This window comes from Streptomyces sp. JL2001 (assembly GCF_050917515.1).
GTDB lineage: Bacteria > Actinomycetota > Actinomycetes > Streptomycetales > Streptomycetaceae > Streptomyces.
Window position 1 is genome coordinate 2,437,981 of record NZ_CP169421.1, and the last position, 460,202, is coordinate 2,898,182.

The 460,202-nt window shown below is 71.9% G+C and carries 398 protein-coding genes, 3 tRNA genes, 3 pseudogenes and 1 riboswitch (2 of these 405 only partly in view); of the genes and pseudogenes, 163 read left to right on the forward strand and 241 right to left on the reverse strand.

Going from position 1 to position 460,202, the window contains the following annotated elements; all coding sequences use genetic code 11:
- A protein-coding gene (locus ACE1OA_RS10590; protein WP_432752681.1) for an ABC transporter ATP-binding protein crosses the window boundary here: on the reverse strand, positions 1-645 show its 5' portion. Its footprint begins 261 nt before the window's first position; 645 of the gene's 906 nt are visible here — the first part of the coding sequence; the start codon lies at positions 643-645; its stop codon lies beyond the left edge, outside the window.
- Positions 646-832: 187 nt separating this feature from the next.
- Between ACE1OA_RS10590 and ACE1OA_RS10595 the strand changes: the two genes are divergently transcribed.
- Positions 833-2,740, forward strand: a complete 1,908-nt coding sequence (locus ACE1OA_RS10595; protein WP_432752682.1) for an ABC transporter ATP-binding protein — start codon at positions 833-835, stop codon at positions 2,738-2,740.
- Positions 2,737-4,713 (forward strand): ABC transporter ATP-binding protein, encoded by a 1,977-nt coding sequence (locus ACE1OA_RS10600; protein WP_361312985.1) that lies wholly within the window; start codon positions 2,737-2,739, stop codon positions 4,711-4,713. The genes ACE1OA_RS10595 and ACE1OA_RS10600 overlap by 4 nt, the downstream gene beginning before the upstream one ends.
- A 120-nt stretch (positions 4,714-4,833) precedes the next feature.
- On the opposite strand, the gene ACE1OA_RS10605 is transcribed toward ACE1OA_RS10600, so the two are convergent.
- The gene (locus ACE1OA_RS10605) at positions 4,834-6,366 is read right to left on the reverse strand and encodes an MFS transporter (protein ID WP_432752683.1); all 1,533 of its coding nucleotides are present in this window, start codon (positions 6,364-6,366) and stop codon (positions 4,834-4,836) included.
- Between the two features lie 127 nt (positions 6,367-6,493).
- On the opposite strand from ACE1OA_RS10605, the gene ACE1OA_RS10610 reads away from it, so the two are divergent.
- Together ACE1OA_RS10610 and ACE1OA_RS10615 are read left to right on the forward strand one after the other, a co-directional pair.
- A complete protein-coding gene (locus ACE1OA_RS10610) occupies positions 6,494-7,387 on the forward strand; it encodes a TetR/AcrR family transcriptional regulator C-terminal domain-containing protein (RefSeq protein ID WP_432752684.1) in 894 nt (297 codons plus the stop codon).
- A gap of 202 nt (positions 7,388-7,589) precedes the next feature.
- The gene (locus tag ACE1OA_RS10615; protein ID WP_432752685.1) at positions 7,590-9,617 is read left to right on the forward strand and encodes a M4 family metallopeptidase; all 2,028 of its coding nucleotides are present in this window, start codon (positions 7,590-7,592) and stop codon (positions 9,615-9,617) included.
- Positions 9,618-9,715: 98 nt separating this feature from the next.
- Here the strand turns inward: ACE1OA_RS10615 and glgP are convergent, their stop codons facing one another.
- From glgP to ACE1OA_RS10645, 6 genes are all read right to left on the reverse strand, one after another.
- Entirely contained in the window at positions 9,716-12,298 is a 2,583-nt protein-coding gene (glgP, locus tag ACE1OA_RS10620; protein ID WP_361312987.1) for an alpha-glucan family phosphorylase, read from the reverse strand.
- 140 nt (positions 12,299-12,438) lie between these two features.
- Positions 12,439-13,980 carry an FAD-dependent monooxygenase gene (locus ACE1OA_RS10625; RefSeq protein WP_432752686.1) on the reverse strand — a complete coding sequence of 514 codons (1,542 nt, stop codon included), beginning with the start codon at positions 13,978-13,980 and terminating at the stop codon, positions 12,439-12,441.
- An 11-nt stretch (positions 13,981-13,991) separates the two neighbouring features.
- Entirely contained in the window at positions 13,992-15,149 is a 1,158-nt protein-coding gene (locus ACE1OA_RS10630; protein ID WP_384869633.1) for a monodechloroaminopyrrolnitrin synthase PrnB family protein, read from the reverse strand.
- Between the two features lie 130 nt (positions 15,150-15,279).
- Positions 15,280-16,710, reverse strand: coding sequence for an MFS transporter (locus ACE1OA_RS10635; RefSeq protein ID WP_386542613.1), 1,431 nt, complete (start codon positions 16,708-16,710; stop codon positions 15,280-15,282).
- 169 nt (positions 16,711-16,879) lie between these two features.
- The gene (locus tag ACE1OA_RS10640; RefSeq protein WP_384875636.1) at positions 16,880-18,310 is read right to left on the reverse strand and encodes a 4-hydroxyphenylacetate 3-hydroxylase family protein; all 1,431 of its coding nucleotides are present in this window, start codon (positions 18,308-18,310) and stop codon (positions 16,880-16,882) included.
- A 169-nt stretch (positions 18,311-18,479) separates the two neighbouring features.
- On the reverse strand, positions 18,480-19,553 hold the full coding sequence (locus ACE1OA_RS10645) for an AraC family transcriptional regulator (protein ID WP_356608589.1): 1,074 nt from the start codon (positions 19,551-19,553) through the stop codon (positions 18,480-18,482).
- A gap of 116 nt (positions 19,554-19,669) precedes the next feature.
- On the opposite strand from ACE1OA_RS10645, the gene ACE1OA_RS10650 reads away from it, so the two are divergent.
- From ACE1OA_RS10650 to glgB, 5 genes are all read left to right on the forward strand, one after another.
- Positions 19,670-20,611, forward strand: coding sequence for an SDR family oxidoreductase (locus tag ACE1OA_RS10650; RefSeq protein WP_432752687.1), 942 nt, complete (start codon positions 19,670-19,672; stop codon positions 20,609-20,611).
- 356 nt (positions 20,612-20,967) lie between these two features.
- The gene (locus ACE1OA_RS10655; RefSeq protein WP_432752688.1) at positions 20,968-22,962 is read left to right on the forward strand and encodes an alpha-1,4-glucan--maltose-1-phosphate maltosyltransferase; all 1,995 of its coding nucleotides are present in this window, start codon (positions 20,968-20,970) and stop codon (positions 22,960-22,962) included.
- Positions 22,959-24,686, forward strand: a complete 1,728-nt coding sequence (gene treS, locus ACE1OA_RS10660) for a maltose alpha-D-glucosyltransferase (protein WP_356608595.1) — start codon at positions 22,959-22,961, stop codon at positions 24,684-24,686. Before ACE1OA_RS10655 ends, treS begins: the two co-directional genes overlap by 4 nt.
- 225 nt (positions 24,687-24,911) lie before the next feature.
- Positions 24,912-26,261 (forward strand): maltokinase N-terminal cap-like domain-containing protein, encoded by a 1,350-nt coding sequence (locus ACE1OA_RS10665; RefSeq protein ID WP_356608597.1) that lies wholly within the window; start codon positions 24,912-24,914, stop codon positions 26,259-26,261.
- 277 nt (positions 26,262-26,538) lie between these two features.
- Complete coding sequence (gene glgB, locus ACE1OA_RS10670; RefSeq protein WP_432752689.1) at positions 26,539-28,854, forward strand: 1,4-alpha-glucan branching enzyme; 2,316 nt, start codon at positions 26,539-26,541, stop codon at positions 28,852-28,854.
- Between the two features lie 44 nt (positions 28,855-28,898).
- On the opposite strand, the gene ACE1OA_RS10675 is transcribed toward glgB, so the two are convergent.
- Complete coding sequence (locus tag ACE1OA_RS10675) at positions 28,899-31,136, reverse strand: HelD family protein (RefSeq protein WP_432752690.1); 2,238 nt, start codon at positions 31,134-31,136, stop codon at positions 28,899-28,901.
- A 396-nt stretch (positions 31,137-31,532) separates the two neighbouring features.
- On the opposite strand from ACE1OA_RS10675, the gene thrS reads away from it, so the two are divergent.
- Positions 31,533-32,768, forward strand: a complete 1,236-nt coding sequence (gene thrS, locus ACE1OA_RS10680) for a threonine--tRNA ligase (RefSeq protein ID WP_432752691.1) — start codon at positions 31,533-31,535, stop codon at positions 32,766-32,768.
- Positions 32,769-32,973: 205 nt separating this feature from the next.
- Here the strand turns inward: thrS and ACE1OA_RS10685 are convergent, their stop codons facing one another.
- The 3 genes from ACE1OA_RS10685 to ACE1OA_RS10695 all read right to left on the reverse strand — a co-directional run bounded on the left by ACE1OA_RS10685 (position 32,974) and on the right by ACE1OA_RS10695 (position 34,540).
- Positions 32,974-33,309, reverse strand: a complete 336-nt coding sequence (locus tag ACE1OA_RS10685) for a thioredoxin family protein (protein ID WP_356607628.1) — start codon at positions 33,307-33,309, stop codon at positions 32,974-32,976.
- Positions 33,299-33,709: a MerR family transcriptional regulator gene (locus ACE1OA_RS10690; RefSeq protein WP_356607630.1), complete on the reverse strand. Its 411-nt coding sequence runs from the start codon at positions 33,707-33,709 to the stop codon at positions 33,299-33,301. Before ACE1OA_RS10690 ends, ACE1OA_RS10685 begins: the two co-directional genes overlap by 11 nt.
- A gap of 300 nt (positions 33,710-34,009) precedes the next feature.
- A complete protein-coding gene (locus ACE1OA_RS10695; protein WP_356775460.1) occupies positions 34,010-34,540 on the reverse strand; it encodes an Lrp/AsnC family transcriptional regulator in 531 nt (176 codons plus the stop codon).
- Between the two features lie 67 nt (positions 34,541-34,607).
- On the opposite strand from ACE1OA_RS10695, the gene ACE1OA_RS10700 reads away from it, so the two are divergent.
- The 3 genes from ACE1OA_RS10700 (at position 34,608) to ACE1OA_RS10710 (ending at position 37,993) form a co-directional block, all read left to right on the forward strand.
- Positions 34,608-35,501, forward strand: a complete 894-nt coding sequence (locus ACE1OA_RS10700; RefSeq protein ID WP_432752692.1) for an NAD-dependent epimerase/dehydratase family protein — start codon at positions 34,608-34,610, stop codon at positions 35,499-35,501.
- Positions 35,501-36,439, forward strand: coding sequence for an aldo/keto reductase (locus ACE1OA_RS10705; protein ID WP_432752693.1), 939 nt, complete (start codon positions 35,501-35,503; stop codon positions 36,437-36,439). The genes ACE1OA_RS10700 and ACE1OA_RS10705 overlap by 1 nt, the downstream gene beginning before the upstream one ends.
- An 81-nt stretch (positions 36,440-36,520) precedes the next feature.
- Entirely contained in the window at positions 36,521-37,993 is a 1,473-nt protein-coding gene (locus tag ACE1OA_RS10710) for a glycoside hydrolase family 16 protein (RefSeq protein ID WP_356607638.1), read from the forward strand.
- Between the two features lie 150 nt (positions 37,994-38,143).
- On the opposite strand, the gene ACE1OA_RS10715 is transcribed toward ACE1OA_RS10710, so the two are convergent.
- Positions 38,144-39,505: a cation:dicarboxylate symporter family transporter gene (locus ACE1OA_RS10715; RefSeq protein WP_356607777.1), complete on the reverse strand. Its 1,362-nt coding sequence runs from the start codon at positions 39,503-39,505 to the stop codon at positions 38,144-38,146.
- A gap of 201 nt (positions 39,506-39,706) precedes the next feature.
- Here ACE1OA_RS10715 and ACE1OA_RS10720 point away from each other — a divergent pair, with 201 nt between their 5' ends.
- From ACE1OA_RS10720 to ACE1OA_RS10730, 3 genes are all read left to right on the forward strand, one after another.
- Positions 39,707-41,566, forward strand: a complete 1,860-nt coding sequence (locus tag ACE1OA_RS10720) for a sensor histidine kinase (RefSeq protein WP_432752694.1) — start codon at positions 39,707-39,709, stop codon at positions 41,564-41,566.
- Entirely contained in the window at positions 41,563-42,258 is a 696-nt protein-coding gene (locus tag ACE1OA_RS10725; RefSeq protein ID WP_356607642.1) for a response regulator, read from the forward strand. The genes ACE1OA_RS10720 and ACE1OA_RS10725 overlap by 4 nt, the downstream gene beginning before the upstream one ends.
- A gap of 286 nt (positions 42,259-42,544) precedes the next feature.
- Positions 42,545-43,153: a helix-turn-helix domain-containing protein gene (locus tag ACE1OA_RS10730; RefSeq protein WP_356775490.1), complete on the forward strand. Its 609-nt coding sequence runs from the start codon at positions 42,545-42,547 to the stop codon at positions 43,151-43,153.
- Positions 43,154-43,291: 138 nt separating this feature from the next.
- Here the strand turns inward: ACE1OA_RS10730 and ACE1OA_RS10735 are convergent, their stop codons facing one another.
- Both ACE1OA_RS10735 and ACE1OA_RS10740 read right to left on the reverse strand, forming a co-directional pair.
- Positions 43,292-44,404 (reverse strand): hypothetical protein, encoded by a 1,113-nt coding sequence (locus ACE1OA_RS10735; protein ID WP_384869394.1) that lies wholly within the window; start codon positions 44,402-44,404, stop codon positions 43,292-43,294.
- Positions 44,405-44,642: 238 nt separating this feature from the next.
- Positions 44,643-45,668 carry an ATP-dependent 6-phosphofructokinase gene (locus ACE1OA_RS10740; protein ID WP_356607646.1) on the reverse strand — a complete coding sequence of 342 codons (1,026 nt, stop codon included), beginning with the start codon at positions 45,666-45,668 and terminating at the stop codon, positions 44,643-44,645.
- 362 nt (positions 45,669-46,030) lie between these two features.
- Between ACE1OA_RS10740 and pta the strand changes: the two genes are divergently transcribed.
- The 3 genes from pta (at position 46,031) to pyk (ending at position 50,831) form a co-directional block, all read left to right on the forward strand.
- Positions 46,031-48,112, forward strand: coding sequence for a phosphate acetyltransferase (gene pta, locus ACE1OA_RS10745; RefSeq protein WP_384869397.1), 2,082 nt, complete (start codon positions 46,031-46,033; stop codon positions 48,110-48,112).
- Positions 48,109-49,326, forward strand: coding sequence for an acetate kinase (locus ACE1OA_RS10750; RefSeq protein WP_356775474.1), 1,218 nt, complete (start codon positions 48,109-48,111; stop codon positions 49,324-49,326). The genes pta and ACE1OA_RS10750 overlap by 4 nt, the downstream gene beginning before the upstream one ends.
- A gap of 74 nt (positions 49,327-49,400) precedes the next feature.
- Positions 49,401-50,831 carry a pyruvate kinase gene (gene pyk, locus ACE1OA_RS10755; protein ID WP_356607652.1) on the forward strand — a complete coding sequence of 477 codons (1,431 nt, stop codon included), beginning with the start codon at positions 49,401-49,403 and terminating at the stop codon, positions 50,829-50,831.
- An 82-nt stretch (positions 50,832-50,913) separates the two neighbouring features.
- Here pyk and ACE1OA_RS10760 read toward each other — a convergent pair whose 3' ends face one another.
- The 4 genes from ACE1OA_RS10760 to ACE1OA_RS10775 all read right to left on the reverse strand — a co-directional run bounded on the left by ACE1OA_RS10760 (position 50,914) and on the right by ACE1OA_RS10775 (position 55,123).
- Positions 50,914-52,188: a hypothetical protein gene (locus tag ACE1OA_RS10760; protein ID WP_384869402.1), complete on the reverse strand. Its 1,275-nt coding sequence runs from the start codon at positions 52,186-52,188 to the stop codon at positions 50,914-50,916.
- Positions 52,178-52,789 carry a DUF6114 domain-containing protein gene (locus ACE1OA_RS10765; RefSeq protein WP_384869405.1) on the reverse strand — a complete coding sequence of 204 codons (612 nt, stop codon included), beginning with the start codon at positions 52,787-52,789 and terminating at the stop codon, positions 52,178-52,180. Before ACE1OA_RS10765 ends, ACE1OA_RS10760 begins: the two co-directional genes overlap by 11 nt.
- 129 nt (positions 52,790-52,918) lie before the next feature.
- Positions 52,919-53,569: a DUF6230 family protein gene (locus ACE1OA_RS10770; RefSeq protein WP_147981283.1), complete on the reverse strand. Its 651-nt coding sequence runs from the start codon at positions 53,567-53,569 to the stop codon at positions 52,919-52,921.
- Between the two features lie 585 nt (positions 53,570-54,154).
- Positions 54,155-55,123: a tetratricopeptide repeat protein gene (locus ACE1OA_RS10775; protein WP_356607658.1), complete on the reverse strand. Its 969-nt coding sequence runs from the start codon at positions 55,121-55,123 to the stop codon at positions 54,155-54,157.
- A gap of 295 nt (positions 55,124-55,418) precedes the next feature.
- On the opposite strand from ACE1OA_RS10775, the gene ACE1OA_RS10780 reads away from it, so the two are divergent.
- The gene (locus ACE1OA_RS10780; protein WP_356607660.1) at positions 55,419-56,054 is read left to right on the forward strand and encodes a TetR/AcrR family transcriptional regulator; all 636 of its coding nucleotides are present in this window, start codon (positions 55,419-55,421) and stop codon (positions 56,052-56,054) included.
- A 98-nt stretch (positions 56,055-56,152) separates the two neighbouring features.
- Positions 56,153-56,569 (forward strand): PPOX class F420-dependent oxidoreductase, encoded by a 417-nt coding sequence (locus tag ACE1OA_RS10785; RefSeq protein ID WP_384869411.1) that lies wholly within the window; start codon positions 56,153-56,155, stop codon positions 56,567-56,569.
- A gap of 46 nt (positions 56,570-56,615) precedes the next feature.
- Here the strand turns inward: ACE1OA_RS10785 and ACE1OA_RS10790 are convergent, their stop codons facing one another.
- The 4 genes from ACE1OA_RS10790 to ACE1OA_RS10805 all read right to left on the reverse strand — a co-directional run bounded on the left by ACE1OA_RS10790 (position 56,616) and on the right by ACE1OA_RS10805 (position 60,772).
- Complete coding sequence (locus ACE1OA_RS10790; protein ID WP_386544266.1) at positions 56,616-58,316, reverse strand: acyl-CoA mutase large subunit family protein; 1,701 nt, start codon at positions 58,314-58,316, stop codon at positions 56,616-56,618.
- Between the two features lie 73 nt (positions 58,317-58,389).
- The gene (locus ACE1OA_RS10795) at positions 58,390-58,722 is read right to left on the reverse strand and encodes a DUF3817 domain-containing protein (RefSeq protein ID WP_147981278.1); all 333 of its coding nucleotides are present in this window, start codon (positions 58,720-58,722) and stop codon (positions 58,390-58,392) included.
- A 43-nt stretch (positions 58,723-58,765) separates the two neighbouring features.
- Positions 58,766-59,275: a MarR family winged helix-turn-helix transcriptional regulator gene (locus ACE1OA_RS10800; protein WP_356607666.1), complete on the reverse strand. Its 510-nt coding sequence runs from the start codon at positions 59,273-59,275 to the stop codon at positions 58,766-58,768.
- Between the two features lie 9 nt (positions 59,276-59,284).
- A complete protein-coding gene (locus ACE1OA_RS10805; protein WP_432752695.1) occupies positions 59,285-60,772 on the reverse strand; it encodes an MFS transporter in 1,488 nt (495 codons plus the stop codon).
- A 76-nt stretch (positions 60,773-60,848) separates the two neighbouring features.
- Here ACE1OA_RS10805 and ACE1OA_RS10810 point away from each other — a divergent pair, with 76 nt between their 5' ends.
- Both ACE1OA_RS10810 and ACE1OA_RS10815 read left to right on the forward strand, forming a co-directional pair.
- A complete protein-coding gene (locus tag ACE1OA_RS10810; protein WP_356607670.1) occupies positions 60,849-61,847 on the forward strand; it encodes an ArsR/SmtB family transcription factor in 999 nt (332 codons plus the stop codon).
- Between the two features lie 51 nt (positions 61,848-61,898).
- Positions 61,899-62,927, forward strand: a complete 1,029-nt coding sequence (locus ACE1OA_RS10815) for a glycoside hydrolase family 6 protein (RefSeq protein ID WP_386545026.1) — start codon at positions 61,899-61,901, stop codon at positions 62,925-62,927.
- Between the two features lie 19 nt (positions 62,928-62,946).
- On the opposite strand, the gene ACE1OA_RS10820 is transcribed toward ACE1OA_RS10815, so the two are convergent.
- The 5 genes from ACE1OA_RS10820 to ACE1OA_RS10840 form a co-directional block, all read right to left on the reverse strand.
- Entirely contained in the window at positions 62,947-64,902 is a 1,956-nt protein-coding gene (locus ACE1OA_RS10820; protein WP_432752696.1) for a galactose oxidase-like domain-containing protein, read from the reverse strand.
- Positions 64,903-64,905: 3 nt separating this feature from the next.
- Positions 64,906-66,729: a glycosyltransferase family 2 protein gene (locus ACE1OA_RS10825; protein WP_432752697.1), complete on the reverse strand. Its 1,824-nt coding sequence runs from the start codon at positions 66,727-66,729 to the stop codon at positions 64,906-64,908.
- A gap of 119 nt (positions 66,730-66,848) precedes the next feature.
- Positions 66,849-67,559, reverse strand: coding sequence for a TetR/AcrR family transcriptional regulator (locus ACE1OA_RS10830; protein ID WP_432752698.1), 711 nt, complete (start codon positions 67,557-67,559; stop codon positions 66,849-66,851).
- Between the two features lie 358 nt (positions 67,560-67,917).
- On the reverse strand, positions 67,918-68,211 hold the full coding sequence (locus ACE1OA_RS10835) for an MTH1187 family thiamine-binding protein (RefSeq protein WP_356607680.1): 294 nt from the start codon (positions 68,209-68,211) through the stop codon (positions 67,918-67,920).
- Positions 68,208-68,552, reverse strand: coding sequence for a DUF3817 domain-containing protein (locus tag ACE1OA_RS10840; protein ID WP_356607682.1), 345 nt, complete (start codon positions 68,550-68,552; stop codon positions 68,208-68,210). The genes ACE1OA_RS10835 and ACE1OA_RS10840 overlap by 4 nt, the downstream gene beginning before the upstream one ends.
- A gap of 152 nt (positions 68,553-68,704) precedes the next feature.
- Here ACE1OA_RS10840 and ACE1OA_RS10845 point away from each other — a divergent pair, with 152 nt between their 5' ends.
- The 4 genes from ACE1OA_RS10845 to ACE1OA_RS10860 all read left to right on the forward strand — a co-directional run bounded on the left by ACE1OA_RS10845 (position 68,705) and on the right by ACE1OA_RS10860 (position 71,543).
- Positions 68,705-69,343 (forward strand): AIM24 family protein, encoded by a 639-nt coding sequence (locus ACE1OA_RS10845; protein ID WP_187282897.1) that lies wholly within the window; start codon positions 68,705-68,707, stop codon positions 69,341-69,343.
- The gene (locus ACE1OA_RS10850; RefSeq protein ID WP_356607685.1) at positions 69,343-69,993 is read left to right on the forward strand and encodes an AIM24 family protein; all 651 of its coding nucleotides are present in this window, start codon (positions 69,343-69,345) and stop codon (positions 69,991-69,993) included. The genes ACE1OA_RS10845 and ACE1OA_RS10850 overlap by 1 nt, the downstream gene beginning before the upstream one ends.
- Positions 69,990-70,772 carry an AIM24 family protein gene (locus ACE1OA_RS10855; RefSeq protein ID WP_356607687.1) on the forward strand — a complete coding sequence of 261 codons (783 nt, stop codon included), beginning with the start codon at positions 69,990-69,992 and terminating at the stop codon, positions 70,770-70,772. Before ACE1OA_RS10850 ends, ACE1OA_RS10855 begins: the two co-directional genes overlap by 4 nt.
- Positions 70,773-71,066: 294 nt before the next feature.
- Complete coding sequence (locus ACE1OA_RS10860; protein ID WP_147981268.1) at positions 71,067-71,543, forward strand: MarR family winged helix-turn-helix transcriptional regulator; 477 nt, start codon at positions 71,067-71,069, stop codon at positions 71,541-71,543.
- A gap of 177 nt (positions 71,544-71,720) precedes the next feature.
- Here the strand turns inward: ACE1OA_RS10860 and meaB are convergent, their stop codons facing one another.
- Complete coding sequence (gene meaB, locus ACE1OA_RS10865; protein ID WP_356607689.1) at positions 71,721-72,677, reverse strand: methylmalonyl Co-A mutase-associated GTPase MeaB; 957 nt, start codon at positions 72,675-72,677, stop codon at positions 71,721-71,723.
- Between the two features lie 32 nt (positions 72,678-72,709).
- Positions 72,710-73,909, reverse strand: a complete 1,200-nt coding sequence (locus ACE1OA_RS10870; RefSeq protein WP_356607691.1) for an acetyl-CoA C-acetyltransferase — start codon at positions 73,907-73,909, stop codon at positions 72,710-72,712.
- 137 nt (positions 73,910-74,046) lie between these two features.
- Between ACE1OA_RS10870 and mce the strand changes: the two genes are divergently transcribed.
- The 5 genes from mce to ACE1OA_RS10895 all read left to right on the forward strand — a co-directional run bounded on the left by mce (position 74,047) and on the right by ACE1OA_RS10895 (position 81,831).
- Positions 74,047-74,499, forward strand: a complete 453-nt coding sequence (gene mce, locus ACE1OA_RS10875; protein WP_356607693.1) for a methylmalonyl-CoA epimerase — start codon at positions 74,047-74,049, stop codon at positions 74,497-74,499.
- A gap of 173 nt (positions 74,500-74,672) precedes the next feature.
- On the forward strand, positions 74,673-78,896 hold the full coding sequence (scy, locus tag ACE1OA_RS10880; RefSeq protein ID WP_386545048.1) for a polarized growth protein Scy: 4,224 nt from the start codon (positions 74,673-74,675) through the stop codon (positions 78,894-78,896).
- Between the two features lie 114 nt (positions 78,897-79,010).
- The gene (locus ACE1OA_RS10885) at positions 79,011-79,949 is read left to right on the forward strand and encodes a cellulose-binding protein (protein ID WP_352191692.1); all 939 of its coding nucleotides are present in this window, start codon (positions 79,011-79,013) and stop codon (positions 79,947-79,949) included.
- A gap of 124 nt (positions 79,950-80,073) precedes the next feature.
- Complete coding sequence (locus tag ACE1OA_RS10890) at positions 80,074-81,048, forward strand: ABC transporter ATP-binding protein (RefSeq protein ID WP_356779501.1); 975 nt, start codon at positions 80,074-80,076, stop codon at positions 81,046-81,048.
- Between the two features lie 3 nt (positions 81,049-81,051).
- Positions 81,052-81,831 carry an ABC transporter permease gene (locus tag ACE1OA_RS10895; protein WP_356607699.1) on the forward strand — a complete coding sequence of 260 codons (780 nt, stop codon included), beginning with the start codon at positions 81,052-81,054 and terminating at the stop codon, positions 81,829-81,831.
- 1,152 nt (positions 81,832-82,983) lie between these two features.
- Here ACE1OA_RS10895 and ACE1OA_RS10900 read toward each other — a convergent pair.
- Positions 82,984-83,907: a hypothetical protein gene (locus ACE1OA_RS10900; RefSeq protein ID WP_356607702.1), complete on the reverse strand. Its 924-nt coding sequence runs from the start codon at positions 83,905-83,907 to the stop codon at positions 82,984-82,986.
- Between the two features lie 258 nt (positions 83,908-84,165).
- On the opposite strand from ACE1OA_RS10900, the gene ACE1OA_RS10905 reads away from it, so the two are divergent.
- From ACE1OA_RS10905 to ACE1OA_RS10915, 3 genes are all read left to right on the forward strand, one after another.
- The gene (locus ACE1OA_RS10905) at positions 84,166-85,044 is read left to right on the forward strand and encodes a hypothetical protein (RefSeq protein WP_356607704.1); all 879 of its coding nucleotides are present in this window, start codon (positions 84,166-84,168) and stop codon (positions 85,042-85,044) included.
- Positions 85,045-85,201: 157 nt separating this feature from the next.
- Entirely contained in the window at positions 85,202-86,299 is a 1,098-nt protein-coding gene (locus tag ACE1OA_RS10910) for an ABC transporter ATP-binding protein (protein ID WP_356607706.1), read from the forward strand.
- A complete protein-coding gene (locus ACE1OA_RS10915; protein WP_356607708.1) occupies positions 86,296-87,105 on the forward strand; it encodes an ABC transporter permease subunit in 810 nt (269 codons plus the stop codon). The genes ACE1OA_RS10910 and ACE1OA_RS10915 overlap by 4 nt, the downstream gene beginning before the upstream one ends.
- Positions 87,106-87,124: 19 nt before the next feature.
- Here ACE1OA_RS10915 and ACE1OA_RS10920 read toward each other — a convergent pair whose 3' ends face one another.
- Positions 87,125-87,451 carry an ATP/GTP-binding protein gene (locus ACE1OA_RS10920; protein WP_147981257.1) on the reverse strand — a complete coding sequence of 109 codons (327 nt, stop codon included), beginning with the start codon at positions 87,449-87,451 and terminating at the stop codon, positions 87,125-87,127.
- 210 nt (positions 87,452-87,661) lie between these two features.
- On the opposite strand from ACE1OA_RS10920, the gene ACE1OA_RS10925 reads away from it, so the two are divergent.
- A complete protein-coding gene (locus ACE1OA_RS10925) occupies positions 87,662-88,696 on the forward strand; it encodes an LLM class flavin-dependent oxidoreductase (RefSeq protein WP_356607710.1) in 1,035 nt (344 codons plus the stop codon).
- Positions 88,697-88,807: 111 nt separating this feature from the next.
- Here the strand turns inward: ACE1OA_RS10925 and ACE1OA_RS10930 are convergent, their stop codons facing one another.
- Complete coding sequence (locus ACE1OA_RS10930; protein WP_017236120.1) at positions 88,808-89,200, reverse strand: SCO5389 family protein; 393 nt, start codon at positions 89,198-89,200, stop codon at positions 88,808-88,810.
- Positions 89,201-89,429: 229 nt separating this feature from the next.
- Between ACE1OA_RS10930 and nucS the strand changes: the two genes are divergently transcribed.
- Entirely contained in the window at positions 89,430-90,101 is a 672-nt protein-coding gene (nucS, locus tag ACE1OA_RS10935; protein ID WP_187282896.1) for an endonuclease NucS, read from the forward strand.
- An 85-nt stretch (positions 90,102-90,186) separates the two neighbouring features.
- Here the strand turns inward: nucS and ACE1OA_RS10940 are convergent, their stop codons facing one another.
- The 3 genes from ACE1OA_RS10940 to ACE1OA_RS10950 form a co-directional block, all read right to left on the reverse strand.
- Positions 90,187-92,718, reverse strand: a complete 2,532-nt coding sequence (locus tag ACE1OA_RS10940; protein ID WP_432752699.1) for an ATP-binding protein — start codon at positions 92,716-92,718, stop codon at positions 90,187-90,189.
- A 222-nt stretch (positions 92,719-92,940) separates the two neighbouring features.
- The gene (locus ACE1OA_RS10945; protein ID WP_024761898.1) at positions 92,941-93,264 is read right to left on the reverse strand and encodes an STAS domain-containing protein; all 324 of its coding nucleotides are present in this window, start codon (positions 93,262-93,264) and stop codon (positions 92,941-92,943) included.
- 148 nt (positions 93,265-93,412) lie between these two features.
- Positions 93,413-94,261: a 3-hydroxyacyl-CoA dehydrogenase family protein gene (locus ACE1OA_RS10950; RefSeq protein WP_384869453.1), complete on the reverse strand. Its 849-nt coding sequence runs from the start codon at positions 94,259-94,261 to the stop codon at positions 93,413-93,415.
- A 381-nt stretch (positions 94,262-94,642) separates the two neighbouring features.
- Between ACE1OA_RS10950 and ACE1OA_RS10955 the strand changes: the two are divergent.
- Together ACE1OA_RS10955 and ACE1OA_RS10960 are read left to right on the forward strand one after the other, a co-directional pair.
- Positions 94,643-94,843 (forward strand): annotated as a pseudogene (locus ACE1OA_RS10955) (ABC transporter permease); the annotation flags it as partial.
- Positions 94,844-94,856: 13 nt separating this feature from the next.
- On the forward strand, positions 94,857-95,429 hold the full coding sequence (locus tag ACE1OA_RS10960; RefSeq protein WP_356607723.1) for a cob(I)yrinic acid a,c-diamide adenosyltransferase: 573 nt from the start codon (positions 94,857-94,859) through the stop codon (positions 95,427-95,429).
- A gap of 78 nt (positions 95,430-95,507) precedes the next feature.
- Here ACE1OA_RS10960 and ACE1OA_RS10965 read toward each other — a convergent pair whose 3' ends face one another.
- Positions 95,508-96,095 carry a hypothetical protein gene (locus tag ACE1OA_RS10965; RefSeq protein ID WP_386542469.1) on the reverse strand — a complete coding sequence of 196 codons (588 nt, stop codon included), beginning with the start codon at positions 96,093-96,095 and terminating at the stop codon, positions 95,508-95,510.
- Positions 96,096-96,246: 151 nt separating this feature from the next.
- Here ACE1OA_RS10965 and ACE1OA_RS10970 point away from each other — a divergent pair, with 151 nt between their 5' ends.
- The 3 genes from ACE1OA_RS10970 (at position 96,247) to ACE1OA_RS10980 (ending at position 100,101) form a co-directional block, all read left to right on the forward strand.
- The gene (locus tag ACE1OA_RS10970; RefSeq protein WP_432752700.1) at positions 96,247-97,452 is read left to right on the forward strand and encodes a sensor histidine kinase; all 1,206 of its coding nucleotides are present in this window, start codon (positions 96,247-96,249) and stop codon (positions 97,450-97,452) included.
- The gene (locus ACE1OA_RS10975) at positions 97,449-98,093 is read left to right on the forward strand and encodes a response regulator transcription factor (RefSeq protein WP_356607729.1); all 645 of its coding nucleotides are present in this window, start codon (positions 97,449-97,451) and stop codon (positions 98,091-98,093) included. Before ACE1OA_RS10970 ends, ACE1OA_RS10975 begins: the two co-directional genes overlap by 4 nt.
- A 163-nt stretch (positions 98,094-98,256) precedes the next feature.
- Positions 98,257-100,101: a glycoside hydrolase family 18 chitinase gene (locus ACE1OA_RS10980; RefSeq protein WP_386542467.1), complete on the forward strand. Its 1,845-nt coding sequence runs from the start codon at positions 98,257-98,259 to the stop codon at positions 100,099-100,101.
- 165 nt (positions 100,102-100,266) lie between these two features.
- On the opposite strand, the gene ACE1OA_RS10985 is transcribed toward ACE1OA_RS10980, so the two are convergent.
- The 25 genes from ACE1OA_RS10985 to ACE1OA_RS11105 all read right to left on the reverse strand — a co-directional run bounded on the left by ACE1OA_RS10985 (position 100,267) and on the right by ACE1OA_RS11105 (position 126,237).
- Positions 100,267-100,713: a DUF2550 domain-containing protein gene (locus ACE1OA_RS10985; protein ID WP_356607731.1), complete on the reverse strand. Its 447-nt coding sequence runs from the start codon at positions 100,711-100,713 to the stop codon at positions 100,267-100,269.
- Between the two features lie 144 nt (positions 100,714-100,857).
- Positions 100,858-101,232, reverse strand: a complete 375-nt coding sequence (locus ACE1OA_RS10990) for a F0F1 ATP synthase subunit epsilon (RefSeq protein ID WP_356607733.1) — start codon at positions 101,230-101,232, stop codon at positions 100,858-100,860.
- Positions 101,233-101,343: 111 nt separating this feature from the next.
- Complete coding sequence (gene atpD / locus ACE1OA_RS10995) at positions 101,344-102,786, reverse strand: F0F1 ATP synthase subunit beta (RefSeq protein WP_356607735.1); 1,443 nt, start codon at positions 102,784-102,786, stop codon at positions 101,344-101,346.
- Positions 102,786-103,703 (reverse strand): F0F1 ATP synthase subunit gamma, encoded by a 918-nt coding sequence (locus ACE1OA_RS11000; protein WP_356607737.1) that lies wholly within the window; start codon positions 103,701-103,703, stop codon positions 102,786-102,788. The genes atpD and ACE1OA_RS11000 overlap by 1 nt, the downstream gene beginning before the upstream one ends.
- 20 nt (positions 103,704-103,723) lie before the next feature.
- Positions 103,724-105,322, reverse strand: a complete 1,599-nt coding sequence (atpA, locus tag ACE1OA_RS11005) for a F0F1 ATP synthase subunit alpha (protein WP_147981245.1) — start codon at positions 105,320-105,322, stop codon at positions 103,724-103,726.
- Between the two features lie 134 nt (positions 105,323-105,456).
- Complete coding sequence (locus ACE1OA_RS11010) at positions 105,457-106,272, reverse strand: F0F1 ATP synthase subunit delta (RefSeq protein ID WP_356607739.1); 816 nt, start codon at positions 106,270-106,272, stop codon at positions 105,457-105,459.
- Entirely contained in the window at positions 106,269-106,814 is a 546-nt protein-coding gene (locus ACE1OA_RS11015) for a F0F1 ATP synthase subunit B (protein WP_147981243.1), read from the reverse strand. The genes ACE1OA_RS11010 and ACE1OA_RS11015 overlap by 4 nt, the downstream gene beginning before the upstream one ends.
- Before the next feature lie 42 nt (positions 106,815-106,856).
- The gene (gene atpE, locus ACE1OA_RS11020; protein ID WP_093874070.1) at positions 106,857-107,114 is read right to left on the reverse strand and encodes an ATP synthase F0 subunit C; all 258 of its coding nucleotides are present in this window, start codon (positions 107,112-107,114) and stop codon (positions 106,857-106,859) included.
- Positions 107,115-107,204: 90 nt separating this feature from the next.
- Positions 107,205-108,014, reverse strand: a complete 810-nt coding sequence (atpB, locus tag ACE1OA_RS11025) for a F0F1 ATP synthase subunit A (protein ID WP_356607742.1) — start codon at positions 108,012-108,014, stop codon at positions 107,205-107,207.
- 225 nt (positions 108,015-108,239) lie between these two features.
- Positions 108,240-108,677: a hypothetical protein gene (locus tag ACE1OA_RS11030; protein WP_356607744.1), complete on the reverse strand. Its 438-nt coding sequence runs from the start codon at positions 108,675-108,677 to the stop codon at positions 108,240-108,242.
- Positions 108,678-108,947: 270 nt separating this feature from the next.
- On the reverse strand, positions 108,948-110,291 hold the full coding sequence (locus tag ACE1OA_RS11035; protein WP_356607745.1) for an MraY family glycosyltransferase: 1,344 nt from the start codon (positions 110,289-110,291) through the stop codon (positions 108,948-108,950).
- 107 nt (positions 110,292-110,398) lie between these two features.
- Positions 110,399-111,646, reverse strand: coding sequence for a serine hydroxymethyltransferase (gene glyA, locus ACE1OA_RS11040; protein WP_356779494.1), 1,248 nt, complete (start codon positions 111,644-111,646; stop codon positions 110,399-110,401).
- A gap of 151 nt (positions 111,647-111,797) precedes the next feature.
- On the reverse strand, positions 111,798-112,442 hold the full coding sequence (locus tag ACE1OA_RS11045; protein ID WP_356779493.1) for a protein-tyrosine-phosphatase: 645 nt from the start codon (positions 112,440-112,442) through the stop codon (positions 111,798-111,800).
- Positions 112,439-113,086 (reverse strand): L-threonylcarbamoyladenylate synthase, encoded by a 648-nt coding sequence (locus ACE1OA_RS11050; protein ID WP_147981236.1) that lies wholly within the window; start codon positions 113,084-113,086, stop codon positions 112,439-112,441. The genes ACE1OA_RS11045 and ACE1OA_RS11050 overlap by 4 nt, the downstream gene beginning before the upstream one ends.
- Before the next feature lie 53 nt (positions 113,087-113,139).
- Complete coding sequence (prmC, locus tag ACE1OA_RS11055; RefSeq protein ID WP_356607751.1) at positions 113,140-113,985, reverse strand: peptide chain release factor N(5)-glutamine methyltransferase; 846 nt, start codon at positions 113,983-113,985, stop codon at positions 113,140-113,142.
- Between the two features lie 44 nt (positions 113,986-114,029).
- On the reverse strand, positions 114,030-115,106 hold the full coding sequence (gene prfA / locus ACE1OA_RS11060; protein ID WP_356779492.1) for a peptide chain release factor 1: 1,077 nt from the start codon (positions 115,104-115,106) through the stop codon (positions 114,030-114,032).
- A 114-nt stretch (positions 115,107-115,220) separates the two neighbouring features.
- Positions 115,221-115,439, reverse strand: a complete 219-nt coding sequence (gene rpmE, locus ACE1OA_RS11065; RefSeq protein WP_147981233.1) for a 50S ribosomal protein L31 — start codon at positions 115,437-115,439, stop codon at positions 115,221-115,223.
- A gap of 245 nt (positions 115,440-115,684) precedes the next feature.
- Entirely contained in the window at positions 115,685-116,776 is a 1,092-nt protein-coding gene (locus ACE1OA_RS11070) for an LCP family protein (protein ID WP_356607756.1), read from the reverse strand.
- Positions 116,777-116,991: 215 nt separating this feature from the next.
- On the reverse strand, positions 116,992-119,007 hold the full coding sequence (gene rho, locus ACE1OA_RS11075; protein WP_356607758.1) for a transcription termination factor Rho: 2,016 nt from the start codon (positions 119,005-119,007) through the stop codon (positions 116,992-116,994).
- Between the two features lie 383 nt (positions 119,008-119,390).
- Complete coding sequence (thrB, locus tag ACE1OA_RS11080; RefSeq protein WP_356607760.1) at positions 119,391-120,308, reverse strand: homoserine kinase; 918 nt, start codon at positions 120,306-120,308, stop codon at positions 119,391-119,393.
- A gap of 312 nt (positions 120,309-120,620) precedes the next feature.
- Complete coding sequence (thrC, locus tag ACE1OA_RS11085) at positions 120,621-121,691, reverse strand: threonine synthase (RefSeq protein WP_432752701.1); 1,071 nt, start codon at positions 121,689-121,691, stop codon at positions 120,621-120,623.
- Positions 121,692-121,697: 6 nt separating this feature from the next.
- Entirely contained in the window at positions 121,698-122,990 is a 1,293-nt protein-coding gene (locus tag ACE1OA_RS11090; protein ID WP_356779489.1) for a homoserine dehydrogenase, read from the reverse strand.
- A 105-nt stretch (positions 122,991-123,095) separates the two neighbouring features.
- Positions 123,096-124,487 (reverse strand): diaminopimelate decarboxylase, encoded by a 1,392-nt coding sequence (gene lysA, locus ACE1OA_RS11095; RefSeq protein ID WP_384869474.1) that lies wholly within the window; start codon positions 124,485-124,487, stop codon positions 123,096-123,098.
- A gap of 10 nt (positions 124,488-124,497) precedes the next feature.
- The gene (gene nrtL, locus ACE1OA_RS11100; RefSeq protein ID WP_432752702.1) at positions 124,498-125,649 is read right to left on the reverse strand and encodes an ArgS-related anticodon-binding protein NrtL; all 1,152 of its coding nucleotides are present in this window, start codon (positions 125,647-125,649) and stop codon (positions 124,498-124,500) included.
- Positions 125,650-125,769: 120 nt separating this feature from the next.
- On the reverse strand, positions 125,770-126,237 hold the full coding sequence (locus ACE1OA_RS11105; protein ID WP_432752703.1) for a response regulator: 468 nt from the start codon (positions 126,235-126,237) through the stop codon (positions 125,770-125,772).
- 158 nt (positions 126,238-126,395) lie between these two features.
- Here ACE1OA_RS11105 and ACE1OA_RS11110 point away from each other — a divergent pair.
- Positions 126,396-126,467: transfer RNA gene (locus tag ACE1OA_RS11110), tRNA-Arg, on the forward strand.
- Between the two features lie 199 nt (positions 126,468-126,666).
- On the opposite strand, the gene ACE1OA_RS11115 is transcribed toward ACE1OA_RS11110, so the two are convergent.
- From ACE1OA_RS11115 to ACE1OA_RS11175, 13 genes are all read right to left on the reverse strand, one after another.
- Complete coding sequence (locus tag ACE1OA_RS11115; protein WP_432752704.1) at positions 126,667-127,521, reverse strand: nuclease-related domain-containing protein; 855 nt, start codon at positions 127,519-127,521, stop codon at positions 126,667-126,669.
- A 111-nt stretch (positions 127,522-127,632) separates the two neighbouring features.
- Positions 127,633-129,006 carry a tyrosine-type recombinase/integrase gene (locus ACE1OA_RS11120; protein WP_432752705.1) on the reverse strand — a complete coding sequence of 458 codons (1,374 nt, stop codon included), beginning with the start codon at positions 129,004-129,006 and terminating at the stop codon, positions 127,633-127,635.
- Complete coding sequence (locus ACE1OA_RS11125) at positions 129,003-129,173, reverse strand: helix-turn-helix transcriptional regulator (protein ID WP_432754056.1); 171 nt, start codon at positions 129,171-129,173, stop codon at positions 129,003-129,005. The genes ACE1OA_RS11120 and ACE1OA_RS11125 overlap by 4 nt, the downstream gene beginning before the upstream one ends.
- A gap of 11 nt (positions 129,174-129,184) precedes the next feature.
- Positions 129,185-130,588, reverse strand: coding sequence for a replication initiator protein RepSA (gene repSA / locus ACE1OA_RS11130; protein ID WP_432752706.1), 1,404 nt, complete (start codon positions 130,586-130,588; stop codon positions 129,185-129,187).
- Positions 130,585-130,824 (reverse strand): hypothetical protein, encoded by a 240-nt coding sequence (locus tag ACE1OA_RS11135; RefSeq protein WP_432752707.1) that lies wholly within the window; start codon positions 130,822-130,824, stop codon positions 130,585-130,587. The genes repSA and ACE1OA_RS11135 overlap by 4 nt, the downstream gene beginning before the upstream one ends.
- A gap of 5 nt (positions 130,825-130,829) precedes the next feature.
- Positions 130,830-131,009 carry a hypothetical protein gene (locus ACE1OA_RS11140; protein ID WP_432752708.1) on the reverse strand — a complete coding sequence of 60 codons (180 nt, stop codon included), beginning with the start codon at positions 131,007-131,009 and terminating at the stop codon, positions 130,830-130,832.
- Between the two features lie 94 nt (positions 131,010-131,103).
- Positions 131,104-131,652, reverse strand: a complete 549-nt coding sequence (locus ACE1OA_RS11145) for a GGDEF domain-containing protein (protein ID WP_432752709.1) — start codon at positions 131,650-131,652, stop codon at positions 131,104-131,106.
- Between the two features lie 5 nt (positions 131,653-131,657).
- On the reverse strand, positions 131,658-131,978 hold the full coding sequence (locus tag ACE1OA_RS11150; protein ID WP_432752710.1) for a SpdD-like protein: 321 nt from the start codon (positions 131,976-131,978) through the stop codon (positions 131,658-131,660).
- An 11-nt stretch (positions 131,979-131,989) separates the two neighbouring features.
- Positions 131,990-132,148 carry a hypothetical protein gene (locus tag ACE1OA_RS11155; RefSeq protein ID WP_393561470.1) on the reverse strand — a complete coding sequence of 53 codons (159 nt, stop codon included), beginning with the start codon at positions 132,146-132,148 and terminating at the stop codon, positions 131,990-131,992.
- A gap of 20 nt (positions 132,149-132,168) precedes the next feature.
- Positions 132,169-132,357 (reverse strand): mobile element transfer protein, encoded by a 189-nt coding sequence (locus ACE1OA_RS11160; RefSeq protein WP_386542458.1) that lies wholly within the window; start codon positions 132,355-132,357, stop codon positions 132,169-132,171.
- Between the two features lie 20 nt (positions 132,358-132,377).
- On the reverse strand, positions 132,378-133,049 hold the full coding sequence (locus ACE1OA_RS11165; protein WP_432752711.1) for a DUF2637 domain-containing protein: 672 nt from the start codon (positions 133,047-133,049) through the stop codon (positions 132,378-132,380).
- Positions 133,050-133,126: 77 nt separating this feature from the next.
- Positions 133,127-134,476, reverse strand: a complete 1,350-nt coding sequence (locus tag ACE1OA_RS11170; RefSeq protein ID WP_432752712.1) for an FtsK/SpoIIIE domain-containing protein — start codon at positions 134,474-134,476, stop codon at positions 133,127-133,129.
- A 2-nt stretch (positions 134,477-134,478) separates the two neighbouring features.
- Entirely contained in the window at positions 134,479-134,808 is a 330-nt protein-coding gene (locus ACE1OA_RS11175) for a hypothetical protein (RefSeq protein ID WP_393561479.1), read from the reverse strand.
- A 153-nt stretch (positions 134,809-134,961) separates the two neighbouring features.
- Here ACE1OA_RS11175 and ACE1OA_RS11180 point away from each other — a divergent pair, with 153 nt between their 5' ends.
- The gene (locus ACE1OA_RS11180; protein ID WP_386542454.1) at positions 134,962-135,828 is read left to right on the forward strand and encodes a GntR family transcriptional regulator; all 867 of its coding nucleotides are present in this window, start codon (positions 134,962-134,964) and stop codon (positions 135,826-135,828) included.
- Entirely contained in the window at positions 135,815-136,507 is a 693-nt protein-coding gene (locus tag ACE1OA_RS11185) for an HAD family hydrolase (RefSeq protein ID WP_432752713.1), read from the forward strand. The genes ACE1OA_RS11180 and ACE1OA_RS11185 overlap by 14 nt, the downstream gene beginning before the upstream one ends.
- 352 nt (positions 136,508-136,859) lie before the next feature.
- On the opposite strand, the gene ACE1OA_RS11190 is transcribed toward ACE1OA_RS11185, so the two are convergent.
- From ACE1OA_RS11190 to ACE1OA_RS11200, 3 genes are read right to left on the reverse strand one after another with little or no spacing between them, the layout of a single operon-like run.
- Positions 136,860-137,930 carry a hypothetical protein gene (locus ACE1OA_RS11190; protein WP_432752714.1) on the reverse strand — a complete coding sequence of 357 codons (1,071 nt, stop codon included), beginning with the start codon at positions 137,928-137,930 and terminating at the stop codon, positions 136,860-136,862.
- Positions 137,927-138,535 carry a hypothetical protein gene (locus ACE1OA_RS11195; protein ID WP_432752715.1) on the reverse strand — a complete coding sequence of 203 codons (609 nt, stop codon included), beginning with the start codon at positions 138,533-138,535 and terminating at the stop codon, positions 137,927-137,929. Before ACE1OA_RS11195 ends, ACE1OA_RS11190 begins: the two co-directional genes overlap by 4 nt.
- 5 nt (positions 138,536-138,540) lie before the next feature.
- Complete coding sequence (locus ACE1OA_RS11200; protein WP_432752716.1) at positions 138,541-140,499, reverse strand: AAA family ATPase; 1,959 nt, start codon at positions 140,497-140,499, stop codon at positions 138,541-138,543.
- A gap of 255 nt (positions 140,500-140,754) precedes the next feature.
- On the opposite strand from ACE1OA_RS11200, the gene ACE1OA_RS11205 reads away from it, so the two are divergent.
- A complete protein-coding gene (locus tag ACE1OA_RS11205; protein WP_432752717.1) occupies positions 140,755-142,098 on the forward strand; it encodes a hypothetical protein in 1,344 nt (447 codons plus the stop codon).
- 385 nt (positions 142,099-142,483) lie between these two features.
- On the opposite strand, the gene ACE1OA_RS11210 is transcribed toward ACE1OA_RS11205, so the two are convergent.
- The 5 genes and pseudogenes from ACE1OA_RS11210 to ACE1OA_RS11230 all read right to left on the reverse strand — a co-directional run bounded on the left by ACE1OA_RS11210 (position 142,484) and on the right by ACE1OA_RS11230 (position 146,945).
- Positions 142,484-143,452, reverse strand: a complete 969-nt coding sequence (locus ACE1OA_RS11210) for a hypothetical protein (protein WP_432752718.1) — start codon at positions 143,450-143,452, stop codon at positions 142,484-142,486.
- 582 nt (positions 143,453-144,034) lie between these two features.
- Positions 144,035-144,520, reverse strand: coding sequence for a hypothetical protein (locus ACE1OA_RS11215; protein ID WP_432752719.1), 486 nt, complete (start codon positions 144,518-144,520; stop codon positions 144,035-144,037).
- 98 nt (positions 144,521-144,618) lie between these two features.
- Positions 144,619-144,828, reverse strand: a complete 210-nt coding sequence (locus ACE1OA_RS11220; RefSeq protein WP_432752720.1) for a hypothetical protein — start codon at positions 144,826-144,828, stop codon at positions 144,619-144,621.
- An 85-nt stretch (positions 144,829-144,913) separates the two neighbouring features.
- Positions 144,914-145,142: pseudogene (locus tag ACE1OA_RS11225) on the reverse strand (tyrosine-type recombinase/integrase); the annotation flags it as partial.
- Positions 145,143-145,298: 156 nt separating this feature from the next.
- A complete protein-coding gene (locus ACE1OA_RS11230; RefSeq protein WP_432752721.1) occupies positions 145,299-146,945 on the reverse strand; it encodes an SWIM zinc finger family protein in 1,647 nt (548 codons plus the stop codon).
- A 590-nt stretch (positions 146,946-147,535) separates the two neighbouring features.
- Between ACE1OA_RS11230 and ACE1OA_RS11235 the strand changes: the two genes are divergently transcribed.
- On the forward strand, positions 147,536-148,048 hold the full coding sequence (locus ACE1OA_RS11235; RefSeq protein WP_384869484.1) for an RICIN domain-containing protein: 513 nt from the start codon (positions 147,536-147,538) through the stop codon (positions 148,046-148,048).
- Positions 148,049-148,070: 22 nt separating this feature from the next.
- Here the strand turns inward: ACE1OA_RS11235 and ACE1OA_RS11240 are convergent, their stop codons facing one another.
- The 3 genes from ACE1OA_RS11240 to ACE1OA_RS11250 form a co-directional block, all read right to left on the reverse strand.
- On the reverse strand, positions 148,071-149,183 hold the full coding sequence (locus ACE1OA_RS11240; RefSeq protein WP_432752722.1) for an endonuclease NucS domain-containing protein: 1,113 nt from the start codon (positions 149,181-149,183) through the stop codon (positions 148,071-148,073).
- Positions 149,184-149,315: 132 nt separating this feature from the next.
- Positions 149,316-149,738: a hypothetical protein gene (locus tag ACE1OA_RS11245; protein WP_384869488.1), complete on the reverse strand. Its 423-nt coding sequence runs from the start codon at positions 149,736-149,738 to the stop codon at positions 149,316-149,318.
- Positions 149,739-149,746: 8 nt separating this feature from the next.
- Positions 149,747-150,505, reverse strand: a complete 759-nt coding sequence (locus ACE1OA_RS11250) for a hypothetical protein (RefSeq protein WP_356608432.1) — start codon at positions 150,503-150,505, stop codon at positions 149,747-149,749.
- Between the two features lie 234 nt (positions 150,506-150,739).
- Here ACE1OA_RS11250 and ACE1OA_RS11255 point away from each other — a divergent pair, with 234 nt between their 5' ends.
- The 5 genes from ACE1OA_RS11255 to ACE1OA_RS11275 all read left to right on the forward strand — a co-directional run bounded on the left by ACE1OA_RS11255 (position 150,740) and on the right by ACE1OA_RS11275 (position 156,343).
- Positions 150,740-152,329, forward strand: a complete 1,590-nt coding sequence (locus tag ACE1OA_RS11255) for an aldehyde dehydrogenase family protein (protein WP_384869492.1) — start codon at positions 150,740-150,742, stop codon at positions 152,327-152,329.
- On the forward strand, positions 152,326-152,853 hold the full coding sequence (locus tag ACE1OA_RS11260; protein WP_384869494.1) for an SRPBCC family protein: 528 nt from the start codon (positions 152,326-152,328) through the stop codon (positions 152,851-152,853). Before ACE1OA_RS11255 ends, ACE1OA_RS11260 begins: the two co-directional genes overlap by 4 nt.
- Positions 152,854-152,952: 99 nt before the next feature.
- On the forward strand, positions 152,953-154,869 hold the full coding sequence (locus ACE1OA_RS11265; protein ID WP_384869496.1) for an NAD(P)-binding domain-containing protein: 1,917 nt from the start codon (positions 152,953-152,955) through the stop codon (positions 154,867-154,869).
- Positions 154,866-155,378, forward strand: a complete 513-nt coding sequence (locus ACE1OA_RS11270; RefSeq protein ID WP_432752723.1) for a YdeI/OmpD-associated family protein — start codon at positions 154,866-154,868, stop codon at positions 155,376-155,378. Before ACE1OA_RS11265 ends, ACE1OA_RS11270 begins: the two co-directional genes overlap by 4 nt.
- 359 nt (positions 155,379-155,737) lie before the next feature.
- Positions 155,738-156,343 carry a response regulator transcription factor gene (locus ACE1OA_RS11275; protein WP_147980555.1) on the forward strand — a complete coding sequence of 202 codons (606 nt, stop codon included), beginning with the start codon at positions 155,738-155,740 and terminating at the stop codon, positions 156,341-156,343.
- Positions 156,344-156,353: 10 nt separating this feature from the next.
- On the opposite strand, the gene ACE1OA_RS11280 is transcribed toward ACE1OA_RS11275, so the two are convergent.
- The 11 genes from ACE1OA_RS11280 to ACE1OA_RS11330 all read right to left on the reverse strand — a co-directional run bounded on the left by ACE1OA_RS11280 (position 156,354) and on the right by ACE1OA_RS11330 (position 169,691).
- The gene (locus ACE1OA_RS11280; protein ID WP_384869500.1) at positions 156,354-157,547 is read right to left on the reverse strand and encodes a sensor histidine kinase; all 1,194 of its coding nucleotides are present in this window, start codon (positions 157,545-157,547) and stop codon (positions 156,354-156,356) included.
- A 148-nt stretch (positions 157,548-157,695) separates the two neighbouring features.
- A complete protein-coding gene (locus tag ACE1OA_RS11285) occupies positions 157,696-159,294 on the reverse strand; it encodes a SagB family peptide dehydrogenase (protein WP_432752724.1) in 1,599 nt (532 codons plus the stop codon).
- A 30-nt stretch (positions 159,295-159,324) separates the two neighbouring features.
- Entirely contained in the window at positions 159,325-161,598 is a 2,274-nt protein-coding gene (locus ACE1OA_RS11290) for a TOMM precursor leader peptide-binding protein (protein ID WP_432752725.1), read from the reverse strand.
- A gap of 76 nt (positions 161,599-161,674) precedes the next feature.
- Positions 161,675-161,896, reverse strand: coding sequence for a hypothetical protein (locus tag ACE1OA_RS11295; protein ID WP_356608416.1), 222 nt, complete (start codon positions 161,894-161,896; stop codon positions 161,675-161,677).
- A 40-nt stretch (positions 161,897-161,936) separates the two neighbouring features.
- Positions 161,937-163,256, reverse strand: a complete 1,320-nt coding sequence (locus ACE1OA_RS11300; protein WP_356608514.1) for a sulfate adenylyltransferase subunit 1 — start codon at positions 163,254-163,256, stop codon at positions 161,937-161,939.
- An 8-nt stretch (positions 163,257-163,264) separates the two neighbouring features.
- The gene (gene cysD / locus ACE1OA_RS11305; protein ID WP_384869505.1) at positions 163,265-164,224 is read right to left on the reverse strand and encodes a sulfate adenylyltransferase subunit CysD; all 960 of its coding nucleotides are present in this window, start codon (positions 164,222-164,224) and stop codon (positions 163,265-163,267) included.
- A gap of 40 nt (positions 164,225-164,264) precedes the next feature.
- Positions 164,265-164,861 carry an adenylyl-sulfate kinase gene (gene cysC / locus ACE1OA_RS11310; RefSeq protein ID WP_384869507.1) on the reverse strand — a complete coding sequence of 199 codons (597 nt, stop codon included), beginning with the start codon at positions 164,859-164,861 and terminating at the stop codon, positions 164,265-164,267.
- Entirely contained in the window at positions 164,858-166,714 is a 1,857-nt protein-coding gene (locus ACE1OA_RS11315) for a M20/M25/M40 family metallo-hydrolase (RefSeq protein ID WP_356779872.1), read from the reverse strand. Before ACE1OA_RS11315 ends, cysC begins: the two co-directional genes overlap by 4 nt.
- Before the next feature lie 212 nt (positions 166,715-166,926).
- On the reverse strand, positions 166,927-167,697 hold the full coding sequence (locus tag ACE1OA_RS11320) for an SDR family NAD(P)-dependent oxidoreductase (RefSeq protein ID WP_432752726.1): 771 nt from the start codon (positions 167,695-167,697) through the stop codon (positions 166,927-166,929).
- The gene (locus tag ACE1OA_RS11325) at positions 167,694-168,734 is read right to left on the reverse strand and encodes a sulfotransferase (RefSeq protein ID WP_432752727.1); all 1,041 of its coding nucleotides are present in this window, start codon (positions 168,732-168,734) and stop codon (positions 167,694-167,696) included. The genes ACE1OA_RS11320 and ACE1OA_RS11325 overlap by 4 nt, the downstream gene beginning before the upstream one ends.
- 63 nt (positions 168,735-168,797) lie before the next feature.
- Complete coding sequence (locus tag ACE1OA_RS11330; RefSeq protein WP_356608682.1) at positions 168,798-169,691, reverse strand: family 3 encapsulin nanocompartment shell protein; 894 nt, start codon at positions 169,689-169,691, stop codon at positions 168,798-168,800.
- A 259-nt stretch (positions 169,692-169,950) separates the two neighbouring features.
- Between ACE1OA_RS11330 and ACE1OA_RS11335 the strand changes: the two genes are divergently transcribed.
- The 8 genes from ACE1OA_RS11335 to ACE1OA_RS11370 all read left to right on the forward strand — a co-directional run bounded on the left by ACE1OA_RS11335 (position 169,951) and on the right by ACE1OA_RS11370 (position 178,036).
- A complete protein-coding gene (locus ACE1OA_RS11335) occupies positions 169,951-170,931 on the forward strand; it encodes a LysR substrate-binding domain-containing protein (protein WP_356608684.1) in 981 nt (326 codons plus the stop codon).
- 169 nt (positions 170,932-171,100) lie between these two features.
- Positions 171,101-171,283: a lysine biosynthesis protein LysW gene (gene lysW, locus ACE1OA_RS11340; RefSeq protein ID WP_147981582.1), complete on the forward strand. Its 183-nt coding sequence runs from the start codon at positions 171,101-171,103 to the stop codon at positions 171,281-171,283.
- Between the two features lie 43 nt (positions 171,284-171,326).
- Positions 171,327-172,196, forward strand: a complete 870-nt coding sequence (locus ACE1OA_RS11345; RefSeq protein ID WP_356608686.1) for a RimK family alpha-L-glutamate ligase — start codon at positions 171,327-171,329, stop codon at positions 172,194-172,196.
- The gene (gene argC, locus ACE1OA_RS11350; RefSeq protein WP_356608688.1) at positions 172,193-173,218 is read left to right on the forward strand and encodes an N-acetyl-gamma-glutamyl-phosphate reductase; all 1,026 of its coding nucleotides are present in this window, start codon (positions 172,193-172,195) and stop codon (positions 173,216-173,218) included. The genes ACE1OA_RS11345 and argC overlap by 4 nt, the downstream gene beginning before the upstream one ends.
- A 303-nt stretch (positions 173,219-173,521) precedes the next feature.
- Positions 173,522-174,292, forward strand: coding sequence for a transketolase (locus ACE1OA_RS11355; RefSeq protein WP_384869530.1), 771 nt, complete (start codon positions 173,522-173,524; stop codon positions 174,290-174,292).
- A complete protein-coding gene (locus ACE1OA_RS11360) occupies positions 174,289-175,257 on the forward strand; it encodes a transketolase family protein (protein ID WP_356608692.1) in 969 nt (322 codons plus the stop codon). Before ACE1OA_RS11355 ends, ACE1OA_RS11360 begins: the two co-directional genes overlap by 4 nt.
- Positions 175,254-176,894 (forward strand): AMP-binding protein, encoded by a 1,641-nt coding sequence (locus ACE1OA_RS11365; RefSeq protein WP_384869515.1) that lies wholly within the window; start codon positions 175,254-175,256, stop codon positions 176,892-176,894. Before ACE1OA_RS11360 ends, ACE1OA_RS11365 begins: the two co-directional genes overlap by 4 nt.
- Positions 176,891-178,036 carry an acyl-CoA dehydrogenase family protein gene (locus ACE1OA_RS11370; protein ID WP_356608696.1) on the forward strand — a complete coding sequence of 382 codons (1,146 nt, stop codon included), beginning with the start codon at positions 176,891-176,893 and terminating at the stop codon, positions 178,034-178,036. Before ACE1OA_RS11365 ends, ACE1OA_RS11370 begins: the two co-directional genes overlap by 4 nt.
- A gap of 74 nt (positions 178,037-178,110) precedes the next feature.
- Here ACE1OA_RS11370 and ACE1OA_RS11375 read toward each other — a convergent pair whose 3' ends face one another.
- Positions 178,111-178,701 (reverse strand): CGNR zinc finger domain-containing protein, encoded by a 591-nt coding sequence (locus tag ACE1OA_RS11375; protein ID WP_386542288.1) that lies wholly within the window; start codon positions 178,699-178,701, stop codon positions 178,111-178,113.
- Between the two features lie 74 nt (positions 178,702-178,775).
- Between ACE1OA_RS11375 and ACE1OA_RS11380 the strand changes: the two genes are divergently transcribed.
- A complete protein-coding gene (locus ACE1OA_RS11380; RefSeq protein WP_356608700.1) occupies positions 178,776-180,245 on the forward strand; it encodes an MFS transporter in 1,470 nt (489 codons plus the stop codon).
- A gap of 113 nt (positions 180,246-180,358) precedes the next feature.
- Positions 180,359-181,570, forward strand: a complete 1,212-nt coding sequence (locus tag ACE1OA_RS11385; RefSeq protein ID WP_432752728.1) for an FAD-dependent monooxygenase — start codon at positions 180,359-180,361, stop codon at positions 181,568-181,570.
- Between the two features lie 77 nt (positions 181,571-181,647).
- Here the strand turns inward: ACE1OA_RS11385 and ACE1OA_RS11390 are convergent, their stop codons facing one another.
- Positions 181,648-182,601: a helix-turn-helix transcriptional regulator gene (locus ACE1OA_RS11390; RefSeq protein ID WP_386542289.1), complete on the reverse strand. Its 954-nt coding sequence runs from the start codon at positions 182,599-182,601 to the stop codon at positions 181,648-181,650.
- Between the two features lie 90 nt (positions 182,602-182,691).
- Here ACE1OA_RS11390 and ACE1OA_RS11395 point away from each other — a divergent pair, with 90 nt between their 5' ends.
- Positions 182,692-183,099, forward strand: a complete 408-nt coding sequence (locus ACE1OA_RS11395) for a VOC family protein (protein WP_147981592.1) — start codon at positions 182,692-182,694, stop codon at positions 183,097-183,099.
- A gap of 120 nt (positions 183,100-183,219) precedes the next feature.
- Here ACE1OA_RS11395 and ACE1OA_RS11400 read toward each other — a convergent pair whose 3' ends face one another.
- The 12 genes from ACE1OA_RS11400 to ACE1OA_RS11455 all read right to left on the reverse strand — a co-directional run bounded on the left by ACE1OA_RS11400 (position 183,220) and on the right by ACE1OA_RS11455 (position 199,411).
- A complete protein-coding gene (locus ACE1OA_RS11400) occupies positions 183,220-185,577 on the reverse strand; it encodes a non-ribosomal peptide synthetase (RefSeq protein WP_432752729.1) in 2,358 nt (785 codons plus the stop codon).
- Between the two features lie 223 nt (positions 185,578-185,800).
- The gene (locus tag ACE1OA_RS11405; protein ID WP_432752730.1) at positions 185,801-186,904 is read right to left on the reverse strand and encodes a 3-deoxy-7-phosphoheptulonate synthase; all 1,104 of its coding nucleotides are present in this window, start codon (positions 186,902-186,904) and stop codon (positions 185,801-185,803) included.
- A gap of 50 nt (positions 186,905-186,954) precedes the next feature.
- Positions 186,955-187,977: a 3-oxoacyl-[acyl-carrier-protein] synthase III C-terminal domain-containing protein gene (locus tag ACE1OA_RS11410; protein WP_356608709.1), complete on the reverse strand. Its 1,023-nt coding sequence runs from the start codon at positions 187,975-187,977 to the stop codon at positions 186,955-186,957.
- Positions 187,978-188,054: 77 nt separating this feature from the next.
- The gene (locus ACE1OA_RS11415; protein ID WP_432752731.1) at positions 188,055-190,004 is read right to left on the reverse strand and encodes an anthranilate synthase family protein; all 1,950 of its coding nucleotides are present in this window, start codon (positions 190,002-190,004) and stop codon (positions 188,055-188,057) included.
- Positions 190,001-190,663: an isochorismatase family protein gene (locus tag ACE1OA_RS11420; protein WP_356608713.1), complete on the reverse strand. Its 663-nt coding sequence runs from the start codon at positions 190,661-190,663 to the stop codon at positions 190,001-190,003. Before ACE1OA_RS11420 ends, ACE1OA_RS11415 begins: the two co-directional genes overlap by 4 nt.
- A gap of 59 nt (positions 190,664-190,722) precedes the next feature.
- On the reverse strand, positions 190,723-191,493 hold the full coding sequence (locus ACE1OA_RS11425; protein ID WP_356608715.1) for a 2,3-dihydro-2,3-dihydroxybenzoate dehydrogenase: 771 nt from the start codon (positions 191,491-191,493) through the stop codon (positions 190,723-190,725).
- Entirely contained in the window at positions 191,490-193,034 is a 1,545-nt protein-coding gene (locus ACE1OA_RS11430) for an amidohydrolase family protein (RefSeq protein WP_356608717.1), read from the reverse strand. The genes ACE1OA_RS11425 and ACE1OA_RS11430 overlap by 4 nt, the downstream gene beginning before the upstream one ends.
- Positions 193,034-193,324, reverse strand: coding sequence for a phosphopantetheine-binding protein (locus ACE1OA_RS11435; protein ID WP_356608719.1), 291 nt, complete (start codon positions 193,322-193,324; stop codon positions 193,034-193,036). Before ACE1OA_RS11435 ends, ACE1OA_RS11430 begins: the two co-directional genes overlap by 1 nt.
- Before the next feature lie 6 nt (positions 193,325-193,330).
- Positions 193,331-195,076, reverse strand: coding sequence for a (2,3-dihydroxybenzoyl)adenylate synthase (locus ACE1OA_RS11440; RefSeq protein ID WP_384869532.1), 1,746 nt, complete (start codon positions 195,074-195,076; stop codon positions 193,331-193,333).
- Positions 195,076-196,140, reverse strand: a complete 1,065-nt coding sequence (locus ACE1OA_RS11445) for a ketoacyl-ACP synthase III family protein (RefSeq protein ID WP_384869525.1) — start codon at positions 196,138-196,140, stop codon at positions 195,076-195,078. Before ACE1OA_RS11445 ends, ACE1OA_RS11440 begins: the two co-directional genes overlap by 1 nt.
- Before the next feature lie 2 nt (positions 196,141-196,142).
- Positions 196,143-197,483, reverse strand: coding sequence for a salicylate synthase (locus ACE1OA_RS11450; protein WP_384869527.1), 1,341 nt, complete (start codon positions 197,481-197,483; stop codon positions 196,143-196,145).
- 374 nt (positions 197,484-197,857) lie between these two features.
- Positions 197,858-199,411, reverse strand: a complete 1,554-nt coding sequence (locus ACE1OA_RS11455; RefSeq protein WP_356779925.1) for a M4 family metallopeptidase — start codon at positions 199,409-199,411, stop codon at positions 197,858-197,860.
- A gap of 241 nt (positions 199,412-199,652) precedes the next feature.
- On the opposite strand from ACE1OA_RS11455, the gene ACE1OA_RS11460 reads away from it, so the two are divergent.
- The gene (locus tag ACE1OA_RS11460; protein ID WP_356608725.1) at positions 199,653-200,465 is read left to right on the forward strand and encodes a hypothetical protein; all 813 of its coding nucleotides are present in this window, start codon (positions 199,653-199,655) and stop codon (positions 200,463-200,465) included.
- A 147-nt stretch (positions 200,466-200,612) separates the two neighbouring features.
- On the opposite strand, the gene ACE1OA_RS11465 is transcribed toward ACE1OA_RS11460, so the two are convergent.
- Complete coding sequence (locus ACE1OA_RS11465) at positions 200,613-201,683, reverse strand: Ku protein (protein ID WP_356608727.1); 1,071 nt, start codon at positions 201,681-201,683, stop codon at positions 200,613-200,615.
- A gap of 58 nt (positions 201,684-201,741) precedes the next feature.
- Between ACE1OA_RS11465 and ligD the strand changes: the two genes are divergently transcribed.
- On the forward strand, positions 201,742-202,626 hold the full coding sequence (ligD, locus tag ACE1OA_RS11470) for a non-homologous end-joining DNA ligase (protein ID WP_356608729.1): 885 nt from the start codon (positions 201,742-201,744) through the stop codon (positions 202,624-202,626).
- A complete protein-coding gene (locus ACE1OA_RS11475) occupies positions 202,623-203,522 on the forward strand; it encodes a DNA ligase (RefSeq protein WP_432752732.1) in 900 nt (299 codons plus the stop codon). Before ligD ends, ACE1OA_RS11475 begins: the two co-directional genes overlap by 4 nt.
- A gap of 157 nt (positions 203,523-203,679) precedes the next feature.
- On the opposite strand, the gene ACE1OA_RS11480 is transcribed toward ACE1OA_RS11475, so the two are convergent.
- The 3 genes from ACE1OA_RS11480 to ACE1OA_RS11490 are packed head-to-tail and all read right to left on the reverse strand — an operon-like array spanning position 203,680 to position 206,294.
- Positions 203,680-204,318, reverse strand: a complete 639-nt coding sequence (locus tag ACE1OA_RS11480; RefSeq protein WP_384875224.1) for a hypothetical protein — start codon at positions 204,316-204,318, stop codon at positions 203,680-203,682.
- Positions 204,315-205,799 carry a hypothetical protein gene (locus ACE1OA_RS11485; RefSeq protein WP_356608735.1) on the reverse strand — a complete coding sequence of 495 codons (1,485 nt, stop codon included), beginning with the start codon at positions 205,797-205,799 and terminating at the stop codon, positions 204,315-204,317. The genes ACE1OA_RS11480 and ACE1OA_RS11485 overlap by 4 nt, the downstream gene beginning before the upstream one ends.
- 15 nt (positions 205,800-205,814) lie before the next feature.
- Entirely contained in the window at positions 205,815-206,294 is a 480-nt protein-coding gene (locus tag ACE1OA_RS11490; protein ID WP_356779906.1) for a hypothetical protein, read from the reverse strand.
- A 444-nt stretch (positions 206,295-206,738) separates the two neighbouring features.
- Between ACE1OA_RS11490 and ACE1OA_RS11495 the strand changes: the two genes are divergently transcribed.
- From ACE1OA_RS11495 to ACE1OA_RS11515, 5 genes are all read left to right on the forward strand, one after another.
- Positions 206,739-208,856, forward strand: a complete 2,118-nt coding sequence (locus ACE1OA_RS11495) for a PBS lyase (RefSeq protein ID WP_356608739.1) — start codon at positions 206,739-206,741, stop codon at positions 208,854-208,856.
- A gap of 180 nt (positions 208,857-209,036) precedes the next feature.
- Entirely contained in the window at positions 209,037-209,849 is an 813-nt protein-coding gene (locus tag ACE1OA_RS11500) for a hypothetical protein (RefSeq protein WP_432752733.1), read from the forward strand.
- Entirely contained in the window at positions 209,846-211,216 is a 1,371-nt protein-coding gene (locus ACE1OA_RS11505; protein ID WP_432752734.1) for a histidine kinase dimerization/phospho-acceptor domain-containing protein, read from the forward strand. Before ACE1OA_RS11500 ends, ACE1OA_RS11505 begins: the two co-directional genes overlap by 4 nt.
- Positions 211,217-211,272: 56 nt before the next feature.
- Complete coding sequence (locus tag ACE1OA_RS11510; protein ID WP_356608745.1) at positions 211,273-212,652, forward strand: FtsW/RodA/SpoVE family cell cycle protein; 1,380 nt, start codon at positions 211,273-211,275, stop codon at positions 212,650-212,652.
- On the forward strand, positions 212,649-214,130 hold the full coding sequence (locus ACE1OA_RS11515) for a penicillin-binding transpeptidase domain-containing protein (protein ID WP_432752735.1): 1,482 nt from the start codon (positions 212,649-212,651) through the stop codon (positions 214,128-214,130). The genes ACE1OA_RS11510 and ACE1OA_RS11515 overlap by 4 nt, the downstream gene beginning before the upstream one ends.
- 22 nt (positions 214,131-214,152) lie before the next feature.
- On the opposite strand, the gene ACE1OA_RS11520 is transcribed toward ACE1OA_RS11515, so the two are convergent.
- The 3 genes from ACE1OA_RS11520 to ACE1OA_RS11530 form a co-directional block, all read right to left on the reverse strand.
- Positions 214,153-214,401 carry a DUF2283 domain-containing protein gene (locus ACE1OA_RS11520; protein WP_356608749.1) on the reverse strand — a complete coding sequence of 83 codons (249 nt, stop codon included), beginning with the start codon at positions 214,399-214,401 and terminating at the stop codon, positions 214,153-214,155.
- Between the two features lie 178 nt (positions 214,402-214,579).
- Positions 214,580-214,786 (reverse strand): hypothetical protein, encoded by a 207-nt coding sequence (locus ACE1OA_RS11525; RefSeq protein WP_384875199.1) that lies wholly within the window; start codon positions 214,784-214,786, stop codon positions 214,580-214,582.
- A complete protein-coding gene (locus tag ACE1OA_RS11530) occupies positions 214,786-222,657 on the reverse strand; it encodes a ricin-type beta-trefoil lectin domain protein (RefSeq protein WP_432752736.1) in 7,872 nt (2,623 codons plus the stop codon). Before ACE1OA_RS11530 ends, ACE1OA_RS11525 begins: the two co-directional genes overlap by 1 nt.
- A gap of 607 nt (positions 222,658-223,264) precedes the next feature.
- Between ACE1OA_RS11530 and ACE1OA_RS11535 the strand changes: the two genes are divergently transcribed.
- Positions 223,265-226,393, forward strand: coding sequence for a DNRLRE domain-containing protein (locus ACE1OA_RS11535; RefSeq protein ID WP_432752737.1), 3,129 nt, complete (start codon positions 223,265-223,267; stop codon positions 226,391-226,393).
- Between the two features lie 141 nt (positions 226,394-226,534).
- On the opposite strand, the gene ACE1OA_RS11540 is transcribed toward ACE1OA_RS11535, so the two are convergent.
- Positions 226,535-227,347: a hypothetical protein gene (locus ACE1OA_RS11540; RefSeq protein WP_432752738.1), complete on the reverse strand. Its 813-nt coding sequence runs from the start codon at positions 227,345-227,347 to the stop codon at positions 226,535-226,537.
- A gap of 158 nt (positions 227,348-227,505) precedes the next feature.
- Positions 227,506-228,615 (reverse strand): ferritin-like domain-containing protein, encoded by a 1,110-nt coding sequence (locus ACE1OA_RS11545; protein ID WP_356608282.1) that lies wholly within the window; start codon positions 228,613-228,615, stop codon positions 227,506-227,508.
- A gap of 184 nt (positions 228,616-228,799) precedes the next feature.
- Here ACE1OA_RS11545 and ACE1OA_RS11550 point away from each other — a divergent pair, with 184 nt between their 5' ends.
- The 7 genes from ACE1OA_RS11550 to ACE1OA_RS11580 all read left to right on the forward strand — a co-directional run bounded on the left by ACE1OA_RS11550 (position 228,800) and on the right by ACE1OA_RS11580 (position 234,705).
- Positions 228,800-229,735, forward strand: a complete 936-nt coding sequence (locus ACE1OA_RS11550; RefSeq protein WP_361312257.1) for an AurF N-oxygenase family protein — start codon at positions 228,800-228,802, stop codon at positions 229,733-229,735.
- A 29-nt stretch (positions 229,736-229,764) separates the two neighbouring features.
- Complete coding sequence (locus ACE1OA_RS11555; RefSeq protein ID WP_432752739.1) at positions 229,765-230,538, forward strand: TetR/AcrR family transcriptional regulator; 774 nt, start codon at positions 229,765-229,767, stop codon at positions 230,536-230,538.
- Positions 230,539-230,548: 10 nt separating this feature from the next.
- Positions 230,549-230,866 carry a hypothetical protein gene (locus ACE1OA_RS11560; protein ID WP_356608276.1) on the forward strand — a complete coding sequence of 106 codons (318 nt, stop codon included), beginning with the start codon at positions 230,549-230,551 and terminating at the stop codon, positions 230,864-230,866.
- A 169-nt stretch (positions 230,867-231,035) separates the two neighbouring features.
- On the forward strand, positions 231,036-232,391 hold the full coding sequence (locus tag ACE1OA_RS11565) for a C40 family peptidase (RefSeq protein WP_432752740.1): 1,356 nt from the start codon (positions 231,036-231,038) through the stop codon (positions 232,389-232,391).
- 168 nt (positions 232,392-232,559) lie between these two features.
- Positions 232,560-232,925, forward strand: a complete 366-nt coding sequence (locus tag ACE1OA_RS11570; protein WP_356608272.1) for a hypothetical protein — start codon at positions 232,560-232,562, stop codon at positions 232,923-232,925.
- A gap of 12 nt (positions 232,926-232,937) precedes the next feature.
- Positions 232,938-233,333, forward strand: coding sequence for a DUF6233 domain-containing protein (locus ACE1OA_RS11575; RefSeq protein WP_432752741.1), 396 nt, complete (start codon positions 232,938-232,940; stop codon positions 233,331-233,333).
- 346 nt (positions 233,334-233,679) lie between these two features.
- Entirely contained in the window at positions 233,680-234,705 is a 1,026-nt protein-coding gene (locus tag ACE1OA_RS11580; protein WP_432752742.1) for an NlpC/P60 family protein, read from the forward strand.
- Positions 234,706-234,930: 225 nt separating this feature from the next.
- On the opposite strand, the gene ACE1OA_RS11585 is transcribed toward ACE1OA_RS11580, so the two are convergent.
- From ACE1OA_RS11585 to ACE1OA_RS11605, 5 genes are read right to left on the reverse strand one after another with little or no spacing between them, the layout of a single operon-like run.
- A complete protein-coding gene (locus ACE1OA_RS11585; protein WP_356608266.1) occupies positions 234,931-236,166 on the reverse strand; it encodes a styrene monooxygenase/indole monooxygenase family protein in 1,236 nt (411 codons plus the stop codon).
- Between the two features lie 18 nt (positions 236,167-236,184).
- Entirely contained in the window at positions 236,185-236,811 is a 627-nt protein-coding gene (locus ACE1OA_RS11590) for a GTP-binding protein (RefSeq protein WP_356608290.1), read from the reverse strand.
- 37 nt (positions 236,812-236,848) lie between these two features.
- Positions 236,849-237,271 carry a DUF742 domain-containing protein gene (locus ACE1OA_RS11595; protein WP_356780438.1) on the reverse strand — a complete coding sequence of 141 codons (423 nt, stop codon included), beginning with the start codon at positions 237,269-237,271 and terminating at the stop codon, positions 236,849-236,851.
- Positions 237,268-237,753, reverse strand: a complete 486-nt coding sequence (locus ACE1OA_RS11600) for a roadblock/LC7 domain-containing protein (protein ID WP_356608262.1) — start codon at positions 237,751-237,753, stop codon at positions 237,268-237,270. Before ACE1OA_RS11600 ends, ACE1OA_RS11595 begins: the two co-directional genes overlap by 4 nt.
- Positions 237,750-240,722 (reverse strand): nitrate- and nitrite sensing domain-containing protein, encoded by a 2,973-nt coding sequence (locus ACE1OA_RS11605; protein ID WP_432752743.1) that lies wholly within the window; start codon positions 240,720-240,722, stop codon positions 237,750-237,752. Before ACE1OA_RS11605 ends, ACE1OA_RS11600 begins: the two co-directional genes overlap by 4 nt.
- Positions 240,723-241,084: 362 nt before the next feature.
- Between ACE1OA_RS11605 and ACE1OA_RS11610 the strand changes: the two genes are divergently transcribed.
- Complete coding sequence (locus tag ACE1OA_RS11610; RefSeq protein WP_432752744.1) at positions 241,085-241,876, forward strand: hypothetical protein; 792 nt, start codon at positions 241,085-241,087, stop codon at positions 241,874-241,876.
- Between the two features lie 13 nt (positions 241,877-241,889).
- On the opposite strand, the gene ACE1OA_RS11615 is transcribed toward ACE1OA_RS11610, so the two are convergent.
- Entirely contained in the window at positions 241,890-242,372 is a 483-nt protein-coding gene (locus ACE1OA_RS11615) for a MarR family winged helix-turn-helix transcriptional regulator (protein ID WP_356608256.1), read from the reverse strand.
- A gap of 222 nt (positions 242,373-242,594) precedes the next feature.
- On the opposite strand from ACE1OA_RS11615, the gene ACE1OA_RS11620 reads away from it, so the two are divergent.
- Together ACE1OA_RS11620 and ACE1OA_RS11625 are read left to right on the forward strand one after the other, a co-directional pair.
- Complete coding sequence (locus ACE1OA_RS11620; protein WP_356608254.1) at positions 242,595-243,431, forward strand: lysozyme; 837 nt, start codon at positions 242,595-242,597, stop codon at positions 243,429-243,431.
- A 278-nt stretch (positions 243,432-243,709) separates the two neighbouring features.
- A complete protein-coding gene (locus tag ACE1OA_RS11625; RefSeq protein ID WP_384875043.1) occupies positions 243,710-244,591 on the forward strand; it encodes a lytic polysaccharide monooxygenase auxiliary activity family 9 protein in 882 nt (293 codons plus the stop codon).
- Between the two features lie 191 nt (positions 244,592-244,782).
- Here the strand turns inward: ACE1OA_RS11625 and lon are convergent, their stop codons facing one another.
- Positions 244,783-247,194 (reverse strand): endopeptidase La, encoded by a 2,412-nt coding sequence (lon, locus tag ACE1OA_RS11630; protein WP_432752745.1) that lies wholly within the window; start codon positions 247,192-247,194, stop codon positions 244,783-244,785.
- A gap of 130 nt (positions 247,195-247,324) precedes the next feature.
- Here lon and ACE1OA_RS11635 point away from each other — a divergent pair, with 130 nt between their 5' ends.
- The 6 genes from ACE1OA_RS11635 to ACE1OA_RS11660 all read left to right on the forward strand — a co-directional run bounded on the left by ACE1OA_RS11635 (position 247,325) and on the right by ACE1OA_RS11660 (position 255,562).
- The gene (locus ACE1OA_RS11635; protein ID WP_432752746.1) at positions 247,325-247,966 is read left to right on the forward strand and encodes a GNAT family N-acetyltransferase; all 642 of its coding nucleotides are present in this window, start codon (positions 247,325-247,327) and stop codon (positions 247,964-247,966) included.
- A 116-nt stretch (positions 247,967-248,082) separates the two neighbouring features.
- Positions 248,083-248,640 carry a hypothetical protein gene (locus tag ACE1OA_RS11640; protein ID WP_432752747.1) on the forward strand — a complete coding sequence of 186 codons (558 nt, stop codon included), beginning with the start codon at positions 248,083-248,085 and terminating at the stop codon, positions 248,638-248,640.
- A gap of 265 nt (positions 248,641-248,905) precedes the next feature.
- On the forward strand, positions 248,906-249,571 hold the full coding sequence (locus ACE1OA_RS11645; protein WP_432752748.1) for a spermidine synthase: 666 nt from the start codon (positions 248,906-248,908) through the stop codon (positions 249,569-249,571).
- Between the two features lie 59 nt (positions 249,572-249,630).
- Positions 249,631-250,368 carry a response regulator transcription factor gene (locus ACE1OA_RS11650; protein ID WP_147981198.1) on the forward strand — a complete coding sequence of 246 codons (738 nt, stop codon included), beginning with the start codon at positions 249,631-249,633 and terminating at the stop codon, positions 250,366-250,368.
- Positions 250,365-251,486 (forward strand): HAMP domain-containing sensor histidine kinase, encoded by a 1,122-nt coding sequence (locus ACE1OA_RS11655; RefSeq protein WP_384875053.1) that lies wholly within the window; start codon positions 250,365-250,367, stop codon positions 251,484-251,486. Before ACE1OA_RS11650 ends, ACE1OA_RS11655 begins: the two co-directional genes overlap by 4 nt.
- A 281-nt stretch (positions 251,487-251,767) precedes the next feature.
- The gene (locus ACE1OA_RS11660) at positions 251,768-255,562 is read left to right on the forward strand and encodes a multifunctional oxoglutarate decarboxylase/oxoglutarate dehydrogenase thiamine pyrophosphate-binding subunit/dihydrolipoyllysine-residue succinyltransferase subunit (protein WP_356608242.1); all 3,795 of its coding nucleotides are present in this window, start codon (positions 251,768-251,770) and stop codon (positions 255,560-255,562) included.
- A 73-nt stretch (positions 255,563-255,635) separates the two neighbouring features.
- Here ACE1OA_RS11660 and fxsT read toward each other — a convergent pair whose 3' ends face one another.
- The 7 genes from fxsT to ACE1OA_RS11695 all read right to left on the reverse strand — a co-directional run bounded on the left by fxsT (position 255,636) and on the right by ACE1OA_RS11695 (position 267,278).
- Positions 255,636-258,662 carry an FxSxx-COOH system tetratricopeptide repeat protein gene (gene fxsT / locus ACE1OA_RS11665; protein ID WP_356608240.1) on the reverse strand — a complete coding sequence of 1,009 codons (3,027 nt, stop codon included), beginning with the start codon at positions 258,660-258,662 and terminating at the stop codon, positions 255,636-255,638.
- Between the two features lie 47 nt (positions 258,663-258,709).
- A complete protein-coding gene (locus tag ACE1OA_RS11670) occupies positions 258,710-260,005 on the reverse strand; it encodes an HEXXH motif domain-containing protein (RefSeq protein ID WP_432752749.1) in 1,296 nt (431 codons plus the stop codon).
- A gap of 75 nt (positions 260,006-260,080) precedes the next feature.
- A complete protein-coding gene (locus ACE1OA_RS11675) occupies positions 260,081-260,284 on the reverse strand; it encodes a hypothetical protein (RefSeq protein WP_356608236.1) in 204 nt (67 codons plus the stop codon).
- 138 nt (positions 260,285-260,422) lie between these two features.
- Positions 260,423-263,488 carry an SAV_2336 N-terminal domain-related protein gene (locus ACE1OA_RS11680; protein ID WP_432752750.1) on the reverse strand — a complete coding sequence of 1,022 codons (3,066 nt, stop codon included), beginning with the start codon at positions 263,486-263,488 and terminating at the stop codon, positions 260,423-260,425.
- 7 nt (positions 263,489-263,495) lie between these two features.
- Positions 263,496-264,506, reverse strand: a complete 1,011-nt coding sequence (locus tag ACE1OA_RS11685; RefSeq protein ID WP_356608232.1) for an AAA family ATPase — start codon at positions 264,504-264,506, stop codon at positions 263,496-263,498.
- Between the two features lie 271 nt (positions 264,507-264,777).
- Positions 264,778-266,832: a trypsin-like peptidase domain-containing protein gene (locus ACE1OA_RS11690; protein WP_432752751.1), complete on the reverse strand. Its 2,055-nt coding sequence runs from the start codon at positions 266,830-266,832 to the stop codon at positions 264,778-264,780.
- Positions 266,829-267,278, reverse strand: a complete 450-nt coding sequence (locus ACE1OA_RS11695; protein WP_356778807.1) for a CU044_2847 family protein — start codon at positions 267,276-267,278, stop codon at positions 266,829-266,831. Before ACE1OA_RS11695 ends, ACE1OA_RS11690 begins: the two co-directional genes overlap by 4 nt.
- Positions 267,279-267,374: 96 nt before the next feature.
- Here ACE1OA_RS11695 and ACE1OA_RS11700 point away from each other — a divergent pair, with 96 nt between their 5' ends.
- Entirely contained in the window at positions 267,375-267,557 is a 183-nt protein-coding gene (locus tag ACE1OA_RS11700; RefSeq protein WP_037695221.1) for a DUF6104 family protein, read from the forward strand.
- Positions 267,558-267,605: 48 nt separating this feature from the next.
- Here the strand turns inward: ACE1OA_RS11700 and ACE1OA_RS11705 are convergent, their stop codons facing one another.
- Positions 267,606-268,427 (reverse strand): hypothetical protein, encoded by an 822-nt coding sequence (locus ACE1OA_RS11705; protein ID WP_384875071.1) that lies wholly within the window; start codon positions 268,425-268,427, stop codon positions 267,606-267,608.
- Between the two features lie 150 nt (positions 268,428-268,577).
- Between ACE1OA_RS11705 and ACE1OA_RS11710 the strand changes: the two genes are divergently transcribed.
- On the forward strand, positions 268,578-269,441 hold the full coding sequence (locus tag ACE1OA_RS11710) for a DUF4097 family beta strand repeat-containing protein (RefSeq protein WP_356608223.1): 864 nt from the start codon (positions 268,578-268,580) through the stop codon (positions 269,439-269,441).
- Between the two features lies 1 nt (position 269,442).
- Entirely contained in the window at positions 269,443-270,324 is an 882-nt protein-coding gene (locus ACE1OA_RS11715; RefSeq protein WP_356608221.1) for a PadR family transcriptional regulator, read from the forward strand.
- A gap of 206 nt (positions 270,325-270,530) precedes the next feature.
- Here the strand turns inward: ACE1OA_RS11715 and ACE1OA_RS11720 are convergent, their stop codons facing one another.
- Complete coding sequence (locus tag ACE1OA_RS11720) at positions 270,531-271,496, reverse strand: zinc-binding dehydrogenase (RefSeq protein WP_356608219.1); 966 nt, start codon at positions 271,494-271,496, stop codon at positions 270,531-270,533.
- Between the two features lie 219 nt (positions 271,497-271,715).
- Entirely contained in the window at positions 271,716-272,927 is a 1,212-nt protein-coding gene (locus tag ACE1OA_RS11725; protein ID WP_147981185.1) for an NAD(P)-dependent malic enzyme, read from the reverse strand.
- 535 nt (positions 272,928-273,462) lie between these two features.
- On the opposite strand from ACE1OA_RS11725, the gene ACE1OA_RS11730 reads away from it, so the two are divergent.
- Genes ACE1OA_RS11730 through ACE1OA_RS11740 form a run of 3 tightly spaced genes read left to right on the forward strand, consistent with a single transcriptional unit; the run spans position 273,463 to position 276,184 of the window.
- Positions 273,463-274,440: an ABC transporter substrate-binding protein gene (locus tag ACE1OA_RS11730; RefSeq protein WP_356608217.1), complete on the forward strand. Its 978-nt coding sequence runs from the start codon at positions 273,463-273,465 to the stop codon at positions 274,438-274,440.
- Positions 274,441-274,469: 29 nt separating this feature from the next.
- The gene (locus tag ACE1OA_RS11735) at positions 274,470-275,426 is read left to right on the forward strand and encodes an amino acid ABC transporter permease (RefSeq protein WP_384875270.1); all 957 of its coding nucleotides are present in this window, start codon (positions 274,470-274,472) and stop codon (positions 275,424-275,426) included.
- Positions 275,423-276,184, forward strand: a complete 762-nt coding sequence (locus tag ACE1OA_RS11740; protein WP_356608215.1) for an amino acid ABC transporter ATP-binding protein — start codon at positions 275,423-275,425, stop codon at positions 276,182-276,184. Before ACE1OA_RS11735 ends, ACE1OA_RS11740 begins: the two co-directional genes overlap by 4 nt.
- Positions 276,185-276,251: 67 nt before the next feature.
- Here ACE1OA_RS11740 and ACE1OA_RS11745 read toward each other — a convergent pair whose 3' ends face one another.
- Entirely contained in the window at positions 276,252-277,016 is a 765-nt protein-coding gene (locus ACE1OA_RS11745) for a class I SAM-dependent methyltransferase (protein WP_432752752.1), read from the reverse strand.
- A 94-nt stretch (positions 277,017-277,110) separates the two neighbouring features.
- On the opposite strand from ACE1OA_RS11745, the gene ACE1OA_RS11750 reads away from it, so the two are divergent.
- The gene (locus ACE1OA_RS11750) at positions 277,111-277,767 is read left to right on the forward strand and encodes a CGNR zinc finger domain-containing protein (protein ID WP_356608211.1); all 657 of its coding nucleotides are present in this window, start codon (positions 277,111-277,113) and stop codon (positions 277,765-277,767) included.
- A 32-nt stretch (positions 277,768-277,799) separates the two neighbouring features.
- On the opposite strand, the pseudogene sodX reads toward ACE1OA_RS11750, so the two are convergent.
- Positions 277,800-278,249 (reverse strand): annotated as a pseudogene (sodX, locus tag ACE1OA_RS11755) (nickel-type superoxide dismutase maturation protease); the annotation flags it as partial.
- Between sodX and sodN the strand changes: the two are divergent.
- Positions 278,248-278,643, forward strand: a complete 396-nt coding sequence (sodN, locus tag ACE1OA_RS11760) for a superoxide dismutase, Ni (RefSeq protein ID WP_137993403.1) — start codon at positions 278,248-278,250, stop codon at positions 278,641-278,643. The pseudogene sodX and the gene sodN sit on opposite strands and share 2 nt — an antisense overlap.
- A gap of 157 nt (positions 278,644-278,800) precedes the next feature.
- Here sodN and ACE1OA_RS11765 read toward each other — a convergent pair whose 3' ends face one another.
- Genes ACE1OA_RS11765 through ACE1OA_RS11780 form a run of 4 tightly spaced genes read right to left on the reverse strand, consistent with a single transcriptional unit; the run spans position 278,801 to position 280,765 of the window.
- Positions 278,801-279,175: a hypothetical protein gene (locus ACE1OA_RS11765; protein ID WP_356608209.1), complete on the reverse strand. Its 375-nt coding sequence runs from the start codon at positions 279,173-279,175 to the stop codon at positions 278,801-278,803.
- Positions 279,172-279,642, reverse strand: a complete 471-nt coding sequence (locus ACE1OA_RS11770) for a GNAT family N-acetyltransferase (protein WP_356778813.1) — start codon at positions 279,640-279,642, stop codon at positions 279,172-279,174. The genes ACE1OA_RS11765 and ACE1OA_RS11770 overlap by 4 nt, the downstream gene beginning before the upstream one ends.
- A complete protein-coding gene (locus tag ACE1OA_RS11775) occupies positions 279,639-279,812 on the reverse strand; it encodes a hypothetical protein (protein ID WP_432752753.1) in 174 nt (57 codons plus the stop codon). The genes ACE1OA_RS11770 and ACE1OA_RS11775 overlap by 4 nt, the downstream gene beginning before the upstream one ends.
- Positions 279,809-280,765: a LysR substrate-binding domain-containing protein gene (locus ACE1OA_RS11780; protein WP_384875259.1), complete on the reverse strand. Its 957-nt coding sequence runs from the start codon at positions 280,763-280,765 to the stop codon at positions 279,809-279,811. Before ACE1OA_RS11780 ends, ACE1OA_RS11775 begins: the two co-directional genes overlap by 4 nt.
- 187 nt (positions 280,766-280,952) lie before the next feature.
- Here ACE1OA_RS11780 and snpA point away from each other — a divergent pair, with 187 nt between their 5' ends.
- Complete coding sequence (gene snpA, locus ACE1OA_RS11785) at positions 280,953-281,600, forward strand: snapalysin (RefSeq protein WP_356608203.1); 648 nt, start codon at positions 280,953-280,955, stop codon at positions 281,598-281,600.
- 284 nt (positions 281,601-281,884) lie between these two features.
- The gene (locus ACE1OA_RS11790) at positions 281,885-282,343 is read left to right on the forward strand and encodes a group II truncated hemoglobin (RefSeq protein WP_356608201.1); all 459 of its coding nucleotides are present in this window, start codon (positions 281,885-281,887) and stop codon (positions 282,341-282,343) included.
- 79 nt (positions 282,344-282,422) lie between these two features.
- Here the strand turns inward: ACE1OA_RS11790 and ACE1OA_RS11795 are convergent, their stop codons facing one another.
- From ACE1OA_RS11795 to ACE1OA_RS11805, 3 genes are read right to left on the reverse strand one after another with little or no spacing between them, the layout of a single operon-like run.
- On the reverse strand, positions 282,423-282,842 hold the full coding sequence (locus ACE1OA_RS11795) for a DUF6304 family protein (RefSeq protein WP_432752754.1): 420 nt from the start codon (positions 282,840-282,842) through the stop codon (positions 282,423-282,425).
- 42 nt (positions 282,843-282,884) lie between these two features.
- Complete coding sequence (locus tag ACE1OA_RS11800) at positions 282,885-283,211, reverse strand: hypothetical protein (RefSeq protein WP_356778816.1); 327 nt, start codon at positions 283,209-283,211, stop codon at positions 282,885-282,887.
- A 27-nt stretch (positions 283,212-283,238) separates the two neighbouring features.
- On the reverse strand, positions 283,239-283,820 hold the full coding sequence (locus ACE1OA_RS11805) for a dihydrofolate reductase family protein (protein WP_356608195.1): 582 nt from the start codon (positions 283,818-283,820) through the stop codon (positions 283,239-283,241).
- A 124-nt stretch (positions 283,821-283,944) separates the two neighbouring features.
- Here ACE1OA_RS11805 and ACE1OA_RS11810 point away from each other — a divergent pair, with 124 nt between their 5' ends.
- Complete coding sequence (locus ACE1OA_RS11810) at positions 283,945-284,520, forward strand: TetR/AcrR family transcriptional regulator (protein ID WP_356608193.1); 576 nt, start codon at positions 283,945-283,947, stop codon at positions 284,518-284,520.
- A gap of 4 nt (positions 284,521-284,524) precedes the next feature.
- On the opposite strand, the gene ACE1OA_RS11815 is transcribed toward ACE1OA_RS11810, so the two are convergent.
- A complete protein-coding gene (locus ACE1OA_RS11815; RefSeq protein ID WP_356608191.1) occupies positions 284,525-285,571 on the reverse strand; it encodes a family 2 encapsulin nanocompartment cargo protein polyprenyl transferase in 1,047 nt (348 codons plus the stop codon).
- Positions 285,572-285,717: 146 nt separating this feature from the next.
- On the reverse strand, positions 285,718-287,133 hold the full coding sequence (locus ACE1OA_RS11820; protein ID WP_384875247.1) for a family 2B encapsulin nanocompartment shell protein: 1,416 nt from the start codon (positions 287,131-287,133) through the stop codon (positions 285,718-285,720).
- Positions 287,134-287,472: 339 nt separating this feature from the next.
- On the opposite strand from ACE1OA_RS11820, the gene ACE1OA_RS11825 reads away from it, so the two are divergent.
- Both ACE1OA_RS11825 and ACE1OA_RS11830 read left to right on the forward strand, forming a co-directional pair.
- Entirely contained in the window at positions 287,473-288,072 is a 600-nt protein-coding gene (locus ACE1OA_RS11825; RefSeq protein WP_356608187.1) for an N-acetylmuramoyl-L-alanine amidase, read from the forward strand.
- Between the two features lie 154 nt (positions 288,073-288,226).
- A complete protein-coding gene (locus ACE1OA_RS11830; protein WP_432752755.1) occupies positions 288,227-289,138 on the forward strand; it encodes a 1-aminocyclopropane-1-carboxylate deaminase/D-cysteine desulfhydrase in 912 nt (303 codons plus the stop codon).
- A gap of 89 nt (positions 289,139-289,227) precedes the next feature.
- On the opposite strand, the gene ACE1OA_RS11835 is transcribed toward ACE1OA_RS11830, so the two are convergent.
- Positions 289,228-290,823, reverse strand: a complete 1,596-nt coding sequence (locus ACE1OA_RS11835; protein WP_384875241.1) for a Na+/H+ antiporter — start codon at positions 290,821-290,823, stop codon at positions 289,228-289,230.
- Between the two features lie 40 nt (positions 290,824-290,863).
- Between ACE1OA_RS11835 and ACE1OA_RS11840 the strand changes: the two genes are divergently transcribed.
- The 3 genes from ACE1OA_RS11840 (at position 290,864) to ACE1OA_RS11850 (ending at position 292,809) form a co-directional block, all read left to right on the forward strand.
- Complete coding sequence (locus tag ACE1OA_RS11840; RefSeq protein ID WP_356608181.1) at positions 290,864-291,124, forward strand: UBP-type zinc finger domain-containing protein; 261 nt, start codon at positions 290,864-290,866, stop codon at positions 291,122-291,124.
- Positions 291,125-291,385: 261 nt separating this feature from the next.
- On the forward strand, positions 291,386-291,799 hold the full coding sequence (locus tag ACE1OA_RS11845) for an anti-sigma regulatory factor (protein WP_123457481.1): 414 nt from the start codon (positions 291,386-291,388) through the stop codon (positions 291,797-291,799).
- Positions 291,688-292,809 carry an RNA polymerase sigma factor SigF gene (locus ACE1OA_RS11850; protein ID WP_386545056.1) on the forward strand — a complete coding sequence of 374 codons (1,122 nt, stop codon included), beginning with the start codon at positions 291,688-291,690 and terminating at the stop codon, positions 292,807-292,809. The genes ACE1OA_RS11845 and ACE1OA_RS11850 overlap by 112 nt, the downstream gene beginning before the upstream one ends.
- Positions 292,810-293,028: 219 nt before the next feature.
- On the opposite strand, the gene ACE1OA_RS11855 is transcribed toward ACE1OA_RS11850, so the two are convergent.
- Positions 293,029-293,454, reverse strand: a complete 426-nt coding sequence (locus tag ACE1OA_RS11855) for a hypothetical protein (RefSeq protein ID WP_356606703.1) — start codon at positions 293,452-293,454, stop codon at positions 293,029-293,031.
- 90 nt (positions 293,455-293,544) lie between these two features.
- Here ACE1OA_RS11855 and ACE1OA_RS11860 point away from each other — a divergent pair, with 90 nt between their 5' ends.
- Both ACE1OA_RS11860 and ACE1OA_RS11865 read left to right on the forward strand, forming a co-directional pair.
- Positions 293,545-294,513, forward strand: a complete 969-nt coding sequence (locus tag ACE1OA_RS11860) for a diacylglycerol/lipid kinase family protein (RefSeq protein ID WP_356606701.1) — start codon at positions 293,545-293,547, stop codon at positions 294,511-294,513.
- Positions 294,514-294,830: 317 nt separating this feature from the next.
- Positions 294,831-295,088: a WhiB family transcriptional regulator gene (locus ACE1OA_RS11865; RefSeq protein WP_003953983.1), complete on the forward strand. Its 258-nt coding sequence runs from the start codon at positions 294,831-294,833 to the stop codon at positions 295,086-295,088.
- A gap of 172 nt (positions 295,089-295,260) precedes the next feature.
- On the opposite strand, the gene ACE1OA_RS11870 is transcribed toward ACE1OA_RS11865, so the two are convergent.
- Positions 295,261-296,727 carry a sensor histidine kinase gene (locus ACE1OA_RS11870; RefSeq protein WP_147981357.1) on the reverse strand — a complete coding sequence of 489 codons (1,467 nt, stop codon included), beginning with the start codon at positions 296,725-296,727 and terminating at the stop codon, positions 295,261-295,263.
- 703 nt (positions 296,728-297,430) lie between these two features.
- Between ACE1OA_RS11870 and nagB the strand changes: the two genes are divergently transcribed.
- Complete coding sequence (gene nagB, locus ACE1OA_RS11875) at positions 297,431-298,216, forward strand: glucosamine-6-phosphate deaminase (protein WP_356606699.1); 786 nt, start codon at positions 297,431-297,433, stop codon at positions 298,214-298,216.
- 97 nt (positions 298,217-298,313) lie between these two features.
- Here the strand turns inward: nagB and ACE1OA_RS11880 are convergent, their stop codons facing one another.
- From ACE1OA_RS11880 to ACE1OA_RS11895, 4 genes are all read right to left on the reverse strand, one after another.
- Positions 298,314-299,831: a glycoside hydrolase family 3 protein gene (locus ACE1OA_RS11880; protein ID WP_432752756.1), complete on the reverse strand. Its 1,518-nt coding sequence runs from the start codon at positions 299,829-299,831 to the stop codon at positions 298,314-298,316.
- Positions 299,832-299,839: 8 nt separating this feature from the next.
- Complete coding sequence (locus ACE1OA_RS11885; RefSeq protein ID WP_356778822.1) at positions 299,840-300,694, reverse strand: carbohydrate ABC transporter permease; 855 nt, start codon at positions 300,692-300,694, stop codon at positions 299,840-299,842.
- Positions 300,691-301,686, reverse strand: a complete 996-nt coding sequence (locus tag ACE1OA_RS11890; protein WP_386543079.1) for a carbohydrate ABC transporter permease — start codon at positions 301,684-301,686, stop codon at positions 300,691-300,693. The genes ACE1OA_RS11885 and ACE1OA_RS11890 overlap by 4 nt, the downstream gene beginning before the upstream one ends.
- Positions 301,687-301,762: 76 nt before the next feature.
- The gene (locus ACE1OA_RS11895) at positions 301,763-303,043 is read right to left on the reverse strand and encodes an extracellular solute-binding protein (protein ID WP_356606691.1); all 1,281 of its coding nucleotides are present in this window, start codon (positions 303,041-303,043) and stop codon (positions 301,763-301,765) included.
- Between the two features lie 285 nt (positions 303,044-303,328).
- Here ACE1OA_RS11895 and ACE1OA_RS11900 point away from each other — a divergent pair, with 285 nt between their 5' ends.
- From ACE1OA_RS11900 to ACE1OA_RS11935, 8 genes are all read left to right on the forward strand, one after another.
- Positions 303,329-304,093 (forward strand): GntR family transcriptional regulator, encoded by a 765-nt coding sequence (locus ACE1OA_RS11900; RefSeq protein ID WP_147981356.1) that lies wholly within the window; start codon positions 303,329-303,331, stop codon positions 304,091-304,093.
- A 242-nt stretch (positions 304,094-304,335) separates the two neighbouring features.
- Positions 304,336-304,590, forward strand: a complete 255-nt coding sequence (locus ACE1OA_RS11905; protein ID WP_147981156.1) for a DUF3311 domain-containing protein — start codon at positions 304,336-304,338, stop codon at positions 304,588-304,590.
- On the forward strand, positions 304,587-306,209 hold the full coding sequence (mctP, locus tag ACE1OA_RS11910; protein WP_356606688.1) for a monocarboxylate uptake permease MctP: 1,623 nt from the start codon (positions 304,587-304,589) through the stop codon (positions 306,207-306,209). Before ACE1OA_RS11905 ends, mctP begins: the two co-directional genes overlap by 4 nt.
- 84 nt (positions 306,210-306,293) lie before the next feature.
- On the forward strand, positions 306,294-306,890 hold the full coding sequence (locus ACE1OA_RS11915; RefSeq protein WP_356606686.1) for a hypothetical protein: 597 nt from the start codon (positions 306,294-306,296) through the stop codon (positions 306,888-306,890).
- A gap of 18 nt (positions 306,891-306,908) precedes the next feature.
- On the forward strand, positions 306,909-307,409 hold the full coding sequence (locus tag ACE1OA_RS11920; RefSeq protein ID WP_432752757.1) for a GNAT family N-acetyltransferase: 501 nt from the start codon (positions 306,909-306,911) through the stop codon (positions 307,407-307,409).
- Between the two features lie 53 nt (positions 307,410-307,462).
- A riboswitch (cobalamin riboswitch) is annotated at positions 307,463-307,587 on the forward strand.
- 128 nt (positions 307,588-307,715) lie between these two features.
- The gene (locus ACE1OA_RS11925; protein WP_384871357.1) at positions 307,716-310,082 is read left to right on the forward strand and encodes a ribonucleoside-diphosphate reductase subunit alpha; all 2,367 of its coding nucleotides are present in this window, start codon (positions 307,716-307,718) and stop codon (positions 310,080-310,082) included.
- Positions 310,082-311,098: a ribonucleotide-diphosphate reductase subunit beta gene (locus ACE1OA_RS11930; protein ID WP_356606680.1), complete on the forward strand. Its 1,017-nt coding sequence runs from the start codon at positions 310,082-310,084 to the stop codon at positions 311,096-311,098. The genes ACE1OA_RS11925 and ACE1OA_RS11930 overlap by 1 nt, the downstream gene beginning before the upstream one ends.
- Positions 311,099-311,500: a DUF2809 domain-containing protein gene (locus tag ACE1OA_RS11935; protein WP_356778826.1), complete on the forward strand. Its 402-nt coding sequence runs from the start codon at positions 311,099-311,101 to the stop codon at positions 311,498-311,500.
- Here the strand turns inward: ACE1OA_RS11935 and def are convergent.
- From def to ACE1OA_RS11975, 8 genes are all read right to left on the reverse strand, one after another.
- Positions 311,476-312,105: a peptide deformylase gene (gene def / locus ACE1OA_RS11940; protein WP_147981150.1), complete on the reverse strand. Its 630-nt coding sequence runs from the start codon at positions 312,103-312,105 to the stop codon at positions 311,476-311,478. The two genes, ACE1OA_RS11935 and def, sit on opposite strands and share 25 nt — an antisense overlap.
- Positions 312,106-312,165: 60 nt before the next feature.
- Positions 312,166-313,146 (reverse strand): tetratricopeptide repeat protein, encoded by a 981-nt coding sequence (locus ACE1OA_RS11945; protein WP_147981149.1) that lies wholly within the window; start codon positions 313,144-313,146, stop codon positions 312,166-312,168.
- Positions 313,147-313,225: 79 nt separating this feature from the next.
- Positions 313,226-314,551: an HD-GYP domain-containing protein gene (locus tag ACE1OA_RS11950; protein WP_356778827.1), complete on the reverse strand. Its 1,326-nt coding sequence runs from the start codon at positions 314,549-314,551 to the stop codon at positions 313,226-313,228.
- Positions 314,548-316,005: an HD-GYP domain-containing protein gene (locus ACE1OA_RS11955; protein ID WP_432754057.1), complete on the reverse strand. Its 1,458-nt coding sequence runs from the start codon at positions 316,003-316,005 to the stop codon at positions 314,548-314,550. Before ACE1OA_RS11955 ends, ACE1OA_RS11950 begins: the two co-directional genes overlap by 4 nt.
- 150 nt (positions 316,006-316,155) lie before the next feature.
- Positions 316,156-316,455, reverse strand: coding sequence for a mycothiol system anti-sigma-R factor (gene rsrA, locus ACE1OA_RS11960; RefSeq protein ID WP_147981146.1), 300 nt, complete (start codon positions 316,453-316,455; stop codon positions 316,156-316,158).
- Positions 316,452-317,108: a sigma-70 family RNA polymerase sigma factor gene (locus ACE1OA_RS11965; RefSeq protein ID WP_187282890.1), complete on the reverse strand. Its 657-nt coding sequence runs from the start codon at positions 317,106-317,108 to the stop codon at positions 316,452-316,454. Before ACE1OA_RS11965 ends, rsrA begins: the two co-directional genes overlap by 4 nt.
- A gap of 229 nt (positions 317,109-317,337) precedes the next feature.
- A complete protein-coding gene (locus ACE1OA_RS11970; RefSeq protein WP_356606671.1) occupies positions 317,338-317,973 on the reverse strand; it encodes an alpha/beta hydrolase family protein in 636 nt (211 codons plus the stop codon).
- A gap of 46 nt (positions 317,974-318,019) precedes the next feature.
- Positions 318,020-318,835, reverse strand: a complete 816-nt coding sequence (locus ACE1OA_RS11975) for an SOS response-associated peptidase (RefSeq protein WP_356606669.1) — start codon at positions 318,833-318,835, stop codon at positions 318,020-318,022.
- A gap of 51 nt (positions 318,836-318,886) precedes the next feature.
- Between ACE1OA_RS11975 and ACE1OA_RS11980 the strand changes: the two genes are divergently transcribed.
- From ACE1OA_RS11980 to ACE1OA_RS11995, 4 genes are all read left to right on the forward strand, one after another.
- On the forward strand, positions 318,887-319,573 hold the full coding sequence (locus ACE1OA_RS11980) for a M50 family metallopeptidase (RefSeq protein WP_356778831.1): 687 nt from the start codon (positions 318,887-318,889) through the stop codon (positions 319,571-319,573).
- 84 nt (positions 319,574-319,657) lie between these two features.
- Complete coding sequence (aroA, locus tag ACE1OA_RS11985; RefSeq protein ID WP_356606665.1) at positions 319,658-320,986, forward strand: 3-phosphoshikimate 1-carboxyvinyltransferase; 1,329 nt, start codon at positions 319,658-319,660, stop codon at positions 320,984-320,986.
- 3 nt (positions 320,987-320,989) lie between these two features.
- On the forward strand, positions 320,990-322,003 hold the full coding sequence (gene rsgA, locus ACE1OA_RS11990) for a ribosome small subunit-dependent GTPase A (RefSeq protein ID WP_356606663.1): 1,014 nt from the start codon (positions 320,990-320,992) through the stop codon (positions 322,001-322,003).
- Positions 322,004-322,107: 104 nt separating this feature from the next.
- Complete coding sequence (locus ACE1OA_RS11995; protein ID WP_147981139.1) at positions 322,108-322,431, forward strand: DMT family transporter; 324 nt, start codon at positions 322,108-322,110, stop codon at positions 322,429-322,431.
- Here the strand turns inward: ACE1OA_RS11995 and ACE1OA_RS12000 are convergent.
- The gene (locus ACE1OA_RS12000; protein WP_356606661.1) at positions 322,397-322,990 is read right to left on the reverse strand and encodes a TetR/AcrR family transcriptional regulator; all 594 of its coding nucleotides are present in this window, start codon (positions 322,988-322,990) and stop codon (positions 322,397-322,399) included. The genes ACE1OA_RS11995 and ACE1OA_RS12000 overlap by 35 nt on opposite strands.
- 106 nt (positions 322,991-323,096) lie before the next feature.
- Here ACE1OA_RS12000 and hisN point away from each other — a divergent pair, with 106 nt between their 5' ends.
- Together hisN and ACE1OA_RS12010 are read left to right on the forward strand one after the other, a co-directional pair.
- A complete protein-coding gene (gene hisN, locus ACE1OA_RS12005; protein ID WP_356606659.1) occupies positions 323,097-323,897 on the forward strand; it encodes a histidinol-phosphatase in 801 nt (266 codons plus the stop codon).
- Between the two features lie 192 nt (positions 323,898-324,089).
- Positions 324,090-324,491: a CBS domain-containing protein gene (locus ACE1OA_RS12010; protein ID WP_356606657.1), complete on the forward strand. Its 402-nt coding sequence runs from the start codon at positions 324,090-324,092 to the stop codon at positions 324,489-324,491.
- 96 nt (positions 324,492-324,587) lie between these two features.
- On the opposite strand, the gene ACE1OA_RS12015 is transcribed toward ACE1OA_RS12010, so the two are convergent.
- Complete coding sequence (locus ACE1OA_RS12015) at positions 324,588-326,057, reverse strand: catalase (RefSeq protein WP_356606655.1); 1,470 nt, start codon at positions 326,055-326,057, stop codon at positions 324,588-324,590.
- Between the two features lie 150 nt (positions 326,058-326,207).
- On the opposite strand from ACE1OA_RS12015, the gene ACE1OA_RS12020 reads away from it, so the two are divergent.
- On the forward strand, positions 326,208-326,627 hold the full coding sequence (locus ACE1OA_RS12020) for a Fur family transcriptional regulator (RefSeq protein ID WP_147981134.1): 420 nt from the start codon (positions 326,208-326,210) through the stop codon (positions 326,625-326,627).
- A gap of 163 nt (positions 326,628-326,790) precedes the next feature.
- On the opposite strand, the gene ACE1OA_RS12025 is transcribed toward ACE1OA_RS12020, so the two are convergent.
- The 4 genes from ACE1OA_RS12025 to ACE1OA_RS12040 all read right to left on the reverse strand — a co-directional run bounded on the left by ACE1OA_RS12025 (position 326,791) and on the right by ACE1OA_RS12040 (position 332,185).
- A tRNA-Met gene (locus tag ACE1OA_RS12025) sits at positions 326,791-326,864 on the reverse strand.
- A gap of 69 nt (positions 326,865-326,933) precedes the next feature.
- Positions 326,934-328,892, reverse strand: a complete 1,959-nt coding sequence (locus ACE1OA_RS12030; RefSeq protein WP_356606652.1) for a tetratricopeptide repeat protein — start codon at positions 328,890-328,892, stop codon at positions 326,934-326,936.
- 204 nt (positions 328,893-329,096) lie between these two features.
- Positions 329,097-329,170: transfer RNA gene (locus tag ACE1OA_RS12035), tRNA-Met, on the reverse strand.
- Positions 329,171-329,212: 42 nt separating this feature from the next.
- The gene (locus ACE1OA_RS12040) at positions 329,213-332,185 is read right to left on the reverse strand and encodes a UPF0182 family membrane protein (RefSeq protein ID WP_356606650.1); all 2,973 of its coding nucleotides are present in this window, start codon (positions 332,183-332,185) and stop codon (positions 329,213-329,215) included.
- Between the two features lie 135 nt (positions 332,186-332,320).
- Here ACE1OA_RS12040 and ACE1OA_RS12045 point away from each other — a divergent pair, with 135 nt between their 5' ends.
- Positions 332,321-332,875 (forward strand): PPA1309 family protein, encoded by a 555-nt coding sequence (locus ACE1OA_RS12045; protein ID WP_356778837.1) that lies wholly within the window; start codon positions 332,321-332,323, stop codon positions 332,873-332,875.
- 67 nt (positions 332,876-332,942) lie between these two features.
- On the opposite strand, the gene ACE1OA_RS12050 is transcribed toward ACE1OA_RS12045, so the two are convergent.
- The 4 genes from ACE1OA_RS12050 to ACE1OA_RS12065 form a co-directional block, all read right to left on the reverse strand.
- Entirely contained in the window at positions 332,943-334,031 is a 1,089-nt protein-coding gene (locus ACE1OA_RS12050) for a YlbL family protein (protein ID WP_432752758.1), read from the reverse strand.
- 74 nt (positions 334,032-334,105) lie between these two features.
- The gene (locus ACE1OA_RS12055; protein ID WP_356606644.1) at positions 334,106-334,336 is read right to left on the reverse strand and encodes a hypothetical protein; all 231 of its coding nucleotides are present in this window, start codon (positions 334,334-334,336) and stop codon (positions 334,106-334,108) included.
- 422 nt (positions 334,337-334,758) lie between these two features.
- Positions 334,759-335,220 (reverse strand): molybdenum cofactor biosynthesis protein MoaE, encoded by a 462-nt coding sequence (locus tag ACE1OA_RS12060; protein ID WP_356606642.1) that lies wholly within the window; start codon positions 335,218-335,220, stop codon positions 334,759-334,761.
- A 129-nt stretch (positions 335,221-335,349) separates the two neighbouring features.
- Positions 335,350-336,459: an SDR family oxidoreductase gene (locus ACE1OA_RS12065; RefSeq protein WP_356606640.1), complete on the reverse strand. Its 1,110-nt coding sequence runs from the start codon at positions 336,457-336,459 to the stop codon at positions 335,350-335,352.
- A gap of 321 nt (positions 336,460-336,780) precedes the next feature.
- Between ACE1OA_RS12065 and ACE1OA_RS12070 the strand changes: the two genes are divergently transcribed.
- Together ACE1OA_RS12070 and ACE1OA_RS12075 are read left to right on the forward strand one after the other, a co-directional pair.
- Positions 336,781-338,265 carry a zinc-dependent metalloprotease gene (locus ACE1OA_RS12070; protein ID WP_386541118.1) on the forward strand — a complete coding sequence of 495 codons (1,485 nt, stop codon included), beginning with the start codon at positions 336,781-336,783 and terminating at the stop codon, positions 338,263-338,265.
- Positions 338,262-338,795: an NUDIX hydrolase gene (locus ACE1OA_RS12075; protein WP_432752759.1), complete on the forward strand. Its 534-nt coding sequence runs from the start codon at positions 338,262-338,264 to the stop codon at positions 338,793-338,795. Before ACE1OA_RS12070 ends, ACE1OA_RS12075 begins: the two co-directional genes overlap by 4 nt.
- Positions 338,796-338,911: 116 nt before the next feature.
- Here ACE1OA_RS12075 and ACE1OA_RS12080 read toward each other — a convergent pair whose 3' ends face one another.
- The 4 genes from ACE1OA_RS12080 to ACE1OA_RS12095 all read right to left on the reverse strand — a co-directional run bounded on the left by ACE1OA_RS12080 (position 338,912) and on the right by ACE1OA_RS12095 (position 342,700).
- Positions 338,912-339,667, reverse strand: coding sequence for an AIM24 family protein (locus ACE1OA_RS12080; RefSeq protein WP_384871385.1), 756 nt, complete (start codon positions 339,665-339,667; stop codon positions 338,912-338,914).
- Positions 339,668-339,684: 17 nt separating this feature from the next.
- Positions 339,685-340,365: an AIM24 family protein gene (locus ACE1OA_RS12085; protein WP_147981124.1), complete on the reverse strand. Its 681-nt coding sequence runs from the start codon at positions 340,363-340,365 to the stop codon at positions 339,685-339,687.
- 13 nt (positions 340,366-340,378) lie between these two features.
- Complete coding sequence (locus ACE1OA_RS12090) at positions 340,379-341,998, reverse strand: TerD family protein (protein ID WP_432752760.1); 1,620 nt, start codon at positions 341,996-341,998, stop codon at positions 340,379-340,381.
- Positions 341,999-342,124: 126 nt separating this feature from the next.
- Positions 342,125-342,700, reverse strand: coding sequence for a M48 metallopeptidase family protein (locus ACE1OA_RS12095; protein WP_356606630.1), 576 nt, complete (start codon positions 342,698-342,700; stop codon positions 342,125-342,127).
- 209 nt (positions 342,701-342,909) lie between these two features.
- Between ACE1OA_RS12095 and ACE1OA_RS12100 the strand changes: the two genes are divergently transcribed.
- Positions 342,910-344,061 (forward strand): TOMM precursor leader peptide-binding protein, encoded by a 1,152-nt coding sequence (locus ACE1OA_RS12100; protein WP_432752761.1) that lies wholly within the window; start codon positions 342,910-342,912, stop codon positions 344,059-344,061.
- 71 nt (positions 344,062-344,132) lie between these two features.
- On the forward strand, positions 344,133-345,476 hold the full coding sequence (locus ACE1OA_RS12105; protein WP_432752762.1) for an ABC1 kinase family protein: 1,344 nt from the start codon (positions 344,133-344,135) through the stop codon (positions 345,474-345,476).
- Between the two features lie 13 nt (positions 345,477-345,489).
- Here ACE1OA_RS12105 and ACE1OA_RS12110 read toward each other — a convergent pair whose 3' ends face one another.
- The 5 genes from ACE1OA_RS12110 to ACE1OA_RS12130 all read right to left on the reverse strand — a co-directional run bounded on the left by ACE1OA_RS12110 (position 345,490) and on the right by ACE1OA_RS12130 (position 349,369).
- Entirely contained in the window at positions 345,490-345,672 is a 183-nt protein-coding gene (locus tag ACE1OA_RS12110) for a hypothetical protein (protein WP_356606624.1), read from the reverse strand.
- Positions 345,673-345,787: 115 nt separating this feature from the next.
- The gene (locus tag ACE1OA_RS12115; RefSeq protein ID WP_147981119.1) at positions 345,788-346,111 is read right to left on the reverse strand and encodes a hypothetical protein; all 324 of its coding nucleotides are present in this window, start codon (positions 346,109-346,111) and stop codon (positions 345,788-345,790) included.
- Positions 346,108-346,476, reverse strand: coding sequence for a WhiB family transcriptional regulator (locus ACE1OA_RS12120; RefSeq protein ID WP_147981118.1), 369 nt, complete (start codon positions 346,474-346,476; stop codon positions 346,108-346,110). Before ACE1OA_RS12120 ends, ACE1OA_RS12115 begins: the two co-directional genes overlap by 4 nt.
- A gap of 173 nt (positions 346,477-346,649) precedes the next feature.
- Complete coding sequence (locus ACE1OA_RS12125; protein WP_384871443.1) at positions 346,650-346,970, reverse strand: hypothetical protein; 321 nt, start codon at positions 346,968-346,970, stop codon at positions 346,650-346,652.
- Positions 346,971-347,194: 224 nt separating this feature from the next.
- On the reverse strand, positions 347,195-349,369 hold the full coding sequence (locus tag ACE1OA_RS12130; RefSeq protein ID WP_356606621.1) for an ATP-dependent DNA helicase UvrD2: 2,175 nt from the start codon (positions 349,367-349,369) through the stop codon (positions 347,195-347,197).
- Positions 349,370-349,514: 145 nt separating this feature from the next.
- On the opposite strand from ACE1OA_RS12130, the gene ACE1OA_RS12135 reads away from it, so the two are divergent.
- On the forward strand, positions 349,515-349,757 hold the full coding sequence (locus ACE1OA_RS12135) for a mycoredoxin (RefSeq protein WP_147981115.1): 243 nt from the start codon (positions 349,515-349,517) through the stop codon (positions 349,755-349,757).
- Between the two features lie 100 nt (positions 349,758-349,857).
- Here ACE1OA_RS12135 and nudC read toward each other — a convergent pair whose 3' ends face one another.
- The 6 genes from nudC to ACE1OA_RS12165 all read right to left on the reverse strand — a co-directional run bounded on the left by nudC (position 349,858) and on the right by ACE1OA_RS12165 (position 360,991).
- A complete protein-coding gene (nudC, locus tag ACE1OA_RS12140; protein WP_356606618.1) occupies positions 349,858-350,805 on the reverse strand; it encodes an NAD(+) diphosphatase in 948 nt (315 codons plus the stop codon).
- Positions 350,806-350,845: 40 nt separating this feature from the next.
- Positions 350,846-352,285: a dipeptidase gene (locus tag ACE1OA_RS12145; protein ID WP_384871400.1), complete on the reverse strand. Its 1,440-nt coding sequence runs from the start codon at positions 352,283-352,285 to the stop codon at positions 350,846-350,848.
- Positions 352,286-352,337: 52 nt separating this feature from the next.
- The gene (locus ACE1OA_RS12150) at positions 352,338-355,940 is read right to left on the reverse strand and encodes a UvrD-helicase domain-containing protein (RefSeq protein ID WP_432752763.1); all 3,603 of its coding nucleotides are present in this window, start codon (positions 355,938-355,940) and stop codon (positions 352,338-352,340) included.
- A 106-nt stretch (positions 355,941-356,046) separates the two neighbouring features.
- The gene (locus tag ACE1OA_RS12155) at positions 356,047-356,892 is read right to left on the reverse strand and encodes a hypothetical protein (RefSeq protein ID WP_432752764.1); all 846 of its coding nucleotides are present in this window, start codon (positions 356,890-356,892) and stop codon (positions 356,047-356,049) included.
- 178 nt (positions 356,893-357,070) lie between these two features.
- Complete coding sequence (locus tag ACE1OA_RS12160; protein ID WP_432752765.1) at positions 357,071-360,487, reverse strand: ATP-dependent helicase; 3,417 nt, start codon at positions 360,485-360,487, stop codon at positions 357,071-357,073.
- A 156-nt stretch (positions 360,488-360,643) separates the two neighbouring features.
- Complete coding sequence (locus ACE1OA_RS12165) at positions 360,644-360,991, reverse strand: MGMT family protein (RefSeq protein WP_386541100.1); 348 nt, start codon at positions 360,989-360,991, stop codon at positions 360,644-360,646.
- Positions 360,992-361,159: 168 nt separating this feature from the next.
- Here ACE1OA_RS12165 and ACE1OA_RS12170 point away from each other — a divergent pair, with 168 nt between their 5' ends.
- The 3 genes from ACE1OA_RS12170 (at position 361,160) to ACE1OA_RS12180 (ending at position 367,131) form a co-directional block, all read left to right on the forward strand.
- Positions 361,160-363,817 carry a lysylphosphatidylglycerol synthase domain-containing protein gene (locus tag ACE1OA_RS12170; RefSeq protein WP_356778857.1) on the forward strand — a complete coding sequence of 886 codons (2,658 nt, stop codon included), beginning with the start codon at positions 361,160-361,162 and terminating at the stop codon, positions 363,815-363,817.
- A gap of 107 nt (positions 363,818-363,924) precedes the next feature.
- Positions 363,925-365,499 (forward strand): alpha/beta hydrolase, encoded by a 1,575-nt coding sequence (locus ACE1OA_RS12175; protein WP_356606606.1) that lies wholly within the window; start codon positions 363,925-363,927, stop codon positions 365,497-365,499.
- Positions 365,500-365,595: 96 nt separating this feature from the next.
- Positions 365,596-367,131: an alpha/beta hydrolase gene (locus tag ACE1OA_RS12180; RefSeq protein ID WP_386541097.1), complete on the forward strand. Its 1,536-nt coding sequence runs from the start codon at positions 365,596-365,598 to the stop codon at positions 367,129-367,131.
- Between the two features lie 88 nt (positions 367,132-367,219).
- Here ACE1OA_RS12180 and moeZ read toward each other — a convergent pair whose 3' ends face one another.
- The 7 genes from moeZ to ACE1OA_RS12215 all read right to left on the reverse strand — a co-directional run bounded on the left by moeZ (position 367,220) and on the right by ACE1OA_RS12215 (position 376,014).
- Positions 367,220-368,398, reverse strand: a complete 1,179-nt coding sequence (gene moeZ / locus ACE1OA_RS12185; protein ID WP_147981107.1) for an adenylyltransferase/sulfurtransferase MoeZ — start codon at positions 368,396-368,398, stop codon at positions 367,220-367,222.
- 63 nt (positions 368,399-368,461) lie between these two features.
- Positions 368,462-369,211 carry a spherulation-specific family 4 protein gene (locus ACE1OA_RS12190; RefSeq protein WP_384871412.1) on the reverse strand — a complete coding sequence of 250 codons (750 nt, stop codon included), beginning with the start codon at positions 369,209-369,211 and terminating at the stop codon, positions 368,462-368,464.
- On the reverse strand, positions 369,199-370,158 hold the full coding sequence (locus ACE1OA_RS12195) for an NAD-dependent epimerase/dehydratase family protein (protein WP_147981106.1): 960 nt from the start codon (positions 370,156-370,158) through the stop codon (positions 369,199-369,201). The genes ACE1OA_RS12190 and ACE1OA_RS12195 overlap by 13 nt, the downstream gene beginning before the upstream one ends.
- Positions 370,159-370,284: 126 nt before the next feature.
- Entirely contained in the window at positions 370,285-371,544 is a 1,260-nt protein-coding gene (locus ACE1OA_RS12200; protein ID WP_384871416.1) for a hypothetical protein, read from the reverse strand.
- A gap of 13 nt (positions 371,545-371,557) precedes the next feature.
- The gene (locus tag ACE1OA_RS12205; RefSeq protein ID WP_384871419.1) at positions 371,558-373,240 is read right to left on the reverse strand and encodes a DUF3492 domain-containing protein; all 1,683 of its coding nucleotides are present in this window, start codon (positions 373,238-373,240) and stop codon (positions 371,558-371,560) included.
- A 282-nt stretch (positions 373,241-373,522) separates the two neighbouring features.
- Positions 373,523-374,992, reverse strand: a complete 1,470-nt coding sequence (locus ACE1OA_RS12210) for a DUF3152 domain-containing protein (RefSeq protein ID WP_432752766.1) — start codon at positions 374,990-374,992, stop codon at positions 373,523-373,525.
- A gap of 8 nt (positions 374,993-375,000) precedes the next feature.
- Entirely contained in the window at positions 375,001-376,014 is a 1,014-nt protein-coding gene (locus tag ACE1OA_RS12215) for an alpha/beta fold hydrolase (RefSeq protein WP_356606595.1), read from the reverse strand.
- Positions 376,015-376,149: 135 nt separating this feature from the next.
- Here ACE1OA_RS12215 and ACE1OA_RS12220 point away from each other — a divergent pair, with 135 nt between their 5' ends.
- From ACE1OA_RS12220 to ACE1OA_RS12235, 4 genes are all read left to right on the forward strand, one after another.
- Positions 376,150-376,368: a hypothetical protein gene (locus ACE1OA_RS12220; RefSeq protein WP_356606593.1), complete on the forward strand. Its 219-nt coding sequence runs from the start codon at positions 376,150-376,152 to the stop codon at positions 376,366-376,368.
- Between the two features lie 146 nt (positions 376,369-376,514).
- Positions 376,515-377,174, forward strand: a complete 660-nt coding sequence (locus ACE1OA_RS12225; protein ID WP_356606591.1) for a TetR/AcrR family transcriptional regulator — start codon at positions 376,515-376,517, stop codon at positions 377,172-377,174.
- Between the two features lie 115 nt (positions 377,175-377,289).
- Positions 377,290-377,517 (forward strand): DUF3107 domain-containing protein, encoded by a 228-nt coding sequence (locus ACE1OA_RS12230; RefSeq protein ID WP_147981101.1) that lies wholly within the window; start codon positions 377,290-377,292, stop codon positions 377,515-377,517.
- Positions 377,518-377,699: 182 nt separating this feature from the next.
- A complete protein-coding gene (locus ACE1OA_RS12235) occupies positions 377,700-377,969 on the forward strand; it encodes a hypothetical protein (RefSeq protein WP_356606589.1) in 270 nt (89 codons plus the stop codon).
- A 101-nt stretch (positions 377,970-378,070) separates the two neighbouring features.
- Here ACE1OA_RS12235 and ACE1OA_RS12240 read toward each other — a convergent pair whose 3' ends face one another.
- Complete coding sequence (locus ACE1OA_RS12240; RefSeq protein ID WP_356606587.1) at positions 378,071-378,850, reverse strand: ferritin-like fold-containing protein; 780 nt, start codon at positions 378,848-378,850, stop codon at positions 378,071-378,073.
- A gap of 513 nt (positions 378,851-379,363) precedes the next feature.
- Between ACE1OA_RS12240 and ACE1OA_RS12245 the strand changes: the two genes are divergently transcribed.
- Both ACE1OA_RS12245 and ACE1OA_RS12250 read left to right on the forward strand, forming a co-directional pair.
- Positions 379,364-381,559 carry a DEAD/DEAH box helicase gene (locus tag ACE1OA_RS12245; protein WP_432752767.1) on the forward strand — a complete coding sequence of 732 codons (2,196 nt, stop codon included), beginning with the start codon at positions 379,364-379,366 and terminating at the stop codon, positions 381,557-381,559.
- 97 nt (positions 381,560-381,656) lie between these two features.
- Positions 381,657-382,514 (forward strand): alpha/beta fold hydrolase, encoded by an 858-nt coding sequence (locus ACE1OA_RS12250; RefSeq protein ID WP_356606583.1) that lies wholly within the window; start codon positions 381,657-381,659, stop codon positions 382,512-382,514.
- Between the two features lie 46 nt (positions 382,515-382,560).
- Here ACE1OA_RS12250 and ACE1OA_RS12255 read toward each other — a convergent pair whose 3' ends face one another.
- Positions 382,561-383,487: an NYN domain-containing protein gene (locus ACE1OA_RS12255; protein ID WP_356606581.1), complete on the reverse strand. Its 927-nt coding sequence runs from the start codon at positions 383,485-383,487 to the stop codon at positions 382,561-382,563.
- A gap of 174 nt (positions 383,488-383,661) precedes the next feature.
- Between ACE1OA_RS12255 and ACE1OA_RS12260 the strand changes: the two genes are divergently transcribed.
- A complete protein-coding gene (locus ACE1OA_RS12260; RefSeq protein ID WP_318103221.1) occupies positions 383,662-383,814 on the forward strand; it encodes a hypothetical protein in 153 nt (50 codons plus the stop codon).
- A 159-nt stretch (positions 383,815-383,973) separates the two neighbouring features.
- Here ACE1OA_RS12260 and ACE1OA_RS12265 read toward each other — a convergent pair whose 3' ends face one another.
- The 3 genes from ACE1OA_RS12265 to ACE1OA_RS12275 all read right to left on the reverse strand — a co-directional run bounded on the left by ACE1OA_RS12265 (position 383,974) and on the right by ACE1OA_RS12275 (position 386,548).
- Positions 383,974-384,579, reverse strand: a complete 606-nt coding sequence (locus ACE1OA_RS12265; RefSeq protein WP_356606578.1) for a MarC family protein — start codon at positions 384,577-384,579, stop codon at positions 383,974-383,976.
- A gap of 236 nt (positions 384,580-384,815) precedes the next feature.
- Positions 384,816-385,676: a PHP domain-containing protein gene (locus ACE1OA_RS12270; RefSeq protein ID WP_356606705.1), complete on the reverse strand. Its 861-nt coding sequence runs from the start codon at positions 385,674-385,676 to the stop codon at positions 384,816-384,818.
- A gap of 233 nt (positions 385,677-385,909) precedes the next feature.
- Entirely contained in the window at positions 385,910-386,548 is a 639-nt protein-coding gene (locus ACE1OA_RS12275; protein ID WP_432752768.1) for a DUF6758 family protein, read from the reverse strand.
- 322 nt (positions 386,549-386,870) lie between these two features.
- Here ACE1OA_RS12275 and ACE1OA_RS12280 point away from each other — a divergent pair, with 322 nt between their 5' ends.
- On the forward strand, positions 386,871-387,140 hold the full coding sequence (locus ACE1OA_RS12280; protein ID WP_356606574.1) for a hypothetical protein: 270 nt from the start codon (positions 386,871-386,873) through the stop codon (positions 387,138-387,140).
- Positions 387,141-387,195: 55 nt separating this feature from the next.
- Here ACE1OA_RS12280 and ACE1OA_RS12285 read toward each other — a convergent pair whose 3' ends face one another.
- Positions 387,196-387,780: a suppressor of fused domain protein gene (locus tag ACE1OA_RS12285; RefSeq protein WP_356606572.1), complete on the reverse strand. Its 585-nt coding sequence runs from the start codon at positions 387,778-387,780 to the stop codon at positions 387,196-387,198.
- Between the two features lie 413 nt (positions 387,781-388,193).
- Here ACE1OA_RS12285 and ACE1OA_RS12290 point away from each other — a divergent pair, with 413 nt between their 5' ends.
- The 3 genes from ACE1OA_RS12290 (at position 388,194) to ACE1OA_RS12300 (ending at position 391,756) form a co-directional block, all read left to right on the forward strand.
- Entirely contained in the window at positions 388,194-389,321 is a 1,128-nt protein-coding gene (locus tag ACE1OA_RS12290) for a magnesium and cobalt transport protein CorA (protein ID WP_356779002.1), read from the forward strand.
- 139 nt (positions 389,322-389,460) lie between these two features.
- Positions 389,461-390,918 carry an NF041680 family putative transposase gene (locus ACE1OA_RS12295; protein ID WP_432752769.1) on the forward strand — a complete coding sequence of 486 codons (1,458 nt, stop codon included), beginning with the start codon at positions 389,461-389,463 and terminating at the stop codon, positions 390,916-390,918.
- A 328-nt stretch (positions 390,919-391,246) separates the two neighbouring features.
- A complete protein-coding gene (locus tag ACE1OA_RS12300; RefSeq protein WP_361317524.1) occupies positions 391,247-391,756 on the forward strand; it encodes a hypothetical protein in 510 nt (169 codons plus the stop codon).
- Between the two features lie 36 nt (positions 391,757-391,792).
- Here the strand turns inward: ACE1OA_RS12300 and ACE1OA_RS12305 are convergent, their stop codons facing one another.
- On the reverse strand, positions 391,793-392,551 hold the full coding sequence (locus tag ACE1OA_RS12305) for a hypothetical protein (protein ID WP_356606566.1): 759 nt from the start codon (positions 392,549-392,551) through the stop codon (positions 391,793-391,795).
- 208 nt (positions 392,552-392,759) lie between these two features.
- Here ACE1OA_RS12305 and ACE1OA_RS12310 point away from each other — a divergent pair, with 208 nt between their 5' ends.
- From ACE1OA_RS12310 to ACE1OA_RS12320, 3 genes are read left to right on the forward strand one after another with little or no spacing between them, the layout of a single operon-like run.
- Positions 392,760-394,043: a magnesium transporter MgtE N-terminal domain-containing protein gene (locus ACE1OA_RS12310; RefSeq protein ID WP_356606564.1), complete on the forward strand. Its 1,284-nt coding sequence runs from the start codon at positions 392,760-392,762 to the stop codon at positions 394,041-394,043.
- Positions 394,033-394,596 (forward strand): DUF1003 domain-containing protein, encoded by a 564-nt coding sequence (locus ACE1OA_RS12315; protein WP_356606562.1) that lies wholly within the window; start codon positions 394,033-394,035, stop codon positions 394,594-394,596. Before ACE1OA_RS12310 ends, ACE1OA_RS12315 begins: the two co-directional genes overlap by 11 nt.
- A 44-nt stretch (positions 394,597-394,640) precedes the next feature.
- Positions 394,641-395,774, forward strand: coding sequence for an Mrp/NBP35 family ATP-binding protein (locus ACE1OA_RS12320; RefSeq protein WP_356606560.1), 1,134 nt, complete (start codon positions 394,641-394,643; stop codon positions 395,772-395,774).
- Positions 395,775-395,832: 58 nt separating this feature from the next.
- Here the strand turns inward: ACE1OA_RS12320 and ACE1OA_RS12325 are convergent, their stop codons facing one another.
- From ACE1OA_RS12325 to sigE, 5 genes are all read right to left on the reverse strand, one after another.
- Positions 395,833-396,462 (reverse strand): hypothetical protein, encoded by a 630-nt coding sequence (locus tag ACE1OA_RS12325; RefSeq protein ID WP_356606558.1) that lies wholly within the window; start codon positions 396,460-396,462, stop codon positions 395,833-395,835.
- 80 nt (positions 396,463-396,542) lie between these two features.
- Complete coding sequence (locus ACE1OA_RS12330; RefSeq protein ID WP_356779005.1) at positions 396,543-396,989, reverse strand: sec-independent translocase; 447 nt, start codon at positions 396,987-396,989, stop codon at positions 396,543-396,545.
- Positions 396,990-397,080: 91 nt separating this feature from the next.
- The gene (locus ACE1OA_RS12335) at positions 397,081-398,829 is read right to left on the reverse strand and encodes a trypsin-like peptidase domain-containing protein (RefSeq protein WP_432752770.1); all 1,749 of its coding nucleotides are present in this window, start codon (positions 398,827-398,829) and stop codon (positions 397,081-397,083) included.
- A gap of 75 nt (positions 398,830-398,904) precedes the next feature.
- Positions 398,905-399,882, reverse strand: a complete 978-nt coding sequence (locus ACE1OA_RS12340) for an anti-sigma factor family protein (protein ID WP_432752771.1) — start codon at positions 399,880-399,882, stop codon at positions 398,905-398,907.
- Positions 399,879-400,637: an RNA polymerase sigma factor SigE gene (sigE, locus tag ACE1OA_RS12345; protein WP_356606550.1), complete on the reverse strand. Its 759-nt coding sequence runs from the start codon at positions 400,635-400,637 to the stop codon at positions 399,879-399,881. Before sigE ends, ACE1OA_RS12340 begins: the two co-directional genes overlap by 4 nt.
- Before the next feature lie 142 nt (positions 400,638-400,779).
- Between sigE and ACE1OA_RS12350 the strand changes: the two genes are divergently transcribed.
- Entirely contained in the window at positions 400,780-401,445 is a 666-nt protein-coding gene (locus tag ACE1OA_RS12350; protein WP_432752772.1) for an O-methyltransferase, read from the forward strand.
- Between the two features lie 116 nt (positions 401,446-401,561).
- Here the strand turns inward: ACE1OA_RS12350 and ACE1OA_RS12355 are convergent, their stop codons facing one another.
- Positions 401,562-401,729, reverse strand: coding sequence for a DUF3117 domain-containing protein (locus ACE1OA_RS12355; protein ID WP_006346801.1), 168 nt, complete (start codon positions 401,727-401,729; stop codon positions 401,562-401,564).
- Between the two features lie 290 nt (positions 401,730-402,019).
- On the opposite strand from ACE1OA_RS12355, the gene ACE1OA_RS12360 reads away from it, so the two are divergent.
- Positions 402,020-402,823 (forward strand): enoyl-CoA hydratase/isomerase family protein, encoded by an 804-nt coding sequence (locus tag ACE1OA_RS12360; protein ID WP_356606547.1) that lies wholly within the window; start codon positions 402,020-402,022, stop codon positions 402,821-402,823.
- Between the two features lie 68 nt (positions 402,824-402,891).
- On the opposite strand, the gene ACE1OA_RS12365 is transcribed toward ACE1OA_RS12360, so the two are convergent.
- Both ACE1OA_RS12365 and ACE1OA_RS12370 read right to left on the reverse strand, forming a co-directional pair.
- Complete coding sequence (locus tag ACE1OA_RS12365; RefSeq protein ID WP_147981077.1) at positions 402,892-403,473, reverse strand: DNA-3-methyladenine glycosylase I; 582 nt, start codon at positions 403,471-403,473, stop codon at positions 402,892-402,894.
- A complete protein-coding gene (locus ACE1OA_RS12370; protein ID WP_356606543.1) occupies positions 403,470-403,835 on the reverse strand; it encodes a DivIVA domain-containing protein in 366 nt (121 codons plus the stop codon). Before ACE1OA_RS12370 ends, ACE1OA_RS12365 begins: the two co-directional genes overlap by 4 nt.
- A gap of 103 nt (positions 403,836-403,938) precedes the next feature.
- Here ACE1OA_RS12370 and folP point away from each other — a divergent pair, with 103 nt between their 5' ends.
- A complete protein-coding gene (gene folP, locus ACE1OA_RS12375; RefSeq protein WP_356779010.1) occupies positions 403,939-404,799 on the forward strand; it encodes a dihydropteroate synthase in 861 nt (286 codons plus the stop codon).
- 255 nt (positions 404,800-405,054) lie between these two features.
- Here the strand turns inward: folP and ACE1OA_RS12380 are convergent, their stop codons facing one another.
- Positions 405,055-405,804: a TIGR00730 family Rossman fold protein gene (locus tag ACE1OA_RS12380; protein ID WP_356609867.1), complete on the reverse strand. Its 750-nt coding sequence runs from the start codon at positions 405,802-405,804 to the stop codon at positions 405,055-405,057.
- Between the two features lie 90 nt (positions 405,805-405,894).
- Positions 405,895-406,986, reverse strand: a complete 1,092-nt coding sequence (dapE, locus tag ACE1OA_RS12385; RefSeq protein ID WP_356609865.1) for a succinyl-diaminopimelate desuccinylase — start codon at positions 406,984-406,986, stop codon at positions 405,895-405,897.
- 29 nt (positions 406,987-407,015) lie between these two features.
- Here dapE and ACE1OA_RS12390 point away from each other — a divergent pair, with 29 nt between their 5' ends.
- The gene (locus tag ACE1OA_RS12390; protein WP_356609863.1) at positions 407,016-407,978 is read left to right on the forward strand and encodes a hypothetical protein; all 963 of its coding nucleotides are present in this window, start codon (positions 407,016-407,018) and stop codon (positions 407,976-407,978) included.
- A gap of 582 nt (positions 407,979-408,560) precedes the next feature.
- Entirely contained in the window at positions 408,561-408,965 is a 405-nt protein-coding gene (locus ACE1OA_RS12395; RefSeq protein WP_432752773.1) for an ATP-binding protein, read from the forward strand.
- Positions 408,966-409,032: 67 nt separating this feature from the next.
- On the opposite strand, the gene ACE1OA_RS12400 is transcribed toward ACE1OA_RS12395, so the two are convergent.
- Positions 409,033-410,127, reverse strand: a complete 1,095-nt coding sequence (locus ACE1OA_RS12400) for a bifunctional succinyldiaminopimelate transaminase/glutamate-prephenate aminotransferase (protein ID WP_356609859.1) — start codon at positions 410,125-410,127, stop codon at positions 409,033-409,035.
- A gap of 124 nt (positions 410,128-410,251) precedes the next feature.
- Entirely contained in the window at positions 410,252-410,572 is a 321-nt protein-coding gene (fdxA, locus tag ACE1OA_RS12405) for a ferredoxin (protein ID WP_003985062.1), read from the reverse strand.
- Positions 410,573-410,684: 112 nt separating this feature from the next.
- Here fdxA and ACE1OA_RS12410 point away from each other — a divergent pair, with 112 nt between their 5' ends.
- Both ACE1OA_RS12410 and ACE1OA_RS12415 read left to right on the forward strand, forming a co-directional pair.
- A complete protein-coding gene (locus ACE1OA_RS12410; protein ID WP_432752774.1) occupies positions 410,685-411,695 on the forward strand; it encodes a GNAT family N-acetyltransferase in 1,011 nt (336 codons plus the stop codon).
- On the forward strand, positions 411,692-412,510 hold the full coding sequence (locus tag ACE1OA_RS12415) for a transglutaminase-like domain-containing protein (protein WP_356609855.1): 819 nt from the start codon (positions 411,692-411,694) through the stop codon (positions 412,508-412,510). The genes ACE1OA_RS12410 and ACE1OA_RS12415 overlap by 4 nt, the downstream gene beginning before the upstream one ends.
- A 70-nt stretch (positions 412,511-412,580) precedes the next feature.
- Here ACE1OA_RS12415 and ACE1OA_RS12420 read toward each other — a convergent pair whose 3' ends face one another.
- Both ACE1OA_RS12420 and ACE1OA_RS12425 read right to left on the reverse strand, forming a co-directional pair.
- Positions 412,581-413,534: a hypothetical protein gene (locus ACE1OA_RS12420; RefSeq protein ID WP_432752775.1), complete on the reverse strand. Its 954-nt coding sequence runs from the start codon at positions 413,532-413,534 to the stop codon at positions 412,581-412,583.
- A gap of 58 nt (positions 413,535-413,592) precedes the next feature.
- On the reverse strand, positions 413,593-414,522 hold the full coding sequence (locus ACE1OA_RS12425; RefSeq protein WP_432752776.1) for a phosphotransferase: 930 nt from the start codon (positions 414,520-414,522) through the stop codon (positions 413,593-413,595).
- A 236-nt stretch (positions 414,523-414,758) separates the two neighbouring features.
- Here ACE1OA_RS12425 and ACE1OA_RS12430 point away from each other — a divergent pair, with 236 nt between their 5' ends.
- The 3 genes from ACE1OA_RS12430 (at position 414,759) to ACE1OA_RS12440 (ending at position 417,132) form a co-directional block, all read left to right on the forward strand.
- A complete protein-coding gene (locus ACE1OA_RS12430; RefSeq protein WP_356609849.1) occupies positions 414,759-415,319 on the forward strand; it encodes a TetR/AcrR family transcriptional regulator in 561 nt (186 codons plus the stop codon).
- A gap of 247 nt (positions 415,320-415,566) precedes the next feature.
- Positions 415,567-415,791 carry a hypothetical protein gene (locus ACE1OA_RS12435; RefSeq protein ID WP_386541131.1) on the forward strand — a complete coding sequence of 75 codons (225 nt, stop codon included), beginning with the start codon at positions 415,567-415,569 and terminating at the stop codon, positions 415,789-415,791.
- A 234-nt stretch (positions 415,792-416,025) separates the two neighbouring features.
- On the forward strand, positions 416,026-417,132 hold the full coding sequence (locus ACE1OA_RS12440; protein ID WP_432752777.1) for a hypothetical protein: 1,107 nt from the start codon (positions 416,026-416,028) through the stop codon (positions 417,130-417,132).
- A 1,426-nt stretch (positions 417,133-418,558) separates the two neighbouring features.
- Here the strand turns inward: ACE1OA_RS12440 and ACE1OA_RS12445 are convergent.
- From ACE1OA_RS12445 to ACE1OA_RS12460, 4 genes are all read right to left on the reverse strand, one after another.
- A complete protein-coding gene (locus ACE1OA_RS12445) occupies positions 418,559-420,634 on the reverse strand; it encodes a hypothetical protein (RefSeq protein ID WP_432752778.1) in 2,076 nt (691 codons plus the stop codon).
- A gap of 173 nt (positions 420,635-420,807) precedes the next feature.
- Positions 420,808-421,224 carry a DUF6113 family protein gene (locus ACE1OA_RS12450; protein ID WP_386541137.1) on the reverse strand — a complete coding sequence of 139 codons (417 nt, stop codon included), beginning with the start codon at positions 421,222-421,224 and terminating at the stop codon, positions 420,808-420,810.
- Positions 421,221-422,129 carry an N-acetyl-1-D-myo-inositol-2-amino-2-deoxy-alpha-D-glucopyranoside deacetylase gene (gene mshB, locus ACE1OA_RS12455; protein WP_356606880.1) on the reverse strand — a complete coding sequence of 303 codons (909 nt, stop codon included), beginning with the start codon at positions 422,127-422,129 and terminating at the stop codon, positions 421,221-421,223. Before mshB ends, ACE1OA_RS12450 begins: the two co-directional genes overlap by 4 nt.
- Positions 422,130-422,170: 41 nt before the next feature.
- The gene (locus ACE1OA_RS12460; RefSeq protein WP_137993529.1) at positions 422,171-422,365 is read right to left on the reverse strand and encodes a hypothetical protein; all 195 of its coding nucleotides are present in this window, start codon (positions 422,363-422,365) and stop codon (positions 422,171-422,173) included.
- Between the two features lie 165 nt (positions 422,366-422,530).
- Between ACE1OA_RS12460 and ACE1OA_RS12465 the strand changes: the two genes are divergently transcribed.
- On the forward strand, positions 422,531-424,705 hold the full coding sequence (locus tag ACE1OA_RS12465; protein WP_432752779.1) for a prolyl oligopeptidase family serine peptidase: 2,175 nt from the start codon (positions 422,531-422,533) through the stop codon (positions 424,703-424,705).
- On the opposite strand, the gene ACE1OA_RS12470 is transcribed toward ACE1OA_RS12465, so the two are convergent.
- The 13 genes from ACE1OA_RS12470 to ACE1OA_RS12530 form a co-directional block, all read right to left on the reverse strand.
- Entirely contained in the window at positions 424,682-425,623 is a 942-nt protein-coding gene (locus ACE1OA_RS12470; RefSeq protein WP_356606875.1) for a hypothetical protein, read from the reverse strand. The two genes, ACE1OA_RS12465 and ACE1OA_RS12470, sit on opposite strands and share 24 nt — an antisense overlap.
- Positions 425,624-425,967: 344 nt before the next feature.
- Positions 425,968-427,008: an ABC transporter ATP-binding protein gene (locus ACE1OA_RS12475; RefSeq protein ID WP_356606873.1), complete on the reverse strand. Its 1,041-nt coding sequence runs from the start codon at positions 427,006-427,008 to the stop codon at positions 425,968-425,970.
- Positions 427,001-427,984 carry an ABC transporter ATP-binding protein gene (locus ACE1OA_RS12480; RefSeq protein WP_356606871.1) on the reverse strand — a complete coding sequence of 328 codons (984 nt, stop codon included), beginning with the start codon at positions 427,982-427,984 and terminating at the stop codon, positions 427,001-427,003. Before ACE1OA_RS12480 ends, ACE1OA_RS12475 begins: the two co-directional genes overlap by 8 nt.
- Positions 427,985-427,990: 6 nt before the next feature.
- Complete coding sequence (locus ACE1OA_RS12485) at positions 427,991-428,986, reverse strand: ABC transporter permease (protein WP_356606869.1); 996 nt, start codon at positions 428,984-428,986, stop codon at positions 427,991-427,993.
- Complete coding sequence (locus ACE1OA_RS12490; protein WP_356606867.1) at positions 428,979-429,902, reverse strand: ABC transporter permease; 924 nt, start codon at positions 429,900-429,902, stop codon at positions 428,979-428,981. The genes ACE1OA_RS12485 and ACE1OA_RS12490 overlap by 8 nt, the downstream gene beginning before the upstream one ends.
- Positions 429,903-429,978: 76 nt before the next feature.
- Entirely contained in the window at positions 429,979-431,604 is a 1,626-nt protein-coding gene (locus tag ACE1OA_RS12495) for a peptide ABC transporter substrate-binding protein (protein ID WP_384870657.1), read from the reverse strand.
- Between the two features lie 155 nt (positions 431,605-431,759).
- A complete protein-coding gene (locus ACE1OA_RS12500) occupies positions 431,760-432,908 on the reverse strand; it encodes an ABC transporter ATP-binding protein (protein ID WP_356606863.1) in 1,149 nt (382 codons plus the stop codon).
- Entirely contained in the window at positions 432,901-433,968 is a 1,068-nt protein-coding gene (locus ACE1OA_RS12505; RefSeq protein WP_356606861.1) for an ABC transporter ATP-binding protein, read from the reverse strand. The genes ACE1OA_RS12500 and ACE1OA_RS12505 overlap by 8 nt, the downstream gene beginning before the upstream one ends.
- 10 nt (positions 433,969-433,978) lie before the next feature.
- Positions 433,979-434,938 (reverse strand): ABC transporter permease, encoded by a 960-nt coding sequence (locus ACE1OA_RS12510; RefSeq protein ID WP_356606859.1) that lies wholly within the window; start codon positions 434,936-434,938, stop codon positions 433,979-433,981.
- Positions 434,931-435,863, reverse strand: coding sequence for an ABC transporter permease (locus ACE1OA_RS12515; RefSeq protein ID WP_356606888.1), 933 nt, complete (start codon positions 435,861-435,863; stop codon positions 434,931-434,933). The genes ACE1OA_RS12510 and ACE1OA_RS12515 overlap by 8 nt, the downstream gene beginning before the upstream one ends.
- A gap of 170 nt (positions 435,864-436,033) precedes the next feature.
- On the reverse strand, positions 436,034-437,674 hold the full coding sequence (locus tag ACE1OA_RS12520; RefSeq protein WP_356779025.1) for a peptide ABC transporter substrate-binding protein: 1,641 nt from the start codon (positions 437,672-437,674) through the stop codon (positions 436,034-436,036).
- Between the two features lie 442 nt (positions 437,675-438,116).
- Positions 438,117-440,018, reverse strand: a complete 1,902-nt coding sequence (typA, locus tag ACE1OA_RS12525; protein WP_147981050.1) for a translational GTPase TypA — start codon at positions 440,016-440,018, stop codon at positions 438,117-438,119.
- A 324-nt stretch (positions 440,019-440,342) separates the two neighbouring features.
- Positions 440,343-442,775, reverse strand: a complete 2,433-nt coding sequence (locus ACE1OA_RS12530; protein WP_386541146.1) for an ABC transporter family substrate-binding protein — start codon at positions 442,773-442,775, stop codon at positions 440,343-440,345.
- A gap of 242 nt (positions 442,776-443,017) precedes the next feature.
- On the opposite strand from ACE1OA_RS12530, the gene ACE1OA_RS12535 reads away from it, so the two are divergent.
- From ACE1OA_RS12535 to ACE1OA_RS12550, 4 genes are read left to right on the forward strand one after another with little or no spacing between them, the layout of a single operon-like run.
- Positions 443,018-443,266, forward strand: coding sequence for a hypothetical protein (locus tag ACE1OA_RS12535; protein ID WP_386541148.1), 249 nt, complete (start codon positions 443,018-443,020; stop codon positions 443,264-443,266).
- Between the two features lie 12 nt (positions 443,267-443,278).
- The gene (locus ACE1OA_RS12540; RefSeq protein ID WP_356606850.1) at positions 443,279-444,118 is read left to right on the forward strand and encodes a hypothetical protein; all 840 of its coding nucleotides are present in this window, start codon (positions 443,279-443,281) and stop codon (positions 444,116-444,118) included.
- A 1-nt stretch (position 444,119) separates the two neighbouring features.
- Complete coding sequence (locus ACE1OA_RS12545) at positions 444,120-446,033, forward strand: fumarate reductase/succinate dehydrogenase flavoprotein subunit (RefSeq protein WP_432752780.1); 1,914 nt, start codon at positions 444,120-444,122, stop codon at positions 446,031-446,033.
- Entirely contained in the window at positions 446,030-446,800 is a 771-nt protein-coding gene (locus ACE1OA_RS12550) for a succinate dehydrogenase/fumarate reductase iron-sulfur subunit (protein WP_356606846.1), read from the forward strand. Before ACE1OA_RS12545 ends, ACE1OA_RS12550 begins: the two co-directional genes overlap by 4 nt.
- A 96-nt stretch (positions 446,801-446,896) precedes the next feature.
- Here ACE1OA_RS12550 and ACE1OA_RS12555 read toward each other — a convergent pair whose 3' ends face one another.
- Positions 446,897-447,934: a hypothetical protein gene (locus ACE1OA_RS12555; protein WP_432752781.1), complete on the reverse strand. Its 1,038-nt coding sequence runs from the start codon at positions 447,932-447,934 to the stop codon at positions 446,897-446,899.
- Between the two features lie 121 nt (positions 447,935-448,055).
- On the opposite strand from ACE1OA_RS12555, the gene ACE1OA_RS12560 reads away from it, so the two are divergent.
- On the forward strand, positions 448,056-450,164 hold the full coding sequence (locus ACE1OA_RS12560; protein ID WP_432752782.1) for a TPM domain-containing protein: 2,109 nt from the start codon (positions 448,056-448,058) through the stop codon (positions 450,162-450,164).
- Between the two features lie 120 nt (positions 450,165-450,284).
- Positions 450,285-450,992, forward strand: coding sequence for a PspA/IM30 family protein (locus ACE1OA_RS12565; protein ID WP_356606840.1), 708 nt, complete (start codon positions 450,285-450,287; stop codon positions 450,990-450,992).
- A 91-nt stretch (positions 450,993-451,083) separates the two neighbouring features.
- Here ACE1OA_RS12565 and ACE1OA_RS12570 read toward each other — a convergent pair whose 3' ends face one another.
- The 6 genes from ACE1OA_RS12570 to ACE1OA_RS12595 form a co-directional block, all read right to left on the reverse strand.
- Positions 451,084-453,648, reverse strand: a complete 2,565-nt coding sequence (locus ACE1OA_RS12570) for a SpoIIE family protein phosphatase (protein ID WP_432754058.1) — start codon at positions 453,646-453,648, stop codon at positions 451,084-451,086.
- Positions 453,649-453,825: 177 nt separating this feature from the next.
- Complete coding sequence (locus tag ACE1OA_RS12575) at positions 453,826-454,248, reverse strand: ATP-binding protein (protein WP_356606838.1); 423 nt, start codon at positions 454,246-454,248, stop codon at positions 453,826-453,828.
- Between the two features lie 202 nt (positions 454,249-454,450).
- Positions 454,451-454,882: a (deoxy)nucleoside triphosphate pyrophosphohydrolase gene (locus ACE1OA_RS12580; protein ID WP_356779030.1), complete on the reverse strand. Its 432-nt coding sequence runs from the start codon at positions 454,880-454,882 to the stop codon at positions 454,451-454,453.
- A gap of 72 nt (positions 454,883-454,954) precedes the next feature.
- Positions 454,955-455,134, reverse strand: a complete 180-nt coding sequence (locus tag ACE1OA_RS12585) for an SPOR domain-containing protein (RefSeq protein WP_352192255.1) — start codon at positions 455,132-455,134, stop codon at positions 454,955-454,957.
- A 156-nt stretch (positions 455,135-455,290) separates the two neighbouring features.
- Entirely contained in the window at positions 455,291-457,033 is a 1,743-nt protein-coding gene (locus ACE1OA_RS12590; protein ID WP_356779031.1) for a purine-cytosine permease family protein, read from the reverse strand.
- A 280-nt stretch (positions 457,034-457,313) separates the two neighbouring features.
- Positions 457,314-458,066, reverse strand: a complete 753-nt coding sequence (locus ACE1OA_RS12595) for a GntR family transcriptional regulator (RefSeq protein WP_356606831.1) — start codon at positions 458,064-458,066, stop codon at positions 457,314-457,316.
- A gap of 214 nt (positions 458,067-458,280) precedes the next feature.
- On the opposite strand from ACE1OA_RS12595, the gene ACE1OA_RS12600 reads away from it, so the two are divergent.
- Positions 458,281-459,621 (forward strand): glycoside hydrolase family 18 protein, encoded by a 1,341-nt coding sequence (locus tag ACE1OA_RS12600; RefSeq protein WP_432752783.1) that lies wholly within the window; start codon positions 458,281-458,283, stop codon positions 459,619-459,621.
- A gap of 215 nt (positions 459,622-459,836) precedes the next feature.
- On the opposite strand, the gene ACE1OA_RS12605 is transcribed toward ACE1OA_RS12600, so the two are convergent.
- Positions 459,837-460,202: the final stretch of a DUF4190 domain-containing protein gene (locus ACE1OA_RS12605; RefSeq protein ID WP_432752784.1), read on the reverse strand. The gene runs 858 nt beyond the window's last position; 366 of the gene's 1,224 nt are visible here — the last part of the coding sequence; its start codon lies off the right edge, out of view — the gene reads right to left on this strand; the stop codon is at positions 459,837-459,839.

A 460,202-nucleotide genomic window follows, 5' to 3' on the forward strand; every position in this document is an offset into this window, starting at 1 on the left:
CCCGGCGGGGGTGTCGAGTGCGGCGACGCGGCCCTTGTCGATGACGGCGATCCGGTCGCAGAGGCGCTGGGCCTCCTCCATGAAGTGGGTGACGAGCAGGACGGTGACCCCGCCCGCCCGGACGTCCTCGATCAGGGACCAGGTGTCGCGGCGGGCCCGGGGGTCGAGCCCGGTGGTCAGTTCGTCGAGGACGACGGCCCGGGGGTTGCCGACGAGGGCGAGCGCGATGAAGAGGCGCTGCTTCTGGCCGCCGGAGAGCTTCCCGAACCGTGCGGTCAGCTGTCCTTCGAGGCCCAGCCGCTCGACGAGCCCGCGCCAGTCGGCGGGCCGCTCGTAGAAGGAGGCGTACAGCTCCAGGGCCTCGCGGACGGTCAGTTTGGGCTGGAGTTCGCTCTCCTGGAGCTGCGCCCCGAGGATCCGGGTGACGTCGGCGTGCTGGGCGACGGGGTCGAACCCGCCGACCCGCACGGTCCCGGCGTCGGGGACCCGGAGCCCCTCGACGCACTCGACCGTCGTGGTCTTGCCCGCCCCGTTGGGGCCGAGGATTCCGAAGATCTCCCCCTCGGCGACCTCGAACGAGACGCCGTCGACGGCCTTCCGGCCGCCGTAGGCCTTGCGCAGGCCCTGAACTTCGATCGTTGGCATGCCCCCAGCCTGGCCGGGGGCGTGCCCGGCGGACATCGGCCGTCCCGCTCGGATCGCGGTCAACCGATCGGTTGACCGCGACTACGACTCCGGGGCGCCGCGGGCGGCGGGGCGGGGGGCCGGGCAGCGCGCCGGGCGAGAAAAACCGGATGAGTGTTGTCAGTGGTGAACCCTAGGCTCGAACCTGATGCCCGGAGAAGATGCAGTTGCCAAGGATTCCCCCGACCGATCGGCCGTGCGGACGCTGTCGCGTCTGTGGCCCTATGTGCGACCGGTGCGGGTGCGCTGGTTCGCCGCCGCCGTCGTCGCGATAGTCGCCTCCTGTCTGTCGCTGGTCATCCCGCTCGTCCTGAAGTGGATGGTGGACGGGCCCGTGGCGGAGGGCGATCCGGGCGGCGTGTGGCTCGGCGCGCTGTACCTGCTGCTCCTCGGGATCGCGGAGGCGGTGCTCTTCGGCTTCCGGCGCTGGCTGGTGGCCCGGCCGCTGGCCGGGGTCGAGGCGGGGATGCGCGCCGACCTGTACCGGCACCTCCAGCGGCTCCCGATCGCCTTCCACGACCGGTGGGCCTCGGGGCAGCTGCTCTCCCGCGGTACCACCGACCTGATGCTGGTCCGGATGTTCCTGGCCTTCCCGCTGACCTTCCTGCTGGTCAACGGCGTGACGATCCTGGCCGGATACGTCCTGCTGCTGGGCCAGGACTGGACCCTCGGCCTGGTGCTGCTCACCCCCGTCGTCCCGTTGGTGGTCCTCTGCTCGCTCTTCGAGAACCGGTACGCGGTCGTCGCCCGCCGGTCCCAGGACCAGGTCGGCGATCTGACCACGGTCGTCGAGGAGAGCGTGCTCGGCATCCGGATCGTCAAGGGCTTCGGCCGCCACCGCAGCCAGGCGCTGGCCTTCCGGAACCTGGCCGAGCGGCTGCGCGGAACGGAGCTGGCCAAGGCCCGGCTGCTGGCCGGGATCTGGGCGCTCATCACCGTCATCCCCGAACTCGCCATCGGCGCCGCCCTCGTCCTCGGCGTCGTCCAGGTCGCGGACGGCGAGCTGTCGGCGGGCACGCTGGTGGCCTTCCTGTCGACCGCGCTCGCGCTCCGCTGGCCGGTGGAGTCGATCGGCTTCCTGCTGGCGATGAGCCAGGAGGCGGCGACCGCGACCGAGCGGTACTTCGAGGTGATGGACGAGCCCGAGGAGACCTCTCCGACGGCGGACGCCACGGCGCCGGCCGCGACGGCCGCCGGGGCGGCGTCCCCGCCCCGTGACGGGCTGCGGTTCGAGAACGTCTCCTTCCGCTTCCCGGACGCCCCGGCCGACGCGCCCGCCGTACTCGACGGGATCGACCTGCACATCCGGCCCGGCGAGACCCTCGCCCTGGTCGGCGGCACCGGCTGCGGAAAGACGACGCTCACCGCGCTCGTGCCGCGCCTGCACGACGCCACCGGGGGCCGCATCCTCCTCGACGGCGAGGACATCACGCTCATGCCGCGCGAACGGCTGCGCGAGCTGGTCTCGGTGGCCTTCGAGGAGCCGACGCTCTTCTCGGCGAGCGTCGGCGAGAACGTCCTGATGGGCGCGGGGAGCGCGGCCGGCGGCCCGGAGCTGCGGCGGGCGCTCGGCGTGGCCCAGGCCGAGGGCTTCGTCGACGCGCTGCCCGAGGGCGCCGCGACCCAGGTCGGCGAACAGGGTCTGAGCCTGTCGGGCGGTCAGCGCCAGCGCCTCGCCCTGGCCCGCGCCGTGGTCGGCCGGCCCCGCTTCCTGGTGCTGGACGACCCGCTCTCCGCGCTGGACGTGCACACCGAGGCCCTGGTGGAGGCGGCGCTGCGCGAGGTCCTGCGCGACACGACGGCGCTGGTCGTGGCGCACCGCCCGTCGACGGTCATGCTCGCCGACCGGGTGGCGCTCCTGTCGGAGGGCCGGATCGCGGCGGTGGGCACCCATCAGGAGCTGCTGCGCGCACACGCCGAGTACGCCTGGCTGATGTCGGGCGCGGAGCCCGGGCCGGGCGCGTTCGGCCCGCCCGGCATGCACGACGATCACGACGACGGCGCCGGCGACCGGAACGCGGGCGGCCGGAACGCGGAAGGGAGCACGCGGCGATGACGGAGCCGACGACCGCGACGCCGGAGACGGCCACCCCGGGTGCCGGGACTCCCGGCGCCCCGACGCCGCCGGAGCCCGGCCCGCCGGCGGACCGGGCGGCCGGGACCGCGGCGCCTCCCGGGACCACCCCGGCCGTCCCGGCCACCGGGACCCCGCCACCCGGCGACGGGGGCGAGGACGGCGACCCGTTCGACCGGGACGACCTGCCCTCGGCCGCCGGCGCGACCGGGGCGCTGCTGCGCTCCCTGCTCGCCGCCCACCGGGCCCGGGTGTTCGTCGCCGCGCTGGTCCTGCTCCTCCAGCAGGCCGCCGTGCAGGCCGGACCCCTGCTCGTCGCGTACGCCATCGACCGCGGCGTGCCCGCCTTCCGCGCGGGCGACCACGGCCCGGTCGTGGCCGTCGCCGTCGGCTACCTGCTCTGCGCGGCCGGCGCCGGGCTGCTCCAGTACGTCTTCGTCCGCGCCGCCGCCCGGATCAACCAGGACGTGCTGCTGGACCTGCGCGGGCGGATCTTCCGTCACGCCCAGGCGCTGAGCGTCGACTTCCACGAGCGGTACACCTCGGGCCGGCTCATCTCCCGCTCCACCACGGACGTGGAGTCGCTGCGCGAGCTGCTGTCCGAGGGACTGCAGGAACTGATCGCCGTCGTCCTGGCCTTCGTCTACATCTCGGCGATGCTGCTCTGGCTGGATCTGGGCATCGGAGCGGTGGCCGTCGCCTCCTTCGTGCCGCTGTACCTGCTCGTACGGCTCTACCAGCGGCGCGCGGCCCTCGTGTTCGACGAGCGGTCGACGGCCATCGCCGGGGTGATCGTGAAGTTCGCCGAGACGATGAACGGCATCCGGCCGGTCCGGGCCTTCCGGCGGGAGCGGGCCAACGACGGCGAGTTCGCGGTCCTCAACCACCGGCACGAGCGGAGCAACGGCGACGCGCTCCTGGAGATGGCCCGGTACGTCGTCGGCTCACGGCTCGTCGCGAACACGGCGGTGGCCGGAATGTGTCTCTGGGGGGCGTACCGGGTCGCCGGGGGGACCCTGGCGCTCGGCGTCCTCGCGGCGGCCGTGCTGTACATGCGCCGGTTGTACGACCCGATCGACCGGCTGGGCATGTTCCTGAACTCCTACCAGTCGGCCGCCGCGTCCCTCGGCAAGATCGCCGGACTGCTGGCCCAGGAGCCCGGCGTGCCCGAGGCCGTGGCGCCGCGCGCGCTGCCGGCCGCCCGCTCCGGGACCCCGGGCCGGGAAGTGGTCTTCGAGGGCGTGCGGTTCGCCTACCGGACGGGGGGCGAGGTGCTGCCGCGCCTCGACCTGACGATCCCGGCGGGGCAGACGGTCGCCGTGGTCGGGTCGACGGGCGCGGGCAAGTCCACGCTCGCCAAGCTCCTCGCCCGCTTCTACGACCCGACCGAGGGCCGGGTGCTGCTCGACGGGGTCGACCTCACCGAGCTGGACACGCCCGAACTGCGGCGGGGCGTCGTGATGGTGACCCAGGAGGCGTTCCTGTTCTCCGGGACGGTCGCCGAGAACATCGCGATCGGGCGGCCGGACGCGACGCGGGAGGAGATCGAGCAGGCGGCGAAGGCGATCGGCGCGCACGACTTCATCGCAGGACTGCCGGACGGCTACGACACGGACGTCCGCAAGCGGGGCGGCCGGATCTCGGCGGGCCAGCGCCAGTTGGTGGCCTTCGCGCGGGCGCTGCTCGCCGACCCTGCCGTGCTCATCCTCGACGAGGCGACCAGTTCGCTGGACGTGCCGGGGGAACGGGCCGTGCAGCGGGCGATGGACACCGTCCTCGCGGGCCGGACGGCGGTGGTCATCGCCCACCGCCTGTCCACGGTCGAGATCGCGGACCGGGTGCTCGTGATGGAGTCGGGCCGGGTGGTGGAGGACGGCACGCCGGCCGCGCTGGTGGGCGGCGAGGGCCGCTTCGCGACCCTCCACCGCGCCTGGCGCGACAGCCTGGTGGGCTGAGGGCACCTGTCCCCGGCACCGGGGCGGGCGCCCGGCCGAGGGCGCCCGGGTCCGCGTGCTCCATGAGGCCGGTCCGGGACGCCCCGTCCGGGACCGGGCGCCCGGCACACGGCCGCGCTGTCACGTGGCCCGCCGGCCCCGCAGCAGCGTCAGGGCGACCGCCGCCGCCGCGACCGCGACCAGCGCCGCGCCCACCGCGGCCCCGTTCAGCGCCGACGTGAAGGCGGACCTCGCCGCCTCCAGGACGGGCCCCGGCGAGGCCACGGCGCCGCCCAGGGTCTCGCGCGCGGCGGCCGGGGCGGAGGACGGCATGGCGTTCGTGTAGATCGCCGCGCCGATCGATCCCAGGATCGCCATCCCGAGTGCGCCGCCGAGCTCCTGTCCGGATTCGAGCACCGCCGCCGCCGATCCCGCGCGCTCCGGCGGTGCCGCGCCGAGGGCGAGTGCGTTGGCCAGCGTCATGGCGGTGACGAGCCCGGCCGCGTAGACCGCGGACGCGACGAGCAGGACCCACAAGGGGGTGTCGCGGCCGATCACCGCGAGCCCTCCGAAGCCCGCCGCAGCGACGAGGAAACCGCCGCCCATCACGAGGGCCGGGTCCACGCTCCGGGCCAGCGCGGCGCCCGTCGGCGCGGCGACCATGACGCCCAGCGAGGGCACCAGACTCCACAGGGCCGCCTCGAACGGGTCCTGGCCGAGGACGGACTGGAGGTACTGGGTGAGGAAGACGGCGAAGCCGACGACCGCGACCATGGCGAGCAGGTTGGCCAGCACCGAACCGCCGTACGCGCGCCGGCGGACCAGCTTCAGGTCGACCATGGGGTGTTCGAGGCGGGCCTGGCGGCGGACGAAGACCAGCGCGAGCAGCAGTCCGAGCACGATCCCGGCCGCCGGCAGGGGCTGCCGCACGTCCTTGGCGAGCTCCTTGACGCCGTGGATGAGCGGCAGCAGCGCGGCCAGCGACAGCAGGGCGCCGACCAGGTCGAAGCGGCCGTGCGCCGTACCCCGCGAGCTCGGCAGCAGCAGCGGTCCGAGGACCAGCAGCAGCGCCATCGCGGGCAGGTTGACCAGGAAGACCGAGCCCCACCAGAAGTGCTCGACGAGTGCCCCGCTGACGACCGGACCGAGCGAGATCCCGCTCGCCATCACGGCCGTCCACAGGGTGACCGCCTTGGCCCGCTGCGCCGCGTCGCGGAAGAGGGTGCGGATCAGGGCGAGCGTGGACGGCATCAGGCAGGCGCCGGCGACGCCGAGGAGGGCGCGGGCGGCGATGAGGGTGGCCGGGCTGTGGGCGTACGCGGCGGCCAGCGAGGCGACACCGAAGAGCGCCGCGCCCGCGAGGAGCAGCCGGCGGCGGCCGACGCGGTCCCCGAGGGCGCCCATGGTGATGAGGAGTCCGGCGAGCACGAAGCCGTACATGTCGAGGATCCACAGCTGGGCGGTGGCTCCGGGCCGCAGGTCGGCGCTGATGGCGGGGATGGCGAAGTAGAGGACGGAGACGTCCATGGAGACCAGGAGCAGGGGCAGCATCAGCACGCCGAGGGCGGTCCATTCGCGGCGGCCGGCGCGGGCGCCGCTCGTGTCGGGACCGGCGGTCGGGGCGAGGTCGGCGGGCTCGGCGGGCTCGGTGGTCCGAGGCGGGGTGAGCGTCATGCGGGGAGCGAAGCAGCCCTTTCGCGTACACCGCCATCCCCGCCCTAGTGCACCCCTGCCGCAGCTCGCATCGGCGCAGTTCAGGAGGGTGTACGGGGCATCAGCCGCACTAGTACACTCGCCGCCCGTGACGACGCCGCCGCCCTACCTCGCCATCGCCGCCGAACTGCGCCGCCGGATCCGGTCCGGCGCCCTCGCCCCCGGTGACCGCGTCCCGTCCATCCGGGCGATCACCCGCGAGTGGGGGGTGGCGATGGCGACGGCCACGAAGGCGCTGGCCGTGTTGCGTCAGGAGGGTCTGGTGCGTCCGGAGCCGGGCGTGGGGACGGTCGTGACCTCGCCCGCCGCGCCACCGGCCGCGCTCAGCCGCGAACGGATCGTCCGGGCGGCCCTCGAACTCGCCGACGTGGAGGGCCTGTCGGCGCTGAGCATGCGCCGGGTGGCGACCGCCCTGTCGACGTCCACGATGGCGCTGTACCGCCATGTCCCGGGCAAGGGCGAGCTGGTGCGGCTGATGAGCGACGCGGCCTGCGCCGAGGTGCCGTTGGGGCCGGTGCCGGACGACTGGCGTACGGGCCTGGAGAGGGGGGCCCACTGGCTGTGGCAGGTCTACACCCGGCACCGCTGGATGGCTCCGGCGATGGCCGCCATCACCAGGCCCATCGCCTCGCCGCACGCGATGGCGTACACGGAGTGGGTGCTGACCGCGCTGCGCCCGACGCCGCTGAGCCCCTTCGACAAGCTGCACGTCCACCTGACGATCTTCTCGTTCGTCCAGGGTCTGGCCATGGCGGCGGACCTGGAGGAGCAGGCGCAGCAGGACAGCGGGATCTCGGACGGCGAGTGGATGGCTCGGAACGAGCCACGCTTCGAGGCGATCTCGGCGGCCGGTTCGTACCCTCTGCTCAACGGACTGACGGCGGGCGCGGACTTCGAGTTGAGCCTCGACACCCTCTTCCGATTCGGGCTCGGGCGAACGCTGGACGGCATCGCGATCATGATCGGTGAAACGTCCGCTTAACGAACACGACGATGCGGGCACCGGACGATTTCCGGCCAACTTGTTGACGCGCTCCTGACAGGTGCCCGTCACTACTGCGACTCTCTCACCGGTTGTTCGCACCACCGTTCGTGCCTCACAAGTACGCGTATCGAAGCTCTGTTTGCTCTGCCCGGTCGAGCCCACCCAGTCGGCCGGTACCCCCCTCGCAAAAGGAGTTCGCGTGAGATCCACGCCCAGCCGTCGCGCCACCGCGACCGGCGCTCTGATAGCCGCCGCTGCCATGCTCGCCGCCGGCGTGCAGACCGGCTCCGCCACCGCGGCGAACACCCCCTGGACCGTCGCGCCGAAGGCCCAGGCCGTCGGCAAGGCCAACCCCGGTGAGCTTCCGGCCGACCTCTCCCCCGCCCAGCGCACCGCGCTGATCAAGGCGGCCGACGCCGACAAGGCGGCGACCGCCAAGGCCCTCGGCCTCGGCGCCCAGGAGAAGCTCGTCGTCCGTGACGTGGTCCAGGACCGGGACGGCACGACCCACACGCGCTACGAGCGCACCTACGCGGGTCTTCCCGTCCTCGGTGGCGACCTGATCGTCGAGGAGACCAAGGCCGGCGCCACCCAGGGCGTCACCAAGGCCTCCCGCGCGGAGCTGAAGAACGTCGACACGACCGCGACGGTCGCCCCGGCCGACGCCACCCGGCAGGCCCTCGGCGCCGCGAAGGCCGAAGGCGCCGGCAAGGCCGAGACCAACCGCGCCCCGCGCAAGGTCGTCTGGATGGCCCAGGGCGCGCCCGTCCTCGCGTACGAGACCGTCGTCGGCGGCCTCCAGCACGACGGCACCCCGAACGAGCTGCACGTCGTCACCGACGCCAAGACCGGCAGCAAGCTGTACGAGTGGCAGGCCATCGAGACCGGCACCGGCAACACGATGTACAGCGGCCAGGTGACCCTCGGCACCGCGCCCTCGTACACGCTGACCGACACCGGCCGCGGCAACCACAAGACGTACAACCTCAACGGCGGTACGTCGGGCACCGGCACGCTCTTCAGCAACACCACGGACGTGTGGGGCAACGGGACCGCGTCGAACAAGGAGACCGCGGGCGCCGACGCGCACTACGGCGCCGCGCTCACCTGGGACTACTACAAGAACGTGCACGGCCGCAGCGGCATCCGCGGTGACGGCGTCGGCGCGTACTCCCGCGTCCACTACGGCAACGCGTACGTCAACGCGTTCTGGTCGGACAGCTGCTTCTGCATGACGTACGGCGACGGCTCGGGCAACACCAAGCCGCTGACGTCCATCGACGTGGCCGCGCACGAGATGACGCACGGCGTCACCTCCAACACCGCCGGCCTGCAGTACAGCGGCGAGTCCGGCGGCCTGAACGAGGCCACCTCGGACATCTTCGCGGCGGCCGTCGAGTTCTACGCCAACAACGCCCAGGACAAGGGCGACTACCTGGTCGGCGAGAAGATCGACATCCGCGGCAACGGCACCCCGCTGCGCTACATGGACAAGCCCAGCAAGGACGGCTCGTCCAAGGACGCATGGTACTCCGGCATCGGCTCGATCGACGTCCACTACTCCTCGGGCCCGGCGAACCACTGGTTCTACCTGCTCTCCGAGGGCAGCGGCGCGAAGACCGTCAACGGCGTCAACTACGACTCGCCGACCTCCGACGGCCTGCCCGTCACCGGCATCGGCCGGGACAAGGCCGCGCTGATCTGGTTCAAGGCGCTCACCACCAAGTTCGGTACGACCACGAACTACGCCGGTGCCCGCACCGGCACGGTCGACGTCGCCAAGGCGCTGTACGGTGCGACCAGCCCCGAGGTCACGGCCGTCGAGAACGCCTGGGCCGCCATCAACGTCGGTGCCCGCCCCGGCGGTGGCAACCCCGGCGGCACGGTCTTCGAGAACACCGCCGACGTGTCCATCCCGGACAACGGCGCCGCGGTGACCTCGACGGTCAACGTCACCGGTGTCACCGGCAACGCCCCGAGCAACCTCGCGGTCGGCGTGGACATCGTCCACACCTACCGCGGTGACCTCATCGTCGACCTGGTCGCGCCGGACGGATCGGTCTACAGCCTGAGCAACCGCTCCGGCGGCAGCGCCGACAACATCAACCAGACCTTCACCGTGAACGCCTCCAGCGAGGTCGCCAACGGCGCCTGGAAGCTCCGCGTCCAGGACAAGGCGTCGATCGACACCGGCTACATCAACAGCTTCAAGCTGACCTTCCCGTAACCCCGGCCACGGAGTGACGGCGGTCTGACGGACGCCCGGAGGGACTCGGTCCCTCCGGGCGTCCGTGCGTGCCGGCACCGATCGGCGCCGGCCTGCCGTCAGCGCAGCAGCACGCCCGTGTCCGGGCTCCTCGTGTCCGCCGGCAGCGTCACCAGGCCCAGCTCCGCGGGAGAGGCCAGCAGCCGGTGGGCCGGCAGGACGCGGACCGTGCAGCCGAACGGGCCCGTACGGTCCAGGGTCAGCGTGCCCTCGTAGGGCCAGTGGCCCTCCAGGTCCGGGCCGCCGGCCGGCTTCAGGGCGCAGGTGCGGGCGTCGCCGATGGCGTCGTCCGCGTCGACGCGGCCCGCGACCGCCTGCACCTCGACGTCCTCCGGGCGGAGGTCGCCGAGCGCCACCCTGACCCGGACCGCGAGCGTCGCGCCGAGCTCCGCGTCACCCAGGTCCTCGCCCGCCTCGACGTGGTCGACGGCGACCTTCGGCCAGCCGGCCCGCACCCGCGCCTTCCAGTCGGCCAGGTCGCGCGCGGTGTCCGGTGCGAGGGCCCGGTGGGCCCGGGCCGCGGGCGCGTAGAGCCGCTCCACGTACTCCCGCACCATCCGGTCGGCCAGCACCTTCGGCCCGAGGCCGGAGAGGGTGCCGCGGACCATCGCCGTCCAGCGGGCCGGGACGCCGTCCGCGCCGCGGTCGTAGAAGCGGGGGGCGACCCGGCGCTCGATCAGCTCGTAGAGCGCCGCGGCCTCCACGTCGTCGCGCCGCTCCTCGTCCGCGGCGGCCGCGCCGTCCGCGGTGGGGATGGCCCAGCCGAAGTCCGGATCGAACCACTCGTCCCACCAGCCGTCCAGGACGGAGAGGTTGAGGCAGCCGTTCAGAGCGGCCTTCATCCCGCTGGTGCCGCAGGCCTCCAGGGGGCGCAGCGGGTTGTTGAGCCAGACGTCGCAGCCCGGGTACAGGCGCCGGGCCATGCCCATCCCGTAGTCGGGCAGGAAGACGATGCGGTGCCGGACCCGCGGGTCGTCGGAGAACCGCACCAGCTCCTGTACGAGCCGCTTGCCGCCGTCGTCGGCGGGGTGCGCCTTGCCGGCCACCACGAGCTGGACGGGCCGTTCCGGGTGGAGCAGCAGCGACCGCAGCCGGTCCTGGTCGCGGAGCATCAGCGTGAGCCGCTTGTACGAGGGGACGCGGCGGGCGAAGCCGATGGTGAGCACGTCCGGGTCGAGCACCGAGTCGGTCCAGCCGAGTTCGGCGTCCACGGCGCCCCGCTGGCGCCACGAGGCCCGGACCCGGTCCCGCACCTCGGCCACGAGCTGTTCGCGCAGGGTGCGGCGCAGCTCCCACAGGGCCCGGTCGTCGGGCTCGGTCCCGTCGCGGCCCGGCCCGTGCCGGCCGACCTCGGGCGCGGTCCAGGTCGGCGCGTGGACGCCGTTGGTGATCGAGGTGATCGGCACCTCGTCGGCGTCGAAGCCGGGCCACAGCCCGGCGAACATCGCTCGGCTGACGGCCCCGTGGAGGGTGGAGACGCCGTTGGCCCGCTGGGCCAGGCGCAGCCCCATGGCGGCCATGTTGAACAGGCCGGGTTCGCCGCCGAGCGGGGTCTCGTCGCCGAGGGCGAGGATCCGGCCCACGTCGACGCCGGGGAGCTCGCCGTCCTCGCCGAGGTGGCGGGCGACCTGTCCGCGGTCGAAGCGGTCGATGCCGGCGGGCACGGGGGTGTGCGTGGTGAAGACGGTCCCGGCGCGGACGGTCTCCAGGGCGGCGTCGAAGGCGAGGCCGTCGCCCGCCAGTTCGCGGATGCGTTCCAGGCCGAGGAAGCCTGCGTGGCCCTCGTTGGTGTGGAAGACCTCGGGGTCGGGGGTGCCGGTGAGCCGGCAGTAGGTGCGGACGGCGCGGACGCCGCCGATGCCGAGGAGCATCTCCTGGAGCAGCCGGTGCTCGCTGCCGCCGCCGTACAGCCGGTCGGTGACCTCGCGCTCGCCGGGCGCGTTCTCCTCGACGTCGGAGTCGAGCATCAGCAGCGGGACGCGGCCCACCTGCGCGATCCAGATGTGGGCGTGCAGACTCCGGCCGCCGGGCAGTGCGAGGGTGACGCGGGCGGGGGTGCCGTCGGTCTCGCGCAGCAGCTCGACGGGCAGCTCGCCGGGGTCGAGTACGGGGTAGTGCTCCTGCTGCCAGCCCTCGCGGGAGAGGGACTGGCGGAAGTAGCCGTGACGGTAGAGCAGGCCGACGCCGATGAGCGGGACGCCGAGGTCGCTGGCGGCCTTGAGGTGGTCTCCGGCGAGGATGCCGAGACCGCCGGAGTACTGGGGCAGGGCGGCGGTGACGCCGAACTCGGGTGAGAAGTAGGCGATGGAGGAGGGTAGCTCGCCGCCGGGCTCCTGGTGGAGCTGGTACCAGCGGGGGGCGTGCAGGTAGTGGTCGAGGTCCTCGGCGGCGGCCCGCAGCCGGGCCAGGAAGTCCTGGTCCGCGGCGAGGGCGGCGAGGCGGGCGGCGGAGACGGAGCCGAGCAGCCGGACGGGGTCGGTGTCCTCGCTGCGGCGCCCCGGCGCGGGGCCGGGGTCGACGGAGGCGAAGAGTTCCCGGGTGGGCTCGTGCCAGGACCAGCGCAGGTTCCGCGCCAGATCGCTGAGGGGTCGAAGGGTGTCGGGGAGGACGGGGCGCACGGTGAATCGACGGATTGCCTTCACGTGTTCCACCTTCGCAGGGGAGTACGGAGCGGAGTGGACGCACCACGCTGTGCATCCGGCTGTGCACCCCACAGACGGTAGGTCACGTCGTCCTTCCGGGCCACGGCGCGCGGGGGTCGTGCCGTGGCCCGGACGGGGCGTCAGCGAGGCACGCCGACCGGGATATCGCCCGTTCGGGTGTCGTAGGGCGAGCCCTGGTTGACGGCGACGGGGTCGAAGGCGCCGGTCGCCGCGTACCGTGCGGCGATCTCGGCCAGCTCCGGGGCGGGAATCACCTGGTGGATGTCGGTGAAGCCGTGCGGGGCCCGCTGGTGCGCCAGATTGATGACGACCTCGGGGCCGAGGCGCCGGTTGGCCTGCTGGAGGGCGGTCATGGCGGGCCTGCGGGCCGCCTCGTACGCGGCGAGTCCTTCCGCGGGGTCCCGGTGCAGGGCCAGGGCGTGGGCGAGCGCGCGGGCGTCGACGACGGACTGCGTGGCACCGTTGGAGCCGATCGGGTACATGGCGTGGGCCGCGTCGCCGATGAGGGTGGTGCGGCCGTGGCTCCACCGGTCGAGGGGGTCGCGGTCGACCATGGGGTACGCGTGGGCGGTGTCGGCGGCGCGCAGGACCTCGGGGACGCTGACGCCGCCGAACTCCCAGCCCTCGTAGTGGTGCAGGAAGGAGTCGACGTCGACCGGCCGGTTCCAGTCCCCGCGGTACCGCTCCTCCGCGCTCTCGGCGGGCCGGGCGAGAGCCCAGTTGACGAGGACCTCGTCGTCCGGGCCGGAGGGGCTGGTCATCGGGTACACGACGGCCTTCTGGCGGTCGTCGCCGGCGATGAACATGAAGGATCCGACGGCGCGGGCCGGCAGGCGCGAGACGCCGCGCCAGACCAGCGTGCCGTTCCAGGGCGGGCTGCCCTCACCGGGGTTGAGCGCGGCGCGGACGGTGGAGCGGATGCCGTCGGCGCCGATCAGCACGTCGGGTTCGAGGGAGGCCCGGCCGCGGGTGGCGCCGTCGCGGTGCTCCAGCTGGATGCGCGGGCGGCCGTCGGGCAGGATCTCGACTCCGGTCACCCGGACGCCGGTGACCAGGGCCGCCGGGCCGAGCCGTTCGCGTACCGCGTCGGCGAGGACCTGCTGGAGCCGGCCGCGGTGGACGGACAGCTGGGGCCAGCGGTAACCGGCGCCGAGGCCGCGCGGTTCGCGGGAGATCAGGGCTCCGCAGCGGTGGTAGTAGCGCAGTTCCCGGGTGCGCAGGGCGCCGGCTTCGAGGCGGCTCTGGAGGCCCAGCGCGTCGAGTTCGCGGACGGCGTTCGGCATGAGGTTGAGGCCGGCGCCGACCGGGAGGCTGGTGCGGACCGACTCGACGACGGTGACCCGGCCGAAACCGGCGGCGTGCAGGGCGAGCGCGGCGGTCAGGCCGGCTATGCCCCCGCCGGCGACGACGATGTGCAGGAGTCCGAGGCCGGGCAGGTCGCGCCCGGCGTCCGGCAGGACGTCGTGCAGCCCGTCGTGGATCACGTCGTGCGGTCCGCCGTACAGGACGCCGTGCGGCCCGTCGTCCGGTCCGCCGTGCGGCCCGTCCGCCGCGCGGATCGGGTCCGCCGGGCCGGGCAGGTCTGTCAGGTCGGTCGCGGCGGGACCCGGCACATCTGTCAGGTCCGGGAGCAGACGCGGGTAGGGGGTGCGGGGGTTCATCGGGTTCTCCTTCAGACCGCCGACGAGCCGGCACGGGCAGCGGGCGCGCCGGACCGGGGCCCTGGGCGCCCGCTCGTGGCCTGGCGCACCAGGGTCTCGTTGTCGCGGGTCAGGTCCAGGATGGAGCGGAGCAGGGCGACCGGTGCACCACCGCTGCCCTCCTCGTACAGCCGGAGGTCGTCGCTGTACGCCTTGCGGGCGATGACGATGTGGCGGGCGCGGAAGGTCTTGAGGATCTTCAGGACCCGGCCGAGCGCGAGCGCGGAGGCGGCCAGCTCCCGGGGCAGCCGGTCGGCGTTCTCCCAGCTGAGGGCCGTCGAGAGCTTGCTGACGGCGGAGACGCCTCCGGCGTACTGCTCGTGGAACTCGCGCCAGGACGGCAGGCTGTACGGCAGCGACTCGGCGAGGAAGGTGTCGTAGGCGGCGTCCGAGCGGTCGCACTGCCACAGCGTCAGGTCGACCAGCCAGAGCGGGACCTGGGCGGCGGCGGGACCGAGGTAGGAGCGCCCGGCGACGTCGACCTCCTCGAAGTAGGGGCGCAGGGTCAGCGCGAAGAACTCCGGGGAGATGTTCGAGGCGGTGAAGTCGATGGAGTCGACGATCGACCGGACGTGGTGGGCGGTCCGGTCGAGGGCGGTGGCGAAGCCGGGGTCGTACGGTTCGAGGCAGGCGACCCGCGCGCAGGTGTCGAGGGCGGCGACGAGGCCGGGGAACGCCGTCCGGACGGCTTCCTGGAGGTCCGTCTCCATGGGGTGGCCGGTGTAGGTCCGCCGGCGCGGACCGGCCGGGTTCCAGGTCGTGTAGTGGTGCACGGTGTCACGGGGCACCATGTCGGTCCGCCGGCCGAGCAGTTCGAGGATCGGAACGACGTCGGGGACGGCCTCGGCGGGCTGGACGCCGTGACGTTTCAGCGAACCGAGCAGGATGCCGAGGTCACGCATGGCGGCGAGCGCGGCCACCACGTTCCACTCGGCGGCCCGGTCGTGGTCCGGCAGCAGGGTGCGCAGCGCCACCGTGAGCGCGGCGACGTCGGCGTCGGCGTTCATCGCGGGCAGCGCGGCCAGGACGGCGTCGGCGCCCAGCGGGTCGGCGGCGCATATGTCGGCGATGCGGTAACGCGGGTCCCCACGTTCTTCGAGACCGGGCGCGACGAGGTCGTACAGGGTCAACGGAATGCCCCTCTGTGTTTTGTTGGACTCGGTCCGCCGCGGGGGCGCCCGGTGGGTGCGGCGACGCTCGGTCTCCGCCCCGCGCGCCCCGCGGCTCACACGCCGAGGTCACATGCGGTCACCCACGTGGTCACCGTGGGTCGGACACCCTGTCCCGGGGCCTGGGCGCCGGGGCGGGGGCGGGCAGGCGGAGCCGTGCCGCGAGCAGCGCGGCCGACGCGGCGAAGGCGGCGCCGACGAGCAGCGCGGCCCGGAATCCGGGGGTCTGGGCCGCGGCCCCGGCGGTTTCGGCGCGGCCGGTGGCGATCGCCACCAGGACGGCGAGACCGAGCACCGCGCCGAACTGCTGGCTGGTGTTGACCAGCCCGGAGGCGAGTCCGGTCTCCTCGGGGGCGGCCTCGGCGGTGGCGGCCACGTTGGTGGTGACCATGACCAGCGGCAGGGCGACGCCGAGGAGCAGGCTCGGTGCCAGGACGGTGCCGGCGAAGGTGCCGTGGGGGTCGAGCGCGAGGGCCAGCCACAGGGTGCCGGCGCACAGCAGCACGAAGCCGAGCACCATGGTCCGGGTCAGGCCGATCCGGAAGATGAGCCGGCCGGTCTGCGGGGCGACGGCGACGACGACCACCGACAGGGGCAGCAGGCCGAGCCCGCCGCCCAGCGGCCCGTATCCGAGGACGCTCTGCAGGTAGAGGCTGACCAGGAAGAACATGGGGAACATCGCCATCTGGCCGAGGGCGCCGAGGGTGTTGGCCAGGCGCAGGGCCGGGCGGGTGAGGACGGCCGGTGGCACGAGCGGGACCGCGGTGCGCGCCTCGGTGACCGCGAAGGCGGCGAGCAGGGCGAGGCCCGCGCCGCCCGTGCCGAGGGTCCGGCCGGAGAGCCATCCGGAGTCGCCGGCGCCGACGAGCGCGTACGCGACGAGGCCGAGCCCGGCGGTGGCCGTCAGGGCCCCGGCGAGGTCGAAGCCACCGGCGGCGGGCACGCGCGGGCGGGCGGCGGCCGGGGGCAGGACGCGCGGGGCCACCACGCCGAGCAGGACGGCGACGAGCACGTTGAGCCAGAACGTGGAGCGCCAGCCGAGGAGGTCGGTGAGGACCCCGCCGAGCACGGTCCCGAGCACACCGCCGAGCCCGCCCATGGCGGCGAAGGCGCCGAGCGCCCGGTGGCGGGCGGGTCCGTCGGGGAAGAGGACGAGGAGCAGGGCGAACGCGGCCGCGGCGGCGAGGGCGGCCCCGGCTCCCTGGACGGCCCGGGCGGCGACCAGCGCGTCCGGGTGCGGGGCGAGGGCGCCGGCGGCGGAGGCCGCGGCGAGCAGCCCGAGGCCGGCGAGGTAGAGCGTGCGGTGGCCGAGCAGGTCGGCGGCCCGTCCGCCGAGCAGCAGGAGCCCGCCGAAGGTGATGAGGTACGCGTTGGCCACCCAGGACAGGCCGGCCGAGCCCGCGCCGAGGTCGTCCCCGACGGAGGGCAGCGCGACGTTGACGATCGCCGTGTCCAGGATCAGCAGCAACTGCGTGGCGGCGAGCAGGACGAGAGCGCCGCGCGAGGATCGCCCGTCGCTCACCGCGCGCCTCCGCGGACCGGCGGGCGGGGGCCGGGGCCGGCGGTGGCACCGGGCCGGCGCGGCCGCCCGGGGGCCGGCCGGTCCCCGGGGGTCCCCGGGGCGGGGCGCCGGGCGCCGGCGTGACCGGCCCGCCGGGTGGCCCGCCGCCCCGCCCGGGGCGCCCGGGGCCTCACCGCGTGGTCCCGAGGTCGTAGCCGTCCAGACACGCCTGGGCGAGCGACGTGCAGTCGTCGGCCGCGCCCGCCCAGGTCTGCATCGTGAGGTAGACGTGCGGGGCGCCCTGGTAGAAGCGCTCGTACTGCTCGTGGCGGCCGGCGAACTCCGAGCCGAGCGCGTCCCAGGCGAGCTTGAGCAGCTTGAGGCGGTCCTCCGCCGGATGCCCGGGGGTGCGGAAGTACCGGTGGACGAGGGGTCCCAGTTCGGGGTGGAGCAGATCGCGGCCGGAGGCGGGCTGCTGGATGATCGCCCCGCCCGCGAGCAGCTTGATGTCCTGGACGGCCCGCGGGTACAGCTCGCCCGCCATGATCCGCTGGGCGAAGGAGATCTCCTGCCCGGGCCGGACCCCGCCCCTGCCCTCGTCCACCGGCTCCCACGACGCCTCCGCCGCGAGCACGAAGGCCTTGGCCTGCGCGACCATGCCGAGGAGCCGGCCGATCGCCTGGGTGACCGCCGGCACCCCGTCCGTGCCGTTCGAGCGTGCGACGAGGATGGCCAGGCCGGTGAGGAACTCCAGCTTGGTCCAGAAGCGGGTCGCCGACTGGTGCACGAAGTTCAGGTACGCGGGGGTGCGCCACCACATCGCGGCGGTCGCGTCCACGTCCCGGTACGTCAGCACCCGCTCCCAGGGCACGAACACGTCCTCGCACACGAGCATCGCGTCGTTCTCGTCGTAGCGGGCGGACAGCGGCTGGTCGAAGACGGAGCGCGCGCCCGCCTCGTACGAGGTCCGCGAGATCAGCCGGAGTCCGGGCGTGTCCGCCCTGATCGAGAAGCTCAGCGCGCGTGCGGCGTGCTCGGGGGCGAGCGGTTCGATCGTGCCGACGAGGATCTCGTCGGCGAACACCGCACCGGTGCCGATGGTCTTGGCCCCGCGGACGACGATGCCGTCGTCGCGCTCGGCCACGACCCGCACCGTCAGGTCGTCCTCGCCCTGACCGGAGGCCGGGTCGGTGAGGGTGAAGGCGCAGTGGAGGTCGCCCTCGGCGAGCCTGCGGTGGTACGCGAGGGCGTTCGCGGCCCCGTCGAAGCCGTCGGTGGTGAAGACCCCGGGCAGGGCGGCGAACCCGGCCGCGCCGGAGGCCATGTAGTCCGGGGTGCGGCCCAGGAAGCCGTAACCGGCCTCCGCCCACACCTTGTACGCCCGCCGGCGGGCGACCAGGTCCTCGTACGAGCGGGGCACGGCGTACGCCCGGTGCACCCCGCCCTGGACGAGCAGCGGGGTGTGCGGGGAGTCGTGCGCGAGGTCGTAGAGCCCGGCGAAGGAGGCCGCGGTGGCCCGGAAGGCGGGATGCGTGGTGACGTCCTTGATCCGCTCGCCGTCGAGCCAGATCTCGCGCCCGTCACGCAGCGCCTCCAGATACTCGTGCCCGGACCTCGTCACCGCTTGTCGCCTCTCCTCCTGTGCCACGGCTGTTGCCGTCCCGAGCCTGTCCGGCCCGGGGCACCCGGGCAATGAACGTCCGTCCAGCGGTCCTTAAGAACCGGCCAGCCGAATGCGGCGAATGCGGTTTTCGTACCGCATCGGGCGTGGCCGGACGGGGCGGCGGCCGTCAGGCGGCGTGGTCGTAGCCGGAGCGGTACTCCCCCGGAGTCATGCCGAACCACTTGCGGAAGGCCAGGTGGAAGCCGACCGCGCTCTGGTAGCCGACGCGCGGCGGCACGGCGGACTGCGGGATCGAGGTCTCGGTGAGCAGCCGGGCCGCCTCCTGCATCCGCCGACCGGTGAGGTGCCGGGCGGGGGCCTCGCCGACCAGCTCGCGGAAGGCCGCGGTGAAGGCCGAGCGGGACATGCCGACCTCGCGTGCCAGGGACTCGATCGTCCACGGTTCGGCGTACCGGGTGGCGATCATCACCATCGCGCGGCTGATGCCGGGATGGCGCAGCACGGGCAGGGTGGCGGGGTTGTCGGCGAGTTCGCGCAGCAGCGGGCGGAGCGCGAGCACCAGGGCCATCTCGAAGGCGCGCAGGGTGATGAGACGGTCCCCGGGGCCGACGGGCCGGTCGGGCGCGGCCAGCAGCCGCAGGGTGTCGCGCAGCAGCGGTTCGCGGTCGACCTGCGCGCCGTCGAGGACGAGCGCCCAGGGCAGCGAGGTGTAGAGGCCGGTGGCGGCGCTGGCGTCGTAGTGGAGTCCGGCGCAGAGCAGCCGGCTGACCGCCCCGTCGCCCGAGATGACGATCTCGCCCGAGGTGCCGGGCTGGCGCTCGGGAAGGACGGCCTTGAGCGGCACGCCCTGGCGGTCGGGCCGGTCGGAGAGCCGGTGGGCGATGCCGGTGGGAAAGACGATCAGGTCGCCGGCGTGCAGCTCCAGCGGCGCCTGGCCGTCGCCGGTGATCCAGCAGCCGCCCTCCACGATGTAGTGCAGGACGGCGCAGCTCTGCTCGGCGTCGCCCTCGATGGCCCAGGGGGCACGGACGTGCCAGCGGCTGTCGAAGACCCCGGTGAGCCGGAGCGGTTTCAGCAGTTCGCTGAGCAGGTCGTCCCGTTCCTCGTCGCAGCGGTCCCCGCGCCGTTCCTCGCACGGGGTGCGGCGGCGTTCCCGGCCCTGTTCGCGGGGCTGGTCGGTGCCCCACTCGTCGCGCTGGTCCTCACGTCGGTCGTCACGATCGGTTCGCACGTTTTCCATGGACGATCCTTCAACTTCCGCCCCGGTTTGTTAATTGAACGGCCGAAGCCGCCGCCGCCAGCCTGAGAGTGCCGTCACGGCAGCCGTCACAGCCTATCGAAGGGCCCTTCACACACATGTCCAGTCACATTCCGATGCGGGTCGCCGTCGTGGGAGCGACCGGTTTCCAGGGCGGCGCGGTGGCTCGCCTGCTGACCGAGCGGCACCACAAGGTGCGTACCCTGACCCGGCGTCCGGCGGGCGACCGTCCGCCGCTGCCGGGCGCCTCCTTCGTCGCGGGCGACCTGGCGAGGCCCGCCGACGTCCGCCGGCTCTTCGACGGCATGACGCACGCCTCGGTCGTGCTGCCGCTGGTGTACGAGCCGGAGCGCGTCCGCCTGTACGCCCGGAACATCGCGCACGCGGCCGTCGAGGCGGGCATCGTGCGGTTGGTCTACAACTCCAACACCCGTATCCCGCAGGGCCCGACGTCCGTGGCCGCGTTCGAGACGCGGCGGATCGCCGAGGAGGTGTTCCGGGAGAGCGGGATCCCGCTGGTCGTCGTCCGGCCGCCGGTGTACCTGGACAACCTCTTCTCGCCGTGGAACGGCCCCGCCCTGGTCGACGAGGGCGTCCTCGCCTATCCGCTGCCGGCGTCCGCGCCGACGGCCTGGCTCTCGCACCGGGACCTGGCGGGGGCGGTGCTCGCCGCGCTGACCACGGACGGCCTGGAGGGGCGGACCTTCGACATCGGCGGCGCGCACGCGCTGACGGGCGCCGAGCTGGCCGCCGCGTTCGGCCGGGGGCTCGGCAGGTCGGTGCAGTACCTGCCGCTGCCCCCCGACGTCTTCGAGCGCGGCCTGGCCCGGCTCCTGGGCCCGGCCGCGGCGGCCGGAGTCGCGGGGATCTACCACTACATGGCGACGGGCGCCGACCCGCTGCTGCTCGCGGCCGACGACGGGGTCTCGGCGGAGGTCCTCGCGGTGGAGCCGGCCCCGGTGGACGAGTGGGTCATGCGTCAGCCGTGGCAGGTGTGGTCCAGCGACACGGAGGAGCAGTCGGCCTCCCCGCAGGGCTGACGCGGGCGGGCGGCGGAACGCCGCGACCCGGGACACCCCGCGCGCCGGACACCGCGCGCCGCACCCGCACTTCCGCGCGCCCCCGGCCCACCGGCCCCGCCCCACAAGGACGGGGCCGGTTTCTTGTGGGCGTCGTGTGCTTGTCCGCACGGCTACGTCCTAGTAGTTAACAAAGCGCCGGATTGCCCACCCGAATCCAGTGGAAGGCTCCTCCGGTACAGCCCGTAGATCCGCCATCCGAGTGAACGCGGACAGGAGCGGCCATGCCCGCAACCCGCCAGCCGTCCACGGAGCTACAAAGAGCGCACAACCACCCGCACCCCCGTAACCCCTCAGGTGATGCTGTGAATCCGCTCATGGGACGTATTCCCGTACTGGACGTCCGCCCGCTGGTCGACTGCGGTCGCCGGCCCGCGAAGGCGGTGGTCGGAGAGACCTTCGAAGTGTCGGCCACCGTCTTCCGCGAGGGCCACGACGCCGTCGCCGCCAACGTCGTCCTGCGCGGCCCCTCGGGCCGCCCCGGCCCCTGGACCCCGATGCGCGAGCTCGCGCCCGGCACCGACCGGTGGGGCGCCGAGGTCACGCCGGACGCCGAGGGCCCGTGGACGTACACCGTCGAGGCGTGGAGCGATCCGCTCGCGACCTGGCGCCACCACGCGAAAATCCTGATTCCGGCCGGGATCGACACCGAACTGGTCCTCGCCGAGGGCGCGGAGCTCCACGAGCGCGCCGCCAAGGGCGTCCCCAAGAAGGGCGGCGGGCGGGAGGCCGTGCTCGCCGCGGCGGACGCGCTGCGCGACGGGTCCCGGCCCGCCGCGGCCCGCCTCGCCGCCGCGCTCGACCCGCGCGTGACCGGGACGCTCGACCGCCACCCGCTGCGCGAACTGCTCAGTGCCTCGCCCGCGTTGCCGGTCCAGGTGGAGCGCGAGCGGGCGCTGTTCGGCAGTTGGTACGAGTTCTTCCCGCGCTCGGAGGGCGTGAAGAAGGTCCGGGGCCGGACCGTTCCGGGAACGTTCCGCACCGCGGCCGAACGGCTGCCGGCGATCGCGGCGATGGGCTTCGACGTCGTCTACCTGCCGCCCATCCACCCGATCGGCACCACCCACCGCAAGGGCCCCAACAACTCGCTCTCCGCGAGCCCCCAGGACGTCGGCGTGCCGTGGGCGATCGGTTCGCCGGAGGGCGGCCACGACGCGGTCCACCCGGACCTGGGCACCATCGAGGACTTCGACGCCTTCGTGGCCCGGGCCCGCGAACTGCGGCTGGAGATCGCGCTGGACTTCGCGCTCCAGTGCTCGCCCGACCACCCGTGGGTGGAGAAGCACCCGGAGTGGTTCCGCCACCGCGCGGACGGCTCGATCGCGTACGCCGAGAACCCGCCGAAGAAGTACCAGGACATCTACCCCATCGACTTCGACGCGGCCGGCGACGGCATGGACGGGATCGTCGCCGAGACCGTGCGGGTCCTGCGGCACTGGATGGACCACGGCGTCCGGATCTTCCGCGTCGACAACCCGCACACCAAGCCCGTGGTGTTCTGGGAGCGGGTCATCGGCGAGATCAACCGGGCGGACCCGGACGTGATCTTCCTGGCCGAGGCGTTCACCCGGCCGGCGATGATGCGCACGCTCGGCGCGGTCGGCTTCCAGCAGTCCTACACGTACTTCACCTGGCGCAACACCAAGCAGGAGCTGACGGAGTACCTCACCGAGCTGTCCGGGGACGCGGCCGCGCACATGCGGCCCAACCTCTTCGTGAACACCCCCGACATCCTGCACGCCTACCTCCAGGACGGCGGCCGGCCGGCCTTCGAGGTGCGCGCGGTGCTCGCCGCGACCCTCTCGCCCACCTGGGGCGTCTACGCCGGCTACGAGCTGTGCGAGAACACCGCGCTGCGGGACGGCAGCGAGGAGTACCTGGATTCGGAGAAGTACCAACTGCGGCCCCGTGACTGGGAGTCGGCGGAGCGGTCGGGGGCGTCGATCGCCCCGCTGATCACCACGCTGAACCGGGTCAGGCGCCGGCACCCGGCCCTGCGCCGGCTGCGCGGGCTGCACTTCCACGCCACCGACAACGACGCGGTGATCGCGTACAGCAAGCGCTCGGGCTCGAACACGGTTCTGGTGGTCGCAAATCTCGACCCTCACCACACCCAGGAGGCCACGGTCTCGTTGAACATGCCGGAACTCGGCCTCGACTGGCACGAGACCGTACCGGTGCGCGACGAGCTCACCGGCGAGACCTATCACTGGGGCAGGGCCAGCTATGTGCGCCTCGAGCCGGGTGTCACGCCCGCGCACGTCCTCGTCCTGCGACCGTCCCCGCAGACCGGAGGGTCACCCACCTCATGACTGTCAACGAACCCGTCCCCGACACCTTCGAGGACACCCCCGCCAAGGACCGTGATCCCGACTGGTTCAAGCGGGCGGTGTTCTACGAGGTCCTCGTCCGTTCCTTCCAGGACAGCAACGGCGACGGCGTCGGCGATCTCAAGGGCATCACGTCCAAGCTGGACTACCTCCAGTGGCTGGGGGTGGACTGCCTCTGGCTGCCGCCGTTCTTCAAGTCCCCGCTCCGGGACGGCGGCTACGACGTCTCCGACTACACGTCGGTGCTGCCCGAGTTCGGCGACCTGGCCGACTTCGTGGAGTTCGTGGACGCGGCGCACCAGCGCGGCATGCGCGTCATCATCGACTTCGTCATGAACCACACCAGCGACCAGCACCCGTGGTTCCAGGAGTCCCGTTCCGACCCGGACGGGCCCTACGGCGACTACTACGTCTGGGCCGACGACGACAAGCAGTACCAGGACGCCCGGATCATCTTCGTCGACACCGAGACGTCGAACTGGACCTTCGACCCGGTGCGCAAGCAGTACTACTGGCACCGCTTCTTCTCGCACCAGCCGGACCTCAACTACGAGAACCCGGCCGTGCAGGAGGAGATCCTGTCCGCGCTGAAGTTCTGGCTGGACCTCGGGATCGACGGCTTCCGGCTGGACGCGGTGCCGTACCTGTACCAGCAGGAGGGCACCAACTGCGAGAACCTCCCGGCGACCCACGGCTTCCTCAAGCGGGTCCGCAAGGAGATCGACGACCACTACCCCGACACGGTGCTGCTCGCCGAGGCGAACCAGTGGCCGGAGGACGTCGTCGACTACTTCGGCGACTTCACCGCGGGCGGCGACGAGTGCCACATGGCGTTCCACTTCCCCGTGATGCCGCGCATCTTCATGGCCGTGCGGCGCGAGTCCCGCACCCCGGTCTCCGAGATCCTGGCCAAGACCCCGGCGATCCCGGACGGCTGCCAGTGGGGCATCTTCCTGCGCAACCACGACGAGCTGACGCTCGAGATGGTCACGGACGAAGAGCGCGACTACATGTACGCGGAGTACGCCAAGGACCCCCGGATGCGGGCCAACATCGGCATCCGGCGGCGCCTGGCACCGCTGCTCGACAACGACCGCAAGCAGATGGAGCTGTTCACCGCGCTGCTGTTCTCGCTCCCCGGCTCGCCGGTGCTGTACTACGGCGACGAGATCGGGATGGGCGACAACATCTGGCTCGGCGACCGCGACGGGGTGCGCACCCCGATGCAGTGGACACCCGACCGGAACGCGGGCTTCTCGTCCTGCGACCCGGGCCGGCTGACCCTGCCGGCCATCATGGACCCGGTCCACGGCTATCAGGTCACCAACGTGGAGTCGGGGATGGCCTCGCCGTCCTCGCTGCTGCACTGGACGAAGCGGATGATCGAGATCCGTAAGCAGAACCGGGCCTTCGGGCTCGGCTCCTACACGGAGCTGCCCTCGTCCAATCCGGCCGTGCTCGCCTTCCTGCGGGAGTCCGCCCCCGAGGAGGGGATGGACGCCGATCTGGTCCTGTGCGTGAACAACTTCTCGCGGTTCGCGCAGCCGACGGAGCTCGATCTCCGCCAGTTCGAGGGAATGCATCCGGTCGAACTGATCGGCCAGGTGCGCTTCCCGCCCATCGGCCAGTGGCCGTATCTGCTCACTCTCGCAGGTCACGGCTTCTACTGGTTCCGACTGAAGAAGAGCCGCCGCGCGATCGGCTGATCACCGACCGTCAACTGACCGGGGTGGGGCGGGTTTCCCCCGCGCCACCCTGGGCACTGTGTCCCACACACGGTCGATTCAGGTCCATACGGGCCTTCTTGTCGGGCCCATACGGATCTTCCCCACCCGACACGTCCCGCACAGCCGGACAGTTCATGCTGCAATCCGGGACACTCTGCGCATTTGAACTCCCACGTGCGCCCCCCGGGGAAAGGACGCGATGCCATGCCGGAGACCGCATCCACCACCCGGGCCCCGGCCGCCCTCCTTCCGTCACTCGCTCCCCTGCTCCATGAATGGCTGCCACGGCAGCGCTGGTTCGCGGGCAAGGGCCGCCGGGTCACCGGATTCACCTTGGAAGCGGCCACCGAGCTGCTGCCGCTGGACGGCGCGGGACCCGGTCTACTGCACCTGCTGGTACGGGTCGAACAGCCCGGACGACCGGCCGGTCAACCCGCCGACTGCTATCAGCTGCTGCTCGGTGTCAGGACCCAACTGCCGCCACGCCTCGCCCCCGCCCTGATCGGGCGGATCCGGCAGGGGCCCCTGGCCGGCCGGGCCGTCTACGAAGGGCTGCGCGACCCGCGGCTCGCCGGACTGCTCTACGAACGACTGCGCACCCCGGGCCGGATCGGTCCGCTGCGCTTCTGCGGCACCGCCGCCCTGCCCGCTTCGCCGGCCCCCCGGGTGCTGGACGCGGAGCAGTCCAACTCCTCCCTGGTGTACGGCGACTCGTACATCCTGAAGATCTTCCGCCGGGTCAGTCCCGGCGCCAACCCCGACCTGGAGCTGCCGCTCGCGCTGGCCCGGGCGGGCTGCGAGCGGGTGCCCGAGCCGGTCGCCTGGTTCGAGTCGGGCGCCAGCACGCTCGGGGTGCTCCAGCCGTACCTGCGGGACTCCCGCGACGGCTGGCGGCTGGCGCTGGACGCGCTGGCCGAGGAGCGCGAGTTCACCGAGGAGGCGCACGCGCTCGGCCGGGCCACGGCCGAGGTGCACCTCGCCCTGGCGACCGCGCTGCCCACCGAGCGGCTGCGCCGGACCGAGACCGAGCACCTGGCCCGGGAGATGGACCAGCGTCTCGCCTCCGCCGCACAGGCGGTGCCGGCGCTGCTGCCGTACGTGCCGGGGCTCCGGGCCGTCTTCGCGGCGGCCGGCGGCACGGTCGGGGCCGGGCAGCTCCAGCGGATCCACGGCGACCTCCACCTGGGGCAGACGCTGCGGTCCGCGGACGGCGGCTGGGCGGTGATCGACTTCGAGGGGGAGCCCGCGAAGCCGCTCACCGAGCGCTGCCGCCCGCAGCCCACGGTCCGGGACGTCGCGGGCATGCTCCGCTCCTTCGACTACGCGGCCCGCACCCACCGGCCGTGGAACGCGGACTGGGCGGCCCGCTGCCGGGACGCGTACTGCGCGGGCTACGCGGCCGCCTCCGGGACCGACCCGCGCTCGGATCCGGCGCTGCTGCGCGCCTACGAGACGGACAAGGCTGTCTACGAGGTCCTCTACGAGGCCCGCAACCGGCCGGACTGGCTGCCGGTGCCGATGGCCGCCATCCACCGTCTGGCGGGGGCGGAGTGACGGCGCACCCGCGTCACCTCCCGACCGTGCCGCCCGACCGGGCGGGACGGCCCCGCACCCCGCGGCCGGTTCCTTCCCCCGGCCGTCCCGCGCCGCCCCCGCGGATCCCCCGTTCGGCGCACCGCACGGCGCGGCGCCGGGCGGACCGGGGCCCGGACCGGGACGCGATGCCCGTTCGGCGGAGTGTCCTGTGCGGCGCGGCCGCCGTTGCGGTTGCGTGGGAACCGCCGCATCTCCCTCACCCCATCCTTTCGATTCCGCTGCTGGAGGCATACCCGTGACCGCCCGATCCGCACGCAAGACGGCCCGAACGACGACCGACGAGGTGCCCCCGGCGAAGAAGGCGGCCGCCCGGACGCCCGCGCCACGGGCGGAGGCCGAGCCGGACCGGACGGTCGCGCGGCCGGCGCCGCCGCTCGACGCGGGCGACCGTGCCCGGCTGCTCGCGGGCGAGCACCACGACCCGCACGGCGTGCTCGGCGCCCACCCGGTCCGCGGCGGCGTCGTGGTCCGGGTGCTGCGCCCGTTCGCCCGTGAGGTCGCGGTCCTCGCGAAGGGCCGGCGGACCGTGCTGCACGACGACGGGGACGGCTTCTTCTCCGGGGTCCTGCCGCTGCTGCGCAAGGTCCCCGCGTACGAGCTGCGGGTGCGCTACGACGGGGACGAGCTCGCGGTCCAGGACCCGTACCGCTTCCTGCCCTCCCTCGGCGAGCTCGACCTGCACCTGATCGGCGAGGGCCGGCACGAGGAGCTGTGGAAGGCGCTCGGCGCCCGGCCGATGACGCACCAGGGCGTGACCGGCACCCGCTTCACCGTCTGGGCCCCGAACGCCCGCGGCGTGCGGGTCACCGCCGACTTCGTCCACTGGGACGGCACCGGCCTGCCGATGCGCTCGCTGGGCTCCACCGGGGTGTGGGAGCTGTTCGTGCCCGGCATCGCCGTGGGCGCGCTCTACAAGTACGACATCACGCGTCCGGACGGCTCCCACACGGTCCGCGCCGACCCGATGGCCCGCCGGACCGAGTGCCCGCCGAACACGGCCTCGATCGTGACCGACTCGGCCTACGCCTGGGACGACGCCGAGTGGATGGCGAAGCGCGGCGCCCGACCGCACCACGAGGCGCCGCTGTCCGTCTACGAGGTGCACCTGGCCTCCTGGCGGCCCGGCCTGACGTACCGGCAGCTGGCCGAGCAGCTGCCCGCGTACGTCAGCGACCTCGGCTTCACCCACGTCGAGCTCATGCCCGTCACGGAGCACCCGTTCGGCGGCTCGTGGGGCTACCAGGTGACCGGCTTCTACGCGCCGACGGCCCGGATGGGCACGCCCGACGACTTCAGGTTCCTGGTCGACGCGCTGCACCGGGCGGGGATCGGGGTCCTGATGGACTGGGTCCCGGCGCACTTCCCGCGCGACGACTGGGCGCTCGCCGAGTTCGACGGACGCCCGCTGTACGAGCACGAGGACCCGCGGCGCTCGGCGCACCCCGACTGGGGGACGCTGGAGTTCGACTACGGCCGCAAGGAGGTGCGGAACTTCCTGGTCGCCAACGCGGTGTACTGGTGCGAGGAGTTCCACATCGACGGGCTGCGGGTGGACGCCGTCGCGTCGATGCTCTACCTCGACTACTCGCGCGAGCACGGGGAGTGGCTGCCGAACGAGTTCGGCGGCCGGGAGAACCTGGACGCGGTCGCGTTCCTCCAGGAGATGAACGCCACCGTGTACCGGCGCTGCCCGGGGATCATCACCTTCGCCGAGGAGTCGACGGCCTGGGACGGGGTGACCCGGGCGACCGACCAGGTCGGTCCGGGCGGCTTCGGCGGCCTGGGCTTCGGCATGAAGTGGAACATGGGCTGGATGCACGACTCGCTCGGGTACGTGTCCAAGGAGCCGGTGCACCGCAAGTACCACCACCACGAGATGACGTTCTCGATGGTGTACGCGTACAGCGAGAACTACATCCTGCCGATCTCCCACGACGAGGTGGTGCACGGGAAGCAGGCCCTGGTCTCCAAGATGCCCGGTGACTGGTGGCAGCAGCGCGCCAACCACCGCGCGTACCTCGGCTTCATGTGGGCCCACCCGGGCAAGCAACTGCTGTACATGGGCCAGGAGTTCGCCCAGGGGGCGGAGTGGTCGGTGGACCACGGCCCGGACTGGTGGCTGCTGGACCCCTCGTACAGCGCGGAGGCGGACCACCGCGGCGTGCGGGACCTCGTGCGCGAGCTGAACACCGTGTACGGGCGGACCCCGGCCCTCTGGGAGCGGGACACCTCGCCTGAGGGGTTCGCGTGGGTCGCGGGCGACGCCGCCGAGGACAACGTCTTCGCCTTCCTGCGCCACGACGCCGAGGGGGCGCCGCTGCTCGCGGTCTGCAACTTCTCGCCGGTGGTGCGCCACGACTACCGGCTGGGGGTGCCCGAGTCCGTGGCGGCCTGGGCGGAGGTCCTGAACACGGACGAGACGCGGTACGGCGGCAGCGGGGTGGGGAACCCCGACCCGGTGAAGACCGAGTCGGTGCCCTTCCACGGCCGTTCGGCGAGCGTCCGGATGACGCTGCCGCCGCTGGCGACGGTCTGGCTGCGGCCCGCCTGACCGCACGGGGCCCCGCCCGCGGGCGGGGCCCCTGCCCCTCGGCCTTAGGGCGCGCGGCGGATGACGCCGAGCCGCTGGGTGGCGCGGGTGAGCGCCACGTACAGGTCGTTGACGCCGTGCGGGGCGGCGGCCCGGATGGTGTCCGGGTCGACGACCAGGACCGTGTCGAACTCCAGGCCCTTGGCCTGCCGGGGGTCGAGCAGCACCACCGGGCGGGTCAGGTCCGGCGCCGGCCCGTACGCGGCCTCCGGCAGCGCCGCCGTCAGCGCGGGGTGCAGGCCGGGCGGCGCGACGACGGCCAGGCGCCCCTCGGCACGCAGTTCCACCGCGACCGCGTCGGCGGTCTCCTTCACCGGGTCCTCCACGGTCCGCTCCCAGGGCTCGACGCCGGTGGAACGGACCGAGCGGGGCGGCTCGAACCCGGGGTCGGCCTCGCGCCGGACCGCGGTGGCGACGGCCATGATCTCGGCCGGAGTGCGGTAGTTGACGCCGAGCCGGACGAGTTCCCAGCGGTCCCCCACGTACGGGGCGAGGATGTCCTCCCACGAGCCGACACCCGCCGCGTCCCCGGTCTGGGCCGGGTCGCCGACCAGGGTCATGGAGCGGGTCGGGGTGCGGCGCATCAGCAACCGCCAGGCCATCGCGGACAGTTCCTGCGCCTCGTCGACGATGATGTGGCCGAAGGCCCAGGTGCGGTCGGCGGCGGCGCGTTCGGCGGCGCTGCGGTGGTCGGCCTCCTCGTGGCGTTCGGCGAAGCGCTCGGCGTCGATGATGTCGTGCGCGGACAGGACCTCGGAGGCGTCCTTGTCCTGCTCCTCCTTGTCCTCGAACTCGTAGGTGCGGGAGGCGAAGGAGACGTCGAGGACGCCCTGCGCGTACTGGATCTGCTTCTGGCGTTCGGCCTCCTCGGCCGCGCGGGCGGCCGAGTCGTCCTCGCCGAGGAGTTCGGCGGCCTCGTCGAGCAGGGGCACGTCGGCGGGGGTCCACGGGCCGGACGGGCGGCGGACCGCTGCGGCGTCCTCCTCGGGCAGGTGGGTCGGCTCGGCGAGGTAGTCGGCGAGGAACGCCTCGGGGGTGAGGGCCGGCCAGAGGGTGTCGACGGCGGCGTGCACCTCGGGATTGGCGGCGACGCCCTTGGCGAGCAGGGCGATGTCGTCGGGGCCGAGGAAGTTGGGGCCGCCGTAGGGGTCGGCGCCGATGCGGTCGGCGAGCTGCTCGGCCAGCGCGTCGAGGATCCGGAACACGAAGTAGGGCCGGGCGAGGTTGTGCGGCAGGCGGGTCTCGCGCGCCTTGTGACGGGCTTCGAGGGCCATGTCCCAGTCGATGACGAGGTCGCCGTCGTCGTGCGGCACGATCAGCGGCTCGCCCCGCTCGGGGACCTGCTGGCGGTCCCGGACGGCGGCGGCCAGCGCGTCGGCCATCGTGGCGGCGCCCTTGACGGCGGCGGCGCGCGGGGTGTCCGAGCCGGTGGCGCGGACGCCCGGGTACAGCTCGCCCGGTGTGGCGAGCAGGACGCCGGTCTCGCCGAGGGACGGCAGGACGTTGCCGATGTAGCCGAGGAAGGCGGGGTTGGGGCCGACGATCAGCACGGCGCGCTTGGCGAGCTGCTCGCGGTGCGCGTAGAGGAGGTACGCGGCGCGGTGCAGGGCGACGGCGGTCTTGCCGGTGCCGGGGCCGCCCTCGACGACGAGGATGCCGCGGTGCGGGGAGCGGATGAGCCGGTCCTGCTCGGCCTGGATGGTCTGCACGATGTCGTGCATGCGTCCGGTGCGGGCGGCGTCGAGCGCGGCGAGCAGCACCTCGTCGGCGTCCCGGTTCTCGTGGCCGGTGCGGGTGCGGTCGGCGAGGTCCAGGACCTCGTCGTGGAGGGCGGTGACCTCGCGTCCCCGGGTCGTGATGTGGCGGCGGCGGCTGAGCCCCATCGGCTCGTGGCCGGTGGCGAGGTAGAACGGGCGGGCGACGTCGGCCCGCCAGTCGACGACCAGGGGGGTGCGGTTCGGGTCGTCCTCACGGATGCCGATGCGCCCGATGTGGTGGTCCCGCCCGTCCTGGAAGACCAGGCGCCCGAAACAGAGCCCGGTCTCCCCCGCGTCGAAGGCGGCGAGGAGCCCGGACTGCTCGGCGACCATGACGTCCCGTTCGAGGCGCGCCTGGGCACTGCCCTCGCCGGGGGTGGCGAGGGCGCGGGCGACGCCCGCCTCGGCCTGGTCCCTCAGGTCGTCGAGTCGTGCGTAGAGCTGAGTGATGAATTCCTGCTCATTCCGAAATTCCTCGGTTGACAATTCGACTCCCGGCGCGATACAGTGCGTTTATTGAACTCCTCCGCGTCTCCCTTTATGCGTAGACACGGAATCCATGAATATACGCGAAGCAATACCCCGACTGTCAATTTACTCGTCGGGGTATTTTTGTGCGCCCGTGAAGACGATCCGGGCGCGGTCACGCACGGATCGGGACCGGCCGCCGGGACCGGGTGGCGAGCACCGCATAATCCCGTGCGGCCCGCACGGGACGCTGCTAGCGTCCCCTCCATGAAGCGCGCTGCCGTCCTCACGACGACGCCGGAGAGTGTCCCGGCGCGCTGACTGCTGACCAGCGACGAAGCCCCGGGGCGAGTGCCCCGGGGCTTCGTCGTACGCGCCGGGCGCTCGCTCCTCCCGTATCCCGAGGAGACCGCCATGAACGCGCCCGCACCCCACGACCACCGCCGGCTCGGCCGCGAGCTGGGCCTGTTCGACACCGACCCGCTGATCGGCGCCGGGCTGCCGTACTGGCTGCCCGACGGCGCCGTCGTCCGGCACGCCCTGGAGGAGTACGTCCGCGACGTCGAGCGGCGGGCCGGGTACCGCCACGTGTACTCGCCGGTGCTCGGGAAACGCGAGCTGTACGAGATCTCGGGGCACTGGGAGCACTACAGCGACGACATGTTCCCGCCGATGGAACTCGGCGGCGAGCAGGTCGTCCTGCGGCCCAGCCTCTGCCCCCACCACGCGGTGATCTACCGCTCGCGGTCCCGCAGCCACCGCGAACTCCCCCTGCGCGTCGCCGAACTGGGCGGCATGTTCCGCTCCGAACCGTCCGGCGTGGTCGGCGGGCTGACCCGCGTCCGGGCCATCCAGCTCAACGACGCACACGTCTTCTGCACCCTCGACCAGGTCGCGGACGAGGCGGCGGCCGCGCTGGAGCTGATCCGGCGGGCGTACGAGGTGCTCGGCATCGAGCCCGTCCGCCACCGGCTCTCCCTGCCGGGCCCCGGCGGGAAGTACGTCGCCGCCCCCGAGGCGTGGGAGCGGGCGACCGCCCTGCTGACCGAGGTGCTCGACCGCTCCGGGCTGCCCTACGAGGCGGCCGAGGGCGAGGCGGCCTTCTACGGACCCAAGATCGATGTCCAGGTGGCCGACGCGGCGGGCCGTGAGTCCACCCTGTCCACCGTGCAGATCGACTTCCACCAGCCCGAACGCTTCGACCTGCGCTACGTCGGCGCGGACGGTGCCCGGCACCGGCCGGTCATGATCCACCGCAGTGTCGTCGGGAGCATCGAGCGGGCCGTCGCCCATCTCGTCGAGCGGCACGGCGGCGCCTTCCCCGCCTGGCTCGCCCCCGTCCAGCTGGCGATCCTGCCGGTCTCCGACGCCCAGTCGCCGGAGGCCGAGGAACTGGCCGCGCGCTGCGTCCGGCTCGGCCTGCGGGCCGAGGTCGCCGAACCCGGCCGGGGAACCCTGGGGGCCCGGATCCGGGCGGCCCGCCTCGTCCCGTACCAGGCGGTCGTCGGCCCGAAGGAGGCCGCCGACGGCCTGGTGGCACTGCGGTTGCGCGACGGCCGCCGGCTCGACCCGCGGCCGGCCGGCGAGGTCCTGGCCCGGGTGGGGGACCTGGTGGCGGCCCGCAGCCCGGAGCTGTGGCCGGCGGGCTAGGGGGCGTCTTGCCGATCTTGCCGGGCTCGCGGTGTCCTGCGACTCCGTCTCCGGCGTTGTCGTCGGTCGGCATGGCTCCGCCATGCCTCTCTCCTCCGCCTTGGATCCGAAGCCCCAGGACACCGCTCACTAATCCGGCCTGATCGGCAAGACACCCCCTAGGGCCTCGGGCCCGGCCGGTCCCCGGGGACCGGCCGGGCCCGGCTCAGGAGGTCAGCACGTCGTCCAGTTCCTGCAGGAGCCGCCGCTTCGGGCGGGCGCCGACGATCGACTTCACCGGTTCGCCGGCCCGGAACACCATCAGCGTCGGCGTGGCCAGGACGCCGTAGCGCACCGCGATGCCGGGGTTCCGGTCCACGTCCAGCTCCACGATCTTCAGCCGGTCCGCCTCCTCGCCGGCGATCGCGCCGAGCACCGGGCCCAGTTGCCGGCACGGCCCGCACCAGTCCGCGGTGAACTTCACCAGCACCGGCCTGTCCGCGCCCAGGACCTCCGTGTCGAAGTCCGACTCCGTCACCGCGGTGACACCCTCACTTCGCATCGCTGCCTCCTCCTCCGAGTTCGCACGTGGGTTCCGGGCCGCCGGGCAGTTCCGCCTCGGCCCGCAGCAGCTGCGCGGCGACCTGTGCGCGCACCGCCTGGAGCTGCCCGACGAGCACGTCCAGCTCCGCGAGCTTCCTGCGGTACACGTCGAGCGACGCCGGGCAGGCGTCGCCCGCCGGGTGCCCCGCCTGCAGGCACTCGACGAACGGCCGTGTCTCCTCCAGCTCGAACCCGAAGTCCTGCAGGGTCCGGATCTGCCGGATCAGGCGCAGGTCGTCCTCGTCGTAGGTGCGGTAGCCGTTCTCCGTGCGCCGGGCGGCCAGGAGGCCACGGGACTCGTAGTACCGCAGAGTCCGCGTGGTGGTTCCCGCCCGCTCGGCCAGTTCGCCGATGCGCATGTCTCCGAACGTAAGCCTTGACGCCGACGTCAAGGCAAGCAGGGACGGCACGGCGCCCTCAGCCGACCGCTCGCGACGACGGGACGGCCGGCGGCCCCTCCGGGTACGCGGCGTCACTCGGCGGCCCGTCACGGAGCCGGGCGCACGCGGCGCGGGTGCGGAATCGATGGGTGGTTTCTTCGGTGGACCGGAGAGGCAAAGCCCGTCCCTACTGCCCTCGTGCCTCCATGCCTCCGCTTTCGAGCGCGGACCGGCACGCGACGTGAGTGCCTCCATCCGAACCGGACGGCCGCGCCGGTGTCAAGGGCGGTGGGCGTCGGGCGGCAGCAGCGGTTTCCGCTCCACCGGGGAGGAGAGCACGATGGAGGTCGTCGTCCGGCCGAGCGCGGAGGTCTGCTCCAGGATCTCCTCGAGGTGGAGCGTGTCGGTGACGGCGACCTTGAGGAACCAGCAGTCCTCGCCCACCACATGGTGGGCCTCCAGGATCTCGGGCCGGCCGGTCAGTTCGAGGGTCCGCGGGCTGCGCAGGGTGTAGCCGCCGTGCGGGTCGACCCGGATGAACGCCTGGATGCCGTAGCCGAGCCGGGCCGGGGAGACGTGCGCGCCGTAGCCGGTGATCGCGCCGCACGCCTCCAGCCGGCGCACGCGTTCGGTGACGGCGGCCGGGCTGAGCCGCACCCGGCGGCCGAGCTCGCTGAGCTTGATCCGGCCGTCGCTCTGCAGGAGGTCGAGGATCTGCCGGTCGATGGGGTCGAAGGCCGCTGCCGAGGTTCCGTCGGCGGCGGATCGCAGATGCCGTGGTTCCTTCGGTGCGGCGGCCGGAACTCCCATGTTTCCCCCTTCAGACGGCGCGCGGACAACGTAACACTTGTCCCACCGCACAAGGGAGTTGGAATTCGTGGACGTTCTGGTCATCGGTGGGAACCGCTATTTCGGAAAGCGGCTGATCACGCTTCTGCGGGAATCGGGGCATCGGGTCACGATGCTCAACCGGGGTTCTTCCCCGGGCCCGGAGGGCGTCGACAGGATCGTCGCCGACCGCGACGACGAGGCCGCCCTGGAGGAGGCCTTGAAGGGCCTTTCCTTCGACGTGGTCGTGGACCAGGTCTGCTACACGCCGCGCCAGGCGGAGATCGCCCGGCGGGTGTTCGCGGGGCGCACCGGGCGCTATGTGATGACGTCGACCGTGGAGGTGTACGGGTACGAGGACTCGGCCGCGCCGGTCGCCGAGGACGCCCTCGACCTGGCCACGGTGGTCGTCGACACGGAGCTGCCGTGGGACGACCCGGAGTTCCGCGAGGCGCACTACGGGGAGGGGAAGCGGCAGGCCGAAGCGGTGTTCGCGGCCGGATCCGCCTTCGCCTGGACCTCGGTGCGGGTCGCCCACGTGCTGGGTGGCGCGGACGACTTCACCGGCCGGGTCGAGCACTACGCGCGGCGCGTCCGGGCGGGCGAGCCGATCCGGGTGCCGGTGCGGAACCGTCCGGCGACCTACGTGTACGTGGAGGAGATCGCCGCGTTCCTCGCCTGGGCGGCCGGGGCCGGCTTCACCGGGCCGGTCAACGCCCATTCCCACGGGCCTCTCGGCACCGCCGACATCTGCGCCGAGATCGTCCGGCAGACGGGCGGACGTGCTGTTTTCCAGGAGGTGGAGGTCGGTGAGGTGTCGCCGTTCTCCTTCGCCCGCTCGTACGGAATGGACAACGCCCGCGCGACCGGTCTGGGATTCACGTTCCGGCATTCCTCCGAATGGCTTTCGCAGGCCCTTTCCGAGACCCTGAGGGCGCTCTGATGCGCGCCCTGACGCTGGGTGGCGTACGGGTCGGCGCGGTGGGGCTCGGCACCATGCCGCTCTCCATCGAGGGCCGCCCCGAGGAGGCCCGGGCCGTGGCCACCGTGCACGCCGCGCTCGACGCGGGGGTCACGCTGCTGGACACCGCCGACTCCTACCATCCACCCGGCGGCGAGCCGGGCGAGGGCGAGCGGCTGGTGGCCCGGGCCCTGGCCGCGTACGGCGGCCGGACCGACGACGTGCTGGTGGCGACGAAGGGCGGCCGCGGCCGTACCGGCGACGGCGGCTGGACGGTCGACGGCCGGCCCGGGCATCTGCGGAGGGCCGCCGAGGCCTCGCTGAGGCGCCTCGGGGGCGAGGCGATCGGGCTGTACCAGCTCCACAAGCCGGATCCCGCCGTCCCCTATGCCGAATCCCTGGGCGCGGTACGCGAGTTGCTGGACGCCGGAACGGTCCGGCTGGCCGGGGTCTCCAACGTGGACACGCACGGGATCCGGCTCGCGCGGGAGATCCTGGGCGAGCGGCTCGTCTCCGTGCAGAACCGGTACTCGCCGGCGGTGCGCTCGGGCGAGGCGGAGCTGCGGCTCTGCGCGGAACTCGGCCTCGCCTTCCTGCCGTGGAGTCCGCTGGGCGGGATCTCGCGCAGCGCGCTGGACGGCGCCTCGGGCCAGGCGGCGGACCCCGCCCTCGCGGCCTTCCACCGGGTGGCGCGGGCCCGTGGGGTGAGTCCGCAGCGGATCGCGCTGGCCTGGCTGCTCGCGCGGCCGGGCACGGTACTGCCGATCCCGGGCGCGAGCCGTCCGGAGACGGTGCGGGATTCGGCCGCGGCGTCCGAACTCGTTCTCACGGAGCAGGAGTTGGCCGAGCTGGGCGTTCAACAGCCGAAGACACCGGCCCCATTGACGGGACCGGTGTCTCCAACTACAAAAGCTCCCTGAGAGCGCTCTCAGCACGCGGGCACCACCCGCGCGCACCCCCCTCGCACCCCCCGCGCACCATCCTTCCCGGAGGTGTTCTTCTTGAGCCGCGTCAGACCTACCCCCCGCACCCGCCGTACCCCGGTGCTCGCCTCGCTGCTGGCCGCCGCGCTGGCCGCCGGCGCCCTGCTGGGCCTGGGCGGCGGAGCCGGCAGCGCCAGCGGCGCCGTCCCGCCCGCCCCCGGCTGGTCGCTCCGCTGGAGCGACGACTTCGACGGCCCCGACCGCTCCCTCCCGAACGCCGCCGACTGGCAGATCGACACCGGTCACGGCTATCCCGGCGGCCCCGGCAACTGGGGCACCGGAGAGATCCAGAACTACACCGCCAGCCCCGACAACCTCCGCCTCGACGGCACCGGCAACCTGCGCATCACCCCGCTCCGGGACGGCGCGGGCAACTGGACCTCCGCCCGGATCGAGACCAAGCGGGCCGACTTCAAGGCACCCGAGGGCGGCACCCTGCGCATCGAGGGCCGCATCCAGATGCCGAACGTCACGGGCGACGCCGCCCTCGGCTACTGGCCGGCCTTCTGGGCGCTCGGCGCACCGTACCGGGGCAACTACTGGAACTGGCCCGCCATCGGCGAGTTCGACATCATGGAGAACGTCAACGGGCTCAACTCCGTCTGGGGCGTGCTCCACTGCGGGGTGAACCCGGGCGGCCCGTGCGGCGAGACGACGGGCATCGGCGCCAGCCGCGCCTGCCCCGGGGCGACCTGCCAGTCGGCCTTCCACACCTACCGCTTCGAGTGGGACCGCTCGGTCTCGCCCAACGCGCTGCGCTGGTACGTGGACGACCAACTCTTCCACAGCGTGGACGAGAACCGGGTGGGCGCCGCCGCCTGGGCCGACATGACCAGCCACGCCGGCTACTTCATCCTGCTCAACGTCGCGATGGGCGGGGCCTTCCCCGACGCGCTGGCCGGGAAGACGCCGACCGCGGCGACCGTGCCGGGCCGGCCGATGCTGGTCGACTACGTGGCGGTCTGGACCCGGGGCGGTACGACGACGCCGCCGACGACTCCCCCGACCACTCCGCCGCCGTCCGGCTCCTCCCAGCTGTACCTGCGGCCGGGCGGCGGGGCCGGGGACGCGACCACGGCCTCGACGGTGACCCTGGCGTCGGCGGGCGGAGCCAACCACGACGGGACCCCGGCCAGTCCGCAGGTCTTCACCTCGGGCCCGATCACGCGGACGTACAACGGCGGTTCGACGCAGTTCGACCTGTTCGTGGACGCCGGGACGGTGGTGGCCAACGGCCAGCAGGTGCGGGTGAGTTACGACCGCACGGGCGACGGGACCTGGGACCGTACGGAGACCTACCAGTACTTCGCCACCGATCCGGTGCCCGGCGACGAGCACTACACGCAGGCGCGCGGCCTGAAGTCGGCGACCGGGACGCACGGGAACCTGGTCAACGGCCGGGTCCGGATCGAGGTGTGGAACGCGATCGGCAACGGGCCGAGCACGCTGGGGATCGGGAACCGTTCCCTGGTGACCGTCCCCTTCTCCTGACCCGCCCGCGACACCCCGACACGGAGGGAGGACCCCGGCCGCAGGCGGGCCGGGGTCCTCCCTCGAGGGCTGTCCCGTAGTCCCCGGGGGGCTACGGGACAGCCCCTGCCCGAGGCCCGGATCCGGCTCAAGGCCCGGGACCCGGGATCCTCAGACGCCGGCGCGCGCCTTCTCGTCGCCCTCGTCGGCCGCCTCGGCCCGCTGGTCCGGGACCTCCGCGACGGCATGGTCGTCGACGAGCGTCTTCTCGTCGAACGGGGCACGGCCGGCGAGCACCTCGGACACCCGGGCCTTGTCGATCTCCTTGGTCCAGGTGCCGACGAGAACGGTCGCGACCGCGTTGCCCGCGAAGTTGGTCAGGGCGCGGGCCTCGCTCATGAAGCGGTCGATGCCGACGATCAGGCCGACGCCGTCGACCAGTTCGGGGCGGTGCGACTGCAGGCCGCCCGCGAGGGTCGCCAGACCGGCGCCGGTGACGCCCGCCGCGCCCTTCGAGGCGATCACCATGAAGACGAGGAGGGAGACCTGCTCGCCGAGCGAGAGCGGGTCGCCCATCGCCTCCGCGACGAAGAGCGAGGCCATCGTCAGGTAGATCGCGGTGCCGTCCAGGTTGAAGGAGTAGCCGGTCGGCACGGTGATGCCGACGACGGGCTTGCTGACGCCCAGGTGCTCCATCTTCGCGATCAGCCGCGGCAGGGCCGACTCGGAGGAGGACGTGGAGAGGATGAGCAGGAACTCGCGGCCCAGGTACTTCAGCAGCTTCAGGATGTCGACGCCGGCGACCAGCCGCAGCAGCGTGCCGAGGACCACGAAGACGAACAGCGCGCAGGTCACGTAGAAGCCGATCATGATGACGGCGAGCGACTTCAGCGCGTCCATGCCGGTGGCGCCGACGACCGCGGCGATCGCGCCGAAGGCGCCGACGGGCGCGGCCCACATGATCATGCCGAGGATGCGGAACACCAGGCGCTGGATGTGCCCGATCCCGCGCAGGACCGGCTCGCCCGCCTTGCCCATCGCCTGGAGCGCGAAGCCGGCGAGCAGCGCGACGAGCAGGGTCTGCAGCACCTCGCCCTCGGTGAAGGCCGAGACCAGGGTCTTCGGGATGATCCCGAGCAGGAAGTCCGCCGTGGACTCGCTCGCCCCCTCCGCCTGCTTGGAACCGACCTCGGCGATCTCCTTGGTCAGGTGCAGCCCGGATCCCGGCTCCAGGAGGTTGCCGACGACGAGGCCGATCGCGAGGGCCACGGTCGACATCACGAGGAAGTACCCGAGGGCGAGCCCGCCGACCGCGCCGACCTTCGCCGCCTTCCGGACCGAGCCGACACCGAGCACGATCGTGCAGAAGATGATCGGCGAGATCATCATCTTGATCAGGTTGACGAAGCCGGTGCCCAGCGGCTTGAGCTCGACGGCGACGCCCGGAGCCAGGAAGCCGACGGCGATGCCGAGCAGCACGGCGCCGATGACTGCCAGGTACAGGTAATGGGTACGGTCCCGTTGTGCGGCCACGGGGTCCTCCTCGTGCTAATGGGTGTCCACGTCCCGGTGGATCCCCGCGACTATCCATCAGCCTGTGACCCGGGTCACGGTTACGTGCGTTTCGTTCACACACGCCTCCGCGACACCGTCGCCCACGGCCCGGCCTCGACCCGGGAACGATTCGGACGATCCGATTCCCCGGCGCAAATCCGGCCGGGCACACTTACCCGCATGCGCATACCCTTCCCCCGGCCCCGGAGCCTCGCCGGCCAGCTCTTCGCGATGCAGGTCGTGCTGGTGGCGGCGATCGTGGCCGGCTGCGCCGCCTTCGCGTACGTCACCGACCGGAGCCAGGCCGAGGAGACCGCGCGCCGGCAGTCCCACGCCACCGCGACGGCGGTGGCCGAGTCGCCGGCGGTGCTGGAGGCGGCCCGCTCGGGGCGCCCGACGGAGCTGCTCCAGCCGTACGCGGAGTCGCTGCGGCACCACTCGGGTGTCACGTTCGTGGTGATCATGGCACCGGACGGGACCCGCTGGACCCATCCCGAGCCGGACCAGATCGGGCGCACGTATCTCGGGCACATCGAGCCGGCCCTGCGGGGCCGGACCTTCTCCGAGACGCACCTGGGCGTCCTCGGCCCCTCCGTGCGGACGGTGGCCCCGGTCCTCGACCAGGGCCGCGTCGTCGCGCTGGTGAGCGCGGGCATCACGATCGAGAAGATCAGCGAACAGGTCCGGGAGCAGGTCACGGCACTGCTGGGGATGGCGGGGGCCGCGCTGGCGCTCGGCGGCGTCGGCACGTACGTCATCAACGCGCGGCTGCGCCGGCACACCCACGGCATGAACGCGGGCGAGCTGAGCCGGATGCACGACTACCACGAGGCCGCGCTGCACGCGGTGCGCGAGGGGCTCGTGATGCTGGACGGACAGCGCCGGATCGCGCTGATCAACGACGGCGCGCGGGAGCTGCTCGGCCTCGACGCGGACGTGGTGGGCAGGTCGGCGGCCGACCTGGGGCTGCCCGCCTCCCTGACCGGAGCCCTGCTGGCCTCGGAGCCGCGGGTGGACGAGCTGCATCTGACGGCAGACCGGGTGCTGGTCGTCAGCACCGGCCCGGTGGTGGGCGGCGAACGGCGCGGGACGGTCGTCACCCTGCGGGACCGCACCGAACTCCAGGCACTGTCAGGGGAGTTGACCTCGGAGCGGGGATTCACCCAGGCCCTGCGCTCCCAGGCGCACGAGGCGGCGAACCGCCTGCACACCGTGGTCTCGCTGATCGAGCTGGGCCGGGTGGACGAGGCCGTCGACTTCGCCACGGCCGAACTGGAACTGGCACAGGCGCTCACCGACCGCGTGGTCGACGCGGTGGGCGAGCCGGTCCTGGCGGCACTGCTGCTGGGAAAGGCGGCGCAGGCGAACGAGCGGGGCGTGGAGCTCGTCCTGACCGAGGACAGCCGCATCGACGACGGCCTGCTGCCGCCCGCGATCCCGTCCCGCGACCTGGTGACGATCCTGGGCAACCTGATCGACAACGCGGTGGAGGCGGCGGGCGAGGCGACGTTCGGCCCGGAGGGGTCCGAGGACGGGAACGCCGAGCGCGACGAGACCGGGGAGACCGCCGGGAAGGACGAGGACGCAGAGGCCGAGGACGAGGCCGGTCCCGGATCCACGGGCGGTCCCGGGTTCCCAGCCGGCCCCGGACCGCGGGTGACGGTCACCGCCCGGGCCGGGGACGGCGTGCTGCTGATCCGTGTCGCCGACACCGGCCCCGGGGTCGCCGAGGAGGCTCGGGAGACGGTGTTCGACCGGGGGTGGTCCACTCACGGACCCGGCCGTGGGCTCGGTCTCGCACTGGTCCGCCAGGCGACGGCGCGCGCGGGCGGCACGGTGACGCTGGCCGCGTCCCCGGACGGCGGCGCCGAGTTCACCGTACGGCTGCCGCTGGACCGGAGGCCCGGCCTCGTGGGGCAGCGGACCACCGATCCGGCCGCCCTCGCGACCGCGCTCGGCACCGACCCCGCCGCCCCGTCCGTCCCCGGCGACGCCGGGCCCGCGGCGTCCGGCTCCGCCCGCACCGAGGTGACCGCATGAACAGCACGCCCATCCGTGTCCTCGTCGTCGAGGACGACCCCGTCGCCGCCGACGCGCACGCGCTGTACGCCGGGCGCGTGCCCGGGTTCACGGTCACCGGGGTCGCCCACTCCCGGGCGGCCGCCGTGCGGTGCCTGGAGCGCGGGCCGGTCGACCTGATCCTGCTCGACCTCTACCTCCCCGACGGCCACGGCCTCCACCTGCTCCGCTCGCTGCGCGCCGCCGGGCACTCCGCCGACGTCATCGCCGTCACCTCCGCACGCGACCTGGCGATCGTCCGCGAAGGGGTGTCCCTCGGGGTCGTGCAGTACGTGCTGAAGCCGTTCACCTTCGCCACGCTCCGGGACCGGCTGGCCCGGTACGCGGAGTTCCGCGCCGCCGCGGGCGAGGCGTCCGGGCAGGACGAGGTCGACCGGGCACTGGCCACCCTGCGGACCCCGCAGCCCGCGGCCCTCCCCAAGGGACTGAGCGCCCCCACGCTGGAGGCGGTCACGCGTACGCTCCGGGACTCCCCCGAGGGACTGACCGCGGCCGAGGCCGGGAACGTCGTCGGCATCTCGCGGATCACCGCGCGGCGCTACCTGGAGCACCTGGTCACGGACGGCCGGGCCGCGCGGGCGCCGCAGTACGGGCAGATCGGGCGACCGGAGCTGCAGTACCGCTGGATCACCTCGGCCGGGCGCACCCGCTGACCGGCCGCCGGACCCCGCCCCGGAGCGCCCCGGACCCTTCCGGACGGCCCGTCGCACGCAGCGTCGAACGGGATCCCTCCTCTACGCGCGAAGACTCACCGTGAGTGACCGATCTCCCTCGGTTACTCATCGGTTCCCCCATTCCTACGACATTTGGCCTTGGGTAAACGCACCGTAGCCACCCGTGACGTTCCGCTTCTACTGTGGCGCCGTGCACCAACCCCAGTCCCAGCCCTCTCCCCCGTTCGACACCGTCGCCGCGCGCCGTCTGCGCGAGGGCCTCGGCATGGCCCCGGGCCATGTCGCCTACGGTCTGCGGGCCCAGTACGGGCTTCATGTCACCCCCGACACCGTGGTCGCGTGGGAGCGTGGCCGGCTCGCCCCGAACTCGCAGGAGATGACCGCGCTCGCCGGAGTCCTGTGGTGCGCGCCCGGTGACCTGCTCGCCGCGGCGACCACCCTGCGCGAGTACCGGATGGCCCGCTCCCTCACGCCCGAGGACCTGGCCCGGCGGGTCGGCGTGGACCCGGCCGCGTATCTGAGGATGGAGGAGAGCGGGCGCTGGCGCGGCAACGAACGCCAGACCGCCGCCCTCGCCGAGGCCCTCTCCCTCGGGCCGCGCGCCCTGCTGACCGCGACCGGCCGGGACGAGGACCTCGCCGCCCTGCTCCGCGACGCGGCGACCACCCGCTGGCAGGCGTACGTCCGGCCCGCCGTGCGGATGCTGCCGCTGCCGAAGCGGGTCCTGGAGTCCGCGCTCCAGCAACTGCACACCGACTACCACGCCAGGATGGCCGCCACGAGCAGCTGGGGCGCCTCGGGCGACAGCGGGGACTCGGGCCGCGCCTACCTGGACGGCATCATCGACCACTTCTGGGACGCGACGGGAGACTGAGGTCCGTCCCGTCACCGATCCTTCGTCACTCCTTCCACGCCGGGAGTCCTCCGCTTCCGTCCCGGCGGTGCGGGACGACCGGCGGAACGCGATCCCCGGGCTGTCCGGCCCGGCGACTGTCCCAGGACCCGCGCGGGGTCAGCCGGAGGCGCCCCGGCGGTCGAAGCTGAAGAGCTGGCCCTGCCCGTCCGCCCGGCACGGGGCCTGGGCCAGCCCCGCCCACGCGGCGGTGCGGTCGCCCACCACGGTCACGCACACCCCGGCGGTCGCCGAGCCCACGGGCACGATGCGGTAGCCGCGGACCGGCGTGCCGAGCGGCTCCAGCGCGAAGCGCTCGACGCGGGTCGGATCACCGCACTCCGAGTCCTCCAGCGCGGCGTCCGGTATGCGGCCCCCGGAGGGGATGCCGGAGCAGCCGGGACCGTAGTCGGGGTGGTCCGAGACGATCCGCCAGCGCTCCGCGCCGAGGTCCTTCAGCGAGTAGAGCGGGGTCGTGGCACCGGCGCACTCCTGCTGGAAGACCTGGCCGCTCCTTCCGCCGCGCCGCTCGCCGAGGCAGAGGTCCGAGCCGATCACCCGGATCCGCACGTCGCCCGCGGCCGGGGCCGTCAGCCGGGGCCGCCCCGGGGTCGCCTCCGGGGTGCCGTGGCCGACGAGCGCGACGACGACGCTGACCCCGGCGAGGACGAGTCCCGTGACGGCGACGAGCGCGACGAGCGCGCGCCGGACCCGGGGGCCGGCCCCGGGGCGCGGCGGCTCGGGTTCGGGGTCCGGCTCCGGGGCAGCGGGCCAGCGGAGCGCGCCGTCCGCGTGGTCGCCGGCGCCGGCCGTCGCGTCCTCGGGGCTCTCGGCGTCCTCGGCGTCCTCGGTGCCTCCGTCGTCCTCGCCGGCGGTCGGCCCCGCCCTCTGACCGGGCACCGTGGCGGCGGCCCCGGGACCGGAGCCGTACGCCCCGCGCGCGGCCAGCTCCTTGCGGACCACCAGCCAGCTCTCCAGGGAGGCCGGGTCCACCCCGCAGGCCAGGACGAAGGACGTCAGCAGCTCCTCACGGGGCAGGGTCGCGCGCGACAGCATGTTCGCCACGGTGGAGCGGGGCAGCACCTGCCCCAGCGCCTGCGCGTGGGCCGTCAGCTCGCGGTAGGTCAGCCCGGACCAGTCCTTCAGGTCCTGCAGGCGTGCGACGAAGGCCGCGGGGTCGCCGGCCCCGCGCGGGTCGGGTGCGCGCCGCCCGCCGCGGTCCCGCTCGGTCATCCGCACTCCCCGCCCTCGCCGTGCCCGCCTCCGGCCGCGCCCGGGACGGAGTTGGGACATGTCCCGGACAGGGCCAAGCCTTGTTGATCGCGCTGTTCGACTCAAGAGTGGAAACCGGCAATTCCGGGTCGGGGGCCGGAAGGGCGCGGGGGAAGACGCAGGGCCCCGACCGTCCACGGGGGGACGGTCGGGGCCCTTCGACGTGCGGGCCGCCCCGTGAGGTACGGGGGCGGCCGGGTCAGAAGACCGACTCCGCCTCGGACATCCGGCTCGCGGGCACCGTCTTGAGCTGCGTGATGGCCTCCGCGAGCGGCACCATCACGACGTCCGTGCCGCGCAGCGCCGTCATCCGGCCGAAGTCGCCGCGGTGCGCCGCCTCCACCGCGTGCCAGCCGAAGCGGGTCGCGAGCACCCGGTCGTACGCGGTGGGCGTGCCGCCGCGCTGGACGTGACCGAGGATGACCGGCCGGGCCTCCTTGCCGAGGCGCCGCTCCAGCTCGACCGCGAGCCGGTTGCCGATGCCCTGGAAGCGCTCGTGGCCGTACTGGTCGATCTCGCCCTTCCGGTATTCCATGGAGCCCTCCGCCGGGTGGGCGCCCTCGGCGACACAGATGACGGCGAACTTCTTGCCGCGCGAGAAGCGCTCCTCGACCATCTTGACCAGGTCGTCGACCTGGAAGGGCCGCTCGGGCAGACAGATGCCGTGGGCGCCGCCGGCCATGCCCGACTCCAGGGCGATCCAGCCCGCGTGACGGCCCATCACCTCGACGACCATCACCCGCTGGTGGGACTCCGCGGTGGTCTTGAGGCGGTCTATGGCCTCGGTCGCCACACCCACCGCCGTGTCGAAGCCGAAGGTGCGGTCGGTGGCGGAGATGTCGTTGTCGATGGTCTTCGGCACGCCGACGACGGGCATGCCGGCGTCGGAGAGCATCCGCGAGGCGGTCAGGGTGCCCTCGCCGCCGATCGGGATGAGGACGTCGATGCCGTACTCCCTGGCCAACTCCGGGGCGGACGCGGCGGCTTCGGCCAGCCGGTTGCGCTCCAGCCGGGCGGAGCCGAGGATCGTGCCGCCGCGGGCGAGGATGCCGCTCACCGCGTTGAGGTCGAGCGGGCGGAAGTGCCCGTCGAGGAGACCCTTGAACCCGTCCTCGAAGCCGATGACTTCGTCTCCGTGACCGGTGAGCGCGCGGTGGACGACCGACCGGATCACTGCGTTCAGGCCAGGGCAGTCGCCGCCTGCGGTGAGAACTCCGATACGCATCGTGCTGTGTCTCCTGCTCGGGTAGCGGAACGGGTGAGCCCTGTCGATTCTCACACGCCCCGACCGGCGCCCGCGCTCCCGACCGCCCGGCGCGTCCGGCTCCGGCCCCGCCAGGGCGGGGCCGGAGGGCGGCTCCCGCACGGGTCCGGCGCGGCCCAGACTAGGGGCCGCGGAGGGCTCGGGCGGCCCTCCGGGACGGCCGCCCGGGGCCTTTCGTCCCGACCTCGCGGGACCCTCGTCAGGACCTTCCGTCCGGCGGGCGTTCTAGCCATCCCCGGAGGTATTGTCAAGAGGGCATTGCCACCCTATCGAGCTGCCTTGAGAACACCTCGGCTGACGGAAACGGGACAGGAGACCACGGCGTGACGCGCAGCGTGTACGTGACCGGGATCGACCGCGGGGACGGCCGGCAGGTCGTCGAGCTGGGAGTCATGGAGCTCCTGACCCGCCAGGTGGACCGCGTGGGGGTGTTCCGGCCCCTCGTGCACGACGGCCCCGACCGCCTGTTCGATCTGCTGCGGGCCCGCTACCGGCTCTCGCAGGACGCGTCGACCGTCTACGGCATGGACTACCACGAGGCGTCCGACCTCCAGGCCGAGCAGGGCACCGACGAGCTGGTCTCCCGGCTCGTCGACCGTTTCCACGCGGTGGCCCGGGACTACGAGGTCGTCCTCGTCCTCGGCACGGACTTCGCCGCCACCCAGCTCCCCGACGAGCTGGCCATCAACGCCCGGCTCGCCAACGAGTTCGGCGCCTCGGTCATACCCGTGGTGGGCGGCAAGGGCCAGCCCGCCGAGTCCGTACGGGCCGAGGCCCGCAACGCCTACCGGGCGTACGACGGGCTCGGCTGCGACGTGCTCGCGATGGTCGTCAACCGGGTGGCCGCCGAGGACCGCGAGGTCATCGCGGAACGCCTCGCGAGCCGGCTGCCCGTCCCCTGCTACGTCCTGCCCGACGAGCCGGCGCTGGCCGCCCCGACCGTCGCCCAGATCGCGCACGCGCTCGGCGCCTCGGTCGTGCTCGGCGACGACGCCGGCATGGCCCGGGACGCCCTCGACTTCGTCTTCGGCGGCGCGATGCTGCCGAACTTCCTGAGCGCGCTGACCCCCGGCTGTCTGGTCGTCACCCCCGGGGACCGCGCCGACCTGGTCGTGGGCGCGCTGGCCGCCCACTCGTCCGGCACCCCGCCGATCGCCGGGTTGCTGCTCACCCTGAACGAGCGGCCCAGCGACGCGGTGCTGACCCTGGCGGCCCGGCTCGCGCCCGGTACCCCGGTGATCTCGGTCCCCGGCACCAGCTTCCCCATCGCCACCGAACTGTTCGCCCTCGAAGGCAAGTTGAACGCGGCGACACCGCGCAAGGCGGAGACCGCGATCGGCCTCTTCGAGCGGCACGTGGACACCGCCGACCTGCTCAAGCGGATCTCGGTGGCCCGCAGCGGCCGGGTCACGCCGATGATGTTCGAGCACGACCTGCTGGAGCAGGCCCGCGCGCACCGCCGCCGGGTGGTGCTGCCCGAGGGCGGCGAGGAGCGGGTGCTGCGCGCCGCCGACGTCCTGCTCCGCCGCAACGTCTGCGACCTGACGCTGCTCGGCGACGTGGAGGTGATCCGCAAGAAGGCCGCCGACCTCGGCATCGACCTGTCGGCCACCCAGCTGATCGACCCGCGCACCTCCGAGCTGCGCGACGCCTTCGCGGAGAAGTACGCAACGCTGCGCGCCCACAAGGGCGTCACGGTCGAGCTCGCGTACGACGTGGTGTCGGACGTGAACTACTTCGGGACGCTGATGGTCGAGGAGGGTCTGGCCGACGGCATGGTCTCCGGTTCGGTGCACTCCACGGCCGCGACGATCCGGCCGGCCTTCGAGATCATCAAGACGAAGCCGGAGGCGTCGATCGTGTCCTCCGTCTTCTTCATGTGCCTCGCGGACCGGGTGCTCGTCTACGGCGACTGCGCGGTCAACCCGGACCCGGACGCCGAGCAGCTCGCGGACATCGCCGTGCAGTCGGCTGCGACGGCGGCCCGCTTCGGCGTCGAGCCGCGGATCGCGATGCTCTCGTACTCCACCGGCACCTCGGGTTCCGGCGCGGACGTGGACAAGGTGCGCGAGGCGACCAAGCTGGTGCGCGAGTCCCGTCCGGAGCTGCGCATCGAGGGGCCGATCCAGTACGACGCGGCGGTCGAACCCTCCGTCGCCGCGACCAAGCTGCCCGAGTCGGAGGTGGCCGGCCAGGCGACCGTGCTGATCTTCCCGGACCTCAACACCGGCAACAACACCTACAAGGCAGTGCAGCGTTCGGCCGGCGCGGTGGCCGTGGGACCGGTGCTCCAGGGTCTGCGCAAGCCGGTGAACGACCTCTCGCGCGGCGCGCTCGTCAGCGACATCGTGAACACGGTCGCCATCACCGCGATCCAGTCCCAGGGTGAGGAGCTCCCCGCATGACCGCGTCCCGTGTCCTCGTCCTCAACTCCGGCTCGTCGTCGGTGAAGTACCAGTTGCTGGACATGCGCGAGCACACCCGGCTGGCGGTCGGGCTGGTGGAGCGGATCGGCGAGGAGACCTCGCGGCTGGTGCACACCCCGCTCCAGGGCGGGGGCGGCGAGAGGCGCGAGCGGACCGGCCCGGTCGCCGACCACGCGGCCGCGCTGAAGGCGGTGGCCGAGGAACTGACCGCGGACGGACTCGGCCTGGACTCCCCCGAACTGGCCGCGATCGGGCACCGGGTGGTGCACGGCGGGCTGCGGTTCACGCAGCCGACCGTCGTCGACGACGAGGTGCTGGCCGAGATCGAGCGGCTGGTGCCGGTCGCCCCGCTGCACAACCCGGCGAACCTGACCGGCATCCGCACGGCGATGGAGCTGCGCCCGGACCTGCCGCAGGTCGCCGTCTTCGACACCGCGTTCCACACGACGATGCCGGAGCACGCGGCCCGGTACGCGATCGACGTGGAGACGGCGGACGCCCACCGCATCCGCCGCTACGGCTTCCACGGCACCTCGCACGCCTACGTGTCGCGCGAGACGGCGAAGCTGCTCGGCAAGGCGCCCGAGGAGGTGAACGTGATCGTGCTGCACCTGGGCAACGGGGCCTCCGCCTCGGCCGTACGGGGCGGGCGGTGCGTGGACACCTCGATGGGCCTGACCCCGCTGGAGGGCCTGGTGATGGGTACGCGTTCGGGCGACATCGACCCGGCGGTCACCTTCCACCTGGAGCGGGTGGCGGGCATGTCGACCGACGAGATCGACGTGCTGCTGAACAAGCGGAGCGGGCTGGTCGGGCTCTGCGGCGACAACGACATGCGGGAGATCCGGCGCCGGATCGACGAGGGCGACGAGCGTGCGGCGCTCGCCTTCGACGTGTACGTCCACCGGCTGAAGAAGTACATCGGGGCTTACTACGCGGTTCTGGGGAAGGTGGACGCGGTGGCGTTCACGGCGGGCGTCGGGGAGAACGCGGCTCCGGTGCGGGAGGCGGCGGTCGCGGGCCTGGCGGAACTGGGCCTCGCGGTGGACGCCGGCCTCAACGCGGTGCGGTCCGACGAGGCCCGGCTGATCTCGCCCGAGTACGCGCGGGTGGCCGTCGCCGTGGTGCCGACCGACGAGGAGCTGGAGATCGCCCGGCAGAGCTTCGCACTGGTGGAGGAAGTGAACGCCTGAGCGGCCACGCGCCCATTTGTACATTCCGCCAGACGGAATATTCCGCAGTGAAACAAACCGATAGGATCCGCCTCATGCGCCGTTCCAAAATCGTCTGCACGCTGGGCCCCGCCGTCGACTCGTATGAGCAGCTGAAGGCTCTCATCGAGGCCGGTATGAACGTGGCCCGATTCAACATGAGCCACGGGACCCAGGCAGAGCACCAGGAGCGGTACGACCGTCTCCGCAGGGCGGTGGCGGACACCGGCCGCGCCGTGGGCGTGCTCGCCGACCTCCAGGGCCCCAAGATCCGTCTGGAGACCTTCGCGGAGGGTCCCGTCGAGCTGGTGCGCGGTGACGAGTTCACCATCACCGTCGAGGACGTCCCCGGGGACAAGTCCATCTGCGGCACCACCTACAAGGGCCTGCCCGGCGACGTGTCCAAGGGCGACCAGGTCCTGATCAACGACGGCAACGTCGAGCTCCGCGTCGTCGAGGTCGAGGGCCCGCGGGTGAAGACGATCGTCGTCGAGGGCGGTGTCATCTCCGACCACAAGGGCATCAACCTGCCCGGCGCGGCGGTGAACGTCCCGGCCCTGTCCGAGAAGGACGTCGAGGACCTCCGCTTCGCCCTCCGGATGGGCTGCGACATGGTCGCCCTCTCCTTCGTCCGCGACGCCAACGACGTCAAGGACGTCCACAAGGTGATGGACGAGGAGGGCCGCCGGGTCCCCGTCATCGCCAAGGTGGAGAAGCCGCAGGCCGTCGAGAACATGGTGGACGTCGTCGCCGCCTTCGACGCGGTCATGGTGGCCCGCGGCGACCTCGCCGTGGAGTACCCGCTGGAGAAGGTCCCGATGGTGCAGAAGCGCCTCGTGGAGATGTGCCGCCGCAACGCCAAGCCGGTCATCGTCGCCACCCAGATGATGGAGTCGATGATCACCAACTCCCGCCCCACGCGCGCCGAGGCCTCCGACGTGGCCAACGCGATCCTGGACGGCGCGGACGCGGTCATGCTCTCGGCGGAGTCCTCCGTCGGCGCGTACCCGATCGAGACCGTGAAGACGATGTCGAAGATCGTCGTCGCGGCCGAGGAGGAGCTGCTCTCCAAGGGCCTGCAGCCGCTCGTGCCCGGCAAGAAGCCGCGTACGCAGGGCGGCTCGGTCGCCCGTGCGGCCTGCGAGATCGCGGACTTCCTGGGTGGCCAGGCGCTGATCGCCTTCACGCAGTCCGGCGACACCGCCCGCCGCCTCTCGCGCTACCGCGCGACGCAGCCGATCCTGGCCTTCACGACGGAGGAGTCGACCCGCAACCAGCTCACCCTGAGCTGGGGCGTGGAGCCCTTCCTCGCGCCGTTCGTGCAGACCACCGACGCGATGGTCGAGCTGGTCGACGCGGAGCTGCTGAAGCTCCAGCGCTACAACGAGGGCGACACGATGGTCATCACCGCCGGCTCGCCTCCCGGCGTCCCCGGCAGCACGAACATGGTCCGGGTGCACCACCTGGGCGGCGGAGAGCGCGACTGACGCGCTCCGCACGCGGCATGACGAGGGCCCCCGTCCGGATCGGACGGGGGCCCTCGTCGTGTGCGGCCACCGGAGCGGCCGGTCAGCTCGGTTCGACCGTGTTGCGCAGGCCGGGCACCTTGAGGGTGCCGCCGAACTGGCCCGCCTGGATGACCTCCACGTCGCTGAAGAAGGCGAACGGGACGTCGAGCGGCGGCGGGGTCTGCGGGTTGAAGGTGATCGGGATGAGACCGAAGAGGTTGCCCTTCAGCTGCTCCGTGTACATGGTCACCGTGCCGTTGCGGATGGTCGACGTCGAGCCCTTGTCGGAGCGGACGTGACCGGTGCGGCCCTGCGAGTGCACCGTGAACTGGTGCAGGTCCTTGATGTCGACCTCGCTCGCGGTGAACTTCAGCACCTTCTTGATCTTGCCGCTGCCCGTCTTGACCTCGACGATGCCGTGGTACTTGAGGCCCTTCAGCGTGAGCAGCGAGCTCTCCAGCTTCCACGGCTCGTCCGGGAGCAGCGGGATGCCCTGCTCCAGGTCGGCCGCCGCGAGCGCCGCGGGGTCGGGCTCGGGGCACGGGAAGCGCGGCTTGGCGCCCTCGGGTATGTCCTCGTCCTTCTTGGCGTCGAGGCCCTTGGCGTCCTCGGGCAGCTCCTCGACCTTGGCACCCGCCTTGTCGGCGGCGTCCTTGATCGCGTCCTTGGCCTTGTCGGCCGGGGTCTGCGTCTTGGGTGCCGTGCCCGTCTCGGGAGCCTTCGTCGGAGCCGTCGTGGGGGCCGTCGTCGGCTCGGGAGCCTCGGTGGTGGCCGTCGGGGACGGCGTGCTCGTCGGCGTGGCGTCGGGGCCGTCGAAGAGGTCCTTGAGCTTGTCGCCGAGGCCCAGCGGGTCGAGCGGGTTGACGCTCTTCGTCGGGGTCGGCGTCGGAGCGGGCGCCTGCTGTGCGGCGGGCCGCTGCTCCGTGACGGCCTTCGCGCTCTCGTCGGCCGAGGGGGTGGCGCCGGGTGCCGGCGTCTCCTTCTCCTCGGTGGCCTCCGGGGCGGGCTTCTCCGTCGCGGACGCGCTGGCGGTCGGCGTGGGCGTCTCGGCGGGCTTCGTCGTCTCCTCGGCCGCCGGCTCGTCCGAGCGGGTCACGCACGGACCGGGAGCGAACGGGATGTCCTTCTCGTCGGCGAGGGCGAGCCGGGGCGTCAGCCCCATGCCGACGAGCACCGCGGTCGGCATGGCCGCCAGGGCCATCGCCTTGCCCGCCGGTACCTGGATTCTGTTCAGCAGTGACTTGCGCGGGGCCGCGTGCCGCGGACCCCTGCTGGCCAGAGTGGCGCTGTCCCCAGTCGTCGCCGACTGCGACGACTGTGTTTCGTCACCCCGCACTGTTCCTCCCGCCGTTGGCGTCGATCGTCGTTTCGGTCGGCTGCGCACCGGGACCCGCCGAGAGGCCCGGCTCCTGACCGGCGCGCTGCTCCGGAACCGGCACCGGCACGACGGCGTCGAAGCCTTCGTCACCCTCCGGACCCTGCTGCGGACCGTCGTACCCGTACTCGCCCGGGACTTCCTCGTCCTCGGTCTGCTCGGTCTCCTCCACCGGGGCGCCCGGCGCCCAGGCGACCGAGAGGCAGCCGCCGACCATGGAGAAGAGGAAGCCGAAGACGAGACCGCCGAAGTTCGACACCGGGATGGAGACGAGCGCCAGCACGATCGCGGCCACACCCGCGAACACCCGGACGATCGGCTGGAACCACATGGTGAGGCCGAGCGTCACCAGCAGTACGCCGATGATCAGCGCGCCGGCGCCGGCCGTGGTCGCCATGGCGATCGTCATGTTGCCGAGCCGCATGTCGGCGTACGGAAGGTACGCGATCGGCACGCCGCCCAGCATGGTGAACAGACCGGCCCAGAACGGCCGGGTACCCCGCCAGGTGCGGAAGCGGTGTTCGTTCGGGACTCCGCGGGAAGCAGTGGACTCGGCGCTCATGGAAAACAGCTCCCTGGAAGCGGTGTTGCTGAGAAAAGTCGAGAAAGTGGCGCTATGGCCGGGAACGGGCGCGGGCCGTACGGAACGAACGACGGCCCACGCCCGCCGAGCTGGGTGCTCGCCGAGTGATTACTCGGAGAAGCACTCCTTGGTGCCCTTGTGCAGCGACAGCTTCAGGTCGGGAAGCTTGAAGGTGCCGGCGGTGGTCGCCCAGGCCTTCTGCTCCACGTTCTTCAGCGTCGCCGTCTCGGCACGCTGCGAGAAGCCGTACGGGTTCGCCTGGGTGCCCGGCTGGATGCCCGGCTTGCCCTGCGACTTCGGCAGGGAGCCCGCCGCAACACCGATGTCGATGTTGCCGAACTCCGCGTCCGCCTTCAGCGAGGAGACATCGAGGTAGATGTCCTTCGCGTAGACGGGCTCGCCGTTGTCCGTACCGGCGCGCAGCTCCAGCGAGACGTTGCCGATGAACGGAACCTTCGGCGTCACGACGGACTGGCACATGTTGGTGATCCACGCCTCGGAGAAGCCCGAGACGCCGACCGGCTCCGCGAACGGCTTGCCCTCGAGGTCCTTGCCGGACGCGAGGCTGCCGTACTGCACGAAGTCCTTGCCGACAAGGCTGTCGGCCTTAACCTTGAACTCCTGGCCGGAGATGCTGAAGGACGCGGCCAGCGCGCCCTGAGCCAGGCCGACACCGATCGCGGCCGTCGCGGCCACACTCGGCACCATGACGACGGCGAACCGCTTCCATCTGGTCCCGCCACGAACCTGGGACTTCATGAGAATTCCTCCTTCTCGGACGTACATCTCCGGATGGGCCCAGGGCCCGTCCTGGGATGGGAGAAGTGCTACGTCCTCGGGAAGAAGCGCCGGAACAACGGCCGCTGTGCGTCCGCTTCACCGGCGATCACCCCCGAGCGACAACCACTGGCCACGCCTTGCGCGCAACCTGCTTGGACAGGCCCTGCCGGTGAGAGCAGGAACCCCCCTGTCCACGGCCGGCGCCACTGTCGCCGGCCCGCTCGGTGGGGACCCTCGCCGCTCACCCGGATGGTTGCCGGGCTTGGTGCGGTGGAGGACCGAGCGTCGCCGATCGTGGTCCATTACGGGCCGGGGCACAAGGGGGTTCGTTACTCGCTAGTAACGGCTGGATAACCACGCCACGACAGGGCGATGTCGGGCGGCCACACAGGGTGGAGCCTTGGCCCGAGACATAGAAGGAGGATGCCGGTGAAATACGGACAGAAATCCGGGTTCGATTTACTGCAAGTAACAGCGGCCGCGATTACCAAGTTTTGGTAAAGCGCGGCCGCGTTGTGTCACTGTGTCGCCAAATCGGCACCGTCCCGGGTGGGACGGACGGGGTCAGAACAGCACGCGCGCGAGCGCCTGACGGGCCGTCGTGACCCGCGGGTCGTCCGGACCGATGACCTCGAAGAGTTCCAGCAGACGCAGGCGCGCCGCGTCCCGGTCCTCACCGGCGGTACGGCGCACGGCGTCCACAAGACGGCTGAAAGCGTCCTCGACATGACCGCCCACCAGATCCAGGTCGGCGGCGGCGATCTGCGCGGCGACGTCGGCCGGCCGGTCCGCCGCCTCCTTGCGCACCAGCTGCGGGTCCAGGTCCTGTACCCGGGCGAGCAACTCGGCCTGGGCCAGACCCAGCTTGGCCTCGGGGTGGGCGGGGTCGTCGGCGAGCACGTTCTTGTACGCCTGCACGGCACCCGCGAGATCGCCGGCGTCGAGCGCGGACATGGCCGCCTCGAGCAGGGCGTCGTACGGGCCGGCCGGCACCGGCGCCTCGTCGGCGAGGCCCTCGGCGGAGGAGTCGACGGCGATTCCGGTCAGACCGAAGCGCTCCTCGCCGACCTGGATCAGCTGGTCGAGGGTCTGCCGGATCTGGGCCTCGGGCGCCGCGCCCTGGAAGAGCGGCAGGGCCTGGCCCGCCACGACCGCGAAAACGGCCGGAATTCCCTGGATGCCGAACTGCTGCATCAGCATCTGGTTGGCGTCGACGTCGACCTTGGCCAGCAGGAAGCGGCCGTTGTACTCGACGGCGAGACGCTCCAGGAGGGGGCCGAGCTGCTTGCACGGCTCGCACCACTCGGCCCAGAAGTCGATGACGACCGGAACCTCGGCGGAGCGCTGCAGGACGTCGCGCTCGAAGCCTGCCTCGTCGACGTCGATCACCAGGGCGGAAGGGGCGACGGCAGGGGTGCCGCCGTGCCGGGCGGCCTCGGCGCGCGCCTGCTCCGCCTTGACCTTGGCCTCTCCGGCCGCCTTCACCGCGGCGAGGTCGACGACGCCGCTCATGGACATGTTTCTGGGCTGCATGAGTACATCCTCCCCCTTCCGCGCGCGTTACCGGTAAGCCATGGCTGAACCGTGCCGCCCGCAGGCCTCCCGCCGGTGTGCGAGACGTACGGACGAACACGGTTCTCGTCAGGTTGCACCGGGTCCCCACCCAGTGCGTGTGGTTGTCGCTGGGGCCGCTCAGGCCTTTCGCTACAGGTCGTAGCGTAACTGTGCGGGGCACCGCGCGGCAAAAAGGCCGGGCGGTTCCCGGCGGTGAACTGCCTCACATCACGCACCTCTGGCGCAATACCTACCGGCGGGTATGGTCGCCTCCATGTGCAGCCGTACCCGCTCCCGCACCACCGGCCGCCCCGGCCGCCCCCGTTCGGTCGAGGCCGATGCCGCGATCCTGGAGGCGACCCGCGCGGCCCTGGTCGACCTGGGCTGGTCCAAGCTCACGATGGGCGACGTGGCGACGCGGGCGGGGGTCGCCAAGACCACGCTGTACCGCCGCTGGGGCAACAAGAACGAGCTGGTGGTGGACGCCGTCGCGGTGCTCTTCGACGAGCTCGAACTGCCCGACCTCGGCAGCCTGCAGGCGGACATCGAGAACGTGGTGCTGCAGTTCGCCGAGCTGCTCCAGCGGCCGGAGACCAAGACGGCCCTGATGGCGGTGGTGGCCGAGTCCACCCGGGACGCACCGCTGCGCGAGCGGATCCGCACCTCGATCGTCGACCGGCAGAAGCGGCTGGTACTGGAGGGGCGCCAACGGGCCCAGGCCCGGGGCGAGCTGCCCACCGACCGGGACCCCGCCACGATCGACGCCACGGACGACCTGATCTTCGACGTGATCGCCGGCGCGGTGGTCCACCGGGCCCTCGTGAGCGCCGAACCGGTCGACGAACAGTGGGTCCAGCGGCTGTGCGCGCTGCTCGTGGGCGGCCTCGGCGCGGCGGCCGCGCAGGGCTGAACGCGCCCCGGAAGGGCCGCGTATCCCCCGGTCGCGGGCAGAGCGGCACCCGGGCCGCCTCCTGGAAGATCGTCCGGACAGCGCCTATCGTCGCGGCGGTGACGACACCTTTGAACAGCGCCGTACGCGCGCTTCTGGACGACACCCATCCGGCGGTCCTGGCCACCGTCCACCCCGACGGCTCCCCGCAGACCTCGGTGGTCTGGGTGGCCCGCGACGGCGACGACCTGCTCGTCTCCACCCAGGACGGCCGCCGCAAGGTCCGCAACATCCAGGCCGATCCGCGCGTGAGCCTGACCGTGTACGACCGCCGGGACCCGCTGCACTACGCCGAGATACGGGGCACGGCCACGGTCACCGAGGACGCCGGCCGGGCGCTCGCGGTGGCGCTCGCCGAGCACTACGAGGGGCCGGGCGCGGGTCAGGAGTACCTCGAACTGCCCTCCGAGGTGGTGCGCGTGGCCGTCCGGATCACCCCGCAGCGGGTGCTGGGCACGGCGGCGAAGCAGCCGTGACGACCGGAGGGGGCGGCAGCCGCCGCCCCCTCCGTCGCCACACGCCCTAGAAGCCCGGCGGCTCCGTGTAGATGCCCCACTCGTCGCGGAGCACGTCGCAGATCTCGCCGAGCGTGGCCTCCGCGCGGACCGCGTCGAGCATGGGGCCGATCATGTTCGAACCGTCCCGGGCGGCCGCCAGCATCGCGTCGAGCGCGGCGCGGACGCGGGCGTCGTCGCGCCGGTCCTTGCGCTCGCCCAGGATCCGGACCTGCTCCCACTCGACCTCGTGGCTGACCCGCAGGATCTCCAGGTCGCCGGTGACCGAGCCGTGGTGCACGTTGACGCCGACGACCCGCTTGTCGCCCTTCTCCAGGGACTGCTGGTACCGGAAGGCGGACTCGGCGATCTCGCCGGTGAACCAGCCGTCCTCGATGCCGCGCAGGATGCCCGAGGTGATCGGACCGATCGGGTGCTGCCCGTCCGGGTGGGCGCGCCGGCCGCGCTCCTTGATCTGGTCGAAGATCTTCTCGGCGTCGGCCTCGATGCGGTCGGTGAGCTGCTCGACGTACCAGGAGCCGCCCAGCGGGTCGGCCACGTTGGCCACACCCGTCTCCTCCATCAGCACCTGCTGGGTGCGCAGCGCGATCTCGGCGGCCTGCGCGCTGGGGAGCGCCAGGGTCTCGTCGAGGGCGTTGGTGTGCAGCGAGTTCGTGCCGCCGAGGACCGCGGAGAGGGCCTCCACGGCCGTGCGCACGACGTTGTTGTACGGCTGCTGGGCGGTGAGGGACACACCGGCGGTCTGGGTGTGGAAGCGGAGCCACTGGGCCTTGTCGGTCCTGGCCCCGTAGACCTCCTTCATCCAGCGGGCCCAGATCCGGCGGGCGGCGCGGAACTTGGCGATCTCCTCGAAGAAGTCGAGGTGCGCGTCGAAGAAGAAGGAGAGACCGGGCGCGAAGACGTCGACGTCCAGGCCGCGCGAGAGACCGAGCTCCACGTAGCCGAAGCCGTCGGCGAGGGTGTAGGCGAGCTCCTGCGCGGCCGTCGCCCCGGCCTCGCGGATGTGGTAGCCGGAGACCGAGAGCGGCTTGTACGCGGGGATGCCCTGCGCGCAGTGCTCCATCAGGTCGCCGATCAGGCGCAGGTGCGGCTCGGGCTGGAAGAGCCACTCCTTCTGCGCGATGTACTCCTTGAAGATGTCGGTCTGGAGCGTGCCGTTCAGCACGGCCGGGTCGACACCCTGGCGCTCGGCGGCGACCAGGTACATGCAGAAGACGGGCACGGCGGGGCCCGAGATCGTCATGGAGGTGGTCACGTCGCCGAGCGGGATGTCCTTGAACAGGACCTCCATGTCGGCGGCGGAGTCGATGGCGACGCCGCAGTGGCCGACCTCGCCGAGCGAGCGCGGGTCGTCCGAGTCGCGGCCCATCAGGGTCGGCATGTCGAAGGCGACCGAGAGCCCGCCGCCGCCGGCGGCCAGGATCATCTTGTACCGCTCGTTGGTCTGCTCGGCGTTGCCGAAGCCGGCGAACTGGCGGATGGTCCAGGTCCGGCCGCGGTACCCGGTGGGGTGCAGACCCCGGGTGAAGGGGTACTCGCCCGGCCAGCCGATGCGCTCGAACCCCTCGTAGGCGTCCCCCGGCCGGGGCCCGTAGACCGGCTCGACCGGGTCACCGGAGAGCGTGGTGAAGTCGGCGTCGCGCTTGTGGGCCTTGTCGTAACGGGCCTGCCAGCGTCGGCGGCCTTCCTCGATCGCGTCAGCGTCCATACCGTCGAATTTACTAGGACGTCCTAGTAAATGTCGACGGCAAACCTCCGCACATGGGTACGGAGGTGGGCGATCAGGCCTTGACCGGCTCCGGCTGCGCGCCGCTGACCAGCGGAAGCGTGTCGCGGACGACCTTGCGCTCGACGAAGAAGGCGGCGAAGGGGATCGTGCCCGACAGCAGGACCCAGAGCAGCCGGCCGAACGGCCACTTCGCCTTGGAGCCCAGGTCGAAGGCGAAGATCAGGTAGATGATGTAGAGGACGCCGTGGGCCTGGGAGACCGCGAAGGTCACGTCCTCGCCCGTCTCGAACCCGTACTTGAAGACCATGCAGGTGCACAGCACGAGCAGCATGACGGCGGTCACGTACGCCATGACGCGGTAGCGGGTCAGCACGCTGGATTTCATGCCGTCGAGCGTAACGGCACGTTCCGGGCGATCTTCGCGCGGGTCAGCTCTCGTCGAAGTCGTGCGCGTTCACGCGCAGGGGGCGCAGCATCGCGAAGATCTCGGCGCACTCCTCGGCGTCGTAGACCCCGAGCCCGAAGTCCATCCCCATCAGGTCGCGGGTGGCCGCCTCGACCACCTCGCGACCCTTGTCCGTGATGGAGGCGAGGGTGCCGCGGCCGTCGTTGGGATTGGGCCGCTTGTCGACCAGACCGGACCGCACGAGCCGGTCCACGGTGTTCGTCACCGAGGTGGGGTGGACCATGAGCCGCTCGCCGATCTTGGACATCGGCAGCTCGCCGGCCTTGGAGAAGGTGAGGAGCACCAGGGCCTCGTAGCGCGCGAAGGTCAGTCCGTACGGCTTGACGACCGCGTCGACCTCGGCGAGGAGGATCTGGTGGGCCCGCATGATCGAGGTGATCGCGGCCATCGAGGGGACCGGACCCCAGCGCTTCTGCCAGAGTTCGTCGGCGCGGGCGATGGGGTCGAACGGGAGACTGAGCGGCTTCGGCACGCGTCGACCTTACCCACTGGTCACATGCTGGTCAGCCCCGTCTCGCACTTCGGTCGTCCCGGCCTCGGTCGCCCGCACCTCGGCGACGACCCAGAGGACGGCGAGCGTGCCGAGCACGCCGGCGCCGGCGACCACGAGGTGGACGGCGGCGAACTCCGCGGCGAGGCCGGCCGCGGCCATCCCCACGCCCTGGACCGTCATCATGCCCGCGGTCATCAGCGTCATGGCCCGGCCCCGCTGCTGCTCGGGGACGGCGGCGACGAACCAGGCGTCGAGCCCCAGGGTGTACGCGCCGGTGGCGCCGGCCAGCAGCAGGGCCGCGGCGGCCAGGGCGACGCCCGGCCCGGTCGCGTAGAGGAGGAGGGGCAGGAGCCCGACGGCGGCGAGCGGGACGACGATCCGTGACCGGGTCCCAGGCGACAGCACGGAGCCGGCGAGCAGCTCGCCCGCGATGGTGCCGACCGGAAGGGCGCACATCAGCAGGCCGAGGGCGGCGGTGGAGACGCCGATCTCGTCGGCGTAGGGGGCGGCGAGCGCCTCGGGGGTGACCGCGAAGAGCGGCGGGATCCAGAACATCAGCATGAGGGCGCGGACCCGGCGGTCGCGCAGCACCGCGAACGTGCCGCCGAGCCCCTCGCGCACGCCGGGCGCCCGGGCGGGCCGCTTCCGGGTGCCGAAGCGCAGCAGCAGCGCGGAGACCAGGAAGGTGGCGGCGGTGATCGCGATGGCCCCGCGCGGCGGGACGAGGGTGAGGAGCACACCGCCGACGCCGAAGCCGGCGAGCAGGGCGCTCTGCGAGACGATCCGCAGCACGGACCGGCCCAGGACGAAGAGCTCGCCCCCGCCCAGGATGTCGGTGAGGGTCGCCATGCGGGTGCCGTTGAAGACGGGCGCGACGGCGGCGACGGCGCAGCGCAGCACGAGGAGTCCGGCGACGGGGGTCACGGGGGCGGCCATGAGCGCGACGCAGCCGGCGCACACGAGGTCGCAGACGACGAGGACCCTGCGGGGCGGGTGGCGGTCGGCGACGCCGGCGAGCAGGGTGCCGCCGAGGAGGTAGGGCAGGAAGCCGAGCGCGAAGGTGAGGGAGGACAGGAGCGGGGAGCGGGTGAGGTCGTAGACGAGGACGGTGAGCGCGATCTCGCTGATGACGACACCGAGGAGGGACAGCAGGTGGGCCACGAAGACGGTCCGGAACTCCCGTACGGCGAACACGGCCCGGTAGCCGCGCCGCCCGTCCTCCCCGCCGGGGCCCGTGGCCCGCTCCGGGTCGGGCGTGGGCGCCGGCTCCCGGGCGGGGGCGGGCGCGGGCGCGGCGGCGAGGGCGGGCGCGGGCCCGGCAGCCACGGCGCGGGCGGGGGCGGCGGCCACGGCGCCCGGCGCGGCCGCGGGGGCGGTCGCGGGCCCGGCCGCGCCCGGGTCGGCGAGGGCGGGCTCGGGCGTCCGCGGCGAGGGCCGGGTCGGGGGCTGGGACGTGTCGTCGGCGGGTCTCGGCATGCGGCGCAGACTGCCGGGCCCGGGACGGCGGACCTAGACTTTCGGCCCCAGCCGAATCTCCCGAGCCGGAGGACCCGTGCCCTACCACCTCCATTTCGGCGAGTCCGACCCGCTCCGGATCCGGTTCGCGATCTCGCCGCTCTGGGAGACGCACTCGGCCGTGCGGGTGCTCGCCCGGCCCCGGCAGCAGGGCTACCACCTGCCCTGGCTGCGGCGGATCCGCGGCGCTGCCGAGGGGCTCGACCTGCGGCCGCTGCACCTGCTGATGCCGCGGCGCGGCCACAGTCCCGACTTCCTCTATCCGCCCCCGCTGCGGGCGACCGCGTCCTTCGAGGACGAGATCGCGGCCGTCCGGGAGACCGATCCGGCCCTCGCCCTGGACGACTTCGAGCGGGCGCTCGCCGGCACCCCCGGGGCCGCGGACAGCGCCGAGGGCCGGCGCATGCTCGCCGACCCGGCCGGCGCCGTCCAGCGCCTCGCCGATCTGCTCCGGGTCGCCTGGGAGGTCCTGGTGGCCCCCGACTGGCCGCGGCTGCGCGCGCTGCTGGAGGCGGACGTCGCCTACCACTCGCGCCGACTGGCGGAGGGCGGTCTGGAACGGCTCCTGGGCGAACTGCACCCCGCGTTCGACTGGGCCGCCGAGCGGGCGACCCTCACCGTCGACTACCGCGGCGAACACGTCCGCGCCCTGGACGGCCAGGGGCTCGTCCTGCTGCCGTCGGTCTTCATCTGGCCCGACGTGGTGAGCGGCTTCGACCCGCCCTGGCAACCGACCGTCGCCTATCCGGTCCGCGGGATCGGCGGCCTGTGGACCGAGGCCCGCGAGCGGACGCCGGACAGTCTGGCCCGGCTGCTCGGACGGGCCCGCGCCGACGTGCTGTGCGCGCTCGACGAGCCGGCCGGCACGACCGCGCTGGCGCACCGGCTCGGGCTCGCCGCCTCCTCGGTGTCGGCCCATCTGGGGGTGCTGCGGGAGGCTGGCCTGCTGACCTCGCGCCGCCACGGCCACCAGGTGCTGTACGAGCGGACCCCGCTGGGGATCGCCCTGGCGGTGTCGCACCCCGACCCGATATGACCGTTGTGTCACGATGATCCGGCCCGTCTGACCCGTATCCCTGGGGGCCGGATGTCCCGCCGCACCACCACCGCCGCCGTCGCGGCCCCCGTGGCCCTCGCCCTGGCCTGCGCGCTCCTCGTCGCCGGCTGCGACACCGGCGGCCGGGGCCGGACACCGGCCGGTCCGCCCTCCCCCGGCGCGTCCGCCGCCCCCACCGGCGGCTCCCCCTTCTGGGTCGACCCCGACAGCGACGCGGCCCGGCAGGTCCGGGAGTACGAGGCGCAGGGCCGTGCCGAGGACGCCCGGATCCTGCGGCGGATCGCCGAGCGTCCGGTCGCCGAGTGGCCGGCCGGGGACGACCCCGCGCCGGACGTCGCCAAGGCGGTGCGCGGCGCCGCGGCCGACCGGCGGACCGTGGTGCTCGTGGCGTACAACATCCCGCACCGCGACTGCGGGATGTACTCGGCGGGCGGCGCTCCCGACGCCCGGGCCTACCGGTCTTGGCTGGACGCCTTCGCCGGCGCGGTCGGGGACGCGCCCGCGGTGGTCGTCCTGGAGCCGGACGCGGTCGCGCACATGGTGGACGGCTGCACCCCGGGGCAGTACCACGACGAGCGCTACCGGCTGCTCGCCGAGGCGATCGACCGGCTGAAGCGGCAGCCGCGCACCCGGGTCTACCTGGACGCCGGCAATCCGCGGTGGATCGACGACCCCGGCAAGCTGGTCGAACCCCTGCGGCGCGCGGGCATCGCACGCGCGGACGGCTTCTCGCTGAACGTCTCCAACTTCGAGACGAACGAGCGTGTGAAGGGATTCGGCGGGCGGTTGTCGGCGATGCTCGGCGGCGCCCACTTCACCATCGACACCAGCCGGAACGGCCACGGCCCGCTGCCGGGGAACCGGGAGGAGGCCTGGTGCAATCCGCCGGGCCGGGCGCTGGGCGTGCCGCCGACCGACGACACCGGGGACGAGCGGGTCGACGCGTACCTCTGGATCAAGCGGCCCGGCGACTCGGACGGCACGTGCCGGGGCGGGCCGGCCGCCGGCACCTGGTGGCCGGACTACGCCCTGGGCCTGGCCAGGAGGGCCAGGGCCTGAACCCCCGGACGACGGGCCGTCAGCCGACCTGCACCCACTTCGCCTCGGACGGGGTGCCGTCCCCGTCGGTCACGAAGAGCATGTACCAGCCGGGCGGCACCAGCGTGCGGTCCTTCGGCACGTCCACCGTCACCGTGCCCGCGCCCTTCGTCAGGCCCAGCTCGACGGAGCGCTGTTCGACGTCCGTGGTGTGGGTGACCGCGCTCGGGCGCATCAGCCGGGCGGTGGCGATCCGGGCCGCGTCCGCCGTCCGGTAGGTGACCCGGCCGCTGCCGTCGACCTTCTCCGGTCCCTCCCCGAGGACGGGCCGGGTGGCGCCGGCCCGGTGCAGGGCGGGCGGGGTGAAGACCTCGATCCGCTGCTCGAAGGTGCCCAGCCTGGTGTTGTCCTTGTCGTCGAAGAGCGGGTCGGAACCGAAGGTGGCCACCCGCCCGTCGGGGAGCAGCAGCGCCTCGGAGTGGTAGTTGCGGCCGACGGTCGGCTCGGCCGCCTCGGTGAAGCCGTTGGTCCGCGGGTCGTAGAACTGCGCCTTGAGCACGTCGCTGCCGCCGCGGCCGCGGTACCGGCGGGAGCCGCCGGTGGTGAAGACGGTGTCGTCGGGCATGAGGACGCTGCTGAGGTAGCGGGTGCCCTGCGGCAGCGCCGGCCCGTCCCGGAACGACGGGGTGGCCAGGGAGAGGTCGACGATGGAGGTGCGGGCGGTGGACTTGGGGGACTCGCCGACCCCGCCGCCGCCGAGGACCATGAGCCGCTGCCGCTGGGCGGGCGGCAGGAGGACGGAGGAGGACGTCTCCAGCTGGTCGGGGTCCGTCAGCCCGCCGAGCCGGGTGAAGGTGTTCTTCTCCAGGTCCCACAGGCCCGGCGCGCGGCCCTTGTCGGCGGGTCCGTAGCCGGCGTTGGAGCCGGTGTAGAGGAGCTTGCCGCCCTTGGTGAGGAAGAGCGAGGGGTAGGTGGGGAAGTAGCGGGAGGGTCCCCGGGACCACTTCCGGGTCGCCGGGTCGTAAATCTCGTTGTCGCCGGGGACGACGTCGCCCACGTCGTTGAGGCCGGAGACGGCGAGGACCTTGCCGTCGTCGAGGGTGACCAGGGTGGGGTACCAGCGGGCGTCCTTCATCGGGGCGACGGGGACGTAGCGCTCGGCCCGGGGGTCGAACTCGTAGGCGCCCTTGATGCCCTGGAAGTCCTGTTTCTCGGTGGTGAGCCGCTGGGCGAGCCCGTAGACGTTGTCGGCGTCGGCGCCCTTGAGACCGACGATCTCGTACTGCGCGGCCTCGGTGGTGAGTGCCTGGGGGCCCTCCTCGCGCGCCTCGACGAAGACCCGTGCCTCGGCCGCGGTGACCTTGGTCTTCCAGGGCTTCATCTGACCGCTCCCGGTGTACGAGACCTCGAACTCGCGCTTGGCCCTGGGCACCGTGACGTCGAACCTGCTGACGTACTCGACACCCGAGGGAGAGCGGAAGACGGTGCCCTTCCTGAGGGTGACGGCCTTGTCCGGGCTCTCGTTCTTGACGCGCATCCCGCCGCCGGCCTTCCTGACCTCGCCGTCGAGGATCTCGTAGCGGGCGGTGCCGCCGGCGACCAGGAGCCGGCCGTCGGGGAGCTGGGCGTGGCCGGAGCAGAAGAAGTCCTCGGGGGTGGGGATCTTCTTGAAGGTGTTGCCCCGCGGGTCCCACAGCACGGTCTCGAAGGTGCCGGAGTCGAACTTCTTCTGGTCGTTGCCCGAGCCGGCGATGAGCAGCACCTTGCCGGTGCGCAGCAGCGCCGCGTGGATCGCGTTGACGCGGTACTCGGAGGGCACGTCGACCTGCTGCCAGGAGCCGTACTTCCGCTGGTACCCGGGCTGGGCGATCTTGTAGGTGTGGTACTTCGCCTCGACGAAGGAGACGGCGGCGGGGGCGTTCAGCGCCGCGAGGACCACGACGGCTCCCCCGCCGAAAAGGTTCTTCCTGAGCTTCTTCGACGGCTGTCGGACCATGTGTCAGCTTCCTCCGGTCGTCGTGGGCGCCGCCGTGGTCGGTCCGGCCGGGCCGGACGCGGCGGTCGTCGTCTTCGTCACCAGGACGGCGGGCGGGGGCGCCCCGGGCTCGGCGACGGCGGGGGCACCACCCGTCCGGGCGCCGCCGCGGACCCGGCCGCCGCGCAGGACGCTCCAGCCCCAGACGGCGAGCGGGCTGAGGGTGAGCGCCAGGGCGAGGACGGACCAGGTGCGCATGGCCGCGTGGGTGTGGTGGAAGTGGACGGAGGCGGCCAGGGAGACGACGAGGACGGCCGCCCAGGCGAGGTGGATCCGGAAGGTGAGGACACGGTCCGGGCTGGCCTCGCCGCCCTTGGGGGTGACGACGAACCGGCCGCGGGTGCGCAGCACCGCGGCGCCGAGGGACTTGAGGTAGACCGGGGCGGAGAGCGCCGACATCGCCATGCCGGCGAGCCCTCCGGATCCCTCGGGCTCGTGCGGCGAGACGTTGTGCCGCCGGTTCCAGAGGTACAGCCCGATCTGCAGGGCCACCGCGTCGCTGTAGATCATCAGCCAGACCGCGGAGGACACCTGCGTGCCGGACGCCCCGAACCAGAGGAACAGCACGCAGCTGAGGATGCCGAGGAGCCAGTTGACCGCCGTCATCGGGTAGTAGACGAGCATCAGGGTGTAGTTCAGGAAACGGCCGGGCGGGACCCTGAAGGGCGTCTTCCAGTACTGCTTGATCAGCGTCTCGTACGTGCCCCGGGACCAGCGCAGCTGCTGGGTGAAGAAGTCGGTCCAGGAGGCCGGACCCTCGCCGACGGCGAGGACGTCGGGGGTGTAGACGGACCGCCAGAAGTGACCGGTGCCGGGGTTCCTGCGCCGGTGCAGCTCGAAGCCGGTCGCCATGTCCTCGGTGATCGAGTCGTACAGGCCGCCGACCTGCTTCAGGGCGGACACCCGGACGACGTTGTTGGTGCCGACGAACATGGGCGCGTGGTAGCGGTTCCCGGCCCGCTGGATCAGGGCGTGGAAGAGGAACTGCTGGGACTCCGCCGCCTTGGTGACGGGCCCGGTGTAGTTGCCGTAGACCTGTGGTCCGACGACGAAGGCGACGTCCGGGTCGCGGAAGTAGCCGAGCATCCGCTCCAGGAGGTTCGGCAGGGGGACGTGGTCGGTGTCGACGGAGGCGAAGAACTCGTAGGCGTCGCCGTGCATCGCGAGCCAGGCGTTGTAGTTGCCGTGCTTGGTGCGGGCCTTGTGGACGCCCTCGGCGCGGTTCCACTCGGGTACTCCGCGCCGGGTGAAGTGCCGGACCCCGAGTTCGGCGCAGAGGGCCCTGGCACCCTCGTCGTCGCCCTCGTCGAGCAGCCAGACGTCCAGCGGCCCGTCGTGCCGCAGCCGCCTCGCGGCCGCGAGGGTCGCGCGGACCATGGCGAGCGGTTCCTTGCCCGGCACGTAGGTGGTGAGGAAGGCGACCCGGGTGCCCTGCTCGGGGTACACGGGTATGGGGTCGCGGGCGACCATGGTGGCGTGGGCGATCGAGGCGACGTTCACCAGCATGAAGAAGCAGATGAGGCCGATCGACACCAGCATCACCGTGTCCAGGTGGACGAGCAGGCTGTCGCCGTCCTCGCGGACGGTCCAGTGGCTGGGCCAGACGAGGTAGACGAGCAGGGTCGCGGAGAGCAGGGGCGCGAGGGCCATCAGCAGGACGGCTCGGATCCGGTGCGGCTCCTTCGCCAGCAGGCTGCGGTACCTCACCCGGTACGCCGTCGTCTCCGGCTCCGTGAGGGGACCGGCGATTCGGCTGTAGGTCTCGTAGTCGTAGCCTTCCGGCCGCACGGTGCCTCCAGCTGCCGTCGAACAGGTCGATGTCCCCACGAAAGGGGACGACCGTCGCCGACGCGACCGGAATTCGTCCGAGCGAGCGTTTTCGCGGTGCGTGGTGCCGTTGGGCCGATTCAGCGACGCCCGTCGCGCCGCAGCCGGTGCCGGACGGCTCGCTGGGCGAGCGGGCCGAGTTCCTCCAGGGCGGCGGCGATCGAGGCCAGCTGCTCCAGGGAGGCGAGCACCTGCTCCGCTCCGTCCGGGTCCACACCCTCGTACAGTTCGAGCCCCACGAAGGCCGCGGCGCAGGTACGGGCGAGCCCGGCGGGGTCGGTGAGCTCGCCCAGCGGGTTGCCGGCCAGCACCCGGGTGAGAACGGCTTCGAGCTCCTCGATCCAGAGGTCGAGACCGGCCGCGGTGGCCGGCGCCAGGCGGGGCTGGGTCTGCGCTCCGGCAAGCAGCTGGGCCAGTACGGCGACATGGCCGCCGGCCCGCTCCTCGGCGTGCATCTCCCGGCCGAACTGGAGCAGTTCGGCGAAGGTTCCGATCGCGGCGAGCCGCTCGCGGTAGCGGGTCACGCGCTGCTCCGCGCCGTGCCGGCAGGCGGCGGCGAGGAGCTCGTCCATGGAGCCGAAATGGTAGAAGACCAGGGCCTGGTTGACCCCGGCGGCGGCGGCGACGGAGCGGGCCGAGGTCTTGGCGATGCCCTGTTCGGTGAGGGTGCGCAGGGCGCCTCCGAGGAGCTTCTCCCGGGTCTCGCGGCCGCGCGCGTCCTTGGGGGTGCCCGGGGAGGCGCTCCGGCGCGCGTCGCCCGCCCTGCCCGCGTTCTCGGGGTCTGCGGTCACGCGGGTCCCTCCTCCCGTACGGAGCCCGGCGCCGGGCTCTATCACGTCCGCCCCGCGGGCGCAGCCGGCCGGCGGGCCGGTCGGGCCTCCGCACTCCGTACGCCTGACGGCCAGTCGGTCGACGGGGGCGCGGAGGAACGGGCCGGGCGGACGGATGCCGGTCGCCGTCGGCCCGGTGGCGCTCCCCCGCGGAGACACCGGTGCCGACGACGGCCGAAATCATTGAGCGACCGCTCAAAAAGAAGGTAGCTCACTTTGAGCGGTCGCTCAAACAAGGGCCACGGAGAGAGCCCCCGACCCGTGGACGGGCGGGGGCTCGGTGACGTGCCGGCGGCGCGTCGGGGCGAAGGGGCGGAGGTCAGGCCTCCAGGTGGCGCTCCACCGTGGCGACCTTCGCGGTCAGACCGTCCGTGACGCCCGGGCGGATGTCGGCCTTGAGCACCAGGGAGACCCGCGGGGCGCGCTCCTCGACGGCGGCGACGGCCCGCTTGACGACGGCCATGACCTCGTCCCACTCCCCCTCGACGGAGGTGAACATCGCGTCGGTGCGGTTCGGCAGGCCCGACTCGCGGACGACCCGGACGGCGTCGGCGACGTACTCGCCGACCTCCTCCCCGACGCCCAGCGGGGTGACCGAGAACGCGACGATCACGCGTTCACCGCCCCCTCGTGACGGGCGCGGGACGCGATGACCGCGTCCTCGGCCTCGCGCTTCAGCTTGCGCTCGGCGAAGAAGCCGCCGAAGGGCAGCACGGAGAGCAGGAAGTAGAGCGCCGCCGTCGTGAGGCCCCACTTGGTCCGGTTCCAGGCGTCCAGCCAGAAGAGCACGTAGAGGACGAAGAGGATGCCGTGGACCGCGCCCATCACCGGGACCGCGTTGAACTCCGTGGTGCGCTTGAGCACCGAGCAGACCAGCAGCAGGAGGAACGAGACGGCCTCCGGCGCGGAGACGAGTCGGAGACGGTGGAGGGACGAGGCGGTCTTGATGTCCACGGGGGTCACCTTTGGATCGGGATCGACGATCTTGTGAAGGGATGCACAAGCGCCCGCCCATTGTGGCACCCGACTTTGCCGGCTCTTTATCAGGGTCGGGATCCTCCGCAGGTCCCTGTTCGCCGCCGCACCCCGCCCCGTAATCTCCCTCCGTGGCAATGTTCCGACTCCAAGGCAGCAAAGTGCTCGCCGTCGACATGACCGGCGACGCCGTCAAGGCGAAGAACGGCTCGATGGTCGCGTACGACGGCCAGATGGCCTTCAAGAAGATGTCCGGCGGCGGCGAGGGCCTGCGCGGGATGGTCACCCGTCGCCTCACCGGCGAACAGATGGAAGTGATGGAGGTGAAGGGCCAGGGGACCTGCTGGTTCGCCGACCGCGCCTCCGAGATCAACCTGGTCTCCCTGCACGGCGACAAGCTCTTCGTCGAGGCGAGCAACCTGCTCTGCACCGACGCGGGCCTGCGCACCGGCACCACCTTCACCGGCCTGCGCGGGGGAGCGACCGGCAACGGGCTCTTCACGACGACCGTCGAGGGCACCGGCCAGGCCGCGATCATGTCCGACGGCCCGGCCGTGGTCCTGCGCGTCACCCCGCAGTACCCGCTCTCCGTCGACCCCGGCGCGTACATCGCCCACCAGGGCAACCTCCAGCAGCACTTCCAGTCCGGTGTGACCTTCCGCACCTTCCTGGGCGAGGGCGGCGGCGAGGCGTTCCAGATCCGCTTCGAGGGCGACGGGCTCGTCTACGTGCAGCCCAGCGAGCGGAACACGATCGGGGGTGACGTCTGATGCCGTTCCGCGAGATCAACTCGAAGATGGTCGAGGCCACGGTCGTACCGGGGCAGCGCATGTTCAGCCAGCGCGGCGCGATGCTCGCCTATCGAGGCGACGTCTCCTTCACCCCGAACATCTCCGGCGGCCAGGGCGGCGTCATGTCGATGATCGGCCGCCGAGTCGCCGGCGAGGCGACGCCGCTGATGACCGTCGAGGGCAGCGGCACGGTGATGTTCGGCCACGGCGGGCACCACATCCAGGTGATCCGGCTGACCGGCGACACCCTGTACGTGGAGGCCGACCGGCTGCTCGCCTTCGACGGCACCCTGGAGCAGGGCACGATGTTCATGGGCTCCCAGGGCGGGGTCATGGGCATGGTGCGCGGCCAGGTCACGGGCCAGGGGCTCTTCACCACCACGCTCAAGGGGCACGGCGCCGTCGCGGTGATGGCCCACGGCGGCGTCATCGAACTGCCCATCACGCCCGGCCGCGCCGTCCACGTGGACCCGCAGGCGTACGTCGCCCACCACGGCGACGTGCGCAACAAGCTCTCCACCGCGCTCGGCTGGCGCGACATGGTGGGACGCGGCTCCGGCGAGGCGTTCCAGCTGGAGCTCAGCGGCAACGGCTCCGTGTACGTCCAGGCCTCGGAGGAGAAGCTGTGAGCGCCCCCGTGATCCACGATCCGATGACCCTGCCGTCGGACGACAACGTCAACGCCTACACCTTCTGCGTGGAGCTCAAGGGCTCCCAGTGGTTCCTGCAGAAGGGGAAGATGATCGCCTACTACGGGCGGATCGACTTCAACGGCATCGGCCACGGCCGGCTGGACCGCCTGGTGCGGACGTCCTTCCACTCGCCGCTGCACGCGAGCGACTGGGTGGTCGCCGAGGGCAGCGGCAAGATGCTGCTCGCCGACCGGGCCTTCGACGTGAACTCGTACGACCTCGACGAGGGCAACCTGACGATCCGTTCGGGCAACCTCCTGGCCTACCAGCCGACGCTGGCCCTGAAGCAGTCGATCGTGCCGGGCTTCGTGACGCTGATCGGCACCGGCAAGTTCGTGGCGGCCTCCAACGGCCCGGTGGTCTTCATGGAGCCCCCGCTGCGGGTGGACCCGCAGGCGCTGGTCGGCTGGGCGGACTGCCCGTCCCCCTGCCACCACTACGACCACGGGTACATGACGGGCGTGATGGGCGGGGTACGGGCCCTGACGGGGCTGGGCGGGACCTCGGGCGAGGAGCACCAGTTCGAGTTCGTCGGAGCGGGTACGGTGCTGCTCCAGTCGACCGAGCTGCTGATGGCGGAGCGGGCGATCGGCGAGACGCCGGCCCAGGCGGGTGTTCCGGGCCACGGTCCGCACGGTTCCGGCCAGGGACCGCTCGGATCCGTACCGCGCCTTCCCGGGCAGCTGGGGGACCTCCAGCGCCGCTTCGGCCTCTGACCCTCCCCCCGCCTCCGGGCGGGGGAAACCCCGCTCACCCCGCCCGGAGCCCGGGCGGGGCCGCGGGTCGGGCGCGGCCCGCGGGCGGGTGGGCGACCGTCCGGGGCGGGTGCGAACCGGCCGGGTCTGATTCCGGCCCGGCCCGCCGCCGGGCCGCTCCCGGTCCGGCGAGTGAACGGTAGTCTGCGGAGTGTGACGCCCTCGAACGTCTGCACCCGTTTGCCGGGCTCCGGGTGCCCCGCGTCACAGTCCCCTACTTCGTCCAGTATTCAACTTCTTAGGTAGAATCCATATATGGAGACCGAGACGGCCACCCCCTGGCTCACCGACGCCGAGCAGTGCGCCTGGCGCACCTACCTGGACGTCAACAGAATGCTGACGTACCAGCTGGAGAAGGACCTCCAGCCCTTCGGCCTGACCATGAACGACTACGAGATCCTGGTGAACCTCTCGGAGTCCGACGACCGTCGTCTGCGCATGAGCGATCTGGCCGCGGCCACGCTGCAGTCCAAGAGCCGCCTCTCTCACCAGATCACCCGGATGGAGAACGCCGGCCTGGTCCGCCGCGAGAACTGCGAGTCGGACCGCCGCGGTCTGTACGCCGTCCTGACCGACCAGGGCATGGAGACGATGCGCAAGGTGGCACCCCACCACGTCGACTCGGTGCGCAGGCACTTCATCGACCAGCTCTCCCCCGAGGCGCTCGGCGACCTGCACGAGTCCCTCAAGCCGGTCGCGGAGCAGCTCCGGGGCCGACGCGGCAAGCCGTAGCGCGCACCGCCGGATTCCCCTCGGGGCCCGCACGGCCGCTGCCGGGCGGGTGCGGCGCAGACGGGCTCGAAAACGGGGTGACCCCCCGTGGGCGGCCTGAGGCGCCCCGAGAGCGCGGAGCGGCGCCGCGTACACCGAAGAGGGCCTCCCCGCGCGGGGAGGCCCTCTTCGGTCGTGTCAGTTGCCCGTCAGGCTCGCGATGAGCTCGTCGGAGGCCGCGTACGGGTCCAGCTCGCCGGCCACGATGCGCTCCGCCAGGGCGTCCAGGCGGCGGTCGCCGTGCAGGTCGCCGATCCGCTCGCGCAGCGCGGTGACCGCGATCGTCTCGACCTCGCGCGCCGAGCGGGCCCGGCGGCGGTCGGCGAGCACTCCGTGCTCCTCCATCCACGCGCGGTGCTTCTCCAGCGCCTCGACGACCTCGTCGATGCCCTCGCCCCGCGCCGCGACCGTCTTCACGATCGGCGGGCGCCAGTCGCCCGGGCCGCGCGCCTCGCCCAGCCCCAGCATGTGGTTCAGCTCGCGGGCCGTCGCGTCGGCGCCGTCCCGGTCCGCCTTGTTCACGACGTACAGGTCGCCGATCTCCAGGATGCCCGCCTTGGCGGCCTGGATCCCGTCGCCCATGCCGGGCGCCAGCAGCACCACGGAGGTGTCCGCCTGGGAGGCGATCTCCACCTCGGACTGGCCGACACCGACGGTCTCCACGAGGATCACGTCGCAGCCGGCGGCGTCCAGCACGCGGATCGCCTGCGGGGCCGACCACGCCAGACCGCCCAGGTGGCCACGCGTGGCCATGGAGCGGATGTACACGCCCGGGTCGGAGGCGTGCTCCGACATCCGGACGCGGTCGCCGAGCAGCGCGCCGCCGCTGAACGGCGACGACGGGTCGACGGCCAGGACGCCGACCCGCTTGCCGGCCCGCCGGTACGCGGCCACCAGCGCGGAGGTCGACGTGGACTTGCCCACGCCGGGCGAGCCCGTCAGGCCCACCACGTACGCACCGCCGGTCAGCGGCGCCAGCGCCGCCATGACCTCCCGCAGCTGCGGGGACGCCCCCTCCACGAGCGAGATCAGCCGGGCCACGGCCCGCGGCCTGCCCTCCCGCGCCTGGGCGACCAGTTCGGGGACGTCCACCATGTGCCGATGCTCCTTACTTGCCGGGACTGCGCCTAGTTGCGGACGTGGAGGATCAGCGCGTCGCCCTGACCGCCGCCGCCGCACAGCGCGGCCGCACCGGTGCCGCCGCCGCGCCGCTTGAGCTCCAGGGCCAGGTGCAGCACGACGCGGGCGCCGGACATGCCGATCGGGTGGCCCAGCGCGATCGCGCCACCGTTGACGTTCACCTTCTCGGAGGTGACGCCCAGGTCCTTCATCGACTGGTGGGCGACCGCCGCGAACGCCTCGTTGATCTCGATCAGGTCGAGGTCGTCGACGCTCAGGCCCTCCTTCGCGAGGGCGTGCAGGATCGCGTTGGACGGCTGCGACTGCAGCGAGTTGTCCGGGCCCGCCACGTTGCCGTGCGCGCCGATCTCGGCGATCCACTCCAGGCCCAGCTCCTCGGCCTTGGCCTTGCTCATCACGACGACGGCGGCGGCGCCGTCCGAGATCTGCGAGGAGGTGCCGGCGGTGATGGTGCCGTCCTTGGCGAACGCCGGGCGGAGCTTGCCGAGGGACTCGGCCGTGGTCTCGGCGCGGATGCCCTCGTCCTGGGAGAAGACGACCGGGTCGCCCTTGCGCTGCGGGATCTCGACCGGGGTGATCTCGGCCTCGAAGATGCCGTTCTTCTGCGCGGCGGCCGCGCGCTGGTGCGACAGCGCGGCGATCTCGTCCTGCTCCGCGCGCTGGATGCCCAGGCGGGTGTTGTGCTTCTCCGTGGACTCGCCCATGGCGATGTTCTCGAAGGCGTCGGTGAGGCCGTCGTACGCCATCGCGTCGAGCATCTCGATCGCGCCGTACTTGAAGCCCTCGCGGGACTTGGGCAGCAGGTGCGGGGCGTTGGTCATCGACTCCTGGCCACCGGCCACGACGACGTCGAACTCGCCGGCGCGGATGAGCTGGTCGGCCAGCGCGATCGCGTCCAGGCCGGACAGGCACACCTTGTTGACGGTGAGGGCCGGGACGTTCATCGGGATGCCGGCCTTGACGGCGGCCTGGCGGGCGGGGATCTGGCCGGCGCCCGCCTGGAGCACCTGGCCCATGATCACGTACTGCACCTGGTCGCCGCCGATGCCGGCGCGGTCGAGCGCCGCCTTGATGGCGAAGCCTCCCAGGTCGGCGCCGGAGAAGGACTTGAGCGAGCCGAGCAGTCGCCCCATGGGCGTGCGGGCGCCCGCGACGATCACTGAGGTGGTACCGGTCGTTCCAGACATGAGACACGGCCCCTTGGGATGAGGAGTGAACGAGGGTTTACCGCCAATGTACTGAGCGGTGCCGCGCGAGGTCACCGGCCCACCGGTGTGACGGCGCGCACGTTGCGTAACCACCTCCGTGGCGCTGCACTGGAGGAATGCTGACGCGAATCGACCACATCGGGATCGCCTGTTTCGACCTCGACAAGACCGTCGAGTTCTACCGTGCGACGTACGGTTTCGAGGTGTTCCACTCCGAGGTCAACGAGGAGCAGGGCGTCCGCGAGGCCATGCTCAAGATCAACGAGACCTCCGACGGCGGTGCCTCGTACCTCCAGCTCCTGGAGCCCACCCGCGAGGACTCCGCGGTGGGCAAGTGGCTGGCCAAGAACGGCGAGGGTGTCCACCACATCGCCTTCGGGACCGCGGACGTGGACGGCGACGCCGCCGACATCCGCTCCAAGGGCGTCCGGGTCCTCTACGACGAGCCCCGGATCGGCTCCATGGGCTCCCGCATCACCTTCCTCCACCCCAAGGACTGCCATGGTGTCCTGACCGAACTGGTCACCTCGGCGGAGCCGTCCGGCGACCACTCCTCGGCGGAGCACTGACCTCCGGATTCCCGGCCCGGTAGAGTGGGCGGCTCCGGGCCGGGGCCGGTCGGTGCCGCATGCCATGCGGCGTCGAAGTCGGGGTATCCGATCTGCCACCATTCCCGGGGGGCCCGTTCGCCGGGGAACGGTGCTCAGAGGAGTTGCGACCAGGGGACGGATGGGACCGCGCAGTGCGGGGCTACGAACGCCAGGAGAGCCACCGAGCTGAAGACGACCATCTTTCGCGGTTCGAAGCCGAGATGGACCGGCTGAAGACCGAGCGGGAGAAGGCAGTCCAGCACGCCGAGGACCTCGGTTACCAGGTCGAGGTCTTGCGTGCCAAGCTGCATGAAGCGCGCCGCACGATCGCCACCCGGCCCGCGTACGACAGCGCGGACATCGGCTACCAGGCCGAGCAGCTGCTGCGGAACGCGCAGATCCAGGCCGAGCAGCTGCGCCAGGACGCCGAGCGCGAGCTGCGCGACGCCCGCGCCCAGACCCAGCGGATCCTGCAGGAGCACGCCGAGCACCAGGCGCGCCTGCAGGCCGAGCTGCACGCCGAGGCCGTCCAGCGCCGGCAGCGGCTCGACCAGGAGCTGGCGGAGCGCCGCCAGACCGTCGAGGCGCACGTCAACGAGAACGTCGCCTGGGCCGAGCAGCTGCGCGCCCGGACCGAGTCCCAGGCCCGCCGCCTCCTGGAGGAGTCCCGCGCCGAGGCCGAGCAGTCGCTCGCCACCGCGCGCGCCGAGGCCACCCGGCTCGCCGAGGAGACCCGGCACCGGGTCGGTTCCGAGGCGGAGTCCGCCCGTGCCGAGGCCGAGGCGATCCTGCTCCGCGCCCGCCGGGACGCCGAACGGCTCCTGAACGCCGCCTCCACGCAGGCGCAGGAGGCCACCAGCCACGCCGAGCAGCTCCGGTCGGCCACCACCGCCGAGAGCGACCAGGCCCGCCAGCGGGCCACCGAGCTGTCCCGCGCCGCCGAGCAGCGGATGCAGGAGGCCGAGGAGAAGCTCCGCGAGGCCCGTGCGGAGGCCGAGAAGGCCCTCACCGAGGCCAGGGAGCAGGCGGCCAAGACGCTCTCCTCCGCCGAGTCGACGAACGAGCAGCGCACCCGCACCGCGAAGGCGGAGATCGCCCGGCTCGTCGGGGAGGCCACGAAGGAGGCCGAGACCCTCAAGGCCGAGGCCGAGGAGAAGCTCCGCGAGGCGACCGCCGCCTCCGAGAAGCTCGTCTCGGAGGCGGCCGAGAAGGCCCGTACGGTCGTCGCCGAGGACTCCGCCGCCGCGCTGGCCAAGGCCGCGCGGTCCGCCGAGGAGGTCCTCACCAAGGCGTCCGAGGACGCCCGCGAGACCACCCGCAAGGCGTCCGAGGAGGCCGAGCGGATCCGTCGCGAGGCCGAGAGCGAGGCCGACCGGCTGCGCAGCCAGGCCGAGGAGCAGGCCGGCGAGGTCCTGGGTTCGGCCAAGGACGACACCAAGGAGTACCGCGCCAAGACGGTCGAGCTGCAGGAGGAGGCGCGCCGGCTGCGCGGCGAGGCCGAGCAGCTGCGTGCCGAGGCGATCGCCGAGGGCGAGCGGATCCGCGGCGAGGCCCGGCGCGAGGCCGTCCAGCAGATCGAGGAGGCGGCCCGCCGGGCCGAGGAGCTGCTGACCAAGGCCCGCACGGACGCCGACGAGATGCGTGCCGGCGCGAGCGCCGAGGGCGACCGGGTCCGTGCCGAGGCCATGGAGCGCGCGCAGACGCTGCGCACCCAGGCCGAGGAGACCCTGGAGCGCACCCGCGCCGAGGCCGAGCGGATGCGGAACGAGGCCGAGGAGCAGGCCGAGAGCGTCAAGGAGGCCGCCGAGCGGGCCGCCACCGAGCTGCGCGAGGAGGCCGAGCGGGCCGTCGAGGCGCGGCACGCGGAGGCCGCCGACGAGCTGACCCGGCTGCACACCGAGGCGGCGTCGCGGGTCGAGAACGCCGAGCAGGCCCTCACCGACGCCCGCGCCGCGAGCGAGCGCATCCGGCGCGAGGCGTCCGAGGAGACGGAGCGGCTGCGCGCCGAGGCCGCCGAGCGGATCCGTACGCTCCAGGCGCAGGCCGAGCAGGAGGCCGAGCGGCTGCGCACGGAGGCCGCGTCGGACGCGTCCACCTCGCGCGCCGAGGCCGAGAACGCCGCGGTCCGGCTGCGGACCGAGGCGTCCGCGGAGGCCGAGCGGCTGAAGACGGAGGCCCAGGAGACCGCGGACCGGGTCCGCGCCGAGGCCGCGGCCGCCGCCGAGCGGGTGGGAACGGAGGCCGCCGAGGCGCTGGCCGCCGCGCAGGAGGAGGCCAACCGGCGCCGCCGGGAGGCCGACGAGACCCTGGACTCGGCCCGTTCCGAGGCCGGCCGGGAGCGCGAGAACGCCCGCGAGCAGTCCGAGGAGCTGCTCGCCTCCGCCCGCAAGCGGGTGGAGGAGGCGCAGGCCGAGGCGCAGCGTCTGGTCGAGGAGGCCGACAGGCGCGCGACCGAGATGGTGTCGGCGGCCGAGCAGACCGCGCAGCAGGTCCGGGACTCCGTCGCCGGGCTCCAGGAGCAGACCGAGGAGGAGGTCGCCGGCCTGCGCAGCGCCGCCGAGCACGCGGCGGAGCGCACCCGCACCGAGGCGCAGGAGGAGGCGGACCGGGTCCGCGCCGACGCGTACGAGGAGCGGGAGCGGGCGACCGAGGACGCCAACCGCATCCGCGCCGGGGTCCAGGAGGAGACCGCGGCCGCGAAGGCGCTGGCCGAGCGGACGGTCGCGGACGCGATCGCCGAGTCGGACCGGCTGCGCGCGGACACCGCCGAGTACGCCCAGCGGGTACGGACCGAGGCGTCGGACTCGCTGGCCGCGGCCGAGCAGGACGCGGCCCGCACCCGTGCGGACGCCCGCGAGGACGCCAACCGGATCCGGTCCGAGGCCGCGGCCCAGGCCGATCTCCTGGTCTCCGAGGCGACGGCCGAGGCCGACCGGATCACGGCCGAGGTCTCGGACCTGCTGACCGAGGCGGAGCAGGTCAAGGAGGACGGGGAGGCGCACGCCGAGGCGCTGCGCACCGCCGCCCTCAGCGACGCGGAGCAGGTCCTCGACGACGCCCGCAGGGCCGCCGACAAGCGCCGCACCGACGCCGCCGAACAGGCCGACCAGCTCATCGCCGAAGCCACCGCCGAGGCCGAGCGTCTCACCGCCGAGGCCGCCGAGCTGCTGGAGAGCACCGAGCAGGACGCGCTGCGGCTGCGGACCGAGGCGGAGCAGGTCAAGCGGGACGGGGAGGCGCACGCCGAGGCGCTGCGCACCGCCGCCCTCAGCGACGCCGAGCAGGTCCTCGACGACGCCCGCAAGGCCGCCGACAAGCGCCGCACCGACGCCGCCGAACAGGCCGACCAGCTCATCGCCGAAGCCACCGCCGAGGCCGAGCGGATCGCCGCCGAGGCGGCGCGCCAGGCCGACCGGACGCGTACCGAGGCGTCGGACGAGGCCGAGCGTCTGCGGGCCGAGGCCGCGGACAACGTGGGCCAGGCACAGCAGGCCGCCGAGCGGATCCGCGCCGAGGCCGAACGCATCCGCGAGGACGCCGAGGCGGCGGCGGAGCAGATGCGGGCGGACGCCCGGTCCGAGGCGGACCGGACGCTCGACGAGGCGCGCGAGGCCGGGGCCAGGCGCCGTGCCGACGCGGCCGAGCAGGCCGACCAGCTCATGGCGAAGGCCCAGGAGGAGGCGCTGCGCGCCGCCACCGAGGCGGAGTCGCAGGCGGACACGATGGTCGGCGCGGCCCGCAAGGAGGCCGAGCGGATCGTCGCCGAGGCGACGGTCGAGGGCAATTCGCTGGTGGAGAAGGCGCGTACGGACGCGGACGAGCTCCTGGTGGGAGCGCGCAGCGACGCGACGGCCATAAGGGAGCGGGCCGAGGAGCTGCGTGCCCGGCTCGAGGGCGAGATCGAGGAGCTGCACGAGCGGGCGCGGCGCGAGACCGCCGAACAGATGAAGACGGCCGGCGAGCGGGTCGACAAGCTGGTGAAGGCGGCGACGGAACAGCGGGCCGAGGCCGAGGCGAAGGCCAAGGAACTCGTGTCCGAGGCGAGTTCCGAGGCGGGCAAGGTGCGCATCGCCGCGGTCCGCAAGGCCGAGGCGCTGCTCAAGGAGGCGGAGCAGAAGAAGGCCACGCTCGTCGGTGAGGCGGAGAAGATCAAGGCGGACGCCGAGAGCGAGGCGGAGAAGATGATCTCCGAGGGCAAGCGCGATCTCGACGTCCTGGTGCGTCGCCGCGAGGACATCAACGCCGAGATCTCCCGTGTCCAGGACGTCCTCGAAGCGTTGGAGTCTTTCGAAGCACCTGGCGGAGCGAAGGACGGGGTGAAGGCGGGTGCGTCCGCGGGGGTTACACGTTCGAGTGGCAAGCCTTCCGAGGGCTAGCCACTCAAAAGGCTGGACATTCTCCAGATCAAACGGGCATCCGCTCGATGACACGCCGCTTCGGCGCCTAGGATTCCCTCTAACACCTCACCGGTCTCATTCGACAGGAACCCCATGAGCGACACTTCCTCCCCCTTCGGCTTCGAGCTCGTGCGGCGTGGTTACGACCGCGGTCAGGTGGATGACCGCATTACCAAGCTCGTCGCCGACCGTGACAGTGCTCTGGCCCGAATCACCTCGCTGGAAAAGCGCATCGAGGAGCTCCACCTCGAGACGCAGAACGCCCAGGCCCAGGTCACCGACGCCGAGCCGTCGTACGCCGGTCTCGGTGCGCGTGTCGAGAAGATCCTCCGCCTCGCCGAGGAGGAGGCGAAGGACCTGCGCGAGGAGGCCCGGCGCGCCGCCGAGCAGCACCGCGAGCTGGCCGAGTCGGCCGCCCAGCAGGTGCGCAACGACGCCGAGTCCTTCGCCGCGGAGCGCAAGTCCAAGGCCGAGGACGAGGGCGTTCGGATCGTCGAGAAGGCCCAGGGTGAGGCCAACTCGCTGCGCGCCGAGGCGCAGAAGGACGCGCAGTCCAAGCGCGAGGAGGCGGACGCCCTCTTCGAGGAGACCCGCGCCAAGGCCGCCCAGGCCGCCGCCGACTTCGAGACCAACCTGGCCAAGCGCCGCGAGCAGTCGGAGCGCGACCTGGCCTCGCGTCAGGCCAAGGCCGAGAAGCGCCTCGCGGAGATCGAGCACCGCGCCGAGCAGCTGCGGCTGGAGGCCGAGAAGCTGCGCACGGACGCGGAGCGCCGGGCCCGCCAGACGGTGGAGACCGCGCAGCGCCAGGCCGAGGACATCGTGGCCGACGCGAACGCCAAGGCCGACCGGATCCGTTCGGAATCGGAGCGCGAGCTGGCGGCGCTGACGAACCGTCGCGACTCGATCAACGCGCAGCTGACCAACGTCCGCGAGATGCTGGCCACCCTGACCGGTGCGGCCGTGGCCGCGGCGGGTTCCCCGATCGACGACGAGCCGGCCACCCGCGGTGTCCCGGCCCAGCAGACCCGGTAGCAGGCACGGCGAGTGAGCCGAAGGGGCTGAGGGGTCCCGGAGGCGAACCGGGCCTCCAAGAAGGTGCGAAAACCCTCCGTCATTCCGGTGGCGGAGGGTTTTTCGCGCCCGTAGGTTGGTACGCATGATCGAGCTCGAGGGCCTGACGAAACGGTTCGGAACGAAGACGGCGGTGGACCATCTCTCCTTCCAGGTCCGGCCTGGCGTGGTGACCGGCTTCCTGGGACCCAACGGTGCCGGCAAGTCGACCACCATGCGCATGATGCTGGACCTGGACAACCCGACCAGCGGATCGGTCCGGATCGACGGCAAGCACTACCGCGAGCTCCAGGAACCGCTGAAGTACATCGGGGCGCTGCTCGACGCGAAGGCGATGCACGGCGGCCGGTCGGCGTACAACAACCTGCTGTGCCTCGCGCAGTCCAACCGCATTCCGTCGAGCCGCGTCGGCGAGGTGCTCGACCTGGTCGGTCTGACGCAGGTCGCGAAGAAGAAGTCGAAGGGCTTCTCGCTCGGCATGGGGCAGCGGCTGGGAATCGCCTCGGCGCTTCTCGGTGATCCCGAGATCCTGATGTTCGACGAACCCGTCAATGGTCTGGACCCCGAGGGAATTCACTGGATCCGCAATCTGATGAAGGCGCTGGCCGCCGAAGGCCGGACGATCTTCGTTTCCAGCCATCTGATGAGTGAAATGGCCCTGACAGCCGATCATCTGATCGTGATCGGTCAGGGAAAGCTGCTGGCAGACACATCGATGGCCGATTTCATCCACCAGAATTCGCGCAGCTACGTACGCCTGCGCTCGCCGCAGCAGGAACAGCTCCGCGACGTCCTGCGGGCCAACGGTTTCACCGCCGTGGAGGCCGGCGGCGGCGCCCTCGAGGTGGACGGCGCGACGACGGAGAAGCTGGGTGAACTGGCCGCGGAGAACCGGCTCGTCCTGCACGAGCTGAGTGCCCAGCGCGCCTCCCTGGAGGAGGCGTTCATGCAGATGACGGCCGGCGCCGTGGAGTACCACGCGCACGGCACGGACGTACACGGCGCGGCCGCGCCCGACGCCGCCGGTCCCCGCTGGGGCGACACCACCAAGGGAGCCTGAACGATGGCAGCGGTATCCGCGGTCCTCCAGTCGGAGTGGACCAAGATCCGTACGGTCTCTTCGACGATCTGGACGCTGGCCAGCGCGCTGCTGGTGACCGTGGCGATGAGCGCGGCGCTGTGCGCCCTGCTGGCGTCCACCTTCGACGACCTCTCGGAGGCCGAGCAGGCCACCTTCGACCCGACCTTCGTCAGCTTCTCCGGACTGGTGCTCGGTCAGCTGGCGATGGTCGTCTTCGGTGTGCTGGTGGTCGGCACCGAGTACTCCTCGGGGATGATCCGCACCTCGCTGGCGGCCGTCCCGCAGCGCGCGACCTTCCTCTTCAGCAAGATCGCGGTGGCCGGCGCGCTGGCCCTGCTGGTCGGCATGGCCACCAGCTTCCTCTCCTTCTTCCTGGGCCAGGCGCTGCTCGGCGAGCACCGCACCACCATCGGCGCGGACAACGTGCTGCGGGCGGTGGTGGGCGGCGGCCTCTACATGGGGCTGATCGCACTGTTCTCGATGGGCGTGGCGGCGATGCTGCGCTCCTCGATGCTGTCGCTCGGCATCCTGGTGCCGTTCTTCTTCCTCGTCTCGCAGATCCTCTCCGCGGTCCCGAAGGCCAAGGAGGTCGCGCTCTACTTCCCGGACCAGGCCGGCTCGAAGATCATGCAGGTCGTGCCGGACGCGATGAACTCCGAGGAGGCCCCGTACGGCCCCTGGGGCGGACTGGGCATCATGCTGATCTGGGTGGCCGCGGCGCTGCTCGGCGGCTACCTCGTCCTGAAGAAGCGGGACGCCTGAGGGGACGGGGGGCTGGTAGCGGGGGCGCCTGGCAGCGGAGGGCTCGTGGGGTGCGGGTCTTGGGGTGGGCCGGTCTTGGGTGGCTTCTGGTGGTTGGCCGCCCTCTCTCCGAGTGTGGCGGGTTACGGCGCCGCTTCAAGGGCGCTCCTCGTTCCTCGTCGCGTCGCTGCGCGATGACCTTCGGCCACCCTTGACCCGTCGCCTCCACCCGCCTTTTCACACTCGGAGGGCGGCCCGGGGAAGGGGCATCCGCTCCGGGGCCCGGTGGGCCCCGGGCGCCGTCGGCGGCCATCGGCTTTCGGGGTGGCTTCTCGCACCCATTGAATGGGGCGGTCGGGCATGGCTTAGCGGGTGCTGCTCGATTCCTGGCTGGGATTCATGCCCCGCTGGTCACTCTCCGGTGGGGGTGAAGCCGGATCCGAGAGCCCTTGGAGAAGTCGACGCCTCAAGCCGGCAGCCATCGAGTCCGGTGTCGACCCTCGCCGGCGAGTAAGACTCCCGAATGACGCTAGCGCGTACATTACCTGCGGTAACCCGGACGGGATAAGGGACTTCACAGGCATATCGGACTCTCGGGCGGCTTAATGTACGCCGTAGCGTCATTGCACGGTCGATCCCGGGTCGGCGAGGGGGCTGGTGGGGCGGATGGGATCCGTACGGCCCGCCGCCCCGCGCGACCGGTACCCCCCGGCCCGAACTGGCGATGACGGCTCCGGATTCGGATTCACCCACCACCGGGAATGACCAGCGGGGCATGAATCCCAGCCAGGAATCGAGTGCCATCCGCTAAGCCCTGCTCAGCCGCCCCATTCAATGGATGCGGGAAGCCACCCCAAGGCCGACGGCCGCCGACGGCACCCGGGCCCCACCGGGCCCCGGAGCGGATGCCCCTCCCCGGGCCGCCCTCCGAGTGTGAAAAGGCAGCCGGGACCGGGCGGTCAAGGGTGGCCGCCAGGCCATCGCGCAGCGACGCGACGAGGAACGAGGAGCGCCCTTGAGGGCACGGACCCGGCTGCCACACTCGGAGAGAGGGCGGCCAACCACCAGAACAATCGGAGCCCATCGACCCCAGGACCCCAAAACCCGCACCCCCCAAGCCCCCTCCCCCGGAACCCCCTCCCCCGGGACCCCCTCCCCCTCCCCCCGCCGCCCTCATCCCGCCGCGGACGGATCGCGCGGCACCGGCACCGCGTCGGACCCAGGCAGGACGTCGGGGGGCGTGCCCTCGTCGGCGAGGACCTCGTCGAAGCCGTCCCATCCGCGCCAGTCCCACACGTCGACGGCCGGGTCCGCGTGGAGCGGAGTGAAGCGGCCGCGCTCGAAGTCGTCGCCGTCCAGGTCGAACCACCGCTCGTCGACGACCTCCGTGCCGAGGCCGACCGTCCGCGCGGTCAGCCGGACGAGGAGCTTCACCCCGACCGAGTCGCTCAGGTCCTTGCCCTGGATGTGCCGGAAGGGCAGGGCGTCCGCGGGCGCGTCCAGCGGGATCCACACGGTGAACGGCGCGCCCCGTTCGACCGCGAGCCAGGACCGTTCGTCGGCCGGCTCGCCCTTCTCGTCGAGGACCTTGAGCCACTTCTTGTAGATGACCAGGCTGCCGTCGTGCGGCGACCGCTCCAGGTAGCGCAGATGGGCGCGGGCGCGCAGGTCGACCACGGTGAGGTTGTCCAGGTAGTTGTAGAAGCGGACGGCGATGATGGCGTCGTCGCTGGCCGCGTGCTCCCGCGAGTAGCCGGGGAAGTCGGCGGCCCACGCGTGGGAGATGCTGGCCCTCCGGCGCCAGACGAACGGCCGCAGCGCGAAGAGCTTGATCATGACGACGCCGAGCACCACGGCCGGGGCGAGCGCGCCGGTCACCGAGGCGACCGAGGCCAGCACCTGGTGGGTCAGGTTCCCGTCTTGCGGGCTGAGGTTGTCCGTCCCGACGCAGGCGCGCAGCGCCTCCAGCGAGGTGCTGACCACCTTCTCGACGTCGCCGAACCGGTCGGCCAGCGGGACCGGCGACGACTCGGTGAGGGTCCAGACGACCGCGATGACCGTCGAGAGCGCCATCAGGGCGCCGAGGGTCATGGCCATCAGGACGTGAACCGCGCGCCCGGCGATCCACCACCGCACGGACGTACGACGTCTCGGATGCGGACGGGTACGCCGTCTCCAGTTTCGCGTGAACCGCAACTCCACTTCCCCCCAAGTGAATTGATACCGCTGGTCGCATTCTGCCCGAGCGGAGGTGTGTCCGGTATACGCCGGGTCGGCCGTCCCGTACGCTCTCCCGGAACGGTCCGGCGCACCCTGCACAGCCCGTCGACCGCACGACCCCGAAGGGCCCATCCGATGAACCGCAGCCTGGCAGCCCTCGGCCTGGACGATGTCGCCGCCGAGCGTCCCCTCGTCTATCCCGGACGCCCCGCGACCCAGCCCTCCCTGCTCGCCCAGGACGAGCTGCTGCCCCTGGACGTACGCCCCGCCCGGCTGGGCGCCTGGCGGTCCGAGCAGGGCGGCACTCTCGACGACGTCCTCGTGGCGCACGGCCAGACCCCGGTCGGCCGCCGCCATCCGGTCATCGCGGTGGGCTCCAACGCCTCGCCGGGCCAGGTGCGGCACAAGCTGCTCCGGCTGGGCCTGCCCGTGTTCGTCCCGATGGTCCCGGTGCGCGTCGAGGGGATCGGCGTCGGCTGTTCCGGCCACATCAGTCCCGCGGGATACGTGGCGGCCACACCGGTCGTCGCCCCGGGGACCACCACCACCCTGGTGGTCACCTGGCTCGACGGGCGCCAGCTCAAGGCGGTCGACGACACCGAGTTCCCCGACTACCGGCGCGCGATCCTGCCCGGCGAGGAGTTCGCGATGACGATGCCGTCCGGGGAGCGTCTGGGCGGCGCCTACATCTACTTCAGCGCGCACGGCACGCTCGCCCCCGCCGGCGGGCGGCCCCTGCCGGGCGGCGGCGACCAGGCGACGATCCTGTCCGGGCTGCTCGGCCGCTCCCCCCGCCTCCACGAGCTGCTGGGCCCGGACCCCGAGGCGTGGGTGGAGCGGGCGGGCGGGGACACCGGGACGCGGGCCCGTGGCACGACCCTCTTCGGCGAGGAGGGGTGGGTGCTGCCGCCGGACGACTTCGTGCCGTACCTCGACGAGTCGGACACCCTGCGCCGGTACGACGACCTGCCGCCGCTGCCGGGCTCCCTGCCGTCCGGGACCGGGACCGGCTGAGCCGGTCCGGCCGTCCCGGGCGCCCCCCGGGGCGTCCGGCCATTCCTCCGCCTTGGCCGGAACCGTCAACGGCTCGATAAGCTCCTAGCTCATACGGGGGGCTCCGGCCGATGGCCACGGCCCCGACGACGACCTGACCTGTCGATGGGGCTGGAGAATGATCGAGGCAGTCGGCCTGACGAAGCGCTACGGCGCCAAGACGGCCGTGTACAACCTTTCCTTCCAAGTACGGCCGGGGACCGTCACCGGCTTCCTCGGACCCAACGGCTCCGGCAAGTCGACGACGATGCGCATGATCCTCGGCCTCGACCGGCCGACTTCCGGCCACGTCACGATCGGCGGGCACCCCTTCCGGCAGCTGCCGAACGCGCCCCGCCAGGTCGGCGCGCTGCTCGACGCCAAGGCCGTGCACGGCGGGCGCAGCGCGCGCAGTCACCTGCTCTCGCTCGCCCAGCTCGCCGGCATCCCGGCGCAGCGGGTCGACGAGGTGCTCGGGGTCGTGGGCCTCCAGGAGGTCGCCAAGCGCCGCTCCAAGGGCTTCTCGCTCGGCATGGGGCAGCGCCTGGGCATCGCGGCGGCGCTCCTCGGCGACCCGCAGGTGCTGCTCTTCGACGAGCCGGTCAACGGCCTCGACCCCGAGGGCATCCTCTGGGTGCGCAACCTGATGAAGAAGCTGGCCTCCGAGGGCCGGACGGTCTTCGTGTCCAGTCACCTCATGAGCGAGATGGCGCTGACCGCCGACCACCTGATCGTGATCGGGCGGGGCCAGCTGCTCGCGGACATGAGCGTCACGGACTTCATCTCGGCGAACTCGGCCGACTTCGCGCGTGTCCGGACGCCGCAGACCGAGCCGCAGCAGCGGGAGAAGCTGACCACCGCCCTCACCGAGGCCGGCGGGCAGGTGATGTCCGAGCCGGACGGGGCGCTGCGGGTGACCGGGCTCGCCCTGCCGCGGATCAGCGACGTGGCGCACGAGGCGGACGTGCGGCTCTGGGAGCTGTCGCCGCACCAGGCGTCGCTGGAGGAGGCGTACATGCGGATGACGCAGGGCGCCGTGGACTACCGCTCCACCGAGGACCAGCTGGCGCACCTCCAGCAGCCCCAGCCGCAGCAGTTCCCGCACGCCCCGCAGCAGCAGCCGGGGTACGTGATGCCCGAGGTGCCGCAGCAGGGCTGGTACGCCCCGCCGCCGCCCGGACAGAACCCGTACGCGACGCAGAGCGAGCCCGCCCCGAAGCCCGAGGACCCCCGATGACGACCCCCTACTCCTACGTGTCCCCCATCCCGGTCCGCAAGGCGCACCTCGGTGACGCGCTCGCCTCGGAGTGGACCAAGATCCGCTCGGTGCGCTCGACGATGTGGACGCTCGGCGTCATGGTGCTGCTGATGCTCGGCATCGGGCTCGGCGTCGCCGCGCTGGTGGCCGCCAACGCCCCCGAGACCCAGAACGAGTCCGCGCTCGGCCTCGGCTTCTTCGGCATGCTGCCGGGCTCGATCTGCGTGATCACCCTCGGCGTGCTGACCATCGCCTCCGAGTACGGCACCGGCATGATCCGTACGACGCTGACCGCGTGCCCGAGCCGGGCCCGGGTGCTGACCGCCAAGGCGATCGTCTTCTTCCTGCTCGTCTTCACCCTGACCACGGTCGTCGCGGCGCTCACCGGCGCGATCCAGGTCGCGATGGTCAGCGCCGCCGAGCCGACGGGCGCGGAGTGGCTGCGGGCGACCGTGGGCGCCGGCCTCTACCTGGCGCTGCTCGGTCTGCTCTCGCTGGCGCTCGGGTCGATCATCCGGCACTCGGCCGGTGCGATCACCGTGATGATCGGCGTGCTGCTGCTGCCGCTGGTGGCCGCCATGTTCATGTTCTCGGAGTCGCTGAAGTCGGTGCAGGAGGCGCTCCTGATGTACGCGATCCCCTCGCAGATGATCGCGCTCTACAGCGAGACCCCCGCCTTCAACGGCGAGGGTCCGGCCGGCTGGGAGCCGGTCCTGGTGCTGGCGGCCGTCACGGCCGCGGCGATGGGCGGCGCGTACGCCCTGCTGAACAGCCGGGACGTCTGACGCCGGCCCGGTCCGCTCGTCAGTAGCGCGGCGCGTTACGGGACCGCTGCACCCGCGAGGTGCGGCGGTCCTTCGCGTTCCAGCAGGCCTTGTGCCAGTGCCGCCGGTCCTCCACTCCCCCGTACTCGGGCCAGGCCACCACGTGCGGGGCTCCCCCGGGGATCTCCTGGTCGCAGCCGGGGCAGCGGTAGCGCTTGCCGGGCGCGCTCGCACCGGCCACGTGCCGGACGCACCACTCCTCGCCCTGCCAGGACTCCGTGCGCTGCGAACCCCCGTACCGGTCGCCCGCATCACCCTGGGGATCGGGCTTCTCGCCGCCCTGGGGGCGGTTGCGACGCGGCGACACTCTCTTCACCTCACGGGGTCGGGGAACGCGGGGAGCACAGACGGTTCCGTCCAGCCTACGGGCCGCGACGCGGTGCCCCGCCCGCCCTCAGGAGCGGGTTAGCGGAAAATCGCAAGAACTTCATGAAGAGCCGTTGCCTTTGGCACGTGTCAGACGTTGTTGCCGGTGTGGAGGGGGAGAAACGCGTCGGCCGCAAGGAGGCAGAAGGCGATGCGCGTGGGTACGTTTGTTCTGGCCGCCCAGTTCCCGGGGCAGGGCCAGGGGGAGGCACTGCACCGTGCGGTGCGGACCGCCGAGGTCGCCGAGGAGGCGGGACTCGACTCGGTCTGGCTGGCCGAGCACCATTTCGTTCCGTACGGCGTCTGCCCGTCGGCCGTGACCCTGGCGGCGCTGCTGCTGGGCCGCACGCGCCGGGTCCGGGTGGGCACGGCGGTGAGCGTCCTGCCGAGCGTCCATCCGGTCGCGCTCGGCGAGCAGGCCGCCCTGCTGCACCTCACCTCCGGAGGACGGTTCACCCTCGGGGTGGGCCGCGGAGGTCCGTGGGTCGACCTGGAGGTCTTCGGTGCGGGCCTGGAGGCGTACGACCAGGGCTTCCCCGAGTCGCTCGACCTGCTGCTGCGCTGGCTGAGCGAACCCCGGGTGGGTGCGGACGGCGAGCGGTTCTCCTTCCGCGAGGTGGCCGTGGTGCCCCGTCCGGACGAGCTGATCGGCGGGGACGCGGCACCCGAGGTGGTCGTCGCCTGCACCTCCCTGAGGAGCGTCCGGCTCGCCGCCGAACGCGGGCTGCCGATGCTGCTCGGGATGCACTGCGGCGACGAGGAGAAGGCCGACATGGTCGCCGCGTGGCGGCGCTGCGCGCGTGAGGCCGGGCGCGACCCGGACGAGATCGCGCGGATCGGCGCCGGGCACGTCTCGGCGGGCGTCGCCCAGCTCGCGGACCGCGGCGCGGACGCCGCCGAGGCGCTGGTGAAGGCGATGCCCGGCTGGCTGAAGCAGGGGCTCGACGCCCATGTGACCGTCGACGGCCGGCACCGGTCGATGCGCGATCCGGTGGCCTACACGGAACTGCTGTGCGGACTGCACCCCGTGGGCACGCCGCGACGCGCCGCGGACCGGCTCGCGGCGACGTCGGAGCGTACGGGCATCACGCGCTTCGCGCTGCTCGCCGAGGGCTCGGGCGACCTCGCCGCCACCGAGGAGAACGTCCGGCGGCTGGGTGCCGAGGTGCTGCCCCTGCTCGTCTGAGGCGAAGGGAGTCATGGAAGTCCGAGGGTGTCGGGCACCGGGGGATGCTGCCGCTCCGGTGTCTCTCGCATCGTTCGTGTCTCCCGCGATGCGGAGCGGCAGCACCGTGCCTCAGCAGTCGCGGAGTTCCGGCGACTGGTTGAGCAGCTGGCCCCGCACGGAGGTGAAGCGGGCCAGCCGCTCGTCAACCGCCGGGTCCAGCGGGAACACCGCCACACGGTGGCAGTTCTGGAAGGCAAGACGCACCCCGAAGTGCCGCTGCAGCGCACCACGGATCGCGTCGCTCGCCAGTGCACGCAACAGCTGACCACGTGCCTGCTCGTTCGGCGGCGGCGTCTGGTTGTCGGCGAACTCTCCACCGTCGACCTTCAGCTGGGCCACCAGAGAACTGATCATCTCCCATGCGTAGGGCAGGGAGGTCCGGACGCAGTCGACGAAGTCGGCTTCGTCGACCTCGCCTCGCTCGGCCTGTTCCAACAGCGCCGGTGAGACGTCGAGCGACATGGGTTCTCCTCTCGCGACCCCGACGGGCGGGGTCTTACGGGCAGGGATGAAGGACCCCCCGTACGACACGCTGCGTGCACGGACGGCGACCTCCTGCTTCCACGTTAAGCGCGCGGTCCGAAGCACACCAGGAGATTGGGAACACAACCGGCCAATAACCGACGGGCGCGGGACGGGTGTTAACAGCCGAATCGCGCGGAAGAGCGTGCGTCTTGTAGCGTTGCCGACCATGCGTCTCGTCATCGCCCGCTGCTCCGTGGACTACGCGGGCCGGCTCACGGCCCACCTGCCCTCCGCTCCCCGTCTGATCCTGGTCAAGGCAGACGGAAGCGTCTCCATCCACGCGGACGACCGGGCGTACAAACCGCTCAACTGGATGTCCCCGCCGTGCACGCTGAAGGAGGGCGTCGACGGCGAGGCCGGCATCTGGACCGTGGTGAACAAAGCGGGCGAGAAACTGATCATCACGATGGAGGAGATCCTCCACGACTCCTCGCACGAACTGGGCGTGGACCCGGGCCTCATCAAGGACGGCGTGGAAGCGCACCTCCAGGAGCTGCTCGCCGACCGCATCGAGACACTCGGCGAGGGCCACACCCTGATCCGCCGCGAGTACCCCACGGCGATCGGACCGGTGGACATCCTGTGCCGTGACGCCGACGGCGGGACGGTCGCGGTGGAGATCAAGCGCCGCGGCGAGATCGACGGCGTGGAGCAGCTGACCCGGTACCTGGAGCTGCTGAACCGCGATCCCCACCTCGCGCCGGTGAAGGGCGTCTTCGCGGCGCAGGAGATCAAGCCCCAGGCCCGGGTGCTCGCGACCGACCGCGGCATCGACTGCGTGGTGCTCGACTACGACGCGATGCGCGGCATCGAGGACGACAAGCTGCGGCTGTTCTAGGTCCTTGCCGGGCGATCTTCCCGGCTCCACGACGACGGCCCCGGACGCGTTGCACGCGTCCGGGGCCGTCGTCGTACGGGGGCCGTCAGGCCGGGGTGCCCTCGGGGGCGGTGGAGACGGGCGGACCGCTGCTGAGCGTGGCCGAGGCCGAGTTGCTCGGGTTCTCGGTGGTAGTCGCCGTGTCGGTCGGCGTCGGCTGCGTGGTCGGCGGGGTCGTCGGAGGAGTCGTCGGCGGGGTGGTCGGGGGCCGGGTCGTCGGGGGCCGGGTCGTCGGCGTCGTCGTCGGACGCGGGCTGGTCGGCGCCGTGCTGGGCGCTCCCTTGGTCGGGCCGCCGGGGCTCGTGGAGCCGGCCGGGGACGACGGGGTCGCCGCCGTGCCGCTCGCGCCGGGCGAGGCGGATCCGGAGGCGCCGGGCGAGGGGGACTCCGACGGGCCGTCCGCCGGGCTGTCGTCCGCCGGCACGTCCACGTCCAGACCGTCGTCGCCCTCGTCGGCCGTGCTGTCGGAGGTGACCCGGCCGGTGCCGGGGTCGTCGGTGCTGCCGGAGGTGGCGCCGATGATGACCACGGTGCCGAGCACGGCGGCGAGGAGAGCGCCGGTGCTGACGGCGACGACGTTGCGGCGGGCGCCGGCGATCACGCCCCAGCGACCGCCGGACCGGCGCTTCTCGTCGCCGTCGGTGACGGCGGCGTGGGTGAGCACGGTCGGACCCTGGTCCCCGAAGCCGGGGAAGGCCGGGACCGGCTTCGTGACGGCCTTGGCCGGGCCGGCGGGCAGGGCCGCGGGGATGCCGCGGGGCGGGGACACGGGTCCCTCGCGCCGGGTGGCGGTCGTCTCCTCCTCCCCGTGGCCCGGTCCCGCGGTGCGGTCCGCGACCAGGGCGAGCGCCCGGCGGCCGGCGACGGTGCCGCGCTTGTCCGCCAGGACGCCGCGCATGCCGACCGAGGCCTCCAGTTCGGCGCGGGCTCGCTCCAGGTTTCCGGAGCAGAGCGCCAGGACGCCCAACTCGTGGTGGAAGTAAGCCTCTTCGGCGACCTCGCCGGCGAGCCGGGCGGCCTCCTGGCCGCTGCGCAGCGTCCGCTCCCACGCGCCCCAGTGCAGCCCGGCGGCGAAGGCGGGGGCCGCGCTGCGGGCGAGGAGGACGGCGGTGGCGGGGTGCTCGGGGTCGGTGCCCGGGACGAGCGCGCCCAGGGCCGCCAGGAGGGCGTCCGACTCGGCGGCGGCCCGTGTGGGCGTGACGGAGGGGTGCCCGGCCCACCAGGTGTAGTGCTGGGCCACGGTGTGGGCCCGGTCGGCCGTGTCCTCGCCGTACCCCTGGGCGAGGAGCTGGGTCTGGACCCCCGCGGCGAGGCGGTAGCGGGTGCCGGCCGGGGAGAGCAGTCCGCAGCCCATGAGCTCGCCGAGGGCGGCGTCGGCGTGGGTGTCGCCGACGAGGGCGGGGAGGTGGGCCTGGTGCGGCACCTCGCCGCCGAGGGCGACGGCGAACCTCAGGGTCTCCTGCGCGGAGCGGCTGAGGCGGGAGGCGAGCAGGGCGGCGGGGGCCGCGCCCTCGCCGAGGCTGGGCAGCGGTATCTCGCGCAGCTCGACCTCGTCGGCGTCGATGACGGCGTCGAGGTCGTCCAGGTCGTCGTCGTCTTCGTCGGTGGCCCGGCTCGTGCCGGCGGCCGGTCCGAAGGCGTCGTCGAGCGCCCCGAAGGCGTCGAACTCGACCGGCGTGACCCGCAGTTGGTCGCGCTGCCGGAGCAGCGCGCCCGCCTGGACGAAGCGCAGCGGCAGCCCTTCGGACTCGAACCAGAGGTCACCCGCCCAGTTGGCCTCGTCCTCGGTGAGGGACCGGCCGACGGAGCTCTCCAGGAGTTCGAGGGCGGCGGCCCGGCCGAGACCGGCGAGCGGGACCTCCTCGACGTGCGCCGCGGGCGAGGGGCTGGCGACGTCGGGGGTGGCACCGAACAGGAACGCGCATTCGGGGGCCGCGGTGAGCAGCTCGTCGAGGGTGGCGCCGCCGAACTCCAGGTCGTCCACGACGACGACGGCGCCGATGCCGGCGACCCGGTCGAGCAGGGTGGGGCGGTCGGGGCGCTGGTCCGGCGCGTACTCGACCGCGGCGAGGAGCTCGTACAGCAGCTCGGTGGGGGTGCGGTGCAGGCCGGAGAGCCGGACGACGCCGTCGGGCGCGAGGTCGGCGCAGTCGGCCGCGACGCTGTCGAGGAGGGTGGTGCGGCCGGAGCCGGCGGGGCCGGTCAGCCGCGCGGAGCGGCCCCGGGACAGGAGCTGGACCAGCTGGTCGCGCTGCTCCTGCCGTTCGAGCATCGGGAGCGGCACCGCGGCGGGGCCCGGCAGTACGGGCGGGCCGGCGGCACGGGTCGCCTCGACGCGCTCCTCGCCGGTGCGGCGGCGGAACGGCCCGGGCTGCTCGCCGGGTGGGCAGGCCTCGATCTCGCTGCCGTCGACCGGGTTGACGGTCAGCAGCAGGTCGCCGGAGACGAGCCGGGTGGTACGCGCCCGGGTGGGTGCGGAAGGTCCGCGTTCGGGCAGCAGCCCGCCGCGGGTCTCGCGGGTGTCGTCACCCTCGTTGTCGTGGCCGAACTCTTCCGGCCCCCGGTTCATCGGGTCCATGATCCAAGCCCCCAAAAGCGGTGCGCGCCGAAGCCCCTCCCGGCCGATCTGCACGCTCGCCGTCGCTTCTGGTCCGGTGCCCGCCGGGTGGGTTCGTCAATGGGCAGGCGAGCCGAACCCTAGACCGTCTTCCGCCATCCGGGAACAGGCGGGGTACCGCCCCGCCCCAGACGTCACGGTCTTGTGAGGATTGAGGCGGGACGCCTCATTCTCACAGGCGCTTCACACCCGAGGCAGCGACTCGGCCGCCAGGCCGCCCTCGATGGCGAGGATGCGGTGCAGCCGGGTCGCCACCAGCAGCCGCTGCATCTGCGGCGGCACGCCCCGCAGCACCAGCCGCCGGCCGCAGCGGCCGGCACGGCGGTGCGCGCCCATGATGACCCCGAGCCCGGTCGCGTCCCAGGAGTCGAGACCGGTCAGGTCGAGCACCAGGTCGCCGACGCCGTCGTCGACGGCCGAGTGCAGGACCGTACGGGCGTCCGCCGCGCTACGGACGTCGAGGCGGCCCCCGACGACCAGCTCGACATGGTCGCCCCTGATGTGCATATGCGCTCCCCGGGAGTGCTCCGTCTTTGCAACAACTGACTGCCGTGCGAGCAGAAGCGTTGCGCCTTGTAAGCGAACTGATACCGAATTCACCCCGTGGGGTGATGGTGAAGCGACCGAACAGAACTCAGTTCCGACTCGCAGCGATTCAGTGCTTGTAGAAGCCCTGCCCGCTCTTGCGACCGATGTCACCCGCGTCCACCATCCGGCGCATCAGCTCCGGCGGGGCGAACTTCTCGTCCTGGCACTCGGTGTAGATGTTGCTCGTGGCGTTCACCAGGATGTCGACGCCCGTCAGGTCGGCGGTCGCGAGCGGGCCCATGGCGTGGCCGAAGCCCAGCTTGCAGGCGATGTCGATGTCCTCGGCGGTGGCGACGCCCGACTCGTAGAGCTTGGCGGCCTCGACGATGAGCGCGGAGATGAGCCGCGTGGTGACGAAGCCGGCCACGTCGCGGTTGACGACGATGCAGGTCTTGCCGACCGACTCGGCGAACGCCCGCGCGGCGGCGAGGGTTTCGTCGCTGGTCTTGTACCCGCGGACGAGCTCGCAGAGCTGCATCATCGGGACCGGCGAGAAGAAGTGGGTGCCGACGACGGCCTCCGGGCGCTCCGTCACCGCGGCGATCTTGGTGATCGGGATGGCCGAGGTGTTGGAGGCGAGGACCGCGCCGTCCTTGGCGACCTTGTCGAGGGAGCGGAAGATCTCGTGCTTGACCTCAAGCTTCTCGAAGACGGCCTCGACGACGATGTCGGCGTCGGCCACCGCTTCGAGCTCGGTGGTCGCGGTGATGCGGCCGAGCGCGGCCTCGGCGTCGGCGGCGTCCAGCTTGCCCTTGGCGACGAACCGGTCGTACGACGCCTTGATGCCGTCGGTGCCACGGGTGAGGGCGGCGCCGGTGACGTCACGCAGGACGACGTCCCAGCCCGCCTGGGCCGAGACCTGCGCGATTCCGGACCCCATGAGTCCGGCCCCGATGACGGCGAGCTTCCTGGCCACGATCTTCCACCCCTTAACGCCTGTTCACTTCTCTGGCTCTTCGGCGGAGATTAGCGGGAGTGAGCCGCCGTGTGACCGTGAAGTAATGCGCGTCACGCCCCGTTTGACGGACGTCACACTCGCGACAGGTCCCGGGGGCCGCTCGCCGATGCGGACGCGGGGCGCCCGGCGGGATCGGCGGGACGCCCCTCAGGCACGTACGGCGTACGTGAGGACGCGGTCGCTCAGCAGGTCCTCGATCTCGTCGAGGAGGACCAGGGCCTCGCGGGAGACGGTGGTGGCCTTGCCACCGGACGTCATCTCGCGGGTGATGTAGCCGACGACGGTGTTCTCGATCCAGGCCAGCTGTCCGCCGACGAGCAGGGGCAGCGGGTCGTCGGCCTGCCCATGACCCTGGCTCCCGGCTGGCTCGACCTGCTGTCGCGCTTCATGCCGTTCCGCTACCTGGTGGACGCGGTGCGGGACGCCTACGTCGGCCACTACGCGACGGCGGCCATGCTCTACGGGGTCCTGGTCGCCGTCGCTCTCGCCGCGGTCGCCGTGACGGTGGGCACACGGACGTTCCGCGGGGCCGGAGCGTAACTACGCTGGGGTCATGGTCAATCTGACGCGCATCTACACCCGCACCGGCGACAAGGGCACCACCGCGCTGGGCGACATGAGCAGGACCGCCAAGACCGATCTGCGGATCTCGGCGTACGCCGACGCCAACGAGGCGAACGCGGTCATCGGCACGGCCGTCGCGCTGGGGCAGCTCGGCGAGGAGGTCGTGAAGGTCCTCGTCCGCGTCCAGAACGACCTGTTCGACGTGGGCGCGGACCTCGCGACCCCGGTGGTGGAGGACCCTGAGTACCCGCCGCTGCGGGTCGAGCAGTCGTACGTCGACAAGCTGGAGGCGGACTGCGACCGCTTCCTGGAGGAGCTGGACAAGCTCCGCTCCTTCATCCTGCCGGGCGGCACGCCCGGTGCGGCGCTGCTGCACCAGGCGTGCACGGTGGTGCGCCGGGCCGAGCGCTCCACCTGGGCGGCGATCGAGGTGCACGGCGAGACGATGAACGCCCTGACCGCGACGTACCTGAACCGCCTGTCCGATCTGCTGTTCATCCTGGCCAGGACGGCGAACAAGGAGGTCGGGGACGTGCTCTGGGTCCCCGGCGGCGAGCGCTAGGACCTGTTGGGCGTCCTGGGACCGCCGGGGGCTCCGTCGTCCCGGCGGTCCCGGCCCGTCCCGGGGGGCGTCCGGGGCTCAGGGCGTCCGGTCGGGTACCCGCTTCTCGTCACCCACGGTCCCCGCCCCGCCCCGGGGCTCCTTCTTCGGCCAGATCAGATAGGTGAGGGCGATCAGGCCGTGGATGCCGGCGGCCCGCCAGGCCACCACGATCCAGGCCGTCAGCGACGCGGTGTCGCCGTCGTCGCCCACGTACCAGGTGGCGAGCAGCAGCAGCCCGCTCGCGACGGCCGCCGCCACCACCGAGCCCAGCCAGACCCGGCCTTCGTGGCGGGCGCGGGCCATCCCGTAGCGCGGCGGTCCGGCAGGCCGCTCCCGGCCGCCGAGGCGGTGGGCCGCGTGGCCGTCCAGCCACGTCACCGTGCGGTGACCGTGTCCGACCGTGTAGCCGATGTAGACGGCGGCGAGGCCGTGGCGCCAGCTCGGTTCGGCGCCGTTCTTCAGGTCGATCGCCGTGACGACGAGCAGGACGATCTCCAGCAGCGGCTCGCAGAGCAGCAGCGCGAGGCCCGTCCGGGGCATCTTCAGCAGGTAGCGGGCGGCGAGTCCGGCGGCCAGCAGGACCCAGAACCCGACTTCGCAGATCACGATCAACGTGACGATCACGGCACTCATCCCTTCGGTCCCCTCCAGCGTCCCGTCCGCCGCGCCGTTTCTCGTCGTCGCCGGTGACGACGTCCGTCTACATCCTTCGACGGAGCCGGGGATCGGCCCGGACGGCGAGGTCGCGCCGCCGCGCACCGTGTTGGATGGGAGCGTGACCCTCCCCCGACCGCACCGCGACGATCTCCTGATCGCCGCCGCCGGGCTCGCCTGCGGCCTGCTGCTGTACGCCTTCTCGTTGCACACGCAGGCCGATCCGCTCGTCACGGCGCGCTGGGCGACCCTCGTCCCGCTCGCCGTGATGACCGCGGCGGAGACCGTGCGCCGCACGCTGCCGCAGGCCGCGCTGGTCGTCGGCACGGTCGCGATCGTGGCGGACCAGTTCACCTACGGCAGCCTGCTCACGGTGCTGATGTTCACGGACGTCGTCTACGCGGCCGTCGTCTACGGCTCGCCCGCCTCCGCCCGGCGCATCCCGTACACCACGGGGCTCATCACCATCGCGGTCACGGTCGGCTTCCTCGCCTGGCTGCAGGACGCCATCGCGCTGCTCATCGGCCTGGTCACGGGCATCGTCTCGTTCCTGCCCGCCGTCACCGGCGCCGTCGTGCGCAACCACCGGCAGGCCGCCGAGGCCGCCCGGCTGCGCGCGGAGCAGACGGCGCTGCTCGCCGAGATGGACCGCACCCAGGCGATCATGGCCGAGCGCGCCCGGATGGCCCGCGAACTGCACGACCTGGTCGCCAACCACCTCTCCGCCATCGCCATCCACTCCACGGCCGCGCTCTCGATCGACGAGCCGGCGACGACGCGGCAGTCGCTGACGGTGATCCGGCGGAACAGCGTCGAGGGCCTGGCGGAGATGCGCCGGCTGATCGGGCTGCTGCGGGACGGCAGCGGGGACACCGAGCCCGCCGCCGCGCCCACCCTGAACGGGCTCGACGCGCTGCTGGCCCAGGCCCGGACGAACGGTGGGGCGAGCGGGCTGGACTTCGTGCTCGACGACACCCGGGACCCGTCGGAGGAACGCCGGGAGCCGTTGCCGACCCCCGTCGAACTGGCCGCGTACCGGATCGTGCAGGAGTCGCTGACCAACGCCCTCAAGCACGCCCCGGCCGGTACGGTCACCGTCGTCCTCGCCCGCGACGAGCGGGCGCTGACGGTGCGGGTGGACAGCCCGTTCGGCGACCGGCCGGGACCGCGCGCCCCGGGTTCGGGGTCCGGCCTGATCGGCATGCGGGAGCGGGTGGCCCTGCTCGGCGGCGCCTTCGAGGCGGGGCCGGTGCCGCTCGGGGACGGGGCGAAGATCTGGCAGGTACGGGCCGAGCTGCCCGCCGAGGAGAGGACACCGGACGCATGACGATCCGGATCGTGGTCGCGGAGGACCAGAGCGCGGTACGGGCGGGGCTCGTCCTCATCCTGGGCAGCGCCCCGGACATCGAGGTCGTCGGGGAGGCGGCGGACGGGGAGCAGGCGGTCGAGCTGGCCCGGGAACTGCGCCCGGACCTGGTCCTGATGGACGTCCAGATGCCGCGGATGGACGGGGTGACGGCGACCGGGCTCGTCGTCTCCGAGGGCCTGGCGGACGTGCTGGTGCTGACCACGTTCGATCTCGACGCGTACGTCTTCGGCGCGCTGCGGGCCGGGGCGGCCGGGTTCCTGCTGAAGAACACCGAGGCGAAGGACCTGATCGAGGGGGTGCGGACGGTGGCGCGCGGGGAAGGGACGATCGCGCCGGCCGTGACCCGGCGGCTGATCGCGGAGTTCGCGGCGCCGAGCCGTCCGGTGCGCGCGGCGGAGGCGTCCGTGCTGGACGTGCTGACGCGGCGGGAGCGCGAGGTGCTCGCGACGCTCGGAGAGGGGCTGTCCAACGCGGAGATCGCGGTCCGCCTGGACATGGCGGAGGCGACGGTGAAGACGCACGTCAGCAAGGTGCTGGGGAAGCTGAAGCTCCGTTCGAGGGTCCAAGCGGCGGTTCTGGCACAGGAGTTGGGAGTCTGAGGGCGACCGGACGGCGGGGCGGCCGGGACCGGGGACCCGCCGTGCCGACGTTGGTCTGGACCTCTTGACGGTTGGTCCAGACCTTTCTACGCTCGCGGGGCGCGCGCACAGTTCACGGACCACCCCCACCTTGTCCGTTCCGTCCGCAACTTGAGGAGCACCGTTGAGCACTCAAGCACCGACGCGCAGAACAGGGTTCAGACGCCGGGCCGCCGCCGGTCTGACCGCCCTGATCCTGCCCCTGGCCGCCATGGTCGGCCTCGCAGCACCCGCCGAGGCAGCCACCTCGGCCACCGCCACCTACACCAAGGTCTCCGACTGGGGTTCCGGCTTCGAGGGCAAGTGGACGGTGAAGAACACCGGCACCACCGCCCTCACCTCCTGGACGGTGGAGTGGGACTACCCCTCCGGCACGGCCGTCACCTCCGCCTGGGACGCCACCGTCACCAGCTCCGGCACCCACTGGACCGCCAAGAACGTCGGCTGGAACGGCAGTCTCTCCCCCGGAGCCAGCGTCTCCTTCGGCTTCAACGGCAGCGGCGCGGGTGCCCCCAGCGGCTGCAAGGTCAACGGCGCCTCCTGTGACGGCTCCACGCAGCCCGGCGACAACGCACCCTCCGCCCCCGGCACCCCGGTCGCCTCCGACATCACCAACACCTCGGTGAAGCTGACCTGGACCGCCGCCACCGACGACAAGGGCGTCAAGAACTACGACGTCAAGCGCGACGGCACCACGATCGCCACGGTCACCGGCCTCACGTACACCAACACGGGCCTGACCGCCGGCACCGACTACAGCTACACGGTGGTCGCCCGCGACACCATCGACCAGACCGGCCCGGCCAGCGGCGCGGTCCCCGTGCGCACCACCGGCGGCGGGGGCACCCCTCCCCCGAACGTCGTGAAGATGGGCTACTTCACCAACTGGGGTGTCTACGGCCGCAACTACCACGTCAAGAACATCGTGACCTCCGGCTCGGCCGCCAAGATCACCCACATCAACTACGCGTTCGGCAACGTCACCGGCGGCAAGTGCACCATCGGTGACTCCTACGCCGACTACGACAAGGCCTACACCGCCGACCAGTCCGTCGACGGCGTCGCCGACACCTGGGACCAGCCGCTGCGCGGCAACTTCAACCAGCTGCGCAAGCTGAAGAAGGCGTACCCGAACATCAAGGTCCTGTGGTCCTTCGGCGGCTGGACCTGGTCCGGCGGCTTCGGCCAGGCCGTGCAGAACCCGACCGCCTTCGCCCAGTCCTGCTACGACCTCGTCGAGGACCCGCGCTGGGCCGACGTGTTCGACGGCATCGACCTGGACTGGGAGTACCCGAACGCCTGCGGTCTGTCCTGCGACACCAGCGGGGCGGCGTCCTTCAAGAACATGATGCAGGCCATGCGGGCCAAGTTCGGCGCGAACAACCTGGTCACCGCGGCCGTCACGGCCGACGCCTCGGCCGGTGGCAAGATCGACGCCGCCGACTACGGCGGCGCCGCGCAGTACATGAACTGGTTCAACGTGATGACGTACGACTTCTTCGGCGCCTGGGCGGCGCAGGGCCCGACGGCCCCGCACTCCCCGCTCACCTCCTACGCCGGGATCCCGCAGGCGGGCTTCAACTCCGCCGAGGCGATCGCCAAGTTCAAGGCGAAGGGCGTCCCCGCGAGCAAGCTGCTGCTCGGCATCGGCTTCTACGGCCGCGGCTGGACCGGCGTCACCCAGTCCGCCCCGGGCGGCACGGCGACGGGCCCGGCGGCGGGCACGTACGAGCAGGGCATCGAGGACTACAAGGTCCTGAAGAACTCCTGCCCGGCCAACGGCACGGTCGCCGGCACGGCGTACGCGCACTGCGGCACGAACTGGTGGAGCTACGACACCCCGTCCACGGTCACGTCCAAGATGAGCTGGGCGAAGAACCAGGGCCTGGGCGGCGCGTTCTTCTGGGAGTTCAGCGGTGACACCGGCAACGGCGAACTCGTCGGCGCCATCAACAGCGGACTGAACTAGGGTCTTCCGTTCGGATCAGGCCGGATCAGCGAGCCCGGCAGGATCCGGACGAGGGGCACTCGCCCGTCGACGTGAGCGGGGGACGGCGCAGCACGCCGTCCCCCGCTTCTCGTATGTCCGTGTCCGTACCGGACGCCGCCCCGCCCCTTCGGGCGAGGTGGAGCCTCAGGCGACGTTCACCCGCTGGCCGGGCGGCGCCGCCTCCAGCCAGGCCAGGAAACCGGTGAGGGCGTCCTCGCTCATGGCCAGCTCCAGCCGGGTGCCGCGGTGCATGCAGCCCTGGATCACGGCGTCGGAGAGGAGTGCGAGCTCCTCCTCGCCCTCGGGCATCCGGCGCTCCAGGACCTCGATCGCGGAGCGCTCCAGGATCCGGCGCGGGCGCGGCGCGTAGGAGAACACCCGGAACCAGGCGACCTGGTCCCCGCTGTAGCGCGCGACGCCGTAGACCCAGCCCTTGCCGGAGGGGTCCGGCTCCTCGGAAACGTTCCAGCGCAGCGAACAGTCGAAGGTGCCGCCGGCCCGCTGGATCAGTCTGCGGCGCAAACCGAAGACGAAGAGCCCGATCACCACCAGTGCGACGACCAGGCCGCCCAGGAGCAGAGCGAGGAACATCTTCACCGACCTCCTCGCTGCGTCCCGTGACCGGCTCCGCCGGCGTAACCGAATACGACCTGCATCTGCATCGCCTCAGCCGCGACACGGTCTGGAGAATTCCAGCCGTGCCGCGGCTGAGGGCACAACTCTCGGTGCGGTCCGCTAGTGGACCGCTACCGCACGCAACCGGACATCGGCGCGTCGCTCGGCGGCGGCGTCCGACTCCGACTTGGCGCGCTCCAGCGCGCGCTCGGCGCGCTGGGCGTCGATCTCGTCCGCCAGCTCGGCGATCTCCGCGAGCAGAGAAAGCTTGTCGTCGGCGAACGAGATGAATCCACCGTGCACGGCGGCGATGACGGTGTTGCCCTCGCTCGTACGGATGGTCACCGGGCCCGACTCCAGCACACCGAGCAGCGGCTGGTGGCCGGGCATGACGCCGATGTCGCCGGAGGTGGTACGCGCGATGACCAGGGTGGCCTCGCCGGACCAGACACTCCGGTCCGCGGCGACCAGCTCGACGTGCAGCTCAGCAGCCAAGGGTGGCTCCTCGGGTCACCACCCGGCGGTCGTGCCGGGTGTTGGGGTCAATTCTAAGGGGCGTGAAGAGGGGGACGGGACGAACCCGCCCCCCTCACGAGAGCACGGGGCTCAGGAGACGCCGAGCTCCTTGGCGTTGGCCTTGAGGTCCTCGATGCCACCGCACATGAAGAACGCCTGCTCGGGGAAGTGGTCGTACTCACCGTCGCAGATCGCGTTGAACGCGGCGATCGACTCGTCGAGCGGAACGTCCGAACCGTCCACACCGGTGAACTGCTTCGCCGCGTGGGTGTTCTGGGACAGGAAGCGCTCGACACGGCGGGCGCGGTGGACAACGAGCTTGTCCTCCTCGCTCAGCTCGTCGATACCGAGGATCGCGATGATGTCCTGGAGGTCCTTGTACTTCTGCAGGATTCCCTTGACGCGCGTGGCGGCGTCGTAGTGGTCCTGCGCGATGTAGCGCGGGTCCAGGATCCGGGACGTGGAGTCCAGCGGGTCCACGGCCGGGTAGATGCCCTTCTCGGAGATCGGACGGGAGAGAACCGTCGTCGCGTCGAGGTGGGCGAAGGTGGTGGCCGGGGCCGGGTCGGTCAGGTCGTCCGCGGGGACGTAGATCGCCTGCATCGAGGTGATCGAGTGACCACGGGTCGACGTGATGCGCTCCTGGAGGAGACCCATCTCGTCGGCCAGGTTCGGCTGGTAACCCACCGCGGAGGGCATGCGGCCGAGCAGGGTCGAGACCTCGGAGCCGGCCTGCGTGAAGCGGAAGATGTTGTCGATGAAGAACAGCACGTCCTGCTTCTGCACATCGCGGAAGTACTCCGCCATGGTCAGACCCGCGAGGGCCACGCGCAGACGGGTGCCCGGGGGCTCGTCCATCTGGCCGAAGACCAGGGCGGTCTTGTCCAGAACGCCGGCCTCTTCCATCTCGACCATGAGGTCGTTGCCCTCACGGGTGCGCTCGCCGACGCCCGCGAAGACGGAGACACCGTCGTGCAGCTTGGCCACACGGACGATCATCTCCTGGATCAGAACGGTCTTGCCGACACCGGCACCACCGAACAGACCGATCTTTCCACCCTTGACGTACGGGGTGAGGAGGTCGACGACCTTCAGGCCGGTCTCGAACATCTCGGTCTTGGACTCGAGCTGGTCGAAGGCCGGGGCCTTGCGGTGGATCGTCCAGCGCGGGGCGTCCGCCACGGTGGAGGCGTCGTCGTTCAGCACCTGGCCGAGCGTGTTGAACACCCGACCCTTGGTGACGTCGCCGACGGGCACGGTGATGCCGGCGCCGGTGTCGACCACCGGGGCCTGGCGGACCAGACCGTCGGTGGGCTGCATCGAGATGGTGCGGACGATGCCGTCGCCGAGGTGCTGGGCGACCTCGAGGGTCAGCGTCTTGGTCGCGCCCTCCTCGGCCGGGTCCGGAACCACGACGTTCAGCGCGTTGTAGATCTCCGGCATCGCGTCGACGGGGAACTCCACGTCGACGACCGGGCCGATGACCCGGGCGACGCGGCCCGTGGCGGCGGCCGTCTCAACAGTGGTCGTCATTACTTGTCACTCCCCGCGGTCGCGTCGGCCAGGGCTGCGGTGCCACCGACGATCTCGCTGATTTCCTGGGTGATTTCGGCCTGGCGGGCCGCGTTGGCAAGTCGGGAGAGGTTGTTGATCAAGTCTCCCGCGTTGTCGGTCGCCGACTTCATCGCACGGCGCGTGGCGGCGTGCTTGGAGGCAGCCGACTGGAGCAGCGCGTTGTAGATCCGGCTCTCGACGTAGCGCGGCAGCAGGGCGTCGAGGACGTCCTCCGCCGACGGCTCGAAGTCGTACAGCGGACGGAGCGTGTCCTGCTCGCCCGCCTCCTTCGCCACCTCGTCGAGGCTGAGGGGCAGCAGCCGGGCCTCGACCGCCGTCTGCGTCATCATCGAGACGAACTCGGTGTAGACGATGTGGAGCTCGTCCACGCCGCCCTCGGCCGTGTCCTTCTCGATCGCCTCGATCAGCGGAGCCGCGATCGTCTTGGCGTCCGCGTATTCCGGCTGGTCCGTGAAACCGGTCCACGTGCCGGCCAGCTTGCGCTCGCGGAAGTTGTAGTGCGCGATGCCACGGCGGCCGACGACATAGATGTCGACCTGGCGGCCCTCGCTCTCCAGCTTCCTCGTCAGCGCTTCCGCCGCCTTGATGGCGTTGGAATTGAAGGCACCGGCCAGACCACGGTCGCTCGAGAGGAGCAGGACCGCGGCACGGGTCGGGTTCTCCGCCTCGGTGGTCAGCGGGTGCTTGTCGTTCGCACCCGTGGCCACCGCGGTGACCGCGCGGGTCAGCTCGGTCGCGTACGGGGTCGACGCCTGCACCTTGCGCTGCGCCTTGACGACGCGCGAGGCGGCGATCATCTCCATCGCCTTGGTGATCTTCTTCGTCGCGGTGACGGATTTGATGCGACGCTTGTAGACCCGGAGCTGCGCTCCCATGAGTCAGGTCCCTTCCGTCGTCACTTCGAGACGTTGACGGCAGCGGAAGCGTCGTCGCCCAGCAGCTTCCCGTCAGAGGTCTCGAACTGCTTCTTGAACTCCGCGATGGCATCGGCCACGGACTGCAGGGTGTCGTCCGACAGCTTGCCGCCCTCACGGATGGAGCTCATGAGACCGGAGTGGCTCTGGCGCAGGTACGCCAGGAGCTCGGCCTCGAAGCGGCGGATGTCGGAAACCGGGACGTCGTCCATCTTGCCGGTGGTGCCGGCCCAGACCGAGACGACCTGGTTCTCCGTGGGCATCGGCTGGTACTGAGCCTGCTTGAGCAGCTCGACCATCCGCTGGCCACGCTCCAGCTGCGCCTTCGACGCGGCGTCCAGGTCGGAACCGAAGGCGGCGAACGCCTCCAGCTCACGGAACTGGGCCAGGTCGACACGGAGGCGACCGGAGATCTGCTTCATCGCCTTGTGCTGGGCGGAGCCACCGACACGCGAGACCGAGATACCGACGTTCAGGGCCGGACGCTGGCCGGCGTTGAACAGGTCGGACTCCAGGAAGCACTGGCCGTCGGTGATGGAGATGACGTTGGTCGGGATGAACGCCGAGACGTCGTTGGCCTTCGTCTCGACGATCGGCAGACCGGTCATCGAGCCCGCGCCCATCTCGTCCGAGAGCTTCGCGCAGCGCTCGAGGAGGCGGGAGTGCAGGTAGAAGACGTCACCCGGGTAGGCCTCACGGCCCGGCGGGCGGCGCAGCAGCAGCGACACGGCGCGGTAGGCGTCGGCCTGCTTCGACAGGTCGTCGAAGACGATCAGGACGTGCTTGCCCTGGTACATCCAGTGCTGGCCGATGGCGGAGCCGGTGTACGGCGCCAGGTACTTGAAGCCGGCCGGGTCGGACGCCGGGGCGGCGACGATCGTCGTGTACTCGAGCGCACCGGCCTCCTCCAGCGCGCCGCGCACGGACGCGATGGTGGAGCCCTTCTGGCCGACGGCGACGTAGATGCAGCGGACCTGCTTGTTCACGTCGCCGGAGCGCCAGTTGTCACGCTGGTTGATGATCGTGTCGACGGCCAGCGCGGTCTTGCCGGTCTGACGGTCGCCGATGATCAGCTGACGCTGACCGCGGCCGACCGGGGTCATGGCGTCGACGGCCTTGTAGCCGGTCTCCATCGGCTCGTGGACCGACTTGCGCTGCATGACGCCGGGCGCCTGCAGCTCGAGGGCGCGGCGGCCCTCGGTCGCGATCTCGCCGAGGCCGTCGATCGGGTTGCCGAGCGGGTCGACAACGCGGCCGAGGTAGCCCTCGCCGACACCTACGGAGAGGACCTCACCGGTGCGCTGCACCGGCTGTCCCTCCTCGATACCGCTGAACTCGCCGAGGACGATCGCACCGATCTCGCGCTCCTCGAGGTTGAGGGCGAGACCGAGGGTGCCGTCCTCGAACTTCAGCAGCTCGTTCGCCATGGCGGAGGGCAGGCCCTCCACCTTCGCGATGCCGTCGCCGGCCAGGCTGACCGTTCCGACCTCCTCGCGCGAGGCCGCGTCCGGCTGGTACGACTGGACAAAGTTCTCCAGCGCGTCCCGGATCTCCTCCGGCCGGATCGTGAGCTCCGCCATCTGGGTTCCCTGCTCTCCTTGTTGGGCCCGAAGTTTCTTAGGGGTCTGGGGGCCGACCCCCAGGAATCTTCTGCAATCTCTGCACGGCCCAACCGGGCCGCTGGTCATGCTTGTTCTTTTGGTGGCTGCTGCCGTCAGCCGGCCAGTCGCCGGGTCGCCTCGTCGAGGCGCTCCGCGATGGTCCCGTTGATGACCTCGTCGCCGACCTGCACCGCGATCCCGCCGAGGACCGTGGGGTCCACGTCGAGGTTCAGGTGCATCTCGCGGCCGTACAGCTTGGCCAGGACGGCACCGAGGCGCTGCTTCTGCTGGTCGGACAGCGGCACCGCCGTGGTGACGACCGCGACCATCCGGTCCCGGCGCGCCGCGGCGAGCTTGGAGAGGGACTCGAGTCCCGCTTCCAGGCTACGTCCACGCGGGTGCGTCACGAGACGGACGACCAGACGCTCGGTGACCGGGTTGGCCTTGCCGCCGAGCAGGCTGCGCAGCAGCTCGCTCTTGGCGGACGCCGTGGCGGCCTTGTCCGTCAGCGCCGAGCGGAGCTCGGTGCTGGAGGAGACGATCCGGCCGAACCGGAACAGCTCGTCCTCGACGTCGTCGAGCGCGCCGGCCTGCTGCGCCGCGGTGAGGTCGGCGGTGTTCGCCAGCTCCTCGACCGAGTCGACCAGGTCACGCGACTGCGACCAGCGGGAACGCACCATGCCGGACACCAGGTCGACGGCCACGCCGCCCACCTGACCGCCGAGCAGTCGCCCGGCGAGCTCGGCCTTGGCCTCGCCCGCCTGCGCCGGGTCGGTCAGGACCCGACGCAGCGACACCTCGCGGTCGAGCAGCGCGGTGACCGCGGCCAGCTCACCCGCGAGCTTCGCGGCGTCGACCGAGGTGTTGTCGGTCAGCGCGTCGAGAGACTCGCGCGCGCCGGCCAGTGCCTCGCGGCTCGCTCCGTTCATCGGACGGCCTCGGCCTTCTCCTCGAGCTCGTCGAGGAAGCGGTCGATCGTGCGGCTCTGGCGGGCGTGGTCCTCGAGGGACTCACCGACCAGCTTGCCGGCCAGGTCGGTGGCGAGCTTGCCCACGTCCTGGCGCAGCGACGTCGCCGCGGCCTTGCGGTCGGCCTCGATCTGCGTGTGGCCGGCCGCGATGATCTCCTCGCGCTGGCGCTGGCCTTCCGCCTTCATCTCCTGGATGATCGCGGTGCCCTGCTCCGTCGCCTCCTGGCGAAGACGCGCGGCCTCATGGCGGGCCTCGGCGAGCTGGGCCTTGTACTGCTCCAGCACACTCTGGGCCTCGATCTGGGCCGACTCGGCCTTCTCGATGCCACCCTCGATGGCCTCGCGACGCTCGTCCAGAACCTTGTTGATGTTCGGGAGGAGCTTCTTGGCGAGGAAGCCGAAGACGATGACGAAGGCGATCAGGCCGATGACGAGCTCGTCAAGATGCGGGATCAGAGGAGGCTGGGGCTCCTCCGCCTGCGCAAGAAGCAGAGCGTTCACATCAGTGCCTTCCGTAAAAAAGGTTCGGGCTGTCGGTCCGGCTTACTGGTAGACGAAGCCCATGACGATGCCGATGAGGGCGAGCGCCTCACAGAACGCGAAGCCCATGATCTGGTTGGTGCGGATCAGACCGGCGGCCTCGGGCTGGCGGGCGAGGGCCTGCGTACCGTTACCGAAGATGATGCCGACGCCGACGCCGGGGCCGATCGCGGCGAGGCCGTAGCCGATCGAGGCGACGTTGCCGACGACGTTCTCCTTGGCGCCGGCGGCGAGGTTGACCATGTCGAGAGCAGCGGACATGCCGTTACTTCCTTCTCTTTCAATGACCCGGTGGGGGTTGGCCACCGGACGACAGTTGGCTTGGGGGTGGTGCGGCTGGTCCGGTCGGGCTCAGTGGTGCTCGGCGAGCGCGCCCTGGACGTAGCTGCAGGCCAGGAGGACGAAGACGTACGCCTGGACGGCCTGGATGAAGAGCTCGAAGGCGGTCATCACGAGGACCATCACGAACGAGGCGCCGGCGTAGATGAAGCCCAGGCCGTTCATGAGGTACCAGGTGGCCAGCGAGAACATCACGATGAGCAGGTGACCGGCGAACATGTTCGCGAACAGTCGCACCGCGTGCGTGAAGGGCCGGATGAGGAGGTTCGAGAAGAACTCCAGGACGACGACCATGGGCAGGATCGCGCCGAGGGACTTGTCGTAGCCGACGATGTTCTTCCAGCCGCCGACGAAGCCGTGCTTCTTGAAGGTCAGCGAGACCCAGAGGACGTACACGATCAGGGCGAGACCGGCCGGGAAGGCGATCAGCGAGGTGACCGGGAACTGGGCGAGGGGAATGATCGACCAGAGGTTGAGCATCCACACGAAGAAGAACAGCGACACCATCAGCGGGACGTACTTCTCGCCGTCCTTCTTGCCGATGATCTCGTAGACGATGCCGCGGCGCACGAAGTCGTAACCGGCCTCGCCGACCATCTGCATCTTGCCGGGGATCAGCTTGGGCTTGTTGAAGGCGGCCCAGAAGAACCCGACGACCACGATCGAGCCCAGGATCGCGAGCAGCATGGGCTTCGTGAACTCGAAGCCGCCCCACGTGGCGATCGGCTCGTACATGAACGTGTGCAGGCCCGGCGCCGGGAAGCCGCATCCACTGAAGATGTGGCAATCCGGGTCGAAGGCAAGCGTCTGGTCAGCACTCACCGCGGGCTCCTTCAGCGTGGCGCATAGGTACGGCAACCTCGTTGTGTCGGCGCGGCACGCAGCCGCGGGTCGGCACTGGACTGGTCTTACGGATAGGGGGGCGGCGGTTCGGCGTCGAGCCTCGCGCTGGGACAGGCGTCAGCTCGGATGCCCGCGCCCGCAATGCCGCAGTTGGCACCGGACGATAGCAGGAAGCCGAAGGCGTCTTTATCCCGGCCCTACCCCTCACGACGACGACCCCGAGTTCTTGGGCTTGTCGCCGTTCGAGGAGTCGGGGTCGACGTAAAGGATCTTGGCCTTCATGTAGGCGCGGGCCTGTGCCGCGATCCACACGATGGTCACTGCGAGCAGCGTGAAGGCGAACGCCTTGAAGTCGAACCAGGTGGTGTTCTTCAGCAGGGCCATCAAAATGAACAGCAGCAGCAGCTGGGCCGTGTAGAGCATCAGCCCCATGGCCTGGAACAGGTGCGGGAGCGACTTCGCGGTCCTCTGGAGCACCACGAGCCCGATGCCCATGAAGGCGATGACCACGACGCAGCCGAGGACGGCGCCGAGCACCCCTTCGCCGCCGGCGACCACGCCGCTGATGACCGCGGCGATGGCGCCGGTGGCCGCAGCGGGAATGGCAGCTGACAGAAGGATGCGTGCGTCGTTGGACGGCATGGCGGTGTCTCCGCTTGCTTGGTGGGGGCAGTCGTGCAGGGGTGTCGTCGAGGACGAGCCTAGGCCCGGTCCGAGGTGTGTCTCGGGGCCAACAGACCGTCGCACTACGGTCTTTCGGCTCTGTCGCCGGGTCTCGTGAACCGTATCACAAACTATTTGAATAGGTCTTTACCCGGGGGTGTGCGGACTGTCACACATGAGAGGTACCCCGCGCGTGTGTGCGCGGCGCGACGTCGAGTTGTCTGGTAATGCCCCTGTGCGGGGCATTCGTCAACTCGGCGTTCCGGCCTTCCGCCGGTCGGTGAAGCGCGACCGGTGGCCGATGGCGGTCGACCCGTTGACCCCGGCCGGCACCGGAATGCGCTCGGGGCGCTCCTCCAGAGGGCCCTGAGGGGTCCCAGCCGCCCCGGAGACGGCCGCGGAGGCGGCCTCCGGCTGGACGGGGCGGGAGCGGCGGTACCGGGGCGGCACGAAGGACTCCGCCCATCTCGGCGCCCGCGGCGCGAAGCGCGGCAGCAGGAGCAGCACCAGACCGAGCGCGCTCATGAAGACGACCGTCAGCACGATCCACATCGACGTGGAGTGCACCGAGTACGCGAGCGTGCCGAAGGCGATCAGCGCCGACCAGAAGTACATGATCAGCACGGCCCGGCTGTGCGAGTGGCCGATCTCCAGCAGCCGGTGGTGCAGATGGCCGCGGTCGGCCGCGAACGGGGACTGCCCGTTCCAGGTGCGGCGCACGATCGCCAGCACCAGGTCGGCCATCGGGATCGCGATGATCGTGAGCGGCAGCAGCAGCGGGATGAAGACCGGCAGGGCGGCGTGGGTGGCCTCGCGGGTCGAGCCCTCGAACAGCCTCAGGGTGTCGGGGTCGACCTGCCCGGTGATCGAGATCGCCGACGCGGCCAGGATCAGGCCGATCAGCATCGAGCCGGAGTCGCCCATGAAGATCCGGGCCGGGTGCATGTTGTGCGGCAGGAAGCCGAGGCACATGCCCATCAGGATCGCGGCGAACAGCGTCGCGGGGGCGGCGGCCTCGATCATGTAGCCGTACCAGAGCCGGTAGGCGTACAGGAAGAACGCCGTCGCGGCGATGCAGACCATGCCGGCGGCCAGGCCGTCCAGGCCGTCGACGAAGTTCACCGCGTTGATCGTGATGACCACCAGGGCGACCGTCAGGAGCGTGCCCTGCCACTGGGTCAGCGCGACCGTGCCGACACCGGGGATCGGCAGCCACAGGATCGTCAGACCCTGCATGACCATCACGCCGGCCGAGATCATCTGCGCGCCCAGCTTGATCAGCGCGTCCAGTTCGAACTTGTCGTCGAGGACGCCGATCAGCCAGATCAGGGCCGCGCCGGAGAGCAGCGCGCGAGGCTCGTTGGAGAGCTCGAAGACGCTGTTCAGGTTCTGCAGGTGGTCCGCCACCAGCAGTCCGGTGCACAGCCCGAAGAACATGGCGATGCCACCGAGCCGCGGAGTCGGTTCTCGGTGTACGTCGCGGGCGCGGATCTCCGGCATCGCCCCGGTCGCGATGGCGAACTTCCGCACCGGACCGGTGAGCAGATAGGTCACCGCGGCCGTGACACAGAGCGTCAGCAGGTAATCACGCACGGGCTGCCCCACAGGAATCGCTGGCCATCTCAGCCCCACACCCTAGCCGGGCCGTCCATGTGCTTGAGGACATCCGACCGGTGCGTACGGTTGCGCTGTGAGGCCCGTCACCCGCCATACGGGGGAAATCCACCCGTAAGGGAGCGGACTTCCGCGCGCACGCGGGCCGCCTCCGTGGCGTCGTCGCGCAGCGCGAGCGTGAACAGCGCGGCGATCCGGGCCATCTCCGGGGCGCCCATGCCCTGCGTGGTGACGGCGGCGGTGCCGAGGCGCAGCCCGCGACCGTCCCCGTACGGCAGGGCGCAGGTGTCGAGCACCAGGCCGGCGGCGGCCAGCCGCATCCGGGCCGTGCGGCCGTCGACGCCCAGCGGCGAGGGATCGGCGGTGATGAGGTGGGTGTCGGTGCCCCCGGTGGTGACGGCGAAGCCCTCGGCGGCGAGCGCCGCGGCGAGCACCCGGGCGTGCGCGACCACCTGGTGGGCGTACGTGGCGAAGGCGGGGGCGGCCGCCTCGCCGAAGGCCACCGCCTTGGCGGCGATGGTGTGCATCTGGGCACCGCCCTGGGTGAACGGGAAGACCGCCCGGTCGACCCGGTCGGCCAGATCGGCCCCGCACAGGACCATGCCGCCGCGGGGCCCCCGCAGCACCTTGTGGGTGGTGGCGCAGACGACGTCGGCGTACGGGACGGGGCTGGGCGCCGCTCCCCCGGCGACCAGCCCGATCGGGTGGGCGGCGTCGGCGATGAGGTAGGCGCCGACCTCGTCGGCGATGTCGCGGAAGACCGCGTAGTCGATGTGGCGGGGGTAGGAGATCGAACCGCAGACGATCGCCTTGGGGCGGTGGTGGCGGGCCAGCGCGGCGACCTGCTCGTAGTCGATGAGCCCGGTCTCGGCGTCGACGCCGTAGGGCACGAAGTCGAACCAGCGCCCGGAGAAGTTCGCGGGCGAGCCGTGGGTGAGGTGGCCGCCGTGGGCGAGCCCCATGGCCAGCACGGTGTCGCCGGGCCGCAGCAGGGCGGCGTACGCGGCCAGGACCGCGGAGGAGCCGGAATGGGACTGGACGTTCGCGTGCTCGGCGCCGAAGAGGGACTTCGCCCGGTCGACGGCGATCCGCTCGGCGGCGTCGGCGTACTCGCAGCCGCCGTGGTGGCGGGCACCGGGATATCCCTCGGCGTACTTGTTGGCGAGCGGGGAGCCGAGCGCGGCCAGGACCGCGGGCGAGGTGAAGTTCTCGGCGGCGATCAGCTGGAGGTCCTCGGTCTGCCGGCGCACCTCCCCGAGCAGCACGTCGGCGATCTCCGGGTCCTGCCGCCGCAGGACGTCGAGTTCCTCTTCGGGTGGAGCGGTGACCGGCATCTGTGGCTCCCGGCGTGGGCTGGGCTTCAGCTCCAATGTAGGCGCGTCGCCCGGGCTCTGCCCGCCGTTCACCCGCGGCTGGGCCGTCCGGCCCAAGCCGGCCGGCCGCACCCCCTCGTCCGGCCCGCTGCCGCCCCGCGCGGGGCGGCCGTCAGCGCCGTGCGGAGACGCCGGTCAGCGCCGTGACGACCGGGTCCAGCGCCTGGTTGATCTCGTCGCCGATCGAGCGGAAGAAGGTGATCGGGGCTCCGTACGGGTCGTTCACCTCGTCCGCCTCCACGTTCGGGGCAAGAAGCCACCCGCGTAGAGCCGCGGCGGCACGGACCAGGGCGCGCGCACGTTCGACCATGCCCTCGTCCCGCGGATCCGGGAGCGTCGCGGGGTCTATCGCGCGGACCAGCCGGGTGAACTCCTTCAGGGTGAAGGTGCGCAGACCCGCCGAGTGCCCCATCGAGATGACCTGGGCCCGGTGGTCGCGGGTCGCGGTCAGCACGAGGTCCGCCCGGATGACGTGCTCGTCCAGCAGCTCGCGGCCCGTGAAGCCGGTGGCGTCCGCGCCGAAGTCGGCGAGGACCAGCTCGGCGTTGGCCTCCATCGGGGCCCCTTCGTGGCCCCAGGTGCCCGCGCTCTCCACGATCAGGCCGCCGCCGCGCGGGTCACCGAGCCGGTCGCACAGGGCATGCCGCGTCAGCCGCTCGGTGATCGGCGAGCGGCACACGTTGCCGGTACTGACGTGGAGGATGCGGAAGGAACTGCTCTCCGGCCCCGCTATGCCACGCCCCTCAGGGGCCGTCAACTGGCCACCTCGAGGTCGGGTACCACCTTGCGGAGCTCCTCCGGGGACAGCGCGCCCTCACGCAGCAGCACCGGGACCTTGCCGGTCACGTCGACGATGGAGGAGGGCACGATGCCGGGCGTCGGGCCGCCGTCCAGGTAGACGGACACGGAGTCGCCGAGCATGCCCTGCGCCGCGTCGCAGTCCTCCGGAGAGGGGTGTCCCGTCAGGTTCGCCGAGGACACGGCCATCGGACCGACCTCGGTCAGCAGCTCGATCGCGACGGGGTGCAGCGGCATCCGGATCGCGACGGTCCCCCGGGTGTCGCCGAGGTCCCACTGGAGCGACGGCTGGTGACGCGCGACCAGCGTCAGCGCGCCCGGCCAGAACGCGTCGACGAGCTCCCACGCCTGCTCGGAGAAGTCCGTGACGAGCCCGTGCAGCGTGTTCGGGGAACCGATCAGCACCGGCGTGGGCATGTTGCGGCCCCGGCCCTTGGCCGCCAGCAGGTCCGCGACGGCCTCAGAGCTGAAGGCGTCCGCGCCGATCCCGTAGACGGTGTCGGTGGGCAGCACGACCAGCTCGCCACGGCGGACGGCGGACGCGGCCTCGCGCAGACCCGTCACGCGGTCGGTCGCCTCGTTGCAGTCGTATCGCCGAGCCATTTAGCGGGCCTCCCAGTTCGTGGTCACTACGGGGTCTCTCGGGCAGGGGGACGTCATGGCGTCGCCTTGCGGGCGGTCGCGAAACGCGGCCGGTTGTTCAGGTCGGGGTGGTCGGCGGCGTCCGCCCAGCCGGCCTCCTCGTTGAAGATCCACGGCACCTGGCCGCCCTGCGTGTCCGCGTGCTCGATGACCACGAGACCCCCCGGGCGCAGCAGCCGGTGCGCGGTGCGCTCGATGCCCCGGATGGTGTCGAGACCGTCCTCGCCGGAGAACAACGCCATCTGCGGATCGTGGTCACGGGCCTCGGGCGCCACGTACTCCCACTCGGTGAGCGGGATGTACGGCGGGTTGGAGATGACGAGGTCGACCTGGCCGTCGAGCTCCGGCAGGGCGCTCAGCGCGTCGCCCTGGTGGACGGTGACCCGGGAGTCCTCGGCGTTCTTACGGGTCCAGACCAGGGCGTCGTCGGACAGCTCCACGGCGTGCACGCGGGACCGCGGCACCTCCTGCGCCATGGCGAGCGCGATCGCGCCCGAGCCGGTGCACAGGTCGACGATCAGCGGCTCGACCACGTCCATGGCGCGCACGGCGTCTATGGCCCAGCCGACGACCGACTCGGTCTCCGGACGGGGCACGAAGACACCGGGCCCCACCTGGAGCTCCAGGAAGCGGAAGAACGCCCGCCCGGTGATGTGCTGGAGCGGCTCGCGCGCCTCGCGACGGGCGATCGTCTCCCAGTAGCGGGCGTCGAAGTCGGCGTCCTTGACGTTGTGCAGTTCCCCCCGCTTCACGCCGTGCACGAACGCGGCGAGCTCCTCCGCGTCGAAACGCGGTGAGGGCACGCCGGCGTCGGCCAGCCGCTGGGTGGCCTGGGCCACCTCGGCAAGCAGCAGGTTCACGCTGGTCCTCCGTGGTGCGGGGTGGGGCTGACGGGCTCGTGCGCTCAGGCCGCGGCGAGCTTGGCGGCCGAGTCGGCGTCGACGCAGGCCTGGATCATCGGGTCCAGGTCGCCGTCGAGCACCTGGTCCAAGTTGTACGCCTTGAAGCCGACGCGGTGGTCCGAGATGCGGTTTTCCGGGAAGTTGTACGTCCGGATCTTCTCGGAGCGGTCGACGGTGCGGACCTGGCTGCGGCGGGCGTCCGCGGCCTTGGACTCGGCCTCCTCCTGGGCCGCGGCGAGCAGCCTGGAGCGGAGGATACGCATGGCCTGCTCCTTGTTCTGGAGCTGGCTCTTCTCGTTCTGGCAGGAGGCCACGATGCCGGTCGGCAGGTGCGTGATGCGCACCGCGGAGTCGGTCGTGTTGACGGACTGGCCGCCGGGGCCGGACGAGCGGTAGACGTCGATCCGCAGGTCGTTCTGGTGGATCTCGACGTCGATCTCCTCGGCCTCGGGGGTCACGAGGACACCGGCCGCGGAGGTGTGGATCCGGCCGGCGGACTCGGTGGCGGGCACGCGCTGGACGCGGTGCACCCCGCCCTCGTACTTCAGCCGCGCCCAGACGCCCTGGCCGGGCTCGGTCGCGCCGTTGCCGCCCTTGGTCTTCACGGCGACCTGGACGTCCTTGTAGCCGCCGAGCTCGGACTCGGTCGAGTCGATGATCTCGGTCTTCCAGCCGACGCGCTCGGCGTAGCGCAGGTACATCCGCAGCAGGTCGCCGGCGAACAGGGCGGACTCGTCGCCGCCCGCGCCGGCCTTGATCTCGAGGATGACGTCCTTGTCGTCGCTGGGGTCGCGCGGGACGAGCAGCAGACGCAGCTTGTCGGTCAGCTCCTCGCGCTGCTTCTCCAGCTCCTTGACCTCGGCGGCGAAGTCGGGGTCGTCGGCGGCCAGCTCCTTGGCCGTCTCGATGTCCTCGGCCGACTGCTTCCACGCCTTGAAGGTGCCGATGATCGGGGTCAGCTCCGCGTAACGCTTGTTGAGCTTGCGCGCGTTCGCCTGGTCGGAGTGGACCGAAGGGTCGGCGAGCTTCTTCTCGAGGTCGGCGTGCTCGCCGACCAGGTCCTCGACCGCTTCGAACATCGGGTGCTCCTGGGGTGGATTCGTGAGGGGGGCTGCGGGAAAACCTGCGGGGACGGCAAAGCGCCGGTCCGGTCCCCCCGTACGGGAGCGACCAAGGACCGGCGCAGTGACGTGCTACTTCTTGGCCGCACCCTTGCCGAAGCGGGCCTCGAAGCGGGCGACGCGGCCGCCGGTGTCGAGGATCTTCTGCTTGCCCGTGTAGAACGGGTGGCACTCGGAGCAGACCTCGGCACGGATGGTGCCGTCGGTCAGGGTGCTACGGGTGGTGAACGACGCGCCACAGGTGCAGCTGACCTGGGTCTCGACGTACTCGGGGTGGATCTCGCGCTTCAAGGTGTCTCCTAGTTTCGGGAGGGCGCCGGGTCGCCGTGCGGGATGCACATGCGTGAACCGGGGCCGACGTACCAGTCTGCCAGGACCGGCCGTATCTCCCAAAACCGGGTCCTGCGCGAAACTATTCCGGCCACGGCCGGAGCGTCCCCGCGACCGGGTCCCGGAGCGGCCCGGGGGCGGCAGCGGGGCGAGGGCGGGAGGGGTGCGGGGCGGTACGGGGGCGGTACGGGGCGCGGGTGCGACGGCTACCGGACGACGCCCTCGGCCTTGCCGGTGGCCGCGTCCTCGGTCGCCGAGGCGGGGATCGGGCGGTCCGCCCTGAGCGCCTTCCAGACCTGGTCGGCCTCGGCCTGCAGGGGCACCACCCGGTTCGGGTCGGCGGGGTCGTACTCGACCGGCATGGTCACCATGTCCACGTCCTCCGCGCCGATCTTGCCGAGGCCGCGGGCGAAGCCGAGGAGCTCGTCGACCGAGTCGAGCTCGGAGTCCGGGGTGATCGCCTTGGTGGCGGTGTCGGCGAGGCCGAGGAGCTTCTGCGGGTTGCTCAGTACGCCGACGTCCCTGACCTGCGCGATGAAGGCCTTGATGAAGGCCTGCTGGAGCTGTATGCGGCCGAGGTCGCTGCCGTCGCCGACGCTCTTGCGGGTGCGGACCAGGCCGAGGGACTGCTCGCCGTCGAGCGTGTGGGTGCCCGGGGCGAGGTCGAGGTGGCTCTTGGCGTCCTTGATGGGGACCGTGGTGGTGACGTCGACACCGCCGAGCTTGTCGATGAGCTTCTTGAAGCCGCTGAAGTCGACCTCGATGTAGTGGTCCATGCGGATGCCGGACATCGACTCGACGGTCTTGACGGCGCAGGCCGGGCCGCCGACCTCGTACGCGGTGTTGAACATCGCCCGGTCGTCGCCGGGGACGGTGCCGCCCCCCTCGTCGGTGCACTTCGGGCGGTCGACGAGGGTGTCACGCGGGATCGAGACGACGCTCGCCTTCCGGTGGCCCTCGTAGACGTGCACGACCATCGCGGTGTCGGAGCGGGCGCCGCCCTCGTCCTTGCCGTACGCGCCGTTGTCGCCGGAGCGGGAGTCGGAGCCGAGGACGAGGATGTCCATCGATCCGTCGTCGACGTTCTCGGGGCGGTCGGCGCCGAGCCGGGTGTTGATGTCGACGCCCTTCAGGTTGCCGTTGAGCTTGAGGTACGTGTACCCGAGCCCGGAGCCCCCGACCACGACGAGCACGGCGGCGCCCCAGGCGGCGACGATCGCCGCGCGCCTGCCCTTGGTGGGCGGCTTCCGGCGGCTGCCGGTGCCACGTATGCGGGCGTTCCTGGACTGCTCGGTCATCTGCTACCTCAGGTCTATGGTTCACCTTCTGTGACGGCGAAGCACCCGAAAGGGTTGCATAGTCCTCTGTGAGGTTTCGATGAGTGAAGGAGCGCGACGGTCCGCAACGCACGATGCCCACCGTGCGGGGCACGGTGGGCATCGGGTTCTTTGCGCAGGTCGCGGCGGGGATCACGGCCCGGAGGCCGGATCACCGCCGCGTGACGGAGATCTCGTCAGTCGTTGTTGCCGGCCGACGGGGTCGTCTTCTGGATCTGCAGCAGGAACTCGCCGTTCGACTTCGTCTGCTTCATCTTGTCGAGCAGCAGCTCGATCGCCTGCTGCTGGTCGAGGGCGTGCAGCACGCGACGCAGCTTCCAGGTGACGGCGAGCTCGTCGCTGCCGAGCAGGATCTCCTCCTTGCGGGTGCCGGACGCGTCGACGTCCACCGCCGGGAAGATGCGCTTGTCGGCGAGCTTCCGGTCGAGCTTGAGCTCCATGTTGCCGGTGCCCTTGAACTCCTCGAAGATCACCTCGTCCATGCGCGAGCCGGTGTCGACCAGCGCGGTGGCCAGGATGGTCAGCGAGCCGCCGTCCTCGATGTTGCGCGCGGCACCGAAGAAGCGCTTCGGCGGGTAGAGCGCGGTCGAGTCGACACCACCGGACAGGATGCGGCCGGAGGCCGGAGCGGCGAGGTTGTACGCGCGGCCCAGGCGGGTGATCGAGTCGAGCAGGACGACCACGTCGTGACCCAGCTCCACGAGACGCTTGGCGCGCTCGATGGCCAGCTCGGCGACCGTGGTGTGGTCCTCGGCCGGACGGTCGAAGGTCGAGGAGATGACCTCGCCCTTGACCGACCGCTGCATGTCGGTGACCTCTTCCGGACGCTCGTCGACCAGGACGACCATCAGGTGGCACTCGGGGTTGTTCGTGGTGATCGCGTTGGCGATCGCCTGCATGATCATGGTCTTGCCGGTCTTCGGCGGGGCCACGATCAGGCCTCGCTGGCCCTTGCCGATCGGCGACACGAGGTCGATGATCCGCGTGGTCAGCACACCCGGGTCGGTCTCCAGACGGAGGCGGTCCTGCGGGTAGAGCGGGGTCAGCTTGTTGAACTCCGGGCGGCCACGGCCGGAGTCGGCGGCCATGCCGTTCGCCGAGTCCAGGCGGACCAGCGCGTTGAACTTCTCGCGGCGCTCGCCCTCCTTCGGCTGACGCACGGCGCCGGTGACGTGGTCACCCTTGCGCAGGCCGTTCTTGCGGACCTGGGCGAGGGAGACGTACACGTCGTTCGGGCCGGGCAGGTAGCCGGAGGTCCGGATGAACGCGTAGTTGTCGAGGATGTCCAGGATGCCCGCGACGGGGATCAGGACGTCGTCCTCGTTGACCTGGACCTCGGGGCCGCCGAAGTCCTCGCGGCCACGACGGCCACGACGGTCGCGGTAGCGCCCGCGACGGCCGCGGCGGCCGCCCTCGTCGTCGAAGTCGTCCTGCGGGCCGCTCTGCTGACCCTGCTGGCCGCCCTGGCGCTGCTGACGCTGGCCGCCCTGGCCACCGCCCTGCTGGTCGTCGCCACGGCCGCGGTCACGGCGGTCGCGCTGGCGGTCGCCGCGCTCCCCGCGCTCGCCGCGGTCACGGCGCTCGCCGCGGTCACGACGGCCACGGCCCTCGGCGCCGTCGACGGCGGCCTCGGCCTTGCCGTCACCGGACGCGTCGGTACGGGTCTCGGTCCGCGTCTCGCCCTTGGCGGCCTGGGCTGTCTCCGCCTTGGCCTCGCCCTCCGGCGCCCCGGCCGGGGCGGTGGCGCGGCGACGGCGGCGCTCGCCGGCCGGCTGGTCGTCGCTGGCGGGCTGACCGGGAATGTCGATCTGCTGCTGGGCGACGGCCTTCTCGGCCTTCTCCGCCTTGGGGGCGGCGCTCTCCGGCGCGGCCTCGCCCGTGCGGGCCTTGGAGGTGGTGCGGCGCTTCGGCTTGGTCTCGGCCGTCTCGGCGGAGCCGGCCTTGGCGGGGGCGGAGCCTCCGGCCTGCGCCTCCTTGATGACCTCGATCAGCTGGCTCTTGCGCATCCGCGCAGTGCCCCTGATGCCGAGGCCGGACGCGACCTGCTGCAGCTCGGCCAGGACCATGCCCTCAAGGCCGGTGCCGGAGCGGCGGCGCCGTGCGGTGGTGCCGGTGGCAGCACCTGCGGCGGGCGCGGTGGCGTCGACACTGTTGTCGGCAGTCACGCCCATCAGATCGGTGGTGTCGCTCACGAAGGGTCCTTCCCTGGAGCGGACGTCGGCCATCTGGCTCGGCGACCGGTTGTGCTGTCCGACGACGATCCTGCTTGTGGACCGTGTCGGGGCGGTGGTCCCGCCGGGTGCGGCGGAAGAGAAAAAACGTGCTGTGGGTCCGGCCCGAGGCCCCCTGCTCGGCCCTCACCGTGGGAGAGCGAGGGGTGTCGTGCCGGTTCCGGAGCGTGCTCAAAACTGCTCAGGCAGGCTGCTCAGGCAGTTGAGGAGGCTTCCGGAAGAATGGGTGGTCCCTGATGGGGACACTCCGCACCGCGCCACAAAGACCTCGGGTGCAGACTTGAGGTTAACACTACCGGCTCCAACAAACATTCCCCCCTCTCCATCACCGGCAATCCCGCGCCCTACGGGGCGAGCGGCAGAACACTCGCTCCGGACGCGTCGAGGTCGAGCCGGTTCGCGGCCCATCCCTCGCCTGCCAGTCGGGCGACCTTGTCGGCCGTCCCGTGTTCGGCCAGCGCGAGCACCGTGGGGCCCGCGCCGGAGATGACCGCGGGGACACCGTCCGCCCGCAGTCGGTTCACGAGCGCGATGCTCTCCGGCATCGCGGGTGCCCGGTACTCCTGGTGCAGCCGGTCCTCGGTGGCCGCGAGCAGCAGCTCGGGGCGGCGGGTCAGAGCCTCCACGAGGAGCGCGGCGCGCCCGGCGTTGGCCGCGGCGTCGACGTGCGGGACCGTACGGGGCAGCAGGCCGCGGGCGGTCTCGGTCAGCACCGGCTTCCCGGGGACGAAAACCACCGGAACGATGGAATCGGAGGGGGCCATCCTGATCGCCCGGGCGGCACCCGACTCGGTCCAGGCGAGGGTGAATCCGCCGAGCAGACAGGCGGCGACGTTGTCGGGATGCCCCTCGATCTCGGTGGCCAGTTCCAGCAGGGCCGCCTCGTCGAGACGGGCGTCCCCGCCTATGGTCACGGCGCGGGCGGCCACGATGCCGGCGCAGATGGCGGCGGAGGAGGAGCCGAGGCCCCGGCCGTGCGGAATGCGGTTGGCGCAGACGACCTCGAGACCGCGCGGCTGCCCGCCGAGCAGGTCGAAGGCCGTACGCAGCGAACGCACGAGCAGGTGGCTCTCGTCGCGCGGGAGCGTGTCGGCGCCCTCGCCGGCGATGTCGATGTGCAGCCCGGAGTCGGCGACCCGGACGACGACGTCGTCGTAGAGACCCAGCGACAGGCCGAAGGCATCGAAGCCCGGGCCGAGGTTGGCGCTGGTGGCAGGAACGCGCACCCTTACGGCGGCGGCGCGGAACGCGGGACCGGCCATCGCTCGATGACTCTCCTTGACTCTGACTGCGGGATTTCCAAGAGAAGTACGCAAGACCCGGGGGCCGTTTCTGCCTCGGGGGCGACAACGGCAACGACACCGCGCATATGCAACGGGGCGGGTTCGGTACAGCCTATCGAAGGAAGGTTCTGTGGCGACATAGGGCGCACAGGAGGCGCACGATGCGTGTCGCGAGCCTTCCTGTGCGCCTATGTACGTTCCTGGTCGGGTTTGCCTCCGCGGGGAATCCCCTGGTGGGAGCCACCAGGGGGCCGCGGAGGCGGACCTGGCCGGATCTCGCGGGCCCGGAAGTTACGCGAGACCGAGGCGCTCGGCGGCGGCCGCGGCGTCGACCGGGACGGTGACGGGCTGGGGCGCGCCGGCGACCGCCCAGTCGGGGTCCTTCAGGCCGTTGCCGGTGACCGTGCAGACGATGCGCTGGCCCGGGTCGACCTTGCCCTGCTCGGCGGCCTTCAGCAGGCCGGCCACCGACGCGGCCGAGGCGGGCTCGACGAAGACGCCCTCCTGGGAGGCCAACAGGCGGTAGGCGCGCAGGATCTCACGATCCGTCACCTCGTCGATGAAGCCGCCCGACTCGTCGCGCGCGGCGATCGCGTAGCCCCACGAGGCCGGGTTGCCGATGCGGATCGCGGTGGCGATGGTCGTCGGGTCCTTGACGACCTCGCCGCGCACGAGCGGCGCCGAGCCGGAGGCCTGGAAGCCCCACATCCGCGGCCGGTGCGTGGACATCGCGTCGGCGGCGTACTCGGTGTACCCCTTCCAGTACGCCGTGATGTTGCCGGCGTTGCCGACCGGCAGCACGTGGATGTCGGGGGCGTCGCCGAGCGCGTCGACGATCTCGAACGCGGCGGTCTTCTGGCCCTCGATACGCACCGGGTTGACCGAATTGACCAGAGCCACCGGGTAGTTCTCGGAGAGGCTGCGCGCCAGCCTCAGGCAGTCGTCGAAGTTGCCGTCGACCTGGAGGATCTTCGCGCCGTGCACGAGGGCCTGGCCCATCTTGCCGAGCGCGATCTTGCCCTGCGGCACGAGCACGGCGGACACCATGCCGGCGCGCACCGCGTAAGCGGCCGCGGACGCCGAGGTGTTGCCGGTGGAAGCGCAGATGACGGCCTGCGCGCCCTCCTCCTTGGCCCGGGTGATGGCCATCGTCATGCCGCGGTCCTTGAAGGACCCGGTGGGGTTGGCGCCCTCGACCTTGAGGTGCACCTCGCATCCGGTGCGCTCGGAGAGCACCTGAGCGGGGACGAGCGGCGTGCCCCCCTCACGGAGCGTGACGACGGGCGTCTTTGCCGTGACCGGAAGGCGGTCCCGGTACTCCTCGATGATGCCGCGCCACTGGTGGGTGCCCTTGCTGGTCATGGGTCCTTACTCCCCTTCAACACGCATGATGCTGGCGACACCGCGCACGGTGTCGAGCTTGCGCAGCGCCTCGACGGTCCCGGAGAGGGCGGCGTCGGGCGCGCGGTGGGTGACGACGACGAGGGAGGCCTCGCCGTCCTTGCCCGTCTGGCGGACGGTGTCGATGGACACGCCGTGCTCGGCGAAGACCGTCGCGACCTGGGCGAGGACGCCCGGCTTGTCGGCCACGTCGAGACTGATGTGATACCGCGTCACGACCTCGCCCATGGGGCTCACGGGCAGCTGGGTGTACGCGGACTCGCCGGGGCCGTTGGCCTCGTTGAGCTTGTTGCGGCACACGGCGACGAGGTCGCCGAGTACGGCCGAGGCGGTCGGGGAACCGCCGGCGCCGGGGCCGTAGAACATCAGGCGTCCGGCGGCCTCGGCCTCGACGAAGACCGCGTTGTACGCCTCGCGGACGGAGGCGAGCGGGTGGCTGAGCGGGATCATCGCGGGGTGCACGCGCGCGGTGACGGACTCGCCGTCGGCGGAGCGCTCGCAGATGGCGAGCAGCTTGATGGTGCAGCCCATGCGCTTGGCGGAGGCGAAGTCCGCGGCGGTGACCTCGGTCATGCCCTCGCGGTAGACGTCGTCGAGCCGGACCCGGGTGTGGAAGGCGATTCCGGCCAGGATCGCGGCCTTGGCGGCGGCGTCGAAGCCCTCGACGTCGGCGGTCGGGTCGGCCTCGGCGTAGCCGAGGGCGGTGGCCTCGTCGAGCGCCTCGGAGTACCCGGCGCCCGAGGTGTCCATCTTGTCGAGGATGAAGTTCGTCGTCCCGTTGACGATGCCCATCACACGGTTGATCTTGTCGCCGGCGAGGGACTCGCGCAGCGGCCGGATGAGCGGGATGGCGCCGGCGACGGCGGCCTCGTAGTAGAGGTCCTGGCCGTGCCGCTCGGCGGCGGCGTACAGGCTCGCGCCGTCCTGGGCGAGCAGCGCCTTGTTCGCCGAGACGACCGAGATGCCGTGCTCGAAGGCGGTGGTGATGAGGGAGCGGGCCGGCTCGACACCGCCGATGACCTCGACGACCACGTCGATGTCGCCCCGTTTGACCAGGGCGGTGGCGTCGGTGGTGATCAGCTCGGGCGCGATGCCCTCGCGGACCTTGTCCGGCCGGCGGACCGCCACGCCGGCGAGCTCGACCGGGGCGCCGATGCGCGCGGCGAGGTCGTCGGCGTGCGTCGTCATGATGCGCGCCACCTCTGAGCCGACCACACCACAGCCCAGCAGCGCCACCTTCAGCGGACGCGTACGCATCATCCGACCTCGTTTCTCGTACTTCTTCGTATCTCTACGGTGGGAACCAGTCTCACTCACCGGACGGAGGTTTCTGCCCTCCGTCCGGATCCTGAGACATCTATTTCATCACCCGACATCGAGACGCAGGAGATCTTCCTCCGTCTCGCGCCGGACGATCACCCGGGCCTCGCCCTCGCGGACGGCGACGACGGGCGGGCGGAGCGCGTGGTTGTAGTTGCTGGCCATGGACCGGCAGTACGCGCCGGTCGCCGGTACGGCGATCAGGTCGCCGGGCGCCAGGTCGGCGGGCAGGAAAGCGTCCTTGACCACGATGTCGCCGCTCTCGCAGTGCTTGCCGACGACGCGGGACAGCATCGGCTCGGCCTCGCTGGTCCGCGAGACGAGCGCGACGCTGTACTCGGCGTCGTACAGCGCGGTCCGGATGTTGTCGGACATGCCGCCGTCGACGCTCACGTACGTCCGCAGTCCGTCGAGGGGCTTGATCGTGCCGACCTCGTAGAGGGTGAACGCGGTCGGGCCGACGATCGCGCGACCGGGCTCGACCGAGATGCGGGGCGTGCGCAGCCCGGCGGCCTCGCACTCGCGGGTCACGATCTCGGTGAGGGCCTTGGCGATGTGGTGCGGCTCGCGCGGGTCGTCCTCGGAGGTGTAGGCGATGCCGAGCCCGCCACCGAGGTCGATCTCGGGCAGCTCGACGCCGTGCTCGTCGCGGACCTCGGCGAGCAGCTGGACGACACGGCGGGCGGAGACCTCGAAGCCGGCCATGTCGAAGATCTGCGAGCCGATGTGCGAGTGGATGCCGATGAGCTCCAGGCCGTCCAGGCGCAGCGCCCGGCGCACGGCCTCGGCGGCCTGGCCGCCGGCGAGGGCGATGCCGAACTTCTGGTCCTCGTGCGCCGTGGCGATGAACTCGTGGGTGTGCGCCTCGACGCCGACGGTGACCCGGATCTGGACGCGCTGGCGCTTGCCGAGGGCCTGGGCGACGTGGGCGACGCGGACGATCTCCTGGAAGGAGTCGAGGACGATACGGCCGACGCCGGCGGCGACGGCGCGCTCGATCTCCTCGGGGGACTTGTTGTTGCCGTGGAAGGCGATGCGCTCGGCCGGCATGCCGGCGTCGAGGGCGGTGGCCAGCTCGCCGCCGGAGCACACGTCGAGGTTCAGTCCCTCTTCCTTGAGCCACCGCACGATCGCGCGGGACAGGAAGGCCTTGCCCGCGTAGAAGACGTCGGCGTCCTTGCCGAAGGCGTCCGCCCAGGCGCGGCAGCGGGCGCGGAAGTCGGACTCGTCGAGGAAGTAGGCGGGGGTGCCGAACTCCTCGGCGAGCTCTGCGACCGTCAGCCCGCCGACGGTGGCGACGCCCTGCTCGTTCCGCTCGACCGTCCGGGCCCAGACCTTGGGGTCGAGCCGGTTCAGGTCGGTGGGCGGCGCGGTGTAGTGCCCCTCGGGGAGGACGTCGGCGTGGCGGGGCCCTGCGGGGTGGGCGGAACGACTCATGTCTGCTCTTTCAGATCCGATCGGGTGCGCTGATGCCGAGCAGGGACAGGCCACCGGCGAGCACCGTCCCGGCGGCTTCGGCGAGCGCGAGCCGGGAGCGGTGGGCGGCCGAGGGTTTCTCGTCGCCGCGGGGCAGCACCGTGTGCTGGAAGTCGAGCAGCACGTCGGCGACCGCCTCCAGCTGCCGGACGACCCGGTCGGGCGCGCGATGCCGGGCGGCGGCGGCGAGCACGGCGGGCTGATCCCCGAGCACGGCGACGAGGCGACGGGCGTGGGGGGGGTGGGGGGCTTGGGGGGTGGGGGGTTGGGCGGAGGCGGGGGCCTGGGCGGATGGGGTGGGGGCGGGCCGGTGAGCGGCGGATCCCGGCGCCTCGTCCCCGGCGGGGGCGAACCCGAGCTGCCGCGCGTTGTGCAGGAGGGCGCGGACCCGCGCGTGCGCGTACCGGACCAGGAAGAGGGGGTTCCCCTCCTGCTGCCGGAGGAGTTCGTCGCCGAGGCGGGCGGTGTCGTGCGCGGCGGCGGAGAGGAGCCCCCACCGGGCGGCGTCCGGACCGAGCCGGTCCAGCAGCTCGCGGGCGGTGTACGGGACGGGCAGCGGGACCACGTCGGCGACAGCGTGCCGCTCCCCCGCGTCCGGCGCCTCGGCTCCGGGCCGTGCGCCGAGGAGCGCCCATTCGGGGTCGCCGGGACCCTCGCAGCCGACCTCGACCCGATACCCCTGGGAGACGAGGATCCGGCTCGCGGCGTCGGCGACGACGGCGGCCCGCAGGTCGGCGCGGTGGACGAGCCGCGCGGTGGCGCCGTGGGGCTCGCGCCACCCGTAGCGCTGACCCTCGCGCAGGATCTCGCGCACGAGGGCCTGCTCCGCGTCCTGCCGCAGCGTGAAGTTCAGGAAACCGGCGCCGGTGATGTCGACGGCGGCGAGCCCGGGGCTGCGTTCGAGGCGTTCCTTGAGGATCCCGGCGACGTCCAGGGGCCGGCGCCCGGCGGGGCGGGCCAGGGTGAGGGCGATGTTGCTGGCGTAGTCGCCGCGCCCTCCGGGCCGGGGCCGCTCGACCTTGACGCGCTCGGGCAGATCGCCCGCGTCGACCCGCAGCGCACCGTCGTCGACCGCACGGCGCACGGCGTGCAGCACGGTGAGGGAGAGGTCCGCGGGGGTCACGGGACCAGCGTAGGGGAGAAGGGGGGGCCAAAAGCGAACCGGTTTCGCCATGCGGGCACCCGGCGCACCAGGGTCTCCGAACAGGGGTCCGTACGCCCGGTCTCGACGCGTCTAGATGTGCTACCCGGGAAGGTTCCGGCTCTCCGCGCGGCCGACCCCGTGTCGGCCGTCGACACCAGACGGCCCCTCCTGACCGTCCCGGCGCTCACGCCGGTCCCGGTGCATGAGCTGCCGCACGACGCGGACGAGCTCGGCGGGTTCGAAGGGCTTGGCGAGGAAGGCGTCGACACCGACGGCGAAGCCGCTCTCGGTCTCGTACTGGGTGCAGGCACTCACGATCGCGACCGGCAGGTGGCTGGTCCGCGGATCGGACCGCAGCCGCTCGGCGGTGCGCAGGCCGTCCAAACGAGGCATGACGACGTCCAGGGTGACGACATCAGGACAAACCTGATGAACGACATCCAGACACTCGGCACCATCGGCCGCGGTCACCACCTCGAAGCCCTCGAGCTCGAGATTGACCCTGATCAACTGCCGGATCACCCGGTTGTCATCGACAACGAGGACCCGCCCGGACACGCCTGACACACGACGAGAGTAGGTCGCGGCGCGGGGCCGCGTCCGCGTTTTGCCCACTTCCGACCCGTGCGGGGTAACGAAGCCCCCGTGACGCGACGGAAATACCTGTTCACGGGCACCGCTCCGATGCTGGTAGGGTTCTACCCGTCGCCGCCGAACGCGGCAACGCCCCCGTAGCTCAGGGGATAGAGCAACGGCCTCCGGAGCCGTGTGCGCAGGTTCGAATCCTGCCGGGGGCACTTCGCAGGAAGTGCCTAAAGACCCCGCCACCAGCAGAGATGCTGAGGACGGGGTCTTCTTGCATGCGCAGGCGTGTGCGGGGCTGGGCGGGCGTATGACAGGGTCTGTGGACGAGGCGTGGACGGGATCTTGGGGGCGTCGCCGCAGGTGAGGTCCAGGCGAAGACAGAGACGGCCGGCCCGCTGAAGGGCACGGGACTCAGGCCTGGCTCCACGCCTGACGATGACGAGCAACGCTGTACACCTGCTCGACCTGGTCAGCCGTCAGTGCCCCTGAGAGCGGCGCCAGAGCAGCGACTTGGCGCTCCTGGTACACCCGGACGCTGAGTTGCGTGGCGACCACCTTGAGATCGGTGACGCCGACGAAGACGAGGACCGGTTCAACCGGTACAGGGAAACCGCAGTACTGCTCCAGCACCCGGACCACACGCTTGGCCTCGGCTCGGCTCTTGCGGACGTAAGGCGCTGGCTTGCCGTGATTGACCTTCACCGCGTCGTCGCCGACCCATACGGCCTTGCCGTGGTGGTGCTTCGTGTTGATGCTGAACACTCCTCCAGGGCCGATCAGCAAGTGGTCGACGTCCACACGTTCACCCAGGGGAATCGAGTGCAGGACCCGCCAGCCGTGCCGCTCCAACCGGTTCAGCTCGCCTCCCACGCGCTTCTCCCCCGCCAGTCCTTTCCGCCACGAGTCCCACTTGCTGGGGCGCCGCAGGAGCCGTGAGACGACACGCTCCATGAGGCCCGGGCCAGACTTGTCGAGCAGGTCACGAAGGGCTTCACCGGGACGGTTGGCGGACAGGTCGTCGGCCGGCAGCAGAGGCGGCAGCACCGGACGGGCTTCAGCCCCAGATGTCCCCTTTGGCAAGTCCGACGCGGAGACCTCCCGTAAGCGGTGCGTCAGCGCGGCGATCACGTCATCGCGATACTCGGCAACCAGGACGGTGATGTCCCCCGTCGTCACGTCCGCCCAACCGACCGCTGCGCCATCGGGCAGATTCGCGTACAGGCGATCATGTCCGTACCGCTTCCATCGCGTGACCTCCAGCTCCACGAGCCCCCCCCTCGTCCGCTCTCCGCTCGCAGCATCGCAGTGGGTAGGGCAGAAAACGAGTGAGGCCCCGGACAAGATGCCCGGAGCCTCAATGGGGTGATGCACGGTGCTTCACTCGTACTCGCGAAGAAGATCCTCAATGCGCCGGTTGGCGACGTCCTGGCGCCCGTCGAGGCACTTCGCGTAGCGGGTCAGCAGGACCTCGACGCTGTTCCCGGCGCGCTCGGCCACCTCGGTCGGGTCGACGCCCGCGTTGAGCCAGGTCGACAGTGCCGAGTGCCGAAGGTCGTACGGCCGACTCGCGAGCGGCGACGCGGCGACGGTCGGCGGAAGCGCGAGGAGCCTGGCCTCCTGCCAGACGCGGTAGTAGGTCGAGGAGGGGACCACGGAACCCTTCTCGCTGAAGAACAGTCGACCGTCGTCCGCGGTGCCGAAGACGGTCAGATGCTCACGAAGAACGGCGACCAGATGCGGGGGGATGGGCACCCTGCGGATGTCCTCGGTCGGCCGGTTCTTCAGGCCGCGGTCGTCGTGGGTCTCTCCCGAATCGGTCCACTGCTTGCCCACCGACGGACGGGTGCGGTGGAGCAAGGCAGAGCCCCAGCCCTGCTCGGGGAGGACCAGGTCTGTCTGGCCAAGGCCGACGGCTTCTGCCGGCCGGAGACCACCGAAGTACATCGCGGCGAACAGGCCGACGAGCCGACGACCGCGGGCACGCCGGTACCCGCCCACGTAGGAGACGGCTGTCAGGAGGTTGCGGGCCTGCTCCGGGTTGGCGACGATGCGCGGGTCGACCTGGTTGGACACCTTCGGCTTCTGCCAGCGAATTGCCGTGATCGGGTTCTCGCGCAGTTCCCCCAGGTCCACCGCGTAGTTCGCGGCGTTCACGAGCGTCCGGCGCTTACGTCGCACGGTTTCCGCTGCCGCCGCGGTCCCATCGAGCTTGAGCTTCAGAGCGTCGAGCACGGCGCGGGCGGTGGCGGGCTCGGCAAGATCGGCAAGCGGCCGAGACGCCTTGGACACCCAGTGAAGGACGTTGCTCACGTCGTCGGGCACCTCTCGCCCATCAGGCCCCGGCAGTACGAAGGCCCAGTTGCGCAGCGCTCTACGGACTACATCGTCGGATGGCCGGCCGGGACGCTCAGCGAGGAGTTCCACCGTCACACTGGTCAGCGATTCATTGATGCCGTCCCGCGTATTGGGGGCGGCATGCGGCCACTTCATGGCGAGATACCTGAGAGCGAAGTCGTACCACGTCACCGCGGACTTCTTTTCTTCCATGGAGGCCGGGAGACCCGATTCCGAATCGAACTCCTCGCCGTCTCGCATCGCACGCATGAGCTTCGTGCGGTAGTGATCGGCAAGCGCTTTGGTCCGGAAAGATTCCGAGAACACATTGCCCGCCACAGACCAACGGGCACCGTATGAAGGCGTCTTGGTGTCACGCTTCCGGACACCCCACACCTTCACATCGAGGGACTTCACGCCGCTGCCTCCAGCTGTCGGAGCCACGTGGAGAAGTCGCTCCTCCAGATTCGGAGCTCTCCATTGGGGAGCTTGAAGGCGGCTGGCCCCTGCCCCAGCTCACGCCAGCGGTAGAAGGTCCGTCGCGAGACGCCGCCCAGCTCGGCGAGGATCTGCGGGACGGTCATCAGCTCGTCCTTCACGACAGCTCTCCTTCCAGTTCGGACAGTTCGGCGCGGATCTCGCGGGCGTGTTCGCGGTTGTGCTGGATGTCGCGGTGGATGTTGGCGGCGAGCCAGGATTCGCCGGGTGTGTGGCCGTGGCCGGCGTAGGTCCAGTGGGCGACGACGAGCACGGTGGCTTCGGGGTGTTCGTCGGGGTCGGGGAGACCGAGTGCGGTGCGTTGTTGGGCGGCGCGGTAGTCGGCGCGGACCTGGCGTAGGGCGCCGAGGGTGGTGGAGTAGCGGCGGGATTTGGTGGAGAAGTGGCCGCGGAAGCCGAGCATGTGGGCCCAGGCCAGGAGTCGCCGGTCGGGGTAGGCCCGGTCGAGGTCCATGCAGGCTTCCATCAGGCGCCGGGGGTGCTCGGGGATGTCGAGGAGGATGAGGGCTTCCTTGTTGCCCACGCGGTGGTCCACGGACCCGGTGGTCTCGGCGGCCTTGGTGGCGTACTTGGCGACGTAGGCGGCGACGGCCTGTTCGGTGAGGTCTTCGCCCTGGCCGAAGGCCTTGATGGGCTGCACGTCGAGCTGCGTGCCCCACGCCAGCGTCACGTCCTGGTCCACGCCGAAGTCGGGCGCGGCCGGGACGACGACCTGAACGCGAGCAGCTGCGGCCCGGATGGCGTCGGTCAGCAGGTCGAGGGTGGCCCAGGCCGGGGGCGGGGTGTCGGGGCCTTCGGGTCCGTCGAAGCGGATGACCGCGTGGAAGTGGACCGCGCCGCGCTTCTGGTACTCGGCGACCTTGCCGAAGGAGACGCGGGACTGTTCGCGGGCAGCTTTCTGGGTGAGGCCGGCGCGGCGGGCGATCTCGCGGCGGAGGTAGATCGTGAAGTAGCGCCACAGCTCGGAAGCGTGGTTGTTCCACAGCACCGCACCCGCGTAGTCGTATCGGTCGGGGTAGAGCGGGGTGCCCAGCTCCGGGGCGTCCTCGGCGTGGCGGGTGCCGCAGCGGCAGGGCCGGGTGCCGGGCCGGTTGTGGACCGGTCCGAAGGACGGGGCGGTGAGGGTCGCGAAGACCCGGGGGTGGTCGCGGATCGTGTCGGGGGTGCCCTTGTCCGGGTTGCCGACGAGGCCGGCGCGGATCAGGTGGTAGGTGTCGCCTGCGTAGGTCCAGGCGCAGGACGGGCAGCGGGAGGCACGGCGGTTGCCGCAGGCAACGCGCAGGACTCCCCCGGGCTCGGTGTCGGTCGAGTACGCATGAAGCACGGTCCGCGTGGCCGGGTCGAGGAGCTTGGTGCCGCCGAACAGGCGGATGGGTGCGGCGCATCCCCCGGTGCGGCGGAGTTGGTCGTTGAGGCGGTCGAAGCCGGGGGACCCGGCCACCCGGAGCAGATCGCTCAGAGTGGCCGGGTCCAGGCCCGCCAGAGTGACGGCGTCGGTCACTTGCTCCCCTTCTTGTGAGCGGGGCCGTGGTGGGCGGTGTAGTCATCGACGAGGGCGGCGACGTCGCGGGAGCCGCGGGCGCCATCGGACTGGCCGCAGCTGCCGCAGTGGTAAGAACCGGCGGGCTCGCTGGCAGTCCTGGTCGACCAGGCGGCGGGGTCGTCGTGGAAGCGGTAGATCGGCTCGGCCGAGACGTGCAGGCCGGGGCTCTCCTTGCTCGGCGTTAAGAAGCCCATGCCGGTCACCGCCCCGTGCGGACGAGATCGGCGCGGACGGTGTGACCGAGGCCCCGGCAAGCAGGGCAGTGGGCACGGATGGTGTTCCGAATGCCGTCGACGGCCGGAAGGCCGGTGGTGATGGTGACGGTGGCGAAGCCGTCGCAGTCGCGGCACATACGCCGGGGCTGGGTGGATTCGGGCATGATGAGGTCTCCCTTTCGGGTCTGTTGGATCTGGAATGGGTTCAGGCGCCCGGGGCGGCGGAAGTTTGGCGACCGAGGCCGTCCCGGGGGCCGCTTAGCGTGTGTTGCGCCTGCCGTGGCCCTTGGCCGCGTACATCGACATGTCAGCGGCGGACAGCGCGTCCGTGAGGACCGGCAGCGGCAGGTGCCGGCGGTGGCAGTGACCGACCGAGGCCGAGACCCGCAAGGTGTGCCCGCTGTGCGTGACCGGCTGGTCCAGCGCGACCTGGAGAGCCGGAAGGCCGGCAGTGTGGGCAGGGTCGGCGACGATTGCGGCGAACTCGTCTCCCCCGAGGCGGGCGGCGATCCCATGCCGTCCGCACCAGGCCGTCAGGCGATCGGCAGTGGCAGCCAGAACCGTGTCACCGGCGGCATGACCGTGGGTGTCGTTGACGGCCTTGAAGTCGTCCAGGTCGACCAGGACCACGAGCGCGTTCGCGTGCCGGGACATGAGGTGTTCGGCGCGAGCAGTCCAACCGGCGCGGGTGTGGAGCCCGGTCAGCGGGTCTCGCCGGGCGGTGGACAAGCGGCGGACAAGCAGGCTGCCGTGGAAGGCCCAGCCCAGGGCCGGTAAGCCCGCCGCCGCGATCGTGTACGTGTCCATGACGGTCACCGGCCCTGCTGCATGTCGCGGACGAGCAGCCGCAGGACGACGGCGATGAGGGCGACGGAGACGCCAGTGATGGCGACCGCCAGGAGAAGCGAGACGAGGACGGTGCCGACGACCAGGACCACAGCCCCGCCACCGGCCGCCAGGGCGAGAACACTGCCCGGGGTGAGCTGGACCGTCGTACGGGTCGAGGCGGCCCGCACCGGAGCCTGGCCGTGGTTGCAGGCCGCGGGCTCGACAGCAGTTGTCGGGGCGGGCTGCAAAAGCGGGATGGTGTGGCCGGTCGGGAGCGGGTTGACCGGGACGTGCGGTCGGAGCATGACGGGTCTCCCTACTTGGTGATCGTGTGGTCGATGAGCGGGGCGAGGACGCTGTCGGCGAGGAGGTAGCCGCCGAGGAGAATCACGGCGACGAGCCACCAGGGCGGGCGGATGAGCTTGATTCCGAGGGCGCCGACGACGATCAGGGCGAGCCAGAGCGGGACGTCCACGAGGCGTGTCTCCTTGAGGGTCAGCGCGGGTTGCAGCGGTGGGTGCGGGCGGCGAGTTCGGCGGCGGCGCGGGTGTTGTAGTCGGCGGAGAAGTCGCAGCCGGGGGCGGTGCACACGGCGGTGTGCTTGGTCCGCCCACGGCCGTCGTGGTGGGTGCCGACGCACACCGGTCCGAAGCGGGCTATGTTGTGGAAGCGGTTCGGGCGCACAGGTCTTGCTCCTTCCTGGGTCAGGCGAGCTGGAGGGCGATCGAGTCCGCCAGCGCAGGCGGGATGCCGAGACGGCTGCGAAGAGTGGTCGCGTCGATCGGGGCACCGGTCTGGGCGTGATGGGCATCCGCGATCTTCCGGGCGTGGTCGAGCAGTGCCGGCGGAACGGTGACGGCAGGCGCCTGCGCTACGGGCTCCGGCGGGACGTCCTTCCGAGCGGGACCGGCCGGCGGGAGCTCCGGGGCTGGTTCGGGGGCCCGCTCCACCGTCAGATCCGGCAGAGCTTCGCGGTCGGTATCGACCGCAGGCTCAGCCTCTGGCTGCGGCACATCGGTAGGTGAGTGGGCCAGGAGCGTGCCGCCGAGGAAGGCGAGCGCGGGCCATCCAGCGACGAGGATGCGCAGCCAGGGCGGTACGTCGGTCATGTCGAGCATTCCGGCGGTGGCGACGTTGGCACCGAGGGACGCGATCAGGGCGATGGCGAACCAGAGCCAGGCATCACGGTTGCCCCCATCAGCTCGCATCCGGCGCCAGGCGGCGACCAACAGCAGGTCGACGCTCACCGGGTAGGCCCACGCCTTCCAGCCGTCCTGTCCGGCCGCTGCAGCCAGGTCGTGCAGATGGGAGAACGACAGGGCTCCGGCGATGACGGCCTGGATGAGCACGGCGTCGAAGCGGAGGGTTCGGGACACGGGTCACCTCCTTACGGGCATGGGTCGGGTAGGGACCTGGCGCGAGATGGTCACGCCGACCAGAGAGGGAAGAGGCGTCAGTCGGTCGCCGGGATCGGCTTCACCAGCGGGATCGACCCGTGGACCTCGACGGGAACGCGGACCACCGGCCGGTAGGGGGCGAGGCGCGGAACGGCGGGCGTCAGGTGCGCGTACTCCACGCAGATCGCGGCTGCTTCGGCTGAGCTCAACTCGGGCGTACGGATGCGGGACCAGCCGCCGGACGTATCGCCGGCCACTGCGACGCCGGGCCGGTCCGGCGGGATCGTCAGTACGGTGACCACGGCGTCCGGGGCGATGTCCCCCACGCCCATCTCGGCGGTCTGCTTGTCATTGACCCGGTGGACGACCCGGCCGGTGAGCTGGGCACGGAGCGCGGTGGCACCCTTGCCCAGGTCGGAGCCGAACCGCTGCCCGCAGACCTCCAGGAAGATGCCGGCCGCCCGGGCCATCTGCCCGAGCCTGATCAACTGGGTGACCATCCGGTCCCGGCGTTCCTCCTCCTTCTTGGTCGCGACGAGGAACAGTTCCGCGACCTCGTCCACCAGGACCACGACCGGCACAGGCCGGAGCACTTCCGGCAGGGCCCAGATGTCGGCCGCCCCCTGCTCGCTCAGCAGGTCGAAGCGGGACTCCATCTCCCCCACCAAGGCTTCCAGAAGACCATCCGCTTCCTCGGGCGTGATCGCGAGGGCCGACAGGCGGGGCGCGTAACCGCGCTGCTCGACGCCCCGCTTGCAGTCGATCCCGACGAGGGCGACGGGCAGCCGGGCGAGCCCCGCGATCAGGTTGCGTTGATACATGGACTTGCCCGACTGGTTCGCGCCGAGCGTCAGCGCGTGCGGGACCTTCAGGTAGTCCCGGACGAACGCGGTGCCGTCCTCCCGCAGCGCCACCGGAACCGCCATCGACCCGGCAGGAACCCGGCGCGGCAACGTCACCCGACGCAGCACGTCGTAGCCGGTCATCCGCAGTTCCACGAATCCCGGCTTCGTCTCCATCACGTTGACCGAGTGGACACCCCAGGCGTGCCGCAGCCGTTCGGATGCCGCCATCACGTCGGCGGGCTCCAGGCTGGCCGGGAGCCGGAGCGTGACCCGCATCCCGGTCGAGGAACCCCGCACGCGGCGGACCTTCGGCGGTACGGGCTGGACATCAGTGCGGCGGGCGATATTGCGGACCATGAACGCCCGCAGGCGGGACGGCTGCACCGTCAGACCACACACATCCATGGTCGAGCGGTACGTCGCCGCGAACCGCACGCCAGCGACAGGCAGACCCACCAGCGACCAGTACACGCGCGGCGCGCGGACCTTCGCGTAGCCGAGACCACCGCCAGCGCCGGCGAGCGGGAGGCCGACCTCCCATAACGTCGACAGGTCAGTCACGGTCAGACCCCGGTCGTGAGGGCGACGGCGCGGAACGAGATGCCGTGCCGGGTCTGGCCGTTGAACGTGTTCTCCCAGTCCCGGGCCTTGAGCCCGATCACCGACACCGGCATACCCGGCGCCAGGCCCTCCGGGAGGCCGGTCTCCGGGATGGTCACCTGGTAGAGGTTGCCCTCTCCCTCGTCCGAGATGAGAAGTCCGACCGTGGAGAGTCCGGCACCGGTCTCCCGGTCCATGGCGCGCTCACCGGTCTGCTTGCTCACGAGCTTCGGCGTGGGAGCGGTCGCGACGAACACCACGGCGGTGGACGTGTCGATCTTGAAGGACGGCATGGTTGTTCTCCTTGGAGATGGCAGGAAGGATCGAGATGACCAACTTGGCTAGCTAGGTTGGTCACATCTCGAAGGTAGGAGACATGGCTAGCCATGTCAACAACATGACTGGCGTGACTGTCCTGCCTGGGAGGTCTCGCCTACCATCGACCCATGACCTTCGTCCCCGAGCCGCTAGACCCCGACGACGACCGAGCCCCCTACGAGCAGGTGGCCAGCAGCCTCAGCGCCGCCATCCGTACGAGGCGGCTCGGCCCGGGTGAAAAGCTCCCGTCCCACGCCAAGCTGACGGAGCTTTACGGGTTCGCCCGGGCGACAATTCAGCGCGCGTTGCGTGACCTCGAAGACGAGGGGCTCGTGGTCTCCCGCAAGGGCAGTGGCGTCTACGTCCGCAACCGGACCGAAAGGCCGGCGGGACTGCGGCCGTACGTCGAGCAGGCATTCGCCAAGGACCATGTGACGATCGACTTCGCGGGGTTCTCCAGCGAAACGCTGCATGGCGCGCTTCAGGAGCCACTCGACAAGATCCGCGTTGGCCGGCTCACGCCGTCAAGCATCACGATGCGGATACTCGTACCTGACATGTCCGTGCCGCAGGCCGCGCCAGTACGCATGGAGGACGGGGCAGATGACCAGCGGCTTCGCGACCGCATGCACGACATCATGGTCAGCTACACCCGAAGCATCCGGGACGCCATCGCCGAGCTGGAACACCTCGGCCTGGTCGCTGAAACCAGGATCAGCGTCCGCGTCCACAGCGGTACGCAGTTCTTCAAGCTGTACGTGATCAACAACGAAGACGCATTCTTCGGCTACTACCCGATCCGCCCCAACAAGGTCGTCGCGCAAGGCGAGACGCTTGAGATCTATGACCTGGTCGGTAAGGACACCACGCTCTTCCACCACTCGATCAACGACGGCGAGTCCTCCAGCGGAGCGCAGCAGGTGCAGCAAGCCCGCATGTGGTTCGACAGCGTCTGGGAGACCATCGGAAGGGACTTCGACCTTGACGCACGATGACCAGCTCTCGGACATCCTGGCGAACGCACGCGTGATCCTCCTCGACTTCGACGGGCCCGTGTGCGACGTGTTCGCTGGGCTTCCCGCCCCCGAGGTCGCGAAGCAACTGACGGCACTTCTCTCCGTCCAGGACGCGTCCGCGGGCACCAGGGCCGCCGCGACCGACGATCCGATCGAGGTCCTTCGTATCGCCCACGAAGCGAACGCCGAAGTGGGCCAGCAGGTGGAGGAAGCCCTGACGGCCGCAGAGGTCGAAGCCGTCGCGGTGGCCGGCCCGCCGACCCGGGGATCAGTGGCAGCCCTCCAGGCCGCACGCTCCTCAGGACGAGCCGTTGTGGTGGTGAGCAACAACTCCGCCGACTGCGTTGAACGCTTCCTGGAGCTGCACGGCCTGGAGGAGTACGTAGCGAAAGTCGTCGGGCGACCGTCCGGGCAGCCCCACTTGATGAAGCCCAATCCGTTCCCGCTCATCACCGCGGCCGAGCAGGTGCACATGGACGTCACGAACTGCACCCTGATCGGCGACTCGCTCACGGACATTGAGGCCGCTCATGCGGCCGGTACGACGGTGATCGCCTACGCCAACAAGCCTCACAAGGCTGACCTGTTCGCCGATGCTCATGCGGACGTCATCACGGAGGACATGCAGGCCATCGCCGACGCACTCACACCGGCGTAGCCCAGGAGCACAGGGGAGCTGTTACAGGTTTCTCTACCTCATCAAGGCACCCGCCGCGCACGGCGCGGCGCGCGCGGCCCGTCGCCCGGGCCTGCGCTCCTGTCTCCGCCCCGCTCCAGCCCGGCCGCCGTCCGCACGCCTGACAGCTCGGGTTGATGGGTAGTGAACCCCTCTGTGGCTGGGGCGGTCGGCTCCACGGCTTTAGGCAGCCACTTTGGGGCGAGCCTCTAAGATCATGGCCCCAACGTCGTGCTTTACCGGGCAGGTCCACAGACTGCCCGACGCGCCGGAAGCTTACGGGGCCATGATCGCTCGCCCCAAAGCAGCTCCAGCCCAAAGCCGCTCCGTCGACCTAGTGGTTTCGACTCGGGCTCACTCCAGCATTAAAGTTTGGCTCACAGAAGCATCGAACGGGAGTCGCCATATCATGGCGATCTAGCAGATCTTTCGGATACTCAATGTGGGCATCCTGAAACTTTAGCCCGTCCTCCCTACTGACAGAACATGTGTCGTCTTTCACCATCGCCCGCCTACCGTCGAATACCACAAGGAAGCCACGACGATCAAATGTTCCCGCACGGTCCCTGGTTCGGTCGAGATAGTCAGCCAACTGACTCAGCCCATCACGGGCTCGCTGCTCAGACCACTCTTTAGTCTTCTTAGGCGGATTGAGCTTGCCGCTCTTCCCGAGCCACTTAATCTCAATTAGTCCAATTTTGTTGCTATTACCCCATCTGATGGTAATGTCGATTGGATTCTTATGATCAACTGGAGTTTCCTGCGTGATATCAGGGTTGCCTTCTCTGAGGCTGCTCTTCAGATGCTGATAGAGAGAGAACCGCATTTGATCCTCGGGCCCCGGCAGCCACATCACGCGACCTTCTTCTCGCCAAACGGCAGCCAGAATACGACATTCACTGGACCTTGCCATTCGCACCGCATAATGATCAAGACACTGCGCTAGGTCCTTGAACCTGGAAAGCCCGAAAATCCTGGTGTATGCCATGGTGGCCGGCACTTCACCTTCGACCCCATCAACCCAAATGCGCTCATCTGATTCAGGGCGATAGCGGTACACGATGGCGCCCGGCGAAATGACATCCAGGTCATGAATCTGCTTCCAAACTCGAAACCTTCCATCGGCGAGTACCTCAACGGTCAACGTGCCGTAATTGTGCAGTGCAAGCTGGCTCGGCTCTTCGAGCACATAAGGAAGATCGGTAACGCCTAGAACTCCATCGGCAAACCGGTAGACAACAGTCAGCGACTCGCTTATCGACTCGTAGTCGATTACATTAAGCACGGTCTTCAAGTGCGGAAGAAATTCGCGTAGAACACTCGCCCCCTCCGCGCCAAACTTCCGCATCATTAGAGTGAAGTAGTGGTTCTGTGCAATTTCTGCCAGCCGACTCAGATCGCTCAACGTAGCCCCCCGCTGGCCGCCCCGCCCTGATCATCCTGTTCCAATAGGAAGCTAAGCCACACTACTGCCGGAATCATATAGTCGGGCACATTCTTACCCAGCGACGCCTCGAGCACCTGAAAGTGTCGATAGATCTGCGAGATTCCTGCATCATCCAACAGATGCCTTGAGTGCTTCAGTGCGCGTGCGTTGTGAAGCTGCGGCTCCAGCTCCACGCCCTCTTTGACGAAAGAAAGCGGCATCGCCACCGCGGCCCCAGTGGCTCCGCGGAGGTAAGGAACGCGAGGAGTGAATCTCGTAAGACGCTCCCATCGGTCCAGTTCCTTCTGGCCGCGCTCAGAGATCGTCATGAATTCGTCGGCAGTCGAAATGAGTCCGCTTGCAATCAGCGAATCAGAAGCTTCAAGCAGCTCGATACTGAATGGCGAAGAGTCGGGAGTGGCCACAAACGGATAGCCCCACTTCGCAACAGGGCGACCGTCATACAACCCCAACATGCAAGCCAAGTAAATGAAGATCTGCACTTCGCCGAGATTCAGCGACTGGTCAGCTTTGCTCAGCTCGCCGACGACGAAGAGGTGGTCGAATGACGCATCCGGATTCACCACTTTCACCACAGACCGTCGCCGTCCAAACTGTCCTGAATTGCCCGGTAGGATTCGTCGAACAGATCCTCGGCATCGGCCTGAACTTCGGAAAGAACTGCCCAGTTAGTCATGCGCTCTACATGCATCAGCCGCCTACGGCAGGTGCGAGCTAGTTCGAGGACTAGGCGGCTAGAATTCAGATTGGCAGTCATGACGAGTCGGTTCCCCCGATCCACAAACTCGCCAAACATTTCACCGGCTCGGCGCTCGTATGCAATGTCGAGAGAACCTTCCGGCGTGTCAACGAAGAGGCAGGCTGTACCTTCCTCACCGACCATAAATTCCGCCAAGGCCATACGAAGCGCAATATCAATAAAGTAGCGCTGACTCTCTGAGAGTTGGTTCGACTCCCGCCGCTCATGGCCGTCGATTGACACTACTAGCTGAGGACCGCGAGCCCGCTGTTCCAATACGAGGCTCAGATCCAGACCGAGAAATGCATGCGCCAAAGACTGGAATTTCGGGACAAAATCCCGCTCCGCTATGGCGTACTTCTCGGCGAGCTCTCGCTGCAACGGTTCAAGAAGTGCCTTATATTCGTCTCTGCGATGGCGGAAATCGTCGCGACGCCTTGCCGCATCGTTCTGCTGTGCCTCAAGCTCCTGAGCCAGGGCAATGATTCCCGACTGCGCCTTGATCTCATCCTTTCGTGAGATGTAACTTGAGTTTGCTTCCTCGAACTGAGCAAGCTCCTCGCTCGCGGATAGATACTCAACACGCAAGGCCGCAAGTTCACGTGTAATTCGATCAAGAGTGTCCTGGCGCTCTTGCACGAGCTCGCCGGCTTTGCGAAGTCGCTCGTCAAGTGCTTCAAGGTCAACGAAGGTTTGGTCTTCGTTAGCCGCTTCACTCACCGCTGTCCGACACAGCGGGCAATCACCACACTCGAGCTGAGTACGGACCGAACTGACATCAACCTCTTTGGCGCCACAGACTCCGCACTCATTCTCGTGTAGGAGGCGTGCGATGAGGGGGTGCTGCGTTGGCCTAGCGTGGGGACTCAACCGTTCGCCAAACAAGCGACTGTACTCCACGCTCAGCGAATGATGATTCGCTACTGCAGTGCTGACAGCAAGCTTGGCGTCCTTTTCCTGTGCACCTTTTTCGTCAACGCGCGTTTCAAGGTCGTCCTTGCGTTGCTGCAGAAATTGGAGTCGCTCTTCAAGATTCTCATTAACCTCGAAAGGGGAATCCGCCCGAGCTAGTAGTTCAGCCCTGCGCTCGCGGGCGGTGGTCGCAGCATATTGCGCGTTCCGAGCTTGCGACTCAAGCTTATCCGCTTTCCTTTGCCATTCTCCGGCTTGATCCGCTTGAGCAGGATCCAGCCCGAATACTAGATACAGAGCAAATCGCGCAACCTCAGTATCCCAGAACAGTAGATGCCGGCGCTCGTCAAATGTCAGCAGGAACAGTTGAAGAAATACGAGCTGCTCAAATCGTGCCAGTCCCGTATGCTGCAGGATTAGTGACCTATAGAGGTCATGGAGTTCAGCTCCTGCATCTGCATCTTCAGGATTAGCATGCTTCTCGACGCTAACGTCAGGGCCACTGACAGTTAGCCGGCGTAGTGCCTGTGGAGCGAAAAACCCGCGCGTCACCTTGTATTGGTGCTCCCCGACGGAAAATTCGAGGGTCACTTCCGCGCTATCTCGATCCCGTTGATGCACTCGGCCTGTAAAATACTCTCCGGAATACGGCAGGCTATTCCGGTAGTATTCTGCGATTGACAGGATCTTCTGGTCGGGGGCTGCGACGATCCCAGTGAGGGCGTAGTTGATGACTGACAGGAAAGTGGATTTCCCAAGCCCATTTGCGCCCACTAGGCAGAAAACGCCGTCGCCAAACTGTACGGTATTTTCCGTTTTGTTCCTATAGAGGCTAAAGTGAGAGAGATTTACCTTTTTGATCAGTGGCAGTCGCACTCGTCGCCTCTCCTAGTCTCTGGTCCCCCGCTGCGCGCCGGTGTGCATAGAGTAGCGATGCCGCTACGGGCTCGCTAGGTCATCAGTGATGCGGTACGGGCTGCACGGACGTAGCGCAAGACCATCCGGGGCTGCCCCGGGCCTGCCACGCCTCACCAACACCCTCACCACGTGGCATCATGTTCTGTCTTGTAACGCACGCTCCGCACCCAGGCAGGGGGAAGCGCAGACGTGGCCGGGATATAGGGAGTTTGGATGCCAACCGAGGCAGACGTACTGACTGCGCACTACAGGTCGCTCCAGCGTAAGTGGCTGGTTAGTGACGGCTCGCAGGTCTACGGACGTCTTGTGGTCCCTAACGGGAACTCCAGCCGGCCCTTTCATCGATGGTTTCACCTGAAGGAAGCTTACTCAGCCAATTTGCTCCCCCAGATCTTGAGCGACTACGGGACGCCTCCTGATGAGCATCTGCGTGTGTTCGACCCTTTTTCCGGTAGTGGGACCACCCTGCTCAGTGCTGTCGACCACGTCGCATCGAAGCCCTCACTCAATGTCTCTGCAGTGGGTGTGGAAAGGAACCCGTTTCTTTGGGAGCTGGGCACTGCAAAATTGCAAGGCCGAATTTCGGGTTCTTTGCTAGTTGATCGAGTCGAGTCTGCATTTAATTCTGTCGTCGAACGCTTCAAAGACACGCATGTCGATGACGTTCTAATTCCGGAACAGTCGACCATCAAGAACGAGAAGTACTTTCCGAGGCAGAATGTGCAAGACCTCGTGGCTCTCAGGTGCGCCATCGCCGATGTTGACGACACGGTAGCGCGTTCCATTCTGCGAGCATGTCTCGCTAGTAGCGTCGAGCCCTGCGGTCAGCTGCGTCGAGATGGGCGGGCCCTTCGATACGCTCCACTGCGTGAACCCCGGTCCCCTCTGCCGGTCTTCACCGAGCGCATTAGTGCCGCTACTCATGACCTGACACTCACTGAGCCATCGACTGCATTCGGTGATATTCATTTTGGTGATGGTCGTAACCCGCCACCTTCGGCAGCCGAGGATTCGTACGACTGGATCGTCTTTTCTCCACCCTATCCGAACAACATCGACTACACCGAGGTGTACAAGACAGAGGCTTGGATCTTGGGCTGCTACGACTCGGCACAGGACATGCGAAACCAGCGTCTGTCGACCATCAGGAGCCATCCCAGTATCCGGTTCGACCTTGATTTCCTATACCGAAGTCTTACTGTGGCTCCGGAGGTCGAGAGGATAGTAGAGCCGATTGTAAATGCCATCCCTGACGACCGATATGCAGCGGGTCGGCGTGAAGTTATTCGCGGCTATGCTGACGATATGTTTGCCACGCTGAGGAAATGCCGGGAACTAATCGCAAAGAACGGCCGTCTTGTTTTCATTGTCGGCAACTCTGCGCATGGTTCTCAAAACTCTTCAAGCTTTGTAATTGCTGCAGATGTGGTAATGGGTGCGCTGGCCGAGTTGACTGGATGGCGCGTTCAAGAACTGAAGATTGCCCGGCAGTTGAAAAGGAGGACATCAGATTCTGAGTTCCTCCGAGAGAGTGTTGTTGTTCTACAACCTGTGTAGTGCGGAAGAAGGTGCTGCTCAGCAAGTCAGCCGAGACGTAGACGCTCGGACATTGTGGACCACCTGTGGACACGAGGGTCGAGGCGCTGTGTAGGCAGGTACCTGAGCAGCAACAACGCCCATGACACACGCCGCCTCCGGAGCCGTGTGCGCAGGTTCGAATCCTGCCGGGGGCACTCCAGCTCGGACAGCGTGTTCAACCCGCTGACCAGCGAGAGTGCCAGACACAGAGACCCGGACTCAGTCCCACTGAGTCCGGGTCTCTGTCGTTGTGTGTCACTGATCGCGAGTGAGTGGCGAGTGAGCCCAGCCTTCGCGAAGCCCACCAGCAGCACATCGGGCACAGCTTTGACGGCGCTGTCGTGAGCCACTGAGGTTGCTACTTCTACCCCACCGCCTTCGCGCCCTCCTCCGGAGCCACACGCGGAAGAACCTTGCCCTGCGACGGATTCAACTTGAAGTAGGCGACGTTGCAACGGTTCGTCTTGATAGACACCAAGTCGTATGTGTCTCCGGCGGCACTTAAAGCAATGGCAGCAACCTTCGACAGGTCACAATCGGCACCCAACGCTTCGCGGAGAGTCACGCCCAAAGGGCGCTCTGCCCTAACGTCGTCGTTTTCGATCATCGCGATGACATCGCTCGGAGAAGGTGGCAACACCTGCTCCGCCTCAACACTTTCAGCAGGATCCGGAGGGTTGGCTCCCCAAGCGAATAGAGCGATCCCTAGGGCGGTCATGCCAGCCCCCAAGAACATTGTTTTCCTGGAATCTTCGTACGCTTTGGCTACGCGACGCAGGCTAGCAACATGGAGAATCCGTTGCTCCACTTGCGATAGCGACTGCAAGGCGTAGGACGCGCTATAGAACTCGGCATCCAGTCGCTCAAGGCGGGCTTTGCGATAACTCTCGACTTCGCCAACCGGAGCCTCTGCGTATCTCGCCGTGTAGGCTTTATTCTTCCGCAGCTGCGCCTTCTTAATTTCACTCGCCAACGCTTGCACGTTTTCGTAACCGCCGAGAAGCAGGGAGTCCTGCTCAACCTCGCCGCGAATATCCTGACCCTCAGCCTGGGACAGCCATGCCAGGCTCGCGTAGCTTTCTGTAACGACTGAGCTTGCTGCATAAATTGCTATAGCCAATCCGGCGAGCCCAAGCGCCACTCCCCCAACGGCAGGAACCCAGCGGATCGGATCGTCTAGCTGCAATCGACCGATGTTCGCCAGCTGCAAGCCACCAAACAGAGTAACTCCGACTGCAGCGAAACTGACGAGAAGCCACTTCGCAGACTCGCGAATTCTGTCAGCAGCCGAACTGAGTCCCGTAGCCGCCTCGTCCTTTTTACTCTCCGCCATGCCCGAACACCATCCTCAGTGGACGGTCCTGCTTCACCGCCCTGTCGGCCAGCGCACGAAGGTCAGTCTCGGCCGGATCACCGGCAACGCCAAATGTAAGTGGCTCGCGACCCGTATCCACCTGAGCTAGTCCACGGCGGAACAAGGCCAGATCAGTGGCGTCTATGTGGTACGCGGCCGCCACGGGTCCTTGATCAAAGTCAATCGGCTCAGGAATCACTGGAGGAGATGGAGGCGATTCAGTCCCCGCCGTGGTAGGGGCCTGTACGTCGTGGGTGCATCTGAAGCGCAATACAAGACCTCCAACATCCACTTGCGTGACTTTTCCACATTCCCCCTGAAAAACGAGCTCAAGGGGGGCTGTATGGGTTCCATCGATCTGAGTAATCACCACTGACCAACTCCTTCGAGAAGCTCCCAAAGTAGATCGTTCCCCAGGGTGCAAACCAGAATCACGCGCTAAACGGGTGAGGCCGTGGAGCACAAGGCGAAGCACTGCTACCTACAGCGCGTTCGCCACACATCGTGCTGCCCTTCTCCCTTCAGAGCCGCACGATGTGATGGGGAGGCACGGGAGAGGGATCAACCCAACCTTGCGGCAGGTGGCGGGCCCTCCATCCAACCCATTGCCTCTTCGATCTTCCTGTTGTTGAGCACCTCGTGTCCGTCGATGCAACCCTCATAGCGACGGTGGATGACTTCGGGCGAGTTGCCCGCCCGTCGGGCCACCTCGGCGACGGGGACACCCGCGTTCAGCCAGTTCGTGATGCACGTGTGGCGCAGGTCGTACGGCCGGTGGGCGAGCGGTGAATCCACCTTGTCCGGCGAGAAGGCGATTGGCCGGGCCTCCTGCCAGACCCTCCAGTAGCTGGACGTCCCGAGTACGGCGCCTCGCTCGTTGGCGAAGAGCCGGCCGTCCTTCGCCGTGCCGAACTCCGCTATGTGCGCGCGGAGCATGGCAACCAACGTCGGAGGAATCGGGACGGGGCGGTCTGCTTTGGGCTCCCGGGACTTGAGTCCGCGCTTGTCGTGGCGCTGGCCCGAGTCCGTCCACCGCTTGCCGGACACCGGCCGGGTGTCCTTGAGGGTGAGCGTCCCCCACCCCTTCTCGGGGAGGTAGCAGTCCTTCTGCCGAAGCCCCACAGCTCAGCTGGCCGCATCGCCGCCTACATCTGACAGGCGAAGAAGGCGACGAGTCGACGCCCGCGGTTCCGGTGGACGGAGGCCACGTAAGAGACGGCAGTGAGGAGCTGCTCGCCCTGGACAGCGTTGACCAGGACCCGGGGGTCTACGACGTCACCCTTGGTGGACCCCGCACGCTTTACCCCCGCGAGCGGGTTCTCCTCCAGGTAACCGCACTCGATGGCGTACTCCATGGCCGTGTTGAAGCCGCGGCGCCGGCGCTTGTGTCCGGACCGTCGATCGGATCGATCTCCACCTGACCCCAGCTGGTCTCCACGATCATTCGTCCTCCTTGAGGTGGGCCTCGATACGCCGACTCGCCACTTCCTGACGGCCGCCCAGGCACTTCGCGTACCGACCGAGGAGCACCTCCACGCCGCTGCCTGCCCGCTCACTACCTCGGCCGCGTCCACGCCCGCGTTGAGCATTGCAAAGAGTGCGGAGTGCCGAAGGTCGTACCGGACCGCCGGGCAAACGGCGAGGTGGCAACGGCAGGCGGGAGGGCGAGTTCCGCCGTCATGGCTGGCGCGGAGGCGGCGCAGGTCGGGAACGAGGGGCGCACGTCCGGACTCGTTGATCGGCGAAATCGACGACAGTTCGGCCGGGGGCCGCGCCACAGCCGCACCGGGAGAAGCGCGGTCCGGCGCCGGAACAGACCCCGTGTTCACAGACCGTGCTCGTCCATCAGCCGCATCAGGTTCCGCTTGCGCTTCTGGCTGGCGCGCAGGTCGGTGACGTACGTGGTGAAGTCGTCCGGTGTACCGAGGCGGCTGTGGCAGTCGCGGATGCTCAGGAGCAGGCTGACGAGCTGTTCGTAGGCGTGGTTGCCGGTCTCGCGGGTGAGGCGGCAGGCCAGGCGGAGGTAGACGGTGAGGGCGTCGGCCGGGCGGCTGGGGCGGGACTGGTCGGCGAGGGTGAGCCACTGGCCGTCGTGGGCGCCGTGTTCGCCGGCCGCATGCCAGGCGGCATCGACGTCCCTGTCGTCCAGCAGGGCATCGACGAGAACCCGGCCGCCATCGGCGCGTAGGAGGTCCAGGGCGTTCTCGCGCTCGGCCGGCCAGCGGTCGGCCGCCTCGGCGGCGGCGCGCAGTTGGCGGTAGGTGAGCAGGGTGTGTCGGGCGGCGAAGTGGTCGCGACGCAGGGTGACGGCGTCGGTGAGCCGGTCGGTCCGCGTGTAGCGGTCGGCGAGGTGGTCGACGAGGGCGGTGTCGACGCTGGCCAGGTCCTCGGTCTCGCGGATGCCGCGCTCGGCCCATTCCAGGGCTTCGGCAGTGCGGCCGGCCGTGTCCAGTTCGCGGGCGATCAGCAGGTGGGTCTGGCCGTCCGGCGCGAGGTCGGCGGCGTGGACGGCGATCACCGTGTCGATGTCCCGCCCCGCCTTCGCCAGGCGTTGCATCAGGTGCTTCTCGGCCCATCCGGACCGGTGGGCCTTCCACGCCTCGGTCGCGTGCTTGCGCAAGGTGCCCATGCCCTGGTCCCCGAGCGGGTCCTCGTAGTCGAGCGGGTCGATGTCGAACAGGTCTGACGCGTCGTCGAGCGCCTGAGTCACCAGCCAGTGCGCGAGTTCCTCCGGGTCGGGGCGGGCCTCGCGGCAGGCGTCGTGGTGGGCGTCGGCCAGGTCGGCCCCGACCTCGCCGAGCCGGCCGTCGGAGTCGTCGACTCTTTCGACCACCCCGGCCAGCAGTCCCATCGCCTCCCGGGCCAGGACCATCGCGTCGGTGGCCCGGTCCGAGGCCGCCAGCGACCGGATCGCGGACACGGCCTGCCGCGCCTGCTCGGCGTAGGCACGGGCGTCGGCGTACTCGACGTAGCCGTACTGGGCGAACGGCCCGATGTCGAGCAGCTCACGGATGCGGGAGCGGACCTCGGCCAGGTCCCCGCGAGCGCTCGCCGCTCTCAGTTCCAGGCGGCGACGCAGCTGCCGGTCCTCGGCGATCTCCTCCCGCACGAGGGCGATCAGGTCGTCCCGAGAGAGGCCCGTCAGCCAGGCCTCGAGGGAGCGCGCCCTGCCCATGGCCGACGTACGCTGCCGGGAGAGGTCCGCTTCCCGGCCGACCACGGTCAGGCCGAGCGCGACCAGATGCTTGCAGAAGTTGCCCTCCTGGCCGTACGGGCAGTCGCACGTGCCCCTCGGCTTCCTGTGCCCACCCAGGAGCAGCTCCACTTCGTACCGCTCCGTGCCGCGTACCGACGCCCTGATCCAGCCGTCACCGGCCTCGACCCCGGACACCGCCTCGACGTAGGCGAGCCCGCGCTCGAACGAACGCTCCCCGGCCAGCGCCCTCAGTTTCGCTTCCGTAAGACCGCCCACGACTCTCCGCCCTCCGATCCGACCAGGGCTACGCCCAACAGCCCTCACCCTAAAGGTCGTCGACTCGGACAACCCCGGAGATGAGAACGGTGCCATCCTCGCGAGGCGATGCCTCCAGCAGTTCGGGCAAGTCGTCAGGCCGACTCAGCCTCCGGCCGACCCTCTTCGGAAAGGTGCCGCATGGCACAGGGGTGGGCCCGAAGAAGAGAGACCTGCCTCCGCTGAAGAGCACGACTGTCGTCGCCCGTACCGTCCGTGCGTGGAGAGCCGATCGCCGAGCCCACCCGGCGGGTCATCGCGCGGGCGCCCCGCAAGCACGGCAATGGTGTCGAGCCGGAGACGCGGACACCGCCGTGAGCGCCGGCTTCGTGCCGCAGATTCGTGAGAACACGTACCTATCAGGACGGAACGGGACAGCACGGTATGTGGAGAAGCCGTGCACGCCACGCACACTGTCGTCCCGTCGTCATCCCTAGGTTCAAGTACCGCGGGCGAGCAGCGACGCCCGCCCGAGCCGTCACCCCTGGCGGGTGCGCCGCAGGCCGAGGGCAAGCGAGTCCTGCCTCTCTTGCGCGACTGAGACGCCAGGCATGAACAGAGGACGTACGCATATGAAGACCCGGATCTCGGCTGTTCTCATCGCCCTGCTGGCGATGCTGGGCCTGAACGCCGGCAGCGCCCAGGCCATCACGTACAACCAATTGGCCAACAACTACTACGTCGGGGCCGGAAGCCTGTGCGCGACGCCGAAGGGGAACAGCACGGCGAACGGCACCATCATCACCACCTGGAGCTGTACCGGATCCGACCTGCAGCAGTGGACTTACCAGGGCCAGTACATCGTGCACGAGGCGAGCGGGAAGTGCCTCACCCCCCAGGGAAACGCCAGCAGCAGCAACGGCGCCGTGCTCACGCTCTGGACCTGTGACTGGAGCTACGGTTCGCCGCAGCGTTTCGTCGTCGCCAACTACCCGGCGCGTGTCTACACGACCTGGGGAGCCAAGTGCATCACGAACTACGGTGGTTCGATGGCGAACGGCGTCTACCTGACCCTGTGGACCTGCGCTTACGGCCAGGTCCCGGAGCAGAACTGGTCCATCTGAGTCGGTGACGGAAGGTCCCCCGTCATCCCTCCTCCGTAAGGCCGAAGTGGCGGGAGACCTCCTCGATCGTGAAGCGGGCCCGGAGTTTGCAGGCCGAGTTCTGGTTGGCGAAGAAGCCCGGGCGCCACAGCGCCCGGGCGCGGGGGACGGCGCGTTCCCAGGTGACGGGGACGATCCATTCGCGGCGGTCCTCGTCCGTGCCGTCCGCCTCGTCGCCGGCCCGTCGGTAGGTGCCCTTCAGCGGGAGGTCCGCCATCCGGCGGGTCTCGCCGTCGACGTCGAGGAGGGCGTCGGCGAACGGCTGCGGCTCACCGAAGACCGTGCCGACGCCCACGTAACCCGTCTTGGGGATGTGCGTGAACACCCGGGCCCCGAGAGGCAGGGAGCGGAGCGTGCGGGAGAACCAGTCGCCGCCGCCAGCCGAGACGAACCCGTGGCGCAGGGCGTCGTCCCAGTCCCGCCCGTCGGAATCGTCGCCGAAGGAGACGTACCAGTCCGTCCCGTTCCACGGCTCCTGCTTGCCGCGCCGCTTGCCGCCGGCCGGTGGTGCGGCGGCCTCCGTCTCGTCGATGAGCCAGGTGCGCGCCAGGTAGGAGCGGCCCTCGTCCTCGAAGTAGCGGAAGAAGAGCACGTTGACCGGTACCTGGAAGCCGGACGCCAGGTAGGTGACGATGCGTTCGGTCGCCGGGTCGATCTCGCTCGCCACGACGGTCAGGGCGTGGTTCGCGTTCAGGACCTCGGGCGGGCTGCCGCCGAACCGGAGCGCGAACGCCTCGTCCAGCTCCGCCGGCAGACCCCGCCCGCGGGCGTACGAGGCGTAGATGTCGCGGATCTGCTCGTTGGTGAGGTCCTGGACCCAGGAGCCGTAGTCGAGGACCTGCGCCACCACCTCGCGGGGCGTGCGGTCCCGCTTGAGTTCGAGGACGTGCAGGCCGCCTTCGGCGTCCATCCCGAGCAGGTCGACGATCTTGCCGTACTGCGTGGTCACCTGCCGGCCGATCAGCAGGAGCGGGGACCCGAGGATGCCCGGGTCGGCCTCGATGAACTGCTCCAGGCGGGATTCCTGGGGCATGGCCCGGGTGGCGACGCGTACGGGTGTGTCGTCCACCCGCCACAGTCCGAATTCGAGCGGCATGTCCCGTCCCCTTCCACCCGGTTCACGTCCCTGCGGCTTCGGTTCAGGTCCGGATCGGCCGAGCGGGAGTCAGTATGCCGTCCGCGGGCGCCGGACGCGGCCTGTCGGCAAAACCCCGCCCGGACTGCGGCACTAGAGCCCCAGGTGCTTCCGCATCGCCCTGATGTCCGCCTGGTCCTTCGCCCGGCCCGAGCGGAGTTTCCAGGCGAGGACCTCCGGCAGGGGGCAGAAGGGGATGCCCTGGATCATCTCGGCGCCGTCGATCAGCGCGTCGGTGTCGGGGCCTCCGGGGAGCCAGTGGTCGAAGACCTCGACGGTGCCGTCGAAGAGCGGCACCACGAGGCCGTGGCCGGAGGCGGCCGGGGTGGCCGGGGCGAGGGTCAGGGCGATCTTCCAGGCGTCGCCGCGCGCCACGACGTCCAGGTCGCTGACCTCGTCCCGGAGGCCGTGGGCAAGCAGGGGCCCGCTTCCCGCCACCACGTAGTCGGTGGGGGGAAGTTCCAGGGAGAGCAGCCGGTGGACGAGGGGGTGCCGCCTGAGCTCCAACGGAACCACCGAACCTCCTACAGGGCGGACAGCCCGACCGCTGTGCGTGCCGCCATGCTCATGGCCGCCGCAGCGAGGACGCTGACCAGCGTACCGACGAGGAAGTACTTCGAGGCGTGATTGACGTGGTCGACGGGGGCGCGGGCGAGTGCCTTGGCCGCGAGGACGAGTGCCGCCGCCTCCGGCTGGCCGGCCGCGAGGAAGAGGAACAGGATCCCGCGTTCGAAGAGGCCGATGTTCCGGCCGCCGCTGTCGATCAGCTGGAGGGCCATCGTCTTCGCGGGCCCGGCGGCCAGGGCGTGGATCTCCCGTTCCACCGGGTCCGTCGCGGCCTTCACGAGGGAGCCTCCGCCGAACACCGCCAGCAGCATGGCGGAGAACATCACCGTCACCCGGTCGCTCAGCAGCAGCCGGTTGCCGAGGTCCACCGTCGTCGGGGCCGCCGCCCAGAGTCCGGTGAGCCCCGCGAGCCCGATGACGAACGCGCCGCTCTTCCTCGCGCCGCTCATCGGCCCGAGGGTCACCGGGGTGGTGACGGAGAAGCCGGGGGACAGGGTGCCCGGGCGGTGGAGGAGGATCGCCGCGCCCAGGGCCAGGAGTCCGGCCGCCGCGAGGGCGATCCAGGGTTTCGTCTCGTGCCGGTACGGGGCGATGGCGTAACCGCCGTACGCGAGCGTGAGGAGGATCGCCGGCCAGGGTCGGTCCCTGAACCAGTCGCGTTCCCACGAGACCACCAGCGGCGCCGCGAGGCCGAAGAAGACCCGTGCCGTCTCCATGCCGTTCCCTCCCCCGAGGTCCGACCGGACGCGTCGATCGCGCCGGCTGCCGATTCTAGTCAACTACGTTGCTCAGATCGGCAGTTCACCGGGTGCCTGCCCCCGGTGGTCCGCCGGCGGTCGTTCCATCGCTTCGATAAGGAGGCCTGATCCGGAGCGCATTGTTGCCCCCTCCCCGTCGCCCTAGCGTGAACGGAAACGTCAGCCGTATTCGGACTGACCGAAGGAGGCGAAATGAAGTTCGGGGTATATCCGGCCTACATCGGTGGCCAGGACATCACCGGCGACAATCCGCAGTTCGTGCACACCGTGACGGCCCGTGCCCTGATCGAGGACACCTTCCCCAGCCTGCGTCTCAAGCGCGACCTCGATCTGGGGATCGTCAGTCCGGATACGGCCGGGGAACAGGTCGTCGGAGCTTGTGTGGTGGCCGACGAGAGCATGGCGCAGCAGGCGCTGGAGGCGGCCGCACGCGCAGCCGCCGAGTGGCGTCTGGTGCCGCTGGAGCGGCGTCTGGAGGTGGGGCGGCGCATCGGTGAGCGGCTTCTGGAGCACCGTGCGCCGCTCGTCGAGATCCTGGTCGCGGAAGGGACTCCCCGGGACGCGGCCGAGGGAATGCTCACCGGAATTCCGTTCACCAGCTGGAGCAAGGAGACGCTCGAATGGTGCGCGGAGCAATTGGAGTTCCGGCGCCGTGACGGCGAGCGGGAGATGATTCTGCGGCGCCTTCCCGACGGCGTCGTGTGCATCAACCCGCCGCAGAACGCGGCGACCGTGAACGCGCTGAACGGCCTCACCGCCCTGCTCGCCGGCAACACCGTGGTGGTGCGGGCGCCGCGCGGCGTCGCGCTCAGCTGCATGTACGCGATGCGCGAGGTCGTGGCCCCGGTGCTGGAGGAGATGGGCGCGCCGGCCGGTACGGTCAACGCGTTCTGCGGGGCGCCGATGCTGGAGACCTGGCTGGCCAGCGAGCACGTCGACGACGTCCTCTACTTCGGCGGCAGCAAGAAGGGCCTGGAGTTCGAGGCCGACGCCGTCGCGGCGGGCAAGAAGCCGATCCTGGAGCTCGCGGGCAACGACTGCTGCGTGGTGTGGCACGACGCCGATCTCGACGCGGCGGTGGAGTCCATCACGCAGTTCTTCCTGAACTCCGGCCAGATCTGCAACGTGCCCAACCAGGTCGTCGCCCACCCGGCGATCGCCGACGAGCTGATCGCCCGGGTCGTCGAGGCCACGGCCGAGATCAGGCCCGGCTTCCCCGACGAGCCCGGTGTGGTGCTCACCCCGGTGCTCGGCGTCGACTGGTTCTACGGCTGCCTCGGCGAGGCGCTCGCCAAGGGCGCGAAGCTCGTGCACGGCGGACGCCGGCTGGAGGTGGACGGGACGCCGTCGAACACGGGGTTCTTCGTCGAGCCGACCGTCGTCCGGGTCGACGGGATGCGGGGTGCCCGGTCCCTCTCCGTCGTACGCGACGAGACCTTCTTCCCGCTGCTGCCGATCATCGTGCCGGAGGCCGGTTCCTCGGACGAGGAGCTGCTGGCCGAGGTGCTCGAGTTCGTCAACTCGAACGCGTACGGCCTGCGCAACTCCGTCTGGTCCGGCGACCCGGAGATGGTCGGGCGCTTCCTGGACGGCGTCACCAACGCCGGAAACCTGAAGATCAACGACTCGCACAGCGGCTTCGTCCCCTTCCTGCCCAACCAGGGCGGCCCGGGCCTCACCGGCGGGGCCTTCGGAGAGGCGAGCCACCCGATGCTGCGCACCACACGGCTGCAGGGCGTGAGCATCCTGCGCCCGGCATCCGACAAGGAGCATGCGTCATGACCACCCGCGTACTGAAGGTCACGGTGCCGGCGACGGCCGCCGAGGTGATCGAGCGCCTCGCCGACCAGACGGCTTTCCCCTCGTACGCCGAGGACATCCTGTCCGTCTCCGCCGACGGGGACGCGGCCGGTGCGGGAGACGGGAGCGGGGGCGGGGACGGGCGGCAGGCCTGGGTGCTCGCCTTCCGCGGCGGTACGGCCGGCTGGGTCCAGGACGTCCGGCGCACCGGTCCGGCGGGCGACGGTTCGCACCGGATCGCCTTCGAGCAGGTCAGCGGGGACTTCCAGGAGTTCAAGGGGTCCTGGACGAGCACCGATGTCCCCGGCGGCGGCAGCGAGGTCGCCTTCGAGATCAGCTACCGCACGAGCGTGCCCCATCTCGCCGGCGCGATCGACTCGGCCGTCGGGCACGTCCTGGTCCGCAGCGCGCACCAGGTCGTCACCGCCGTCGCCGGCGGTCCCGTGCGGGTCACCGACGGCCACTACCACCTCGGCGACCCCACCGAGCACCTCCGGCAGTCCTGACCACGCCGGTCGGCGGACCGGACCCAGCACCTCCGGCAGTCCTGACCCCACCGGTCGGCAGCACCGACCGGTCTCGGCCCACAAGGAGAAGCACACACCATGGAGAACGTCTGCATCATCGGAGCGGGCTGGTCGGGACTCGCCGCCTGCCAGGTCCTGCACGAACGCGGGATCCCCTTCGACGCGTACGAAGCCGGCTCCCAGGTCGGCGGCAACTGGCGCTACCTCAACGACAACGGGATGTCCTCGGGTTACCGCTCCCTGCACATCAACACGTCGAAGAAGCTGTCGGAGTACCGCAGTTACCCGATGCCGAAGGACTACCCGCACTACCCGGACCACGTCCAGATCGCCCGCTACCTGGACGACTACGTCGACCACTTCGGCTTCCGCGAGGCGATCGCCTTCCGCACCCTGGTCACCCACGTGGAGCCCGCCGAGGGCGGCGGCTGGACCGTCACGGCGCGCCACCGCGACACCGGCGAGGAGACCGTGCGCCACTACGGCTCGGTGATCGTGGCCAACGGCCACCACTGGGACCCGCGCGACCCCGAGCCCGCGTTCCCCGGCGCGGACGGCTTCACCGGCACCCAGATCCACTCGCACTACTACAAGGTCCCCGACGAGTACGCCGGGAAGCGGGTGCTCGTCCTCGGCTTCGGCAACTCGGCCTCGGACATCGCGGTGGAGACCTCCACCGTCTCGGAGCGCACGTTCCTGTCCATCCGGACCGGCGGCTACGTCTTCCCGAAGTTCATGTTCGGCAAGCCGGGCGACGACATGATCAGCCCCTTCATCACCCGGGTCATGCCTCGCGAGACGCAGCGCTGGGTGATGGCCGCGCTGCTGCGCATGACGATCGGCAAGGTCACCGACTTCGGCCTGCCCGAGCCGGGCCACAAGCTGTTCAACTCGCACCCGACCGTCTCGGAGTCGCTGCTCCCCCGCCTCGGCCACGGCGGCCTGTCCGTCAAGCCGAACGTCTCCCACTTCGACGGCGACACCGTGCACTTCACCGACGGCAGCAGCGAGGTGATCGACGCGGTCATCTACAGCACCGGCTACAAGGTCAGCTTCCCGTTCCTGGACGAGTCCGTGATGGCCCCGACGGACAACGACGTCTCCCTCTTCCACCGGGTGGTCGACCCGCAGCACTCCGGTCTGTACTTCGTCGGCCTCTTCCAGCCGCTGGGCGCGACCACGGTGCTCGCCGAGGCGCAGTCGCACTGGGTGGCGGACCTGCTCCAGGGCCGGGCGGCCCTGCCGTCGGTGGAGAAGATGCGCCGCGAGATCACCCGGTACAAGGAGAAGCTCGCCAAGCGCTACATCACCTCCAAGCGCCACACGATGCAGGTGGACCACTACCCGTACCTGGCCGAGCTGCGCGGGGTGCGGCGCCGCGGCGCCCGGCTGGCGAAGAAGGGGCGCGGCGCGGCCGTGGAGCCGTCGCTCGTCGACTACCGCCCCGAGGAGGTGTCGATCCGGATCGACGCCGCCCCCGAGGTGGTGTGGGACCTGATCAGCGACGTGACGCGGATGGGGCAGTGGAGCCCGGAGTGCCGTCGCTGCTACTGGCGCGGCTCGAAGCGCGGGGTCGGCGCGCGCTTCATCGGGATCAACCGGCGGGGCCGGGTCTTCTGGATCACCTCCAACACGGTCGAGCAGTCGGAGCGCGGCAAGTCCTTCGCGTTCCACACCACGACCAACGGGGTGCGCTGGGGCTACCGGCTGGAACGGGACGGGCGGGGCGGCACGCTGCTCACCGAGGTGTGGGACGTCTCCGGGCAGAACGCGGGCCAGCGCAAGCGCACGGCGTCCTTCGCCGAGATGATGCTGGGCGGCTACGAGAACCACACCGAGGAGCTGCGCGAGGGCATGCGCAGGACGCTGGAGCGCGTCAAGGCGGAGGCGGAGGCCCAGGGCCGGCCGCTCAACGCCGTACCGGACGCGGAGCGGTCCACCACGGCGACCGCCGCGGCCGCGGAGCGGAGCGTGGAGGTGGACACGGCCGCATGACGACGGACGACAACCTGCGCTGCGCCTCGGTCGAGGAGTTCACCGCCTGGATGGAGGCGCACCACGCGACGGCGGAGGAGGTGTGGCTCGCCCTGCCGAAGAAGGGCACGCCGGTGCCGTCGGTCACCCGGTCCGAAGCCCTGGACGTGGCGCTCTGCTACGGCTGGATCGACGGCAAGGCGTTCTCGGGGAACGTGCCGGACGGCTGGTGGGCGCAGCGCTTCTCGCCCCGCAAGCGCCGCAGTCCCTGGTCGCGGATCAACTGCGCCAAGGTGGGGAAGCTGGAGTCCGCCGGCCGGATGCGGCCGGCGGGCCTGGTTCAGGTCGAGCTGGCGAAGGCCGACGGACGGTGGGCCGCCGCGTACGCGCCCCAGAGCACCGCGGAGGTCCCGTCGGACCTGCGGGCGGCACTGGACGCGGCGCCGGGTGCGGCGGCCGCCTTCGAGGCGCTGAGCCGGAGCAACCGCTACCAGATCCTTCTCCAGGTGGAGAAGGCCGTGCGGCCGTAGACCCGGGCCCGGCGGATCGCCGGGTACGTCGATCGGCTCGCGGCGGGCGACCCGCCGCAGGGGCCCCGGAAGGGGGCCTGAGCCCACGGTCCGGGCGCGCCCGCCGGCCACCGCGGCCGCTTCCCCGTCGCCGTCGGGCGCCCGCTCCCCCGTCGCCGTCGGGCGCGGCCGGACCCGCCCCCGCGGTGAGCGATGTGGTCAGGAGCGAGGGCTTCCGCGGCGGCGACCGTGTCCGTACCGACCCGCTGACCTGGGAGGACACCGTCAACAAAGGTCGATTATCCGCCAATTCGCCCTTCCCCCAGTAGCATTCACCTCGCGAACGGGCCTCACGGGGGGTCCGTGAGGGGGGACTTACTGTGATCCGAGTGCTGCTCGCGGACGACATGCTGATGCTGCGGCGGGCCCTGGTATCGCTGCTGGAGCTGGAGGACGGCATCGAGGTGGTCGGTGAGGCGGACAACGGGGACCGGGTGCTCCCGGTCGCGTTGGAGACCCGGCCCGATGTGGCGGTCCTGGACATCGACATGCCCGGCATCGACGGCATCCGGGCCGCGGAGCTGCTCAGCCGGGAACTGCCGGCCTGCAGGACGATCATCCTGACCAGCCTCGGCAGGCCGGGGAACCTGCGTCGGGCGCTGGAGGCCAAGGTGTCGGGGTTCCTGCTCAAGGACGCCGACCCGACCCGGCTCGCCGCCGCGATCCACCAGGTGGTCGCCGGGGAGCAGGTCGTGGACCCGCAGCTCGCGCTGGCCACGCTGCAGACCGGTGGCAGTCCGCTGAGCGCCCGGGAGAGCGAGGTGCTGCGCCTGGCGGCCCAGGGCCTGGACGCGCCGGAGATCGCGCGGAAGCTCTTCCTGTCCGCCGGGACCGTGCGCAACTACCTGACCACGGTGGTGACGAAGCTCAACGCCCGCAACCGCATGGACGCGGTCCGCATCGCCCGGGACGCCGGCTGGCTCTGACGGATCCCCCTCAGCCCTCCGCGGGCGCGAGGTCCGGTCCGGCGTCCTCGGCGGCGGTGGCCGGGGCGTCCTCCGCCGGGGCCGTTCCGGTGGCGGCCTGGACCGGGAGGTCCACCGCGAGTTCGAACCAGCCGTCCGGGCGGACACGGCAGGAGAGCTGCCCGCCCAGCGCCTCGGCGCGGATGGCGAGGCTGCGCAGTCCGACGCCGCCCGTGACGCCCTCGCCCTCGGGGCAGTGGGAGGCGTCGCGGTCGCGCAGACCGTCGTTGGAGATGCACAGCCGGACGGTCCCGTCCTCGTGCCGCGCCTCGATGACGCAGTGCTGCGCCTTGCTGTGCCGCAGCAGGTTCGTCACGCCCTCGCGCAGCACGGTCGCGAGGACCGTGTCGACGGAGGCGTGCAGCGGTTCCTGGGTGACGCGGATGTCGGTGCGGATGCCCACCGCGCGCAGCAGCGAACCGGCCGACTCCACCTCGCGGTTGAGGTTCATCTGGACGTAGCTGCTGGCCACCGAGCGGACGTCGGTGAGGGCCTGGCGGGCGGTCTGGACGATCTCGGTGATCTCCATCTCGGCGCGCTCGGGCGCCACCCGTACGAGCCGGTGGGCGAGTTCGCACTTGAGCGTGATGGTGGAGAGGCTGAAACCGAGCAGGTCGTGCAGGTCGCGTGCGAAGCGGAGACGTTCCTGCGTGACGGCCAGCCGGACCAGTTCCTCGCGCGCCGCCTGCACTTCGCGGATCAGGCCGGACAGCCGGCTGAGGCCGTAGACCACCAGGCCGGTGAGCATGGTGGCGACCGTGTTGTAGGCGAGCTGGCCGACCCCGTACCCGACGGCGAACTGCACGACGCCGGTGGCGACGATGACCGCGGCGAAGGCCGCCCAGCCGACGGCCGACCTCAGCACGAGCAGGGAGGACGCGGCCAGGAATCCCGGCATGCCCAGCCAGGCGGCACCGAACAGGGCGAACGGGGCGAAGGTGAGGACGGCCTGGAAGGCGAGGGTCGCCCGCCGGTAACGGGCCGCCCGCGGTATCCAGTCGGGGAACGAATGGCTGAGCTGGACGGAGAGCAGCATCAGCATCAGGACGCCGCACAAAACGAGTTCACCCGCTCCGAAACCGCCGCGCACCGCGTAGGTCAGGGCGACGGCGAAGAAGCAGAGGATGACGACGACGGTGATGGTCCCGGCGACGCGCGGCGCCAACTCACCGCCCTCGGTGACCCGATGAGTGAGAAATGCGTCTGAATCGGCGGGGCGTGACCATCGCACAGGGGCTCCCTACTCGACTGCGTTTTCGCACGGGAAGTGCAGCATAGGCGGAGTAGGTGACGTACCGGGACGGTATCTCCGGTCAAGGGCGTCTCGTGGCGGCTCCGCCGGACTCGGCCGAAACCGCTCCGGTCGGCACGGCGGCCAGGACGAACTCGCCGACGCCCGACTCGGCGCGCCAGTCGAGTCCGAAGGCGCGGGCGGAGGTCGCGGTGTCGCCGAACGCCAGGGCGCACGGGCCGATGCCCATGGCGGTGGAGACCAGGTAGAGCGTCTGCTGGAGCGCTCCGACCTCCTTGAGCAGCACGCTGTAGGCGATGCCGGGGAAGGCGACGTTCATCCGCCGGAAGCGGGCGGTCATGCTGATCAGGACGGGCGGTTCCTCGTTCAGTCCGGCGTTGGCGCCGGCCTCCTCCAGCAGCGCGTCGACCAAGGCCGGATCCGTGCGCAGCGGGAAGAGGGTGTGGGCGGCCGGATCGTAGTGGTAGGCGCCGCGCGGGAGTTCGCCGGAGCCGGCGACGGTGACGTACAGCTCCAGCGGGTAGACGGAGCCGGCGCTCGGGTAGGGGCGGCCGGCCGCGGGGCGGGCGCGGGCCGTGCGGTACAGCAGCTCGCCCAACTGGGCCAGGGACAGCGGGAGTCCGCCGTCGGCGCGGACCGACCGGCGGGACTCGAGGACGGTGGTGAGCCGCGGGTCGCGGGCGAGGACGAGGTCGAGGTCGGGCACCGGGAGGACCAGGGGCACCGCGTCGGAGTCCGGGTGCTCCCGGGCGTCCTTCGGCGCCTCGGCCGTCCCGCCGGCCAGTCCGAGCGGCTCGTCGTGCAGGCCGGGCCTGCTGCGGTTGTGCAGCATCAGCTCGCGCGGCGACCAGTGCTCCAGCGCGGGGTCGCGGTCCTCGGCGAAGGCGAGGGGGTGGGGGTGGGACTCCGGGTTCCACGGACCGTCCGCCGGGCCCGTGACGGCGTCCCGGCCCGCGCCGGGGGCCGCCGCGCGCGCGGCGTCGGGGCCCGCGGCGCCGGCCGGGTCCGCACCGGCGCGGCGGACGGCCGGCACGAGCATGCCCGCCGCCTCCAGGTAGCCGACCGCCGTACGCACGACGTCGAGCGGCACGTCGAGCAGCCGGGCCGTCTCGCGGACCGAGGCGGGACGGACGTAACAGCTGACCAGCCACATGGCCTGCGCGGTGTGCAGCAGCACCCGGTGCGAGCTGAGCGGCGATTCGAGCACCATGTCGTGGGATCCGACGCGCAGGGTGGCGAACCGGGAGAGCCGGTGGACGCCGTCCGGGGCGGCCGACCGCGGGGTGAAGCGGGCCTCGCGCACGATCGGCACGACGGACATCTGCTCGGTGCCGTCGGCGAGCGCGAGGGTACGGATCACGGCGTGCCGCACCGCCTCCAGGGTGGAGCGCAGTGCGGCACGGCGAGGGTCTCCCGGCAGCGAGCGGGTGTCGCTGAAGCCGGGCAGGACGTTGTCGAGCGACACCGGGCCGTACGTCATGCGTTCGAGGGCCCGGGAGACCACCGGGTCGGCCATGGGGAGCCGGATCTCGTCCCAGCGGGTGCTGACCAGGCCCGTCCCGGGGTCGTCCGCCACCGTCTCCACCGTGGTGTCCTCACGGAGCGACCAGAGTTCGATGAGCCGGGTGTCCCGCGGTGCGGGCGGAGCGGAAGACTTCATGACCGGGACCTCACGGGTGGCGCGACGGTGTCACAGGAAGAGCGGGACCGGGTTGAGGTCCTCGTAGCGGGTCGGGGTGGCGAGGCGGCCCAGCCGGACCGGTACGTCGAAGAGCCGGCCGGGGGCGAAGCGGGTCCAGAAGGTGCGCAGTCCGGGCACGATCACCTTGACGACGGGGAGACCGATGTCGGCCCTGGTCTGGTCGAGTACCAGGAGCTCGCTGCCGAGTCCCCGGGCGAGCGCCTCGGCGGCGGCCACGTCGTCGGCCAGGTCGGTGCGCGGGGTGTACGGGAAGTCGGCGGGGGTGCGGTCGGGGCCGGCGGGCAGCAGATAGGGCTGGTTGATGGTGGTGGCGGTGCGCCACCAGTGCAGCGGCACCGGGTCGTCGCAGGTGTAGCCGGCGCCGTCGGCCGTGACGTTCACGACGGGCGGCAGCATCTGGTTGACCTCGGCGACGGCGCGCCGCAGGGCGATCCGGGGGTCGAAGTGGGCGCCGAACCCCAGGGTGATGTCCTCGGCGGGCTTGTCGGTGCGGCGGGACAGCGCGGCGAAGACCGGGACGCCGAGGTCGCTGGTGAGGTCGAGGACCCAGAGTTCGCGGTCCAGTTCGGTGTGCGCGGCCCGGGTCGCCTCGATCCAGGAGTCGCCGAAGGAGGCGAGGTCGACGCCGGGCTGCCGGGTGCGGTTGTACCACCACAGGGCGACGGCGTCGCGTTCGACGAGTTCCAGGAACCCCTGCACGATGGCGTCCTCACGGGAGCTGCCCGCGGCGGTGCCGTTGGAGTGCGCGGAGAAGAAGCCGGAGGGGCAGGGGGTGTCGTAGTAGAGCATCGAGGTGGGCAGCAGCCGGTGGCGGTCCGCGGTCAGGGACCAGACCGGGGTCCAGTCGACGGGGGTGTCCTCGTCGAAGGGGGCGCAGACCCGGTGGGCCGGGGGGTGTTCGGCGTTCCAGGTGGCCCGGTCGGGGAACTGGCGGGGGTCGAAGAGCTGGACGGTGTCGGGGTGGACGGCCCGCTCGGCGACCTCGCGGTAGGACGCCCGCAGGGTGGGTTCGTCGCCCTGGCGGTAGCCGCTGTGGCGTTCGACGGCCTCGCACAGGGCGCTGACCTGGGCCTGCAGCGGGGTGGTGCCCTTGCCGGAGCTGTGGCTCCGCAGGCCGGCGCGCACCGCGGCGAGGCCGGTGGGCGAGGTGGCCGGGTTGTGTCCGGAGTGGAAGCAGTTGAGGAAGCCGGGGTCGCGCCGGTCGCGGCGGACCTCCTTGACCACACCGGTCAGTTCGTCGACGAGGTGTCCGTACCGTTCGAGCATCTCCTCGGGGGTGAGGGAGCGCTCCCCGGTGCCGGTGCCGGACTTGGGGCGGCTGACCGGGCGGACGGGGGCCCAGATGCGGCGTGCGGTCACCTCGGGGTCTCCGCAGGTGGGGCACTGTGGGCGTCTTCGAACGGGGTGGTGGCGGCCGGCGAGGGTGAGGGTGTCCATGGTCCACAGGGAGCTCTGGCCGGAGTGGCGGTGTCCGGCCATCCACTTGACGGCTTCGAGGCAGGCGAGGTGCAGTCCGACGGCGCGGCCGGCGGCCAGGCCGGAGGGGGGCACGCTGACGGGGCGGCCGAGTGCCCGGCCGAGGTAGGTCTCCGCGGGGCGGTTGCGGCGCAGCGGCTCGGCGAGGCACTGCCAGCAGGGACCTTCGTCGGGCTGGAACACGGGCCCGATCCAGGGCTGTTCGCCGGTGAGGCGGACGGGGAGCCAGGGGGTGCCGGATGCGCGGTACGCGGTGTCCAGGTCGGCCAGCGCGGGGTCGAGGTAGCTGTCGCACAGGACGACGGCCAGGCCGGGTGTCTCGGTGTCGGTGCCGGTGCGGTGGATGCGCAGGCCGGCGGCGGCGAGGGCGGCGCGGAGTTCCTCGGTGCCGGGGCCGGCTTCGGAGCCGGTGCCGATGCCCACGACGGTGGCGCTGCCGGTACGGCGTGCGGCCTCGTCGCCGTCCACTCCGGCCAGTTCCCAGAAGGCCTCGCCCGAGCCGGCGGTGGTGGTGTCCGGTGCCCGGTGGGTGAGGAGGCCGGTTCCGAGGAGCCGGGTGACGACCTGGCGTACCTGGTCGGCGGGGAGGGTGCCGGCGGCGTCGGCGATCAGTCGGTCGAGGGTGCGGGTGCCGTCCAGGAGCGGGGCGAGAGTGGTGACGCAGGATCCACGCAGCGCGGTGACTCCGCGCTCGGAGATGAGGAACACGCCCTCTCCGGGGACGACTTCGGCCTTCAGATGAGGCTTGAACCCGAGTCCGTTCGTGGTGCCCTGGCGATGTGCCACCGTGTTTCCCCCTGTCTGGTGTGCGGCCTGTGGACGGTCGGTGTCGCGGTTGCCGTGTCGTGCGGGGTGGAGCGGGCTACTCGGCGAGCAGGTCGCCCGTCCAGCAGATGCAGGTGCCGGGCTGGTACTGCTCGACGACCGCTCCGCCGAAGTCCTCGATGACCAGGTCCTCGACGACGGGGGCGGCGGTGGCGGCGGTGGTGATGTTGAGGTTCATGTCGGCCCTTCCGGTGGTGTGTTCCTGCTGACGGGGAAGAGTCTGCTGGTCCGCCGGAAGGGCCGACAGTGCCTGTGTCACCGGGCCGACGTGAAGTTCTCATGGTCATCTCGCGAGGGCGTCACACCCCTTCCGCGGCGGTCGGGCCGTCCGCCATTCCGGCGGTCAGGGTGGCGCCGTCGACGGGGTCGACGAGCAGGAACGATCCCGTGCGCCGGAAGTCGGCGTAGCCGTCCAGGGCGATCGGTTCGGCGGTGCGCAGGACGATCCGGCCGATGTCGTTGACGCCGAGCGTGTCGGTGCCGGGGCGCTCGGACAGGTCCTCCAGGTCGAGCCGTGAGGAGATCTCCACGACGACGGCCCGCACGGTGCGGGTGGTGTGCCGCAGCAGCACCTGGCGGCCGGCGTACAGCGGCTGTTCGCCGAGGTGGCAGACGGTCGCGGTGAGGCGCCGGACGGCGTGGGGCGCGGAGACGGCCGGGGCGATCAGGTCGCCGCGGGAGATGTCGAGGTCGTCGGTGAGCCGTACGGTCACGGACTGCGGCGCCCAGGCGGTGTCGGTGGTGGTGCCGTCCAGGGTGTCGATGGCGGCGACGGTGCTGACGCCGCCGGACGGCAGGGCCGTGATCCGGTCGCCGACCCGCAGCACGCCGGAGGTGATCTGGCCGGCGTAGCCCCGGTAGTCGGGGTGCGCCGCGGTGCCGGGGCGGATCACGTACTGGACCGGCAGGCGGGCGGTCTCGGTGCGGGGATCGGCGCCGACCGGCACCGACTCCAGGTGCTCCAGGACGGTGGGTCCGGCGTACCAGTCCATGCGCTCGGAGGGGCGTACGACGTTGTCGCCGGCGAGGGCCGAGATCGGGATGGCGGTCACGCGCTCGACGCCGAGCGCCGCGGCGCACGCGGAGAAGGCGGCCGCGGTGCGGGCGAACACCTCCTCGGAGCAGTCCACCAGGTCCATCTTGTTCACCACGAGGGTGACGTGGCGGATGCGGAGCAGGGCGGCGACGGCCAGGTGGCGGCGGGTCTGTTCGACGACGCCGTTGCGGGCGTCGACCAGGACGAGGGCGAGGTCGGCGGTGGAGGCGCCGGTGACCATGTTGCGGGTGTACTGCACATGGCCGGGGGTGTCGGCGAGGATGAACCGGCGGTGGGTGGTGGCGAAGTAGCGGTAGGCGACGTCGATGGTGATGCCCTGCTCGCGTTCGGCGCGCAGGCCGTCGGTGAGGAGGGCCAGGTCGGGTGCTTCCTGGCCGCGGGAGCGGGAGGCGTGCTCGACGGCCTCCAGCTGGTCGGCGAGGACGGACTTGGAGTCGTGCAGCAGCCGGCCCACCAGGGTGGACTTGCCGTCGTCGACGGAGCCGGCGGTGGCGAACCGGAGGGTGTCCACGGCGGTGCGCGGACCGGCGGCGCGGGCTGCGCCGTTCGGCGCTTCGGTGATGTTCACGGCTAGAAGTACCCTTCGCGTTTGCGGTCTTCCATGGCCGCCTCGGACATCTTGTCGTCGGCGCGGGTGGCGCCCCGCTCGGTGAGCCGGGAGGCGGCGATCTCGTCGATCACGGACTCGACGGTGGCGGCGGTGGACTCGACGGCGCCGGTGCAGGACATGTCGCCGACGGTGCGGTAGCGGACCCGGCGGGTCTCCAGTCGTTCGCCCTCGCGCGGGCCGCCCCAGTCGCCGGGGGCGAGCCACATGCCGTGGCGGGAGAAGACCTCGCGTTCGTGGGCGTAGTAGATCTCGGGCAGGGCGATGTCCTCGCGCTGGATGTACTGCCAGACGTCGAGTTCGGTCCAGTTGGACAGGGGGAAGACGCGGACGTGTTCGCCGGGGGCGTGGCGGCCGTTGTAGAGGGACCACAGCTCGGGGCGCTGGCGGCGGGGGTCCCAGGCGCCGAACTCGTCGCGCAGGGAGAAGACGCGTTCCTTGGCGCGGGCCTTCTCCTCGTCGCGTCGGCCGCCGCCGAAGACGGCGTCGTAGCGGCCGGTGGTGATCGCGTCGAGGAGGGGGACGGTCTGGAGGGGGTTGCGGGTGCCGTCGGGGCGTTCGCGCAGCCGGCCGTCGTCGATGAAGTCCTGCACGGAGGCGACGTGCAGGCGCAGCCCGTGGCGGGCCACCGTGCGGTCGCGGTACTCCAGGACCTCGGGGAAGTTGTGCCCGGTGTCGACGTGGAGCAGGGAGAAGGGCAGCGGTGCGGGGGCGAAGGCCTTCAGCGCCAGATGGAGCATGACGATGGAGTCCTTGCCACCGGAGAACAGGATCACCGGCCGCTCGAACTCGCCCGCGACCTCACGGAAGATGTGCACCGCCTCGGACTCGACGGCGTCGAGGTGGGAGAGCCCGTAGGCGTCCCCGGTGTGGACGGCGGGCAGCGACGGGGCTGCGAACGGGGTGACCGTCGTGGCGGTCATGCCGCGCTCCTTTCGTTTGCGGTGGCCGGGGCTGTCTCGCTCACAGCAGGCCCCGGGCGGACAGCAGGGCGAGCAGCTCCTGCGCGGAATCGGTGACGGACTGGGTCTGGGAGTGGATCCTCAGGTCGGGTGCGGTGGGCTCCTCGTACGGGTCGTCGACGCCGGTCAGGCCGCTGATCTCGCCGGCCGCCTGGCGGGCGTACAGGCCCTTGACGTCGCGCCGGGAGCACACCGACAGCGGGGTGGCGACGTGCACCTCCAGGAAGTCGGTGCCGCTGTCGCGGTGCCAGGAGCGCACCAGGTCGCGGGACTCGGCGTAGGGGGCGATGACCGGTACGAGGACCGTGATGCCGTTGCGGGCGAGGACCTGGGCGACGCGGCCGATGCGTTCGACGTTGCTGTGCCGGTCGGCGCGGGTGTAGCCGAGGCCGGCCGAGAAGGTCTGGCGCAGCTCGTCGCCGTCGAGGACCTCGACGCGCCGGCCGCGGGCGCGCAGCAGGTCGGCCGCGGCGTTCGCGATCGTGGTCTTGCCGGCGCTGGGCAGGCCGGTGAGCCAGAGCGTCGATCCGGGGTAGCAGGTGCAGTGGACGGCGGGGGCCGCGAGGTCGTGCCCGGGGGCGGCCGTCAGGACGGTCACATCAAGCTCCATTCTCGGACCGCGGCGGTCAGCAGGCGCTGGGCGCGCCGGAACTCGTCCGCGTGGAGGTGTTCGTCGGGGGTGTGGTCGAGCTTGGCGTCACCGGGGCCGTAGGCGACCATGGGGACGCCGCGCCAGGTGGTGGCCAGCGTGTTCATGTCGCTGCTGCCCTTCTTCATGAGGTAACGGGGCGTCACCTCGGCTGCGGCGAAGGCACGTTGGAACGCCTTGACGAGCGGGCTGGTGCGTCGCGTGGTCACTCCGGGGGTGGCCCGCAGGACGTCGAAGCGGACGGGTTCGACGGCCAGCGCCCGCAGGGCGGCCACCGTCTCGTCCACGTCCAGACCCGGCGGGACGCGGACGTCGACCACGGCCTCGCCGGCCTGCGCGTCGCCCTGGTTCAGGGCCCGTACGCCGAGGACGGCGGTCAGCGCGTCGGGGTGGAGGGCGGCGACGGCCGCGGGGACGCCGGCGAGCACCTCGACCATGCGGTCGCCCGCGGTACGGACGCCCTCGCCGGCCGTGTGCCCGGTGGGTTCCCGCACGCTGAAGCGGACCTTGACCAGGCCGTAGTAGCCGAGGGTGAGCGCCTCCGCGCCGCTGGGCTCGCCCACGATCACCGCGTCGGCGGGGTAGGCGTCCCGGACGTGGAAGGCTCCGGCGCCGGTGATCTCCTCCTCCACGGCGCCGACCACGCGCAGTTCCACCCCCTCGGGCGGGTCGAAGTCGGCGAGCGTCTGGAGGTAGGTCACCAGGCTGCCCTTGGCGTCGACCGAGCCGCGCCCGGAGAGGACCTCGCCGTCCCAGCGGACCGGCCAACGGTGCGGGACGGTGTCCAGGTGGCCGAGCATCAGCAGTCGGCGGGGGCCCGCGCCCTTGGTGGCGACCAGGTTGTTCGCGGCGTCGATCTCGGCCTTGATCCCGTGCTCGGCGCACCACTCGGCGAGGAACTCGGCGATCTCCCGCTCGTCGCGGGAGACGGAGGACAGCTCCACCGTGCGGGCGAGGAGGTCGAGGTCGGCGGCGGGCGCCGGGGCCCGCCAGAACCAGGTGGCGCCGGCGGCGGACAGCGTGTGGGGGCCGGTGATCGCCGTGTCGGAGGTCCCCTTGAGGGCGATCTCGGCCGCGCGGACCTTCTGGCGCATGCGGCCCTTGGCGTAGCGCCGTCCCTCCCCCTCGGTGAGGTGGCGCAGGCTGCTGGCGGGGTCGGCCGGGTCGGTGAGCAGTCCGGCGGTGCCGGTGACCAGCCGCAGGTGGTCGGCGTCCAGGGCGAGGGCGGCCTCGGCGGCGAGCACGTCGGCGTCCACGTTGAGCGCGGTGCCGCCCTCGGCGTCGGCGACCGGCGGGGAGAGGCAGACGACGTCGAAGGTGGACAGCAGACCGGTGAGCCGGGGGACGTCCACGGAGCTGACGGTGCCGGCCCGGTGGTCCCGGACCAGGCGGGTCCGGCCGTCCTCCTGGACCCGCATCGGGCCGTTGACGGTCGCCTTGACGAGGGCGCCGGTGCGGGCGACCGCGGCGAAGACGGACAGGCCGCGGCGGGTGAGCTCCTCCTCCACCAGGGGCAGGGTGACCTCTTCGTACGCGGCGACGATGTGCCGCATCTCCTCCGGGGGGCAGTAGCGGATCTCGTCGCCGTTGCGGGAGACCAGGGTGCGGATGTCGCGGCCGATGCGCCGGTAGTGCTCGGCGATGCCGGCCGCTCCCCCGGCGATGACGAGCAGCCGCGCGCCGCGCCGGCTGAGTTCGAGCAGTTCGTCGAAGACCTGGCTGTGCAGCAGTGTGGCGCTGCCCAGCTTGACCACGTAGAGCGCGGCCTCGCGTGAGCTGGCGACTTCCCCGAGGGCTGGCATGGACGGGACTCCTTCGGCTGGTGACGGTGGGCGGGACCCAGGGCGGGCGGGAGCGAGAGGGGACCGGGTGGGGTGGGCGGGCGGAGGTGGTGTCCGGCGAAAGGCCGGGGGCGTACAGGCGGAGGCGTACGGGCGGAGGCGGGTGGTGTCCGGCCGGTGGCCGGCCGGCCCCGCGGGTCACCGGGGCGGCTCCCGGTGCCCGCGGACGGGGTTCAGCCGATGCCGCGGGTGTTGCCGCCGTCCGCGACCAGCACGCCGCCGGTGACGAAGGCGGCCTGCTCGCTGGCGAGGAACGCCACCAGGGCGCCCAGGTCCTCGGCCCGGCCGATCCGGCCCAGCGGGATCCCGGCGGCGACCTCCGCGAGGCGCTCCTCGACCTTGTCGCCGTACTGCACGTCGAGGATCGGGGTGCGGTGGAAGCCGGGCGCCAGGACGTTCACGGTGACGCCGGCCGGCCCGAAGGCGTTCACGAGGCCCTTGGCGAAGCCGAGGACCCCCAGCCGGGCCACCGAGGACAGTCCGCTGCCCGGATGGGGCTGCCGCACGGACTCGGAGGTGATCATGACGATCCGGCCCCAGCCCGCCGCCCGCAGGTACGGCGCGGCGGCCAGCGAGAGCGACACGTGCGGCAGCAGGTTGCCGTTCACCGCCTGGCGGTACTCGGCGACCTCGAAGCTCTCCACGGGGCCGAAGGGCACCCCGCCGGAGTTGGTGACCACCACGTGCAGGGCGCCGAACTCCTCGGCGGTGCGCCGTACCCAGCCGGCCGCCGCGTCCTCGTCGCACAGGTCGACGACGGTGCTCAGCACCCGGCCGGGCCCGCAGGCGTCGACCTCCTCGTGGGCGCGGGCGAGCCGCTCGGGGTCGCGGCCGCAGAGGGACACGTCGGCGCCCTCCGCGGCCAGCACCCGGGCCACCGCGAGGCCGATGCCGCTGCTGGAGGCGGCGACCAGCGCCGCCCGGCCCGCCAGGCCCAGGTTCACGCGGCCTCACCCCGCGAGGGCGATCCGGTGCCGTGCGCGGCCGGCCGGGCGGCCGGTCCGGCGTCCCGGGCGGACCCCGCCGTCCGGTCGGTCCGGGCGGACCGGAGCGGGCGGACCGGGGTGAGCGGGTAGCCGTAGCGGCTCAGCAGGGGCGCCGCCGCGGCCGTGGCCGCCGCGATGTCCGTGCCGGGCAGTGCGGTGCGCCAGCGCTCGTCGGGCCGGATCTGGGTGACACCGCGGCGCAGCCGGTCCGGGTTGCCCGTGACGGTGTGGTTGGCACCGAGCGGGATCCGGCCGGCGGCGTCCACCGGGGACTCGTCGTCCAGGCCCGCGAAGCGCAGGACGCGGGTCGTCACCCCCCGCGGGTCGCGGGCCAGGTCCTCGTGACGGACCCTCAGGTAGCGTCCGCCGGCCGTGCGGCCGACCAGCTCCGAGGCGAGGTTGAAGGCGGTCCAGTACCCGCTGCTCCGCGCGGGGGACATCGGGTCGATGTAGTCCTTGGCACTGCGGTAGGACAGGGCGGTGGCCCGCGGGTCCCGCACGATGTGCAGCACCCGGACGTCCAGGTCCCTGCGGCCGAGGAGGGCGGCGGCCTCCGCGGGGTACTTGGAGCCGTCCACGATCAGCCGGTCGCCGCCGAGCGCGGCCACCTGCCGGTAGACGGACGCCGAGTGGCCGAGGAGTTCGGTCACACCGGGGGCGGTGGGCCTTTCACCACGGGCCTCGGCCAGCCGCGCCGGGGTGTGCCGGGTGCGGAGCAGTGCCTGCTGCAGGGTGGCCATCCGGTGCGCGAGGGCCTCCTCCGACCCCTCCGGGAGTTCCGCGAGGACCCCGGACCAGAGCGGGCACTCGCGGACCGGCAGGCCGCACCCGCAGCTGGAGTTGGTGCCGGCGCCGAGGACGCCGTTGCGCCAGAGGTAGTACAGCTCGCCGACGTGCCGGACGCCGGGAAGCTCGTTGAGGACGTTGCCGAGCAGGGTGCTGCCGCTGCGCATCCATCCGGTGATGTAGAGGACGCGCGGGGAGGGGCCTGTCATGGTGGTGGGGGTCCCTTCTGGGTGCGGCCGTCGCGGTCGCCCGCGAGGGCGCGTCAGGCGCGGTCAGTCGCGGGTCAGCAGCAGGAAGTGCTGCGGCAGGTGGACGGCGAGGCCGATGCGGCTGCTCGCCTCGATGACGTCGGTGCCGTCCGGGCCGGCGCCGCGGAGCAGCGACAGCGAGGCGACGCCCGGGACGAGGAGGGTGACGGCGGCCCGGAAGTCGCCGAGCAGGATCTGGCCGCGCGGGATCATGCGGGTGCGCGAGACGGTGATGCCCGCCGCGCCCAGCTGCCCGAGCACGCCGGTCCGGACGAGCTCCCAGTAGGTGAAGGGGTGGACGACGATCCCGTCGCACGAGCCGCCGGTCTCCTCGACCTCGGCCGCGGCCTCGGTGATGGCGGCGTACACGTCGTCGCCGAGGGTGCCCCGGCGGATCTCCGGGAGGTTCAGCAGGCCGCCGATCGTCTTGTCGGCGCTCCCGTGCAGCAGCGTCTCGTTCTCGACGACGGAGAGCCGGACGAGCACCCGGTAGTCGACGAAGGAGGCCAGCAGGGCCGGCTCGTCGAGGAGTCCGGCGGGCAGCGGCACGCGCACCTTCAGGTCGGTGAGCTCGGCCTGCTCCAGCCGGGGCGCGAACGCGCCCTCGGGGGTGGACTGGTACGAGGTGCCGGCGGCGGCCAGGCGGGCGGCCGGCGGCTCGTGCACGAAGGTCACCGGCGCGTCGGCGACGGAGGCGGTCTTCAGCAGGTGGCGGACGGCGTAGCGCGGCCGGGTCGCGAACAGCGGGAAGACGGCCGGGAGATGGGCGCGGAAGGGGACCGTGTGGTCCTGCTGCGCGCCGGCGGTGCGGACCGACCAGGCGAACTCCTCGCCCGGGCTGCGGGTGGCCAGGGCCGGGTCGGCGAGCTGTATCTGGACTCCCTGCTGCACTGCGGAATCGGCGGTGGCTGCCAGCATGATGTCTCCCCAGGATTTCGGTGAAATGTTCGGTGGCCATTCACATTAGGCAGCCGCGGCAAATCGGGGGGAGTAAACCGATGGCGGGTGTTTATGGCTCGAATAAGATGGGGTGATTCCCCCTTCTTGAGCGCCGCACACCAGCGGCATGACGATGTCACATCGGGTCCGTGACCACATCCATGGCGCGGCTGAAAGCCGCGGTCCTAGGCTGAGCCGCAGACTTCACGGAACGTCCTTCGACGATGTGGGTGGGAGAATGCATCACGACTTGCAGATAAACAGACTGAGGACTCTGGTGGCCGTCGTCGAGCTCGGCGGCTTCCGGAGGGCGGCGGAGTCACTGCACATCACCCAGCCCGCCGTCAGCCAGCAGATACGACAGCTGAGCGGCCTCATACGGAGCCCGGTGTTCGCCTCGACCGGGCGCAACCTGCGGCTCAGCCCGCGTGGCGAGGAACTCCTGCGCTACGCCCGCCGCATGGTGGCGCTCAACGACGAGGCGGTCGACCGGTTCATCCCGCAGTCCGGCCAGATCATGCTGTCGATCGGCGTGACGAGCCAGCTCGGCGAGGTGCTGCCGGAGTTCCTCCGACTGCTGAACCGGGGCATGCCGCACGCCCAGCTGAGCGTACGGACCGGGTCGAGCGAGGAGCTCGCGGTCCAGCTGACCAGTGGCCAGCTGGACGCGGCGCTGCTGCTCCAGGCCGATCCGCCGACGGCCGGCACCGACAACCGGGAGCTGGGCCGGATGCGGATGGCCTGGTTCGGCCGGCCGGCCCACGGCGAACGCGACGCCCTGCCGCTGGCGCTCTTCCCCGAGCCCTGCACCCTGCGCGGCCGGGTCCGCGAGGCGCTCGACGCCTCGGACGTCGAGTGGCGGGTCGCGTACGAGAGCAGTGAGCTGATCGGACTGCGCTCGGCCGCCAAGGCGGGTCTCGGCATGACCTGCCTGATCGCGAACGGGGACGAGCTGTGGGGGCTGACCCCGACGGTGCGTCCCGGGCTGCCGGCGCCGCCGGAGCCGCTGCCGGTGACGATGGCGCTGGCGTCCGGCGCCGTGCCGGACGAGTTCACCGGGATCGCCGAGAAGGCGTTCCGGCAGGCCCTGCGGGGCTACCCCCTGGTCTCGGCGGACGCCGGGGCCGAGCACGGCACCGAGGCCGGGTCCCGTACCCCGCCGCGGGCCGACGGTCCGGCCGACGACCACTCCCCCGCCCTGGCGACGGCCGCCGCCTGACGGCCCACTCCCGTCCTTCCCCGCTTCCACCCCCTGGCCGCTTCCGTCCCATAAGCATCGGCCTCGGTTCCGATCCAGATCCTTCATTGGAGCCCGCCGAAACACCGGAATTGCGCGACTACAGTAATTCCCGATTCACCAACCCGCCGGAAGAATTGAGGAAATCGCCATGCAGGAAACTCTTGTCGCTCCCGAGTGCCCCGAGTGCGACGCCGAGGTGTCGCTGGGTGCGGATGCCCGTGTCAGCGAAATCGTCGAGTGCCCGGAATGCCGGCTGGAACTCGAAATCGAGTCCGTCGAGCCGCCGCGGCTGACCCTGGCCCCCGAGGTCGAGGAGGACTGGGGCGAGTAAGGGCCGGCCGTCCCGACCAGTAGACGACAAGGAGATGTCCCTGATGAGCTCTGCGGCAGCGCGCTTCGGTGTCCTCGCCTCCCGGGTGCGGTTCGAGGAGAAGAACATCCTGACCGCGCTGGAGAGGCGCGGCGTCGCATGTGAACAGATCGACCCCCGCACTCTGTCGGTCCGGGCCGGAACGCCCTGGGACGGCCCGCAGATCGTGCTCAACCGCGAGGTGGGCCACTACCGGGCCCTGTACGCGGCGTCCGCGCTGGAGTCGGCGGGCGTGACCGTGCTCAACTCCGCGGCGGCCACGGCCGTCTGCGGGGACAAGTGGCAGACCTCGGCGGCCCTGGTCGCCGGGGGCCTGCCGACCCCGGACACCACGCTCGCCCTGACTCCGGACGCGGCGCTCAAGGCGCTCGAGGAACTGGGCTACCCCGCGGTGATCAAGCCCCTGGTGGGTTCGTGGGGGCGGCTGGTGACCCGGGTCACCGACCGCGCGATGGCCGAGGCCGTCCTGGAACACCTCGCCGCCCTGCCCTCCCCGCAGTCGCACATCGTCTACGTCCAGCGCGAGATCGCCAAGGCGGACCGGGACATCCGGGTCCTCGTCGTGGGCGACCGGGCGGTCGGGGCGACGTACCGCAGGAGCGAGGACTGGCGGACCAACGTGGCCCGCGGCGCGGTCAGCGAACGCTGCCCGCTGGAGCCCGACCTCAGCGCCCTCGCGGTGGCCGCGGCACGCACCGTCGGCGCCTCCATCGCCGGGGTGGACCTCCTGGAGGAGCCGGGCGGCCGGCTCACCGTCCTGGAGGTCAACGACCGGGTCGAGTTCAAGGGCCTGCAGTCGACGTACGGAACGGACCTCGATGTGGCGGAGACCGTCGCCGCCCTCCTGACAGCGAAGGCAGAGGCAGAGTCATGATCCGCGCAGCAGTGCTGGGAGCGGCCGGCTACATCGGCGGGGAGCTGCTCCGGCTGCTCGTCAACCACCCGCAGGTCGACCTGGTCGCCGCCACCTCCCGCACTCTCCAGGGACGCCAGATCGACGGCGTCCACCCCAATCTGCGTCACCGCACCAAGCTGACATTCTCCTCGGAGGAGCAACTCCCGCGCTGCGACGTGCTGTTCCTGGCGACCCCGCACCGCGAGACGATGCGCCGGATGCCGGAGTTCCTGGAGAAGGCCGGGGTCGTCATCGACCTGTCGGGCGACTTCCGGCTGCGGGACACCGACGCCTACGAGGACTACTACGGCACCCCGCACGAGGCACCGGGACTCATCCCCTCCTTCGTTCAGGGGCTGCCGGAGCACCACCGCGCGGCGCTGCGCACCGCGGACCGGATATCCGTACCCGGCTGCATGGCCGCCGCCGGCATCCTCTCGCTGGTCCCGCTGGCCGAGGCCGGGCTCATCACGGGTGACATCACGGTGGACGCCCGTACCGGCTCCAGCGGCTCGGGGGCGAAGGCGGGCGCGGAGAACCTGCACGCCGAACGCAGCGGTGCCCTGCGGGTGTTCGCCCCCACCCGGCACCGGCACGAGGCGGAGATCGCCCAGGCCACCGGGCACACGGTGCGGATGTCCGCGACCGGTGTGGAGGCCGTCCGCGGCGTCCAGCTGCTCAGCCGGGCGACCCTCGCCGACGGGGTCGACGAGCGGGCCATCCGCTCCGCCTACCGGTCGCGCTACGCCGACGAGCCGTTCATGCGGATCGTCGCCGCCCGCCGCGGTCTCCACCGCTTCCCGGACGCCAAGATCCTCTCCGGCTCCAACTTCTGCGACATCGGCTTCGCCCTGGACCGCGGCGCCTCCACGGTCACGGTGATCGCGGCGCTGGACAACCTCGTCAAGGGCGGCGCGGGCAACGCGGTGCAGTGCATGAACGTGCGCTTCGGGGAGCCCGAGGAGCGCGGTCTCGAGTTCACCGGCCTGCACCCCAACTGACCCTCCTGGACAACCGAGACGGCCGCCTCCCGACGAGGCCGCCCCGCACCACCGGCCGCCTCCGTGGCGCCCGCACCACCGGCCGCCTCCCGACGAGGCCGCCCGCACGTCCCACGGCCCCGCACCTGCAGCCGCCCACGTACCAGCCGAAAGGACCCAGCCATGAGCAGCCCGCCTCTGCTGCGGGGCGCACCCGCCCGCACCGACATCACCGGCTCCGACGTCACCGGCCTCGACGCGCACGGCCCCGACGCGGCGGAGCTGGCCGGGATCACCGGCCGGATCAGGGAGCACATCGTCGCCATGTGCGCCGGCCCCGAGGGCGGCCACCTGGGCGGATCGATGTCGCTCGTCGAGATCCTCTCCGTCCTCTACTTCCGGGTGATGCGGCACGACCCGCAGTTCCCCGGCCTGCCCGAGCGCGACGTCCTGCTGCTCAGCAAGGGCCACGGCGGCATCGCCCTGTTCGCCACGCTGTGCGAGGCCGGCTACTTCCCGGCCGAGGCCCTCGACGAGTACGCCCGGCCCGGCAGCCACCTCATGGCCCACCCGCACCCCGAGATCCCCGGGGTCGAGATCGCCTCCGGCTCGCTCGGCCACGGCCTCGCCCTCGGCGTCGGCTACGCGCTGGCCAACCGGCTCGACGGCTCCGACCGGCGCGGCTTCGTGGTGATGGGCGACGGCGAGCTCCAGGAGGGCTCCGTCTGGGAGGCCGCCTCGGTCGCCTCCGCGCACCGGCTGAACAGCCTCACCGCGATCATCGACCGCAACGGGCTCCAGATCACCGGCGGCACCGAGACCGTCAACTCGCTGGAGCCGCTGGCCGACCGCTGGAAGGCCTTCGGCTGGCGGGTCCTGGAGGTCGACGGCCACGACGCCGAGGCCCTCACCCAGGCACTGACCCTGCCGGCCGACCCGCAGTCCCCCACCGTGATCATCGCCCACACCGTCAAGGGCAAGGGTGTCCCCTTCGTGGAGGGCCAGGCGCGCAGCCACTACGCGCGGCTCAGCGGCCGCCAGCACCTGCGGGCGCTCAACGCGGTCCGCGCCTCGACGGGCGGTGACCACCGATGAGCACGGCACTCGCCCCCGCGCCGGCCCGCGCCGCCCGCGAGGTCTACCGCGACACCGTGGCCGAACTGCTCCCCGGCGAGCCGCGGCTGGTCGTCCTGGACAGCGACACCGGACTGTTCGGCGGGGTGGACTTCGGCACCGCCGCCGACCGCTACCTCAACCTCGGCATCGCCGAGCACACCCTGATGGGCACGGCCGCCGGCCTCGCCCGGGAAGGACGCATCCCGCTGGTCAACACCATGGCCGCGTTCGCCTCCTCCCGCGCGATCGAGGCCGTGAAGATCGACATCGCGATGGGCAACCTGCCCGTGCTGATCGCCGCCACCCACTCCGGGGTGTCGGCCGGCCACCTCGGCCCGACCCACCACGCCCTGGAGGACCTCGCGGTGATGCGGGCGCTGCCCCACATGACCGTGGTGGTCCCGGGCGACGCCGCCTCCACCGAGGAGCTGCTGCGCCAGGCGCTCACCCTGGGCGGCCCCGTCTACTTCCGGCTCGGCCGGGGCGCCACCCCCGACCTGCCCGCCGGCCCGTCGCCGCGGATCGGCAAGGCCCAGCAGCTGCGGCACGGCACCGACGTCACCCTGGCCGCGTGTGGGCCCTACCCGACGCTCGCCGCCCTGGAGGCCGCCGACCTGCTGGAGTGCGAGGGCATCACGGCGAACGTGCTGCAGCTGCACACCGTCAAGCCGCTGGACACCCCGGCCCTGCTCAGCTCGCTCGGGGTGCGCGACACGGTGATCACCGTGGAGGAGCACTGGAGCTCCGGCGGGTTCGGTTCGGCGGTCGCCGAGGCGCTCAGCGCCGTGCGTCCGGTGCGGGTGCACCGGATGGCGCTGCCGGACGAGTTCGTCCCCGTCGCCGGAAGCCAGCGCTACCTGCTCGAACGCGGCGGGGTGAGCGCGCGGGCGATCGCCGACCGCGCCCGCGCCTCGCTCGAATCCCGCTCGGGAGGGACCCGTTGACCGCCGCCGACACCTACCGCGCCGAAGGCTGGTGGCGGGACGAGACGGTGCTGCACGACCTGCGCCGCTGGGCCCGTGAACGGCCGGACCGTACCGCCCTGGTCTGCTACCAGGGGGCCGCGTACTCGACCGTCGGCTACGCCGAACTGGCCCGCCGCGTCGACCGTCTCGCGGTCGGCCTGCTGCGCCTGGGAGTGCGCCGCGGCGACGTGGTGACCCTGCAGCTGCCCAACTCCTGGGAGCTGGTGGCGCTCTGTCTGGCCGCCGCACGGGTCGGCGCGACCGCCGGCCCCGTGGTCCCGGTCATGCGTCGCCGCGAGGTGGAGTTCATGACCCGGCTCACCGAGAGCCCCGTCTACATCGGCGCCTCCGAGGTGCGCGGCTTCTCCTACGGGGAGATGAGCGCGGAGGTCGCCGGCGCCGTTCCGACCCTGCGCCACCGGGTGCTGCTCGGCGCGAGCGCCGACGACCTGGCGGCCGGCGCACTGGACTTCGCGACCGACCTGTACGGGCCGGAGCCGGAGCCGGAGCTGCTCGCCTCGCTGGACGCGATCGAGGCCGGTCCCGACGACCCCGCCCAGATCATGTTCACCTCCGGCACCACCGGCGAGCCGAAGGGGGTCGTGCACAGCCACAACACCCTGTACTCGATGAACCGCGCGCAGGCCGACGTGCTCGGGCTGACCTCGGACGAGGTCACCGCGATGGGCTCGCCCACCACCCACCAGGCCGGCTTCACCTGGAACTTCGTGATGCCGCTGCTGCTCGGCGCGACCGCCGTGCAGGTGGACCGGTGGGACCCGCGCCAGATGCTGCGCGTCCTGCAGCAGCAGCGGGTCAGCTTCTTCATGGGCGCCCCGACGTTCCTCTCCGACCTGATCGACGCCCAGCGCGAGGACCCGCACGACCTGTCGGCCCTGCACAGCTTCGCCACCGGCAGCGCGCCGATAGCGCCGCTGCTCGTGGAGGACGCGCGCGAGGTGCTCGGCTGCCGGGTGTACGCGCTGTGGGGCATGACGGAGAACGGCTGCGTCACCGTCACCCGGCCCGAGCAGCCGGCGCTGCGCGCCGCCGAGAGCGACGGCACCACCGTGCCCGGCATGGAGGTGCGGGTCGCCGGCAGGAACGGCGAGCCGGTGGAGCCGGGCACGGCCGGGCTCCTCCAGGTGCGCGGCTCCGCCCAGTGCCTGGGCTACTTCCGGCGCCAGGAGGTCTACGACGCCTGTGTGACCGCCGACGGCTGGTTCGACACGGGCGACCTGGCCCGGGACGACGGCCACGGCGGGATACGGATCACGGGCCGGGTCAAGGACGTGATCATGCGGGGCGCCGAGAACATCCCCGTGGTGGAGGTCGAGGGCGCCCTGCTGCGCCACCGCTCGGTCAAGGACGTCGCGGTGGTCGGCTACCCGGACGCCCGGCTCGGCGAGCGTGCCTGCGCCTTCCTGGTCACCCAGGGCGCCGCCCCCGACCTGGAGGACGTCCGCACCCACCTGGCCGGCCTCGGCATGGCCCGTACGTACTGGCCCGAGCGGCTGGAACTGGTGCCGGCGCTGCCGCGCACCCCCTCCGGAAAGATCCAGAAATTCGCGCTGCGGGACCGGCTTCGGGCCCAGGAAGGACGCACGGCCTCATGAACCACGCCTTCACCGCCCAGCAGGAGGAACTGGCCAAGCGGACCGAGGAGTTCGCCGCCGAGAGGATCGCTCCGTACCGTCAGGAGAACGACCGGCGCGGAGAGTACCGCCCGGGTCTGATCGAGGACATGGCGGCGGCCGGCCTCTTCGCGCTGCGGGTGCCGCGGGAGTACGGCGGGCTCGGTCTGGACGCCGTCAGCGCCGGCATCGCCCTGGAGAAGCTCGCGGCGGCCGATCTGTCGGTCTGCTTCCCGGTGCTCAACGCCGCGCTGATCGGCGGGGTGCTGGCCTCGAACGGGGACGCGGAGCAGCTGGAGCGCTGGCTGCCGCCGATCGCCCGCGGCGAGGCGGTGGTGGCGCTCGCGCTGACCGAGGCCGGCCACGGCACGGACGCGGCGGGCATCGAGATGCGTGCCGAGCCCGACGGCGACGGATGGGTGCTCACCGGCGAGAAGACCTCGATCATGGTCACCGCCTACGCGACGCACGCGCTGGTCTTCGCCCGCACCGGCGGCGAGGGCGCGCACGGCATCAGCGCCTTCTACACGCGGCTGGACGGCGACCGGGTGCGCAAGGAGCGGCTGTCCGACCTCGGCTGCCGCTCCGGCGGACGCGGCCGGCTGGTCTTCGACGGCCTGCGGGTCGGGCCGGAGGACCTGGTCGGGGAGCCCGGCGGCGGCTTCACCGCCGTGATGCGCGGCTTCGCGGTCTCCCGCGCGTACATCGCGCTGATGGCGATCGCGGTCGGCGACGCGGCCCTGGCCGAGGCGTACGCCCACGCGTCGGGGCGCACCGCGTTCGGTCAGCCCATCAGCCGTTTCCAGTCGGTGGTGTTCCCGCTGGTCGAGCACACGACGCTGCTGCACGCCGCCCGGCTCGTCTCCTTCGAGGCGCTGGGCAACGCGGACCGCGGCGAGGATCCCCGGATCCCGTCGAACATGGCCAAGTGGTGGGCGCCGAAGGCGGCCGTGGAGGCCGTGCACCAGGCGCTGCTGACCATGGGCCACCTCGGGTGGAGCGAGGACGGCCCGGTCGCCCAGCGGCTGCGGGACGTCATCGGCCTCCAGCTCGCGGACGGCACCGCGGCGGCCACCAAGCTGACCGTGGCGCGGCTGCTGCTCGGCAAGGAGTACGCGCCGTGACGGCCCCGGTCGCCGAGAGTCCGGCGGGCGCCTTACGGTCGGCGGACGCCGTGCGGTCCGTGGCGGCGCTGCTGTCAGCGGGCAGCGGCCGGCGTGCGGAGCCCCTGGCGGTAGGTCTGCATCTTGGAACGGGTGCCGCAGACGGCCATGGAGCACCAGCGGCCGCTGCGGTTGCGGGCCCGGTCGTAGAAGGCCCACTCGCACCGGTGCTCGTGACAGGCCTTCAGCCGTTGCCAGGAACCGTCGCCGCCCGCCTCCACGACGACGGCGAGGACGCCGCCGATCATGCCCCGCGTGCCGGTGCCGGCCGGACGCAGTCCGGGGGTTCCGGTCTCGTCGAAGGCCAGGACCAACGGGCAGTCGGCGGCGAGCCGTTCGACGGCGGCCCGCGCCGCGGGGTCGGGCTCCGCGCCGTTGTTCTCCCGCATGAGGGCGCGCAGCGCCTCCCGTACCTCGACCGTCTCCCGGCGGTCGGACTCGGTGACGGCGCGGGCGCCCGTGGGGAATCCGTGCCGCTCCATCCACCCCGTCAGCCCCTCGACGGAGGCGAACTCGTCCGGTCCGAACTCGACGTTGACGCTGTTGACGAAGGACTGCACCAGGGCGAGCCGGCCGGGGGCCACCTCACGGTCGCCGGGCTGTCGCACGCGCTTGGGTTCCGTCATCCCGCAGACCCTACCGGCCAACCACTTTCGCCGGTATCCCCCGCTCATGTTTCTCTCCCCGTGAAAGGAAACTCATGACCAGCACCAACGGCACGGCCGCCGCACGGCCGCCGCTCCTCCTGCTGTGCTCCGCACAGTTCATGCTCGTCCTCGACTTCGCCATCGTGAACGTGGCGCTGGGCGCCATGCAGCGCGACCTCGGCTTCACGGCCAGCGGTCTGCAGTGGGTCGTCGGCGCCTACGCGCTCTTCTACGGCGGCTTCCTGCTCCTGGGCGGCCGCGCCGGTGACGTCTTCGGCCGCAAGCGGATGTTCGTCGCGGGGCTCGGCATCTTCACCCTCGCGTCCCTGGTCGGCGGTATCGCCACCGAGCCGTGGCTGCTCGTCCTGGCGCGCGCGGTGCAGGGCCTGTCGGCCGCGGCCGTCTCCCCCGCCGTCCTCGCGATGATCGCCGGCGGCTTCCCCGAGGGCCCCGAGCGCGTGAAGGCGATGGGCATCTTCGGCGCGGTCTCCTCGGCCGGCTTCACCGGCGGTGTCGTGGCCGGCGGTCTGCTCACCGAGTACCTGACCTGGCGCGCGGTCATGCTGGTCAACGTCCCCGTCGGCATCGTGCTCGTCGCCCTGGCCGCCCGCCGGCTCACCGCCGACCACCGCGCCACCCGCTCCTCGAAGCTCGACCTGCCCGGCGCGATCCTGGTCACCTCGGCGATGTGCGCCCTCACCTACGGCCTGACGATGGCCTCCGACCGCGGCTGGGGCTCCACGACGGTGCTCTCCTCGCTGATCGGCGGCGCGGTCCTGCTGCTCGCCTTCCTGGTCGTCCAGACCAAGGTCTCCGAGCCGCTCGTGCCGCTGTCGATCTTCCGTAACCGCGCGCTGTCCTCGGGCAACGGGATCGCCTTCCTGTCCGGTGGCGTGATGTCGGTGTCCACCTTCTTCATCACCATGTACATGCAGCAGGTGCTGGGCTACTCCGCGCTCAAGGCGAGCATGGGCTTCTTCCCGCAGGCGTTCGTGGTCTTCCTGGCGAGCCTCCCGGTCGTCAAGCTCACCCACAAGCTCGGCGCCCGCACCGTGCTGATCATCGGCGGTGTGCTGCTGGCCCTGGGCTCGGGCCTCCTCGCCCAGGTCACGGCGGACAGCTCCTACGCGCTCGGCGTGCTGCCCGGCGGTGTCCTGATCGGTCTCGGCGTCACGGTCATGATGATCTCCACGGCCATCGCCGGCACCAGCGGTGTCAGCGGCCCGCAGATGGGTCTGGCCTCCGGCCTCTTCAACTCCAGCCGCCAGCTGGGCGTCGGCCTCTGCCTCGCCCTCGGCGTGGCCGTCGCGGGTGTCGTCCACGGCACCGTCGCCAAGATCCCGGTGAGCGGGTTCCAGAACGCCTTCTGGTTCACCACCGCCATCTCCGCGGCCATCGTCGTGGTCTCGGTCCTCGGCCTGCGGCGCACGGCCGTCGCGTCGGCCGCGCACGCCGCTCCCGCCGCCGGCGGGGAGAAGAAGGCCCCGGTCGCCGCGACCGGCGCCACGGCCGCGGCCAAGTAGGTCCCCGCTGCCGATGCCGGCGGCCGGCCCCGGACGACGGGGCCGGCCGCCGCATCGCGATCGGGGCGTCCTGAGCGTTCACGAGCATGCGAGCATCACGAGAGGAGCAGGCGATGACACACGTACTCGTCGCGGGCGGGGGCATCGGCGGGCTCGCCGCCGCTCTCGCGCAGGCCCGGGCCGGCCACCGGGTGACGGTCCTGGAGGGCCGGCCGGAGTTCTCCGAGATCGGCGCGGGCATCCAGCTGGCGCCCAACGCCTTCCACGCCCTCGGCGCGCTGGGTGTGCGGGACCGGGTGGCCGAGCGGGCCGACTTCATCGACGAACTGCGGTTCCTGGACGGCACGTCGGGGGAGAACGTCGCCGCCATGGAGCTGACCGGGTCCTACCAGGCCCGGTTCGGCGGCCCGTACGCCGTGGTCCACCGCGGCGATCTGCACCGGGCCCTGCTCGACGGCTGCCGCGAGGCCGGTGTGCGGCTGCTGAGCGGCCACCGGGTGGCCGGCTACCGCCAGGCACGCGACCGGGTGACGGCGCTGACCGCCGGCGGACGCCGCTTCGCCGCGGACGTGCTGCTCGGCGCCGACGGACTGCGGTCGGCGGTACGGGCGCAGCTGGTCGGCGACGGCGGGCCGCGCATCTCGGGCCACACCATCTACCGGTCCGTGATCCCGATGGCCGAGGTCCCCGAGGAGCTGCGGTCGAAGTCCGTGACGCTCTGGGCCGGGCCCGGCTGGCACTTCGTGCACTACCCGATCGGCGGCGGCGCGTTCCTCAACCTGGCCGCCACCCGCGACGACGGGGCCGCCGAGGAGATCACCGGCGCCCCGGCCGAACGCGCCCGGGTCCTGGACGAGTTCCCCGGACTCTGCGGGGAGGCCCGCCGGCTGCTGGAGCTGGGCCGGGACTGGCGGATCTGGGTCCTCTGCGACCGCGACCCGGTGGACGGCTGGACCGACGGCCGGGTGGCCCTGCTCGGCGACGCCGCGCACCCGATGCTCCAGTACGCGGCCCAGGGCGCCTGCATGGCCCTGGAGGACGCGGTGGTACTGGGCGGGCTGCTGCGCTGCGAGCCGTGGGAGCTGCCGGCGCGGCTGACCGAGTACAACGTCCTGCGGCGCGGCCGGACCTCCCGGACGACCCTGACCGCGCGCCTGATGGGCGAGCGGCTCTACCACGCCGCGGGCGCCGGACGGGAGGCGCGCAACGCCCTGCTCGCCGGCCTCACCCCCGACGGGCTGCGCGACGCCGTGGACTGGCTGCACGGCTCGACCTCGTTCACCGACGCCCCGCAGGCGGCGCTCGCGGTGGCCGAGGGGGTATGACCGTCGACACCCCCCGAGGGTGCCCCGCACCCCACGACCGCCGCTCCCCGAACGCCGGGGGGCGGCGGTCCTTTGCCTCAGCGGGCCACGGCGGCGTACCTGCCGGCCAACTCGGCTCCTATCCGCGCCAGTTCGTTCTGCACGGTGACGGGTTCGAGCACCTCGACGAGTGCTCCCCAGCCGGCCAGGTTCCGGGCCACGTCCAACGGCGTGGGCGCGGCGAGCCGGACCCGGGCCCGCCCGTCGGCGTGCGTGCCGTCCGGGTGGCAGTGGCGGCCGAAGCGATCGCGCAGGACGGCCAGGTACCGCTCCTCGACCAGGACGGTCGCCCAGGTGCGCGAGCGCCGCTCCTCCACGTCGCCGACGACCTCCTGCCAGGCCGCGGCGAGCGTGAAGTCGTCGGGCCGCTCGGCCGGTTCGCCGGTCTGCTCGGCGGCGCCTATCCGGTCGACCCGGAAGGTGCGCCGGCCCCGCTCGGTGCCGGCGACGAGGTACCAGGTGTCGTCCTTGTCGACCAGACCCCACGGATCGACGGTCCGATCGGTCGTCTCGCGTACTCCGTTCGTGTAGGTCAGCCTGACCCGGCGCCGGTGGATCACGGCGGCCTGGAGCCGGTCGACCATCTCGGGACGCCGGCGGTCGCGCTCGCCCCACGGGGTGGGGTCGACCATGGTCGCGTCCGCGGCGGCCTCGGCGTCGGCGCGGAAGGTCTGCGGCAGGGCCCGCAGCAGCTTGCGCAGGGCCGCCTTGGCGTCGCCGGAGACGGCCGCGGCAGGGCCCACGAGCAGGAACAACGCCTCGGCCTCGGTGGCCGACAGGCCGCTGAGATCGGTGCGCGCCCCACCGACGAGCGCCCACCCTCCCCCGCGGCCGGGCTGGGGGTAGACCGGGATGCCGGCGGCCGACATCGCCTCCAGATCGCGGCGGGCGGTGGCCACGGACACCTCGAGCTCCGCCGCCAGCTCGGCGGCGGTCACGCGGCCCCGTCGCTGCAGCAGCAGGAGGGCGGCGACGAGTCGGTCAGCGCGCATGTCCCCAGCTTCTCTCGTAAAGTGCTCACTTGGTGAGCGCTTTAGGGCGGAGGATGGTCACGGTTACGGAACGAAGGAAGGAACCACCCCATGCTGCGAGGACTTGCCACCGTCAACTTCTATGCGGACGATGTGGAAGCAGCCAAGACGTGGTACGCGGAACTGCTGGGCGTCGAGCCGTACTTCGAGCGCCCCGGCGACGGGAAGCCCGCCGCCTACTACGAGTTCAGGGTCGGTGACCACCAGACCGAACTCGGCCTGATCGACCGGCGTTACGCTCCCCCGGGGCTGCCGGAGACACCCGGCGGCGCGATCAGCCACTGGCATGTCGACGACGTGGAGGGCACCCTCGAACGCCTGCTCTCGATGGGCGCCACCCCGTACACGCCGCTGACCGAGTACGGCCCCGGCTTCGTGACCGCGTCCGTGACCGACCCCTTCGGCAACGTCCTGGGCATCATGTACAACGAGCACTACCTGGAGATGCTGGGCGCATGACCCCTCTCCGCTGACCCGCGTCGCACCACGCGCCGCTCGGCGGCGCGTACGGCGGTGGCCCCCACGGACGACGTGGGGGCCACCGTTCTGCGGGCGCGGCGGGCCGGCCGGGGCGGCGGTTCAGGCGGCCGCGGTCGTCCGGCCGACGAGGGCGGCCATCTTCTCCACGGTCGGCTCGTCGAAGAGGTCGACCAGCTCCAGTTCCACCCCGTGCTCCTCGCGGACCAGTTCGGTCAGCCGGGCGGCCCGCAGCGAGTCGCCGCCCAGGTCGAAGAAGTTGTCGAGCACGCCGACCCCGTCCAGCTCCAGCACCTTGGTCCACAGCGCGTGCAGCGACTCCTCCAGCGGGCCGGCCGGGGCCTGGTAGGCGGTGTCGACGTCCGGGCGGGAGCGCGGCGGCTCGGGCAGCGCGGCGCGGTCGATCTTGCCGTTGGTGCTGGTGGGCAGCCCGCCGACGACGTAGGCCGCGGGGACCATGAAGGACGGCAGCCGCCGGCCGAGGCCGCGGCGGATGTCGCGCACCGACGGCGTCGCGCCGGTGTCGGGCTCGATGTAGGCGGTCAGCTGCACGTCGCCCTGTCCGTCCTGGCGGGCCAGGACGGCGGCCTGCTGGACGCCGGGGAGCGTGGTCAGGACGACCTCGATCTCCCCGAGGTGGACGCGGTTGCCGCGCACCTTCACCTGGTTGTCGGTGCGGCCGACGATCTCGATGCTGCCGTCCGGCCAGTACCGGGCGAGGTCGCCGGTGCGGTACATGATCGGGTGCCGGGCCGGGTCGATGGGGTTGGTGATCCACTTCTCGGCGGTGGCCTCCGGGCGGCCGAGGTAGCCCGCGGACAGGCTGACGCCGGCGATGCAGAGCTCGCCGACCAGGCCGGGCGGGAGCGGGCGGAGGTCCTCGTCGAGCACGTAGATGGTGACGTTCGTGGTGGGGCGGCCGATCGGCGGCAGCCGGCGGGCGCGGCCCTCCTCGCCGAGCTGCTCGCCCAGCTCGCTGATGTCGCAGCTGGCGACGACGGTCGCCTCGGCGGAGCCGTAGAGGTTGATCAGCCGGAACGGCAGCCCGGCCGGCGGCCAGGACTGGATGCGCTCGCCGCAGACGCGGATGTTCTCCAGCGGGGTGTCCTCGGGCCACTCCAGGCGCCAGAGCCGCTCGGCCATCGGCTTCATCAGCAGGGTGGTGGTGATGCCCTCGCGCAGGAACCACTCCTGGAGGCGGTACTCGGAGGCGACCACGGAGACGTCGGGGATGTGCACGGTGCCGCCGACGGCGAGCACCGGGAAGCACTCGACCTCGATCATGCCGTAGCCGGGGGCGGCCAGCCAGGTGCCCTGGGAGGCGCTGCTCATACCGCACAGCTCGCTCATGCTGTGGATCAGGTTGCGGGCGGCGCCGAAGCGGACCATGACGGCCTTGGGGGCGCCGGTGGAGCCGGAGGTGTAGCAGATGTGGATCAGGTCGTCCGCGCCGACGGGCTCGCTGACCTCGGTGACCGGCTCGGTGCGCCAGTCGTCGGTGTCCAGCGCGAGGACCGGGGCGAGGCCCTCGACCTTCGACTCGTGGGCGGCCAGGGTCAGCACGGCGGCGGCCGAGGCGTCCTCGATCATGTAGCGGATGCGGTCGGCGGGGAAGTCGCTGTCCAGCAGGATCGCCGCACAGGCGAGCTTGAAGCAGGCGAGCTGGGCGATCAGGCTCTCGGCGCTGCGCGGGAAGCAGACGCCGACCCGGTCGCCGGGCCGCACGCCGCGGGCGGTCAGCCGGTGGGCGAGCTGGTTGGCCTGCTCGTCGAGCTCGCGGTAGGTCAGCCGGGCACCGGGCAGGATCACGGCGAGCGCGTCGGGGGTGCGCCGGGCGTGCTCGGCGACCCGCTCGTGGAAGAAGGGCTCGGGGACCGGGCCCGCGGTGTCGTTCCACTCGACCAGGGTGCGGTGGGTCTCCTCGTCGGTGAGCAGGGCGATGTCGCGGACGGTGCCCTCGGGGGCGGCGGCCAGCGCGGTGAGGACCCGCTCCAGGTGGCGGGCGTACTGGAGGGCGGCCCGGTCGTCGAACTCGGCGCTGTCCAGGTGGAGTTCGACGGTCTCGCCGGCCGGGTCCACGGTCAGGGTCAGGGCGGCGGGGGCCGGCCCGGCGGGCGTCCCGGCGATGACGACGGCGGCGTGCGCCGGGCGTCCGGAGGGGGCCTGCGAGCCGTCGGCCGCGGCCGAGGCCGCGGCCTCGACGAGTCCGGCGGACGTGGTGTCGGCGGCCACCCGTATCGCGACGGACTCGTAGGCGTCCGGCTGTCGTTGCCGGCCGATCAGGAGTTCCGTCTCCCCCGTGTAGCGGTGCACGAGCGCGGCCAGCGCGGCCGTCGCGTACGCCTCGGGGCGGGCCGCGGCGGGCGCGGGCAGGGTGAGCGTGTGCCGGTGCGGCGCGGCGGTCCGCGCACCGTCGAGCACGCGGGCCAGGGGCAGGGTCGAGCTCGTGTTGACTGCCACGGTGGTGGTTCCTCTCGGGATGGTCACGACGTCGGATGGCGGGCGCGGGGGCGCCTTCGGGAGGCGGTGCGTGCCGGGGGCGCCAGGGTGGTGCGGGTGGTGCGAAGAAGGGGGGCCGGGGACACCGGGCGGTGGGCGCCGCGCACGGAGGGGGTGCGCGCGGCGGTGGGGGCCCGGTGGTGGGGGGTCCCCGGGAGGGCGGGGCGGGGCGGACGGGTCGCCGTCAGGCGGCGGCCCGGTCCTGCGCGGCGCGGCGGACGGCGACCGCGTCGGCGAGTTCCTCCAGCATCCGGGCCGTCTGCGCCCAGTCCACACAGGCGTCGGTGACGCTCTGCCCGTAGGTGAGGAGGTCCGTGCGGCCGATCTGGAGGTCCTGCCGCCCGGCGGCGAGGAAGCTCTCGATCATGACGCCGGCGACACCCTGCTCGCCGGCGGCGATCCGGGCGGCGATGTCGGAGACGACCAGCGGCTGGCGCTCGTGGTCCTTGTTGCTGTTGCCGTGGCTCGCGTCGACGACCAGCCGCTCGGACAGCCCGGCGCCCGCGAGCTGGGCCAGCACCGCGGCGACCGGCTCAGCCCCGTAGTTGGGGCCCTGGCTGCCGCCGCGGAGCACCACGTGCCCGTCGGGGTTGCCGCCGGTGCTGACCACCGTCGCGCGGCCGTCGTCGCCGATGCCCGGGTAGACGTGCGGGTGGGAGGCGGAGACGATCGCGTCGACCGCGTCCTCGACGCTGCCGCCGGTGGCGTTCTTGAAGCCGATCGGCATGCCGAGGCCGCTGGTGACCTGGCGGTGCACCTGGCTCTGGACGGTACGGGCGCCGACGCAGCCCCACGAGACCGCGTCGGACAGGTAGTGCGGGACCAGCGGGTCGAGGAACTCACAGGCGACCGGCAGTCCGGTGCCGGCGATCTGGGCCATCAGGCCGCGCGCGAGGCGCAGACCGCTGGGCAGGTCCTGCGAACCGTCGAGGCGGGGGTCGCTCAGCAGGCCCTTCCAGCCGATCCGGGTACGGGGCTTCTCGACGTACACCCGCATGACCACGAGCAGGCGGTCCTGGAACTCGGCGGCGAGCGCGGACAGCCGCTCGGCGTAGGTGAGGGCCGCGTCCGGGTCGTGCACGGAGCACGGGCCCGAGATGACCAGCAGGCGGTCGTCCTGGCCGGAGAGGATCTTCGCTATCTCCCGGCGTGATCTCTGGGTGGTCTTGCGGGCGAGCGGCGGGAGCGGGATCTCCTCGCGGAGCTCGGCGGGGGTGGGCAGCCGGGCGGCGGGCGCGCCGGTGAACGTCGCGGCGGGCGCGGTGGCCGGGGTGCGGACGAGGCTCATCTGGATGGGTCCCTTCGTGGGCGGAGTGGCGTACGGGTGGTGCGGGCGGCTCAGATCCCGTCCGCGGTGAGCACCGCGGCGGAGAAGGTGAAGCCCATGCCGGTGCCGATCACGAGGATCCGGTCGCCGGGGCTCAGCAGGTCGTTGCGCAGCAGGTGGTCGAGGCCGTACAGCTGGTCGCAGGGGCCGAGGTGACCGATGGTCAGGCCCAGTTCGTGCAGCGAGTTCCGCGGCGCGATGTCGAGGTGCCGTACGAAGCTCTCGCGGTGGAGGGTCCGGCCGACGAAGGGCGTCACCAGCCAGTCGATGCCGTCCGGGGCGACGTCCGCCTCGCCGAGGGCGCGGGCCACGACGCTGCGGGTGCGCTCCACCGACCGGGTCTGCACGTCGCGCAGCGACACCTCGCCGGTGGCGAGGAACTCGCGGGTCCGGCGGCGCATGTCCGGCTGCTCGCCGGGCGCGGTGCGGAAGGGCTCGGCGCCGCGGGACAGGCCCTCCAGGACGGTGTCGGTCTCGCTGACCAGGGAGCGCAGGCGCAGCCGGCCGGTGTCGCGGGCGACCACCGCGGCGGCGGCGCCGTCGCCGAAGACCATGCCGGGCGAGGTGTACCAGCGGTTGGCGGGCTCCGCGAAGCGGTCCGCGAGGGTGATCAGGGCGGAGGGCACGTCCGGGCGGGCGATCAGGGTGGAGGCGGCGAGGTCGAGGGAGGCGAGGGAGCCGTTGGACCAGGCGGCGACCGTCATCGGCATGCTGTTGAGGGTGGGTCCGAGCAGTTCGCGGGCGATCCAGCAGGCGGCGGGCCACATGTCGATGCCCTGGAAGTGGCCGTGGCTGTGCAGGACGAGGGAGTCGGGGTCGACCCGCGCGCCTCGCTCGCCGGCTTCCTTGACTGCCTGGCGGCCGGCGGTGACCGCCATCTCCGGGGGTGCCTCGGTGGAGCGGGAGTAGCTGATCATGCCGGTGCTGGCGGCGGCGTCGGCCGAGTAGGAGCCGTCGGCCACCGCCTCGTCCACCGGCACGGATGCACCGAGGGTGCCTCCGGTGCCGGCGATCCAGATGTTGTCGAAGCGCATCGGGCAGGTCCTTTCCTGGGTGGGCGCGGGAGGGGCGGAGGCGGTGCGGGCTCGTACTGCCGTTACCAGTAATGACGTTATGCAGGTATCGCAGTGGGGACAACGGCGTCCCGATAAAGCTCCGTTACCTCTCCGAGCAGCGCGGCGATGAGGCCGGCGAGCAGCTCACCGCCGTTCCGGGTCAGCACCGAGGCGGGGTGGAACTGGACCGAGGCGAAGCCCGGGCCGCGCAGCGCGTGCACCTCACCGCTCTCCTCCCGGAAGACCCGGACCTGCCCCGGGCGGGCCGGGCAGTCGATCAGATCGCGGGCGGAGTGGGCGGCGAACGTGTTGTAGAAGCCGACCGGTTCGGTGCGGCCGAAGCAGTCGACGTGGCGCTGGAGTCCCTGGGTCGGCATCGGGTGGCGCACGAGCGGAAGCCCGAGCAGCGTGCTCAGCACCTGGTGGCCGAGGCAGACGGAGAGGAACGGGATGCCCCGGTCGAGCAGTTCGGCGGTCACCTCGCGCATCCGGGCGATCTTCGGGTCGTGGGCGTCCCGCGGGTCACCGGGCCCGGGCCCGACGATGACGAGGTCGTGCGCGTCGAGCCGGAAGTCCTCGTCGTGACGCTTCACGACGATCCGCAGCCCCTGGGCCTCCAGCAGGTGACGGGCCATCGCGGTGAAGGTGTCCTCCGCGTCGATCACCAGCACCCGCCGGCCGGCGAGCGCCGGCACCGCGCGGCTGCGGTCCGCCGGCGGCCGGAACCAGAACTCGGCCAGCGGCTCGTTCCGCGCGGCCAGCGCCCGCAGCACCTCCGGGTGCGCCGCGATCCCCGCCGCCTCGCCCGCTCCCGCCGGGGCACCCTCCGGGGAGCGCAGCGCCTCGACGAGCCCGGCCGCCTTGGCCCGCGTCTCCGCGGCCTCGCCCGCCGGGTCCGAGTCCCGGACGAGGGTGGCGCCGACCGGGATACGGACCCGGCCGGCCGCGTCGACCTCCGCCGTGCGGATGAGGATCGCCGAGTCCATGCTGCGCTCGCCGTGCTCGTCACGGCCGATGAGCGCGGCCACCCCGGCGTAGTAGCCGCGTCCCTCGGGCTCGTGCCGGCTGATCACCTCGCAGGCGCTCTCCAGCGGGCCCCCCGTCACGGTGGGCGCGAACAGGGTCTCGCGGAGGATGTCCCGTACGTCCAGGGAGCTGTGCCCCTCGATGTGGTACTCGGTGTGGGCCAGCCGGGACATCTGCTTCAGCGCGGGGCCGGTGACCCGGCCGCCCAGGTCGCAGACCCGGCCCATCATCTTCAGCTCCTCGTCGAGCACCATGTAGAGCTCGTTGGCCTCCTTCGGGTCGGCGAGGAACTCCAGCACGCCCGCCAGGTCGGGGCCGTCCGCCGGATAGCGGTAGGTGCCGCTGATCGGGTTCATCACGACCCGGCCCGCGTCCAGGCTGATGTGGCGCTCCGGGGAGGCACCCACGAAGGTGCGGTCCCCGGTGTGGATGACGAAGGTCCAGTAGCCGCCGGGGTCCCGCCCGGCCAGCCGGCGGAAGAAGGACAGCGCGGTCGCCGCCGACCAGTCGGCGACCTGCGCGGTGAAGGACCGCTTGATGACGAAGTTCGCCCCGGCGCCCCGCCCGATCTCCTCGGTGAGCACCCGGCGCACCCGCGCCGCGTACTCCTCGTCGTCGGCGTCGAACCGGGCGTCCTCCAGGGCGATCGGCACGTCCGGCAGGGCCGCGAGCACCGAGTCGAACGGCAGCACCGCCTGGTCGTCGACGCTCATCGTCAGCAGCGGCGCCCCGTCGTCCGGGCAGGCGTAGCCGCGTTCGCGGATCTGCCGGTACGGCAGCAGCGCCAGGACCTCGTGGCGCGGGCCGCCGCCGGCCGCCGGCGCGGCCGGCAGCGGGATGTCCGCGATCAGCTCGCGCGCGGTGGTCCGGCCGACGACCAGGTCGATCCGGTCGGCCCCGGTGGCGCCCGGCCGGTGCAGCAGGGCGAAGGGCGGCGGCTCGGCGCCGAGCACCCGGTCGAGCAGCGGGTGGACGCTCATCGCGCACCTCCGTCCAAGGCGGCGAGGACCGCACGGGTGGAGACGGTGACGGAGCAGCGGGAGGAGACGTACTCCAGCGTCTCGCGGTGCCGGGCGGCGGAGAAGTCGGCGATCGCGTCGCCGACCACGAAGGTCTGGATGTCGTGGGAGAACCCCTCGTGGGCCGTCATCAGGATGCCGACGTGGGCGTAGACACCGCAGATGACCAGCTGGTCGCGGCCCGTGCGGCGGAGCAGGGCGAGCAGGTCCGTACGGCAGAAGGCACTGGGCCGCCACTTGGTGAACACCTGGTCGCCGGGGGCCGGCGCGATCCGCTCGGGAATGGCCCGGTGGTCGGGGTCGGCAGTCATCCCCGCACCCCAGAAGTCCTTGAGCAGGCCGCGCTGTTCGTCCGTCATGCCGCCGGGCTGGGCCGTGTAGACGACCGGCGCCCCGGCCTCCGCGAACGCGCCGCGCAGTGCCTCGGTGTGGTCCATCAGGTCCGTCAGGGGCTGGCGGCCCTCGTCCGGACCACCGTGGCCGAAGGGGCTGAGGAAGTAGTTCTGCAGGTCGTGGACGAGCAGCACCGCGCGGTCGGGGTCGACCGTCCAGGGTGCGGTGTTGCTCGGCAGCTCGTCCTCGGCCGGCATGGGATAGGAGTCGATCAGAGGGATCGCCATCGTGGCTCCAGGGATAAGGGAAGAAGGAGGGCAAGGGAGCAGGGGGGAAAGGGACGCGGTCAGACGCCGAGCGCGGCGCCGCCGTCGACCGTCAGCCCGTGCAGGGTGATGTGCGCGGCCCGGTCGGAGAGCAGGAAGAGCACCGCGTGCGCGATGTCCTCGGGCTGGGCCAGCTTCCCGAGCGGGATGCCCACCCGGTACGTGGCGGGCGAACCCCCGACGGAGGGGCCGGCCGCGTCGCCGTCCGCGTACATCGCGGTGAGCATCGGCGTCTCGGTGGAGCCGGGCGCGACCACGTTGCAGCGGATGCCGTACCGGGCCAGTTCGAGGCCCAGCGTCTTGGTGAAGCTGGTGGCGGCGGCCTTCGAGGCCGCGTAGGCCGCCATGTTCCAGCGCGGGATGCCCGCGGCGTTCGAGGCGACCGTGACGATCGCCCCCGAGCGACGCGGCACCATCCGGTTGGCGACCGCACGGCTGACGTGGAAGACACCGGTCGCGTTGACCGCGAAGGTGGTGTCCCAGTCCTCGTCGCTGAAGCCGGCGACCTCGCCGGTGCGCAGCACCCCGGCGGCGTTCACCAGGTGGTCCAGCGGGCCGAGTTCGCGCTCGGCCCGGTCGACGGCGGCGTCCACCTCCCCGCTGGAGCGCACGTCCACGCCCAGGGCGAGCACGGCCGCGCCCTCCGTCCGCAGTTCCTTCTCCAGCGGCTCCAGGGCGGCCGGGTCGGCGTCCAGCAGCGCGACCCGCACACCGTCCGCGGCCAGGGCGCGGGCGACCGCCGCGCCGATCCCGCCCGCCGCCCCGGTGACCAGGGCCGTCTTCGCGTTCATCGCCTTTCCTTCCGGTCGGTGGGGAGGGGTGCGAGGCCCGCCCGGGCGAGCCGTCGCGTCGCGAGGAACTCGGTGCGTTGCCTCAGCCGGGCCGCGACGGCGTCGGCGTCGACCCCGAGGCAGCGCACGGTGAAGGAGCTGAGCGCCTCCAGGTAGTCGGCCTCCAGGACCTCCTCGTCCAGTCCGGTGGACCGGCCGTCCTCGATCAGCACCCGGCCGGCGACGACCACGGTGTCGACGTCCATGGAGCCGCCGAGGGCCAGGAAGCCCTCCAGCGGGCGGGGGTTGAGCAGATAGCGCCAGTCGTCGGCCTTCACCAGCAGCAGGTCGGCCTGCTTGCCCGGTTCGAGGCTGCCGATCCGGTCGCCCTGGTCGAGCCCGCGGGCGGGCAGCCGGGTCGCCATCGCCAGCGCGTCGGTGGGCAGCACCTCGGTCGGGTCGGCGTACATCTCGTTGTAGATCTGCCAGGCCACCCGCATCGACTCGGCCATGCCGCCGATCGGCATCGCGGCACCGTCGGTGGAGAGCGAGACGTCGAGGCCGGCCCGCCGGAACTCGGGGAACAGCCGGGTCTCGGTGAGGGACGCCTCCCCCGCGGGTCCGTACTTCGCGGGCGAGTGGCTGATGTGGGCGCCCGCGCCGATCAGCAGCGCCCGCTCGCCGGCGTCGGCGAACGCGCAGTGCACCGCCATGAAGCGCTCGGAGAGCAGCCCGAGGTCGGCGAAGCGGCGGACCGGGGTCGAGCCGTGGTACGCGAGCATCACCTCCGCCTCGTTGCGCAGCGCGCCGACGTGTGCGGCGAACGGCACGTCGAAGCGGGCCACCAGCTCGGCGAACCCGGCACCGAGTTCGTCGGTCATGTTGGTGCCGTAGACGGCGGTGGGCCAGGCCCGCACGAGCCCGTCGGGATCGCCCGAGCAGTCGATCAGGAGCTTCTCGATCCGCTGGAGCTCGTCGTCGGCGTCGCGGGTGCGGCGGAAGCGGGTGTCGCCGGGTGCGCACACCGCGTCCGAGGCCCAGGTGCTCACGGTGAGGCGCATGCCCAGGTCGCGGGCGGCGCGGGCGAGCGCCTCCGGTTTGTTGAGGGAGCCGACGTCGCCCAGGGCGGTGACCCCGGAGCGCAGCTGGGTCCACATCGAGTACCGGGCGATGGCCAGCGCCTCGTCGGGCGTGAGCCGGTCCACCTGGCCGTGGAAGGAGTCGAAGATGACGGAGATCTGCGGGACGTCGCCGCCCAGTGCCATGAACACCGGCTTGTCGTCCCGGTCGGAGGCGTCGCGCAGCGCGCCCTTGAAGGGGAAGCGCATCGCGAACATCTCGTGCCAGTGCGGGTTGACGAAGCCGGGCAGGATCATCCGGCCGCGGGCGTCCAGCGTGCGCAGTCCGGCGCGCTGTTCGGGCCGGATGGCGGCCTCGACCTCCGCGACGGTGCCGACGGCGGTCACCACGCCGTTCTCGGCGAGGACGGCGCCGTCCGGGACGACCCGGTCGCCGGCGTCCGCCGGGTACAGGCAGCCGCCCTTGATCAGCAGGGTGCTCATCACGCCACCTCCGCCTCTCGGGCCTGCCAGGCGTCGGTGAGGTGGCGGTGCCAGGCGTCGAGGGTGGGTGCGGCGGCGAGTTCGGCGAACTCGGCCGGCAGGCCCTGGCGGCGCCAGCGGGTGACGAGGCGCATCATCTCCAGTGAGCCGAGGCCGAGGTGGACGAGGTGGGCGTCAGCGGGGACGGTGTCGGGCTGGACACCGAGCACGGCGGCGACTTCCCCACGGAGCTCGTCGGCGGAGAGCGGTGAGGTGCGGGGTGCGGTTCGTGCGGCACGTATGCCGGCCATGGCGGTTCACCCTTTCTGGGCGGAGGGGAGGGACGGGACGGGTGCGGTCGTGACGGGTGCGGCCTCCTGGAGGGTCGGTGCGGCGGGGGATGCGGGCTCCGGAGCGGCCTCGGCCTCTGCGGCGAGCGTCCAGTGGCGGGAGACGGCGGGTTCGGCGGCGGCGGCCGCGAGCACCTTCTTGTCGATCTTTCCGAGCGGTGTCAGCGGCAGGTCCGCCACGAACTCGGCGCGGTCCGGGAGCTTGTAGTCGGCGAGTCCGCGCGCGTGCAGCGCGGCCTTGAGCTCGGCCAGCGTCGGCCTGGTGCCGTCGCGGCCGACGAGGAAGGCGTAGATCCGTTCGCCGAGGAACTCGTCCGGCACCGGCACCACGGCCGCCGCGGCGATCCCCGGGCAGGTCAGGAGATGGGCCTCCACCTCGCCCGCGGCGATCTTGTCGCCGCCGCGGATGACGACGTCCTTCAGCCGTCCCCGGACGATCAGCCGGCCCTCGGGCGTGAGGGAGGCGAGGTCGCCCGTGCGGTAGAAGCCGTCCTCCGTGAACGCCCTGGCGTTGTGCTCGGGCGCCCGGTAGTAGCCCCGCAGGGTGTACGGGCCCCGGGTGAGCAGCTCGCCGGTGACGCCGGCCGGGACGTCCGCCCCGCGTTCGTCGACGATCCGGACCTCGTCGGCCGGGGACACCGGCCGGCCCTGGGTGTGCAGGACCGCGTCCACGTCGTCGTCGGCGCGGGACATCGTCAGCAGCCCCTCCGCCATGCCGAAGACCTGCTGGAGGCGGCAGCCGAGCTCGGGCGTGATCCGGGCGGCCAGCTCCGGCTCCAGCCGGGCCCCGCCGATCTGGAGGACCTTCAGGCTGGACAGGTCGGCGTCCGACCACTCCCGCTCGTCCAGCCAGAGCCGGGCGACGGTGGGCACCACCGAGGTGAGCGTGACGCCCTCCCGCTCGATCAGCCGGAAGCAGTCGTCCGCGGTGGGGTCCGGGGCGAGGACGACCGTGCCGCCCGCCGAGAGGGTGCCGACCACTCCGGGGCAGCCCCAGGTGAAGTTGAACTCCACCGGCAGGGCGGCCAGATAGACGTCCTCGGTCGTCAGGCCGGCGAGGGAGGCCACCGTACGGGTCTGGTACGCGTAGTCGTCGTGGGTGCGCGGGATCAGCTTGGGCAGCGCGGTCGTGCCGCCCGACAGCAGGAAGAAGGCCACGTCCGAGGGGTCGTTGGCGGGCAGCTCCACCGGGTCGGCGTCGACCGACTCCAGCGGGACCACCGCGGGCGAGGTGGTCTCGCCCTGGGCGTAGATCCGGCGCAGGGCGGGCAGTTCGGCGGCCATCTCCAGGGCCAGCGCGGTGTGGTCGAAGCCGCGGAAGACGCCCGGGACGACGTAGCCGGAGGCGCCGGACAGCTCGCACAGGTGGCGGATCTCGTTGGAGCGGTGCGAGGTGAGCGAGAACACCGGCTTCGCGCCGGCCCGGAACAGGGCGAACGCCACCTCGACGAACTCGGGCACGTTGGGCAGCTGGAGCACGATCCGGTCACCGGGCTCCACACCCTGGCGGACGAAGCCGGCGGCCGTGCGGTCCACCCGGTCGGCCAGTTCGGCGTAGCCGATCCGGCGGTCACCGGCGACGATCGCGGTGGCGTCGCCGTACCGTTCGGCCCAGAGCCGCGGCAGCGCGCCCAGGTCGGTGCCGTTCCACAGCCCCTCGCGCCGGTAGCGCTCGGCCGTCTCGGCCGGCCAGGGCGTGCATCCTTCGAGCATCACAGGTCTTCCTCCTGTCGTGCGGTGCCGGGCAGATAGGGCGCGGTGATCTCCACGACCGCGCAGGCGACCTCCATGCCGGGGCCGGCCGCGAGCAGCAGGACGCGGTCCCCGGGGGCGACCTCGCCCCGTGTCCAGAGGCGTTCGAGGCCGATGAAGGGGTCGGCGGCTCCGACGTGCCCGATGTGACGGGTGAAGTCCCAGGTGCCGTCGGCGGCCTCGATCTCCAGCGGATCGAGGTAGATGGTGTGCAGGGCGCCGTCGGCGTAGTTGGTGTGACAGATCCGGGCCACCTTCTCCAGGCCGGTGTCCGCCTCCTCGAGCACGCGGTCGACGGCCTCGGCGACCACGTCGCCGAGGTGGGTCCTCGGCGGCGCCGCGCCCGCGGCCCACTGCCGGCGCCAGTGGTCGCTGCGTTCCTCGAAGTTGAGCGAGCGGCCCACGGTGATGCCGGGCGGGAACAGCTCCTCCCCGCCGCGGTGCAGCTCCTCCATCGACGGCGCGGAGACCGAGCCGACCGACAGCAGCCGGGCGAATCCCTCCCGCCGGGACAGCACGGCGGCGGCGCCGCCGTCCGCGAGCAGGAACAGCCGGGAGGAGTTCCAGCGGTCCACCACGGGGGCGGAGAAGTTGTCGGCCGCGGTGAGCAGGACGGCGTCCTTGCCGTCGTCGGCGGCGAGCCGGTGGGCGGCCATCTCCAGAGCCGTCAGCATGCCGAGGCAGCCGGGGCCCACCTGTGCCGCCCCGATCGGGCGGTCCAGGGTGCGGTGCAGGACGTAGTGCGGGGCGGACCAGCCGTCGGGGCCCTGGTGGTAGGTGGCGCAGTGCAGCAGCGCGCCGTAGTCGTCGGGGGTGAGGCCGGTGCGGCCGGCCCTCCGCAGGGCGGTGCGGGCGGCCCGTACCGCGATCTCGGGTGCCGGCAGGTCCCCGGCCACCCGGACGGCGAGCATCCCGGAGGCCGCGCGGTCGGCCTCCCCGTACCAGCCCCTCGCCACGGCGTCGGCGGTGGTCACCTCCTCGGGCAGCCAGCTCCCGACGCCGGCGAGGTGCAGCCCGGTGGCCACCCTCATCGCGTACCGCCCGCCGGCACGAGGAACCGGGCGACGCTGTCGAGCTTCTCGCAGGTCTCCTCGAACTCGCGCTCCGGGGTGGAGTGCCCGACGATGCCGGCCCCGGCCCGCAGCCAGGTGCGGCCGTCCTTGCGGTAGGCGCTGCGCAGCACGAGGGCCGCGTCCATCGCGCCGGTGTGGTCGACCGTGAGGACGGCGCCGCTGTAGAGGCCGCGGGACTCGGGCTCGTGGCGGCGGATCGAGTCGTACGCGGCCGACTTCGGCACTCCGGACGCGGTGACGGCGGGGAAGACCGCGCCGAAGGCGTCCCAGGCCGCGCGCCCGGGGGCGAGCTGTCCGGCCACGCGGGAGGCGAGGTGCTGGACGCTGCCGCGCTCCCGGATCGCCATGAACTCGGGGACCTCGACGGAGCCCTCGACGCACACGTCGACCAGCTCGTCGGCGCCGACCTTGACGGAGATGGCGTGCTCGTAGACCTCCTTGGGGGATCCGAACAGGTCGGCGCGCAGGCTCTCGTCGGTGAGCAGGTCGCCGGTCAGGGCGCGGGTGCCGGCCAGCGGCTGGCTGACGACCCGGCCGTCCTCGGAGACCTGGACGACGATCTCCGGGCTGAAGCCGATGGCCTCGGTGCCGCCCAGGTTGAGCATGAAGGAGCGGGCCGGGTTGTTGCCGCGGCGGCCGGCCACGTAGGTGCCGGTCAGGTCGACCTCGTCGTCGACCTCGACGACGCGGGACAGGATCACCTTGTGCAGTTCGCCGGCGTTGATCTCGTCCACCGCGAGGCGCACCGCCTCGCGGTACTGCGGGCCGCCGGTGGCGTGCACGTCCAGCGGGCGGGGCTGTCCGGCGGAGGCCGGGGAGGCGCTGGCGACGGTGGTCAGCAGGGCGTCCAGGGTGGCCTGGTCGGCGGCGCGCAGCAGGGCGTGGCCGTCCTCGAAGCGGACCTCGGCGCGGGGCACGACGAGGTGCATGAGCCGTCCGTCGCCGATCCCGTCGAGGTTGCCGTCCTTGGCGTACGACAGCTCGAAGGTGGCCCAGCCGTAGGCCCGCCAGTACGGGACGGTGACGGTGTCGAGCAGCTCGGAGACCAGGTTCAGCGGCTGGTCGTTCCACGGGCGGAAGGCGTCCGGGACGTCCTCCTGGGTCAGCCGGGCACCGGTGCGGTCCAGCGTCAGCTCGGCACGCACGCCGCCGGCGTAGGCCCAGCTGCCGCCGTTCTCGTAGACGACGTACGACTCGTGGAGTCCGGAGTCCGCGAGACGGGCCGCGACGAGCAGCGGGTCCTCGGTGAGCTGGAGCTGGGTCTCGAAGTAGTGGCGCGGGGCGTTGGGGCTCATCGGAAGGTTCCTCCTTCATAGCGGTTACCTTCAAAGACGATACGGAGGTAACAGCCTTCGCCCCAGGGCCCCTTGATTAGCCCTCCTGATCGAAGTGCGTACCCGGGCACGGCCGGATTCCGGATACGCGGAAGGGCCGCGCGGCGGGGTGCCGCGCGGCCCTTGGGGGGTGCGCCGGGTGGGCCGGGTCCGTGGACCCGGCGGGGTCGGCTAGGTCCTGTCCGGGCGATCTTCGAGGACCGGCCGCGGCGTCGGATGTGGTGCATCGCAAGGCGGAGGATCGCCCTCGTACTGGGCGTACTCGGGCGACTCCGACAACGCCGCGAGGTGCCGCAGCCGTCGTCGCGGGCCCGAGAAGATCGCCCGGACAGGACCTAGTTCACGTTGACCGCGGCCCAGGCGGCGCCGACCGCCGCGTACTCGGGGCCGGTCGTGCCGTAGAGGTCACCGGCCGCCTTGAGGGTGGCCGTGCGGGCGCCCGCGTAGTCGGTGGACGAGGTCATGTAGGTGGAGAGCGCCTTGTACCAGATCTTGTAGGCCTTGGTCCGGCCGATGCCGGTGACCGTGGAGCCGTTCGCGGTCGGGGAGTCGTACGCGACCCCGTTGACCGTCTTGGCGCCACTGCCCTCGGAGAGCAGGTAGAAGAAGTGGTTCGCCGGGCCCGAGGAGTAGTGGACGTCCAGCCGGCCGACGTTCTTCGACCAGGAGTCGGCGGAGTTGCCGTCGCGGCTCGGCCGGTCCATGTAGCGCAGCGGGGTGCCGTTGCCGCGGATGTCGATCTTCTCGCCGATGAGGTAGTCGCCGACGTCCGAGGAGTTGGCGGCGTAGAACTCGACCGCGGTGCCCAGGATGTCGGAGGTGGCCTCGTTCAGGCCGCCCGACTCGCGGCTGTAGCGCAGCCCGGCGGTGGATGCGGTCAGGCCGTGGCTCATCTCGTGGCCGGCCACGTCCAGGGAGGTGAGCGGCTTGAGGTTGGCGGTGCCGTCCCCGTAGGTCATGCAGAAGCACTGGTCCGACCAGAACGCGTTGACGTACGCGTCGCCGTAGTGGACGCGGGAGTAGGCGGCGACGCCGTCGCCCCGGATGCCGTTGCGGCCGAGCTCGTTCTTGTAGAAGTCCCAGGTGACCGCGGCGCCGTAGTGGGCGTCGGCGGCGGCGGTCTCGCGGTTCGTCGCCTGGCCGTTGCCCCAGACGTCGGTGCTGTTGGTGAAGAGGCTGCCGGTGCCGTTGGTGCCGCCGTTCAGGTCGTACGTCTTGTGACCACCGCGCGCGGTGTCGGTCAGCGTGAACGACGGGGCGGTGCCGAGGGTGACCTGGCCGCTGTACTGGGTGTTGCCGGTGCCGGTGTCGATGGCCTCGTAGGCGTACAGCTCCTTGCCGCTGGTGGCGTCGGCGATCACGTGCCGCTCGCTGGGCGTGCCGTCGGCCCGGACACCGGTGACGACCGTCTCCCAGGCCAGCACGGGCTTGCCGGTCGCCGCCCAGACGACCTTGCGGGCGGCGGACGCGGCCGGGGCCTTCGTCCCGGCGGAGGCCGCGGCGGAGGCGGCGGCCGACCGGCGGGCCGTGTCCGCGGGGACGGCGGCGGTCGTGGCGGGCACGGATATCCGGGCGTCGGTCGCCTTCGTGGTGGAGCGGGCGCCGTCCTTCTTCTTGTGCACGACGAGGTCGCCGCCGAGGACGGGGAGACCCTCGTAGGTGCGCTCGTAGCGCGTGTGGACGGTGCCGTCCGCGTCCTTGACGACGTCGCGGACGACGAGCCCCTCCCGGTCGGACAGGCCGATCGCCCGGGCGGTGGTGGCGGCCTCGGCCTGCGCGCCCTGGAGGGCGGCGGTGCGCTGCGCGGCGGAGAGGACGAGCGCGGTGGCGCCGTCCTCGCGGTCGGTGGCGGCACCGGCCGATCCGCTCTGCACGCCGACGACGACCATGGCGGCCGAGGCGAGCAGGGCGGCGGCGCGTGCGGTGGCACGGGAGGAGGGGCGGTGGTGCGAGGTCTGCAGGCGGGTCACGCGGGCTCCTTCGCTGAAGCAGTGGGGGGTGGCGCGGCTGGGAGCGTGCCAGCGAAAGATCCTCATTGACAGGTCTGCAACAAGAATTTGACCATCCCTTGTCCGGAGGGCGAAGCAGGGTGTCCGATATGCGATCGAATCCGCCTGCTTAGATACGCCAATGGGAAACCTTCTTTACGTCACCGACCTCGGCTACCAGGCGCGGGGACGCCGCTACTGCGACGAGGACATCTGGCTGAGCGGGCGGCTGCGCGAGGAGTTCGACGTCGCGCTGTGCCATCCGCTCGACGCCGCCGCGCTGATGGACCGCTTCGACGCCGTCGTCGTGCGCAACAGCGGGCCCGTCATCCACTACCAGGAGGCCTACGACGCCTTCCGCGCCGCCGCGCTGCGCGACGGTGTGCGGGTGTTCAACTCCCTCTCGGGCAAGGGTGACATGGCGGGGAAGGAGTACCTCCTCCAGCTGTCCAGGGAGGGATTTCCGGTCATTCCCACGGCGGGTCGCCGGGAGGAGTTCGGACGGCTGCCCGACGCGGAGACCTACGTCGTCAAGCCGGTGCTCGGCGCGGACTCCGTCGGTCTCCGCTTCGTGGCCCGGGCGGACCTCGCGGACGTGGACCCGGCCGGCATGCTGGTCCAGCCGCGCGTCCCGTTCGCGTACGAGGTGTCGTTCTACTTCGTCGGGCGCGACTTCCAGTACGCGCTGTACGCCCCCGACCCCGAGGCGCGCTGGCGGCTGGAGCCGTACGAACCGACCGCCGAGGACCTGGAGTTCGCGCAGCGCTTCGTCGACTGGAACGACCTGCCGTACGGCATCCAGCGCGTCGACGCCTGCCGCGCGCCGGGCGGGGAGCTGCTGCTGGTGGAGCTGGAGGACCTCAACCCGTACCTCTCGCTCGACCTGGTCGGGGAGGCGGAGCGGGAGGCGTTCGTCGCGGCGATGAAGGGCGCGCTGCGGAAGCTGGTGGGCTAAGGGCCGGACGGGCGGGACCTGGCCGCGAGGAGCGGAAGGGTGCGGCGGCGACCCGGGCCGGCGGACCACGGCCCCCCGCCGCCCCTCCGCCCGCCTCACCGGGCCCGGCGGCTCGGCCCCTCCGCCCGCCTCACCCCGCCCGGCGGCTCACGCGCTGCGCTTGCGCGGGGTCGCCTTCTTCGTCGGCTGCTTCTTCGCGGCGGCCTTCGACGTGCTCTTCGCCGTCGACGTGCTCTTCGTGGCCGCCGTCTTCTTCGCCGCCGTCTTCTTGGCGGCCGTCTTCGCCGTCGACTTCCGTGCGGGCGCCGCCGTCTTCTTCGCCGCGGTCTTCGCCGTCGACTTCTTGGCGTCCGTCTCCTTCGGCGTCGACCGCGAGGACCGCGAGGCGGTCTTGCGCGCCTTCAGCTCCGTCACCGAGGCATCGGCCGGCGCCTCGCCCCGGGCCTCCTTCGCCGCCCGGACGCTGCTCTCCAGCGCCGCCATGAGGTCGATGACCTGGCCGCCGCCCTCCTTGTCGGGCTCCGGGGGCGCCACTCCCTCGCCGCCCTCCGCCTTGGCCGCGATCATCTGCTCGACCGCCTCGCGGTAGTCGTCGTGCAGGGAGCCGAGGTCGACCTCGCCCAGCGTGGCCATCAGCGCGTCGGCCAGGTCGAGTTCGGCCTCGCGCACCGCGACGGGCGCCTCCGGGGCGACCCCCTCGGGCGCGCGGATCTCGTCGGGCCAGAGCAGCCCGTGCATCGCGATGACGTCGTCCACCACCCGGAGCATCCCGAGCCGTTCCCGCCCGCGCAGGGCGTACTTCGCCACCGCCACCTTGTCGCTGCGCTTGAGCGCCTCGCGCAGCAGGGTGTACGGCTTGGCGGCCGGGACGCCGTTGGCCGAGAGGTAGTAGGCCGCGTCCATCTGGAGCGGGTCGATCTCCCCGGCCGGGACGAACGACACGATCTCGATGGTCCGGGCCGTCGGCAGCGGCAGGGACGCCAGGTCCTCGTCGGTGATCGGGATCATCGTCCCGTCGGCGTCCTCGTACGCCTTGCCGATCTCCGCCTGGGAGACCTCCTCGCCGTCCAGCTCGCACACCTTGCGGTAGCGGATCCGGCCGCCGTCCTCGGCGTGGATCTGGCGGAAGGACACGGACCGGCTCTCGGTGGCGTTGACCAGCTTGATCGGGATGCTGACCAGGCCGAAGGAAATGGCGCCGTTCCAAATGGATCGCACGTTTTTTCCCTTTCTCCGTGATTGAACGAGAGTGCCCGATTCATGGGATTCTCATCGTATGACGCCGATCACGGAGGTGGAGGGGCGGCGGCTGTCGCTCAGCAACCTGCACAAGGTCCTCCACCCGGCCAGCGGCACCACCAAGGGCGAGCTGCTGCACTACTACGCCACCGTGTCCGCCGCGATCCTCCCCCACCTGCGCGACCGGCCGGTGTCCTTCCTGCGCTACCCCGACGGACCGGACGGGCAGCTCTTCTTCACCAAGAACCCGCCGCCCGGCACGCCCGCCTGGGTGAAGACCACCCCGGTGCCGCGCTCCGAGGACCCCCGCGCCCGGCAGGTGATGATCCAGGACCTGCCCTCGCTGATGTGGGCGGCGAACCTCGTCGTGGAGTTCCACACGCCCCAGTGGCGGGCCGAGGCACCCGCGGTCGCCGACCGGCTCGTCCTCGACCTCGATCCGGGACCGCCCGCGACCGTCGTGGAGTGCTCCCGCGTGGCGCTCTGGCTGCGTGAGCGGCTCGCGGCCGACGGGCTGGAGTCCTTCGCGAAGACCTCCGGGTCCAAGGGCCTGCACCTGCTGGTGCCACTGGAGCCGACGCCGTCCGAGCAGGTCTCGGCGTACGCGAAGCAGCTCGCCGTCCAGGCCGAGGCCGACCACCCCTCGCTCGTCCTGCACCGGATGAACCGCGCCCTGCGGACCGGCAAGGTCTTCGTCGACTTCAGCCAGAACGCCGCCGCCAAGACCACCGCGACGCCCTACACCCTGCGCGCCAGGGAGCGTCCGGCCGTCTCCGCGCCGGTGACCTGGGACGAGGTGTCGGCCTGCCGCGCCCCGGCGGAGCTGGTCCTGCTCATGGACGACATCGCGCCACGTCTGGAGCGGTACGGGGACCTCCTCGCGCCGCTCCTCGACCCCGACCGGGCCGGGGCCCTGCCGTGAACGCCGTGGTCCTGCGGCCTCCGGTCGGCGTCATGCGCCCCCGGGCGGCCGACGAGATCCCGGCGCAGGGCAGCGTGGCGGGCGGGCTGCAGTACTCCCTCAAGCTCGACGGCTTCCGGGCCCTCGCCTTCGTGCTGGAGGAAGGGCGGGTCTTCCTGCAGTCCCGGTCGCAACGGGACCTCTCGCGCGAGTTCCCCGGAATCGCCGCTCAGCTGCGGGACCAGCTGCCGGAGGGCACCGTCCTCGACGGCGAGCTGTGCGCGTACCGCGAGGGCAGGCTCAGCTTCACCGACCTGCTGCGCTCGCCCGGCGACCGGGCCCGGCTGGGCGTCCCCGTCTCGTACGTCGCCTTCGACGTCCTCGCCCTGCCCGGCCGGGACGTCCGCACCCTGCCGCTACGGGAGCGCTGGGACCTGCTGGGGGCCGCGCTGGCGGACGCCGTGCCACCGCTCCAGCGCGTGCTGGCGACGCAGGACGAGGAGACCGCCCGCGACTGGTTCCGCGACCTGCGGGCGGTGGGCGTCGAGGGGATCGTGGCCAAGGCCATGGACTCGGCCTACCGCCCCGGCGCCACCTGGTCCTGGCGCAAGATCCGGCACGCGGACACCCGGGACGGCACGCTGCTCGGGATCTACGGGCCGCCCGAACGCCCCCGTGCCCTGCTCGTGGCCCTGCCGGACGGCCGTACGGTGCAGACCTCGCCGCGGCTCACCGCGCCCCAGTCGCGCCAGGTCGCCGAGCTGGTCGGGGACCTCCTGGGGGAACCGGCCGTCCACCCGGACCACCAGGACGCGGGACCGGTGCGGCTGCTGACCGAACCACTGCTCGTGGAACTCCGCCAGGTCGCCGGCCGCCACGAGACGGCCCGCTTCGTACGGGTCCGCGCGGAGGGCTGAGCGGCGGGGCGGGCGGGCTCGGTGGGGCGGGCCGGTGCCGCCGCGTGCCGCGGCCTGCCGCACTCGCGAGTGCGGCGCGGGTACGGCCGCGTGTACGGCCGTACGGCCGCGGGTACCGGAGCGGGATCCCCCCGGTCCCCCGGAGAACGCACGCCCCTCACGGCGCGGTCGTGGGCACCCCCGGGGGCGGGGTCCGGCCGGATTCGAACGTGGACCTCAGGTAGAGGCGCGTGGTGCCGGGTGTGACCTCATGGGCGTACACCTCGGCGCACCTCCCCGGATCGATGTCCGCCGGATCGGCGTCGTCCGGCACGGTCGCCGCCCCCGGGCAGGCGTCACCGTGCAGCAGACCCTCGACGAGGGTCTCGGGCTCGGGGAGCCCGAGGTGCGCGAAGCCGTCGGCGCGGCTGAAGTCCGCGCCCCGGGGTTCGGTGTTGCGGATCAGCCGGGTGCCCTTGGGGGTGAGGGGCGCGAGGTACGCCGTCGCCTCCCGCGTCGGCAGGGTGAAGCTGAGCAGTCCGGTGTCGTACCGCTCCCCGGACTTGTAGCCGGCCCGCCGGTCCGCGGCCCCGGCCGGGATCGGCAGCCCCAGCCGCTCGCTCGTCCACGCGGGCGTCGCCCCGGCCGCCCAGCAGCACTCCTTCTCCGACGCCGCTGAGCCGGACAGCCACCTGTCCGCGAGCAGCGCGAAGGACACCACGACCGCCCCCGCGACCGCGAGGAGCACCGCCACGACGACCGCGGCCCGGCGACCGGCAGGCGACGTGCCGGCGGCCTTGTCTTCCACGCTGCTCACCTGTGGGTACCTCCTCGCCCCTCACGCGTTTCCCGCCCGTTGTCCATGCGCCCGCCCTCGCGCCCCGGATCGTCGGGTTCCGGCAGCGGTGCGGGGTTCGACTCGCCGGCACCGAGGTCGTAGTGCTTCACCGAGCTGCTGCCGGACATGTCGAATTCCTGCGCCAGACCGGTCGTATGCAGCCGTGCCATCTGTCCGTCGGGGATTCCCACCCCGAAGATGTCGACGCCCTTGTTCTCGTCCCAGTTGTACCGATCCCATGCGTTCGCCTGGTAGTCGAGTGCGACCTGGGGCCGGCCCTGGGCATCGGGTACGACGGTGACGACACCCGTGACGTTGGCCCGGGTGGAGCCGACGGCGTAGAACCAGTTCTGGTCGTTCTCCTTGGTGAAGGAGTAGTCCCGCGTGTTCGACGTCTCCACGGGAATGGCCACGGGCCTGCCCCCGTTCGCGCGGAACTCGGCGAGTGCCGTCTCCCGCCACGCGTCCTGGTGTGTCCTGATGTGGTCGTCGATGTGCCGCCTGAAGCCTTCGTCGTCAGCCATCATCTTGTCGACCGGCAGATTCATGTGCTCGCCGTTGTCGTCCAGGTAGTGGTCCATGTTGCGGGCCGCGTCGACCAGGCCGCCGGCGTCGGCGCCCTCCGCTATCCCCCGCATCTTGGCCCGGGTGGACCACTCCTCGAAGCCCGGTTCTTCCACGTCATAAGGGCCGGAGCCCTTGTCCGGCGCGATCTGCCGAACTGTCGGGTCCAGGAGTCCGGCGGCCAGCAGTCCGCCCCGCTGTTCCCGCCACAACTCTGCCCGCGCCTCCGGACTCAGCGAGCGCCAGAGCCTGCGGAGCTCGTCACGCTGCTTCTCGCTCGCTTCCTTGCCGAGCGAGGCGAGTCGGGTGGCGCGCGGCAGCTGGTCCTCGTCGAGCGACGTGTACGTGGCGTGACCTGCGTTGCGCGGATCGCCCCCGTGGCTGCCCTTCAGGGCACGGGTGGCCGCGGCGTCGACCTCGGCCGCGTGCGCGACCAACCCGGTGACGGTGTCTGCGTACCAGCGCATCAGGTCCTTGGTCCGCTGCGTCGTGCCCTCGGGGGTGCACATCGCCTCCATGACCCGGACGGTGCCGTCGCCCGCGTCCGTGATGAGCAGTGCCGGATCCTTGTCGGTGCCCGCAGCCGCGTCCTCCGCAAGGGCCTTGGCCCGCTTCTGGATGCTCGCCAGTTCACCATGCGCGTCCTGGAGCACCGCGTGGATGCTCGTCGCCTCAGCCCGCAGGTCCGAGAACTCTTTGGCCGCGCTACGTACGAAATCCCTCGTGACGTCGGCGTTGACGCCCTTCCACCGCGCGCTCTCGGACTTCCTCAGCAGACCGTCCCGGGCGTTGGTCTCCAGCTTGGCCAGCTCGCCGGCCATGGTCCGCCAGTCGCCGACGGCGGTGCCGAGCCCGCCGAGATCCATGTCCAGGAGATCGGTGTAAGTGAATGCCACGAACCCGCCCCTCCCTCAACGAACGTGCTTGGTGATCTCGGAGACCGAGACCGGGGTGCCGTTGCGATGACGCAGCGAGTCCTCGATGCGCTTGTCATTCGCGGCGTACGACTTCTTCGAGTAGTCCAGGTGGTTCGAGATGTGGGCGCACATCTGAAGGACCGTCTTCACCTGCGCGTCCCAGACGGTCAGCGTGGTGAACAGCTCACCCCCCATCGTCAGGTGGCGGGACGACAGCTCCTGCGCGGCGCGCGCCGTCGAGCCCGCGCCCTTCGCATCCTGTCCGGCACCGGCGATGTCGGCCTTCCTGCGCAGCAGATCGTGCAGCAGGTAGGCCTCGTGGCCCACGGCACCCAGGTCGTCCTGGGTCACGATCAGGTCCTTGCCACTGGCTCCGGAACCTCCGTCCGGTCCAGCCGTGTTGAGCCGCATACCGGCCAACTGCCGCTCCCGGGAAGCGGACACCGCCGCCGCCCATTCCTGGTTGAACACCATGGTCTCCCCCGTCCGACGCCGATCGCGTCAACCGACCCATCGTAATCATTTTCGATCGCGAAGTGTCCGTTCTTTTTCTGGGCGCGCCGTCCCTTCGCCCGCCTCGGGCTCCCCGCCCCGGAACCTCCGGCGTCACCCCCACCTCCGTACAGGCCACGGAGACTTGGCCGTGCCGTACGCAGGGACACGGCACCGCCCCCCGGCCCTCCGCCGGCCGGGTCCGCACCGGGGCGGGCGGGGCCGGGCGGCGGTGCTCGGGCAAAGGTTCGCGTGGTGGAGCCGGGCGGGCGGGGGTGGCTCCGGGGCCCCTGTGCGGCACGTGGCGCAAAGAGAGCGCCCCGGGACGCCGTTCGGGGAACGCGTCCGGTCAGCGGGTCCTCGTCCCCGTTGCCGTGGTGCACACTTGCTCCCTGGTACAGCGCTCACGGGGAAGGCGGCGGCCGCATGCTGACGGGGATCGAGGAGGTCGACTGGGCGTCGTTGGGCCATGCGTACGGACCCGCGGACGACGTACCGGAGTTGCTGCGCGGACTCGCCTCCGCCGACCCGGCGGAACGGGAGCTCGCCCTCGACGGCATGTACGGCTCCGTGCACCACCAGGGCGACGTGTACGACTCGACCCTCGCCTGCATCCCCTTCCTCCTCGAACTCGTCGCGGACCCGGAGATCCAGGACCGGGGCGCCATCGTGGAGTTGCTGACCAGCATCGGCGGGATCGATCTCGGCAGCGACGACGAGGTCGACGAACTCGACCCGGAGGACGAGGACTTCCCTCCGGCGGCGAACTACGCGATGGCGGCGGCCGCCGTCGCCGCCGGGGCCGACGTGTTCCTCGGCCTGGCCGGCGACCCGGATCCGGAGGTGCGGCTGGCCGCGCCGTGCGCGCTGGCCTCGCTGCACCCCGAACCGGGGCGCGTGCTGAACCTGCTGCGGGAGCGGCTCACCGTCGAACGCGACACCGAGGTGCGGCTGGCCCTGGTGGAGGGGGTCGGCCGGCTCGCGCGACGGCACGAGTCGCTGCGCGCCGAGACCGTCGACTGGCTCGGCTGGCTCGCCCGCGCCGCCCAGGCCCCCGGCCTGCGGCTGGCCGCCCTCGCGCAACTGGCCCGGTGCGCACCGGCCGAGGTTCCCGGCGACGTCGTGGAGCGCGTGACGGAGCTGCTCGAAGAGGTGCGGACCGCGCCGTACGAGCCGCCCGTCCGCCCCGACGACTCCTGGCCGCCGGTCCCTTCGCTGGCAGGCCAGATCAGCGACTTCCTCGGCGAGCAGGCGGCCGACCGCTCGACCCCGTGGGCCGACGAGCTGCTCCGCACGCTGCACACCGCCCTCGACGACCGGGTCGAGGACCGGATCGCGCTGATCGTGGCCCAGCTGCGCAGCCCGGATGCCGGCCGGCGGGCGGACGCGGTCTGGCAGTGCGGCGGACTGATACGGATGTGGCGCGGGCGGTACGAGGAGGTCGTGCGGCTCGTCGGGTTGCAGCTCGCCGATCCCGACCCGCGACTGCGCGAGGCGGCCGCCGCCTTCCTGGAGCGGCTCTTCGAACTGACCGCTCCGGCGACCGACGCGCTGGCGACCCGGCTCGCCGCCGCTCCCCCGCGCCCGCCGGCCGGGGCGCCCGCGGCCCGCACGGACCGCTGCGGTGCGCTGCTCGCCCTCGCCCGCTCCGGCGACGCCCGCGCGGTCCCGCTGCTCGCCCGCGCCCTCCAGGGACCCGGGATCCGGCACGAGCTGCTGTACGCGATCGACGCGCTCGGGCCCGCGGCGGTTCCGCTGGCCCCCGCGCTGCGGCGGCGGCTGGCCGCTGTCGAGCTCGACGACCGGCTCCACGACCACGCGGCGCCGCTGCTCCACGCGCTGACCGCGATCCGCGCCGTCCAGGCCCTGCCCGAGGTGCTGCGGGTGCTGCGCGGGGCGCCGCCGAACCGGCGGGACTGGGTGCAGGCGGCAGCGCTCAGGGCCGTCGCGGCCTTCGGCCCCGCCGCGCGGGAGGCCGCCCCGGACCTGGTCCACGACCTGCGGTCGCTGATGGCCGGCGGCTCGGCCGCCGTCGCCACGAAGGCCGCGCTCGCGCTCTGGTCGGTGGAGGGCGACGCGGGGACCGTACTGCCGGCCCTGGAGGAATGGCTGCGGCCGAACGTGTCCGATCCGGACCGGTGCGCCGCCGCCGGCGCGCTGGGCACGATCGGCCCGGCGGCGGCCGCCGGGGCGCCCGCACTGCGCCCGGGCCTCACGGCGCGGGACCTGTGGGTGCGGGTGGCCTGCGCCACGGCCCTGTGGCGGGTGGCCGGGGACGCGGAGGTATCGCTTCCGGTGCTGCTCGCGGCCTGGGAGGAGAACCGCCACGCGCGCGTGGAGATCGCCGAGTGCCTGGCGGAGATGGGCCCCGCGGCGGCCGAGGCGGAGACCGTGATCCGTGCGGAACTGGCCCGGGTCCGCCGCCACAACGCCCGCGAGACCGGCTCCGGCAGCCATGACATCCACGAGGACGAGAAACTCCTCGCCTTCTGCCGGGCGGCGCTCGCCCGCATCGAACGGGACCGGTGGCGCCCGAGCCGTTGACGTGACGCGCGTGGACCCGGCCCCACCGGGGCCGCACGAGGACCACCGCCGCCCCCTCGGCCATAAATAGACAAAAAGGACTTCCTTACGAATAAGGTCTACGGGAGCACCGCCCGCCCGGTGCTCGTACGCCCGGCACGCACCCGCCCGGCGGCCGTACGACCCGACCCGGAGGAGCCCGTGAGACCGCTCGGTCCGCCCTTCGCCACCGCGGCCCTGCTGGCCGTGGCACTGCCCGCCCTCACCGGGTGCGGCGACGAGGGCGGCCTGAGCAGCGCGGGACCCACCCCGACCGCCGTCGGCCCGGTCAGGCTCTGGCCCGGCCTGCCGCCCGCGACCGCCCCGCCCTTCGACTACGGCGAGACCGAGATCCAGCGCGTCCCCGGCGTCGAAGCCCCCGACAACGACGTCCACCGCGTCGACGCCGTGGCCGTGGTCCAGGCCGAGGTGAGGGCGCACCCCCGTACGTACAGCGGCCCGGACGGGCTGTACGCCGAGACCGCCGCGAAGATCGGCCGGTGCGCGGCGGAGCCCACGGCCTGCCCCGTGATGCGCCCGTACTACCGGGACCTGACCGGCAACGGCCGCGACGAGCTGATCGTCGGGATCCGGATGCCCGAGCAGCAGGTCGGCCTGCGGGTCTACCTCGCCGAGAACGGCGGCCTCACCCGGATCATGTCGACCGTCGACCAGGTGGTGAGCGTGGATCTGGCGGGCCGGGACCTCATCATGCGGGTCAGCTCGGCGGGCATCCCGGGGTACGAGTACCGCACCGCCTGGACCTGGGACGAGCAGCAGGGGGCGATGCTGGCGACCCGCGACGAGATCGTCCGGGTGAAGCCGCGCGGGTCCGCCTCGCCCGCGCCCGAGCCGAACTTCGTCGAACCCACGCCCACGCCCGGACCTGCCGCCACCTCGCCCGGCCCGCCGGCGCCCACCGGGTCCGGGATCCTCGACCCCGAGGTCCTCGCCCCGTTCGGGGACCGCCCGTGAGGTCCCGGCCGCGGCTGCCCGCGTGGACGGCGACCCTCACCTGGAAGTCCGCCGTCTTCATCACCGTGATGTGCTGCGCCCTCGCGGCGATCCTGGGCACCCTCGTGCACGTCTCGGTGACCCGCCGGACGGTCGACGACGCGCGCGAGCGGGCCCTGGCACGGCTCACCACGGCCACCCGGGCGTACGAGGCGGGCGAACCGCTCCCCCGGTTCGCCGGCGTCGACCCGGCGGCCCTGCCCGCCGCGCTGCGCGCGCTCGCCGTGGGCGGCGAGCGGGGGACGGTGGTCGCCGACGACGACGGACGGCCGACGATGTGGGCGGCCGGTCCCGCCGACGGCCGGGCCCTGGCCGTTCGGGTGGACTACACGACCGGCGCGGAGACGATCGCCGGACTCGACCGCTCGATCCTCGGGTCCTCGGTGCTGGCCATCGGGTTGACGCTGCTCGTCGGCGCGTTCGCGGTCACGCGGGTCACCCGGCGGCTGCACCTCACGGCGCAGGTGGCCCGGCGGATCAGCGCCGGCGACCTCGACGCGCGCGTCGACGACCCCCGCACGCGCGATCCCTCGCGCACCGAGGACGAGGTGGCGACCGTCTCCGGGGCGCTCGACACCATGGCGTCCACGCTCCAGCGCAAGCTCCAGAGCGAGCAGCGCTTCACCGCCGACGTCGCCCACGAGCTGCGCACCCCGCTGACGGGGCTCTCGGCCGCCGCCGAACTGCTGCCGGAGGGCCGCCCCTCGGAGCTCGTACGGGACCGGGTGCGCGCGATGCGGGCGCTGACCGAGGACCTGCTGGAGATCTCGCGCCTCGACGCGGGAAACGAGACGGTGGATCTCGCCGTGCACGAGCTCGGGCCGCTGGCGGAGCGGGTGGTGCGCGCCTCCGGCACGCCGACCGAGGTGCTGATCGTGCGGGACGCGACGGTGGAGACGGACCGCCGACGTCTGGAGCGGGTGCTCGGCAACCTCGTCGCGAACGCCCACCGGCACGGCGCGCCGCCGGTCGTGCTGACCGTGGACGGGCCGGTCGTCTCGGTGCGGGACCACGGCGCGGGGTACCCGGCGTACCTGATCCAGGACGGTCCCCAGCGCTTCCGCACGGAGAGCGGCGGCAAGGGCCACGGCCTCGGTCTGACGATCGCGGCCGGGCAGGCGGAGGTGATCGGCGCCGAACTGGTCTTCACGAACGCGCCGCGCACGACGGACGATCCGGACGCCCCGGACGGCGGCGGGGCGGACGCGCGCCTGACACTGCCGGAGTACGTACGCCTCGACGACCCTCTGGGCGACCGGGACGATCCCGACGACCACCCCGACGACCGTCTCGGCGACGCCGACGGCCGGGACGATCCCGAGGGCTGACGGCACACCGTCACACAAAAGGGACATAAGGCTTACTGCTTGCTACGTTGCGAACCATGACCGCAACGCGAGCGGACGCTCCCCCGCCCGGGCTACGCAACCCGAAGCGCCGCGGCGTGGAACTCTCCCTCCTCGTCTGCGCCGTCCTCGTCTCCGTCCTCGGCTACGCCGAGGTCGGCCTCGCCCGGTACGGAGCCGTCCCGCCGGACGCCGCCCGCTACGGCGCCGGACTCGGCCTGCTCGCGCTCCTCGCCCATCTCGCGGTCCGCTTCCGCGCCCCGTACGCCGACCCGCTGCTGCTGCCCATCGCGGTGCTGCTCAACGGTCTGGGTCTGGTGCTGATCTACCGCCTCGACCTGGAGACGCCCGGCGACGTGGCCGCCCCGACCCAGCTCGACTGGTCGACGCTGGGGGTGGGCCTGTTCATCGCCGTGGTCGTCCTGCTGCGCGACCACCGGGTGCTCCAACGGTACGCGTACCTCTCGGTGGCCACCGCCCTGGCCCTGATGCTCGTGCCGATCTTCTTCCCCGCGGTGAACGGCGCCCGCATCTGGATCCGTGTCGCCGGACTGTCCTTCCAGCCGGGCGAGTTCGCCAAGATCCTGCTCGCGGTGTTCTTCGCCGCGTACCTCGCCGCCAACCGCAACGCGCTGGCGTACACGGGCCGCAGGATCTGGCGGCTGCAACTGCCCACCGGCCGGGTGCTCGGCCCGATCGTGGCGATCTGGGTGATCAGCGTCGGGGTCCTGGTACTGGAGCGCGACCTGGGTACCTCCCTGCTCTTCTTCGGCCTCTTCGTGATCATGCTGTACGTGGCGACGGGCCGGACGGGCTGGATCGCGGTCGGCCTGCTGCTCGCCGGCGTGGGCGCTTTCGCGGTCGGCTCCCTCGAACCGCACGTGCACATCCGGGTCGAGGACTGGCTGCACCCCTACGCCTCCATCGAGGCCGGCGACGGGCCGAGCCAGCTCGCGCAGTCGCTCTTCTCCTTCGCCGCCGGCGGGATGCTCGGCACCGGCCTCGGGCTCGGGCACTCGGTCCTCATCGGCTTCGCCGCCAAGTCCGACTTCATCCTCGCCACGGCGGGCGAGGAACTCGGTCTGGTCGGCCTGACCGCCCTGTTCCTGCTGTACGCGCTGCTCGTCGCCCGCGGTTTCCGCGCCGGGCTCGCGCTGCGCGACCCCTTCGGCCGGCTGCTCGCGATCGGCCTCGCCTCGATCCTGGCGCTCCAGGTGTTCGTGATCGCGGGCGGGGTGATGGGCCTGATCCCGCTGACCGGCATGGCGATGCCGTTCCTGGCGCAGGGCGGCTCGTCCGTCGTCACCAACTGGGTCATCGTGGCCCTGCTGATCCGGGTCAGCGACTCGGCCCGCGCGCCGCACCCCGAGACCGTGGAGACCGGGATCGTCGCGCCGGTCGCGGAGGACGCCCGGTGATCCCGTACATCCGGCGCGCCGCCGGGCTCTGCCTCGTCCTCCTGGTGGCCCTGCTGGTCAACGCCGCGCGGGTGATGGTCGTCGAGGCCGACGGGCTGGACGAGAACCCGGCCAACCGGCGCATCGCCATCGCCCGTTACGGCCAGCCCCGCGGCACCATCGAGGTCGACGGCCGACCGGTGACCGGCTCCCGGGACAGCGGACAGCAGCTGCGCTACGAACGGACCTACACCCAGGGCCCGTTGTACGCGCCCGTGACCGGCTACGCCTCCCAGACCTACGGCACCACGCTGCTGGAGAACGCCGAGGACTCCGTCCTGGCCGGCACGGACCCGATGCTGGCGCCGCTGCCGTTCTGGAACGACGTCAGCCGGGCCCGGAACCCGGGCGGCACCGTACTGACCACGATCCGGGCCTCGATGCAGGAGGCCGCCTACCGGGGCCTTCAGGGCAAGCGGGGCGCGGTCGCGGCGATCGAGCCGTCGACCGGGAAGATCCTCACCCTGGTCAGCTCGCCCTCGTACGACCCCGGCGTCCTCTCCGGGACGGGCCGGGAGGTCAAGGACGCCTGGGCGCGGCTGAACACCTCGCCGCACCAGCCGATGCTGAACCGGGCGCTGCGCCAGACCTACCCGCCGGGCTCCACCTTCAAGATCGTGACGGCGGCGGCGGCCCTGGACGCGGGCGTGGTGCGGGACGTCGACGCGCCGACGGACACCCCGGACCCCTTCGTCCTGCCGGGCACCCGCCAGGTGCTGCCGAACGAGGCGAAGGGCTGCGCGGACGCCTCGCTCGCGTACGCGATCCAGTGGTCGTGCAACACGGTGATGGCCGGACTCGGGGTGAAGGTGGGCCTCTCCGGCATGCTGGACACGGTGGGCGGCTTCGGCTTCAACGACACGGGTCTGCGGGTGCCGTCCTGGGTGGCGAAGTCGAACTTCGACCGCGAGATGAGCGACGACCAGCTGGCGCTGTCGTCGATCGGCCAGTTCGACACGACGGCGACGCCGCTCCAGATGGCGCTGGTGGCGGCGGCGGTCGCGAACAACGGCGAGATCGCGGCCCCGCACCTGGTCGACCGCACCACGACCTCGGGCGGTCGCACCGTCGACACGACGGGTCGCAGCAGCTACCGCCAGGCGATGCGCCCCTCGACGGCCACGCAGCTCCAGCGCCTGATGGTCAAGGCGGTGGAGGAGGGCACGGGCACGAACGCGGCGATCCCGGACGCGGTCGTCGGCGGCAAGACGGGCACGGCCCAGCACGGCTTCGGCAACACGGGCACCCCGTACGCCTGGTTCATCGCCTGGGCCCAGGCGAGGGACTCGGCACAGCCGGCGGTGGCCGTGGCGGTGGTGATCGAGGACGCGGAGGCGAGCCGCACGGACATCAGCGGCGGCGGCAGCGCGGCCCCGATCGCCCGCGCGGTTATGGCGGAGGCACTGCGGCTCGAGGCGGCGGGCCGGGGGCGTCCGTAGGAGCACGCGGCTCGCCCCTCGCTCAGGCGTTGCCCCGGTTCAACGGCTCCGCCGCGTCGAGCAGGTACCGCGGCAACTTCCCACGCGCGTCCAGCACCTCGACACCGAGGAGCCGCATGTCCCCGTCGAAGTCGAGGTTGATCATCCCGTCGACCCGGTCGGGATCGCACGGGTACATGTGCGCCACCTTCGTGAGCGGCGCCTGCGGGTCGGTGAAGTAGACGTACGCGGCGTTCGCCTCGGCGTCGTAGGTGACCTTCAGGTGTGTCATGGCCTCTCCTTCTTGATCCGGTCGGCGGGCACCCCGACCCGGAAACGGAAAGAGTGCTGCCCGCCGGAGATGATCCGCTCGGAATTCGGCGGTCCGACGACCGCCGTACAAACACAGCAGTGGCCCTACTCGATTCCGAGTAGGGCCACCGCATGTCATCTCCGGCTCACGCCGAGGGTCACATCAAATGGACCTCGACTTCGAACCCTTCCGCGAGTACGCCGTTCAGATGTCCGGCGTGCGCACCGAAGTACTGCCTCGTCTCCGCGGCGGGCGCGGTCAACTCAACCAGCACGTAGTCGGCCGCGTCGTCAGTCGACCCGCCACAAATGAAGCACCGCAGTCGCTCGCTGACCACGCCGGTCCAAGACGAACGCCCGCTCATCAGGACCACCGCCCACTTCGGAGCTTGTTGTTGACGTAGTTCTGCGTCGCGTCCTTGATAGCGGTGCTGTGCCCACCACTGGGGTTACTCAGGTCGCGCACGACGATGTCAAATGTTCCGTTTCCATTGTCCAGAACTCTGACGATTTGACCATCGTTTTGAGTGTACATCGTTCCATTTCGCCAGACGTTGTCGATGTCGACACCTCGTCCGTCACGATTTGCCCCGTGCACATCTCGGGTCGACATTCCCGAGCCTCCGCTCGCACCGTCCGCACCGTCCCAGGCAGAACCCGGATCGGGAGCGTCGGTACGCGGAATAGCGGGCTCACCCCAGTTGCAGTAGCACTCGTCCGCATGAGTGGCGTCGCCACATGAGTTGTGAACGAGTACGGGCGTGCTCTCCGCCACCACATAGTAGGTGTGGAGGTTGGAAACGGTGAGGTTGTACACCGTCTCGCCCGGTGCTGTCCAGCGCTGAAGCGCGCCGATCTCAACGTCGACGCCGGCGTTGGTCTCCAGCCAGTCACCGGCCTTGAGGTCATTGGCGTCGATCCATTCGCCGAGCTCGGGGACCCAGAAGGGGTGGCCTTCGGTCGCGGTGACCTGGGCCGTCTTCGTGCCCTTCTTGCCGTCGGTGTCGATCGTGATCTTGACGAGGTGCTTGAGGCCCTGGCCCTTGATCTCGGCGGTGACGGTCTCGATCCGGGTCTCACCGGTCTTCGGGTCCGTAGCGACGACCTTGTCGCCGATCCTGACCTTCTCGATCGGCTTGGTGGAGCCGTCGGCCATCAGGACCTTGGTGCCGGCGACGAAGCTGTTACCGACCGAGCACGAGCCGCCGCTCCCGCTTCCGGACCCGTCCGCCTTGCCAGAGCCGCCACTTCCGCTGCTGCCACCGCTTCCGCGAGAGGAGCCACCGGAGCTGCCACCGGGCTTACTCAAGTTGACCTTGTTGCCACCGCTCGCCTTGCCACCGCTGCCGCCCTTGCTGCGGCCGGCGTGCGAAGAAGACTTCGGCGCCGCCTTGGCCTGCGCTTGCTTGTGCGACGGGTTGCCCGTCTTCCGCTTGGCTGCGGCGGCAGCGTCAGCCTTCCTCTTGGCCGCCTCGGCTGCCTTCTTTTTCGCCCTTTGCGCTGCCTCCTTCTTCGCCTTCTCGATCGCGGCCTTCTTGGCTCTGAGCGCGGCCGCCTCGGCGGCCTTGGCTGCCTTGAGGACGGCCTCGGCGGCCTTCTTGGCTGCCTTGAACGCCTGGATGGCGTCGATGGTGCGGTTGATCGCCTTGAGGACAGACGGGATCTTGCCCAGCTTCGTCCACGGAATCGCGTCCAGGATGATGGAGCCGCAGGACCACATGTCGCCGCCGAAGCAGGCCATGGCGTCGTTGATGCCGATGAAGTCCTTCAGCGTCTCCCACGCGATGGCGAGGATGACGGAGCTGAGGGACTTGCCCTGCATCGCCTGCGCCTGTGCGACCTGGGCCGCGGACAGGCCCGCGCCCGCGAGGGCCGCCGCCTTCTCCGAAGCGGTCAGGCTGATAGCCAGACCGGTCGGGTCTGCATAGGTGACCGGGTTGTTGTGTGCGTAGGCGTAGCCGTTGGACTGCAGGGGATCGTTCAGGTCAAGCACCGGGTCGGCGGACAGGAAGCGTCCGACCACCGGGTCGTACAGACGGGCACCCAGCATCGTGTAGCCGGACGCCTCGTCCTCCGTCTTGCCGAGGAACCCCTTGTGGCTCTGCAGGTTGGCGCTGGCCGTGCCACGCTCGTTGCCGAACGCGTCCTGCTTGCGGATGCGGACCGACATGCCGCCGTAGAGGGCGACCTCCGTGTACGCGCTGCCCTGGTGGTCACCCGTCTGGGCGACCAGGGTCTCCGCGCCGGTGCCGTAGGCGTAGCGCATGACCGCTCCGCCGGGGGCGGAGTAGGTGCGCTGGGTGTTGACCAGGATTCCGCCCTGCTGGACGGTCACCTCGGCCTCGCCCAGGTGGAGGGTGGCCTGCTTGCCCTTGATGGTCAGCAGACGGTTTCCGTCGGGGCCGTAGATGTGGCGGGTGTCGTTCTGCGGCGCCCACAGCTGGGCGGCGGACGCACTGTCACAGGTGGCCAGGACGATCGCGGTGCCGCTGACGTTCGCCGCACCCTGCACCGCCACACACAGCCCGGAGGCCACGTGGGTGAGCTGGCCGGCGGTGTTCCGCTTCAGCTGCTGGGCAGCCGAACCGTTGCACTTCTGCACCTGGACCGCGGAGCCGGCCGTGTTGGCCGCCGGCTGGAAGCACCAGTTCTCGGCCACGGCCAGGGTGCCCAGGTTCGGGTCCGCCTGCGCCGGGGTCGGGGTGAACCGGAAGTTCTGCGCCGCAGTCGCGTTGCAGCCGTAGAGCTGAATCGGCTGACCGGCCACCGGCAGACCCGACTTCAGATCCAGACACTTCTGGCCCAGACCCACATACGGCGTCTTGCCACCGGTTCCCTGCCCGGTGATCCGGTCGACCTGACCGTCATACGTCCAGGTCAGATCCTGCTTGTCACCACTTTCGATCGACGTGATCGACTTCGTCTCACCCGTGAGTTCGTAGAGACGCTGTGCCTCGGCGGTCACCTGCGCACCGGCCGGGGTGGTGAACTTCTTCGTCACCTTGGTGAGGGTGTGCGGCTGGTCCTTCGCCGCGTTCTTGCCGTACGCGTAGTCCGTCGTGGCGTCCTTGGCGGTGGCGCCGGTCAGGTCCTTCTCGGTCAGCTTGGTGCGGTTGCCGAGCAGGTCGTACTCGTACTCCTGCCAGTAGCCGGAGCTGTCCTTGCCGGCGGCGACATTGAGGCTGCCGTCGGCGTTCTTCGGGGTGGTGCAGGCGGTCTGGTCCTTCGAGGTCCAGGCCGTCTTCAGCTGACCCAGCGGGTCATAGCTGAAGCACTGACGCTCCTCGATACCCACCGACTGCTCACGGATCGAGGTGACGTTACCGGCCGGGTCGTAGGAGTAGGACCGGTTCGAGACCAGGTTCCCACCGACCACGGACGTGTCCGCGCCGGTACCCGACTTCTCACGGAAGACCAGCTGGTCCTTCAGCTCACCGCTGCCCTCGTCGAACGAGTTCTGCGTCCACACCCGGTACGGCTGCGCACCCAGCGTCGAACGCAGGACCTGGCCGTACGCGTCATAGGTGGTCTCCGAGCCGTACCAGTCCTTGCCCGAGATCGAAAGCGGCTTGCCGTCCTTGTTGTAGCGGACGACCAGCTTCTCAGCGTCGAACTTGCCTACCGCCGGCAGTGAGTGCTCATCCAGCATCCCGTTGTCGGACCACTTGTAGTCGTACCTGTAGTCCTTCTTCAGACCCCAGGTGTCGACGATCGACTGCGGCAGGGACAGCGTGGTCGAGGTCGGCTGGTAGTCCTTCGTGTAGCCGCCGACCGTCTGCGTGTATGCCAGACCGTCGGTGTAACGGGTGGCCGTGGCCGGCATGCCCTTGCCACCGGCGACGGTGTCGTAGGTGAAATCGGACAGGACAGTGCCGGCCGAGTCATTCAAGCGCTGCTGCTTCGGCCGCGACAGCTCGTCGTAGCCGTTCCACACCTTGACGCCACGGGCATTGGTGGTCGTGAGAACACGTCCGCGAGCGTCATAGTCCGTGCGGGTCGTGCCCGAGTCGGGGTCGGTCGCCGTCTCCGTACGACCGTTGTGGTCGTAGGTCCACGTCCACGGATGCGTCGGGTCCGCCGACGCGGTCGCCTTCACCATCTGGCCGTGAGCGTCGTACTGGTAGCTCGTCGATGTGAAGCCGCCGGGAGCCGCCGGGTTGAACGTGTCCGTGCGCGAGGTGCGACCCGTCGCGTCGGTGTACACCCGGTAGGACGAGTCGCCCTGTGGGTTGATGACCTTCGACCAGTCCTGGCCGTACTCGTACTTGGTCGCCCGCTCCGGGTACGCCCGTGAGGAGGACTCCTTGGTGACCGGGTCCACGTACTTCATGTACGGGGTTTCCTCGGTCACGCGGCCCAGGCCGTCGTAGGTGTAGCGGGTGATGTTGGGGATGGCCGTGTCGGAGAGCGGGACGAACAGCTCGCCGGGCTTGGCCTCCTGCGTCAGGTAGGCGTTGTTGGTCTGGAAGACCTCACCGGAGGTGTTGTACAGCGTGTCGGTGATCAGCCAGCCGGAGCCGTTGTCGGCCTCCTCCTGGGTCTGGCGCTCGCGGCCGAGGCCGTCGTAAAGGGAAACGGAGGTCTCGACGCTGTCCTCGTAGCCCCGCGCGTACGTGGTGACGTAGGGAGGCTTGCGGATCTTGAGGTTGGCGTCGGTCGGGTCGGTCTCCTCGGCCGGGATGGTGTAGACGGCACGGAAGTCCGGCACCGCGGACGGGGAGGGAGTGCGGCCCGGGGCCCATGCTTCCGCAAGACGGCCCAGCGGGTCGTACTTCGCCTCGCTCACGTATCCGTTGGCGTCAGTCGTCTTGACCGTGGTTGCCCGGCCTGGCTCCAGCTCCTGAATCTGGCTGTGGCCGAGCACGTTGGTCATGATGACCTTGAAGATCTGACCTGTGGCCGGTCCGTCTGAGGCGTAGGTGATCGTCGACGACTTCGGGGACGGCTGGGTGAGCTGCTCCGGATCGGTCTGCCGAACCACGCGGCCGACAGCGTCGAAGCCCTTCGTACCGTTGGTCTGGAAGCCGGTACCGGCCCCGTTGAGGGACCAGGTCTCCGTTGCCAGGCCACGACTGTTGACAGCGAGCACCGCACCGTAGGCGCCGCCTTCATAGGCGGTACGCGTCCCATTGGTCAGCGTGGAAAGGTCAGCGAAGTTCGCGTTGGCACAAGTGGTGGGCGAGGTGAGGACCTGCTTGGACAAGCCGATGAGGTTCGCCGTGGTCTGGTGCAGGTACTCGGACTTGGTGCAGGACTCGTCGCCGGTCTTGCCCGTGTCACCAAGCGACTCCACCTGCGTCGGCAGGCCGTACGTAGCGTCGTAGGTGGTCTTCGTACGGACTTCGCGCAGCGTGCGGGTGTCATCCCCAGTGCCCGAGGACTTCGTGTACGCGATCTCCTCCGGCTCCGTGACCCGCCAGGCTCGCAGCGGATCCAAGCCGTCGTCGCGCGTGCGCTTCGCCAGCTCCGTGGCCTCGGGGACCGTGACCGACCGCGTCAGCCAGTTGGAGTCGGCGTCGGTCGCGTTGGTGTAGGTGAGCTCTTCGGCGACGCGGCCGGCGAAGGGCTCCTTGTCCTTGGCGATCTCGGTGCCGGTGATGTCCTTGACCGAGACGGTGTCGCCCATGCCGCGGAAGTAGCGGGTGACGGCCTTGGTGCGCGGGCTGTCGAGGCCGGCGATGCCTTCGCCCTCGTTGCCTTTGTCCTCGGCGGCCTTGTCCGGGCCGGTCAGGACGGTGGTCTGCTCGAAGCCGGCGAACTGCGAGTACGTGCGGGTCGACTTCTTGGTGAACTCGCCGTCGGCGAACTTCCAGCCGGCGTTCTTGTACTCGTAGGCCGTCTTCGTGCCGAAGGACCCCTCGATGTTGGGGAGTTCCTCGATCGAGGCGACGACGTACTTGTGGAACCAGTCGATGTCCTCGACCTCGGGGTCGGGGTTCCAGAACGACGGGTAGCACAGCTCCGTGTTGGCCTTCAGGGCTGCGGTGTCGGTCTTGCCGGGCAGGCCGCCGGAGAGGCACTTGCCGGTGATCGGCTTGTACTTGACGACCGTCTCGCCGCCGTACTCGTTGATCACACGCGCGATGCGCAGGCGGGAGAAGCCCGGGCGCTGCGGGTTGACCGCGAGGACGCGGTTGGGCATGTCGTCGCTGTTGGACTCGAAGCGGACCGAGTTCAGCTTGACGGACGCGTCGGTGGAGCCGTTGCGGGCGTAGCCGGTGCGCTGGATCGACTCCAGCCACAGGGCCGTGTTCGGGCCGGTCTTCAGCTCCGCGAAGCTCTGGTTGAGCTGGTACTCGTCGACGACCTGACGGGCGGTGGTGTCGGTGCGGCGCTGCGCGGAGGTGGTGATCTTGTCCAGGCGCTTACGGGTCCAGAACGTCGGGCCGGCGTTCCAGCACTTCTTCCCCGACTCACAGCGGAGGTCGGCCGGGGTGTCGAACCAGATCCGGTAGTCGCCCGGGTTCTTCGACTTGAAGTTGGTGTCGGTGCAGGTCACCGTACCGACGTCGTAGCAGCGTTCCTTGACCTCGAAGCCGATCCGCGCGGGCGCGGTGGCGGAGAAGATCGTGTCCTTGCGCTGCCCGTAGTAGATGTGGGACAGGTAGCCGTCACGGTCGTAGACGACCGGCGCCTTGAAGTTGAAGTTCCGCGCGTAGTAGTTCTGGTCCTTCTTCCACCACAGCGACATGGCGTTGCCGTGGACGTCCTCGACGTAGTCGAGGCTCCAGCGCCAGCCCTGCGTGCAGTAGGAGTGGGCCCAGTCGCCCGCCTTGTAGCAGGGCTCGCCCGCGTGGTTGCCGTAGACCGGGACGGTCAGCACCGAGTCGGTCGTCGGGTCGTCGGCGGCGGTGCCGTTGTCCGACCAGCCCGGGAGCTTGTTCAGGCCGAAGTGGTACTTCGTGCCGTCCTTGGTGGTGACGACCCAGTACTCGCCGTCCTTGGCACCGTTGCCCGTCGCCTGGCCCGTGACCCGCTCGATCTTCGAGCCGTCGCCGTTGCCGGTGAACCACTTGCCCTTGGACTCGTCCCAGACCAGCTCGGTGGTCATGCCGCCGAGCGAGAGGGTGGCGTTCTCCGAGCCGTAGCAGAGGTCCGCGGTGCGGTGCGTGGCGTTGTTGGAGCCGGCCTTCTTGGAGTCCTGACGGCAGTTGACATACGTACGCGTGATGGAGCCCGCGTTGTAGTCCCAGCCGTCACCGATCCACGACGCCTGGTTGTTCGTGGAGGACGTGCGGCCGTCCACGGACTGCGAGGAGTAGGAGAGCGCGACCTTCGGCATCAGACCGCCGGCGGTCTCCGGCGTCTGCACCTGGTACGAGTAGGTGAAGGCACCCGACGAGGAACCCGCCGACCACGAACCCGACGACAGCAGCGGGGACGCGGTGAAGTCGCCCTGTACCGAGGAGCCGGTGTCGAGGAGGCCGACGGAGTTGCCGCCGGAGGAGTCGGCGGCCTGGAGGGCGCCGGTCCGTGCGGAGGCGCTGGTCGTGGTGGCCTGCGTGCCCTCGTCGAGCAGCTTGGCGACGGGGACCGTGCCGGTGAGGATCTTGCGGGCCTTGGCGTTCTTCGCCGCGGTGGTCCTGGTGGGGGCGTCCTTGGGCGCGACCATCGTGACCGTGCTGCGCAGCCGCTCGAAGGAGTCGGCGCCGGCCTTGCCGGCCATGGGCTCGACGCCACCGTCGTCCGCGCACTCGCCCTCGGTCGGCGAGGAGTAGACGCATTCGGGCAGCAGGACCAGGCCGAAGCGGTCGGCGGCCTGCGGTCCGTAGAGGTCGGCGAACGCCGTCGTGTCGACGCTCAGCGAGACCTGCGCGGCCGGGTCGACCGTCGCCGGCGGCGTGACCTTCATGACCAGGCCGGAGACGCCCGCGTCCTGGGAGACCTCGGGAGCGGCCAGGCCCACGGTCCACTCACCCGCGAGGGTGGCCGGGTCCGTTCCCTCGGGCACACCGATGGCGATGGGGAGGTTCTTGTCGAGCGGGACGGTGTCGCCCGGCTCGGTCTCCGCCGTCAGCGTGGCCTTGCCGGTGTCGCCCACCCACGGGGTGACGTTCTTCGGGTCGTACGGGTCGACCGGGACCTCGGGCGCCAGGGTCAGCGCCTTCTCGGCGGTCGAGTCCCCGTCGGCCTCCGTGGCCTCGGGCAGGTCCGGCAGGTCGACCTGCGCGTTCTCCTGCTCGCGGCTCATGCCCGGGCCGGGGATGGCGAGCGCCTGCCCGCCCAGGCTCGTCACGGTCAGCGTCGAGGACAGCAATAGGACGATCGCCGCGCGGCTTCGCCGCCGGCGCCGTCGTTGTGACTCCGTCAAGGCGAGGCGTCTGCGCCCCAACCATGACAGCGAACCTGAAGCACGCATATGCGTCGACTCCCACGCAGGCAAACAGACAACGGATGAGGTGCGAACACCGGGGTGCGGAAACACCAAAAAGCACGCACCTGTCTCAGGCGCATGCGTGCGCACTCTCCGTCATGGCAACCACACAAATCAATGCCGTAAAAAGGAGCGCTCCCACGTTCAAGTGAGTTGCCTCACGCCGTAGTTCGGGCCAGAGAGCGGCACAGTCGATCTTTGCGACGGAATACGGCATACCGACCCTTCGGGTCGATAGGGGTTCGCGAAATGCCTTAAGCAAACGCAAACATGGCCACGCGTCAAGGCTTTGCCGGGCATACGTAACGACTTCATAAAGTTCTCATGTGTGGACGGGTTGTAGCGAGTGTGTGATCGTGTGCGCGCCCCGCGGCATGCCGTACGGGGCTGTCTGTGCTGTCCCCCCATCCCCTGGTCCACACGGGAGTAGACCGCCGTGTCCGCGCCGCCTCGCCTTCTCAGCCCGTTCGTGCGCACGCGCACACGGCTGTCACTGACGCTCGGCCTTGTTCTGGCCGCGCTCACCGCTGCCCTGTTGCCCTGGTGGCAACCCGACACCCCGCCCACCGCCCATGGCGGTTCGGCGACCGAAGCGAAGCCGGCCTCGACCGGCCCCCGCGACGAGGCCACCGCGATGGCCGAGGCGCGACGTACCCGCAAGCAGGTGCTCGTCGACACGGCGACCACCGCCACCGAGCTCACCTGGGCGCTGCCGAACGGGCAGTTGCGCACCCGGATCCACGCGCTGCCCCAGCGGGCGAAGAACGCCAAGGGCCAGTGGGCCCCGATCGACAACAAGCTGACCCGGACGAAGAAGGCCCCCCGCGGCCTCGGCATCGCGCCGGCCAACCCGGCCGTCCCGGTCCGCTTCTCCAGCGGCAGCACCGACGCGACCCGGGCCGACCGCTCGTTCGCGCGCGCACCGCAGCCCGGCGAGACGACGCTGGCCGAGGTCGACCTCGGCGGCCACACCATCGCCTACACCTGGCCCGGCACCCTGCCCGAGCCCGTCCTCGACGGCCCCCGTGCCCTCTACTCCGAGGTCATGCCCGGCGTCGACCTGCTGCTCGTCGCGCGCGAGGAAGGCGGCTTCGGCCAACTCCTCATCGTCAAGAACCGCCAGGCCGCCCAGAACAAGGCCCTCGCCACGGTCTCCTACGGACTGACGTCGAAGACGGCCACGTTCCGCCACGACCCCAAGGCCAGCCGCGTCCAGGTCCTCGACAAGGCGGGCAAGGAGGTCGGCACCATCCCGACCCCCTTCGGCTGGGACTCCAGCGGCCGCGACCCCGAACTCCCGCCCGGCCAGTCCACCCCCCGCACGTCGACGGCCACCCCCGCCGACGTGCTCAAGCTCTCCGGCCTCACCGGCATCGAGCCCGGCGCGCACTCCGCCCCGCTCCCGATCCGGCTCGACGGCGAGAACACCGGCAACGCCCACCTGCGCCTGCAGACCGCCGAGACCACCCTCTTCACCGACGAGAAGGTGAAGTTCCCGGTCTTCATCGACCCGCCGCTGAACAGCGGGTACCAGGCGTGGACGACGGCCTACCGCCCGTACCCCAGCAGCAGCTTCTGGAACGGCACCAACTTCTCCTCCGGCACATCCGACGCCCGCGTCGGCTACGAGTCGGACACCGGCGGCCTCGGCCGCTCCTTCTGGCGCATGGGCTTCTCCAGCAGCTTCGAGGGCGCGACGTTCACGCGTGCGACCTTCAAGGTGCTGAACAACCACTCGTGGTCGTGCACCACCCGTGAGTTCAGTTTCTGGCTGACCGGTGCGATCTCCTCCGGCACCACCTGGAACGCGCAGCCGAGCTGGTCGACGAAGCTGGACGCGCAGTCCTTCGCGCACGGCTGGTCCTCCAGCTCCTGCCCGGACGAGTACGAGGCGTTCGACGTGAAGGCGGCGGCCCAGAAGGGCGCCGACAACGGCTGGTCGAACATCACCTTCGGCATGCGGGCCACCTCCGAGTCCGACACCCAGACCTGGCGCAAGTTCCGCGCCACGTCCGCGGTCCTGGAGGGTGACTACAACCGCACGCCGACCGAGCCCACCGCAGGCACGACGTCGCCCGGTGGCGACTGCGTCGTCGGCTCCCCGGGCCGGACGGTCGGCAGGACCAACATCACCCTGAAGGCCAAGGCCACCGACGCGGACAACAACCTGAAGGGTCTGCGCTTCCGCATCTGGGAGGCCGGCACCACCGCGCCGGCCGGCACCCTGGCCACCAACCTGTCCAGCGGCTACGCGTCGACGGTCATCGCCCCCACCACCACGATGCTGGTGGACAAGAAGACCTACTACTGGGACGTGCGCGCGGAGGACACCGTCGGCGCCGTGTCCACGTACTTCCCGGCCGGCACCACGCCGTGCGCCATCACCATCGACGGCTCCGGTCCGCCGACGCCCGTCGTCGACGAGGACACCACCCCGTTCAAGCGGGCCACGTCCGACGGCGCGACCTGGGCGACGGTGAAGTTCGGCGGCACCGGTGCCATGACGTTCAGCTCGCCGGGCGCGGCCAAGTTCAGCTACGCCTTCGACGGTCTGGACATCAAGTACGTCAATGCCGTCAACGGCTCCGCCACCGTGCCCGACCTGCGGCCTCCGCACGCCGGCCCGAACTGGCTCCAGCTGTACGCCTACGACTCCCTGGGCAACCCCAGCGTCCGCGGGGACTACCTGACGTACGTCCAGCCCAAGGACAACGCCGACGGTCCCCACGACGTGGGCGGCGACAGCCAGCCGGACATCCTGGCCATCAACGCCAGCGGCAACCTGTTCTCCTACTCCGGAGGACCCGGCGGCGACCTGTACGGCAGCCTCGCCGGCTCGTACAGCACCGGCGGCAAGCTGCACCCGGCGGGCCACTGGTACGACCCGGCCACCGGCAAGGCCGCGCTGATCGCCCACTACGGCGACGTGTACCCCGGCGACGGCACGACCGACCTGTTCGCCCGCACCCCGGACGGCGGCTTCTGGCTGTACCCGGGTGACGGCTACGGCAGCTTCAACGTCGACGACCGGATCAAGGTCCGCCTGCCGGCGAACGCGCCCGCGCCGTCGACGTGGACGCAGCTCAAGGCCGTCGGCGACGTCACCGGCGACAAGCTGCCCGACCTGTTCCTGAAGGCCGGCCCCGCGTTCTGGGTGCTGTCCGGCTACACCGGCGCCACGTTCCACGCGGCCACGCTGATGAACGTGGACGCCTGGGAGCGCCGGGACATCGTCAACGTCGCCGACATCAACCTGGACGGCACGCCGGACCTGCTCTGGCGGAACCTGGACAACGGCAACATGTACGTCCGCCACGGCAAGCCGGGCTCCGTCGCCGGCAGCGTCGACCTCAACTCGCTCATGCTGGCGAACAACTCCCTCAACGGGGACGTCCAGTACGGAACGAGCTGGACCGAGGCGAACGTCTCGACCGCGATCGGCATCCCGGACGTCAACAACGACGGCATTCCGGACATCTGGGCCCGTTCGGGCGTCGACGGTCAGATGCGGGTGTACTACCCGTCGACCACGAACACCAACCCGCCGGCCAAGAACGTCCTCTCGTCCGACTGGCGCACCATCAAGGCGCTGAGCTGACGACGACCCGCACGACGGGAGCCCCCCGCGGGCTTCGCACGACGGGAGCCCCCGGCGCCACGCGCCGGGGGCTCCCCCGTCTCTCCGCCCGCTCCGTCCCGCTCTGGCCGGCCGGACCGCGAGTCGGCCGCCGGCCGGCGGTCAGCCGCCGATCGGCTTGCGCATCTCGGCGCGCACCTTGGCGGTGGTCTCGGCGAGCGCGGCCAGGTCGACCGTCTTCGGGTCGGCGGTGGCCGACTCCGCGGTGACGACGGCGACGAAGGAGGCGGTGTTGTCGTCGCCCCAGGCGCACATGGGCAGGGTGGTGCTGCCCATGACGTCCTTGGACCGGGTCACCTGGCAGGTGACGGTCACGTCCGCGCCGGCCGGGGTGAAGTCCTCGGGCGGCACGGCGAGGGTGGACTGCTTGTCGACGGCGCCCTTGAGGATCGCGTCCCGGGCGCCCTCGGGGTCCCGCAGCCGGCCGGAGAAGCCGGAGACGACGAGAACGGCGTCCTTCTCGCCCGTGTACTGGGCGATGGCGGCCTTGGCGTCCTTCACGGAGGGGTCGTAGGTGTCCTCGACCTCCTTGCCCTCCGTCTCCGAGGCGTCCTTGGTGAGCTTGTACTCGCCGTCCAGCAGCGTCTTGGGCACGACCAGGCGGTGCGTGGCCTCGGGGAACGACCCCAGGGCCCCGGCGCCGGACAGCACGCGGGTGCCGGCGAAGCCGAGCCCGGCGACCACGACCACGGATCCGAGCACGATGCCGACGATCGCCCCCGTCGACATCTTCTTCTTCGGCGGCGGCCCCATCGGCGGCTGCCCCCACGCCCCCTGCCCCTGCGGAGCTCCCGGGTACTGCTGCGGGAAGCCGTGCGGGACGGGCGGCCCGTAGGGGCCGGGCTGCTGCGGAGGCGGCACCTGGCCGGCGTACGGGTTGTGGGGCGGGGGGTTGTGCGGAGGCGGCATGGTCATGCCGGGCACGCTACGTCACGGCGAAGGGCTCGCGGGACGGCGGGTCGGGGGGACGGAGCGCACCGGGAACGCGGGGTGCGCGGGGCCGGTGGCCGTGTGGCGGAGTGCCGGGGTGCCCCGGCGGTGGACACCCCGAAGTACGGGACCGGGTGGCCCTCCTACGCGCCCGCCTCGCCCTGCGCGATCGCCTCCGCGACCTCCTCGACCCGTTCCCGTTCCTCCACGGCGAAGCGCTCCCGGTCCAGGCGCTCCGCGATCTCCTCGTCCTGGGTCATCAGCAGGTCCAGGTTGGAGTCGCCGAGGTCGAAGACGCCCATGTCCAGGTACGCCTTCTGCAGGCGCGGCCCCCAGAGTCCGATGTCCTTCACGCACGGCACGATCCGGCTGAACAGCAGCTTGCGGAAGAGGTGCAGGAACTCGCTCTCCTCGCTCAGCTGCTCGGCCTCCTGCCGGGGGATGCCGAAGTTCTCCAGGACCTCGACCCCTCGCAGCCGGTCCCGCATCAGGTGGCAGCCCTCGATGACGAACTCCTCGCGTTCCCGCAGCTCCGCGTCCGACAACTGCCGGTAGTAGTCGCGCAGAGCCATCCGCCCGAAGGCGACGTGCCGCGCCTCGTCCTGCATGACGTAGGCCAGGATCTGCTTCGGCAGCGGCTTGTCGGTGGTGTCGCGGATCATGCCGAACGCGGCGAGCGCGAGGCCCTCGATCAGCACCTGCATGCCGAGGTACGGCATGTCCCAGCGCGAGTCCCTGAGGGTGTCGCCGAGGAGGCCCTGCAGGTTGTCGTTGATCGGGTAGAGCATGCCGATCTTCTCGTGCAGGAAGCGGCCGTAGATCTCGGCGTGCCGGGCCTCGTCCATCGTCTGCGTCGCGGAGTAGAACTTGGCGTCCAGGTCGGGAACGGACTCGACGATCCGGGCCGCGCAGACCATCGCGCCCTGCTCGCCGTGCAGGAACTGGCTGAACTGCCAGGCGGCGTAGTGCCGTCGCAGGTCCCCCTTGTCCTTCTCGGTCATGCGGTCCCAGTGGCGGGTGCCGTGCAGGGTCAGCACGTCGTCCGGGGTTCCCAGCGGGTCGTACGGGTCGACCTCCAGGTCCCAGTCGATGCGGGTGGCGCCGTCCCACTGCTTGTCCTTGCCCTTCTGGTAGAGCGCGAGGAGACGGTCGCGGCCGTCGTCGTACTCCCAGTTGAAGCGGGCCGAACCGGACGCCGGGACCGGCCAGATGGGGTCTTCCGGGGCTTTCGTGTAGAGGTCGCGCGTCGACACTGACGACTCCTTCGTTCACCGGAGGTGGTCCTGTCCGGCAGGCTGACACCTTGGTAGACATTCGGTCAACAAGTCGCGCACAGGGGATTGACGGGCTTACTGACGAGCAGTCTCATAAGAGGCGACCGCCGGTGACGGCCTCCCGTCACGCGACCGCGAGCCCACAGCGAGGTGCTCTCCAGCCATGACCGCACAGACCGAGCAGGACCTCACCCTCCTCAGGGACGCCCTCGGCCCCCTCCGCGACCGGGAGCAGGTCGCCGAGCGGCTCCTGGAGTCCTCCCTCAAGCACTCCTTCGACCCCGAGACCGAACTCGACTGGGAGGCGCCGGTCGAGGAGGGCAAGTGGTTCTGGCCGCCGGAGCTGGTGTCCCTCTACGACACCCCGATGTGGCGGCGGATGTCCGAGGAGCAGCGGATGGACCTCGCCCGCCACGAGGCGGCCTCGCTCGCCTCGCTCGGCATCTGGTTCGAGATCATCCTGATGCAGCTGCTCGTCCGGCACATCTACGACAAGTCGGTCACCAGCAAGCACGTGCGCTACGCGCTCACCGAGATCGCGGACGAGTGCCGGCACTCGATGATGTTCGCCCGGATGATCGAGAAGGGCGGCGCGCCCGCCTACCCCGTGCCGCGGATCTACCACAACCTCGCCCGCGTCCTGAAGACCGTCTCCACCACCCCCGGCTCCTTCGCCGCGACGCTCCTCGGCGAGGAGATCCTGGACTGGATGCAGCGGCTGACCTTCCCGGACGAGCGGGTGCAGACGCTGGTGCGCGGCGTGACCCGCATCCACGTGGTCGAGGAGGCCCGGCACGTCCGGTACGCCCGCGAGGAGCTGCGGCGCCAGATGGTGACCGCGCCCCGCTGGGAGCAGGAGTTCACCCGGCTCAGCTGCGGCGAGGCCGCCCGCGTCTTCTCGGTCTGCTTCGTGAACCCCCGGGTGTACGAGAACGTCGGCCTGGACCGCCGCGAGGCCGTGGCCCAGGTCAGGGCGAGCGGCCACCGCCGTGAGGTCATGCAGTCGGGCGCCCGGCGCCTGACGGACTTCCTCGACGACATCGGCGTCCTGCGCGGCCCGGGGCGGCGGCTCTGGAAGTCCTCCGGACTCCTCGCCTGAGCGCCACCCGGCAGAGTTACGCTGCGGGCATGACCAGGAGCCCCGTCCCGCCCGCGTCCCCCACCCCGGCCACGCCGACCGGGCCGGCGGCTTCGACGCCCGCGTACCGCCGGCTCAGCGTCGAGGAGCGCAGGATCCAGCTCCTCGACGCGGCACTGACGCTCTTCGCGCACCACGCCCCGGACGCCGTCTCGCTCGACGACGTCGCCGAGGCGGCGGGGGTCTCCCGACCGCTCGTCTACCGCTACTTCCCCGGCGGCAAGCAGCAGCTGTACGAGGCGGCGCTGCGCTCCTCGGCCGACGCGCTGGAGCGGTGCTTCACCGAGCCGCCCGTCGGCCCGCCGACCGAGCGCCTCGCCCGCGTCCTGGACCGCTACCTGGCCTTCGTCGACCAGCACGACGCCGGGTTCAGCGCCCTGCTGCGCGGCGGCAGCGTCGCCGAGACCTCCCGGACCACCGCCATCGTCGACGAGGTGCGGCGGTCCGCGGCCGAGCAGATCCTCGTCCACCTGAGCGTGGGGCGGCCCGGCCCCCGCCTGCGGATGATGGTCCGGACGTGGATCGCGGCCGTGGAGACCGCCTCCCTGATCTGGCTCGACGAGGAGAAGCAGCCCCCGGCGGAGGAGCTGCGGAACTGGCTGGTCGACCACCTCGTCGCCCTGCTCGCCGCGACCGCCGCGACGGACGGGGAGACGACCGAGGTGGTGGGGCGGCTCCTGGCACTGGAGACGCCTGAGGGGCCGGTCGGTTCGCTGGCCCGTCGGGTGACCCCCGTGGTGGGCAAGGCCGCACACCTCATATGAGACTGGTGGGGTGAGAAGCGAGAACACCCCCTTTCGCGGCGGCCCCCTGGACGGCCAGGCGCTGCCCGTCCTCGTCGGACCGACCGGACATCCGCCCAAGTGGTACGAGGTGCCGGTCCCGGACGACGCCGGCGGCCCCCCGACGGTCCACGCCTACCGCCGGGAGCCGGCCGGTCACACCAAGCGGCTCGGTCTGCAGCGGGGCTGGGTGTACGAGTACGCCCCCGAGGGCCGCGCACGCCACGAGGTGAGGTGGCCGTGGTCCAAGCCGCGGACCGCGCCGCGCCCGGCGGCGGGTCCTGGCGGACCGGAGTCGTCCGGGCCTTGACCGGCCGAACCGGCGGCGACTGACCGGCGGTGGCCGGGAGGTGGGCGGGGGCCGGACGGGTCGCCGCCCCAGCCGAACGAGTGAGCCCCTTGGGCCGTCTCGCCCATTCGTGGGGTTATCTACCGAATTGACCGACTCCCTCCCTCATCATCTCGATGGAGGTGATGACGTGTCAGGAAGGCTGCTGCGCACGGTCTGCACGGGGATGCTCGCGGCGACAACGGCCCTGACGGGCGCCCTCACAGGAGTGGGGCCGGCCGCCGCCGACCCGGGAGACCCCCCGGTGGAGGCCGCGACGGACGGACCGACGCCCCCCTCGGACCCCTCGGGCCCGGCGGGACGGGCCGACCCGACCGGACAGGCGGACCCCTCCCTTTCCTCCGGCCCCGCCCCTGACGGCGCCACCGGGGGCGGGGCCGGCTCCACCAGCGACGCCGCGGAACTCGCCCCCTCCGGCGGGGACTCCGTGACCACGCTCCTGACTCGGCTGCAGACGCTCTACCGGCAGGCCGAGCAGGCCACCGAGTCGTTCAACGCCACCGACGAGGCCCTGAAGACCCAGACCGCCGACACCCGGAAGATCACCGCCGGCCTCACGGCCGCCCGCAGGGCGCTGACCCAGGGCCGCGACGCGGCGGGCCGGATGGCGAGGGAGCAGTACCAGGGGCACTCGGAGTTGTCCTCGTACCTGGAGCTGCTGCTCGCCCGCGACCCCCAGCACGCCCTGGACCAAAGGCATCTGCTGACCCGCGCGGCACGCGACCGGGCGTCCGCCCTCGCCCGGCTCGAGGACGCGGAGAAGAAGGCGGACGCCCTGGCGAGCGCCTCCCGCCGGGCGCTGGACCGGCAGCAGACGCTGGCCGCGCGGCAGAGGAAGCAGCGGGACGACGTCCGGACCCGGCTCGCCGAGGTCGAGAGGCTGCTCGCGACGCTGTCGGCGGACCAGCTCGCGCGCCTGGCCGAGCGTGAGCGGACGCAGGCCGCGGGCGCGCAGCGCGACCTGCTCGACTCGGGCGTGCTGGACGGGACGCGGACGCCGTCCGCGGAGGGCGGGGCGGCCCTCGACTTCGCCGTCCGCCAGATCGGCAAGCCCTACTCGTGGGGCGCCGAGGGCCCGGACGCGTACGACTGCTCGGGGCTGACCTCGCAGGCCTGGGCGAGCACGGGCCGGGAGATCCCGCGGACGAGCCAGGAACAGTGGCGGACGCTGCCGAAGGTGGAGCTGAGCGAACTGCGCCCCGGGGATCTGGTGGTCTACTTCCCCGAGGCGACCCATGTGGCGATCTATCTCGGCGGCGGCCTGGTCGTGCAGGCCCCGCGCCCGGGCGCCCGGGTCAAGGTCTCCCCCATCGCGGCGAACCCCCTGCTCGGCGCGGTCCGCCCGGACCCCTCCGGCGTCCCGCTGCCCTCGTTCACCCCACCGGACCTCCCGGCGGGCGCCAGGGACGGCTCGGACGAGGGCTTCGACGCCGGGCTCGACGCCGCCCCCGACCCTGCCACCGGCACCGGCACCGGTCCCGGCTGAGCACGCCTCCCCGCCCCTGAGCCGCCCCCTCGCCCCGCCCTGCGGGCGGGGACGGCGACCGGCGCGGTCCGTCCGGCAGCCCACCGCCTCCGCCGATCGGGTGAGCCGCGCCGCGTGTGCGGTGGGTCTCACCGCCGCCAGTATTCGAACAGGCGTATCATTTCAGTCGTGGCTGATTCCCCCTTCCCGCAGGACCTCGTCGACGCCCAGCTCCGCCTCCACCAGGCCCGGGCCGAGTACGCGGCGCTGTGCCGCGCGCTGCCGTGGTCGGTCGAGCCGGCCGACGGCTGGCCCGGCACGAAGCACCCCCACACCGGCGAGATCACCGGCGGCCGGGAGCCCAGCCCCGGCTACACCGACGAGCAGAAGGCGGAGGTCGCCCGTCTCATGACCCTGGTACGGGAGCTGACCGTCACCGTGTCCACCCACCCGCACTGGGCCACGCTGGACGCCGGCGAGCGCATGGGGGCGCGGATGGCACTGAAGGAGCACCGCGCGGCCGAGGCGGCGCCGGTCGCCGACGCCGCGGCGTAGCGGGGGCGGGCCGTGCTGTCGATATCCGAGCGCCTGGCGAAGCAGCGCACCCTGCGCGACTGGCTGCGCTGGCAGCTCACGCAGACCGACCGGACGATCCGGGAGCTGGAGGCAGAGGAGAAGGAGGAGAAGCGCCGGAGGGACGTCGCCCGCGCCGAGACGATGTGGAAGATCCAGCCCGCGCGCGCGGTGGAGGGCGAGCCGATGCTGCACCGCGGTGGCTGCGGCCTGTACACGGGCGCCGGTCTGCTCGGGGCGGAGGAGGTCGTCACCGCGCTCCGCGAGTTCCCCGGCATGACGATGTGCGAGATCTGCAACCCCTGGGGCAGCCTCGCCGGCCTCGGAATCGAGAGGCCGCCCCCTCGACGGCTCCCCGGCGGTGGCGCCGTCCAGCGGAACGGGAGCTGACGACGAAGCGAGAGCGAGCCGAAGCCCGCCACATCTCCCGCACATCCCAAGGCACTTGGGGGGATCTGGTGGCAGTTGCCGTACTTGACGGCATATCAAGGAACGGACCGTCAGGGCACCACCACGCCGCGTGGGTCATGAGTAAAGAAGTGGCCCCCGTGTCGACATTCTTCTTGTGAAGATTGAACACATCACAGGATGGTCACTAAGCTCGAACCTTCGCGCGATCGATCACCCATCCGGGGTGACGGCGAAGGACCCGCCGCGTCCGTGACGTGCACGGAGCCGGGGATTCCGTTCCCCCCACAGCCCGGTAGGCGGCTCGAGGAAGAAGGAGCTCGCCTTCGTGGCGTCCCACCGTCGACCCAAGCAGCCGAGCCGCACCCGCGTGACCGTGCTCACCGCGACCGCCACAGCGGCGGTGGCGCTGTCCTCCCAAGCGGCCCACGCCGACCCCAAGCCGACCAGGAGCGAGGTCAAGGCGAAGGTCGACAAGCTCTACCACGAGGCCGAGGAAGCCACCGAGAAGTACAACGGGGCCAAGGAGCGGCAGGACAAGCTCAAGAAGCAGGTCGGCGCGCTCCAGGACCGGGTCGCCCGCAGCCAGGACGAGCTCAACACCCTGCGCGGCGAGCTCGGTCTGCTCGCGACGGCGCAGTACCGCTCCGGTGGGCTCGACCCGTCGGTCCAGCTGCTGCTCTCCTCTGACCCGGACAGCTTCCTCGACCAGGCGTCCGCGCTCGACCAGGTGACGGTCAAGCAGGCGGAGTCGCTGCAGAGGATCCAGGCGAAGCAGCGCACGCTCGCCCAGCAGCGCCGGGAGGCGCAGACGAAGATCGCGGACCTCGCCGAGGTCCGCGAGACCCTCGGCAAGAACAAGCAGAAGTTCCAGGGCAAGCTCGCCGAGGCCCAGAAGCTGCTCAACACCCTGACGGCCGCCGAGCGGGCAAAGATCACCGAGGACGAGCAGCGCGCGAGCCGGGCGGCCGGCGACCGGGTCGACCTCGGCAACGAGGTCCCCGCGTCCGCCCTCGGCGCCGAGGCGCTCCGGCAGGCCGCCACGCGGGTGGGCAAGCCGTACGTCCGCACGGCCACGGGGCCCAACTCCTTCGACTGCTCGGGCCTGACCCAGTGGGCGTACGCCCAGGCCGGCGTCCAGATCACCCGCACCACGTACACCCAGATCACCCAGGGAACCCGCATCGCGCGCAGCCAACTGAAGCCGGGCGACCTGGTCTTCTTCAGCAACACCTCGCACGTGGGCCTGTACGCGGGCAACAACACCGTGCTGCACGCCCCGTACCCGGGCGCCTACGTCCGCTACGAGTCGATGGGCACGATCGGCAGCTACCAGACCGCGGTCCGCATCTGACCCCGCCCGAACGGGCGTGGCTCCGCACCCCGCACCGACGTCCGCCTCGGCCGAGACCCACGCGTCCCGGCCGGGGCCGGACCTCGTTTCCCACACCCACGTCGGCACGTTCCGGCGGCGTCGGCAGGAGCCGGCCGCAACGTCGGGGCCGCCGCCCATGAACAAGGCGCCGCCGGTGGTCGATGACCAGCGGCGGCGCCCCTTCGACAGCAGGTCGGAGAACCGTCAGGCCCCCGTGACCGAGGCCAGGTAGGCGGAGGTCTTCTCCGGGTCGAAGAAGAAGTTCTCGAAGTCCGCCGGGTTGTCGAAGCCGTTCGCGAAGCGGTCCGCGACCGGCTGGAGCTGGCCCGCGGCGCCGATCAGGTTGAGGACGTGCTCCGGCGGGACGCCCAGCATCGCGTTCGTCCACTTCGTGACGTGCTGCGCGGTGTCCCAGTAGCGGTCGAAGGTGGCCTGCATCCACGTCTCGTCGAACGCCTTGTCGCCGTTCTCGACGATGGAGGCGAGGTACGCGGCCGCGCACTTGGACGCCGAGTTGGAACCCTGGCCGGTGATCGGGTCGTTGGCCACGACCACGTCGGCCACGCCGAGGACGAGGCCGCCGCCGGGCAGCCGGCCGATCGGGTTGCGCACGGTCGGGGCGTAGCGGCCCGCCAGGGTGGCGTTGGCGTCGGTCAGTTCGACCTTGGTGGCCCGCGCGTACTCCCAGGGCGTGAACTTCTCCATCAGCTCCAGCGTGAGCGCCAGGTGCTCGGAGGGGTCCTTGACGCCCTGGAAGACGTCGAGCGGGCCGCCGGGGACGCCCTCCCAGAAGAGGATGTCCGCGCGGCCGCTGGTGGTCAGGGTCGGCATGACGAAGAGCTCGCCGACGCCCGGGACGAGGTTGCAGCGCACCGCGTCGAAGTCCGGGTGCTCGGGGCGCGGGCCCAGGCCGTGGACGTAGGCGACGGCCAGCGCGCGCTGCGGCTCGCTGTACGGGGAGCGGGCGGCGTCGCGGCCGAACATGGAGACCAGCTCGCCCTTGCCGGCCGAGACCAGCACCAGATCGTAGCTGCGGGAGAAGTAGTCCAGGTCGGACACGGCGGCGCCGTGGATGACGAGCTGGCCGCCGCGCTGGGCGAAGGTCTCCATCCAGCCGGCCATCTTCACGCGCTGGTCGACGGACTGGGCGTAGCCGTCCAGCTTGCCGACCCAGTCGATGACGCGGGAGGAGTCAGGTGCGGCGACGGAGACGCCGAGGCCCTTGATCTGCGGGGCCTGGGACTCCCAGAAGTTGATGCCGAGGTCACGCTCGTGCTGGAGGGCCGTGTCGAACATGCACTGGGTGGACATGACCCGGCCGGACCGGATCTCGTCCGCCGTGCGGTTGGACATGAGGGTGACCTCGTACCCCTGCGACTGCAGTCCGAGGGCGAGCTGAAGGCCGGACTGGCCGGCCCCGACGATGAGTATCTTCCGCATGGCGGGGTTCCTAACGGGTTATTCAGGGGTGACTTCGAGGGCGTGCGAGACCATCGCGAGCAGGGACTCCACCACGCTGTACCGCTTGCGCGCGTCCATGATCACGATCGGTACGTGCGGGGGCACCGTCAGGGCCTCGCGGACGTCCTCGGCCTCGAACAGCTCGGTGCCCTCGAAGTGGTTCACGGCGACGATGTACGGCAGCCCGCAGCTCTCGAAGTAGTCGAGGGCCGGGAAGCAGTCCGTCAGCCGGCGGGTGTCGGCGAGCACGACCGCGCCGATCGCGCCGCGCACCAGGTCGTCCCACATGAACCAGAAGCGCTGCTGCCCCGGCGTGCCGAAGACGTACAGCACCAGGTCGTCGTCGAGGGTGATGCGGCCGAAGTCCATGGCCACGGTCGTGGTGAGCTTGTCGGGCGTCGAGGTGAGGTCGTCGGTCTCCTCGCTCGCCTGTGTCATCAGCGCCTCGGTCTGCAGCGGAGTGATCTCCGAGACCGCCCGGACGAAGGTGGTCTTGCCCACGCCGAACCCGCCCGCGACGACGACCTTGGTCGCGATCGGGGCGCGGGTGTGGTCCAGCTGCCAGTCCCGGGCGCCGTCCTCGGCCGCCGGTGCCGGCGGGCCGGCCTGGGGCTGGGCGGGTATGCCGGCGGTGGCCGGCGGATCGGAGACGGCGGAGGCGTCAGAGACGACGGAGTCCACTCAGCACCCTTTCGAGGAGCGCGCGGTCGGGCTGGCCGGTGCCGTGACCGGTCCCGTACACACGGATCTTTCCCTGGTCGGCCAGGTCGCTCAGCAGCACCCGGACGACTCCCAGCGGCATCTTCAGGAGCGCCGAGATCTCCGCGACGGTGCGCATCCGGCGGCAGATCTCGACGATGGCCCGCATCTCCGGCATCAGGCCGCGGGCGGGCCCGCCGTCCGTGAGCACCCTGCGCTCGGGCGCCGCTTCGAGGGCCGCCACGAACGTCTCGACCAGGAGTACGTGCCCGAAGCGGGTCCGGCCTCCGGTGAGCGAGTACGGGCGTACCCGCGCGGGGCGACGGGACGCCTCCCCGCGGACCGGCAGCTTGTGGGCATGGAACGCCGACGGCACAGACGTCACTGGGTGCTCTCCATCGATTTGCGCAGCTCGCTGCGGAGTTCGGGGGTGAGTACATGTCCGGCGCGACCGACGAAGAGCGCCATGTGGTACGCGACGACGCTCATGTCGCAGTCGGGCGTGGCGTGCACGCCGAGCAGCGAGCCGTCACTGATCGACATGACGAAGACGCTGCCCTCGTCCATGGCCACCATGGTCTGCTTCACTCCGCCGCCGTCCATCAGCCGGGCCGCGCCGATGGTGAGGCTGCCGATGCCGGAGACGATGGTCGCCAGGTCGGCGCTCGATCCGCGGGGCCCGCCGGGGCGGCCTGCCGTGGGGGTGGCGGCGCTCTGCGCAGCCGGGTCGGACGAGAGCAGGAGCAGCCCGTCGGACGAGACCACGGCGACGGAGCGAACCCCTGGCACCTCCTCGACGAGGTTGCCCAGCAGCCAGTGCAGGTTGCGGGCTTCCGTGCTCAGTCCGAATGTTCCGGTCGCAGTCAACTGCGTGCCTCCTCGACTGTGTCCCCCGTCTTCTCCTCGGTACGTGCTGTGGGTGCGGCTCCGTGCCGGTCGGGCGCGGGCCCCACCTCGGTCCCGGCCTCGATCTCGGCCTCCACGTCCTGGCGGCCCTTCTCGGCGCCACGGTGGAATCCGCCCAGTCGGCGGCGCAGGGCCTCGGCGTCGACACCGCCCGTGCGGGGGGTGACGGGGGCGTCCGCCTGCCTGACTATCTGCGGGGTCCGCTTGGGCAGTCCCTTGTCGGTGAGCCGCTGGGTCTGCCGCGCGGGCGGCTGCTCCTCCACGGCACGCTCGTGGCTGTCCGGCTCGGCCGGCAGGTCGGCCAGCCGGACCTGCAGGGTCGTCTCGGAGACCGGCTCCTCGGCGACGGTGGAGGACTCGACCTCCGGCGCGGACGCCTGGGCCGGCACGGTCGCGGGCGCGGGAGCGGGCTCGGCGGCCGCGGCCGCGTCGGTCGCTCGAGCGGGCTCGGCCGGTTCGGTGGTGCCGGCCGGTTCGGTGGTGCCGGCCGGTTCGGTGGTGCCGGCCGGTTCGGTGGTGCCGGCCGCCGGCGGGAGCGGTGCGGACACGCCGGACGCGGGTGCGGAGTCGCCGAGCGGGTCCGTCGCGGCCTCGGTGACCGGAGCCGTACCGGCCGTACCGGCCGCCTCGATGGCCTGTTCCGCGGCCTCGACGAACGGGTCACGGGCCCGGGACGGCAGGGTGTTGGAGTTCGCCTCGGCCACCGAACCCGGCAGGTTCAGGGCGGGCGCGGCGCCCGCGACCTGCACGGTCGGCGGGACGGCGGTCGGCGGGGCGGTCGGCAGCAGGGACGGCGGGAGGACGACGACGGCCGCGATGCCGCCCTGCTTCTGCTCCCTGAGTTCGACCCGTACGCCGTGCCGGGCCGCGAGGAGGGCGGCGACCCGCAGGCCGAGCCCCTCCCCCTCGGTGTCGGCCGGGTCCGCCTCGGCCAGCCGGGCGTTGAGCTCCGCGAGCCGCGACGCGGTCATGCCGATGCCCTCGTCCTGGACGGAGAGCATGACCTCACCGGACTCCAGGACCCAGCCGGAGAGCTGGACCTGGGCGTCGGGCGGCGAGAAGGAGGTCGCGTTCTCCAGGAGTTCGGCGACCAGGTGGCTGAGGTCGTCCGCGGCGAAGCCGGCGATCTGGGCGTGCGGCGGCAAGGACTGGATGGCGACCCGCTCGTACCGTTCGATCTCGCTGACCGCGGCGCGCAGGACGTCGACGAGCGGCACCGGGCCCGCGTGGCCGTGGACGTGCTCGTGACCGGCGAGGACCAGCAGGTTCTCGCTGTGGCGGCGCATGACGGTCGCCATGTGGTCGAGCTTGAAGAGGGTGGCGAGCCGGTCCGGGTCCTGCTCGCGCTCCTCCAGCTTCTCGATGACGCCGAGCTGGCGCTCCACGAGGCCGAGGCTGCGCAGGGAAAGGTTGACGAAGGTGTGCTGGACGCTGTCCCGGAGCCGGGTGAGTTCGGCGCTGAGCAGGGCGGTCTGGCCCTGGAGTTCGGCGCGCTGGGCGGCGAGGTCGACGGCGAGGGCCTCGCGGGCCCCGGCCTGGTCGGCCCGCTCGCTGTCGAGCTGCTCGGCGCGCAGGGCGAGCGCGGCCAGCTTGCCCTGGAGGGTGTTGAGGGACCGTACGACCTGGGCGAACTCGTCGTTCCGGCCGGTGAAGCGGACCGGCTCCTCGGTCTCCGGGGCGGCGGAGAGACGGGCGGCGCCGATGCGGAGGACGGCGAGCGGCCGGGTGAGGGTGCGGGCGACGAAGGTGGAGATGCCGACGGCGACCAGCAGGCAGCCGCCGAGGAAGGCGATGCGCAGTTCGAGGGCGGTGACGTCGTCGTCGCGGAGCTGGGCGAGCCGTTCCACCTGCTGGGTGGCGAGGGCGGACTCGACGCCGCGCATCTGCTCGATCCGGGCGGAGAGCGCGGCCTCCAGCTTCTCGGGGTCGGTCTTCCGATCGGACGTGCTGAGCTCGGGCTGGTCGGCGAGGCGGGTGAGGTAGCGCTCGGCGTTCTTGACGTCCGGGCCGGTGACCGTGGCCGCGAGGGAGTCGCGGGCGGACGCGGTGGCGGACTGGTCGAAGTCGGCGAGGGCGGCCTGTTCGCGCACGCGGGACTGCTGGGCGGCGGCGGTCAGGGCGTTCCGCTGCCGTTCGGCCTCCTCGGCGCCTTCGGCCCGGTCGGGCACGTAGGTGCCGCTGATCGGGTCGTAGCGGGTGCCGGTGGACTCGGGCTGGGGGACGGCGAGCGCGGCGAGGAGGAGTCCGCGGACGGCGGAGGCCTGCTCGACGGCACGGCCGAGGTCGCCGGGCGCGCGGGTGGCCTCGGCGGCGCGGGCGGGGGTCTTCTCGGCGAGCTCGTCGGCGAGCGCCTGGAGCTTCCCGATGACGTCGCTGTAGGCCCGGTGGGCCTCCAGGGCGGTGCCCTTGCCGGTGAGCGCGGTGCGCCGGATGGAGGTCAGGCCGGCCAGGTCGCGGCGGAGCTCGGTGGTCGCGGCGGGCCGGATCTCGTCGATCTGGCGGTCGACGCGCGCCGAACGCGTGCTGGTGACCTGGCGCTTCTTCTTGTCGTCGGTGTCCTGCTCGTCCCGGCCCGCCGCGATGTACGCCACGACCTCGTCGCGCTCGTCGGCGAGGGAGTGGGCGAGGGTGACCGCCTGGCGGTCCAGTTCGGCGAGGGTGACCAGACGCTGGGAGTCGGTCAGTTCGCCGGAGGCGGTGAGGACGGCGGGGGCGCCGGCGGCGAGCACGGTGACGCCGACGAGGGCGACCCCGGCGACCAGGCGGTTCCGGACGCGCTTGGGGCGGCCGACGGGCGGGGCCGCGGGTACGGCGGAGGCGCCGTCGGCGCCGGGGCCCGCGGCGTTGCCCGTGGTCAGCGGGTCACCAGGGGTCCGGCTCGGCGTGCCGTTCTTGGTCCGAGGCCGCTTCTTCTGCACCGGTGCTCGCATTCTCGACTCGTCCACCCATGAAGCAGGGGTGACGACCGGTCACCACTCAGAGCGCCCCCACCCCTGGTATGGCTCTCGACCATTCCAGCGCTTCTGGGAAGGGGACGCGCATCGGCCGCTCCGCCACCCGAACGAGTGAACAACACTCATGAGTTGGCAAACAACTCCCCATGGAGGCGGCCGAGGCCGTTCTCGGGGGGCCGGTTGGATCTTCCGCGCGGGCTTTGGCAGGATGCCCGCCCGCAGCTTCTCGGACGGGGTGGCTCCGCCCGGTGGGACGACGCCGACGGCTTGGTACAGGCCATATTCGGCCGTCTGGAGACGCTGTGAAGGAGTGATGCAGGCCGGGCAGACTGAGGATCATGCGCACCGAAGTGGTCACCCTCCCCGGCAGCCCCGAACGCCCCAATGAGGACTGGGCAGCTGCAGCTCTGCCGGGTCCCGGCGGCGGAGGGACGGTCGTGGCGCTCGACGGGGTGACTCCCCCGGCCGGTGATGACGGTTGTGTGCACGGTGTCCCCTGGTTCACCGCCCGCCTGGGTGGCGCTTTGACCGAACTGTCCGCTTCGCGGCCGGACTTGACGCTGACCGAGATCCTGGCGCTGGCAATCCGGCGCACCGCGGGTGCCCATCGCGACACCTGTGACCTTTCTCACGTGCGCACTCCCCAGGCGACGGTCGCCCTGGCCCGGTGGGACGCGGACACGGTCGAGCACCTGGTCCTGTCCGACGCGGCACTCCTCCTGGAGGCGCCGGACGGGGCCGCGCGGGCGGTGCTCGACGACCGCCTGGACCGCGTGCCGCCCGAGGTCCTGCGCTCGTCGGCGGCGACGGACCGGCTGCGCAACCGGGAAGGCGGCTTCTTCACGGCGGCGGCGGATCCGGCGGTCGCGGACCGGGCGGTGACCGGGACGACGCCCCGCTCCGGGGTACGGGCCCTGGCCGCGCTCACGGACGGGGCCACCCGCTGGGTGGAGCCGTTCGGGGAGGGTGACTGGGCGGACTGCGCCGGGGTGCTGCGCACGGAGGGGGCGGTCGGGCTGATCCGGCGGGTCCGGGCGCGGGAGACGGCGGACGGGGCGGCCGGCGTCACCCGGCGCGGGAAGCTCCACGACGACGCGACGGCGGTCTACGCCGTCCTCCAGGGCCCCTGAGGGCCGTCCGGCCTCAGGCCTCCGCGCGGGAGTTCAGCTGGTGCAGCAGCCGGGCCAGTTCGGCGACCTCGCCGCGGTCCCAGTCCGCGAGCTTGCGGACGTAGCGCCCGCGCCGGGCGTCGCGTACGTGCCGGAAGCGGTCCCGGCCCTCCTCCGTGAGCCGGACCAGGGAGGCGCGCCCGTCGGCCGGGTCCGGGTCGCGGGCGACGAGGCCGAGGTCCTCCAGGGCGCGCAACTGCCGGCTCATGGTCGCCTTGCCGACGCCGAAGTAGCCGGCGAGGTCGGTGGCGCGCTGCGGGCCGGCGTCGTCGAGCCGGACGAAGAGGCCGTAGGCGGCGGGCTCCAGTTCGGGGTGGACCTCGCGGGCCATCTCGCCCGACTGCGCGCGGGCACGGCGCAGAAAGACCGCCAGTTCGCGCTCCAGGGCGAGGAACTCCTGGTCCACACCACTCCTGGAGGCGAACCCGCCTTCACTCGCCGTACCGCTTCCGTGCACGTCAGCCCCCTCGCGCGGGTTTCCCGTCGCTGAAAGTTTCTTCCCGGCGGCGGTCATCGCCGCAGCTCCTCCAGTATTTCGCAGGAGTAGACCAACGGCAGCACCCGGACCCCCTTCCGCCGGGTGGGTCTACGTGCGTAGCGTCATCTCCGGCTCACTGACATGTTCACACCAGGGACCTGTCGACATCGCTCCCCCCACTGACCTGTTCGGAGGCACGCTATGCCCGCGCACAGATCCAGAACGACTCTCGCCGGTGTCGCCCTCGCGGCGCTCGCCCTCCTCCTCCCCGTCGCCGCGTCGGGCTCCGCCAGTGCGGCGCAGGACCCCGGCGCCCGCCAGGTCCCCGCCCGCGGGACCGCGTACATGGGCATGGGGGTCCTCCAGCACGACGGCCAGGGCGCGCAGCCCGGCGGGATCTCGATCCAGGCCGGCCAGACGGAGGGCGTGGACGTCTCCAGCCACCAGGGGAACGTGGCCTGGTCGACGCTGTGGAACAGCGGGGTGAGGTGGGCCTACGTCAAGGCGACGGAGGGCACGTACTACAAGAACACCTCCTTCGCGCAGCAGTACAACGGCTCGTACAACGTCGGCATGATCCGCGGCTCGTACCACTTCGCCACGCCCGACACGACGACGGGCGCGGCGCAGGCGGACTACTTCGTGAACAACGGCGGCGGCTGGTCCAAGGACGGCAAGACGCTGCCGGGCGCGCTGGACATCGAGTGGAACCCGTACGGCGCCACCTGCTACGGCAAGACCCAGTCCGGGATGGTCGCGTGGATCCGCGACTTCGTGAACCGGTACAAGGCGCGGACCGGCAGGGATCCGGTGATCTACACCGCGACCAGCTGGTGGACCCAGTGCACCGGCAACTACGGCGGCTTCGCCACGACCAACCCGCTGTGGATCGCGCGGTACGCCTCGGCCGTCGGCGAACTCCCGGCCGGCTGGTCGTACTACACGATGTGGCAGTACACCTCGACCGGCCCGACGGTCGGCGACCACAACCACTTCAACGGCGACCTCTCCCGGGTCCAGGCGCTGGCCAACGGCTGACGCCCGCTGCCGGTACGACGTGCCGACGGCGACGGGCGACCGCCGGCGACCGAGGGGCGCCGGCGGTCGGCCACGGGGGTACGGCGTCGGTCCGACGGCGGCCTCCCGGGTGTGCGACACCCGGGAGGCCGCCGTTCCGCGATTCCCCGATCCACCCCCTTGCTCATTGGTATGGACCAATGCGAGGCTCTGGGGCGGCGCGTACGGTTCCCAACTTCCGTGCGCTGCTCGGTCGTTGCTCGTCACGTCCTCCCCCACGCACGAGAGAGAGCCTCCGCATGCCGTCCCTCCGCGTCCGTCCCGCCCACCGTGCCGTCGCCGCCGGCGCCGCCCTGTCCGCCGCCGCGCTCGTCCCGCTCACCCCGTCCGTGGCGAGCGCGCACGGCGCCGTCTTCAACCCGGTGAGCCGGGTCGCCGCCTGTTACGCGGAGGGCCCCGAGACCCCCAAGTCGCAGGTGTGCAAGGACCTCGTCGCCGACTCCGGCACCCAGCCGCTGTACGACTGGAACGAGGTCAACATCGCCAACGCCGACGGGCAGCACCAGGCGCTCATCCCGGACGGCAAGCTCTGCTCGGCGAACCGCGCGAAGTACCGCGCCCTCGACTGGGCCCGCACCGACTGGCCCTCGACGGCGGTCGCGGCGGGCTCCTTCGACTTCCGGGTCCGGGTGACGGCACCCCACTCCGGGACGATGACGGTCTACATCACCAAGCAGGGCTTCGACCCCACCCAGCCGCTGAAGTGGTCGGACCTGGACGCGACGCCGGTGGCCACGTACGCCACGACGCGGACGTCGGCGGACGGCTACTACCACTTCACCGGGCAGCTGCCGGCCCGGACCGGACGCCACATCGTGTACAAGGTCTGGCAGCGCAGCGACAGCCCGGAGGCCTTCTACAGCTGCTCGGACGTCACCTTCGGCGGCGGGGCGACGGCGGCCGTGGCGCCGACCGAGTCGAAGATCGCGGCCGGGGCCGAGCGCTCGACGGTGAGTCACGCGGGCCACGGCGGTGACGAGCGGCCCCCGGCCTTGTCGGCCGACACCGCCGGTGCCGCCGGCTCCCCGCTCCCCCTGGCCCTCACGGGCGCGGGCGCCCTGACCGCGTTCGCGGTGAGCGGCCTGCTCCTGTCGCGCCGCCGCCCGTCCCGGGAGTCCTGACCCGCCCGGGCGGGGATCCCGCCGGGCCGGTCCCGCGGGCCGTGGGCCGTGGGTCGCGGGCCATGCGTCGTGGGCCGTGGGTCGCGGGCCATGCGTCGCGGGCCCGGCCGTGGGTCGGGGTCGCCGCCGGCGAACGGCGGTGGGGCACCCCCCGAGGGAGTGCCCCACCGCCGTCGCGCGCGGGCGGACCGTCAGGCCGCCGCGCTCACCGGCACCTCGGCCGGGGTCAGGGCGATCTCCAGCACCTGACGGACGTCGGTCACCGGGTGGACCTCCAGCTTCTCCAGGATCTCCGCCGGGACGTCGTCCAGGTCGGCCTCGTTCCGCTTGGGGATCACGACCGTCGTCACGCCCGCCCGGTGGGCCGCCAGCAGCTTCTGCTTCAGGCCGCCGATCGGCAGGACCCGCCCGGTCAGCGACACCTCACCGGTCATCGCCACGTCCGTGCGCACCAGCCGGCCGGAGAGCAGCGAGGCCAGCGCGGTCGTCATCGTGATGCCCGCGCTCGGTCCGTCCTTCGGGACCGCGCCCGCCGGGAAGTGGATGTGCACGCCCCGGTCCTTCAGGCCGGTCACGGGCAGCTCCAGTTCCGCGCCGTGGGAGCGGAGGAAGGAGAGCGCGATCTGCGCGGACTCCTTCATCACGTCGCCCAGCTGGCCGGTCAGGGTCAGGCCCGCCGCGCCGGTCTCGGGGTCGGCCAGCGACGCCTCGACGAACAGGACGTCGCCGCCCGCACCCGTCACGGCCAGCCCGGTGGCCACACCCGGCACGGACGTGCGGCGCTCGGCCGGGTCCTGCGCCGACTCCGGCACGTGGTGGGGCCGCCCGATCAGCGTGCGCAGGTCGTCCGGCGCGATGCTGAAGGGCAGTTCCCGGTCGCCGAGTTCGTGCTGCGCCGCGACCTTCCGCAGCAGCCGCGCGATCGCCCGCTCCAGGGTGCGGACGCCCGCCTCACGGGTGTACTCGCCGGCCAGGCTGCGCAGGGCGGCGTCCTCCAGGACGACCTCGCCGGGCTCCAGTCCCGCACGCTCAAGCTGCCGGGGCAGCAGGTGGTCACGGGCGATGACGACCTTCTCGTCCTCCGTGTACCCGTCGAGCCGCACCAGTTCCATGCGGTCGAGCAGCGCCTCCGGGATGGCCTCCAGAACGTTCGCCGTCGCCAGGAAGACGACGTCGGAGAGGTCGAGTTCGACCTCCAGGTAGTGGTCGCGGAAGGTGTGGTTCTGGGCCGGGTCCAGGACTTCGAGGAGGGCCGCGGCCGGGTCGCCGCGGAAGTCCGAGCCGACCTTGTCGATCTCGTCCAGCAGGACCACCGGGTTCATCGACCCGGCCTCCTTGATCGCCCGGACGATCCGGCCCGCCTGCGCGCCCACGTAGGTGCGCCGGTGCCCGCGGATCTCGGCCTCGTCCCGTACGCCGCCGAGTGCGACGCGGACGAAGGACCGGCCCATCGCGTGGGCGACGGACTCGCCGAGCGACGTCTTTCCCACTCCGGGCGGCCCGACGAGGGCGAGCACGGCGCCGCCGCGCCGGCCGCCGACCACACCGAGGCCGCGCTCGGAGCGCCGCTTGCGTACCGCGAGGTACTCGGTGATCCGCTCCTTCACGTCCTCCAGGCCCGCGTGCTCGGCGTCGAGGACGGCCTTGGCGCCCTGGATGTCGTACCGGTCCTCGGTCCGCTCGTTCCACGGCAGTTCGAGGACGGTGTCGAGCCAGGTGCGGATCCAGGAGCCCTCCGGGGACTGGTCGCTGGACCGCTCCAGCTTCTCGACCTCCTTGAGGGCGGCCTCCCGGACCTTCTCGGGCAGGTCGGCCGCCTCCACGCGGGCACGGTAGTCGTCGGACTCGTCGCCCTCGCTCTCGCCGTTGAGCTCGCGCAGCTCCTTGCGTACGGCGTCGAGCTGGCGGCGCAGCAGGAACTCGCGCTGCTGCTTGTCGACGCCCTCCTGGACGTCCTTGGCGATGGTCTCGGCGACGTCCTGCTCGGCCAGGTGCTCGCGCAGCTGGGCGGTGGCGAGCTTGAGCCGGGCGACCGGGTCGGCCGTCTCCAGCAGTTCCACCTTCTGCTCGACGGAGAGGAAGGGCGAGTAGCCGGAGTTGTCGGCGAGCGCCGAGACGCCGTCGATCTGCTGCACGCGGTCCACGACCTGCCACGCGCCGCGCTTCTTGAGCCAGCTGGTGGCCAGCGCCTTGTACTCCTTGACCAGATCGGTCACGGCGCCGGGCAGCGGGTCGGGCAGGACCTCCTCGACGACGGCGCCCTCGACCCACAGGGCCGCGCCGGGGCCGGTCGTCCCCGCGCCGATCCTGACGCGGCCGCGGCCGCGGATCAGCGCGCCGGGGTCGCCGTCGGACAGCCTTCCGACCTGCTCGACGGTGCCGAGGACGCCGGTCCCCGCGTAGGTGCCGTCGACACGGGGCACCAGGAGGACCCTGGGCTTGCCGCTGCCGGAGCGCGCGGCGGCCTGGGCGGCCTCCACCGCGGCGCGGACGTCGTTGTCGGACAGGTCGAGCGGAACCACCATGCCGGGCAGCACGACTTCGTCGTCGAGCGGCAGCACAGGCAGTGTCAGCGTCGAGTACTCCGTGGACTCAGGAGCCATGATCTCCCCTTCGGCAGTCAAGTTGAGCTATGTCGACTCAATGCAGGGGGGCCCGCGAATGTTCCCCAGGCCGCGTTCGCTCTGAGCGATCACTCCCCCGCTCGCCGTGAACAGCGGATGTAATGACTGGATGGATATGGGAGCTATTACATCCGCATGGGTGGCCGGCTGGACCGTCTCCCGCGGCACACCCCCCGCCGTCGCGCGGCCGTGGGGCTACCGGATCGACGTGGGCCTGCCGAAGCACGTCCTGCGCCACGTGCTGCCGGCGCCCGACGCCTCCTCGGTGGGCCGGCTGTGCGCGGAGATCACCGAGCCGTACACCTGGCTGAAGGTCATGGCGGCGCCGGAGGACGTCGCCGGATGGATCACACCGGGATGGACCGTGCCCGACGATCCGGGCTTCATGATGTGCAAGCGGCTGCACCCCGCCGGGCCGGAGAGCCGGCCGCCCGTCCCGGACGGGTACACGCGGACGACGGAGACCCGGGACGGTGTGGTCCGGGTCAGGATCCTCGCCCCGGACGGCACCCTGGCCGCGCGCGGCCAGATCGCCCCCACGGGGGAGACGGCGGTCGCCGACCAGATCGAGACCGACCCCCGCCACCGCCGCCGCGGCCTCGGCGCCCAGGTCATGCACACGTTGGAGGCGGCCGCCGCCCGGGCCGGCGCGGTGACGGGTGTCCTGTCGGCGACGACGGACGGGCTGGGGCTGTACACGTCGCTGGGCTGGCGGTACGAGGGGCCCCTGACCGGGATCGTCCGCGACTGACACGGCGGCCGCGAGCGACGGGAGCCGACCCGCGCCCGGCCCCGGCGGGGCGGGCCGGCCGACCACGGCGTGCCGCGCCCTGGTCAAGCGGAACCGGGGCGGGCATGATCGGCTGCATGGCGACCGGGAGCACGAGGGGCAGGCGGTACACGGCAGGCCGGTGGGCCGCGACCGCGGTACTGGTGACACTGACGGCACTCGCCGGCTGCGGGCCGGACACGCCGCCGGCCCCGTCCGCCCCGACGCCCGGTACGAGCACCGCGCCGCCGCCGACCTCGCCCCCGTCGCCCTCACCGGACGGCACCTCGAAGAACAGCGAGGAGCCCGCGCCCCAGGAGGTGCTGGTCGAGCTGAACGTCACCGGCGGCTTCGCCGGCGTGCAGAACCAGCTGATCGTGCGCTACGACGGCTCGTACACGACCCGTTCCGGCACCAAGCCGCCGCGCACCGGGCGGATGGAACCGGCCGAGGTCGGCGAGCTGCGCGCCGCCCTGGAGGACCCCGCCTTCGCCGCGGTGCCCGCCCGGCCGACCGGCGCGCCGGTGCACGACGGCTTCCAGTACGTCGTCACGTACCGGTACCGGGTCGTCGTCGCCACCGACGGAGACCGGCCGCCCGCCCTGCGGCGGGTGTTCTCGGCACTGCCGGGCGGCGGGCCGCCGACCGCCCCCTGACCCGGGCGGGAACCGGCGGAGCCGCCGCGAACTGCACCGGATCGAGTGGTACGTGACGCGCCGGGGCCCCGCGTCCGTGGCGTCACCTCCCCGCCCCCGACCGCGGCGCCGGGCCCGCCACGTACGGCTCCGGCGCCCCTCGGGGCCGTTCCGCGCCACCGCCCGCCGCGACGGGCGCCCGGAAAGGTGGTTGTCCCGGCCGTCCCCGCCCGGCGAGGATGGCCGGACGTCGTCCCGCCGAGCCGAGACCGGAGTGAACGCCACCATGCCGACCCCCGTCACACTCGACCGCCGCGAAGGCCCCTACGGGGAGGTGGTCCTGCGCCGCCGCGACGACCACTACGAGATCATCGCCAACGGCACGTTCCTGATGGACACCTCCGACGGCCGCTCCGAGCGACTGCTGGTCGACGCCGCGATGGACGCCCTCGGCGGGCGCCCGGGGGCCTCCGTGCTGATCGGCGGTCTGGGCGTCGGCTTCTCCCTCGCGCACGCGGCCGCCGACCCGCGCTGGGGCCGGATCGTGGTGGTCGAGCGGGAGCAGGCCATCATCGACTGGCACCGCGAGGGCCCCTTGGCCGCCCTGTCCGGCGAGGCGCTGGGCGATCCGCGCAGCGTGATCCTGCACACGGATCTCGTGGAGTACCTCTGGACCTCCCCCGACAGCTACGACGCACTCTGTCTGGACATCGACAACGGACCGGACTGGACCGTCACCGAGGACAACGAACACCTCTACTCCGCCTCGGGGTTGGCGGCCTGCGCGGCCCGGCTGAACCCCGGTGGAATCCTCGCCGTGTGGTCCGCCCGACCGTCGGCCGATTTCGAGGAGTCCTTGCGGAATGCCGGATTCAACGGGGTACGGACGGAAGAGATCCCCGTTGCCCGGGGCGTCCCGGACGTGGTGCACCTCGCCGTACGTCCTGCGTAGCCGGGACGCTCCCGCTGCCTCTAGGCTGCTGGCCGACCATCAGCGAGCGAGGCGGGGCAATGGAGCAGACACACACCACTCAACACGGTGCGGCGGCCACTCCGGGCGCTCAGCGGCGGGTACTGGTCGTCGAGGACGACACGACGATCGTCGAAGCGATCTCCGCCCGGCTGCGGGCGGAGGGCTTCCTCGTGCAGACGGCGACCGACGGCCCGGCCGCGGTCGACGCGGCCGAGGCATGGCAGCCGGACCTGATGCTGCTCGACGTGATGCTGCCGGGCTTCGACGGCCTGGAGGTCTGCCGCCGGGTCCAGGCCCAGCGGCCGGTGCCGGTGCTGATGCTCACGGCGCGCGACGACGAGACGGACATGCTGGTCGGCCTCGGCGTCGGCGCCGACGACTACATGACGAAGCCGTTCTCCATGCGCGAGCTCGCGGCGCGGGTGCACGTGCTGCTGCGCCGGGTGGAGCGGGCCGCGCTGGCGGCCGTCACCCCGCGGAGCGGGATCCTGCGCCTGGGCGAGCTGGAGATCGACCACGCGCAGCGCCGGGTCCGGGTCCGGGGCGAGGACGTGCACCTGACCCCGACAGAGTTCGACCTGCTGGTCTGCCTGGCGAACACCCCGCGCGCGGTCCTCTCCCGCGAGCAGCTGCTCGCCGAGGTGTGGGACTGGGCGGACGCCTCCGGCACCCGGACCGTGGACAGCCACATCAAGGCGCTGCGCCGGAAGATCGGGGCCGAGCGCATCCGCACCGTGCACGGCGTCGGCTACGCGCTGGAGACCCCCGCGCCATGAGCCGGCGGGGGCCGCGCACCGGGCGCGGGGGCGCGGACGGGACCGAACGGTCCGGCGGCCGGCGGATCACGATCTCGATCATGACGAAGCTGGGCGCCCTGGTCGTCGGGGCCGTCCTGCTGACCACGGGTCTCGCGCTGGTGGCGATCCGGACCTCCACGGAGTTCCGCTACATCACGATCTTCGCGATGATCGCGACCCTGCTGATCACCCAGTTCGTGGCCCAGTCGCTGACGGCGCCGCTGGACGAGATGAACACGGTGGCGGGGTCGATCTCCCGCGGCGACTTCAGCCGGCGGGTGCGCGGCGCGGACCGCCGCGACGAGCTGGGCGACCTCGCCTCGACGATCAACCGCATGGCGGACGACCTGGAGGCCGTCGAGCGGCACCGCAAGGAGCTGGTCGCCAACGTCTCGCACGAGCTGCGCACCCCCATCGCCGCGCTCCGGGCGGTCCTGGAGAACGTCGTGGACGGGGTCTCCGAGGCCGACCCCGAGACCATGCGGACGGCCCTGAAGCAGACCGAGCGGCTCGGCAGGCTCGTGGAGACGCTGCTCGACCTGTCACGTCTCGACAACGGTGTCGTCTCGCTGAAAGTACGGCGCCTGGAGGTCTGGCCGTACCTGTCCGGGGTGCTCCGGGAGGCCAACCTGGCGGCGTCTCAGCGCGGCCTGTCCTCCAGCTCCGGCCTGCACAACCGCACGGACGTCCATCTGCACCTCGACGTGTCGCCGCCCGAGCTGACCGCGCACGCGGACGCGGAGCGGCTGCACCAGGTGGTGGCGAACCTGATCGACAACGCGGTGAAGCACTCGCCGCCGCACGGCCGGGTGACCGTGCACGCCCGGCGCGGGCCCTGGCCGGACTCCCTGGAGCTGGAGGTCGAGGACGAGGGTCCCGGCATCCCCGAGGCGCTGCGGCACACCGTCTTCGAGCGGTTCAACCGCGGATCGGCGGGGGGCCAGCCGGTCCCGGGCAGCGACGGCGGCACCGGGCTCGGCCTGGCGATCGCCCGCTGGGCGGTGGATCTGCACGGCGGAACCATCGGAGTGGCCGAATCGTCACGCGGCTGCCGCATCCAGATCACTCTTCCGGGCAGCGTTCCGGCGCGGGATTGACGTAGGGTTCGAACCGGAAGCACACGTTCTGCGTGTACCTGTACAGGACACGGCCAGGACGTGATCAGGGATGCGGGCCGAACGGGGCCGCAGCCGCCACCTCGCGTACCCGCGAGAGGGCAGAACCACGCTTGTTTCCCGCCAATCCATGCCCCGAAACACCCCGTCAAGTGTGACTTGCGCGACGTTGGAGTGCCCGGCCTGCACCTCTCGGCCAGGGAGGCGTAGCCTTTATTTCCGCTGTCCATCACCTTGTGAAGCGGAAGAGGGCGGTTACCGCCGTGTCGTCTCAGTCCCCCAGTAACTCGAGCATCTCCACCGACCAAGACGGGCGGGGTCAGAACCCCGCGACCGCCTTCGGCGCCAATGAGTGGCTCGTCGACGAGATCTACCAGCAGTACCTCCAGGACCCGAATTCGGTCGATCGTGCCTGGTGGGACTTCTTCGCCGACTACAAGCCCGGCTCCTCGGACACTCCCGCCGCCGCGGGGGCGGCCGGAGCCGCGCCGACCCCCACGACCACTCCGAGCGCGCCCGCCGCTCCGCAGGCGGGCACCGCACAGGCCGCGCCTGCCGCGGCCCCCGCGCAGCCCGCCGCCGCTCCGGCGCCGGTGAAGGCCGCCCCGGCCCCGGCGCCCGCCGCCAAGGCCGCCGCGCCTGCCGCGCCCGCCGCCAAGGCCCAGGCCGCCCCGGCCACCGAGGCGCCCGCCGGTCCCGAGCTGATCACGCTGCGCGGCCCCGCCGCCGCCGTCGCGAAGAACATGAACGCCTCGCTGGAAGTGCCGACGGCCACGTCCGTCCGCGCCGTCCCGGTGAAGCTGCTCTTCGACAACCGCATCGTGATCAACAACCACCTGAAGCGCGCCCGGGGCGGGAAGATCTCCTTCACGCACCTGATCGGCTACGCGATGGTGCAGGCGATCAAGGCCATGCCCTCGATGAACCACTCCTTCGCGGAGAAGGACGGCAAGCCGACCCTGGTCAAGCCGGAGCACGTGAACTTCGGCCTCGCGATCGACCTGGTGAAGCCGAACGGCGACCGCCAGCTCGTCGTGGCGGGCATCAAGAAGGCCGAGACCCTGAACTTCTTCGAGTTCTGGCAGGCCTACGAGGACATCGTCAAGCGCGCCCGCGTGGGCAAGCTCACGATGGAGGACTTCACCGGCGTCACGGTCTCGCTGACCAACCCCGGCGGCCTCGGCACCGTCCACTCCGTGCCGCGTCTGATGCCCGGACAGTCCGTGATCATGGGCGTCGGCTCGATGGACTACCCGGCCGAGTTCCAGGGCACCTCCCAGGACACCCTGAACAAGCTGGGCATCTCGAAGGTCATGACCCTGACCTCGACGTACGACCACCGCGTCATCCAGGGCGCCGCCTCCGGCGAGTTCCTGCGCATCGTCGCGAACCTCCTCCTCGGCGAGGACGGCTTCTACGACGAGATCTTCAAGGCCCTGCGCATCCCCTACGAGCCGGTCCGCTGGCTCAAGGACATCGACGCCTCGCACGACGACGACGTCACCAAGGCCGCCCGCGTCTTCGAGCTGATCCACTCCTACCGGGTCCGCGGCCACGTCATGGCCGACACCGACCCGCTGGAGTACCGCCAGCGCAAGCACCCCGACCTGGACATCACCGAGCACGGCCTCACCCTGTGGGACCTGGAGCGCGAGTTCGCCGTCGGCGGCTTCGCCGGCAAGTCGATGATGAAGCTGCGCGACATCCTCGGCGTCCTGCGCGACTCGTACTGCCGCACCACCGGCGTCGAGTTCATGCACATCCAGGACCCGAAGCAGCGCAAGTGGATCCAGGACCGCGTCGAGCGCTCGCACTCCAAGCCGGAGCGCGAGGAGCAGCTGCGGATCCTGCGCCGCCTGAACGCGGCCGAGGCCTTCGAGACCTTCCTGCAGACCAAGTACGTCGGCCAGAAGCGCTTCTCGCTGGAGGGCGGCGAGTCCGTCATCCCGCTGCTCGACGCGGTCATCGACTCCGCCGCCGAGTCCCGCCTGGACGAGGTCGTCATCGGCATGGCCCACCGCGGCCGCCTGAACGTCCTCGCCAACATCGTCGGCAAGTCGTACGCGCAGATCTTCCGCGAGTTCGAGGGCAACCTCGACCCGAAGTCGATGCACGGCTCCGGCGACGTCAAGTACCACCTGGGCGCCTCGGGCACCTTCACCGGCCTGGACGGCGAGCAGATCAAGGTCTCGCTCACCGCCAACCCCTCGCACCTGGAGGCGGTCGACCCGGTCCTGGAGGGTGTCGTCCGCGCCAAGCAGGACGTCATCAACAAGGGCGGCACGGACTTCACCGTCCTGCCCGTCGCCCTGCACGGTGACGCGGCCTTCGCCGGCCAGGGTGTCGTCGCCGAGACGCTGAACATGTCGCAGCTGCGCGGCTACCGCACCGGCGGCACGGTCCACATCGTCATCAACAACCAGGTCGGCTTCACCGCCGCCCCGGAGTCCTCGCGTTCCTCGATGTACGCGACCGACGTGGCCCGCATGATCGAGGCGCCGATCTTCCACGTGAACGGCGACGACCCGGAGGCCGTGGTCCGCGTCGCGCGGCTCGCCTTCGAGTTCCGCCAGACGTTCAACAAGGACGTCGTGATCGACCTCATCTGCTACCGCCGCCGCGGTCACAACGAGGGCGACAACCCGCAGTTCACCAACCCGCAGATGTACAACCTGATCGACAAGAAGCGTTCGGTGCGCAAGCTGTACACCGAGTCGCTCATCGGTCGCGGCGACATCACCCTCGAAGAGGCGGAGCAGGCGCTCCAGGACTTCCAGGGCCAGCTGGAGAAGGTCTTCGCGGAGGTCCGCGAGGCCACCTCCGCCCCCGCCCCGGCGCACGTCCCGGACCCGCAGCCCGAGTTCCCGGTCGCGGTGACCACCGCGGTCTCCCAGGAGGTCGTGAAGCGGATCGCCGAGTCGCAGGTCAACATCCCGGAGCGGATCACGGTCCACCCGCGCCTGATGCCGCAGATGCAGCGTCGCGCGGCCTCCATCGACGACGGCACCATCGACTGGGGCTTCGGCGAGACGCTCGCCATCGGCTCCCTGCTGATGGAGGGCACCCCCGTCCGGCTGTCCGGCCAGGACTCGCGCCGCGGCACCTTCGGCCAGCGCCACGCGGTCCTGGTGGACCAGGAGACCGGCGAGGACTACACCCCGCTGCTCTACCTCGCCGAGGACCAGGCCCACTACAACGTCTACGACTCGCTGCTCAGCGAGTACGCGGCGATGGGCTTCGAGTACGGCTACTCGCTGGCCCGCCCGGACTCCCTCGTGGTCTGGGAGGCCCAGTTCGGTGACTTCGTCAACGGCGCGCAGACCGTCGTGGACGAGTTCATCTCCTCGGCCGAGCAGAAGTGGGGCCAGACCTCCGGCGTCACGCTGCTCCTGCCGCACGGCTACGAAGGCCAGGGCCCGGACCACTCGTCCGCCCGCCCGGAGCGCTTCCTGCAGATGTGCGCCCAGGACAACATGACGGTCGCCATGCCGACGCTGCCGTCGAACTACTTCCACCTCCTGCGCTGGCAGGTGCACAACCCGCACCACAAGCCGCTCATCGTCTTCACCCCGAAGTCGATGCTGCGCCTGAAGGCCGCGGCCTCGAAGGTGGAGGAGTTCACCACCGGCGGCTTCCGTCCGGTGATCGGCGACGACACGGTGAACGCGGCCGACGTCCGCAAGGTCGTCTTCTGCTCCGGCAAGGTCTACTACGACCTGGAGGCCGAGCGTCAGAAGCGCGGTGTCACGGACACGGCGATCATCCGGCTGGAGCGCCTGTACCCGCTGCCGGGTGCCGAGCTCCAGGCCGAGATCGCCAAGTACCCGAACGCCGAGAAGTACCTGTGGGCGCAGGAGGAGCCGGCGAACCAGGGTGCCTGGCCGTTCATCGCCCTCAACCTGATCGACCACCTGGACCTGGCGGTCGGCGCCGACATCCCGCACGGCGAGCGCCTGCGCCGGATCTCGCGTCCGCACTCCTCGTCCCCGGCGGTCGGTTCGGCCAAGCGTCACCAGGCCGAGCAGCAGCAGCTGGTCAACGAGGTCTTCGAGGCCTGATCGGCGGCATCCGCACGAACGGAGGCCCGGCACCCCGCGAGGGGTGCCGGGCCTCCGGCGTACCGCGGTGACCTCAGCCGAGGTTGGCCTCGAAGTCCCAGTAGGGACGGTTGCGCTGGCGGGCCGAGAGCGTGTGCGGGTGCTGCGCGCCCAGGGTCCGGGTCAGGGTGAGGAGCGCGTCCTCCTCGATCTTGCCCGCCTCCTCGACCTCGCGCAGGCCGCGGAGGTCGGTGGCGAGCGCGACCTGGCAGGAGAGGGTCAGGGGGTGCTCGTTCCCCAGGGCGTGCCGGGCCCGCCGGAGGGTGTCCCGGCTGAGTTCGGCGGCGTCGGACACCCGCCCGTTGAAGTTCCGGGCGGCGGTGGCGTTGAGGGCGCAGCCCAGGACCCAGGGGTGGTCCGGTCCCAGGGAGGCGGTCAGTCCGGCGAGCGCGCCCTCCAGCATGGCCATGGCGTCGGCGCGTTCGCCGGAGGCCTGCATGACGAGGGCGACGTTGGCGAGCACGCCGGCGGCGACGGGGTGGGCCGGGCCGAGGAGCGCGCGGTAGCCCGCCTCGGCCTCGGCGCTCAGCTCGCGCGCGTGGGCGAGGTCGCCGTGCTCCCGTGAGTAGTTGGCGTAGTTGTTGATGGCGGACAGGGTCACGTAGTGACCGCGGCCGTGCACCTGCTCCAGCTGTTCGAGCAGGCTCGCCATGGTGGCGCCGAGGTCCTGCTGGAAGCCGCCCTCGCGGCGGCGGCACAGGGCCAGCTGCGAGCGGGCGTAGAGGGTCTGGAGGTGCTGGGTGCCGAGGACCTGGACGTGGACCCGGACGTTGGCCTCCTGGCGGGCCAGGGCCTCGCGGTAGTGGCCGAGGAGGCGGAGGTCCTGGGCGACGGCGTTGCTGGAGTTGAGGCTGTGGGCGTGGCGGGCGCGCAGCAGGCTCTCGCTGCGGGCCAGCGACTCGACGTCGGTGTCGTACGCCTCCTGGTAGCGGCCGAGCATCCGCAGCACGACGCCCAGGTTGTGGCGGGCGACGAGGGTGAGGAACTCGGTGTCGCCGAGGAGTCGTTGCGACTCGGTGAGGCACTCGCGCTGGATGCGTTCCGACTCCCGGTACTGCCCGAGGAAGCGCAGGTCGCTGGCGATGTTGACGGCGGAGCGCAGAGAGCCCAGCGCGTCGCGGTCGGTGGCCGCGTCGAGCTTTTCCCGCAGTGCCAGGTCGAGTTCGTAGGCGCTCCGGAAGCGTCCGAAGGAGCGCAGGATGTTGCCCTCCTGCGTGGTGAGGTCCAGCATGGGCGGGTCGAGCGGGTCCATGAAGGTGGACCAGCTCTCCCTGATCTTCTCGGCGAGGCGGACGCCGGCCCGGAACTCCGCGCTGCGGAAGCAGTAGTGCAGACAGTTGAGCACGGCGGTCTGGACGCGTGGGTTCCGGCTGCTGAGCGCCCCGGAGGGTTCCAGGTGGGGCAGGAGTTCGGCGTACCGGGGCCACTGCCGGCTGTCCATGGGGTTGCCGGGGTCGGCCTCGGCGAGCAGGGCGCGGACGGCTTGGCGGTGGGAGTCGCGGTGCTCGCCGTCGGTGAGCCGGGCCACGATGTCGTGGACGAGCCGGTGCATGTGCACGGACTCCTGGTGCGGTCCCATGTCGACGCTGTTGGCGGGGCCGCGGGACTCCCGGGTGAGCACCGAGTAGTTGACCAGGGTGTCCAGGGCCCGCGTCCAGGCCGGCAGGTCGGCGGCCATCCACCGCAGGTCCTCGGGCAGTTCGGCCTGCGGGTACGCCCGGACGATGCCGAGCGGGATCCGGCCGGGGGCGAAGGAGGCGCACAGGCTGAGGACGTCGATGGCCTGCGGCTGGGAGCGTCGGAGCCGGTTGATCAGTATCGACCAGGAGGTGAGGGAGGCGTTGGGGAAGCCGTCACCGGCCGAGGGCTCGTCCACGGTGGACAGGCGTCCGTCGCGGACCATGCGCAGGTACTCGGGCACCTCCATGCCGGACTCGCCGAGCCAGGAGGCGGCCTGGACCAGCGGCAGCGGGACGTCGCCGAACTCCGCGGCGACCTCGTCCGCCTGGGGCGCGGTGATGTGCGGGGCCCGGCGCATCAGGTAGCCGGTGGACTCGGCGCGGTCGAAGCTGGGGACCTCGACGACGTCGGTGTAGTCGCCCCAGCCGCGGTTGCGGGAGGTGATCAGCACGTGTCCGGGGCCGTGCGGCAGCATCACCTGGGCGCCGTCGGTGTCGTCCCAGCCGTCGAAGATGACGAGCCAGCGGGAGTGCGGGTCGCCCCGGCGCAGTGCCTCGCGGACGGCCCGGATGCGTTCGCCGGGCTCGTTGCCGCTGGGCAGGCGCAGTTCGGCGGCGAGTTCGCCGAACCGGTCGCGCTGGACGTTGCGGTCGTCGGAGTTGACCCACCAGATCACGTCGTAGTCGGGGCTGAAGCGGTGCGCGTACTCGGCGGCGATCTGGGTCTTGCCGATGCCGGACATGCCGAGCAGGGTGCAGGCAGCGTTGCCGCGTTCGGCGTCCATGAGCCGTTCCTGGAGGACGGTCAGGAGGTCGTCGCGGCCGGTGAAGCGGGGGTTGCGGCGGGGGACCTCGCCCCAGACGTCGGGCGGGGTGTCGGGGTAGCGGAGCAGCGCGCCGGGGGGCAGCCGGCGTGCCGCCGAGCGGCGGGGTTCGATGCCGAGCCGGCTGAACAGCCGTGCTTCGGCCTCCTCCTCGCCGACGCCCCAGAGGCTGACCGGTTCGAGGACGGCGGTGGCCGGGAGCAGCGGCCGGTTGGTGAGGTTGACCGCCGCGAAGCGGTCGGCGTGGGCGGCGACGAAGCCGCGCAGCACGTCGTTCCACTCGCCGGCCGGGCGCGGTCCCAGTTCGAAGAACCAGTCGTTGAGGACGAGGAGCACCTGGCCGCGGGCGAGCAGCAGGTCGTCGAGCGAGTCCTCCAGGGCCACCTCGCGCGGCGGGTCCCAGCGCTGGAGCGTGGCGCGTACGCCCTGCGCTTCGAGCCGCTGGTTGATCCAGGCCGCCCACGGCCGGTGGTAGCCGGGAAAGACCACGAGGACGTGGTCGGGTGCCGCCCTGCCGCCGTGTTCCACCGCTCCCCCGCCCGACCGCTGTTCCGCCATCTGTCACGTCTCCCGTCCCACTCGCGCGCAACGCAGTGTAATACAGGCTATACGCAGTGTGACCACGCCCGGTGAGGGGGCCGCCCGCCGAGGCTCGCGTGGTGCCCGGCCATGCCGACCGCGAACTCCCGCCCCTCCATGGTCAGTTCATCGGATTGAACCAGGATCGCCAGTGCTTCGCCCACCTGATCGTGGATGTCGTCGAACTGCTGCCCGGCATACCGGCGCCAGGACCCGGGGGCCTGCGGGGAGGCGGCGGCGCGCCGCCACAGGTCGGCCAGGGCCAGGTGCGCGTAGGCGCCCTGGAACACCCCGGCGACCGGCCGCGGGTCGGGGCGCCAGCCGACCCGGTGCAGGGCGGTCCGCCCGGACGCGTACAGCGGGAAGAGTTCGTGCAGGGTGGCGAGCTTGCTGTGGTGGATCTCGTGCACGAGCGTCTCGGCCAGGTCCGGCGCCCCGGCCGCCGGGGACGTGAGGACCGCGCCGGGGGCGGCGCTCATGGTGGCGCCGACGGACCGCGGGCCGGTCGGTTCGAGCGGCACGAGGGCGCGGACGCCCCGGCTGATCTCGGCCGCCCGGTCCGCGTCGACGCGCGCCAGCAGGTCCTGGGCCGCCCGCCAGTGCGCCGCCCAGCCGGACCGGTCCGTCGCGGCGTGGTCGGTCGCGGTACGGACCGGGTCGCCGAAACCGCCGGGCGGCACCCGGTAGGGGTCCAGGTCGTCGAGCCGGGCGGTGGAGCCCGGCAGTACGGGCAGCCCGGCCCAGTCGGGGCCCCGGCCGACGAGGGTGCCGCCGCCGCGGTCGGTGAGCAGCAGGACGGTGGGGGCGGCGTACGGGGCGCTCTCGTCGTACAGCCGGACGACCCGGGAACGGGCCCGGATCCGGACGGGACCCGGGCCGCGCAGCCGCAGGCGCCCCACACCCGGCAGCGAGAGCAGGCCGTCGGGCGCCTCGACGGCCAGGTCGAGCGGGCGGCCCGCCCGCAGCGCGGCGGTGACGGCCAGGCTCTCCAGCCGGCCGAGGTGGCGGTCGAGGGACGGGCCCGTCCGCCCGGTGAGCGCGACGGCCAGCCACAGCCCGGTCGTCGGGTAGTCCAGGACGTCCCGGACGACCCCGGGACAGCGCCGCTCGACCTGTTCGAGCAACCGCCAGGAGGTCTCGAAGCGGCTAAACACGCCGGGGTCGACGGCGTCGCGCTCGCTGCGGGCCCGGACCAGCAGGGCCTTGAGGAGCACCAGGCGCCGGGTGTGCAGGGCGGAGCGCAGCAGGGCTGCCCCGGCCGGCGCGGGCCGGGTGCTGGCCAGAGCGGTGAGCGCCGCGGCGGACGGCGGCACGGAGCTCATCCCCGCCTCCTCACGGCGGCCGGCGGCCGTCGCCGAGATCTGACCGGAAACCGCCGGTCGGTACGGGGCCGCCGGTCAGTGGTGGGTGCCCCCCGCCCCCTCGGCCCAGAACTCGACGAGGTCGCCGCACCGGAGCAGCACGAGCTCGACGGCGGCTTCGAGATCCGGATCCTCCGTGCGGCGCAAGGTCCGCAGGTCGACGGCCGTGAGATCGGGAAGGTGCGGAGATCCACCGGCGTCCCGGTCGACACCGGTCGCCCACTCCGTGTGCTGCAACACCCTCGGCTCCTCCTCACCGACCCTTGTCCCCCACGGTCGTAGCGGCGCAGCGGTTCTTCCCGACGCCAGGAAGTCAGAAACCCGTTCGACTCAACTGCGCCCATTCACGCCCCCGTTATCCGGCCGTTCCCCTGCCGCCTATCCGGTGGTCCCGCTCCAGGTCCACCACGGCGGCGTGATCCGGCGACGGGCGTCGCCGGAGAGCTGTGCCTGGTAAGTCCCCTGCTGTGCCGTCACCTCCGCGAGCTGTGTCCGGGTCCGCTCCACGTCGTTCCAGTCCACCTCCACCAGCGCGGACACCAGCCGCTGCCACTGGTCGGCTGCGGCCCGCAACACGGCCCCCGCCCGCGCCGTCCGGCCCATGAGCCGCAGGACCGCACCCTGGGCGTGCAGCGCGCGGGCCCCGGTGACCGAGCCCGGGGTGTCGCCGTGGGCGGACCGGGAGTCCTCCCAGGAGCGCTGGTACGCCGTGAGCGCGTCGCCGAGCACGCCGTCCCGCGCCACTTCGCTCAACTCCATTCTCACCCGCCCCAGTTGCAGCCACACCTCGGCGCGCAGCGCGGGGTCGCGGACCGTGCGCACGGCCTGTTCCAGGAGATGGCGGCTCTCGTAGAGATCGGGCAGGAAGCCCGCCCGGTGGAAGCGCAGGGCCAGCACGCTGCCGATCAGGACCAGGGCCCGCGCCCGCTCGGGCGCGTCGGCGGGCAGGCCGGTGAGCGCCTCGCGCAGCACGCCCTCGGCCCGGTCGACGGCCGGCGTGCCGCCGTCCGCCGCGGCCCGCCGCAGCAGCGACTCGCCCCAGGCCATCAGGAGCCGGCCGCGCTGCGCGCTGTCCGCGGGGGCCAGCAGCGCGGCCGCCTCGTACGCCGCGTCGGTGGCCGGCCCGTCGCCGGCGGTGTCGTGGAGCCGGGCCCGGGCCGTGGTCCACCGCAGCCGCAGCGCGACCCTTTCGTCGAGCAGCGATCCGGCCCGGTCCAGCACGGGGGCGATCGCGTCCGGCTCGCGTCCGGCGAGGCCCATGGCGTCGGCCAGGTCGAGCAGCGCGGGGCCGGTCTCCCGCAACGCGAGGGCCGCGGTCAGCGCGGCGACCGCGCCGGGTCCGTCGCCGCGCGCCAGCTGCAGCCGGCCGCGGCGCAGATGCAGGGTGTGGTGGTGGCTCTCGGGCCAGTCGCGCGGGTCCCCGGCGAGCGCCGCGAGCGCGGCGTCCAGGTGCGCGGTGTCACCGGTGTCGCGCCACAGGGCGTGCCGGACGACGGCGAGTTCGAGCCGGGCCTGCGCCCCTTCCTCCTCGTCGGTTCCGGCCAGCCCCGCAGCTCCCTCCAGCACGGTCACGGCCCGCCGCAGCAGTGCGTCACGCCGCTCGGTGCCGCGTACCGCGGCGGTCCCGGCCTCCGCGTACAGCACCCGCCCGAGCACGATCCGGGCGGGGACGTCGTCCTCCGCGAGGGCCGCCTCGGCGCGCTCGCGGGCGGCGGCCAGCAGCGAGGGGTCGGACTGGCTGCGCCACTGGTCGAGCAGCCGGCGGGCCTCCGCCAGCGGCTCGGGGGTGACCAGGTCGGGATGGTAGAAGCGGAGGACCCGCGCGGGGATGCGCGCGAAGAGCTCCGGCTCGGGGCCCACCGGCCCCGTCGGCTCGTCCGTCTCCTCCGTCGGCGCGGCCGTGTCCTCGTCGGCGGCCTGCCCGGCCAGCCGGGCGGCGGCCAGGGCCGGGAAGTTCCGCATGCCCTGGCCGAAGTTGCGCTCGACGTATTCCGAGCAGTGCTTGAGGACGAGGGCGGCGGCGCTGCGGTCCAGGGATCCGAGCAGCTGCTGCTGCACACCCGGCGGGTAGCTGTAGCAGGGGTACGGAGTGGGCCCGGGCAGCTGCCGCAGCAGGCCGCTCAGCAGGACCTCCGCAAGTTCCATGGGGCCGGTGTCGGGGAGCATCGCACGCTGGACGAGCTGCATGACGGGAAGGGTCAGGGGGGCGGCGGCGAGATGGACGGCGAGCCGCAGGGCGCCCGGTGAGGCGCCGGCGCGGAAGACGCGCAGCAGGTCGTCCTCGCGGGGGGCGCGGGCGGGGGTGTCCACGGCGACGACGTTCCCCGTCCGGACGGCGTCGGGACCGATCCGGGCGGCCCAGCCCCGTACGGCTCCGGTGCCCTGGCCGCCGAACAGCCGCGCCCAGGAGGCGAACGCCTCGGGGGTCGGCGTGAGGACGGGCACCGCGCGGGTGTCCTCCGCGACGGGCTCCCAGGGCTCCTCGTCGGGCTGGAAGAGGGTGTGGCCGCCGGGACCCGAAGGGCGTAACAGGGTGCCGGGTTCCACGGTCAGGGCGGTACGCGGCCACAGCCGCGGAGGCAGCGGCTGGACGAGGGCGAGCGGCGAGCTGCGGGGCCACTGGTGGATGAGCCGCTGCGCCGCGCCGCGCCGCCAGAGCGGGCCGACGCAGTCGCTGACGATCAGGGTGAGGCGGCGGCCGGTGGGGTCGTGGAGCTGGTCGCCGGGGCGCAGGCGGGGCCGTCCGTCGGGTCCGGAGGTCGTGGTGACGCGCGGCGGCCCCTCGCCCGTGTCGTACAGCCGGTGCACCTGGACGTCCCGGAAGGCGCCGGACTGCTGGCAGGCCTGGCGCAGTTCCTCGACCATCCGGGTCCAGACGACCATGGCGGGGCCGGTGTCCATGAGGAGCTGGATGTCGGGGCGGCGGCCGGCGGCGGGGCGCAGGACGGGCGTGAGGATGCCGGCGGCGGCGCTGCGCTCGGCGGTCGCCTCCTCGTCGAGGACGCCCTCGCCGGGCCGCACGGGGAACAGCGCGTAGTGCCGGAGCGGGCGGAGCGCCTTCTGCAGCCCGAGGAGGCCGGGCAGGGCGTTGGCGCCGGGTGCGCGGACGGGCAGGGCGGCGCGTCCGCCCGTTCCGCCGCCGGTGGGGCGTGCGCCGCCGCGGGGCATGTGGAGACCGACGGTGTCGGGGCCCGGCCCGGCGAGCCGGGGGGCGGACTCGCCGTCCCGGTCCGGTCCCTCCAGGTCGGGGACGGCCGGTTCTCGTCCCTCCCCCGGTGGTTCGGGCACGGCGGGGTCCACCGGCGGACCCGTGGCCGGGTCCGGCGCGGCGGCGCCCGGCAGCCACTGGGCGAGCCAGACGGCGTCGGCCAGCTCCTCGGCGGTGGGGTGCTGGCCGCCGACCCGGAGTCTGCGCGTGAGTTCTTCCAGATGCATCCGGTGCATCCGGCCATCACCTCGGCTGATCGAGCGGCTGCATGAGCATGTCCGCGATGCGTTCCCTGGTCACCCGCTCGGCGCGGGGGGCGTGCTGGGTCAGGTAGATGGCGTTGAGGAGCTGGTCGGTGGCGATGACCTCGCCGGGCTCGCGGTTCAGGAAGCGGCTGACGAGGGTCTGTTCGCCGGCCGCGGCGTCGGCGCCGAGGTGCGCCTCGATCATGGCGCGGAGCTGCTCCTCGCCCGGCGGCTCCAGTTCGAGCCGGATGCAGCGGCGCAACAGGGCGGCGGGGAAGTCGCGTTCGCCATTGGAGGTGAGCACGATGAAGGGGAAGGTGGAACACCGGATCCGGCCGCCCTGCACCGGGACCTTGCGGCCGTCGTCGGTGAGCACCTCGACCACCGGTTCGCGGTCGGCGAGGCGCTCCAGCTCCGGGATCGCGAACTCGCCCTCCTCCAGGGCGTTCAGCAGGTCGTTGGGCAGGTCGAGGTCGCTCTTGTCGAGCTCGTCGATGAGCAGCACCCGCGGCTGGTCGGAGGGGAGCAGCGCGGTGCCGAGCGGACCGAGGCGGATGTACGAGCCGATGCCGGCGGGGGCGGCGGCGGTCGAGCCGGGGGCGCCGGTCTGGGCGCGCTCCAGCTGGACGTCCTGGAGGCGGCCGATGGCGTCGTAGCGGTAGAGCCCGTCCTGGAGGGTGGAGCGGCTGACGATCGGCCAGCGCAGGACGCGGCCCAGGCCCAGTTCGTGGGCGACGGCGTGGGCGAGGGTGGACTTCCCGGTTCCGGGGTTGCCGGTGACGAGCAGCGGGCGGCGCAGGTAGAGGGCGGCGTTGACGGCGTCGGTCTCGGCGGGGCGGGGGTGGTGGTTCTGGACGAGCCGGCGGCGCACCCCGAGCCGCCGGTCGGAGCCGGCCAGGGTGTCATCGGCGCCGCCGGTCGAGAAGTCGCGCCAGGGGGGTGGCGGAGGCAGCCGTCTGATCTCGTCGTGCGGGTGGCCGGCACCACGGTAGATGCGCCAATCGTTCACGATGGACTCCTCCTGGCTGTGGTGGGGTGGCCCGCCCTGTCGACCGTACGTCCCGGGCGGGTCGCGCGGCCCTCGAATCGGTCCGGTCGTCCGGGAGTTCGGCGGTTTCGTGCCGTCGGTGCGAGGCGTGGTGCGGCTGCGGAGACGGGGGCGTGCGGCCCGGGAGGGACGGCGGCCGGCCACCGGTTCGTGGCGCGCGGGGGCGTGGCGCCCGGTCCGGGTGCCGGCCGTGCCGCGGGTGCGTGGAGGGTCCGCCGCGTGGTCCGTCCGGTCAAGGGGCGGCCTCCTCGCCGAGCATGTCGGGACCCTGGAGCGGTGGGGCGTGCGGTGGGCGGTCGGGCGGGTCGACGAGGACGGCCAGGTGCTCGGCCCAGGCGTCGGCGGACCGCTCCCCGGGGTCGGCCTCCTCGTCGCCGGCCCTGATCCGCAGGGTGCGGACCGGCCGGTGCAGCCCGTCGGCGCGCCCGGCCGCGGCGAGCAGCAGGCCCGCCTGTTCGTGGAAGTCGGCGCAGTCGCCGTCCGGGTGCGGTCCGGTCCGCCAGAGGGCGAGCGGGTGGCCGGCGGCGAGCGCCGCGGCCATGGCCCGTTTGCCCTCGCCGACGCCGACCCGGCCGCAGAAGACCGGCACGGCCCCCTCGTCGGCGTCGAGGAGCCGGGCGAACGCCTGCCGCGGGGTCTCCCGGCGCACGTGCGGGGCGTGCGCCTCGGCCCCGGCGGCCGGCACCTCGGCGCGCAGCGGGATCGCCCGCAGGGGGCCGTGCTCGGCGGCCCGCCAGCGCTTGAGCCACTCGTGCGACGGGGGTGCGGTCCGGCGGCCGGCGTGGCGGACGACGACCGTCCGCTGCTGGCCCAGGGTGAGCGCGTACGCGCCGAGGAGTCCGTCGTCGGGCGTGAGCCGCCATCCGTCGATGGCCAGGTCGAACAGGTCGAGCGGCAGCACCGCCTCGACGGCCGCCAGGTGCTCGCCGCTGTCGCCGTGGCTCAGCGCGTCGGCGAGCGGCCCGCGCAGGGTCTCCTCCAGCCTCTCGCGCTCCACGCCGTGGTCGTCGTGGTGCAGGGGGCTGACCGTGCGCCCGTCGAAGAGGAGCTTGATGCGCCACGGGAAGCGCGTGCCGTAGTGCGGGGTGTCGATCTCCACCAGGACGTCGGCGCGGGCCCCGGTCTCCCGTACGGCGACGGGGGCGGCCGCGGGCTGGTCGGGGGTGAGCAGCTGGGCGATCTCCTGCTGGATGGCGGGGTGCGCCTCGACGGCCTCGTTCTCGATCCAGCGGACCAGGCTCTCCACGGCGGGGCTGTCGCCGTGCAGGTCGGTGACGTGCCGGGCGACCAGCGTGGCGTAGAGGAAGACCGCGTTGAGGCCGAGGTCCTGGATCGCCTCCTGCACCGGGTCGCGCAGTTCGTGGAGGAGTCCGACGCCTTCCCGCCAGGTGCGCGGGTCGGCTTCGAGGACGGACTGGAAGTCGTCGTGCAGGACCCGTCGTTTGACCTCGTCGACGAGGTGCATGACCTCGCCCGGCCCGGCGGGGGGCGGCAGTTCGGCGAGCCGCCCGTACAGGTGGACGCGGCGGCCCGGTCCGACGCCCTGGGTGGTGGGCGGCCGGAGCCGGATCTGCGCCCGGGTCCAGTCCGGGTGCCCGGCGAGCGAGCGGTAGCGGCCGAGGTGGTGGCGGTCGTGGTCGCGCATGACCTCGTGGAGGATCGCGCCGCCGGGCGCGTCGTGCAGCTCGCGCAGCGCGGTGATCGGGACGGCGGCGCCCTCGTCGGAGCCGCGGCCCTTGTTGAGGCCGATGACGGCGCCGCGCGCGAGGTCGACCACCGGCCCGCCGGACAGGCCCTCGACGGGCAGGGTCCAGCGCAGCAGGAGCGCCCCGCCGTCGACGGCGTGCGCCTCGCCGACGGCCTGGCGGATGCCGACCCGGCCGGTCTGCCGGGACCAGCCGTGCAGGCTGACCGGGACCGGCCGGGTGATGACGGGCGGCCGTTCGCTGAGCCGTACGCAGGAGACGTCGGTGGCCTCGGGGACGCGGACGAGCGCCAGGTCGGGGAAGTCCCAGTGGCCGAGCTCCTGTTCGGGCCGCTCGGGGCGCGGCTTCGCCAGCACCACCTCGCCGGTGGCCGCCCTGCCCTGCCAGGTGAGGCCCACGGCCCGCTCGTGTCTCCACACCGCGCTCCCCCCCTTGGCCACGACGTGGGCGCAGGTCAGCACCCAGCCCGGGGCGATGAAGAATCCCGTGCCCCAGTACCGGTCGCCGTGCGGGTCATACCCGTCTCCGGGCGCGGCGATGCGCACGAGCGCGGGGCGCACGAGCGCGTCGAGGGCGCTCATACCGATCCGTCGGCCGCCGGACGGTGGGGCGGGACGGTGTCGGGCGCCGGGCCGGGCGCGACCTGGGCCGGGATCGTCGCGCCGGCCGCGGCCGGGCCGGCGCCCGCGGGGGCGACGGGACCCGGCTCGGTCCAGGTCAGCGAGACCGAGACGGATGCCTTGCCGCCGCCGTCCGCGAGGACGCCGATCACCTTGCCCGCCTGCGCGGACAGTTCGATGCCGAAGCTGACGGACACCTCGACCGGTGCCTGCGGGTCGAGTCCGGCCCGCAGCGAGCCGACGACCCCGCGCACCACGTCGGTGAGTCCGCCGGCCATCGAGACGACCCGGTCCCCGATGCCGGTGTCCTGGAAGCCGCCGCCGCGGCCCAGCTCCTCCGCGTCGCGGACGCGGGCCCAGACGGGTGTGCCGTCGTCCAGTCGTATCCGAGCGATCCCGTACGTCACAGCGGCCCCCCGCTCCCCGAAACGATGATGAAGCAGGCTAGTCCCTGCCCGGGGCGAGCGCGAGGGGACGCGGAGGCCACGGCCTATCCTGATCGCATGTACTTCACGGACCGTGGCATCGAGGAACTGGAGAAGCGGCGCGGCGAGGAGGAGGTCTCCTTCGAGTGGCTCGCCGAGCAGCTGCGGACGTTCGTCGACCTCAATCCCGACTTCGAGGTGCCGGTGGAGCGACTCGCCACCTGGCTCGCCCGGCTGGACGACGAGGACGAGGACGAGTAGCACCGCGGAGACGGGCGGGGTGTCCGCCTCGCCGCCGGCGGGAGCCGGTCAGAGTCTGCCCGGCCGCAGCCGGTCGTACGCGAGCCCCAGCGCTCCGCGTGCGACCAGGATCGCGCCCGCGGTCACCCAGCCGCCGCTGTGGCGGCGGATCCCCCAGGCGAGCATCGGCGCCCCCGCGCCGAGCTGGAGCGCGGACAGCATCCGGGCCCTGGGCCCGCGCAGGAACGGGCCGACCCGGCTGCCCTCCACGGCGTCGAGCTCGGCCCGTACGGCGTCGCGCCAGCCGGACCATTCGAGCTGTTCGGCGCCCTGGGCCAGGGCCACCGAGCGAAGCCGGTCGGCACTGTCCCCCGGAACCACTCCGGTCGGCAGGTCGAGGCCGATCCGGGCGAGGACCGCGACGAGGCCGACGAGCCGGGCGTGGGCGTCGGTGTCGCGGTCGGTCTCGGTCAGGGGTTCCAGGGCCTGCACGTCCAGCACGGGGTCGAGGGCGAGACGGGCCGCGAAGGTGCGCATGGCCTCGTCCTCGCCGACCGGGGTGCCGTCCGCGAGCCAGGTGTAGCCGACGGTGCGGCGGAACCCGGCGGCCAGGGTGAAGCCCGCCCGGTCCGCGTCCCACCAGAGCGCGAGGACGGGCCAGGTCGCGGCCGAGACGGCCAGCGCGGTGGCCCAGCCGGTGACGACGCGGTCGACGGGTTCGCCGCCGTGCAGCCAGGGCTTCCCCTCCGGGACGAGGACGCTCCAGTCCTCCCCCGCCGGAACGAGGAGGAGCTCCTCGCGCAGCAGCTGTGCCGGCGGGCGGACCGCCGCCGGCTCGGCGCGGCAGAGCAGCAGCGCGCCGACGGGGCTGGATCCGGAGGTCGCGTTCATGGGCCATACGCTAGGCCAATTTGTCCGCATAGGTGCGTGAATGCGGCCGGCGCGCGCCCTCCCGGCGGGGGTTGACTTCCCCGCACCGCGATATATCGTCTTTACCGGGAGACGCGATATGTTGCGTCGTCGAAACGGGAGGTCAGCACGATGACAGAGTGGTCCGTGGCCGAGCCGAGGAAACTCACGCTGACCGATCCCGTCGCGCGGCTCCGGGTGCGCATCGTCAACGGCACGGTGAACGTCGTGGGCACCGACGAGGGTTCCGCCCGCCTGGAGATCTCCTCCATCGAGGGCCCGCCGCTGATCGTGACCCAGGAGGGGTCGACCCTGACCGTCAGCTACGAGGACCTGCACTGGAAGGGCTTCCTCAAGTGGTTCGACCGCAAGGGTCACCGCCGCGCGGCCGTCGTGTCGGTGGCCGTCCCGGCGGGGACGGACGTCGAGGTGGGCGTGGTCGGCGCCGGCGCGGTGATCTCCGGCATCAGGGGACGCACGGACGTCCGCGGCGTCACGGGTGACACCACGCTCGTCGGGCTCTCCGGCCCGGTCCGCGTGGAGAGCGTCGCCGGCGACCTGGAGGCCCAGTCCGTCACCGGCGCCCTGCGGGTCAACTCCGTGACCGGCGACGTGACGGTGATCGAGGGCGCCGGCGGCTCGGTGAAGGCCGACACCGTCAGCGGGGACATGGTCATCGACCTCGACGCCGCGGACCCGGAGGCACCGCCCGCCGACATCAGGCTCACCAGCGTCTCCGGCGAGGTCGCCATCCGCCTGCCGCACCCGACGGACGCCCGGGTCGAGGCGAACACGACCAGCGGCTCCGTCTCCAACGCCTTCGACGACCTGCGGGTCGGCGGACAGTGGGGGGCCAAGAGCATCACCGGCACGCTCGGCGAGGGCCGCGGCACGCTCAAGGCGACCACGGTCTCCGGATCGATCGCCCTGCTGCGCCGCCCCGAACCCGCCGACGACGCCGACACCGCCCCCTCCGCATCCGGAAAGGTGCTCTGACATGCCGCCCGTCTTCGCCCACGGCCGCCTGCGCCTCTACCTGCTCAAGCTCCTCGACGAGGCCCCGCGCCACGGCTACGAGGTGATCAGGCTCCTGGAGGAGCGCTTCCAGGGGCTCTACGCGCCGTCGGCGGGCACCGTCTACCCGCGGCTGGCCAAGCTGGAGGCCGAGGGACTGGTCACGCACGCCACCGAGGGCGGGCGCAAGGTCTACTCGATCACCGACGCGGGTCGCGCGGAGCTGGCCGGGCGCGAGGGCGAACTGGCCGACCTGGAGCTGGAGATCCGCGATTCGGTCTCCGAGCTGGCGGCGGAGATCCGCGACGACGTGCGCGGGGCCGCGGGCAAGCTGCGCAGCGAGATGCGCGCGGCCGCGAGCGAGAGCCGGACCCGGGACTCCTCCTTCACCGACGTCAAGGAGGAGCTGCGCCGCGCGAAGCAGGAATGGCGGGAGCAGACCCGCCAGGCACGCGCGGAGGCCCAGTCGGCCCGCCGCGAGGCGCGCGAGTTCCAGCGGATCGCCAAGCAGGTCCAGGAGCAGGTCCAGGACCACTTCACGCGCGGCGACTGGCCCACGGGCGTCCGCGAGGGCCTGTCCGAACTCAGCGCACAGCTCGGCGGCCTGATGGGCGGGGGCGCCGCGTCCCGGCCCCCGTTCGCGAAGCAGGACCCGGCCGCCGCGCCGGAACCAGAGTGGGCGAAGGACACGGCCTCCACCGGGGACCCGGCGCGCGACCTGGACCGCCTCCTGGACCGGTTCCGCGACGACATCCGGGACGCGGCGCGCGACCACGGCGTCACGGCGGCCCAGCTGTCGGAGACCCGCCGCCGGCTGTCCACCGCGGCGGCGCACATCACCGCCCTGCTGCGCCCGGCCGGCTGACCCGGCGGCGGCGCCCGGCCGACCGCACCGGCCGCACCGACCGCCACCGGCTCGACCGCCGGTGGCCCCCGACGCCGTCCGTGCCGGGGCTGCCACTCCGGCACGGACGGGCGGGCTCGGCCCCGCGTGACGAGGACCGCCACGCGGGCGCCCGGGGCCGCCGGCTGCGTGGGGCAGGAGATCCCCTCAGCGGATCCGACGCGCCCTCAGGAGGACGTCAGGACGATCTTCCCGAAGACGTCCCCGGAGGCCAGCTTCTCGAAGCCCTCGCGGGCCCGGTCCAGCGGCAGCACCTCGTCGATGACCGGCCGCAGGCCCGTGGCGGCGCAGAAGGAGAGCAGGTCCTCCAGCTCGTCCTTGGAGCCCATGGTCGAGCCGACGACCTTCAGCTCCAGGAAGAAGATCCGGGTCAGCTCGGCGTGCGCGGGGCGGTCGCCGCTGGTCGCGCCCGAGATGACGAGCGTGCCGCCGGGGCGCAGGGACTTGACCGAGTGCGACCAGGTGGCGGCGCCGACGGTCTCGATGACCGCGTCCACCCGGTGCGGGAGCCGCGCGCCCGGCTCGTACGCCTCCAGCGCGCCGAGCTCGACGGCCCGCTTGCGCTTGGCCTCGTCGCGGCTGGTGGCGAAGACCCGCAGGCCGGCGGCCTTGCCGAGGGCGATCGCGGCGGTGGCGACGCCGCCGCCCGCGCCCTGGACGAGGATCGAGTCACCGGGCCGCACACCGGCGTTGGTGAAGATCATGCGGTAGGCGGTGAGCCAGGCCGTGGGGAGGCAGGCGGCCTCCTCGAAGGACAGCTCGGCGGGCTTGGGGAGCACGTTCCAGGTGGGCACGGTGACGCGCTCGGCGAAGGTGCCCTGGTAGCGCTCGGTCAGGATGGAGCGGGGCTCGTCCGGTCCCACGCCGTGGCCGGTCTGTCCGATCACGGAGTGCAGGACCACCTCGTTGCCGTGCTCGTCGATGCCCGCGGCGTCACAGCCGAGGATCATCGGCAGCCTCTCCTCGGGCAGGCCGACCCCGCGCAGCGACCAGAGGTCGTGGTGGTTCAGCGAGGCGGCCTTGACGGTGACGGTGGTCCAGCCGGGACGCACCTCGGGCTCGGGGCGCTCGCCGAGTTCGAGGCCGTTCAGGGGCTGGTCGCGGTCGATTCGGGCGGCATAGGCAGCGAACATGGCCCCGACCCTAGGGGGCGGCGCTTGCGTGGCGGAACCACGCACCCGTGTGACGCATGTCCCTCCACCGCCCGCCCCGCGGCGCCGCATCACGGTGCCTGCCGAGGCCCCGGCCTCGGCCGCCACCCACCCGCCCCCCGGCCACGCGGAAGGGCCCCGCTCCGGTTCTGGTGAACCGGGGCGGGGCCCTTCCGGGTGAAACGGTGTGCGCCGGCCGCGTCAGCGGCGGGCGACGCCCTCCGCGCGCGCGGCGGCGGCGACCGCGGCCGCGACGGCCGGGGCGACGCGCTCGTCGAACGGCGACGGGATCACGCAGTCGGCGGAGAGCTCGTCCGCGACCACGCCCGCGATCGCGTCGGCCGCGGCGATCTTCATGCCCTCGGTGATCCGGGAGGCCCGGACCTGGAGGGCGCCCGCGAAGATGCCGGGGAACGCGAGGACGTTGTTGATCTGGTTCGGGTAGTCCGAACGGCCGGTCGCCACGACGGCCGCGTACTTGTGCGCGACGTCGGGGTGGACCTCGGGGTTCGGGTTGGCCATGGCGAAGACGAAGGCGTTCGGCGCCATCGAGGCGACCGCGGCCTCCGGGACCGTACCGCCGGAGACGCCGATGAAGACGTCCGCGCCGGCCAGGGCGACCTCCAGCGAACCGCTGAGGCCCGCCTTGTTCGTGATCTCGGCCAGCTCCCGCTTGACCGGGGTGAGGTCGTCGCGGTCCCGGCTCACGATGCCCTTGCGGTCGGCGACGGCCACGTCGCCGAGCCCGGCCTCCAGGAGGAACTTCGCGATGGCGACCCCGGCCGCGCCGGCGCCGGAGATGACTCCGCGCAGGTCGCCGAGGGTGCGACCGGTCAGCTTCGCCGCGTTGCGCAGAGCGGCGAGGGTAACCACGGCCGTGCCGTGCTGGTCGTCGTGGAAGACCGGGATGTCGAGGCGCTCCTGGAGCTTGCGCTCGATCTCGAAGCACCGCGGCGCCGAGATGTCCTCCAGGTTGACGCCGCCGAAGGACGGCGCGAGCCGCACGACGGTGTCGACGATCTCGTCGGTGTCGGTGGTGGCGAGCGCGATCGGCACCGCGTCCACGCCTCCGAACTGCTTGAAGAGGATGGCCTTCCCCTCCATGACCGGAAGAGAGGCTTCCGGTCCGATGTCCCCGAGTCCGAGCACGGCCGTCCCGTCGGTCACGACCGCGACGACCTGGGACTTCCAGGTGTAGTCGTGGACCAGCTCGGGCTGCTCGGCGATCGCGGTGCACACCTTGGCGACGCCGGGCGTGTACGCGAGGGACAGGTCGTCCTTGTCACGCAGGGGCACGGTGGCCGAAATGGCCATCTTGCCGCCGCGATGGAGCGCGAACGCCGGGTCGAAGGGCTCCTCGGGAGCCCCGTCCGTACCGTTCTCGCTGCGAGGATTGACGATCTCCGCTGCCATTGGGTTGACCCCTTAAGTCTTCATCGTTTGAGGGTTGCCACTCCGGGTTAAGGAGGGGTGGGCGGAACCCGCGGCCGCCGTGTTGGGCAGCCGCGCGGGCGCGCCGCACAACGCGCCCTGAGCCCCGGATGAGGGGTGTAAGGATCCTTCTTACCGGACGAACAGCACCGCCGACGAGTCCATTCTGGCGCGGTGATGCGACTCATATGGACGCAGGGGCACCCTGTGCAGACACGGCGCGTCACCGGATTTCCGGACAAGTTCACCCGTACACCGGATCGGGTCGTTCGTGTCGTCCGAATGGCGAGACCTGCCGGAGAATTTCCGGCCGAACCGAGGTATCCCTGAAGAAGGTCCGGCCCCGCAGGACCGGGTCGCCGGGATCCGGGGGTCACCCGTTACCCGATTTTGACATGAAGGGCCGTCTGTTTGAGGGGGTCCGAATGGCAAGATGCCGTAATCACACGAGGTCGCGACACTCGAAGGTGCGTGCGCGACCTATGGCAACTCCCTCACACGCCGGAGGAACTCGACCATGACCGCACGCTCCACGCGCTGTACGACTGCCGCCAAGACCCGCACCTCCCGTCTTGCCGCGGTCGCCGCCATCGCGGTCGCCGGCTCGATGCTGCTGACCGCCTGCGGCGACCAGACCGAGGGCGGCTCGACGCCCGAAGGCGGTACGAAGACCGGCGCGGCCTCCACGGCCCCGCTCTTCTCGAAGCTCCCCGAGGACATCCAGAAGGCCGGCGTCATCAAGGTCGGCACGGACGCCACCTACGCCCCCATGGAGTTCAAGCAGGGTGCGACGATCGTCGGTGTCGACCCCGACATCGCCGCGGCGCTCTCCAAGCAGCTCGGCGTGAAGTTCCAGTTCGAGAGCGGCACCTTCGACACGCTGCTGACGGCCCTGCCGACCGGCCGCACCGACATCGTCATGTCCTCGATGACGGACACGAAGGCCCGCCAGGAGGGCCTGGACGACAAGGGCCAGAAGACCGGCACGGGCGTCGACTTCGTCGACTACTTCACGGCCTCCACCGGCATCCTGGTGAAGAAGGGCAACCCCGAGAACATCAAGTCGCTCGACGACCTGTGCGGCAAGAAGCTCGCGGTCCAGCGCGGCACGACGTACGAGCAGGCCGCCAAGGACCAGGCCGAGAAGTGCAAGAAGGACGGCAAGCCCGCCCTCACCTTCGAGTCCTTCCCGACCGACGCCGAGGCCCAGACCCGCGTCAAGGCGGGCGGCGCCGTCGCCGACCTGAACGACTCCCCGGTCGCCGCGTACATCGCGCAGACCGCGGGTGGCGGCAACGACTTCGAGGCCATCGCGAACAAGACCGACGCCGGCCTCTTCGGCATCGCCGTCGACAAGAAGAACACCCAGCTCCGTGACGCGCTGAAGGAAGCCCTGGACGCCGCCATCAAGGACGGCTCCTACAAGACCGCCCTCGAGAAGTGGAACGCCGGTGACGGCGCCATCCCCGCGGCCAAGATCAACGGCGGCTCCTGACTTCCCCGCACCACTGAAGGGCAGTCGTTGTGACTGACAAGTTCGACAAAGACGAGGTCGACAAGGTTCCCGCCGGGGCGTCCCCCGCCCCGGCGGAGATCCCGCCGGAGGCCATCAAGGCCATTCCGGTCCGCCACTACGGTCGCTGGGTCGCCGGCGTCGTCGTGGTGGCCCTGCTGGTGCTGCTCGGTGTCGCGTTCTCCCAGGGCGATGTCCGCTGGGCGACCGTTCCCGAGAAGCTGTTCGACCCCAGCATCCTCGAAGGCCTGGGGAACACGATCCTGATCAGCGTCGCCTCGATGGCGCTGGGTCTGGTGCTCGGCGTGGTCTTCGCCGTCATGCGCCTGTCCAAGAACCCGGTGACGAGCACCGTCGCCTGGCTCTACATCTGGGTCTTCCGCGGCACCCCGGTCTACGTGCAGCTGCTGATCTGGTTCAACCTCGCCCTGATCTTCCCGATCTTCAACATCGGGTTCTACAAGGACGAGATGACCGATGTCATGACCCCCTTCCTGGCCGCCCTCCTGGGTCTCGGCCTCAACGAGGGCGCGTACATGGCGGAGATCGTCCGGGCCGGCATCCAGTCGGTCGACGAGGGGCAGACGGAGGCGTCGCACGCGCTGGGCATGAGCCAGGCGAAGACGATGCGGCGCATCGTGCTCCCCCAGTCGATGCGGGTGATCATCCCGCCGACGGGCAACGAGTTCATCAACATGCTGAAGACCTCGTCCCTGGTCGTGGCGGTGCAGTACCCCGACCTGCTGCGGGCCGCTCAGGACATCGCCTCGACCTCGTTCGCGGTGATGGAGATGTTCTTCGTCGCCTCGATCTGGTACCTGATCCTGACCTCGGTGTTCAGCGTCGGCCAGTTCTACCTGGAGAGGCACTACGCCCGCGGGTCGCTGCGCTCCCTGCCGCCCACCCCGTGGCAGAAGATCAAGGCGAACCTCTCCCGATTCTCCAACCGTGAGGCGGTGACCCGATGACCGCCATGGTGAAGGCCGAGGGCGTCCACAAGTCCTACGGCGCCGCGCACATCCTCAAGGGCATCGACCTCGAGGTGAACAACGGCGAGGTGTTCTGCCTGATCGGCCCGTCCGGTTCCGGCAAGTCGACCTTCCTCCGGTGCATCAACCACCTGGAGAAGATCAACGCCGGCCGGCTGTACGTCGACGGCGAGCTGGTGGGCTACCGCCAGAAGGGCGACAAGCTCTACGAGCTGAAGGACAGCGAGGTCGCCGCCCAGCGCCGCGACATCGGCATGGTCTTCCAGCGCTTCAACCTGTTCCCGCACATGACGGCCCTGGCCAATGTCATGGAGGCGCCGATCCAGGTGAAGGGCGAGTCCAAGGCCGTGGCCCGCGAGCGCGCCGAGCGGCTGCTCGACCGGGTCGGCCTGGCCGACAAGGCGGGGAACTACCCCTCGCAGCTCTCCGGCGGCCAGCAGCAGCGCGTCGCCATCGCCCGTGCTCTGGCGATGGAACCGAAGCTGATGCTCTTCGACGAGCCGACCTCGGCGCTCGACCCGGAGCTGGTGGGTGACGTCCTCGACGTCATGCGCGACCTCGCGGAGTCCGGCATGACGATGGTCGTCGTCACCCACGAGATGGGCTTCGCCCGCGAGGTGGGCGACTCGCTGGTGTTCATGGACGGCGGCGTCGTGGTCGAGTCCGGCCACCCGCGTGAGGTCCTGGGCAACCCGCAGCACGACCGGACGAAGGCGTTCCTGTCCAAGGTGCTGTAGGACGCGCGACGGCATGACACGGAGGGGCGGTACGGGCATCCCGTACCGCCCCTCCGTCCGCGTCGGGCTACTTCACCGCCAGGACCAGCGTGTCCGACGGCGACGCCCACACCGGGCGGGCCTCGGCGAAGCCCGCCGCGCGCAGGATCTCGGCGTGGCGGCGCGACGAGGGCATGTCGCCGTCCGCGTGCTCGCCGTAGATCTCGAAGCGCCGGGCGGTGGGCTCGGCGAGCACGGGGTCGGCGGCGGCCACCGCCCACCAGTCCGCCCAGTCCAGCGCCCCGTCCGTCCGGGCCCGGTCCATGGCGGCGTGGCGGTGGGCGCGCTCGGCCGCGTTGATGCGGGGGGTGGTCTCGTCGATCATGTGGTCGGCGTTCATGAAGACCCCGCCGTCGCGCACCAGCCCGGCCAGCTGCCCGTAGAGGGCGGTGAGGGGCTCGGTGTGGAGCCAGTGCAGGGCGGTGGCGGTGAGCACGGCGTCGTACGAGTCGTGCGGCAGACCGTCCATCCAGCGCGGGTCCTTCAGGTCGGCGGTCACGAAGGTCACGCGCTCGTCGCCGGCGAAGTAGCCCTCGGCGATGGCGAGCAGCGCGGGGTCGAGGTCGACGCCGACGCTCGTCGCCCCCGGGAACCTCCGGAGCAGCCGATCCGTGATACTCCCTGTACCGCACGCCAGGTCCAGGACGCGGGGCTCCGGCCCCACCACGGCCTCGACCATGTCGAGCATCACGCGGAACCGGTCCTCGCGGTCCGGCATGTACCACTCCTGCTGGCGGTCCCAGCTCCGCTGCCAGGCCGTCCAGTCGGTTCCGGTGGTCGCCGCGTCCGTCATCGCCGTACCTCGCCCTCGTCGTAATACCCTTAGAGGGGAAACAGCTGTTACCCCTCCCGGACCCGACCCTAGACTGCCAGCGTAAGGACTACAAGTGGAACTGGCCCATTACTCTGACTACGCCGTGCGTCTGGTCAACACGGAGGAGCCCGCCCGCAACAAGGACTCCCTGACCTCGGTCGAGGTGATCCGCGAGCTCTTCGGCGCCGCGTCCCAGATGGCCCGGCGGGCCACCGACGCCGACATCACGCGCTTCCGCTCGGTACGCGCCCGGCTGAGGGCCGTCTTCACCGCGGCAGACGAGGGCGAACACACCCAGGCCGTGGACCTGCTGAACTCCCTGCTGCTGGAGTTCCCGGTCAGCCCGCAGATCTCCGGCCACGACTACCTGGACGAGGAGGGGCGCCCGCGCTGGCACATGCATCTCGCCGACCACCCCTCGAACGCGACCGCGGGCTACGCGGCGATCGCCGCGATGGGACTCGCCTTCCACCTCACGGAGTTCGGCGCCGACCGGCTCGGCCTGTGCCAGGCGCCGCCCTGCCGCAACGCCTATCTGGACACCTCCACCAACCGCTCCCGCCGCTACTGCTCGGACCGCTGCGCGACCCGCGCCAACGTGGCCGCCTACCGGGCCCGCAAGCGCCTGGAGGCCGAGCGGACCGAGGACGCCGCGCCGGACGAGCGGCGGGACCCGACCGGACGGACGGACGAGAAGAGCCAGGACAGCAGCACGGCCGGCGAGCGCTGACGCCCCGGCGTGACGGGGCGGTAGCGCAGGCGCACCCGCCCGAGCACCAGCTCGGCGGGCACCGCCCCGAAGACCCGGCTGTCGCCCTCGGTGTCCCGGTTGTCGCCGAGCACCCACCAGGCGGGGCCCTGTCGCTCGACGAGCCGCTTCACGATGAGCAGGTCCTGCTGCAGGGGATGACGCAGCACGGCGACGTCCCCCGGCCGCACCCGTGCCCCGTAGTGGACCAGCAGCCGGTCACCGTGCAGCAGCGTGGGCACCATGGACACCCCCGTCACCTCGGCGATGCCGAACAGGGCGCCGGATCCGCGCCCCGCTTCCCGCCCCGACTCTGCCATCCGGTACCTCCCGGTCCGATCGTCCACGAGTCCCATGGTGACCCTGGACTTTTGTCCTAAGCCCCAGGGGGCGCTCGCGAAATCAGGCTTCTCACGGAGTAATGTCCCACCTGAGAAGACGATCACGAGGAAGGACAGCTGCATGCTCTCCCGCCTGTTTGCCCCCAAGGTGAAGGTCAGCGCCCACTGCGACCTCCCCTGCGGTGTCTACGACCCGGCCCAGGCCCGGATCGAGGCCGAGTCGGTCAAGGCCGTCCAGGAGAAGTACCAGGCCAACGAGGACGCGCACTTCCGCGCCCGCGCCACGGTCATCAAGGAGCAGCGCGCGGAGCTCGCCAAGCACCACATCTCCGTGCTGTGGAGCGACTACTTCAAGCCCCCGCACTTCGAGAAGTACCCCGAGCTGCACCAGCTCATCAACGACACCCTGAAGGCCCTCTCGGCCGCCAAGGCGTCGACGGACCCGAAGACGGGCGAGAAGGCTCTCGAGCTCATCGCCGAGGTCGACCGCATCTTCTGGGAGACCAAGAAGGCCTGACCTCCGGCCGGGCCGTCCGACCCGCACCCACGCGGGTCGAACCGCCCACCTGTCCGCACCCGGTCCGCAGGCCGCCGCACACGGCGGCCTCGACGGCCCGGGTGCGGTCTTCTTTCTGCGCCGAGGCGGGTGGCCCGGGCAGGTGGAGCCGCGCCCGTCAGTCCTCGAACGGTTCGTCGCTCCAGCGGAACCAGGCCTGGTCGCCGTCGACGTGCAGCAGGAACTCGGCCACCGGGCCCGACGGGGACTCCAGCGTCACGGCGGCCCGTACGGCGTCGTAGGCCGCTTCCCAGGCGTCGACCTGCTCGTCGGAGGCCTCCTCCATGACCGGGCCGAGGAGCTCGATCTCGCGGGCGAAGAGGTGCTTCACCGCCGCGAAGCCGGGGCCGGGGGCGAACGTGCCGGAGAGCCAGGGGAAGTCGGCCTCCTCGACGGTTATCCCGCCCACCGGGGTGCCCTCGCGGTCCCTCACCCGCCACACTCCGCCGGTCGCCGCGGAGGCGTCGGACAGGGACTCCCCGGACGCGGTCACGGCGACTCCCCGACGGGGAGGAAGTAGCGGAGCTTCTCCTTGGAGGCGGCGCCCAGGCGGTCGTAGAAGCGGATCGCGCCCTCGTTCCAGACCGGGGTCTGCCACTGGATCTCGCTCAGCCCGAGCGTGCGGGCCTCCTCGCGCAGGGCGGCCACGAAGAGCGGGCCGAGGCCCAGGCCGCGGTGGTCGGCCGAGAGGTAGAGGCAGTCCATGTGGAGGTACTCGGCGGCGTCCCAGGTGGAGAGTTCCGGGGAACAGGTCGCGTAGCCCGCGAGGGTCCCGTCGGGGAGTTCGGCCACCAGGCAGCGCAGGCGGGCGGGTTCGGGCCCGAACAGCAGCCGCGCGAGCCGGTCCGCGAGCCCCGGCGCCGGAGGCGCGGACTTCTCGTACGCGGCGTGCTCCGCCGCCAGTCCGGCCACCCGGTCCAGATCGGCGGGAAGGGCGTGGCGGACGTGTGCGGCGCTCAACGGGTCGCTCCCGCGCCCGTGTCCGCCGCCGGGGTCCGGAGCCGTGTGGCGGCCTTCCCGGTGCCCTCCCGGCCGTGTCCGGAACGCAGCGCCGGTCGCCGTGCGCCGGGCGGGACGTTCCGGGCGGGGCCTCGTGCCGTCAGGGTGGCCTCGGCCACGGGATCCGTCATGCCGTCATCATGCACGGCCCCACCGACATCCCGTGCCGCCGCAGCCACTCGCGGTACGGTGCCGCCCGCAGCGCGGCCTCCTGGTAGGCCGCCGCGAGGTCCGCGAACAGCGGATCCAGCGGGGCCCCGGCCCGGGCGTACAGCAGCAGGCGCACGCCCAGGGGGTCGTCCCGCAGGGGGCGGATCGCCATGTCCTCGCGGGGGCCGGAGGTGGGCTGACAGGGTGTCACCGCTTCGCCGAGCACGACCAGGGCGGCGGCCGTGTGGTAGTCCCCGTGCAGCAGCGGGGGGTCGATTCCGGCCTCGCCCAGGACCCGCCGCAGTCCGTCCCACTCGCCGTCCACGGTCGGATCGACCATCCAGCGGTCCTCGGCGAGCTCGGCCAGCTCCACGACGGACCGGCGCGCGGCCGGATGGTCCCGGGCCAGGGAGATGAACTGCGGCTCCCGCTCGACCAGGACCCGCTCCTGCAGGCCGTGGGGGACGCGGAGCGGGCAGCCCTCGACCTCGTGGACGAAGGCCACGTCCAGCTGGCCGGCGGCGACCGATCGCAGCAGGGCGTTGGCGGAGACGTCCATGTGGAGCGCGATGTCGGTGCCGGGCCGGTTGTGGCGGAGCCGGCGCAGCCAGCCCGGCAGTGCCCGGCTCGCGGTCGAACCGACCCGCAGGCGCGGGCCGTCGCCGCCCGCCGCCGCGGCCCTGGTCTCGGTGATCAGCACGGCCATCTGGTCGACCAGGGGCCGGGCCCTGCTGAGGACCGCACGGCCGAGCGGGGTGGGCCGGCAGCCGGTGCGGCCGCGCGAGAACAGTTCGGCACCCAGGGCGTTCTCGATCCGGCGCAGCTGCGTCGTCACCGAGGGCTGGGTCATGCCCAGCTGGCGTGCCGCCTTGTGCAGGCTGCCCGTGTCCGCGATGGCGCAGAGTACGCGCAGATGTCTGACCTCCAGGTCCATACGTCGAGCGTAGGACGGCGCCCTGAGTCGCACCAGACACCCATGTCACATCAATTCCCCGCCATTCGAAGGGAGTTGGGCATCCGTTTTTCTGGCGGTGATGTGTTCGGACTATCCCCTGCTGCCATCATCCGCTGACCCCCGGGCTCCCTCCAGACTCTCCCCAACCCCACAGGAGGAGCCCCCCATGACCCACCCCAAGGTCCTCTCGACCACCCTGGCCGCCACCCTCGGCCTCGGACTCGCCATCGCCCTCGGAGCCGCCCCCACCGCCTCCGCCGTCTCCGCCGCCCCGTCGTCCGGCTACACGGCCTACGCCGGCTCGCAGCAGGAGGCGAAGGCGAACAAGGCGTTCTACGAGGCCGTCATGAAGTCCGTGGCCGAGAAGCGGGCCGCCAACCCGGGCGCGCTCGCCGTCACCGTCGTGTACAGCGCCTCCAACGCCCCGTCGTTCCGCACGCAGATCTCGCGGAGCGCCCAGATATGGAACAGCTCGGTCGTCAACGTGCGGCTGGTCGAGGGCAGCAACCCCGACTTCCGCTACTACGAGGGCAACGACTCCCGCGGCTCGTACGCCAGCACCGACGGCCACGGGAACGGCTACATCTTCCTCGACTACCGGCAGAACCAGCAGTACAACTCCACCCGCGTCACCGCGCACGAGACCGGTCACGTCCTCGGCCTGCCCGACCACTACAGCGGTCCGTGCAGCGAGCTGATGTCCGGCGGCGGTCCGGGCACGTCCTGCACCAACGCCCAGCCCAACTCCCAGGAACGCTCCCGGGTGGACCAGCTGTGGCGCAACGGGATCGCCTCGGCCTTCAAGGTCTCCTGATCCCCGGACCCGTTCCGTCGAGGGCCACCGGCAGCCGCTGCCGGTGGCCCTCGGCCGTGGGAGCGGGCGTCCCGGTGGGCGCGCGGCGGCCGGCGGCTCCCGCGGGAGCGGCGGCCGCCGTCGGCCGGCGGAGAACGCGCCGAGGGCGAACATCCTTGGAGCGGAGCCCCGTTGCGTGAATCCTGGGTCGTGGAGCGCCCCGGCCGGGGCGCGTCCCACCGGGGCGGACGGCCCCGGCGCGCCTCGCCGCGCGCACCCGCACCCGAGGATCACGGAGGCGCACGATGACCGCCCAGCCAGAGAAGTCCCTGTACGAGGCGGTGGGCGGCGCCGACGCCCTGCGCCGGCTCTCCGACACCTTCTACGAGGCGGTGCTCGCCGACCCGGTCCTCGCCCCGGTCTTCGCCGACTTCACCCCCACGCACGTGCAGCACGTCGCCGTCTGGCTCGCGGAGGTCTTCTCCGGGCCCGCGGACTTCACGGCACGCCTCGGCGGTCACCAGGCGCTGCTCCGCGCCCACCTCGGGCTCGCCATCACCGAGGAGCAGCGCCTGCGCTGGATGGAGCTGATGACGGCGGCGGTGGAGAAGGAGCTGCCGGACGACGCACTGCTGCGCCGCCGGGTCGTGGAGTACTTCGACTGGGGCACCCGGATCGCCAAGGACGTGTCGGCCTCGGCGCCGGGTACGGATCTGGGCGAGCCGGGTCCGACCCCGCGCTGGGGGTGGGACGGCCTGGCCTGACGGGCCGCCGCGCGTCCCGCCCCGTGGCCGGGGCGGGGCGGACACGCCGACGTGGCCGGGGCCGCGGCGCGCCCGCTTCTCAGGCGGCCTGCAGGAGGCGGCGGGTGAAGGTGGCCCCGGACGGCAGTTGTCGCCGGAGCCGGTCGAGCGCCTCGTCGAAGTCGCCCCCGGCGATGCCGGATTCGTAGGCGGTGCCGCCGTAGTGGAGGGTCAGGCTCAGGTCGGCGCGCTCACCGAGCGTCAGCAGACAGCCGAGGGTGGCCTGTTCCGTCGCGCCGTCCGCGACGACGGGGAGCGGCAGGTCCCACTCCAGTACACATCCCGTGAGGGCTTCGGCGCCATCGCCGGCGGCGCGCAGGGCGTCGAAGGACGCGCCCGCGTACTCGATTCCCCTGATGCGGGTGGACACCCGCGTGCCGTCCGCCGTGATGACGATCGCTTCCGCGCCGCTGCGGTCCCGGTACCAGCCGGTCCAGACTTCCGTCGACTCCGATGACATGCGCGGACTGTAGCGGTATGACCGGCTCCGCCGCGCGGCCGGTCACCCCGTGGCCGGACTTCTCCCGGTCTCGCCGTTGTTGCCGGTCACGTGCGGGGTCGTGGCTTCCGCCCCCTCCGGTTCGACGCCGTGCGGCACCGCCGCGCCGGCGCTGTCGACGGAGGGGGGCGCCGTGGCCTCCTCAGGGGCGTCCGGCTCCCCTTCGAAGAGGCGGCAGTCGCGGTTCCGGCACGGCTGCGTCTCCCAGATCGGCACCCAGACCCCCAGCGCCTTGTGCCGCCTGGCCGTCGTGCCGACGGGGCGGCCGCAGGCCGGACATGACTGCTCGGCCCGGGGGTCGTGGGTGGTGCGACGTGCTTCGCTGCCCATACCTTCCAGGGTAGGGCGCGCCCCCTGTCACCGCTTCCTGGTGTACGTGCGGACGAGGACGCCGTTGTCGAAGGTGCGCACCTCGCCCAGCTCGAAGTCGCGGGGCTCGAAGTCGGCGCCGAACATCGGCATGCCGGAGCCGTAGACCTGCGGGTAGGTCTTGATGACCAGCTCGTCGATCTCGTCGACGAGCGCGCCGGCGATGGTGGAGCCGCCGCAGAGCCAGATGCCGAGGGGGCCGTCCTCGGCCTTGAGGGCGCGGATCCGGCCGACCAGGTCGTCGGCGATCAGCTCGACGTTCGGATCGGGCGACTCGGCCAGGGACCTGGTCGCGACGAACTCCCTCAGGTGGGCGAACGGGCTGGTGACACCGACGTCCAGGGCGATCCGGTAGGACCGCATCCCCTGGACTACGGTGTCGAAGTGCCGGTGGGGGGCGTCGACGCCGAGCGCCTCGCGCAGGTGGGACGGGGTCGTCTCCGGGTACTCGGCCCCCATCCACTCCAGGTACGCGGGGGTCGTGAACGCGTACAGGGAGGCGGCATCGCCCTCGGGGTCACCGATGAAGCCGTCGATGGTGCAGGCGATGTAGTACGTGAGCTTGCGCAAACCGGACCTCTTCACTCTTCGGACGTGGCCGCGATCGCAACCACGACAGATATAGTGCTTCATCTGTAGTGGTTACGCAAGCCCTATCGTCGACGAGCACGAGAAATCACGGATGGAGCCCCAAGTGGCGAGAAACCCAGAGCGCCGCGCGGCACTGCTCGACGCGGCGATCGAGGTGATGGCGGACGAAGGCGCCCGCGGTCTGACCTTCCGGGCGGTCGACGCCCGGGCGGGCGTCCCGACGGGCACCTCGTCCAACTACTTCACCGACCGGGACCAGCTGCTCTCCCAGGTCGGGGAGCGGATCTTCGTCCGCCTGACCCCCGAGGCGGGCGCCCTGGACACGGCCATGCTCCCCGAGCCGAGCCGGGAGCTGGTGGTGGAGCTCATGCGCTGGCTCGCCCGGCGGATGGCCGCCGAGCGCAGCTGCTACCTGGGGCTCTTCGAGCTCCGGCTGGAGGCCACCCGGCGCCCCGAGCTGCGCGCCCGGCTCACCGAGGTGCTGCGCGGGGACCTCGACGAGAACATCCGCCTGCACCTCGCCGCCGGGATGCCCGGCGACGAGGACACGGTCCTGCTGCTCTACTTCGCCCTCACCGGCCTGCTGGTGGACCACTTCACCGTGCCGGGCCTCCACGACGCACGGGAACTGGACACCCTGATCGAGACCGTGGTGAACCGCATCGTGCCGGCGGCCTGACGCCTCAGCGGCTGCGGCGGGTCACGAACTCCGCGAGGGCCAGCAGGTCGCCCGCGGCCGTGAGGTCCGGTACCGCGAGGGAGAGCTGGTGGACGGCCCGGGCCATCCGATCGGCCGCCTCGGCCTGCGCCCAGTCACGGCCGCCCGCCCGCTCGACGGCCCCCGCCGCGGCACGCACCGCGAACGCGTCGAGCGTCGGCCGGGCGTACAGCGCGGCCAGCTCCTCCCCCGCCGGCGTGCCCGACGCCAGCGCCGCCACCACCGGCAGCGACTTCTTGTGCGCGGCGAGATCGGCACCGGCCGGCTTGCCGGTGCGGTCCGGATCGCCCCAGATCCCGATCAGGTCGTCGATCAGCTGGAACGCGAGCCCGGCCTCGCGGCCGAAGGCGTCCATGGCCGCGACCTCCTCGGGCCCCGCGCCCGCGTAGAGCGCGCCCATCGCGCAGGCGCAGCCCAGCAGCGCGCCCGTCTTCGCGGTGGCCATCGCGAGGCACTCCTCCAGGGAGACCTCGCTCGGGGCACGCTGCTCGAAGGCGCAGTCCGCCTGCTGCCCGGCACAGATCTCGATCACGCAGGCGGCGAGCCGGGCCGAGGCCGCGGCGGACGCCGGGTGCCGGCCCTCCTCGGCGAGGAGCCGCAGGGCGAGCGCGAGCATGGCGTCGCCCGCGAGGAGGGCGTCCGGGACGCCGAAGACGGTCCAGGCCGTGGGACGGTGCCGCCGGGTCGGGTCCTCGTCGAGGATGTCGTCGTGCAGCAACGTGAAGTTGTGCACGAGCTCCACCGCGGCGGCGGCCCGCGCCGCGGGGGCCGGTTCGGCGCCGAGCGCCCGCGCCGCGGCGAGCACCAGGGCCGGCCGGATGGCCTTGCCGGCGGCCCCGGCGGCGGGCGAGCCGTCGGCGTGCTCCCAGCCGAAGTGGTACATCGCCACCGCGCGCATGGAGCCCGGCAGGGACTGCACGGTCGAGCGCAGGTGCGGGTCGACGACGGTGCGGGTCTGGTCGAGGAGTGCCACGGCGCCCTGGCCGTCGGTCGCGACACCCGCGCTGGTCATGGTCACGGTCACCTCGGTCTCTTCCACCCCGAGCGGGCGCGTCGCGTGCCTCGACGGTCGCGCGCCCCCTCGGGTCGCTCGCTCTGTCACGGCGGAGCCGGTCGCGACGGGGGCCGGATCGGAGCCCCCGTCGCCGGCCCGCCGGTTCAGCGCCAGCGACTGACCTCCACGTTCTCCAGTACGCCCAGGGCGTCCGGGACGAGCACGGCCGCCGAGTAGTAGGCCGTGACGAGGTAGGAGATGATCGCCTGCTCGTCGATGCCCATGAAGCGCACGGACAGGCTCGGCTCGATCTCGTCCGGGATACCGGTCTGGTGCAGGCCGATCACGCCCTGGTCGGACTCACCGGTACGCATGCAGATGATCGAGGTGGTCCGGGCGTCGGAGACGGGGATCTTGTTGCACGGGAAGATCGGCACCCCGCGCCAGGTGGGGATCCGGTTGCCGTTGACCTCGATGGACTCGGGGACGAGACCGCGCTTGTTGCACTCTCGCCCGAAGGCGGCGATGGCACGCGGGTGGGCGAGGAACATCTTCGAGCCGCGGCGGCGGGACAGCAGCTCGTCCATGTCGTCCGGGCTGGGCACGCCGTCGTGCGGCTGCAGCCGCTGGCCGTAGTCGCAGTTGGCCAGCAGGCCGAAGTCGCGGTTGTTGATCAGCTCGTGCTCCTGGCGCTCGCGCAGCGCCTCGACCGTGAGCCGCAACTGCTGCTCGGTCTGGTTCATCGGCTGGTTGTAGAGATCGGCGACCCGGCTGTGCACCTTCAGCACCGTCTGGGCGACCGACAGTTCGTACTCGCGGGGCGAGGCGTCGTAGTCGACGTAGGTGTGCGGGACGACCGCCTCGCCGACGTGGCCGGCCGAGAGGTCGATCTCGGCCTCGCCGTACTTGTTGGTGCGCTGGTGGGGCAGGGCGGCCACGCCCGCGAGGTGGGTGGCGAGCGATCCGGCGCGCTCGGCGAGGTTGCGCACGTCGTCGCGGGTGAGTTCGAGGACCGTGCAGGCGGTGGCCGCGCGAGCGGTCCACGCCCACGTGGCGTCCGGGTCCGTGAGCGCGTCGTCGCCGAAGTACGCCCCGTCGGCGAGGACTCCGAGGATCGCCTCGTCGCCGTACGGGCCCTCGCCCAGCTGCTCGACCTTGCCGTGGGCCAGGAGGTACACGCGGTCGGCGCCCTCGCCCGCCGTGGTGATCACCTCGCCCTGCGCGAACTCGCGCTGCCGGCAGCGCTGGGCCAGCTCGGTGAGCGCCTCCTCGTCCTCGTACCCGCGCAGGGCCGGGAGTTCGCCGAGTTCGGCGGGGATGACCGCGACGCGCTCGCCGGTCTGCACGAACGTGACGCGGCCGTCCCCCACGCTGTAGCTGAGCCTCCGGTTCACCCGGTAGGTACCGCCCTGCACCTGCACCCACGGCATCATCCGCAGCAGCCACCGGGAGGTGATCTCCTGCATCTGCGGGGCCGACTTGGTGGTGGTCGCCAGGTTCCGCGCGGCGGCGGTACCGAGACTCTGCTGCGGGCCTGCCTGATCCGCACGGACCTCGTCGCCAACCGAACCAACGGACATGGAACTCCCTCTCGATATGACTGAACAGCGAGAGGAAGCCTTTCAGCACGGAGAGTGCCCGCGCCATTACACAAATGAGTGGGAGTGGATCTCGTCCGGCTGGGCATGTCGCGCGCTTCCACTCGAACAGCCCAGCCGACCCCGTCACCTGGCGCAATGGCCTGATCGGCTCGCACACCCTCCGAACGGTGAACGGCGGAGCGGGACACTCCGTACTCGGGTGGGTCCCCCCGCTCCCCTCCCCTCCCCTCCCCTTCCTCGCCATCGATCCCCCCTCGCACCCTCCCCCGCTCATCCCACACCTCCTCTCCCCGTTCCGCTGATCCGAAGGAGTCGGTCGTGGCCTCACCCCTGTCCGCGAGCAGGTTCCTCGCCGCACTGCGCGACGAGGGCCTCTCGGTCGTCGAAGTCGGCAACTGGCGTACGCACAACCGCAATCACAAGGGCCCCTGGGGCCCCGTCCACGGCGTGATGATCCATCACACCGTCACCAAGGGCACCGCGAGCACCGTCCGGATCTGCCGCGACGGCCACGCCGCCCTCCCCGGTCCGCTCTGCCACGGCGTCATCGCCAAGGACGGCCGGGTCCATCTGGTCGGATACGGCCGCGCCAACCACGCGGGGCTCGGCGACGACGAGGTCCTGCGGGCGGTCATCGCCGAGCACCGCCTCCCCCCGGACGACGAGGCGACCACGGACGGCAACCGGCACTTCTACGGCTTCGAGTGCGAGAACCTCGGCGACGGGAAGGACCCGTGGCCCAAGGTGCAGCTGGACGCCATCGCGAAGGCGTCCGCGGCCCTGTGCCGGGCGCACGGCTGGACGCACCGCTCGGTGATCGGCCACCTGGAGTGGCAGCCGGGCAAGGTCGACCCGCGCGGCTTCACGATGGCCTCGATGCGGGACCGGATCTCCGAGCGCCTGCACGGGCGGCCCTGAGACAACCGCCCGGGTCCGGCTCGGATCCGCTCCGGGCCCCCGGTCCCGGAGAACCCGGCCCACCCGGCCCCCGGCCCCTCCCGCCGACCGGCCGGCCGGGACACGGCGGGCGCCCCCGCGCGGTGCGGTGGCGCCCGCGTCCGACAATGGACACGTGAACGCGTCCGACCTCTCCCGCCTGCGGCCCCGGCTCCCCTCCCCCCTGGAACCGGTCGAGGACGAGCGCCTCGCCGGGCACGGCCTGCGGCTCCTGCTCAAGCGCGACGACCTGATCCACCCGGAGCTGCCCGGCAACAAGTGGCGCAAGCTCGCCCCCAACCTGGCCGCGGCGGACGGCCGCCCCGTGCTCACCTTCGGCGGCGCGTACTCCAACCACCTGCGCGCCACGGCCGCCGCCGGGCGGCTGCTCGGCTTCGACACGATCGGGGTCGTACGCGGCGACGAGCTCGCCGGCCGGCCGCTGAACCCCTCCCTGGCGCGGTGCGCGGCGGACGGCATGCGGCTGGTGTTCGTGGACCGCGGAACGTACCGAGCGAAGGACGATCCCGAGGTGCTGGCCGGGCTGCTCGCCTCCTGCCCGCCCGGCACGTACGTCGTCCCCGAGGGCGGCAGCAACGCGCACGCGGTCCGGGGCTGCGTGGAACTCGGCCGCGAGCTGTCCGGCGCCGCGGACGTCGTCGCCGTCGCCTGCGGCACGGGCGGCACCCTCGCCGGCCTTGCGGCGGGGCTCGGGGAGGGCACCCGGGCGCTGGGCGTCCCGGTCCTCAGGGGCGGCTTCCTGGGCGCCGAGGTCCGGACCCTCCAGTCCGCGGCCTTCGGTGGTCCGCGGGGCTCCTGGACGCTCGACGAGCGCTTCCACTGCGGGGGCTACGCCCGTTCGACGCCTGCCCTGGACGCGTTCGCTCAGGATTTCGAGGCGCGGCATGGACTCGCCATCGAGCGGCTGTATGTCGCCAAAATGCTCCTCGGGCTCCTCACCCTGGCGCAGGAGGGGGCGTTCGCCCGGGGCAGCACCCTGGCGGCGGTGATCACGGGCGCCCCGGACGGGACCGGCCGCCTGGACTGACCGCCGGGACTGACCGCCGGGACCGACCGCCGGATCCCGGACGGGCCCACCGGGAACGGCCGCCGGAGCCGTCGCAGGGGCCGGGCGTCTCAGCCGCTCTCCTCCCGGTACGCCGCCGCCTCCTCCAGGTCCAGGCGGCGCAGCAGGGTGCGCATCATCTCGTCATCGATCCGGCGCTCGTCGCGGAACCGGACGAAGACCTCGCGTTCGGCGTCGATCATCTCCCCGGCGAGCCTCCGGTAGGTGTCGTCGACCGTCTCGCCGGTGACCTCGTTGACGGCGCCGAGCCGTTCCCACACCGCGTTGCGGCGCCGCTCCAGGACCGTGCGCAGCCGGTCGGCCAGCGGCGGCGGCAGCGTGTTGCGCTCGTCCTCGAGCAGCGCGTCGAGGCGTTCCTCCGCGGCCCGGGACGCCTCGCTCTGGGCCTGGGCCTCGGCCAGGGTCTCGGCGTAGGTGTCGCGGCCCGGCATCTTCAGGAACCGGATCAGCGGCGGGAGGGTGAGGCCCTGCACCACCAGCGTCCCGATCACGGTCGTGAAGGTGAGGAAGAGGACGAGGTTGCGGGCCGGGAACTCCTCGCCGTCGGCGACCACCGGGATCGAGAAGGCGATGGCGAGGGAGACCACGCCGCGCATGCCGGCCCAGCCGACGATCAGCGGGGCCCTCCAGTCGACCCCGGGTTCGCGTTCCCGGATCCGCTTCGACATCCAGCGCGGCAGGAAGGTCGCGGGGTACACCCAGACGAACCGCACCACGACCACGGCGACGAAGACGCCGGCCGCGTACCAGGCCGCCTCGCCCATCCCGTACTGCCCGAGCCCCTGGACCACGTAGGGCAGCTGGAGCCCGATGAGCGCGAAGACGGCGGACTCCAGGACGAAGGCCACCATCTTCCAGACCGCCTCCTCCTGGAGCCGGGTCGCGAAGCCGACCTGCCAGTTGCGGTGTCCGAGGAACAGGCCGACGACGACCACGGCCAGGACGCCGGAGGCGCCGACCTCCTCGGCCGCCGCGTAGGCGACGAAGGGGATCAGCAGGGAGAGGGTGTTCTGCAGCAGCGCCTCCCCCAGATGGCGGCGCAGCCAGTGGATGGGGAGCATCAGCACCAGGCCGACGCCGATCCCGCCGATCGCGGCGAGGGCGAACTCCTCGATGCCGCCGACCCAGCTCACGCCCTCCCCCACGGCCGCGGCGAGGGCGACCTTGTACGCGGTGATCGCGGTGGCGTCGTTCACCAGGGACTCGCCCTGGAGGATCGTGGTGATGCGGTTCGGCAGTCCGAGCTTGCGGGCGATGGCGGTGGCCGCGACGGCGTCCGGCGGGGCGACCACGGCGCCGAGCACCAGTGCCGCGGTGAGCGGCAGGTCGGGCACGAGGACGTAGGCGAGCCAGCCCACCGCGACCGTGGCGAACAGGACGTAGCCGACGGAGAGCAGGGCGACGGGCCGGAGGTTGGCGCGCAGGTCCAGGTAGGAGGACTCGACCGCGGCGGTGTAGAGGAGCGGCGGCAGGATCAGCGGCAGCACGATGTGCGGGTCGAGCGTGTAGTCGGGGACTCCCGGGACGTACGAGGCGGCCAGGCCCGCGGCGACCAGGAGCAGCGGTGCCGGCACCGGCGTCCTGCGGGCGACGCCCGCCACCGCGGCGCTCGCCGCGACCAGTCCCACCAGCTGCAGTGCGTCCATGCCCGGTCCCCGTCTCGATCCACCACGTAGCCTGGCCATCATGACCGAGTGCCTGCACGTCGCCGAAATGCCACGGCCCGAACCTCCGCCGCTCACCGACACCTGTCCGGAGTGCCTGACCGCCGGTACGCATCCGGTGCAGCTGCGGCTCTGTCTGACCTGCGGGCACGTCGGCTGCTGCGACTCCTCGGCCGGGCGGCACGCCACGGGGCACTTCTCGACGACGGGGCACCCGGTGATGCGGACCTTCGAGCCGAACGAGCGCTGGCGCTGGTGCTTCGTGGACGGTTCGATCGTCTGACGGCTGGGTACGTCACCCCTCCGCGGCCAATCGACCGCCCGCCGCTCTCAATTGGGCCCCGCAGCCCTCTACCCACTGTGCGTACTCATGGCCTTACCATGAGTGACGGACGTGGGAGGGGTCGTTGCCGGGGCCCACGGCGACAGGTCGGCGTGGATCGCGGTAGCGTCACGGCGGAATGCGCAACCGACTGCGTACCGCCCGGTTCGGGGGGCCTTCCCCCCGGGCCCCGAATGAGCTTGTGCCACCTTGGAGGTGAGGGTGTCCCAGATCGCAGGCGAGCCCGGGACCCAGGACTTCGTGGAAGTCCGGCTGCCCGCTGCGGGTGCCTACCTGTCCGTGCTGCGTACGGCCACGGCCGGCCTCGCGGCACGCTTGGACTTCACCCTCGACGAGATCGAGGACTTGCGGATCGCGGTCGACGAGGCCTGCGCGATCCTGCTCCAGCAGGCCGTACCGGGGTCCGTCCTCAGCTGCGTGTTCCGCCTGATCGACGACTCGCTCGACGTGACGGTCTCCGCGCCGACCACCGACGGGCGGGCGCCGGAGCGGGACACCTTCGCGTGGACGGTGCTGTCCGCGCTGGCCGGGAAGGTCGAGTCGTCCGTGGCGGAGGACCGCACGGTCTCCATCAGCCTGTACAAACAGCGCGGCGCGGGGCCAGGCCCGGCGTGAGGAGCGGGGACGCGACGGCCGGCATCCCTGAGCAGCAGGCGAGGCCGCATCCGGAGGTCGAGGTCGAGGTCGCTACGGAGCAGGCGGTCCACATGAGCGAGCACGAGCAGCACAACGCGGTTCCCGGCGTGCCCGGGGCCCCCGAGGACGCGCCGGGGCCCGAGGCCCCCGTGGCGGTCGGGGTCGGCGAGGGCGCCGAGGTCCACGAGACGGCCGCCCCCGCCGAGGACCCCGAGCCGCGCGAGGCTCCGGATCCGCACGACCGGAGCGGGGCGCGTGCGCTCTTCGTGGAGCTGCGCAAGCTGCCGGAGGGTTCGCCGGAGAAGGCGGAGCTGCGCAACCGGCTGGTGCGGATGCACCTGCCGCTGGTGGAGCACCTGGCCCGGCGCTTCCGCAACCGCGGCGAGCCGCTCGACGACCTGACGCAGGTCGCGACGATCGGCCTGATCAAGTCGGTGGACCGGTTCGACCCGGAGCGCGGTGTCGAGTTCTCGACCTACGCGACGCCGACGGTCGTGGGCGAGATCAAGCGGCACTTCCGGGACAAGGGCTGGGCGGTCCGGGTGCCGCGCCGGCTGCAGGAGCTGCGGCTGTCGCTGACGACGGCGACGGCGGAGCTCTCCCAGCAGCACGGCCGCTCGCCGACCGTGCACGAGCTCGCGGAGCGGCTCGGGATCTCGGAGGAGGAGGTCCTGGAGGGCCTGGAGTCGGCGAACGCCTACTCGACGCTCTCCCTGGACGTCCCGGACACGGACGACGAGTCCCCGGCCGTGGCGGACACCCTCGGCGCGGAGGACGAGGCGCTGGAGGGCGTGGAGTACCGCGAGTCCCTCAAGCCGCTGCTGGAGGACCTGCCGCCGCGGGAGAAGCGGATCCTGCTGCTGCGCTTCTTCGGCAACATGACCCAGTCGCAGATCGCGCAGGAGGTGGGCATCTCCCAGATGCACGTCTCGCGCCTGCTGGCCCGCACGCTGGCCCAGCTGCGGGAGAAGCTGCTGGTGGAGGAGTAGGACGGCGGAAGGCCCCGGCCGCCGGGCCGGGGCCTTCCGCCGTCCCGGGCGCCGCTAGGTCCTGTCCGGGCGATCTTCGAGGACCGGCCCGCGGCGTCGGATGTGGTGTATCGCAAGGCGGAGGATCGCCCTCGTACTGGGCGTACTCGGGCGACTCCGACAACGCCGCGAGACGCCGCAGCCGTCGTCGCGGGCCCGAGAAGATCGCCCGGACAGGACCTACGCGTCGCCGGGGCGCCGGATGCCGAGGGCCTGCGTCGTCGCCGGGCTCACCAGGAGCACCAGGCCCGTCACGGCGAGCACCGCGAGGGCGATGCCGGCCGGGATCATGGCGCTGTTCGCCTGGAGCAGCTGCCAGGCGACCGGCAGCGCCAGGATCTGGGTGATGATCGCCGGGCCGCGGCTCCAGCCGCGGCGCAGCAGCAGTCCGCGGGCCGCCGCTCCGGGGATCAGGCCGAGCACGATCAGCGTCGCCCCGCCCATGACCGCCTGGGTCAGGTCGTCGGGGCTGCCCGTGAGGCCGGTGACGAGGACGTACAGGCCGCCGGCCACCAGGGCCAGGGCCTCGATGCCGGCCACCGCGGCGGCGGCCGTCAGCCGGCCGGGACGGGACGGCTGCTCGGCGTTCTGCTCCGTACTGCTCATACCTGGCAGGGTAGCCGGGGCGGCCCTCCGCGCTGTCCGCCAGGTGGCCGGGACTGGGCCCGGTACCGCCGGGTAGGTACCCTGGCGGCCATGCGCGCACTTCTCGTGGTCAACCCGGCAGCAACCACCACCAGTGCCCGCACCCGTGACGTGCTCATCCACGCCCTCGCCAGCGAGATGAAGCTGGAGGCCGTCACCACCGAGTACCGCGGGCACGCCCGTGACCTGGGAAGACGGGCCGCCGAGTCCAAGGACGTCGAGCTGGTCGTCGCCCTCGGCGGCGACGGCACGGTGAACGAGGTCGTCAACGGCCTCCTCCACGACGGACCCGATCCCGACCGGCTTCCGGGCCTCGCGGTGGTCCCCGGCGGGTCCACCAACGTCTTCGCCCGGGCGCTCGGACTGCCGAACGACGCGGTGGAGGCGACCGGCGCGCTCCTCGACGCACTCCGTGAACGCCGTGCACGCACAGTGAGCCTCGGGCTCGCGTCCGGCGCCCCGGGGACCGAGGACGAAGCGGTGCCGGCGCGCTGGTTCACGTTCTGCGCCGGCTTCGGATTCGACGCGAGTGTCATCGGCCGAGTCGAACAGCAGCGGGAGCGGGGCAAGCGTTCGACCCACGCCCTGTACCTCCGCCAGGTGCTCCGCCAGTTCCTGGAGGAGCCGCACCGCCGGCACGGCACCATCACCCTGGAGCGCCCCGGCGAGGACCCGGTCGAGGACCTGGTCCTGTCCATAATCTGCAACACCTCCCCCTGGACCTACCTGGGCAATCGCCCGGTGTACGCGTCCCCGGAGGCTTCCTTCGACACCGCGCTGGACGTCCTCGGACTGAGCCGGCTGTCCACTCCGGCGGTGGCCCGTTACGCCACTCAGCTGCTCACCTCGACGCCCGAACGCGGCCCGCACGGCAAGCACGCGAGGACTCTGCACGACCTGACCGACTTCACCTTGCATTCGAAGGTGCCGCTGCCCCTGCAGATGGACGGCGACCACCTAGGACTGCGTACGAGCGTGGCGTTCACAGGCGTACGCCGTGCACTGCGTGTGATTGTGTGAGTGGAAGGGCCCAAAGTCCTTTCACTCGAACGTTTAGGCTGCCATCCACCCCTTAGAAGTACGGCTGTGACCTAGCCGACACCGAGGAATCAAAAAAAACTTTCCGGAAGGGGTTGTATCCGCCGCCGAGGTTTGCGAATCTCTTCATGGCGATCGGGACGGCCCGCAAGACCGGCCTCCACTGAGAGCCAGAACCCCTCCTCAGTCTCAGGACCACACCAGTTCATCTGGCAGTCGGCCCTTCCGTTGCGGGGGGATTCGTGAAAGCGTTCACATTCACAAGCAACCTGCACGTAATACCAAGAGAGGTAGCAGCCATGGACTGGCGTCACAACGCCGTTTGTCGTGAGGAAGACCCCGAGCTGTTCTTCCCCATCGGCAACACCGGTCCTGCGCTGCTGCAGATCGAGGAAGCCAAGGCCGTCTGCCGCCGCTGCCCCGTCATGGAGCAGTGCCTGCAGTGGGCGCTCGAGTCCGGCCAGGACTCCGGCGTCTGGGGTGGCCTCAGCGAGGACGAGCGCCGCGCGATGAAGCGCCGTGCCGCTCGCAACCGGGCGCGTAACGCCAGCGCCTGACGCCACCCGCGACAGCCTCAGGCAAGCGGCGCGTACATCGCGTACGCAATCACCGCCCTTGAGCCGCAGCGCGCAGCAGTAACCCACAGCATTCGAGCCCCGGACCGATCCACTCGGTCCGGGGCTCGCTGCTGTGCGCACGCGGAGGACCGCCGCCGGGTGCGGCGGGCTGCTACTTCTGGGGCCGCACGGGGATGTCGAGGACGACCTTCGTGCCGCGCTCGGGGCCGGGCTGCATGTCGAACGTGCCGCCCAACTCCCCCTCCACCAGGGTCCGCACGATCTGCAGACCGAGGTTGCCGGCGCGCTGCGGGTCGAAGCCCTCGGGCAGACCGCGGCCGTCGTCCCGGACCGTGATCAGCAGCCGGGCGTCGGCCCGGGGCTCGCCCCGGACGGCCGCCACCTCGACCGTGCCCTGCTCGCCCGGCGCGAAGGCGTGCTCCAGGGCGTTCTGCAGCACCTCGGTCAGGACCATGGAGAGCGGGGTGGCGACCTCGGCGTCGAGGATGCCGAAGCGGCCGTTGCGCCGGCAGGTGACCTTGCCGGGTGAGATCTCGGCCACCATCGCGATCACCCGGTCGGCGATCTCGTCGAACTCGACGCGCTCGTCGAGGTTCTGGGACAGCGTCTCGTGGACGATGGCGATCGAACCGACCCTGCGCACCGCCTCGTTGAGGGCCTCGCGACCGCGGTCGGAGTCCATGCGGCGGGCCTGGAGGCGCAGTAGCGCCGCCACCGTCTGGAGGTTGTTCTTCACCCGGTGGTGGATCTCCCGGATGGTGGCGTCCTTGGTGATCAACTCGCGTTCGCGGCGGCGCAGTTCGGTGACGTCCCGGAGCAGGACGAGCGAACCGATGCGGGTGCCCTTGGGCTTGAGGGGGATCGCCCGCAGCTGGATCACGCCGCCGTTGCCCTCGACCTCGGCCTCGCGGGGCGCGTAGCCGGAGGCCAGCTTGACCAGGGCCTCGTCGACGGGGCCGCGGGAGGGCGCGAGTTCGGCGGTGATCTGGCCGAGGTGCTGGCCGACCAGGTCGGCGGCGAGCCCGAGCCGGTGGTAGGCGGAGAGGGCGTTCGGCGAGGCGTACTGGACGATGCCGTCGGCGTCGAGCCTGATCAGGCCGTCTCCGGCGCGGGGCGAGGCGTCCATGTCGACGGCCTCGCCGGCGAACGGGAAGGAGCCGGCGGCGATCATCTGGGCCAGGTCGGAGGCGGACTGGAGGTAGGTGAGCTCCAGCCGGCTCGGGGTCCGGACCGTCAGCAGGTTCGTGTTGCGGGCGATCACGCCGAGTACCCGGCCCTCCCGGCGCACGGGGATGGACTCGACCCGTACGGGGACCTCCTCCCGCCACTCGGGGTCGCCCTCGCGGACGATGCGCCCCTCGTCGAGGGCGGCGTCGAGCAGCGGACGCCGGCCGCGCGGCACGAGGTGGCCGACCATGTCGTCCTGGTAGGAGGTCGGGCCGGTGTTGGGCCGCATCTGGGCGACGGAGACGTAGCGGGTGCCGTCCAGGGTGGGAACCCAGAGCACGAGGTCGGCGAAGGAGAGGTCGGAGAGCAGCTGCCACTCCGAGACCAGCAGGTGGAGCCACTCGAGGTCGGACTCACTCAGAGCGGTGTGCTGGCGGACGAGGTCGTTCATGGAGGGCACAGGTGCGAGCGTACCCGCGGAATTCAGGGGCGATGAACCTGGATCTCACGGCGTTCGTGTTGGAGGATGGGCCGGGAAGGACCCTGCCGATATGGATGGACAGACCAGAATGGTCTAGTCCACAATGACAGGGAGCATCATCAGCAGACCTCCACTCTCCCCGCACAGGAGGGTGGAACGAGGTACCCGGCGCTCTCTGCCCTGACTGCGTCGAGACCTCCTACACGGCCGCGGGACCGCACACCCCCGGCCGGGCAACTCCGGGCTGCGGTGCCGGACGGGTTGAGGGTCCCGTCAGGCGCCGCGGCCCGCGGGTTTTTCCGGGCTCTTCCCCTGGAGATACGGCCCCCGGGGCCGATCGACTCACCGCGCGCGGCCCTCCGTCGCCGCCTCCGGCCCCGGGACAGTACCGGCCGCCCCCGAACCCCCCGGCACCACCGGAGGCCCGCCCCGGACCCTCCACGCCCCGTCGACGACGGCCCGTGCGGGAGGCCGCCTCCCGGTCCGGCGTGTCGGCACCGCGGGCACGGGCCGCGCGGGGGCCGGCCCGGTGGCTGGGCCGAGGGTGCCGATCGACCATGAGAAGAGGGGTCCGTCCCGCGGACGGACCTGAGCGAAGGGCTCCCATTCTGCTAGATTGAAACTTAGATTGGTCTATACCACACAGGCCCCTCACCAGATCGGCAGGCACAGCGTGGAAGTTGTCATCGTCCCGGACGCCAAGGCAGGCGGCGAGCTCATCGCGGACGGCATCGCCGGCCTCCTGCGCCGCAAGCCCGACGCGTTGCTCGGCGTTGCCACCGGCTCGACCCCGCTGCCCATCTACGAAGCCCTGATCGCCCAGGTCGCGGCCGGTTCCGTGGACGCCTCGCGCGCCCGGATCGCGCAGCTGGACGAGTACGTCGGGCTGCCGACCGGGCACCCCGAGTCCTACCGCTCCACCGTGCTCCGCCAGGTCGTCGAGCCGCTCGGGCTCTCCCAGGACGCCTTCATGGGCCCCGACGGCGCCGCCGAGGACGTCCAGGCCGCCTGCGAGGCCTACGACCGCGCGCTGGCCGCCGCCGGCGGCGTCGACCTGCAGATCCTGGGCATCGGCACCGACGGGCACATCGGCTTCAACGAGCCGTGCTCCTCCCTCGCCTCCCGCACCCGGATCAAGACGCTCACCGAGCAGACCCGGGTCGACAACGCGCGCTTCTTCGACAACGACATCGAGCAGGTGCCGCACCACGTCATCACCCAGGGCATCGGCACCATCCTGGAGGCTCGGCACCTGGTGCTGCTGGCCACCGGCGAGGGCAAGGCGGACGCCGTGGCGCAGACCGTCGAGGGCCCGGTGGCGGCGCTCGTGCCGGCCTCCGCGCTGCAGCTGCACCCGCACGCCACGGTCGTCGTCGACGAGGCCGCCGCCTCCAAGCTGAAGCTCGCCGACTACTTCCGCCACACCTTCGCCGAGAAGCCCGGCTGGCAGGGCATCTGACCGGAGCCGGAACGACCCCCGGCACGCGGAGGAGGGCCGGTACCCCGCGGGGTACCGGCCCTCCTCTCGTACTCGGGTCGCTCGGAGCCTCACCGGCTCAGACGCCGGCGATGACCTCCGCCGCCGCCCGGCCGCAGACCCGCGCCGCGCCGTGCGTGGCGATGTGCAGGGCTCCGCGGGGCGCCGCCTGGTTCAGGCCCATCTCCACCACGACGGTGTCCGGGCGGGCCGCCAGCAGGCCGTCCAGGGCCTCCGCCATCCACGGGTGCCGGTGGGCGTCCCGGACGACGGCGACGATGCCGCTCTCCCCCGCGGCGGCGAGCACGACGTCCACCGAGGGCTCCGCGTACGAGCCGGTGCGCGTGCCGGGCAGCAGCCGCTCCAGCTCCGCGGCGACCCCCCACGGCGTCTCGTCGCCGACCGCGAAGTTGGCGACCGGGGTGAAGGAGGCCACGTAGGGAGCACTGGTCATCGGCGCGTAGGGCCGCTCCCCCGAGGTCACCACCAGGGCCCGGCGGGCCGCGACGAGTCCGATGTCGGTGCCGGGCGCGGTCCCCTCCTGCACTGCCGCGCCCGGCCCCGAAACAGCCCCCCTGACCCGGTGCGCCTGGGTCCAGGACGCCAGGGCGCGCACGCGCGCCGCGGCGTCGGCCAGCCGTTCCTCGGGCAGTTCACCGGTCCGTACCGCGTCGACGAGGGCATCGCGCAGCCGCAGTACGGTGTCCTCGTCGGCCAGCCCGCCGCCGACGCAGATGGCGTCGGCGCCCGCGGCGATCGCAAGGACGGATCCGCGCTCGATGCCGTACGTCGACGCGATGGCCTGCATCTCCATGCCATCGGTGACGATCAGCCCGTCGAAGCCCAGCTCCTGGCGCAGCAGACCGGTCAGGATCTGCGGGCTCAGGGTCGCCGGACGGTTCGGGTCGAGCGCGGAGAGCAGAATATGCGCGCTCATGACCGCTTTGGAACCCGCTGCGATCGCGGCGCGGAAAGGTACCAGGTCACGGGCGTGCAGTGTGGCGAGGTCCACATCGATCCGGGGCAGCGCGTGGTGGGAGTCCACGTTGGTGTCGCCGTGCCCGGGGAAGTGCTTGGTGCAGGCGGCGACGCCGACGGCCTGGAGGCCCTCGACGTACGCCACGGTGTGACGCGCCACCAGGTCCGGGTCGGACCCGAAGGACCGGACGCCGATGACCGGGTTGTCGGCGTTGGAGTTCACGTCGGCCGAGGGGGCCCAGTTGAGGTCCACCCCGCACGCGGCGAGCCGGCGGCCGAGCTCCCGGGCGACGGCCCGGGTCAGATCGGTGTCGTCGACGGAGCCGAGGGCGTGGTTGCCGGGGAAGGAGGAGCCCTGCCGGACCTCGAGGCGGGTGACGTCCCCGCCCTCCTCGTCGATGGCGACCAGGACGTCGTCCCGCTCGGCCCGCAGCCGCGCGGTGAGCGCGGCGAGCTGCTCGGGGGTGTCGATGTTCCGGCCGAACAGGCCGACCGAGGAGAGGCCCTCCCCGATGCGGCGCAGCAGCCAGTCGGGCGCGGTGGTGCCGACGAAACCCGGCTGGAGCACGGTGAGTGCGTCGCGGGTCAGGGTGTCGGTGCCGCGTACGAGTGTGGTCATGGGCGGCTTTATCCCTTCACTGCGCCGGCCGTCAGACCCGCGGCCATCTTGCGCTGGACAAGGAGGAAGAGGATCACGATGGGGACGGCCATCATGGTGGAGCCCGCCATCATCGGTGCGTACTCGGTGCCGTTCTTGGTGATGAAGTTGCCGAGCCAGACGGTGGCCGTCTGGTTCTGCTGGCTCATCAGCATCAGCGCGTAGAGGTACTCGTTCCACGCCTGGATGAAGGCATAGACGGAGGTGGCGACCATGCCGGGCGCCAGCAGCGGGAAGACGACCCGGATGAAGGCGCCGGTGCGGGTGCAGCCGTCGACCTGGGCGGCCTCCTCCAGCTCCTTGGGGATGTTGACGATGAAGCCGCGCAGGGTCCACACCGTGAACGGGAGGATGAAGGTCAGGTACGTGATGATCAGGCCGCTGAGCCTGTCGTACTGGCCGAGGTCGTTGAGCAGCAGGAAGACCGGGATGATCATCGCGACGAGCGGCACCATCTGGACGGCGAGGATGCCGACGATCACGATCTTGCGGCCGCGGAAGGCGAAGCGGGAGATCGCGAGGGCGGCCAGCATGCCGACCGCGATGCCGATGACCACGACCACGAGGGAGACCACGAGGCTCCGGCCGACCGGGCCCCAGAAGTCCGCGATGTCCAGCGCGCGCCGGAAGTTCTCCAGCGTGAAGGTGGTCGGGTAGAAGTGCGGGTCCGGGTCGATGGCGTCCTTGGACGGCTTGAACGCCGTGTTCACCATCCAGTAGACCGGGAAGCCGGCCGTGACGACGACGAGCAGGCCGAGCAGGTTCCAGCCGAACCTGGACTTGCGGTACGGCTTGACGGCGGGGGCCGCGGTGTTCGTGGTCACTCCACCTCTCCGATCTTCAGCATCTGGCGCATGTAGACGGCGACCACGCCGAGCAGCAGGACGACGGTGACGAGCGCGATCGCCGAGCCGGTGCCGTAGTCGTTGACGACGAACGCCCTGTCGAACGAGTACGTGGTGAGGATCTGGAACTCGGCCTCGGGGTGACCGTTGCGCATCACGTACACCTGCGGGAAGACGCCCATGTCCCAGATGACCGAGAGCGTCGTCAGCATGACGATGATCGGCTTGAGGATCGGCAGCGTGACGAAGCGGAAGACGCCCCAGGCTCCGGCGCCGTCGAGGCGGGCGGCCTCCTCGAGCTCCTTGGGCACCTGGGTGAGGCCGGCGCTGAGCGTGATCACGACGAACGGGACGGCGCCCCAGACGACGAGGAGCACGATCACGGCGAGGCCCTGCGGGCCGCTGGCGAACCAGTTGTGGCCGATCATGTCGACGCCGGGCAGCTTGTCGATCAGCCAGTTCAGGACGCCGTAGTCGGCGTCGAAGAGCCACTTGAAGATGGCCGTCGCGACGATGATGGGCATGCCCCAGCTCGCCACGAGGACGATGTTGACGAGCAGCTTGACCCAGCCGGAGACCTTCTGCAGCAGCAGCGCGATCAGCATGCCGAGGACCATGGTGAGGATCACGGCGGCGGCCGCGAACACCACGGTGCGGAGCACGACGGTCCAGAACTCGGTGTCACCGAGGATCTTGGTGAAGTTGTCGAGGCCGGCCGACTGCGCTTCCTCGAAGCCCCAGAGCTGGGCCTGGCCGAAGTTCTGGAAGGAGAGGGTGACCAGCCGTACGAGCGGGTATCCCAGCACGAGCAGCAGGACGAGCAGGCATGGCGCGAGCAGCAGCCACGGCACTCCCGAGCCGGCCGAGGTCCCCTTCTTCCCCGGTTTCCCGGGCGTACCGGCTGCGGAGCCGGATGGTGGCGATTGCCGCACCGGCGGCACCTTCGCGGTGGTTGTGTCTGCGGCACTCATCCCGTGCTCCTCAGCGATCCCTCTCCTGCTTACGGGCGACAGGGCCCCGTCGCGGTGACGGGGCCCTGCCCACAGGTCACTTGGTGTTGATGACCTTGTCGATGGCGGCGTCCGCGTCCTTCGCGGCCTGCTCCACCGTCTTCTTGCCCTTGGCGATGTCGATGAGCATCGTCTTGAGGGTCTGCGCCTTCTCGACCTGACCCCAGCCCGGGGCGGTCGGGACGAACCAGCTGGACTCGGCCGCGGTGGCCGCGACCGCGGTGGCCGGGTCGCTCTTCAGCGGGGCGAGGTCCGTCTTGTTGTTCGGCAGGTTGCCCTTGCCGATCAGGCCCTTCTGGCCCTCGGGGCCGGTGAAGGCGGCGATCCACTCGGCCGCGACGCCCTGCGCCTTGGACTTGACCGGGATGGCCAGGTCCGAGCCGCCGAGGAAGACCGGGAGGTTCTTGCCGGACGGACCGGGGGTCACGAAGGTCTCCAGCTTGTCCTTCAGACCGCCGACCTTGTCGTTCTCGGGAGTGGCGGCGGTGCCACCCTCCCAGGCCGCCGAGAAGATCATCGCGGACTTGCCCTGGCCGAAGACGACGGGACGGTCGGACTCGTCCTTCGTCTTGTCGCCGTGCATGTACTTGTCGACGATGTTCTTGTACTCGGTGAGGCCCTTGATGGACTCCGGCGAGGACAGGTTCGCCTTCCAGGTCTCGCCGTCCTGCTTGGCGATCGAGCCGCCCTGCTCGTAGACGAAGGACATGGCCGCGTACCAGTCCGGCGACGGCTGGTACCAGGCGCTGAACTTGTCGCCCTTCTTCGCCTGGATGGCGTCGAGGGCGGCGGTCAGCTCGGCCCAGGTCTTCGGGGCCGCCTTGACGCCCGCCTCGGCGGCGACGTCCTTGCGCCAGGTGCCCACGCGGCCACCGGCGTAGTAGGGGACACCGTAGGTCTTGCCGTTGTAGGTGACCGACTCCTTGAGGGCGTCCAGCCACTGGCCCGAGTTGTCGAACTTCGAGGCCTCGACCGGGGCGAAGGCGCCCTTGGCCATGTAGCTGATCATCTCGGAGTTGCCCATCTCGACAACGTCCGGGGCCTTGTCCGTGGCGAGCACCGCGTCGAGCTTGGTGTTCTTGTCCGGCCAGCCGTAGTACTCGTGCTTGATCTTGATGCCGGGGTGCTTCTTGGTCACCGCGTCGTCGGCCGCCTTGACCAGCTCAGGCCAGTTGTTCTGGGCGTCGACCGTCAGCCAGACGGTGAGCTCCTTGACCTCGCCGCCGGCCTTGTCCCCACCCTTGTCGGCTCCGCCACACGCGGCAATGCCGACCATCATGCCCGCGACACCGATCGCCGCAATGAGCTTGCGCTTCACGCCACCCTCCTCAGGGATGCCTGCAACCCCTGCCCACCGCGCGAAGACATACGTCGAGTAGTGCTCGTGGGGCTGGGAGCTGGTCTTTAATGGTTTAGACCAGTACCCGGAGCTTGGCCTAGACCTTTAGGGGTGTCAAGGGTGTATAAGAAGGGCAGTCGGGTCCGTTATCGGACCGACACCTGAGGGAGGGCGACGACCCGTGACCGGTCCGTGCCACCATGTGAGCCGCTATAGACGGAGGAGCCGGTGACGGCAGCAACACAGGAGTCGGGAAGGCAGGCCATGGCCACGGACGCGGGCAACAGCGAGACAGAGGGCGGCGCCGCCACCCGCACCGCGCGCGTGCCCAAGTACTACCGACTGAAGCGGCACTTGCTCGACATGACGGAGACCCTGCCGCCCGGCACACCGGTCCCGCCCGAGCGCACCCTCGCCGCGGAGTTCGACACCTCGCGCACGACGGTGCGGCAGGCACTGCAGGAACTGGTCGTCGAGGGCCGCCTGGAGCGGATCCAGGGCAAGGGCACGTTCGTCGCCAAGCCCAAGGTCTCGCAGGCCCTGCAGCTGACCTCGTACACCGAGGACATGCGGGCACAGGGCCTGGAGCCCACCTCGCAGCTGCTCGACATCGGGTACGTGACGGCCGACGACACGCTGGCCGGCCTGCTCGACATCGCCGCCGGCGGGCGGGTGCTGCGGATCGAGCGGCTGCGCCTCGCCAGCGGGGAGCCGATGGCGATCGAGACCACCCACCTCTCGGCCAAGCGCTTTCCCGCGCTGCGGCGTTCGCTGGTGAAGTACACCTCGCTCTACACGGCGCTCGCCGAGGTCTACGACGTCCACCTCGCCGAGGCCGAGGAGACCATCGAGACCTCGCTCGCCACCCCGCGCGAGGCCGGCCTGCTCGGCACCGACGTGGGTCTGCCCATGCTGATGCTGTCCCGCCACTCGCTGGACGCGCAGGGCGAGCCGGTCGAGTGGGTGCGCTCGGTGTACCGCGGCGACCGGTACAAGTTCGTCGCCCGGCTGCAGCGCCCCAACGGCTGACCGCCCCGCGGACGACTCCCGGCCGTCCGGCCGAAAGACTGAAAAGATTCCGCCACTTCGGCGTGAACCGGTGCCCCGATACATCCGTGAGGTGTGTCGGGGCACTGGCGTGTCTCCGTGCGACGTCCATCGAGATTCGTCCGTTATCCGGACGGGGGTTCCATGGAGCGGACCGGTCCCCTAGATTTCACGCGCATTACCCGCGTGATCAACGGTGTTCAGCGAGGGGACGGAGTCGCCATATGTCAGAAGTGACGCAAGACAAACAACCGGTCGTGACACCGGTACGCGTGATCGTGGCGCTCTGTCTGGTCGCGCCCTTCGTGGCGATGCTCTGGGTGAGCTCGTACGCGAAGGTCGATCCGACCTTCATCGGCATCCCGTTCTTCTACTGGTACCAGATGGCCTGGGTCGTCGTCTCCACCGTGCTGACGATGGTCGCGTACAAGCTGTGGCAGCGTGACCAGCGCGCCCGCAAGGGAGGTGCGTCGCGATGAAGGACGGCGTGAACGGCGTCGCTCTGGGCGTCTTCATCTTCTTCTTCCTGGCCGTCACGGTCATGGGCTTCCTGGCCTCGCGCTGGCGCAGGGCCGAGAACGAGCACAGCCTGGACGAATGGGGTCTCGGCGGCCGTTCGTTCGGTACCTGGGTGACCTGGTTCCTGCTGGGCGGCGACCTCTACACCGCGTACACCTTCGTCGCCGTCCCGGCGGCCATCTACGCGGCCGGCGCGGCGGGCTTCTTCGCCGTCCCGTACACGATTCTCGTCTACCCCCTGATCTTCACCTTCCTGCCGCGGTTGTGGTCGGTGTCCCACAAGCACGGATACGTGACCACCTCGGACTTCGTCCGCGGCCGGTTCGGCTCCAAGAGCCTGTCGCTGGCGGTCGCCGTCACCGGCATCCTCGCCACCATGCCGTACATCGCGCTCCAGCTCGTCGGCATCCAGGCCGTCCTGGACGTGATGGGCGTGGGCGGCGGCGAGACCACGCACTGGTTCGTCAAGGACCTGCCGCTGCTCATCGCCTTCGGTGTCCTGGCGGCGTACACGTACTCCTCCGGACTGCGCGCGCCGGCGCTCATCGCCTTCGTCAAGGACACGCTGATCTACCTCGTCATCGCGGTGGCGATCATCTACATCCCGATCAAGCTGGGCGGCTTCGACGAGATCTTCGCCAAGGCCGGCGAGGCGTACGCCACGATCAACCCCGCCACCGACAAGCCGCGCGGCGCGCTGGTGCCGGGCGAGATGGGCCAGTGGGGTTACGCGACGCTCGCGCTCGGTTCGGCGCTGGCGCTCTTCATGTACCCGCACTCGATCACGGCGACGCTGTCCTCGCGCAGCCGTGACGTGATCCGCCGCAACACGACGATCCTGCCGCTCTACTCGCTGATGCTGGGCCTGCTCGCGCTGCTCGGCTTCATGGCGATCGCGGCGGGCGTGAAGGTGACCAACGGTCAGCTGGCCATCCCGCAGCTCTTCGAGAACATGTTCCCCGATTGGTTCGCGGGCGTGGCCTTCGCCGCCATCGGCATCGGCGCGCTGGTCCCGGCGGCGATCATGTCGATCGCCGCGGCCAACCTCTTCACCCGCAACATCTACAAGGACTTCCTGAAGCCGGACGCCACGCCGGAGCAGGAGACCAAGGTGTCCAAGCTGGTGTCGCTGCTGGTCAAGGTCGGCGCGCTGGTCTTCGTCCTCACCATGGACAAGACGGTCGCGATCAACTTCCAGCTGCTCGGCGGCATCTGGATCCTGCAGACGCTGCCGGCCCTGGTCGGCGGCCTGTTCACCCGTTGGTTCCACCGCTGGGCGCTGCTGGCCGGCTGGGCCGTCGGCATGGTCTACGGCACGGCGGCGGCGTACGGCGTGGCCAGCCCGACGCAGAAGCACTTCGGCGGCTCGTCCGCCGAGATCCCGGGCATCGGCGAGATCGGCTACATCGGCCTCACCGCCTTCGTGATCAACCTGGTGGTGACCGTCGTCCTGACGTTCGTCCTGAAGGCCGTCAAGGCGCCCGAGGGCGTGGACGAGACGTCCCCGTCGGACTACACGGCGGACGCCGGCGACGCGGGCGTGCAGACCGAGCTGCCGAAGGTGGGCGCGGGCCACTGACCCCGCCCGCAAGGTGACGAAGGCCGCCGCGCTTCCACAGGGAAGGCGCGGCGGCCTTCGCCGTGGTCACGAAAGGATGTGCGGATGAGAACCGGACCCCGCCTCTCCCTGCTCGTCCTGCTCCCCCTCGTGCTCGCCGTCACCGGCTGCGGCACCGAGGTTCCGGGCGGACCGGCACCCGACCGCGCGGAACTGGAGGCGCGAGCCCACGCCGCGCAGACCCGTGTCGAGCACGTGTACGTCACCGAGGCCGAGGGGTTCCGGCCGGCCCTCCAGTCGGCCGGTGTCATCGGCGACGACGGCTTCCAGCTCACCTACGTCGGGCCCGCCGGCGAGCAGCTGACCCTCTCCGCGGAGCGGCGCCCCTTCACCGAGCGGGACTGCGCCGCCCCGCCGGCCGGCGACACCTGTGTGAAGGAGGGCGGCGGCTGGTACCGGCACTCCGCCGACCGGCACGCGTACCTGCGCAACGAGAACGGCCTGCGCGTCGAGCTGGCCGCCCCGCTGTCCGTGGGGAGGGACCTGCTGCGGGGCGCCGCCGCCGAGGCGCACCGCGCCGACGACGCCGAACTGGACGCGGTCCTGCCGCGGCGGACGAGCGGGAGCGGACCGGTCGAGCGCGGCGACCTGCCACCGGTCGGCGACGGAGCCCCCGACAACGGAGTGGGCGCGAGCGGCTGAGCGGGGCACACTGCCTGGATGGACTTCACCATCAGGGCGGTACGGCCCGAGGAGTACGACGCCCTCGGCGAGGTCACCGCGCGGGCCTTCCTCGACGACGGGCACCTCGACTTCGGCGAGGACGACGCCTACCTGCGCCTGCTGCGGGACGTGGCCCGGCGGGCCGCGGAAGCGGAGGTGCTGGTGGCGGTGGACCGCGCCGGCACGGTGCTCGGCGGCGTGACCTTCGTCGCCGGCGGGGAGTGGGCCGACATCGCGCGCGAGGGCGAGGCCGAGTTCCGGATGCTCGCCGTGGCGAAGGGAGCCCGCGGCCGGGGCGTCGGCGAGGCCCTCGTCCGGGTCTGCACGGAGCGGGCGCGCAGGACACCTGGATGCCGGCGGCTGGTGCTCTCCACCCAGTCGCGCATGTCCGCGGCGCACCGGATCTACGAGCGGGCGGGCTTCGTCCGTACCCCTGACCGGGACTGGAGCCCGCTGGCCGACATGGACCCCCTGCACACCTACGCGTTGGAGCTCTGAGCACGGAACGACACAACATGTGGGGGGTGTCTCCAGGGGCGCCCCCCACATGTATGCTCATGCTCGCTGTCGCCGCAGGGGAATCCGGTGCAAGTCCGGAACTGTCCCGCAACGGTGTGCTTATGGCGTTTTCATCCGCCAGGTGAGTCCGAAGACCTGCCGACAGTGCGCCCGGTCCGTCCGTTCCGGGTGTCACAGACGTCCGGGCCTCGCGGAGTGGGCCGGTGGCGCGGCGCACCCTGCGTACGGGTGCCCGGCTGCCCGCTTCCCCCGCCGGCCCCGAGCCGAGCGAGGGAGAGCCCCCACGTGACCATCGCGCCCGCCGATCCGGCCGCAGCGATCGAGAGCGACGGACCCGGGACCGTGCTGCTGCGGATCCTGACCGACCTCACCGCCGATCTCCCCGACACCGACCCCGGCAAGGTCGCCGCCGCCGCGCTGCGCGGCCGGAGCGCCGGCTCGGACGAGGCGGAACTGCGCGAGCTGGCCACCGAGGCGGCCGCCGGCCTGATCGCCGAGGACCCCGCGTACTCCCGGCTCGCCGCCCGGCTCCTGACGATCACCATCGCCGACGAGGCGGCCGGCCAGGGCGCGGTGAGCTTCTCGGCCTCCGTCGCCGTCGGCCACCGCGAGGGTCTGATCGCCGACCGCACGGCCGCGTTCGTCCGGCTGCACGGCGCGGCGCTCGACGCGACCGTGGACCCGGCCGGCGACGACCGCTTCGGCTACTTCGGCCTGCGCACCCTGTACTCGCGCTACCTGCTGCGCCACCCGATCACCCGCAAGGTCGTCGAGACGCCCCAGCACTTCATGCTGCGCGTGGCCGCCGGGCTCGCCGAGGACAACTCGACGCGCGCGCTGGACGAGGTCACCGCGCTCTACGGCCTGATGAGCCGGCTCGACTACCTGCCCTCCTCCCCCACGCTCTTCAACTCCGGCACCCGCCACCCGCAGATGTCGTCCTGCTACCTGCTCGACTCGCCGCTGGACGAGCTGGACTCCATCTACGACCGGTACCACCAGGTCGCGCGGCTCTCGAAGCACGCGGGCGGCATCGGCCTGTCGTACTCCCGCATCCGCGCCCGCGGTTCGCTGATCCGCGGCACCAACGGGCACTCCAACGGCATCGTGCCGTTCCTGAAGACGCTGGACGCCTCCGTCGCGGCCGTGAACCAGGGCGGCCGGCGCAAGGGCGCCGCCGCGGTCTACCTGGAGACCTGGCACGCGGACATCGAGGAGTTCCTGGAACTGCGCGACAACACCGGCGAGGACGCCCGGCGTACGCACAACCTGAACCTGGCGCACTGGATCCCGGACGAGTTCATGCGCCGGGTCAACGCCGACGCCCCGTGGTCGCTGTTCTCCCCGGCGGACGTGCCCGAGCTGGTCGACCTGTGGGGCGAGGAGTTCGACGCCGCCTACCGCGCCGCCGAGGCGAAGGGCCTGGCCCGCAAGACCATGCCGGCCCGTGACCTGTACGGCCGGATGATGCGGACGCTCGCCCAGACCGGCAACGGCTGGATGACCTTCAAGGACGCCTCGAACCGCACGGCCAACCAGACGGCGGAGCCGGGCCACACGGTCCACTCCTCCAACCTCTGCACGGAGATCCTGGAGGTCACGGACGACGGCGAGACCGCGGTCTGCAACCTGGGCTCGGTCAACCTCGGCGCGTTCGTGGACCTGGCGACCGGCGACATCGACTGGGAGCGGCTCGACGCGACGGTCCGCACGGCCGTCACCTTCCTCGACCGCGTCGTGGACATCAACTTCTACCCCACCGAGCAGGCCGGCCGGTCCAACGCCCGGTGGCGTCCGGTGGGCCTGGGCGCGATGGGCCTCCAGGACGTCTTCTTCCGGCTGAAGCTGCCGTTCGACTCCCCCGAGGCGAGGGCGCTCTCCACCCGGATCGCCGAGCGCATCATGCTCGCCGCCTACGAGGCCTCCGCCGACCTCGCCGAGCGCAACGGCCCGCTGCCCGCCTGGGAGAAGACCCGCGCCGCCCGCGGTGTCCTGCACCCCGACCACTACGGCGTGGAGTTCACCTGGCCGGAGCGCTGGGCCGCGCTGCGCGAGCGGATCGCCGCCGTCGGCATGCGCAACTCGCTGCTCCTCGCCATCGCGCCGACCGCGACGATCGCCTCGATCGCCGGTGTGTACGAGTGCATCGAGCCGCAGGTCTCCAACCTCTTCAAGCGCGAGACGCTGTCCGGCGAGTTCCTCCAGGTCAACTCGTACCTCGTCGACGAGCTGAAGAAGCTCGGCGTCTGGGACGCGCAGACCCGGGAGGCGCTGCGCGAGTCCAACGGCTCGGTGGCCGGCTTCACCTGGGTCCCGGCCGAGGTGCGCGAGCTGTACCGCACGGCCTGGGAGATCCCGCAGCGCGGTCTGATCGACATGGCGGCGGCCCGGACGCCGTACCTCGACCAGTCCCAGTCGCTGAACCTGTTCATGGAGACGCCGACCATCGGCAAGCTGTCGTCGATGTACGCGTACGCCTGGAAGCAGGGTCTGAAGACGACGTACTACCTGCGGTCCCGCCCGGCGACCCGGATCGCCCGCGCCGCCCAGGCGTCGACGGCCGCCGCCACCATCCCCGTCCAGCAGGTCGCCGACCCCGACGCGGTCGCCTGCTCCCTGGAAAACCCCGAGTCCTGCGAGGCCTGCCAGTGATGAGCGCGAACGAACAGAAGAACCTCCTCGACCCGGGCTTCGAGCTCACCCTGCGGCCCATGCGGTACCCGGACTTCTACGAGCGCTACCGGGACGCGATCAAGAACACGTGGACGGTGGAGGAGGTCGACCTCCACTCCGACGTCGCCGACCTCGCCAAGCTCACCCCCGGCGAGCAGCACATGATCGGCCGGCTGGTGGCGTTCTTCGCGACCGGTGACTCGATCGTCGCGAACAACCTCGTGCTCACGCTGTACAAGCACATCAACTCCCCCGAGGCGCGCCTGTACCTGTCGCGGCAGCTCTTCGAGGAGGCCGTGCACGTCCAGTTCTATCTGACGCTGCTCGACACCTACCTGCCCGACCCGGACGACCGCACCGCCGCGTTCGCCGCCGTGGAGAACATCCCCTCCATCCGGGAGAAGGCGCAGTTCTGCTTCCGGTGGATGGACTCGGTCGAGAAGATCGACCGGCTGGAGACGCAGGCCGACCGGCGTCGCTTCCTGCTGAACCTGATCTGCTTCGCCGCGTGCATCGAGGGCCTGTTCTTCTACGGCGCCTTCGCCTACGTGTACTGGTTCCGGTCGCGCGGCCTGCTGCACGGCCTGGCCACCGGCACCAACTGGGTCTTCCGTGACGAGACGATGCACATGAACTTCGCCTTCGAGGTCGTGGACACCGTCCGCAAGGAGGAGCCGGAGCTGTTCGACGACGAGCTCCGGGAGCAGGTCACCGCCATGCTGCGGGAGGCCGTCGAGGCGGAGCTCCAGTTCGGCCGCGACCTGTGCGGCGACGGCCTGCCGGGCATGAACACCGAGTCGATGCGCGAGTACCTCCAGTGCGTCGCCGACCAGCGCCTGACGCGCCTCGGCTTCGCCCCGGTGTACGGCTCCGAGAACCCGTTCGCGTTCATGGAACTGCAGGGCGTCCAGGAGCTGACGAACTTCTTCGAGCGCCGCCCGTCCGCCTATCAGGTGGCGGTCGAGGGCTCGGTGGACCTCGACGAGGACTTCTGAGTGATCCGTACGCGGGTGGTGGCCGGCGCCGCCGCCCTGCTCACCGTCGCCGCGGGCCTGGGAATCAGGTCCGCGGCGTCGGGCGTCGTGGCGAAGTACGCCGGGGACGCCCTCTACACGGTGCTGGTGCTGGCCCTGGTGGTGCTGCTCGCGCCGCGGGTCCGGCCCGCCGTGGCGGCCGGGATCGCACTGGGGTTCAGCGTGGCGGTGGAGTTCTTCCAGCTGACGGGGGTCCCGGCGGAGCTGGCGGCACGCTCCACGCTCGCCCGGCTGGTGCTCGGCACGTCGTTCAACGCGCCGGACCTGCTCTGGTACGCGATCGGCGCGGCGGTCGGCTGGGCCGTCCACCGCGCCGCGCGTCCGCGTGCCGACGCGGATCAGTCGTTGGCGACGACCGGGTAGCGCGGGGTGCCCTCGGCCATCTGGCGCAGGGCGTCCTTGCGGTCGCGCTTGGAGAGCCGGTCGATGTACAGGTAGCCGTACAGGTGGTCCGTCTCGTGCTGGAGGCAGCGCGCGAAGTAGCCGGTGCCACGGACCTTGATCGGGTTGCCCTGGGCGTCCTGGCCGCGGACCACCGCGTAGTCGGGGCGGGCGAGTTCGGCGTAGGCCGTCGGTACGGAGAGGCAGCCCTCGTTGGACTCGTCCAGGGCGCGGAGCTCGGCCGGCAGCTCCTCCAGGACGGGGTTGCAGACGACGCCGACGTGGCGCACGCCCTCGTCGTCCATGCAGTCGTAGACGAAGACCTTGAGGTCCACACCGATCTGGTTGGCGGCGAGGCCCACGCCCTCGGCGGTCCGCTGGCTGGCGAACATGTCGTCGATCAGCGTCGCGAGCGCGTCGTCGAACTCGGTGACGTCCTTGCACTCCTTGTGGAGCACGGGGTTGCCCACGACCGTGATCGGACGCGACGTCCCCCGCTCGCGGTACGCGAGCTCGCGCGCCTCGCAGTCCTCCGTGTCGACGACGAACCCGTCGTTGATCTGCTCGTCAGTCTCCTGCTGCGCCATTCCGCCGCACGCCTTCCTCAGAACCCCAGTCGATGGTCGCGTACAGCCTACGGGCAGTGGTCAGCAGACTTCTTCGAGATCCCGCCACTCACGGCTGTCGGGGCTGTCGGCGACCCAGCCGTCGAGCAGGCCGCGGACCAGTCCGGCCGGCGCGGCGATCCCGCACTCGCGCTCGGGGACCCACAGTTCGCCGGGCGAGCGGTGGCCGAGCGGCCCGGGGTGGCCGGGTTCGCTGTGGTCGTGCGGGTCGAGGTGCTCGCCCTCGCCCTCGGCGCTCGGCATCGTCGACTCGGAGCACGCGCGGCACAGCAGCCGTACCGACGAGGACCAGTCCTCGGCGGCGAACCCGGCGTCGGCGGCGAGCTTCTCCAGGGCGTCCCGGTCGTCCTCGGTGGCGGCCTCCAGGAGGACCACCCAGGTGGGGACGGGCGACGGCGCCCACAGCTCGATCTCGTCGAAGACGGGGTAGGAGGGGCCGGCGCTGGTGGTCCGCTCGCCGTTGGGCACGCCGTCGTGGAGCACGACCTCGCCCCAGCGGCGGCCCGAGGACGGCAGCGGGATGGAGAGCACCTCGATGCGGGCCGGGTCGAGCCGGCGGCCCCACACGACCTCCGCCTCGCCCTCGGGCGAGAGCCGTACGGCGGCGCTGCCCAGCTCCATCCCGGCGGGCTCACCCGTCCCGGCGGAGGCCCCGGGGACCTTCAGCCCGTACGCCTGCCAGGCGCGGCGGGCGAGCGGCCAGTCCTGCAGGGCGGTGGCGGCGATGCCGACGTTCCACCAGTCGGGGGCTCCGGTCTCCTTGTCGAGCAGCGCGACGGCGCGCAGCCCCGCGGCCCGGGCCTGCTCCCAGTCGTGCCGGAACTTGTGCAGCAGTGCCAGGTTGAACCAGGACTCCGAGAGCCAGGGCTCCAGATCCGCCGCGCGTGTCAGCAGCGCGCCCGCGTCCTCGTACCGGCCGTCACCGATCAGCGTGAACGCGCGGTCGGTGGCCTGCCGCCACGAGGCGGAGGGCCGATGCCGTACCTTCCCGAAGATCCTCACGATTCCCGCCTGCCGGTCGCTTCACCCTCTTGTTCGCATCCAACCATGCCCGGTTGCACGCGCGCTCATTACCCATGGGTTACCCAGGAGGAGCAGGAGCGACGCCGCCGCGCGCGAGGACTCTGGCGAGGGACTCCACGACCTCGGGGTGGTGGTCGCGGGCGGTGTCCAGCCGGAGGCGTTCGAGGGCCTTGAGGGCGCCGAGGGGGCCGGTGGCGGCGGCTCCGGTGAGATCGTCGTACGCGTTGACGGTGCGGACGATCCGGGCGGGCAGGGGCTGGTCCCGGTACGGGTCGGCCTGGCGCTCCACGACCACGGCGACGGCGGCCGGCACCCCGGTCTGGCGGACGACGGCGCCGCCCAGGAGCGCGATCCGGCGCTGCTCCTCGGGCGCCAGCAGGGCGGTGGCGCCCTCGGGGACCGGGTCGACGAGGGAGAGCTGCCCGATGTCGTGCATCAGTGCGGCGTACTCCAGGACGGTCAGATCCGCTCCGGACAGCCCCAGCTCGCGCCCCACCGCCCCGCTCAGGGCGGCGACCCGGCGGGCATGCCCCGGTGGGGTGTACCCGGCGATCTCGGTGGCGCGGGCCAGGGAGGCGATGGTCTGCCGGTTCGTGGTCCGCACGGCCGCGTACCGCCGGAAGGACATCTGGGTCAGCAGGAGCGGCACGCAGAAGACGGGCAGCGCCCACAGTCCGGCGACGGCGACGCCGAGGGCCATCACGGCGCCGGTGGCGCACACGGCGGAGCCGATGCCGAGCAGGGCGCGCACCTCCTCGCGGAGCAGGGGGCCGAACGGGACGGGGGTGCCGCCCGTGCGGGTGGCGGTGCGGGGGACGGTCCGCGCGCGGTGCATCAGGGCCGCGAGCACGGCGTCGCACAGCGCGGTGAGGACGAGCACGAGCAGCAGGAACAGGGCGTGCAGGGGACCCTCGCCGAGACGGCGGGTGAGCTCGCCCGTGTTGTAGAGGGGCTGGAAGCAGAGGCCGGCGAAGCCGACGGTGAGGATGCGCCGGGCCAGGTGGTCGAGGCCGGGCCCCCGGCCGGCGGCCACGTGCGGCACCACCCCGGCGAGCCCGCCGGCGACGACGACGGTCACGATCTGCGGGACGCCGTGCGTGGTGCTTGCCCCGGCGCTGGCGCCGAGCAGCGCGTAGGCGAGGGCACCGGCGGCGGCGAGCGGTGCGGGCTCCCTGCTCTGCGGCTCACCGGGGGCGGCGGCGGGGGTCCCCGCGCCCGCGGGGGCGCCCCAGCGGACGAGCTCGCCGAGGGCGATGAGGGTGCCGAAGGCGAGGGCGTGCGCGGGTTCGTCGATCCCCTGCCAGAGCGTGACGGCGAACCCGGCGACGGTGAGCAGGGCCGCGGCCCCGTACACCGCCCCGACGGTGCCGGCGCCGGGCCTCATCGGCGGCCCTGGCGGCGGGCGAGCGCCTCGGGGCCGCCGGACCCGGGACGCGGCACCGGGCCGGCCGCCCGGGTGCCGCCCGGCGCGGCGGACTTCGGCGGGGGCACGCTCTCCGCGGGCGGCACCGTCTCGTCCGCGGTGACCGCCGTCTGCCAGCCGTGCCGGTCCAGTGCCCGGGTCAGGGCGTGGACCATCCGGGGGTCGAACTGGGAGCCCGCGCAGCGCTCCAGCTCCGCCATCGCGGTCTCGACCGGCCGGGCCCGGCTGTAGGACCGGGTCGAGGTCATCGCGTCGAAGGCGTCCGCGACGGCGACCACGCGGGCGAACTCGGGGATCTGGCCGCCCCGGAGGCCGTACGGGTAACCGCTCCCGTCCATACGTTCGTGGTGGTGCAGGATCGCCGCCCGTGCATCCCCCAGGAAGCCGATGCCCCGGACCATCTCGTGCCCGTACTCCGGATGCAGTTCGATGACCCGGCGCTCCTCCGGTGTCAGCGGGCCGTCCTTGCGCAGCACCCGGGTGGGCACGCCGAGCTTGCCCACGTCGTGCAGGATGCCCGCGAACCGCACGACCTCCAGCCGCTCCTCGGCCATGCCGAGCTCACGGGCGATCAGCACGGAGGCCCGGCCGACCCGTTCGCTGTGGCCGCGCGTGTAGCGGTCCTTGATGTCGACGGCCTGGACGAGCGCGCGGATCGTCGCCTGGTGCGCGGCCCGCTCGCGGTGGTACTGGGCGAACACCCAGCAGGAGAGGTACATCGGGAGCAGGACGAAGAGCGCGGCGACCGGCCCGTACGTGCTGCGCCACAGGACGGCCATCATCAGTCCGGCGAGCCCGTGCACCGCGTGCGGGGCGAGCGCCCGGCCGTACAGGCCCTGCCAGGCGGTGCGCGTCGCCCCGCCGCCGCGCGGGGCGACGAGGGGCGCCCCCGTCGCGGCGACCCGCATGGCTCCGTCGAGGACGGTCAGGACCAGGCAGAAGGTGAGGACCGAGGCCCCGGCGGGCACCAGCGCGTACGGGAACTCGGGGGCGTGCGTCCCCCGGCCGAGCGCGGCGTCCGCTCCGAGGAGGCGCGCCACCAGTGCCGCCGCGCCGACGGCGAGGGCGAGCCGGGAGGCGCGCCACACCCGGCGGGGTCCGGCCGGGCGCTGCTCCACCCGGGCGAGCAGGGCCCCGGGCAGGGCGGTGAGCGCGGCGGCCGACGGCGGCAGGAGCAGCGCGGCGGCGAGCAGTACGGGGAAGAAGGGGCCGCTGCCCGTGGGGACCGCGCCCCCGAGCGCGCGGCCGAGGAGCCGGCAGCGTGCGGGCAGCTCGCACCCGGCGTACAGCACGGCGAGCAGCGCGACGGCGCTCCAGGGGGTCCGGGCGCCGGGGCCCAGCGCCGGCAGGACGCAGGCGGCCGCGCCGAGCGCGGCGCAGCCCACGTGGACGCGGGCCGCTCGCGGAATCACCATCACGGCCGTCACGCTAGCGACTTGCGCGGGACGTGCGGGCCATCACCCGATGATTAGCACCATCGGGTGGTACAAGCTGATTTACATCGGAGGGCCCCCGCGGTCACTCGCGGGGGCCCTCTTCGTACGTGCGTCCCGCACGTACGAACATCACTCCTGGGCGGTCGCCGTCACGTCCTGGTCGGGCACCGCGTGGCCCGAACGGATCAGGTCGATCCGGCCCATCACCTTGGCCCGCAGGTCGGTGGGCACGTCGTCACTGCCGCAGCAGCGCTTGACGAGCTTCTTCACCGCCTGCTCCAGGCCGTACTTCTCCAGACACGGGGAGCACTCCTCGAAGTGCACCTCGAACTTCGTGCAGTCACTGTCGGGCATCTCATGGTCGAGGAACTCGTAAAGATGATCCAGGACCTCTGAGCAATCCGTCTCGTGCGGCTCTCCGCAGCTCATGAGCCCGAGCCTTTCAGATCGTTCGACGACTCTCCGGCGCCCGCGGGTACCAGCCCGCGGTCGCGGGCGTAGTCCTCGAGCATGCCGCGCAACTGGCGGCGGCCCCGGTGCAGTCGGGACATCACCGTACCGATGGGTGTACCCATGATGTCCGCGATCTCCTTGTACGCAAAGCCCTCTACGTCCGCGAGATAGACGGCGATGCGGAACTCCTCGGGGATCGCCTGAAGCGCTTCCTTCACGTCGGAGTCCGGGAGGTGGTCGAGGGCCTGGGACTCGGCGGACCGCAGGCCGGTCGACATGTGCGACTCGGCACGGGCGAGCTGCCAGTCCTCGATCTCCTCGGCGGCGCTGCGCTGCGGCTCGCGCTGCTTCTTGCGGTACGAGTTGATGAACGTGTTGGTGAGGATGCGGTACAGCCACGCCTTCAGGTTCGTGCCCTCGCGGAACTGGTGGAACGAGCCGTACGCCTTGGCGTACGTCTCCTGCACCAGGTCCTCCGCGTCCGCGGGATTGCGCGTCATGCGCAGCGCGGCGGAGTACATCTGGTCGAGGAAGCCGAGGGCGTCCCGCTCGAAGCGCGCGTTGCGCTCCTCGGTCGTCTCCTCGGGGCCGTCGTCGGTCCCTGTGTCGGTCCCAGTGACCGGACCCACCTCCTCCAGCGCTGCGGCGAACCCGAATGCGGACCCGCTCGTTTCGGAGGATAGACGAGGAACCGCTCCGCCCGCCGCCCGAATAGGGGCGGTCCGGGGCGCGGGCAGCACTGTCCAGTCGAGGTCAGCGGCCTGCGCGCGCTCGGGGCAGATGGTCGAACCCATGCGACGGACTCCCTCTTCCTTTGCTCTCACACCGATGTCCGTCACAACCGCCGCCGGGTCCGCCTCATTCCCGAAGTGACGTGAGCCACCCGGAGACTTCACGGACGACGAGCGCGAGGGCCTCGTCCTGCCCGAGAGGGGCGCGCTTGGCGACGGCGAAGCCGTGGTCGCCGTGCGGGACCCCGGCCAGCGCGTACGTCCCTTCGGGGAACTCCTCCGGTCCGCCGAAGGGGTCGTTGCCGCCCTGGACGACGAGAGTGGGCAGGCCGGTGCCCAGGAGCTCGTCGGCCCGGGACTTCTCGGGCCGGCCGGGCGGATGGAGGGGGAAGGCGAGCGCGAGCACGGCGAGGGCGCCGAGCTCCGCGCCGGTCCGGCAGGCGACCCGCGCCCCGGCACTGCGGCCTCCGGCGACGACGGGCAGCCCGGGTGCGGCGAGGGCCGGCCAGACCCCGCGCCACCCGACGTCCAGGGTCTTCGGCGCGGGGGCCACCTTCTTCCCCGCCACCCGCCAGGGCTGCTCGACGAGCGCCACGGTCACCCCCTGCGCGGGCAGCGCGGCGGCCAGCGCCCGCAGGTCCCGCGCCTCGATCCCGCCGCCCGCCCCGTGCCCCAGGGCCAGGACCGCCCACGGCTCGGTACCGGCGTGCCAGGTGATCCGCGCGTCCCCGGCCCCGGTCTCCACGATCTCGCTCTTCGTCACCTCTCCATCCTGCCGCGCGGGGGCGGCAGGCACGGACAGGCCGGGGTCAGAACAGCGTGGCGACCTCCGGGGCCGCCAGTTCCTCCAGCAGCTCCGGGCCGTTGTTGCGGACGTTGCTCACCGCCGTCGCCACCGGGTAGGCCCGCATCAGGCCCTCCGCCGGCGCCGCCAGCAGTCCCTTCAGCTCGTCCGGGTCGGTGCGGGCCGGATCCAGCCAGGCGTCCCAGTGGTCCGGGGTCAGCATCAACGGCATCCGCGGATGGATGTCCGCCAGCGAGCCCGGCCCCTCCGCGGGAGCCACGCCCAGCGGCCCCGTCTCGGCCTCGGTCGTGATCACGGAGCAGGTCACCCACCACGCCGAGGGGTGGTCGTCCGGCAGGGTCCGGTCGCGCCAGAACTCGTAGAGCCCCGCCATCGCGAAGACCGAACCGTCCGCCGGGGTCACGAAGTACGGCTGCTTCCGCGGCCTCTTCCGCTTCCCCTCCACCTCCAGGTCCCGCTCGGCGCTCCCGGTCACCCACTCGTAATAGCCGTCCGCCGGCAGGATGCAGCGCCGGGAGGAGAACGCCCGGCGGAACGACGGCTTCTCGTGCACCGTCTCCGCCCGCGCGTTGATCATCCGGGCCGCGCCCTCGGGCGACTTCGACCAGGACGGCACCAGGCCCCACCTCAACGCCCGCATCTGGCGAACCGGGAGGCGCGATTCCGCGTCTTTCAGAGGACGCTCGAGTATCGCGTACACCTCTTTGGTCGGGGCCACGTTCCAGTCCGGAGCCAGAGTCTCCTCGGGCTCCCACTTCTCGACCTCGAAGAGCTCCACCAGATCCTCGGGTCGACGACTCGCTGCATACCGTCCGCACATACGTGCCACACTGCCACGGTCCACCCCCCACCCGAGGAGCCCGAGCCGGAAATGACCGAAGTCCTCGGTACCCAGACCGCTCCCGAGCAGTGGCTGGTGATCGCGACCGCGATAGCCGCCCTCGCCGCCGTCGTCCCGCGCCGCGTCTGGCGGCTCTCCCGCAACGCGATCACCATCGCCCACGAGGGCGGCCACGGTCTCGTCGCGCTCGTCACCGGCCGCCGGCTGGAGTCCATCCGGCTGCACTCGGACACCAGCGGCCTCACCGTCTCCCGCGGCCGCCCCACCGGCATCGGCATGATCCTGACCGCCGCCGCCGGCTACACCGCGGCCCCGCTGCTGGGCCTGGGCGGCGCCTGGCTGCTCACCGAGCACCGGATCACCCTGCTGCTCTGGCTGGCGACCGCGCTGCTGCTCGTCATGCTGGTGATGGTCCGCAACGCCTACGGCATCTTCACCGTCCTCGTCACCGGCGCCGCCTTCCTCCTGGTCTCCTGGCTGACCGGCCCGGACGTCCAGGCCGCGTTCGCGTACTCCGTCGTCTGGTTCCTGCTCCTCGGCGGCGTCCGCCCGGTCTTCGAACTCCAGGGCAAGCGACGCCACGGCGGCGCGCCGGACTCCGACGCCGACCAGCTCGCCCGGCTCACGAACGTCCACCCGGTGCTCTGGCTCTTCCTCTTCCACGCCGTCTCGATCTGCTCCCTGATCGGCGCGAGCCGCTGGCTGCTGGGCCTCTGAGAGGTCCCGGCGACTTCCGGCCCGGGGCGCGACGCTCCCTCGCCGACGGGACCCGGCCCGTGCGTGCCCCACTAAAGTGAAGGCATGACCGAAAGCCCCGTGCACACCGCCCCGACCTCCGACCTCTGGCCCGCCCCGTACGCGGACGGAGCCGTCGACGCGACCGTCACCGTGCCCGGATCCAAGTCGGTCACCAACCGGGGTCTCGTCCTCGCCGCACTCGCCGCCGAGCCGGGCTGGCTGCGCCGTCCGCTGCGTTCGCGCGACACCCTGCTGATGGCCGAGGCGCTGCGCGCCCTGGGCGTGAAGATCGACGAGGGCGTCGGCCCCGACGGCACCGGTGAGGCGTGGCGGATCATCCCCGCCGGGCTGCGCGGTCCCGCGACCGTCGACGTCGGCAACGCCGGCACGGTGATGCGGTTCCTGCCGCCCGTCGCCGCTCTCGCCGACGGCCCGGTCCACTTCGACGGCGACCCCCGTTCCCACGAACGCCCGCTGCACGGCGTGATCGACGCCCTGCGGGCGCTCGGCGCGCGGATCGACGACGACGGGCGCGGCGCCCTGCCGATGACGGTGCACGGCGGCGGCGGCCTGGAGGGCGGCACCGTCGAGATCGACGCCTCCTCGTCCTCCCAGTTCGTGAGCGCCCTGCTGCTCTCGGCGCCCCGCTTCAACCAGGGCGTGGAGGTGCGCCACGTCGGCGGGAAGCTGCCGTCCATGCCGCACATCCGGATGACCGTCGACATGCTGCGCGTGGTCGGCGCGCAGGTCGACGAGCCCGAGACCGGCGGCGAGCCGAACGTCTGGCGCGTCGCCCCCTCCGCCCTGCTCGGCCGGGACCTGGTGGTGGAGCCGGACCTGTCGAACGCCCAGCCGTTCCTGGCCGCGGCGCTGGTCACCGGTGGCCGGGTCACCGTCCCCGACTGGCCGTCCCGGACCACCCAGCCCGGTGACGCGCTGCGCGAGATCTTCACCGAGATGGGTGGCTCCTGCGAGCTGACCGACGCCGGCCTCACCTTCACCGGCACCGGCCGGATCCACGGCATCGACGTGGACCTCGGCGAGGTCGGCGAGCTGACCCCCGGCATCGCGGCCGTCGCCGCCCTCGCCGACTCCCCCTCCACCCTGCGCGGTGTCGCCCACCTGCGCCTGCACGAGACGGATCGCCTGGCCGCCCTGACCAAGGAGATCAACGAGCTCGGCGGCGACGTGACGGAGACCGAGGACGGTCTGCACATCCGGCCCCGGCCCCTGCACGGCGGTGTCTTCCACACCTACCACGACCACCGGATGGCGACGGCCGGGGCGATCATCGGCCTCGCCGTCGAGGGCGTGCGGATCGAGAACGTGGCGACGACGGCGAAGACCTTGCCGGACTTCCCGCTGATGTGGACCGAAATGCTCGGAGTCTGAGGCATGCGGCGTTACGGCAAGCACACCGACGAGGACGACATCCGCCAGCGCCCCAACCGCAAGGGCAACCGTCCCCGGACCAGCATCCGCCCCAAGCACGAGGACGCGGTCGAGGGCATGGTCCTCACCGTGGACCGGGGCCGGCTCACCTGCCTGGTGGACGACCGGATCGTCCTGGCGATGAAGGCGCGCGAGCTCGGCCGCAAGGCCGCCGTCGTCGGCGACCGCGTCTCGATCGTCGGCGACCTCTCCGGCGAGAAGGACACCCTGGCCCGGATCGTCCGGATCGGCGAGCGCAGCTCGGTGCTCCGGCGCACGGCCGACGACGACGACCCGTTCGAGCGGGTGGTCGTCGCCAACGCCGACCAGCTGGCGATCGTGACCGCGCTGGCCGACCCCGAGCCGCGCCCCCGGCTGATCGACCGCTGCCTGGTCGCCGCGTACGACGGCGGCCTCACCCCGCTGCTCGTCCTGACCAAGTCCGACCTGGCCCCGCCGGACGAGCTCCTGGAGATGTACGGCGCCCTGGGCGTCCCCTATGTGGTGACCACGCGGGACGAGTTCGTGGACGGGGTGGCCGCCGACCGGGTCCACGAGCACCTGAAGGGGAGGACCACCGCCTTCGTCGGACACTCGGGTGTCGGCAAGACGACCCTGGTCAACGCCCTGGTGCCGGAGGACCGCCGACGGAGCACGGGGCACGTGAACGCGGTGACGGGCCGCGGCCGGCACACCACCACCTCGGCGCTGGCGCTCCCGCTCAACGCCGAGGAGGGCGGCTGGGTCATCGACACCCCCGGCGTGCGGTCCTTCGGCCTGCACCACGTCGACCCGTCCCGGGTCATCCTCGCCTTCCCCGACCTCGTCCCGGGGACGGAGAACTGTCCGCGGGCGTGCAGCCACGACGAGCCGGACTGCGCGCTGGACGCCTGGGCGGCCGAGGGCCACGCCGATCCCGCGCGGCTGTACTCGCTGCGGCGGCTGCTGTCCACGCGGGAGCGACGCGAGGGCGACTGAGCGGCGTACGTTTGCCGCCCACCACCATTGGTAAGTGCATAATCACACCCAGTGGGACGAAGCAGTCGAACGGGCAGTCACCGACGGCGTGGGAGGCACTGACGATGGCGTGGCTGCTGGTGGTGGTCGCCGGTCTCCTGGAGACGGGGTTCGCGGTCTGCCTGAAGCTGTCGCACGGTTTCACGCGACTGTGGCCGACCATCGCCTTCGCGGCCTTCGCCCTGGGCAGCTTCGGCCTGCTGACCCTCGCCCTGCGCAAGCTGGACGTCGGCCCCGCGTACGCGGTGTGGACCGGCATCGGCGCGGCGGGCACCGCCATCTACGGGATGATCTTCCTCGGCGACGTCGTGTCGACGCTGAAGATCGTCTCGATCACGCTGGTGATCGCGGGGGTCATCGGTCTCCAGCTGTCGGGTTCTGCCCACTGAGCGTTCCGTCCAGCACCCTGCGGACGAGCGGTCCGACGCCCTGGGGGTCCGGGGCGACCAGGTGCGAGAGGGCGAGCCGCACCGTGAGCTCACACGTCCGGGCCCAGCGGTCGTCCGCGCAGGCGAGGGTGGCGGCGACGAGTTCGGCGGGCGCGGGCGGACCGGCGTCGGCCCGTCGCTGGGCGGGCACTCCGGAGCGCAGCGCGCCGGCCCGCGCGGGCCGCGGGACGGGGAGGCGTTCGCCCCAGCAGCCGGTGAGGAGCGCGCGCAGCAGGGGGCGGGTGCAGGCCTCGGCGACGATCCACTCGGCGACCCCGGCCAGCCGGTCGGGCATGCCCGCGGGCTCGGCGAGGCGCTGCTGGACCCCCGCGAGGTAGGCGTCGGCCTCGCGCCGCAGAAGGGCGCGGGCCAGGCCCTCCTTGCTGCCGAACTCGTTGTAGAGGGTCTGCCGGGAGACGCGCGCGTCGGCGGCGACGTCGACCATCCTGACCGCGGACCAGGGCAGCCTCCTCAGAGCCGCGAGCGCGGCGTCGAGCAGGGCCTCACGGGCAGTCGGCATCGTCGCCTCCCGGCCAGAACGGTTCTTCGCTCAGAGTTGACGGGCGGCCACGCTCTGTCAAGGACTCCCGCAGGGGCACGCCGCTTCGAGGGATAGAGTTCCGACCATGGCCGACTACCACGATGACCTTCGTCTCGCCCATGTCCTCGCGGATGCCGCGGACGCGGCCACCATGGACCGCTTCAAGGCGCTCGACCTGAAGGTCGAGACGAAGCCGGACATGACGCCGGTGAGCGAGGCGGACAAGGCCGCCGAGGAGCTGATCCGCGGTCAGCTCCAGCGCGCACGGCCCCGCGACGCGATCCTCGGCGAGGAGTACGGCGTGGAGGGCACGGGCCCGCGCCGCTGGGTGATCGACCCGATCGACGGCACCAAGAACTACGTGCGCGGGGTGCCCGTCTGGGCCACCCTGATCGCGCTGATGGAGGCGGGCGACACCGGCTTCCAGCCCGTGGTGGGCGTGGTGTCGGCGCCGGCGCTCGGACGCCGCTGGTGGGCGGCGAAGGGGGCGGGCGCGTACACCGGCCGCAGCCTGACGTCGGCGACCCGGATCGGGGTCTCGAAGGTGTCGGAGCTCTCCGACGCCTCGTTCGCGTACTCCTCGCTCAGCGGCTGGGAGGAGCAGGGCCGCCTCGACGGCTTCCTCGACCTGACCCGGGCGTGCTGGCGCACCCGGGCGTACGGCGACTTCTGGCCGTACATGATGGTCGCCGAGGGATCGGTGGACATCTGCGCCGAGCCGGAACTGTCTCTGTGGGACATGGCGGCCGTGGCGATCGTGGTGCAGGAGGCGGGTGGCACGTACACCGGCCTGGACGGGCAGCACGGTCCGCACAGCGGCAACGCGGCGGCCTCGAACGGCCTGCTCCACGGCGAACTCCTGAGCTATCTGAACCAGCAGGGCTGACCGCCCCGCGAACGTCCCCGCGGCGTCCCGGCCGCACGCGCGCGGGCGCCCGGGACGCTTCCGCATACGCCACGCGCGCCCCCTTGTTGAGTCCGGGCCCCGGTGTCACTCTGAGAGTCCCCCCACTTGTGAACTTGTGAATCCCTTCTCGTTGAAGGCGCGACGGGATTCCCCAAGGAGGTGGCTCCATCCATGCTCGTCCGTGACGCCATGAGCACGGTGGTCCTCACCATCGGACCAGCCCACACCCTGCGGCAGGCCGCGCGACTGATGTCGGCGCGCCGCGTCGGCGCGGCCGTCGTCCTGGACGCCGACACCAGCGGCCTCGGCATCATCACCGAACGCGACATCCTCAACTCGATCGGCGCGGACCAGAACCCCGACCATGAGACCGCGGGCGCCCACACCACCACCCACGTGGTGTTCGCGGCGCCCACCTGGACCCTGGAGGAGGCCGCGGAGGCCATGACGCACGGCGGCTTCCGTCATCTCGTCGTCCTGGACGACGCCGGCCCCGTCGGGGTCGTCTCCGTCCGCGACATCATCCGCTGCTGGACCCCGGCGCACCGGCGCGCGGCGACCCTGACCGGCTAGGGTCCCTCGTTCGGATCCTGCTCCCGCAGCAGGACGTGAAGGAGGGCCGGACCTCCGCGGGGAGGTCCGGCCCTCTCTCTTCGACGGCAAGCGTCGTCAGCCGCGCAGGGCCTGGACGGCGGCCTCCAGCCGCTTGCCGAAGTCACCGTCCGCCTGACGGAAGTTGTCGATCGCGCGCTCGGCGATGTCGTCGCGCGAGACCTTGGCGATGAAGCCCGCCAGGTTCCCGACGAGGCGGCCCTTCTCGTCCTCGGACATCAGCCGGTAGAGGTCGCCGGCCTGGACGAAGTCGTCGTCCTCGGCGTGCACCGGGGCGGCGTGGTCGCCCGTGCCGCCGGCGACCGGGGTGGACTGCCACAGCGGGCGGTCCGTCTGGAAGGGGCCGCCGAAGCTGTTCGGCTCGTAGTTCTTCGCGCCCTTGTGGCGGCCGTCGTAGAGGAAGCCGTCACGGGAGTGGGTGCGCGCCTCGGTGGCGTGCGGGCGGTTGACCGGCAGGTGGTCGGCGTTGATCCCGACGCGGTAGCGGTGCGCGTCGCCGTACGCGAAGAGGCGGCCCTGGAGCATCTTGTCCGGGGAGGGGCCGATGCCCGGCACGAAGTGCGCCGGCGAGAAGATGCTCTGCTCGACCTCGGCGAAGACGTTCTCCGGGTTGCGGTTGAGCTCCAGCTTGCCGATCTCGATCGGCGGGTAGTCCTCGTGCGGCCACACCTTGGTGAGGTCGAACGGGTTGAAGCGGTAGGCCGACGCGTCGGCCGCGGGCATGATCTGCACCTGCACGGTCCAGGTCGGGAAGTCGCCGCGCTCGATGGCCTCGCGCAGGTCGCGCTGGTGGCTGTCCGGATCCTCGCCCGCGAGCCGGTTGGCCTCGTCCTGCGTGAGGTTCCTGATCCCCTGGTCGGTCTTGAAGTGGTACTTGACCCAGAAGACCTCGCCGGCCTCGTTGTTCCACTGGTAGGTGTGCGAGCCGTAGCCGTTCATGTGGCGGTACGAGGCCGGGATGCCGCGGTCGCCGAAGAGCCAGGTCACCTGGTGGGTCGACTCCGGGGAGAGCCCCCAGAAGTCCCAGACGTTGTCCGCCTCCTGCGAGCCCGTGTAGGGGTCGCGCTTCTGGGTGTGGATGAAGTCCGGGAACTTGATGGCGTCCTTGATGAAGAACACCGGGGTGTTGTTGCCGACGAGGTCGTAGTTGCCCTCCTCGGTGTAGAACTTCAGCGCCCAGCCGCGCGGGTCGCGGACCGCGTCGGCCGCGCCGAGGCTGCCCGCGACCGTGGAGAAGCGCAGGAACGTCTCGGTCTGCTTGCCGACCTCGGAGAGGAACGCGGCACGCGTCCACTGCGAGACGTCACGGGTCAGCGTGAAGGTGCCGTACGCGCCGGCGCCGCGCGCGTGGACCACGCGCTCCGGGATGCGCTCGCGGTTGAAGTGGGCGAGCTTCTCGAGGAGGAGCTGGTCCTGGACGAGGACGGGACCGCCGACGCCCGCCGTCTCGCTGTTCTGGTTGTCGGCGACCGGCGCGCCGGCCTCCGTCGTGAGCGGTCCCTGCGCCACGTGCGCCTCCTGCGTCATGTCCTGCGAGTCCTGTCCTTTTTCGGCCGCACGTCCTGGAGACTCGGCCAACGCCGAGGCCGATCCTACAATGGACATTGTCTAAGTCAAGTTAACATCCAAAGTCACACCTGTTCGGGACGAGGGTCCCCGACTGTTAGGCTGACCCCCATGAGCGACCTGTTGGAACGACTGCGCGGCCGCGGCTGGCGGATGACCGCGCAGCGGCGCGTCGTGGCCGAGGTCCTCGACGGAGACCACGTCCACCTGACCGCCGACGAGGTGCACGCCCGCGCGGTGGACAGGCTCCCCGAGATCTCCCGGGCGACCGTCTACAACACGCTGGGCGAGATGGTCACGCTCGGCGAGGTGATGGAGGTCGCGACGGACGGCCGCGCCAAGCGGTACGACCCGAACGCCCACCGCCCGCACCAGCACCTGGTCTGCGGCCGCTGCGGCGCCATCCGTGACGTCCACCCGGTGGGCGACCCGCTGGCGGACCTCCCGGACACCGAGCGCTTCGGCTTCACGATCTCCAACGTCGAGGTCACCTACCGCGGCCTCTGCCCCGGCTGCGCGACGACCGCCTGAGACACGGCGGGACAGTACGACCCGAGGCCCCCGACCCCTGCGGTCGGGGGCCTCGCGCATGCCCGGACGGGCCGACGGCGCCGGCGACCGGGCAGGGAGACGACGGTCCAGGGAACGACGAAGGCCCGGATCCAAGAGGATCCGGGCCTTCGCTGCTACTGAGTAGCGGGGACAGGATTTGAACCTGCGACCTCTGGGTTATGAGCCCAGCGAGCTACCGAGCTGCTCCACCCCGCGTCGGTGAACCCAACCTTACGGGACCCCCTCCACCAGCGCAAATCACTTGGTTCCTGCCCCCGAACGCCCCTACGCGGTGAGCTCCTGGTGCAGTGCCTCGCTCAGTCGTGCCGCCCGCTCGGCCACCTCCGCCGGCCCGAGCTCCACGGCCCGCGCGCACCAGCGCCGCCCCTCCGAGAGCTCCCCGCGACGGGCCGCGAGCAGCCCGAGGCGGAGCGCGGCGCGCCCGTGGCCGGCATGGGCCGCGCGGGTCCACCAGAGGGCGGCCTCCCGCTCGCTGCCCTCGCGGGCGAGCAGCAGCCCGAGGTTGAAGGCGCCGTTGCGGCTGCCCGCCTCGGCCGCCTCGCGGTACCAGCGGGCCGCGTCCGCGATGTCACCGCGCGCGGCGGCGAGCATGCCGACACGGACCTGGGCCCTGCGATGGCCCTGCTCGGCGGCCCGCTCGTACCACTCCTCGCACTCGCTCTTCTCCTCACGCGAGGCACCGAGCGCCGGCGGACCGGGCTCGGGCCGGCGCGCGTCCAGCACCGTGGCGAGCCGGAAGGCCGCCTCGGCGCTGCCGCCGCCCGCCGCGCACCGGAGGTGCCGCTCGGCGGCCTGCTCGTCGCCGTCGCGCAGGGCCGCGATGCCGACCTGGAGCGCTGCCTCGGTGTGCCCGGCGGCCGCGGCCCGCTCGTACCAGCTCAGCGCCGTGCGGTCGTCGTCCCGTCCGGCGTAGAGGATCCCGAGGTTGAAGGCCGCGTCGACGCTGCCGGCCTCGGCGGCCTTGGAGAACCAGGGCTCGGCGCCGTTCGCGTCGCCGGCCTGCAGGAGCAGCACGGCGAGCGCGTTGGCGGCCTCGCGGTGACCGGCGTACGCGGCGCGGCGGTACCACTGCTCGGCCTGCGGGGTGCGGTCCTGGGCGGCGCAGAGCAGGCCCAGGTTGTACGCCCCGTTGACGTCGCCGGCGTCCATGGCGGCCCGGTACCAGCGCTCGGCGGTCTGCTGCTCGCCGCGGGCGGCGTGCAGGGCGCCGAGCGCGTTGGCCGCGTTGCCGTCGCCGTCCTGGGCGGCGCGCAGCCACCACACGGCGGCGCTCTCCTCGTCCCCCGCGTCGCGCAGCAGGAAGCCGAGCGCGCAGGCGGCCTTCGCCTCGCCCTCCTTGGCCGAGCTGAGGTACCAGCGGCCGGCCTCCTTGAGTTCGCCGCGCTGCTCCAGGATCGCGCCGAGGTGCAGCGCCGCGCGCCGGTGGCCGCGCGCGGCCGCCTGCCGGTACCACTGCTCGGCCTCTCCGGTCTCGCCGGTCTCCCCGCCGGGCCGCGGGCCCGGCGCGACGCCGGAGCCGCCCGGGGCCCCCGCCCCGTCCGTCAGGACCTCGCGGGCGGAGCGGAGCCGGGTGCCGGTGTCGTAGAGCGAGGCGTGCCCCGGCTCCGCGCCGGCGGCGCGCTTCTCCACGGCCCGGGCGAGGCGGTAGGCGGCCTCCCGGTGGCCCTGCTCGGCGGCGGCACGCAGCCAGCGCTCGGCGCCGACGTCGCTGCGGTGCTCCAGCAGGTCGGCGAGGGCGTACGCGCCGAGCGCGTGGCCCTGCTCGGCGGACTGGCGCAGCCAGTACTCGGCGGCGGGCTCGTCCCCGCGCTCGCGGTGGTGCCGGCCGAGCGCGTGGGCGGCCGGTGCCGAGCCCGCGACGGCGGCGACCCGCCACCAGCCGGCGGCCTCGTCGGCGTACCCCCGCTGGTGCAGCAGCACGCCCAGGTTGTTGGCCGCGGCGCGGTCCCCCTCCGCGGTGGCACCGCGGAGGTACGGCTCGGCGCCGTCCAGGTCGCCGCGGCGCAGCAGCAGCGCGCCCAGCATGCTCATCGAGGCGGTGTCGCCGCTCTCGGCGGCGCGCCGGTGGCGCGCCTCGGTCTCGGTCTCGCTCTCGGCGGTGGTGTCGACGGTCGCATCGACGGCCACGACGGCCTCGATGATGTCATCTACGGCATTCTTGGCATGCCGCTGCACAAACCGCCCTGTCTCCAACAGAGTTGCCCTGTCCCCCATAAATTCCATCGTCGCACCACCCGCAACGCCCGTACACCTGGTATACCGCAGCCAGTGAGGTCACTTCAGCGTTTTGTCGACATGCCCACAGAGAGATAAGTCAAACACGTTCCGGCCCAACTCACCCCCTCCGAACGGCTCTTCGGGTCGCGTGGCGCACGCCCGGACATGACGAAGGCCCGGATCCAGATGGATCCGGGCCTTCATCTTCAGTAGCGGGGACAGGATTTGAACCTGCGACCTCTGGGTTATGAGCCCAGCGAGCTACCGAGCTGCTCCACCCCGCGTCGTTGTGTCGTAACCGTACCACGACGCGGGGGTGGGGCCTGTCAGCCGCTCGGCGGGCTCGCGCTGGTGGACGGGGTCGCCCCCGGCTTGGGCGTGTTCCCGGCGGGCTTCTGGTCCGCCGGCTTCTGGTCCGACTTCAGCTTGGCGCCCGCGTCCGCGGCCCGCTGGAGGGCGTCCTGCAGGGCCTCCTGCGACTTGCCGTACGCGGTCCAGTCACCCTTCTTCAGCGCTGCCTCGCCCTCGTCGTACGCCTTCTGGGCGTCGGCGATGGCCTGCTTCAGCGCGGCGTCGTTGGTGGTCGGCGTCGTCGGCGGCTTCGTGCCCGGCTGCTCGGGCTGGGGCGGCGTGACGCCCTCCACCCCGAAGACGGCGTTCAGCGCGAGGGTGAGGTTGTCCTCGAACACCGTGGTGTCCTTGGTCGTGTCACCGTCCGGCTGGTCCGCGTCCACGTACGACACCGCGACCTTCTTCAGCAGCGGGTAGTGCGCGTTGCGGCCCTGGGCGTACACCGGCTCGACGTAGAGGAAGCCTCCGTCGAGCGGGACCGTCAGCAGGTTGCCGTACTGGATGTCGGAGTCGGCGCCCTTCATGTCCCGGACGAACGTGGCCACGGACGGGAGGCTGTTGAGCTTGTTCTGCACCTGCTCAGGTCCGGGGACCTCCGAGGTGACCCGCAGCAGCCTTATGCGTCCGTAGTCCTTGCTCGTGGCGTCGGCCTCGACCGCCATGAAGGCGCCCAGGTTGGGCCGCCCGTTCGGGGTGAACGTCGTCGTCAGCGAGAACTGCTGGCGGGCGTCACCGGGCATCTTCATGCTCAGGTAGTACGGCGGGACCGCGTTGCCGTCCTTGTTCGTCGGGTCGTCCGGCACCTGCCAGGCGTCGGAACCGCTGTAGAACTGCGCCGGGTCCTGCACGTGGTACCGGGTGAGCAGCTCACGCTGGACCTTGAACATGTCCTGCGGGTACCGCAGGTGCTGCATGAGGCTGCCCTTGATGGCCTCGCGCGGCTGCACGGTGTCCGGGAACGCCTTCATCCAGGTCTTGAGGACGGGGTCCTCCTTGTCCCACTGGTACAGCGTGACCGTACCGTCGTACGCGTCGACGGTGGCCTTCACCGAGTTGCGGATGTAGTTGACCTGGTTCTGCTGGGCGACCACCGCGCGCTGCTGGTTGCCCACGGTCAGGGAGTCCGCCGTGGTGTCGCCGAGCGTGGTGCGCGAGGCGTACGGGTAGCCGTTGGTGGTCGTGTACGCGTCGACGATCCACTGGATCTTGCCGTCCACGACCGCCGGGTAGGCGTCGCCGTCGATGGTCAGCCACGGGGCGACCGCCTCGACGCGCTCCTTGGGGGTGCGGTTGTACAGGATCCGCGAGCCGTCGCCGATGGCTCCCGAGTAGAGGATCTGCGGCTCGCTGAAGGCGACCGCGTAGGCGGCGCGGTTGAAGGTGTTGGAGAGGTTGACCCCGCTCTTGCCCTGGTAGCTGGTGGTCTTCTCGCCGTTCTCCTCGTAGTCCAGCTCCTTCTGCGGACCGCCGACGATCGAGTACTGGTCCGTCTTCTCGCCGTAGTAGACCCGCTGCTGGTAAGGGCCGAGCTGCCCGGTGGTCGGCAGGCCGGCCTCGGTGAAGACCGGGGAGCCGTTGGCGTCCGTCTGCGTACCCCGGGCCATGATCGCGCCGTAGCCGTGGGTGTACGTGAAGTGGTCGTTGATCCAGTTCCGCTTCGGGATGCCCTTGATGTTGAGCTCACGCAGGCCGACGACCGTGTCCTGGCCCTTGTAGCGGTCCACGTCGAGGGTGGTGGGGAACTGGTAGTACTTCCGCTTCTGCTCCAGCTGCTGGAACGTCGGCGAGACGATGTTCGGGTCGATCAGGCGGTAGCTGGCGGCCGTGTCGGAGTTCGCGCGGAGCTGCTCCTTGTTCTTGACCGTCGACTTGCCCGAGTAGTTCTCCGGATTCGTCGAGTCGATCGCGTACGCCTTGCGGGTCGCGTCGATGTTCTTCTGGATGTACGGCGCTTCCTTGGCCTGCTCGTTCGGCTGGACCTGGAACTTCTGCACGATCGCCGGGTACAGGCCGCCGATCAGGATCGCCGACAGGACCATGAGGCCGAAGCCGATCACCGGCAGCTGCCAGGTGCGGCGCCACAGCGTCGCGAAGAACAGCACGGCGCAGATCACGGCGATGCAGAAGAGGATCGTCTTCGCCGGGAGGTAGGCGTTGGCGTCGACGTAGCGCAGGCCCGTCCAGTTGCCGGCGGCCTTGAAGTCGCTGGACTTCACGGCCAGGCCGTACCGGTCGAGCCAGTAGGCCACGGCCTTCAGGGAGACGAAGACACCGAGCAGCACCGAGAGGTGACCGGTCGCGGCGGCGGTGGCCCGGGCGCCGGGGCTGGTGACGCGGAGTCCGCCGTACAGGTAGTGGGTCAGCGCGGCGGCGATCAGCGAGAGCACGGCGGCGGCGAAGCCGAAGGCCAGCAGGAAGCGGTACCAGGGCAGGTCGAAGGCGTAGAACGACACGTCCAGCTGGAACTGGGGGTCCTTCTGGCCGAACGACACGCCGTTGACCCACATCAGCCAGGTGCGCCACTGGCCGGAGGCCGAGGCACCGGCGATCAGGCCGACCAGGGCCGTGATCGCCAGGAGCACCCACTTCTTGTAGGGCGCCAGACCCATCCGGTACCGGTCGAGGCTCTGCTGCTCCAGCGACATCGCGCTGAGCGGCGGCCGCAGCCGGTGTGCCAGCCAGATGTTCAGGCCGACGGCGAACGCCATCAGCAGGCCGAAGACCAGGAACAGCCCGATCTTGGTCCACAGTGTGGTGGTGAACACGGACGAGTACTGCACCGAGCGGTACCAGAGCCAGTCGGTCCAGAACCCGGCGAACATGACGAACGCCATCGCCAGAACGGCCAGCACGCCCAGGGTCATGAGCAGCGTGCGGGCGCGCCGGGACGGCCGGCCGACCCTCATCCTTGGCCCGGTCGGGCCCCCGCCGCCTCCGCGGTCCGGCATCTGGAAAGCCAACGTGCGCCCCTCGAGGTTGATGCGTCGTAATGCAGGCCCCGCGATCGTAGAGCCCACTGATGCAACTTACTGAGGCTTTACCTAGTTCCCGCCTTCGGGGGATGAGGAGGCAGGATGTTGGTCATGTCCAACGTTTCCCCCTCCGGTCCCCCGATGGCCGCGAGCCCCCTCACCCGCGCGGTGCTCGAGATCGACGAGTACGCCTCCGGTCTCGGCTGGGACCGTCCGGCCCGGCTCTTCGCCCTCGTCGACACCGCCAGGCTGCGTGCCCAGGAGCCGGGACTGGCGTCCCAGCTGGGCCTGGCCGACGCCGAGGCCGCCGCCTTCACCCCCATCGAGCAGGAGGAGCTGCCGGCCGGCAAGCCCCTCGACGAGTTCCTCGGCAGGATCGCCTGGCCCGACGCGGTGGCAGGCTGCGCGCTGACCGTGGAGCGCCTGATGCTGCCGCCGTCCGCCGAGGCGTCCGTGCCCGACGGCCTCGACGAGGCCGGTCTGGTCGCGTGGGTGGCCCGGCACCCCGACCGTCAGGAGGTCCGGATGACCGTCGCGGTGCTGCGGAACGGCACTCGCGAGGCGGCGATCCGGCTGCGCGCCAAGGACTCGCCGAACGAGGTGCTGACCGGCGCGGACCTGGTGCCGGGGCTCGCCGAGGCCCTGGCGGCGACCTTCGAGTCCTGAGCCGTACGTACGTGAAGGGGGCGCCCCGGTCGGTGGACCGGGGCGCCCCCTTCACGTACGGGTGGGGTCAGCCCTTGGCGCAGGCGGGCAGGGAGGCGGTGTCGCCCTTGCGGAGCTTCTCCAGCGACTTCGTCGCGTCGTCGACGGTGTCCACCTTGATCAGCGTGAGCCCGGCGGGGGTGTCGCCGGCCGCCGCCTCGCAGTTCTCGGCGGGGGTGAGGAAGTACCGGGCGCCGGCGTTGCGGGCGCCGACGAGCTTCATCTCGATACCGCCGATCGGGCCCACCTTGCCCTTCTCGTCGATCGTGCCCGTACCGGCGATGAACTTGCCGTCGGTGAGGCTCTCGGGCGTCAGCTTGTCGACGATGCCGAGCGCGAACATCAGGCCGGCGCTCGGGCCGCCGACGTCGTCGAGCTTGATGTCGATGGCGAACGGGAAGACGTGGTCGGTGCCGGCCTGGATTCCGACGATGGCCCGGTCGCCCTCCGGCGCCTTCACCGTGGTGATCTCGACCGTCCGGGTGGCGGTGGGCTCCTTGCCGGCCTTCTCGGCCGCCGCCGCCTCCTTGGCGGGGACGATCGTGAAGGCGACCTTGTCGCCCGGCTTGCGCTTGGTGACCTGCTCGGCGACGTCGCCGGGCTCCTTCACCGCGACGCCGTCGACGGCCTTGACCACGTCGCCCGCGTGCAGGACGCCCTGGGCGGGGCTGTCCTTCACCACGGAGGCGACGATCACCCGGGTGGTGACCGGGATGCCCAGCTCGGTCAGGGCGGCGACCTTCGCGGCCTCCTGCGACTGGCTGAACTCCTCGGCGTTCTCCTGGGTCGACTCCTCCTCGGTCTTCCCGTCCGGGTAGATCGTCTCCCGGGGCACCACCACGCTGTCGTGGGCCAGCCAGCCGTAGACGGCCTCGACGGCGTTCATCCGGTAGTCGGCGCCGGTGACGCGGACCGTCGTCATGTTGAGGTGCCCGGAGGTGGGGTACGTCTTGCGGCCGTCGATCTGGAGCACCGGCTCGCCCCGGGCTTCCCCGAGGGTGTTGAAGGTGGGTCCAGGGCTCATCAGCGCGTACGGCACCGGGAGGAGAACGCCCACACAGAGCAGAGTGATCAGGACCAGGGTGGAGGCGAGCATCGTCACAGTGCGGCGTGGCATGGAACGACAGTACGGGACGGGCCTGTGAGTGCACCCGCGGGGCGGGTCCGTACGAGGCGGCCGGCGGGAGGTGGTCAGCCGGAGACTTGGCTACTGCGTACGGAGGAGGGCGTGGCCGCGGGGGCCATCTCGATCTCGACGTCGGCGGTAACGGAATGGGACCGCTCCATCGCGTCCCGGAACCGGGCGTAGCCGGCGAGTTCGGCGACGTCCCCGATGGTCTTGTTCCTCGATGCCCAGCTCCCCCATATCGCCGCGCCGACGACTGCGAAAAGCGGAATCAGCAACCAGGCGAGCACTGCCATCCCGACCTCCCATCCCCAATGAGCGACCGCAACCGACCGAGTCCGGTCGATCAGCAGATTAACGATCTGCAGCAACAACGCTGCTGCCAGGGTGCCGGTTACGCAAATCGGGCCGTTCGACTACAGGACGTCGGCGCGTCGCTGGACAGGAACGGCGACACCGTGCGAAAGAAGCCCGCGTGGTGCCGGAGGCTCAGCAGGCGCTGCCCGACCCCCACACCTGTGCCAGGGGCTCAGCAGGCCCCCACCCTCCCCCAGACTCCGTCCGGGGGGACCCCCACACCTGTGCCAGGGGCTCAGCAGGCCCCGACCCTCCCCCAGACTCCGTCCGGGGGGACCCCCACACCTGTGCCAGGGGCTCAGCAGGCCCCGACCCTCCCCCAGACTCCGTCCGGGGGGACCCCCACACCTGTGCCGGAGGCTCAGCAGGCCCCGACCCACTCCTCGGTGCCGTCCGAGAAGGTCTGGTGCTTCCAGATGGGGACCTCGTGCTTGAGGTCGTCGATGAGCTTGCGGCAGGCCTCGAAGGCCTCGCCGCGGTGCGGGCAGGAGACCGCGACGACGACCGCGAGGTCGCCGACCCGCAGATCGCCCACCCGATGGACGGCGGCCAGGGCGCGGACCGGGTAGTCGGCGACGACCTTCTCGGCGACCCGGCGCAGCTCGGCCTCCGCCGAGGGGTGGCAGGAGTAGCCCAGCGCGTCCACGTCCACGCCGCCGTCGTGGTTGCGCACGGTGCCCACGAAGAGGGTGGTGCCCCCGGAGGCGTCGTCGCCGACGGCCCGGAAGACCTCGTCGACGGAGAGCGGCGTGTCCCGGATCGCCAGCAGCTTGATCGGGTCGGCTGCGGCCTGCTCGCCGGGGTGGTCGTGGGTGCGTGCCATGGTGCCCATGGTGCCGTACTCCCCGGACATCCCGGAATAGCGGATTCGACCGGCTGTGCGGAGCCTTCCTCGGAGGGACCTACAGGGAAACCGCGCGGCCGGGAGCCCGGCGGACCGGCAAGCCGCCCCCTACAGGCCGCGCCGCTTCCGCATCTGGCGGACCAGCGCCGCCGTGCCCAGCAGCGCCACCGTCGCACCGGCCGCTCCGGCCGCCGTCGCGTCCTTGCGCCCGAGGCGGCGGCCCGCGACCGTGTGGCGGCCCTCCACCTCCTCCAGGAGCGCGGCGAGCACCTCCTCGTTGGTCCACCGCGGGCGCCAGCCGGCGTCGTGCAGCCGGCCGACGCTGACCACCCACGGATGCATCGTGTAGGCGAGGTCGCCCGCCGGTGACGGGGTCAGCCCGATGCGGTGCAGGCGGGCCGCCGCGCCCAGGGCGACGGCGGAGGGCAGCTCCATGCGCCGGATCCCGGAGAGCTCCTCGACCTCCTCCTGCTCCAGCCAGCCGTCGCAGCCGACCGCGAACTCCCCGTCGACCTTCCCGAGGGCCGCGTACTCCAGCGCACCGACCAGGTCCTCGACGTGGCAGAACTGCCACTTCGGCCGGGATCCGGCGACCACCAGCAGCCGGGGGGACTCGAAGTAGCGGGTCAGCGCCGTGTCCGTTCCGCCGACGAGGACGGCCGGGCGCACCACGGTGACGTGGAGGCCGGGGTGGGCGCGTGGCGCCCGGCGGCCGAGCCGCTCGATCTCCAGCATGTCGCCGACCCCGGTGGCCTCGGCGGTCGCCCGCAGCTCGGCGTCCTCGGACAGCGGGATGTCGTTGTCGGGCAGGGCGCCGTAGACCATGGCGGAGGTGCAGAGCACCACGCGGTGCACGCCGGCCGCGGCGGCGGCCGTGAGGACGGTCTGGGTGCCGCGCACGTTGTACGCCGTTCGGGCGGCGGCGTCCGCCTCCAGGTCGAGATCGACGGCGAGGTGCACGACGACGTCGGCGCCCCGCAGCTTCTCGGCGATGGCGGGGTCGCGGACGTCGAGGATGTGCCACTGCGCCTCGGAGACCTCGCCGCGGCGCTCGTCGATCGCGATGACCTGCTTGATCTCCTCCGAGGCCGCAAGGCGCCTGGTCAGCAGGTCGCCGACTCCGGAGGCGGCACCGGTGACCGCGACCACCGGGCCGCGCCCGGCGGACCGGGTCGATGGGTTTCGCGCTGCGCGAACCTGAGGATCTGGGGAACTCACCGGGCGTCTCCAGCGGTTGTCTTCAGTACGTGCACGAATGACGCGTACGTACCAGGTGGCGTCCATCCTGCCGCAGGCCACGGCCCGGCGGAGCACCGAGCCCATATCCGGCCCGGATGTCTACGCTGGTGGTGTGTATCGGGCACCGAGGCGAGCCGAAGGGGCGCGCCGGGTGAACAGGGCCGAGCGCGCAGCCCCGAGCGACGAGGGGGCGAGCACGTACGGGCCTGTGAGCCCGGCACAAGGCGCCCCGGAGGAGAGCAGAGCCGGGACAAGTCGCCGTCGGCAGGAAGCCGGCGGCCCTACGAGCCGAGGAAACCTGTGAGTGACACCCCATTCGGATTCGGCCTTCCGCCGGAGGAGCCGGAGAACGGCGACGAGGGCAAGAAGAAGGACCCCGCCGGAGGTGGCCAGGGGGCCGGGGGCCAGGGCGGCGGTAATCCGTTCGGTGCCAATCCGTTCGGGTTCGGCGGCCTGCCCGGCGGAGCCGGCGGCGGCGACAACCCGTTCGCCGCGATGTTCGGCTCGCTGAACCCCAACGACCTGGGCGCCGCCTTCCAGCAGCTCGGCCAGATGCTCTCGTACGAGGGCGGCCCGGTGAACTGGGACATGGCCAAGCAGATCGCCCGGCAGGTCGTCGCCCAGGGCACGGCCGACGGCACGAAGGACTCCAGCGTGGGCCCGGCCGAGAAGACGGCCGTCGAGGAGGCCGTGCGACTGGCCGACCTGTGGCTGGACGGCGTGACCTCGCTCCCCTCGGGCGCGCACACGGCCGTGGCGTGGAGCCGCGCCGAGTGGGTCGAGGCGACCCTGCCCGCGTGGCAGCAGCTGGTCGACCCGGTCGCGGAGCGGGTCGGGGCGGCGATGGGTGACGTCCTGCCCGAGGAGATGCAGGCCATGGCGGGCCCGCTGATCGGCATGATGCGCTCCATGGGCGGCGCGATGTTCGGTCAGCAGATCGGCCAGGCCGTCGGCGCGCTGGCGGGCGAGGTCGTCGGTTCGACGGACGTCGGCCTGCCGCTCGGTCCGGCCGGGCGCGCGGCGCTGCTGCCGCTGAACATCGAGGGCTTCGGCAAGGACCTGGGCGTCCCCAAGGACGAGGTGCGGCTCTACCTGGCCCTGCGCGAGGCCGCCCACCAGCGGCTCTTCGCCCACGTGCCGTGGCTGCGCTCGCACCTGTTCGGCGCGGTCGAGGGCTACGCCCGCGGGATCAAGGTCGACACGTCCAAGCTGGAGGACGCCGTCGGCCAGCTGGACCCGACCCACCCGGAGCAGCTGCAGGAGGCCCTTCAGCAGGGCATGTTCCAGCCGGAGGACACGCCGGAGCAGAAGGCCGCCCTGGCGCGGCTGGAGACGGCGCTCGCGCTGGTCGAGGGCTGGGTCGACGCGGTGGTCCACGAGGCCGCCAAGTCCCGGCTGACCTCGGCGGACGCGCTGCGGGAGACGCTGCGCCGGCGCCGGGCGAGCGGCGGACCCGCCGAGCAGACGTTCGCCACCCTGATCGGTCTGGAGCTGCGTCCGCGCCGGCTGCGGGACGCCTCGCGGCTGTGGGCCTCGCTCACCGACGCGCGGGGTGTCGACGGCCGCGACCACCTGTGGGAGCACCCCGACATGCTGCCGACGGCGTCCGACCTGGACGACCCGGACGGCTTCGTGCACCGTGAGCAGCTCGACTTCTCGGAGCTGGACAAGATGCTCGGAGAGGCGGCCGGCAAGCAGAACCGCGCCGAGGACGCCGGCGGGAACCAGGGCAAGGGCGACGAGACCGGCAAGGACGACAGCGACAAGGACGACAGCGACAAGTGAGCCTGCACGACGACGCCGTCCTCGTACTGAAGTCGTACGCGCCGGACGGAGCGCAGGACGAGCTGCGCGGGACGTATCTGGACCACCTCGCCGCGCACGAGGACGCCATGTGGAAGGCCTGCGGGGCCGGGCATCTGACGGCCAGCGCGCTGGTCGTCGATCCGGAGCGCGGCCGGGTGCTGCTGACGCTGCACCGGAAGCTCGGCCTGTGGCTGCAGATGGGCGGCCACTGCGAGCCCGGTGACGTGACGCTGGCCGCGGCGGCGCTGCGGGAGGCGACCGAGGAGTCCGGGATCGCGGGGCTGACGCTGCTGCCGGGTGGCCCGGTGCGACTGGACCGGCACCCGATTCCGGCGCCCTGCCACTGGCATCTGGACGTCCAGTACGCGGCGCTGGCTCCGGCCGGTGCGGTGGAGGCGATCAGCGACGAGTCGCTGGACCTGCGCTGGTACGCCTACGACGAGGTGGCCGACGTGGCCGACGCCTCCGTGGTGCGGCTGGTGGAGGGCACCCGGGAGCGCCTCGGCTGACCGGGGGACGACGGACGGAACGGACGAGGGGCGGTCGCCGTGGCGACCGCCCCTCGTCCGTGTGCTCCCGGCCGGTCCGGCCCGCCGCCTTCGCGGCGGCCGGTCCCGGGCGGTGCTCAGTTCCAGGCGTTGTTCTGGTTCTGCGCGTGCGAGCCGTGCTGTCCGGCACCGAACTGGGCGGCGAGGCCCTGCCCGATGGCGGCGTTCTGCGGCGGCATGACCTCGCTGGGCTGGACCAGGGCGAAGCCCTGGCCGAGGAAGCTCAGTTCCCAGCCCTCGCCGGTGTCGCCGCGGCGTCGGCGGACGCTGGAGCTGTGCGTCTGGGCCTGCATCTGCACCCGCAGCCCGGTGGACCAGGCGACGATGGCGTCCGCGTCGACGCTGACGTACTTCTCCGGCGTGACCTGCATCATCAGCGGCTGCCCCGAGGTCATCAGGGCGACCTTGCCGCGGCCGGAGATGTTGAGCTGGTACTTGCCGGTGCCGGAGACGCCGTACTGGCTGTCCACGGCGATGACCTCGGTGTGCAGGGTCGAGTCCAGCGCCAGCACGTAGGCGCTGTCCACGGTCATGCCCTCCTGCTCGACCTCCACGACGTGGACGTACTGGGCGAGGTTGGCGAAGTAGACCGTGCCCTGGCCGGAGCAGCGCATGAGGTCCAGGCCCTCACCGGTGCGGGCGCGGGCCCGGCGCTGGCTCGCGTTCTGGTACTCGCCGTCGAAGTCGACGAGGCCCTGGTAGGCGACCATCGCGCCCTTGCGGGCGAGGACGTCGTCCTGGCCGTTGAGTGCCACCCGCAGCAGCTGCGGGTTCTGGACGACGTACCGGTCCTGGCTCTGCTGCTCGGCGTAGTTGAAAAGCGGGCTCTGCATGGTGTTCTCGCTCCCCCTCAGCCCCGGACCCGCAGGCGGTCGGTGCTGTCCTCGCTCGGCTGTACGACGACGATGCCCTGGCCGGAGAAGGCCATCTGGTAGGCCTCGCCGCTGCCCCGTCCGATGAGGGAGGAGGCCTTGAAGCTGCGCTTGCCCTTGACCTTGAGCGCCGGGGACCAGGCGACGAGCGCGTCCGGGTCGACGTAGGTCTCGTCCTCGCCGCGACCGCAGTCGACGACGATCGGGGTGCCGCGCGAGGTCAGGGCGACCCAGCCGGTGCCGGCGATCTCGACGTTGAACAGGCCCTGGCCGGCGAACTTGGCGAGGCCCTTGACCCGCTCCACGCCCCACTGGAGGTGCGCGTCGAAGGCGAGGAGGTTGGTGCCGTTCACCGACAGCGAGTCGTTGTTGAGGTTGATCACGACGACGTCCGCGCCGTAGTCGGCGAGGTAGAGCAGGCCGTCGCCGGAGCACTTCATGACGGGCGTGCCCTCACCGGTGGCCCAGGCCTGCGCGACCTGGCGGACGGCGGGCGGGTTGGGCTCGTAGGTGATGAAGCCCTCGTAGGCGACCATCGAGCCGGTGCGCGCGTACAGGTCCTGGCCGGAGGCCATGGCGACCTTGAGCATGGAGCGCCCGTGGTTCTCCATCCGGGCGGCCATCGGAGTCGGGGCGTAGCCCGCGAGTTGCTGGTTCATGGTTCGGGCTCCCTCAGACCTCGTACGGCTGGACGACGATGAAGTTGCCGGGGGCTCCCCGGAACTGGAGGTTCACCGTCTCCCCGCTGTGTCCGGGATACGCGTTGCGGCGCAGCCGGACCTGGCTGGAGAGGATCACCTGGGACGCGGACGACCAGGCGACGACGGCGTTGCAGTCGGCGAAGGTCGTCGGGGTCACGGGCAGGACGACCGGAACGCCGTGCGTCTTGACGACGACGGTGCCGGTGCCCTGGAACTGCATGGTGAACAGGGCGCCGCCGGGGATGCCGTGCCCCTCGATCCGCCGGACCTCGTACTGCAGGGACTCGTCGAAGGCGAGGACGTTCTCGGCGGAGACGCAGATGCCGTCGCCCTGCAGCTCGATCGGGTGCAGGTGGGCGCCCTCCTCGGCGAGGAAGACCTGCCCGCGGCCGGTACAGCGCATGAGCTGCATCTCCTGGCCGGTGGCGTTGCCGACGATCCGGCCGGCGAAACCGGCACCCTTGTGGCTGAAGTCGACCTTGCCCTGGTACATCACCATGCTGCCCTGCCGGGCGAGGACGGGGACGCCGCCCATGCTCAGGTCGACCCGCATGAGCTGCTGGTTCTGCGGTGCCCAGCGCGCGCCGGTCGCGGTCTCCTTGTACGGCTGGAGCGCGGCGGCGAGTCCGGCGCCGGCGGCCGGGACGCCCTGGGGCACTCCCTGCGGGACACCCGGCTGGCCGGGCATGCCGGGCGGCTGCTGACCGTACGGCGGCTGGCCGTAGGGCGCGGGCTGACCGTACGGGGCCGGGGCGGGCTGGCCGTAGGGCGCGGCCGGCGGCTGGGCCTGGCCAGGGACCTGGCCGTACTGCGGCTGCTGGGGCGGCTGAGGCGCCTGCGGCGGCTGACCGTAGGGCGCGGCCGGCGGGGCCAGGGGCGCCGCCATCGTGGGCGCCGTGTGCATCGGCTGGGCCGGTGCGGCGGGCGGGGCACCGAACGACGGGGCGGGCTGAGGCGCCTGGGGCGCGGCGGGCGCGCCGAAGGCCGGCGGCGCGGTGGCCTGCGGGGGCGGTGCGAAGCCGGGCGTTCCCTGGGCCTGCGGGGCCTGGGCCTCGGGCTGCTCCTCCGCGACCTCTCCGCCGAAGTTCTTCAGCAGCGCGTCGAGGCCGCCGTCGAAGCCCTGGCCGACGGCGGCGAAGCGCCACACGTCCTTGAGGTAGAAGTCGCCCAGCATCACCGCGCGCTCGGTGGAGAACTCCGAGCCGGTGAAGGCGTACCGGACGACCTCCTCGCCGCCGGCGACGATCCGGATGTAGCCGGGGCCGATCTGCGACATCTGGCCGGCGCCGTCGACGGTGGCGGTGAAGGACAGCTTGTGGATGTTCGCCGGGACGCGGTCGAGGGTGACGCGGAAGGACTCCGTGTCGCCGGACTGCGCGCCGAGGAGCTGGATGGACTCCTCCGGCGACTTCGGCTGGTTGAAGAAGATGAAGTACCGGTCGTCCGAGAGCTGCTCGTTCGCGTCGAGGCCGAAGCAGCTGATGTCGAACGTCAGCCCGGGGGCCGCGATCTGCACACCCACGTACAGATCCGTTCCCGGTGTCAGATCACTGATCTTGGCCTTGTGGCCGCGTTGGAATTCCCTGGCCATGCGTAACGACCGTCCCCCATCCCGAATGTGAATGCGTCGCGCCAGGCTAACGGCTGGATGCGACATTGAGGCAAGCCGGTACACATTCGGTACAGGACTGGCGGGATGGACGGGCCGGGCCGCGGGTCACGCCTCGCGGGCCGCCGGCAGGTGGGGCAGACGGTCCGCCGCGACCACGCCCTCCAGATAACCGCGCGCCCTTTCCGTCCGCGGATACGCCTCCAGGAGCCGCCAGAACCGGGGCCCGTGACCCGGCACGAGGAGGTGCGCCAGCTCGTGGAGGAGGACGTAGTCGACGACGTACTCGGGCATCCCCTGGAGCCGGTGGGACAGCCGGATGCTGCCTTCCGAGGGGGTGCACGAGCCCCAGCGCGTGTTCTGGTTCGTCACCCAGCGCACCGACGCCGGGCGGGCGCGGCCGCCCAGGTACTGCTCCGACAGCCGCTGCGCGCGGGCGTTCAGCTCGGCGTCGCCGAGGACGCGGCGGCTCTCCTGGGCGGCGAGCTTGTCCAGCATGACCGTCACCCAGCGTTGCTCCTCGGCCTCGGACATCCGGGCCGGGATGAGCACGATGGTCCGGTCGCCCTCGCGGTAGGCGGAGACGGTTCTGTTCCGTCGGGGGCTCCTGCGGACCTCGACCGCACTCGTCGCCGCGGGGCGGGGCGGCTTTCTCGTCACGCTGCGCTGTGGATCGGCGGGCACGGCCCCGACGTTACCCGTAGCCGGTACGGGAAGTCCCGCCTCCGGGCGGTTGTGCCGCGATCCCGCACCGTGCCGCATTCGAATGATGAGAACACCGGTGCTGTGGACAACTTTCTGCGGCGTGGACGCCGTCCGGGCAATCTGACGATGGCTCGGGAAGAAGGTCCGGGACGGAAGAAGATCGACATCGGGAATCTACGGGGGCGGAAATGCATCCGATGGTGAAACCCGCGCTGCGGCGCGCCTGGCGGAATCTGCGGCTCGTCCAGTTCGGCGCCACTCCGGCCCACGCGGTGGTGGTGGGTCCGGTCGACACGGCCACCGGCGGCCTGATCGCGTTGCTCGACGGCACGCGCGGCATGGAGCTGCTGCGGGCGGAGGCCCGCGCGCTGGGGCTGCCCGACGGCCGGCTGGAAGGACTGCTCGGCCGGCTGGCCGCCGCCGGGCTGATCGCGGACGCCTCGGCCCAGCGGCCCGGGAAAGCCGGCGCGCCGGTGCCCGCGGACCTGCGGCTCGACCCCCTGCGTGCCGACCTGGCCTCCCTCTCCGTGGTCCATCCGGAAACGGACGGCGCGCCACGGCGGCTGGCGGCCCGGCGCGCCCAGCGGGTCCAGGTCAGGGGCGCCGGACGGGTCGGCGCGGCCGTGGCGGCGCTGCTCTCGGCGTCGGGCGTGGGCCGGGTGGACGTGTTGGACTCCGGTGTCGTGGAGCCGTGGGAGGTGTCACCGGGTGGACTGCCGGCCGAAGCGGTCGGTGAGCGCCGGGCGGTGGCCGCGCACCGGCTGGTGGGCCGGGCCGCTCCCGGCGGGCGGCTGCCGCGCGCGGCGCGGGCCGGTCCGGGTGAGAGCGGGGGCGAGCCCGGTATCTCACTCGTCGTGGTGACACCGAGGGACGGGCTCGGGGCGTACGTGCCCGATCCGATGCCGGCCCACGGATGGCTGGAGACCGGCACACCGCATCTGTACGCGGGCGTCCTGGAGGCCACGGGCGTCGTCGGGCCGCTGGTGCTGCCCGGCGCGACGGCCTGCGCCGGCTGCGCGCAGGAGGAGCGGACCGATCGGGAGCCGTACTGGCCCCGGATGCTCGCCCAGTGGCGCTCGGGACCGCCCCCTCCCCTGCCCGCCTGCGACCTGGCCCTCGCCACGACGGTCGCGGGGCTCGCGGCGGCCCATGCGCTGGCCTTCCTGGACGGGGGGCTGCCCGCGAGCACGGGGGCGCGGTGGGAGACGTCGCTCCCGCTGCTGGAATGGCGGACGGAGCGGTGGAGACCGCACCCGGCGTGTCCGTGCGGTGCGGTACGTCACGAAGAGGGGGAGCATGCCTCGGGGGTCACCACCCCGCAGGACACAATGGCGGGGTAACGGCCCTGCGCGGCACGGCGGGCGGGGCAACGGCCCTGCGCGGCACGGCAGTCTGGGAACTGGAGGGGCGCATGTCTGATCTTCCCCGGAAGGCGGTCACTCGGACCGCCAAGTTGGCCGCGTTGCCCCTGGGCTTCGCCGGCCGGGCCACCTGGGGCCTGGGCAAGCGGATCGGAGGGAAGTCCGCCGAGATCGTCGCCCGCGAGCTGCAACAGCGCACGGCAGAGCAGCTGTTCAAGGTCCTGGGCGAGTTGAAGGGCGGGGCGATGAAGTTCGGGCAGGCACTGTCCGTCTTCGAGTCCGCGCTGCCGGAGGAGGTGGCCGGCCCGTACCGGGCGGCGCTCACCAAGCTCCAGGAGGCGGCGCCGCCGATGCCGACCCGCACGGTGCACGGCGTCCTGGAGGAGCGGCTCGGCGCGGAGTGGCGGGAGCTCTTCCTGGAGTTCGAGGACAAGCCCGCGGCGGCGGCCTCGATCGGGCAGGTGCACCGGGCGGTGTGGCACGACGGCCGCGAGGTCGCGGTGAAGGTGCAGTACCCGGGGGCGGGCGAGGCGCTGCTGTCCGACCTGGCGCAGCTGAGCCGGTTCGCGCGGCTGCTCGGTCCGCTGATCCCCGGTATGGACATCAAGCCGCTGATCACCGAGATGCGCGACCGGGTCTCCGAGGAGCTGGACTACGCGCTGGAGGCACGGGCCCAGCGGGAGCACGCGGAGGAGTTCGCGGACGACCCCGACGTCGTGGTGCCCGGGGTGGTGCACCAGTCGGACCAGGTGCTGGTCACCGAGTGGATCGACGGGATCCCGCTCTCGGAGGTGATCGCGGACGGCACCGAGGAGCAGCGGAACAGGGCCGGTCAGCTCCTCGCGCGGTTCCTCTTCTCCGGGCCGGCGCGCACGGGGCTGCTGCACGCGGATCCGCACCCCGGCAACTTCCGGCTGCTGCCCGGCACGGGCGAGTCGCCGGACCCGGAGGACTGGCGGCTCGGAGTGCTGGACTTCGGCACGGTGGACCGGCTGCCGGGCGGACTGCCCGAGACCATCGGCACCTGTCTGAGGATGACGCTGGAGGGCGACGCCGAGGGGGTCTACGCGCTGCTGTGCGAGGAGGGGTTCGTCAAGAAGTCGATCGACCTCGATCCCGACGCGGTGCTGGAGTACCTCCTGCCGATCATCGAACCGGCCGAGGCGGACGAGTTCGGCTTCACCCGCGGCTGGATCCGGACCCAGGCCGCGCGTATCGCCGACCCGCGCTCCCCGGCGCACCAGCTGGGCAAGCAGCTCAACCTGCCGCCCTCGTACCTGCTGATCCACCGTGTGACGCTCAGCACGATCGGGGTGCTCTGTCAGCTGAACGCGACGGTGCGACTGCGCGACGAACTGGAGGAGTGGCTGCCCGGCTTCGTCGCGGCGGAGTGAGCCGCCCGGCCGGTCACCACCAGTCGGAGTCGAGGCGGCCCTCGATGGAGCGGATGTTCTCGCGGGCGCAGGTGTCGCAGATGTAGTGGCGGCTGCCGTTCTCCACGGAACAGGTCCAGGTCACCGGGAGTTCCTCGGCGGTCTTGCCGCAGCGGGCGCAGACGAGGGGCTGCTGTTCGGGGCGGGCGTCGTTCACCCCTGTGACGATAGCCCGGCCCGGGTCCGGCCGCAGGGCAACGCACCGCGGGGGCCGGTCCGTTCGGACCGGCCCCCGCGAGGGTTCATCGAGTGGAACCTGTGCCCTGGGGCACTCAGTGCATGACGGCCATGGCCAGCGCGCGGCGGGCGCGCAGGGACACGCGCTCGGCACGCCGCTGCATCCGCCGGGCGGCGACCAGGCGCGCGGCCTGGCGTTCCGCGTCGGCTTCCCGCATGCGGTCGTGCATATGAGCACGAGCCAGGGCTTCTGGGATGAGTTGCATTTCACGGGTCCTGTTCTGACGCGAAGCGTTCGCGCCGGTGATGTACACGTCTGGGGTCGCGGAGCCGGAGGGCTCGCTGGTGGAGGAGGTCATCGGGGCCAGCTTCTGGGGATCGTGCGTGAGGGGTCGGTCGATGGTTCCGGTGACGTTCATGCCGCGACCGGGTTCTTGCGCGGGCGGCCACGCGGCCGCTTGCGGGCGACGACGACGCCCTGGACGAACAGCTCCCCGCCCCAGACACCCCACGGCTCACGCCGCTCCTGGGCACCGGCGAGGCACGCGGCCATCAGCGGACAGGTACGGCAGAGGGACTTGGCGTACTCGACGTCCGCCGGGGACTCGGCGAAGAAGACCTCCGGGTCGTACGAGCGGCAGGGGACGGGTACGCCGAGGTTCTCGATGGCGTCGTCGAGCGCGGTGAGCGTCGTGAGGGGGGTCAAGGTGGAGTCCTCCGTGAGGCCGGGCGGGGGGATCGTTTCGGAAGGCGGTACGGACGGGGCGTGCGCTTCGAGTTGCACGATGGTCGTTCCTCGTCTGGTTGTTCCGGCCTGTTGGCCGGGGTTTCGGCTGGTACCGGGTGTTGCTTGTCCCGAGGCCCCTTCGCTCCGTCATCCCCGTTCGAGGACAAACAGAAGGGCCGCGGATCCCGGGTGGGGTTCCGCGGCCCTGAAGGCGCCGGCCTGATCGAAGATCAGACTGGATCACTCCAGGGTTCGAGCCCACGGATGGCCCACATCGTGTAGTGCTTCGTCGTCTGCTGCTCGGTTCCGGCACCGGTCGCCGCAAAGGCATGGGCCGAGGCCTTGCCTGCTGCTACTCCTGCTTCCAGTGCCTTGGTCGGTCGCTCGTCGCGCTCCATGACGGGAAGACCCGCCAGAACGGCCGCCGGACGCAGGGACGCGTAGCCGGGCATGGCGGTACCGGACATACCGGTGCCGACAAGACCGCTGCCGATGAACGCCGAGGCGGAGACGCCGAGCGAGCAGGCGGAGACGACCGAGCGATCGGTCATTTTGTTGATGCCGACGAAGCGGATGCTGCTGTTGCTGTCGGTGTAGCTGATCACTGGAATCGCCTCCTCTCGGCGTCTCGGAGGGCTCGGCTGTGAACCGGGCCCTCATGTATTCGGATAAGTACAGCACGAAGACAGGGCTTCGAAGAAGCCGCCGTGTCCGTGGTTAAGAACCTATGGGGCTTGACGGGGCGGGCGCAAACTATTTTTCCGACGAGTTTTCCTCAGGTGCTCTCGTCGTCTCCTCCAGGCTCCTCGCCTGCGCAGATGGCCAGGACATCGGCCCCGAACCGGTCCAGCTTGCGCGCGCCGACGCCGGAGATCCCGGCGAGCTCGCCGTCGGTCGACGGCACGCACTCGGCGATCGCCATCAGCGTCTTGTCGGTGAAGACGCAGTAGGCCGGCTGCCCCAGCTCCTTCGCCTGCTCCGAGCGCCACTCGCGCAGCCGCTCGTACAGCGCCTCGTCCATGTCCGAGGGGCAGTCCTCGCAGCGCATCAGCTTCATCTCGCCGGCCTCGGTGAGCGTGGAGCCGCAGACCCGGCAGAGCACGGGGCCACGGCGCTTGCGCCGGCCGCCGCCGCCCCGCTCGACGGAGCCGCCTCCCCCGGCTCCCGCGGCACCCAGGGAGCCGGAGCCCGGTCGCAGCCCCTTGAGGAAGCGGGTCGGGCGCCGGGAGGCACGGCCGCCCGGGGAGCGGGAGAGCGCCCACGACAGCGAGAGGTGGAGCCGGGCCCGGGTCACCCCGACGTAGAGCAGCCGGCGCTCCTCCTCGACCTGCTCGTCGGTCTTGGCGTAGGTGATCGGCATCATGCCCTCGGTGAGGCCGACCAGGAAGACGGCGTCCCACTCCAGACCCTTCGCGGCGTGCAGGGAGGCCAGCGTCACGCCCTGGACGGTGGGCGCGTGCTGGGCCGCGGCCCGCTCGTCCAGCTCGGCGACGAGGTCGGAGAGGGTGGCCCCCGGCTTGGCGCGGGCGAAGTCCTGCGCCAGGCGGACCAGCGCGGCGAGCGACTCCCAGCGGTCGCGGACGGCGCCGGACCCGGCGGGCGGCTCGGTGGTCCAGCCCTTCGTGGAGAGCACGGCGCGGACCTGTGCGGGCAGGTCCTCGGCGTCGTCGAGGAGTGGGTCGTTGCCGCCGGCGCGGGCCGCGCCGCGCAGGGCGACCCCTGCCTCGCGCACCTCCTGGCGCTCGAAGAAGCGCTCGGCGCCGCGGAGCTGGTAGGGCACCCCAGCGTCCGAGAGGGCCTGCTCGTAGACCTCGGACTGGGCGTTCACGCGGTAGAGCACGGCGATCTCGCCGGCAGGGACACCGGCGGCGATCAGATCGCGGATGCGGCGGGCGGTGCCCTCGGCCTCGGCGGGCTCGTCGGCGTACTCGGTGTAGACCGGGTCGGGGCCGGGGTCGCGCTGGGAGATCAGCTCCAGCCGGTGCTCGGCGGCCCGGCCACGGGCCTGGCTGAGCAGCCCGTTCGCGAGGTGGACGACCTGGGGCGTGGAGCGGTAGTCCCGCACCAGCTTCACGACCGTGGCGTTCGGGTGCCGGGTGCGGAAGTTCAGCAGGTGGTCCGGCGTGGCCCCGGTGAAGGAGTAGATGGTCTGGCTGGCGTCGCCGACGACGCAGAGGTTGTCCCGGTCGCCGAGCCAGAGGTCGAGCATCCGCTGCTGGAGCGGGGAGACGTCCTGGTACTCGTCCACCACGAAGTGCTGGTACTGCCGGCGGATCTGGTCGGCGATGTCGTGGCGGTCCTGCAGGATGCCGACCGTGAGAAGCAGCACATCCTCGAAGTCGATCACCGAGCGGTCCCGCTTGAGCTGCTCGTACATCGCGTAGATCTGGCTGATCTCCGCCGGGTCTCGGGGGGCGTCGCGGACGGACTTGGCGACGCTCGCGGGGTAGTCGGCGGGGACGGTCTGGGTGACCTTGGCCCACTCGATCTCGCTGGTGACGTCCCGCAGCTCGTTGCGGTCGAGCCGGATGCGGCAGCGCGCGGCGGCCTCGGCCACGAGCTGGATCTTGCGCTCCAGGAGCCGGGGAAGATCGCCACCGACGGCTTTCGGCCAGAAGTACTGGAGCTGGCGCAGGGCCGCGGAGTGGAAGGTCCGGGCCTGGACGCCGCCCGCGCCGAGCTCCCGCAGCCGCCCCCGCATCTCGCCGGCGGCGCGGTTGGTGAAGGTGACGGCCAGCACGCTGGCGGGCTGGAGGATCCCGGCCCGCACTCCGTAGGCGATGCGGTGGGTGATCGCCCGCGTCTTGCCCGTGCCGGCTCCCGCCAGCACGCACACCGGGCCGTGCAGGGCGAGCGCCACCTCACGCTGCTCGGGGTCGAGCCCGTCGAGCACCGCGTCGGCCGAGTCGGGGACCTGCGGGAAGAGAGAGGAGTGCGTTGCTGCTGTCACCCCGCCATGCTGCCAGGTTCAGGGGGGTGGATGCGGCGGCTTGTCCACAGGCCCCGGTCTCCGGTCGTACGAATGCGGGAATGGCGGGGCCGGGGCGTACGTTCACTCCTTCGGCACCCACCAGCGAACAGAGGAGCGCCAGGCCATGCAGGGCACTGTGACGATGTACAGCACCACGTGGTGCGGCTACTGCCGTCGGCTGAAGAGCCAGATGGACCGCGAGGGCATCGCGTACACGGAGATCAACATCGAGCAGGACCCCGACTCCGCCGCGTTCGTCGAGAAGGCCAACGGGGGCAACCAGACCGTGCCGACCGTGCTCTTCGCCGACGGCACGACGCTGACGAACCCCTCGCTCGCCCAGGTCAAGCAGAAGGTCGGCGTCTGAGCGCACGCCCCCCGGTGTGGCGCCCTGAGCGGCGCGCCACGGCAAGAGCCCCTGTCCGACGGTCCGGACAGGGGCTCTTTTCGGCCGGCGGGCGGGGTCGTCAGACCATGTCGCCCGGCTTCGGCAGCGGCCTGCCGTACCAGAGCTCGATCAGCCGGGAGGCGATCGAGATGCCGTACGGCGGCAGCACCTCGCCCGACTCGAAGGCGGCGGCCAGCTCCTCGCGGGAGAACCAGCGGGCCTCGTGGATCTCCTCCCCGTCCACGTGGATCTCCGAGGAGGTGGCCCGGGCCATGAAGCCGAGCATCAGGCTGGACGGGAAGGGCCAGGGCTGGCTGGCCACGTACTCGACCTCGCCGACCGTGACGCCCGCCTCCTCGAAGACCTCGCGTGCCACCGACTGCTCGATCGACTCGCCGGGCTCGACGAAGCCCGCGAGCGTGGAGAAGCGGCCCTCGGGCCAGTGCACCTGGCGGCCGAGGAGGGCGCGGTCCTGCTCGTCGGTGACCAGCATGATCACGGCGGGGTCGGTGCGCGGGTAGTGCTCGGCACCGCAGGCCTGGCAGCGGCGGATGTGGCCGGCGGCGGCGATGACGGTGCGCTCGCCGCAGCGGGAGCAGAAGCGGTGGAGCCGCTGCCAGTTCTCCAGCGCGACGGCGTGCACCATGAGTCCGGCGTCGCGGGGCGACAGGAGAAGTCCGGCCTCGCGCAGCCCGGCCGGGCGGGCGGACTGGTCCATGCGGCCGGGCAGCGCGTCCTTCTGCAGGGCGAAGTAGGAGACGCCCTCGACGTCGGTGCCCAGGAAATAGCGGTGGGTCTCGGTGACCGGGGCCTCGAAGGCCGGGGTCATGACGAGTTCGGTCCGGCCGTCGGGGGTGTCGTCGATCAGCACCTGTCCGCCGGAGACCACGAAGACGCGCGTGGTGGGGTGGCTCCAGGCCGCCGCCAGCCAGGCCTCGTCGAGGCGGTGGTGGGCCGCGCGGTCGATGCCGCTCGGGGCGGTGAGCCCGATCGGCCGGTCCGCGGTCTCGTCGTTCTTGGTGCTCAAGGTGCTTCCAACTCCCCCGGTTCGGTGATGGGTGCGGCGTTCAGCGCTGCGGAACGGCCGCCGACAGGGCGGCGGGCAGGTCGCCCCACAGATGGGCGGTGGTCTCGACGCCCTTCATGAGCAGGTCGAGCTCGACCTTCTCGTTCGGGGCGTGCCAGCCGTCGGACGGCACCGAGATGCCGAGGAACAGGACGGGGGCGCCCAGGACGTCCTGGAGGTCCGCGGCGGGGCCCGACCCGCCCTCGCGGGTGTACCGGACCGTGGCGCCGTCGAAGGCGGTGCTCATGGCCCGGGCGACCGACCGCAGGGCCGGGTGGTCGAGCGGGGTCAGACAGGGCCGGGTCGGGGCTCCGAAGACGATCTCGTACCGGATGCCCGCGGGGACCAGGGCGGCGAGCCAGTCGCGGACCGCGAGCTCGATCTTCTCCGGATCCTGTCCGGCGACCAGCCGGAAGGACAGCTTGAGCTGGGCGGAGGCGGGGACGATCGTCTTGCCGCCGGGGCCCTGGTAGCCGCCGCCGATGCCGTTGACCTCGGCCGTGGGCCGGGCCCAGACGCGCTCCAGGGTGGAGTAGCCCGCCTCGCCGAGGGTGCCGTGGGACTTCGCGGTGCGCAGCCAGGCGGCCTCGTCGAAGGGCAGCTCGGCGACGAGGGCCCGCTCGGCCTCGGACAGCTCGGTGACGCCGTCGTAGAAGCCGGGGATGGCGACGTGCTCGTCCTCGTCGTGCAGGGCCGCGACGATCCGGCCGGCGACGGTGGCCGGGTTGGGCACGGCTCCGCCGAAGGATCCCGAGTGGATGTCCTGGTCGGGGCCGTACAGCTCGATCTCGCAGTCCGCGACGCCGCGCATGCCGGTGCAGACGGTCGGGGTGTCCTCGGACCACATGCCGGTGTCGGAGACGATCACGGCGTCGGCGGCGAGCCGGTCGGCGTGGGCCTCGACGAGCGCGCGGAAGTGCGGGGAGCCGGACTCCTCCTCCCCCTCCACGATCAGCTTGAGGTTGACGGCGGGGGCCGTGCGGCCGGTCGCGGCGAGGTGGGCGCGGACGCCGAGGGTGTGGAAGAAGACCTGGCCCTTGTCGTCGGCGGCGCCCCGCGCGTACATCCGGCCGTCGGTCACGTGCGGCTCGAACGGGTCGGTGTGCCAGCCGTCCTCGCGGGCGGCGGGCTGGACGTCGTGGTGGCCGTAGACCAGCACGGTCGGGGCGTCGGGGTCCCCGGAGGGCCATTCGGCGAAGACGGCGGGCAGGCCGTCGGTCTCCCAGACCTCGACCGTCTCGAAGCCGGTCTCGGTGAGCGTGGCGGCCAGCCACTCGGCGCTGCGCCGCACGTCCCCGGCGCGGTCGGGCTGCGCCGACACGGACGGGATGCGCAGCCACTCGGCGAGGTCGTCGAGGAAGGCGGCGCGGTGCTGCTCGATGTACGTGCGGACCGCCTGCACGCGTGCGGTCTGGACGGCGCTGTCCGGGGTGTCGCTCATGCTCCTGAGCCTATCCGGCCCCGGGCGGGGGTCCGCCCGGGGCCGGTCGCTCCTACCGGACGGCGTCGTCCGGGGGCTCCTCGGACGCCGTTCCCAGCAGGATCTCCTCCAGCTCGGCGCGGTCCGGGAGACGGGCGGGGCGTACGACGTCCCCGGTCCGCACGTAGACGAAACAGGCGGCGACCTCGTCGGCGGACAGGCCGTGCTGCTCGGCCCAGGCGAGCCGGTAGAGGGCGAGCTGGAGCGGGTCGGCGGTGCGCTGGTGGCTGGTCTTCCAGTCGACGATCTCGTACGCGCCGGTCTCCGGGTCCCGGTAGACCGCGTCGATCCGGCCGCGGACGACCCGGCCGGCGAGGGACAGGTGGACGGGGACCTCGACGCGGTACGGGGTGCGGTGGGCGTACGGGGTGAGCGCGAAGGCGTCCTTGAGGGCGTCGAGGTCGCGCTCGTCGGCGATCTCGGGTTCGCCGGCGAAGTCCTCGCCGCCGGGGAGCTCGTCGGGGCCGAGCATGGGCAGGGGCAGTTCCTCGAACCGGGACTCGACCCAGGCGTGGAACCGGGTGCCGCGCCGGGCGGCGGGCTGCGGCGGACGGGGCATGGGCCGGGCCAGGTCCTGGGCGAAGCCGTCGGGGTCGGCGGCGAGGCGGAGGACCTGGGAGGCCGAGAGGTAGGCGGGCAGCACGACGTCGCGGGTGGTGGCGCGGGCACGGCGGAGCTCGGTGGTGAGGGAGCCCAGGTCGCGGTCCCAGGAGGCGAGCGTGCGGGCCTCCTCGGGTGTCAGGCCCCGGGTCTCCGCCGCCGCCCGGGTGCCCTGGGGGTCGCGAGCCGCGTCCCGGGGCGCCGGCACCCGGCTCCCGTGACGGCCGGGACCGCCGTCGGGGTCGCCGGACGGCGGTCCGGCGGAGGCGTCGGCGGGTACGGCCGCCGGGGCCTCGGTACGGGACCCGGCGGGCGCGGACCCGGTGCCCTCGCCCGACTCGTCCGCGGGGTCGGACCACGCGTCGTCCGGCCACGCCTCCTCGTCGTTCCACCCCTCCTCGCCCGGCCAGGGCTCGTCCTGCGGCCAGGGCTCCTCCTCGGGCCAGGGAGCGTCGTCGTCGACGGCGCCGGCCACGGCGGGGAACGACCCCGCGGAACCGGTGTCCGGGTCGTCCCGGAGCGGCTCGTCCTCCCGCAGGGCCGCCAGGACCTGCTCCGCGGCCCTGCGGCGGCGCAGCATGCCGTCGGGGTCCAGCGGGAGCGGCCACGCCTCGTCGGGACGGCGCCCGCTGAGCGAGGGGTTCTCGGCGTCCTTCTCCGGTTCGTCCGCCCACGCCTCGATCTCGCCGAAGCCGGCCGCGCAGTGGTCGTACAGCGCCCCGAGGAACGCGGAGGGCCCGCGGGGCCTCTTCTGCGCCGGGCCCCACCAGTGGGCCGAGCCGAGCAGCAGGGAGCGGGGGCGGGTGAAGGTCACGTAGCCGAGGCGGAGCTCCTCGGTGTGCTGGTGCTCCCGCATGGCGTCCTTGAACGACGCGAGGGCCTTGGCGTCCCAGCCGTCGACCGCCGGCAGTGTGGGGGCGTCGCCGCGCAGGGCGTGCGGCAGTACCTGCGGCTGCGAGGTCCACGCCTCGCGGGCCCGGGTGCTGGGGAACTGGGAGGCGACCAGGCCCGGTACCGCGACCACGTCCCACTCCAGGCCCTTGGACTTGTGCGCGGTCAGGACCTTCACCGTGTTCTCGCCGCCCGGGAGGGCGTTGTCGAGGCCCTTCTCGTACTGCGCGGCGGTGCGCAGGAAGGCGAGGAACGCCAGCAGGGTCGCCTCGCCGTCCAGGGACGCGAAGCCGGCCGCGATGTCGAGGAAGTGGGACAGGGTCTCGCGGCGGCGGGCGGCCAGGGCGTGCGGCGAGGCGGAGAGCTCGACCTCCAGTCCGGTGGCCGCGAGCACCCGGTGCAGGACGTCCATCAGCGGGTCGGCCAGCGAGGAACGCAGCGCGCGCAGTTCCGTGGCCAGGCGGGCGAAGCGGACCCGGGCGTCGGCGGAGAACGGCAGGCCGTCGTCCTCCCCGCCGGACTCCAGGAAGGTGTCGAGCGCGTCGGCGAGCGAGACGACCTCGGCCGGATCGACGCCCTCGACCGCCGCCGCGAGCCTCTCGTCGGCGTCCGCTCCGTCGATGCCCCGCTCGCGGTGCACGAGGAGGCGGGCACGGCGGCCGAGGAGGGCCAGGTCACGGGGGCCGATGCGCCAGCGGGGGCCGGTCAGAAGCCGCACCAGGGAGGCGTTGGCGCCGGGGTCCTGGAGGACCTCGCAGACGGCGACCAGGTCGGCCACCTCGGGCAGGTGCAGGAGTCCGGAGAGCCCGACGACCTCGACCGGCACGTCGCGGGCGACGAGCGCGGCCTGGATCGCCGGGAAGTCGGTGGCCGTCCGGCACAGCACGGCGATCTCGCCCGGCTCTTTGCCGGTGCGGACGAGGTGGGCGAGGGAGTCGGCGAGCCAGTCGATCTCCTCGGCGTGGGTGGGGAGCAGGGCGACGCGGACCATGCCGTCGCGCTCCGCGCCCGGCGCGGGGCGCAGGGCTTCCACACCCTCGTGCATGGCCCGCAGGGGCGCGGCGAGCCCGTTGGCGAGGTCGAGGAGCCGGCCGCCGCTGCGCCGGTTCTCGGAGAGCGCGTACCGGGTGGCGGGGCTGCCGTCCCGGTACGGGAAGTGGTCGGGGAAGTCGTCGAGGTTGGCGACGGAGGCGCCGCGCCAGCCGTAGATCGCCTGGCAGGGGTCGCCGACGGCGGTCACGGCGTGGCCGGTGCCCTGGCCGAACAGGCCGGAGAGCAGCAGCCGCTGGGCGACCGAGGTGTCCTGGTACTCGTCGAGGAGCACGACCCGGAACTCGTCCCGCAGGATCGCGCCGACCTCGGGGCGGGTGGTGGCGAGCTCGGCGGACAGGGCGATCTGGTCGCCGAAGTCGAGGAGGTCGCGGGAGCGTTTGGCCGCGCGGTAGCGGACGACGAGGTCGAGCAGCTCGCGGCGCCCGGAGGCGGTCTCGGGCACCTTGCGCAGGTCGGCGTTGGTGAGCTTGGCGCCGGCCAGCACGGCGAGCAGCTCGGTGTCGTGGGCCGCCAGGTCGGCGGGGCGGACGAGGTGCTCGGCGAGTTCGGCGTCGAGCGCCAGCAGGTCGCTGACGAGGTTCGGGAAGGACCGGGTCAGCGCGGGGTACGGGCCGGGCGCCTCGCGCAGGACGCGCGCGGCGAGCTGGTAGCGGGTGGCGTCGGCCAGCAGGCGCGAAGTGGGCTCCAGGCCGATGCGCAGGCCGTGGTCGGTCAGCAGTTGCCCGGCGAAGGCGTGGTACGTGGAGATGCGGGGCTCGCCCGGCGGGTTGTCGGGGTCGATGACGTCCGGGTCGGTGACCCCGGCCCGGACGAGCGCGGTACGGACGCGTTCCGCGAGCTCGCCCGCGGCCTTGTTGGTGAAGGTCAGGCCGAGGACCTGTTCGGGGGCGACCTGGCCCGTGCCGACCAGCCAGACCACCCGGGCGGCCATCACCGTCGTCTTGCCGGAGCCGGCTCCGGCCACGATGACCTGCGGGGCGGGCGGCGCGATGATGCAGGCCGTCTGCTCCGGGGTGAACGGGATGCCGAGGAGCTCCTTGAGCTGCTCGGGGTCGGTGATGCGTGCGGTCACCCCAAAGAGGCTAACGGGGACCACCGACAGCTCCGACCGCCCGGCGCCGGAGCGGGGGTGTCCGTCGCGCGTCCGCCGCCGGGACCGGCGGTCGCGCCCTGGGTGGTCAGACGCTCGAACCGGGATCCAGCTTGGAGAGGTCGACCGTCTCGTCCTCCGGGGGCACCACGACCTTCACGGGCTTGTCGTAGGCGGACAGGACCATCGTCCCGGGCTCCTCTCCGCCGGTCTTGACGATCTTGAGGATGTGGGGCTTGCCCACCTGGGACACGGACACCGTGGTCGTCTCGCCCGTGGGCTTCTTCTTCACCAGGGTGGCGACGGGCGTTCCGGCCACCTCGGCGTCCGGCCCCCGGGTCATCCCGCGGCGGTCGGCCTCGTCCTTGTCCAGGTCCGCGAGCATGGCCTTGAGGTCGCAGACTCCGCCGAGGTCGCCGCTGCCCGCCTGGCCGGGCGTGATCTTCAGCCAGCGGCCCTCGAGGAGCTCGATGGTGGCGTCGATCTGGGGCTCGGGCAGGCCCTGGGAGGTCATGGAGGTGCGCCAGAACTTCTCGTCGCCCTTCATGTACGTGACGCCCTCGACCTGCCGGAGCTCGGCGCCGCCACCGCCGATCCGGAGCTTGCCCGTGCACGCACTGTGGTCGTTGACGGCGAAGTCGACGTCCAGCGGCTGCCCGTCCGTCACGACGCGTCCGGTCATCCGCAGCGAGGTCGCGGACTGGGTGGCGGCGACGGCCCGGTCGGCGATCTGGTCGGCGGTCAGGCCCCGGAAGGGATCGGGCGAGGGGCTGGGGGCGAGATCCGCGAGCCCCACGGCGGCGTGGGCGGCGGCAGCCGGCGCGACGGCGGGCTGCGCCGGGGAGGCCGCCGCGGCCCAGCCCGCCGGGCCCGCGCCGGCCAGTACGGCCGTGCAGAGCGCCGTCGCGATCCGGAGCTTTCGATGGGTGGCCATGCGGGCCTCCTCGCGCCTGCCCCCGACCACCAGGGTGACCCCGCGCGCCTGCTCACGCGACCGCACGGACCGGCCGCCGGAGGCCGCACGGCCCACCGGGAGGGGCTCGGACCGGCCGCCCGGGTCCACCCGGCCCACCGGAGCACCCGGAGCCGGCTCCCCGGCCGCGGTGCCCCGGTCACCCCACGATGTGGCGGCCCTCTGGCTGCGCGCTGCACGAGGCGCGGAAGGTGCACTGGGCGCAGTGCTGGCCGGTGCTGGGGGTGAAGCGCTCGTCCAGGACCCGGCCCGCCGCGGTGGCCAGCAGGTCGCCGACCCACTCCCCCGCGAGCGGCTCCTGCGCCTGGACCTTGGGGAGCGCCTCCCCGCCCTCCTTCCTGGGCGCGGGCTGGCGCAGCTGGACGAGCTCGGCGCCTCCCGGCTCGGGGCGGTGGCCGTCGAAGGCCTCGTCCAGGGCGCCCTCCCGCACCGCCAGCTGGTAGACGGCCAGCTGGGGGTGGTGGGCGACCTCGTCCCTGGTGGGCGCGGACTTGCCGGTCTTGAAGTCGACGACGTAGGCGCGGCCGTGCTCGTCGGCCTCGACGCGGTCCATGGAGCCGCGGATGCGGACCTCGTACGCGCCGGCTTCGAGGGTCACGTCGAAGTCGTGCTCGGTGGCGGCGGGCGTCCGACCGCCGCGGTCCATGACGTGCCAGCGCAGGAAGCGTTCGAGCGCCACGCGCGCGTGCTCCTTCTCCTGGGAGGACTTCCAGGGGGCGTCGAAGGCGAGGGCGTCCCAGACGGAGTCCAGGCGGGCCATGAGCACGTCGAGGTCGGCCGGGGTCCGGCCGGAGGCGACCTCGTCGGCCAGGACGTGGACGACGTTGCCGAAACCCTGGGCGGCGGTGGCGGGGGTGTCGGCCTTGACCTCGCGGCCCAGGAACCACTGCAGGGCACAGGTGTTGGCGAGCTGGTCGAGGGCCGAGCCGGAGAGGGCGACGGGGCGGTCGCGGTCGCGGAGGGGCACCTTGCTGTGGGTGGGCTCGTACAGACCCCACCAGCGGTCCGGGTGGGCGGCGGGGACGAGCGGCTGGCCCTCGTCGTCGGTGAGGGCGGCGAGCCTGGCGAGGCGCCGGGCGGCGGCCTCACGCAGCGCGTCCGAGGCCTCCGGGTCGACGGTGGTCGCCCTGAGTTCGGCGACGAGCGCGGCCACGGCGAGGGGACGGCGGGGTCGGCCGGTGACGTCCCTGGGCTCGGCGCCGAGTTCGGTCAGGAAGCGGGAGGGCTGGTCGCCGTCGTCGGCCGGTGCCTTGACGGCGGTGACGACGAGGCGGTCGCGGGCCCGGGTGGCGGCGACGTAGAAGAGGCGGCGCTCCTCGGCGAGGAGGGCGCCGGGGGTGAGGGGTTCGGCGAGGCCGTCGCGGCCGATGCGGTCGGCTTCGAGAAGCGAACCGCGGCGGCGCAGGTCGGGCCAGAGGCCCTCCTGCACACCGCAGACGACGACCAGGCTCCATTCGAGGCCCTTGGAACGGTGGGCGGTCATGAGACGGACGGCGTCGGGGGCGGCCTGGCGCTTGGAGAGGGTGTCGGCGGCGATGTCCTGGGCGTCGAGCTCTTCGAGGAAGTTGAGGACGCCCCGGCCGCCGACCCGGTCCTCGGCGCGGGCGGCGCTCTCGAAGAGGGCGCAGACCGCGTCGAGGTCACGGTCCGCGTTGCGGCCGGCGGCGCCGCCGCGCAGGGCCGCGCGCTCCAGGCGGCCGGGCCAGGGGGTGCCGTCCCAGAGCAGCCAGAGCGCTTCCTCGGCGGTGCCGCCGGCGGCGAGCCGGGCACGGGTGCGGCGGAGCAGCTCACCGAGCCGGCGGGCGCCGCGGGCGAAGGACTGGTCGTGGGCGACGAGCCGCTCGGGCTCGGCGAGGGCCCGGGTGAGCAGGACGTCGGAGGCGGGCGGCACCTTGTTCCCGCCGGCCCGCTCCTCGTCCCGCAGGGCCCGCCCGAGGCGGCGCAGGTCGGCGGGGTCCATCCCGGCGAGGGGCGAGGCGAGCAGGGCGAGTGCGGTCTCGGTGTCGAGCCAGCCGGGGGACCCGTCGGTGTCGTCTCCGGGCACGCCGGTGGTGCGCGGATCGGCGTCGCCGGCGTCGTCGGCCGGCACGCCGGTGCCGTCGGCCGGCACGAGGGCGGTGGGCGGATCGGCGTCGTCGGCGGGCACGTCGGCCGACGTGCCCGGCTCCACGGTGTCCTCCGCGCCGCCCGGCCCGACCGCCGCCTCCGTCGCCGCCGCCCGCAGGGCCAGCAGGAGCGGCGCCACCGCCGGCTCGTGCCGGAGCGGGGTGTCGGCGGCGTCCGTCTCCAGGGGGACGCCCGCGGAGGTGAGGGCCCGGCGCAGCACCGGGATCGGCGTGCCGGAACGGACCAGGACGGCCATGGCGTGCCAGGGCACGCCGTCCTCCAGGTGGGCGCGACGCAGCAGGTCGGCGATGTTGTCGAGTTCGGTGGAGGCCGTGGGGTAGGTGTACGTCTCCACCGAGCCGCCGCCCCGCAGGGGCGCGAGCTCGCGGTGGGCGCGCACCTTGTCGGCGGGCAGGCGCGGCAGCGGCATGCGCTGGGTGAGCAGCCGGGTGGCCTGCAGCAGACCGGCCCCCGAGCGGCGGGAGGCCGTCAGGACCCGGACGTCGGCCGGCCGGCCGTCGCCGTGTGGGAAGGCGTCGGGGAAGTCGAGGATGCCGTTGACGTCGGCGCCCCGGAACGCGTAGATCGACTGGTCGGGGTCGCCGAACGCGACCACTGTGCGTCCCCCGCCGGCGAGCGCGCGCAGCAGCCGTACCTGCGCCGGGTCGGTGTCCTGGTACTCGTCGACGAAGACCGCGTCGTACGCGGGCAGCGTCACGCTCTCGGAGAGCAGCACCGCGCGGTGCACGAGTTCCGTGTAGTCGAGCACGCCCTGGAGGTCCAGCACGTCCAGGTACTCGGCCAGGAACCCGGCCGCCGCCTTCCAGTCCGGCCGGCCCACCCGCTGGGCGAAGTCGGCCAGCGCCCGCGGCCCGAGGCCGAGCTCGCGCGAGCGGGCCAGCACGGCGCGCACCTCGTCGGCGAAGCCGCGCGTGGTCAGGCAGGCCCGCAGTTCGTCGGGCCACCGGACCCGGCCGAGGCCCGAGCGCTCCAGGTCGATCTGGCCGGCGAGCAGCTCCCGGACGGCCAGGTCCTGCTCGGGACCGGACAGCAGCCGCAGGGGCTCGGCGAACAGCTCGGCGTCCTGGTGCGCGCGGATCAGGGCGTAGCAGTAGGAGTGGAAGGTCGTCGCCTGCGGCGGGCGTACGCCGCCGAGGCGTGCGGCCATCCGGTCGCGCAGCTCCACGGCCGCCTTGCGGCTGAAGGTGAGGACGAGGATCCGTTCCGGGTCCGCCCCCTTCTCGATCCGCGCGGCCACCGCCTCGACCAGCGTCGTCGTCTTGCCGGTGCCGGGTCCGGCCAGGACGAGCAGTGGTCCGCCCGCGTGGTCAACCACTTCCCGTTGTGCTGCGTCCAGCACAGGGGGATCCACCGGAACCGGCGCGGTACGCACCAGTCGGTACGCGCCGGGGCCCCGTCGCGTACGTCGGGTGGTGGAGGAGGTGCTCACGTGGATCGCCGGTCCTGGAGGAGTGTGCGGTGCGGGTGCCGGTGCCGGGGCACGGTGTGCGGGACGGACGTCGACGTTACGGGAAGAGGGCGGCGCCCGACGCGCACTCCGTACGGTCGGCACAGCGCCCGCCCGGTCCCCCCATGGCCGAAGCTGTCAGGTGTGAGCTCCGCCATCCCACCGTGCCCGGCGCATGTCGAGCTTCGGCATGTGCCCCTCGGCACTCCGTCCCGCCTCGCGGAGCGGGGTGTCCTCCTCGCGGTAGTGGCCGAGGGCCCTCAGCTCGTGGCCCGGCAGCAGGGCCCCGTCGGCGCGCACCACGCGCCACCACGGCACCGCCCCGCCGTAGAGGGCCATCACCCGGCCGACCTGGCGCGGACCGCCCTCACCCAGCCATTCGGCCACGTCACCGTAGGTCATCACCCGGCCCGGCGGGATCAGCTCGGCGACCTCCAGGACCCGTTCCGCGTACTCCGGAAGCTCCTCGACGCTCATCCGCCCCATCCTGCCTCACCCCACCGACAACCCCCTGATGCCTCCGCGAGGCGCCGCTTCGTGCCACCATCGTCCGGGCGGTGACTGGTGATACGAGATCAAGAGCGACAAGAACACCAAGACGGACTAAACAGAGAAGACAGACAAGCGACGCGAGTGGCACAGGCAGAGACGGACATGGTGATGGGGCACGACGCTCGGCCTCCTGAGGAGGAGGCTCACCCCGGCGTGCCCGGCACACCCGAACCCGAGCGGGTGTCCGGTGACGAGCCGCTGCTCGCCGCCCGCGTCCACCGGCCCTCCGACCTGATGCGGCTCCTGGTGGGTCTCCTCGCGATCGCGGTCGTCATCGGTATCGCCGCCTTCGCCCACGGCACCACCTCCGGCCTGGAGCAGGACATCAACAAGGGCGCCGGCGGCGCCCCCGACGTCTTCGTCAAGATCGCCGGTCTGGTCTCCAGCATCGCCGTGCTGCTCGTACCCGTCGCCTTCGCCATCGAGCGCCTGATCAAACGGGACGGCCTCCGGATCGCCGACGGCGTCCTCGCCGCCGTCCTCGCCCACGGCGTGACCCTCGCCGTCGACCTGTGGGTCGCCAAGGCCGCCCCCGGCACCATCCAGGACGCCCTGACCCAGCCGCAGTCCGGGGGCGGGCTCACCGACCCGGTGCACAACTACCTCGCCCCCGTCATCGCCTACATGACGGCCGTCGGCATGGCCCGCAGACCCCGCTGGCGGGTGATCCTGTGGATGGTGCTGCTGCTCGACGCGTTCACGATGCTGGTGGCCGGCTACACCACCGCCCTCTCGATCATCCTGACCGTGCTGATCGGCTGGACCGTCGCGTACGGGACGCTGTACGCGGTCGGCTCCCCCAACGTCCGGCCCACCGGCCAGACCCTCCTCGCCGGTCTGCGCAGAGTGGGCTTCCGTCCGGTCTCGGCCCTGCGGGCGGAGGGCGTACCGGACTCGGCCGACAGCGGCGACCGCGGACGCCGGTACATCGTCACGCTGGAGGACGGACCACCGCTCGACGTCACCGTCGTCGACCGGGAGCAGCAGGCGCACGGCTTCTTCTACCGCGCGTGGCGCCGGCTCACCCTGCGCGCCATCACCACCCGCCGCTCGATCGTCTCGCTGCGCCAGGCGCTCGAACAGGAGGCCCTGCTCGCGTACGCGGCGATCGCCGCCGGCGCCAACGCCCCGAAGCTGATCGCCACCTCCGAACTCGGCCCGGACGCCGTGATGCTCGTCTACGAGCACCTGGGCGGCCGCACCCTGGACTCGCTGGACGACACGGAGATCACCGACGACCTGGTGCGCAGCGCCTGGCGCCAGGTACGGGCGCTCCAGTCGCGCCGCATCGCGCACCGCAGACTCACCGGCGACGCGATCCTGGTGGATCGTTCCGGCAACGTGATCCTGACCGATCTGCGCGGCGGCGAGATCGCCGCCGGCGATCTGGTGCTGAGGATGGACATCGCCCAGCTCCTGACCACCCTCGGCCTGCGGGTGGGCGCCGAGCGGGTGGTCGCGGCGGCCGTGGAGATCCTCGGTCCTGACCCGATCGCCGACTGCCTCCCGCTCCTCCAGCCGATCGCGCTGAGCCGCTCGACCAGGGCGACGCTGCGCAAGCAGGCACGGGAGCGCTCGCAGCGGGAGCGCGAGGCCGTCCTCGAAGCCTCGGAGGCCGCGAAGCAGGCCCGGGCCGAGGCCGCCGGGCATCCGGCCGACACCAAGGCGGACCGCAAGTCCGACCGGAAGATGGAGAAGGCGGAGAAGCAGGCCGAGAAGCGGGCCCTGGACGAGGCACGCGACGAGGCGCGCGAGGAGGACCTGCTGGCGCAGATCCGCCAGCAGGTCCTGCTGATCCGCCCCCAGGCGCCGGTGGAGCCGGTCCGTCTGGAGCGGATCAAACCGCGCACGCTCGTCAGCCTGATCGCCGGCGCGGTGGCCGCCTACTTCCTGCTCTCGCAGATCGCCCGCACCCCGCTCTCCACGGTCAGCCAGGCCGACTGGCGGTGGGTCGCCGCGGCCGTGCTGTTCTCCGCGCTGAGCTACGTGGCGGCGGCGATGAGCCTGCTCGGCTTCGTGCCGGAGCGCGTCGGCTTCTGGCGGACCGTGGCCGCCCAGGTGGCCGGATCGTTCGTGAAGATCGTCGCCCCGGCGGCGGTCGGCGGCGTCGCGCTGAACACCCGCTTCCTCCAGCGCTCGGGCGTACGGCCCGGGCTGGCGGTGGCGAGCGTCGGCGCCTCCCAGCTGTTCGGCCTCGGCTCGCACATCCTGCTGCTGCTGCTGTTCGGCTACCTGACGGGTACCGAGAAGTCGCCGTCCTTCACCCCGTCGAGGACGGTCATCGCCGGTCTGCTGACCGTGGCGGTGCTGGTCCTCGTGGTGACCGCGATCCCGTTCATGCGGAAGTTCGTCTCCACCCGGGTGCGCTCCCTGTTCGCCGGCGTGGTCCCGCGCATGCTGGACGTGCTCCAGCGGCCCATGAAGCTGGCCACCGGCATCGGCGGCATGCTCCTGCTGACCGGCGTCTTCGTCCTCTGCCTCGACGCCTCGATCCGCGCGTTCGGGCACGACAGCGAAGGCCTCAGCTACGCGAGCGTGGCCGTCGTCTTCCTCGCGGGCAACGCGCTGGGCTCGGCGGCGCCGACCCCGGGCGGCGTCGGCGCGGTCGAGGGCGCGCTGATCGGCGGTCTCCTCGCGGTCGGCCTCCCGCTGGAGGTCGCCACCCCGGCGGTGCTGCTCTACCGCCTCCTCACGCTGTGGCTCCCGGTCCTGCCGGGCTGGCTCTGCTTCAACTGGCTGACCAAGCGGGGCGACCTCTAGGGGGTGTCCGTCCGGGGCCGTACGCGCCCGGACGGCGCGGCGGGGCGTGCCACCCGCGTGGCCCACTCGCCCGCGCGGGGGCCCTGCGCACGGCCCACCATGGCTCTATGCCGATCTCCGCCGCGCAGCGCGCCGCTCTGCTCACCGCGACCACCGTGCTGCTCGCCGCCGGATGTTCGGACAGCGGCGACTCGGCCTCCGAACCGGCCCCGCCCTCCGGCTCCGCCGGACTGGCCGGACTGGCCTCGCAGAAGCTGGAATGGGCGCCGTGCCCGCCGCCCTCCCCCGCCGAGGGCGGCGGCCCCGCCCCCTCGCCGCTGCCCGGCGGCACGCCTTGGGAGTGCGCGTTCATGAAGGCGCCGCTCGACTACGGCGAGCCCGACGGCGAGACGATCGAGCTCGCCCTGATCCGGGCCCGGGCCCGGGACCAGAACCGGCGGATCGGCTCCCTCGTCTACAACTTCGGCGGCCCCGGCGGCTCCGGTGTCACCGGGCTGCCCGCCTTCGCGGGCGACTACGAGAAGCTCCGCTCCCGCTACGACCTGGTCTCCTTCGACCCCCGCGGCGTGGGCCGCAGCGAGGGCGTCGAGTGCGCGACCGACAAGGAGCTGGACGCCTACTACGCCCTGGACTTCACGCCCGACGACCTCGCCGAGGAGCGGACCCTGTCCACGGCGCAGAAGAAGTACGCGAACGGCTGCGAGAACGAGTCGGGCCCGATGCTCCCCCGCGTCGGCACCGAGAACGCCGCCCGGGACATGGACCTGATGCGCCAGGTCCTCGGTGACGACAAGCTCCACTACTTCGGCATCTCCTACGGCACCGAACTCGGCGGCGTGTACGCCCACCTGTTCCCGAAGAACGTGGGCCGCGCCCTGTTCGACGCCGTCGTCGACCCCGACGCCGGCACCGAGGAGGGAGCGCTGGGCCAGGCGCGGGGATTCCAGCTCGCGCTCGACAACTTCGCGAAGGACTGCGTGGACCGCGGCGACGCCTGCTCCCTGCCGGGCTCGACGGTCGCGGAGATCGAGGCGTTCATCGTCGGCCTGCTCGCCGAGCTCGACAAGAAGCCGATCCCCGGCATCGGGGACCGCAAACTGACCCAGACGCAGGCCACCAACGGCATCGCGCAGGCGCTGTACTCCAAGGAGTACTGGCAGTACCTGGAGCAGGGTCTGGACGCGGCCGACGGCGGCGACGGCGCGCTGCTGCTCGCTCTGTCCGACTCCATGAACGGCCGCGACCAGAACGGCAGTTACAGCAACATCCAGGCGGCGAACGCGGCCATCAACTGCGTGGACTTCAAGGAGCGCTTCACGCTGGGTCAGGCCAAGGAGCGGCTCCCGGAGTTCCGGGAGGCGTCCGCGGTGTTCGGCGACTACATGGGCTGGGCCCTGTCGAGCTGCTCGCAGTGGCCGGTGCCCGGCACCTGGGAGCACCCGGACGTCTCGGCGCCCGGCGCCGCCCCGATCCTGGTGGTCGGCACCACCGGCGACCCCGCGACCCCGTACGAGGGGACGAAGGCGATGGTGGAGGCGCTCGGCGACGGCGTGGGCGTGGAGCTGACCTACGAGGGCGAGGGCCACGGCGCCTACAACAGCGGCAGCAAGTGCGTGCAGAACGCGGTCGACGCGTACTTCCTGGAGGGGAAGGTGCCGGCCTCCGGAACCCGGTGCAAGTGACGGGAGAGGCCCACGGGTCCGCAGTGACCCACGAGCCGCCCCGGGACGCCCCCTAGGATGACGGTCCGGTCCGGAACGCGGGGGGTCTCGTCACACATGTCGATACGGATACGGGCGGCGGCGTGCGCCGCCGCCGCACTGCTCGTCGCCGGCTGCTCCGCCGGCACCGACCCGGCCGGCCCGGCCCCCGCGCCCCCGTCACGCGGCGACGCCAAGGCGCCGGACGACTCCGGACTGCCGCAGGCCCTCGTCTCCCAGCGCCCCGACTGGAAGCGGTGCGAGGCGCCGCGGGGCGGCGAGAGTCCCGGCTCGGCATGGCGCTGCGCGAGTGTCAGGGTCCCCCTCGACTACGCCGAGCCCGACGGGGAGACGATCCCGGTCGCGCTGATCCGCAAGGAGGCCCTGGACAAGGGTGAGCGGATCGGGTCGCTGCTCTTCGACTTCGGCGGGCCCGGCGCGTCCGGCGTCGACATCCTGCCCCGGGCGGCCGCGGAGTACGGCTCCCTCAACCGCCGCTACGACCTGGTCGGTTTCGACCCCCGAGGGGTGCAGCGCAGCGCCGGTGTCGTGTGCCGGGACGACGAGGAGCTGGCCGCCGCCGAGGCGCGGGTCGACCTGACGCCCGACACCCCGGCCGAGGAGGCCGCGTACCTCAAGGACGGCGCCGACTTCGGCGCGGGCTGCGCCCGCCGGTCCGGCAAGGTCATCCCGCACACCACGACCACGAACACCGCCCGCGACATGGACCTCGTGCGCCGGGTCCTCGGCGACGACAAGCTCCACTACTTCGGCATCTCCTACGGCACCCAACTCGGCGGCGTGTACGCCCACCTGTTCCCGAAGTCGGTCGGGCGCACGGTCCTCGACGCCGTCGTCGACCCGACCGCGGACTCCGTGGGGCACGCCCGCAACCAGACCATCGGCTTCCAGCGGGCCCTGGACAACTACCTGAAGAGCACCGACGCCGACCCGAAGTCCGGCACCGATCGCATCGTGCGGCTGCTGGGCAGGCTGGACCGCGACCCGCTGCCGGTCGGAGAGCGGAAGCTGACCGAGGGCCTGGCGCTCACCGGCATCGCCGTGACCCTGTACGGGCAGGGCAACTGGCCCCTGCTCACCTCGGCCCTGCGCGAGGCGGAGAACGGCAACGGCGCGGAGCTGCTGAGCCTCGCGGACTCGTACAACGACCGTGACGCGACCGGGCACTACAGCACGCAGTCCCATTCCCAGCGGGCGATCTCCTGCGCCGACTCCTCGACGCGCCCCACGGCCGCGCAGGCGAAGGCCCTGGTTCCGGAGTTCCGCGCGCTGTCGCCCGTCTTCGGCGCCTTCCTGGCCTGGGACACGGCCGGCTGGTGCGCGAACTGGCCGGTGGCCGGCGAGTCGGCGACCCCCGGGGCGAGCGCGCCGGGCGCCGGCCCGATCCTGGTCGTCGGCACCACCGGCGACCCCGCCACCCCGTACGAGGGCGCCGAGCGGATGGCGAAGGCGCTGGGGCCCGGCGTCGGCATCCTGGTCTCCAACAAGGGCGAGGGCCACGGCGCGTACGGCGAGTCCGCCTGTGTGACGCAGACGGTCGACGCCTACCTGCTGGACGGCAAGGTCCCGGCCTACGGCACCACCTGCGGCTGAGGCCGCGGGCCGCGTACGGCCGAGGGCCCGGACCTGTTCCCAGGTCCGGGCCCTCGCCGTTGTGCCGCGAACTCCCGCGGACGGCCGTCTAGTAGATCGGCTTCTCGGGCTCGATCTGGTTGACCCAGCCGATCACGCCGCCGCCGACGTGCACCGCGTCCGCGAAGCCGGCGGACTTGAGCACGGCGAGGACTTCCGCACTGCGGACACCCGTCTTGCAGTGCAGGACGATCCGGCGGTCCTGCGGCAGGTCCTGGAGGGCGTTGCCCATCAGGAACTCGTTCTTGGGGATCAGCTTCGCGCCCGGGATCGAGACGATCTCGTACTCGTTCTGCTCGCGGACGTCGATGATCTCGATCTTCTCGTCCGTGTCGATCCACTCCTTGAGCTGCCGCGGAGTGATCGTGGAGCCGAGCGCCGCCTCCTGCGCCTCCTCCGACACGACGCCGCAGAAGGCCTCGTAGTCGATGAGTTCGGTGACGGTGGGGTTCTCGCCGCAGACCGCGCAGTCGGGGTCCTTGCGGACCTTGACCTGGCGGTACTGCATCTCCAGGGCGTCGTAGATCATCAGCCGGCCGACCAGCGGGTCGCCCACGCCGGCCAGGACCTTGATCGCCTCGGTGACCTGGATGGAGCCGATGGACGCGCAGAGCACGCCCAGGACGCCGCCCTCGGCGCAGGACGGGACCATGCCCGGCGGCGGGGGCTCCGGGTAGAGGCAGCGGTAGCAGGGGCCGTACTCGGACCAGAAGACGGACGCCTGACCGTCGAAGCGGTAGATGGAGCCCCAGACGTACGGCTTGTTCAGCAGTACGCAGGCGTCGTTGACCAGGTAGCGCGTGGCGAAGTTGTCCGTGCCGTCGACGATCAGGTCGTACTGGCTGAAGATCTCCATCACGTTCTCGGCCTCGAGCCGCTCTTCGTGGAGGATCACGTTCACGTACGGGTTGATGCCGAGGACCGAGTCCTTGGCGGACTCGGCCTTCGAGCGGCCGATGTCCGCCTGGCTGTGGATGATCTGGCGCTGCAGGTTCGACTCGTCGACCTCGTCGAACTCCACGATGCCGAGCGTGCCCACACCGGCCGCGGCCAGGTACATCAGGGCCGGCGAACCGAGACCGCCGGCGCCCACACAGAGCACCTTGGCGTTCTTCAGGCGCTTCTGTCCGTCCATCCCGACATCCGGGATGATCAGGTGGCGGGAGTACCTGCGGACCTCGTCTACGGTGAGCTCGGCAGCCGGCTCGACCAGGGGTGGCAGCGACACGGGGGCTCCGTTGGTCGGTATGTCAGTACGGTTGTTCTCCCCGTAACACTGCCACGCCCCTTCTCATTCCGAGACACCCGGTCCAATGCGCGAGACGATTTCGTCCCAGTAGCCGGGCAGCGTTTGGAATGGGTCGGTTTGTCCGGAGCGGTCGCCGTGGTCGGTGAAGAAGATCGTCCCCGCCCCCTGCCAGCGCGCGATCCGCATCGCCTCCTCCAGGTGACTGCGCGGGACCCCGTGGACGAGGTGCACGAACTTCTCCGGCGGGTGGTCGGCGGTCCACTCCGCCACCTGTGACCAGCGGTAGTCCGTCCACGGTCCGGAGAAGGTGACCAGCTGGTCGGCGGCCTCGGCGTAGCCCGGGTACGGATGGGTGCCGTGGCCGAGGACGAGGTGGGCCTCGCCGTCCAGGACCGCCTCCAGGGTGGCCGTGACGCGCCGCACCTCGGGCAGGTCGACCCGGTCCGTGGGGCAGCGGTCGAGGTAGTAGCCGTCGACCTTGTACCAGTCCAGGAAGCGGTGGGCGTCCGAGACGATCTCGCCGAAGTCCCGGGAGCCGTGGCGCAGGTCGAGGTGCCCGAGGACCCTGACCCCGGCGTTCCGGAGCCGGCCGGCGGCCTCCAGGCAGTGCGGGTCCGGCCGGTCGCCCGGCCCGTCGGCGACGTTGAGGACCGCCCAGTGCAGCGGGGTGCCGGGCCGGGTCAGCTCGGCCCATTCGACGGGGGCGAGCAGCGGGTGGGCGTAGCCCGGGACGCCGAACCCCATCTCCCGCACGGCGCCGCTGGTGCTCGTGCTCCTGGTCAGATGCGACACGCCGCCTCCATCCAGATGTCGGCGAGGGACTCCTCGAGGTTGATCCGGGGCCGCCAGCCGAGCCGGTCGCGGGCCGTGCGGACGTCGGCCTGCTGCCAGCCGCCGCAGCCGTCGGGGTACGGGAAGGGGGCCGCGGCCAGCTGCTCGGCGATGGTCTCGGTGCGCGGGGCGCCGATGACCGGCCGCTGCGGCGGACCGTCGAGCTCGTGCAGGGTCCCGGCGTATCCCGCGACCCGGGCGAGGACGGCGGCGGCGTCGCGGAGTTTGACCGCGCGTCCGGTGCCGATGTTCACGACGCCCTGGGCGGCGGAGAGCGAGGCGGCGTGGACGGCCCGGGCCACGTCGCGCACGTCGACGAAGTCGCGCTGCACACCGAGGCCGCCGAGCTTGAGCTCGCCGTCGCCGGCCTGGATGGCGCGGCGCATGGCCTCGGCGAGGCGGCCGAGCGGGGAGCCGGCGGGGGTGCCCGGGCCCACCGGCGAGAACACCCGCAGCACCACGGCGTCGAGGCCGGATCCGAGGACGAGTTCGGTCGCGGCGAGCTTGGACACGCCGTAGGGGCCGCCGGGGCGGGGCACGGCGTCCTCGGCGGTGGAGGAGCCCGGCTGGGAGGGTCCGTACTCGGACGCGCAGCCGACCTGGACGAGGCGGGCACCGCAGCCGCTGCGGCGCAGGGCCTCGCAGACCGTGGCGACGGCGACGGTGTTGTGCCGGGTCAGCTCGCGGGCGCCGCCGCGGGTGGCGCCCGCGCAGTTCACCACGACGCCCGGGTGGACGGCGTCCAGGAACCGGGTCAGCGCCCCGGGGCTGCCGCCCGCGAGGTCGAACCGCACGTCGGCGTCGTCACCCCGCCCGAGGGCGGTGAGGTGCACGGCCGGGTCGGCCAGCAGGCGGTCGGCGACGTAGCGGCCGATGAATCCGTTGGCTCCGAGCAGCAGCACCCTCATCGCGCGGCCCCTTCGTGCCGACCGGCCGGTGCTGTGGATGGGGAGGTCATGTCTCTTTCGTCTCCTTGGAATGGGTCCTGCGTGTGGGCACGCCCGAGGCGTCGGCTCCGCGGGCGTGCCGGGGGGTCAGGGAGTGTCGTGGGCCGGGACCCGCGCGTGGGCGGAGGCCCGTGAGAGGGCGGCGGTGGCATGGGCCAGGAGGCCGAGGGCGGCGGCGCCGCAGATCACGGCGGGTACGGCTCCGGGGCCCCAGGTGTCGACCAGGGTGCGGACCGGTGCCGCGAGGAGGTCGCAGCCGGGGAGCCGGGCGGCCAGGACGGTGGCGAGGGCGAGCGCCTGGGCCGCGCAGACGCCGGCGAGGGCGTCGGCGGCGGTCCGGGCGGAGCCGTGGGCGGCGAGGAGCCGGGCGACGAGCAGCAGGGCGCCGAGGGCGAGGGCGCCGGGGGCGAAGCCGGTCAGGGCGAGCAGGCCGGCGAGGACTGCGGTGTGCAGGGCGACGGTGGCGAGGAGCAGCGGGCGGGTGCCGGCGGCGAAGTCCTCCAGGCCCCGGCTGGCGGCGAGCCGGCGGCGGGCCCGGGTGGCGAAGAGATGGGCGCACCAGGCGGCGGGGGCGACGGCGAGGGCGAGTCCGAGGACCGGACCGGGGGTGAGCGCCCAGCCGCCGTCGGGTCCGCCGGTGAGCAGTGCGCCGAGCAGGCCGTCCCCGCCGAGCGCGTACGCGAGGAGCCAGAGGGTCCAGACGCGGGCGGCGGGGACGCTGCGGCCGGCGGTGCGCAGCGGGCCCCGCCGGACGGCGAGGGCGAGCGCGACGGCCAGGCCGAGGGCCCCGGCCACGCCGACGGCGAGGCGCACGGGCCCTTCGGTGAGGGCGAGGCCGGTGCCGGCGAGGGCCGCGACGGCCCCGGGCGCCACGGCGGCCGTCGCCCAGCCCGCCCACCCGGTGCCGGCGCCGTCCTCGGGCGCGGGGCGCACGGCCGCGCCGGTGCCGCGCGGCACGCGTGCGTACAGCTCCTCGGCGAGCGAGAAGACGTCCCGGTGGCGGAATCGGGCGGCGGTCCGGTCGGTGACCCCGTGGACCTCGAGTCCGGCCGCGATCTCCAGGGCGTCCACGGCCCTTTCGCACAGGTCCCGGTGACGGTGCATCAGCGCCTTGACCGGGTCGGCGGGCCCGCGGCGCACGGGCCGGGCGGGCGTGGCCCGCGGGGCGTCGTGGGCGGTGTCCGCCGACGGGCGGGGCCGACCGGTCTCCTGGGCGGGGGTGGTGTCCGCCGGTTCGGGGTGCTCCGCGTCCGTCGCCTGCCCGGCCGTCAGTGCCTGGGCCGCCAGGAGGGCCTCGGAGCGGGTGTTCCAGGGGCCGGGGCTCGTGGGGGCGGCGGAGCCGCGCATGGGGGTGCCTCCTTCAGGCATCGGGGTCTCCCGCCCGGCCGGCCGCGCTCACCGGGCGGCCCGCCAGGATGCCGGGGACGTGGGACTCGGCCGGGTGTCCGAAGGGGATGCCGTCGGCGGCGCGGCGGCGGACCGGGGAGCGGGAGAGGAGTTCCAGGTAGATGCCGCGAAATGCCGCGATGTTCTGTTCGACCGTGAAGAGTTCGAGCGCGCGGGCACGGGCGGCGGCGCCGAGCCGGTAGCGGCGCTCGGGGTCGCGCAGCAGGGCCAGGCAGGAGTCGGCGAGCGCCCGCGGATTGCGCGGGGGGACGACGAGTCCGGTGCCGCCGATGACCTCGACCACGGCCCCGACGTCCGTCGAGACGGTCGCGCGGGCGCAGAACATCGCCTCGACGAGACTGATCGGGAAGCCCTCGACGACGCTGGAGAGTACGACGACCGCGCCGGCCGCGTAGGCGTCGGCCAGGGTGGGCGCCTCCGGCCCCCCGATCTCCTCGAAGGTGACCGGGTTCTCGCCGACGTCGTGCGCGCCGGCCGCCTCGTCGGGGAAGAGCTGGGCCGCGAGCGAGCGGCAGTGCGCGAGGTAGGTCTCGGCGCCGGGCTCGCGCACGGGGGCGGCGATGATCCGGAGCCGGACCTCGGGCTGGGCCTTGCGGACCTCGGCGAAGGCGTGGAGCAGCGCGATGAGGTCCTTGGCGGGCTCGACGCGGCCGACCCAGACGAGCGTGGCCGGGTCGCCGCTCTCCTCGTCCTCGCCGACCTCGGTGAAGCGCGCGGACTCCATGCCCGGGTAGACCGTGCGGATCCTGGCGCGGTCGGCCCCGCACCGCTCCTGCCAGCGGCGGGCGTGGGTGTTGCCGGGGGTGAGGAGCGCGGCCTGCCGGTAGACCTCGGCGGCCAGGCGGCCCTGGAAGGCGGCGAGCAGGGCGCGGACGGGGGCGGAGAGGGGCGCGTCGCCGGCCGAGAGGTAGTGGGCGCGCAGCTGGACGCCGTACTCGGTGACGAGGAGCGGGGTGCCGAAGAAGCGTTTGGCCAGCAGGCCGGGCAGGGCCGCGGATCCGCCGGAGGCGGCGTGACAGAGGTCTGCGGCGCCGAGCGCGTCGTCGCCGTACCAGTCGAGCGACAGTGGGCGCAGGGCCCGCTCGAGCTGGTCGACGAAGGCCAGGTAGTCGGGGACGGTCGCGGCGGACACGCCCCTGCGCACGCCGGGCGCGCGGCAGGCCGATTCGAGGGTGCGGACGGCGAGTTCGGAGCGGAGGGCGGCGTGCAGTCCGCCGCGCTCGCGGGCGAGCTCGGCCAGTCCGTACAGCCCTTCGGCGAAGTCCTCCGCCGCCTGCGGGAGTGCGCCGGGCAGGACGCCGCCGGGGGCCGCGAAGCCGGTCGCGTCGGGTCCGGGGGCGTCCGGCTCGGCGCAGATGCCGTGCGCGAGCGACCGGAAGTGACCGGCGAACCGGCGGCGGTCGCGCCGCCCGTGGGTGCGGCCGTCGTCCTCGGGCGCCCACAGCGGGGCGGTCCGGACACGGCGCACGTGCGGTGGCAGGACGACGTGGCCGCCGGCCTCCTCGCGGGCGGTGCGGCTCAGGGCGTAGAGGTCGAACTCGTGCGGGGCGAGCCCGCGCACGAGCCGGTCGCACCAGAGTCTGGACTCACCCGTGGCGTACGGGTAGCCACCCTCCGTCAGCAGTCCGATCCGCATGAGTACACCCCCGATCTCCCTTGACGGCAGCCGTCGTTCGTCCGGCTATTCGCAGCGGGAAGAAACGTAAGCGGACATGCCGGTGGCGCGATGGACGGTTGTCCGTCGCGCCACCGGAAGGGGTGAATGCACGTAACTTTCCCAGCCCGATCGCGTTCCGTCGCGGTACGGGCCGAATCGTGCACGGAGAGTCAGGCTGCGGCCAGGTCCCGACGTCGTCGCCGGCACCCCGTCGCGGTCACGACGGGACGGCAGGACGCGGGGCGGGGCCGTGCGCCGACGTCAACTACCGGGGTGCACCCAGGGGTTGGGGCGGCACTTGATGTCGTCGATGTCCAGGGACTTCGTCTGCTGCTGCATGACCGGGGCGAGCGCGCCCGGCGTCCGGCAGGTCACGTGGCTGTGTCCCAGCCGGTGTCCGACCTCGTGGTTGATGAGCATCTGGCGGTACGCGTGCATCGCCTTGTCGCCGAAGGTCTCCGAACCCTGGGCCCAGCGGTAGGCGTTGATCATGACCCGGGGGGTGGACGCGGAGTCGCAGGACACGTTGTCGACCGTGGTGTCCAGACCGGACTTCGCGCACCAGACGCCGGTGGTACCGGGGCTCGCGAGGGTGATCACGAACTCGGGCTCCCCGCTGGAGATCCGCTCGAAGGTCATCTCGCCCTTGCCGGCCCAGCTCCGCCGGTCGTTGAGCGTCTTCTGCACGGCCTGCGCGAAGAGGGCGGGGTCGAGCCCGAGCCCCTTCTCCACGTCGACGCGGTAGCGGATCTTGCGTCCCTTGCCCGGCGCCTTGTCGAAGCCGCTCACGGCCTCGAACTCCCCCGAGCCCTTGAGCTTGGGGTCGATGGGGAACTGCCGGGTCATCAGCTGCTCGTAGGTGGGCGGCGCGGCCTGCACGGGCAGAGCGGGGGCCGTCCGCTCGTCGGAGCGCGAGGCGGAGCCGTCGTCCACGGTGCGGTCGGCGGGCTCCTCGGCCGCGTGGGCGAGGGGGCTGCCGGTGTCCCGGTCGGCCACCTGGCCGGCCACGACGACGGCGAGGACGGTGGTGACGGCGGCCGCGGCGATCCCGGTGAAGGCGCGTCCCTTGCCCCCGGTCCTGGCGGGCGGCGTCGGCGTGTCGAGCGGCTCGGGCTCGTCCTGGGCCGGCGGGGCGAGCGGATCCCCGGTGACGGTCTCCCGCCGGGGGCCGGGGATGAAGGCGGACTGCGGCGTGGCGGTCCGGGCAGCGCCGGCCTGCCGGTCGCCGTAGCGCTCGGGCCGTTGTCGCGGCTCGAAGAAGTCGGGGTGGCCGCCCCGTACGGAGGAGTCGGCGGGTTCGGGGTGGACCGGGGTGCCGTGTGTCGGCGTGTCCCACACGGGCCGCCCGGGCGCGCCCTGGCCGTACCCGCCCGGTGCGGCGGGGCCCCGCCCCGTCACGGGCTGCCCGTACGCGGGCCGCCTCCCCTGGTCCCGTCCGGCCGGGGCGGGCCGGTACGGGTCCGGGCGGTAGGGCTCCTGCCTGCGGGGGGCGTCCGTCCGCCCCGCCCCGTTCCCGGGGACCTCGCGGTAGACGCCGTCGCCGTACGAGCCCTCGCCGTAGGAGGTGTCGCCGTACGAGCCCTCGCCGTACGGATCCGTGCCGTACGCGTCCTGCCCGGGCGTCCGCCTGCGGCGCCCCGTCCCCGTCCCGGGCCCCGCCGTCTCCCGCGGTCCCGCGCCGCCCGTGGGGGCGGGTGCGGGAGTGGGTCCCTTGCGGCTGTGTCGTCCCACGGCCCGGATCAGCTCCCGCAACTGTCGTCTGTGGTGCGTTTGGTTTCCGCGGCCCGCGCCGCGTGTTCGGTGTCCCGGATCAGCTCCCGGACGGCCTGGGCGACCGTCTCCGGGTACTCCATCATGGCGACGTGCCCGGCGTCCGGAAGTGTCAGGAGCCGGGAGCCGCGGAACGCCGCCGCGGCCTTGCGCGCCATCCGGTAGGAGACGAGCTGGTCGCGGCCGCCGTAGACGAGCAGCGTCGGGGCGAGCACCCGCTCGGCCTGCCGCCACAGTCCGTGCTGGCCGCCGAGCGTGTACGCGTCGACGATGCCGCGCGAGGAGCGGGCCATCGCGTCCCAGAAGTAGGGGAGCTCCAGGCGCCGCTCCATCTCCTCCACCGCGTGCAGCAGCCCCTCGTCGGTGACCCGGCCGGGGTCTCCGTAACAGAGGGAGAGGACGCCGCGGACGCGCTGCTCCGGCGTCCAGTCCCGGGTGAGCCGGGAGAAGAGCGGGGCCACGCCCGGCAGCGCGAGCAGCGCCGTCGGCCAGGCGGTGCGCTGCGCGCGCAGCTCGGGCAGCGCCGGCGAGACCAGCGTCAGGGTCTTCACCAGGTCGGGCCGGACGGCGGCGACCCTGGTGGAGACGGCGCCGCCGAGCGAGTTGCCGATCAGGTGGACCGGGCCGCGGCCGGCGGAGTCCAGCAGCCGGATGACGGCGCGGGCGTGTCCGGTGACCGAGTAGTTGCCGTCGTCCGGCGGCGGCGAGTCGCCGAAGCCGGGCAGGTCGACGGCCTCGCCGTCGACGAGGTCCGAGAGCAGCGGCATCATGGCCGACCAGTTCTGGGACGAGCCGCCGAGCCCGTGGACGTAGAGCGCGGGCGCGAGGCCGGGCGTGTCGCCGGGCCTGGCCCGCACGGTGAGCGTGAGTCCGGGCAGTGCCACGGAGCGCAGCTCCTCGCCTTCGGCGACCCGCACGGCGCGGGCGTGCGACGTGGCGGGGGCTGCGGCGGTCCGGGTTTCCGGCAGCTCGGTCGAGGACATGGCCGCAATATTACGAGACGATCACGCGGCGGCGCGTGTGTGTGGCGTCACAGGCTCGGGTGCGCCGCGGAAGGTGTGCTTCTAGGCTCGTAGGGAGGGCCATCGGAGAGGACCCGCATGCCGGAAGGAACCCGCATGACTGTCGATCCGACCGAGCCGGACACATTCGCCGAGGAAGAAGAGGACGTCGTGCTCGACCAGGAAATCCCGGAAGCCGACGCGGCGGAGCAGCACACCGACCTCCAGCAGCGTGAGGACGAGGCGCGCACCCACGTCGAGCAGGACTCCGCGAACGAGGCGGACGCCTCGGAACAGGCCCGGGTGGTCAACCTGGACGAAGACGACTACCGCTGATTTGTTCGGTTTAATCTTGAAGCGCCTATCGCCAGGCGCGTCCGGTCCGTGAAATTCTGCGTCCGCACCGCGCACAGCCGGGTTACCCAAAAGTACGATGGCGGCGCGGCGCCACAGCGCGCATGGATCGATTTTTGGGAGGCGGCGTGACAGCCATCGAGCAGACAGAGGCAGCACGCCCTCGGGGCACGCGCCTGCCGCGCCGCGCCCGACGGAACCAGCTGCTGGGCGCGGCCCAGGAGGTGTTCGTCGCGCAGGGGTACCACTCCGCCGCGATGGACGACATCGCGGAACGGGCGGGCGTCAGCAAGCCCGTCCTCTACCAGCACTTCCCCGGCAAGCTGGAGCTCTACCTGGCGCTGCTCGACCAGCACTGCGAGTCGCTGCTCCAGGCGGTGCGGACCGCGCTGGCCTCCACCTCGGACAACAAGCTCCGGGTCGCGGCGACGATGGACGCGTACTTCGCGTACGTGGAGGACGAGGGCGGCGCCTTCCGCCTCGTCTTCGAGTCCGACCTGACCAACGAGCCGGCCGTGCGCGAGCGCGTGGACCGGGTCAGCCTGCAGTGCGCCGAGGCCATCTCGGAGATCATCGCCGAGGACACCGACCTGTCCAAGGACGAGTCGATGCTGCTCGCCGTCGGCCTCGGCGGCGTCTCGCAGGTCGTGGCGCGCTACTGGCTCTCCAGCGGGTCCTCGATCCCCCGCGACACGGCGGTGTCGCTGCTGACGTCGCTGGCCTGGCGCGGCATCGCCGGCTTCCCGCTGCACCCCACGGACGGACAGCCGATCACCGACGGCCACTGAGCCTGTTCGCTCCTGGCGTTCAGCGGCTGCGCCGTACGTGTCCCCTCACCGGGCTAATGTGTGCAGCGTACGGCGCGGTGAACGCGCAACGCTGACCGTTCGGAGGGACATAGCCGTGGAGGTCAAGATCGGCGTGCAGCACGCACCCCGGGAGATCGTTCTGGAGAGCGGGCAGTCCGCCGAGGAGGTCGAGAGCGCCGTGGCCGACGCGCTGGCCGGCAAGGCGCAGCTGCTCAGCCTCACGGACGAGAAGGGCCGCAAGGTCCTGATCCCGGCCGAGAAGATCGCGTACGTCGAGCTCGGTGAGCCGGCCGTACGCCGGGTGGGCTTCGGCGCACTCTGAGACGTACGTCCTCGTGACGTGGAATGGCCCGGCGGACCTGTTCCGCCGGGCCGTTCGCGTGCCGTGCGGCCTCGGGGCCGGTCCACGTGCGGGCGTACCGGGAGGGTTGCGTTCCGGTCGCCCCGGGTAGGACGGCCTCAGACCGATTTGCCCGCCCCGCACCGCACGCGAGGTGATTCGCCGTGTTCCTGGAAGTCCTTGGCTCCGCTCTGCTCGGACTCGCCCTGGCCTGGGCGGCCGTGCACCGGTTGCCCGAACGCCTCCCCGCGCGCGGGGCCGTCCTCGTCACGGGAGCGCTCGGGGCCGTCTTCGGCGCCCTGGTCACCCACGGAGCACTGGGCCCCGGCCACGCCCTGGCCACCCTGATCGGCGCCGCGGCCGTCGCGACGGTCCTGCTGTCGCTGCTGATCCGTCCGGCGTCGCGCCGGTTGCGCCGATCAGCGGCGGCGTGAACAACGCCGCCGCCACCGCCGTCCCCGCGAGAACGCCGGGCCCCGCGGGGCCCGGCGCAGCTGAGCCCGGGACTCCCTCGCCGTGAGCCGGGCCGCAGGGATCAGGCGGCCAGACCCAGCGCGGCCATCCGCTTGGTGTGGGCCTCGGTGATCCGGGAGAACATCCGGCCGACCTCGGCCAGGTCGAAGCCGGCGGCCATGCCGTCGACCCCGCCGACCAGCATCGTCGAGAGCGCGTCCCGCTCGGCCACCACGCGCTGCGCCTGGGAGAGCGCCTCGCCCATCAGGCGGCGCGCCCACAGCGCGAGCCGGCCGCCGACGCGCGGGTCGGCCTCGATCGCGGCGCGGACCTTCTCCACGGCGAAGTTGCCGTGACCCGTGTCGTCGAGCACCGACAGGACGAGGCGACGGGTGTCGGTGTCCAGGCGGGCCGCGACCTCGCGGTAGAAGTCGCTGGCGATGGAGTCGCCGACGTACGCCTTGACCAGGCCCTCAAGCCAGTCCGATGGGGCCGTCAGGCGGTGGAAGTCGTCGAGCGCCTTGGCGAACGGCTCCATCGCGGCCGTCGGCTCGGCGTCCACGGCGGCGAGGCGGTCCCGCAGCTGCTCGAAGTGGTGGAACTCGGCGGAAGCCATCTTCGCCAGCTCCGCCTTGTCCCCGAGGCTCGGAGCGAGCTTGGCGTCCTCGGCGAGCCGCTCGAAGGCCGCCAGCTCGCCGTAGGCCAGCGCGCCGAGCAGATCGACGACCGCGGCGCGGTACTGCGGCACGGCGGATGCCGTGGCCCAGTCCTGGGCGGCGATCCCGGTGGGCTCTCCGGCGGCGTTCTCAGCGGCGTTCTCGGTGCCGTTCCCGGCGTCCGTGGCGTTGTCAGGCGTCTCCATGAAGCGCACAATAGCCCGCCCTCCGGTCGGCGTACGGCCCTGGTCAGTCACTGTGACGGCGCCCTCATCGCGATTTCTCCCAACACACATGCGCGATTCCGGGGTACAGTGGTAATGCGCCTGCTGAGTATGCGGACATGCTTTCGCACGTTCGGACGTACACGGTGGGCCATCTCATGAATGAGGATGCCCGGTCGGTGGCCCGATCGGCTCCGACCTGACAGCCCTCACCGCGCCCCCGCGGGAGGGTCCCTCAGCGGCACGACGCTCGAGCGACGGCAGTGGTCCCGCGCCACCCGGCTGTGATCGTCTCGATCCGGGATCTCCACGATCCGGGATCTCGATCCCTCCGGAAGTGATCCGGCACGGTACGACCCCCAGCGTTCGCCTCGCGCCGCGTCTCACAGAAGAGGCAGCACCCTGACTACGACTTTCCGAGAGCTCGGAATCCTTCCCGAGACGGCCGAGGCGCTCGAAGCCGTCGGCATCGTGACCCCCTTTCCCATCCAGGAGATGACCCTTCCGGTCGCCCTCTCCGGCACCGACGTCATCGGCCAGGCCAAGACCGGCACCGGCAAGACCCTCGGTTTCGGCCTTCCCCTCCTGGAGCGCGTCACCGTCCCCGCGGACGTCGAGGCCGGCCGGGCCAGGCCCGAGCAGCTGACCGACGCCCCGCAGGCCCTGGTCGTCGTCCCCACGCGCGAGCTGTGCACCCAGGTCACCAACGACCTGCTGACCGCCGGCAAGGTCCGTAACGTCCGCGTGCTCGCCATCTACGGCGGCCGGGCGTACGAGCCCCAGGTCGAGGCGCTCAGGAAGGGCGTCGACGTCATCGTCGGCACCCCGGGCCGCCTGCTCGACCTGGCCGGCCAGCGCAAGCTGGACCTGTCCCACGTCAAGGCCCTCGTCCTGGACGAGGCCGACGAGATGCTCGACCTGGGCTTCCTGCCCGACGTCGAGAAGATCATGAACATGCTTCCGGCGAAGCGTCAGACCATGCTGTTCTCGGCCACCATGCCGGGCGCGGTCATCGGTCTGGCCCGCCGCTACATGTCGCAGCCGACGCACATCCGCGCCACCTCGCCCGACGGCGAGGGCGTGACCGTCGCCAACATCAAGCAGCACGTCTTCCGTGCGCACTCGATGGACAAGCCGGAGATGGTCTCCCGCATCCTGCAGGCCAACGGCCGCGGGCTCGCGATGATCTTCTGCCGTACGAAGCGCACGGCGGCCGACATCGCCGAGCAGCTGCAGCGTCGCGGCTTCGCCTCCGGCGCGGTCCACGGCGACCTCGGCCAGGGCGCCCGCGAGCAGGCGCTGCGCGCCTTCCGCAACGGCAAGGTCGACGTTCTCGTCTGCACCGACGTCGCCGCCCGCGGCATCGACGTCGAGGGCGTCACGCACGTCATCAACTACCAGTCGCCCGAGGACGAGAAGACGTTCCTCCACCGCGTCGGCCGCACCGGCCGCGCGGGCAACAAGGGCACGGCCGTGACCCTGGTCGACTGGGACGACATCCCGCGCTGGCAGCTCATCAACAAGGCGCTCGGGCTGGACTTCCACGAGCCGGTCGAGACGTACTCCAGCTCCCCGCACCTGTACGAGGAGCTGGACATCCCGGCGGGCACCAAGGGCGTCCTGCCCCGCGCCGAGCGGACCCGCGCGGGTCTGGGCGCCGAGGAGCTGGAGGACCTGGGCGAGCCCGGCGGACGCCGCGGCAAGAAGGCGGCCCCGGCCGTCGAGGAGAGCCCGGTCCGTACCCGCACGCCGCGCCAGCGGCGCCGCACCCGCGGCGGTTCCACGCTCGACGAGACCACCGCCGAGACCACGGTCGTCGAGGCGTCGGCTCCGGCCGCCGCCGCCCCGGTCGTCCAGGAGCAGCCGTCGGAGACGCGCACCCCGCGCCGTCGTCGTCGTACCCGCTCCAGCGGCTCGGGCGCCGCGCCTGCCGCCGCTCCGGCCACGCAGGCTCCGGCCGCCCAGGCGGCGCCGGTCCGGCAGGCCGCTCCGGTCGCCAAGACCGCGCCGGTCGCCGCGGAGCAGGTCGAGGAGGCCCCGAGGGCTCCCCGCCGTCGCCGCGCCCGCATCATCCGGCCCGAGGCCGAGACCGTCACCTTCCAGACCCCGGAGAGCGTGGCGGCCGCGGCCGCCGCTGCCGCCGCCACCACGGTGGTCGAGGCCCCCGTGGTCGTCGAGGAGGCGCCGAAGGTCCCGCGTCGCCGCACGGCCAGGAAGGCCGTCGTCGCCGAGGCCCCGGCCGTCGTCGAGACCCCGGCCGTCGTCGAGACGGTCGAGGAGGCGCCGAAGGTTCCGCGTCGCCGCACGGCCAGGAAGGCCGCCGTGGCCGAGGCCCCGGCCGTCGTCGAGACCCCGGCCGTCGCCGAGACCGTCGAGGAGGCCCCCAAGGCCCCGCGTCGCCGCACGGCCAAGAAGGCCACCGTGGCCGAGACCCCGGCCGCCGTCGAGACCCCGGCCGTCGCCGAGACCGTCGAGGAGGCCCCCAAGGCTCCCCGCCGCCGCACGACGAAGAAGGCCGTCGCCGCCGCCGAGGCGCCCGACGCCTCGGAGCCGAAGACGACCACGCGTCGCCGTACGGTCAAGAAGGCCACCGCCCCGGTCGAGGCCGGCGCGTCGGCCGAGCCGGCCGAGGCCCCCAAGGCCCCGCGTCGCCGCACGGCGAAGAAGGCGGCGGCCCAGCCGGAGAGCTGACGCCCCCCGGCAGCACCCGCGCAGCGGCCCACCCCCTCCCGGGGGTGGGCCGCTGCCGCGTCCGGGCACGGCCGCTGCCTGCGGCTACGCTCCCCTTATGAGCAAGCCCCGGTCCCTGGAACTCCCGCCCCGCACCCGCGCCCGCCGGCTGCGGACCGCCCGTGGTGACTTCGCCGTCCTGGACACGGCGCCCCGGGGCGAGATCCGGGGGACGGCACTCCTGCTGCCCGGCTACACCGGCAGCAAGGAGGACTTCCTGGCCCTGCTCGGGCCGCTGAGCGACGCCGGGTACCGCGCGGTGGCGGTCGACGGGCGCGGCCAGCACGAGAGCGCGGGGCCGCGGCACCGGGGCGCTTACACGCGGCGGGCGCTCGCGCTCGACGTCGTCGCGCAGGCGACGGCGCTCGGGGACGGCCCGGTGCACCTGCTGGGGCACTCCTTCGGCGGACTGGTGGCCCGCGCGGCCGCGTCGCTGGCGCCGGACGCCTTCCGCTCGCTGACGCTGCTGTCCTCGGGGCCCGGCCGGGTCGCCCGGCCGCAGCGGGTCCGGGTGCGCGCGCTGCGGGCAGCGCTGGCGCTGCTGTCCAAGGAGCGGGTCTGGCGGACGACGCGCTGGCTGGACAGCCGCGGCGAGCAGCCGGACGCGGGCGACCCGCCGGAGATCGTGCACTTCCTGCGCCGCCGGTGGATGCGCACCCGGATCGTCCAACTGGCCGCCACCGGACGGCTGTTGAACCGGGACCCGGACGGCACCCTCCAACTTGCCGGGCTCGGGATGCCGTTGCACATCGCCTACGGGGACGAGGAGACCGTCTGGCCGGTGGAGGAGCTGGCCGCCGCCGCGCACCGCACGGGTGCCCGCCACACGGTGGTGACGGGCGCGGGCCACTCCCCCAACGTCTCGCACCCCCAGGAGCTGGCGGACCGCCTGACGGCGTTCTGGGACCTCTCCTGAGGGCTCCCCGGGCGGGGCCCGGACGCCGGCCGGCCCCGGCGGAGGGTCAGTACTGGGCGCGGAGGTGCTGCCAGAAGCCGTCCCGCAGCGCCCGGCGCAGCACCGCGTGGCCCCGCAGGGAGCGGCTCAGCAGCTTCTCCCCCTCGATGAGCAGGTCCTGGTCGACCGGACCCGGCAGGTACGGGTGCCCCGGCAGCAGCTCGGCCAGCGCGTCCGGGCCGCGCTCGGCGAGCCAGGTGGCGGCGATCTGCGCACCGACGAAGCGGACCTCGTCGCGCGACGGGGGCGGCTCGCCCTCGTTCTCGTAGGTCGTGACGGGGCGGCGGGTGACGTAGGGGCGCCAGAAGTCGAGGTCGAAGGTGCGCTGGCTGTCGACCTCCCAGAGCAGCGGCTCGGCCTGGTTGCGCCCTTCGGATGCCTCGATGCCCCAGAGGTGGACGCGGGCGCCGTAGCCCTGGGCGGCCTCGACGGCCGAGACGAGGTCCTCGTCGCCGCCGACGAGGGCCGCGTCGCTGATGGCCCGGTGCCGGGCGAGGGACTCCAGGTCGGAGCGGATGAGGGAGTCGACGCCCTTCTGCTGGTTGTTGGCGTTCAGGTTGCCGAGGCGCACCTTGACGTCGGGCAGTTCGGCGATCGACTGCTGCTCGGGGGTGTGGATGCGGCGCCGGGCGCCGTCGTACCAGTAGACGCGCAGCAGGCGGCTGTCCGCGAAGATCGTGCGGGCCTTGTCGATGAACGCCTCGATGAGCCCCTCGGCGTCGAGGTCGAAGGAGCGCCGGTCCTCGGTACCCGCCACCAGCAACCCGGCCGCAGCATAGACGTAACCTGCGTCGACGAAGATGGCGTGGGTCGAAGGGGTCTTGGCCACCTCGGCCAGCATCCGCTGGAGGAGCTCATTGGTGCGCTCCAGGCGGGCGCCGAGCTCGCGGACCGGGTCGCCGGGCGGTGTCTGAGGGTTCTCTGCGTCGTTCATACGGGCCTCATTGTCCGCCGCCGCCGACCCTCCGGACAACGTCTCCTACCTGCTAGTAGTTAGGCATCCAAAAAATTTCCTTAGCGTAGGGAATGTTTGCAGGATGCATCCCGTTGGACCCCATGTAACGCAGTTCTCCATCAGGAGGATCAACTCAGACGAAGGGAGAAGCCCATGCGCTTCGAAATCCTGCGACTCGACGACATCGACGGCACGCCCGTCGACCGGACCGTCGTGGACGCCGCCTCCGTCAACCGGATCGTGCAGCAGGCCGCTTCGATCGGTCAGCGCATCTGGATCCGCCCGGCAGACACCACGGCCTCGTAACGCCGTAGGGCCTGAGGGCACTCACTCACGCACCGCGCCCCCGCACGGACTCCGTCGCAACGGAATCCGTACGGGGGCGCAGTGGCGTCCGGGGGCCGGGGCCCTGTCTTGCCGATCAGGCAGGACACCGCGAGCCCGGCGAGATCGGCAAGACGCCCCCTAGGAGCCCTGGATCACCTGGGTGACGCCGTTGATGATCTGCTGCACGGCGATGGCCGACAGCATCATGCCGGCGAGCCGGGTCACCAGCACGACACCGCCGTCCTTGATGACCCGGATGATCACCAGCGAGTAGCGCATGGTGAGCCAGAGCACGACGTGCATGGCGGCGATCGCGGTCCAGACGGAGACCTGGGCGCCGACCCCGTCGGCGTGCTGCACCGCGAGGATCACCGACACGATGGCGCCCGGCCCGGCGAGCAGCGGCATGCCGAGGGGGACCAGCGCGACGTTGACGTCCTTGGTCTGCTTGGGCTCGTCGGTCTTGCCGGTGAGCAGGTCGAGCGCGATGAGCAGGAGCAGCAGTCCGCCCGCGATCATCAGCGCGGGCACGGAGACGTGCAGGTAGTCGAGGATCTGCTGCCCGAGGATGCCGAAGACGGTGATGACACCGAAGGCCACGGCGACCGCCTGCCAGGCCATGCGGCGCTGCACCTTGGCCGGCCGGCCGGAGGTGAGGGCGAGGAAGATCGGGGTGATCCCGGGGGGATCCATGATCACAAAAAGGGTCAGAAAGAGCGAGCCGAAGACGGCGACGTCGAACACGGTGAGCCTTGCAAGTCGGGATGTACGAGGGGTGTGGGACTGGGGAGTCGCACGGAGCGGCACGATGCGGCACGGCACGTGCGTGGCCACGTGGGCAGGCGTCCGCGACGAGAACGTCGCGGAGAGACCGACGGCGACCATCCGTCGAGGACGTGTTCCGTCGGTGTGACCGCCCTCAGCGAGGACTGGGGGGCCTGTCGATCAGTACGGCACGATCGGGAAGGCGGCCCCTGGGGTCAGGCGCGTCCCCCGGCACCCGGAACCGGGAAGGCTCCGGCCGCGCGGCGGGTGATCTCGCCGTAGATCTCGGGGTCGGTGGTGTACTCGCCGAGCCGGCAGGTCTTGCGGCTGCCGTGGTAGTCGCTGGAGCCCGTGCCGAGCAGCCCGAGCTCGCGGGCGAGGCCGCGCAGTCGGGCGCGGGTGGGCTCGTCGTGGTCCATGTGGTCGACCTCGATGCCGTCGAGGCCGGCCGCGGCGAGCCGGGCGATGGCGGCCTCGGGCACGACCTCGCCGCGCTTGACGGCGAGCGGGTGCGCGAAGACGGTGACACCGCCGGCCGCCTTGACGAGCCGGATCGCGTCGAACGGGTCGAGTTCGTGCTTCTCCACGTACGCCCGGCCGCCGTCGGCGAGCCACTGCTGCGTGAAGGCGCCGGAGACGTCGGGGACCACACCCAGTTCGACGAGGGCCTCGGCGATGTGCGGGCGGCCCACCGAGCCGTCCCCGGCGATGCGGGCGACCTGCTCCCAGGTTACGGGCACGCCCAGTTCCTGGAGCTTGCCGACCATCGCCTGCGCGCGGGGCACCCGGTCGTCCCGTACCAGCTCGCGCTCGGCGGCGAGTTCGGGCTCCTCGGGGTCGAAGAGGTACGCCAGCATGTGCAGTCCGATGCCGTCGATCCGGCAGGACAGCTCGGCCCCGGTGACGAGCGTGAGCCCCTCGGGCAGCGCGGCGATCGCCTCGGCGTGGCCGCGGGTGGTGTCGTGGTCGGTGAGGGCGACGACGTCGAGCCCGGCGGCGGCCGCGTTGCGGACCAGCTCGGCGGGAGTGTCCGTACCGTCCGACGCCGTGGAGTGGGTGTGCAGATCGATGCGCACGACGCGGTACTCCAGGGGGCTCGGAACGGACAAGGGGGCCGCTCCAGCATAACGGGCGTATCGAACACCCGGTCCCGTTCCGCGGACACCGGTACGGATCACCCGGCGACGTGCGGGGCGGGCACCCGCCCCCGGCGTCCGGATCGGATCGGCGAAGGCGGCCGGGCGCGCCGGTCACGCCCTCGGGAAGGGCGCCGGGCCCGCTCGCGCGGGGGCCCTCCGGAAGGCGCCCGTCAGCCGAGCAGACGGGGTGTCAGTGCCCCGCAGGGCAGCAGCTCGACCTCCGCGCCCGCGTCGCGCAGGTCGGTCAGCACCAGCTCGTCGTACATCAGCAGGCTCGACTGCTCCGGCCAGACGATCGCCCACAGCCAGAGGCCGCGCGCCTCGCCCGCGAAGACCGCACGGTCGTGCGGGGTTCCGGTGACGTGCCAGAGCGGGGTGGGGCGGCCGGCGGCGAGCACCTTGGTCTGCGGCGGCTTGTCGATGGAGATGCCCGCTCCGGGATCGGGGCCGTCGATCCCCGCGTAGCGCGCTCCGAGGCCGACGCCGAGCTCCTCGGCGATCAGCAGCAGCTCGCCGATGCCCCCGAGCGGGCCCGGCCCCGAGCAGGCGACGGCGGTCGCGCGTCCGCCGCTGCGGTCGTCACCGGCATAGGCGACCCCGGTGAAGAGCCAGCCGACGGGCAGGGGCCACGGCATCCACACCGGCACCTGGGCCCGGTGCACGACGACACCGAGGGATTCGACGCTGGGCGGGATCACGGGTTGCAAAGGGTGCACCGAGCCGTGCACGTCGCACTGCCAGGAATCGGCAAACAGTCCGGGCGCCCTGACCCGGCCACCGCACTTCGGGCAACTGGGTTCGCCCCTCATAAGGCCCAACGGTCCTACCCCGTCGCGCTCGCGTCAAGGACGATCACCCGTCCGGCCGGGACGGTTCACCCCCCGTGGTAGATGTATTTGACATTCATTAGATCGTCTAACTTATTCTGTGCACCGCACAACCATCCGTCCGGACGCCGTGGGCGGACACACCCGCGGCGCGCGGCGGACTCCGGACCCGTCGCGCCGCCCTCACCCACGACGCGGCGGAGGCGGCACCCCGTCACGCCACGGAGGACGGCGTGGGGGTGTTCGCCGGCTGAGGCCGCGTCAGGGCCGGTTTGCCATGGCGGGCACGGGCAAAACGGAGCCCATGAGAGGCATCGACTCCGTCATAAGAACCATCGCGCACGTCCTCGCGGGCATCCTGGCCGTCTGGATCGCCATGGACCTGCTCGACGCCAACCGGGCGAACACCCTCGTCGACTGGTTCCACACCGCCGCCGACTGGCTCGCCACCTGGTCGATCGGGCTCTTCGACGTCTCCCAGCACACCCTTCAGGTGCTGCTGGACTACGGCATCCCCGCGATCGTCTACGTGGTCATCGCCGACCTCGTCGCCCGCAGGACCGTCGCACGCTGACACGGACCGGGGACCGGCGCACCGACGGTCGCCCGGTCCGGGGCCGTACGCGTCCTCAGTCCAGCGGCACGGACCCGCGCAGCGGATCGCGCAGGTCCGTGCCGCGGGCCAGCCAGCGCTCCTCCAGGGCCTTCGCTCCGTGCACCCGCTTCCAGGCCGCCTCGTTCGGCGTCATCGGCAGCAGCGGCAGGAAGCGGACCGGGTCCATCGGGTCGTCCAGCTCCAGGTCCTCCACCAGGCCGCCCGGCTCCGCGACGAGCACGGAGGTGAACGAGGCCCCCGGCCACAGGGGTTCACCCACGTCGAGCGAGGCCCCGGCGGCCACCACCACACCCTCCACCTGAGGCGTCGAGGCGAGGACCGCGAGCGGGCGCAGCACCTTGTCGGTGTCGGCGAGACCGCCGCGCACCGACAGCACCAGCTCCGCGCGCGGGCCCTTCACCGGGTCCGCGAGCGCGGCCGTCGGGTCGGCCATCGGCTGGGCGGACATCCCGAGCGTCGCGTAGCGCACCACGTCGCCGTCGGCGAAGCGCAGCACCTCGATCCGGTCCGTGCCGAGGAACGTCACCGCCGCCCGCGCGTCCGGTTCGCCGAGCGCCGTACGCAGCCGGGCCTCGACCAGAGCAAGAACTTCTCCCATGCAGTGAGCATAAAGCGCGTATGGAACGGGCAAAGGAAGGGATTGACCCTCAGTCGGCTGATAGTCTTGGCCGCTGGTCGGGACTCCCGACTACTCGTCATCCCCCACGGGGGACCGGCTGGAGGAGGTGGGGCTGCGTGGATCGAAGTCGATCGGGCAGTACCAACCGCTCTTCCGCCCCGCACCCCGGCCCGGTGCATCTTTCCTTCCGGTGACCTGAGGACCTTTCCCGTCCCCGTCACCCGGCTGCTCGCACGACGGAAGAGCATTTCGCCTTTGCCTGTCTGTAGCGAACGCCGTCACCGCGATCCCGCGGTGCCGCCCGCTTTGCGGACGTAGGACATCAGGTCCACGCCCCCATTCCGGGCTGTGCCACGCATCGCCGGCGGCTTCTCCGTGAAGGAGCATGCCGAATGTCGATGATCCGTGACCTGCGCGCCGCGGTCCGTCCCTCCCTGCGGCCCAGCCTGCGCAAGACCCCCACCGTCTACACCGCCTACGACCCCACCCGCGACCCGTCCGCGTCCAGCGCGGTCGTCGACTGCGCCGTCTACCGCGACGGCCGCCGCGTGGACGACCGCGACTGCCTGACGCCGCGCGGCGCGATGCGCCAGGTACGGGAGAGCGGCGGCTTCGCCTGGATCGGCCTGCACGAGCCGACCGAGGCCGAATTCGCGGGTATCGCGGCCGAGTTCGGGCTGCACCCGCTGGCCGTCGAGGACGCCGTGCACGCCCACCAGCGGCCCAAGCTGGAGCGGTACGACGACACCCTGTTCACCGTCTTCAAGACGATCCACTACGTCGAGCACGCCGAACTCACCGCCACCAGCGAGGTCGTGGAGACCGGCGAGGTGATGTGCTTCACCGGCCCGGACTTCGTCATCACCGTCCGGCACGGCGGCCAGGGCTCCCTGCGCAACCTCCGCCACCGCCTCCAGGGCGAGCCGGAACTGCTGGGCAAGGGCCCCTCGGCCGTGCTGCACGCCATCGCCGACCACGTCGTCGACGGCTACATCGCGGTCGCCGACGCCGTCGAGCTGGACATCGACCAGATCGAGATCGACGTCTTCTCCCCGCCGGCCAAGGGGTCGACGCGCGGCACGGACACCGGCCGGATCTACCAGCTCAAGCGCGAGGTGCTGGAGTTCAAGCGGGCCGTCACCCCGCTGCTGCGCCCGATGCAGCTGCTGAGCGAGCGGCCCATGCGGCTGGTCGACCCCGACATCCAGAAGTACTTCCGCGACGTCGCCGACCACCTGGCGCGCGTGCAGGAGCAGGTCGTCGGCTTCGACGAACTGCTCAACTCCATCCTCCAGGCCAACCTGGCGCAGGCGACGGTCGCGCAGAACGAGGACATGCGCAAGATCACCTCCTGGGCGGCGATCGTGGCCGTCCCGACGGCGGTCTGCGGCGTGTACGGCATGAACTTCGACCACATGCCGGAGCTCCACTGGAGGTACGGCTACCCGATGGTGCTGGTGGGCATCACGGCGATCTGTTTCACCATCCACCGCACGCTGAAGCGGAACGGCTGGCTCTAGCTTGATCTTCAACGTGCGTTGTCGAACGGTGGGTCGTACTTGATCACTCGGTTCGGTAACCGCCGTACACGGAAGCGGCCTTCGTCTGAACATGTGCTCCGACCAAGGAACACACACGTCCAGCACGAAGGCCGTGAGGATGAGTCTGCAGCATCACGATGCCCGGCGAGAGCCGTTGGCGGATCTGTCACGCTTCCGGGGCGAGTTCTACTCCTGTCTCACCTCCCGTTCGGACGCTCTGTTCGAGCTGACGGATGCAGTTCTGTGCGGGGACGGGCCGGTGAGATCACTGGCCGAACTGTCGCTGGTGGGCGAACACCGACGCGGGCACGGAGGGCTCTACGCCGCCCTCGCCCAGGGCCGCATCGACGCCGACCGGATGCGACACACCCTGGCTTCGGTGCCGCTGCCACGAGCAGTCGACGGCCGAATCGTCCTGGCCGTCGACGTCACCTGCTGGCTGCGGCCGGACGCCCACACCTCACCGCAGCGGATCCTCTGCCACACCTACGGCCGCGGCAAGGACCAGCACATCCCCGTTCCCGGCTGGCCCTACTCGATCGTCTGCGCACTGGAACCCGGCCGAAGTTCATGGACCGCGCCGCTCGACGCGTTGCGTCTGGCGCCCGGGGACGACACCGCCACCGTCACCGCCCGACAGCTGCGCGACCTGGTCGAGCGGCTCATCACCGCAGGCCAGTGGCAGGCCGGGGACCCGGACGTCCTCATCATCGCGGACGCCGGATACGACGCACCCCGCCTCGCCTTCCTCCTCAAGGATCTGCCGGTGCAGGTGCTGGCCCGGATGCGCTCGGACCGTGTCCTGCGTCGCCCGGCACCGCCCCGGCAGCCTCACACCAGGGGCCGGCCGCCCCGGCACGGAGGCGAGTTCGTCTTCGGACAGCCCGACACCTGGGGCACCCCGGACACCGACACCGTCACCGACACACGCCTCTACGGCACCGCCCTCGCACGCTCCTGGAACCGGCTCCACCCCAAGCTCACCCACCGCTCGTCCTGGGCCGCGGCCGACGGCACCCTCCCGATCGTCGAAGGGACGGTGATCCGTCTGGACATCCAGCATCTGCCCAGCGGCGCCACCCCGAAGCCGGTCTGGCTGTGGTGGTCGGGAACCGACGCAGACGCAGCGGACACCGACCGTCTCTGGCAGGCATACCTGCGGCGTTTCGACATCGAGCACACCTTCCGCCTGTTCAAGCAGACCCTCGGCTGGACCTGCCCGAAGATCCGCACCCCCGAGGCGGCGGACCGCTGGACCTGGCTGATCCTCGCCGCCTACACCCAACTACGACTGGCCCGACCGCTCGCGGCCGACCGCCGCCGCCCCTGGGAAAGGCCCGTTCCCGCGGACAGACTCACCCCCGCACGGGTCCGCCGCGACTTCCGGCACATCCGCCCGCAAGCCGCCTGCCCGGCCAGAGCACCGAAACCCACCCACCCCGGACCCGGACGACCACCCGGCCGCAAAAACACCCGGCCCACCCCACGCCACGACGTCCACACACCCCGCAACACACAGCCGGCCAACCAGCGAGCGAAGAAATCGACCACCCCACGGCCCCGCCGCACAGGTTAAAGATCAAGCTAGGGCGTGTTGCGAAAGTCCCTCCCCCTGGGCTTCGCCCGGGAGGTGCCCCCACCTCGCGACGCCTGGCACGCACGCTCGCTGCGTTGTCGGGATCGTCCGAGTACGCCCAGTACGAGGGCGACCCTCCGCCTTGCGATCGCACGCACCAGACGCCGCGAGGCCCGCCCTTCGGGCGGACGCCGGTACTTTCGCAACACGCCCTAGCGGTGGGCTGTCGGTCACGCCGTGGGCGCGGCCCGATCGGCAGGACACCCCCTGGCCCGCGTCGCGCCGGTCCGGCATCGTCCGCGAGGCGCCCGCTGGATAGGCTGCGGGCATGACGGAAACGCTGCTCGGCCCCGCGCTCGTCGAGGAGGCCACCAAGAAGTCCGGCCTCATCTGGGTCCGCGGCGACGCCCCGGTCGCCCGGGCCCTGTGGCACGTCTGGTTCGACGGCGCCGCCCACGTCGTGGGTGACGGCCCCGGCGAGCAGCCCCTGCCCGGACTCACCGCCGGCGCCACCGCCGAGGTGACCGTCCGCAGCAAGGACAAGGGCGGCCGGCTCGTCACCTGGACCGCAGCGGTGCGGGAGCTGGCCGCCGGCTCGCCCGAGTGGGACGCGGCCGTGGCCGAGCTGAAGGGCAAGCGCCTGAACGCGCCGGACGGCGAGGCCATGCCGGAGCGCTGGTCGCGCGAGTGCCGCGTGCTGCGCCTGGAGCCGGTAGACTCGACGACGGACCTGCCCGACGGGTCCCTGGCGGCCGTGCCGCAGCCCTCGGAGGCGATCACCCGGCGGCCCGTTCCGGCCGCGCTGCCCCGGCTGCTCCTGCGGCGCCGCAAGCGCTGAGACCCCGCCCGGGCGGGACGCCCGGGCGCCCGTGGTTCAGGTGCGGGGCAGCTGCTTGCCGTAGTCCAGCGTCTGCTCCTTGGCGGGGGCCTCCAGCGGGAAGTCCTTGTCCCACTCCGACAGCACCACCACGCCCGCGCCGCCGCCCCGCGCGAAGCGGAGCGGGAACGGCGTGCCGTCCAGCGAGACGTCCAGCGTGCCGCCCTCGCCGTCCTCGCCGCCCTTGACCTTGACCGTGCGCAGGCCGCCGATCTTGTCCCGGTCGCCCTTGACGACGTCCCCGTGCAGGCCGATCAGCCCGTCGAGGAGCACGTTCATCTCCGTGAAGCCGCGCAGCTGCTTGTACGAGGGGTCGTCCTGCGGGATCTTCACGTACTTGTCGTCGAGCGTGTCGGCCGCCTCGGTGTCGGCGTCGCTCGGCGTCTCTGCCGCCTTGTCGTCGTGCGCCCAGAAGCCGGCGTCGGCCTTGAGGTAGAGCGCCTCGTCGATCCGCAGCAGCTCGAAGGTGCCGTTCTTCGTGGTGACCGAGCCGCTCGCGCCGTTCCGCTTGAGCCGCATGTTCAGCTTGTACGTGCCGCCCTTGCTGACCAGCGTCCCGGCCAGGCGTACCGCCTTCGCCGCGTCCGCCGCGGACTGCGCCTTCTCCTCGATCGCGGTCGCGGTCAGCTTCCCGACCCCGTTGGTGCCCTCGTCCGGGTCGGAGGCGCAGGCCGTGAGACCGGCCGCCAGCCCGGCGCAGAGCGCCACGGGCAGGACGACCCTGCGGATACGCGATGCCGGAGTACGAACGGTCACCTGCGCTGCCTCTCGTGTTCTTCGGGCCGGTGGGGGCGGCCGCGTCGGTGGGGGGACGGCAGCTCGCAGCGTACCCGGGGTGGTCCCCGCCCCCTGCAGGCAGCCGTACGGGCGCTCTGCCGAAGCGGCACGGAGGGCCACGGGCTAGCCTGAATCCGGCATCCCCCGGCAATCACACCGATCCGGCGGCAGTGAGGAGGCGCAGGGCATGGCGGCAGGCGCCCCACGGATCTTCGTCTCGCATCTCGCCGGAGTCCCCGTCTTCGACCCCAACGGCGACCAGGTGGGCCGGGTCAGCGATCTCGTCGCCATGCTCCGGGTGGGCCGCCGGCCGCCGCGGCTGCTCGGCATGGTCGTCGAGATCCATCTCAGCCGCCGCCGGATCTTCCTGCCGATGACCCGGGTCACCGGCGTCGAGTCCGGTCAGGTCATCACCACGGGCGTGGTCAACATGCGCCGCTTCGAGCAGCGGCCCACGGAGCGGCTGGTCCTCGGCGAACTCCTGGACCGCCGGGTGAAGCTGGTGGGGCACGACGGGGAGGGCGAGGAGGTCACCGTCCTCGACGTCGCGATCCAGCAGCTGCCGGCCCGCCGCGACTGGGAGATCGACAAGGTCTTCGTCCGGCGGGGCAAGGCCGGGGCGCTGCGCCGGAAGGGCGAGACGCTGACGGTGGAGTGGTCCGCGGTGACCGGCTTCTCCCTGGAGGAGCACGGACAGGGCGCCGAGAGCCTGCTCGCCACCTTCGAGCGGCTGCGCCCCGCGGACCTGGCGAACGTGCTGCACCACCTCTCCCCCAAGCGGCGCGCCGAGGTGGCCGCCGCCCTCGACGACGACCGGCTCGCCGACGTGCTGGAGGAGCTGCCGGAGGACGACCAGGTCGAGATCCTCGGCAAGCTGAAGGAGGAGCGGGCCGCCGACGTGCTGGAGGCGATGGATCCCGACGACGCGGCCGACCTGCTCTCGGAGCTGCCGGAGGAGGACAAGGAGCGCCTCCTGACCCTGATGCAGCCGGACGACGCCGCCGACGTGCGGCGGCTGATGGCGTACGAGGAGCGGACCGCGGGCGGCCTGATGACCACCGAGCCGATCGTGCTGCGGGCCGACGCCACGGTCGCGGACGCACTGGCCCGGGTACGGCAGCAGGACCTCTCCCCCGCGCTGGCGGCGCAGGTGTACGTGTGCCGGCCTCCGGACGAGACGCCGACGGGCAAGTACCTGGGCACGGTGCACTTCCAGCGGCTGCTGCGGGACCCGCCGTTCACCCTGGTCGGGTCGCTGGTGGACAGCGACCTGCCGCCGCTCGCCCCGGACACGCCGCTGCCGGCGGTCACCAGCTACCTCGCCGCGTACAACATGGTCGCGGCGCCCGTCGTGGACGAGAGCGGTTCGCTGCTGGGGGCGGTCACCGTCGACGACGTGCTGGACCACCTGCTGCCGGAGGACTGGCGCGAGACGGAGTTCCACGTGGAGGGGGCGCCGCATGGCGGCTGAGCGCACGCACGAGCGGGAGCGGTCCGGCCCGCGCATCCGGCTCGACCTGCCGCGTGAGCGCCGGGCGAGGCTGCTGCCCGAGTACGACCCGGAGGCCTTCGGACGGCTCTCGGAGCGGATCGCCCGCTTCCTGGGGACCGGGCGTTTCCTCGTCTGGATGACCCTGACGATCATCGTCTGGGTGCTCTGGAACATCTTCGCGCCGACGCCGCTGCGGTTCGACGAGTACCCCTTCATCTTCCTGACGCTCGTGCTGTCCCTCCAGGCGTCCTACGCGGCGCCGCTCATCCTGCTCGCCCAGAACCGGCAGGACGACCGGGACCGGGTGAACCTCGAACAGGACCGCAAGCAGAACGAGCGGTCGATCGCGGACACCGAGTACCTGACCCGGGAGGTCGCGGCCCTGCGGATGGGGCTCGGCGAGGTGGCCACCCGGGACTGGATCCGCTCCGAGCTGCAGGACCTGCTGAAGGAGATGGAGGAGCGCCGCGACGGGCACCGGGATCTATTCCCCCCGGGGGCCGACCACAGAAGTGACGTACCCGACCGCTGACGGGTCTTTCCGGGGTCGGTGGTCGGCGCCGTACCATCGTCGGTATGGCTACGGAAGACGCGGTGCGTGAAGCACTGGCGACGGTGAACGACCCCGAGATCAACAAACCGATCACCGAACTCGGCATGGTGAAGTCGGTGGAGATCGGATCCGACGGCAGGGTCGCCGTCACGGTCTATCTCACCGTCTCCGGCTGCCCGATGCGTGACACGATCACCCAGCGCGTCACGGACGCCGTCTCCCGGGTCGAAGGTGTCACCGGTGTCGACGTCTCGCTCGACGTGATGAGCGACGAGCAGCGCAAGGAGCTGGCCACCGCCCTGCGCGGCACCACCGCCGAGCGCGAGGTGCCGTTCGCCAAGCCCGGCTCGCTGACCCGCGTGTACGCGGTCGCCTCCGGCAAGGGCGGCGTCGGCAAGTCCTCCGTGACGGTCAACCTCGCGGCCGCGATGGCCGCCGACGGGCTGAAGGTCGGCGTGGTCGACGCCGACATCTACGGCCACAGCGTGCCGCGCATGCTGGGCGCGGACGGCCGTCCGACGCAGGTCGAGAACATGATCATGCCGCCGTCCGCGAACGGCGTGAAGGTCATCTCCATCGGCATGTTCACCCCGGGCAACGCGCCGGTCGTCTGGCGCGGCCCGATGCTCCACCGCGCGCTGCAGCAGTTCCTCGCCGACGTGTACTGGGGCGACCTCGACGTACTGCTCCTCGACCTGCCCCCGGGTACCGGCGACATCGCGATCTCGGTGGCCCAGCTGGTGCCGAACGCGGAGATCCTGGTCGTGACGACCCCGCAGCAGGCGGCGGCCGAGGTGGCCGAGCGGGCCGGATCCATCGCGGTCCAGACCCACCAGAAGATCGTCGGCGTGGTCGAGAACATGTCCGGGCTGCCGTGCCCGCACTGCGACGAGATGGTCGACGTGTTCGGCACGGGCGGTGGCCAGAAGGTCGCCGACGGCCTGACGAAGACCACGGGCGCCACGGTCCCGGTCCTCGGCTCGATCCCGATCGACGTCCGCCTGCGCGAAGGCGGCGACGAGGGCAGGCCGGTCGTGCTGACCGACCCCGAGTCCCCGGCGGGCTCCGCCCTCCGCGCCATCGCCGGCAAGCTCGGCGGCCGGGCGAGGGGCCTGTCGGGCATGAGCCTGGGCATCACCCCGCGCAACAAGTTCTGACCCGTCACACGGCGAAGGGCGCCCCTTCGGGGGCGCCCTTCGCCGTGTCGCGCGGCCGTCAGGCGTACGCGTCGAGGTCCTTGACCGCGGAGAACCCGAGACCGTAGGCGCTCATCCCTCGGCCGTACGCGCCGAGGTGGACACCGGCCTGCGTGGCGCCCGCGAGCACCCAGCCGAACTCGGACTCCCGGTAGTGGAAGGGCATCGGCACGCCGTCGACCGGCAGCGACAGGGTCGACCACTCCGGCCCGTCGAGGTCGTCCGCCAGCTCGAACGCGGTCTCCGTCTGCTGGTCCAGCCAGTCGTTGCGCAGGCCGTGGTCCAGCTGCGCGGGCCACGTGTAGGCGAGCAGGCCCGAGCCGGCCAGCCAGGCCGCGGAGGAGACCGTGGTGGCGTCCAGCACCCCCGTGCCGTCGCCCGTGCGCCGTACCGGGCTCGCGGCGACCGTCACGACGACCGCGAAGCGCTCCTTCTCGGCGCCGCTCGCGTCGGACTTTATCGACGGCTCGTCGCCGTGCCCCATCGATCCGTGCTGGACGGTACCGTCCGCCGCGGTGCCGACCTGCATCAGCCAGCGCGCTCCGGCGAACGCGTCGTCAAGGCCGTACCAGGCGAAGGACGCCGCCAGATAGCCCTCGGCCGTGCGCCGGGACGCTGGACCCCCGTCCACCCGACTCGTCGTCTCCATCTCGGCCGCCTCCTCGATCCGTCATGCCCGCGTCGGCGGACAACAGATGGAGGATAGCCACCGGGTCGCACCCGGTGGTGTCAGGTCGCGTCGGAGTCGTACGGCGGGCGGTCGTCGCGGGCCGGCTTGTCCTGCTTCTTCAGCAGGTCGGGCGCGGCCGAACCGTTGACCGCCGCGGGTACGGAGGACGTCGCGGACTCGCGGCCGTGCACCGCGTCGGCGACGTCGTTCATCTCCTTCTTGAGGTCGAAGCTGCTGCGCAGGTCCTTGAGTTCCCTGAGGTCCTCGTTGCCCTCCAGCTGCTTGCGCAGGAAGGTCTTCGGATTGAGGTCCTCGAACTCGAAGTCCTTGAACTCCGGACCGAGCTCGGTGCGGATGTCCTGCTTCGCGCTCTCGGAGAAGTCCCGGATCTTGCGGATGAAGCCCGAGACGTCCTGGATGACCTTCGGCAGCTTGTCCGGACCGAAGATGAGCACGGCGAGGACCACGAGCGTCACGAGCTCGAGTATGCCTAGGTCGTTGAACACCTTGCTGCTCCTCACGCGGGGTCCGGGGCCCGCTCCACGGTACCCGCCGAAACTGCCGGGCGGGTACCTCGTGGCGTCGGTGGAATGGCGCTCAGGTGCCCTGGGAGGAACCGAGGGTCAACGTCTTGGTCTGCTCTTTGCCGGCGCGGACCACGGTCAGCTCCAGCTTGTCGCCCGGACGGTGGGCGCGGATCTTCACGATCAGCTCCTCGCCGTTGTGGACCCGCTGGCCGTCGACCTTGGTGATGACGTCCCCGGGGCGGATGCCGGCCTTGGCGGCGGGGCCGCCGGGGGTGATCGAGGCGGAGCCGTCCTTGCCCTTCTCGCCGACCCGGGCGCCGTCGCCGCTGAACTGCATGTCGAGGCTCACACCGATGACGGGGTGGGTCGCCTTGCCGGTGTTGATGAGCTCCTCGGCGACGCGCTTGCCCTGGTTGATCGGGATGGCGAAGCCGAGGCCGATCGAGCCGGCCTGGCCGCCCTCGCCGCCCGTACCGCTGTCGGCGGCCCGGATGGCGCTGTTGATGCCGATGACCCGGGCCTGGGAGTCGACCAGCGGGCCGCCCGAGTTGCCCGGGTTTATCGGTGCGTCGGTCTGGAGGGCGTCGACGTAGCTGACGTCGCTGCCGTCGCCCTTCTCGCCGCCGGCGGTGATCGGGCGCTCCTTGGCGCTGATGATGCCCGAGGTGACGGTGTTCTGGAGGTCGAAGGGCGCGCCGATGGCGACGACCGGATCGCCGACCCGGACGTCGTCGGAGTTCCCGAGCGGCAGCGGCTTGAGGTTCGAGACGCCGGTGACCTGGACGACGGCCAGGTCGTAGCCGGTGTCCTTGCCGATGAGCTTCGCGCTCGCGGTCTCGCCGCTGCTGAAGGTGACCGAGATGTCGCCGGCGGAGGAGGCCGCGTCGACCACGTGGTTGTTGGTCAGGATGTGGCCGCGGGTGTCGAGGACGAAGCCGGTGCCGGTGCCGGAGGAGCCGCCGCCGCTGACGTGGATGGTGACGACGCTGGGCAGGGCGCTGGCGGCGATCCCCGCGACGCTCTCGGGAGCACGTGCGGTGTCCCCGGACCCGGCCTGCGGCAGCTCGATGGTGGTGAGGCCGCCGTTGCGCTCGACGTAGGAGCCGATCACACCGCCGAGGACGCCGGTGACGAGGGCGAAGGCCAGGACGCCGGCGAGCGCCAGGCCGCGGCGGCGGGGCTTGGCGGGCGGTTCGGCGACGGCGCTGAGCGGGGCTCCGTGCGAGGTCCAGGGGTCGTACTGCACCCACTGCGCGGGCGTCTGCCGCGGCGCCGCCTGGGGCGCGGGTGCGTGCGGAGCGGGGCCGTGCGGCAACGGCTGCGTCTGCTGCTGCGGCACCGCCTGGGGGGCGGGTGCGTGCGGCTGGTGCGGCGGGGCGGGTACGCCGTGGGCCGGGGTGGCGGCCGGATGCTGCACGGGCGGGGCGGGCGCCCACGGCCCGGGACCGCCGTACGGCGGGGTCCGGTACTCGTCGGGCTCGTGCAGCGGCCGGGCCTGCTGCGGTACGGACGGGGTGACGGGCAGCTCCGCCGTCTCCGCGGCGTCGGCGGCGGCGTTGCCGGTGACACCGATGTCGGTGGTGTCGGCGGCCTGCGGGGGACCCGCCGGCACCGAGGGGTCCTGCGCCGTCACGGGAGCGGCCTCCGGGGCCGTTCCCGTGGCCTGCGGGGCCGCGGGCGCGGCGAGGGTGAAGTCACCCTCGCCCGCGGCCGGGTCCGCCGCCTCGTACGCGACCGGCTGGTGCGGCGCCGGCAGCGGCGTACTCGCCGGCCGGCTCCACCACTTCGGCTTCCGGTCGGTGGGCTTCCCGTCGTTCATGCTCTCCCCGCCACAGCTGACCTGTCCGCGCCCCTGTGTCGGGCGCCCCTTCGGGGGATTCAACCAGGTCCGCGGTCAGCGGTGGGCGGTGAGCGTGTCCGGTGAGGGGCTGGGGGTGCCGGGGGACGCCGGGACGGGGGCGGACGGCGAGCCGCTCGGCCCTCCGAGCCCGGGCCCGAACGTCAGGTGCAGGGCCGTGCCCGAGGGCCGTATGAACGGGGAGACCTCCGTCAGCGACCGGGTGGCCGGAACCTGACGCTGGAGGGAGACCACGGGCAGCGCGGCCGTGGGCGTCGGGGCTCCCGGGACCAGCGGACCCGTGACGACCGTGCCGGGCGTCGACGTGACACCGCCCGCCGTGGCCAGGGTCGCCGGGCCGGACCGCTCGCCCGCGCGCTCGCCCCACCGTGCGCCGCGCCCGGTGGGCGTGCCCACGTTCGTCGCCGTGCCCGTGCCCGCGGGAGTACCGGTGCCGGTGGCCGCGGAGCGCAGCGGGGTCACGTTGTTGCCCGTGCCGTCGCCGCGGGCGCCCGCGTTCACGCTCGCTTCCAGCGGAAGGGCGCCGCCGAGCGCGATGGCGGCGAAGGAGACCGCGCTGGCCGCCACGAAGGCGAAGCGCCGTCCGCGGCTGGCGGTGCGGTCGTGCTCGGGCCGGCCGCTCACCGGGTGGATGCGGAAGCCGGAGTGCGGGGAGACGGGGGAGGCCGTGGCGAAGCCGTCGGACTTCACCGCGCCGACCCCGCCGCTCATCTCGAAGAGGCCGTCGAAAGGTGCCCCCCGGCGGTAGTCGCCCCCCGGATCGCCCGGTCCCCCGGGCAGCCCCTGGAGGCGGGCGAGGAGCCCTTCCGAGGGCGGAGGAGGCGCGGTGGAGGCGAAGACGCTCTTCAGCGTGCGCTGGGCGTCGGCCTCCGCCTTGCATCTGGCGCAGGTCGCGAGGTGGGCGAGGACCCGATCACGGGCGTCGTGGCCGAGCTCGCCGTCCACGAGGGCGGCAAGCCGGTCCCCGAGGTGGTGCTCCGCGGGGGTCGGGCCGAGAGGGCTGGTTCCGGTCACGCCGTTCCGCCCTCCCAGCCGACGGCCGCGAGCCCACGCTCCGCCCGGGCCTCGGGAGAGCGGTGCTTCAGCGCCTTGCGCAGGTGCGAGCGCCCGCGGTGGATACGGCTACGGACCGTGCCGAGCTTCACGCCGAGCGTCGCGGCGATCTCCTCGTACGAGAGTCCTTCGATGTCGCACAGCACGACCGCGGCCCGGAACTCGGGCGCGAGGGTGTCGAGGGCCTGCTGGACGTCGGCGTCGAAGTGGGTGTCGTTGAACACCTGCTGCGGCGAGGGCTCGCGGCTGGGCAGCCGCTCGGCCGCGTCGTCGCCGAGCGCGTCGAAGCGGATCCGCTGCTTGCGGCGGACCATGTCCAGGAAGAGGTTGGTGGTGATGCGGTGCAGCCAGCCCTCGAAGGTGCCCGGCGTGTACGTCGACAGCGAGCGGAAGACGCGGACGAAGACCTCCTGGGTGAGGTCCTCGGCGTCGTGCTGGTTGCCGGTCAGCCGGTAGGCGAGGCGATAGACCCGGCCGCTGTGCGTGCTGACGATCTCCTCCCAGGTGGGCGGAGTCCACGCCTGCGATTCCGCATCCGATGCGAAGGTCGCGGTGGTGGGTGCGGCGTCGGTGGTGTGGATTCGGTCAGCGGTGTCGGTCACGGATTTCGGCTCACCCGCCGACCTGAGAAGACGCCGAAGCACTCCTCCCCGATCCCCAGGCGCAGCCGCACCTCCCCTGTCGGCTCTGGTGGTGTCCAGTGGAGCCCCTACCATAGCCACCTCGCCCGTTAGCTCCGGATAAGAATCTTTACGCGAATTTGGGGCCGGCCTCGGCCACCGCCGCGTGTCGTCCCACACCCTCTCTGAACGCCCGGTCCCATCTGCGGGTTCCCGTGCGCAGCGGATACAGTCACCGTTGCGCCAACTAAGGGGACAGGAGAGGGCCATTACCGCCAACCGGCAGACGAGCTGGGCGTTCGCCGACGCCTTTGTCGCCGAGGACGAAGCGCTGCGCTGGGCCCGTGACCGGGCCCGGGAGGCAGCGCTGCCCTCGGTGTCACCGGGCACCGGCGCCGCTCTGCGCCTGCTGGCCGCCACGGCCGACGCGAAAGCCGTGGCGGAGATCGGTACCGGCACGGGCGTGTCCGGCATCTATCTCCTGTACGGGATGCGGCCGGACGGCGTCCTGACGACCGTGGACCTGGAGCCGGAGCGCCAGCAGTTCGCGAAGACGGCCTTCCGCGCCGCCGGTTTCGCCGGGAACCGGGCCCGGTTCATCCCCGGGCGCGCCCTGGACGTGCTGCCGCGGCTCGCGGACGGCGGCTACGACCTCGTCTTCTGCGACGGGGACCCGCTGGAGTCCCTGGACTATCTCGCTGAATCGTTGCGCCTGCTCCGACCTGGGGGTCTGGTCTGCTTCGAGGGCGTCTTCGCGGACGGCCGCACGGTCGACTCCGCGGCGCAGCCGGCGGAGGTCCTGAAGATCCGGGAGCTGCTCCGCGCGGTGCGCGAGAGCCAGGAGCTGCTGCCGTCGCTGCTGCCCGTGGGCGGCGGCCTGCTGTGCGCGGTACGCCGGGGCTGAGCGCCCCTCGCCCGGCCGTACGGGCCCGCCGCGTCCCGTGCCGGCCCCGGGAACACCTCTGCCCCGGCGCGGTGCTCACCGTGCCGGGGCAGAAGCGGAAAACCGGGTTTGTCGCGTCAGCCGACTACCTGCTTCAGGGCGTCGCCGAGGGCTTCGGCCTCGTCCGGCGTCAGCTCGACGACAAGCCGACCGCCGCCTTCGAGCGGAACGCGCATGACGATGCCCCGCCCCTCCTTGGTCACCTCGAGCGGGCCGTCGCCCGTCCGCGGCTTCATGGCCGCCATGCTCGTTCCCCTTCCTGAAACCAGCTCATCGTCAGCCGACGGCCCCTGAAGAGGGACACACGTCACCGGCATCGAACACATTGCTTCCAGGTCATTATCCCGCATCACAGGACCCGATGACCAACATCGGACTGCATCGCTTCCGCAACGCGCTTTCGCAAAACCGTCTATTTCGGCGATCGGCCTGCGATACTTCGCCGCCGCCCTTTGATGCAGGTCACATGTGCGCGAGGGGTGATGTCCGCCATGCTGAGCGGGTCAACGACGCAAAGACGCGAAGGGAAGCCGTGATGGCCGACACCGTGCTGTACGAAGTGAGCGACGGACTCGCCACGATCACGCTCAACCGGCCCGAGGCCATGAACGCGATGAACGTCGAGGCGAAGGTCGCGCTGCGGGACGCGGTGGAGGCTGCGGCGGCGGACCCGGCCGTACGGGCGGTGCTGCTGACGGCGGCGGGCGACCGCGCCTTCTGTGTGGGCCAGGACCTCAAGGAGCACGTGGGGCTCCTGATCTCCGACAAGGAGTCCGGGACGCAGCACACCATGAACACCGTCCGGGACCACTACAACCCCATCGTCCGGGCGCTGACGGGCATGGCGAAGCCGGTCGTGGCGGGCGTCAACGGTGTCGCGGCGGGGGCGGGCTTCGGCTTCGCCCTGGCGGCGGACTACCGGGTGGTGGCCGACACGGCCGCCTTCAACACCTCGTTCGCGGGAGTCGCGCTGACCGCCGACTCGGGCATGTCCTGGACGCTGCCGCGCCTCATCGGCGCGAGCCGGGCGTCGGACCTGCTGCTGTTCCCCCGTTCGATCACCGCGCAGGAGGCGTACGAGCTGGGCATCGTGAACCGGCTCGTGCCGGCCGCCGACCTGGCCCAGGAGGCCGCGAAGGTGGCACGCGCCCTGGCGGAGGGCCCGACGGTGGCGTACGCGGCGCTGAAGGAGTCCCTGGCCTACGGGGCGGACCACTCGCTGGCCGAGGCGCTGGAGAAGGAGGACGAGGCCCAGACCCGGGCCGGGGCCTCGGAGGACCACACGATCGCGGTCCAGGCGTTCCTCTCGAAGGAGAAGCCGAAGTACGTGGGGCGCTGACCCCGCCGGAGGCACGGAAGCCCCGTCCCGAACACCCGGGACGGGGCTTCCCCGTGCCTCGGGTGCGATCAGGCGCCGCGGGACACGCAGTCCCGGAGGTGGTCGTCGACCAGCCCGCACGCCTGCATCAGCGCGTAGGCCGTCGTCGGGCCGATGAAGCGCAGACCCCGCTTCTTCAGGGCCTTGGAGAGCGCCGTGGACTCGTCTGTGACGGCCGGCACGTCGGCCGTGGTCACCGGCGCCGGGCGGGTCGCCGCGTCGGGGGCGAAGGACCAGATCAGCGTGTCCAGTTCACCCGGCTCCCACTCCGCGAGCACCTTGGCGTTGGCCATCGTGGCGTCGACCTTCGCACGGTTGCGGATGATCCCCTCGTCGGCGAGCAGCCGCTCGCGGTCGGCCTCCGTGAACCGGGCCACCCGGGCGATCTCGAAGTCCGCGAACGCCTTCCGGAAGCCCTCGCGGCGCCGCAGGATCGTGATCCAGGACAGCCCCGACTGGAAGGCCTCCAGGCACAACCGCTCGAACAGGGCGTCGTCGCCGTGGACCGGGCGCCCCCACTCCTCGTCGTGGTAGGCGACGTAGTCCTCGGTCGACAGGCCCCACGGGCAGCGCAGCCCGCCGTCGGGTCCCGGCACGGCGGCGCCGGTCATCGGCCCTCGTCCTTGCGCAGCGAGGGTCCGCTCCCGGTGGGTCCGGTGTCCCCGGCACGCCGCCGGCCCGCCGCGCCGGCGAGCTCCGCCCGGAGCTCCGCGATCTGCTCGTCGCGCTCGGCGAGCTCCGCACCCAGCCGCCCGAGGACGTCGTCCACGTCGGCCATCCGGTAGCCCCGGACCGCGACGGGCAGCCGGAGCGCCTCGACGTCCGCCTGCTCGACCCGGCGCGTCGCCGGCAGGGGGTCGATCAGCTGCTCGGGCGCCGCCTCCGGCAGCACCTCGCTGTCACCACCGCCGACCACCGCCAGCGTGACCGCGGCCACGACCACCACCATCGCGATCAGCAAGAACCAGAACACCAGCGCGCCTCTTCCAGGAGTGGAAAACGTCCCGTGCCGATCGTGCCACGTGCCACCGACAGCTAGGGTCGCAGGCGAACGGACGCGAGGGAGGACAAAAGGGATGCTGCGCTTGGGACGGCGTGAATTCGGGCCGCACGAGCCGGTGATCATGGCGATCGTGAACCGGACCCCGGACTCCTTCTACGACCAGGGCGCCACCTTCCGCGACGAGCCCGCGCTCGCCCGCGTCGAGCAGGCGGTCGCCGAGGGCGCCGCGATCGTCGACATCGGCGGGGTCAAGGCGGGCCCCGGCGAGGAGGTGACCGCCGAGGAGGAGGCGCGCCGCACGGTCGGATTCGTCGCCGAGGTACGGCGCCGGCATCCGGACGTCGTCATCAGCGTGGACACCTGGCGCGCCGACGTCGGGGAGGCGGTCTGCGAGGCCGGCGCGGACGTCCTGAACGACGCGTGGGGCGGCGTGGACCCGGGACTCGCGGAGGTCGCCGCCCGCTACGGCGCCGGGCTCGTGTGCACCCACGCGGGCGGCGCGGAGCCCCGGACCCGGCCGCACCGGGTCGAGTACGAGGACGTGATGGCCGACATCCTGGAGGTGACGGTGGGGCTGGCCGAGCGGGCGGTCTCGCTGGGCGTACGCCGGGACGGGATCATGATCGATCCGGGTCACGACTTCGGGAAGAACACCCGGCACAGCCTGGAGGCGACCCGCCGGCTCGGCGAGATGACCGACACGGGGTGGCCGGTGCTGGTGTCCCTGTCCAACAAGGACTTCGTCGGGGAGACCCTCGACCGGCCGGTGAAGGAGCGGGTCCTGGGCACGCTCGCGACGACCGCGGTCTCGGCCTGGCTCGGCGCACAGGTGTACCGCGTCCACGAGGTGGCGGAGACCCGGCAGGTCCTCGACATGGTGGCCTCCATCGCCGGCCACCGACCGCCCGCGGTGGCGCGCCGCGGCCTGGCCTAGGTCCTGTCCGGGCGATCTTCGAGGATCGGCCCGCGGCGTCGGATTTGGTGTATCGCAAGGCGGAGGATCGCCCTCGTACTGGGCGTACTCGGGCGACTCCGACAACGCCGCGAGACGCCGCAGCCGTCGTCGCGGGCCCGAGAAGATCGCCCGGACAGGACCTAGGTGTTCTGTCCGGGGAGCGTCCTGCCGGGAACGCCACGGGGCGCCGGGCGGAAAGCCGCCCGACGCCCCGCGTGACATCCCGGACAAGTCCTAGCGGTTGACCTCCTTGGTCACCAGCGCCACGGCCTCGTCCACGTCGTCCGTCACGTGGAACAGCAGCAGGTCCCGCTCCGAGGCCTTGCCGCCCGCGACCACCGAGTCGCGGAGCCAGTCGACCAGGCCCCGCCAGTACTCCGTACCGAAGAGCACGATCGGGAAGCGGGTCACCTTGCGCGTCTGGACGAGGGTCAGCGCCTCGAACAGCTCGTCCAGGGTGCCGAGGCCCCCCGGCAGGACCACGAAGCCCTGCGCGTACTTCACGAACATCGTCTTGCGGACGAAGAAGTAGCGGAAGTTCACGCCGATGTCGACGTGCGGGTTGAGCCCCTGCTCGAAGGGAAGCTCGATCCCGAGGCCCACCGAGATGCCCTTGGCCTCCCGGGCGCCCTTGTTGGCCGCCTCCATCGCACCCGGGCCGCCGCCCGTGATGACCGCGAAGCCAGCCTCGACCAGGGCGCGGCCGAGCCGCACGCCGGCCTCGTACTCGGGCGAGTCGGGCTTGGTGCGGGCCGAACCGAAGACGCTGATCGCGCTCGGCAGTTCGGCGAGGGCGCCGAAGCCCTCGACGAACTCGGACTGGATGCGCATGACCCGCCAGGGGTCGGTGTGCACCCACTCCGAGTCGCCCTCGGTGTCCAGCAGACGCTGATCCGTGGTGCCCGACTGAACCTGGTCCCGCCTCCTGAGCACCGGCCCCAGCCGCTGCTCCTCCGGCTTGGCCGCTCCCTCGGGGATACCCATGGCCTGCTCCCTCCACCGACGATCCATCGATCCGACGATCGATCTTCCAGTCCGGTCAGGGTAGGTCCAGAGACGTGACAAAAAGCGAAATTACGCCTGTCCGTCAGTCAGCCAGTCGCGGAGACGTGCCTCGCACTGGTGGATCCGGTCCACCACGACGTGCTCGTCGCGCTTGTGCGCGTACAGCGGGTCACCGGGGCCGTAGTTCACGGCGGGCACGCCCAGGGCGCTGAAGCGGGCCACGTCCGTCCAGCCGAACTTGGGCAGCGCGCTGCCGCCGACCGCCTTCATGAAGGCCGCGGCGGCCGGGTGGGAGAGACCGGGCAGGGCGCCGGCGGAGTGGTCGTCGACCACGAACTCGGTGACCCCGCAGTCGGCGAACACCTCGCGGACGTGGGCCTCCGCGTCCTCCATGGTGCGGTCGGGGGCGTAGCGGAAGTTCACGACGACGGTGCAGGCGTCCGGGATGACGTTGTTGGCGACGCCGCCCTCGATCCGCACCGCGTTGAGGCCCTCGTGGTACTCCAGGCCGTCGATGACCGGCCTGCGCGGCTCGTAGGAGGCGAGCCGGGCGAGGATCGGGGCGGCGGCGTGGATGGCGTTGGAGCCCATCCAGGAGCGCGCGGAGTGGGCCCGCTCGCCCTCCGTGTGCAGCAGGACCCGCAGGGTGCCCTGGCAGCCGCCCTCGACCTCGGCGTTGGACCCTTCCAGCAGGATGGCGAAGTCGCCGTCCAGCCAGTCGGGGTGGGCCTCCGCGATCTTGCCGAGGCCGTTGAGGTGCGCGGCGACCTCCTCGTTGTCGTAGAAGACGAAGGTGAGGTCGCGGTTGGGCTCGGGGACGGTGGCGGCGATGCGCAGCTGGACCGCGACGCCGGACTTCATGTCGGAGGTGCCGCAGCCCCACAGGACGCCGTTCCCGTCGAGCCGCGAGGGCACGTTGTCGGCGATCGGCACGGTGTCGATGTGGCCGGCCAGGATGACCCGCTCGGCGTGGCCGAGGTGGGTGCGGGCGACGATGTTGTTCCCGTGGCGCTCGACCGTGAGGTGCGGCAGGAGACGCAGCGCCTGCTCGATCGCGTCGGCGAGGGGCTCCTCGCTCCCGCTGACGGAGGGGAAGTCGACGAGCGCGGCGGTGAGCGCGGGCCCGTCCATCGTGAGGTCCAGGGGAGCGTGGTCAGCCATGTGCCGACCCTAACCCGGCCTCCAGTACGGTGGGCCCCGTGTCCGAGTCCGCCTCCCTCCCCGGTCGAGACCGCAGCCGAAGCCGGCGCGGTCGCCCCGCCCGCTTCGCCGCGGCCTTCGCCGCGCTGCTCGGGCTGGCCGCGTACGTCGCCGTCCACCAGGTCACCGGCAGCATGGGCACGCCCCAGTGCACCGTGGGCAGTGGCGGGACCGTCTACGAGTTCACGCCGGAGCAGGCGTCGAACGCCGCCACCATCTCCGCCGTCGGCACCACCCGCGGCATGCCGGAGCGCGCGGTCACGATCGCGCTCGCGACGGCGCTCCAGGAGTCGGCGCTCCGCAACATCCGGCACGGCGACCGCGATTCGCTGGGCCTGTTCCAGCAGCGCCCCTCGCAGGGCTGGGGCACACCCGAGCAGATCCTGGACCCGGTCTACTCCTCGGGGAAGTTCTACGACGGGCTGGCCAAGGTCCCGGGCTACTCACGGCTGCCGCTGACCGTGGCGGCGCAGAAGGTGCAGCGCAGCGGCTTCCCGCAGGCGTACGCGAAGCACGAGCCGGACGCGGCGCTGCTGGCGGCCGCGCTGACCGGCCGGTCGCCCGCCACCCTGTCCTGCACGACGGGCACGCCCGGCGGGACGCAGGAGGCACGGGCGGGCGATCCGGCCAAGCTCCGGGCGGAACTGCTGCGCGACTTCGGCCCCGGGATCGCCCCGAAGGCGGTCACGGGCGGCGCCGGCAGCGCCGGTGCGCACGCGGGCGGCGGCGACGCCGTGATCTCCGTGCCGGTCCGGGCGACCACCGGCACGGAGGCGCAGCGGGGCTGGGAGGTCGCGCACTGGGCGGTGGCGCGGGCCGACGCGCTGCGCATCGAGGAGGTCGCGTTCGCGGACCGGGTCTGGCGCGCGGGTGACGCGGCGGGCGCGTGGGCGAAGGCGCGGAACACGGCCGCCGGGGACGCCGGCACCGTCCGCATCCGGCTCGCCCGGTAGGACCCGGCCGCCCCCGCACGGCGGACGCCCCCACCGGGCCCCGAGCCCGCACCCGGCCGACCCGCACCCAGGCACGCCCCCGCACCGGCCCGATCTCCCGGCGCGCCGGCCCCACGACCCGTCCCCACCCCGGCACGCCGTGGAGGGACGTCCGTCGTGGACCCGGCGCGCCACCGAAGCATCGGGGCGTCGTGAATCCGGCGCGTGCGCCGGCCGGCGGTGGTCCGCGTCTTTCCGGCTGTCCTCGCGCCACGCCACGCGATTCGCACATCGGTCGCGCATCCGTCCGGGAATTCACTCGGCCGAGGCACCCGCCGCCTTTCCGCACGGGGAATTCGACGACGGTTCGCACGCCCCGCCGGCGGGACTGCCATCCGGCGTCAATTCTGTTGCCCGGCAAGGGAAGTGACGGTTCGCCAGGTGCCGTCGCAATGGCTCGTTCGCCCGTTTTCCTCCCCACCCGACAATACGACGCATGACCAACTCTTTACCTTCGGTCGCCGCAACCTCTCCCTCCCCCCGGCCGGTTGTCACTGCGTCCGAACGCCGGACACGCAAATGTCCTCTCGTCGAAGGAGCACCATGTCCCTCCCCCTGACCCGTCGGATCGCCCGCGCCGCCCTGCTCATCGCGGCCGGAGCAGCCCCCGTGGTCGGTGCGGCCGGCTCCGCGAGCGCCATGGACCACAACCTCGCGCCGACCGGCGCCCTGCCCATCTCCACCCTCGACAGCGCCGGCCTCGGCGGCACCGTCGACAGCGCCTCGCAGACCGCGACCGGCGTGGCCGGCAACACCGGCAGCAAGGTCGTCGGCAAGGCGGTCCCGGCCGCCGGCAAGACCGTCGACACCGCCGGCAAGGCGGGCGACGTGCTCGGCAGGACCGCGGGCGCCGCCACCGAGAGCGCCGAGGGCCCGACCGCGGGCGCGCTCGGCGGTCTGCCCACCAAGGGCCTGCCGCTGGGCGGCGGGCTGCCGATCGGCGGCTGACCGGACCTGGAACGCGGGAGGGCCCGGGAGCCGATGCTCCCGGGCCCTCCCGCGTGTCGGCCGGCCGTCAGCCGAGGCGCTTGACCGCCGCCTCGACCCGCTCGTCGGTGGCGGTGAAGGCCACGCGCACGAAGCGCTCCCCCGCCGTCCCGTAGAACTCGCCGGGCGCGACCAGGATGCCCAGCTGCGCCAGGTACGCCACCGTGTCCCAGCACGGCTCGTCCCGGGTCGCCCACAGGTAGAGGCTGGCCTCGCTGTGCTCGATCCGGAAGCCGTGCGCCTCCAGGGCCGTCCGCAGGGCCGCCCGCCGCGCCGCGTAGCGCTCGCGCTGCTCGGCCACGTGCCCGTCGTCGCCGAGCGCGGCGACCGTCGCGGCCTGCACCGGGGAGGACGTCATCATGCCGCCGTGCTTGCGGATGAGCAGCAGCTCCGCGAGGACGGCCTCGTCGCCCGCGACGAAGGCGGCACGGTAGCCGGCCAGGTTGGAGCGCTTGGAGAGCGAGTGGACGGCGACGATGCCCTCGTACGAGCCGCCGCAGACGTCCGGGTGCAGCACGGAGACCGGCTCGGCCTCCCAGCCCAGCTCCAGGTAGCACTCGTCGGAGAAGAGCAGCACGCCGTGCTCACGCGCCCACGCCACGATCCGGGTCAGCTCGTCCTTGTCCAGGACCCGGCCCGTGGGGTTGGACGGGGAGTTGAGCCACAGCAGCTTGAGCCCGGCCGGGTCGAGTTCGGTCGGGTCGTCGTACACGACCGGCTCGGCCCCGCAGAGCCGTGCGCCGACCTCGTACGTCGGGTAGGCCAGCCGCGGGTAGGCCACACGGTCCCCGGCACCGAGACCGAGCTGGGTCGGCAGCCAGGCCACCAGCTCCTTGGAGCCGACGACCGGCAGGACGTTGCGGTGGGTGAAGCCGACCGCGCCCAGGCGTCGCTCGCACCAGCCCGTGAGCGCGTCGCGCAGCTCGGTGGTGCCCCACACCGTGGGATAGCCCGGCGAGTCGGCCGCCGCGACCAGCGCCTGCCGGATCAGCTCCGGCACCGGGTCGACCGGGGTGCCGACGGACAGGTCCACGATGCCGTCCGGGTGTGCGGCCGCCGTCTTCTTGTACGGCTCCAGGCGGTCCCAGGGGAAGACGGGCAGGCGCGAAGAGACTGCGCTCACGGGTTGGCTCACTTCCTCGTACGTACGGGGTGACGCGCGGGGCGGGCGTGTCGCGGAGACCCGCCGGGCAAACGCGTCGGTCCCGTACAGCGGGCGAGGCCGTACGGGACCGAGGGCGGTTCGATCAGCCGTTCTGCGGCGGCAGAGCGGCGATGAAGGGGTGGTCGCGCTCGATCAGGCCGAGCTTGGAGGCACCACCGGGCGAACCGAGCTCGTCGAAGAACTCGACGTTCGCCTTGTAGTAGTCCTTCCACTCCTCCGGGGTGTCGTCCTCGTAGAAGATGGCCTCGACCGGGCAGACCGGCTCACAGGCACCACAGTCGACGCATTCGTCCGGGTGGATGTACAAGGACCGAGAGCCCTCGTAGATGCAGTCGACGGGGCACTCCTCGATGCATGCCTTGTCCTTGACGTCGACACAAGGCTGCGCGATGACGTAGGTCACGCTGTCGTTCCTCCTCGATAGGGCTGGTCTGCGCGGGAGCGCGGCGTCGTCGATGCCCGCCCCTAGTATCTCCGTTCTTGGGGACGATCCGAACAGGAGGGGCGGAGAAGCTGTGGAATTCACCGCGGGAGGGCGCCTTGAGGTGCGAATCACCCACGCTGACGTGGGAAAACGCGTCTCAGTCCGGTACGTGACGGACTCGGCCGCACCCGGCGCGAAGTTCACCGACGCGGTCGGCGTTCTCACATCGTGGGACACCGGTGTGCTGCTGATCACACGACGGACCGGTGAGAGCGTCCGGATCGCGGAATCCGCCCTGGTCGCGGGCAAGGTCGTGCCCGCCGCCCCGGCCCGCCGGCGCGGCCCCGCCGCCTCCTTCGAGGAGCTGGCCCGGGTGACCGCGCGCGCCTGGGAGCCGGTGGAGAGCGAACCGCTCGGCGGGTGGACGCTGCGGGCGTCGGCCGGCTTCACCCGGCGCGCCAACTCGGTCCTGCCGCTCGGCGATCCCGGCCTCCCGCTCGACGAGGCGCTCACCCGGGTGCGGGCCTGGTACGCGGCCCGCGATCTGCCGGCCTTCGTGCAGGCGGCGACCGGCGCCGAGGGCACCCAGGAGCTTCTCTGCGCGGAGCTGGAGCGGCGCGGCTGGCGCCGGGAGGTCTCGGCGGAGGTGCGGACCGGAGGTCTCGCGGCGGTCGGCGACCTGGACGCGGACGTCTCCGAGGTCCGCCTGTCCGGCTCGGTGGACGAGCCGTGGCTCCGGCGCTACCAGCGCTCGGGCGAGCCGGGACCGCACGTGCTGAAGGTGCTGGGAAGCGGCCCGCGGGTGTGGTTCGCCTCGATAGCGGGCACGGAAGACATACCGGCGGCGATCGGGCGCTGTGTGGTCGACGGCCGCTGGGCCGGCTTCATGGCGGTGGAGGTCGACCCCGCGTACCGGCGCCGTGGCCTGGCCACGGCGGTCATGACGGCACTCGCGCGACGGGCGCTCGACGAGGGCGCCTCGGCGGCCTGGCTCCAGGTGGAGACGGACAACGACGGCGCCAGGGCGCTGTACGAGGCGATGGGCTTCGCGGTCCACCACCACTACCACCACTACCGGCACCACGGATCGGCGGAGGCGTGACCGACTGGCGGCAGGAGTTCGCGGAGGAGGCCCGGGCACGGCGGCCGGACCTCGCCCGGCTCTGCCTGCTCGTCGGCGCGGTCGCGGACCCGGCGGTGACACGGCACGACCTGGACGCGGCGGAGATCGAACTGGACCGGCTGGCCGGACTCCTGCCGTACGGCGTCCGCGGCGCCGACGCCTGGCGTACGGCACTCGGGGAGCTGCTCGGCCGCCGCGAGGGCTTCCAGGGCGTCCCGGCGGACTACCAGCGGCTGGAGTCCTCGCTGCTGCACGAGGTCCTGCGGCGGCGCCGGGGCCTGCCGATCCTGCTGTCGGTGGTCTGGATGGAGGTCGCCCGCCGGGCCGGTGCGCCGGTCTACGGCCTCGGTCTGCCCGGTCACTTCGTGATCGGCTTCGGCGACCCCGCGGAGCAGGTCCTCGCGGACCCGTTCGCCGGCGGCCGGGCGATGACGAGCGCCGACGCCGAGCTGGTGGTGGCGGGCGCGACGGGCGAACACCTCGACCCCACGATGCTGCGGCCCACCAACCCGCTGGAGATCGTCCTGCGCGTCCTGAACAACATCCGCGCGTGGGCGGCGCCCCGGCCGGAACGCTCGGCGACGGCGCTGTGGGCGGTGGAGCTGTCCCTGCTGCTGCCCTCCCACCCGGCCCGCCTGCGCTACGAGCGCGCCGAGCTGCTGGTGCAGCGCGGCGAGTTCCTGACGGGCGCGACCGAGATGGAGGCGTACGCCTCGGTGGTGGCCGCGGTGGAGCCGAGCGCGGCGGCCACGATCCGCCACCGCGCGGCGGCGGCCCGGGCACTCCTGAACTGACCCGCGCACTCCTGGACCGACGGCCTCCCCGCCCCTGAGGTCACGGCGGGCCGGGCCGGCCGGCGCGGGCTCAGTCCTCGCCGTCCGCCCGGAAAGCCCCGCCGTCGGCCCCGCCGTCCTCGGCCTCGGCCTCGTCCTCGTCGGGCTGCCAGGGCGGGATCGTCCAGCGCAGGACCGTCCCGCCGGCACGAGGTTCGAGCGTCGCCGGGTACACCTGCCCGTGGGCCCGCTCCCCCCGGTGCCGCATGGCGTGGTCGCCCTGGTTCCAGCCGATGCCCAGAACGGCGATGCCGTCCAGGTCGATGAGCCCCTGCAGGAGGGGATGGGGCCAGGCGGCGCGCTGCAGCAGATGGAAGTGGTTGTGCGGTTCGACCGACCACACGAGACCCTTGCCGGGCCCTTCCGCCAGCCAGGTCGCGAGGCGGGCCTCGCGCCCCCGCGCCTCGGCCAGGGGCAGGTCGAGCCAGCCGCGCGGGCCGTCGCCCCAGAACGTCTGCGGGATCCGTTCACCGCCCAGGACGGCGTGCGCCTCGTCCTCGTACCGGCCCCAGTAGGTGAGGTCGGCCAGCCCGTCGACGGACTCGCCGCCGATGCCGACGAACGAGTCCAGAACCACGGCGTCCGCGATAACCATCCCGCACCGGTCGACGGGGAGGTCCCCGAGCGCCACCGGCGCGGGGGCGCGCTCCCCGGGCCACGGCAGGCCGAGATCCACCTCCAGGACGGAGATCGTCGGCTCGTCGTCGAAGGGCGACGGGGAGGTCAGGGCCCGGACGGGCAGCGGCCGGTCGGACGCCGCGGGCACGACGATCGCCTCGCCGTGCTCCGAGCCGGATTCGCCCTCGTCCGGGCCCGTGAGATGGCCGCCGGTCGGGGGCAGTTCACCGGCGCGCTCGGCGAGGGGCCGGCCCACCCGGGACCACCCGTCGATCCAGCCGGCCATTCCCAGCACGAGCAGGCCCGAGGGGGCGGTCACCTCGCCGAGCGCGGTGAAGCTCCCGGCGGCCACGGAGTCTTCGATCATGTGCCGCATTGAACCCCACGCCTCCGACACTCCTCGCGGGAGCCCGTCGAGCGCGCGCTCAGAGAACCCTGAGGTCCCGCTCCACCGAGGCGACGAAGCCCACCATCTCCCGGTGGTGGTCGGCGAGGGCCGGGTCCGGGCGGTGCACGGTGTGACGCCGGTAGCGGTGGAAGGCGATGATCAGCGCCGCGTGGACGATCTCCAGCGGCAGCAGCGCGAGATCCTCCGCCGAGAGCGCCGCCGTCTCCTGGTAGCCGTCGAGCAGGGCCCGCAGCCGCTCCGGGTCCAGGGCGCCGTCCACCCGGGCCAGCCCGACGGCCGCCATCCCGAGGTCGAGCAGCGGATCGTCGAGGGACACGGTCTCCCAGTCCAGGAAGGCGAGCCGGTCGCCCCGCACGAGGACGTTGTCGTCGAAGAGGTCGCCGTGCACGATCACCGGCACCCGCTCCCGGCCCGCCACGCCGGCGCGCACCCGCGCCAGCCGGCCGGCCGTCCACGCGGCGAACTCCCGGTCCGCGAAAGCGGGGATCAGCGCCTCGTCCTCCGGCGTGAGCCGCCGCGTGCCCACCGGCAGGTCCGCCAGCCCCGGCACCCCGGCCGGCAGGGTGTGCAGCCGCGCCAGTACGCGGCCGGCCTCGGGCAGCAGGGCGAGCGGCAGCGGCCGGTGGACCTCGCCCTCGATCCACTCCTTGAGGAGCACGGGCCGCTCACCGGGGAAGGCGACGAGGGACCCGTCGGTGGTCGGCACGACCGTGCAGGTGGGCACGCCGAGCCGCCACAGGGCCCGGGTACGGACGGCGAGTCGACCGGCGCTCAGGGCGTCGTGGTCGTCCAGGACGGTGAGGACGAACTCGTCCGAGGCGGTGGAGAGCCGGAAGCTGGAGTTGGCCGCCCCACCCGCGAGCGGTACGAGCCGCAGCGGCTCGATGCCGTAGGCCCGGGCCACCGCGGGCACGTCGATCTGGTCCACTGCGGTGTACGTCGCCACGCTGTTCGTTCCCCTCGGGTCCCGGCCGCCTCCACGGGCGCCGCTCGTGCCGGCGGCTGTGCAGCGCGCGGCGCCCCAGTGTGCGGGCCGTCGGCCGCACCCGTCCAGGCGATTGCGGGAGGCCGGGAACCCTCCTGAACAGGAACGCCGTCTATACGATGCCGTACAGACAGCGGGCCGGCCCGGCCCCGCGACGGCCGCGGGGATGCCGGCCGAGCCGAGGGGAGACACGGATCATGGGCGCGACCCGCACGCCGCGCGGCAGGTGGATCGAGGAGGGGCTGCGGGCCCTCGCCGCGGGCGGTCCCGAGGCCGTCCGGATCGAACCGCTGGCGCAGTCCCTCGGGGTCACCAAGGGCGGCTTCTACGGCTACTTCGCGAACCGGGACGCCCTGCTCGGCGAGATGCTCGACACCTGGGAGCGCGCCGTCACCGAGGCGGTGATCGAGCAGGTCGAGAGCGGCGGGGGCGACGGCCGGGCCAAGCTGGAGCGGCTGTTCACGATCGTCGCCACGTCCGGCGACGAGCCGATGCGGGGCATCGCGATCGACCTCGCGATCCGCGACTGGGCGCGGCGCGACGCGGCGGTCGCGGAGCGGCTGCGGCGCGCCGACAACCGGCGCATGGAGTACCTGCGCACCCAGTTCCGCACGTTCTGCCCGGACGAGGCCGATGTCGAGGTGCGCTGCATGCTCACGTTCTCGGTGCGCCTCGGCAGCCGGCTCATCGCCGCCGAGCACGGCGACCACAGCCGCGAGGACGTGATGGCGCTGACCCGCGAGTGGCTGCTGCGCTGACGCCACGGGGCGCGAGGGGGGTGGGCGGGGTGGGTGGGTGGGTGAGGTGGGTGGGCGAGACCGGGCCGAGACGGCAGGGGCCGGGACAGCAAGGCCGAGGCTGCGGGGTCGAGGCGGGGGCGGGACGGGTGCGGCGGCCAACTCCCCCCGTGTGCCGGTCGCGTTGTCGCCCTACCAGCCCCTACCGAGCGTAACGTGACCCACGCCACTGTGTGACCGGTTCCCCACACAGAGCGAAAGGCGCGCAATGGATACACCTCACGGCCCGGGCAGCTTCGTCGCCCACACCGGCACCGACGTCTACGGCCCCGGCAAGGTCATCGGCTCCGACGGCACCCACCGGCGGGTGCGCTTCGTGCACTTCGTCGCGACAGTCCACGTCGGCAACCTGCGAGCCGCCTCACCTGGGGAGACCCGCGAGATCCAGGAGTGGCTGCGGGCGAAGAGGCAGCGCTACGGAGGCGACTGGTGACGGCGCCGCCGACTCGGCGCGGGGGTACGCGGACCCGGACCGCGCCCCGGGGTCCGCGCCGGGCCGTCCGCTCCCCGCGTGCGCCCTTCTCGCGCCCCCCCACGGAAGGCGTCCGTCACATGAAGTGACCGTCCAGCTACCGGAGTTGCTGTACGGTGAGCGCAAAGCGGCCCCCGAGCCGGTTGCCGCCGGCGCCGAGGGCCTTCACTTCGAGTGCTCTAGGAGGCACCCGGAATGCTTCGCCATGCTATCCCTCCGGCGGCGCGCTTCAGTCAGATCCCGAACGAGATCCTGCGCCATCCGCACCTCAACGCGGACGCCGTCCGCCTCCTGGCCTGGCAGCTCTCCCTGCCCGACGGCGTCGACGAGCCGCTGTCGCGAACAGCCGGACGGGCGGGTCTCGGAAAGCTCGCCTTCCTGCGCGCCAAAGGGCAGTTGAAGGCGGCGGGTTACGTCCACGAGTGGCGCGAGCAGGTCGAGCGGGGGCGCTGGCGCACCCGGCAACTCGTCTCCAACGTGCCGCTGAGCCCGGCGGAGGCGGCACTCGTCCGCTCCCCGGAGGCCGGGACGGTCCGGCCTGGCGAAGCGACACCGGCGGACTCCGCGACCGACGGAACTCCGACGGACCACACCCCCGGCTCCACCCCCGGCCTCCCGCTCCCCGCCGATCCACCCCTGACGAACTCCACACCCGCGCCTGCGGGAACCGTTCCCCCGACGCCCGCCCCTCCGGGGGGTGTTCCTCCGGGGGTTGTTCCTCCGGAGGCTGTGCCTCCGACGGCCGCTCCTCCGGGGGTTGTTCCTCCGACGGCCGATCTCCCGGCCGCCGGTGGGCCGATGGTCCGGTCCGTCGGCCGTCATCCGAGAAAGACCTCCGGAGGAAACACCTCCCACCCTCCCGCGCCTCCCGAGGCGCGGCGGGCCGTCGAGGACCTGACCTCCCTGGACCCCCGACTGCGGATGGCACCCCGCGCGATGTTCCCGGAACTGGCCGGCCTTGCCGCCCGCTGGCTGGCGGCGGGTCACTCGGCCGAGTCGCTGCGCAGCGCCGTCGCCCGCTCCCTGCCCGCACGGGGCGAACTGGTGCACCACCCCGGGGGCCTGCTGCGGTACATCCTCCGCGAGGTTCCACCACCATCCGGCCCGGCCACGCCTCCGCCGCCCGTCGTCGCGACGATGCGGGAGTGCACGGGGGCCCGGCACGTCCAGCCGATGCTTTTCCGCCCACTGGCCGACGAGGAGCTGTGCGGCCCCTGCCGCACGGAACACCCCGCGCCCCCCGCCCGCTCCCTCGGCGCCACCCTGGCCAGAACGGCCCTGCGCACCGCCACGGGGACGTGACCCGGGGGCGGGTCGGGAGGGGCGACGGGGTGCGATGGGGCTCGACGGGGCGCGGCGGGGTGCGAGCAGGGGCTCATGGGACCGGGCGACAGCGGGAGCGACGGGCAGGGCCGACGGTCGGACGGGCGGCAACGGGTCGACGCACGGACGGCAAGGGCCCGACGGTCGGACGGGCGACAGCAGGGCAAGGCACGGACGGGAAGGGCCGACGAGGGGCGAGGCGGCAATCGCGGAACACGGCCCTGCGGGCGGGGCCTGGGGTCTTGGGCTCGGGGCTCTTGTTTGTTTCTGGTGGTTGGCCGCCCTCTCTCCGAGTGTGGCGGATTACGGCGCCGCTTCAAGGGCGCTCCTTCGTCGCGTCGGCTTCGCCGATTTCGCTTCGCTCCACCCTTGACCCGTCGCCTCCACCCGCCTTTTCACACTCGGAGGGCGGCCCGGGGGGATGGGCCCAGGCGGGGGCCGGCGGGGCGCGCAGCACCGTCGGCGGCCTCGGCCTTTGGGGTGGCTCCCCGCACCCATTGAATGGGGCAGTCGGGCTCGGCTTAGCGGGTGCTGCTCGTCTCGCGGCTGGGATTCATGCCCCGCTGGTCATTCCCGGTGGTGGGTGAAGCCGAATTCGAGAGCCCATGGAGAGTCGACGCCTCAAGCGGACCTCCTCCACCCGGCCCGATCCATCCCGACCATGCGGAGTCATCCCGAATGACGCTACGGCGTACATTACTTGCGGTAACCCGGACGGGATAAGGGACTTCACGGGCATATCGGACTCTCGGCGGGCTTAATGTACGCCGTAGCGTCATTGAGCAGCCGATCCCAGACCGGCGATGGGATGGGTGGGGCGGATGGGACCCGTGCGACCGCCGCCCCACGCGCCCCGCGCCCCCTGGCCCCCGGCCCCCGGCCCCCGGCCCCCGGCCCGAACTGGCGATGGCGGCTGCGGATTCGGCTGCACCCCCACCGGACATTGACCAGCGGGGCATGAATCCCAGCCGAGACACGACGGATTGCCGCTAAGCGCCGCCGCGTCACCCCATTCAATGGGTGCGGGAAGCCACCCCGAAAGCCGACGGACGCCGACGGCGCCCGGGCCCCACCGGGCCCCGGAGCGGATGCCCCTCCCCGGGCCGCCCTCCGAGTGTGAAAAGGCAGCCGGGGCCGGGCGGTCAAGGGTGGCCGAAGGCCATCGCGCAGCGACGCGACGAGGAACGAGGAGCGCCCTTGAGGGCACGGACCCGGCTGCCACACTCGGAGAGAGGGCGGCCAACCACCAGAAGCCGACAAGAGCCCCAGCCCCAAGAACCAGGCCCCCCACCCCAAGACCCCCACCCAAGCCAGGGCCTTGGCCCGACCCCGAGTCAGGGCCTTGGCCCCACCCAAGCCGGCCCGACCCCAAGCCAGGGCCTCGGGCCCACCCCCACCCTCGGGCTCAGCCCTGGCCGTTGAGGTCGATGACCTTCGTGCGCTCCGCCGGGGTCTTGCCGAGCAGGGCCTCGCGCATCGCGAAGGCCACGTCGTCGGCGGAAACCTGGTGCTTCTTGCCGTCGCCCTTGGTGATCATGATCCCGTCGAAGACGCCGTCGAGGAGGCCCTCGATCGCCTGCTTGTCGTAGACCTCCACCAGGCGGCCGTCGACCGCCTTCATGGAGAGGATCTTCGGCAGGGACTTCGCCGGGCCGAACTTGATCTCCTTCGAGCCCGCCTTGATCGTGACCAGGCCGGACATCGCGGGCTCGGCGAACTCCTTCATGGCCCGGTCCAGCTCGGCCTTGGTGATCGTGGGCTCACGGCTGACGACCGGCAGCTCGACGACGGACGCCTTGCCCGTCTCGACCTGGGCGCGGTACGCGTCCCGGACGGAGACCACCGAGCGGGCCACGTCCAGGCCCTTGCCCGGCTTGCCCTCCACGGCGGTGACCTTGCCCGGCGAGAAGACGATCGTGCCGTCGGTCGCCGAGCCGGACGACCCGGCCACGTCGGCGAGCGCGGCGGCCAGCTTCTCCTGGTCGACCGGGAGCTTCGGTTCGGCGACGCGCTCGCCGCCGAACAGGGAGCCGATCACGGAGACGGGGTTGTAGTCGCTGCCCGCCGCACCGCGGACGGTCTCCTGGCTGTCGAGGGAGAGTCCCGCCTTGTCCGGCGCGAGCTCGACCTCCTTGCCGCCGACGTTGAGCCTCAGCGGGGCGTGGGCCCGCTTGCCGAGGGCGGAGTCCAGCCGGTTGACGGCCTCCTCCTTCGTGCCGCCGCCGATGTCGACGCCGAGGACCGTGGTGCCCTTGGGCACCTCGGAGTGGTTCAGCAGCAGGCCGGCGCCGTACGCGACGCCGAGGAGGCCGAAGACGCCGGCACCCGCGAGGACCAGCTTGGAGCGGCCCTTCTTCGCCGGGGCCGCCGGGGCGGCGGGCCGGGGCGCGGGGCGGGGGGTCGCCGGGGCGGCGGGGCCGCGGTCGGGGGCGCTCCGCTCGGGGGGCCGGGGTGCGCGTTCCGGGCCCGCGGGGACGACGGGGATGCCGCTGGTGAGCGTGTCGCCGGAGATGTGGGCGGCGCCGTCGCCCGGTGCGACGGGGCCGGGGCTCTGCGGCGTCAGGATCGCGGTGTCGTCGGACATGCGGGGGGCGCCGCCGAACGGGTCCCCGGCGAAGGGGTCACCCGCGACGGGGTTGCCGGCCAGCGGGTTGCCGGCCACGGGACCGCCCATGGGGGCGCCGGCCAGCGGGTTGCCGGCGACCGGGCCGGTAGGTGCGCCGCCGATGGGGCTGCCGCCGGTGACGGGGCCGCCGGTCGGGCCGGCCGGCGGCTTCGGGCCGCGCGGGGAGAAGGGGTCGCCGTCGGGGCCGTAGGCGCTCTCGTCCTTCGGCGTGCTGAGGAACATCGGCGTGCCCGCCGCGGGGGTGGCCGAGATGGAGGGTCCGGCGACCCTGGGGATCGAACCGGTCGCGGGGCCGGCGAAGCCGGATCCGTGGGCCTGGGAGCCGCCCTGGGACGGCGTCCCGCCCTGGACCGGGGGTGCCGGCCGGGTGGGGGGCGTCGCCGGTCCGGCGCCCGCGGGGGCCGCGGGGGCCTGCGGGGCGGCGCCGGGGGCCGGGGCCGACGGCTTGCGCGGGGCGAACCAGTCGCTCGTCTTCTCCTCCGCCTTGGGAGGCTCCGGCGCCGGCTCCGGCTCCGGTGCGGCCTGCGGCTCCGCCGCCGGCTCGGCGGCGGGAGCGGGCGCGGCGGAGGCGCCGGAGTCACCCACCGGCTTGCGGACCACGACCGGCGGGATGGGCCGCGAACCCGGGATGTTGATCCGGATCCGGGTCGTCAGCGTGGTCTCGGTCTTGGGCTCCTCCGGCTGCGGCGGCTTGGGCGCGGCGGGGGCGGCGTCCTCGGGCGCGTCCTGCGTCGGGTGGAGCGACGGATACTGACGGGATCCGTACGGCGGTGTACCCGAGGGGTAGGCGGCTCCACCGCGCCCCTGGGCGCCGGAGGACGAAGTGTCAGTCTCTCGACCAGTTTCACGACTCAAAGCAGGATCTCCCGGTTGGCTCCACCGCCCGCTCTTGCTGGTGCTCGTGTACCGGGCGGCTCGGCGGCGCGCACCACCATACTGGCCGCCGCCGACTTGTACCCGACCGCCGGTGGCTCTGCGACGGGCATTCCGGCCGAAGTCCGGGCAGTGAGCGGCTCAAGTCGGCCTGCTCACGGGGCCGGAGGCGCCAGCCGGGGCAGGGTGGCGCAGATCACAGCGATCGCCATGCCTCCGAGCAGGTAGATCATTTCCGCGACTCCACCACCGAATGCGCCGTCCCCTTCCGCCCGTCCGAAGCTGAGCAGCACGATCGCGACGAGCCAGCCCGCTCCCGCGGCGACGACGCCGAGTTGCGTGCCGGTGGCGCGCAGGCCGCCGTAGAACACCCCCGCGGTGGCGAGCAGCGCGAGGATCAATCCACCGGGGAACCAGGCGCTTTGGACGAACGAGCCCGCCGTTCCGACCAGCGCCCCGAGGACGAAGAGGAGTACGTACCAGGCGGCGCGGGCGTTCAGCCGCGGGCCGGACGAGGGGGCGGGGCGGCTCTCGGGCCGGGCGCCGGGGCTGTTTTCGGGGCGGGGGCTCACGGCGTCACCACGCCGGCGAAGAGGTCGTCCTCGCGCTCGCCGCGGGGTGCGCCGGGCTCGCCGTGGACCAACTGGTAGTACTCCGTGGTGAAGATCGGCTGCCCGAGGTCGTTGGAGAGGGCGAAGTAGGGCCCGTCCACGGCGATCTGCGTGGCGTGCGCCCTCATCGCGGCGGTCTTGCGCGCCGTCGCGTCCGCCCCGCCGTCGATCGCGGTGGTGATCAGGGAGTCGTCGACCACGCCCGGGACGTCGTCGATGTCCGCGATGCCCGGGAAGTCGGGTGCCGCGGCGCGCAGCCGGGCGAAGCCGGCCTCGGCGACCGGTCGCGGGACGCGGTTCCAGTAGATCTTGTCGATCCGGTGGGCGGGGCCGAGCTCGGGGCGGTAGCCCGGGTCCGCGGCCAGCTCGGCGGCCCGCGTGGCGACGCGGTGGGCCTGGATGTGGTCGGGGTGGCCGTAGCCGCCGTCGGGGTCGTAGGTGACGAGGACCTGGGGGCGGGTCTCCCGGATCACCGCGACGAGGTGGGGTGCGGCGTCGTCGACGGCGGTGTTCCAGAAGGCGCCCTCGCGGCGGTTCTGGTCGGCGCCCATCATCCCGGAGTCGCGGAAGCGGCCCCGGCCGCCGAGGAAGCGGTGGTCGGTGACGCCGAGCTCCTTCATCGCGGCGGCGAGTTCGGCGACGCGGTGGTCTCCGAGCCGGTCCTCCCGGTCGGGTGCGAGATGGGCGAGTTCGGCCGGAATGACCTCGCCCTCCTCGCCGAGGGTGCAGGTCACGAGGGTGACCTGGGCGCCCTCCGCCGCGTACCGGGCCATGGTCGCGCCGTTGTTGATCGACTCGTCGTCGGGGTGCGCGTGCACCAGGAGGAGACGACGGGCTGGGCGGTCCGCCGCGGGGAGATCGGTCATGGCCCCACCCTACGAGGCGGGGCCGCGGTCGGTTCGCGAGGTCAGAACTTGAGTCCGCCGATCATGCCCGCCACGTTCGTGGTGAGCGTGCTGATCGACGGGGCGATGGACGAGCTCGCCAGGTAAAAGCCCAGGAGCGCGCAGACCGCCGCATGTCCAGCCTTCAGCCCGGATTTCCGGATCAGCAGGAAGACGACGATCGCCAGCAGCACCACCGCCGAAATCGAGAGTGCCACGGCGGTTCACCTCCACACTTCTTCGGTCGGATATTCGGACGGTCAGTTCGGCGAGCATGTGCAGGTGTCCCTTACCCACCTAGCGCTACGGATCATAACTATGTGTGGCTCCGCATCGATGGTGTACGGGGGCACAGGGGGGCGCACAGCGCTAGGTTCGGCGGCATGACCTCCAGGCAACAGCGGTCGGTACCGCTCTCGTTCCCTCGCCAGTACGCCCGGACTCAGCGCTTCACCCTGGGCGTTCCCCGTTCCTTCACGGTCTCTCCGGACGGTGGGCGGGTGGTGTTCCTGCGCTCGGCTTCCGGCACGGACCTCTCACACGCCCTGTGGGTCCTGGACCTGGACGGGCCCGCCGGTGAGACGCGGGAGCGGCTCGCGGCCGACCCGGAGACCCTGCTGGCGGGCGCCGCGGAGGAGTTGTCCGCCGAGGAGCGGGCGCGGCGCGAACGCAGCCGGGAGGGCTCGGGCGGGATCGTGGGCTACGCGACGGACGGGGCCGTGGAGTTGGCGGCCTTCGCGCTGTCGGGCCGGCTGTTCGCCGCGGAGCTCCGGGCCGGGACCGCGCGCGAACTGCGGGCGCCGGGGCCGGTGATCGACCCGCGGCCGTCCCCGGACGGGCGGCACATCGCGTATGTGGCGGGTGGGGCGCTGCGGGTGACGGGCGTGGACGGGGAGGGCGACCGGGCGCTCGCGGAGCCCGAGGACGGGGACACGACGTACGGGCTTGCGGAGTTCGTGGCGGCCGAGGAGATGGGGCGCAGCCGGGGTTTCTGGTGGTCGCCGGAGTCGGACCGGCTGCTGGTGGCGCGGGCGGACGACCGGCCGGTGCGGCGGTGGTGGATCGCGGATCCGGCGCACCCGGACCGGGAGCCGCAGGGGGTGGCGTATCCGGCCGCGGGGACGCCGAACGCGGACGTGCGGCTGTACGTGGTGGACCTGGCCGGCGGGCGCACGGAGGTCGGGTGGGACCGGGAGCGGTATCCCTACCTGGCCCGGGTGCACTGGTCGGCGGACGGGGCGCCGCTGCTGCTCGTCCAGGCTCGTGACCAGCGCGTCCAGTTGCATCTGGCGGTCGATCCGGCGACGGGGGCGACCCGGACCGTGCACGTGGACGAGGACCCGGAGTGGCTGGAGCTGCTGCCGGGGGTTCCGGCGTGGGCCCCCGACGGGCGGCTCGTGCGGATCGCGGACGAGGGCGGGGCACGGGTGCTCGCGGTCGGTGACCGGGCGCTGACGGGAGCGCGGCTGCACGTCCGGGCCGTCCTCGACGTGGCGGCGGGCGACATCCTGGTGTCGGCGTCGGCCGGCGAGGCCGCGGTGGAGCCGGAGACCGGCGAGATCCACGTGTACCGGGTCGGCGAGCGGGGTGTGGAACGCGTGTCGGAGGGAATCGGAATTCACTCGGCCGTGCGCTGCGGGGAGGTGACGGTGCTGTCCTCGGCCCGCCCGGACGCGCCGGGGAGCGTCACGCGGGTGCTGCGGGCGGGCGAGCAGGTGGCCGTGGTCGCCTCGTACGCGCAGGCGCCGGCGCTGTCGGCCCGGGTGCGTCTGGTGGAGGGGGGCGCACGGCGGATTCCGTGCGCCGTCCTGCTCCCCTCGGGGTACCGGGAAGGTGACGGACTTCTGCCCGTGCTGATGGACCCCTACGGCGGACCTCACGGTCAGCGTGTGGTCGCCGCACACAATCCGCATCTGACGTCCCAGTGGTTCGCCGACCAGGGCTTCGCGGTGATCGTCGCCGACGGGCGCGGGACGCCGGGCCGGTCGCCGGCCTGGGAGAAGGCGATCCTCCGTGACCTGACGCCGACGCTGGACGACCAGGTCGAGGCCCTGCACGCGCTGGCGCGGGAGTTCCCGCTCGATCTGGACCGGGTGGCGATCCGCGGCTGGTCGTACGGCGGCTACCTCGCCGCGCTCGGCGTCCTGCGGCGCCCGGACGTCTTCCACACGGCGGTGGCGGGGGCTCCGGTGACGGACTTCCGGCTCTACGACACCCACTACACGGAGCGCTATCTGGGGACGCCGCAGGACGATCCCGGGGTGTACGCGGCGAACTCCCTGGTCACCGACGACGGTCTGTCGGCTCCGCGGGGCCCGGCCCGGCCGCTGATGATCGTCCACGGCCTCGCCGACGACAACGTGGTGGTGGCGCACAGTCTGAGGCTGTCCTCCGCGCTGCTCGCCGCGGGGCGGCCCCACGAGGTGCTGCCGCTGACGGGCGTGACCCACATGACGCCGCAGGAGCAGGTGGCGGAGAACCTGCTCCTGCTCCAGGTCGACTTCCTGCGGCGGTCGCTGGGGCTCGCCGCGGCGTCACCAGCCGGGGGGCCTCGGTGACGGCGGGGCCGGGGGCAGGGCGGGCAGGCCCTGCGGGGCGGCCGCGACGCGGCGCTCGCCCGGTCCCGCCAGCGCGATGACCACGGTGGCGCCGGCCAGCAGGTCGAACAGGGCCGACGCGAGGACGAGCTGCTCGACCGGCGCCATGTCGGGGAGCCGCACGAACAGGTCGTGGCGGAAGGCCGTGGCGAGGCCCGTCAGGCCCCAGCCGCCCATGAGCGCCCCGGCGACCATGCCGAACGGCCGGGAGTAGGGCGGCCGGACGACCGCGGCGGCCGCCGCGGTCAGCAGCAGCAGGACGAGGACGAGGAGCAGCCAGCCCGGCGGGGGTGCGAGCGTCGCCGCGACGACGGACCGGCCCCCGATGTACCGGTCGACGATGACCTCGGACGGGAAGGCGCGCAGCAGGCGGACCTCCCAGAGCACCTGGAGGAGGCCGCCGGTCAGCAGCAGGACGCCCGCGGTGACGGCGGGGCCGCGGCGGGGGCGGGCCGGGACGGGTTCGTACACGGAGCGGACCGGCCGGCGGCCGAGGGCGGCGGTGGCCAGGAGCGCGGCGGCCAGTCCGAGCACGAGGAGCGTGGTCACCAGGGCGGTGGCGCCCGAGGTCGCCCACAGTCCCGGGAGCCGTACGCCGAGAGTCACCACGCCGGCGGCGGCGAGGGCGGACGCGGCGGCCGGGGAGCGCAGGGCGGCGACGGTGGTGACGGCGTAGACGAGGAGCAGGACGGGGTCGAGTCCGAAGGTGGCGAAGCGCTCCCGGGCCGCGGGGCGGTGGTCGCCGGCCCAGTACCAGAGGAGGTCGGCGGCCGACCCGTCGGCGAGGACGAGGTCGCGCAGGATCCAGCCGGCGGTGACGAGTGCGAGCGCGCCGGCGAGGGCGGCCCCGGTGAGTCGAGCTGCTCCCGTGACGGTCACGAGGCCGATCCTCACGGTCACCAAGAAGCGAAACAAGGGATTCCGCCCCAACTCCCCACGAGTTCGGCAAGTCGGGACGCCGGGGTCGGGAGGGCCTCACGGGCGAGGGACGCGGGGCCCTCGCGGCGGCGGCACCGTGACGGAGGGGGCCGGTCCGCGGGGAGGGCGGCGGGGGCGGCCGGCCGGGACGACATGGCGCGTCCCGGCCGGCCTACGGCACCCGCACGGCCGTACGCTGTCGAGCCTGCCGCGTTCGCATATCGGAGTGAAGTCGCCCGAGTTGCCTGCGCGTTAACGCGGCCGGCGGTTTCCCCGGGTTGCGTCCGCGGCTGCGGCGGCCGCTGTCACTTCTCGTCGGCCTCCCCCGGGACGACGTGCTTCTCCTCCGCGAAGTGGCAGGCCGAGTCGTGCTTCGCCGGGCTCTCCGTGAGCCGGAAGACCGCGGGGACGGCGAGTTCGGGGACCTCCAGGGTGCAGCGTTCCTGGGCCTTCCAGCAGCGGGTGCGGAAGCGGCAGCCGGAGGGGACGTTGGCCGGGGAGGGGACGTCACCGCTGAGGATGATGCGTTCGCGGTGGGCGCGGGCCTCGGGGTCCGGCACGGGGACGGCGGACAGCAGTGCCTGGGTGTAGGGGTGGGTCGGGTGGTCGTAGATCGCGGCGTCGGTGCCGATCTCGACGATCCGGCCGAGGTACATGACGCCGACCCGGTCCGAGATGTGCCGCACGATCGACAGGTCGTGGGCGATGAAGACGTAGGAGAGGGAGAACTCCGCCTGGAGCCGGTCGAGGAGGTTCACGACCTGCGCCTGGACCGAGACGTCCAGGGCCGAGACCGGTTCGTCGGCGACGATGACCTCCGGCTGGAGCGCGAGGCCGCGGGCGATGCCGATGCGCTGGCGCTGGCCGCCGGAGAACTGGTGCGGGTAGCGGTTGATGTACTCGGGGTTCAGGCCGACCACGTCGAGGAGGTCCTGGACCTTCTGCCGGCGCGAGCCCTTCGGCGCGACCTCGGGATGGATCTCGTAGGGCTCGCCGATGATGTCGCCGACGGTCATCCGCGGGTTCAGCGAGGTGTACGGGTCCTGGAACACCATCTGGATGTTCCGGCGGACCGCGCGCAGGCCCTTGGCGGACATCTTGGTGATGTCCTCGCCCTTGTACGAGATGGTGCCGGAGGTCGGGCGCTCCAGGTTCACCAGCATCTTCGCGACGGTCGACTTGCCGCAGCCGGACTCGCCGACGATGCCGAGGGTCTCCCCCGCCGCGAGGTCGAAGGAGACCCCGTCGACGGCCTTCACCGCGCCGACCTGCTTCTTGATCAGGATGCCCTGGGTCAGCGGGTAGTGCTTGTACAGGTCCCGGACCTCGAGAATCGCCTCAGGCATGCAGGCACTCCTTCCAGAAGTGGCAGGCGCTGGTGCGCGGCACCGGGGACTCGGTCACGTCGTACAGCGGCGGCACGTCGGTGCGGCAGACGTCCTGCGCCATCGGGCAGCGCGGGTTGAAGGCGCAGCCGGGCGGGATGGCGAGGAGGTTGGGCGGCAGGCCCTTGATCGCGTAGAGCTCCTGGCCCTTCTGGTCCAGGCGCGGGATCGAGTCGAGCAGGCCGCGGGTGTACGGGTGGGCGGGCGCCTTGTAGATCTCGTGGACGGGGGCCGCCTCGACGATCCGCCCGGCGTACATCACGGCGATCTTGTCGGCCACGTCGGCGACGACGCCGAGGTCGTGGGTGATGAGGATGAGCCCCATGTGGAGCTCCCGCTGGAGTTCGGCGAGCAGGTCCATCACCTGGGCCTGCACGGTGACGTCCAGGGCGGTGGTCGGCTCGTCGGCGATGATCAGCTCGGGTTCGAGGGCGAGCGCCATGGCGATCATGATGCGCTGGCGCATGCCGCCGGAGAACTGGTGCGGGTACTGGCCGACGCGTTCCTTGGCGGCCGGGATGCGGACCCGGTCCATCAGCTCGACGGCCTTGGTGCGGGAGTCCTTCCGCGACATCCCGCGGTGCACCTGGAACATCTCGCCGAGCTGGTCGCCGACGCTGATCACCGGGTTCAGGGAGGACAGCGCGTCCTGGAAGATCATCGCCATCTTCGCGCCGCGGATCTTGCGCCGCTCGTCCTCCTTGAGTTTGAGGAGGTCCTGGCCCTTGAAGAGGATCTCGCCGCCGGAGATCTTCCCGGGGGGCATGTCGAGGATGCCCATGACGGCCTGCGCGGTGACGGACTTCCCGGAGCCGGATTCGCCGAGCACGGCGAGCGTCTCGCCCGCGTCCACCGAGTAGTCGACGCCGTTGACCGCCTTGGCCACCCCCTCACGGGTGTGGAACTCCACGTGCAGGTCGCGCACTTCGAGCAGCATGGGCGTCTACCTCAGCTTCGGGTCGAGGGCGTCGCGCACCGCGTCGCCGAGCATGATGAACGCGAGCACGGTGACGGCGAGCGCGCCGGCCGGCCAGAGCAGCATGTGCGGGGCGACGCGGATGTACTGCGAGGCCGCGGAGATCTCGATGCCCCACGAGACGGTCGGCGGCTTCAGGCCGACGCCCAGGTACGACAGGGTCGCCTCGAGCGCGATGTACGTGCCCAGTGCGATCGTCGCCACGACGATCACCGGGGCGACCGCGTTGGGGGTGATGTGGCGCAGCAGCATCCGGGAGTTGGACGCGCCGAGCGCCCGGGCCGCCTGCACGTAGTCGTTCTGTTTGACGGTGATCACCGAGCCGCGGGCGATGCGCGAGATCTGGGGCCAGCCCAGCAGGACCATGAAGCCGATGACGGGCCAGATGGTGTTGCTGGTGACGACCGACAGCAGGACGAGTCCGCCGAGGACGACGGGGATGGCGAAGAACACGTCGGTGATCCGCGACAGGAAGCCGTCCCAGCCTCCGCCGAAGAAGCCGGCCAGACCGCCGAGGAGGGAGCCGAGCAGGGCGACACCGAGGGTGGCGAGGACGCCGACCGAGACGGAGGTCCGGGCGCCGTACACGGTGCGGGTGTACACGTCGCAGCCCTGGCCGTTGAAGCCGAACGGGTGGCCGGGCTGGGAGCCCTCCTGCGCCTTGGCCAGGTCGCAGTCGAGGGGGTCCCCGGAGGTGATCAGCTGGGGCCAGATCGAGATGATCACCAGGAAGAGGATCACCAGCGAGGAGATGATGAAGACCGGGTTGCGCCGCAGGTCGTACCAGGCGTCGGTCCACAGGGAGCGCGGCTTGTTCTCCGGCCCGGTGCCTCGGGGGCCGCCCGGAGTCTTCTCCAGCGTCTCGCCCTCTTCCATGGCGAGATCGGTGCCGCCGCCCGCACCGGTGTGGTCGATGGCACGTCCGTCGTCGAACGGCGCGTGCGGCTCAGGCTGCTCAGGCATAGCGGATCCTCGGGTCAAGGACGGCGTACAGGAGGTCGACGAGCAGGTTGGCGACCAGGAACACCAGCACCAGGACGGTCACGAAGCCGACGACGGTCTGCGTGTTCTGGCGGATGATGCCCTGGTAGAGCTGGTAGCCGACGCCGTGGATGTTGAAGATCCGTTCGGTGACGATGGCGCCGCCCATCAGGGCGCCGATGTCGGTGCCGATGAAGGTGATGACCGGGATCAGCGAGTTGCGCAGCAGGTGGCGGGTGGTGACCCGGCGGCGCGGCAGTCCCTTGGCGACGGCGGTGCGGACGTAGTCGGCCTTCTTGTTCTCGGCGATGGAGGTCCGGGTCAGCCGGGTGACGTAGGCCAGGGAGACGGACGCGAGGACGAGGCCGGGCACGATGAGCTCGCTGAACGGCGCGTCGGGTGAGACGGCCGGCTTGATCCAGCCCCATTTGACGCCGAGGAGCAGCTGGAGCAGGAGGCCGGTGACGAAGGTCGGGATGGAGATCACGACCAGGGTCAGCACGAGGACGCTGGTGTCGACGGGGCTGCCGCGTCGCAGGCCCGTGATGACGCCGAGGGTGATGCCGATGACGATCTCGAAGAAGATCGCGACGATGGTGAGGCGGATGGTCACCGGGAACGAGCTGGCCATCAGCTCGGTGACCGGCTGGCCGTTGAAGGCCGTGCCGAAGTCGCCGGTGAAGACGTTGCCCATGTAGGTGAGGTATTGCTGCCAGACGGGCTTGTCGAGGCCGAACTCCTTCTCCAGCTGGGCGGCGGTCGCCGGGTCGCACGCGCGGTCCCCGCACAGGCCGGCGATGGGGTCGCCCATCACGTTCACCATCAGGAAGATCAGCAGGGTGGCACCGAAGAAGACCGGGATCATCTGCAGCAGACGTCGGATCACATAACGACCCATGAGGGGCTCCGGGGGGTGGGGAAGGCGTACGGCCCGGCGCGGGAGGGAACGCCGGGCCGTGCGCAGCCGACCTGCGTCAGTTGACCTTGATCTCGTTGTAGACGGGCACGCTGAAGGGGTTCAGGGCCACGTTCGAGATCCGCTCCGAGTAGCCGGCGCTGCCGTTCTGGTACCACAGCGGGATGGCGCCCATGTCGTTGCGGAGCACCTCCTCGGCCTGCTGGAAGAGGCCGACGGCCTTCGCGGTGTCCGTCTCGGCGTTGGCCTGGTTGACGAGCTTGTCGAAGTCCGGGTTGGTCCACTTGCCGTCGTTGGACGAGGCGTTGGTGTAGTACACCGGCTGCAGGAAGTTCTGGATGAGCGGGTAGTCCATCTGCCATCCGGCACGGAAGGGACCGTTCAGCTTCTGCGTGGTGACCTGGTTGCGGTAGTCGGCGAAGGTGCCGATCGGGTTGCCGACACAGGCCCTGTTGTTGCCCAGCGCGTTGTTGATGGAGTTGCAGACGGCGTCCACCCACTCCTTGTGGGAGCCGGTGTCGGCGTTGTACGAGATCTTCATCGTGCCGCCGGGGATGCCGCCGCCCTCGGCGACCAGCTGCTTCGCCTGGGCCGCGTCGTACTTGCAGAAGTCGCCGCAGATGTCCTTGAAGCCGCCGTCCGCGCCGAGGACCGGGGAGGTCCAGTCGACGGCGGGCGTGCGGGTCTTCTGGAAGATGGTGTCGGTGATCTGCTGGCGGTTGATCGCCATCGACAGGCCCTGGCGGAGCTTCTCCTGGCCCGGCTTGTTCCAGGCCGGGTCGTAGAACGGGAAGGCCAGGGTCTGGATGATGCCGGCCGGGGTGTTGATGTAGCGGTCGCCCAGGTCCGTCGACACGTTCTTGAGCTGCGAGGCCGGGACGTCGTCGACGAGGTCGAGGTTCCCGGCGGTCAGGTCGGTGTAGGCGGTGTTGTTGTCGGTGTAGACCTTGAGGGTCACGCCGCCGTTCTGCGCCTTGTCGTCACCCGGGTAGCCGTCCCACTTCTTCAGGCTCATCTGCGAGCCCTTGGTGTACGAGTCGATGGTGTACGGGCCGTTGCCGATCGGCTTGGAGAGCCAGGCGGCGTGGTCGGTGAAGAACACGGAGGGCAGCGGGGCGAACGCGTTGTAGCCGAGGGTCTCGGGCCAGGTCGAGAACTTCTGGTTGAGCTTCACCGTGAAGGTCTGACCGTTCACGATCTTGAGGCCGGACATGCTCGTGGCGCTCGGCTCGCCCTGCTCGGGGTGGACCTTCTCGTAGCCCTCGATCTGGCCGAAGAAGAAGGAGTTCTTCTGGTTGTTCCTCAGCAGGGCGCCGTAGTTCCAGGCATCGACGAAGGACTTGGCGGTGACCGCCTCGCCGTTGGAGAAGGTCCAGCCGCTCTTGACGGTGATGGTGAAGTTCGTCGAGTCGGTGGTCTCGATCTTCTCGGCGAGCATGTTCAGCGCCTCGCCGGTCTTCGGGTCGTACTTCTTGAGTCCCCGGAAGATCATGTCGAGGACCTTGCCGCCCTGGACCTCGTTCGTGTTCGCCGGCTCCAGCGGATTCTGCGGATCGGTCCAGGAGGCGCTCACGACGCCGTCGGCTCCACCGCCTCCGCTGTCGCTCCCGCCTCCGCACGCGGTCGTCGCCAGGGCGACGGCCGCGGCCAGTGCGGTCCACTTGGCGTGCGTGGCTCCGCGCATGATGGTGCCTCCCGAGTGTCCTTGGTCTCCACTGAGAGACCCAATATCACCCGATACCAGGCTCGATGCACCTTATTGACACCCATACGGACAAACGCGCCGAGGGCGCCCGAACCGAAACGGTTCGAGCGCCCTCGTCACAGGAGCCGGGAGGATCACACCGCGTGGACGACGTCCTTCTCCTCGGCGAAGTGGCACGCCGACTCGTGCGCGGCCGGGGTGTCCTGACCGACGAACACCTCGGGGATCGCCAGCAGCGGCTGCTCCGTGGAGCACTTGTCCTGCGCCTTCCAGCACCGGGTGCGGAAGCGGCAGCCCGACGGCGGGTTGGCCGGCGAGGGGACGTCACCGGTGAGGATGATCCGCTCGCGGTTGGCGCGGGCCTCCGGGTCCGGAACCGGGACCGCCGACAGCAGCGCCTGGGTGTAGGGGTGCGTCGGGTGGTCGTAGATCTGCGTGTCGGTACCGATCTCGGCCATCTTGCCGAGGTACATCACGCCGACCCGGTCGGAGATGTGGCGGACGATCGACAGGTCGTGGGCGATGAAGACGTAGGAGAGGTTGAACTCGTCCTGCAGCTTCTCCATCAGGTTGATGACCTGCGCCTGGACGGACACGTCCAGGGCCGAGACCGGCTCGTCGCAGATGATGATCTCCGGGTTGAGCGCGAGGCCGCGGGCGATGCCGATGCGCTGGCGCTGGCCGCCGGAGAACTGGTGCGGGTAGCGGTTGATGTACTCGGGGTTCAGACCGACCACATCGAGCAGCTCCTGCACCTTGCGGCGCCGGTCGCCCTTCGGGGCCACCTCGGGGTGGATGTCGAAGGGCTCGCCGATGATGTCACCCACGGTCATCCGCGGGTTCAGCGAGGTGTACGGGTCCTGGAACACCATCTGGATGTTCCGGCGGACGGCCTTCAGCGCGCGCCCGGACAGCCGGGTGATGTCCTGGCCCTTGTAGAAGACCTCGCCGGCGGTGGCCCGCTCCAGGTTCATCAGGAGCTTGGCGACCGTGGACTTGCCACAGCCGGACTCGCCGACGATGCCGAGAGTCTCGCCCTGGTAGAGGTCGAAGGAGACCCCGTCCACGGCCTTGACCGCGCCGACCTGCTTCTTGAAGAGGATGCCCTGGGTCAGCGGGAAGTGCTTGACCAGGTTCCGCACCTGCAGGATCGGCTCGCCACGCTGGACGGGGGCCTCGATGGCGGCTACGGCCTCCGCCTCGCTCGCGGCGTCGACCGTGTGCACGTCGGTGACGTTCGGAGTCGCGTCCGCGGCGTCGTCCTTCTTGCTGAGCTCAGCCATGGATCGTCTCCTTCCAGAAGTGGCAGGCGCTGCCGCGGCCCGGCAGCTCGGTGCCGTCCTGCTCGGTGACCGGCGCGAGCGCCGGGATCTCCGTACGGCAGATGTCGTCGGCCTTGGGGCAGCGCGGGTTGAAGGCGCAGCCCGTGGGGACGCGGAGCAGGTTGGGCGGCAGGCCCTTGATCGCGTACAGCTCCTGGCCCTTCTGGTCCAGGCGCGGGATCGAGTCGAGCAGACCCCGGGTGTACGGGTGGGCGGGGCGCTTGTACAGCTCGTGGACCGGAGCGGTCTCGACGATGCGGCCCGCGTACATGACCGCGATCTTGTCCGCGACGTCGGCGACGACGCCGAGGTCGTGGGTGATCAGGATCAGGCCCATGTTGTATTCCTGCTGGAGCTCCGCGAGGAGGTCCATGACCTGGGCCTGCACCGTCACGTCGAGCGCCGTGGTGGGCTCGTCCGCGATGATCAGGTCCGGCTCCAGGGCCAGCGCCATGGCGATCATGATGCGCTGGCGCATACCGCCGGAGAACTGGTGGGGGTAGTCGGAGACCCGCGCCTTGGCGGCGGGGATCTTGACCTTGTCCATCAGCTCGACGGCCTTGGCCGTGGCCTCCTTCTTGGAGAGGCCGTGGTGCACGCGGAACATCTCGCCGAGCTGGTAGCCGACGGTGAGGACCGGGTTCAGGGAGGACAGCGCGTCCTGGAAGATCATCGCGATCTTCCGGCCGCGGATCTTCCGGCGCTCCTCGTAGGACATCTTGAGCATGTCCTCGCCGCGGAACAGGATCTCGCCCTGCGGGATCTTGCCGGGCGGCATGTCGAGGATGCCCATGATGGCCTGCGCGGTGACGGACTTGCCGGAGCCGGACTCGCCGAGCACGGCGAGGGTCTCGCCCGCGTTCACCGAGTAGTTGACGCCGTTGACCGCCTTGGCCACACCGTCGCGGGTGTGGAACTCGACGTGCAGGTCACGTACTTCGAGCAGGGGGCCCGTGAAGTCGTCGCCGTCGCGCGGCGCGGGGACGGCCGCGGTCTTGCCGGTGTTGTCGATGGTCGTCATTACGCCCTCCTCAGCGCAGCTTGGGGTCGAGGGCGTTGCGGACGGCTTCGCCGAGCATGATGAACGCCAGAACGGTGATGCTCAGCATGATCGACGGGTACAGCAGGATGTGCTGCGACGTACGGATCGACTGAACACCGGCGGAGACGTCGCCACCCCAGGACACGATGCCCGAGGAGAGACCGAGACCCAGGTACGACAGGGTCGCCTCGGCCGAGATGTAGCCACCGAGCGCGATGGTCGCGACGACGATCACCGGGGCCATGGCGTTCGGCAGGATGTGCCGGAACAGGATGCGGGTCGTGCCGGCGCCCAGCGCCTTGGCCGCGTGGACGTAGTCCGCCTGCTTGACCGTGATCACGGCACCGCGCATGACGCGGGTGATCTGCGTCCAGCCGAGGAACGCCAGGGCGAAGACGACGACCCAGATCGTGCGGTCGGTGAAGGACTGCAGGACGACCATCGCGCCGAGCAGGAACGGGATGCCGAAGAAGATGTCGGTGAGCCGCGACAGGATCGCGTCCGTGATGCCGCCGAAGTAGCCGGCGACCATGCCCATGATGCCGCCGACGATCGTGACGATCAGGGTGACGGCGATACCGACGATGACCGAGGCACGGGTGCCGTAGATCAGGCGGGCGTACACGGAGCGGCCCTGGATGTCGTAGCCGAGCCAGCCCTCGGAGCCGATCTTGCTCAGCTCCGGCTTGCCGACGTAGTGGTGCACGAGGTCACCGGCGGTCGGCGAGGCACTGGTGAACCAGCCCGGGAAGGCGGTGAGGACCAGCAGGAAGAAGATCATCACCGACGAGACGATGAAGTACGGGTTGCGACGCAGGTCGCGCCACGCGTCACCCCAGAGGCTGCGCGCCTTCTCCTGCTTGTCCGCCGGGGCCGGCGCCGTCACCGGGGGGGTGGTGACGGCGTCCACGGCAGCAGCGGTCTCTGCGGTCTTGGTCACGTCAGGCATAACGGATCCTCGGGTCCAGGACCGCGTACAGCAGGTCGATGAGCAGGCTGGTGACGAGGTAGACGAGCACCAGGATGGTGACGAGGCCGACGATCGTGGTGCCCTCGCGGCGCGAGATCGACTCGTAGATGACGCCGCCGATGCCCTTGATGTTGAAGATGCCCTCGGTGACGACCGCGCCGCCCATCAGGGCACCGATGTCGGTGCCGAGGAAGGTGATGACCGGGATCATCGAGTTGCGCATCAGGTGGACGCCGATGACGCGGCGCTTCGGCAGACCCTTGGCGATGGCCGTGCGCATGTAGTCGGCGCGCAGGTTCTCCGCCATGGACGTACGGGTGAGCCGGGCGACGTACGCCAGGGAGAGACCGCCGAGCACGATGGCCGGTGCGATCAGCTCGCCCCACTGCGGTTCCACGCCGACGTTCGGCTTGATCCAGTCGAGCTGGAAGGCGAAGACCATCTTGATGAGGAAGCCGAGCACGAAGACGGGGATCGAGATGATCAGCAGCGTGAAGATCAGGATCACGTTGTCGGCCAGACGGCCGGCCTTCAGGCCGGCGATGACGCCCAGGCCGATGCCGAAGGTGAGCTCGAAGGCGAAGGCCAGTGCAGCGAGCTGCAGGGTGATGGGGAACGCGTCACCCAGCACTTCGGTGACCGGGCGACCGTTGCGGATCTGGTTGCCGAAGTCGAAGTGCAGGATGATGTTGGTCATGTAGTCCCAGTACTGCTTGAGCAGCGGCTGGTCGAGTCCGAGCTCGTGCTTGATCTTCGCGAGGGTCGCCGGGTCCACGCCCTTGTCGCCGAAGAGACCCGCCACGGGGTCGCCGGGCAGGCTGTAGACCATGAGGAAGATCAGCAGGGTTGTCCCGATGAAGACCGGGATCATCTGGAGCAGTCGTCGTGCGACATAGCGCCCCATCATGCCTCCGTTGAGATGTGACAGCCGCAGCCGGACGGGCCCTTCCTCGGCAACCGCGCCCCAGTGGGTGCGCGAATGTCATGGAAGGGCCCCCCGGCCACTGCGTAAGGCACCGGGCGGGGCTGACGCTCCGTCAGCCCCGCGTCGGCGTGCGGACTACGCTTGGGTGGTTACTTCTTGACCTCGACGCCGGTCAGGATCGGGTCGCCGTCCTGGCCGTACTGAACGCCGGAGACCTTCTCCGAGTAGCCCGCGTTGACCTTGTAGTACCAGAGCGGGATGGACGGCATGTAGTTGACCAGGTCCTTCTCGATGACCTGGAACTGCTTGACCGACTCGTCGAGCGTCGGCGCGGAGTCGGCGGCCGCGATCTTCGCGTCCAGCTCCTTGTTGCCGAAGCCACCCTGGTTGCCCGCAGCCGTGGTGCGGAACAGGTCGCTGATGAAGTTGGCGTTGACGGGGTAGTCGAGCACCCAGCCGGACCGGTAGATGGCCTTGACCTGCTTGCTCTTACGAGCGGTCAGGTCGGCCTGGAAGTCCGGCTTGCTGTCGCCGACGCACTTGACGCCGGTCGCCTGCGTGATGCTGTTGCAGACCGCGTCGACCCACTCCTTGTGACCGCCATCCGCGTTGAACTGGATGGAGATCTCGTTGTTCGGGACACCGCCGCCGGCCTGGATGAGCTCCTTGGCCTTCGCGGGGTCGAACTTGGTGACGTCGCCCGCGGCGTTCTCCTGGAAGCCCAGGACGCCCTTGGCGACCCAGCCGGTCGCCGGCTCACGCGTACCCTGCAGCACCGTCTTGGTGATGGTGGCACGGTCGATCGCCATCGACAGACCCTGGATGACCTTCGGGTCGACCTTCTTCGGCTTCGACCACTTGTCGGCGTAGAAGGCGATGGCCAGCGTCTGGATCGCCGAGTACGGCTGGTCCACGGCACGGTCGCCGAGGTCGGCGCGGTAGACCGGGAGGTCCTTCGGGCCGATCTGACGCAGGACGTCGACGTTGCCGGACTTCAGGTCCTCGTACGCGGCCTCGAGGGTGGTGTAGTTCTTGAAGACCACACCGCCGTTCTTCGCCTTGTTCGGGCCCTGGTAGTCGTCGTAACGGACGATCTTGATCTGCTTCTTGTGGTCCCACGACTCGAACTTGTAGGGACCGTTGCCGACCGGCTTCTGACCGGCGCCCTTGGTGTCCTTGTAGAAGGAGTCCGGGAGCGGCGCGAAGACGATGTACGCGAGCTTGTGACCGAAGTACGGGACGACGTTCTTCAGCTCGATGGTGAAGGTGCTGTCGTCGACGATCTTCAGACCCTCGAGCTTGTCGGCGGTGGGCTTGGCGCCCTCCGCCTCCGGGTGCACGGCGTCGAAGCCCTTGATGTCCGCGAACCAGGAAGACAGACCCTGGGCGTTGTTGATGTTGGCGTTCCAGTTCCACGCGTCCACGTAGGACTTCGAGGTCACCGGGGTGCCGTCGTGGAACTTCCAGCCCTTCTTGAGCTTGACGGTCCACGTCTTCGAGTCAGTGGTGGTGACCGACTCGGCGTTGATCATCTCAAGCGAGCCGTCGGCCTTGTAGTCGACCAGGGTCGAGAACAGACCGGCCATGACCGCGGAGCCGTTGGACTCCATCGTGTCACCGGTGTACAGGGGCTTCTCAGGCTCACCGAGCTCGATCGAGAAGATCCCGTTCGGGTCAACAGCGCCCTTGGCGTCGCTGCCGCCGTCGCTCTTACCCCCGCCACAGGCGGTCGCTGCCAGGGCGACGACGATCGCGCCCACTACCCACTTGGCGCTCTTGGCACCGCGCATGGGTTCCTCCTCATGAGTCCACTTGTCACTACAAGAGGGGCACTTCGAGTTCTGCCGACACCCCTGACGGCGTTGGACTCAAGTGCCCCGAGTGTGCTCGTGAGTCGGCACTCCCCACAGTGCGTGACCCATTGACCCGAGCTCAATGGAGCCAACTATTAAGTACGTCCGGGCTGTAAACCACACTTAAGTGGTCTCGTTTTGACAACATCACCAGGGCCCTGAAGACCGAAATCCGGACAAAGCGATCACAGACAGACACCCCCGAAACGGACCGTTAACACACGTTCCGGAGAGCGACGACCGATATCCGGACAGGGTGCCCACCTAATGGAGTTGACGAAAGGCCCGGACCCCCACAGTGTCTGCGGGGGTCCGGGCCTTCGTCTGATGCTGTGTCAGCCGGGCGCGGTGAAGGTCACAGGCCGGCCGGGAACGTGCCTCAGCCGTTCTTGGCGCGCGAGGCGGTGCGGCCACGCGCGTTCTGGTCCAGGACGACCTTGCGGATACGCACGGCCTCCGGGGTGACCTCGACGCACTCGTCGTCGCGGCAGAACTCCAGGGACTGCTCCAGGGAGAGCTTCCGCGGCGGCACGATCGCCTCGAAGGAGTCGGCCGAGGAGGAGCGCATGTTGGTGAGCTTCTTCTCCTTGGTGATGTTCACGTCCATGTCGTCGGAGCGGGAGTTCTCGCCGACGATCATGCCCTCGTACACCTCGGTGCCGGGGTCGGTGAACAGGACGCCGCGCTCCTGGAGGTTGGTCATGGCGAACGCGGTGACCGCGCCGGCGCGGTCGGCGACCAGGGAGCCGTTGTTGCGGGTCTGCAGGGTGCCGAACCAGGGCTCGTGGCCCTCGTGGATCGAGTGGGCGATGCCCGTGCCGCGGGTGTTGGTCAGGAACTCCGTACGGAAGCCGATCAGGCCACGGGACGGAACGACGAACTCCATGCGGACCCAGCCGGAGCCGTGGTTCGACATGTTGTCCATGCGGCCCTTGCGGACACCCATGAGCTGCGTGACCGCGCCCATGTGCTCCTCGGGCACGTCGACCGTGAGGCGCTCGACCGGCTCGTGGACCTTGCCGTCGACCTCCTTGGTGACGACCTGCGGCTTGCCGATGGTCAGCTCGAAGCCCTCGCGGCGCATCTGCTCGACCAGGATGGCGAGCGCGAGCTCACCGCGGCCCTGGACCTCCCAGGCGTCGGGACGCTCGGTGTCGAGGACGCGGAGCGAGACGTTGCCGATGAGCTCGCGGTCCAGACGGTCCTTGACCTGGCGGGCGGTGACCTTGCGCTGCTTGACCGCGGCCTTGGCGTCCGCGCCCTTGCCCGTGCCACCGCGGCCGACGAGCGGCGAGGTGTTGGTGCCGATGGTCATGGAGATCGCGGGCTGGTCGACCGTGATCAGCGGCAGCGCGATCGGGTTCTCCGGGTCGGCCAGCGTCTCGCCGATCATGATGTCGGGGATACCGGCGACGGCGCAGATGTCACCGGGGCCGGCGACCTCGGCCGGCTTGCGGGTGAGCGCCTCGGTCATCATCAGCTCGGTGATGCGGACGTTGGAGATCGTGCCGTCCCGCTTGATCCACGCGACCGTCTGGCCCTTGCGGAGCTCGCCCTGCTCGACGCGGAGGAGCGCGATACGGCCGAGGAAGTTGTCGGCGTCGAGGTTGGTGACGTGGGCCTGGAGCGGCGCCTCCTCCTCGTACGTCGGGGCCGGGACGTGCTCCAGGATCGTGGAGAAGAACGGCTCCAGGTTCTCGCTGTCGGCCGGGACGGTGCCGTCCTCCGGCTTGGTCAGCGAGGCGATGCCGTCACGGCCGCAGGCGTAGACGATCGGGAACTCGATCTGGTCCTCGTCGGCGTCCAGGTCGAGGAAGAGGTCGTAGGTCTCGTTGACGACCTCGTCGATCCGGGAGTCCGGACGGTCCGTCTTGTTGATGCAGAGGATGACGGGCATCCGGGCCTGAAGCGCCTTGCGCAGCACGAACCGGGTCTGCGGCAGCGGACCCTCGGAGGCGTCGACCAGCAGGACGACCGCGTCCACCATCGACAGACCGCGCTCGACCTCGCCACCGAAGTCGGCGTGGCCGGGGGTGTCGATGATGTTGATCGTGATCGGGGCCCCGCCGTCCTTGGGGTGGTACTTCACCGCCGTGTTCTTGGCGAGGATCGTGATGCCCTTCTCACGCTCCAGGTCGTTCGAGTCCATCATGCGGTCGTCGAGGTGCTGGTGGGCGGCGAAGGCACCGGCCTGCTTGAGCATGGCGTCGACGATGGTCGTCTTGCCATGGTCGACGTGGGCGACGATGGCGACGTTACGGATGTCGTGGCGCGTGGGCATGGGTGCTTGCGCTTCTCTCGGATCGTGGGATGCGGCGTCAGTTCCTCTTACGCCCGCCGGGCGGACGCGCCACGGCTGCCTCCCATGGTACGGGGCTGCCGCGCAAGGGGCTTCCCCGCCCGGATTCGAGAGGGTCTACTCAGAGGTTTCGGGGTCGCCTCTGCGAGGGTGGCACGGGGTACTCAGGTGGTGCGGGATTGCACTGGGGTGCCGAACATGGGCCGGGTCAAGGGGGCCGGACGTGATCCTGCCCGCCGGGATCACCGGCGGGCAAGGAACTTGAGCGTGATCTGAGGTTGTGACCAGCCCTTTCGGGGCTTTCGGTCATTTGTTGGTGTTGCGTTCCGCGCCGTTGGCGGACGCGGGCTTCTTCCACCCGATGTCCTGGTAGCGCGGGGCCGCGAAGCCCCAGGCGCCGGCGTTCAGGAGCTCGGGCCGGGCGGCGACCAGCTGGGGGCGCTGATAGAGGGGAATCGATCCTGCGGCGGCCCAGATCCGGGCGTCGGCCTGGCGAACCAGCTCGCGGGCCTCCTCCTCGTCCAGCGTGGCGACCGCCTGATCGAACAACTGATCGATCCGGTCGGTGCCGACCCGCGCGTAGTTCTGTTCGACCAGCAGGGAGCCGTCCGAGGCGGGCTCGGGCTTGGCGAAGATCGGCCGGGCGTCGGTCGCCGGGAAGGCCGAGGCAGGCCAGGAGTAGAGCGCCAGGTCGTAGTCGCCGGAGGCCACGTGGTCCTTGAAGAAGCTCTCGTCGGCGACCTTGGTGACCGTGGTGCGGATGCCCACCGCGTCGAGCATCCGGACGATCTTGTCGCCGACCGCCCGCAGGGACTCCGAACCCGGACCCGACGGCAGGACGAAGCGGAGGTCGAGCGCCTTGCCGTCCTTGCCGAGCGACTGGGAGGCCGCCGCGGGCACGGCCGGGGCGGCGGTGCCGAGCGGGGCGTAGGCGCCGGCGACCCCGTTGTCCGGGCGGCCCGCGGTCTGGCCCTTGGCCTCCGTGCCGGGGGCCGTGCCCGTGTCGAGGGCCTCGGCCTGGCGGAGCACGGCGACGCTCTGGAGCGCCGCGGCGGGCGCCGGGGCGAGGACGCTGGTGCCGCTCTCCGGGCCGCCCACGCCGCGCGCGGACTCGCCGGCCTTGCCGTCGGCGGGCACGGTGGCGGAGCCGCCGGGCTTGTCGTCGCCCACGATGTAGAGGCCCTCGTTGGAGGCCACGTCGGCCTGCCACTGCGAGGAGCCGGGCTTCGCGGCCTCGGGCTTCCCCGCGCCGCCCTCGGCGGCCTTCTTCTCGGCGGGCTTCTTCTCGGGGGTCTTCTCCACCGACTCGCTGCCGGCCTTCGTCCCGGCGGGCTTCTTGTTGGCGCCGCCCGGCACCCAGCCGGCGTCCGAGAGCAGCGCCCGGGCCTCCTTGGTGTCCTGGTCGCCGAGCGCGTCACTGCTGTCCGCGTACGCCGCCTGCCCGGCGAGGGCCAGGTGGCTGCCCGGCGGCCTGGCGGGCAGGCCGAGCGGCTTGAGGACGGCCTCGGCCAGCTCCTGCCGGTTCAGGGCGCGGGCCACCGCACGCCGCACCCGCTCGTCGGCGAGCGGCCCGGACTCGCCGTTCAGCGAGAGCTGGGTGTACGCCGGCTCCAGGGACTTGCGCACCACGAACTTGCCCAGCGCGCTCTGCTCGCTCGCGTACTGCGCGATGGCCTGCTGGTTCTTCTCGCGGGCGGCCCGGACGACCTGCGCCTGCGCCTCGTCGGTGCCGTGGGCCAGCGCCCAGGACCTGAGCGCCGCGGCGGGGGTGATCCCGGCGCCCGGACCATGGGTGAGCGCCTGCCCGCCGTTCGCGCCGGAGCGGGCGTCGCGGGCCGCCAGGGCGATACGGTCGGCGGCGGCCCGGTCGATCTCGGCCAGGTCGAGACTGCCGGCGGACAGCGCCGCGACCCGCTCGGTCCGGGGCACGGCCTTCAGCCGGAGCGTGTCGAGCTTGGCGGGCTGCCCCCACCAGCGGGCGCTGCGGACGAGCGTGACCTCGCCGCTCTTGCGGTCGATCCCCTTGAGTTCGAAGGGCCCCGCGGTCGCCTTCAGCGCGGTGCGCGCCCCGTCGTTGAAGCTGCTCGGGGAGCCCATCACCTCCTTCGGGTACAGCGGGGTGAAGAGGGACTGCCAGTCGGCGTACGGCTTGCCGAAGGTGACCCGCACCTCCAGGTCGTCCTTGCCGCGCTCGATCCGCTCGATCCGCTCGTAGCCGGAGTTGCGGGCCGTCCAGTAGGCGGTGTCCCGGCCGCTCAGGGCGCGCCACTGCGCGACGAAGTCGGGGGCGCCGATCTCGCGCCCGTCGCTCCACACCGCCTGCTGGTTGAGCTTGTAGAGGACGACCTGCTTGGGCTCGGTCTCCACGACCTTCGCGGACTCCAGGTAGTCCGCGTTGCGCTGCGGGCGGCCCCGCGCGTCCAGCGTGTAGAGGGAGGGCAGCACCGCCCCCGCGATCCGGTTGGTGGCGCCGTCGGCGTCGGCCTGGAAGGCGTTGAGCGTCGTCGGCAGCGCGTCGACCGCCCAGCGCATGGTGCCGCCGTCGGCGACCTTGTCTCGGGCGGCGGGAGCGTTGTCCTGCGCGGCGGCCGCGGCCTGCTCGCCCTCGTCGTCGGAGCTGCAGCCGGCCAGGACGGACACGGCGAGCACCGCACTGGTGAGGGTGGCGACGGAGCGGAGCGTGCGGGAGCGGGGGCTCCTGGAGCATGTCCTCCCGCGAGGGGCGGCGACCTGGGACATGACTTGTACCCCTTCGTCCAGTTTTATTCCATTTGGAGATGATCACACCTATGACTCATCCACTGAAAGGGACGGACCGGACGCGCCCGCGCCGACACGGCGGCATGACCGGCAAACCCCACTCGTGCGGCCCAACCACCCGCCGAGCCGATCCGTGCACACGCCTTCCCAACGCGTGATGTGACGCGCGACACTCTCAGGCGCGTGTGTGCCACCCGCTATCGCGGAAGTGAGGGCCATCCATGTCCCTGCACGACGATCTGGCGGCCGTGAAGCGCTGCCTCGACGACCTGGTCCGCACGGTCGGACAACTGGAACGGCGCATCGACACGGAGCGGGACGGACCCCCCGGAAGCACGGCGGGGCGCGCCGCGGCCCGCCCCGGATGCGCCGAGGAGCTCGTCTCCATCCCCGACACCCCCTACCGCAGCGAGCTGTGGACGGACGTCGACGACGAGGGCCTCGGAGCGCGCGACCGGCACGCACCGTAGAGAGGGGACACCGTGGCCACCGGAACCGAACCGCCCGCCCTGGACGCGGGCCGGCAGCCCGCCACCGGCGTGCACTCCCCCACCCGCGCGGCGGTGGGCGCCCGCCATCTGCGCACCGACCGCTGGTGGCTGGCGCCGGCCGTCACCGCCGCCGGGCTGGTCGCCTTCGTCGTCTACTCGACCTGGCGGGCGTTCGCCGCCGCCGACTACTACGCCGCCCCCTACGTCTCGCCGTTCTACTCGCCCTGTCTGGCGGAGAACTGCGTGCCGATGAAGGGCGGGCCGAACTGGGAGATCCTCGGCAGCTGGTGGACCCTGTCCCCCGCCCTGATCATCCTGGTCTTCCCGCTCGGCTTCCGTCTCACCTGCTACTACTACCGGAAGGCGTACTACCGCAGCTTCTGGGCCTCCCCGCCGGCCTGCGCGGTGGCCGAGCCGCACCGCGCGTACACCGGCGAGACCCGCTTCCCGCTGATCCTGCAGAACGCCCACCGGTACTTCTTCTACGCGGCCCTGCCGGTCGCCGCGATCCTCACGTACGACACGGTGCTGACCTTCCGCGACGCCTCGTACGCCTGGGGCCACGCGGGCCTGGGAACGCTCGTGTTCCTCGCCAACACCGTGCTGATCTGGGCCTACACACTGTCCTGCCACTCCTGCCGGCACATCGTCGGCGGGCGGCTGCGGCACTTCTCCCGGCACCCGGTGCGCTACCGCCTGTGGACCTGGACGGGACGGCTGAACGCGCGGCACATGCAGCTCGCCTGGGCCTCGCTGATCAGCGTCGCCCTCTGCGACCTGTACGTCTACCTGCTCGCCACCGGCACCTTCGACGACCCGAGGATCTTCTGACATGGCACAGGTCGCACGGCAGGAGTGGGACGTGGTCGTGGTCGGCGCCGGTGGCGCCGGACTGCGCGCCGCGATCGAGGCGCGCGAGCGGGGCGCCCGTACCGCCGTCGTCTGCAAGTCCCTCTTCGGCAAGGCGCACACGGTCATGGCGGAGGGCGGTATCGCCGCCTCCATGGCCAACGCCAACCCCCACGACAACTGGCAGGTCCACTTCCGCGACACCATGCGGGGCGGCAAGTTCCTCAACCAGTGGCGGATGGCCGAGCTCCACGCCCGCGAGGCCCCCGAGCGGGTGTGGGAGCTGGAGACCTGGGGGGCGCTCTTCGACCGCACCCCGGACGGCCGGATCTCCCAGCGCAACTTCGGCGGCCACGAGTACCCCCGGCTCGCGCACGTCGGCGACCGGACGGGGCTGGAGCTGATCCGCACGCTCCAGCAGAAGGTGGTCGCCCTGCAGCAGCGGGACTTCGAGGAGACCGGGGACCACGAGTCCCGGCTGCGGATCCTCCAGGAGTGCACGGTCACCCGGGTCCTCAAGGACGACTCGGGCCGGGTCGCCGGGACCTTCTGCTACGAGCGCGAGACCGGACGCTTCTTCGTCCTGGAGGCGCCGTCGGTGGTCCTGGCCACCGGCGGGATCGGCAAGTCCTTCAAGGTCACCTCGAACTCGTGGGAGTACACCGGCGACGGGCACGCCCTGGCGCTGCTGGCGGGCGCTCCGCTGGTGAACATGGAGTTCGTCCAGTTCCATCCGACCGGGATGGTCTGGCCGCCGTCGGTGAAGGGCATCCTCGTCACCGAGTCGGTGCGCGGCGACGGGGGCGTGCTGCGCAACTCCGAGGGCCGGCGCTTCATGTTCGACTACGTCCCCGACGTCTTCAAGGAGAAGTACGCGCAGTCGGAGGAGGAGGGCGACCGCTGGTACGAGGACCCGGACGGCAACCGGCGCCCGCCCGAACTGCTGCCGCGCGACGAAGTGGCCCGGGCCATCAACTCCGAGGTGAAGGCGGGGCGCGGCTCCCCGCACGGCGGCGTGTACCTCGACGTGTCCACCCGGATGCCGGCGGAGGTGATCAGGCGCCGGCTCCCGTCGATGTACCACCAGTTCAAGGAACTGGCGGACGTGGACATCACCGCGGAGGCGATGGAGGTCGGGCCGACCTGCCACTACGTGATGGGCGGTGTCGCGGTCGACTCCGACTCGGCGGCCGCGGTCGGCGTGCCGGGGCTCTTCGCGGCCGGTGAGGTGGCCGGCGGGATGCACGGCTCCAACCGGCTGGGCGGCAACTCGCTGTCGGACCTGCTGGTCTTCGGCCGGCGGGCCGGGCTGCACGCCGCCGCGCACGCGGCGGAGACCGGACGCGCGGCCGTCTCGGAGGCAGAGGTCGCCGCGGCGGCCGCCGCGGCGCTGGCACCGTTCGGGGCGGCGGCCGGCGACGGGGGGCAGGGGCCCGCCGAGAACCCGTACGCCCTCCATCAGGAACTCCAGCAGACGATGAACGACCTGGTCGGCATCATCCGGCGGCAGGGCGAGATGGCCGAGGCCCTGGAACGCATCGCCGCGCTGCGGTCCCGGGCCCGGCGGGCCGGGGTCGAGGGACACCGGCAGTTCAACCCGGGCTGGCACCTGGCCCTGGACCTGCGGAACATGCTGCTGGTCAGCGAGTGCGTGGCCCGGGCGGCGCTGGAGCGCACGGAGAGCCGGGGCGGGCACACCCGGGAGGACTGCCCGTCGATGGAGCGGGAATGGCGCCCGGTGAACCTGCTGTGCCGCGCGGTGGACGACGACGGTTCCGGCGCGGCGGCGGTCGCGCTGGAACGGACCCGCACGGAGCCCGTCCGTCCGGACCTGCTCGCCCTCTTCGAGAAGGAGGAGCTGGTCAAGTACCTCGCCGAGGAGGAGCTCGACGCATGAGCAGCTATGACGCCAGGTTCCGGGTGTGGCGGGGCGACGTCGGCGGCGGGGAGCTGACCGACTACACGGTGGAGGTGAACGAGGGCGAGGTCGTGCTCGACATCATCCACCGGCTGCAGGCCACCCAGGCGCCGGATCTCGCCGTGCGCTGGAACTGCAAGGCGGGCAAGTGCGGTTCGTGCTCGGCCGAGATCAACGGCCGGCCGCGGCTGATGTGCATGACCCGGATGTCCGTCTTCGATCCGTCGGAGACCCTCACCGTGACTCCGCTGCGGGCCTTCCCCGTCGTCCGGGACCTGGTGACGGACGTGTCCTTCAACTACGCGAAGGCGCGGGAGGTCCCGGCCTTCGTCCCGCCCGAGGGCGTGGCACCGGGCGAGTACCGGATGCAGCAGAGGGACGTCGAGCGCTCGCAGGAGTTCCGCAAGTGCATCGAGTGCTTCCTGTGCCAGGACACCTGCCACGTGGTGCGCGATCACGAGGAGAACAAGACGGCGTTCGCCGGCCCCCGCTTCCTGATGCGGGTCGCGGAGCTGGACATGCACCCGCTGGACGCGGCGCGGGAGGCGGGCCTGGACCGCCGGCGGACCGCGCAGGACGAACACGGGCTGGGCTACTGCAACATCACCAAGTGCTGCACGGAGGTGTGCCCGGAGGGCATCAAAATCACCGACAACGCGCTGATCCCCCTGAAGGAGCGGGCCGTGGACCGGAAGTACGACCCGCTGGTGTGGCTGGGGAACAGGATCGGCCGGCGGAAGACCTGAGGGCTGTCCCGTGGCCGGGGCCCGGCACGGCCCCGGCCACGGACCGCCGCGCGGCGGCGAGGCGCACGGGCCGCCCCGGCGCGGGCGACGGCGGCGTCAGTGCCAGCCCGCGCGGTAGGCCGCCCAGTCGCCCTCCTCGGCCGCGAAGTCGACGTAGAGCGCCACGCCGAAGCGGGCGCGGTCGGCGTCCGTGCGCCCGAGGCCCAGCCGGGTGCCGCGCACGGCGGCCTCGACCGTCTCCGCGGACTCGTGGTGCCCGAGGTCGTCCTCGTGGAAGAAGGGCAGGCCCATCAGCAGGTCGGTGTCCTCGGGGGTGACCTCCAGGGCCAGGCTGGTCTGCTGGGCGACGTATCCGCCGTACATCCCCTCCAGCGGCATCCAGGTGTCGTACGACATCACGGCGATCTGGTCGACCCGCCGGGCGACCTGCCCGAAGAACTCCTGCGACCACCACTTCTCGCTGCCGCTCAGCGCGCCCAGCACCGAGTGCGCGGACGGCAGCGGATCGATCTGGTGCGCGGCCACCGAGAGCTGCGCCCCGCGGGGACCGGTCAGCGCGCCGAGGTCGTCCAGGAGCGAGAGGTAGTGCGCGTCGTCGGAGTGCAGCGGCTCCAGGTCGAAGTGCACCCCGTCGAAGCCGGTGTCCAGGATCTGCCGGGCGGAGCCCACCACGGCGCGGCGCGAGTCCGCGTCCTCCAGCCTCAGCCCGTCCGGGCCCTCGGTGGCCAGCACGTCGCCGAGCCAGGCCTGCACCCGGATGCCGGGCATCGTCCGGTGCACGTTCTCGATCAGCCACTTCGCCCGCGGGTAGCGGTCGGCGGGCAGCGTCCCGTCGTGCTCCAGCGGACCCGCGTGGACGTAGAGGTCCCGTATCCCGGTGCCCTTGATCCGGGCCGCGAAGGCCGCGAGGTCGGCGTCCTTCTTGCGGCCGTCGACCCAGGCGTGTCCCAGCCAGACGGCGTCCTTGCCCCGCGACTGCGTGCCCTCCCGCAGGTCGCCGGTGTAGTTCAGCCGCAGCGCGAGCGCGCCGGTCGCCGGCGGCAGGACCAGCAGGAGGACGAGGCCGAGCACGACCCAGCGCCCCCGCCGCCACCATCCGCGCAACCGGTCCCGCGTGCCCATCCGTGCCCCCATGTCCGCCCCCGTCCGATGCCGATCACCGCCCTCGGGGCGGCCATCGGGAAGGGACGCCGAACGGGACCGGACGGTTCCGGTCCGGGTGCGCCACCCGATACCGGGACATAATCTCCCCAATGTGACGCGAACAGCCGCCCGAGCCCTCCTCGCGGTGCTGGTGGCGGCGTGGTGGCTGGCCGTACCCGCCGCGCACGGCGCCCGCGCCGACGACCCCGTCGTGCTGTCCCGCGACGGGCAGATCACCGACACGGTCGACGCGCTGGGCGACCGGCGCGACGAGGTCGCCCGGGCCCTGGACCGGCTCTACGACAACCGGCGGCTCCAGCTCTTCGTCGTCTACGTGCGGGACTTCTCCGGACGCTCCCCCCAGGGCTGGTCCGACGCCACCGCCGACCGCAACGGCCTCGGCACGGACGACGTCCTCCTGGCGGTGGCCACCCATGACCGCCGGTACGGCTACTCCGCCGACCCCGGCTCCCCGGTCACCCAGACCCAGCTCGACGACGTGGCGCGGACCGCGATCGAGCCGGCACTGCGGCAGAACGACTGGGCCGGGGCGGCGATCGGCGCGGCGGACGGCTTCGACGCCGTACTCGGCGGCCGGCCGATCCCCACACCCGCCGTCACGCCCGGCCCCGCCGACCCGGGCGGCGCGGCGGACGACGGCACCTCGGCGACGGACCTGGTGCTCCCGGTCGTCCTGGTCGGCGGAGCGGGGGCCGTGGCCGCCTACGCCTACCTGCGCCGCCGACGGCGCGCCGCGCCCCCCACGCCCCCGCCGGGCGGGCAGACCTGGGGCCCGCCGAAGGAGCCGGCGCCGATGGGCCTGCGCGAGCTGGACCGGCTGGCCCGCACGGCGCTGGTCGCCACCGACGACGCCGTCCGTACGAGCGACGAGGAACTCGGCTTCGCGACCGCCCAGTTCGGCGAGGAGGCGGTGCGGCCGTTCACCGAGGCCGTGGCCTTCGCCAGGGGCGAGCTGACCGCCTCCTTCCGGCTCCGGCAGCAGCTCGACGACGCCGTCCCGGAGGACGACGCGACCCGCCGGTCCATGCTCGACGAGATCGTCGCGCGCTGCGGACGGGCGAACGCCCGGCTCGACGCGGAGTCGGAGGACTTCGACCGCCTGCGGGCGCTGGAGCGCAACGCCCCCGCGGCCCTCGCCGCGGCCGAGAGCGCGGCCCTCGAACAGACCGGGCGCGTCGACACGGCGCAGGCGGCCCTGGCGGCGATGCGCGAGCGGTACGCCGAGTCGGCGGCCTCCCCGGTCGCGAGCGACGTCGAGCAGGCCAGGGACCGGCTCGTGTTCGCCACGGCCAACCTGGAGCGGGCCCGGCAGGCCGTCGAGGCGGGTGAGAACGGCGTCGCGGCCGTGCACGTCCGCGCCGCCGAGGGCGCCGTCGACCAGGCGGCCCGGCTCACCGAGGCCGTGGACCGGCGGGCGCAGGAGCTCGCCGAGGCCGTGGGCCGGCTGCCGCACGCGCTCGCCGAGACCGAGGCCGACCTCGCCGAGGCCCGCGGCCTGCTGGAGGGCACGGCCGAGGACGTACCGACCGCCGACCTCCAGGGCCGGATCGCCCGGGCGGAGTCCGTCACCGCCGACGTCCGCCGCACCGTGGACGCGGGCCGTCACGACCCGCTCGACGCCCTGCGCCGGGTCGAGGAGGTCGACACCGCTCTCGACGAGGCGCTGGAGGGGGCGCGCGAAAGCGCCTCGGGCACCCGCCGGGCCCGCGCGCTGCTCGACCAGGCGATGCTGACGGCCCGTTCGGCGATCGGTGCGGCCGGCGACTACGTCGCCACGCACCGCGGCGCGGTCGGCAGCGAGGCCCGGACCCGGCTGGCCGAGGCCCAGCGCCGGCTGGAGAAGGCGCGGCTGCTCGCCGACGAGGACCCGCGGAGCGCGCTGGCCGAGGCGCAGCAGGCGGACGCGCTGGCCCGGCGGGCACAGGACCTCGCCGAGCAGGACGTCCGCGGGTACGGGAACCCGGACGGCCTGGGCGGTGTGACGGGTGTGGGCGGCGGCGGGGGCGGCGGGCTCGGCGGCGCGGTGCTCGGCGGCATCATCCTCGGCGGGCTGTTCGGCGGCGGACGGGGAGGCGGCCACGGCGGGGGATTCGGCGGGGGTTTCGGCGGGGGTGGCGGTGGGTTCGGGGGCGGGGGCGGGCCCGGGAGTTTCGGCGGCGGGGGCACCCGCGGCCGGCTGGGCGGCGGGGGCCGCTTCTGAAGCCGCCCGGCCGTCCGCGCACCCGCCGCCGCACGTCCGTGGACGCGCCCCCGAAGTCCCCGGCGCCACCGCCGGCGCCCCCACCCGAACCGTCATCCCGTGCGTTCAAGGAGAAGGACGATGACCAAGCAGACGATCCTCGGCCGTGTCACCCAGCTCGCCAAGGCCAACATCAACGCCCTGCTGGACCAGGCCGAGGATCCGCAGAAGATGCTGGACCAGCTGATCCGCGACTACACCGACAACATCGCGGAGGCCGAGGAGGCGGTGGCGACGACCATCGGCAACCTGCGGCTGATGGAGCAGGACCACCGGGAGGACGTGGACGCGGCCCGGGAATGGGGCGAGAAGGCCCTGGCCGCCAGCAGGAAGGCGGACGAGCTGCGGACGGGCGGGCGGACCGCCGAGGCGGACCGGTTCGACAACCTGGCGAAGGTGGCGCTGGGCCGGCAGCTCCAGTCCGAGAAGGAGGCGAGGACGGCCGAGCCGACGATCGCCGCCCAGACCGAGGTCGTGGACAAGCTGCGCAGCGGCCTCGACCGGATGAAGGTCAAGCTCGGCGAGCTGCGGGCGAAGCGCGACGAGCTGGTCGCCCGGTCGAAGTCCGCCGAGGCGCAGAACCGCATGATGGACGCCGTGAAGAGCATCGACGTGCTCGATCCGACGAGCGAGCTGAACCGCTTCGAGGACAAGGTGCGGCGCGAGGAGGCGAAGGCGATGGGCAAGCAGGAGCTGGCCGCGTCCTCGCTGGACGCCCAGTTCGAGCAGCTGGACGCGCTCGGCGACAGCGCGGAGATCGAGGCCCGGCTCGCCGCGCTCAAGGGGTAGCCCGTGCCCGGAGATTTCCCGCCGGTCCCGCCGGGCGCGGAGAGCTGCCCGGCGGGACGGCTACGGTCCCGGTGACCGGCCGGCCGGCCGGTCAGAACATGCTCAGCAGCTGCTCCACGGTCGGTTCCGCGACGCCCTCGCCGTCCGGCAGCGGCAGTTCGAACCAGACGGTCTTGCCGCGCGGGGTGCGGCGCGACCCCCAGGCCTCGCTGAGCAGGCCCACGAGCTGCAGTCCGCGCCCGCCCTCGTCGGTGTCCCGGGCCCGGCGGCGCCGGGGCTGGACCAGGCCCGCGTCCCAGACCTCGCACACCAGCGTCCGGTCGCGCAGCAACCGCAGCCGGATCTCGCCCTCGCCGTAGCGCAGGGCGTTGGTGACCAGCTCGCTGACCAGCAGCTCGACGGTGTCCACCAGCGGTTCGAGGTCCCAGGCGGTGAGCTGGGCGCGGGCCAGCTCACGGGCCCGGCCGACCGAGCGGGGTTCCCTCGGCAGCCGCCAGTCCCCCACCGCCTCGCTCGGCAGACCCTGGATCCGCGCCATCAGCAGGGCGATGTCGTCCTCGCCGTGCCGGGTGTCGAGGGTGGCCAGGACGTGGTCGCAGACGTCCTCGAGCGAGTGCGCGGAGGGCTCGCCGCCGTAGGCGGGCCCCAGCTCGGCGGGGTCGGTGAGGGCGCTGCGGAAGGCGCTCAGGCCCTCGTCGAGCGGATGGTCGCGTGATTCGACGAGCCCGTCGGTGTAGAGGGCGAGGAGCGCGCCCTCGGGCAGTTCGACCTCGACCTCCTCGAAGGGTTCGCCGCCGACCCCGAGCGGCATCCCCGGGGGCACGTCGAGCAGCTCGGCCTCCTCGCCGGGGACGACCAGGACCGGCGGCAGGTGGCCGGCGTTGGCGAAGGTGCAGCGCCGGGTGACCGGGTCGTAGACCGCGTAGACGCAGGTGGCGAGGTAGACCTCGGAGAGTTCGGGACCGCGCGCCTTGTGCGCGCGGGCGCTCTGCTGGGCGCCCGCGGGGGCGCCGAGACCGCGGGCGATCTCGTCGAGGTGGGAGAGGACCTCGGCGGGCTCCAGGTCGAGCTGCGCCAGGGTCCGTACCGCGGTGCGGAGTTCGCCCATGGCCACCGCGGCGCGCAGGCCGCGGCCCATGACGTCGCCGATGACGAGGGCGGTGCGGTGGCCGGGGAGCTCGATGACGTCGAACCAGTCGCCGCCGACCTCGGTGGCCGTGGTGCCCGGAAGGTAGCGGCAGGCGATGTCCAGGCCGGCGGCCTCGGGGTCGCCGGGCGGCAGCAGGCTGCGCTGGAGGATGAGGGCGCGCTCGTGCTCCCGCCGGTAGAGGCGGGCGTTGTCGATGCAGACCGCGGCCCGGGCGGCCAGTTCGACGGCGAGGGCCCGGTCCCGCTCCCCGAAGGGCTCGCTGCCCTTGGTGCGGGAGAACTGGACGAGTCCGACGACGACGTCGTGGGCGACCATCGGGACGACGAGGGTGGACTGGACGAGACTGCCGTCGCCGCCCGGCACGGTCCGCACCCTGCCGGTGCGCAGGGCCCCGGCGCAGGGCGAGTTGAAGGGGTAGCGGTGGACGGAACCGACGTCGACGGGGCCGGTGCCGCAACAGCCGCCGTCGGCGTTCTGGTCGGTGCGCAGCGGTGTGTCGGACACCGCGCTGGCGAAGGCGACCCGGCGCAGTTCGGCACTGCCCCCGTAGCCCACGTCGTGGGAGCCGCCCCAGCGGCCGGGCGGGGCCTCGTCACCGGTCAGGAGCCCCTGGTACAGGTCGACGGAGGCGAGGTCGCAGAAGCCGGGGACCGCGACGTCGAGGAGCTCGCGGGCGGTGGCCTCCAGGTCGAGGGAGTTGCCGATGCGGGCGCCGGCCTCGTTGAGGAGGGCCAGGTTGCGCCGGGCGCTGGCCGCCTCGCGGGCCGCGTTGTGGCGGCGGGTCACGTCGATGCCGAGGCCGGCGACGCCGATGGGGCGGCCGGAGCCGCTGTGGACGCGGTAGAGGTTGATCGACCAGTGGCGGCGGTCGGTGGAGCCGGGCGCCGCACCGATGATCTGCAGTTCGGTGACGGAATCGCCGGTCTCCAGGACGCGCCGGAGCGCGTCCGTCATCCGGTCGGCCTCGGGCCGGGAGAGGTAGTCGTGCACGGTACGGCCGCGGTGGTCGTCGGCCGAGCCGCCGAAGACGGTGGCGAAGCGCTGGTTGGCGCGCGTCACCGTGAGGTCGGTGCCGAAGAGCAGGAAGCCGAAGGGGGATTGGCCGAAAATCGCCTGCGAGGCGGCCAGGTCGGTCTCGATGTGCCGCAGGGCCCGGACGTCGACCACGATGCACAGCGCGGCCCGCTCCCCGGAGGGCGTCTCGCTCGGCATGACGTACATCTCGGCGATCCCCTGCGGGCGGCTCTGCCCGGGGATACGGAAGGGGACGAGGCCCGTCCACTCCTTGCCGTCGAGGATCTCCGAGACCCGGCGGCGGCCACGATCGCGCAGGTCGGAGGGCATGAATGCCTCGACGGGATCCTTGCCCATCGCCTCCTCGGCGGGCACGCCGAAGAGGTCGGCCGCCCGTCGGCTCCATTGGTCGACGAGCCCGTCGGGCCCTATCGAGAAGGAGGCGACCCGGATGTAGTCATAGATCGAGCCGGGCGGGCTGCTCTGCCACATGACGCCGCTCGCCGTCTCAGGTATCTCGCTCACGCGACCGTCCCCTCCAGCTCACCACACCGGACCGGCCATGACCGCAGTATTCAGCACTACGGCCCCGGACGGCACGACGTTCACGATCACAGGGTGGTCTCGTTCGTTTTGAGCCGGGTCCCCAATGATCGTCCCTTCCCCTAGTTACTCACCAGGCAAGGCCAGCTCGAACCACACTGTCTTGCCCGTCCTTCCTCTGCGGGTACCCCAGCGGCGCGCAGAACAGGCCACCAGCTGGAGTCCGCGTCCCCCTTCGTCCTCGGGTCCGGCGGGACGCTCGGTGGGCGGATCCGGAAGAGGATCGGAGACTTCCACCAGGAGACCGCGGTGGCGGGCGGGGTCGTCGCCGTCGGGGTGGAGGCGGACCAGACGGACGCCGATGGGGCCCGAGGCGTGGCGCAGCGAGTTGGTGACCAGCTCGCTCACCAGCAGGACCGTGACGTCACCGACGGCCGGGTCGATCTTCCAGGTCCGCAGGGCGTCCCGTACGGCGTGGCGTGCGGTGCGTACGGCATCTGCCTCCGCCGGGAAACTCCATTCGACGCAGTCGTCTTCGGTGTCGATCACACCCGATCACTTCCCCAGCCGTCACCAGAAGGAAGGCCCACGTCCGTTTCGGGGGTCAATCAGGACATACCCGATATTCGAGGCCTGATATCGCGCCCTGTGCGGGAGCGGGTGCACGGTGGCACGAACGGCGTAGGGGCGCCCCTCAGGTCCGAGCCGGGCCCGGCTCGGTCGGCGGGGCGCCCCTCAGGTCCGGCCGGGCTCAGCCGTGGACGCCGTCCCCCGGGAGGGCGGGCAGCCACCGGGCGGCCTCGGCGACGGCGGGCCGGTCCTGGTCCAGCCAGTCCACGGTGTCCAGCTCGTGGCGGGCCAGCCAGCGCAGCTCGTCGTGGTCCTCCAGCGGGCGCGGCTCGCCGGAGAGCAGCCGGGCGGTCCACACCTGCAGGACGTAGCCGGGCTTCAGCGGCCACTCGCCGGGGATGCGCTCACCGGGCTCCGTCTCAACGCCCAGCTCCTCGCGCAGCTCGCGGACGAGGGCCTCCCGGGCGCTCTCGCCCGGCTCCAGCTTGCCGCCGGGCAGCTCCCAGCGGCCCGCCAGGTCGGCGGGGGCGCTGCGGCGCGCGGCCAGCAGGCGTCCCCGGTCGTACACGGCTCCCGCGACCACGACGACGTGGCCGGCGCTGCGATCGGTCATGGGCACGAGCTTAGGTCCCGTCCGGACAGGGCCCGGACCCCGCCCGGGGCGGCGAAGCGCGGCCCGCGGGCGTCAGACGGCGGGCTGGCCGATGCGCTCCACCCAGTAGAGCTGCTTGTGCCCGCGGTCGTCGAGGCTGTCGGCGACCTTCTGGGCTTCGTCCCTGGTCGCGTACCGCCCGACGCGATAGCGGTTGCCGTTGTCGTCCTGCCGTATGACCAGCCAGGGAAGGACAGGGCCACTGTCGGTCATCGGGCATCCCCCTCCGCCGGGCAGGCCGTCTCTAACGATCTCCAGGAAACCGCAGTCTGCATATGCCCGACCTTACGCCTGACCTTTACACAGCGGTTACGGGTTTTCACAAAGAGGTACGGATCCGGCCGGGAACCGACGGAGGGAGGCCGAACGTCACGCCCCGGGCGGCGCCTTGGGCACGGTCGGCACCGGCATCAGGACCGGACCGGCCGCCGCGGGGTCCTTGCGGCAGACGTCGCCGCACTCGGCGTCCAGGGAGCAGCAGAGGGAGCAGATCGGCCCGGACCGCACCGGGCAGTCGGCGATGTCCGGGAGCTCGTACGCCGTCTCGCAGACCGCGCAGACATGAGTGGCCGTCACGTCCGGGGCGCCGGCGTCCGCCCCGTCCCCGGTGCCCCCGGCCGCCCGCTCGGGCCCCCACACGGGGTTCGGGCGGGCCAGGTAGTACCGGCCCTTCGTCGCCCAGGCGATCAGCGGGCACAGGACCAGCGCGAGACCGGCCGCGATGAAGGTCGAGAACGCCTCCGCGTAGGTGCCGAAGAGTCCGAAGAAGGCGAGGATCGAGACGGTCGAGGCGATCGTCATGGCGCCGAAGCCGGCCGGGTTCACGGCGTACAGGTAGGCGCGCTTGAACTCGATGTACGGCGGGCTCCAGCCGGCCCGCTTGTTGATGACGAGGTCGGCGGCGACGGCGGCGATCCAGGCGATGCCGACGTTGGAGTAGAACCCGAGCAGCTTGCCCAGGGCCGCGAACATGTTCATCTCCATCAGCGTCAGGGCGATGGCGAGGTTGAGGAAGATGTACCAGACCCGGCCGGGATGACGGTGGGTCACGCGGGAGAAGAAGTTCGACCAGGACAGCGAACCGCTGTAGGCGTTGGTCACGTTGATCTTGATCTGCGAGACGATCACGAAGACGGCCGCGGCGGGCAGTGCCAGCGAGCCCAGCCAGGGCCGCAGCGCCTCGATCTGCGGGGCGATCGGCTCCAGGGCATGCGTCTTGCCGACGGCCTCCAGGGCGACGAAGGCGAGGAAGGCGCCGCCGAGCTGCTTGGCCGCGCCGATGACGACCCAGCCGGGTCCGGCGGCGAGCACGGCGAGGTTCCACCGCCGCCTGTTGGCCTCGGTCTTCGCCGGCATGAAGCGCAGGTAGTCGGCCTGCTCGCCGATCTGGGCGATGAGCGAGAGGGCGACGCCCGTACCCAGGCCGAACCCGATCCACGAGAACCCCGACCCGGCCCCCTCCGTGCCGCCGAAGGAACCGAAGGCGCCCCAGGCGTCCGGCGCCTCGAAGGCGAGGACCACGAAGGGCAGCACCATGCCGACGATCCAGACCGGCTGGGTCCACGCCTGCACCTTGGCGAGGGCGCCCATGCCCCGGAAGACGATCGGGATCACGATCAGGGTGGTGACCAGGTAGCCGATCTCGACGGGCAGCCCCACGGCCTGGTGCATGGCCTGGGCCATGATCGAGCCTTCGAGCGCGAAGAAGATGAAGGTGAAGGAGGCGTAGATGAGTGAGGTGAGGGTCGAGCCGAAGTAGCCGAAGCCGGCCCCTCGGGTGATCAGGTCCATGTCGAGGCCGTAGGTCGCACAGGCCCGGGCGATGGGGATGCCGGTGAGGAAGATGATCACCGCGGCGGTGAGGATCGAGGCGAGGCCGCTGGTGAAGCCGTAGGTGAAGACGATCGAGGCGCCGATGGCGAAGTCGGCGAGATAGGCGATGCCGCCGAGGGCGGTGCCCGCCACCGTCGAGGGGGACCAGCGCCGGAAGGAGTGCGGGGCGTACCGCAGCGAGTAGTCCTCGCGGCTCTCGTCGGCGGCCAGCCTGGCGTAGCTGCGGCGGGGCGGTGGAGTGGGCACGGGGGTGGTGTCGCGCGCGACCGTGTCCGTCATGGGGGCTCCTGTCGTCCGACCGGGTTGCGGGTACGGACGAGGAAGGTAGGAGCCGGGCGTGACGGTTCGTCACAGCGGGCGGTTGCCTCGCGGTTACAGCCGCCGGAACCCCGTTAACTCGGCGTCACGGACCTCGGACAGGACCGTCCGCCCAGCGGTCGCCGGGGGCGGGCGGCCGCTCGCGGAAGCCCGGCCGGGAGCCGTGCACCCCGGCGGGAGCCGCAACGGCGCCCGCGACCGCCGGACCTCCACCACCGGCGGACCGCCGGCGCCACGCCCGTCACCGCACGGGCAGGTGGTACGCGATCCGGTAGCGGTCGGCCGGGACGACGACGTCGGCGGTCTCCACCGCCCGCCCCGAGGCGTAGTACGTCCGCTCGACCACCATCACCACATGGCCGGGCACTCCGCCCAGCGCCAGGAGCTCCTCCGCCAGCCCCGGACGCGCGCCGACCTGCTCCGCCACGTTGTCGACGACGACGTCGATCGCGGCCATCCGCTCGACGACCCCGCATCCGCCGAGCGGCCCCTCCTCGGGCAGCATCACGGGCGTCCGGCCGGTGACCGAGAGGGGTTCCCAGGACGTGGAGAGCATCATCGGCTCGCCCCCGTCCCGGTACACGTACCGCGTGCGCATCACCCGCTCCCCGGGCTCGATGCCGAGCCGCTCGGCCACCGCGGCGCTCGCCGGCTCCTGCTCGCTGCGCGACTCCCAGGTGCCGCGCGCCCCGTCGAGCGCCTGCTCCTGCCGGAAGGGATTGGCCCCGGACGGCGGCCGGTTACCGGAGCGGGCGATCCGGCGCGGCACCGGCCGCTCCCGCACGTACGTCCCCGAGCCCGAGCGGCCCTCGACCAGGCCCTCGGCCATCAGCACCTTGCGGGCCTCCAGTGCGACGGTGTCCGAGACCCCGTACTCCTCGCGGATGCGTGCCTGCGAGGGAAGCCGGGTATGCGGTGGAAGCGAGCCGTTGGCGATCTTCTCCCGGAGATCGCTCGCCACCCGCAGATAAGCGGGCTGCTCACCGAACGTCACAGGACACTCCCCTCAGGTTGACGGACAGCTACAGAGTGACAACCCTCGGTGTCCGCCCGCAAGCATGGGCCAGAGTTTCACTCGAAGTGATGATTTGCCTTTACGCCTGCGCTTACCGCAGGTATGGCCGCAGAACCCTTGACCTCAATGGTCCAGACCAATACTTTCCTGTGAGCACCGCTCCCTTCCGGCACACGCACAGGAAACGAGCCTCATGCGTCGCAGAACCCTCTCCCGGCTGACGATCGCCGCCGCCTCGCTCGGCCTGCTCGCCGCGCTCTCCCCCGCGGCCGGCGCGAACGCCCCCGCCCACCACCCCGTACCGGACAAGTCCGGGTACAAGCGTGTCGGCTACTTCACCCAATGGGGCGTCTACGGACGGAACTTCCAGGTCAAGGACCTCGACACCAGCGGTACCGCCGCCAAGCTCAGCCACATCAACTACGCCTTCGGCAACGTGGGTCCGGACGGCAAGTGCTTCACCGGCAACGTGCCCGGCGAGGCCGACGCCTGGGCCGACTACGTCCGCCCGCTGGACGCCGCGGGATCCGTGGACGGCGTGGCCGACACGGCCGACCAGCCGCTGGCCGGCAACTTCAACCAGCTGCGCGAGCTCAAGGCCAAGCACCCCGGCCTCAAGGTCATGATCTCGCTGGGCGGTTGGAGCTGGTCCACCCACTTCTCGGACGCGGCCCGCACCCCGGCCTCCCGCAAGGCGTTCGTCTCCTCCTGCATCGACCTCTACATCAAGGGCGACCTGCCCGTCGACGGCGCCCGCGGCGGCGCCGGGGCCGCGGCAGGACTCTTCGACGGCATCGACATCGACTGGGAGTGGCCCGGCTCGGCCGGCGACGTCGACACGGTCTTCCGTCCCGAGGACAAGCAGAACTTCACCGCGCTGGTACGGGAGTTCCGCACCCAGCTCGACGCCTACGCGAAGACCCGGAAGGGCCCGCGCAAGCACTACGAGCTGTCGGCCTTCGTCCCCACCGCGCCCGCCAAGATCGACGCGGGCTTCGAAGTCCGCAAGATCATGCGCGACTTCGACTTCGTCAACCTCCAGGGCTACGACTTCCACGGCTCCTGGGAGACCACCACCGCCCAGCAGTCCGCGCTGTTCGCGAAGAACGACTTCAGCGTCGACCAGACCGTCGGCGACTGGCTGCGGCGCGGCGCGCCGGCCCACAAGCTCGTGGTCGGCATGCCCTTCTACGGGCAGGGCTGGACCGGCGTCACCGGCGGCGGCGACGGCCTCGGACAGCCGGCGACGGGCCCGGCACCGGGCACCTGGGCGGCCGGCTCCGAGGACTACAAGGCCCTCGAGCGGCTCGCGGACTCCGGCCGGTTCACGGTGCACCGCGACCGGAAGAACGGCCACGCCTGGCTGTTCGACGGCACGACCCTGTGGACGTACGACGACCCGCAGGTGCTGCGCGCCAAGTCGGCGTACGTGCGGGCCAGGGGACTCGGCGGAGCGATGTTCTGGTCGCTGGACGGGGACACCCCGGACGGCCAGCTGATCACCGCCGTCGACCGGGGTCTCGGCCGCCGGTGACGGTCCCGCGCTGAGGACACCGTCCCTCCGCGGCGCGACGCTCCCCCGTCGCGCCGCCACGGACCGCGGGCCGACCCGCCACCGGCGGTGTGGTCCGCGACGGCGGTCGGTCACGGGCCGCCGTACCGGGCCCACCGTCCCGGCCCGCGGACGACGGGCCGGGTCTCCCGTGCGGAGGCCCGGCCCCGTCCGCACGGACGCCGGCGGCCACCGGCTCAGGCGTTCGCGCCCGCCTCCGGCCCCGTGGTGGCCAGGCCCAGAGCCGCCCGCACACGCGGCTCCGCCTTCCACACGGTCATCTCGTAGGCCGCGTCGTAGTGCTCCCAGAAGACGTCCTCGTCGGCCGCCTTCGCCAGCCTGTCCCACTTCGCGGCCGCCGCGTCCAGTTCCTTGGTCAGCTCCGCGACGGGGGCCGTGGAGGCACCCGGCCAGGAGTGACCCTTCAGGCCCCGGCTCGCGGCCTCGAGGGCGCCGCGCACCTTGCCCGCCCACGCCTTGTTGCCGTCGAGGTCCTCGTCGGCGTCCTCCTCCGGCTCGCCCTCCAGGGCGTCGCCGATCGCGTTCGTGCTCTTCAGGAAGAG

Coding starts and splice junctions, on each gene's coding strand:
- mce (WP_356607693.1), top strand. CDS start 74,047: ATGCTGACGCGAATCGACCACATCGGGATCGCCTGTTTCGACCTCGAC.
- ACE1OA_RS11705 (WP_384875071.1), bottom strand. CDS start 268,427: ATGAACGCGACCTCCGGATCCAGCCCCGTCGGCGCGCTGCTGCTCTGC.
- argC (WP_356608688.1), top strand. CDS start 172,193: ATGATCCGCGCAGCAGTGCTGGGAGCGGCCGGCTACATCGGCGGGGAG.
- ACE1OA_RS11870 (WP_147981357.1), bottom strand. CDS start 296,727: ATGAACGACCTCGTCCGCCAGCACACCGCTCTGAGTGAGTCCGACCTC.
- ACE1OA_RS10905 (WP_356607704.1), top strand. CDS start 84,166: ATGAACCGCAGCCTGGCAGCCCTCGGCCTGGACGATGTCGCCGCCGAG.
- ACE1OA_RS10890 (WP_356779501.1), top strand. CDS start 80,074: ATGATCGAGCTCGAGGGCCTGACGAAACGGTTCGGAACGAAGACGGCG.
- ACE1OA_RS12245 (WP_432752767.1), top strand. CDS start 379,364: ATGACCCTTCCGGTCGCCCTCTCCGGCACCGACGTCATCGGCCAGGCC.
- ACE1OA_RS11950 (WP_356778827.1), bottom strand. CDS start 314,551: ATGAGGCCCGGCGCCGGCACCGTCGGGGCGGTGTACGGGGCCGCGGCC.
- ACE1OA_RS10645 (WP_356608589.1), bottom strand. CDS start 19,553: ATGGAAAACGTGCGAACCGATCGTGACGACCGACGTGAGGACCAGCGC.
- ACE1OA_RS11645 (WP_432752748.1), top strand. CDS start 248,906: ATGCCGACCCCCGTCACACTCGACCGCCGCGAAGGCCCCTACGGGGAG.
- rsgA (WP_356606663.1), top strand. CDS start 320,990: ATGCGGCGTTACGGCAAGCACACCGACGAGGACGACATCCGCCAGCGC.
- ACE1OA_RS10925 (WP_356607710.1), top strand. CDS start 87,662: ATGCGCGTGGGTACGTTTGTTCTGGCCGCCCAGTTCCCGGGGCAGGGC.
- ACE1OA_RS11000 (WP_356607737.1), bottom strand. CDS start 103,703: ATGGGAGCGCAGCTCCGGGTCTACAAGCGTCGCATCAAATCCGTCACC.
- ACE1OA_RS12320 (WP_356606560.1), top strand. CDS start 394,641: ATGGCTACGGAAGACGCGGTGCGTGAAGCACTGGCGACGGTGAACGAC.
- ACE1OA_RS12395 (WP_432752773.1), top strand. CDS start 408,561: ATGTCCCTCCCCCTGACCCGTCGGATCGCCCGCGCCGCCCTGCTCATC.
- ACE1OA_RS11385 (WP_432752728.1), top strand. CDS start 180,359: ATGACACACGTACTCGTCGCGGGCGGGGGCATCGGCGGGCTCGCCGCC.
- ACE1OA_RS10910 (WP_356607706.1), top strand. CDS start 85,202: ATGATCGAGGCAGTCGGCCTGACGAAGCGCTACGGCGCCAAGACGGCC.
- ACE1OA_RS10960 (WP_356607723.1), top strand. CDS start 94,857: ATGGTCAATCTGACGCGCATCTACACCCGCACCGGCGACAAGGGCACC.
- ACE1OA_RS11890 (WP_386543079.1), bottom strand. CDS start 301,686: ATGAGTGCCGCAGACACAACCACCGCGAAGGTGCCGCCGGTGCGGCAA.
- treS (WP_356608595.1), top strand. CDS start 22,959: ATGACTGTCAACGAACCCGTCCCCGACACCTTCGAGGACACCCCCGCC.
- ACE1OA_RS12240 (WP_356606587.1), bottom strand. CDS start 378,850: ATGGAGACGCCTGACAACGCCACGGACGCCGGGAACGGCACCGAGAAC.
- ACE1OA_RS12135 (WP_147981115.1), top strand. CDS start 349,515: ATGCAGGGCACTGTGACGATGTACAGCACCACGTGGTGCGGCTACTGC.
- ACE1OA_RS12315 (WP_356606562.1), top strand. CDS start 394,033: ATGGCGGCTGAGCGCACGCACGAGCGGGAGCGGTCCGGCCCGCGCATC.
- ACE1OA_RS12115 (WP_147981119.1), bottom strand. CDS start 346,111: ATGAACGTCACCGGAACCATCGACCGACCCCTCACGCACGATCCCCAG.
- ACE1OA_RS11355 (WP_384869530.1), top strand. CDS start 173,522: ATGTGCGCCGGCCCCGAGGGCGGCCACCTGGGCGGATCGATGTCGCTC.
- ACE1OA_RS11955 (WP_432754057.1), bottom strand. CDS start 316,005: ATGGTGATTCCGCGAGCGGCCCGCGTCCACGTGGGCTGCGCCGCGCTC.
- ACE1OA_RS11620 (WP_356608254.1), top strand. CDS start 242,595: ATGCCCGCGCACAGATCCAGAACGACTCTCGCCGGTGTCGCCCTCGCG.
- ACE1OA_RS12440 (WP_432752777.1), top strand. CDS start 416,026: ATGCTTCGCCATGCTATCCCTCCGGCGGCGCGCTTCAGTCAGATCCCG.
- ACE1OA_RS12480 (WP_356606871.1), bottom strand. CDS start 427,984: ATGCTGCTCGAAGTGCGCGACCTGCACGTGGAGTTCCACACCCGTGAG.
- ACE1OA_RS12580 (WP_356779030.1), bottom strand. CDS start 454,882: ATGACCGATCGCAGCGCCGGCCACGTCGTCGTGGTCGCGGGAGCCGTG.
- ACE1OA_RS11460 (WP_356608725.1), top strand. CDS start 199,653: ATGGGAAACCTTCTTTACGTCACCGACCTCGGCTACCAGGCGCGGGGA.
- ACE1OA_RS11420 (WP_356608713.1), bottom strand. CDS start 190,663: ATGGCGATCCCTCTGATCGACTCCTATCCCATGCCGGCCGAGGACGAG.
- ACE1OA_RS10765 (WP_384869405.1), bottom strand. CDS start 52,789: ATGAGCGCCGAGTCCACTGCTTCCCGCGGAGTCCCGAACGAACACCGC.
- ACE1OA_RS12545 (WP_432752780.1), top strand. CDS start 444,120: ATGGCACAGGTCGCACGGCAGGAGTGGGACGTGGTCGTGGTCGGCGCC.
- ACE1OA_RS12550 (WP_356606846.1), top strand. CDS start 446,030: ATGAGCAGCTATGACGCCAGGTTCCGGGTGTGGCGGGGCGACGTCGGC.
- ACE1OA_RS10975 (WP_356607729.1), top strand. CDS start 97,449: ATGACGATCCGGATCGTGGTCGCGGAGGACCAGAGCGCGGTACGGGCG.
- ACE1OA_RS12585 (WP_352192255.1), bottom strand. CDS start 455,134: ATGACCGACAGTGGCCCTGTCCTTCCCTGGCTGGTCATACGGCAGGAC.
- ACE1OA_RS11610 (WP_432752744.1), top strand. CDS start 241,085: ATGCGCACCGAAGTGGTCACCCTCCCCGGCAGCCCCGAACGCCCCAAT.
- ACE1OA_RS12155 (WP_432752764.1), bottom strand. CDS start 356,892: ATGGCCACCCATCGAAAGCTCCGGATCGCGACGGCGCTCTGCACGGCC.
- atpA (WP_147981245.1), bottom strand. CDS start 105,322: ATGGCGGAGCTCACGATCCGGCCGGAGGAGATCCGGGACGCGCTGGAG.
- atpD (WP_356607735.1), bottom strand. CDS start 102,786: ATGACGACCACTGTTGAGACGGCCGCCGCCACGGGCCGCGTCGCCCGG.
- ACE1OA_RS12020 (WP_147981134.1), top strand. CDS start 326,208: ATGAGCGACCTGTTGGAACGACTGCGCGGCCGCGGCTGGCGGATGACC.
- ACE1OA_RS12275 (WP_432752768.1), bottom strand. CDS start 386,548: ATGAGGGGCGAACCCAGTTGCCCGAAGTGCGGTGGCCGGGTCAGGGCG.
- ACE1OA_RS12495 (WP_384870657.1), bottom strand. CDS start 431,604: ATGCGCGGAGCCACGCACGCCAAGTGGACCGCACTGGCCGCGGCCGTC.
- ACE1OA_RS12180 (WP_386541097.1), top strand. CDS start 365,596: ATGTCGATACGGATACGGGCGGCGGCGTGCGCCGCCGCCGCACTGCTC.
- ACE1OA_RS11835 (WP_384875241.1), bottom strand. CDS start 290,823: ATGGACGCACTGCAGCTGGTGGGACTGGTCGCGGCGAGCGCCGCGGTG.
- ACE1OA_RS11820 (WP_384875247.1), bottom strand. CDS start 287,133: ATGTCCGTTGGTTCGGTTGGCGACGAGGTCCGTGCGGATCAGGCAGGC.
- ACE1OA_RS12285 (WP_356606572.1), bottom strand. CDS start 387,780: ATGGGAGAAGTTCTTGCTCTGGTCGAGGCCCGGCTGCGTACGGCGCTC.
- ACE1OA_RS11800 (WP_356778816.1), bottom strand. CDS start 283,211: ATGGGCAGCGAAGCACGTCGCACCACCCACGACCCCCGGGCCGAGCAG.
- ACE1OA_RS10685 (WP_356607628.1), bottom strand. CDS start 33,309: ATGCGAAGTGAGGGTGTCACCGCGGTGACGGAGTCGGACTTCGACACG.
- ACE1OA_RS11450 (WP_384869527.1), bottom strand. CDS start 197,483: ATGAGCCCCAACGCCCCGCGCCACTACTTCGAGACCCAGCTCCAGCTC.
- ACE1OA_RS12100 (WP_432752761.1), top strand. CDS start 342,910: ATGCATCCGATGGTGAAACCCGCGCTGCGGCGCGCCTGGCGGAATCTG.
- ACE1OA_RS11490 (WP_356779906.1), bottom strand. CDS start 206,294: ATGGTGTTCAACCAGGAATGGGCGGCGGCGGTGTCCGCTTCCCGGGAG.
- ACE1OA_RS12590 (WP_356779031.1), bottom strand. CDS start 457,033: ATGACGGACACGGTCGCGCGCGACACCACCCCCGTGCCCACTCCACCG.
- ACE1OA_RS11640 (WP_432752747.1), top strand. CDS start 248,083: ATGGCGACCGGGAGCACGAGGGGCAGGCGGTACACGGCAGGCCGGTGG.
- prfA (WP_356779492.1), bottom strand. CDS start 115,106: ATGTTCGAAGCGGTCGAGGACCTGGTCGGCGAGCACGCCGACCTCGAG.
- ACE1OA_RS11010 (WP_356607739.1), bottom strand. CDS start 106,272: ATGAACGGAGCGAGCCGCGAGGCACTGGCCGGCGCGCGCGAGTCTCTC.
- ACE1OA_RS12535 (WP_386541148.1), top strand. CDS start 443,018: ATGTCCCTGCACGACGATCTGGCGGCCGTGAAGCGCTGCCTCGACGAC.
- sigE (WP_356606550.1), bottom strand. CDS start 400,637: ATGGTAGGGGCTCCACTGGACACCACCAGAGCCGACAGGGGAGGTGCG.
- ACE1OA_RS11980 (WP_356778831.1), top strand. CDS start 318,887: ATGACCGAAGTCCTCGGTACCCAGACCGCTCCCGAGCAGTGGCTGGTG.
- ACE1OA_RS12435 (WP_386541131.1), top strand. CDS start 415,567: ATGGATACACCTCACGGCCCGGGCAGCTTCGTCGCCCACACCGGCACC.
- ACE1OA_RS12055 (WP_356606644.1), bottom strand. CDS start 334,336: ATGGCAGTGCTCGCCTGGTTGCTGATTCCGCTTTTCGCAGTCGTCGGC.
- nucS (WP_187282896.1), top strand. CDS start 89,430: ATGCGTCTCGTCATCGCCCGCTGCTCCGTGGACTACGCGGGCCGGCTC.
- ACE1OA_RS11265 (WP_384869496.1), top strand. CDS start 152,953: ATGGAGAACGTCTGCATCATCGGAGCGGGCTGGTCGGGACTCGCCGCC.
- ACE1OA_RS11335 (WP_356608684.1), top strand. CDS start 169,951: ATGCATCACGACTTGCAGATAAACAGACTGAGGACTCTGGTGGCCGTC.
- ACE1OA_RS11415 (WP_432752731.1), bottom strand. CDS start 190,004: ATGAGCGTCCACCCGCTGCTCGACCGGGTGCTCGGCGCCGAGCCGCCG.
- ACE1OA_RS12300 (WP_361317524.1), top strand. CDS start 391,247: ATGACGGAAACGCTGCTCGGCCCCGCGCTCGTCGAGGAGGCCACCAAG.
- ACE1OA_RS10815 (WP_386545026.1), top strand. CDS start 61,899: ATGTCCCGCCGCACCACCACCGCCGCCGTCGCGGCCCCCGTGGCCCTC.
- atpE (WP_093874070.1), bottom strand. CDS start 107,114: ATGTCCGCTGCTCTCGACATGGTCAACCTCGCCGCCGGCGCCAAGGAG.
- ACE1OA_RS12215 (WP_356606595.1), bottom strand. CDS start 376,014: ATGTCCTCGACCGAGCTGCCGGAAACCCGGACCGCCGCAGCCCCCGCC.
- ACE1OA_RS10665 (WP_356608597.1), top strand. CDS start 24,912: ATGCCGGAGACCGCATCCACCACCCGGGCCCCGGCCGCCCTCCTTCCG.
- ACE1OA_RS11555 (WP_432752739.1), top strand. CDS start 229,765: ATGACCAGGAGCCCCGTCCCGCCCGCGTCCCCCACCCCGGCCACGCCG.
- ACE1OA_RS10725 (WP_356607642.1), top strand. CDS start 41,563: ATGAACAGCACGCCCATCCGTGTCCTCGTCGTCGAGGACGACCCCGTC.
- pyk (WP_356607652.1), top strand. CDS start 49,401: ATGCGCCGTTCCAAAATCGTCTGCACGCTGGGCCCCGCCGTCGACTCG.
- ACE1OA_RS10690 (WP_356607630.1), bottom strand. CDS start 33,709: ATGCGCATCGGCGAACTGGCCGAGCGGGCGGGAACCACCACGCGGACT.
- ACE1OA_RS11345 (WP_356608686.1), top strand. CDS start 171,327: ATGAGCTCTGCGGCAGCGCGCTTCGGTGTCCTCGCCTCCCGGGTGCGG.
- ACE1OA_RS11700 (WP_037695221.1), top strand. CDS start 267,375: ATGTACTTCACGGACCGTGGCATCGAGGAACTGGAGAAGCGGCGCGGC.
- ACE1OA_RS12090 (WP_432752760.1), bottom strand. CDS start 341,998: ATGGCCAGGGAATTCCAACGCGGCCACAAGGCCAAGATCAGTGATCTG.
- ACE1OA_RS11900 (WP_147981356.1), top strand. CDS start 303,329: ATGGCCACGGACGCGGGCAACAGCGAGACAGAGGGCGGCGCCGCCACC.
- ACE1OA_RS12000 (WP_356606661.1), bottom strand. CDS start 322,990: ATGCCGACTGCCCGTGAGGCCCTGCTCGACGCCGCGCTCGCGGCTCTG.
- ACE1OA_RS11150 (WP_432752710.1), bottom strand. CDS start 131,978: ATGCTCCGACCGCACGTCCCGGTCAACCCGCTCCCGACCGGCCACACC.
- ACE1OA_RS10885 (WP_352191692.1), top strand. CDS start 79,011: ATGAGCGACACTTCCTCCCCCTTCGGCTTCGAGCTCGTGCGGCGTGGT.
- ACE1OA_RS12015 (WP_356606655.1), bottom strand. CDS start 326,057: ATGACGCAGGAGGCGCACGTGGCGCAGGGACCGCTCACGACGGAGGCC.
- ACE1OA_RS12510 (WP_356606859.1), bottom strand. CDS start 434,938: ATGCCTGACGTGACCAAGACCGCAGAGACCGCTGCTGCCGTGGACGCC.
- ACE1OA_RS11380 (WP_356608700.1), top strand. CDS start 178,776: ATGACCAGCACCAACGGCACGGCCGCCGCACGGCCGCCGCTCCTCCTG.
- ACE1OA_RS11725 (WP_147981185.1), bottom strand. CDS start 272,927: ATGGCAGCGGAGATCGTCAATCCTCGCAGCGAGAACGGTACGGACGGG.
- ACE1OA_RS11995 (WP_147981139.1), top strand. CDS start 322,108: ATGGCGTGGCTGCTGGTGGTGGTCGCCGGTCTCCTGGAGACGGGGTTC.
- ACE1OA_RS10870 (WP_356607691.1), bottom strand. CDS start 73,909: ATGTCTGGAACGACCGGTACCACCTCAGTGATCGTCGCGGGCGCCCGC.
- ACE1OA_RS11690 (WP_432752751.1), bottom strand. CDS start 266,832: ATGAGCGCCCTCGACGCGCTCGTGCGCCCCGCGCTCGTGCGCATCGCC.
- cysD (WP_384869505.1), bottom strand. CDS start 164,224: ATGACCGCCACGACGGTCACCCCGTTCGCAGCCCCGTCGCTGCCCGCC.
- ACE1OA_RS12555 (WP_432752781.1), bottom strand. CDS start 447,934: ATGGGGGCACGGATGGGCACGCGGGACCGGTTGCGCGGATGGTGGCGG.
- folP (WP_356779010.1), top strand. CDS start 403,939: ATGCTGCGCTTGGGACGGCGTGAATTCGGGCCGCACGAGCCGGTGATC.
- ACE1OA_RS11920 (WP_432752757.1), top strand. CDS start 306,909: ATGGACTTCACCATCAGGGCGGTACGGCCCGAGGAGTACGACGCCCTC.
- ACE1OA_RS11125 (WP_432754056.1), bottom strand. CDS start 129,173: ATGACCGTCCCGCAGATCCTCGCCGAGCTGGGCGGCGTCTCGCGACGG.
- lysW (WP_147981582.1), top strand. CDS start 171,101: ATGCAGGAAACTCTTGTCGCTCCCGAGTGCCCCGAGTGCGACGCCGAG.
- ACE1OA_RS11855 (WP_356606703.1), bottom strand. CDS start 293,454: ATGAGCAGTACGGAGCAGAACGCCGAGCAGCCGTCCCGTCCCGGCCGG.
- thrS (WP_432752691.1), top strand. CDS start 31,533: ATGAACGCGCCCGCACCCCACGACCACCGCCGGCTCGGCCGCGAGCTG.
- ACE1OA_RS11625 (WP_384875043.1), top strand. CDS start 243,710: ATGCCGTCCCTCCGCGTCCGTCCCGCCCACCGTGCCGTCGCCGCCGGC.
- ACE1OA_RS11780 (WP_384875259.1), bottom strand. CDS start 280,765: ATGGACCTGGAGGTCAGACATCTGCGCGTACTCTGCGCCATCGCGGAC.
- ACE1OA_RS11435 (WP_356608719.1), bottom strand. CDS start 193,324: ATGGCCGGCATACGTGCCGCACGAACCGCACCCCGCACCTCACCGCTC.
- ACE1OA_RS10730 (WP_356775490.1), top strand. CDS start 42,545: ATGGCCCCGGGCCATGTCGCCTACGGTCTGCGGGCCCAGTACGGGCTT.
- ACE1OA_RS11540 (WP_432752738.1), bottom strand. CDS start 227,347: ATGACCATGCCGCCTCCGCACAACCCCCCGCCCCACAACCCGTACGCC.
- ACE1OA_RS11325 (WP_432752727.1), bottom strand. CDS start 168,734: ATGACAGGCCCCTCCCCGCGCGTCCTCTACATCACCGGATGGATGCGC.
- ACE1OA_RS11260 (WP_384869494.1), top strand. CDS start 152,326: ATGACCACCCGCGTACTGAAGGTCACGGTGCCGGCGACGGCCGCCGAG.
- ACE1OA_RS12365 (WP_147981077.1), bottom strand. CDS start 403,473: ATGACCGGCGCCGCCGTGCCGGGACCCGACGGCGGGCTGCGCTGCCCG.
- ACE1OA_RS12530 (WP_386541146.1), bottom strand. CDS start 442,775: ATGTCCCAGGTCGCCGCCCCTCGCGGGAGGACATGCTCCAGGAGCCCC.
- ACE1OA_RS10705 (WP_432752693.1), top strand. CDS start 35,501: ATGCGCGCCCTGACGCTGGGTGGCGTACGGGTCGGCGCGGTGGGGCTC.
- ACE1OA_RS12250 (WP_356606583.1), top strand. CDS start 381,657: ATGAGCAAGCCCCGGTCCCTGGAACTCCCGCCCCGCACCCGCGCCCGC.
- rsrA (WP_147981146.1), bottom strand. CDS start 316,455: ATGAGCTGCGGAGAGCCGCACGAGACGGATTGCTCAGAGGTCCTGGAT.
- ACE1OA_RS11550 (WP_361312257.1), top strand. CDS start 228,800: ATGACCGCACAGACCGAGCAGGACCTCACCCTCCTCAGGGACGCCCTC.
- ACE1OA_RS10735 (WP_384869394.1), bottom strand. CDS start 44,404: ATGACCGAGCGGGACCGCGGCGGGCGGCGCGCACCCGACCCGCGCGGG.
- ACE1OA_RS10740 (WP_356607646.1), bottom strand. CDS start 45,668: ATGCGTATCGGAGTTCTCACCGCAGGCGGCGACTGCCCTGGCCTGAAC.
- ACE1OA_RS10790 (WP_386544266.1), bottom strand. CDS start 58,316: ATGGACGCTGACGCGATCGAGGAAGGCCGCCGACGCTGGCAGGCCCGT.
- ACE1OA_RS11605 (WP_432752743.1), bottom strand. CDS start 240,722: ATGCGAGCACCGGTGCAGAAGAAGCGGCCTCGGACCAAGAACGGCACG.
- ACE1OA_RS10915 (WP_356607708.1), top strand. CDS start 86,296: ATGACGACCCCCTACTCCTACGTGTCCCCCATCCCGGTCCGCAAGGCG.
- ACE1OA_RS10600 (WP_361312985.1), top strand. CDS start 2,737: ATGACGGAGCCGACGACCGCGACGCCGGAGACGGCCACCCCGGGTGCC.
- ACE1OA_RS11410 (WP_356608709.1), bottom strand. CDS start 187,977: ATGCGCTTCGACAACATCTGGATCGCCGGCACCGGAGGCACCCTCGGT.
- thrC (WP_432752701.1), bottom strand. CDS start 121,691: ATGACCAGCAAGGGCACCCACCAGTGGCGCGGCATCATCGAGGAGTAC.
- ACE1OA_RS11395 (WP_147981592.1), top strand. CDS start 182,692: ATGCTGCGAGGACTTGCCACCGTCAACTTCTATGCGGACGATGTGGAA.
- ACE1OA_RS12380 (WP_356609867.1), bottom strand. CDS start 405,804: ATGGGTATCCCCGAGGGAGCGGCCAAGCCGGAGGAGCAGCGGCTGGGG.
- ACE1OA_RS12310 (WP_356606564.1), top strand. CDS start 392,760: ATGGCGGCAGGCGCCCCACGGATCTTCGTCTCGCATCTCGCCGGAGTC.
- ACE1OA_RS11745 (WP_432752752.1), bottom strand. CDS start 277,016: ATGACGGACGCGGCGACCACCGGAACCGACTGGACGGCCTGGCAGCGG.
- ACE1OA_RS10720 (WP_432752694.1), top strand. CDS start 39,707: ATGCGCATACCCTTCCCCCGGCCCCGGAGCCTCGCCGGCCAGCTCTTC.
- ACE1OA_RS11360 (WP_356608692.1), top strand. CDS start 174,289: ATGAGCACGGCACTCGCCCCCGCGCCGGCCCGCGCCGCCCGCGAGGTC.
- ACE1OA_RS10595 (WP_432752682.1), top strand. CDS start 833: ATGCCCGGAGAAGATGCAGTTGCCAAGGATTCCCCCGACCGATCGGCC.
- ACE1OA_RS12170 (WP_356778857.1), top strand. CDS start 361,160: ATGGTGATGGGGCACGACGCTCGGCCTCCTGAGGAGGAGGCTCACCCC.
- ACE1OA_RS12195 (WP_147981106.1), bottom strand. CDS start 370,158: ATGAGGGTGCTGCTGCTCGGAGCCAACGGATTCATCGGCCGCTACGTC.
- hisN (WP_356606659.1), top strand. CDS start 323,097: ATGGCCGACTACCACGATGACCTTCGTCTCGCCCATGTCCTCGCGGAT.
- ACE1OA_RS12565 (WP_356606840.1), top strand. CDS start 450,285: ATGACCAAGCAGACGATCCTCGGCCGTGTCACCCAGCTCGCCAAGGCC.
- ACE1OA_RS11715 (WP_356608221.1), top strand. CDS start 269,443: ATGCCGCCCGTCTTCGCCCACGGCCGCCTGCGCCTCTACCTGCTCAAG.
- ACE1OA_RS10850 (WP_356607685.1), top strand. CDS start 69,343: ATGCCGTTCCGCGAGATCAACTCGAAGATGGTCGAGGCCACGGTCGTA.
- ACE1OA_RS12490 (WP_356606867.1), bottom strand. CDS start 429,902: ATGGGTCGTTATGTGATCCGACGTCTGCTGCAGATGATCCCGGTCTTC.
- ACE1OA_RS12280 (WP_356606574.1), top strand. CDS start 386,871: ATGAGAGGCATCGACTCCGTCATAAGAACCATCGCGCACGTCCTCGCG.
- ACE1OA_RS10695 (WP_356775460.1), bottom strand. CDS start 34,540: ATGGGAGTTCCGGCCGCCGCACCGAAGGAACCACGGCATCTGCGATCC.
- ACE1OA_RS10930 (WP_017236120.1), bottom strand. CDS start 89,200: ATGTCGCTCGACGTCTCACCGGCGCTGTTGGAACAGGCCGAGCGAGGC.
- ACE1OA_RS11860 (WP_356606701.1), top strand. CDS start 293,545: ATGCGCGCACTTCTCGTGGTCAACCCGGCAGCAACCACCACCAGTGCC.
- ACE1OA_RS12040 (WP_356606650.1), bottom strand. CDS start 332,185: ATGCCGGACCGCGGAGGCGGCGGGGGCCCGACCGGGCCAAGGATGAGG.
- ACE1OA_RS12520 (WP_356779025.1), bottom strand. CDS start 437,674: ATGCGCGGTGCCAAGAGCGCCAAGTGGGTAGTGGGCGCGATCGTCGTC.
- ACE1OA_RS10780 (WP_356607660.1), top strand. CDS start 55,419: ATGTGCAGCCGTACCCGCTCCCGCACCACCGGCCGCCCCGGCCGCCCC.
- ACE1OA_RS11865 (WP_003953983.1), top strand. CDS start 294,831: ATGGACTGGCGTCACAACGCCGTTTGTCGTGAGGAAGACCCCGAGCTG.
- ACE1OA_RS12475 (WP_356606873.1), bottom strand. CDS start 427,008: ATGCCTGAGGCGATTCTCGAGGTCCGGGACCTGTACAAGCACTACCCG.
- ACE1OA_RS10650 (WP_432752687.1), top strand. CDS start 19,670: ATGTCCAGTCACATTCCGATGCGGGTCGCCGTCGTGGGAGCGACCGGT.
- ACE1OA_RS12145 (WP_384871400.1), bottom strand. CDS start 352,285: ATGAGCGACACCCCGGACAGCGCCGTCCAGACCGCACGCGTGCAGGCG.
- ACE1OA_RS12290 (WP_356779002.1), top strand. CDS start 388,194: ATGTCGATGATCCGTGACCTGCGCGCCGCGGTCCGTCCCTCCCTGCGG.
- ACE1OA_RS11455 (WP_356779925.1), bottom strand. CDS start 199,411: ATGGTCGTCGTCGGCGTGCAGAGCGGATCGGCCGGTGCCGCCACCGAC.
- ACE1OA_RS12205 (WP_384871419.1), bottom strand. CDS start 373,240: ATGCGGATCGGACTGCTGACGGAGGGTGGCTACCCGTACGCCACGGGT.
- ACE1OA_RS11370 (WP_356608696.1), top strand. CDS start 176,891: ATGAACCACGCCTTCACCGCCCAGCAGGAGGAACTGGCCAAGCGGACC.
- mshB (WP_356606880.1), bottom strand. CDS start 422,129: ATGACCGATCTCCCCGCGGCGGACCGCCCAGCCCGTCGTCTCCTCCTG.
- ACE1OA_RS10750 (WP_356775474.1), top strand. CDS start 48,109: ATGACCGCGTCCCGTGTCCTCGTCCTCAACTCCGGCTCGTCGTCGGTG.
- ACE1OA_RS11330 (WP_356608682.1), bottom strand. CDS start 169,691: ATGCTGGCAGCCACCGCCGATTCCGCAGTGCAGCAGGGAGTCCAGATA.
- ACE1OA_RS11405 (WP_432752730.1), bottom strand. CDS start 186,904: ATGAGCCTCGTCCGCACCCCGGCCACCGCGCCCGCCGCGACGTTCACC.
- ACE1OA_RS11495 (WP_356608739.1), top strand. CDS start 206,739: ATGCTGACGGGGATCGAGGAGGTCGACTGGGCGTCGTTGGGCCATGCG.
- ACE1OA_RS11070 (WP_356607756.1), bottom strand. CDS start 116,776: ATGACCGAGCAGTCCAGGAACGCCCGCATACGTGGCACCGGCAGCCGC.
- ACE1OA_RS12505 (WP_356606861.1), bottom strand. CDS start 433,968: ATGACGACCATCGACAACACCGGCAAGACCGCGGCCGTCCCCGCGCCG.
- glyA (WP_356779494.1), bottom strand. CDS start 111,646: ATGCCGGTCACCGCTCCACCCGAAGAGGAACTCGACGTCCTGCGGCGG.
- ACE1OA_RS12165 (WP_386541100.1), bottom strand. CDS start 360,991: ATGGGGCGGATGAGCGTCGAGGAGCTTCCGGAGTACGCGGAACGGGTC.
- lysA (WP_384869474.1), bottom strand. CDS start 124,487: ATGAGTCGTTCCGCCCACCCCGCAGGGCCCCGCCACGCCGACGTCCTC.
- ACE1OA_RS11390 (WP_386542289.1), bottom strand. CDS start 182,601: ATGCGCGCTGACCGACTCGTCGCCGCCCTCCTGCTGCTGCAGCGACGG.
- ACE1OA_RS12175 (WP_356606606.1), top strand. CDS start 363,925: ATGCCGATCTCCGCCGCGCAGCGCGCCGCTCTGCTCACCGCGACCACC.
- ACE1OA_RS11220 (WP_432752720.1), bottom strand. CDS start 144,828: ATGGAGTACGCCATCGAGTGCGGTTACCTGGAGGAGAACCCGCTCGCG.
- ACE1OA_RS12030 (WP_356606652.1), bottom strand. CDS start 328,892: ATGGAATTTATGGGGGACAGGGCAACTCTGTTGGAGACAGGGCGGTTT.
- ACE1OA_RS12060 (WP_356606642.1), bottom strand. CDS start 335,220: ATGGCACGCACCCACGACCACCCCGGCGAGCAGGCCGCAGCCGACCCG.
- ACE1OA_RS11240 (WP_432752722.1), bottom strand. CDS start 149,183: ATGCCGCTCGAATTCGGACTGTGGCGGGTGGACGACACACCCGTACGC.
- dapE (WP_356609865.1), bottom strand. CDS start 406,986: ATGGCTGACCACGCTCCCCTGGACCTCACGATGGACGGGCCCGCGCTC.
- ACE1OA_RS11255 (WP_384869492.1), top strand. CDS start 150,740: ATGAAGTTCGGGGTATATCCGGCCTACATCGGTGGCCAGGACATCACC.
- ACE1OA_RS12200 (WP_384871416.1), bottom strand. CDS start 371,544: ATGCGCGGCTCCGCCGCCCCCACGAGCCCCGGCCCCTGGAACACCCGC.
- ACE1OA_RS11975 (WP_356606669.1), bottom strand. CDS start 318,835: ATGTGCGGACGGTATGCAGCGAGTCGTCGACCCGAGGATCTGGTGGAG.
- meaB (WP_356607689.1), bottom strand. CDS start 72,677: ATGGTGGACGTCCCCGAACTGGTCGCCCAGGCGCGGGAGGGCAGGCCG.
- def (WP_147981150.1), bottom strand. CDS start 312,105: ATGGCGCAGCAGGAGACTGACGAGCAGATCAACGACGGGTTCGTCGTC.
- ACE1OA_RS11720 (WP_356608219.1), bottom strand. CDS start 271,496: ATGTTCGCTGCCTATGCCGCCCGAATCGACCGCGACCAGCCCCTGAAC.
- ACE1OA_RS12295 (WP_432752769.1), top strand. CDS start 389,461: ATGAGTCTGCAGCATCACGATGCCCGGCGAGAGCCGTTGGCGGATCTG.
- ligD (WP_356608729.1), top strand. CDS start 201,742: ATGACGCCGATCACGGAGGTGGAGGGGCGGCGGCTGTCGCTCAGCAAC.
- ACE1OA_RS12045 (WP_356778837.1), top strand. CDS start 332,321: ATGTCCAACGTTTCCCCCTCCGGTCCCCCGATGGCCGCGAGCCCCCTC.
- ACE1OA_RS11790 (WP_356608201.1), top strand. CDS start 281,885: ATGACCGCCCAGCCAGAGAAGTCCCTGTACGAGGCGGTGGGCGGCGCC.
- ACE1OA_RS10860 (WP_147981268.1), top strand. CDS start 71,067: ATGGAGACCGAGACGGCCACCCCCTGGCTCACCGACGCCGAGCAGTGC.
- ACE1OA_RS11930 (WP_356606680.1), top strand. CDS start 310,082: ATGAGCGCGAACGAACAGAAGAACCTCCTCGACCCGGGCTTCGAGCTC.
- ACE1OA_RS11285 (WP_432752724.1), bottom strand. CDS start 159,294: ATGAAGTCTTCCGCTCCGCCCGCACCGCGGGACACCCGGCTCATCGAA.
- ACE1OA_RS12220 (WP_356606593.1), top strand. CDS start 376,150: ATGACTGTCGATCCGACCGAGCCGGACACATTCGCCGAGGAAGAAGAG.
- ACE1OA_RS11175 (WP_393561479.1), bottom strand. CDS start 134,808: ATGCCGTCCTTCAAGATCGACACGTCCACCGCCGTGGTGTTCGTCGCG.
- ACE1OA_RS11635 (WP_432752746.1), top strand. CDS start 247,325: ATGGATATGGGAGCTATTACATCCGCATGGGTGGCCGGCTGGACCGTC.
- ACE1OA_RS11145 (WP_432752709.1), bottom strand. CDS start 131,652: ATGGACACGTACACGATCGCGGCGGCGGGCTTACCGGCCCTGGGCTGG.
- ACE1OA_RS10605 (WP_432752683.1), bottom strand. CDS start 6,366: ATGACGCTCACCCCGCCTCGGACCACCGAGCCCGCCGAGCCCGCCGAC.
- mctP (WP_356606688.1), top strand. CDS start 304,587: ATGAAGGACGGCGTGAACGGCGTCGCTCTGGGCGTCTTCATCTTCTTC.
- ACE1OA_RS11905 (WP_147981156.1), top strand. CDS start 304,336: ATGTCAGAAGTGACGCAAGACAAACAACCGGTCGTGACACCGGTACGC.
- ACE1OA_RS11250 (WP_356608432.1), bottom strand. CDS start 150,505: ATGGAGACGGCACGGGTCTTCTTCGGCCTCGCGGCGCCGCTGGTGGTC.
- ACE1OA_RS10625 (WP_432752686.1), bottom strand. CDS start 13,980: ATGAACCCCCGCACCCCCTACCCGCGTCTGCTCCCGGACCTGACAGAT.
- aroA (WP_356606665.1), top strand. CDS start 319,658: ATGACCGAAAGCCCCGTGCACACCGCCCCGACCTCCGACCTCTGGCCC.
- ACE1OA_RS11030 (WP_356607744.1), bottom strand. CDS start 108,677: ATGCCGTCCAACGACGCACGCATCCTTCTGTCAGCTGCCATTCCCGCT.
- ACE1OA_RS11315 (WP_356779872.1), bottom strand. CDS start 166,714: ATGCCAGCCCTCGGGGAAGTCGCCAGCTCACGCGAGGCCGCGCTCTAC.
- ACE1OA_RS11655 (WP_384875053.1), top strand. CDS start 250,365: ATGAGCCGGCGGGGGCCGCGCACCGGGCGCGGGGGCGCGGACGGGACC.
- ACE1OA_RS12080 (WP_384871385.1), bottom strand. CDS start 339,667: ATGCAGAGCCCGCTTTTCAACTACGCCGAGCAGCAGAGCCAGGACCGG.
- ACE1OA_RS11135 (WP_432752707.1), bottom strand. CDS start 130,824: ATGGGCTTCTTAACGCCGAGCAAGGAGAGCCCCGGCCTGCACGTCTCG.
- thrB (WP_356607760.1), bottom strand. CDS start 120,308: ATGGCCGGTCCCGCGTTCCGCGCCGCCGCCGTAAGGGTGCGCGTTCCT.
- ACE1OA_RS11585 (WP_356608266.1), bottom strand. CDS start 236,166: ATGCGGAAGATACTCATCGTCGGGGCCGGCCAGTCCGGCCTTCAGCTC.
- ACE1OA_RS11775 (WP_432752753.1), bottom strand. CDS start 279,812: ATGACGGATCCCGTGGCCGAGGCCACCCTGACGGCACGAGGCCCCGCC.
- ACE1OA_RS12010 (WP_356606657.1), top strand. CDS start 324,090: ATGCTCGTCCGTGACGCCATGAGCACGGTGGTCCTCACCATCGGACCA.
- ACE1OA_RS12600 (WP_432752783.1), top strand. CDS start 458,281: ATGCGTCGCAGAACCCTCTCCCGGCTGACGATCGCCGCCGCCTCGCTC.
- ACE1OA_RS12255 (WP_356606581.1), bottom strand. CDS start 383,487: ATGAACGACGCAGAGAACCCTCAGACACCGCCCGGCGACCCGGTCCGC.
- ACE1OA_RS12125 (WP_384871443.1), bottom strand. CDS start 346,970: ATGACCGATCGCTCGGTCGTCTCCGCCTGCTCGCTCGGCGTCTCCGCC.
- ACE1OA_RS11090 (WP_356779489.1), bottom strand. CDS start 122,990: ATGATGCGTACGCGTCCGCTGAAGGTGGCGCTGCTGGGCTGTGGTGTG.
- ACE1OA_RS10945 (WP_024761898.1), bottom strand. CDS start 93,264: ATGCACATCAGGGGCGACCATGTCGAGCTGGTCGTCGGGGGCCGCCTC.
- ACE1OA_RS11680 (WP_432752750.1), bottom strand. CDS start 263,488: ATGCACCGGATGCATCTGGAAGAACTCACGCGCAGACTCCGGGTCGGC.
- ACE1OA_RS12325 (WP_356606558.1), bottom strand. CDS start 396,462: ATGGAGACGACGAGTCGGGTGGACGGGGGTCCAGCGTCCCGGCGCACG.
- ACE1OA_RS10985 (WP_356607731.1), bottom strand. CDS start 100,713: ATGTTCCTCGCTCTGCTCCTGGGCGGCCTGGTCGTCGCACTGGTGGTG.
- ACE1OA_RS11205 (WP_432752717.1), top strand. CDS start 140,755: ATGCCAACCGAGGCAGACGTACTGACTGCGCACTACAGGTCGCTCCAG.
- ACE1OA_RS10795 (WP_147981278.1), bottom strand. CDS start 58,722: ATGAAATCCAGCGTGCTGACCCGCTACCGCGTCATGGCGTACGTGACC.
- ACE1OA_RS11740 (WP_356608215.1), top strand. CDS start 275,423: ATGACCGCCATGGTGAAGGCCGAGGGCGTCCACAAGTCCTACGGCGCC.
- ACE1OA_RS12105 (WP_432752762.1), top strand. CDS start 344,133: ATGTCTGATCTTCCCCGGAAGGCGGTCACTCGGACCGCCAAGTTGGCC.
- ACE1OA_RS11050 (WP_147981236.1), bottom strand. CDS start 113,086: ATGGCTCGGCGATACGACTGCAACGAGGCGACCGACCGCGTGACGGGT.
- ACE1OA_RS11430 (WP_356608717.1), bottom strand. CDS start 193,034: ATGAGCACCCTGCTGATCAAGGGCGGCTGCCTGTACCCGGCGGACGCC.
- ACE1OA_RS11425 (WP_356608715.1), bottom strand. CDS start 191,493: ATGAACGCGAAGACGGCCCTGGTCACCGGGGCGGCGGGCGGGATCGGC.
- ACE1OA_RS11210 (WP_432752718.1), bottom strand. CDS start 143,452: ATGGCGGAGAGTAAAAAGGACGAGGCGGCTACGGGACTCAGTTCGGCT.
- ACE1OA_RS11730 (WP_356608217.1), top strand. CDS start 273,463: ATGACCGCACGCTCCACGCGCTGTACGACTGCCGCCAAGACCCGCACC.
- ACE1OA_RS11795 (WP_432752754.1), bottom strand. CDS start 282,842: ATGTCATCGGAGTCGACGGAAGTCTGGACCGGCTGGTACCGGGACCGC.
- fxsT (WP_356608240.1), bottom strand. CDS start 258,662: ATGGCGGAACAGCGGTCGGGCGGGGGAGCGGTGGAACACGGCGGCAGG.
- ACE1OA_RS11880 (WP_432752756.1), bottom strand. CDS start 299,831: ATGACCACACTCGTACGCGGCACCGACACCCTGACCCGCGACGCACTC.
- ACE1OA_RS12430 (WP_356609849.1), top strand. CDS start 414,759: ATGGGCGCGACCCGCACGCCGCGCGGCAGGTGGATCGAGGAGGGGCTG.
- ACE1OA_RS11670 (WP_432752749.1), bottom strand. CDS start 260,005: ATGAGCTCCGTGCCGCCGTCCGCCGCGGCGCTCACCGCTCTGGCCAGC.
- ACE1OA_RS11235 (WP_384869484.1), top strand. CDS start 147,536: ATGAACAGAGGACGTACGCATATGAAGACCCGGATCTCGGCTGTTCTC.
- ACE1OA_RS11815 (WP_356608191.1), bottom strand. CDS start 285,571: ATGACCAGCGCGGGTGTCGCGACCGACGGCCAGGGCGCCGTGGCACTC.
- ACE1OA_RS12335 (WP_432752770.1), bottom strand. CDS start 398,829: ATGAACGACGGGAAGCCCACCGACCGGAAGCCGAAGTGGTGGAGCCGG.
- ACE1OA_RS12485 (WP_356606869.1), bottom strand. CDS start 428,986: ATGCCTGAGCAGCCTGAGCCGCACGCGCCGTTCGACGACGGACGTGCC.
- ACE1OA_RS12050 (WP_432752758.1), bottom strand. CDS start 334,031: ATGCCACGCCGCACTGTGACGATGCTCGCCTCCACCCTGGTCCTGATC.
- snpA (WP_356608203.1), top strand. CDS start 280,953: ATGACCCACCCCAAGGTCCTCTCGACCACCCTGGCCGCCACCCTCGGC.
- ACE1OA_RS11270 (WP_432752723.1), top strand. CDS start 154,866: ATGACGACGGACGACAACCTGCGCTGCGCCTCGGTCGAGGAGTTCACC.
- ACE1OA_RS11915 (WP_356606686.1), top strand. CDS start 306,294: ATGAGAACCGGACCCCGCCTCTCCCTGCTCGTCCTGCTCCCCCTCGTG.
- ACE1OA_RS10775 (WP_356607658.1), bottom strand. CDS start 55,123: ATGCAGCCCAGAAACATGTCCATGAGCGGCGTCGTCGACCTCGCCGCG.
- ACE1OA_RS11520 (WP_356608749.1), bottom strand. CDS start 214,401: ATGACACACCTGAAGGTCACCTACGACGCCGAGGCGAACGCCGCGTAC.
- lon (WP_432752745.1), bottom strand. CDS start 247,194: ATGGCTCCTGAGTCCACGGAGTACTCGACGCTGACACTGCCTGTGCTG.
- ACE1OA_RS10900 (WP_356607702.1), bottom strand. CDS start 83,907: ATGGCCATGACCCTCGGCGCCCTGATGGCGCTCTCGACGGTCATCGCG.
- ACE1OA_RS12570 (WP_432754058.1), bottom strand. CDS start 453,648: ATGTGGCAGAGCAGCCCGCCCGGCTCGATCTATGACTACATCCGGGTC.
- ACE1OA_RS11180 (WP_386542454.1), top strand. CDS start 134,962: ATGACCTTCGTCCCCGAGCCGCTAGACCCCGACGACGACCGAGCCCCC.
- ACE1OA_RS11650 (WP_147981198.1), top strand. CDS start 249,631: ATGGAGCAGACACACACCACTCAACACGGTGCGGCGGCCACTCCGGGC.
- ACE1OA_RS12515 (WP_356606888.1), bottom strand. CDS start 435,863: ATGGGGCGCTATGTCGCACGACGACTGCTCCAGATGATCCCGGTCTTC.
- ACE1OA_RS10805 (WP_432752695.1), bottom strand. CDS start 60,772: ATGCCGAGACCCGCCGACGACACGTCCCAGCCCCCGACCCGGCCCTCG.
- ACE1OA_RS12085 (WP_147981124.1), bottom strand. CDS start 340,365: ATGAACCAGCAACTCGCGGGCTACGCCCCGACTCCGATGGCCGCCCGG.
- ACE1OA_RS11510 (WP_356608745.1), top strand. CDS start 211,273: ATGACCGCAACGCGAGCGGACGCTCCCCCGCCCGGGCTACGCAACCCG.
- ACE1OA_RS10770 (WP_147981283.1), bottom strand. CDS start 53,569: ATGAAGTCCCAGGTTCGTGGCGGGACCAGATGGAAGCGGTTCGCCGTC.
- sodN (WP_137993403.1), top strand. CDS start 278,248: ATGCTCTCCCGCCTGTTTGCCCCCAAGGTGAAGGTCAGCGCCCACTGC.
- ACE1OA_RS10655 (WP_432752688.1), top strand. CDS start 20,968: ATGGGACGTATTCCCGTACTGGACGTCCGCCCGCTGGTCGACTGCGGT.
- ACE1OA_RS11710 (WP_356608223.1), top strand. CDS start 268,578: ATGACAGAGTGGTCCGTGGCCGAGCCGAGGAAACTCACGCTGACCGAT.
- ACE1OA_RS11140 (WP_432752708.1), bottom strand. CDS start 131,009: ATGCCCGAATCCACCCAGCCCCGGCGTATGTGCCGCGACTGCGACGGC.
- ACE1OA_RS12420 (WP_432752775.1), bottom strand. CDS start 413,534: ATGATCGAAGACTCCGTGGCCGCCGGGAGCTTCACCGCGCTCGGCGAG.
- ACE1OA_RS10895 (WP_356607699.1), top strand. CDS start 81,052: ATGGCAGCGGTATCCGCGGTCCTCCAGTCGGAGTGGACCAAGATCCGT.
- ACE1OA_RS12500 (WP_356606863.1), bottom strand. CDS start 432,908: ATGGCTGAGCTCAGCAAGAAGGACGACGCCGCGGACGCGACTCCGAAC.
- ACE1OA_RS12355 (WP_006346801.1), bottom strand. CDS start 401,729: ATGGCGGCCATGAAGCCGCGGACGGGCGACGGCCCGCTCGAGGTGACC.
- ACE1OA_RS11375 (WP_386542288.1), bottom strand. CDS start 178,701: ATGACGGAACCCAAGCGCGTGCGACAGCCCGGCGACCGTGAGGTGGCC.
- ACE1OA_RS10940 (WP_432752699.1), bottom strand. CDS start 92,718: ATGGACCCGATGAACCGGGGGCCGGAAGAGTTCGGCCACGACAACGAG.
- ACE1OA_RS12360 (WP_356606547.1), top strand. CDS start 402,020: ATGGCCGACACCGTGCTGTACGAAGTGAGCGACGGACTCGCCACGATC.
- ACE1OA_RS11840 (WP_356608181.1), top strand. CDS start 290,864: ATGACCGAGTGCCTGCACGTCGCCGAAATGCCACGGCCCGAACCTCCG.
- typA (WP_147981050.1), bottom strand. CDS start 440,018: ATGCCCACGCGCCACGACATCCGTAACGTCGCCATCGTCGCCCACGTC.
- ACE1OA_RS11525 (WP_384875199.1), bottom strand. CDS start 214,786: ATGAGCGGGCGTTCGTCTTGGACCGGCGTGGTCAGCGAGCGACTGCGG.
- ACE1OA_RS12260 (WP_318103221.1), top strand. CDS start 383,662: ATGCGCTTCGAAATCCTGCGACTCGACGACATCGACGGCACGCCCGTC.
- ACE1OA_RS11440 (WP_384869532.1), bottom strand. CDS start 195,076: ATGCTCGAAGGATGCACGCCCTGGCCGGCCGAGACGGCCGAGCGCTAC.
- ACE1OA_RS10820 (WP_432752696.1), bottom strand. CDS start 64,902: ATGGTCCGACAGCCGTCGAAGAAGCTCAGGAAGAACCTTTTCGGCGGG.
- ACE1OA_RS12465 (WP_432752779.1), top strand. CDS start 422,531: ATGACCTCCAGGCAACAGCGGTCGGTACCGCTCTCGTTCCCTCGCCAG.